Consider the following 461,373-nt stretch of genomic DNA (forward strand, 5'->3'; position numbering starts at 1 on the left):
TTTCAAGACCAATGATCATTTCGGAAAGTTTTTCTTGTATATGTTGATACTCGCCAACGTTAATCGTCTCGACAAGAAGTTGAGCAACTCCAAGAATAAATTCTGTTTTTAAAATTTGTCTGGTTATAACTTGATGATAGGCGAATTGGTAAAAAGAGCTTTGAAGCAGGAATTCAGTAGCTGCTTCTACATTATTGTAATAAAATACCCGATCCCATGGAACCAAAACATTGTCAAAAACAACAATTGAATCCATTTCTTCATATCTTGAACTTAATGGATGATTAAAAGAAGATTTTCCCCCCACAAAAGATTCCCTGCAAATAAATTTTAATCCTTTTGTATTAGATGGGATGGAAAAGGAAAACGCCTCACTCGTATCAAAAAACACTCTCGGAGCAGAAAAAACTAAAACTTCATCCGTTAAACCACCTTGAGTGGCAAGCAAGCGAGCGCCTTTTATGACCAATCCTTTTTCATTTTTATCGATTACCTTAGCCGAGATTGGCTCCTGCGAAAATCCCAAATTGACTTGGGAACGATTTACCTGTGGCGTAATAAATGTATGTGTAAATGATAAGTCGTGTTCCATAGCCCTTTCATAAAGGGATTGAATGTTTTCAGGAAAACAATTTTCTCTGCCGCCTAAAATGGCGGCGGAAGAAGCAAATCCCATCACTACCGTATTCATATAGTCAGGACTTCTTCCCATCATTCCATGCGTGTGTCTTGCCCAATGTTCAATCATTTTTCTTCTTCTTTTTAAATCCTCTTTCGTTTTGGGCTGTAAGTAGGAAAGTCCAATAGGATCTTCTTTTTCGGGTAAAAAGAAAGTCATCTCATCTTTTATTCCCTGAGTATTCTGTAAATCATAAAGGGAAGCCTTTGTCATAACAATTCCTTTAAAGGAAGGATGCTCAGAAATTTTGCCTTTAATTTTATCTCCATCATACCAAATTTCATTCTCCAATCTATCTAGACGTTTAATAAAATCATTTCCGTTTATGATCCCCATTTTCTTACTACTCCTTTTGTTGAAAACATCAAAAAATTAGTACTGGCTTGAGCTAGTATCATATTATTGGATAACTTGGTTGCTTGTTCCAATTGGAAAAGCCTTGTTTTAAAATGGGGAAAATCCCCAATCTAAATGGAATTTTCAATGCTTTGGGGGTGTTATATCTCAGGAGTTTTTGGTTATTTGTGAAGAATTGTACTACAAGTAACAGGGGGCTTGAGTTTTAGATCAGAGCTGTCATCGGGGCAGCTTTTTTTGTTGAACTAACTGGCAGTATAATTTAAAAATAAAATGAATACATAATGAACCAATCGAAAAAGCAATTGAAGATATTAACGAATTATATTAAAATGGTTTTTCTGCTTGCATATTAATGATATATCATAATCCGGAGGGGAAATCATGAATAAAACAGAGAAATTGAAACAGGAATTGCAGGTCTTGACCAGTCGGCGTGATCGGATGCAGAAGAATCTTTATGAAGTGGAAAAACGCATTAATGAAATTGTTAATGAATTGAAAAAACAATAACAAATGTAAGCCCCCCTTTGTTTTTTACTTATTTATTAGTAAAGGTAAAAACGTAAAGTAGGGATTGTCTCTCTTCATTTGCCACTTTAACTTCAGCATCTCTAAACGATACATTTATTAGCATTAAAAAAACGATACAGTGCTTCTGATACCAGAGTACCTTAAATAGTTGGCTGCCCACAAACGGCAGCCTTTTTTTATTGAACTAAAGTGGAGTTTAGTGGAAGAAGAAAAATGTTCAAATCTGGTTTATTGACTCCTTCAAATTTGTTACAATTACTTTTTGAAAAGTTATTAACATATTAAGGTAAACAGTAGAATGGGGTAATGCAATGACAAATTTTATGTACATATTTTGCTTAATGGTATGGGGGCTAAATTTTATTGCGGTGAAAATTCAAGGAACACCCGTCAGTTTGGAATTATCATTATCATATCGTTTAGTTATGACAGCTTTTTTATTTTTAGTTCTTGTGTGGTTCCTTAAACCAAAGGGGAGACCACGTACAAAAGATTTCCCGTTTATTATAGTTTTTGGTGTATGTAACTTTGCATTAAGTTATCTGTGCCTTTATTACGCCACAATTTTGAGCTCTGCTGCCATTGTAACTTTAATCTTTTCGTTAAAAGTGATATTGACTCCGATTGCTCTCCGTGTTTTTTTAAAAGAGAAATTACATTCTCGCGTGTTAATTGGGGGAATTCTAGGGGTATTTGGAGTATGTGTCCTAATCTATCCGAACTTAAATGATTTTCAAGGACTTACTGATTTAAAAGGAATCATGATTGCTTTGTTAGGTACGATTCTAACAGCTGTTGGTGATGTAAGTTCTGCAAGAAATGCTAATAGAAAGATTAACCCTATCTATGCAAATGCTATTGGTTTTACAATTGCTGGTGTTTTAATGGGGGTAATTGTATTGCTCCAAGGAAATAAAATTATACTTCCAACAACAGTTACATATTTATCTGCTTTGCTATATTTAACTTTGATTGCTTCTTTTATGGCTTGGCTATTTTATTTAAAACTTGTAGAAAAAATTGGAGGGGCAAAAAGCGGGTATATGGTAGCTCTATTCCCAGTAATTGGAGGGGTTGCTTCTGTCTTAATTGGTGAATCAACTCCATCAATTTATTTGGTAGTAGGGTGCCTTTCTAGCTGTATTGGAGCTGCAATTGCTTTAGGGGTTAGAATTCGAAGTCAGAATAAAAATCTGCCTGTAAATACTAATTAAGAATAGACTTCCTCATTAAGCTAACGGGTGCTTGAATTCAAAAGGGTTGAATTAAGTTAATGGAAAAGCAACCAAAGATAGCGGATGTATAATTATTTATTCGGTTGAATAAACATTCATATTATGTTAATATAATAATAGTTTAAATTCTTCTGAGTTTAGACCTCCTAAAATGGACTTAGCCTAGACCACTAAGTTCAACTTTGACCTTTGATTTTATAGATCAAAGGTATTTTTTTTGTTTGGATATTGTTGTGAATTGTCACACATTCTACATAATTGTTGATTTAAATTGAATATAGTTTTGTAAAAAATTTGCACTTAAACAAACGGTTAGTCACATAAAAAATATGGAAAAATAGTGCAAATATGTTTTATTTTATGTTAGAGTTTAAGTGTTAAAAAAATATTACTAGAAATTAAAAAATGTTCTTATGTTAATAAGGAGGGTAGTTTTTTGATGAATAATGATAATAAAGAATATAAACGGCATTGGAGTCGATTTATAGCTTTTACATTTATCGTTGGTTTAATTGTGGCTCTTTTTTCAGTTGTTTCTGACCATTTACCATATTTAAAAGACGGTGTAACAATTACCCAATTTATCGTTTCTTATTTAGCGGTAATGATAAATTCCTTACCAATGTGGTTAATTATTGCAATGCTTGTTGGCTTTATATTTGCGAGGAATATTAAGGAGGCACCATTATTTGGTGCTATTTATACAATTTTTGCAATTACTTTTTACTTCGTAATTGGTTATTTTTATACGGATTTAACAATATCGGTATCATTCAAAGAACAGGCAATGGCATATGCGACCTGGTATGGGGCGTCAGCTATAGGTGGTATCTTTGGCGGCACTTTAGGATATTTAATAAAAAAAACACCATTTGTACTACTGGTTTTAATTGTAGGGTTGATTATACAGTTGATTGTAAATGGTACAAGCAGTTGGAGTGATATTGTTGGAATTGCGCAAAACGTTACGTATTGTCTAATGATAGTAATCACAATTATTTATATAGGGATTGTGAGGAAAAAAATAAAAGAAAATATTAATTTAATATGTGAAGAGATACACTTAAAGTAACGGGTGCGATTGCTTTACAAAGATAATCGCCTTTTCTTATTGAAGTTACTGATAGTTTAATAAGAAGTCAATGGTAGGAAATACTAATACCTGAAATTTTGAATTTTCCCGCCAAATACTTATTAATAGGCAGTTATAATTGGGACTGTTCACATATCGTTTATGATTTAGAGACCAACCAAATTCATCGCTGTAAGAGATATACTAGTAATCAATTAAATAGTTGGGCTAATCTCAAAACATTTCTAAGCGACGAAAAAAAAGGTTAACGCAATTGTCTGATGAAAACGGGATTGAATTTGATGAGGATTTACCGATTACACCGTAAAATGTTCCTTGTTCAACGGGTGCGTTAGATTAATAAATAAGTAAGAAATCCATCTTATCAAAGGTGGCTTTTTTATTTTGGGGAAATTTAGTTTGAAGGATTAAAACAAAAAGGTAATTAAAGGTCGGTATAAGGAGCGGGCCTTTTTAGTTTTTTATTTCGACATTTTTCTGCATTCTCAGAAGTGTAAAAAAATTCATAAGAGATTAGAATCATAAAAAGTTTGTTGATTTTATTGACTTTGTCAGTTATTACCAGTGCTAGTTAGTATATTAATTTTGGTTAAGTTGAGAATTTGTCAAATCTTGACCTTTTTTTTAGCTTTAATCACTTTCATTTTATTTGTAAAATAAAAAAAAGTTAAAAAACATTATAGAGATAACTAAATGAAATTGGATTTATTAGAGAAGTGGAATGAACAAAAAGTGAGAATTATTAGATTTATATAAAGGAGATAGAGCAAAATGTACAAGTATACAATCTATGTATCACATAAAGGTAAAGTTTATCAAACTAATGTAATAGCTACCAAAAACCAAACAGAAGAAGAAGTTTATCGTATAGCAAAAGAACAAGTTCTGAAACAATGGGCAAATTAAATACGGGATCCTGGGATTAAAAGGATCTCAAATGGAACTTCTACTTGAAGAATAGATTTTGGATAGCTTCCTTTACTTGAATATCCAGCTGCCAATGACGGCTTTGGAGAATTTTATCAAGAATATTAATTATATATAAATTATAATAAGAGGAGTTGGTGGGTTTATGAAGAATGCTGATAACCTTACTATAGAGGAATTGGAAAGACGGATTGCTCATTTTGAGGATCGTCTTACGGATTTTATTATTACCGAGGAACAAAGAGAGTTAATCCAAGATAGGTTAAGGGAACTAAAGAACGCTAAACTTTTTAAATAAAATAATAATACATATATAAAGAGCACACTTTATAGTAAAAAAGCCATCCATACAAAATCTATATGGATGGCTTTTTCATTTTCCGGGAACATCCGGAAACCTATAGAACATTGTTAAATTTGATACGTATATGCTGTTGAAAACAGGCATCGACATACCCTTTTTTATAGACAATAGAGGATATTTCATAGATAGTAGTTTAACTGTTAATAAGTAATGCAAATACAAAATAATAGAAATCCTTCCATAATTTACACGATATCCAATATTTAATAATATAGGTATAATTATCAAGGCTATCCGGGTAGTACATAATTTATGAGGGGAAGAAAAATAGTATATGTCTTTACCGTTTCGATCATTCTATCGTTACTTTGCGATTATCATCGCATTTTGCCTGATTTTCAGTTTAATAGGGCCCAATTTTACGGAAGCAGCTCCAGGCGTAAACCAAAGGACTCCTAAAAAACAAACTATAACTTCAGATGTGGGAGAAATTCCAAATAAACTTCCAAAAACGAAACTCGAATTGACGAGTAAGCGAACAAAATATTCCACTCGCTATCTCAATCCAGATGGGAGCTTTACAGAAGAAATCTTTTTAAATCCTCAGTTTTATCAAGATCCTACAGACAAAAAATGGAAAAAGATTGATAATACTCTCAAAACAAGTACATATAAAGCTGGGAAACTAGAAAACACCGCCAATGACGTAAAGACTTGGTTAGCCGATCAAGCCGGTACAAGTGATTTAGCGTCCGTTGAAAAAGACGGGAAAAGTGTTTCCCTTATTCCTGTTCAAGCTAAAAGCGTAAAAGGTATTGTTAAAGGGAATGAAATTACCTATCCGGGAATATTCCCAGATACTGATGCACGTTATCGAATACAAGGCGATACGTTAAAGGAAGATCTTATCCTTCAGCAATATAGCCAAAACACTTTTACTTTTGAACTTAAACTCAATGGGGTTAAGCCCGTTGTAGGGAAAGATGGGTCTATTAGCTTTACAGATTCGAAAAGTAATAAAGTTTGGTACTTTAAACATTTATTTATGACAGATGCTAATGGCAAGTATTCAGACAAGGTTAGTCTCAAACTTCGTGATGAGAATGGAAAAACCTATGTAGATGTTGTAGCTGATCAAGCTTTCCTTCAAGATAAGGATACGAAATATCCTGTTACAATTGATCCGTCGATAGACACCTGGGATGTTCAAAGAGATAACTTCGTCGCTAGCTCGTTCCCAACCTCCATCTATTCCAGTAATACGTACATGGATACGGGCTATAACAGTTATTTTGGCTCTACCCGTGGTCTGGTTCAATTTTATCTGCCTAGTCTGCCAAGTGATAGCAAAATTTCAAGTGCTACGTTTAAAGCCTATCAGACTCAAGTAGATGCTACCAATGTGTCAGTCGATTTAAATCGAATTACCAGCAGTTGGACTAGTTCTGTAACATGGAATACCCAACCTACTAATCAGACCACACCGGAATCAACGGTAACGAGTAATACATCGAATGCTTACTGGCAATGGACCATTACTCAATTGGTTAAAGATTGGTATAACGGGGTTACTCCAAACTATGGATTCATGTTAAAACAACAAAACGAAACGACTTCACCATACCGTACCTTTACTGCAGTAAATAATGGAAATAATACTCCGCAATTGACCATTAACTACACGGTTGATCCAATTGGTGTGGAAAATTATTGGGGTCTTACGAAGGATGGCGTAAATCCTGCCAACGGAAATTTGGTTTATCAGAAAAATGATTTATCCATTCCGGGACGTGGCGTACCGGTAAGTATGACTCGTACGTATAACAACCGCAAATCTGATGTTGCCGGAATGTTTGGATATGGATGGACCAGTAATGTTGAAAAGAAACTTGTGGATTCTGGAACTGGCCCCATCACGCTCATCGATGAAGACAATACTCGTCATATCTTTGGACAGAAGATCGGTGGTGGGTATGTAGCTGCTGGCGGTGATTATTTAACACTCGTGAAAAACGGAGATGGAACCTATACCATCACGCAGACGGACGGAACAAAAGAAAACTATAATACAAGTGGAAGGGTATCCTCCATTGTTGATACAAATGGAAATACCACAACGTTCACTTATGATGGAAACAGGAAATTAACTACCATAAAGGATGCATCATTAAGAAGTACCACCTTGACGTATGGGACTAATGGGTATGTTTCTAGCATGACCGATCCAGCGAATCGTACGATTAATTATGGATATGATGGATCCGGTAATTTAACAACTGTTACGGACGCAGCTGGAAAAATTACGACATTGTCTTATAGTACTAGCCATGCTCTGACAGGAATTACCGATGCTCGTAACATCACAACGACCATTAGTTACGATACTTCCAATAGGGTTCAGAGTATTAGTAAACCGATTACCATCAATGGAACCTTGCAAACTAGTACCACCACCTTTTCCTACGACACGACGAACCTAGTGACGTCTGTGACGGATGGGGAAGGAAAGAGAATTGACTACACCTATACGGCAAATGGCAATGTGGTTCAGGTAACTGAAAATCCATTGGATTCTGCAAACAAAGCCATCACTACGTATATGTACGACAATAATAACAACCTTACTCAGGTTCAAGATCCAAACACGAATAAAACGGGTGGCACGAGTAAGTATGTTTATACGTACGATGGGAATGGAAACATTACAGCGGTGCAGCTTCCAGGCGGTCAAACGAGCTATAACACGTTTGATAGCCAAAACAATCTAACGAAAGAACAAGATTTTAATAGCAATATCACTTCATCCGATTATGATTCTAAAAACAATCAAACGGAATCGACTGATGCAAATGTTCAAACGTCTGCACGTCGATACTATGCAAATGGGAACATGGAATATGATACGAAACCAATGTCTGTTGCAGATAATAAATTGGCTAATTCTAGTTTTGAACTTGATAACAATACGGATAACTGGCCGGATAACTGGACTCAAGCGACTGAAACAGGGAAATCTGCTACATTTGCTTGGTCAACAACATCCAAATTCGGAGCAAAAAGTATTAGTATTTCGAATCCAACCGGGTGGGCACTCGTTCAATCAGATAAAACTCCTTATGTAACTGGCGATAAATATATTGTTAGCGGGTATGTAAAAACGTCCGGAACAACAGGAACGTCTGTTGTCAAAGTAGAATTCTTGGATTCAACAGGGGCATGGATTAGTGAAAAACCAGCGTATCAATTAAAAGGGACTCAAGACTGGACTCGTATTCAAGCGGTGATTGACAGCGTACCGGCGAATACCGTATCCATTCGAGTGTCTGTGGGACTTAACGCTGGATCGGGAACGGCTTATTTTGATGGGGTTCAGTTGGAAAAAGGGACTGTCTTAAGTGCTTATAACCTCGTGGACAACTCCAGCTTTGAACGTAACGCTGGTTTAAATAGCATACCGGATAACTGGACAACAAGTGGAAATCTGTCTTCTACCAATGATGGAATCGATAAAAACGTCAATACGGGTGATGACAAGGTTTACAGTGGAACATACGCGTTTAAAATGACAGGTGAAAAGGGTAAAAACAAATATATTAAGCAACACATCATTTTTTCCGGTGATTCGAGTACACCTTTGACCCTGTCCGGATGGTCAAAACAAGTAGGTGCCGATGTCAATGGAAGTAATTATACGCTTCAGGTTGCCATTAACAACACCGATGGTACCGTCGATTGGACGAATGCGAATGATTTCAGCAAAACCAACACAGAATGGCAACATGTAGCTGCACAAGTAAAGCCAACGAAAGCCTTTACTTCCATTGATGTGTACTATTACTACTATGATCAATTGGGAACGGCTTGGTTTGATTCGATGCGTCTTGAATTAGGTAATTCTTTAACCAATTACACGTATGACGCAGCCGGAAACTATAACACAGAAATCGATAATCCAGTAGGTAATAACGTTACAAATACCTATGATGGTGTAGGTAACCAAACCAGCATGACCGACGGAAAAGGACAGAAAACCTCTTTTGCATACGATGTATTGAATAGACTAACGAAAGTAACGGATGCAAATCAAGGGATTACTTCCTATGGGTATGACGGAGTAGGAAATCAAACTTCGGTAACGGATGCAAACAATCATGTAACTAATTACAGTTATAACGAGTGGAATTTGATTTCTAGTATGACAAACCCGTTAAATCAAGTCATTCAATATGGATATGACAAGAATGGGAATAGGACGAAGGTAATCTTCCCAAATGGAGATTCAGTATCTTATGCCTATAATGGTTTGAATCGCATGGACAGCATTTCCTACAATGGAATGAAACAGTGGGATTTGGCGTATGACGCGAATGGGAACCTTACTTCCTCTACCGATTCGGCTGGAAAGGCCACGACTTACACGTATGACAAAAATAATCGTGTAACTCAAGTATCTGAAGGAGCATCCAACAAAATTGATTATGTGAATGATAATAATGGGAATCCTACTTCGTTAACGGTAACTACAGGAGCTACAACAGTTTCCACTGGATATACGTTTGATCAACAGAATCAAGTAACTGCTCTATCTCGGAATAGTGTAAATCAAGCGAAGTTTGTCTATGATGAGCAAGGAAATGTTATATCCATTAATCGTTCAAATGGCACTTATACGTCATATGAATATGACGATGCTAATCGCTTAAAATCTATAAAGAACTATAACTATGCAGGTTCGCTGTTAGATTCATACAGCTATACGTATGATGCGAACGGCAACAGAACCAGCGTAGTAACAAGTACAGGTACAATTTCGTACCAATATGATGCATTAAACCAGTTAACTCAAGAAACCTTATTAGATGGTACGACCATTGCCTATCAATATGATGCAGTTGGAAATCGTACAAAGAAAACAGTAACGCATGGCTCCACAACGATAACAAATTATTCGTACGACGCTGCCAACCAGCTGACAGCTGTAAATGGACAAGCGTATACGTACGATTCAAATGGAAACTTGACAAGTAATGGTACGAATATCTTCATCTACGATGTTGAAAATCATTTAATTCAAGTGAAAAAATCGGATGGTACGAGCTTAGCTACCTTCACGTATGATCAAGAAGGTAAGCGAACTAGTATGACCACTTCAACTGGAACGACTTATTTCCATTACAATGGTGATAAAGTTGTTTACGAAACAGATGCCAATAATAATATTGTCGCTGATTATACTTGGGACGATCTAGGAAATCCAGTAACGATGACCAAGGGGGGAACAACGTACTATTATCATGTGAATGGCCATGGGGATGTAACTGCCCTTACGGATGTGAGCGGAAATACCGTTGCACAGTATCAGTATGATGCTTGGGGGAATATCATTTCTCAATCAGGTACGTTGGCTTCCTCTAACCCTTATCGATATGCAGGTTATCAATACGATGAAAGTACAGGATTATACTATCTGATGGCTCGTTATTACGACCCAAATGTAGGTCGATTTATTACAAGAGATACATTCCAGGGTATTCAGGATGACCCCTTAAGTATTAATCAATATGCATATACTAAAAACAATCCTGTAATGTATATTGATCCAACTGGACATTGGTCATGGAAGGATCCAATAAAATCAACGATGCGATGGGCTATCCATACGTTGGCTAACGAGCTTAGAAATAATACATTAGCAGACATGAGTTTAATGTTCCTTGGAGGAGGAATTGGAGCAAGAGCAGCTTATAAGGCTGCAATGACAGGTTTAAGATTTGCAGAAAGATATGTATTTAGGAGATCAGTGATAGGATTTTTTAAAGGCGCCATGGCTGGTTTTCTTGGAGAGACAACCCCTATGATAGACCATATTGTTTCTGTTGGGGGTAAATTATTTAATTATGAAAATTGGTTTGATAGGACTAGGCCAGGTAAAGCTATTGATAATGCTATTACACGGTCAGAATCATATATAATTGGATTAATAAATCGATGGTGACGATATTTTTCCTAAATAAAATAGAAGGGAAAATTTATGGACTTTTTTCATTTTGCCCCTAAACTATGGGATATTACGATATTTATCATTTTTATCTTGCTTATATATAAAAAGTTTTTTATACCCGTTAAAAGATACGAAGACATAATAAATAGAGCTACTAACTATGCATTTTTTTTCCGAAATAGAAAAAAGGCAATTGGAATATTAAAGAAAGCTCTTTATGATACCCCATTATCAAATATAGAGAAGGCATCTATATTAATAACAATAGGTCTTTTTTATTTTAAAGAAAAAGATTATGAGCAGGCAACTAATTATCTTGATAATGCCATTCATATTACACTTAATGAAAAATTTTTTTATAATAAAACACTTCTTGATGTAATAAAAACTTATTGTTATATGAATCAAAAACCAAAAGCGATTAATCTTTATCATAATCTATTAGAACGGCAAAGTTATGATCCTAGATTTTCACGGATAAAAAGACTGGAGAATTGGTTAAGGATTTAATAAGGAATTCTGACTCTTCTATGTAAAAACAGTTCTTTAAGGGAACGTCACTATGAACAATTTGGAGCGGCTTGGTTTGATTCAATGCGTCTTGAAATAGGTAGTTCTATTACCAATTACACATTATGATGCATCGTAAAACTATACCACAGAAATCAATTCAAAAAAGCAAATGTATACCCGTTCGAAAACAACCATTTTTTACGTTCGTAAAACTTATAAAATTATTTATGAACGTTCTCGGATTTTATTATACTTTTACGAACGGTGTGGTATTGGATATGCCTTTATTGGATACTACTCAATTTAAAGACAGTCTAGGTACCTTTATTACAGAGTTGGGATATAAATTCTTTCTTAGATGGCAGAAAATGAACACAACTGAATTCGAAAAAGGATGTGTAAAGGTATGGCCATAAAAAACTACATAGCTTTTGGCAGACCGAAATCCACCATTACTGAAGAGTTTAAACAAGCTTATCATCAATGGTAATCGAGGGAGATGACAGTAAAGAAGGTGAAATAAGAATATAACGACACCTTTTATAAAACTGGGTAGGGAGTACGAAAGAATAGTGAAAAGGAGCCTCCTAAAAAAGCCTTTGCTCAATGAGAGCAAAGGCTTTTTGTCAATTGGGATTACTTTACTTCACTGTGGAAGTCCTGCCGTTTTAACAATTTACTGCGTTAATTTGTTAGGAGTAAATAAACGAGATGGGGATTAAATGATTCACACTATAACTTACTAATCTAGCAACTTCTATGGTAAAAAAAGGCGTATATTTTAATACTTCTAGAATTAATTATCGGACAACTAACGCACGTTTTCCCATATCTGTATAAATTTTGTTGAAACGGGTTTTATCTATTGCATAGTTTTTATTTCCATTTAAAGGATCATTTATATAAAAATTCTTCGTACTCGCTCCGGTTACAACAATGCAGTGCAAGGGTTGCGGCCACCAGTATTTTTGGTTATTTAGATATTTAAAATGGTTTAGGTCCTTTACGTCCCTATAACCGATTGTATACCAAACTAGCACGGGGTTTCCAGTTTAATCAAGGAGATAAGATTACTTTTGGATATGATTCATCAGACCGCATCACATCCAAAACCTTAAATCAATCGTCGATTCCGAATTTCAGCTATACGTATGATAATAACGGAAATCTTGGGCTGCTTACTGATAATGATAATAACGTTTCTTATCGTTACGATTATGATTTATTAAACCGTGTAACAAACGAAAAAGATTCAGTGGGTAATAGTTTTCAATTTACCTATAATCCAAATAGTCAAATTACGTCCCATCAGTTTAGCACGCCAAGCAACACATATACTACATCGTATTCTTACGATAGTGTGGGGAATCAGACATCGGTATCATATAATCAAAGCAAAATCGATTTCACGTATGATACGTTAGGACGCCTGCAGCAAAAAGTAATTAACCTGGCAAGTGGTAATTATGCAACAGCATATACCTTTAAACAAGGGTTAGCATCCGGAAAGACAACATATTTAGTCGATACGTATACCAATGGTACCAATAGTCCTTTATCCTATACGTATGATAAAATGGGGAATATCAAGACCATTACGCAAAGTGGAAAGACGATCACTTACTCGTACAACGAATTAAATGAATTGCTCCGTGAAGACAATGCCGTAAATGGACAAACGTTGGTGTTCACTTATGATGTGGGTGGCAATATCAAAACCAAAAACATCTATGCTTATACGGATCCATCCCAAACGCCAGCCAACTCGGTAAAAACGTATACCTATAACTACGGGGATACGAATTGGCATGATTTGTTGACATCGATAAATATCACAACGTATACGAATGGAACACCAACAACCGTCACAACGACTATCGCTTACGACCCAAATGTAACAGGAAATCCAACATCGTATGACAACAATACGTTAACATGGACATGGGGTAAGGAGTTAAAGAGCTTCTCGAACGCAACCTATGGTATTTCCTATTCATACAATGACGATGGGATTCGTACCAAAAAGATCGTTACGAATAAACAAACGAATAGTACGGTTACGACTAATTATATCCTAGACGGAGATAATGTTGTTTACGAGTCAGATGGAACGAATAACCTTCATTATACGTATGACAGCGAGGATAACCTTTTAAGTCTCAACCTTAACGGTACTGAATATTACTATATCTTTAATGCTCAAGGTGACGTAATAGGGTTATTAGATGGCAACGGAAACCAAGTCGTAACCTATCAATACGATTCATGGGGGAACAGTATATCCATAACGGGGACATTAAAGGATACCGTTGGGAAGCTAAACCCATACCGATACCGTGGGTACCGATATGATTCTGAAACCAACTTATATTATTTACAAAGTCGCTATTATAACCCGGACTGGGGAAGATTCATCAGTGCAGATGATATTGTAGGGAAAACGGGAGAATTGCTTACTCACAATATGTTTGCTTATGCCCGTAATAATCCTGTGAATCATGTGGATTTAAACGGAAATTGGGTTGTAGATGCATTCTTTTTTGCGGCTGATACGGGTTCATTTCTTGCACATCCTACAGCAAGTGCAGCTGGATGGATATTACTGGATGTAGCATCATTTGCAGATCCTACAGGTGCTGCATCGACAGCTGCTCATATAGCTAAAGGTGCTCACTTGGCTGAAGAGGCAGCAAAGGCTACTAAAATAGCGAAAAATTTCAAAAGACCAACTTACTTTAGAAAAGGGGTAAGGGATAAAGTATGGGAAAATGCAAAAGGTCTTGATGGAAAAGTTAGGGACCCTTTAACTGGTCGTGTTATGAATAAACATGAGGCGTGGGATATGGGGCATAAACCTGGTTATGAATTTAAAAAGCATCAAAAAAGTGCTATAAAAAGGGGTATATCTCGGAAGCAATTTTTGAATGAATATAATAATCCTCACCATTATCGTCCTGAGCTTCCAAAATCAAATAGAAGTCATAGAGGCGAAAATTTAACTGATGAATATTTTGGATACTAATATTTTTATTTCTAAATTAAAGGTGGAGAAAAATGGGCATTTCTAATGAAAACAAGATTATAGCAAGAACCGTTTTACAGGCATTTGGTGGAAAGCCTAATGTATTCAAATACTGGGATGAAAAAGAAGTAAGTAGTATTGATATACTAACAACAATAAATAGACCCGATGAAGGAATAACATCATTCTCGACAATTGGTTTATCCGACTACTCTATTGACTTTATGGTACAGGGAAACCCTTTAAGATTAGAAATTTTAGGAGCATGTAAATCAGATTTCGATTTATTTTCTAATGTGGTAGCAACATGTGCTTTTAACATTATTAACTCAAAATATTCATGTTCACCAGGCGTGATTTTTAGAGATGTTATTAAAATGTATTATAAAAATAGTGAAATGGAACATATACTTTTTGTTCCACCATTTCTGTGGGAGGACTCTTTCAATTCGTTGGAGTTTCCAAGTAAAACAGTTACTTGGTTACTTGCTATTCCTATCTCCGAAAATGAATTTTTATTTGCTAAGGAAAATGGATCAGATAAATTAGAGGAATTATTTGAACGGGAACAAATAGATATTTTTGATATTGAGAGAAAATCAATTCTTTAAAAATGACAGAATTTTAACCTTGATTGGCAAAATGCCTTTCAAGGTTTTTTTGAGATATTTGATAAAACAAATGTGTAGTGAATATACTCTTTTTGGCGACTAACACAGATATGGGAAATTATTACATTAGTATATGCGTTCCTAATCTAATGAGAGGTTTTGTGAATTAAAATTATTAACTAATCATATAATATGCATTATATTCATTATATTCATTTAAACTATCAAAATCATACGTTATACTCGTCATATAATGTTTATTTTCGGTTGTGTGTAAACGTTTTCTAATATAATAAATATTAAGTTAGATGGCATGGGTGGCCGTCACCTATTTGGCGTAAGTGGATCAATAAAAATCTTATAAGTAAGATCAGCTGGATAGTTTAAAGCTATCCAGTTTTTATTAAGGATTAAATTATCATTTTATCTTTTAGAAGAGGAATGCTTATGTTGGATTTAAATAAATTTGTATCTGGAAAAATTTCTTTAAATGAATATGTTCATCGTGTAAAACAAAATGGAGCTTCTTTTCAAGTTCATTATTGGGGAGTCATGCCAAAGCATTATGATAATTCGAGAGGGCGTTTTTTTATTAGATATGAAATAGCAAATGTAAAAAAGCTTAATTTTATGATATAACAGCCGGAAAAAATAGCAATTTTTTCAACTTAATCGCTTTTTGGTAATGTATCAAACTTCTTAACATGATAAAATGAGTAGGTTGGTTGGATGTAAGATTAATCCAATTTACAGTATTAGAAATCCATTTACTAAAAGGAGTCAACTATGTCAAGTATTGTTTTGATTTTTGCCCTTCAATTAGTCTATGTCCCTATCATGACGCTTCGTACGATCTTTTTAGTTAAAAATATGAGTGTAGCAGCCTCATCGTTTGGTATATTAGAAGCTTTAATCTATGTCTTTGGTCTTTCCTTAGTTTTTTCGGGCCATCAAAGCATCGCTGGTATGGTCGTTTATGCTGTTGGTTTCGGAGTAGGATTATACATTGGCACACGAATCGAAAATAAGTTAGCCATTGGATACACCACGTTAGTTGTTAATTTATTAGATAATAATGAAGAACTTATTGTTATATTAAGAAATAAAGGGTTTGGTGTTACGGTCTTTGAAGGGATGGGCCGTGATAGTAAACGGTATCAATTGGAAATTTTAACCAAACGAAGTCGGGAAAATGAAGCCATGAATATCATAGAAGATTATGAGCCTAAAGCTTTCATCATCTCCTATGAACCAAGAAAATTTAAAGGTGGTTTCCTAGTTAAGGCCATGAAGAAAAATATAAACAGGCAAAACGAGAGACATCAATCAAACACGCTCCTATAGTGACTTGGCGGGTGCTGTTGAAGCTCTTCCGAAATTTTCATGTAAAACTTTACTTTAGCCATTTGTATTTAGTAACAATTCAAAAAGAGTGGTACCACGTAGGCTAAGCCTGTTGTCTCTTATGAGATGATAGGCTTTTTATTTTAAACAGTCTTTTAGACAGGAGGAACATTTTATTAACGGGTTCACTTTAGAGGTGCAAACAATCAAATAACAAAGTAAAACACACTGGATTACACATATGAAATCGCAGTGTGTTTTTTGTTGTTATATCAAGACTTAGTGCGGGTGTTAAACTCTTTCACATCTGAAGCTATCCTTTATTGAGTAGAGTGTACTAAATTAATAAACTTTCTAAGCCCTTCCGAGATTTGTTCTTCATTGGCATAGGAATAGCTTAACCGGAGCCATGAGGATGGCTCCTTTAAGGGGTCACATATTTGGCCGGGAACAAAGGATATTGATTGCTCCAGACTCTTGACTAATAAGTCTTCTGTTGACAGACGGCCTGGGATCTGTACCCATAAATTCAAGCCACCATTTGGGCTGGTCCATTGCCAATCTGTTACGGAGAGTTCTTCCTCCATGATTTCCTTTCGTATTTGCAGCGCAATTCGCAGTTTCTCAACATGTTGCAGCAGCCTTGGAGATGAAAAGTAATGCAGAAAAATCTTTTGATTTAAAAGCGGTGATCCATTATCGGCCAATGATTTTACTGCTAGCAGTGATTTCACCACGGAAGACTGACCGTTCATCATGACGGCTATTCGCAACCCTGGTGATACATATTTGCAAAAGCTTTTGATATAAATCACCATGCCGGAAGTATCATAGGTATACATGGGCGGCGGAGGTTCCTGATCAAAAAAGATGTCGTAGTAAGCATCGTCTTCGATTAACAGACAGCGGTAGTGCTCGGCTAACTGGACTAATTGCTTTCTTTGAGCCAATGGGACCGTGTACCCGGTTGGATTATGGAAGGTTGGATTCAGATAAAACAGCCGAGGTTTGTGATTTTTCATGATGAATTCAATCTGCTCTAAATCATATCCGTACGGATGGATATCGACGGTTATAATATTGGCTCCTTGTGCTCGAAAAATATCAATGGCAGAACTATAGCTCGGCCGCTCCAAAAGGATCGTGTCTCTTGATTTTACAAATGCCTGGGCAATCAGATGAATGGCTTGCTGGGAACCGGCCGTGATTAATAGCTGATCTGGATGTGTAATCGTTTTATACTGCCGGTTAAAATAGTCAGAAAGTGATTGACGTAGTTCATGATCGCCTTGAACGGTGGAGTAGGTGGAGAGAACCTTTGGGTAGAGATCAAAAACTTTTTTTACATAGTCCGATATGAAGCGATTTGGCAAAAGATTAGGATCGATTAATGCCTGTGAAAATTGATAGGAAACAGGTACCTGATGGATTTCCGATAAATGATTTTTTTGCACATATGCAGAAACGATTGGATTTTCCAGGCTTTCTAATTTATTAATTTCACGGGATTGGACAAAATAGCCGGATTTATCTTTGACATAGACTCGATTTTCCTGTTTAAGAAGCTGGTAGGCCTTTAATACGGTTAAGCGGTGAACCTTCATCTGAGCGGCTAAATTTCTAATTGAAGGGAGCTTTTCATTCTCTTTCCATTCATTGAGTTCGATTCGGTGTAATGCATAATCGTATACTTGTTTAAATAAGTAATCTTCATTCATTTCTTTCCCTCCTAATCCCTTTGATTTTAGCATGTTTTCCCCTTGATCTGGTCTAATGATTTTCATCTGTTCTATTATCCTTCACCTATAATGGAGCAAAAAGGAGGATTTGACATGGTATTGTTTGGTTATTTGTTTATGTGTCTGATTTTTAGTACGACCTTTCTTGCGATAAAAATAGGGATTGATGCAGGCGTACCGCCTTTTTTCTCTGCAGGCCTTCGCTTTTTTTTAGCGGGTTTGATTGTATTTGCCATTATGATGTTAAAAAGAAAGACTACACTAAGGTTGTTTTTTCGTATGGAGATGCTTTTGACGGGGATTGGGCTGACTTTTGGTACTTTTGCCACATTATATTGGGCAGAGCAGTTTGTCCCGTCAGGAACGGCAGCCGTCTTATCAGCTACCGGGCCGATGATGATACTGCTGATTCAAACTTTTATTTTAAAAACAAAAGCAAATTCGAGTTCCTTTATTGGATGTTTCGTAGGAATAGCGGGGGTCTTTCTCCTCATCTTACCGAGCTTTACTTTTCATGTTAATTCCTTGGTGCTGGGTGGCTGTCTCTTAATTATGGTAGGTGAGGTGTTTTATGCATCAGGAACGATTTATTCGAAAAGGGTAATCAATCAGTTTGATAAAACTTCCCCGATTGCTTTAAATGCCGTTCAAATGATGTATGGCGGGATCCTGTTAATGATTTTGTCTCTTGTGACGGAGGATTTCCAAGTGGCTGCTTTAGTGAGTCCGGCAGCAATCGGATCGTCCCTTTATTTGATAGTAGTTGGATCAATGGGCGGACATAGTCTCTATTACTGGCTTGTCTCCAAGACAAACCCTGTTTTCCCTTCAACCTGGCTTTTTGTATCACCAATTCTTGCTATGGTGTTGGGAGTCGTTTTTTATCATGAAACTCTTTCATGGTTGTCTGGTATAGGTGCATTGACGATTATCCTTGGAACCATAATCATTTCTCTGCCAAAGTTGAGGTCTTATCTGTACTCCTCAGTTAAAGTTTTAAGTGGCAGATGAAGAAGCACGGTGCCGGACACTTCTCCGCTGGAGGTGGCTTTAATAGAGATTAGGATGATATACTTTAAAACCAAACTTCATATTCGACTTGGAATTAAAGATTAATCTTCAACAATCGGGCGCTTTTATGGAGTATTAAAAAAATCCCAATCTCTCAGTGATATGAATGAGTAATTGGGATTTAATTATTCAACAATTGCGCCCGAGTGCTTTAAATGAAAGAGTCGAGGCTATACGAAATGCTCACGACCTTTTCATAATTAAAAAAAATTAATTTAAATGTGTGACATTGCTTTTTTAATATACTTATAAAGCTCTCCGTCTACCCCATATTGCAGTGGATTGTTTGGATTTTCTGCATGGAAACGTTCAGCTGCTTTAACAATCTCAGGGTCACCACCAGTAAACTTATTAGTTAACTCTTGCCAACGCTTAGCTAATTGTACAACGGCAGGACTTTCTGTTGGTGTATCTTTTTCCATTTCTAATCTGACATTAGTAATTAATTCAGACCAATCATTTTCCACTTGCCTTTTTTCTTCTAAACTAAATTGATCGGTTTGATTTTTCATTTTTTCTAATTGTTCTTGAGTAAAGTATTTTTCATTCATATTGATCACCTCAATTAATTTAATAAATTGTTCAGGTTGAACTACTTGTTGAGTAGCAAGAAGTTCATACACGCCTTCTAGCCGACTGTACAACTGTTCTTGTATTTCAATTTGTTTCTTTACAGTTTCTAACTGAAGCTTGATTACTTCAATTGGATTAAAATTAGGATTTTCAATCGCAGCTTTAATCTTTTCCAAAGAAAATCCCAATTGCTTGAGCGATAGGATTTGTTGTAATTCAGCAATATCTTCTTCTGTATAAATTCTATGTCCAGAATCTGTAACCTCAGATGAGGAAAACAGGCCAATCTGGTCATAGTGATGAAGTGTACGTATCGTTAATCCGGTTTGCTTTGCTAATTCTCCAATTTTCCATTTCCTTTTTATGATCCATCCCCTCATTTCGTACGATTAATAATTGCCGGCAACTTTACTTTACAACCTGACGTAACGTTAGTTACAAGTGTTTTCTCCATTTTTATTTTCTAGTTTAAAATTCCCCAAGCGAATAAAGCGCTTTCCTGATGGTGCCGCTGATGGGGAACTCTTAATGTTGTAAATTCGCATTTTCCTGATGCTGCCCATGTGATAGAATACTCATTTGCAATAATTAATTGCAAATGAGTTTTTATGCTATTCTGAAGAGGAGCTTGTTGGTTTAAAGGAATATTAAAAAGTGCTAATCTAGATAGACAAAAGAACGGATTAAATCTACTTATTATCTAAGCATGCTAATCAAAGCAAAAGTTACTTTTTCCTTCAGAGGTTTTATGAATTTGTGCTGGATTCCTATAGGAATATTAATTTGTGGACATAGGACAAAGTAAATTGGGGATTATTGCCTTGGAAGCAACAATCCCCATCATTTTAAAACCGAAGCGAAAATATACCTAAATATTCTTTAGCTGCTAAAAAGGTTAATCCGTTTGTTGATGGCGTGAATTGATTAGCATACAAAGTTAGCTTTTGGCTTGCTTGGTAATCAGTTGGGTACGGTTCTACCTCAATCTTATTTTTCTTGAAATCTAATACCGCACGTTCCATATGGAAGGCAGATGTAACCAAAACAGGTTTGTGCCATCCTTTCTGATCTAAGAGTTGTTTTGAAAACTGCGCATTTTCCTCTGTATTTCTACTCTTATTTTCTATGAAAATTTTACTTTCCGGCACACCCAGACTACGTAATTCACGTTTGGCAATATCAGATTCATTTCCGTAATCGCTGAATACCTGTCCGCCCGATAATAAAATTGGAAGCCCTGTTTGTTTATAAAGTCTTAGCACAGTAAGCAAACGGTTAGCTCCATTACTTGAAAGCTGGCCCTTACCATCGATGTCCGGTGTGTCAAGGGTTGCCCCTCCACCAAGCATCAGGATGACATCCCCTTTAATTTGAGAGGGTGGCTGATAACGATTTTCTAACGATTGAATTAAAATTCTACCGGTTAGTGGAATGGTGCAGCCATATAAAAGGAACGCGGTAATGAACAATAATTTTGCTAGTAATTTCTCCCGACGATAGAGAATGGTTCCGATGAACAAAAGGATTACTACAAAAATACCCGGTGGGAGTACAAAACCATAAATAAACTTAATGATGTACGACATAGGACTTCTCCTTTCTCTTTATGATTATTATAACAGTGCAAGTCACCACCCGGCTTTTGTCGAAGAATGATTTGACATATTTTTTATCGGTTAAGCCGCAAGGTTCCTTTTATAGTGGGCCTTTAAGCAAAACTAATCAAACGTTTGATTGAAAGGGAAATAGGTCTAAATTGGTTGAGAAATGTCATTTTATTTAAATAATAGGTAAGATTTGAAATGATCCTTTAAAGTTGAAGCATTAATTGACATTCTTTTTAGCTTTTAGAAGCTAAAACCCCTTTAGAATAAAGGGCTGGCGGGATATTTAATCAAACGTTTGTTAAAGAAGAAAATGGCATATAAAGGGTCGAAATATGATATTTTGTACAAAGTAATGGCTATAAAAAAGTGTAAAAGTTTAATGGTTTGGAACGATCACAATAATAATTTCGGATAGTAAATGAGGTTGTTTATATAGTAGCTCACTTCTAGTATTTCATATATTAGATGAGGTACACTTTGTTGGATTTCAAAGAGAGAATGGTGCTTCATAGCGGGGATGAAGGCCACTTGACCGGTTTCCAAAGAGAGAATGGTGCTTCATAGCGAGTATGAAAGACACTTGACCGGTTTCCAAAGAGAGAATGGTGCTTCATAGCGGGGATGAAGGCCACTTGACCGGTTTCCAAAGAGAGAATGGTGCTTCATAGCGGGGATGAAGGCCACTTGACCGATTTCCAAAGAGAGAATGGTGCTTCATAGCGGGGATGAAGGCCACTTGACCGGTTTCCAAAGAGAGAATGGTGCTTCATAGCGGGGATGAAGGCCACTTGACCGATTTCCAAAGAGAGAATGGTCCTTCATAGCGAGGATGAAGGCCACTTGACCGGTTTCCAAAGAGAGAATGGTGCTTCATAGCGGGGATGAAGGCCACTAAATGGGTTTCCAAAGAGAGAATGGTGCTTCATAGAGAGGATGAAGGCCGCTTAATCGGTTTCCAAAGAGAGAATGGTGCTTCATAGCGGGGATGAAGGCCACTTGACCGATTTCCAAAGAGAGATTGGTGCTTCATAGCGAGGATGAAGGCCATTTGACCGGTTTCCAAAGAGAGAATGGTGCTTCATAGCGAGGATGAAGGCCACTAAATCGGTTTCCAAAGAGAGATCGGTGCTTCATAGAGAGGATGAAGACCACTAAATTGGTTTCCAAAGAGAGAATGGTGCTTCATAGCGAGGATGAAGGCCACTTAATCGATTTCCGAAGAGAGAATGGTGCTTCATAGCGAGGATGAAGGCCACTAAATGGGTTTCCAAAGAGAGAATGGTGCTTCATAGCGGGGATGAAGGCCACTTGACCGGTTTCCAAAGAGAGAATGGTGCTTCATAGCGGGGATGAAGGCCACTTGACCGATTTCCAAAGAGAGAATGGTGCTTCATAGAGAGGATGAAGGCCACTAAATGGGTTTCCAAAGAGAGAATGGTGCTTCATAGCGGGGATGAAGGCCACTTGACCGGTTTCCAAAGAGAGAATGGTGCTTCATAGCGGGGATGAAGGCCACTTGACCGGTTTCCAAAGAGAGAATGGTGCTTCATAGCGGGGATGAAGGCCACTTGACCGATTTCCAAAGAGAGAATGGTCCTTCATAGCGAGGATGAAGGCCACTTGACCGGTTTCCAAAGAGAGAATGGTGCTTCATAGAGAGGATGAAGGCCACTAAATGGGTTTCCAAAGAGAGAATGGTGCTTCATAGCGGGGATGAAGGCCACTTGACCGGTTTCAAAAGAGAGAATGGTGCTTCATAGCGGGGATGAAGGCCACTTGACCGATTTCCAAAGAGAGAATGGTCCTTCATAGTGAGGATGAAGGCCACTTGACCGGTTTCCAAAGAGAGAATGGTGCTTCATAGCGAGGATGAAGGCCGCTTAATCGGTTTCCAAAGAGAGAATGGTCCTTCATAGTGAGGATGAAGGCCACTTGACCGATTTCCAAAGAGAGAATGGTGCTTCAAAGCGAGGATGAAGGCCACTTGACCGGTTTCCAAAGAGAGAATGGTGCTTCATAGCGGGGATGAAGGCCACTTGGCCGATTTCCAAAGAGAGAATGGTGCTTCATAGTGGGGATGAAGGCCACTTGACCGATTTCCAAAGAGAGATTGTTCCTTCATAGTGGGGATGAAGGACAAAATCCAGCAGCAAGGCGTGAAAAATGCCCTTCATACAGTTTTAAAGAATTAAAAATTAGCAAAAAAGTATGATAATTACCAATCTATTTTTCATTCATAGTAAGACCATTGATGAACCCCTACAATTTTGAAGTTTTTTTCTAGTATTCTCCTTATCCTCTTTTTAGATACTACTCCAGTACACCACTCATGAATTACATTTGTAGTAATTTTTAGATTAGGAAAAAGAAGTTTAAATTCCTTTACATTCCGCATTACTGCATTTGCAATCGCTTCTTCGTGCCCACATTCCTTACAAACACAGTTCTTTCCCTCGACAGATATGGAAAATGAGCTACAGTCTGAACAAGTGATTCCTTTTTGCAGATGATCATATTCATAAGGTGGTAACTGCTTAAAAGGAGGATTATCAATATGCAGCGATATTAATTTGTCAGCCAAAATCTTGTGTTTTCCATTTAGTTTGGAAGGTGTTGTATTTAATGTTTTTAAATAGCGATTAACCTGAGTTGGGAAAATTAATGGTTTGTTGAGAGGTGATTGGTATAAGGTGAATTCGGGGTTGATGAAAACTACAGAAGCATCTATGGGGATATTATATCCAAGATTGGAGAGTAATTGGCGTAATAAAGATTCGCTTCGGTTCAATTGGTGCAGTGGATTATTAATTTCAAATTTAGGTTTCTTGTAAAATCTATCTGATCCGAAATAATAATCCCCTTCATAATTTTTCACTTCATAAAAGTAAATGGTCTCTGAAATAATAATCATTGAATCTATTTGGAACATAGTGTTATTTACTTTGAGGAGCAAATCATTTAGTATAAAGCATTCACACTGGAGCTTCTCAGTTAATAAATCAAACATTATCTCCCCTTCATACCCCTTTTTAAGGTTAAAATAGTGCTGCTTGTCTTTGTCAGACAAATCCATCCGAGTGTTTAAGGATTTCAGAATTAGTAATTCAGCAGATTCAGTACGAGGTTTATATGGTTTATTAGGCATAGTCCACATCCTTTGTTATTTTTTTAGAAACTCTAAGTCTATTTTATTAAAATAAACCAGTGGATCAAACTAAAAAGAATGAATATTTTCTTAATAATTCTAGAAAAATATATACCAACTCTCCAAATAATGTGAAAGGTTCTTATAGAGGAACTGTTTTATATTTCAGTAATAGTATTTGTATAACCTTATTTAGATTCTCCATGGTGAACCGTAACAAAAGTAACTGATTGAATCGTGAGATATAAATTAAAAGACCGTTTAGGGTCTTTTTTTTATATCTGTTACACTCAGTTAAATTACTTTTTTAAAAAGGAGAATAATAACAATGGTTATTAACAAATTCTTAACATTATTTCAATAGTCCCACAATGAATTTAAGCTATATTTTATGAGTTAAATAAACCAGTTACTTGAAAATCTTAAGAAGTATCCGGTTAGGATAAATTTTTCGGATGAGAGGCTTGATTAACCATTATACAATTTTTATTTTTTTGTCTAATGATCATGGTTATTTGGTTTATCTGGATTCAGTCCGCCCCGCTGGAGGTTGGGAATCATGATGTTGTGGTAGTGCTTGGATATAAAACGGCTGGAAATAATCTCGACCCATTGCTTAAGGAGCGTTTGGAAATTGTTTTACAGCTGCTTGAAATGGCGAAATACAACAATAAAAAGGTAATTGTTTCCGGTGGTGCTGTTGGCTGGATTAAATCAGAAGCAGAATTAATGAAGGATTATCTGGTCGAGCATGGTATTGAACCAAACCGTATTTTAGTAGAAAATGAATCAAGAGATACGGTTGAAAATTTACGATTCACGAAGAAAATTATGGAGCAAGAGGGATTTCAATCATGCGTTATTGTTTCTAATTCCTTTCATATGCGTCGGATCACCATGATTGCAAAAAACTTGGGGATAGGTGCAACCTGCTATTGTAAGCGCTCTTTGATTACGGCTTTAAAACAATGGAATCCAACGATCAAGGAAATGAAGGCTTTTAAAACGACTCTAAGTCTATTAAAACGATAGATGGTGATTTTTATAGTAAAAACGTATGAGGATAATCGTTATTCTCATATGCAACTACATTCTTAGAAGGTGATCCAGTGAATTACACAATTAACGATATAGCATTACAGGCAGGCGTATCAAAGTCTACCGTTTCACGTGTCATATCCGAAAAAGGATATGCAAGCAAGGAATCACGTGAGAAAGTGTTGAAGGCAATTAAAGAGATGCAATATAGACCGAATGGTGTTGCCAGGGCCATGGTTTCGCAACGAACAAACAATATTGGCGTCATCATTTATCGCCAGCATCATCCCATTGCTTCACATCCCTTTTACGGAAAGATACTTGATGCTATTCTTATGACTGCAGCCAGCCTGAACTACTCTGTGTTTGTGACAACAGATAAGGAAATGTCATTAATATCAGCTGACGATATGCTTGAGAAAAGGGTGGACGGATTAATTTTAATCAGCCGGCTTAGCCAAGAGGTCATTGGCCATATTGATAAATTTCACATCCCTTATCTTATGGTAAACGGCACAATGGAAAAGAATGATGTGATTCAGATTTTTAACAATGATAGAAAAGGCGGGATCATGGTTGCAGAACATTTATACCAACTGGGACATAGGCATATCTTGGTGATAGCCGGCCCTCAAGAACACCGCAGCCATCATTTGCGGTTTCAGGGATTTTTTGCACGCATGCATGAGCTGGGTTGCTCTATCAGGCAAGAAGATATATTCTATTCTCCAACCTCTACCTATGAAGATGGGTATAAGGGATTATCTATCATTTGGGAACAATTCAGTAACAAAAAGCCGACAGCTATTTTTGCTACAAACGATATGTTGGCCTTGGGAGCGATGAAGGCACTTTTGGAAAAGGGCTTAAAAATACCGGATAATGTGGCGATATCAGGATTTGATAACATTGACTATTCAAATATGTTTCATCCATCTCTAACAACGGTAAAGGTTGATAATATGAGAATGGGTGAAGACGCTGTGCTACTGCTGGATCAGTTAATAAAAAAAGAGCAAGTGACTCCGGAACGAATCGAATATGAACCTCAAATGATCATACGAACATCTACAAAATTAGTATGAAGGTATTGGGTTGTTAGTAAAACATAAATATTCAATTGTAAAAAAGGTAAATCGAGATTTACAGTATCTTAAAATTAGATTAATAGTAACTAAATACTTTTATTTTATAGTTATAAATATAAAGAGAACAGAAATCTATTAAAAATGGAAGACGATAAATTCCTTAAATTTTTAATGAGAATGTGGGAACGTTCCCACATAAGATTCCTTTTCTTTCTATGATCCTACTAATTATAAGGCGGTGTAATGGTTCCTGAAATCTTCATATGGATATTAAGCTAGCATTATATTAAAAAACAAATAGATTAATATTTCTCACCGGTATTTATTTCATTATCTATACAAATATAAAAAATGTGGGAACCTTCCCACATAAAAACTATGAGGTGAAACACATGAAGAAAATGGTTCCGGCAGTACTGATTTCGACAGTATTAGGTGTAGGTCTTCTTTCCGGTTGCGGTAATCAAGACAAGGCCGCAGATGCAAAAGCAAATGAGGTAGTGGTCATTAAGGCTCAAACAGCAGGAGCTGAAAAAACACGCGTAGATAATTTAGTTAAAGCGGCTGTACAACTTAACAGCGAGCTCAAAAAAGAAGGTAAGAATACGACAGTCCGCGTAGAAACGAATGACTTCCAAGGAAGTTGGGATGATTACGCAAAACAATTCATGCTGTCTTTTAAAGCAAAGAAAGAGGCGGATATTTATGCTACAGGCCATGATAATATCGGCTGGCTCGCAGATGGGCATTATATTCAGCCATTAGATGATGTAAAGAAAGATAAAGCCTATTCAGATGTATTCCCAACCCTATGGAAGTCTGTTAAATACAAGGATCATACCTATGGAATTCCACAGGATACAGAAGCAAGACCTGTATTTTATAACAAAGATGTATTAAAGCAGCTGGGATGGTCGGATGATCAGATTAATAACCTTCCTGAGCTAGTCAAGAAAGGCGAATTTACTCTGGATGATATGACTAAATTGGCGGAAGAAGCAAAGGCAAAAGGTTTCGTTCAATATGGCGTCATTCATCGCCCGGTAGACGGTCCGGACTTCCAAGAAATGGCCTATGATTTTGGTGCAAAGTTATATGACCAGAAAGAAAACAAACTTGTTCTTGATAAAAAAGCTGTATTAAAACAATTGAACTACTTCTATGATCTTGCACAAAAGAAATTGATCCCGGATAATCTTACATCCATGGACTGGCCAAGCATTCATAAAACGGTTGTAAACGGGAAGTCCCTGTTCTTCTACGGTGGTATTTGGAATGTATTCAACTGGAGTCAAGATAACTTCCATGAAAAGCTTGGAAAAGTAGACGCGAAATGGGTAAATGATCACTTCGGCATGATGCTGATTCCTGCAGCTGATAAAGGTGGAAAAGCAGTAACATTATCACACCCATTTGTGTATACTGTTTCCTCTCAATCCAAGCATCCGGAACTTGCCAAGCGATTAATAGAACTGGTTGCGGATCCAAAGCTTCAAGCTGAGCATGATGTTAGTACTACACATTTACCAGTAACCAAAAAGGCATCAGAGGAACCAACATTTAAAAATGATATTACATTAGGCAAAACCACTTATATGCTGGACTATACAACTTTCTTGCCAAATGCCCAAGGATTCCCTACGTATTCAAAGTCTATTTTTGGAGCAATCCAAGCAGTTGAATTAGGCAAGAAAACACCGGAAGAAGCCTTAAAGGATGTAGAAACCGAACTAAAATCCTCTCTAGGTGATAACTTAAAAGTGGTTGAATAACACATTGCTTCCGTACCTGGCTTTATGCCAGGTACAAACATTTTAAGGAGGAAATTCGATGCTTTTTTTCCGAAGATGGGGCTTTCCGACTGTCATGCTGGGTCCGTTTATCTTGTTAATTGCCATCTTCTTTTTCTTACCGGTTATTTTGATTACCATTTTGGCATTTACCAATATGGATTCTGCGATGCAATGGACCTTTAATGGGTTGGCTAATTTTCAAAGGCTGTTCTATGATCCAAACATATTGGAAATCCTTAACCATACACTGGTTTATGTAGTGTTTACTCTAATGATTAACGTTATATTCGGATTGATCTTGTCGATTATTACCACATATTTTATTCAGAAAGAGTCTGTCAGTCTATTTATCAGGACAATTTGGATGCTTCCTCGCATGTCTCCTCCGGTTGTCTATATTTTACTATGGTTATGGTTTTTAGATTCAAGCCAATATGGTGTACTCAACAGCATCCGTTCTCTTTTGCATATGGGACCTCAGGCATTGCTGACAACTCATCCGATGCTCGTCGTCATTTTAGCTAATGGAGTCATCGGGGCGTCTTACGGCATGATTATTTTTTCTTCAGCCATAAAATCCATACCGCAGGATTTATATCATGCTGCCAAGGTGGATGGTTCATCTACTTGGTCGATCATCTATGAGATTATCATTCCTTCTTTACGCTGGCCTATGATGTTTGTAACGATGTGGCAGTTGCTTTCTTTATTAACCTCCTATGAATACATTCTTCTCTTGACTAAAGGAGGACCATTACATGAAAGTGAAGTGCTTTCTCTTTATTCTTTTCATAGTGCTTTCCAAAACTTTGAATTTGGATATGGTTCTGCTGTTGCGTTAGTCCTTGTTGTCATTGCACTGATCCTTTCCTTTATTATGTGGAAGGTATTTGGGATGAACAAAATGATAAAGAATTCGCGTATCGATTAAGGAAGGGGATATCAACGTTTTATGAAGTGGTTACGTAAATCACCATACTTTATCGCCTATATTGTTCTAGGTATCACAACTTTACCTATTCTTATAATGTATATTTGGTTAATCCTTAACTCGTTTTCTACTAGAATGAAGTACGGTTTCATTCCTGATCATTTCACATTAGAAAATTGGAGATTTCTTTGGTCTAACATCAAGCAAGGAGGAACAGTGCTTCCAAGTATTTGGACAGCAACATGGAATTCTATTTTCTTTTCGGGGATGTTAACGTTATTCGAAGTGGTTATTGGGTTAATGGCTGGGTACGCACTGGCACGCTTAAACTTTCCCGGACGTCAAAGACTCATGAAAGTGACGTTATTATTGCATGCATTTCCAAGTGTCGCCTTGTTGATTGCCGTTTTTTATATTTTAAATTTCTTAGGCTTATATGACACATTGTGGGGAGTAATCCTCGTCAAAACGGCGCTCCAAGTACCGATGACAGCATGGATTGTTAAAGGCTTCTTTGATGAGGTGCCGTGGGATGTTGAATGGGCCGGTTTAATCGATGGCTGCAGCCGCCTTAAAGTTTGGTATCAAATTGTTCTACCTCTAGTTAAACCGGGGATTGCTGCGGTAACAATATTTTCATTTTTATCCGGCTGGTCCGAATTTCTTCTTTTGTATAGTTTTATTGTCAGTGATGAAAACGTCACATTGTCTGCTTACCTCCAAAAACTTATTAGTGATCCAAACATGATTAATTACGGATTGTTAAGTGCAGTTTCCTTATTTTATATGTTGCCTATTATTGTCATGTTTATTACAACACAGAAATCACTGCTTCAAGTCAGTGCAGGTGGAGGAAAAAGGGTATGAAAATTGAACTAAGGAATGTTTCAAAGGCATTTAATAAAAATACGAATACCATTAAAAATTTAGATTTAATGATTCCTGAAGGAGAACTCGTAGCATTATTGGGACCCAGCGGCTGCGGGAAATCAACCACCATGCTGATGATTGCAGGGATCATTAAACCGAATGCCGGAACTATTTTATTCGATGATGAACCTGTTAATGATGTAGAAACAAAAGATCGGAACATTGGTATGGTTTTTCAAAGTTATGCATTATACCCGCATATGACGGTATTGGATAATATCGCTTTCCCTCTAAAGCAAATGAAGGTGCCTAAGGAAGAGAGATATCAACGAGCAAGAGAAGCTGCTAAGAGAGTATATCTTGAAAGTTTCCTAGACCGTAAGCCTTCAGAGCTATCAGGTGGACAGCAGCAACGGGTTGCACTCGCAAGGGCAATCGTAAAAGAACCGCGCGTGTTATTACTGGATGAACCTTTATCCAATCTGGATGCCCGGCTGAAGATTGAGATGAGAGAAGAAATACGTCGTCTGCAAAAGGATCTTGGTATCACAACCATTATGGTTACTCATGACCAAGAAGAGGCTATGACGATGGCGGATCGGATCGCTGTAATGAAGGAAGGGAACATTGTTCAATACAGCACCCCTATGGATTTATATCAGCAGCCGCAAAATTTCTTTGTTGCTCAATTTATTGGCACACCGCCAATGAACATTATCGAGGGGACATTAGTATCCAATGAAAGCTCCTTGTATTTCAAGACAGGGGAAACCAAGTTTACCTTCCCAATCAATGTACCGATTGAGGACAATACATCTGTTTCCCTTGGCATTCGTCCACATGAAATTCATGTTGGCAGTGAGGGTGACCTTCAATTTAAAGTGAAGGTGTTACTGGCGGAATCCTTGGGGCATGCAACTCTAGTGAGTGCTGAAATGGAAAAAAGCTATATTCGCTTTATGGTACCGCCGCAATTAATGCCTAAGGCCGGTTCCATTCTATACTTATCCGTAAAGAAGGACGCGGTACATCTATTTGATGCGAAAACTGGTGAAAGGCTTGTATGAACATGAAAAACGAGTTACTTACGTCATCCATTGAATTTGCGAAAGAGGCAGGACAGCTAATACGAGAAAATATCCATCAAAGTAACAGCATTAAACAGAAACTGAATCATGCGGATCTTGTAACAGAAGTGGATCAACAGTGTGAAGATTTCTTAAGGGAACGAATTAAGACCTTGTATCCTGACCATTGGATTTTATCAGAGGAAGCAAATGGACAAGAAAATCCTTTTGAAATCATAAAGCAGAAAAAGAGCGGAATTGGCTGGGTTATCGATCCGATTGACGGAACAACTAATTTTATTCATCGAATCCCTCATTTCGCCGTTTCCATTGGAATTGTACAAGATGGAGTACTGACGGTTGGCGTCGTGTATAATCCAATCACCAATGACCTTTATTATGCGGTAAAAGGCGAAGGTGCTTTTTATAATGAAACACCGATCCGGGTAAGTAACGAGACAGAAATAGAAGAAGCTGTAATTGCCACAGGGTATCCATCTAAAGAATGGAAGGAAAACTCGGCTGTCGTCAAGCAAATCGATGCTCTAACAGGGAAGTGCAGAAGTATTCGGCTGCTTGGAGCTTCCAGTTTAGACTTATGTTTTGTTGCTAAAGGATTGTTATCAGGGTTTTGGCATGACGAGCTTAACCCATGGGATACAGCAGCCGGGCTGCTGATTCTACGAGAAGCCGGTGGAAAAGTAACCACACGGTGCGGTCAGCTGTTTCATCTTGAAGACCGTACACTTGTAGCCTCAAACGGATTTATTCATGATTCATTTTTGAAACTTCTTAAATAGGAATGAGAATGAAAAGTGAGAGGAAGTGTAGTTAAAAATGAGACGGTCTTTTATTACAGCTCATAGTGGCTGCATGAATACGCCTGAAAATTCCATTCAGTCGGTACTTGAAGGTTTAAAAGCAGGGGCAGAAATTATTGAAGTAGATGTCAGGGCCACGAAAGACCAGGTTGTTGTCCTCAGGCATGATGAATATATTTCCACACCATTCGGAAGCAGTGCGATACAGGAATTAACCTTTAAGGAATTAAAGAATTTTGCGCAAAATGAAGATATTATCCAACTTGAAGCTATTCTACCGCTTATTCTGGAAAATCATCGAATGATCAATCTCGATATTAAAGAGGACAGTGCGATTCATCCGATGATACAAGTAATCGAGAACTATAAGATGAGAGATTCTGTGATTATTAGCGGATGTGAGAAAGAACGGGCGGCTTATTTAAAGATTCATTACCGTCCCTATCAAGTTCTGCTGAATGCCAATGCAAATGCCGGTATTCAGTCTATGAAAATGAATTATGAATCTTTTATTAGAGAAACGTGCCAGGATGCGATAGATGCCTCCTGTTGCGGGATTAATATCAACTATTCACTTTGCCGGGAAGAATTGCTGGATGTTGCCAGAAGGCGCTGCTTGCCTGTTTTAGTCTGGACGATTGATGAACCGCATGCAATGGAGAAATTTTTGAAGATGGGCGTACATTCTATTACTACCCATGAAGTCAAAACATTAATGGAATTAAGAGAACACTAGTCTAAAGGAATCATTAGGAGGACAAGGCTTTGATAGATACGTTTTTATATGAATTTAAAAAGAAAAACGAAAAAATCATTGAATTGACACATGATAATAAAATTTCAGCCATTGAATTCTATAATCTGGGTATTAGGCAGCTTGAGCTATTAAAAAAAGCGGAGCCAACAAATGTATCCTATGTTTCACAACAGGCGGAATTCTATCATTTGGACGGAAATTTGCGCCGAGCAGGAGAGCAGTATCGAAAGGTATTTGAGCTAGATCCGCTTCTTCCTTTAACATTGAAGGAGGAACGGATGATTCAAAAGTTTTGCCCCGTCCTCTTAATTAACCAGAAAGAATGTTTCCCGCTAAAGGATATCGTTGCAGTACATCATCCGGACAAGCCTTTGATTGGGTATCATCTATTTTGGGAAGATGATTATGATTACCCCGATGATTATGAACCATGCGATCATGAAGAGGTTTGGGTGGAATACAATCGGGAAAAAGAAGAAGTGACAAACGTTATGGGCTGGTTCCATGCCAGAGTATTGGAATCGAAAGCGGCAGTCGTTGAGGCGCATAGCAATCAGCAGCGGCCAATGATTCGGATTGAATGGGGAAAGCATGGATCGCTGCTATGCGGATGGGAAAACATGGTGGAGCCATTAACGGGGGTTTCTTTGCCTCAATGGCTAAGGGAAACGTATGAACATGTGAAGACAGGAGGGCGAGTGCCTTTCCATCCATTAAAAAAATACTGGCCTAAAGGATATGATGGAACATTTGAGGAGTACAGCGATTTTTCTGTTCAAGTGGACCCATTGGAATGGCTGGAGAAAAAACCTCTCTGTTTTAAGACAAAATGGGTAAATGCCGTCATATTTACACATGCCCTGCTTTATAATTTCCATGTGAAAATGGAGTGGCCGGACCGTTTCTTTCGGTCTTTACCGTAGCACTGAGCATTATTTAGGTTTTTTGAAGATTAATCACTTTGTAATCGTTAAGGAGTAAATCATGAGTGGGAATCTAACAAGTATATTATTAGCGTTTTCTGCCGGAATATTGGGCGCTTTTCAAGCATCCATAAATGCACAAATCGGTAAAGTATCCGGGCAATATGGCATGATTATAGGTGTATCCCTCGTACAAGTTATTGTAGCCGCTGTGATTTTATTGAGAAGGGGATTCAGTACAATTGCTTCCATTTCCTCGCCATGGATGATAGTAGCCGGGGCATTGGGTGTTATCATGATGTTCAGCGTATCCTCATCCATTCGTTCGATTGGAACACTTTCCGTATTTGTATTAATTATATCAGGGCAAATTATCTCATCCTCCCTCATCGATCATTTCGGATTATTTGGTGCAGCACGTCCCCTCGGTTTACAAAAGATTATTAGTATTGTTGTAATCATGATTGGAGTCTTTTCATTAGTAAAAGCACCTTAAAAGAGACCGGCTTTATAGATTCCGGTCTCTTTCTAATTTCCGTGCCAGTCACTACCCGATTGAATGAATGTTTGAACCGCGAACCATAGTACACTGATTCGTTATATTTCGATAATTTCTGTGAAAAATAGATGACAACTTTTCCAAGAGATTAAAGAGTGAATTGCTTATTAAGTAAAGCTTTGTAGCAAATTTAATCAAACGTTTGATTAAATGGTTTTTTTGTAGAAATTTCTCGGGAAATGTAAGAATTACAGCAAATAGTGGATGGAGCTCTAACCTGCCAATCACATATTTAATGAAGCGAAATTAAAGTCAATTGTTGACCCCTTTTTCCCTTAAGAGTTAGTGTTACTTTTTTTCCTTCTAGTTCAAATAATTCATTTAACATGTTGCCTGATGCCTTTGCCGCATAAGTTCTGCCATCTGACGTGAGAAAACGGAAAGTTCCTTGCGGGTCTACCCCTCCAATTTGAGCGGTTACTTTTAATTCATTCGTATCAGCTGCCGTTACGGCAGGGATGTTGATTTTTTGTCCAATTTTCAACTTGGAAGAGTCTACTGTTGGATTTAGATCTTGAAGGGATGCGACAGAGATACCTAGAGCTTTCCCGATTTTTGTAAACGTATCATCCTTCTTAATCACATACACAGATGAACTTGTGCTTGTGTTGTTGTCATTAACTGCATCATTTTGTGTTTTTGGCGGTTCGTTATTCGTTAAATAGGTATCACTTACAAACGCTGCTTTGCCGTTGAATTGAATCTGAGCCCAGCCGTTAGAAGTTAATTCTACAGACACACGGTCGTTTAATTTAAGTGAACCTAGTAAAGCGCTGTTCGTAGAAGCTGCTTCTCTAACCCGTAACGAGGTTGCTGTTACATACATCGTTTTTGCTTGAGATTTAGCAGCTGCTGAATTTATTGTTAGAAAGTCAGCGCTCACAAAACAAACTCTTCCACTAATAAGAATGCCGGCCCATCCATTTTCTACGTAGGCTACCTTAACAACATCCCCTTTTTTTAAGTTTCCTATAATACTGCTTTCAGTTTTGGGCTGAGACCGAATATTTAGGATTGTGGCGGTAACCGTACTGTTGTTTACTTTTGGTAAAAGAATTTTTTTACCGGCAATGGAAGATAGCCCATTGGCATCTAAAATTTCCTGTGCTGTAACACCATGTTTTGCTGCGATATTTTCAATTGTATCACCGCTTTTTACCTGGTACGTATATTCTTGAATATAGGCTGCATCCGCATTGCTTCCTAAAAAGCCAAGAACAATAGTAAAAATGCCGGTTACGACAAGTTTTTTTACCGGATTTTTTTGAATCCATTGGTGAACCTGTGAAACATATGTATCCCAATTATCACGAATATCTTTTAGGAATCCTTTAATATCTAAGACATTTCGAATATTAAAATAATTCTCGTTGTAATACTCGCGTTTTTCCATCCTTGAAGTAAAAACCGGTTCACTTTTGGTTTGCTTGCTTTTTCCGTGCGTTTCTTTCCTGCTTAGTGCTAATTCTCCATCTGCAAAAATCTCTTTCGTCGTAATAACCAATTCTCCAGCTACCCCCATTATGGTGTAAAATAATCCGTTCACTTATTGACGGGTATATGTTTGTGGTTTTCACTTAACTCTCTATTTTTTACTAAATGTCAGCGATAACAAATATATCCCCATATGTAATATTCGTCAGTCTCTATAAGTTTCTGTCCGTAATTTGTCATAAATAGTCGAAAATAGAATATACTGGACGAATTACCTATTCAATAATAGGTGATCCGAAGCATCGAAAATCATTCAATTGTAGTGTTTGAAGAGAATACGATTCTGTTAAACTATTAACAGTTATTTATTTTTATTAACTATTGATACTATTTAAGAATAACAAAATTCTTTTCCGCGAAAATCAGCAACAAACTTTTTCGCATGATTTCTAGGGGCATCTATATAAGTATTTTAAATATTTAGATATTTGTAATTTCTATATTAAAATGAATTAATATAAAAAATTTCTACTATTTCAAATATTTATTTTTATGTTATAGTATAAAAATGAAATAACTATTTTCATAGTGAAAATAGCACAAAGGAAATGGGAGTGATTTTTGTGAAAAAGTTTGGTTTATTTGGTTTGTTTTTAATCCTTTCTCTTCTTATCGCTGCTTGTAGTTCTAATAATTCTGCAAGTGATAGTGGAAAAGGCGGTAAGGTCTATAAAGTTGGAGTAGATACCACGTATCCGCCGTTTGAATTTAAAGAAGGTAACGAGTATAAAGGAATTGATATTGATTTAATGAATGCAATTGCCAAAAATCAAGGCTTTAAAATCGATCTTTCTCCAATGGACTTTGGCGGAATTATACCTGCCATGCAAGCCAATCAGCTTGATGTAGCGATTGCCGGCATGAGCATTACAGATGAAAGAAAGAAGGTCGTTGATTTCTCAACACCATATTTTAATGCAGGATTAACAGTTGTTGTCAAAAAGGATAATACAACAGTTAAATCCGTTGATGACCTAAAAGGAAAAACGGTTGCAGTTAAAAAAGGAACGACAGGTTCTAAATATGCATTGGATAATGCTACTAAACTAGGAATTAAAGTTGTTCAATTTAATGATAGCCCTGCGATGTTCCAGGAGGTATCAAACGGAAATGCTGATGCACTAATCGAAGATTATCCTGTCATCTCCTATGCAATTGCCCAAAAAGATCTTGGTTTAAAAATCGTGGGTGATCGTTTGAATGGAGACAAATACGGTATTGCCGTGTTAAAAGGACAAGACAAAGATTTATTAGCAAAAATCGATAAAGGACTTGCAGAACTGCAAAAAGATGGAACATACGATAAAATTATCAAAAAATATATTGGTAAATAAGATTTAAATCATCACTAGGCGCGCGCATTTGCGTGCCTTCTTACTTGAAAGGAGATGAATTAAGTGAAAATAATAGCTGCGGCATTGCCAATTTTACTTCAGGGACTTCAAGTGACCCTTTATATTTTTGTAATAGCAATTATACTTGGTTTTTTAATCGGTTTAGTAGTGGCCTTATTGCGACTTGCACCTATTAAAATCTTAAACTGGATTGCAAAGGTTTATGTTGATGCCATTCGTGGAACGCCGTTTATTGTCCAATTGTTTTTTATCTATTTTGGTGTTAACTCATTACACTTGATTTCCCTAAATAGTACGGTTGCTGGGATTATTACCGTGGCCATCAATGCAGGGGCCTATTTTGCTGAGATTATCAGAGCAGGCATCCAATCCATTGATAAGGGACAAACTGAGGCTGCAAGATCAATCGGATTTACCGGTGCACAAACCATGAGGTATGTAGTACTTCCACAAGCATTTAGAAGAATGCTTCCTACCATTACGAACCAGTCAATCATTAGCTTGAAAGATACTTCACTTTTATCCGTCATTGGTATAGCAGATTTAACACAGCAAGGGCAGATTCAAGCTTCGGCGACTTTTGAAGCATTTAAGATTTGGCTGGCTGTTGGTGTTATTTACTTTATTATCATTTACTTGTTAACCATTCTTGCTAATTTCGTCGAAAGGAGAATTCAACTTCGATGAGTATTATAACTGTAAAAAACTTGAGTAAATCTTTTGGAAAAGTAGAGGTTTTAAGAGATATCAATGCAGTAGTGCAAGAAAAAGAAGTCATTTGTGTAATCGGTCCTTCCGGATCAGGGAAGAGTACCTTCCTTCGCTGTTTAAATCGCTTGGAGGAAATCTCAGGCGGCGAGGTAACGATTAACGGTTATGATATTACCGATCCAAAAATTAACTTAAACAAAGTTAGACAAGAAGTAGGTATGGTTTTTCAACAATTTAATCTATTTCCTCATAAAACCGTTTTAGAGAACATTACGCTAGGGCCAATAAAAATTCGCGGTACTGAGAAATCAGAAGCGGAAAAAATAGCGCTGGAACTGCTTGATAAAGTGGGCCTAAAGGAAAAAGCAACTAGTTATCCGGGCGAACTATCCGGTGGACAAAAACAGCGGGTTGCGATTGCAAGAGCACTTGCAATGAATCCAAAAATTATGTTATTTGACGAGCCGACTTCCGCACTTGACCCTGAAATGGTAGGCGACGTTTTAGAGGTAATGAAACAGCTGGCTAAAGAAGGTATGACCATGGTAGTTGTTACACATGAAATGGGCTTTGCCAGGGAAGTGGGGGACCGGGTAATCTTTATGGACGGCGGTTATATTGTCGAAGAAAATGAACCGAATGCCTTATTCGGCAACCCGCAGCACGAACGGACCAAAGCTTTCTTAAGCAAAGTGTTATAGAGATTATTCGGATCAGTAACCCATACATGTGGAGTGCTGTTCACTACTCGTATGAAAAATTAAAAAGAGATGCACAGGTCCTATCGTAATGCCGATAGGGCCTTATTTTTAATATTAAGAGAGAAACCGATCAATCCACGATTTCAAACAACTCCTTAACAAAGAGCCCCTCAAATTTGTTATCTAAAATCCCATAGAAATAGGCAATTGGGTTTCTTACCGGTTGGGCCGTTTTTAGTTTTCGAATGAACTGCTTAAATGCAGCGATGGCGATGGTCAGGACTTTACCCGTTTCTTTTTCATAATTATTTCGATAGGCTGCAATTTGCGTCATCCTCCAGTATTCTTCAATGGTCTTAGCCTCTGAAAAGAAACACTTTACCAGCTGCACGAATGGCTGTGGAACACGGTCGCTTACATAGGTGTAATCAAGATCGGACGGTTCTTCTGTACGTTTATTTATCTTTTGATTATTCGTTTTAGAAAGAATACTAGTTTCATTAGGGCGGGCCAATTTATCCTCTTTGAGTGGTTCATTGGCAGGAAACCGATTAAATACGTAAAGATTGCTGGATTGGGAGCCGTTTTTCCTTTCCGTTTCATAGACGGTCATTATCCCTAAAGCGATGGCCTTTTGGATCATCCTTTTAAAGGTCGAGCGCGAGATGCCATTGTTTCTATAGTCCTCATTAATCGCTTTTAACACTGTTCCAATCTTGGCGTTACACACTCCGGGAATTTTTGCTGAAAAACGAACCAGCCGTTTTATACCGACTAATTCCCCTTTGGTAAAATCGTGCTTATGGGCTTCCATCCACATCTCCATATGATGATTAAACTCCTCAAGATTCGTAAACTGAGAAAATTCTTCAAAACGTTCAATTTGACCTGATTTTAAATTCATTTAAATGCACCACCCTTTTACCCTTTATATATAAATCCGGAGGCAAAAAGGACAGGGGCGTATGAGCATTTTGGTGGCCAATTTGTGACATTTTTTTTAAGCTTTTTGCGGTGGAAATCCTTTATTAGTAGGGTTAGTGTGAACTTTAATCACACGTTTGATTAAGGCTATTTTCGCATAGATTGTTGTTATTTCGTATAAGTTTATCAACCCGTATAATTTAGAAGCTTCGTGGCATCTTTTCGTAAGAATATTTGCGAAAATTGCCTGGAAACTTAGTAAATGAACTTTATTAAGCTTCAAAAGCAACAAAGTTTACGAAAAGAGCCTTGATTAAAAACGATTTTAGTCGGATTTTGATTTTTAACAAAGGTGTCACAAGGGATTGTAACCTTAACCGATCTAATTACATTAACCATTTTATACCCCGGCTGAAAGTCTATCCCATAACTTCTGAAAAATACTTTCCAACACCAAGGGAGATATCATTATTAAGTAAATGAAATTATACCTTAACTTGCTTAAGAAGGGACTAGAGAGGGAAGTATACTCTCATAATCATGTTTATTACGAAAGAGATAAAATCTTTTGCATTAATCCTACGGAGGTAAATGCTATGCGGTATACGATGCTAAAAAGGGCTCTCATTGGAAAGCCACTCAAATCCAGCAAATTAGGGGAACAAAGACTAGGTATATTAAAAGCGCTTGCCATTTTGTCTTCAGATGCCCTTTCTTCTGTAGCTTATGGTCCGGAACAAGTATTAATTGTGTTATCCACGATAGGTTTGGTGGCGTTTTGGTATTCACTACCGATTGGTATTGGCGTGTTAATACTTTTGGCTGCTTTGATTCTTTCGTACCGTCAAATTATCTATGCCTATCCTCATGGCGGCGGTGCCTACATCGTCTCGAAAAGCAATCTCGGGAAAAATACAGGGCTTGTAGCAGGCGGATCATTATTAGTGGACTATATTTTAACCGTGGCCGTTAGTGTCTCAGCCGGAACAGATGCGATTACATCTGCTTTTCCACAACTACATAGTTTTAATGTGATTATCGCATCCTTGTTAGTTGTTTTGATTACGATTTTGAATCTCAGGGGTGTGACGGAATCGGCCTCTGTCCTTGCCTATCCTGTTTATTTATTTGTCTTGGCGTTACTTATCCTCATCGGTGCAGGATTATGGCAAATGGCAAGCGGACAAATACCGGCTCAGTTACATAAGCCTATAGGGACAGCGGTTCCCGGAATTAGCCTGTTTCTATTACTGCGAGCTTTTTCATCTGGCTGCTCAGCACTTACCGGAGTAGAAGCCGTTTCAAATGCAGTCCCTAATTTTAAAGAGCCTGAAGCAAAAAACGCCGTTCATACATTAATATTGATGGGAATTATTTTAGCCATTCTTTTCTCAGGTATTATGTTTTTATCCTATTGGTTGGGAATTTCACCAAATGCCAAAGAAACAGTGGTATCTCAAATGGCTGGTAAGGTATTGGGAAGGCACTTCCTATATTACTTTGTTCAAGGGACAACTGCTCTTATTTTGGTCCTAGCCGCTAACACTGGATTTTCTGCTTTTCCAATGCTGGCCGTTAATTTTGCTACAGACAAGTACATGCCAAGAATGTTTCTTAATCGCGGGGATCGGCTTGGTTATTCAAATGGTATTATCACCCTTAGTGTCGCATCCATTTTACTCATAATCATATTTAGCGGGAACACAGAAAAACTCATTCCATTGTATGCAGTCGGTGTCTTCATTCCTTTCACGCTTTCGCAAACCGGAATGATTGTCAAATGGATAAGAGAGAAACCACCAGGTTGGATGTTTAAATTGACGATTAATTTAATTGGAGCCCTGATAACCTTAACGGTGGTGATCATTTTATTCCTCACCAAATTCTCTCAGGTCTGGTATGTCCTCATTTTCTTACCGCTTATTGTCTATGTGTGTCATGCAATAAAAAGACATTATGAAGCGGTAGGGGAACAACTTAGGGTTATGTCTGATGATGAGCCTTTGTTGCTTGAAGGAAATGTCGTCATAGTCCCGGTTGCTGGAATTACAAAAGTGGTAGAAAACTCCTTGAACTACGCTAAATTAATTGGAGATACAGTAATTGCCGTTTATGTCGCATTTGATCGTGAAAGTGAAAAACGGATGGAGGATAAGTGGAAGGAATGGAAGCCGGAAGTTCGTCTCGTTACACTATATTCGTCTTACAGAAGTTTACTACGACCTGTTGCCCGGTTTATTGATTTAGCTGAGGAAAAGGCTGCTGAAAGCAATTTAACGATATCTGTGCTGATTCCTCAATTTATCACAAAGAAGAGATGGCATGATATTTTGCATAATCAATCAAGTTTACTATTAAGACTTTACTTAATATATCAAAAAAATGTTATCGTAACTACCGTTCCTTATAGATTAAAAAAATAGCTAACCAAAAAAAAGCCGTTCATCCAATGACGGCTTTTTTATTATTAAACACCATTCAACATATGGTGTTTAAACTGCATTAATGTCTTAATAATATTTTCTTTGGCCGTTTGAGGATTTCCTTTGTCCACTTTCTTGAAATCATATCATTTTTAACACTATTTTACAGTTTTGAAAGTAAATACATCAACCGTTAATGGTGCTCATTCGTTGTGAAGCTAAAATTGCTGTATGAATAGATGACATTTGTTTATAGATTCTAGTGGAATTAAGGAAAAACGGGTACAAACCCAATGCATGTCTTACTCATGATACATATAAATACAGTACAACATCACAAGAGGGATAGATGGAGGGGGGGGAGATGAGCGGACGGACCAAAGAGGAGGTACGGTCGTCTCATGAAAACATCATGAAAAACTAAATAGAAAGAAAGGGGAAAAATATGGTTCAACCAATGGTTTGGATCACCATTTTAACATTTTTGGGTACCCTCGGATTTATTCTCTGGAGACCAAAAGGTATTAATGAAGCTATACCTGCTGCAATAGGTGCTTTTATTGTCTTTCTCAGTGGGAGTGTTTCATTATCAGACTTATGGGTTATTACAGATACCATCAGCGGTGCCGCTATTACCATTATGGCAACGATCGTAATGGCCATTGTCTTAGAAAGCTTTGGGTTTTTTCACTGGGTGGCAGAAAAGCTTGCAGCAAAAGCAAAGGGGTCAGGCATTCGATTATTCTGGTATGTCAATCTTTTATGTTTTCTCATGACACTCTTTTTTAATAATGACGGAAGTATTTTAATTACAACTCCAATTTTAGTCATGTTATTAAACAATATGGGCTTAAAAAACCATCAAAAAATTCCGTATTTGCTGTCCGGAGGTTTAATTGCGACCGCTTCAAGTGCTCCAATTGGTGTAAGTAATATCGTAAATCTGATTGCTCTGAAAATCGTTCATATGACTTTGTATTTGCATACTGCGATGATGTTTGTTCCTGCAACGCTTGGTTTACTACTCTTAGTTGGGTTACTGTTCCTTCGTTTTCGCAATATCTTACCGAAAACTGTTCCCACAAGTGTATCGGGTCTGTCACTCCCTTCTTACCATCCACTCAAGCCGGGTCCTAAATATGCTTCGGAGAAGGATCGTTCAAGGTTTATGCGAAACGTCTTACTATTTGTATTTGCTGTCCGTGTCAGCCTCTTTGTCGCATCGTTTTTGTCCATTCCGGTCTCCCTTATGGCTGTCATTGGCTCGCTTGTCCTTTTAGGATGGAGATGGATTTATTTAAAAATACCTCCAGTCGATATGTTGAAAAAAACGCCATGGTATATTATCGTTTTCGCATTTTGTATGTATGTGATCATATACGGACTAAATAACATCGGGCTAACGAACTGGTTGATCGAATTCATGCGCCCTATGGTTTCCGGAAGCCTCCTGCATGCGAGTGTGTTGATGGGGGTACTGCTAACCGTGCTTTCCAATATATTTAATAATCACCCTGCGCTCATGGTGGGAACACTCACATTAACACATATGCATCTGGATCTACTCTCTTTGAAAATTTCGTATCTTGCGAACGTCATTGGCAGTGATATGGGATCTTTACTGCTTCCTATGGGAACGCTGGCTACGCTAATGTGGATGCACATTTTAAAGCGTGGGAAAGTAAGAATTACTTGGTGGGAATATATAAAAATCACAGCTGTAGTTATACCGCCTACTGTATTGTTCACGTTAGTTGTTTTATATTATTGGGTTTCGTGGCTTTTTGGAGGAGTACTTCAAAGATAAGACTATATAAAAAAATAGGAGAATGAAGATGCTTATAGATTTTTCAGATTTAAAAGGAAAAAATATTGAAGTTGAGATTTCCGGCGGCAGTTTTCACAAGGGAATCCTAATCGATTCCGGATTGGATATCGTTGTTATGTACGAGGGAAGAACCCATTCCTTCCTCTACATTCCGTTTGTTCATATTCAAAGATTGAAAGAGGTAAGAATTATGGAAGATGAGACGTCTTACGATCCTCCTTCTGAAAAACCATTTGAAACGGAGGCAATATCTTATCGTAAAATATTAATGAGTGCTAAAGGTTTATTTGTCAAAGTTTACGTCACAGGGAATAAATCTATACATGGCTATCTAACCAGCATCATGAACGACTATTTTGTTTTTCACTCTCCTGCCTACAAAACGATGTTTATTTCGATGAACCATGTAAAATGGCTAATTCCGTATCCACCCAATACCACACCATATTCCTTAGACAATCAGCATCTTCACTTAAATCCGCCTCCGGCTTCATTAGCCAGAACGTTTGAAGAGCAGCTGAAAAAATTAGAAAATCAATTAGTTATACTGGACGGTGGTGACAATCCTGAAAAAATAGGCTTAATCCAAAAGGTTCGAAATAAAAAAGCGATTCTGATAACAGCTGACGGAGAAACGGTTTATCGGAATTTAGAGCATATCAAAACCATACAATTACCGTAAATACTTGAATTAATAAACTCATCTTTAACCAACATAAATAGGTGGGTGAAGTTCACATGTGTAGACAAAATAAACAAAAAGAATAATCCACCCTGTGTTTGCCGACGAGGATGGATTACTCAATTACTTCTAGAGTTGTTTTATTAGACCGTGCCGTTCGAGTCACGGTCTTCTTTATGGTGTACTACCTATTGTTAGCATATGTTTTTTGGTTTCATTTTGTTCAAGGTAGAAAAAATATTGCTGTTATAACTTCACCTGGATGGGACATTCCCTATGTAAGCGTCTGCTTTTACTTGTTAAATGCAAGTAGTTTGCAAAATAGTTTGTACTCTATATATAATAGGGTGCATTGGAAAAATTACATTTGTACGTTCGTTATATTACTTGCGCTGCAATCTAAATGTTTCAATACGCCGTCTTTTTTACATACTAAACAAAAAAGGTGTAATGATCACAATCATCAAGAATATAAAAAATACGTGTAGGGGGGAATTTTTACTTGGACACCACAAAAACAACGACTCAGGCGCTCCGGACAACACCCATTTTTGCTGTTTTGCTTGCGGGGGCTTTTGTCGCATTTTTAAATCAAACGGTCATTAATGTGGCTTTGCCCAAAATTATGGTTTACTTTAACATTTCTGCCGTTACAGCCAACTGGTTGAGTACCATTTTCTTGTTAACAAACGGAATTGTCATTCCGATTACTGCATTTTTAATGGAAAGATATACAACGAGGCAATTATTCTTATTTTCAATCGGGGTTTTTGCGGTTGGAACCATTATGTGTGCGACCGCGGCTACCTTCCCGATGATGTTAGTTGCTCGGGTTGTGCAGGCAATCGGTGCAGGGATTCTTTTTCCATTAATTACAAACGTCATTTTCACTATTTTTCCACTAGACCGGCGCGGGTTTGCAATGGGAATCTTTGGTGTTGCCATGAACTTTGCTCCGGCTGTAGGTCCTACCTGGGCTGGGTGGATTATTGAAACGTATTCATGGCGTGTCATTTTCTATATCATTGCTCCCATTGCTCTTTTAGACTTTTTCATTGCCATTTTTCTTGTGAAAAATGTGACAGAAACGAGGCGCCCTAAGCTGGATGTCCTTGGTGTTATTTTATCAACTATTGGATTTGGCGGTATTCTTTATGGTTTTGCTACAGCCGGTACAAAGGGATGGAGTAACACGGAGGTAGTGACATTGTTAATGATAGGTGCTGTCAGTCTGATCCTGTTTGTTTGGCGTCAGCTGACTGTTAAACATCCAATTTTAGAATTCCGGATTTTCAAATACCGGATGTTTACGCTAACCACTATTATTAATGTATTTGTTACGATGGCCATGTTCTCAGGAATGATTCTAATGCCAATCTATATGCAAAATGTCCGTGGCTTTAGCCCGCTCGAAGCGGGATTCATGCTGTTACCGGGCGGGATTGCGATGGGAATTATGTCACCGATCACCGGAAAGCTTTTTGATAAATATGGAGCTAGATGGTTAGCGATTATTGGTTTAGCGATTACCATAATTACAACCTATGCTCTGACAAAACTCCAGACTGACACCCACTTTTCCTACATTTTGTGGGTTTATACAGTTAGGATGTTTGGAATGTCCATCCTGATGATGCCAATCTTTACAGCCGGCCTTAATGATTTGGGACCCGGTTTAAATAGATACGGTACTGCTATGGTTAATACGTTTAGAATGGTGGCTGGCGCAGTGGGAATGGCCTTTTTTGTCTCGATCATGACGAATCAAGGGGAAAACCATGTTAAATCGTTCATTAGCCAAAATCATATCTTGCCAACCGATAAGGTTCACATGGCCTTGGCAATTAATCGGGGAACGGTCATGGGGATTAATGATGCCTTTATGGTCGCAACCTATCTGACCGTAGCAGCCTTTATATTGTCATTCTTCATTCGGGGGCGTGGCCGTTCCAAAGAGGAAGACGTACCTAATCGCGAAAAACAATTAAAAAAAATACCACAACCGCAGTAAATGGTTAAAAAAGCAAGGGGACATTTCTCTTGCTTTTTTTAGTAAATATCTGAATACAGGTCTCATTCGGACAGGGGGAGGTAAAAAAAGCGAGAGCGAGTCCGAATGCGGGTTTCATTCGGACAGGGGGAGGCCAAAAAAGCGAGAGCGTGTCCGAATGCGGGTTTCATTCGGACAGGGCGAGGTAAAAAAAGCGAGAGCGTGTCCGAATACAGGTCTCATTCGGACAGGGGGAGGAGAAAAAAGCGAGAGCGTGTCCGAATGCGGGTATCATTCGGACAGGGGGAGGAGAAAAAAGCAAGAGCGTGTCCGAATGCGGGTCTCATTCGGACAGGGGGAGGAGAAAAAAGCGAGAGCGTGTCTGAATGCGGGTCTCATTCGGACAGGGAGAGTAGAAAAAAGCGAGAGCGTGTCCGAATACAGGTCTCATTCGGACAGGGGGAGTAGAAAAAAGCGAGAGCGTGTCCGAATGCGGGTATCATTCGGACAGGGGGAGGAGAAAAAAGCAAGAGCGTGTCCGAATGCGGGTCTCATTCGGACAGGGGGAGGAGAAAAAAGCGAGAGCGTGTCTGAATGCGGGTCTCATTCGGACAGGGCGAGGTAAAAAAAGCGAGAGCGTGTCCGAATACAGGTCTCATTCGGACAGGGGGAGGCCAAAAAAGCGAGAGCGTGTCCGAATACAGGTCTCATTCGGACAGGGGGAGGTAAAAAAAGCGAGAGCGTGTCCGAATGCGGGTCTCATTCGGACAGGGGGAGGCCAAAAAAGCGAGAGCGTGTCCGAATACAGGTTTCATTCGGACAGGGGGAGGCCAAAAAAGCGAGAGCGTGTCCGAATACAGGTCTCATTCGGACAGGGAGAGTAGAAAAAAGCGAGAGCGTGTCCGAATACAGGTCTCATTCGGACAGGGGGAGGCCAAAAAAGCGAGAGCGTGTCCGAATGCGGGTTTCATTCGGACAGGGGGAGGCCAAAAAAGCGAGAGCGTGTCCGAATGCGGGTTTCATTCGGACAAGGGGAGGCCAAAAAAGCGAGAGCGTGTCCGAATACAGGTCTCATTCGGACAGGGGGAGGAGAAAAAAACGAAATCCTGTCTGAATACAGGTCTCATTCGGACAGGGCAGGTCAAAAAAAGCGAGAGCGTGTCCGAATTTAAGCCTTATTCGGACAGGGCAAAGCCAAAAAAGCGAAATCCAGTCCGAATACAGGTCTCATTCGGACAGGGGGAGGCCAAAAAAGCGAGAGCGTGTCCGAATGCGGGTTTCATTCGGACAGGGGGAGGCCAAAAAAGCGAGAGCGTGTCCGAATACAGGTTTCATTCGGACAAGGGGAGGCCAAAAAAGCGAGAGCGTGTCCGAATACAGGTCTCATTCGGACTGGGGGAGGAGAAAAAAGCGAAATCCTGTCTGAATACAGGTCTCATTCGGACAGGGCAGGTCAAAAAAAGCGAGAGCCTGTCCGAATTTAAGCCTTATTCGGACAGGGCAAAGCCAAAAAAGCGAAATCCAGTCCGAATGCAGCTCTCATTCGGACAGAGAAAGGCCCAAAAAGCGAAATCCAGTCCGAATGCAGGTCTCATTCGGACAGAGCAAGGCCAAAAAAGCGAAATCCTGTCTGAAAGCAGGTCTCATTCAGACAAGGGAAGACAAAAAAAGCTTAATCCAGTCTGAATGCAATAAGTCTTTAGAGATCTTTATGAAACCTTTAAGTCAAAAAATATATTTATTTATAATAAGTATCTCTTGTATTTCCAAATGAGGTATAGTTTTTCTTTAAAATCCTGCAAAATGTTCGTTTATTTAAATCCGCCTTGCACCACTCGTAGATGCTTTGGGTAGTAATTTTTCGATCTGGGAATAGCAGCCTAAATTCTTCCACATTCCGCAAAATAGCTAGTTCGATCTTTTCATGCCCTCCACACTTTCCGCATACAAAGTCATTATTTTTTATAGAAACCAGAAAGGACTTACAAGTTTTACAATAATTCCCCTTTTGCAGCTGGTCATAAGTATATTCAGGTAATACCGTAAATGGATTTTTAGTTTGATGTAATGAAATTAATTTTTGGGCCAGTTTCTTGTGACCATCATTCAACTTAGATGGAGTTTTGTTTAAATCTTTCAAAAAATGATTTACCTGGGTTGGTAAAATAATGGGTTGGTCTATTGTGGCTTGATATAAGGTGAATTCAGGGTTAATAAAGATAACGGAGGCTTCAACAAGGTAATTTTGCTTGAGGTTTTGGAGCAGTTGGCGAAATAGGGTACCACTTCTTTTTAACTGGTTAACAGGATTCTTATATTCGCGTCTGGTTTTCACGGCATAAAGTTTATCCGATTCTAAGTAACAATCACTTTCAAAATTTTTTATATCCAAAAGGTGAATAAATCCCTGTGAAATAATTAATGTATCAATTTGAAAATAGGAGTTGTTTACTTCAAGCAGCAAGTCATTTATCATATACCTTTCTTCTTGAAGACTTTCTTCTGCCAGAAGGTCAAATTTAACCTCCCCTTCATAGCCTTTTTCCAGGTTTAAATAGTGAAACTTGTCCTCTTCAGTTAACTCCATTCGTGTGTTTAAATAGCGCATAGCCAGCAATTCATCTGATTCAAATCGGCCTTTTAGTAACATAAGCCACTCCCTTTCTTAATCTCTAAGCTCATTTTATAACAAGATTCATCTGAGGAATATGAATATTCTGTTAACATTTTAACAAACCGTGGTGGTAGGAGAATCATTATTAACCGCTCATTGGGTCTGCTCCTTTTAATTGAAAGGAATTAAAAGTTCATAGTTTATTCATAAATAATGTGAAGTGTTTCACAAATACGGTGATATACTAACATTATCAACTTGATGATAGTAAAAACTATTAATACTAACAGCTTTCATTCTTAACTATTTTACAACTAGATAGGAAGTATTCATTAGAAGGGGGAAAATCATTATGAATAACAAAAAGGTAAACCGGGTTGTATTAATTGGAACAGGCGCGGTAGGGTGCAGTTATGCCTATTCTTTGATTAATCAGGGAGTGGCTGAAGAATTAGTTCTAATAGATGTCAATGAAGCAAAAGCTGAAGGCGAAGCGATGGATCTTAACCATGGAATGCCGTTCGCACCTTCACCTTTAAAGGTATGGAGCGGTTCTTATCAGGATTGTGAAAGTGCAGACCTAGTGGTGATTACTGCGGGATTGGCTCAAAAGCCGGGTGAAACCCGATTACAATTGGTTGAGAAGAACACTAAAATATTTAAACAAATTGTCAAAAATATTATGGATAGTGGATTTGACGGTATTTTTTTGGTAGCAACGAACCCGGTTGATATTTTAACCTATGTAACCATGAAAGAATCAGGACTGCCAAAAGAACGGGTTATTGGTTCAGGAACGGTATTGGATACGGCACGTCTGCGTTTTGCCCTTAGTCAGAACTTCAACGTGGACACACGAAATGTTCATGCTTATATCATTGGTGAACACGGGGATACAGAGCTGCCGGTTTGGAGCCATACTTCCATAGGAGTTGAACAGCTTGAAACCGTATTGGCAGGGAAAAATAATTTTAAAAAAGAATGTTTAGACACTATTTTCCTTAATGTTCGTGATGCCGCTTATCAGATCATTGAGCGAAAAGGTGCGACCTACTATGGTATCGGAATGTCCCTTGTGCGAATTACCAAAGCTATTTTAAATAATGAAAACAGCATCCTGACCGTATCCGCCTATTTAAATGGAGAATATGGACATAGTGATGTGTATATCGGTGTCCCGGCTGTCATAAACCGTGACGGCATCAGAGAAGTATGTGAAATTGATCTGAATGAAAAGGAAAAAGAACTATTTAATTATTCCGTTACTGTGCTAAAAGAAACGATGAAACCGGTCATTTAATAGAATGCTAGATGAGATTCGGTTACCTCTATCACACTATTCCTATATTAAAAGCAGGTGACATAATGTCTGTACGTCTTCTTAGTGGCTACCTTCCCGGAAACAAAACAAAAGGAAAAGGGAGCAACAATAAGAAAAACAGCATAGGTTATTCCTAAAAAGAGGGGGTACCAAGTAATTAGTACCACCCTCTTTTTAGTAGCGTTTTTCGGAAAGATTTTAAATAGCTACTAAAGAGGAACAGTGATCATTATAGTAAACAATTTCAGTAAGATACTTACACCCCTGAATATTCTTGAAAGATTCTCTTGCTTCTTTTTCCGTGTTGAACTCATACATTATACATGCTCCATTTGAAAAAACAGTGATAACCCACATTAAAAAAATCCTCACTTTTTCACTTATTTAATTTCGTGTCACTTGAAACTAAACCTAAATGATACCTTCTACATCACGGATCTTACCATGCAGCCTCGATCCATAAAAACAAGGCTGTGAAAGAAGAGACTCCCCAGCCTTGTTGCTTATTTTTACTTTTTACCTAGCCCACATGCCAAAGATAAGGCTTGCAAACACTAAGATGAGAGCCCCTCCAAGACGAGTAGCCAGCTGTGCATACGACATTAAGATCAGTCTGTTAGAAGCACCTAATACTTCAAGGTCACCTGAGCCGCCGCGGTTAACGTGACATAGACCACCGGCAATGGCTGCTTCAATTTCATAGAAGCCAACAACTTTAGCAAAGAACCAACAGCCGATAACAGCTCCAAGAACTGTAAATAATGAAATAACAGCGGTTTGAATGGTAAGTGCATGGACTAGACCGTTAAAATCTGTATAAGTAATACCGACTCCTGCTAAGAAGACGAATAAAAGTTTACCCATCATAAATTCATTTACCTTTTTCAACCCTGCTTTTGCCCGTTCCGGAATGATGTCCAGCGCGTTAGCCACGATTAAAAGAACAACCATATAGGCATAAGGGTGAATGGAGAAAGGACCGATTTTTGGCAGTAAGCCAACACCAATTACATTTGCCAAACCATAGAAGGCAATGGCAACAAATAAACCAAAAGCTCCGTCTTCCATCGTAGCGGTATTTTTTGCTTTTACTTCCTTCGCTTTTTCAGTAACTTGTCCTTTAATTAATTCGCCATTGCCTGTCCATTTCGGCATTTTCTTTCCAATTCCATTTAAAAGAGCACCTATGATAATAGCGAAAACGTTACCAATTGTTAAGATTGCAATTGCAGAAGAATACCAGATTTTTGGATCCTTGTGTGTAACTTGGCCCCAGATTTGACTCATTGGAATGGCACCGGCACCATTGCCTCCACCCATAATTGGAAGAGCATAATTCATTAAGACTTCTTTATAAGGTACGCCAACAATGAAGCCGGCGATAATTGCCATGATAAAGGCAAAAACCGTACCAATGAGAACCAATGGGATAAATCCACCGATAGCCTTGGCTAAAAACTTTCTATTAATAGAGAGAATTGAACTTGTGATAATAACGGCAATAAAAAAGTCAAGCATACCCATATCATCGAAAAGTGTTTTTACCCCGGCGGCTGCTTCTTTAGGAATAATACCTTTAGATACGAAAAAAGATGCGCCCAAGAAAGCAAGCAGGGAACCGCCGCCGAGATAATCCTTCCAGATTGGAAGTGAGTCGCCCACTTTGCCTAAGAAAAATCCAACTGTAAATAGAATGAGAATACTTCCGGCGAAATTGACAGGGAGGGATTTTGTCATTGCCCCAAAAGCAACGACGACTAAACCGGCTAGCCATGCCCATAAAGGCAGCCCGTACATATTAAAATTTATCAAACTTGTTTTTTCAGATACCTCTGGTTGTACGATTACTGGTACTTCTTTTCTTAGTGCCATTCATGTTCCTCCTAAGACTTTAGTAATGATAATAACTAGAATAAACGCTAATGGTTGATCCTGATCTGCTTAGAAGTCTATCTTTGTGTTGCCAGACAGTACCAACAATTGATAAACGAACTTTTAGGTTAGTAAGGATTCGAAAGCGTTTACAACGTACCGTAAAAATAGTTCTTTTCCTTCTCCTTTCCTCTTTTTTTAAAATTATTAAGCTAGTTATAAAATAGCAATTAAGGCTTGAAAAATGAATATTATGAAAATAAGAGTATAAAAGAATATTATTTTATATTTTGAACATTTTGTTCATGGAAAAAATAAAAGGATGGTTGCTCAACTCAACCATCCTTTTAAACTTCATTTTATTTTTTTCGATAGATTCTTTCAGGCCGTCCTACTTCTCCATAAGACAAATCGGCACTGATGTGTTCTTTTGCTACAAGGTATTCTAAATATCGACGGGCGGTGGGGCGACTAATCCCGATTTTCTTTGCAAGTCTTTCTGCATTCAGACCTTCCTCCGATTGATTTAACACCTCTGTTACTTTTTGTAATGTAATCTTATCAATTCCTTTGGGAAGATAAGGGTTGAGCTGCTCTTTTTGACTAATCTTGTCCATTAATTTGTCAATTTCTTCTTGGTTTACATGTTGATTTTCTTTTTGGATCCTTCTTAATCGCTCCCGAAACTCTTGATACTTCTCGAGGGAATTTTTCAAACGATCAAAGACTAAAGGTTTGACGATAAAATCAAAAACGCCGCTGCGAAGAGCCTCTTTGACAGAATTGATTTCACGGGATGCCGTTATCATAATAACATCTGTTTCCTGAAAGTATTGGCGGATAACTTGCAAAAATTCTAATCCGTTCATATCAGGAAAATAAATATCCAGCAATACTAAGTTAGGACGAAGAATGGTTAACTGCTCCTTCGCCTCCTGTTCATCTGTAGCAATACCGATAACTTGAAATCCGGGGACTTTTTCCACCAGTCGGCGGTTAATTTCTGCAATTCGCGTGTCATCTTCGATAATCAGTACGGAAATTAGGTCTTCGATATGTGGGGATGCCATCTTTTAATCTCCTTTTATGCTAAGACTTAGGTATAATCACTGTAAAAATAGACCCACCATCAGGGTTTGGTGAATAGGAAATATATCCATTTAATTTTTGTATAATCTTTTGAACCAAAAATAGGCCAATACCGTGATTTTTCACCTTTTTGGTTGAAAAACCCATTTCAAAAATCCGATCTTGATGTTCCGGTAAAATACCAATCCCTGAATCTTCAACCTCGACCATGAGATCCTTTCCATAATCCGAAAAGAAAATTTTTACCTTTTTTGCGTTAGCCCCGGGCTTCATTACTGCTTCCATGGCATTATCGATAAGATTTCCAATAATGGTTGTCAGACTGTCACGTTTAATCGTTAGCGGGATATCTTTAAAGCTGCTTTCCTGATCGATATCGAAATGGATTTTTAATTCATTGGCCTGATTAAATTTGCCAATGAGTAACCCGCCGATCATGACATCAGGAATTTCCTGCTTAATGAAATTTAATAAATTTTGATGAATATCAAATTCTTGGGCAATGAACTCAATGGCTTCTTGATACGATTGGAGCTGAATAAGCCCGGAAACCATATAGAGCTTATTCGAATACTCATGCGTTTGAGCCCGTAAAGCCTCCGAGTATTGTTTTACCTGAGAAAGTTCTTGGGTTAAACGATAAAGTTCCGATTTGCTGCGGAAACTGGAGACCCAACCGGTAATATTTCCCCTTTTATTCCTTATTGGCAAGTAATTGGCAATGAAGAATTCATCATTTAGCCAAAATTCCTCATCAAATACCTCTTCTCCTTTTTGGATGATATCCAACAAAGGTGAGTAAGGTGACAGGTCTATGATGTTTGCGCCGAGAACATCCTTTTCATTAGACCATTGGAGCATATTTATGGCTTGCTGATTAACCATCGAAATCGTTCCATCTAAATTAACGGCGACAACGCCTTCTTTGATTGATTCTAAGACAGCTTTATTTTCTTGATATAAATGAGTAATTTCTTTTGGTTCCAGTCCAAGAATCGACCGTTTCACTCCACGGGCGATAAGCAGCGCACCGATAATCCCAACGAAAATAACACCCAGAGAGATAAAAATGATTTTATTCCGGTAATTCATGGTGATGTTTTCAATGTCTTGAAGGGAGAAGCCCACTGCTACAATCCCAAGGATTTTCCCATTTAGATCATAAATGGGGACGATTCCTCTCAAGGATGGACCCAGCGTACCTTTCTCCTGTGAAATAACCTCTTTTCCTTTCAGTGCCTCGTCATTATCTTTTCCCACCATATTTTCCCCAATACGGTCCGGAACAGGGTGTGAATAGCGTACTTTCTCCGTATTGCCGATAACGACAAATTCGGCACCGGTTTGTTTACGGATTTTTTCAGCAATGGGTTGAATGATTTCCGCAGGGTCTTTTGTCGCAAAGGCTTGTCTGACTTCAGGAATGTAGGCAACCGTTTCGGCAATCGATAATACCCGATCTCCAAGCTGATTCGTTAAGGATTTGGAAATTAAGGAATGGAAATAAAAGCTAAAAATAAGAATGATAGATAATAATAAAGATAAAATTAATAAAGCTAATTTCGTTTGTAAACGCATTCTTTTCTCCTATATAGATGTTGTTTTTTATGAACAAAATGCACTAAATTCTCTTAAATAAACTTATTATCGCTTATTTTTATAATCTATATCTATTAAATTATATGCGTTAGTATAAATTATACTTGAAAAATTAGTAAGAGGTAACTTGAACTTTATTAACAAAATTTTGAAGGAGGTATTTATTGAACGAAGCGTTCAATAGAAAAACAAAATGACTATTAAAGAAAAAGCCTTGCAACTACATAGGAAAAATAACGGGAAATTAGAGATTACCAGAAAAGTAGAGTTGAATACGAAAGAGGATTTATCTCTCATTTATACTCCGGGGGTCGCGGAACCTTGCAAAGAGATCGATAAAGATAATAATAATGCTTATCTTTATACGATGAAAGGAACAACCGTGGCCATGATTACCAATAGTACAGCTGTTTTGGGTCTGGGAAGTATTAGTCCGGTGGCAGGCTTACCGGTACTGGAAGGGAAAGCATTGCTCCTCAAGGAATTTGGTGATGTGAACGCTTTTCCTATCTGTTTGGACAGTCATGATCCTGATGAAATTGTTAAAACAATTCAAATGATCGCTTCCGGGTTCGGCGGAATCCATCTGGAGGATATTAAAGCACCGGAATGTTTTTATATTGAAAATCAATTAAAAGAGAAATTGGATATCCCGGTATATCATGATGATCAGCACGGAACAGCAGTTGCTGTTTTAGCAGGGTTATATAATTCAGCTAAAATTCTTAATAAGCCGTTAGACGAACTTAAGATTGTGATCAACGGAGCCGGCGCATCGGGAATTGCCATTGCCCGAATCCTTTTGGCTGCAGGTGCCAAGCATATTGTGTTAAGTGATATCAACGGAGCGATCGTTGAAGGGGACATCATGCTCAATGATGCACAAATGGAAATTTCCCAATACACCAATCGGGAATTTGAAACAGGCCAACTCGAAGACATTATCAAAAATAAAGATGTTTTTATCGGTGTATCAGTAGAAAATGTCCTCACTCGGGAAATGGTCCAAACCATGAATCAGGACAGCGTTATCTTTGCACTGGCAAACCCGGTTCCTGAAATTATGCCGGATGTAGCAAAAGCAGGCGGCGCAAGAATCATTGCAACCGGCCGGTCGGATTTCCCGAATCAAATCAATAATTTACTGGTTTTTCCGGGAATCCTTAAAGGTGCCCTCGAAGTGAGAGCCCAAGATATCACGGATGAAATGAAGCTGGCAGCTGCCAAGGCCATTGCTAATCTTGTGACAGAAAAAGAACTTAACGAAAACTATATTATCCCGGATGCCTTTGATATGAGAGTGAGTGAGTCTGTTGCCAATGCGGTGAAACAGGTTGCTGAGTTCTCTGGAATTGCCAAATTAGTTACCATATAACAAACAATGGAGAGTCTGAGAATGTGGTATGACAATTTGAGTGAACAGATCATAAACCTTCATTTGAAAGCAGAAAGAGCTCAACTCGAGGAATTCTTGAAAAAGCAACATTTATCTCTGGATCGGGATGTTGAATATACAATCGCCTTTTTTGACAGGGGGAAGATCGTAGCTACAGGGTCCCTTGGAGGGAGAATTTTAAAATGTATTGCCGTAGATGCAGAATACCAGAATATGTGTTTGTCAGGGAAACTTGTCACCCGTCTTATCCGCGAGGCTTATTCAAGGGGAAAGACGCATCTTTTTATCTATACAAAGCCGGAAAACAAGAGGATATTCAGAGGCCTGGGCTTTTATCCCATTGCCGAGGTTCCGTCAAAGGTTGTTCTGATGGAGAACAGGCCTGCGGGGATTAAAAACTATTTAAAAGAAATCATCCCGGATAAAAGTTGCACTAGTGGTTCAGGGGCTGTCATCGTCAATTGCAATCCATTTACTTTGGGCCATCAGTACCTGATTGAGTACGCAGCGTCCAGATGTCAAACGCTCCATCTCTTTGTTCTACAGGAGGACAAGTCAAGTTTTCCGGCTGAAATTCGATACAGGCTTGTAAAAGAAGGAGTTAAACATTTGGACAATGTGGTTCTTCATCTGGGAAAGGACTATATCATATCTGATGCAACCTTCCCATCCTACTTTATCAAAGAGTTCCGGGATACGGCAGAAACCCATGCCAGGCTGGACTTAGAGCTATTCACAAGCTATATTGCTCCGGCTCTTGGAATTCAAAAAAGATTTGTTGGTGAGGAACCCTACTGCAAGGTTACAGCAACCTATAACTCGGTCATGGAGGAGATTCTCCCTGCCAAGGGTATAGAGGTTCAGGTAGTTCCGAGGATGTTGCAGGAAGGGCAGCCGATCAGTGCTTCCCGAGTACGGAAGCTGATCCATGAAGGTAAGCTCCGTGATGTGAAGAAGCTGGTTCCCGAAACAACGTATCAATTTCTTTTATCACCTGAGGCAGAGAGGATTATCCAGCGGATTCAGGCAGATCATAAAAGACATTAATAGGAGGTTGATGAAAAATGTTGATGTTGCCGGAAAAATTAAAGATTTTGGATGCAGGAATTGCCGGAACGCTTGAGTCAAGCGATATTACCATTCAAATTGAAAAGAATGAAGGTAATGGAATCGAACTTGAACTCAAAAGCACTGTTGAAAATCAGTTTGGCAAACAAATCAAAAAGGTCATTCTAGAGACGTTACTCGAGTTAGGGGTCGAGAATGCATTTGTCCTGGCTAATGATAAAGGGGCTTTAGATTGTACCATCCGGGCCAGAGTTCGGACAGCCGTGAGCAGGGCTGCCCATCAAAATTGTTTTCCATGGGAGGTGAAGTAGGTGGGCCGGCTGAGAAGAAGTATGTTGTATGTACCGGGGAACAATCCGGGGATGATCAGGGACGCTCATATTTATGGAGCGGACGCCATCATGTTTGACTTGGAGGATTCAGTTTCTCTCAATGAAAAAGACGCAGCAAGATTTTTAGTCTATGAAGCTCTGAAAACGTGCGATTTCGGACAAACGGAGGTCCTCGTGCGCGTCAATGGCTTAAATACACCTTATGGCAGAGATGATTTTGAGACAATCGTCAGAGCAAAACCGGATGCGATCCGTCTGCCCAAAACGGAAACACCTGAGGATGTACAGGAAGCGGATGCATTAATTACGCAAATAGAAAAGCAAATTGGCTTAAAACAAGGAACCATCAAGCTCATGGCGGCAATTGAAAGTGCTTTGGGAGTCATTAATGCCTATAAAATTGCAACGGCGAGTTCGCGGCTAATCGGTATCGCGATTGGGGCTGAGGATTTTGTAACCGACCTGAAAACGACAAGGTCTCCTGATGGAATTGAATTACTGGCTGCAAGGAGCCAAATCCTCTTTGCTGCACGGGCTGCAGGGATTGACGCCCTGGATACTGTTTTTTCTGATGTGGATGATGAAGAAGGATTTATCCGTGAAGTCAAACTTATTAAACAATTAGGGTTTGATGGAAAATCGCTCATTAATCCCCGGCAAATTACGATTGTGCATGACCTCTATACACCGACAGAAGATGAAAGGATGAAATCCATTCAGGTGATCGAAGCGGCGAAGGAAGCGGAGGAAAAAGGATCGGGTGTCATAAGTCTGAACGGAAAAATGATTGACAAGCCGATCGTCGAAAGAGCACGTAGGGTACTCGAATTAGCTGAGGCTGTAAATAGAGTAAGTGTTGAGGAGATGTGGCCATAATGTTTAATACAATTGGACGAAAAATACCGGAAGAGATTTACGGACTCGGAGCTTTACGACTATTTGAGTCGGGAGGACTGGTGAAAAATACACAGAAATCCAAAGATCGCCAAAGAAACCCTGAACGGAATAAAATCCTTGATTCTCTTGAAACAGCCATCCGGGAAACAGGTTTAAAAGATGGCATGACGATTTCCTTCCACCATCATTTCCGAAATGGAGATTATGTCGTTAATATGGTGATGAATACTATAGCCGGAATGGGGATTAAGGACCTCGTTTTAGCACCGAGTTCCCTCTCAAGTATCCATGCGCCATTGATTGATCATATCAAAAATGGAGTCATTCGGAGGATTGAGACCAGCGGATTAAGAGGTGAATTGGCTGAGGCCATTTCGAACGGCTTAATGGACGTTCCAATCGTTATCAATTCCCATGGCGGAAGAGCCAGGGCGATAGCCTCAGGAGAATTAGCGATTGATGTTACCTTTTTAGGCGTACCCTCTTGTGATCCCGCCGGCAATGCAAATGGATATTTCAGGGGAAACACCGTACTTTCCGAATGCGGTTCGTTGGGATATGCCAAGGTTGATGCCCAGTATGCTCAAAAAGTTGTTTTAATCACAGATAATTTGGTCGAGTATCCGAATATACCCTTCGCTATTCCTGAATCTCAGGTCGATTATATCGTGGTGGTGGATTCCATCGGTGATCCAAAAGGGATCATGTCGGGTGCAACCAGGTATACCAAGAATCCTAAAGATCTGTTAATCGCTCAGAATGCAGCTGATGTTATCGCCGCTTCAGGCTATTTCGAAGACGGATTTTCATTGCAAACAGGCTCAGGCGGAGCTTCTCTGGCTGCGACAAGGTTTTTAAGAGAAAAGATGATTGAAAGAAACATTAAAGCGAGCTTCGCATTGGGCGGGATTACCGGCCAGATTGTTTCTCTCCATGAGGAAGGACTTATTAGAAGATTACTGGATGTCCAAGGCTTTGATCTCAAAGCGGACGAATCTCTTAAAAATAACCGGTATCACCAACAGATTGATGCGGAGTACTATGCAAGCCCCGATAATCCGGGAAGTGCAGTGAATCAATTGGATATTTCGGTTTTAAGTGCATTAGAAATCGATATCGATTTTAACGTGAATGTCATTACCGGATCCGACGGTGTCATTCGCGGCGCTTCCGGTGGACACTGTGATTCGGCTGCAGGAGCAGCTGCGGCTATTATTGTCGCTCCCCTTATCAGGGGCAGAATGCCAACCATTCTTGACAGGGTCCATACGGTAGTCACCCCGGGCTGTTCCATTGATGTATTGGTTACCGACCAAGGGATTGCCGTTAATCCCCGAAGGCAGGATTTATATCATAATCTTAGAAAAGCAAACCTGCCGGTCATGTCCATTGAACAGCTCAAGGCAAAAGCAAATAAAATTGTCGGAATGCCTGAACCGATCAAGGTGGAGGATAAAATTATCGGGGTGGTTAAGTATAGGGATGGCTCGGTGATCGATGTGATTCACCAGGTTAAGAAGGAGTCTTGAAAATGATGGCAATCCGTGAAATAACGCTTGAGCAATTATTAGAGGCTCGCGAGCATAGAGCTGCCTATCAGAAGGAATTAATCGGGAAATTCAGGCTGCCTTTCGTATCGTTCACAGTAAACATACCCGGTCCAAGCAAAAAAACACCGGACAGTTGCATCATTTTTCGTGAGGGTTGCGATGCACTGGTGAAAAAACTAAAGGAGACCGGCTGTCCATTGGAATATTTCGAAGTCAACGAGCCTGATACGGGATATGAGGCATACTTTGTTGTTAAAACTGCTGAACGGTCTTTAAAAGCTCAGATGCTTCAGATTGAGAACGAGCATCCACTGGGCCGGCTGTTTGATCTTGATGTCATCGGGGCGGATGGAAGCCCGATCTCCAGGGAGGACTTAGGTCATTCAAAACGGAAATGCCTACTCTGTGAACAAGATGCCCATAGTTGCGGACGGAGCAGACGGCATACAATAGAGGAACTGCATCAAAGATTCGAAGTATGATAGAGGCTATTTAAAGATTGTAATCTAAGTTAGATCATAAGACCAAACTACGATAAGCTTCCTGGACAAACGTTCCCCCAAGTCACATCCGGGGTCGGAATCGCAGGTTTTTATCGGGTTTGGTTATTCTTTTTGGTGAAATCGGTATGATAGAAGGGAGAAATTTGTTAACTATGGATAAACAGTGGATACAAACGATTTCACAAAAAGCGCTGCGTGCTTTACTTTATGAGGTTTCTGCCAGCCCCAAACCCGGGCTTGTAGACAGGTTTAACCAGGGGGCACATGCGGATATGGACTTCTTTACCTTTATGGCAAGCAGTGCTGCACTGAGTCATTATTTCGATGACTGTGCCGCGGAAGGCGTAAAATACGCGGGACAAAATCCTGAAGAACTGTTTAAAGTCTTAAGAAACCTTGGGATTGATGCTGAAAAGGCAATGTTTAAGGCGACGGGCGGTGTGAATACCCATAAAGGCCTGATTTTTTCCTTAGGAATTATCTGTGCGGCAGCTTCATGCTGCATGATGGAAAATGAAGTCAAGAATGTGGATGCGGATACCATCTGTGCAAAAGTTTCCCTAATGACACGGGGTTTATGTAGGAAGGAACTGGCTTTCTTGAACAAGTCGGAAGGTCTTACTTACGGTGAAAAACTGTATCAGAAATATGGACTTAGAGGAATACGCGGAGAAGTGGAAGGCGGTTTTCCTACGGTACGGAATTCCGCTCTTCCTGTGCTAAAGAAGCTAAAACGTTTGAAGACCATACATATCAATGATAGTTTGGTGCAAGTCCTTCTTTATCTAATGGCGGTAAACGAAGATACCAATATCGTTGCAAGACATGATTTAGAAACGTTGGAATATGTTCACCGCTATGCAAAGCGGGTACTGGAATCGGGCGGTATGCTAACCTCGAAAGGCGAGCAGATGGTCTATGAAATGGACAGGGAATTCATCCGGAGAAATATCAGTCCGGGAGGATCAGCTGATCTTCTTGCCGTAACCGTTATGTTTGATCTTTTGGCAGAATGAGTAAAAATATATTATGGTAAACCGTACCAAATAGGTGCGGTTTTTATATTCATTCCCCATATATTTTATGGCTGGAACTTGCATGCAGGTCTCCTTCTCATTCTGTCAGGAGAAGAAGAAAAAAGCGTGAGCGAGTCTGAAGGTGGGTCTCATTCAAACAAGGGAAGGCGAAAAAAGCCTTAGCCTGTCTGAATGCGGGTCTCATTCGGACAAGGGAAGGGGAAAAAAGCTTAAGTCTGTCTGAATGCGGGTCTCATTCGGACAAGGAAAGGAGAAAAAAGCTTAAGTCTGTCTGAATGCGGGTCTGATTCGGACAAGAGAAGGAGAAAAAAGCCTAAGTCTGTCTGAATGCGGGTCTCATTCAGACAAGGGAAGGAGAAAAAAGCTTAAGTCTGTCTGAATGCGGGTCTCATTCGGACAAGGGAAGGGGAAAAAAGCTTAAGTCTGTCTGAATGCGGGTCTCATTCGGACAAGGGAAGGAGAAAAAAGCTTAAGTCTGTCTGAATGCGGGTCTCATTCGGACAAGGGAAGGAGAAAAAAGCTTAAGTCTGTCTGAATGCGGGTCTCATTCGGACAAGGGAAGGGGAAAAAAGCTTAGCCTGTCTGAATGCGGTTCTCATTCGGACAAGGGAAGGGAAAAAAAGCTTAAGTCTGTCTGAATGCGGGTCTCATTCGGACAAGGCAAGGCAAAAAAGGCGAAAGCCTGTCTGAATGCGGGTCTCATTCGGACAAGGGAAGGGAAAAAAAGCTTAAGTCTGTCTGAATGCGGGTCTCATTCGGACAAGGCAAGGCAAAAAAGGCGAAAGCCTGTCTGAATGCGGGTCTCATTCGGACAAGGGAAGGGAAAAAAAGCTTAAGTCTGTCTGAATGCGGGTCTCATTCGGACAAGGCAAGGCAAAAAAGGCGAAAGCCAGTCTGAAAGCGGGTCTCATTCGGACAAGGGAAGGAGAAAAAAGCTTAAGTCTGTCTGAAAGCGGGTCTCATTCGGACAAGGGAAGGGAAAAAAAGCTTAAGTCTGTCTGAAAGCGGGTCTCATTCGGACAAGGGAAGGAGAAAAAAGCTTAAGTCTGTCTGAATGCGGGTCTCATTCGGACAAGGGAAGGAGAAAAAAGCTTAAGTCTGTCTGAATGCGGGTCTCATTCGGACAAGGGAAGGAGAAAAAAGCTTAAGTCTGTCTGAATGCGGGTCTCATTCGGACAAGGGAAGGAGAAAAAGGCTTAAGTCTGTCTGAATGCGGGCCTCATTCGGACAAGGGAAGAAGAAAAAAGCTTAAGTCAGTCTGAATGCAAGACTCATTCAGACAAGGCGAGGCAAAATGCAACGACAGCTGACCGAAAAAGGCTCGAGAATCGTAAAGCAATGGACGGTAAAAATAAAAATATTAATTATATCGAGGATTTTCACAGCTACCTGGAAGAGGACACAAGAATAAACAGATAGCTAAAGGGGTCCAACTAAAAGACCCATCAAAATGGATTAGGGTAGGTTGATTATTTAGAAGCCAGTAAGGGGTTAAGTTAGTAACTGTTAAAAATATTCGATAAAATTAGATTACGATAATCATAAGATCATTGTAAAAATATTAGGGAGGAAGAGTAATTTGAAACGGGTTGTTATTTCTTGGAGTGGCGGAAAGGATTGCTGTATGTGTTTAGACAGAGTGATCCAACAAGGTTACCAAATTGTGGGATTAATTACCATGGTTTCTGATGTTTTTAGGAGAACATGTGCTCATGGTATTCCGATAGATGTTGTAAAAATGCAAGCTGAGGCATTACAAATACCTATCACTTTTATAAATTCTACGCCTGATTACGAAAATCAATTGGTAAACGCTCTTATAGACATGAAGGAAAATCAAAATGTCGATACGGTAATTTTCGGATCCCTTTATGTAGAGACAGACCGACAGTGGAATGAACAAGCTGCTGCGAAAGCAGGACTTCATTCGGAATTCCCCCTTTGGATTCGTTCAGAAGAAGTAAGTAAGTTAGCCGAAGAATGGTTACAATTAGGGTATAAGGCCGTTATTTGTAGGGTGAAAGATGGTTTTTTAGACAAGTCTTGGGTAGGGGAAAATCTAAATTCTAATTTTTTCTCTCACGCTATCCATTCGGATATTTGCCCGATGGGGGAAATGGGGGAATTTCATACATTTGTTCTTGATGGCCCCTTATTTAAAAAGAGCTTAGAAGTGACTCATTCTGATACTGTATTAAACAGCGGTCTCTGGTCATTAGATATTAAAGGGACAAAATTAGCAGCGAAATGATTTTCCCAAATGGAGGCGCTATTGTTAGATATAGCAAATAGGCTATTCACTCATAGATTTACTTAACCTTTTTTATTTTTCTTTTACAATTATGTATTAATTAGAGGATCAAACTGAGAGGGAAGTGTGCGTACATGCGATTAAGAGGAAAGAAAATTATTAGCCTGGTGCATCACGAGTTTGAAGATTTAGAGCTTTGGTACCCCATTCTTAGACTTCAGGAGGAAGGTGCGGTTGTCCATCTGGCAGGAGAAAAGGCCAATGAGAAATACATTGGAAAATACGGCGTACCGGCGCAATCCGAGCTTGCTTACAGTGATGTTCAAGCTGAAGATTATGATGCGATTTTAGTCCCGGGAGGATGGGCGCCTGATAAAATCCGCCGCTTTCCTGAAGTGCTTTCCCTGATTCAGCAGATGAATGCCGGCGAAAAGCCGATTGGCCAAATTTGTCATGCAGGCTGGGTGCTGATTTCTGCGAAAATCCTTCAGGGGAAAAAAGTAACCAGTACGCCCGGTATTAAGGATGATATGGAAAATGCGGGTGCCATTTGGTATGACGAACCGGTAGTGACAGACGGTCACCTTGTCTCAAGCCGCCGTCCGCCCGATCTGCCCGACTATTTAAGGGAATTTATTCATGTACTAGAACAAAAATAGTTATATGTATGGCATTTTAGGGAGAGAAATCTCCCTTTTTTGGTTGCTTTTTTTACCCGTATTCGGACAGGTCAATCAGGAAATCGCCTGTGGGAGTCCGAATGCGAGCCTTATTTTGAAAGGCCGAGCAGGAAAAGAATGGCTTGGAAACTTCAAGCCATTCTTTAAGTGTATTTTAATGCGGTTTCATCGGTGAAAAGCTTGTGTTTAATGGTGAGATTCCACCTGCGTTTTACAGTTTTGCACCCCGCAAGTGAACCCGTTATTTTGGTAAAGGTAGGCTGTTTTTATGCTAACTCTTTCTCTCCGCAGTAGACTCTCTAATAATTAACTTGGTGGGTAACAGGATTTCATGTATCGGTTCTTCTTTATGATGGATTCTCCAGCAAAGCTGCTCTACTGCTTTTCTGCCAAAGTAGTTTAAATCGATATCCATTGTTGTGATCATAGGTGTCGAAATTTGTGACAATTGTCCGTTGTCAAAATTACACACAGATACCTCTTCGGGTACTTTAAAGCCTTTTTGCTGTAAAACGGAAGTGACGAGGAAACCATGTCCATCGTTTACACAAAACCAGGCGGTAGGTCTTGTCCGGAGCGTTTCAAAGAACATCGTGATTTCATCCATCGTTTCCTTAGCATCTGAAAAGATAAATTCCTGATTTGGTTGAATACCATATTTTTTTAAGGCAAGCAAATAACCCTCTAATCTTTCTTGATAGCTTGGAGAAAAAGTTACATCCCCGACAAAGGCAATGTCCTGATGTCCAAGTTGGATTAAGTGTTCGACAGCTTTATAGGCACCAAAGCGGTTATTCGTTAGTATCGAATCCGCTTGCAAATAGGGTGAATGATGATCGATTAAGACAGTAGGAATGCCCGTATCGATAATTTTTGCAATATAAGCTGTACTGATATGAGATAAAATTAAAATTCCATCGATTTCATGATTGGATAACAAGGCAGGCAGAATTAAATTCCTTTTTGAATCATTATTAATCGATTCAATAAATAGATTCATGCCGCGATGTCTTAGTTCTTTTTCGATACTTAAATAAATCTCCCCAAAAAAGCTTTTTAGCGAAAAGGCATACTCAGAGGCGATTAACGCAATGTTTTTTGGAGCCTTTTTTTCCACTTGTTTTTGTTTACGGCTTGTTTGGTATTGATACCCTAATTCATCCGCAGCTTTTTCAACAAGCCTCCTTGTCTCTTCGCTAACCCCTGGCTTTCCGGACAATGCTTGAGAAACAGAGTTTTTCGAGATCTTTAGTCGATCCGCTATATCCTGCATTGACACTTTCTTTTCCATATATAAAATTTCTCCCTTAAATTTAAGTGAAACTGAATTTATTGTAATTACATTGTAACGTTACAAAGGAGATATTACAATAGTGGATCAAAGAATAATCAAGTTAAGACTCTATTAGATTTGTAAATTTTTTATAAAATAATGTTTGACATTACAAAAAAGAGGTGTGATAATGATGTTGTAATGTTAATGACAACATTACAAAGAACAACTTGTAATTTAATATCATTTTGGGAATGAGGGATCTACTGCGAGTTGACCATTTTAACAGCTATACATCTTTTTATTTTACTTTTTTTTGAAAGACAATGATAGCGCTAACAACAATTTGGTTCATGACATCAATGGAAATCCGCTTTTTTCAACTGGAATAATAGTTTTATAGAATAACTTTTCATTTTATCATTACATTTTCATTTGTAAGGTAGGGAAATGATATTAATAATTGGAGGGAAATAGGATGAAAATAAAAAAAGCGGCATCCGTATTGTTTGCTGCATCACTTACTCTTGGCGGACTTGCTGCCTGCTCTACAGGTAATAGTGATGCAAAAACGGCCAGTTCTAGCAATGGGGTAACAACGATTGAATTCTGGGCAGCTCCAAACCCGACACAGCAAGTGTATTGGAAGGAAATTGCAGCTGAATTTACGAAAGAAAATCCAAAGATTAAAGTTAATGTCAGTCCAATGAAGGAAAGTCCGACATCTGAAGCCAGTATTCAATCGGCGATTGCCGGCGGAAGTGCACCGACGATGTCTGAGAATATTAACCGTGGTTTTGCCGCTCAATTAGCTGATAGTAAAGCACTTGTTCCATTAGATCAGTTAGATGGATGGGATAAAGTAAAGCAAAGCCGTAATATGGAAAACACGATGAAGGGCTGGCAATTTGCCGACGGTCATCAATATGTATTACCTATCTACTCCAACGCTATGTTGTTTGGCTGGAGACTTGACATCTTAAAACAGCTTGGCTATAACGAGCCGCCAAAAACATATAGTGACATGCTGGATGTGGCGAAGAAATTAAAAGCAAAATTCCCTGACAAGTATGTGTGGGCAAAAGCGGATCTTGCAGACCCGACTGCTTGGAAAAGATGGTTTGACTTCTTTATGTTATATGATGCAGCATCCAATGGAAATAAATTTGTTGAGGGCAGTAAGTTCACAGGAGATGAAAAAGCCGGAGAACAGGTTCTTGGCTTTGTGAATGACCTTCGTAAAGATAATGCTTTATTAACAAGACAGGCCAAAGATCCGTTTGAATCCGGATTAGGTATTTTCGTAGATGTTGGACCTTGGACGATCCCATACTGGGCAGATAAATTCCCGAGCATGAAATATAACGAAACGTATACATTAACACCGCCTCCGGTTCCAGATGGTACGGATACATCAAAGGTTAAAACGTTTGCTGATACAAAAGGTTTAGTTATCTACGCTTCTGCGACTAAAGATCAACAAAAAGCAGCAATGAAATTTATTCAATGGGTCTATTCCAATCCGAAAAACGACTTAACATGGCTTGAAAAAACAAGCTTACCACCAGCACGTGATGATTTAACAACTAACGATACATTTAAGGCGTTCTTTGATAAAAATCCGGCATTACAACCGTATGCGGCTGCCGTTCCAAATGCGATTCCGCCAATGGATAACGCAAAATATAACGATCTTCAAACATTCATCGGCCAACAGGCATTCAATCCGGTTGTTAAGGGTGAAAAAGATCCGAAAGCTGCATGGACTGATATGCAGAAGGCCATTGAGGGGGCTCTCAAATAATGGGAACGAAACAAGGGAGGTTGGGCTGGCTTTTTGCCAGTCCTTATCTTATATATGGGCTCGTTTTCTTTCTAATTCCGCTTGTTTGGTCACTTTTCTTATCGTTTACGGATTGGAATTTAATCTCGCCAACCTTTAATTTTAAAGGTTTTGCCAATTATATTGCGGCTTTTCAGAGTCCGGGTGTACAGGCGGCATTTTTCGTTACCTTTAAGTTTATGGCTGTATTTGTTCCTTTGGTTATTGCATCCTCGATTATTGTTGCCTTAATCATTCATGGATTACCGAAATTTAAAGGACTGTTTTTAATCGGATTTTTCCTTCCGTATTTAGCATCAGGGGTTGTTTCGTCGTTAATCGTAAAAGGAATCTTATCCTACAACAGCCCGGTGAATGAATTTTTACGAAAATCACTTGGCATCGATATCGACTGGCTTGGAAAACCATTTGCCGCCCTGTTTGTTGTTGCCTTGATTATTGCTTGGAAATTTACGGGGTATTACGCATTGATTTTAACGTCAGGGTTCGAAAGCATTAGCCAGGAGGTTTATGAAGCGGCGATGATCGATGGAGTAAATCCTTGGCAGCGTTTTTGGAAAATTACCTTCCCGCTTCTTTATCCCGCGTTGTATACGGTGTTAATTTTAGCGATCGGTGTGACGTTTGGAATTTTTACAGAGGTTTATCAATTAACCGGCGGGGGACCGAATTTTGCCACTAATACATGGCAAATGGAGATTTTCACCCGTGCCTTTACCAATCTGCAAGCAGGTTATGCTTCGGCAGTGGCCATTATTGCTTCAATCGTGACATTTATTTCAATCTTCATCATTCGAAAACTCTTAGAAATGTGGGGGAAACGAAATGGTTGGGTCTAAGAAAAAAGGATTATTGCTCAGGTACATCCTTGCGATTGTTCTCTTACTGATTATGATTTTTCCCTATATTTATATGGTGCTAAGTTCCTTTGCTGTTTGGGATCAAGTCGATAAAAAACTCATTCCCACTCATTTTAGCCTGAAATCGTATCAATGGCTGTTGGGTGGAGGCGAAGCAGTGATTCCAAGGCCATGGATTCATGCCTTTTTTAACAGCTTCCTTGTCTCGGCGGGTTCAACGCTGTTAATGATGGTCACCGGGGTCATGGTTGCTTATTCACTGGCAAAAATCCCGTTTAAGGGAAGAGATACCGTTAACAATTTTATTTTATTTCAAATGTTTTTTCCCGCTATTATCCTGTTAATTCCAACTTTTCTCGTTATTCAACGGATTGGAATGTATGACTCTTATTGGGGCATGATTTTGCCGAAGGCACTAAGTTTATGGGCAGTGTTTATGTATACCAACTTTTTCAAAGCGATACCGGATACGTTTATTGAAGCCGCAAAATTAGATGGTGCCAATGATTTGCAAATCATGTTCAAAGTTGTTTTACCGATGTCAAAATCGATTAGTACCGTTATTTTCTTGTTCCTGTTTATGGAAAGATGGACTGAATTGTTATGGGATATGTTAGTGACGAAGAGTGATGGCATGTTAACGCTGAATGTCTTGTTATCACAGATGTTCGGTCCATATGGAGGCTATCCTGGCCCAATGTATGCAGCATCCGTGTTGTTAACCTTACCGATCATTATTATTTTCTTGATCTTCTCAAAGAAATTCCAAGAAGGTATGCAGTTTACGCTTAAATAACGGCTCGTTTTTGAGAATCTGGCTAGAGAATTGTGAACTTTACGGAATTGATTGTGAACTCCGCGGGATTCGGACAAAAATCGGCGGAATTCAGCCTGATTCTTGCGGAATAAATGGTGAAATCGGCGGAAATCTTACTAAAGTTTGCGGAATTAGGAAAATGGAACTTACTAATTAGGGAATCAGTCTAAATAATCAAAGCTGGGAGTCCTAAATAAGATGACGAAATGGTGGAAACAAGCGGTTTTTTATGAAATTTATATGCCGAGCTTTAAGGACGGAACCGGTGATGGAATCGGTGATTTTGCCGGGATCACCTCAAAGCTCGATTATTTAAAGGAATTAGGGGTTGAAGGGATATGGCTGACTCCCTTTTATTCATCACCAAAGGTCGATAACGGCTATGATATTGCCGATTATTATGATATTGATCCTGATTATGGAACAATGGCAGATTTTGATTTGTTTATCAAAGAAGCTCATCAACGGGGAATTCGGGTCATTGCTGATTTGGTACTGAACCACACCTCATCAGAGCACCCATGGTTTCAAGAGTCCAAATCAGCAAAGGATCATCCGAAACGTGATTGGTATATCTGGAGAGATGAACCAAATAATTGGGAATCCTTCTTTGGCGGCTCGGCATGGGAATATGATGCGTTAACCAACCAATATTATTACCATGCCTTTGCCAAGGAACAGGTGGATTTAAATTGGGCAAATCCTGAAGTAAAAGCTGCCATGTTCGAGGTCATGAAATTTTGGCTCGACAAGGGAGTCGATGGCTTCCGGCTTGATGTGATCAATTTTTTAAAGGTAAATGATACGTTTCAGGATAATCCTTTTGATGATAAAAACGAACAACACCATTTATATGATAAAGACCAAGAAGGAATTTTAACGATTATTGAAGAAATTGCCGCTTTTGTACATCAATATCCTGATAAATTTCTTGTTGGCGAGGTGGGCTCCGAGGAACTGGATATCCTGAAGCGGTATTCGGGCAAGGAACTGTTGGATGTTGTCTTTAATTTTAATATTGGAAGTATTGGAGAGTTTGATGTTGATCGGCTCTTTAGAGGATTAGTAGAAACAGAGCAGGCTTATTCTCGAGAGCAGTTTCCGACTTTGTTCTTTTCAAGTCATGATATGTCGCGATATATTTCACGATTTGGCGGTAATGAGGAGCGGGCGAAGCTGATTGCAACCTTAATGCTGACAGCGAAGGGTGTTCCGTTCATATATTATGGCGATGAAATTGGCATGAATGATTGGATTACGGATGACATTACAAAAATGAAGGATGTTCAAGGCTTGATGGGGTATAAGCTGGCGCTAGAAGCGGGTAAAGCCAATGAAGATGCCGTAGTAAGCGCCAATGAAAAAAGCCGGGATAAGTCGCGGACGCCGATGCAATGGAATTCTGATACGAATGTTGGTTTTTCGGAAGGGCAGCCCTGGATAACGATTCCGAATGAAGCCTATGGTGTTAATGTTGCAGACCAGCAAAGTGACCCTGATTCGATGCTTTCTTTTTATAAAAGCTTGTTGAAGCTGCGGAAGGAACACTCTGCATTGCGGTTAGGGGAGTACCGGATTTTAGGGAATGAAGATGGACTGGTCTACTTCATGAGAGCAGATGATGTTGAAAAAATATGGGTTGTAGTGAACTTTACTGATCAATCAAGAAGGTTTGAGTTTAGTACGGATGTGAAATGGCTGCTGTCAACAAAGAGAACGTCCGTTGAGGGTGGAAAAATGCTAACGATTTTAGCAAATGACGCCATTATTTTAAAGGAGGATTCGGGAAAATGACCGTTTTAACGAAAGGGAATGTAAAAACATGTGAACAGCTTTTAGCGGACTTCGCTTCAAAAGCAAAACCGGCCAACCCTGAAAAAATTGTCTTCACAGGTATTGGTGAACAGGATGTCTATAATATTTCCGCACCGTTTGAGGATGAAGGGGAGCTTGTCATTGCAGGAAGAGTCGAGTCCCGTGAAAGTGAGCATTCCAATGTTTACTTCTTTGTTAAGCGCAATGGCGAGTGGGTCCCGCGGGCAGGTTCCCCTGTGTTTGAATTGCAGGATCCTTTTTTTACAAAGGTTGCTGGAGAATTAGTCCTTGGCGGAGTTCAGATTTTTCCCCATCCAACACTTGAAGGAGCACTTGGCTGGCGAACTGTCTTCTACAAAGGTACTTCCATTTCGGACTTGCGGGAATTTGCTAAGGGGCCCGACGGTATGAAAGACCTTCGTCTTGTTGAATTAAAGGATGGAAGCATCGGCGTATTAACACGGCCACAGGGTGAAAAAGGCGGTCGTGGGAAAATCGGCTGGACTCGTATCGCTTCATTATCAGAATTGACGATTGAGGTGATTAATGAAGCACCGTTGCTTGAGGGGCAGTTTATTGAGGATGAGTGGGGCGGCGCAAACGAGGCGCATCTGCTGGCAAATGGTCTAGTCGGTATTTTAGGACATGTGGCATCTTTTGATAAGGAAGGAAATCGTCATTACTATCCAATGGTATTTGTGTTAAATCCTGAAACTGGTGAATTTTCCGATATCGAGTTAATTGCGACAAGAAGCCAGTTCTTGCCTGGCCCATCGAAGCGGCCGGACTTAATGGATGTCGTGTTTAGCGGCGGCTTGGTTCGAAAATCAGTTGGCACAGCCGATTTATATTCGGGGATAAGTGATGCAGAAGCGCAAAAAATTACGATTAAAGATCCATTTTTAAAATACGAACAATAAAGGGAGAAATCAAAATGAACGTATATAGATATGAAGAAAACCCATTAGTCACTCCTGCAGATGTAAAGCCGCATCGCTCTGATTTTGAAGTCATTGGTGCCTTTAATGCAGGGGTTACGACCTTTAACGATGAAATTATTATGCTTCTTCGTGTAGCAGAGCGGCCAATTAGTGAAGACCCTAATATCGTGAAAGCACCGATTTATAATCCGCAAACAAATGAACTGGAGATATTGGAATTTCGTTTAGATGATCCTTCATACGATTTTTCTGATCCGCGGGTGATTCGTAAATCAGGAGAAACACAAGGTTTTACGTATTTAACGTCTTTATCGTATTTACGTATTGCGCGGAGCAAAGATGGTCACCGTTTTACTATTGATGACCAGCCTTTTGTTTACCCATCCAATGAATTAGAGATCTTTGGGATTGAAGACCCGCGGATTACTCAAATAGAAGATACGTATTATATCTATTTTAGTGCGGTTTCACCGGTAGGTGTCGGTGAAACGATGGTTTCTACCAAAGACTTTGTCACAACCGAGCATCATGGAATGATTTTTGCACCCGAAAATAAAGACGTCTTAATTTTTCCTGAAAAAATAAATGGAAAATATTATGCGATCCACCGTCCTGTTCCGAAAAGTGTGGGGGAGCCGGAAATGTGGATTGCTGAATCTACTAATCTATTACACTGGGGAAATCATAAACATTTACTAGGTTTGCGTTCGGGTATGTGGGACAGTGCCCGGATGGGCGGAGGAGCCGTTCCGTTTAAAACGGAAAAAGGCTGGCTCGAGCTTTATCACGGTGCGACCACGGATCACCGCTATTGTATGGGAGCTGTTTTACTGGATTTAGAGAATCCAACGAAGGTTATTGCCCGTTCAGACAAACCGATTTTAGAGCCTGAAGCTGCCTATGAAGTTGAAGGGTTTTTTGGTAATGTTGTCTTTTCTTGCGGTGCTGTTGTGGAAGGCGATGTTGTCAAAATGTTCTATGGTGTTGCCGATACCTCAATGGCTTGTGCTGAATTAAGCCTGCAAGAAATCCTGGATTCGTTGACGTATAGTAAATAAGGAACTTTTGTAGTGCCAAAATCATGTTTGCGATTTTGGCCTTTGCTTTTATTTTTTGAAAATATGGTTGCTTTCAGCTGACTAATGATGAACTTGGCAGAATTAAATGCGAACTTCGCTGAATTCGTGCAAAAATTGGCGGAAATAGCTTTGAACTCCGCGGAGTGAGGTAGAAAGTTTGCGGAATTCCGCTGATAAGACAAAACTTTTTAAGAAGGCGGGTGACGTTTCAATGAAACTGAATGAAAACTGGAAAATACGACAATTTGATGTAGGGGCAGCGCGTGACCTTGAAGTGGCGTCTCCTGAGTATATTGATTATTTTTGGATGACAGCTGCTGTACCCGGTGATGTTCATTCCACCTTGATTGACAGGAAACTGATCGAAGATCCCTTTTACGGACATAATGATTTGAAATGCCAGTGGATAGAGGAAAAGGTATGGTGGTACCGGAACACATTTGCGTTCCATGATGACCCCAAAAAAGAAGATCGATATGAGTTGATTTTTGAGGGACTTGATACGTTTGCGACGGTTTACCTAAACGGTGTTGAGCTGGGTTCAACTGAGAATATGTTTATTGCCCATACCTTTGACGTCACGCGGGAGCTGCGAAAAGGAAAAAATACGCTGGCAGTTAAATTTGATCCGATCCATCTTCATGTAAAGGACAAAGTTCAATATTACTGGTCCGGTTTTAGTAAAAAACGGATCTGGACGCGGAAAGCTCAAAGTCATTATGGCTGGGATTGGGGTCCGCGCTTAGTGGCTGCAGGAATTTGGAAGGAGGTCCATTTACAGAAAAGGACCTTTGCTAAACTCGATTCTGTCTTTGCTAAAACGATCTCCATTTCACCTGATCAGGCAATTGTCGAAGTGAATCTTGAAATCGAAACGTATCAAAAAGATAAAGAATATGAGGCAGCTATCAGTCTATCTTATGGAGAAGAAAGTTTTTCAACTAAAGTAGAAATCAACCGTAAAAAAGCAACCGCTACAATAGCGGTGACCAATCCAAAGCTATGGTGGACACATGATATTGGGACGCCGCATCTTTATCGACTTTCCATCGAATTGTTTGCTGACGGTGTAAGGATTGATGAGCAACAGGAAAGCTTGGGAATCCGCACGATTGAAGTACAACGAACAGATGAAGCGGGAGATCCTTGTTTTACCTTTGTCCTAAATGGGGAAAAGGTATTTGCGAAGGGTGCCAACTGGATTCCGATTGATAGTTTCATAGGGGCTGTGCCGGATTCCCGGTACAAGCATTTAATCAGGATGTCTAAAGACGCCAATATGAATATGCTCAGGGTCTGGGGCGGAGGCATCTATGAAAAAGATGTGTTCTATGAAGAGTGTAATCGTCTTGGAATCTTGGTTTGGCAGGACTTTATGTTCTCATGCGCCTTGTATCCGGATTACAATAAAAACTTTATGGCTAACGTCAGAGAAGAAGTGGTCCATGTTGTGAAACGGCTGCGTAATCATCCTTGCTTGGCGATCTGGTGCGGTAACAATGAGAATGATTGGCTATATGAAGCGTTGTTTTCTTCAGGTGAAATTACGCATCCTTTTTACGGTGAAAAAATATACCATGAATTAATGCCTGAAATAGTAGAAGAACTCGACCCAACGCGGCTGTTTTGGCCAAGCTCTCCTTTTGGGGGGAATGACCACAACTCCAGGGAACAGGGTGACACGCATAATTGGCAGGTTTGGCACGGTAATATTGAGCCACGGACATTTGGCGAACCGCAGAAAGTGGATTACAGCGTCGATGGTCTTTCTTTTAAAAATTTTAAAAATGATACCACGCTCTTTGCCAGTGAGTTTGGCATGCATGCTTCCTCAAACCGCTATACGTTAGAGCGAAATATCCCTAAGGATCAATTTTTTTGGGGAAGCGAAGAGATGGCGTACCGCAATAAAGATATCCATCATCCAAAGGGAATTTTGTTAATGGAAGGCTACACGGGAGTTCCGAGGAATTTGGATGAGTACATTTCCTATTCGATGCTAACGCAGGCAGAAGGATTAAAGTTTGGCATCGAACATTATCGCCGCAATAAACCGCACACAAGCGGGGCGTTATTTTGGCAGCTAAATGACTGCTGGCCCGGTACGAGCTGGTCGGTTATCGATTATTACTTATTGCCAAAGGCTTCCTATCATTATGCAAGAAAATTCTATAGTCCGATTCTATTAACGATTGATCATGAGCCGGGAAAAGAGATTAAGCTTTGGGTTGTCAATGATCGATTAGAGACCTATCAGGATGAAATGGAGCTTGCTGTATATGGTTTTAACGGCGAAAAAGTATTTTCTAAGCATTGGATGGTTACAGTCCAGGCTAATGCGGCTGAACAAGTAGATGTAGTTCTCGAAAAAGATGCTTTAAATGGACTTCCTCCTGAAGAGGCTGTTATGGTTATTCGCTCAAAAAATAATAAAACCTATGAAAATATTTATTATTTCCGCGACCACAAGGATTTGAAGCTTCCCGATTCGGAATTAACCGTTTCCGTTCACCAAGAAAGCAATGAGCTGAGGGTTTCTACTAATGGACTGGCGAGAATGGTAACAATTGAAATCGATAGCGAGCAGCTGGTGATTGAGGATAATTTCTTCGATTTGCCGGCAAATGGGACAAAAAGGATTAAAGTTGAGCAAGCTGAGGGGAAAGAAATCCCTTGGGAATCGCTGCGAGTAAAGGCGATCAACAGTGTAAAAACGATTGTAGCGGAGGGATGATGAGGATGAAAGCGGCAGTTTTACAAGGAACAAAGCAAATTGAAGTGGTGGATTGGCAAAATCCATCACCATCGCCTGATGAGGTAATTGTTAGGGTAAAAAGCTGTGGAATTTGTGGAACCGATCAGCATATTTATCATGGACAACCGGGTTCCGCCGAGGTTCATCCACCTATTGTTCTTGGGCATGAATTAGCTGGAGAAATTGTCGAAGTGGGGGCGGAAGTTTCAAACGTACAAAAAGGCGACCGTGTTTCGATTGATCCCAACATTTATTGCGGAGCCTGCAAGTATTGCCGCAGCAACCGGGCTCATTTATGCAATGATTTGCAGGCGGTAGGTGTTACAAGAGATGGCGGCATGAGCGAGTATTGCAGAGTACCGGCTGCTAATTGTTACAAGATTCCGGAGCATATGACATTTGAAGAGGCGGCGCTTGTGGAGCCGTTAGGCTGTGTACTGCATGGTTTTAAAAAAATTCACTTATCGCCCTTAAGTAAGGTACTAATCATTGGCGGCGGATTTATCGGACAATTATTTTTACAATTGGTAAAACATCAAAACGTTCATTCTATCGTTGTCAGTGAACCTACAGAGAACAAAAGGGAGCTTCTTTACCAGCTGGGGGCCGATGAGGTGATCCATCCGATGAATGCTGCACATCTTGAGGCAGATGTTGTGATTGAATGTGCGGGAAGGCCGGAAAGTATGGAACTTGCCGTTAAATCTGCGGCAAAAGGCGGTCAGGTATTACTCTTTGGAGTTGCTGCACCAGAAACATCTATTTCTGTTTCACCATTTGAAATTTTTTCGAAGGAGCTAACTATTAAAGGTTCCTTTATAAATCCATATACGCATGAAGAGGCGATCTCGCTGATTGCCAAAAAGGCCGTGGAAGTACAGTCGCTTATTTCACATCGGTTTTCCATTGAGGAACTGCCAGCGGCTATGGCCAACTATCCTCACCTAAATGTTTCCAAATGTATTATTATCCACTAGTTGGCCTTTATAAAAGGAGAAAAAATAATGTTTGCTATTTTTAAATCTTTTTCCACGGAATTAAAGTTTTATTTACTCATGAATACCTTTTTCTGTTTTGGAGGGGCTTTGTCCGGAGTTTTTCAAAGTGTATTCTTATGGAAAATGGATAAAACCTATTCATTGCTGGCTTACTACAGCTTGTATTGGTCCGTTTCAATTATCATTTGTTTTGTGCTTTGTTCGTGGATAGCAAGGAAGACAAGCCCGATGATTACAATGCGATTAGGTTTTGTTTTTTATTTGATCACTTATTTAATCATCCTTATTTTTCATGACACCTTACGTGATCATATGATGCTGCTCGGCGGCACAAACGGTTTGGCAATGAGCCTGTATTATGTCGGAGTCCATATGGCCGTTTTAGATTTAACCACCAATGATAAGCGCGATCAATTTCTTTATATTCAAGGAATTTTAAATACCATCGGAGGAGTCGTCGCTCCGCTTTTAGCCGGCACGATGATTTCGCAATTCCATGGAATGACTGGATATTATATTGTTTTTATCGCGACATGTTTTTTCTTTTTCATTACTTTTTTAGTTTCTTTAAAAGTAAAAGGGGAACCAATTGCTCTTAAAAGCTATTTTTGGGATGTAGTAAGGCATCCAACACATGAATGGAAAAAGATGTACTCTGTAATGTTTGCCGATGGGATTGTTTCGGGCGTTTACTCGACGTTTTTAATTACGATGATTACGTTCAAAGTAGCCGGTGGAGAAATGAACCTTGGTGTTTTTAATACAGGCGCTGAAATTGTTTCTATTCTTGCCTTTGTTGTGCTCGCCAAGTTTTCCAATCCTGATTATCGGATTGCTATTTTTGCTCTCGGATCGGTTAGTATTTTACTAGGATCTGTCTTACTATCGGTGTTGCCGGTTTTAATTTCGCTCGTTATTTTTGGAATCATTCAACCGGTTGCATCCAATATGATTAATACCTCCATGAATGCGATGATTTATGCGTCAATTGAAAAAGACCCTCAGTACAAAGAAAAACGTTTGGATTATATCATTATTCGTGAGATTCCACTTGGTTTGGGTAGAATCATCGGTGTTTTCCTGTTTTTAGCTATGAGAAAATACTTTGATATTGATCGGCTTCTACCTGTTTCGTTTAGCATCTTTCCGATTGTGTACGTGTTAATGGTTCCCTCTTTATATTTTGTTTGGAAAAAACCGAAAAGGCTGTCAAAGGTAATGAATAATCTAGACACTTAATTGCTGATTTCGGATGTCGGGATTAGTTGATAGAATATTTAATAAAAATTTCATCAACTAAATACCGGAGAAAATGGTAAAATATTTTAATAACTTAAACATGGAGGGATTTGCAGATGTTAGGAGCAATCGAAGCAGGCGGGACAAAGTTTGTTTGTGCGGTTGGAGATGAAAGCGGAAAAATTATTGAACGAGTTCAGTTTCCAACAATCGTACCTGAGGAAACCATTCCAAAGGTAATCGAATTTTTTGGAAAATATCCGGTGAAAGCGATTGGGATTGGTTCGTTCGGACCGATCGATGTGAACAAGGAAAGCCCGACCTACGGTAATATTACTTCCACACCGAAACCGGGCTGGAAGGATTACCCGTTTGTACAAGTATTAAAAGAGGATTTTTCTGTTCCCATTGGTTTTAATACGGATGTCAATGCTGCAGCGCTGGGAGAAGCTACACTTGGAGCGGCTAAAGGCTTGGATAGTTGCTTGTACATAACTGTCGGTACCGGGATTGGAGCAGGTGCAATCGTTCAGGGGAAACTTCTTCAAGGACTAACACATCCTGAAATGGGACATATTCTTGTAAGACGCCATCCAAATGATGCATATGAAGGAAAGTGCCCGTATCATCATGATTGCCTGGAGGGGCTTGCTGCCGGTCCGGCGATTGAAGACCGCTGGGGTGAAAAAGGGTTTCATTTGGTTGAACGAGCTGAAGTTTGGGATTTGGAAGGATATTATATTGCACAGGCACTCATGCAGTATATTTTGATTCTTTCACCGAAAAGGATTATCCTTGGTGGTGGCGTTATGAAGCAGGAACAAGTATTTTCTTCTATCTATAAGTATTTGCCGGAACTCCTTAACAATTATGTGGTGCTGCCTGAGCTTGCTACTTATATTGTCAGTCCCGGCCTAGGTGATGATGCGGGGATTACGGGAGCCCTTCTGCTTGCACACCGGGCATTTCAAGAGAATTAAATCGTTTTGCTGGAGGTAAATAAATTGCAGCCATTATTTTTAAAACCGGTTTTTAAGGAAAGAATTTGGGGCGGAACAGCATTACAAAAGGAATTTGGATACGATATTCCATCCGATCAGACCGGGGAATGCTGGGCCATTTCCGCCCATCCGAATGGACCGTCTATTGTGAAGGATGGACCATATGCGGGTATGGCTTTAGACGAGCTGTGGCGAGAGCATCCGGAGTTATTTGGAAATCCGAAAGAAGCGGTTTTTCCATTATTAACGAAGATTTTAGATGCGAATATGGATTTATCGGTACAGGTGCACCCTGATGATTCGTATGCGATGATCAATGAAAATGGAGAGTTAGGGAAGACGGAATGCTGGTATATCATTGACTGCAAAGAAGATGCCGATATGATTTTCGGCCACAATGCGAAGACAAAGGAAGAATTGGTCGAGCAAATGAATGCCGGGAAATGGAATGAATTACTCCGCAGAGTGAAAATCAAGCCGGGCGACTTTTTCTATGTGCCAAGTGGCACTATCCACGCCTTATGTGAAGGAACGTTAGTTTTAGAAACGCAGCAAAGCTCCGATACAACCTACCGGGTGTACGATTACGACCGCAGGGATGCGGAAGGGAATTTGCGAGCACTTCACTTGGAAAAAGCGATTGATGTTACCACCGTGCCGCATCAGGATGCTGTGAATATTCCTACTGTTCGGGAGAAAGAAAATTTGGCCGTTACTACGTTTGTGGAATCGGCGTTTTTCTCCGTTTATAAATGGGATGTGAGCGGAAAGTCTTCGTTTGCCTATCATGATCATTATTTGCTTCTCAGCGTCATTAAGGGTGAGGGAACCCTTGTTCATAACGGTGTGAAGTATGGATTGGGAAAAGGGACTCATCTTATCATTCCTGTGGGTATGGGAGAATTTGAAATCGATGGGGAATGTGAATTGATTGTTTCTCATACGTAATGAAAGAACCAAAAAAAGCGTAGAAGGCCCATTGGGCTTTCCTACGCTTTTTACATTTAATTGTTTTAAGGAATATTAAAGTTTATCCGCGATTTATCAGAACAAAAAACCAATCATTAGTTTTACCCAACCGAAAAACGCCAGCCATAACGGAACACTCAGAGAAGTACCCCAAAATAGTCCAACCAAGAAATTACCCTGCCTGTCCATGAAATCCACTTCCTTTTGAAAGTTGTAGATTACCTTTGTGCTTTTCAATTGTGTTCTTTTTACTATAATTGCAAACGCTTTCAAAATAAATAGTCCATATTACCGAAATTGCTTAGATTACATCAATAGTAAATTTAATACCATATTATTATTTTCCTTATAGTAACAAATAAATAATAGGAGGAATAGGGAAGTGTGTCGGAAGGGGATTCATTGTTTTCGACAATTCTCATTAACGGAAAAAACATGTGGATTTTACAGGCTTTTTAAATAACGAATGAGTAAAAAAATTACTACCCATAAAGGAATAGATAAACCAATCCCCCAGAGGCAACCTTTCCCAAACTTTCTTCCATCATCTCTATCTGTCATCGTTCATCCCCCTCTGATGGAGCTACTCTTTGCTACTTTTTGTATTATTTTACCCGTTTCAGGATATATTTAATCATTTTGGTATATTCAATAGGTTAATAGAAAAATTATTATATAAAATGCTGCAGCTATTCGGCATTTTTTTTATGGAGCTATATCACAAGTAACTAGTAAAGCAGAAAGTTGAATTTTACTTCTGAGGACTTAGCAGTTTTTATAGGAAGATTTCGTAGCAGGATTCATCTTTCTATTAAACATGATGGGAACTAAGTAATCATTTCGACCTAGTTCGAAAGGATTACTTAGATTTACGTCAATCGTCTAAATCAACTTTAGCCAATTCTGAGAATAAAACACTTTGTGCCTCAATAGCAGTACCACCAATAGCTCTACCGAAAACATTAGCAATTACTTTATTACTATGCACAATGATTCGAACTTCGTAGTGCTCAATACCGCTAACAATCGCATCGAATAGAACCCATCTATTTGGTTGAAGATGAACTTTATTTCCCGGAACGAGCGTGGTTCCATGAAATACAGGGATTAAAGTTGGGCCTGATCCTATTTCATTTTCACCAGTATCCCAATTGTATACTTCAATCGTAATAGAATGACTGTGATCATCGAGATTAAAAACTTCTATATGAGTATCTACGGCAGTTAGTGAGCCGACATTGTTTAAAACACCTGTAGTATATATCCTAGTTTTGCTCAAATATAACACCCCCATTACTAGTAATACAATAGTTTATGGATTTCTAGTAATATGGTGTGTGCAAGTAATGTATTTAAGATAAAAATATCGATTGCCAAAGTAGGTAAAGTATTTTTGTATGTTGAGGAATGATATAAAATTGGTTCTACTTCATAGGGCTGTGAGAAGTGCGTGGGCGTGTCTGAATGCATGTCCCATTTGGACAAGGGAAGGAGAAAAAAGCGTGATCCAGTCTGAATACGGGTCTCATTCGGACAGGGCGAGGCCAAAAAAGCGAGAGCGTGTCTGAATGCGGGTCTCATTCGGACAGGGCGAGGCCAAAAAAGCGAGAGCGTGTCTGAATGCGGGTCTCATTCGGACAGGGGAAGGAGAAAAAAGCGTGATCCAGTCTGAATGCGGGTCTCATTCGGACAAGGCGGGGCCAAAAAAGCGAGAGCGTGTCTGAATGCGGGTCTCATTCGGACAGGGCGAGGCCAAAAAAGCGAGAGCGTGTCTGAATGCGGGTCTCATTCGGACAAGGCGGGGCCAAAAAAGCGAGAGCGTGTCTGAATGCGGGTCTCATTCGGACAGGGCGAGGCCAAAAAAGCGAAATCCAGTCTGAATACGGGTCACATTCGGACAGGGCGAAGAGAAAAGTAAGTGAGCATGTCTGAATACGGGTCACATTCGGACAGGGCGAGGCCAAAAAAGCGAAATCCAGTCTGAATACGGGTCTCATTCGGACAGGGCGAGGCCAAAAAAGCGAAATCCAGTCTGAATACGGGTCACATTCGGACAGGGCGAGGCCAAAAAAGCAAAATCCAGTCTGAATGCGTGTCTCATTCGGACAAGGCGAGGCCAAAAAAGCGAAATCCAGTCTGAATGCAAGCCTCATTCGGACAGGGGAAGGCCAAAAAAGCGAAATCCAGTCTGAATGCAAGCCTCATTCGGACAGGGCGAGGCCAAAAAAGAGAGATCCAGTCTGAATACGGGTCTCATTCGGACAGGGCGAGGCCAAAAAAGCGAAATCCAGTCTGAATACGGGTCACATTCGGACAGGGCGAGGCCAAAAAAGCGAAATCCAGTCTGAATACGGGTCACATTCGGACAGGGCGAGGCCAAAAAAGCGAGAGCGTGTCTGAATGCAAGCCTCATTCGGACAGGGGAAGGCCAAAAAAGCGAAATCCAGTCTGAATGCAAGCCTCATTCGGACAGGGGAAGGCCAAAAAAGCGAAATCCAGTCTGAATGCAAGCCTCATTCGGACAGGGGAAGGCCAAAAAAGCGAAATCCAGTCTGAATGCAAGCCTCATTCGGACAGGGGAAGGCCAAAAAAGCGAAATCCAGTCTGAATGCGTGTCTCATTCGGACAAGGCGAGGCCCAAAAAGCGAGAGCGTGTCTGAATGCGTGTCTCATTCGGACAAGGCGAGGCCCAAAAAGCGAGAGCGTGTCTGAATGCAAGCCTCATTCGGACAAGGCGAGGCCAAAAAAGAGAGATCCAGTCTGAATGCGTGTCTCATTCGGACAAGGCGAGGCTCAAAAAGCGAGAGCGTGTCTGAATGCGGGTCTCATTCGGACAGGGCGAGGCCAAAAAAGCAAAATCCAGTCTGAATGCGTGTCTCATTCGCGAGGCAGTTTTGTCCTTGATGATAACTTGTTATTTTTTTTGTGTTAAATCTTCTATAAACTGTTGTAAAATGAGGAATATAGGATAATATACCAAAAAAGGTATGAATCATAAGCTGGATTTCTTACAGTGCCGAAAATAGATTATACCAAGTGATTGGGGTTAGTGTGGATGGTAAATAACCAAACGAGGTATTCTCGTCTTGCAAATATAACAAAATTGATCAATTCCAGGCTGGAATTACGTGAAATGTTGGGGCATGTAACAACGGCAATCTCTGAAGAAATAGTCCGATGTGATTCTGTTGGTATTTTTTTACCACAGGGGGATGGGACATTTAGAGGTTATGTTGGAAAACCTGAAACCATAAATGGTGTGACGCTTGATACGCAGGTGATTGATCCTGAAATAGATTTATTGGCAAGAGAAGTGATTGAAACAAAAAGAACCATCTACATCCCTGATACTTCAAAGGATAATCGACCCGATCCCGTACCGGTTGAAGCATTTAAAGTTAAATCTATATTAGCTCTGCCTGTCTCAATTGAGCAAGAGTTATTTGGACTGGTTTTTTTGTTTGATTATGGAGTTGCTATGAACTTAACACAGTCAGAAATTCAAACGGTTGAGGCCTATGTGAATATGGCTGCTGTTGCAATACGAAATGCGAAGTATTTATCACAAAAGGAAAAGCTTATTTCAGAAAAGCAGTTGTTACTTGATGTTACACGTGATTTATCTACTTGTTCCTCGATACAGGAAAGTCTCCAAAAATGTTTTTTCTACTTAGGAAAGGTTTTGGATAACAATAATATAAGGGTTCACCTACTGGATCCTATAGCAGATAGAAGTGTTAGACATGCGTGTAACGGGAAAAAAGAAGACTTGATAGAGACATGTAATAAGATAAAAACGGACCGAAGTTTTGATGCATTGATTCAAATTGTTATCAAAACAAAAAAAGCAATCTTCATCCCAAATGTATTCGCTGATGAAAGACTTAATCATGATTTATGTCGGAAATATGCTGTAAAAGGTCTATTTATGATCCCATTAGTTTCAATGGACGAGGTTTTAGGAATCATCTCAGTTGTCAATTTGGAAGAAAAAGATCTCATCTATACTGAATCGCAAATCCAGCTTGCACAATCTATAGTGGATGCCACGGCTTCTACGTTATCCAGCTTATTGTATATGAACCAACTTGAAAACATGATAGAAGTGCGGACAAAGGAACTTACCATTGCGAACGAGAAAAATATGAATGTAATTGAAAGTATAACAGATGGGTTCATTGCATTGAATAAAGAATGGAGATTTATTTATTTAAATAAGTATCTTAATCTACCTCTTAAAAAAACACCACAAGACGTATTAGACAAGAATATTTGGGAAGTATTTCCGAAAGCCGTTGATACAGTCTTGTATAAAGAATTTCATAAAGCAATGGTAGAACGGATACCGGTACATTTTGAAATCCAATCTGTCTATTCCGATGATTGGTATGAAATTGTTGCTTACCCGTATGACGATGGAATTTGTAGTCTTATTAAGGACATAACGAAAAAAAAGCAATATGAGAAGGAATTCAAAAGGTTATCGGGGCTGGATTTAATTGGACAAATGGCTGCGGGTATCAGCCATGAAATAAGAAATCCCTTGACAACAGTACGGGGGTTTTTACAGATATTAAACGAACAGGATGAAATCGAAAAGTACAAACATTACATAAATTTAATGGTTGAAGAGCTTGACCGTGCGAATTCGATCATTACGGAGTTCCTTTCAATGAGTAATACAAGGACAACGGATTTACAGAGATTAGATTTAAATTCAATCATCCGTGATATCGCCCCATTAATTGAGGTTGACGCCTTTAACCAAAATAAAAGGATAAAATTAGATACGAACAACATCCAAGAATTATTTTTAAATCGGAACGAGATACGCCAATTATTAATAAACCTATACCGTAATGGCTTAGAAGCAATGAGTGAAGGAAAGGCTTTAACGATAAGAACTTACATGGCAGATGATTGTGTGATTCTTGCCGTGCAGGATCAAGGAAAAGGGATTAAGCCTGAAGTATTAGAAAAATTGGGAACTCCATTCTTCACGACCAAGGAAAAAGGTACGGGCTTGGGATTAGGTGTATGTTATGCGATTGCTGCCCGTCATCATGCAAAAATTGAAATTCAAACAGGACCGGAAGGCACTACTTTTTTTGTTAAATTTAAAAGCGATCATGTACAAATGTAGAAAATGTATATGACCGCTTTTTTTGTCGTTTAGGAAACTATAAAATAATTTGGTATGGGTAGCTTGAAAAAGTTATCTGAATCCAGCTCCATAAGGAAAGCTTCGGCAGCATTAGCATCGCACGAAGAAAAAGCGATAGCTTTTTCGAGGAGCGCCCAGCGGCCAGTGGGATTCGCTCTTCTCCCTACGATAAGTCAGCACGGAAAAGCTAACGCTCTCTTTCAAAGCAGGCCTGAATTTTGTTTTAAAATCTCTTTTTCAGCAGACGGGTAAATATGGCAACTACAACTTTAGGATGGAAAAGATGAAAAGGAGTTCGAATTAAATTCATTACTCTGGCAAGTCGGATATAAATTTCTGAATCCAAAGCTGAAGCTTGATAGACTCTCTTGGTATACCACTGTTTAATCGGCTGTAAGAGAGATTTTTCACCTTTTATTTTAGGGTAGCGAAAGGCTTCTGTAGTAGCCATGTCCCATGGAGTTGCGATCAATTTTGAAATCTTTTTATGAAAACTTTGAGTGAAACCTTTATCAAGCTGTTCAGCTTGGTGAAGATATTTTTTTAACGCTAAAGCTTCCATTGCAGCGACAGAAATACCTTGACCAAAAAGCGGGTCAAAACGACAATGAGCATCACCAATAACCAAGAATCCTTCGGGAATTTCCTGAACTAGGTCAAAACGTCTGCGTACCTGGTAAGGGATTTTATGAATTTTTATATCTGAAATCGGTTCTGATTGTTTAAGGAAATCAAGCACGTCGGGAGCAGGTAACCGCCCTGCATAAGCAAAAAATTCTTCATTTGTTTGCGGTGCACGCTCATTCGCGTAACCGCTAAAAGTGACAGAGAACTGATTCTCTTCAATGGTTTGGATAAAAGCACCGTAAGGATTTTCAGGGAAGCTTGGTGAAATAAGGAGGTTAGTCCAGTCTGGACGGTCTCGGTCTATTAGACGGAATAATCCGGTAGCATAGAATAATTGAATCCAAACCTTTTCTTCCTCAACCTCTATACCATAGGTTTTTAACCATTCAATACTCTTTGAACCAAATCCACTAGCATCAACAACAATGTCCGCATAAAGCTCTTCTTCCATTCCTGTTTTCAAGGATCGTACGCGAACCCCAAGGATTTTGTTTTGCTGACGATCTACAATCAACTGCTCCGTCATTGTTTCATATCTTGTGGTAATATTGGAAACTTGATTAATGCGTTTCTGTAAATGCCATTCAAGCATAGGGCGACTTTGCTGCACCATGATTAATTCTCCGGAAAATGGCTTTTTCCAGAAACCAAAATGATGCCATTTCAAATCTCCGGTAAAATTTGTTACGATACTTCCATCTTCGATCAATTGGTCCGTGAACTGCGGGAACATTTTCTCAATTGCTTCTTCTCCGCTTTTTAATAGGACATGGGGTTGAAAGCTTTGAGGTACTCTCTTTCTGGGTGTTTTATCTTTATACTCCCGATCAGCTTCCAAAATGAGTACTTGTTGAAAACAAGAAGACAAAGCCTTAGCAGCTAATTTTCCTGCAATACCTCCCCCAATAACAATCGCGTTTTCTTTCAAGCTTTTTCTCCTCCGTTCTAATTGTCTGCAACATATAATCATATTGTAGTAGGTTAACTTGGTCTAGTCACTAATTTCAGTGCCCGGTCACTTAAGAACAAAACTGGGGAGGACTGTCCTTAATAACGGGCGCTAACGCTTTTCTTATACAAGGACAAAAAGGTCTGCCCGTACTTGGCAGACCTTATAAACTACTTATTTAGTTTCACTAATTGTTTTTGTTTGGACATCGATTAGGTAGTTCTTTGTATTCTTGGTTATGGCACCGCCGTCCCCTTTAAAGATGGTGGACTTGGTCGTGTCAGTTGGCTCAATGTGAACAGGTACTTGTGTCTGCCCTGCTTTTAGGGTAAAGGATTGAGTGAAATTCATATCAGTCCCGACTGTTACTTTTCCCCCGTTGATGGTGAGGTCAGAGCCTTTAATCGCATTTCCTTTGACGGTCATAGTCGAACCATTTACATCGATTTGGCTGACTGCCAATGGCTCGTCAATCCAGCGTAGAATGGTATCCTGTACAACCATTTTGTTATTGCCCTGGTTGGTGACCACAATTTTCATATCGGTTCCTTGTGCACCATAGCCATAGTAGCTGATATCGTCATCCGTATGATTGGCTGGTGTATGGTCTGCCAGCCCTTCATGATCCCAGGTATTGTCCCTCGTATATTTATACGTAAGCTCAGTTCCTTCCTCCAACTCCGCCGTATATTCCCAATCAGGGGTTACGGCGCCGTTGCGGCTCATTTCCCAAGCACTGGTATTCCAGCCGTTTAGGCTTCCAGGTATATTCACTTGGGCCGTCAAAGGTGTATAATCTGGTGCATGTACCTTAAAGGTTACCTGTACCATGACAACTTCAGGAGTTACATTTACCGTGTTGGATTCCACAAAGTTCCCGGCTCGGTCATAGACACGCACTTGATAGTGGTAGGCTGTTCCGTTTGCCACCTGATAATCACGGAAGGTGAGGGTGCTGCCGTCCGCGGTTGTAAGCATTTGACCGTCACGATAAATAACCGTTTTAAATGGCTGATCCGGCTGCGTGAGTTTCCAGTTCAAGTTGACCTGACCTGACTCTTTAATCGGTGTGTCCAAAGTAACTTCCTTGGCAGGAGGGGTAGTATCTGTCGTGCTGTGTGTATAGGTCACTTCGCCCGTTGTGGAGTAAACCAACGTCTTTCCTAAATCCGGCGTAAAGACCATTCGGTATTCATACGTACCTGCTTCATATGCCGTAAAGCTTCCCTGAAACGCATTTGCTTGGTCTCCCTGAGCCTGGCCGTTATACAGGGCCTGGTAAGATGTCCAAGCCGTTTGGCCCTTCGGCCTTACTTGAAGCTCGGCTGTGATTCCTTCTGCTGCACCGGTTTCTGTCGCACCTGTCAGGTAAAAATCCGCTTTTACATTAGAGGTCTGCGCCAGATTTAGCTCTCCGTTATCCAATACAGTCAGGTCCTTGATGCTAGCTTTACTAACATCATAATGAGGGACAAGACCGGCAGTGACAGCAGGGGGAGATTCGTTTCCGTTTTTATCCACGGAGGTCACTTTAAAATAGTAGGTACGGCCATTGTTCAAATCGGAAATGTTCACAGTTGTAGATGTCGTTTCCTTCACTTTTGTCCATAATCCGCCGGCAACAGTAGATTGATAGACATAGAATTTTGTGCCATTTCCTTTCCAGCTTAAAGAGATCTGTTTGGAACCCTCTGTATCGGTTACATGTTTAACCGGCTCCGGTTTTGTCACTTTATTTAAGCTAATAAGCATTCTTCCTGATTCTGCCGGTACTGTCAACGAAAGTTTGCCATTATTCGTACCCGCCACGTACTTTTGATCCAATTGGTCCATAAACCAAAGCCCATTCATCAGCAGATCTTTTGTATCGATTTCAACCGTTTGTGCTTTTGTTCCTCTGTTGATAATGACGAGACCGGATTTCGATCCTTTTGTACGCAGGTAGGCTAACACATCACCCTTTGCGTAAACATGGTGCAGATCTCCATGGGCAAATAAGTCGGCGTTTTTCTTGCGAATTTGACCGATTTTTTTATAGTGATTAATCAGGTCTTTGTTTTCTTTTCCCCACGGATACGTACGACGGTCATCGGGGTCTTTGGATCCTGTTTGACCTGCTTCGTCTCCATAATAGATGGTCGGGGCTCCGGGGTAGCCCATTTGAAGGATAGAAGCCAGCTTCAATCGCTTCACGCCTTCATTGTAATTGTAGTTCGGATCTTGTTCTGCTCGGTTATATGTATCCGTGCCGTTGCCCAGCAGGAATACTGCCCGCGCCGTATCATGGGAACCCATCAGGTTCATGAGAGCATAAAAGGCTTCCTTCGGATAATCCTCCTGTACAGCCATTAGCGCGTTTTGTGCATTTTCTGCATTGCCGTTTTTCAAGTAATCCAAAATGGCCCCGCGGAACCGATAATTCATGACAGAGTCAAATTGATCCCCTAAAAAGTATTTGGAGGCATCATCCCAAATTTCTCCAAGAATGAGAGGCTTTTCTCCTGCTTGAAGGGTACTGCCGGCTCCTGTCATGTTCTTAGACTTCATTTGATTGCGGAATTCCTGCCAGAATGAGCTGTCCACTTCATTGGCTACATCCATGCGCCAGCCTGATGAACCGCGATTTACCCAGCTTTTTCCTACAGAGTCTTTATCATACATCATGTAGTTGTCATATTGTATGTTGTTCAGCTCACTTGGGTGGTTGACCTTTGTGCCGGTAACGGATTGGAATACAGGGAGACTATCATAGCCCCACCAGCCTTCATACTTATAATGCTCTCCGGTCGAAACACCGTTGACTTTTTCATTAGGAACTTTAACATTTTCAATATGGAACCAGTTTTCAAAGCCGTACGGGCTAAAGGTTTGTCCTTCGGCTACCAGTTGCTGCTTGGCTTTTTCCTTGGCAGCCGTTTCAGACACTTTTTCTTTATTCATCAAATCGTAAATACGGGACCAGTATTCATAGGCACCCACTGTTTTATATTTGTGGTAGCGGTCAAAATAGATAGAATCATCGGACACATGATTAAATACCCCGTCCAAAATCAGGTGCATATGCCGTTTTGATAATTCCTTGGCAAAATCCTCGAATTCCTTTTCCGTACCAAACATCGGATCTATCTGTTTATAGTCAGTTGTATCATACTTATGGTTGGATGGTGCATCGGCGATTGGATTTAAATACAATGTATTGACACCAAGAGATTGCAGATAATCAAGCTTTGCCTTGATACCGGCAATGTCCCCTCCAAAGAAATCGTTGCTCCATTCACCGTCACCGGTATAGGAAGCAGTGCCTTGTTCATTTGGATTGTCCGGCAGGGCGGACCAGGACGTCGGATGTTCAATAGGCTGGCTGCCGCGGGCTCCTATCTTGTCCTTTACATGGTCATTTGCTTTGTTTCCGTTATAAAAGCGGTCCGGATAGATTTGATAGACAACGGCTTCCTTCATCCAATCCGGTGTTTGATAGCCCGGGTCGAAAACCGTCAATTGGAAGAGGCCTGCATTTTTATCTACAGCTGTTCCGGTATGACCTTCCTGGGTGTCTTCCCCGTATTCCGCTGTTGCATCTTGGTCACCGGCAATGAATTTATATCCGTAGAGGCCTTTGTCAGCCGGTTTAAAAGTGGCTTCCCAGAATTCAATGGCACCTTTATCTTTTGTATCTGTCCAGCCCGCATTCTTCATGGAAAGGACATTTGTGGTGCCGGTAGTATAGTTTTTCACATACAGGCTGGCTCTCGTAAGGTCGCCCTTCTTAGCCGAAAAACGTAATGTTACAGGCTTCCCTGCAGGAACTGCCCCAAACGGCGAACGGTATACCTGGTCCCATGAATCATGATAAAGAGCATTCTTATCTACCAATCCGTCAGATCCTGCAGGTTTATAATCTGTAGAAACTTCTTTTGTTTGGCTGTTATAGTAGAATGTGATCGTTGAATCAGAGAGTACATTCAGCTTCATATTTTCAGCAGGGTATGATTCAGTCCAGTCTTTGCCTAATACAACCTTGTATTCGTAGTTGCCTCTTGGTACCTTTGCGGTTAAGGAATAGACATTGTCAAAATGTGTGTCCTCCAGCAACGCTGTTGAGTCTGCCGGACTCCATGCAGAACCTGCCTGAATGGCAGGCTGGATCGTTCCGACTAAACGAGGCTTTTTGTCTTCTGTCACAAGGGTGTAATGGGTACTATCAGCAATAGCGTGTGTATTGTCATTGTAGTAGAAGGTGATTTCTCTTTGTTCAGTCAGATTTAGTTTAATGTTGTTCCCGCCTGGCACTCCGCCATCTCCATAATTTTCGGACCAGCCTCCGCCAATGGCAATTTTGTATTCATAATTACCTGCAGGTAATGTACCGGTATAGGTATACAGACCATTTCCCTGGTAGGTCATTTGCGTTTTGGCAGAAGCCGGATCCCAATCTCCTGAATTTCCCAACACTGTCTGTAGGCTGCCAACAAGTACAACCTGTTTTGGTGCTGATTCTGCCGCTTTTGCTGTTTGACTTGTCATAAGTCCTGAAAACAATTGAAGAATTAGTCCAACTGCGGTTACAAGCGACAGCAGTGTTCTCTGCTTTCTCTTCATGAAAAATCTCCTTCCTCTTACTTCCTTTTAATAGGGAAAGCGTTTGCGCGAAATTGCACAAAAAATCAATATTCATGATGTTTAGAGAACCTTTAGTTATGCAAACGTTTGCACAATTACTTTCAAAACTAATTATATCTTTTTCTCAGCACAAATCAATAGAAAAATAGAAATGAAGTCTAAATTTTCTGATTTAAATAAAGGGGAATACTCCAAAAATATATTTATGCTAAATGAAAAAATGAGGCTGACTCAATCAAGGGTCAGCCTCTAATCATCTATTAAAATTCCAAAATGGCAAAGTCATATCTTTTTAACTTGATGGTCAGATTCTTTTCCGATACAACCGATTCCTTATGATTCCAAAGGTTTTTCACTGTCTTTCCGCTAAGATTGAAAGGAAGAGTATATGAAGTCTCTTTATTACCAGTATTTAAAATAACGATAACCGTTTTTTTACCAGTTGTTTTTGTATAAGCAAGACAGATGTCGTGGTATTCAGGAGAAACAAAGGATAGCTCTCCATCATTTGCAAGCAATGGGTTTTCATCCCTTAATTGAATCAATTTTTGAATATGCTCAAATAGCTCGCGATTCTGTTTCTCCCGATCCCACTCCATACATTTGCGACAGCCCGGGTCCTGTCCTCCGGTCAAGCCAATTTCGTCTCCATAATAGATGCAAGGAGTACCAATAAACGTCAATAATAAGCTGTAGACTTGCTTTACACGTTCAATATCCTCTCCACACTCAGTCAAGATTCTTGGTGTATCATGGCTTCCGACTAAGTTGAAGGCAACCTCATTGATGTTTTTTGGATACATATGAATCACATGGGTCAAATTTTCAACAAACTCTTTTACCGTAATCGTTTGCTTTGCAAATAGGTTTAAAATATTGGTCGTCAAAGGGTAATTCATGACTGCATCAAATTGGTCACCGCGTAGCCATGGCATTGAATCATGCCAAATTTCCCCAAGAATGTACAAGTCCGGTTTGATAGCCTTCACTTCATTACGGAAATCACGCCAAAAAGCGTGATCCACTTCATTGGCCACGTCTAAACGCCAGCCGTCAATTTTAAATTCCCTTACCCAGTAGCGGCCAACCTCTAACAAATATTCTTTTACCTCAGGGTTTTCCGTATTTAATTTTGGCATAAAAGGTGTAAAGGCAAAAGTGTCATAATTGGGTTTCGGTTCCGTAATCAAGGGATACTCATGGATATGGAACCAATTTTTGAAACGCGAAGTTTCTCCGTTTTCCAGCACATCCTGAAACTGTGGAAAATAAAATCCGCTATGGTTAAACACGGCATCGAGCATCACCTTTATTCCATTCTTGTGGCAGACCTCAATAAGTTCTTTAAACGTTTCCTTTGTTCCAAATTGCGGATCTATTTCCATATAGTCAATCGTATCGTACTTATGGTTCGAATAGGCTTTGAAAATGGGAGTAAAGTAGATGCCGCTAACTCCTAATTCCTTTAAATATTCCATTTTTTCAAGGACACCTTCTAAATTGCCGCCAAAAAAATTGGTTTGCGTTGGATCAGCGCTTCCCCAAGGAAGAGTTCCATTAGGATGATTGTCTTTATTTCCGTTTGCAAACCTCTCCGGAAAGATTTGATACCAAACCGTATTTTGTACCCAGGCAGGAGCTTGGAATCGATCTGCCTGATTCAAAAACGGAAAGCAGAAATAATAAGCTGTATCATCCAATGGAGGCTCGGGATAGTATCCTTTTTCTGTAAAGCAAATCGATTCTGATCCGTCACTCAAAATAAAACCGTATCGGATTCTTTTGAAAGGAGGGATAACAGATACAAACCAATAATCAAACAATTGATCAGAGCCGCTTTTCACCATAACAGTTGTGGATGTTACCCATTTCTTTTCATTCCAATCATATGGGTCACCGTGAACAAGCGATATTTCTTTCACATCGTCTTTTTTTGTGCGAATTCGGATATGCAGCTCGTTGTTTGTGCAAACGTATGCATAGTTATCTTTCGGTCGGTGATAAATTGCTTCTTTAAACACGCCAACTTTCCTCCTTTTATTTATTGGATATATTAAGGTTATTTTATAGAAAAATGTATGTCAATAGCTAAATTTCCATCTTTATTTGTTACAAAAAAAGATAGCTATAATGAAAGATTATTAATATTTTTAAAAAAACTAGTTACAAAATGGATTATCCTCTTTATAATAAAGACTAAGTTGTGCAACCGTTTTCTCAAATGTAAGCGTTATTATTTATCCGAAGCGGTTGTACACTGCAAGAATCATATTTTTTATATTTTATAGGAGGGGTAGAAATGAAAAAAGCAGTTTCAGTTTTCATGATGATCGTCTTAATGCTAGGTATTCTTGCAGCATGCGGGCCGAAGAAAGATGATGCCGGCAGCAAAGCGGCCAGTACAAAAGAAACAGTAGCGGCTAAACCGGAAAAATTAGTCGTTTGGGAAGATAAAGATAAATCCGGCTGGCTTAAAAAGGTTGCTGCTGATTTTGAGAAGAAATATGGAATAAAAATCGAATACAAAGAAGTAGAAATGGCTACGAAAATGCGTGATCAATTACGTCTTGATGGTCCTGCAGGAACGGGTCCGGATATTGTAACGTTGCCGCATGACCAAATTGGTCAGCTTGCTACTGAAGGTCTTGTTTCCGAACTTATAGTAGATAGCGCGGTAACAAACAGATTTTCGAAAACTTCAATTGATGCAGAAACGTTCAAAGGAAAGCTTTACGGTCTTCCGAAGTCTTCTGAAACACCGGTATTTATTTACAACAAAGATTTAATGAAAGACGTTCCGAAAACGACTGATGATCTTTACAATTTCACTAAAGATTTTACTAAAGATGGAAAATACGGTTTCTTAGCACTTTGGGATAACTTCTATTTCGCTCACGGCATCATCGGCGGTATGGGCGGATATGTATTCAAAAACAATAATGGAACACTCGATCCAAATGATATTGGCTTAAATAACGAAGGTGCTGTAAAAGGTACGGAATTCATTCAAAAGTGGTATAAAGAAGGATTATTTCCTAAAGGTATCATTGGTGAAAATGGCGGATCTGCAATGGATGGACTTTTCACAGAGGGTAAAGCGGCTTCTGTAATGAGCGGACCTTGGGCATTTGATCCATATACGAAAGCAGGAATTAAAATTGGAATCGCCCCACTTCCAACGCTTCCTAACGGTGATCATATTAAAACCTTCATGGGTGTTAAAGGATGGCATGTATCTTCATTCTCTAAAAACCAAGAATGGGCTACTAAATTTGTCGACTTTATTACAAGTGATGACAATGCGAAATACCGTTTCACACAAACTTCTGAAGTTCCAACAAACAAAGCATTACTTGATGATTCGGCCATTAAAAATAACGAAGGTGCAAGAGCTGTAGCAGAACAATCCCAATATGCGGTTCCTATGCCAAACATCCCTGAAATGGCTCAAGTTTGGAAGCCGATGGCGGATTCCCTTCAAACAGTTGTTACTGGTAAAGCTGAACCTAAACAGGCTCTTGATAACGCAGTAAGCCAAATTAAAGCACAAATCAAATCTACGAAGTAATCCCTAAGTCGGCAGTACCTGCCAGGTAGGTACTGCTGACTATTAACGAAGAACTGGTTATCTGAATATTGGGAACATCAGCTTTTTTTCAGAGGCTTTATGGAGGAAAAAATACTTTTTTCCTTCATAAAGCCTCTGAGCTAACTAATTGCCATTAAGAAAGGGGGATTGAAGTGGATGTCTAATACACTATCCAATTCAACCAGCCAACGAAAAAGGGGCTTCCAGGGAATGCCTGAAACACGACCCAATTCAACCGGTCATCGAAAAAGAGCGCTCATCCTTTCCATTATTCCGGGGGTAGGGCAGCTCTATAACAAACAAGTTTTAAAAGGAATATCGTTTCTCGTATTAAGCACAGCGTTTTTCTATGTTTTTAGTGACTTACTCAATATGGGATTGTGGGGGTTGGTAACATTAGGAACCGAAGTGCCTCGCGACCATTCTATTTTCCTTTTGGTAAAAGGTATTTTAGCTATCATTGTGATTGTTTTTGGTCTTAGTTTTTATATTTTTAATCTGCGTGATGCCTATAAGGTAGGAGAGAAGCGCGATCGAAAGGAACCAATCACAACTCTAAAGGAACAGTATCAGAATCTTACTCAAAGTGGATTTCCTTATTTAATTATGTCACCGGGATTCTTACTTTTAGTGTTTGTTGTTATTTTTCCAATTATCTTCGTCATCCTGCTTGCATTTACGAATTATAACCTTTATCATTCTCCGCCGGCAAAGCTGGTCAGCTGGGTAGGATTGAGAAACTTTGCAGAAATTTTTACAGTAGATATATGGCGTCAAACATTTTTTTCTGTCTTAGCTTGGACATTAGTGTGGACATTCGTTGCTACAACCTTTCAAGTCGCATTGGGAATCTTCTTAGCGATCCTTGTGAACCAGAAAGAGGTTAAAGGAAAAGCGTTTATCCGTACTGTCTTTATTTTACCATGGGCTGTTCCGGCATTTGTTTCAATCCTTGTTTTTGCGGGAATGTTTAACGAATCATTCGGCGCTATTAATCGGGACATTCTTGGTTTTCTTGGCATCAGCGGACTCCCGTGGATGACGGATTCGCTTTATACAAGAATTGCCTTAATTTTAATTCAAACCTGGTTAGGTTTTCCGTTTATCTTTGCCATGACAACGGGCGTACTTCAATCCATTCCGACAGAGTTGTATGAAGCAGCTACCGTAGATGGTGCTTCTAATTTTCAAAAATTCAAAAACATTACCTTACCGCTTGTTTTGTTCGCTACAGCTCCGGTTCTAATAACTCAATATACATTCAACTTTAATAACTTCAACCTTATCTATTTATTTAACGGTGGAGGGCCTGCTGTTACAGGCCAGAACGCCGGTGGTACAGATATCTTAATTTCGTGGATTTATCGTTTGACGATGACATCTGCTGAATATTCAAAAGCGGCTACACTTACTTTGCTGCTATCTTTAATTGTTATTTCCGTTGCACTATGGCAATTTAAGAGAACAAAGTCATTCCAAGAAGAGGATATGATGTGATATGAATATGAAGACTCAGAAGTATATTCGACTTTCGTTAACTTATTTAGTCGTTTTGGCTATGTTCGTGATAATTCTATATCCGTTGGCTTGGATTATTGGCTCGTCTTTTAATCCGGGACAAAGTTTATCGGGATCCAGCATTATTCCAAAACATGCTACCTTGGCACATTATAAGCTGCTTTTTAACTTGGAAAAAAGCAATTATCTATACTGGTATATGAACTCTTTAAAGGTTAGTTTACTAACCATGATTTTTACTGTAATCCTTGTTAGTCTAACAGCTTATTCTTTTTCAAGGTTTCGTTTTGCCGGGAGAAAAAATGGATTAATGACCTTTTTGATTTTACAGATGATTCCAAACTTCGCAGCACTAATCGCTATATACATTTTAGCAACTCTTACACATCTCATTGATACCCATATCGGCTTGATTTGTGTTTATGTAGGCGGCCAAATTCCTATGAATACATGGCTGATGAAGGGTTACTTAGACACCATTCCGAAAGAGCTTGATGAGTCGGCGAAAATTGACGGTGCAGGGAATCTTAGAATCTTTTTTCAAATTGTCATGCCGCTTGCAAAGCCCATTATTGCCGTAGTTGCTTTGTTCGCCTTCATTGCACCTTTCGCAGACTTTATTATTGCCAGCATTTTACTTAGAACGGAAAAAAATTATACATTAGCTGTTGGTTTATATGATTTAGTTGCCAAACAGTTTGGGAATGAATTTACTACGTTTGCCGCAGGGGCTGTATTAATTGCTATTCCGATTGCTATTCTTTTCTTGTCATGTCAGCGATTTTTTGTATCCGGTTTAACCGCGGGCGGTACAAAGGGTTAATGATATAATAGGTTTAACAATTGGATATGAGGAAGTGAAAAAATGGCCGTTACAATTAAGGATGTGGCAAGGTTGGCCAATGTAGCTCCGTCGACTGTATCAAGAGTAATCGCTAATAGCCCGCGGATCAGTGAAGATACAAAACGGAAAGTAAAAAAAGCAATGGAGGAGATTGGGTATCATCCGAACTTAAATGCCAGAAGTCTTGCCAGCCAATCAACACAAACGATCGGGATTGTCATGCCGAGTTCGGGAGATGCCATTTTTCAGAATCCATTTTTCCCTTCCGTATTACAGGGAATAAGTGAGGGAGCCCGTGAAAACAATTATGGTTTGCATATGACAACCGGGAAATTAGAAAAGGAAACACTTGAAGCCGTTATTAATATGGTACAAGGGAAACGAGTAGATGGAATGATTCTTCTAAATTCAAAAGTAGAGGATAAGGTCATCTCTTATTTGAGAAAAATGGATTTTCCTTTTGTTATCATTGGAAAACCTTCAAAACATGTAGAAGAAATCACACATGTTGACAATGATAATGTTCGTGCCATGAGAGAAGCGACTGAATATTTAATAGACCATGGACATCGGGATATCGCTTTTATCGGCGGAAGTCCGGAATTAATGGTCACAGTTGATCGTTTGAATGGGTATAAAGAGGCTTTGAAAAATGCAAACATCCCTATAAAAAATGAATATATCCTTCATGAGGAATTCCGAAGGGAAGGCGGTCAAGAGGCGGTAAGTGAGTTAATGGCACTTGCACAGCGCCCTACTTCGCTAGTGGTAGTGGATGACTTTATGGCACTTGGTGTACTTAGCACATTAAATGAATTAGGAATAAAGGTTCCGGAAGAAATCTCTGTTGTTAGCTTTAATAATGTGCTTTTGGCAGAATTGTCGAATCCGCCGTTAACATCTGTTGATATTAATATATTTGGGCTCGGGTATCAAGCATCAAAAAGCTTAATTCAACGAATTGAGAACCGTAATGAACCGACTAAGCGTATCATTGTAGCTCATAAATTGGTTGAACGTCTTTCATGCGGTGATCCAACGAAAGTAATGTAGGGTAAAAAAGAAGGTTTTTAACGTAACTTATTTTTTTACCAAAATTTTAAAGCGAAAAAGTCCAAGAGAGACTTTTTCGCTTTTTTATCGTTTAGGAAACTATAAAATAATTTGGACTCTTTTATAATTTTTTCATGTTAAATCCTAATAAGTAGTTAACTCATTTTCTCTTTTGCTACGATCCCTTTTTGATTTAATGATTCCTTTTGAATAAGAAAGGATGTTAGCAGGGCTAATATGCTTCCGAAGAAACCGAAAAGAAACAGATGATGGATTCCTTGCATAAAGTTTACACCGCTTGTTAATAAGGCCCCCATTATGGTTACGCCAATCGCTGTCCCCATATTCCGGCAGAACATAAAGAATGAGGTAGAGATTCCTCTTTCATGACCGTCAACAAGCTGCTGAACGCCAATCATCCCGACCGTGGTGAGTAAGCCAAACGCTAACCCTTGAACGATCATAACCGCAAATACAAAAACAAAACCATGGCTTGGATTTAGGAAGGTTAATAATAAACCGGAGAAGAATAATAATAGATTTCCAATAATTAATAGGATTCGATACCCATACTTTAGAATCCATTTTCCTGCCGGGACGGCAGCGGCCATCCATCCGATGGCGGTACCCAATAGGGCCACTCCACTCATGAATAACGAAAGTCCTGCGATATTTTGTAAGAATAATGGTACAAAACTGGCTGTCCCGAATAAAGCGGTTGTTCCAATAAAGGCATTGATGTTAATCTGTGCAATCAGCTTATTTTTAAACATGGAAAGCGGAACGATCGGTGACGTTTGTTTTTTCTCGTAAAAATAAAAAACAACGAGCAAGACGATTCCAAGTAATAAATATAAGGACCTATTTTCCTTCACAATCGTATCTAATAGAAGGAACGTGACACCGACAGCGAAGAGAACGGCACCAATATAATCGATCTTTGCTTTTTTGGGCTGATAATTTTCTTTATAAGGCAGCAGCGTAACAAACGCAATTAAACAAATGGGGAGGTTGACAAAGAAAATCCATCTCCAGGTCAAAACCTCAACGAAAAAGGATCCGAGTAAGGGGGCGAGAACAGCTGACAAGCCCCACATAGCTGTAAATAACGCTTGAATTCTGCCCCTTTTCTCGACTGAAAACAAATCTCCGGCAATGATGGCAGGGAAAGGCATCATAAAACCTGCTCCAATTCCTTGAACGGCCCGAAAGATAACCAATTGAACCATACTGGCTGACATCCCGCAAAGAAAGGATCCAACCAAAAATAATAAAATTCCAAATCCAAATACTTTTTTCCGTCCGAACAAATCAGATAATCTGCCGGCCACAGGAGAAAGAATCGTACTAGCAATCATATAAGACGCAAACGACCACGCATACAGGTCAAATCTGCCCAGCTCTTTTGCGATAATTGGCATCGTTGTGTTCATAATCGTTGAATCAATCGACGCTACCAACATGGCAAGAACAATACTGATCATTACGGTAGTTCTGCTACTCATTTAGTAATCTCCTTTTTCGTTCGATAAGCGGATTTCCTTACAGATCTCCCATTATCGAACAATATGATTTTTTTACCTACTATAAATGAAAATTCTCCAAAGCAAAAAGCATTTTTGCCTTGTTTTACCGTACTTAGCTTCCTCTTTGAAATGGTATTGCTACGATAAAATGTGGGGAGTTTGAATCCTGTTGGAGGAGTTTTTTTGAGTTTCTAATATCTTGAGCATGAGATATATTAAAGGAAATAGCCGATTGTGTCAAGCAAGCTGATTGTTCAGAAGTTTTGTTTTAGTAAGTGAAAAGTGAAACAATAATTGACATTCTTTTTACCGTTTTAGATGAAAATAAAAAACGCCAATAAATTGGCGCTGAAATGTTAGTATTTGTCTAAATCGGTATCTATTTGTGCTCCATACTTACCACGCGGTTCAGGAGCCTCGTCTAATACTATTGGCTTTTGAGAAGCATCCGAAGATAAATCATTATTTCTTTTATTTTTTAATGGTGCTTTTTCATTTTCATCCAATGGAATCACCTCCATTTATATAAGGTTTGGAGATGTGGGGGATTATATACATATTTTGATATATATAAAGTAAACATAAACAGGAATATATGGTGAAGGAGTAAAGCTATCTTATTTTTTCTGTTCACAGATGTCCAAAATTGTGCAATACAGGAGAGAAGTAGTGAAAAACAAGATTCTAGATTGCATAATTAAATAATGAAAAATACCCAAATAGCACCATTAAAAAGCCATAAAAAACTCTAAATCGCATATGATTCATATGATTTAAGAAGATAACGTTCGATAAACTCAGCTAATCCATCATTTTCGTGGTGTCCTGTAATAAAATCAGCTACTGCTTTAACCTTTTCGCTAGCGTTCCCCATTGCCACACCTGTACCGACATGACGAAGCATCTCTATATCATTGGGTCCGTCTCCAATGGCTACGACTTCATTTGGATTAATTCGAAATTCGGTAAGTAAGCTTTTTATCGCAGACCATTTGGAAACATTAGGAGCAACCATCTCAAACCCGTCATTCCAATCGATGACTTCTGCTTCCTTTTTAAACAAAGCAGAAATTTTCGGACTTGGTGCACCTGTTCGAACACTATATTTAAGAACATCTTGATAATTTGCCTGTCTTAAATCTCCAATATACCGTGGCGGAATTTGCCCAACTTTTGTCCAATAATCGATTTCTTCATTTGTTTCTTTACAATAAAGCCCATTTGCTGTATGGATAATAACATTACAAGGACTTTCAGCAGTCAGATGGTGAAAGCGTTCTTCGTTCAATCGGACGGTTTTCATTTGCATAATTCTTCCTGTCTCTGCATCGTGAATAGCGGCACCATTCAAACAGATCATCGGAGTTCGTAATCCAATTTCTTTATGGTAGGGAGCGGTTACTTCATAGTGTCGACCAGTGGCTAGAAAAACCTTAACTCCCTGATTAATGAGCCTATAAATGGCTTCCATATTTCGGCGGGAAATGTAGTTTGAGGCTTTTAATAGTGTACCATCCATATCAATAAATATTGCACGCACATTCATCTATACTGCCTCCTCATTCGTTGTTAAAACAATCATATCAGCTGAATATTAAAGCCTAGTAAACTCAGTGTATAGATTAAATGAAGTTTATTGGGAAGCAGGAGACGGTTCTCTATCTGAGTTATATATTTAACCTTCTATATAACGCTTTTATATTTTAAATTTTTGTGTAATAATAAGGAAAATATATTTGTTAAACGCGATGATGAGGAAAGTAAGTCAACCTTCATTTTCTTACAGAGAGCTTCGGTAGCTGAAAAGAAGCAGAAAATAGTTGATTGAAAATGGCCTTTGAGCAGCAAAGTCGACTTTCATTTAAATGAATTAGACCTTGACGAGATTTGGCACTCGTTATATATGTCAAAGTATAAGAGTGATTCATTCGCTCCGTACTTATTGAGGCTGATAATGTAAATTATTAGTGAATTAAGGTGGTAACACGAGATATACCTCGTCCTTAGACAATCATTTTGTCTAAGGGCGAGGTTTTTTTATTTAGGGAGGATAAATATGACCATTTTTATCGGAGGAGCATGGCCTTATGCTAATGGTTCACTGCATTTAGGGCATGTAGCAGCTTTATTACCAGGTGATATTTTAGCAAGGTATTACAGACAGAAAGGAGAAAAAGTGCTTTATGTGTCAGGAAGTGACTGTAATGGCACGCCAATATCAATACGAGCAAATCAAGAAAATACGACAACTGAAGCGATTGCAAACCGTTATCACGAAGAATTTGTAGATTGTTTTCAAAAGCTAGGTTTCACCTACGATTTGTTCACTCGTACAGATGCCGAACATCATCATAAGTCAGTACAGGCAATCTTTTTAAAGTTACTTAAAAATGGCTATCTTTACAAAAAGACGATTGAGCAGGCCTATTGTGAAACGGATCATCAATTTTTATCAGATCGATTTGTAGAAGGAATTTGTCCGAATTGCGTTGCGAAAGCAAGGGGGGACCAATGTGATAATTGTTCTGCTATTTTAGACCCACTTGATTTAATTGATAAGAGATGTAAGATCTGTGGGAACCAGCCCACCATTAAAGAAACAGAGCATTTTTATTTCGCGTTTAGTCAATTTCAGAAACAATTAGAAGCATTTGTGGGGAAAGCGCAGCAGGAAAATAGATGGCGTGAAAATGCGATTACATTAACAACTCGATATTTAAAAGAGGGTGTACCCGACAGAGCTGTTACGCGTGATTTGCCAAATGGTGTTGATGTCCCAATAGCAGGCTTTGAAGGTAAGAAAATTTATGTATGGATTGAAGCAGTGGCAGGCTATTTAACAGCAAGTATCGAATGGACGAAGCAACAGAACGAAAATATAAAAGATTGGTGGAATAAAGACACCATTTCTTATTATATTCATGGGAAAGATAATATTCCGTTTCATACTGTCATTTGGCCTTCTATTCTAATGGGCATCAATAATCACTCTTTACCAACACATATTATTTCGAACGAGTATTTGACATTAGAAAAGCGGAAGCTATCGACAAGTCAAAATTGGGCTGTTTGGGCTCCAGATATTTTAGAAAGATATGATGCAGACTCTATCCGTTATTTTTTAACAATCAATGCACCTGAAAATCGGGATACTGATTTTTCGTGGCGTGAATTTGTATATAGTCATAACAGCGAATTACTAGGGGCATATGGTAATTTTGTTAATCGTACGTTAAAGTTTATTGAAAAATCTTATGATGGTAAAACACCTGAAGGTAAGATTAATTCAGAAAATAAAGCTAAAATTGGTCAACTCTATAAAGAAGTTGGCTTACTTATTATGAATGCTCATTTTAAAAAATCATTAGAGAATATCTTTGAATTTGTGCGATATGCAAATAAATATTTTGATGAGCAGAAGCCATGGATTCAAATTAAAGAGGAAAAATCCTTATGTGATAATACAATGTCAAATTGTATCTATATAATTTCAAATCTTGCACAACTTCTTAATCCTATTCTTCCTTTTTCAAGTAAAAATGTTAAAGAAATGTTAGGATTAAATGAACTAAGTTGGGAGGAAATTGAAATAACTTCTATGTCTCTTAAAAAAATTAAACCACTTTTTAAAAGGATTGATTTAGAAAGAATTGAAGAGGAATTAGAGAGATTAAATGAAGGCATTTTATAATTAGTAATGATACCATGTTATTCCATACTTTATATCTAGAGGAGGAGTTTTATTTGTCAAGAAAGGCTTTTAGTGCATCTGGAGCTGTAGCTATTGGACCATATTCACATGCAATTGAATCAGGAGATTTACTTTTTTTATCCGGGCAAACTCCGGTAGACTCACAGACTGGAAAGCTTGTAGAAGGTGATATTGTTGAACAGACAAATCAATGTTTTAAGAATCTTTTCAATGTATTGGAAGCAGCAGGTTTAGCACCTGATAATGTTGAAAAAGTGAATGTATTCTTAACTGATATGAATAATTTCGCAGCAATGAATAAAGTTTATTCAAAACAATTTTCTGCTCCATATCCTGCTCGTACAACAATTGGTGTGTCATCCCTACCTCTAGGAGCACAGGTTGAAATAGAGATGATAGCTAGAAGATAAAATTCAGGTAAAGAGGGCTTGATCAAAATAGCTAGAGCCCATAAAAACCTCTATTTTTCTTAATGACACCTATATATGCTCTGACTGCATCCAAAATCTTATGTCTCCAGAAAAATGTTGTAGGAAAGCTTGCCCCCAATTTTTTAAACTAGACCTTGATTCTCTATATACCTTATCTTCAATAAGAATTAGAGCTGATCAGCTCTTTTTTTTGTAGTTACGAAGTAAACGAGTTATTGTATTAATTGTTGGGGATATTATTAAAACACTACTGGGGTTTCTGGATATTACCAAAACAAAGTTGTTCACAAAAATTTCATAAAATTTACTCCGTTTATCTATAGTTTTGTAATATATTTAGTTCGGTAATAAATGTGATAATAAGGAAAAATAAATAAAACGTGAGTGTTGCCCATGTATAAAACGTTAAAAGTCATTCATCTTTCCGCCGGATTAATCGGTTCTTTATTGGTATTACTCATGGCGTTCACAGGAATATTACTGAATCATCGTTCGCTGATTGGTTACTCTACCAATGGCGCGATGAAGTTGCAAGAATTTATTTTTGCCCTCCACTCCGGAAATGTAGCTAATACATCGATTATATGGCTAACCGATTTAGGAGCTATTTGCATGATGGTGCTGAGCATTACAGGGATCTGGATGTGGCTCAACTTAATTTTCAGAAGAAAAAGGAGAAGTAAACCACGATGAAAAAAATGTTCGCTGTGATAATCGGAGCTCTAATGGCAATCAGCTTGGTTGGATGTGGAACATCTGACAATAAAAGTGCCACAAAACCAAAACAGGACAATTCCATGAAAGGCATGAAAATGGGAGATGCCTCTTTGAAAAAAGCTTTCCAGGATGAATTGAATGGATTTACAACGATTGAGAACGATATAAATAAAGGTGACTTTCAATCAGCTACTACCTTAGCTAGCAGTCTCCATGATGAATTCCACGCCGCGATTCTACCTCCTTTAAAGCAGATGAAAGGAGAGACCTATGCTGAGAATATTCACGGAAAATACGATGAATTGCAAGATGCGGTTACAAGCAAAGATAAAACAAAAATCGCCCAACTTATTAAAGTAAACCGCGATAATCTCTACACGGCTGCAAAAATTCTAGGTGTTTCATTAAAATAATAGAATGATCAATTATAACCCCATTTCGTCTTGATAAATGGGGTTATTTTTTCGAGCGAAAGGAAGGATTGTTATGAAACTATACATGTTCGTTCTTCTTATGATTTCTACCCTACTGCTTTCTTCGTGTGGAGGAGCCGTTAACGTACCATATACAAAACAAAAGGATCCGGGTATGAACATGAAACCTGTAAAGGTCATACCAACCAACTCGGAGTGGACTGCCACAGGAAACCTGAGTCCCAACCGGGATGTACGTATCTCTATATTGATAAAGGACAAGAAAAATAGACCTATTACATCTTTCCAAACGATTGAAGAAAAATTGATGCACTTGATTGTAGTAAGTAAGGACTTATCGTATTTTGCGCATATTCATCCTACTTATAAAGGAAACGGATTGTTTGTCATTACCACAAGATTTCCGGCAGCAGGTGACTACAAGCTTACAGCGGATTTTACGCCAGTAGGCGGCGTCGATAGTAGTGTCCAATCCTACTGGGTGCATATAAACGGAAATGTCCCTCAAGCACAGCCCATTGTTCCTGACAAAAACTTAACAAAAGTAATAGATGGTTTGAAAGTAACTCTCTCTTACAATGAGTACAATATGATGGCAAATATGCCGTTAAATATGGAATTTACCTTTCAAGAGGCAAAAACAAATAAACCTATCACCAACCTTCAGCCATACTTAGGTGTGATGGGGCATATGGTAGCAATGAGTTCGGATGTAACAAAATATACGCATGTCCATCCCATGACCACAAAAGGAAATGGACCAAAGGTTACATTTATGGCGCTTTTTCCTCAAAAAGGCATATATAAAATTTGGGGTCAATTTCGACATGAGGGAAAGGTAATTGTTGTTCCTTTTGTAGTGAATGTTCCTTCTTAATAGATACATGGATCCCAAAAAAATTTATCTGAATGATCTCCCTGGCGATGCTTTAAATAGGCATCGGCTTTTTCTTAATAAAAACAGTTTGTGAAGAATTACACTTAAAGTAACGGGTGCAAGAGTTTAAAATAGTTTTAAAGAAATTCTAAGGAGAGATCTTCCATTAGCAGTTTTATAATTGATTTACTTATTGATATCGCAGGAGAAATAATTGGACATATCATTCCGAATCCTGAATCAAAATTTGAAAAGCATATTATCAGATTAAAGGAAGAAGCCTGGTTTTCATCAATGGAAAAAGATTATAGATATTCATATATCATTTACCAAAACAACAGGGTGAAGCGTTTCTTAAGTAGCGAAAAAAATGTCAAAATGATCACCAGTATGGATGGTGAGAAAGAGAAATTCATTAGATTAGTAAAAGAAGAGCACGACAAATTCACAAGGATACGCTAATTAATAAATTAAAAATTAAATTGTTCCTCCTCATGCTGGGTAAGCCGACACCACTAAAGATTATTACTGCTAAACTAAACAATCCTTATTAAGCTAACGGGTGCAATAGTTGCAGATAAGGCTGTCATTTAGGCAGTTTTTCTTATTGCACTAAAGGAGCAGGTTAGTGCAATAGCAAAGTTGTAATCACCTTTTTTCGTCGTACACTATTTTACAGGGGAGCAGTACCATTTAAATTCTGATGTATAAAATTGGGATTTAGATGACTAAACTCCAAACTGCTTTAAATGATGATCAAGGTGCTTATAAATTCCTTTCCCCCATTCCTTGGAGCTAAGTTTGCCGAAAAAAGGATGTGGATGAGTTGTACATTTCTCTGGTCCATCATTTTGAAATGCAATAATTTTTTGTTTCAGTTTTTCTATTTCTGTATCAAATTCTTTTTTATCTGTTATCAAAATGGTCGGAATAGTGGACATATTGTGAGGTATCGGCTTGTCATTGTACAAAATTGGTTTTACAAATCTTCCTATTAACCTCCCTAACCAACCTCTCGGGGGAAAAGAATTCCCCATTGCTATATCTTGGAACGATGAGCAATGAGCTAGCATTTGAGCAGCATCCATTCTTCCCCATTGCGGTTGTGAATTCGGATTTAGCTTGTCTATACGGTTTAAAATTTCCTCTGTATGCAAATGATTAAAAATATTTTTCATAAGCGTAATCCCCTTTACATATTGACTATTATTTATATTCACCCTCATCTGCACTTAATCCTTCTTCAACTAACGGGTTGCAAGAGTTAAAGATCAGCTGCCATTCTCGGCGGCTTTTCTTATTGAAGTAACGCGGCAGTATAGTTGAATAAAGGTATAAAAAGAATGCAATAGTTTTCATTTTACTTAAAAACTAAGCATTCTTATATATAAACAATGACATGAATGTAGCCTTTTTTTCATACTATATTTTGGGGGTGGAAAAATGCCTAGAGTAAGTTACCGAAGTTCAGACGTTGACTTAATGGCAAGGATGATGAGAGCAGAAGCCGAAGGTGAAGGAAAACAGGGAATGTTATATGTTGGAAATGTAATTGTGAATCGTCTTGTAGCAAATTGTACAGACTTTAAAGGTTTAAGAACAATTAACCAAGTTATTTTTCAAGTACAAGGAGGAAATTTTTCCTTTGAAGCAGTTCAAAAAGGGAATGTATTTTATCAAAGAGCAAGAACTTCTGAAAGAAGATTAGCAAAACAGAATTTGGATTATTGGAGAGACCCCCCAGCGAAATTTGCTCTTTGGTATTTTAATCCACATGCTCCATGCCCTCCAACATGGTATGGTCAACCTCAATCTGGTCAATTTAAAGAACATTGTTTTTATGAACCAAAACCTGGATTTTGTGATAGTATTTATAGCGGTTAAGCTTACTCTTTGAGTAAGCTTTTTTACATATTTAGAATATTTACACAAAATAAAACTTTTAGTAATAGTTTTTATGCAAGATTGTGAAATATTGTACTTAACCTAACGGGTGCAAGAGTTGAAGATCAAGCTCCCATTAACCCGGTGGCTTATTTTATTGAACGCTCAGGATACTTTAATAAGGAAATTCATGCAAATGGTTGGCATAAGTAAATTAGGGTTTTTAATAGATTTTAACTGCAGTATGTCAATTACCACATATAACCTAAATAATTGAGCAAATTAATACAACATGACAAAGAAATGGAGGCATATAAGGTTATGAAAGGGGTATGTTTGCTAGTTACACTTTTCTGTTCCTGTTTTATTACCTATATCAATGCCTCTGCTGACATGATAAAGAGAAATGAAGTTGAGCCAACCGGACAAGTAGTTTGGGAAGTTCATACATCGAAAAAGGTAATCGCTTTAACGTTTGATGATGGACCTAATCCTAAATATACACCACAAGTGCTTGAACTCTTAAAGCAATATGGAGCACATGCTACTTTTTTTGAAATTGGATATAGAATGGAGCAGTATCCGAAAATTGTCCAACAAGTAGTACAAGCTGGTCATGAATTAGGTAATCATTCGATGACACACCAGTATGAAAATAAAGCTGGAGTTCAATATATGGGCTTAGACATTATTAAAGCTGATAAAATTATCCAAAAATATCAACCCAATCATCTTAAGTTATTTCGACCACCTGGAGGATATATAGACACATCCTTACTACAAGAAGCAAAACAGCTTGGATATAAAGTTGTACTTTGGTCTTATCACCAGGATAAAAAAGATTATGCCTTACTAGGAGCACAAGTAATTGCATATCATATTATTCGTCATGTAAAAAATGGGGATATTGTGCTTTTACATGATGGCGGTGGAGACCGAAGTCAAACCATTCAAGCTCTAAAATTGATTCTTCCTTCCCTAAAACAACAAGGGTTTCAATTTGTAAGTGTATCAGAATTACTCCATTTACAATAGCCAAACCATCAAAAATAAGCCTTTTTCTTATTGAACTAAATGGCAGTTTACTTCAATAAACACAATAGTTCCGTACAGTAAAACTTGATCCTGCAACCATTGCATAACCTGTTTCCGATAAATATTTTTAATAAAACTTCAAAAGATTAGTACATCATAAAAGAGGAGCGTATTCAATGAAAAAAATTTTGTTTATTACCGTTCTTTTATTGATTACTTTATTCTGCTTTCAAGTAAATTCGAATGCATCCACTAAAAGTCGAGAAGCATATGAAAAAACAGGGCGTGTTATTTGGGAAGTAAACACAAAGGAAAAGTTAGTTGCCCTTACTTTTGATGATGGGCCTCACCCTGTTTTCACACCACAAATTCTCGATATATTAGCAAAACATGATGCTAAAGTTACCTTTTTTGTAGCTGGTAATAAAGTGGTCAGATTTCCAGATCTTTTAAAAAGAGAAGTGAAAGAAGGACATGAAATTGCCAATCATACTTTCCACCATATTTATGGGAATATTACCTCTGCAAAACTTTCATCTGAATTAGAAGAAACAGATAAAATTATTAAGAAATTCACAGGTTTAAAACCGTCTCTCTATCGTCCCGTGGGAGGTTTTTATAATGATGTAATCATTAATACAGCTATAAAAAATGGGAAAGAGGTCGTATTATGGTCATGGGATCAAGATTCTCGTGACTGGGCAGATCCTCCAGCAAGTCAAATTTGCAGTTATATAAAAAAAGGAGTAAAGCCAGGCAATATCATCCTATTTCATGATTGGCATGGTAGTGAATATACTCAAACTTGTTCTACTGTTAGAGCATTAGATACCATCTTGGACTTTTTAGACAAGAATGGTTATAAATGTGTAACAGTATCTGAATTGCTCTACCGTTCAACGCAAATAATTTCAGATTATTTAGGAATCTATCCTTCAAAGAAAGGAAAAACTTCTCACATTTATTTAATGTTTTAAAAACATTTTTCTTATGGTCTTTTTGCAATTCTTATTGAACGGGTGCATTACTGGAAACGGTAATGCTTTTTCTTATTCAAGTAAATGGCAGTTTACTTCAAGAAAGTTTAATCCAAATTTAGATAATTTAGTTATAATATATAGATAATGGGAGGGGTATATAATATGAAGTTTTTCATAAATCTTTTACCTTTGCTTTTGGTGATTTTAGGGGTTCTAAATTATATGTATTTTGCTAAAGATATTGTTTCAACTGTTGTACTTTTATCTCTTAGTGTTATTGTTTCGATATTTAATATGATTAGGAAGAAATATACGATTGCTTTATTAAGTATTGGAATTGTTATAGGTTTGGTAAGTTTATTTTCACATCTGGTTAATTCAGGAATATAAAATTTTTCTTCTTAAAGTACGGTGAGTATGTATTAAAGGGGGAATTAGATGAGTGATAAAGAAACACCAGAGCAGTTAAGAGAAAGGTTAAGGCAAGCTGAATTAAAGAAAAAACCAACGGGTAATCTGAATAATGCTTTTAACAGAGCAAACAATGGAAGTCTTGTTGATTTGGTAGGTAGTTTGGGATGGAAAGGTACTGGAATACTAATTCTTGTAATAATATTAGGGTTTATAATATTTTCCGTCTTCTTTCGCTAACGGGTGCTTTCGTTGAATAAGGGTTGCTGCGGCAGCCTTTTTTTGTTGTTAAACTATCGTGGCAGGATAGTCGAATAAGAAATTTATGGGAATATAATGGTTCCAAGTTTTAGGTAAACCCCAAGTAATGGATTTGGCTACGATTTGCTTTCATTATTTTGAAGCATACTATACTAAGCACTGTGATTTAATTAACGTTTAAGATGAAAAAGGGATGGTGTATGATGAAAAAGCCGCTTCCACCTGGCCAATTCGAAACAGAAAAATGGCCAATACTGCACACAGGGGATGTTCCCGAGTTTAATGAAATCACATGGAATTTCAGATTTTTTGGTGAGGTGAAGGAAGAAAAGTTCTTATCCTATAAGGAAATCATGGAGCTTCCAAAGACCGTATCAAACGTTAACATGCATTGTGTTACCACCTGGTCTAAGTTTGATACAACTTTTGAAGGAATTGCACTTAGAGAGTTTTTGAAATTTGTTGAAATTAATGAAGGTGTAAAATACATTAAAATTTACGGTTACTACAATGGGGACAGATTTGGTTATTCTGCAAACCTGCCGCTAGAGCCTTTATTAGGGGACGATTCTTTGTTTGTATACCGTTGGAAGGATAAAAATCATGATTGGCAAGATATTGATTCAAAACATGGTTATCCACTAAGGTTTATTCCACCAGAAGTATTTTATCTATGGAAAGGTTCAAAGTGGGTTTCAGGGATTGAGTTTATGAAAGTAGACGAGGCTGGTTTTTGGGAAGAGCTTGGCTATTCGATGACAGCAAATCCATTTAAAGAAGAGCGGTACCGTTAACATAGATTCGTCTAGGAAGCAAAAAGGAGGGTGAGAAGTACTTAAACTTTTGATACTTTGCTTCCAATAAAAAAGAAAGGCCATTTTTTTGTAACAGGGCAGGTTAATGGAAGAAGAATGAATTCCAGCTATTCCGAATGAAAGAACGACAAAAACGAAAACAGAGAAAAACCGTAGTATTTTTCTCATTGGGATTTATTTACATTGTTGGTACAGGCTAATAGTTAATTCAAAGTCAACAGTGGACAGAATTTGAAAGAAAACAATTCATTTTGTTCACAAACGGGTGTAATAATGTAAAATATGCGATACCTAGAGGATCGCTTTTTTTATTTGCTAACGATACAGTCTAGTTGAATAAATTAAATGGGATAAAAGATACACAAGTTTTCGAAAAAAGGTTGGGTGAGGAAAATTTCGGAAAATAATAAGTAGACGGAGGATTTGAAAATGAAATTTACTATTCGTATTTTCTTTAGCGAAAACTTTAATAATTCAATATTTGAAAGAGAGCTAAAAAAATCCTTAGAGGAAATTAGTGTATCTGTTACAAGTATTAATTTTAATCAATTTGAAGAAAATTACATACATAATAAAAGGAATATTATTGAGATAAATGTTGAAGTTAAAGGGGATTTTATCGATTACAGAACCGTTTTCGGTTGTGTATTTTTAGTATTAGATGAACTTTCCTTAAATTTATCTGGATTAGATATAAATGAATAATAGGCTTCCCTAAGTGCTTTTATATATCTAAATTTTCCCAAATAAAAAATTTGTTTTTTAAGGAGGAAATTATGAAAGAATTTATTATTTCATATATAGAAGTTAATGGAATTGGTGTCCATAAAAAGGAAATCCTCGTTGTGGGCGAAGAATTTCAATCATGCTATGAAGAGCATATTCAAAAATATCCAACCATGGTAGGTATTGTTCAGAAATTTGATGAAGAGCACGAAACCATGAATTTTCTCCGCCCTAACAATATTCAAATAGAAAAAGTTACTGACGACATCTTCGAGGAAGAAGAGAAAAAAAGAGAAGTTTATGATGGATGATATATATTTACATTACAATCTGAAGTGCTGACCATTTTGTCAATGCTGCAAAACTCATAGCTAAAAATTATCGAAAATCAGGCTGCTAAATTTGGTGGCTTTTCTGAAGTGCATAAAAATCCGAACATAGAGCAGATTTATGAGAAACTATTTGGTTTGAATAAACAACTATTTTCTTATTGGTCCGAGAATATACTTTTTAAGACACAGTGGTGAATAACTTTGGGGTTGTTAATAATTCCATGGATAATTGTAGGCGGATTGATTGTTATTCCTATATCAATGGTTATGAAATCCTGCGAATAAGCGAGTATTCGGTAGAAAATCGTATTAAACTGAGGGAGTGAAAGAAGTGGAATGAAAACCCATTTTCCTTAATCCTGCATTTGACAAGAAATTTTTCGATTATTTTTAGTCGGTAAAATACAAGGCAAGATGTAAAACTTAGAATTGAAAATAAAAGCAAGGGTATGCAAAACAACTTATCAGGTTCTGCAAGTTGTAATATTAAGTTTGTTTAGGGAATTTTAACCCTCGAAAAATCAATTTAAAAATGGAAAATAGGAATTAAAAAAAATTACAGTGGTATTCTAACAATTGATAAATAGTTTTGGGTAATTGTAATGGTATCACTATTCATGTTGAAAGGATAAAAATATGGAAAAAAAGTTGTTAAACATACTTATTGTATTATGTCTTGCTGCTTTTCCATTCCTATTCAGGGGATCAAAAATGAGGGAAAATCTAGTTGTTTATTTCTCTAAAGGAGTTTTAGCAACCCTAATTGATACTTATGTTGTTGCTAAAAAAAGGGTTGAATACCCGGTTCGTCCTTTTCCTGGAATTTTTAAAACTAACATCATTTATGATGTATTGTTTTTCCCAATTTTAACTGTAATATGGGTTAAATTATCATATAATGATAATTTAGGTAAAATTTTTTTGAAAAGTTTGCTATTTACTGTCCCCATGAGTATCGGTCAATGGTACTTTGAAAAGAATTCTGGATTATTCAAATGGAATAAATGGACACCTTTCCACACTTTCGGATCGTGTACTTTCACAATGTTTACAATTAGAGTTTTTGTCGGACTTTTAAAGAAATTAGATAAATTAAAGGGTAACCTTAATAATTAGTGCTGCCAACTCTGACAGCTTTTCTTAGTAAAGTAACGTGGAGTGGAACACGAGAGTTAAAAATCCAGTCCTATCTTTTATAGCACTTGACTGATATCGTGCATTTAACTTAATAAAAGGGGCAGTCTAACTGCCCCTTTTTATTCATGAAATTTAGTTTTAAAAAACCAGTTGTGAAAAGCTTGTGTTAAGTAATCAGTTATCCAAATTGTTATAAAACTCCAATACCAAGTCCATTTTTTATATTTAATTAATTTTGTATATTTCACTGCAATTATTTCAAAGATGACTATTACAGAAGTACTAATAAAGCAATGCAGGATTTTTAAAAGGTTAGATTTATTTTTTGGATAGTACAAACTAAATAAAGCGCACAGTCCAGGATATATAAAGTATTCAAATGAAAAAGTAGCTTTATTTGCTTTTTTGAAAAATAAGCGATATGGATAGGAAATTAAGTTTTTTTCTACCACTAGTAATCCAAAAATCCATGTTAGTGCTTGTTTAAATAAAAATACAACTAGTGATTCACGAATTTTATTTTTTGGTGTAAATTTTATTAATAATAATGACACAATTATCCAGGATGAAATTTCGATAGTTCTCTCTGCTTTGTATTTCATTAATTATCCTCCTTTAATAAATAGTTTTTACTTTTAGAATTGATTAATTCAATTTTTGTTTAAGGTAAAATTATAATACGAAGATAATATGAAATAAAACAGTAAGAGATATTAAGTTAAGCGTTGATTCAAGAAGGATTAACGATCTTATTGTATAGTCCTCCTCTGTTTGTAAAACCAATTTACATCCATTTGGGGAATTTAAATGGCAAGTTGAAGATATTGAAGCTATTGTTGCAAAATTGAAAAAGAAGGGCACGGAAATCTTTAGTGAGATACAGCAATATGAAGAAAGTTATAAGTTAAGCTACGTTCGTGGTCCAGAGGGAATTATTTTAGAGTTGGCGGAGAAAATCAGATAAATATTGAATGGGATTTTAAATGATTTAGAGCTCCAAGTTTAAAGATTTCTTCTTAAACTATCAGGGGCAAGAGTTCAACAAGCGTTGCTATGGCAGCGTTTTTTTCTTATTGAGCTATAGGCCAGTTTAGTTGAAGATTGGTTGTAGTTATCAATAGAGAATTGAACGATACACGTTTTCCTAATAGTAAGCAAAAAACCTCTCTAAATTCCTGTTAATTTGGGAATTTCACGAGAGGTTTGTTTTATATGTTGCTCTTTGAAAAATATTTCCGAGTATCTTCACGTATTTGTTTGGGTAAGACACGATCAAGTTCTTCATTTAACCATGACAGTGTTATACTACGTAATTCATCACGCATTTTTTCTTCCGCAGATAGCATAACTAAATTGATGGTGCAAAAGGATGGAGCTGTACAGCAGTTTTCTCTATACAAATAACCATTATCTTTAATATTTTTACATTGAAAAATAGGCTTAGGTCCTTCAATTGCTTCAATTACATCCCAGAAGGAAATATCTTCTGGGGACTTAGATAACCTATATCCTCCCTTTACGCCAGGAACAGAACTTACAATGCCAGCCTTAGATAATTTACCGAAAACTTTTGAAAGAAATGTCTCAGGAAGTCCTTGAAATTCTGCCAAATCCTTTATCCCAATACTATCGTTGGAAGGAACATTAATTAAATAAACCAGACAATGTAAAGCATATTCAACTCCGACACTATATTGCATAAAACTCACCTACTTTTGAAAAAGGATTATCAAATTGTATCTTAGGAATATTTAGAGTGTTAGTCAAATAAAAGAAATCTCTTTTGGGTAAAATCATATTCTTTTGACAAAAATAATTGTAGTGTATATTATAGACAATGTTAATCGACGATTAACTTAGTCTTTAATTATCACCCTAAATTCATATTAAAGGAGAAATACAAATGAACAAAACACTTATTATTAACGCACATCCAAAAATAGATGATACTTCTTCAGTTAGCTTGCAGGTTTTTAACCACTTTTTGAAGGCTTATAAAGAATTAATTCCTGGCAGCGAAGTAATTGAACAGATTAACCTGTACAGTGACGTTGTGCCTATGGTAGATCAAACGGTTTTAAGTGCATGGGAAAAACAACGAAAAGAAGAAGAACTAACCTTCGAAGAACAAAAAGTAACAGATCGTATGTCCGTGATCTTGCAACAATTTAAAAGTGCAAATACATATGTCATCACTTTACCTTTGCATAATTTTAATATTCCATCAAAGTTAAAAGATTATATGGATAATATCATGATCGCACGTGAAACGTTTAAATATACTGAAAATGGATCAGTGGGTCTACTTAAAGACGGTCGAAGATTGATTGTTATCCAAGCAAGTGGAGGAATCTATACAAATAATGATTGGTATACAGAAGTTGAATACTCTCACAAATACCTGAAATCAATGTTTAATTTCCTTGGGATTGAAGATTATCAAATCATTCGTGCACAAGGAACTAATTTATTAAAGCCAAATGAGGTATTAGAAAAAGCATATAAAGAAGTGGAAGAAGCTGCTTCAAGATTAGCACCTAAATTAATACAGTCTTAAAGGCAAAGAAAAGAAATATAAGGAGGTAATTAAATTGGAACAACGAGTTGATTATTACAATGTAGCACCTGAAGCACTTAAAATAATGATGGAAATGGAGAAGTATACGAAAACAACAGGTATAGACCGTAAACTTCGTGAACTTATAAAAATTCGGGCTTCTCAAATAAATGGTTGTGCATATTGTCTTAACATGCATACGGCTGATGCTAGAAAAATGGGAGAAACGGAACAACGTTTGTATTGTATTAGTGCTTGGAGAGAGTGCACATTTTACACAGATGCAGAAAAAATAGCTCTTGAGTTGACAGAATACGTAACTTTAATCCCGACAAAACGTGTGCCAGATGAGCTTTATCAACGAGTACGTGAACATTTTGACGAGAGACAATATGTTGACCTTGTAATGATAATTAATCAAATCAACAGTTGGAATAGAATTTCTATTGCAATGGGGAATACAGCAACTGAAAAATAATTACTCTCAGCGAACATCTAATAGTGTCCGTCTAAGATTGTAAAAAAAGCACCAAATGAACCAGTTTGGATGTTTTTCCGTTTTATGCTTATATTGAGCATAAAATTACCTCTTGCGTATGAGATATTGTGAAATATTTCACTTAAACTAACGGGTGCTTGTGCGGCCGAGCCTAGGTCGTATCATATAGCGGGTGGGATTCCCGTCGAGTAAGAACTAGCCATTCGCTCGTAGCGAGTCTTGGAGGACTAAAGGTAACTTTAGTCTTTAAGCGTAGACAGTTAGGTAGCGGGCCGAAAGCCAAATGGTTGAAGGGATTGAGCTCCATAATGTTAGTAAATCGAGAGGGCTGATGCCTTAAGCACAGCAGAAAGCTACATTTTATCTTTCGTTAAAGGCAAGAACGATAAAACCTCTCTGGAGTCCGAGACCTTGGCACGTTATACATTGATATGATATGGCAACTCGGGAGACCCTACCGGTCTTTTCTATTATAGAAGAGTATGGTCTACAAGCGATAACAAGCAAGGAAACCAAATGCCGATGCTAGGGAGTCGGATAGCAGCGTAGTACCAATGAAGTTGGGTAATGCCGATGGAGGAAAGGCTAGCTACCAGTTTATCACCCTTACTAGGGACACATTTACTACACACTGAGGTAGAAATAATAAATGGAGACAAAACTACTAAGGATAGCAGAATTAGCAAAAGCTGACCCTAAAATGAAATTTACATCTCTTGCACATTTACTAAATGAGCATTCACTCGCTCAAAGTCATATTGAGCTACCCAATAAGAAGGCAACTGGGATTAACGGTACAACTAAAGAACAATACAGTGAAAATCTAAAAGAGAATATAGAAGATTTAGTAAGTAGGCTTAAAAGCAAAAGTTATCGTCCTGTTCCAGTAAGGAGAATGTATATTCCAAAGCTCAATTCAAACAAGAAAAGACCACTGGGAATACCGGAACACGAAGATAAGATTGTTCAAAGAGGCATTACAAAGATATTAAATACTGTCTATGAAAATGATTTTCTAGACTGCTCTTTTGGATTCCGTCCAAATCGTAACTGCCACGATGCTCTGAAAATACTGAACTATTATATTGAAAAGAGGTCAGTAAATTATGTAGTAGATGTAGATATTAAGGGTTTCTTTGACAACGTTGACCACTTATGGATGATGAAGTTCTTAAACCTGCGAATCGCTGACCCTAACTTATTAAGAATAATTGGTAGGTTTCTTAAAGGTGGATATATGGAGGAAGGTAAGAAGTACAAAACAGATACTGGGACACCGCAAGGTGGAGTAATATCTCCGATATTAGCCAATGTATATCTGCATTATGTCCTCGACCTTTGGTTTGAGAAAAGGGTCAGAAAACAGTGCAAAGGACAAGCATATATAGTGAGATACGCAGATGATTGTGTGCCACGAAAGCAAGCGAAGTGTGCCTGAAGGCACATCCAGTAAGCTGTGCTGCACTCAAGATGAGAGTAGGCCTCTCGCAATCGCTATACAGGTAGAGATTGCAAACCACCCTAAGGTGCTATAGTCAAAAGCTATGGTATTGAGCGTTAGGGAAAAGGCAGAGCGATACTCTGTCAGGTACATATTAAGGAGACGAAAACCATTGAACCGCTGAAGAAGTATCGAAAGCGTAGAGGTGTCATCAAAACTGAGAGGGAGTCGTTAACTCAGGATAAGTTCGGAGGAAACCTGTTAACTGTCCGTTCGGTGACCGGTATAAAGGCGGCGTGAACTTAATGTAGGCTTGGGTGTGGAACGTGGGAACCTACGACATGGATGCCAAGGGAGAGATTTCAAGTGGAAGCCCCACAAGAATCAGAGTACCAATGCCATGTATAGGGGCGGAATAACTCGTAGTAGCTATGAAACCTCCTAACGGAGATGGAGCAAAGGGGTTATGTTATTCAGTTTTATTTACAGGTCAACCATTAAAGTGGGAGGAACTCATGAATAAAACAAAGCCGTATCATATATCTAAAAAGGCAGTCTATGAAGCCTTTCTTAGAGTAAAAGCAAATAAGGGGTCAGCAGGAATTGATGAAGAGTCAATAGCGGAATTCGAAATGAACCTAAAGGATAATCTCTATAAGCTATGGAATAGGATGTCATCAGGAAGTTATTTTCCACCAGCAGTTAAGGCAGTGGATATACCAAAGAAAGCTGGGGGTACTAGAACACTAGGAATCCCGACAGTAACGGATAGAATTGCACAGATGGTTGTGAAATTGTACTTCGAGCCATCAGTAGAACCCTTCTTTCATGAAGATTCTTATGGATATAGACCTAAGAAAAGTGCCATCCAAGCAATAGAGATTACTCGTAAAAGATGTTGGAGATATAATTGGGTTCTTGAGTTCGATATTAAAGGCTTATTCGATAATATTGATCATGACTTACTAATGAGAGCAGTTGAAAAGCATACTCAAATTAATTGGGTAAAGTTATACATCAAGAGATGGTTGAAGGCACCTTTTCAAATGAAAGATGGAATAAAGGAACGTACATCTGGTACACCGCAAGGTGGGGTCATAAGTCCAGTTTTGGCAAATGTATTTCTACATTACACATTTGATAAATGGATGTCTATTAAACACCCAAACAATCCGTTCGCAAGATATGCAGATGACGCAGTCATCCATTGCAAGACAGAAGTTGAAGCAGAGGGTCTGCTTAAATCTCTAAACAAGAGAATGAACGACTGTAAACTTGAACTACATCCAACAAAAACAAGAATTGTATACTGTCAGGATGCAGATAGGAAAGAGAAGCATGAAAACATCGCATTTGATTTTCTAGGATACACGTTCAGACCAAGGCTGTCAAAGAACAGATGGGGAAAACATTTTGTAAACTTTACACCCGCCATTAGTAACAAAGCAAAGAAATCAATTCGGCAAAAAGTAAGGGACTGGAAACTTCAGCTGAAAGCGGAAAAGGACCTTACGGACCTATCAAATATGTTTAACTCAAAAATCATAGGCTGGATTAACTTCTATGGCAAGTTCTACAAATCCGAAATGTACTCAACGTTAAGGCATATTAACAAAGCCTTAATAATGTGGGCGAGGAAGAAATACAAAAGGTTGGCTCGTCATAAGAAAAGAGCAGAATATTTCTTAGGTAGAATTGCAAATCAGAATCCCAAGCTCTTTAAACATTGGGAAATGGGTATTAAGCCTACGGCTGAATAATGGGAGCCGGATGAGCTGAGAGGTTCACGTCCGGTTCTGAGAGGGGCTACTGGGGAGGTTCCAGTGGTCTACTTGCCTTGTTTGTTGTTTTCAGTATAAGAGTGAGGCTCTAGATTTCTTTCAATCATTAAAAATTGAGACTGAAGAAGTTTAACTTAGAAATAGCTGAAGATAAAACGAAAATTATTTCCTTTGGAAAATTTGCGGATAAAGGTGCAAAACAGAAGGGGAATAGTAAACCTGAAACCTTTGATTTCCTTGGTTTTACACACTATTGTGGGAAAAGTAAACAAGAAAACTTTCGGGTAAAACGGAAATCAAGCAGGAAGAAAGTCCAAGTTAAACTCAAAGAATCCAAAGAATGGTTAAAGAAAAATAGAAATAAAGATATTCATATAATTATGGATAGATTCAAACGTTCACTTATAGGTTACTACAACTATTACTGCATCACAGATAATACTCCAAATGTAAACAACTTTAGAGACAAAATCGGGTACTTACTGTTTAAATGGCTCAATAGAAGAAGTCAAAGGAAATCATTTACCTGGGATAAATTCAGACTCTTTCTTAATAAATATTCACTACCTTCACCCAGGGTTAAGGTTAATATATATGATTTAAGAAAAGAGATCAGCTACATTCTGTGAATGATTACTGGAGGAGCCGTGTGCATTAATAGTGCAAGCACGGTTCTGTGAGGGGGTGGAGTACAATCTACCGTAAGGTAGAAAGGCTCCATTCTACTCGACTACTTTCACAACAACCGGTTTGTTTTGGCAGTCCTTTTTTATCGTTATTTAACGTGGCAGCATTCCTGTAATGTGTAAAAATGAGATTTGAACAAAAAAATAACCTCTTGGTAGAATGAGAGTGTCCTGAAGCTGGCCAGCGAAAAGGACAATACTCAAATACCGGGAGACCTGTTTCTTGAATATTCGTCTCTCGAAGTAAAAAGCCACCTTTCAGCATGTTGAAGGGTGACATTTTTTCTGTGTTATGAATCTCAAAAATGATTGTTTTTGAGATTTTTTATTTTGAACTAATTTTGAACGATTTAATAACTTTTTTAATGTTTCAAATCATTGCTTGAAATCTATATATCTATAACTACCGTTTATGATACACCTCAACCTTTAGATGGAAAGCTGGGGTTAGAACTTGAAAACAGCTTAAATGAAGGGGATTTGAGTCCTTTTTACATTTTTTTCTATCTATCATGCCGTTTTTGGACTTATCTCGGATTTACCTCGGACTTACCCCTAATAGTAAATTTACGCATTTTTGTCCACTTAATTTGAATAATGAAATGATAAAAACTTTCTCCTGGAAAAAAGGAGAATTTATTTCTATCGAAAGTGTCCAGTTAAGCACGCCTTATCTGGACAATATAACCGGACGGTCGGATTCTATTTATTAGTGTCCGGTTAAAAAAACGCCCTTAGGCGCTTATAAGACCAGTTTTTACACCGTTCCGGCGTAACTGAGAACTCTATTATCTAATTCCGTATCCATCTAAAATTACAATAATTAATATTAAAGTCACCAAAAAGGTATTACACAACTCAAACACTTTAGCATTCCGATATTGAAGAAGCGGAACTCGTTCCCTTTCGTTTTTCAAATTTCTTAATTGATAAACGATAACGACCAACCAGGCAAAACATGCGATAAAAATTATCGATTCTAACCATATAAAGTGAGTTAGCATGACATAAAAAACATGGACATCACCAAAACGGTCAAAATAAGTTCAAACACTTTAGCATTTCGGTATTTTTCAGTGGGAATGTAGTCATCTTCCCATTTCAACTTTCTAAATTGACGAATTAAAGCGACAAACCAGATAATCCCTGTTAACGAAAAGAGATAGAGTAACACAAACCAGGTCAATTGATTTCCCCCTTTTTATTAACCTTATTCACTTGCACTTTTTCCAAATTTTAGCTCGTACAGATATTATAGTTTCTTGTCGGAAGCGGTATGCCGGAAAACAATAAAAAAAGTGCCAAAAGAAGCTTTTGAAAAATCCTTTACCACCATCAAAACCAACAATCATGAAATATTGGAGGAATAAGGAAAAAAGGGGGATTTCACTTGTTTTCAAGAGCATAACTATTATCGTATCTGATTTTTATAAGGATAAGGAACAAGCAATTGAAAAGGCAGGTCTAAAAGAGGAAAACGAATATCATTTATTTGAATACGGTTGAAAGCCGAAGAAAATCTATATCATACCATTCTTTGAAGGATTGAACGAAAAATATAAACCCACAAAAAATACGATAATTTTATCAGTGTAAAAATGAAGCAGAACCAACATCGGCTGGATCAGCGCCGATGTTGGTTCACGAAAGGATAAAAAACATCCGTTTTTTCTTGATCATATGACTCAGGCATTGAGCCTGCCAGACGGTTGCTGACACAACCATTTAAAAGATAATTCGAGGAAAAAGATGAACACTTGACACGGCAAATGGTCCCTTCCAAAATGCTTAATGGCTGGAAAGTGGATTTATAAGGATAAAAACGGGATTTTAAAACGAATTGAAAAAGAAGAGGAGGGCTTATTTAAACTTATTCACCTTTTTACTATTGCAATAAGTTAATGCTGTAGCTATCTTAATAAAATTCTCTACAAAAACCAGATTTTGTATAGGTTATGGGTTGTCCTTGCAAAATCCTAGTGAAATAGCCCTTCCCTCTAAAATTTATGAACATATTTTGTATAAAGTAAGTATAAAAGGAGGGTTTTGAAATGTTTGGATATGGTGGATACGGCGGATTTGGTGGTTGTGGTGGCTTTGGTTACGGAGGCGGTGTCGGATTCGGCAGCGGTTTTGCTTTAATTGTTGTATTGTTTATCTTGTTAATTATCGTCGGAGCAGTGATCTGTTTCTAAACAAAAAACAATTACGCTTATCTTAAGAATAAAAAAAGCCCCGAGATGGGCTTTTTGTGTTTGAGACTATTCCGATTAAGGTTTATGTGAAATGGAAGGCTATGGTGGTTCGGCTGGGCTGTGGGTTTTCGGCTACTTTAGCTTATGCATCAGTTCAAATGAATAACCATTGGGGTTAAGCCTTATTTTAAGAAAATTTTTTTTATTAATTCAGCACTTGTCCATTCAGTTTAATATCTTGGACATATGTTATTACTACCACCAAAACTAAAAGTATCTGCATAAAACACTACCTTCCAAAGAACGTTTGCCTTATTAAGCAGACGTTTCTTGCATTTTAGGCAAATCGCTGATTTTGTCCAAGTCATATGATGATTGTCCAATCCATCCTTGTCTTAAGAAATATATATATTGTAAGTGTTTTTTGTGTTTTTTCTTCTTATAATCCAATGGGTGGTGAAAAATATGGGTTTTGGTTTCGGATGTGGCTGCGGCTGTAGCAGATTTGGCTATAGCTACGGCGGAGGCTTTTATGGAGGCAGTACTTTTGTTTTAATCGTAGTATTGTTCATCCTTTTAATTATTGTTCTTTCCAGTATGGTTTTTTAATTTTGGGTGAGTAAGATCACTCTAAATAAGTGCTGGAGGTGTTATTCATGAGCCATGGAAGTTCGTTTGCTTTAATCGTTGTATTGTTCATTCTACTTATCATTGTAGGCACATCTTTTGTGTACTAAATGGTAGAGGGGAAGTTGAATTAAACAGGAAAAGCTCCTAATGGGGCTTTTTTTGTTCCTAAAAAAAGAAGCCTGATATAGTCCAAACATCCAAAAGGCAGCGTAATGGGAATCAACCCTAAAATAATTACAGAACGTTTGTTCCCTTAACTTAAGTGTTAATTTTATTGTCTTAACCATAGGGAAAGGTGGGAATAGGTTTTAATTATTATAAAATTTATAATTTTCCAAAATTTAAGAGGAGGTACATAATATATGTAGAAATACTACTTAAGAAGTGTTTATAAACTAATTGTTTAGTATTAATACCTATTTGAATTAGAGGTACCACTAACATATTTACATAAGACCAATATGAATATAAATAAATAGATAATTAAAACTGATTTCTCAAATACTATTGGAAAATTTGTAACACTTATATATTTTAATAGACTCAATTCATTTAAGTTGAGATTACTAGGAGTGGTACCAATGAGGAAAACAAATAAAATAGGTGATTTATGTTGGGAAGGATTAACTTTAAAAAATGTTTCTCACAAAGAGATTGTTATTCCTTATGTATTATTTTTTAGCATTACATTAATTTTTGAGGTGTTTTTATTTTTCTTATTCATCGTATCATTTTATCTATTTGGTAAATATGAGTATAGACCTAATATTCAATACTATGTCAGTGCTGTAATTCTGATTCTTATGTTACTCACTACAGTTCCGTTGCTATTAACAATAATAAAGGTAAATATAAAAAAGTGAAAAATAATAAATATCCTATTTAGAAAAAGGGACAGCTGTATTCAGGATCCTTAGTATGTACAGGAAGAGAAGATTGACTACCTTCGAGTTTTATATGTCTTAGTGAGTGGTGTTAGTATCCTAATTACTAATCGAAAAGTGAAAAAAGGTAAAAAAATATTGCACAAGAACACCATAAGTGTTATTATATAAAAATCGCTTCAAAAAATGTATCATTTGAAATTAAATTTATTAAAAAAAGTAAATTTTAATTGATTTTTATGAATAAACGTGATATGATATTTTTTGTCGCTGTTTTAATTAGTAGATTTGTTCTTTGAAAACTAAACAAACAAAATCGTGCAAACAAACAAAAACTATTAGTGAATCTTTCGAAATAAGTTCACTTTAGCCAACGTAACTTTTATGAGCTAATCAACTTTCATGGAGAGTTTGATCCTGGCTCAGGACGAACGCTGGCGGCGTGCCTAATACATGCAAGTCGAGCGAATCTTTAGGAGCTTGCTCCTGAAGGTTAGCGGCGGACGGGTGAGTAACACGTGGGCAACCTGCCTGTAAGACTGGGATAACTTCGGGAAACCGGAGCTAATACCGGATAATCCTTTTCCTCACATGAGGAAAAGCTGAAAGACGGTTTCGGCTGTCACTTACAGATGGGCCCGCGGCGCATTAGCTAGTTGGTGAGGTAACGGCTCACCAAGGCGACGATGCGTAGCCGACCTGAGAGGGTGATCGGCCACACTGGGACTGAGACACGGCCCAGACTCCTACGGGAGGCAGCAGTAGGGAATCTTCCGCAATGGACGAAAGTCTGACGGAGCAACGCCGCGTGAGCGATGAAGGCCTTCGGGTCGTAAAGCTCTGTTGTTAGGGAAGAACAAGTACCGGAGTAACTGCCGGTACCTTGACGGTACCTAACCAGAAAGCCACGGCTAACTACGTGCCAGCAGCCGCGGTAATACGTAGGTGGCAAGCGTTGTCCGGAATTATTGGGCGTAAAGCGCGCGCAGGCGGTCCTTTAAGTCTGATGTGAAAGCCCACGGCTCAACCGTGGAGGGTCATTGGAAACTGGGGGACTTGAGTGCAGAAGAGGAAAGTGGAATTCCACGTGTAGCGGTGAAATGCGTAGAGATGTGGAGGAACACCAGTGGCGAAGGCGACTTTCTGGTCTGTAACTGACGCTGAGGCGCGAAAGCGTGGGGAGCAAACAGGATTAGATACCCTGGTAGTCCACGCCGTAAACGATGAGTGCTAAGTGTTAGAGGGTTTCCGCCCTTTAGTGCTGCAGCTAACGCATTAAGCACTCCGCCTGGGGAGTACGGCCGCAAGGCTGAAACTCAAAGGAATTGACGGGGGCCCGCACAAGCGGTGGAGCATGTGGTTTAATTCGAAGCAACGCGAAGAACCTTACCAGGTCTTGACATCCTCTGACACCCCTAGAGATAGGGCTTTCCCCTTCGGGGGACAGAGTGACAGGTGGTGCATGGTTGTCGTCAGCTCGTGTCGTGAGATGTTGGGTTAAGTCCCGCAACGAGCGCAACCCTTGATCTTAGTTGCCAGCATTCAGTTGGGCACTCTAAGGTGACTGCCGGTGACAAACCGGAGGAAGGTGGGGATGACGTCAAATCATCATGCCCCTTATGACCTGGGCTACACACGTGCTACAATGGATGGTACAAAGGGCTGCAAAACCGCAAGGTCGAGCCAATCCCATAAAACCATTCTCAGTTCGGATTGTAGGCTGCAACTCGCCTACATGAAGCCGGAATCGCTAGTAATCGCGGATCAGCATGCCGCGGTGAATACGTTCCCGGGCCTTGTACACACCGCCCGTCACACCACGAGAGTTTGTAACACCCGAAGTCGGTGGGGTAACCGTAAGGAGCCAGCCGCCTAAGGTGGGACAGATGATTGGGGTGAAGTCGTAACAAGGTAGCCGTATCGGAAGGTGCGGCTGGATCACCTCCTTTCTAAGGATATATGCCGGACATATGAGCCGGACAAAACAGTTTGTTTGAAACACGTTCTTTGTTTGTTTAGTTTTGAGAGAGCAATTCTCTCGAAGCTTTTTTTATTCGTTCTTTGAAAACTGGATAATCGTAAAGAAGAAGTCAAAGTAAGAACCGAGTTATAGGGAAAAATGCAGTTCAATTTTTCCTTGCCATTTTAGTTTTCTCTCTTATTAAGTAAGAGAAATAAACCTTTTAGGTTAAGTTAGAAAGGGCGCACGGTGAATGCCTTGGCACTAGGAGCCGATGAAGGACGGGACTAACACCGATATGCTTCGGGGAGCTGTAAGTAAGCTTTGATCCGGAGATTTCCGAATGGGGAAACCCGCTGTTCGTAATGGAACAGTATCTTTACCTGAATACATAGGGTATGGAAGGCATACCCGGGGAACTGAAACATCTAAGTACCCGGAGGAAGAGAAAGCAAACGCGATTCCCTGAGTAGCGGCGAGCGAAACGGGACATAGCCCAAACCAAGAGGCTTGCCTCTTGGGGTTGTAGGACACTCAACATGGAGTTACAAAGGAACGGGGTAGATGAAGCGATCTGGAAAGGTCCGTCATAGAAGGTAAAAACCCTGTAGTTGAAACTTCGTTCCCTCCTGAGTGGATCCTGAGTACGGCCGGACACGTGAAATCCGGTCGGAAGCAGGGAGGACCATCTCCCAAGGCTAAATACTCCCTAGTGACCGATAGTGAACCAGTACCGTGAGGGAAAGGTGAAAAGCACCCCGGAAGGGGAGTGAAATAGTTCCTGAAACCGTGTGCCTACAAGTAGTCAGAGCCCGTTCATGGGTGATGGCGTGCCTTTTGTAGAATGAACCGGCGAGTTACGATTACATGCAAGGTTAAGTTGAAGAGACGGAGCCGCAGCGAAAGCGAGTCTGAATAGGGCGAATGAGTATGTGGTCGTAGACCCGAAACCAGGTGATCTACCCATGTCCAGGGTGAAGTCCAGGTAACACTGGATGGAGGCCCGAACCCACGCACGTTGAAAAGTGCGGGGATGAGGTGTGGGTAGCGGAGAAATTCCAATCGAACTTGGAGATAGCTGGTTCTCTCCGAAATAGCTTTAGGGCTAGCCTCACGTAGTAAGAGTCTTGGAGGTAGAGCACTGTTTGGACTAGGGGCCCTCATCGGGTTACCGAATTCAGACAAACTCCGAATGCCAAAGACTTATCCGTGGGAGTCAGACTGCGAGTGATAAGATCCGTAGTCAAAAGGGAAACAGCCCAGACCACCAGCTAAGGTCCCAAAGTATACGTTAAGTGGAAAAGGATGTGGAGTTGCTTAGACAACCAGGATGTTGGCTTAGAAGCAGCCACCATTTAAAGAGTGCGTAATAGCTCACTGGTCGAGTGACTCTGCGCCGAAAATGTACCGGGGCTAAACGTATCACCGAAGCTGTGGATTGACATCTTCGATGTCAGTGGTAGGAGAGCGTTCTAAGGGCGTTGAAGTCAGACCGTAAGGACTGGTGGAGCGCTTAGAAGTGAGAATGCCGGTATGAGTAGCGAAAGATGAGTGAGAATCTCATCCACCGAATGCCTAAGGTTTCCTGAGGAAGGCTCGTCCGCTCAGGGTTAGTCGGGACCTAAGCCGAGGCCGAAAGGCGTAGGCGATGGACAACAGGTTGATATTCCTGTACCACCTCTTTATCGTTTGAGCAACGGGGGGACGCAGGAGGATAGGGTAAGCGCGCTGTTGGATATGCGCGTCTAAGCAGTTAGGCTGCAAGTGAGGCAAATCCCGCTTGCGTGAAGGCTGAGCTGTGACAGCGAGGGAAATTTAGTACCGAAGTTCCTGATTCCACACTGCCAAGAAAAGCCTCTAGCGAGATAAAAGGTGCCCGTACCGCAAACCGACACAGGTAGGCGAGGAGAGAATCCTAAGGTGAGCGAGAGAACTCTCGTTAAGGAACTCGGCAAAATGACCCCGTAACTTCGGGAGAAGGGGTGCTCTTTGGGGTGAATAGCCTCGAAGAGCCGCAGTGAATAGGCCCAGGCGACTGTTTAGCAAAAACACAGGTCTCTGCGAAGCCGCAAGGCGAAGTATAGGGGCTGACGCCTGCCCGGTGCTGGAAGGTTAAGAGGAGGGGTTAGCGCAAGCGAAGCTCTGAATCGAAGCCCCAGTAAACGGCGGCCGTAACTATAACGGTCCTAAGGTAGCGAAATTCCTTGTCGGGTAAGTTCCGACCCGCACGAAAGGCGTAACGATCTGGGCACTGTCTCAACGAGAGACTCGGTGAAATTATAGTACCTGTGAAGATGCAGGTTACCCGCGACAGGACGGAAAGACCCCGTGGAGCTTTACTGTAGCCTGATATTGAATTTTGGTACAGCTTGTACAGGATAGGTAGGAGCCGTAGAAGCCGGAGCGCTAGCTTCGGTGGAGGCGTCGGTGGGATACTACCCTGGCTGTATTGAAATTCTAACCGGCACCCCTGATCGGGGTGGGAGACAGTGTCAGGTGGGCAGTTTGACTGGGGCGGTCGCCTCCTAAAGAGTAACGGAGGCGCCCAAAGGTTCCCTCAGAATGGTTGGAAATCATTCGTAGAGTGTAAAGGCACAAGGGAGCTTGACTGCGAGACCTACAAGTCGAGCAGGGACGAAAGTCGGGCTTAGTGATCCGGTGGTTCCGCATGGAAGGGCCATCGCTCAACGGATAAAAGCTACCCCGGGGATAACAGGCTTATCTCCCCCAAGAGTCCACATCGACGGGGAGGTTTGGCACCTCGATGTCGGCTCATCGCATCCTGGGGCTGTAGTCGGTCCCAAGGGTTGGGCTGTTCGCCCATTAAAGCGGTACGCGAGCTGGGTTCAGAACGTCGTGAGACAGTTCGGTCCCTATCCGTCGTGGGCGCAGGAAATTTGAGAGGAGCTGTCCTTAGTACGAGAGGACCGGGATGGACGCACCGCTGGTGTACCAGTTGTCTTGCCAAAGGCATCGCTGGGTAGCTATGTGCGGACGGGATAAGTGCTGAAAGCATCTAAGCATGAAGCCCCCCTCAAGATGAGATTTCCCATAGCGTCAAGCTAGTAAGAACCCTGAAAGATGATCAGGTTGATAGGTCAGAGGTGGAAGCACGGTGACGTGTGGAGCTGACTGATACTAATCGTTCGAGGACTTAACCAAGTCATATTTATATGAACAAGGTGAACTCGTTTTTACCAAACTTCTTCTGTATTATCCAGTTTTGAGGGAATGAAACCTCAAATAATAGTCTGGCAGCAATGGCGAGAAGGTCACACCCGTTCCCATACCGAACACGGAAGTTAAGCTTCTCAGCGCCGATGGTAGTTGGGACTTTGTCCCTGTGAGAGTAGGACGTTGCCAGGCTGTTTTAAATTTAATTTTAATAATTGTTATTTTATCGTCGCGGGGTGGAGCAGTCTGGTAGCTCGTCGGGCTCATAACCCGAAGGTCGCAGGTTCAAATCCTGCCTCCGCAATCAATTAAATCCAATTAAAAATAAATAGAACTAGATATTCTTCATTCGCCTTACGGAGTTATTCCTAAGGTCTTTTTATTTATTGCTAAATAATTGGAATATATTATTAGTTATAAATTCAAAAAAGAGTACTTCTAAGGTAATCGTTAAAAAAATGTATTGCAACAGGTTTGTCTTAATAAGCTAAAGCACTTGGCGTGACAATAAAGAAGGCAAGCCGGATTATTATACAGGCTTGCCTTTATCTATGTGATGAAGTATTAAAAAACGCAGCAAGTTATCCGCGTCTTCCCCCTCGGCCTCCCTGTTTTGCCCCAGTGTTACGTTTGAGCGTGGATAAATTCTCTTCACTTGTCTTTAAAAAACGAGCCATTTTATCTTCAAAATTTTCCTTTGGTTTGAATGAACGGAAGTCTTTAGAACGGCTATCAACTCTTCCCGGACGCGGTGGACGTTGTGAATAAGAAGAGGTTTGTCTTTCGGGTTTATCTATAGCTTTTTTGATGGACAAGGACGTTTTTCCGTCTTTCATACTAATCACTTTTACTTCAATCTGGTCGCCTACTTTAAGATGGTCATTAACGTCTTTTACATAGCTATCCGCTACTTCACTGATATGCACAAGACCTGTTGAGCCATCCGGTAATTCTACGAATGCTCCAAAATTGGTGATGCCTGTTACTTTACCTTGTAACTTGCTGCCTATTTCGACTGACATAAAAATAATGTTCCTCCTCAATAATGTTAAAAACACTTTATTATAACAAATTTTTGAAGGAAATAATATCAGCTTCAGCTATTTGATTTTAAATGACAAAGTGTAAAAGGCAGGTACGGCGCTTATACATAGGTTAATATTTTATTTTGTAATTTCATTTTAAGTTAAGGACCAAATAAACTTAAATATTTGTTACATTAGGTTCATAAGTTTATTAGATGTAATCTTGCTGATTGTATTCCAGATTATTTTTGTTTTCCCTGCTAATCATTCCTGATGTATTCCTCGTGAATCAAGCAATCTTCCTTTTCTTCTAAGTGGTTTACTTCCGAACAGTTTAAACATAAAACTCTCTTCATTATCAGTTAGACATACTGTTTCACATACAATAGACTAATAATACGAATCCCATCTCGACAATTTTTTTAGCTGCTAGGTTGGAAAGGTCCTTTATAAGTAAGGGTTCATACCAAAACTAAACAAACGTTTGATTAACAAAAGAAAAGAGGAAAAAGGGTCGAAGAATGTAATATTAACAGGTTTTTACTAATCTTTGAAGATTAAGAAAAAAACTCTTAAACCTCAGGCGACAATCTTTTTACATGCTAGGATAGAAAATTCCTTTAATGGCAAAGTTTCATACCGAAACTAAACAAACGTTTAATTAACAAGAGGAAAGAGGAAAAAGGGTCGAAGAATGTAAAATTAACTGGTTTTTACTAATCTTTGAAGATTAAGAAAAAAACTCTTAAACCTCAGGCTACAATCTTTTTACATGCTAGGATAGAAAATTCTTTTATTGGCAAAGGTTCATACCAAAACTAAACAAACGTTTAATTAACAATAGAATAGAGTGAAAAGGGTCGAAAAATGTATGATTACCAGACGAACAGAATGACAGAATGTACACTAGTGCTACTGCCCAAGTTAAGAAAGCCCATTGGGAGCCCTTACATCAGGGGAGGAAGCAAGATAGACCGGTGTAACCGCACCTTTTTTCGGATTTGCAGAGAACGTTTTAAATATCGTCCGCAGGATCCAAGGCATGTCATGCATAAGATTAGAGCGGATAATTCCTGGATGCAGGCTGTTAATGGTAACACACTTTCCATCAAGCCTCTTTGAAAATTCCTTAGTAAATAAAATTAAACCAAATTTAGTAGGACCTACTGCTCTGAAAAAAGCATAATTTTGTTTGGTCATAAGGTCATCAAAGTTCATTTTAATTCCGTTGTGCTTGGAGGCTACATTAATAATTCTTCCTTCACCACTCGCTTCAAGCGACTCCAGTAAGAGGTGGGAAAGTATGAAATGAGATAAATAGTTTGTAGCAAACGTGGTTTCAATTCCATCTTCAGTTTCAGAACGTTTTGCTAAGAAGACTGCTGCATTATTGATTAAAACATCTAACTTGTTATACTTTTTTTAAAATTGATCAGCTGCTTGTTTGACTGAACGCTGAGATGATAAATCAGCAAGAAGGAGATCTACTTGGGTATTACCTGTTTCTTTAATAATATCTTGAAGCGCTTTTTTGCCTCGTTCCTCATTTCTGCATAATAGAACAATTGTTGCTCCTTTTTTAGCTAATTCTATGGCTGTTGCTTTACCAATCCCTGAGTTGCCTCCAGTAATTAAACAAATTTTCCCCTTCATCGATTTCTCCCCATCTCCAAGCAATTCAATATTATTTTTTTTCAATCTTTTCAAACGTTTTTCCATGGATGGCATTTAAAACAGATTCAGATGCAAGAAAATCATGTGGAAATCCCAGGTCAATTTTGCTAGCTTCATTTAATTGGGTAAGATGTGTTTCTGAAAGACGGAAAGCCAAACTTCCAAGATTGTCTTTCATTTGCTCTTCTCGTTTTGCACCAATTAGCGGAATGACGGTACCAGCTTGTTGACGGACCCAGTTTATTGCAACTTGGGCAGGGAGAACTGCTAGTTCTCTTGCGATTTCTTCCACAACTGCAGCAATAGCCCGGTTGCGTTCATTTAAGCGTGCACTTTGAGGAGATAATCTCCCTTTTTCAGATGAAGGATTACTGTATTTTCCCGTTAGTGCACCGCCAGCCATTGGTGCCCATGCAGTAACCCCAATATCTAAAGCGCGTGCCATTGGTAATAAATCTCTTTCTGGAGTTCGCTGCAACAAATTGTACTCCACTTGCAAGCCGATAAACGGAGTCCAACCACGGAGTGTGGACAGCATATTAGCTTGTGAAACAATCCAAGCAGGTGTATCCGAGACTCCTACATAAAGAATTATTCCGGAACGAACTAAATCGTCAAGTGCACGCATCACTTCTTCGACCGGTGTCATAAAATCCCAAGCATGAAGCCAAAGTAAATCAATATAATCGGTCTGAAGCTGTTTTAAGCTCTTTTCAACGGATTGAACGAGATTTTTTCGATGGTTACCGCCGCCATTTGGGTCGTGTGGACGAGTGTTCAGTGTATATTTAGTCGCAACGACAAACTGTTCACGCTTTTCACGAATAAATTCCCCAACATATTTTTCACTTGTTCCATTCGTATAATTGACAGCCGTATCAATAAAATTCCCACCAGCTTCAACGAAAGCATTGAAGATTTTTTTGCTTTCTTCCTTAGAAGCGCCAAATCCCCAGTCTTCCCCAAACGTCATTGTACCTAAAGCTAATTCAGATACTCGTAAGCCGCTTCTTCCTAACAATTTATAATTCATTACAAGACCTCTTTTCTAATAGTTATTTTTCAGATGACATACCAGCTCTTCAGCACTTTCGAGGACTTGTTCGTTCGTTAAGAAGCGCACTCCCTGTTTCGTAAAAGTGGGCAAGAACCGCATGCCGGTCAAGTTGGCTGTTGCCTGAAATGGTTTGGTTAACTCGCTTATGCTGAAGTGATTGTATCCGCCAGCTTGATAAGCTTCTCCAGGTCCGCCTGTTGAAATTACTAACATAAACTCTTTGCCGCGCAATTTTGTTCCTTCTGACCCATAAGCCCAACCGTAAGTAAGCACCGAATCCTGCCATTGTTTTAACAAAGCGGGTGAACTGTACCAGTAGAATGGGAATTGCAAAACGATACGATCATGTTCCAATAGAAGCTGCTGTTCTTTTTCCACATCAATCTCAAATGTTGGGTAATGTGCATATAAGTTATGGACCGTAACATTTTCTTCTTGTTGAAGACGGTTCATCCACGTTCTATTTACCTTCGATTGTTCCAAGTTTGGATGGGCTACAATAACTAATGTTTTCATATTGATCACCTTTCAATTGTTTATACACGCAAACAAAAAACATTAAAAGGTATTTCAGTGGAAGAAATACCTTTATTTAAATATTTTAATTAAGCTTCAATTAAGGATGGCTGAAGAACGTGATTTACATATGCTTTTGCAATTTCTTCAAGTTGTTCATCTGTGACATGCATAACACCATTCAGCACAAATAACGGCATAAAACGGGTACCTATGAGGTTGCTAGTCTGTTGTAAAGGAGTTGTTAAAGTCTCCATGGTAAAATGATTATAGCCAGTAGGCTGATAGGAATCTTCTGGTCCAAAAGTTGAAATCGCAAGACCTAGTTCTTTACCGTGAAGCTTGTCGCCGCCTTCGCCATATGCCCAGCCATAGGAGAGCACTTCATCCTGCCATTGTTTTAACAAAGAAGGCGTGCTGTACCAGTAGAATGGAAATTGAAGAATAATACGGTCATGTGATTCTAATAGGCTTTGTTCGTGTGCTACGTTTATTTTCCCGTCTGGATACGCTTGATAAAGAGTATGAATCGTAATTTCTTCGTGTTTTTTCAATTCCTTCATCCAAGTGCGGTTAATCCGAGATTGTTCCAAATTAGGGTGGGTGATAATTACAAGAGTTTTCATTAGTAAGTCTCCTTTTGTCTTTTTTCTTTTCTAGTTTTGATTACACATATTGTGTTCATTAAAGAATTTTTACATTTGTACATACAAATTATGCTGCAAAAAAATTTTACTTTTCTTCATATATAATTTCTGTTTCAGTTTGATTTTCGTACATTCTATAAAATGTATTCGCAATATTTTCAGGTGAGAAATAGGTTCCTTCTTGTACAAACCCTTTAATCGTTAATGTTCCAACATAAATTCCTTTAGGGCTCAATTCTTGGTGCAAGCTGTATGCTAAATTGCGAATACCTGCTTTTCCAATCGCTAATGAAGCATAGTCAGCATAGGGTTGAAGAGCTAATCCTCCGCCCGTTAATAAAATAGTTCCATTTTCCATATGGGGAATCACTTCTTTTACACTGGTAAGAGCTCCAGCTACACTGATTTTAAAATCTTCCACTAATTGATCCACGCTTAATGTTGTTGGTTTGCCTGGTCTTCCTGCAGCAGCATTGTATAAGAGTACATCAATTTTTCCAAAAGTTTTAATTACCGCACCAATAGCTGTTTTTAAAGATTCTTCTGAAGAGACATCCCCCGGAAAGCCTTTTGCTGCAATCCCATCATTTTTAAGTACATTTACATATTTCTGTAATGACTCCATATTGCGAGAAATCAAGGCAACATTAAAGCCTTCTTTTCCGAATTTCCTTGCTGTATTTAAGCTAATCCCAGGTCCAGCACCGACTATTAGCAATATCTTATTTAACATAACAATAGCCTCCTTATTTATTTGTATATGCAAATGAAATGGTAAAAAAATTACAGTTCTCTTTCTAGCTTATTGCTTGCTTCGTGAAGCATTTTACTTAAATCTTTACTGAACTCGCGTCCTAAGACTTCGGAATAGCTGGTAAACAATTCTTTTAAAGAAAGCCGAAATTGATGGTACACTTTTTCTCCTTCTTCAGTTAAAGAAATAAGGGTTTGTTTTCCATCCATTTTTCTGGTGACTAGTTTTAATTTTTCAAGTTTATCAATAAACCTCGTACTTGTGGAAGGAGCAATGGATAACTTGTGGCATAGTTCCTTCTGTGTGATTTCCGGATGGAACTTCACAATCATAATCATGTAAAGATAGGAAGGAGCAAGGTCGCCAAAATCAAATGTTTTTTCGGCTAATTTTGTAATGTTACGAGCAAACCGGCTGGCTGTAAAGTAAAGACAATGAATTAATACCTGTTCTTCTTCATTCATTTAATCAAATCCTTTTATTCATTTGCATATACAAATTAACACGAAATTACATAAAGGTCAACTAAATCATATTTCTTGTTTCTATTAAAAAGTATATATTATAAACTTTGTTCCAAACTTATTAAGATTACATGAAAAGGATGAAATAAAAGAAAGCATTGCTATTGCGTGAAAAAGCCAATGGAAATACATGAAGGTAGAAGAAGTCAAAACAACAATTCCTGGTCCAGGAGAGATATTAGTTGAGGTATATGCGGTTAGGATAAAACCTGTTGATTATAAAACATTTTAAAATTTTAAAATGCTTTTCTTATAATAACGGGGGCGATGCTTTATTAAGGAATCACCTTTCTTATTTGATTTATGAAGAAGATTGTGAAGTATTGTACTTAAAGTAACGGGTGCTTATCTTTAATAAAGAAAAATAAATGATCTACCACAAACGGGCGCCATTCTTAAGTAAGAAGGCGTCTTCTTTTAGAATCTGAAATATAGTGAATGCTCAAATCAAGGAAATTTGAAATAACTGTTATTAAGTTAAAAAAGGAGGATAGTCCAGAAAGAATCCACAAAAGAAATTGGTTATTTATGGTAAAGTGAAATTAGAAATAAAATTACCATAGGGGAGATTATATGGCATCAAATATATTAATTCCGATATTAATATTAGCTTTCCTTGTCGGCTTGGGATACCTTTTAGTTAAGTTATTTAAAAAGTAGAAGGGGTAAGGTAATTATTCAACTATAGGGCGCAAGAATTGAACAACGATGGACTGTTTCAGCAGTCCATTTTTCTTGGCCTTTAATCAGTTAAATGGCAGTATAGTTGAATAAAGGTATAAAAAGAATGCAATAGTTTTCATTTTACTTAAAAACTAAGCATTCTTATATATAAACAATGACATGAATGTAGCCTTTTTTTCATACTATATTTTGGGGGTGGAAAAATGCCTAGAGTAAGTTACCGAAGTTCAGACGTTGACTTAATGGCAAGGATGATGAGAGCAGAAGCCGAAGGTGAAGGAAAACAGGGAATGTTATATGTTGGAAATGTAATTGTGAATCGTCTTGTAGCAAATTGTACAGACTTTAAAGGTTTAAGAACAATTAACCAAGTTATTTTTCAAGTACAAGGAGGAAATTTTTCCTTTGAAGCAGTTCAAAAAGGGAATGTATTTTATCAAAGAGCAAGAACTTCTGAAAGAAGATTAGCAAAACAGAATTTGGATTATTGGAGAGACCCCCCAGCGAAATTTGCTCTTTGGTATTTTAATCCACATGCTCCATGCCCTCCAACATGGTATGGTCAACCTCAATCTGGTCAATTTAAAGAACATTGTTTTTATGAACCAAAACCTGGATTTTGTGATAGTATTTATAGCGGTTAAGCTTACTCTTTGAGTAAGCTTTTTTACATATTTAGAATATTTACACAAAATAAAACTTTTAGTAATAGTTTTTATGCAAGATTGTGAAATATTGTACTTAACCTAACGGGTGCAAGAGTTAAACATTAAGCTGCCAATTTGGTGGCTTTTTCTTATTCAGCTAAAGGGGCAGAATAGTTAAAAAAGTCGAGAATAGGACGATTGAACAATTATTCAATGACTTATAAAAGTTGTAAAATATAATTAAATAATATGCTCAGAGCTACACATATGTAAGATATTGCGAATTAAAAATACCGTACAATCCATTTCTGAATAATACGGTATTCTGGACAATTATTTGCTTTTTACGATTGATACGTGAAATAAGAACATCTTAAATAACTCTACTGCTTTATATAATGTACTCTCTATTATTTCAATATTTTAAACTTTTTCATACCATATTTCAAAAACATAAGCAATTAAGGCTATTGTAACAAAAATTAATAATAAATTTAAACTACTTATTGTAAAGTGAGTCAATTTCCTTGCTTCAACAAATTTAAGTATCACCCAAGCACCAAACGCATCAATAACAATATTTGTTGCAAGGTATAACCAAAAGTTTCTGAATGTAAAATAAAAAACCCATATTGTAGTTATGAAGAATGCGCCGTACGCAAAGCTCACACTTGTTATGTATCCCCAGGGCACTATCGCTTCTTTGATTTGCCACAACTTATATGTATATCCTATTTCATAGACGATGGTTACTAATAATGCAGTAAATATTGTTACTGGCATGTACCTTTTGATACCCTCTTTTTTCATAAAAAATAATGATAACCATGGAATAATTAATAGTAACCATAAAATCAGCTTATTGGACATTATATTCACACCACCTTATACTTCTAAATTGCATTATTAACAAAATGTGGTGATTTTATGTATTACACGTTTGCTATTTAGTGACCATTAATTCTAATGAATTGTTAGTACACAATTTTCTTCTAATATGAAATAAAGTAACTCATTTATTTTTCTTTAAAAAAATTTAAAGTGTAGAATAGATTGTGAAATAATGTACTTAAAGTAACGGGTGCGTTAGTGGAAGAACAATTAATTGATTTTAGAACAAAGGCTATACTTTAGGTATTCAATTAAAGGGCGCAATTCTGCAGCATGAATTGTGCTCTTTATTTATGTTATGGGCAATTTAGATTAATAAGAAAAATAAAAATCCTTATAAAATAGTGTGTGTTAAAATACGAATAAACCACTAGGGGGACAAGAATGTTTGTACATAAAATTGATGAGGATATATCTCTTAAGCTTATAGAACTAAGGGATGGGGAAAGTATTTTTGGATTAACAAATGATTTTAGAGATTACCTACGAGAATGGCTTCCTTGGCTGGATAGTACAACAAAACTTGAAGATACAAAAGAGTTTATAAAAATATGTTTAAAAGGTTTTGCTGAAAATAAGAGTATGAACACGGTTATTTTATTTAAAGGGGAAATCGTTGGAGTTGCTGGCTATAATGAAATAAACTGGTCTAACAAAACAGCATATATAGGCTATTGGCTTGGAAAAGAATTTCAAGGAAATGGAATTATGACTAAGGTTGCTAAGACATTAACCGATTATGCTTTTAAGGGGTTAAACCTAAATAAGGTTGAAATTAGGGCTGCTGTGAAGAATAAGAAAAGTAGGGAGATTCCTGAAAGATTAGGCTTTGTAAATGAGGGTTGTATTAGGCAAGCAGAATGGTTGTATGATCATTATGTTGACCATGTTGTTTATGGAATGTTAGCTAAAGAATGGAATGGAAAATAGATCACCACGTATTCAGCTATCGGGCGTTTTCCTTGAACAAGGATCAGCGCTTATTTTCATTTTAGGGCCAGATTATTGAAGATAAGGAAGTATTTTTGGAAAGATAGCCTTGTACGAGTTTACTTGAATATTTTAGCTTACGAGCTAATTCTGATAACATGGTAGGTAAAATGTGCTGATTATGAGGAGGGCGTCATCAATTTATGAAACCACGAATTACTGTAATTACATTGGGCGTAGATGATTTGGAAAGATCGTTAGAATTCTATAGAGACGGACTGGGACTTCCGACAGAAGGTATAATTGGCAAAGAATTTGAGCATGGTGCAGTTGCCTTTTTCGACTTACAAGCAGGCTTAAAGCTTGCCATTTGGAATCGCAAAGATATAGCACATGATGCAAAAATTAATAAGACCGTATCAAGTTCTACCGAATTTACTATTGGACACAATGTAGAGAGTAAAGAAGAAGTTGATAAGGTAATGGAACAGGCAAAGCAGGCTGGAGCTATTATAACAGTCCCATCACATGATACATTTTGGGGTGGATACTCCGGATACTTCCAAGATCCAGATGGCCATTTGTGGGAAGTTGTCTGGAATCCACACTGGGAAGTAAAGGAATAGATACCAAATGAACTGCATCCTTGTTTTCCGAATGGGTGCTTTTTCTTCATAAAAGTCTTTGAAATGGTCTTCCGTAATCGGGCGCGTTTATTTAAGAACGCGTCTTTTTCGTGTATTGGGCCATTTAGTTGAAGAAGAATAAGGAAAATTATCCACTAGAAAAAGGATAATTTTTTGTAAGAATTATCTAAAAAAAGGATGATTATTTTGGGACTTCAAAAGTGTGAATCCTCAAATTGGTATTGCTTATGGCGGTGATGCTCCATTTATGATTGGACTGATTGCAAGAAATGTAGGTGGCAATATTTTATTACTGATGCCTTTTAGCTTTTTACCACCACTAGTATGGAATAAATTTAAACTTTATAAAAATATTATGTTGTTAGGTTTTGTTATATCAGTCAGCATTGAACTTTTACAATTAGTGGAGACGCTATCAGGTGGATGGGGACGAATCACTGACATTGATGATGTAATATGCAATGTGCTAGGTGTTACTGTTGGATATCTTATTTATAAATTTACTTTTAAAATAATTGACCATTTTCAAATTAAAATATTACAAAAATTGAATTCTGGAAGATCAGAACGGTTTGATAAGAATAATGAAGTTGAATTATAGATAAAAATAGAAATGGTTGCTTTCTTCAAATTAGTCCTAGTTTGATACTCGAGGCTGTAAAGGGGTAACGAAAAAAGCCCAATTTCTTAATATTAAGAAATTGGGCTTTTTAATATTGGGATTTCTTAACGTTATAAATCCGTATTTTCCTGGCGCTACACTAAATGATTGATATTTGGATATCATTTTTGTGAGTCATTTGTCTTGTAAAATGAGGTTTTTCTTCATTTGAATTTGCAACAATTATGGTCGTATAAATACATTGATAAAAATGAGAAACTGTGGTAAATTTATATAGATACACCAATAATTGATTTTTGTGTAAATATTCCCTATTTTAATTATACAACATAAAATCCTTTTTAGTCAACCCCTATTTTTATTTTTTTAAAGGAGTGTTTGATATGAATATGGAACTTCGCCAGTAGCATGAACGAGTGGATAGCGTAATTGGTTAAACGGATGAATAATTTTTGTCATATGATTCGTCTTGGTATGGAGAGATAAATGGGAGGGAAAGAAATGAAACCATATGTACTGGAGTTTCGGGAGATTGATAAAACGCAACTTTTGCTCGTCGGAGGAAAAGGGATGAATTTAGGGGAACTATCGAAGATTCATGGAATACAAGTGCCGGAAGGATTTTGTGTTACGACAGAAGCCTATCAAAAAGCCCTCGAAAAAAACGAAGCCTTCCACGCATTGTTGGATCAACTAACACTGCTAAAAGTAGAGGATCGAGATCAACTTGGTGAAATCAGCAGGAAGATTAGGAAAATCATTATGGAAGTAGAGATTCCTTCCGATGTTGTGAAAGCTGTTGCTCACTATCTCTCCCGGTTTGGTGATGAACATGCTTATGCAGTACGTTCCAGTGCAACTGCTGAAGATTTACCACATGCCTCTTTTGCAGGTCAGCAAGACACCTATTTAAATATCATCGGAAAGGAAGCCATTTTGCGGCACATCAGTAAATGTTTGGCTTCCCTATTTACGGATCGTGCCGTGATTTACCGTATGCAAAACGGATTTGACCACAGCCAAGTGTATTTATCCGTTATCATTCAACGGATGGTGTTCCCGCAGGCTTCAGGAATTTTATTTACTGCTGATCCGATTACTTCCAATCGAAAGCTACTATCTATCGATGCTAGCTTTGGACTAGGAGAGGCCCTTGTCTCCGGCTTGGTATCTGCCGATTGCTATAAGGTGCAAGAAGATAAAATCGTCGATAAGAGGATAGCAACAAAAAAATTGGCTATCTATGGACGAAAAGAAGGCGGAACAGAGACACAGCAGATCGATCCTGATCAGCAAAAGACTCAAACACTTACTGAAAAGCAAATTTTACAACTGGCACGCATCGGAAGACAGATCGAAGCTTATTTTGGTTGCCCGCAAGATATCGAATGGTGTTTGGTTGATGATACATTTTATATCACCCAGAGTCGTCCAATCACTACTCTTTTCCCCATCCCTGAAGCGAAGGATCAAGAAAATCACGTCTATGTATCTGTCGGTCATCAACAAATGATGACCGACCCCATGAAACCATTGGGATTGTCTTTTTTCCTGTTAACGACTCCTGCACCCATGCGTAAAGCAGGCGGAAGGTTGTTTGTTGATGTCACACATCAACTGGCTTCGCCTCTCAGTAGAAACATTTTATTAAATGCCATGGGACAACACGATCCGCTCATGAAAGACGCACTTATGAACATCATTGAGCGAGGAGATTTTATAGTATTGTTACCGGATGATAAAAAAGCACCGAGTCCCAGCAGAGGCAATGCAGATATGCTGTCACAAATCGAAAACAATCCATCAATCGTTTCTGATTTGATTAAGCGTAGTCAAACATCGATAGAAGAGTTAAATCAAAACATCCAAACGAAATCAGGATCAGATTTATTGGATTTTATTCTAGAAGATATTCAGGAATTAAAGAAGATTTTATTTGACCCACAAAGTTCGGCTGTATTTATGGCTGCTATAAATGCTTCAACATGGATCAATGAAAAAATGAACGATTGGTTAGGTGAAAAAAACGCAGCAGACACGCTTTCTCAATCTGTACCAAACAATATTACTTCGGAAATGGGTCTGGCTCTATTGGATGTTGCAGATGTGATTCGTCCTTATCCAGAAATAATTGATTATTTACAACATGTGAAAGATGATAACTTTTTGGATGAACTGGTTACATTTGATGGTGGACAGGAAGCTAGAGACGCCTTCTACGCTTTTCTCAACAAATACGGAATGCGATGTGCCGGAGAAATCGATATTACGAAAACTCGTTGGAGTGAAAAACCAATCACACTTGTACCCATGATTCTTAGTAACATCAAAAACTTTGAGCCGAATGCCAGCAATCGAAAATTTGAACAAGGGCGGCGTGTTGCTTTGAAAAAAGAACAAGAGTTATTAGAGCGATTGAAGCAATTACCGGATGGTGAACAAAAGGCCAAAGAAACAAAACGAATGATCGACCTAACCAGGAATTTCATCGGTTATCGTGAATATCCAAAATACGGCATGATTAATCGCTACTTCGTTTATAAACAGGCTTTACTTAAAGAAGCCGAACAACTCGTACAAGGGGGCGTTATTCATGAAAAAGAAGATATCTACTATCTCACTTTTGAAGAACTTCTTGATGTTGTACGCACAAAAAAACTGGATTACCGGATCATCAGCAAACGAAAAGACGAGTACAAATTATATGAAAAACTAACTCCCCCACGTGTTATCACGTCTGATGGTGAAATCATTACAGGTGAGTACAAACGAGAAAATCTCCCAGCCGAAGCGATTGTGGGTCTACCTGTTTCTTCTGGAGTTATAGAGGGACGCGCGCGTGTCATCTTAAACTTAGAAGATGCTGATCTGGAGGATGGAGATATATTAGTCACCTCCTTTACTGACCCTAGCTGGACACCATTATTTGTATCCATAAAAGGACTAGTCACCGAAGTTGGTGGACTGATGACCCATGGAGCAGTTATCGCACGTGAATATGGCTTACCGGCAGTTGTCGGAGTGGAAAATGCTACGAAGCTGATCAAGGATGGACAAAGGATTAGGGTGAATGGAGCAGAAGGGTATATAGAAATACTATAATTCATTACATTTAAATCATAAAAGAAGATAAATCGAAGTAGGAGAATCATTGAAATCATGGTGCTTTGCGGTCTATGGTAAGAACCCCGTCACTAGGACATATAAAATGTTAAAAAGAGATAGGTTGTCCCCTATCTCTTTTAGCCTTAAATACTATTCTACTATTAATTTCCCTGTCATTTTAGAATGTCCTGATCCGCATACTATAGAACAGTGGTATTCAAAAGTACCTGTTTTATCGGCAATGAATTCAGCACTTTTATTCCCTTGGATGTTTACATTGAACGCTGGAAGAGCAAAGCCGTGTCCGCCATCATCACTCTGAAGAGTGATTCTTACCTTATCTCCTTTTTTAACATGGATCTCTTTTTTATCATATTCGAAATCCTTTGCCATTACTTTAATAGCAACTACATTTCCTGTTGCTGCATTTTTAGCGGCTACTTTTGGTGTATCCCCAGTTTTTGATGTTTGTGTTGAAGTATCTGACTTTTTGCTAGATGGTGTTGTCGCATTTGATGAATTGTTAGTAGCGCTTCCACAAGCACTTAACATCATTACCATTAAGGCTACTGCTGTAAATAAAAAGCCCATTCTCTTTTTCATAGGTAAGATTTCTCCTCTCAAATTTATAACTATTAAAACTTAACATATATTCACACAAATAATATTAAGTGTATCTAAAAAAAATATTAAAAAAGCATTAAGTGTGGTTTTAATTAAACTATAAAAAGCAAGGGAATCATGGCTTTCTGCAACGAACAGGCAAACCGAATAGGAAGAAGGCAGAAGAACTAGTTAATCGTATTAAGTTGGAAGGAGGTAGAGCAATCGCTGTTCAAGCAAATATCTCAAAAATAAGGGATATAAAAAAGTTGTTTGATACTGCCATTGAATCGTACGGAAAAGTAGACATATTAATCAACAATGCTGGCATTATGATTACTAAACCAATTGATCAAGTTACTGAAGAAGATTTTGATATTCAATTTTTAACAAATTCAAAAGGAACTTATTTTGCCATACAAGAAGCTTTTCATCGTTTAGAAAAAGGAGGACGTATCATTAATATTTCTACATCTGTAAATGGAAATATGTTCCCAATATATAGCGTTTATGCCGGAACGAAAGGAGCTGTTGAACAATTTACCCATTTGTGGGAAGTTGTCTGGAATCCACACTGGGAAGTAAAGGAATAGATACCAAATGAACTGCATCCTTGTTTTTTCCGAATGGGTGCATTTTCTTCATATTATTTAAAAGGAACTTTGAAAAATAAGAATGATGAATTTTCTTAAAATCTTTTATGGTGAATTTAAAATACAGAGGAAAGATTGTTTATGTTAAAGTTTGGTGGGTGCATTCTCTTTTTAATTGGTTTAGTTTCTTTTATATCCTTATTGGTTTATGGCTATAGAGAATTTAAGAAGGATGAAACTAAAACATCAAAAAAAGTGCTTTTTTTAGTTCTAGGAATACTTGATACCTTTTTTGGTACTGGTGGTGAATTAGTAGGTTTTGCTTTATTATTATCACTTGCAGCTATCGGTTTTGGTCTTGCACTTTTAATGGGGGTTCAGTAACAAGGTGCTTTAATAAGGGTGCTTTAGTATTTTAGGAGAGAAAATTAGGTGGATGACAAAATTGTGGAAACAACCCTTCCGGGACTATACTCAAAACTTGCGGTATCCCCTTTGTATATTATTCAACTGATATTGTGTATTGGCTGGTTGATTTACACACGAAAAGAAAAAGGGATTCTTATATTAATCGGAAAAATGTATTCCCTCATTATTATAGTTAATTTTATTGTTGCACTTTATTTTCGCTTTTTTCACTAATAAATAAGAAGATGTTGTTCAATTAAAGGGCGCAATTCTACAGCAAGAATTGTGCTTTTTCTTTACGTTTAGGGCGCGATTACTTAAAAAGGTAATCGCCTTTTCTTATTGAAGTAATGGGCTAGTTAGTTCAATTTGGTAAGATGATTAAAAAAGCTCTGACTCGAGACTTTTCTAAATCATCTTCTGTTAATAAACGAATGGTACTATCAAATCATCTACACCCTTTGAGAATTTTCAGTGCATCTTTTTTTTCCCTTGAAGAGAAAAAAGAACATAAGGAAAATTTTATGATATCGTTAAGTAGATTAATTTTTAAAAAAGGTATGAGGAGAATAATAATTATGGAAAATACAGCATTAATAATTATTGACTTGCAAATTGGGTTTCAGCCTGAAAATGTTCCACTTTATAACTTAGCGAATGTATTAAATGGGGTTAATCAAAGAATTCGTTTATTTAGAGAAAAAAACAATCCTATCATTTTTGTTCAACATAATGATAGTGATCTGGTTCTTAAATCTCCGGAATGGCAGCTATTTCCGGAACTAGATGCTAAAGATACAGATATTTATATCAACAAAACACATGCAAACTCATTTTACAAGACTGATTTGATCGAACAACTAAGGAAATTAAATATAAATAAACTTGAAATTTGTGGCGCACAAACTGAATATTGTGTAGATACAACTATTAGAATGGCTCATGGATTAGGATATAAATTATTTATGAAAAAAGGGTTAACTACCACCCTTAACAGTGAACTTCTAGGAGCTAAAACAATCATTGAGCATCATGAGGATCTCTGGAATAATAGATTTTTAACTTTTTTATAGAAAAGAATTGCTTTTATCAAGATGAGTAGTCCTTAACAAATACCCTGCTCTGAGGGTGATAAAATTTTTTTGGTATTTAAAAATAAGGGTTCACTTTAGCTAATAGGTGCCTTTCTTCAATAAGAATAGATTAATGATCTTCAGCAATCGGGCGCTTTTTCAGAATAGGAAAAGCGTCTTTATTATGTCTACCAAGGGTTATTCAACAATCTAGAATAGGGGGAATATTTATGTTAATTAGAGAGATAAAGCCTGAAGATGCAGAGAATTTCATAAATCTAATTAAGCAAGTGAATACAGATGGCAAGGGGTAGGAACAGCATTATTTCAATGTTTAGAAGATAGTATTTCAAAAAAGAAAAACTAAAAGCCAACATTATTAAATGGTGGCTACAATCAAAATCTTAAAAACGCATATATTTATTTTGGAGCAACTATGTTAATGAATTAATCGACTAGTTGAGATACTCGTTTAGTATTCTTAATCCTACTTTTAACTCGTCTAATGAGTTTGTCGAAGAAAGGGCAATACGTAAATACTTATCCTGGGTAGTTTGCCCACTTAAAAAACGATCAGAATGAAAAGCTCGAATACCTAGTTTCTGTAGGTCCGTTTCTAACTCTAATGCATCAGAGTGTCTTTGAATTGGCAGCCAGCGATAAAAACTTAGAGGATGTCCAACGTTTTTATTCAGAGGAAAATGATCAAAAAACATATCATTTGCCGTATGCGCAAGTTGCTTCTTTTGCAAAACAATTTCATGAGCTTTTCCTGATAAAATTAGTTCTGTAATAATCTCAGCATTGAAAGAAGAGGTTTTAACATTAATATTAAAAATAGATCGCAAAATCTTCTCTCGAAAGGCCTTCCCATAGACGATATAGGCAATTCTCAACCCTGAGCAAATGGATTTAGAAGTACAGCAAATATAAATTGTTTGTTCTGGAAGTAAGTTAAACATTGGTTGCTGATAATCTGAGACAATGCCTGCCGTCATAAAGGCATGAATCTCATCCTCAATTAAAATTAAGCGATGCTTACGGATCACCTCTGTCAATTCTCGCTTGCGAAAATCTGACATCATAATGGTTGTTGGATTATTACAAGAAGGCATGAGGAAAATGCCATGAATATTTACTTGATTGCATTGTTTATCAAGCTCGCCTGGCAACATCCCAAATTCATCTCCAGCAATCGGTACTAATTGAATTCGGAACATTTTTGCTAACTCAATAAAATTTGAATAGGTATATAAATCTGTAGCAATTCTGTTTCCAGGCTCAAACAAAGCGGTCAACGCGATAGCCAATGCATTTTGCGCACCAGACACAATAGCAAGATGTTCTTGATTCGTATGAATGCCGAACGATTCCATCCAGTTAAGTGCTGCTGCTTTTTGATGTGGAATGCCTGTGGGATCGTTGTAATTTAGTAATTGTTCAAAATAGCTCTTGTTCACAACTTGTTGAATACTATCCTTAACTAGCGCATTTGTTTGCTCAAACGATGATACAAGACCTAGCTCAATAAGGCTTGCCGTTTTATCCTTAGAAATGGTTATGGACCGAGAAGCATTTGGCGCTACATAGGTGCCACTTCCAGTAATCGCATATATTAGCCCTCTTTCCTCGCATATTTTGTAAGCACGAGTAATAGTCGTAAAGTTTAAGTCTAAGAAATCTGCCAATTCCCTTTGAGGCGGCATTTTTGTACCAGGAGCTAAAAAGCCATTTTTAATATCGTGTTCAAGTAAGGATGCAATAGATTGATAATAAGGACGCTTCAATGCATTCTTATCAGGTTTCCAAGACATTGGATAGTTGTCGAATGAATTTACAGGCATAATACACCACTCCTGATAGATTTCATACAATTAATTGTATGGTATGAATGTTTAAAATGTATGTAGTTAAAAGATGAAACTGCTATTTGGCCCCCCATTTTTTAAGGTGGAGGGTTATTTATTTGTTTCTAAACAGAATTGTAATACATACAATTATATAGTTTATTGTATGGAATTTGTATGTTAATTTAAATCATATTAAATTCGTCATTTAGGATGTGAAACGTATGAAGAGAAGAACTCAAATAATCACGGCATTTCGTGAAGCTTTCCCTCAAACATTACCTATTTTCGCAGGGTTCTTATTTTTAGGAACCTCTTATGGCATCTTTATGAATTCATTAGGATTTAGTGCAATTTATCCGATTCTAATGAGTCTAGTCATATTTGCAGGTTCAATGGAATTTCTTGCTGCCAATTTATTGCTTCTTGCCTTCAATCCAATTAATGCTTTTTTTCTCACTTTAATGGTGAATGCAAGACATTTATTTTATGGCATTTCGATGTTGGATAAATATAAGGGCGTAGGAAAGAAAAAGTGGTATATGATTTTTGGACTTTGCGATGAATCTTTTGCGATCAATAGTACCATTAATGTCCCAAACAATGTAGATAAAGGTTGGGTTATGTTTTTCGTCACGCTGCTCAACCATTTTTATTGGGTATTAGGCGCAGCATTAGGTGGTATTTTTGGATCACTTATCCAATTCAATACAAAAGGATTGGAATTTGCTATGACGGCTCTATTTGTTGTTATTTTCATTGAACAGTGGTTGAAAGAGGAAAAACATTATAGTTCACTAATTGGGCTTGGGATGTCAATTGTCTGCCTTCTTATTTTTGGCGAAAACAATTTCATTTTCCCTGCAATGATTGCAATTTTAGGGCTACTTACCTTAACTAGAAAGTCATTAGAGAAACAAGAGGTTCAACCTATATGACAATGCATTTAACCGAGCAAATTATTACGATTACGATGGTTGTTTTAGGTACTATGCTGACAAGGTTTCTTCCATTTATTGTTTTTGCATCAGGTAAAGCTAAACCGAAGTATGTACAGTATTTAGGGAAAGTTCTACCTTCAGCGGTAATTGGACTTCTGGTCATTTATTGTTTTAAGGATGTGAGTTTACTATTTGGAAGTCATGGAATCCCTGAATTTATTGCAGTGGCTGTAGTTGCTCTGCTTCACATTTGGAGGAGAAACATGCTCCTCTCTATAGCGGGGGGAACGATTATCTACATGATTTTGGTTCAAATGTTTTTTAATCATTTTTATTGAACCTTAGGACCAAGATTAAGTGGTGCCTAAATATAGATGAAAAGGTTATGTCTGATTATGTTGTTTATTTGTATGCAATGAATACAAATAAATAGCATTTTTTCTAACTGCCGAAATCCTTATTTATGTTAAATATATAGAAATAGAGAAATATGTTTCTTATTCCGTAATCGGGCGCTTTTCCGGAGTAACGATAAAAACCCAATTTTTCAACTTTAATACTGAGAAATTGGGCTATTTATTATAAGAATATCCTTACCGTTGTAAATCCGCATTTTCCTGACGCTACCCCTTAAATCATGTGTCGTTACTGTTCCCATGGCTTGTTGTTTTACGAATATACCTTGTTTAGCAGGGGCAGTATAAGCATAATCTCTCTTTTAAACCTTCTAAGACTTCTTCCGGCACTTCCCTGACCTTGATATCCCCACCTAGGAAAAGTAGCCAATTTGTTATTTCGGTCAATTCTTCGGGCTTATTAACATTGATATAAGTCTTTAGAATGGCTGTGGTTTGGTAAGGATTCGTATAGGAAATTGAAACTTTAAAAGGGTGGTATTTTTTGAACTGGGCAATCGCTTTTGGACCAAGTTCAAGGACAAGGTTGATTACTTCTTCCTGCTTACTTAGTTTTTCTAAAATCTTTTTCTTACTTAATCTTTTTTTCGTCGGGTAGGGTTTGACATTGGTGAGATGGTCGACAGGAAAAATCTGCTTCTTTTCTTCCTTTAAGTCAAAGCCTTCAATCAGCCAAAGGCTTTTTTCATGATAAAGGTGTAAGAGATAAATGGGATAAGTCTTTATTACCTTCTCTTCTTCGATGGTAATCAATATATAGCGATCCAAAAGAAGGATTTGAATGAGTTTTTCTAGCATGGGATGGGGGAGGTCTGAAAGCTCAAGTAGGTCAGGATTATTGGGGTTGGTCCCTTCAAATAGCAAGATTTGATTTAAAAGAACAAGGTCATCTTGCTGGTTTTCTGAAAGCAGGCCTAGCAATTTTTCAGCTAAAGACTGACGACTCTTTAGATAGGGGAGTTGTTGATTTCTTGTGGCCATAAAGGCAATAAAAAGAGCTTTGACCTCATTATCGGTAAAGTGAACATCGGGCAGGACAGAGTTGTGCATGACAAAAAAACCCCCATCCCTTCCAACTTCAGCGACAAGTGGCATCCCCATGGCCTCAATTTCTCTGATATCTCTAATAGCTGTTGAACGAGAGATGTTAAATTCTTGCATGATTTCAGAAATTGTAAAGTGGGAGCGGTTGTTGATATACCGCATGATGATATTAATCCGTTCAACTTTTTTCATCGGGACTCCTAAACAGTATCATTTTTTGACATGATTTAAGGCTATGATATATCTATCAAGTGAAGAATACAAGTCATTTGATTAATTTAAAAAAGAGGAAGGTTTTGAATATGGCAGATTATACCCTGGAAGAAAAAGACAGCTTTACCGTTTTAGGTTTTGGAACTGAGCTTAAGAGCCATTACACAGACTTTGCTGGCATAAACAAGGAAAAGTCAGACTTTTGGCAGGCCTTCAGCCAAGATGGAAGGCTTGACGCTTTAAAAGCCTTAGCCACAAATGACTACGTTTTTGCCGTGAACGAAGCGGTGAATAACAAGATGATGCATTATGCCGGCGTCATGACAGAGGTATCTGCACCAGCACGAGAAGAAGCCAGAGTTATCCAATTTCCTAAGGGGGAATACCTAGTTGTTAAAGGGGAAGGGAAGACGGCTGATGAATTGAATAATAAACTTGCTGGCATTGCTTTTGGTCAAGTCTTACCGGAAGCAAAGAATTTTGCCTATGTTGGTGGACCGAATGCAACGGTTGAGATGGGGCAGCGAAACGGCTTAGTTTTTGGTGAAATGTGGATTCCTGTTGTTAGGAAATAAAGAGATAACTGGAGGGATGGAAATGTCCTATATCGTTGATTTTAAAAATGTGTCTACGGTTGGTTTAGAATCTTCACCTGTAGTAGAAGCGCTTGCTGGTTTACGTGCTAATGAAGCCCGTTACTTTATGAACAAATACAAGCATGAATTTACGGTTGTACCAGCTGGCGAAAGCCAGGAGACACTTGATTATGTGAACCGAATTTTGAAAGAACGTGATATTGAGTTTGCGGCCAAACCTTTAGAAACGTCGCGTTTTCAAGTGGAAAATATCCAATTTGCCTACGTCTTTTATGAGGATGGTCTTGCGATCAACGTCATGTATACGGTTGATGACCCTAAGAAGCGGGCCGTTGGTTTTAAGCTTTCTGAGGGGATGGAGGTACCAAAGGAGTTAGAAGGAAAGTTTAAGTTTGCTAGGCAGAAGTCTAAACTAGCTGGAACCATTCGAGGCTCGTTTTTTGTTATTAAAGGAGAATATTAAAGTAAGCAAAAGCGCAATTGGAGGAATCCAACCATTTTTTGGCTAATAAGAAATTTTAAAATTTTTTCTGAAATTTTATAATTTCTTATGTCGCATAAATTCAACTACGCCTCTGTCTTCGTCCTAACGGACTCGCCAATCGGCGAGTTTTCATTTATATTTGGTCATTCTTTTTACTCATTGAAATGAGTGAAAGCTATTTTCTCTCTAGGTAAAAAATAGCTTTCACTCGCTAGAAAACCCAATGAATGCGGACATTTTCCTTGGTAACTTCTACTTTGCGAATAGGGGTTAGGGGGGATAAGGAAAGCGTCTTTATTATGTTTTCCAATGGATGTTAGACTATTCGGAAAGTTGTTTTGGATTTAGGTATTTTTGATCAAACTATTTACGCTCCAGTCTCAACAATTCGGCGTCGATCCGAAAAAAACACAACAAATTCATTTGAAGTGGTGCTAACATGGCAATACTAGATTTAGAGAATGGAGAGGATATCCGCTGAAAATAAATCAATTAATTGCCAACAATATTAACCGTTTAGATTGCCTATTGCCGGAAGATCAGACGCTCGGAATTGCCGGTTTGTCCGGATCTGGTAAAACCACATTTTGTCAAACCATTGGTGAAGAATCCAAGAAGCGTCTCGTTTCCTTATTGCCTAAGGCTGAATATCAGTATTTGTTTTCTACTATAATGGAAACGAATTTTAGTGCCATCAAGATGGAAGACATGCCTTTAGTCCTTTTTCTAGGGAAATCATCGATTTCTTCTAATCCGCGTTCAACGATTGGCACCCATACAGGCGTTTTTACAGAACTCCGCGTGCGAGTTGCTGAAAAATTCCATCTTTCTCCGGAAGTTTTTTCCTTTAATAATGCATTAGGCTGGTGTCCTGAGTGTAAAGGACGCGGAACTACCAAAAATGTCGAATGTAAAAAGTGTGAGGGCAGGCGCTATAATCCGGAAGTTGAGCAAAAAAGAATAGAATTATGGAATCAACCACATAGTATTTCCGATATCAACAATTTAAGCATTGAATCGATTCATTCCCTTTCAGAGGAATTACATATTAGTGAAGCGAAACAACATATTCTAAAAAATATTATCCATATGAATATTGGTTACTTAACATTAAATCGGATCATGGGTACATTGTCAGGAGGGGAATTAACACGGCTTTACTTGGCGGAATTCATGGCAGCAAGTGAAAATACCGTGATTATTATTGATGAAATCTCCGTTGGTCTTGATCACCAAACCCTATTGAAAATTTTAGAACAGATTAAACAATTGGGCTATAAGAATCAAATTTGGCTTATTGATCATTCTGACACGGTGCTAGATACAGCTGATGAGCAATTGTTCTTTGGGCCTGGAAGTGGTAAATACGGCGGAAAAATTGTCGAAGAATCACCTCGTCCAAAACCTGTTTTTGGGGAACGAAATCAGGCAATGCCAACAGAATACTATCAATTTCATGATCTTTACTGTCGTAATATTCAAATGGCTGAAATTCAGATTCCCAAAAATAGACTTGTAACCTTTACGGGTGAGTCTGGATGTGGTAAATCGACCCTTGTCAATGAGTGTATCTCCAAGGATTTTCTGAAGCGATATCCAAAAGATAAACTGGTCATGGTAGGGCAGGACCGAAACCAATCGATTACCAGCCGGTCAACCGTTGCGACGTTTCTTGATATCAAAAAGAAACTCACCAAATACAGTGACGAAATTGATGATATTTTTCAGCGCTCAATTGAAGACATTATTGAGGACCTTCCAAATGAAGACATCGCTCATAAACGCTTGAGTTTACTGATCAAACTGGGACTCGGCTATTTGACGTTGGAAAGAAAAACACAAACCTTGTCGACAGGTGAATTTCAATGTGTTCATTTAGTTTCTGAGCTGTTTTTGAACTCAAGGAACCCACATACGCTGTTTATTTTTGACGAGCCTTCAAAAGGTTTATCACAAAATATTTTAAACCAATTCATTGATAGTGTCAGGGTCATTTTGCAAGATGAATCTGTCTCAATCATGATGATTGAACATAATGCCTATATGTTAGAGAGTTCTGATTTTATTGTTGATTTCGGTAAAAGACAACTGGAGCCTGTCCGACATCTCGATGTTGTCAGCCATGATGATTATTTCGGTCAACATAACAGTACAAAGAATGTTGCTCCATTGCATATTTCATCAACACTAGATTCAAAAGATGGCATTACCTACTTAAAAGAAAACCATATTGGCTATTTTAAAAAGGCAGAAAACGTCTATAAGGGCGGCATCTTAAAAAGCTTATCATCAATGGCCCGTTTGATTTATGGTGAATACGAATCTGAAACCATTGCACCCGTCATCGCCATTGATCTGGAACGGCACTTATATAGTCAATATAGTTTTCTCTATGAAATTGGTGGCTTGATCAACCATATTGTTGCTGCTCATCCAACCAATAAAGATACAAGAAGCTTCGATTTCTATCATCAAGAAAATCATTGTCCATCCTGTTCCGGTCGCCGGGTTATTGAAAAATTTGATATTGATGTGGTCATTCAAGACAAAACCGTGCCATTTTGGGATGGCTTATTACATCCGGACGTGATGGAGGTATTAAAATACTATCAATATCCCAAATTGCAATTCCTATTTGATGAGATCAAGAATGAACTCGGTCACGATATTAGTAAAAGCTATAATGAGATGACAGAAGCAGAAAAACATACCTTTTTATATGGTTATTGGGAAAAGTCATTTTATGATAAAGAAGGCAAGACACGGAGGACATGGGATGGCTTTAATAAGATCGTTGGGATGTATATGGCCATTTCGAAGTCGATTATTAAAGAGCAAATGAAAGCATCAAAAGAAAAGATTACCTGTCCAGTCTGTCAAGGAACGGTTCTAAACCATCATAAAAAACTAAAATTTGGTGACACTGATATTCGTGAGATTATTCATCAACCGATTGATCAGGTCATAAAAACAGTAGGGAAGTTACCGGAACTGGAAAAACTAAAAGCAATTGTTGGCGGCGATAGTGCACTTACGGAAGATGTCTCCTTACTTCCTAGGGAAACACAGGTACGCTTGAAAATACTTGAACTTGAACTAGCAAGCTTTGTTGGTTATGAAATGGTATTACAAAATGTCTTACCATTCCGGGACAGAATTAAAGACAATATCGAAGCCATAAGCAGCAAAAATCTGATAACAATCTGTGATTTTGCCAATATTACTGAGACAAGAGAAACGATCATTGATAAGTATTTCACCAATGGAAAATACAAAAAACTGACTTATGTCTATGAAGCGTTTGGTTACAAAAAAATGGTTACCCAAATTAATAAGATTAAAGCAAGTAATCCATGTCCATTCTGTAAAGGGAAGAAAGTCATTTCAGAAGACAATCTCCATGATGGCGTGTTTAAATTATCGGTACCATGTGTTAGTTGTTATGCAAGTGGCATCAATGATGAAGGGCGTAAGGAAATCGTCGAAGGCATAGATGTTCAAACATGGCTAACTGGCAAGGTACGTGATGTTGTTGCTGAAAGCGCAAACCTTGAGGCTGCCCGAGATATTCCAATTTTCAATCGTATTCGTGAATTGAATAAACGAGATATGATGGCGATTTACCAATTCCTTGAGCAAAATAATTAAATTACAATTATTAAAACATGCCATATTTTAAAACAAAGCTAGATGTCAGTCAGTGATAGAAAACTCATTTGCACTAATACATTGCAAATGAGTTTTTATGCTATTCTGAAGCTGAGCTTGTTGGTTAAAAGAATATTAAAAAGTGCTAATCAAGATAGACAAAAGAATCTACTTATTATCTAAGCCTGCGGTTTTAGCGTATCCACAAGTTTCGAGAATCATAACAATTTTAAAAATCTTTTCCTCCAGTCCTCTGCAAGAGCATCAACCGTCAATATTTTTTCAATTGATGCTTTATCTTGTTGTTGATGAAAAAGAATTTGTGTAGCAAAAGAAACGGATATTTCTTTTGGGTGTTTTTCCACAAGATTTATTTCCGAATCGAACATAATGGTGCCCTCTTCCAATACCCGAAAAAAGTAACCGGTTAGAGTCGTTTCAACCACTTTCTTTAAAAATTGTTTTTCCTGATTATAATGGGAGATAGTTGCACAAGGTACCCTTCCTTGCGTTACTTGAACAATAGTATCCCCTATTTTATATATATCCCCAATACAAACCTGTTCTTCCACCATCCCTGTTGCTGTAATATTTTCCCCAAAAGCAGGAAGAATAAGTTTTTTTTGAAATATCTCTTCCCAATAAGAGTAATGCTCAAATGGATACAAACATACTGCACGATCTGGTCCACCATGAAACATGTGGTTTGCAACATCATCACCAATAAAGCCGGATTTTTTCAACTCAACAGCTTGTACAAACGATTTTCCTATTGCGGAAAGCTCCTTTTTACTGTTCCAATTATATTCCTTCGGTTTTCCAACAGCTAAATGAATAATTTTTCGATTCAATTAGAATTTACCTCGCTTCCATAGAACTCTATCGTTAATAGGCGAATATAGTCATTGTATTATAAAATAATATTATCACTATAAGGATAAATACTTCTAAAAATGAATAACCATTCCTATTCAAATTCGGTGGGATGGTCCAAAACAAATTGTTTAAATTTTTGAGTTGCAGGTGATAAATATCTTCCCTCTACCCAAGCAATTCCAATTGTCCGTTGGCACTGCGGACTTTTGATAGGTATTTGTGCTATTTTACTTTGGTCTGTCCCCTTTAAATTCGGCAGAATTGATATTCCCAGTCCGGCAGCAACAAGCCCTGCAACGGTGTCTGCTTCCTCTCCTTCAAATGTAACTTTAGGTGAAATTCCCGCTTCTTTAAACAATTGCTCGATGGTGATACGAAGGGAAAACCCTTCTTTTAAATGAATAAAAGGTTCATCTGCAATTTTTTCTAACGTAATATTTTTACGATTAGCGTATTTATGGTCTTTAGGGACTATAACAAAAAGTTCTTCATTCCAAAGCTGTCTCCATACAATTCGTGATTTAATCTCCATAGGAGCAATTAGACAAAGATCAAATTCTCCTAATTGCAACTGATCAATAAGATAATGGGAGGGACCTTGTCCGAGCCGGAAATTTATTTTAGGATAGCCGGCACGAAAAGAAGCGAGCAAATCGGGTATCTGACTTGTACTTAAAGTGTGTAAAAACCCAAGCGATACTTCTCCCTGCTCCGGATCAAGTAAATCTTGAATTTCTTGTTTACCTTCATAGTATTCCTTCATCATACTATCCACACGTTTTAAAAAGATATGACCATATTTATTTAATCTAATGGAACGTCCCTGACGTTCAAATAAAGGCACACCTATTTCATCCTCAAATCGGGCGATCGATCGGCTAAGGGCTGACTGGGAAATAGATAGGGCTTCTGCAGCATGCGTTACGTGTTGCATTCGCGCCAGTGTTTGAAAGTATTCAAACTGTTGCCATTCCATTCTATAACACCCCATTTCATCTGATTTATTCATTACATATATGCATTAAAAACATTAATATAATGAATTATACATCATATGTAATCGGTGGTACTATAAAAATCAGAAACACACAAGGATGTTTCTCAAAGGCTATTTTCGCATAGATTGTTGTTTTTCGTATAAGTTTCTCAACCCGTATAATTAGAAGCTTCGTGGCACCTTTTCGTAAGAACATTTGCGAAAATTGCCTAGAAACTTAGTAAATGAACTTTATTAAGCTTCAAAAGCAACAAAGTTTACGAAAAGAGCCTTCTCAAAAAAAGATAATTTTTAAAAGGGATGATTTAGTATGCAACAAATTGGCATTCACACGAATCGGGTGATTGGTTTATGAGTTATATTCAACCGGGGACGCCGCTCTTTCGCAAAACTAGCTTTGCTTTCTTTGCCGCTGGTTTCAATACATTTGCTATTCTTTACTGTGTACAGCCTTTAATGCCGGAATTCACAAAAGAATTCGCCATTAATCCAACTACAGCAAGCCTGTCTCTCTCAATTACAACAATGGTTCTTGCCATCAGCATGCTGATTTTCGGTTCTTTGTCAGAAGTATGGGGACGCAAGCCTATCATGGTCATTTCCATGTTTGCTGCTTCTGTGTTTTGTATTCTCACAGCATTCAGTCCTAATTTTCATTTTCTGCTGGTGTTACGAACGATTGAAGGAATTTCATTGGCAGGTCTGCCCTCAATTGCAATGGCTTATCTTGGAGAAGAAATAGAATCCAAGAATTTGGGAACGGCTATGGGTCTATATATATGTGGCAATTCAATTGGTGCTGTTTTTGGCAGAGTTTTCTCAGGTATGTTGAGCGACTACTTTGGCTGGCACATTGCAATAGGGGTAATTGGTATCATTAGTTTAGCTGCGACCATGATTTTTTGGAATAGCTTACCACCTTCACAAAATTTCAAAGCTCGTCAATTAGAAATTGGAAAGTTAGGTAAATCATTAATTGACCATCTAAGAGATCCTAGTCTAGTTTGCTTATTTGTCATAGGATTTTTACTTTTAGGGAGTAATGTAGCGTTGTTCAATTATATCGCTTACGTATTACTCGGAAAGCCTTATTCGTTAAGTCAAACATTTGTAAGTTGGATATTTTTAATTATGATTATTGGAATGTTTAGCTCTGTCCGGACAGGAAAATGGGTAGATCGCCACGGTAAGCAAAAAATATTATTCATATGCTTATTAATTGCATTAATCGGCGTCTGTTTGACTTTGGATTCTAATTTATTTATTAAAATACTTGGACTTGGATTGTTTACCTATGGATTCTTTGGAGGTCATTCGATTGCAAGCAGCTGGGTCGGACAACGTGCTTTACAAAACAAAGCACAAGCCTCTTCATTATATCTATTTCTTTACTATACTGGCTCAAGTGTAGGAGGAACACTCGGAGGGTTGTTTTGGTCCGCATTCGGATGGGGAGGAGTAATCAGCATGAATGTTGGCTTCCTTATTATTGGTTTTATCCTTTGGGTATTCGTTTCAAAAATGGCACAGAATTCGAAGAAAGTTATTAAAGTAGTCCAAGTTAATTAGTAATAGTTAACAGAGTGTGAATAAAAATACTTAAAGTAACGGGTGCCTGACTTGAAAATTGGTGCTGCGATGAGTCTTTATTTGTGAGTTTATACATCAACAAAAAAGGAAGTCTGTTTTTAAACAGGCTTCCTGTTATAGTTAATCAGTTTAAAGCCATTTTTTTCTCTTGGTTTTGTAGCGTTATTTAGTTGTTAATTTTTCTTTTTCTATAATATCTTTTACTACATCTTCGATTGTTACATTTCCAAGAACCTTCTCTAGGGCTGTCTGAGCTATTGATAAATGTTGGCCAATTGTAGCTTGAATATTTCGCCCAACCGGACAATCCGGGTTTGGATTTTCATGTACGCTAAATAGTTCCTTTTCCTTTACAACATCAACTGCTTTATAAACGTCCAATAATGTTATATCCGATAAAGCTTTAGCAAGTTCCGCCCCTGCAATACCAGGGCGTACTTTTACCAATCCTGCATTTTTTAGCATCCCCATAATTTTCCTGATTACTGCAGGATTTGTGTTTACACTCCCCGCTAAAAATTCAGACGTGCTTACTCCACTTTTATTTATTTCAATAAGAGCAAGAATATGAATACCAACAGCAAACCGGCTGCTTATAGACATTGATTTCACCTTCCATACTAAATATCACCATGTAATTAATTTGATTACAAGTTTATTATACCCTAAAAAAGTGCTTTTTTAAAGGTGTTGCCAAATTGATTACAGGTAAAATTATTAGTTACAAGTAATCGATTTACTTACAAAAAATTTAGGGTTTATTGCCAGTTTTCAATGATCGGGTCTAAAGTAAAAGCGACGAGAATAAAACTCATCGCTTTTGGTTGTTTATCTTATTTTTTCAAATATAATTGGCGCTTTCGATAAGATACTTTATATTTTTAAGCTGAAAAGCTCCGTATATTCTTTCTCGGGATGTAAGCTCATTTATAAAAAACTGTTGTAATTGCTCTTTATTCGTAAACTGTTTTACGATGCTGTTATCAGGCCAATCGTGTACCTCTTTTTCATCGTAATTAAAAAATACCAAGGTGTTTATCCACGTTTCAATATCTTGCCTTTTTAAATAATTTGAGAGGATAACGGCTGTCTTTTGAACCTGGCGAATTGGATTTTCATAAGTCTTTACAGTTAAGACTCCCGACTCAGTTTTATCAAATATAAGTGTGTCCTCTTCCTCGCTGTCCATTAAATCTGCTAAAAAAGAAAATTTGCGGCTGCCCCTTCTTGTCACTCCCATTACTATATGGCCTTTCCAGTGTTTGGTTTCTATTAAGTATATACCGGTTGATAAAAGTACAAGGTGATCAATCTGCCGGGTACTACCATTTTCTTCCGGGATGAAAATGTTCGGCATAATCATCATTTCATCCGGTGAAATACTGCCTTTTCTAATTAACTCAGATTTAAAATTTTCTAGAATCTGATGGGTAATGATTTCCCCTCGGTTTCTATAATTTTTCCGTATATCTTCATTTTCGATCATCAGCTTTTCTATTTCGCGTTTGTATGATTCGGACAAAAGTATAGCCTGCTCATCGAATTTTGCTGCTGCCGTTTCCATAGAAGCTTTTTGTAATTCTTTCATAGCGGCTAACTCTTGATAATGGCTGTTTCTTAATTCTTTTTGTTTAGCCTTTTCCATTTTTACAATATATAGTAACCAAGCGACAGACGCAGCAAGTAACGTGGAAATAATTAACCAGGTCATTTATTTTCTCCTTAATTTACACTATTTTTCTTGTTACCAATGAATCGAGGTCCTGGAAGCGTCGCTTTGCTGCATATCTCTTTATTATCGTGTATCGAACATCTACCTTCTGTGGTCTATTATAACAATATTTTCAACTAACAACTAAGAGATTGGAATTTAATTAAAAAATGGTAAATTAATACTATATTTGTTAAAAGAGCAGTTGAAAAAGCTGTTCTAATAAAGCTGGTTTGAAATTATTTTTGTTAACAACTAAAAAAGCATTCAAGGACTGATCCTTAATGCTTTTTTAGTTCTTTTATTTACGAGTGAATTTTCTGTACTCGTCCAATCTGTCCATCTGTTAGCCTGACTTTGATACCGTGGGGATGGGTGACCGATTTGGTGAGAATATCTTTTACGATACCTCTGGTAAGCTTTCCTGTTCTTTGGTCCGCTTTTAAAACAATATCAACAGCTATGCCCGGTAATATGTCTTTCCGATTTTGCCCGTTCATTAGACACCCATTTTTCTGCGCGTATTGCTTGGTTTTTTCGTTTGCTGGCTTTTCATTTTTTTAGTTGAAAGGTCGGCATTCGCTTTTCCTTTACCGGCGGCGTTCTGGTTCTTTTTGTTTTCAAGCTGCTGCTTCATTGCTTCTTGCAAGCTGATTTTCTTTTTTGGTGCTTCGGATTGATTATTTTCAGTCATAGGAAATTACTCCTTTTCAATTAGGATAGTTAGTCCAGTATAATCTATTTTTGATTATTTGTGAAAGGGCAACGTTTTCCGGTAAAAATTGATACCGTGAGTGGCGGGGGAGTCCAATTTGGCGATTCTCTGTTTGTTTCTCCGAAAAGTGTCTCAAAGGATACACACGGTTCAGGTTCAGTAAATCAAGCATATGAAAATAAGAAAAGACCTTAAGAAAGGTCATGAAAATTGATTGAAGAAATCTTTTATTTCAGCAACAGATATGCCGGAATTTAAAGCTTCCAAAATAAGGTCTATCCATTCTTCGTCTAATTCTTTTTTATCAATGAAAGTAGTTACCATATTTCCTCCTAAAATATTAATTATTTTAGGTAGCTCAGCCATCTTCGTTAAGAACATTAGATCTGTAGCTTTGCGTCCCAATCTTTCAATCGGTTTGCCTTTATCTTTTTAAAGTATTAAAACTTATGAGAAAATTTTACAATAATTGTTCTGTATATAGAATTAAAAAAATTCCAAAAAGTTCGACATTGTTCTGCGTTTTATTAGAATTTTTAAAGTGGTAAATTGATGATATACAGGGGTTTTTTAATCTCATCGATTTAAGTGGTGTAGTCAAATAAGCGAACAAGGCATTGCAATATGCGGCCTGTAAGAATGAAGGCTACTTCATTTTCAGCCTCTTCAAACTGCTCTTGAACTAAGAGTAATCTTGCATGATTTAAATGGGCAAGAGCAAGTTTAATGAGAATAATGCATTGCTGTTTACTAGTATGGTCTCTCGTTTTTTCGGGGAATTCCGGAGGATTTACTCTTGATGCTTCATTATTGAATTGTAATCGATGCATACCATTTAGTGTCCGACCAATATAATATAGTAAATTAGCTTCTTCGGCGATTGCCCGTTTAAATCTATTAACCTTAACCAATCCTTCCATTTTTTCAAGAGATTCAATCGCTGCATCAAGATAATAAATACATTCCTGTTTTAATTCCATCTTAAGAACCTCCTTTCTTTCAAGGGTATATACATTAAGAAATGCTAATTCTTTCAAAATGTAACGGTATTACCCCACGATATGAAAGTTTAGTAGTGAGCTTCACTTTGTTTTCAAGGACAAACCTCATCCTGAATGGACTAATATTGTGGTAAAACACGACAATTCTAAAAAATAATAAATTGGAACGGATAAATACATAAAGTGACAATAAACCAAAAACGCCCAGAGGCATTCTGAGCGTTTTTGGTTTGGATTCCTTCATTTAAAAAGCCCCGCTTTTCACCATTCCCTTCATTTTTTCCCTTGCACCCGCGCGCCAGTTTTTCACTGCGGATACCGAAACCTTTTCCATTTCGGCAATCTCTTTGATAGAGAAATTACACAAGGCTGTATACATGACCCATTTTCTCTGGTTCTCTGTCAAGGTGGGGCAATAGGATAATAGGATTTCTTCTTCCAATGGAATTTCTGAAAACAGATCCTCTATCGTTTCCCAATACTCCTCCTCAGGATAGATATTTCTTTCTTCAGCCTCATTGGCCTTACTTAATTCCTTAAGCAGGATGCCTTTAATATATGTGTAGGCATAGTTGGTAAAATTCCCTTTAGTGGGGTCAAAACGACTGCCGGATTCCCAAAGGGCGATGAGTCCGTGCTGGTAGAATTCTTCTTTATTTTTGTAAATGTGCAGCGAGTTGATGATTTTATGGATCATCGGTTTATATTGTTGAGCTAACTGTTCAAAGCTTTCCAAGGCTGAATCCTTTCAGAAAGCGCGCTTTGCCATGTTTTCCCGGGTACCACTACCATATCGGGAATTGCTCATTCTATCGAATCACATAAAATCCCTTTTCATCAGGATATTCATTTAAAAGCTATCTTATTTGGATTTAAAAGTAATTTAAAGGGGCGTTTTTTCCATTTTAATTTCGTTTTTATAGCAATTTACATAACAAAATGATTATAACTATTTAAACAGATGTTCCTTTTCTTTTCCTTTTTTCCTGTTTTTTAGGGGTAATGTCTCCCGGTTTTTGTGCAAAAGCAAGTAATGAAAAATCAAAAGTAAAGTCATACCTAAAAGCGTTGTTATAGTCCATGTGATAATTTCAATTAAATTCACAACAATCCCCCCTTGAATTTAGTTTTATATTTCTACGCTAAACACGACTGTTTTATGAGTAGGAAATACTTTCTCACTAAAAAGTTAATTTAGTAGAATTTAAAAATGAGGGAGGTTGAATTAGCATATAAAATGGAAAAAAGCTACCTCTTTTATTAAGGAGATAGCTTTCATTCGTTATAATAAATTTTAAGTCATTTAAGAAATCCAAGTGAAAACAGTTTGTCCTTTTCATCCTATATCATATCTATATGAGTTATTTTCCAATGTTCATTCTTAATAAGGTGTTCTAAATTTTCTTTGTCTCTTTTGGTAAAGTATTTGATAATTTGTTTATGATCATTATTCATTTGTTCTAATACGGCAAAAAGTTTTTCTTCGTCTTTACTTAAATAAATCTGTCTAATAAAACTGTTTTGTAAAGAATCAAGAAGCTCTATTAAAGTAGTGTTGTTACATTTATCAATGTATACTTTATGGAATTGGTTTTGGTATTTTTGATAATCTGAATAATTTTTTTGTGAAATGGAAAGGTCGATTTTCTGAACCAACTCTTCCATTCGTTCAATATCATCTTCTGTGATATGCTCTACAGATAATGTGGCTGCTAGGGCATCCAGTACACCAACAACCTGAAAAACACCAAGCTTCTTCTTTGTATCAAGTTCTTTAACGATAAATCCCTTTCGAGGAAGGAATTCCAGTAAATTTTCTGAAGCTAGTTGTATCAAAGCTTCCCTTACAGGGGTTCTGCTTACTTCTAATTTCTCGCTAATTGCTAATTCATTTATCTTATGATTGGGGAGCAATGTTCCATTCTGAATTTCTTTGGCTATATAATCATATACATGATCTTTTAGTGATTGGTATCTTTTTTTGATAGTTATTCCCCCTAAGTTAAACGTTCGCATTGTACAATATAAAATTGAAAATTCTTGCATTTTCATATTAGCACTTGCTCCTAAATTCTTCAATATCTCTACAATATTGTAAAATAGTAATCCACAATCATTTACATACTTATTGTTTTCAAGTCTACTATGTAGCGAATTGATACATAGGACCCCATATTTTAGATAAATTGAAGAAATGGAGGAGAAGCGGAGCGTTGTTGTTTTTTGTTTTAAGGCGCCCAAATATAATTAGTATTAAAAACTAGACTGTTTAAAGTTGAACTATTTTTAAGAGTAGCGTAATAAAACATTGAAAAAGAGAAAAGTCCATTATATAATTCTAAATACAAATGTTTTTTCTGATTATTCTGCACATTATACAATATTAAATATATTATGTATTGTATATTTTGATGTGTGTGCCGGGTTATTAGTTTTATTAACACAAATTTAGGGGGGAGAGTAATATGAGTGAGCGAAATTTTAATGATGTAAAGGACGGGACAAAAGCTGTATGGGCGGGAGAAAAAGAATCTCTTGCTTACAATGCCACCCAAGTTCCGGTGGTACTTAGTGTAGCCTACAATTACGATGACGTCGATGAGTGGCAGGAAGTTGCTATGGGAAATAAACCCGGGCATATTTACAATCGCATGACAAACCCAACTGTTCAAGCTCTGGAGGAAAAAGTACGAATTCTCGAGGGAGCAGAGGCAGCCATTGGTTTCTCATCAGGAATGGCTGCTATTAGCAGCACACTATATACATTTTTAAGACCGGGAGACCGGGTTATATCTGTTAAAGATACATACGGAGGCACCAATAAAATCTTTACTGAATTCCTGCCGAATATCGATGTTGATGTAACGCTATGCAACACAGGAAATCATGAAGAAATTGAAGCTGAAGTGGCCAAAGGGTGTAAGGTTTTATATTTGGAGTCTCCTACCAATCCTACGATGAAAATTACAGATATTGAGAGAATGGCGCGAGCCGGGAAATCTGTCGGTGCATTGGTTATGGTAGACAGTACCTTTGCTACTCCTATTAATCAGAATCCGCTTCCATTAGGGGTTGATATTGTCATTCATAGCGCCACTAAGTTCTTAAGCGGACATGCCGATGCGTTAGGCGGTGTGGTGTGCGGTTCCAAAGAGCTGATGCAAAAAGTCTATCATTATCGCGAAATCAATGGAGCAACGATGGATCCGTGGTCAGCCTATCTTATTTTAAGAGGGATGAAAACGTTAAAACTCCGTGTGCGGCAGCAAGAAAAGAGTGCAATGGAAATCGCAAAGTTTTTGCAAAAGCAAAAGCTTGTGGAAGCAGTTTATTATCCCGGATTAGAAACACATCCACATCACGATATTGCCAAGAAACAAATGAGGGGGTTCGGCGGAGTATTAAGCTTTGTTTTGAAGGAGGAAATGGAAGCCATAAAAATTTTATTGCCAAAACTACAATATGCAAACAGAGCGGGGAACCTTGGGGCAGTTGAAACGATATACGGACCTGCACGAACGACCAGTCATGTCGAATGTACGCTCGAGGAACGGAAAGCTCTTGGGATTCCGGAGGGTTTGGTCCGTATCTCAGTAGGAATTGAAGATACGGAAGATCTTATTTCCGATTTAGAACAAGCCTTTGCCTATTTGGAGTCGCAGTTGCGAGTTACTGCTGTAAATAAAAAATAGTAAAAATGGAAGAGGGATTGAGGGATGACACATAAAATTGCATTGCTTGGATTTGGTGTAGTTGGTCAAGGATTGGCGGAAATTTTACAAGATAAAGGTGAATCGTTACGCAGCGGATTTGGCTTTGATGCGAAAATTGTTGCTATTTCCGATAGTCTTAAGGGTTCTCTTTATCATCCGGAAGGCTTGGATATTTCTAAAGCATTACAAGCTGTAAAGGAAACAGGAAAACTGGATCGTTACCCTGAAACCCCCGGTTTGGTAAGAGGATGGGATAGCTTTCAGACAATACGTGAAAGTAATGCGGACACCATTGTAGAGATTACTTTCACAGATGTAAAAACAGGACAACCTGCCATCGATCATTGTAAGGCAGCATTTGAAAGCAAAAAGAACGTAGTAATGAGCAATAAAGGTCCCGTTTCTTTGGCGTATCGGGAGCTAGTTGAGTTAGCCGGAAAGAATGATGTCAGGTGGGGCTTTGAAGGAACAGTTATGAGTGGGACACCTGCCTTGAGAATGCCTATCGTTTCGTTGGCAGGAAATAATATTTCTGAAATGCGGGGGATATTAAATGGAACGACTAATTATATTTTAACCAAAATGGAAGAAGGCTTGAGCTATGAGGCAGCATTGGCTGAGGCGCAAGCTCTTGGCTATGCAGAGGCAGATCCTACTAGCGATGTCGAGGGGTATGATGCTCAATATAAAGCTACTATTCTTGCTAATATTGTCATGAATATTCCGATGAAACGAGAAGAAGTAGAATGTGAAGGAATTAGTCATCTTACACAGCAGGATATTCAATGGGCAAAAAAGGAAGGGAAAAGGTGGAAACTTCTTGCTAAATGCATAAAAGATGGTGATCAAGTGATCGCAAAGGTAGGCCCTGAAGCGATACCGCTTACTGATCCTCTAGCCGGAGTTTTGGGAGCACAAAATGCTATTACGTATCATTGTGATTTAGCCGGTCCGATTACGCTTATTGGTGCCGGAGCCGGCCGCAAAGAAACGGGATTCTCCATTCTTATTGATTTAATTAATATTAGCCGTGGTCAGTTGTAATCTTGTTCCCTAGTAAAATGACAAAATGGAAAATTACTTATATGAGGTGATTTCAATGACATTTATGGAAGCGTTAACAAAGGAAAATAAGATGTTTCTTGCCGGAAAGTGGGTATCCCGCGCCAAAACCATTGAAGTCTTCGATCCGCAAGATCATCGTTTAATCGCAACAGTTCCTGCCGCTAATGAGGAGGATGTACTTCATACGATAGAGGAGGCAAAAAAGGGCGCAAAAATTGCCGCGGACATGTCAACACACGAAAGAATTGCGATTCTGAATCGTGCTTCTGACTGGATTTATGAGCATAAGGAAAAATTTGCAACCACTATTGCTTGTGAGGGAAGTAAAACAATTAAAGAGGCAAGAAAAGAAGTATTGCGTTGTATTGAGACCCTTCGTATTAGTGCTGAAGAGGCAAGGAGAATGAATGGAGAAACGATTTTATTTGATCAAATGCCGGGAAGTGAAGGCCGCATGGGGTATTATTATCGTTTTCCGATTGGAATTATAGTAGCTATAACGCCGTTTAATGATCCATTAAATCTTGTTGCACATAAAGTGGGTCCTGCGATAGCTGCCGGAAATGCCATCATCGTAAAACCGGCACCCGCAACACCATTAAGCGCTCTTTTATTAGCAGAAGCCTTTGAAAATGCAGGTTTGCCGCCTAAAGTATTATCTGTCATTACAGGTTATCCAAGTGATATGGGAGAAAGCCTGATTACCCATCCGGCCATACGAATGATTTCTTTTACAGGGGGACTATCCACAGGCCAAGCGATTATGCAAAAGGCTGGCCTGAAAAAGATAAGTATGGAGTTGGGCTCGAACTCACCGGTGATCGTACTGGATGACGCTGATTTAGAAGAAGCAGTTGAATCGACTGTTTCCGGCGCCTTTTGGGCTGCAGGTCAAAATTGCCTCGGAGTGCAAAGAGTATATGTTCAAGAAGGTATTTATCGGGACTTTGTCGGAAGATTCCTTACCCGTACTCAACAGTATCGAGTCGGTAATAAACGATCAGAGGAAACCGACATGGGGCCGATGATTTCGGAGGATGAAGCAAAACGGGTGGAGAGTTGGGTTAACGAAGCTGTTGAAAAAGGCGCGAATTTGCTATGTGGCGGCAAACGTAAGGGTTCATTTTATTACCCAACGGTTTTAGAGAATGTACCGGCAGATTGCAAGCTGGCAACTGAAGAAGTCTTCGGACCGGTAGTGACCATTTACAGCGTTCCCGATTTCGATACGGCTATTTTCCAATCTAACAACGTGGAGTTCGGCTTACAGGCAGGTATCTTCACTCAAAATTTAGATAAGGCATTGGCAGCTATACACAAGCTGGATGTAGGCGGGGTTATGGTAAATGATAGCTCTGATTATCGGATAGATGCTATGCCTTTTGGGGGGGTGAAGGGTTCGGGTTTAGGCCGTGAAGGAATTAAGTTTGCACTTCAAGAAATGACGGAACCAAAAGTTGTTTGTTTTAAAGTTTCAAATAAAAGATAATATGAAAACGTCTCTTCATAATCGCTTTATCGGAATTGACCGTTATTGGTCAATTCTTGTGTAAAAATATCTGATTTTTCTGTAAATAGATTCGAATTTTATGTAGTTAACTTTGAGTAACTTAAAATAGTGCAGGCAGCTTGGTGTATCTGCCTTAAAAGATGATGGTACCGCATTACATATAAAAAAGGAGGAGACAGGATGCCGGAAACAAATAATACCGATCAAAATCAGTTAAAGCGTACAATGAAAAGCAGACATTTGTTCATGATTTCGCTAGGAGGGGTAATTGGAACGGGCCTTTTTCTAAGCACAGGCTACACGATTAATCAAGCCGGTCCGGGAGGTACGATTCTCGCTTATTTGGTTGGTGCACTGATTATGTATCTTGTTATGCTGTGCCTTGGTGAATTAACTGTAGCTATGCCGGTAACCGGTTCATTTCAAACGTATGCTACAAAGTATGTCGGTCCTGCTACCGGATTCACCATTGGTGTGATGTACTGGCTTACCTGGGTGGTTACGGTAGGTTCGGAATTTACCGCAGCAGGTCTATTGATGAAGAGATGGTTCCCTGATACTTCCGTTTGGATCTGGAGTGCTATCTTTGCGATTGCCCTTTTTCTGCTAAACGCCTTTTCAGTGAAATTTTTTGCTGAAGCCGAATTTTGGTTTGCCGGTATTAAAGTAATTACCATTATTTTATTTATCGTATTGGGGGGAGCAGCGATGTTTGGCTTCATTCCGATGAAAGGCCATGCAACTGCCCCGATGCTTTCCCATTTTACCGGTGAAGGCGGTCTTTTCCCTAATGGATTGCTTCCGGTTTTAATGGCTATGATTTCCGTGAATTTTGCCTTTTCAGGAACAGAACTTATTGGTGTTACCGCCGGGGAAAGTGAAAATCCCGACAAAGACATTCCGCGATCGATTAGAAACGTAATTTGGAGAACTGTTTTTTTCTTTATTGGTGCGATATTTGTATTATCCGGATTAATCTCTTGGAAAGAAGCGGGAGTCATAGAAAGTCCGTTCGTTATGGTTTTTGACAATATAGGGATTCCTTATGCTGCAGATATTATGAACTTTGTTATTCTTACCGCTTTACTATCAGTAGCAAATTCCGGTCTCTATGCATCTACCCGTATGGTATGGTCGCTTTCAAATGAAAAAACAATAAGCCCTCTCTTAGGGAAGGTAACTTCAAGAGGAGTGCCGCTTAATGCTTTAATCGTTAGTATGGCAGTAGCCAGCTTGTCATTATTCTCAAGTGTCGTTGCACCGGATACGGTTTATTTAGTGCTTGTGGCTATATCCGGATTTGCAGTGGTGATCGTATGGATGGGAATTGTGTTATCGCAGTATATGTTCCGCAAGCGTTTTATTGAAGAGGGTGGGAATATTAAAAATTTGAAATTCCGTACCCCACTTTATCCCTTCGTCCCCATCACTGCTTTTGTTTTATGTTTCGCTTCTTGTGTAGGACTTGCTTTCGATCAAAGCCAACGAATTGCCCTGTATAGCGGAGTACCCTTCATTGCTATATGCTATTTTTTCTACTATATTAAAAATCGTGGAAAGAAGAATCAATTAGAGTCTCATGATGAACTTGATCAGTATATTGAGAATATAAAGTAGAGAGGGTCCGGTGTTAGCGATCCATTAAGAGTGGCTAAAATTGTCACTCTTTTTTTGTATCTAAATAATATGGTTTGCAAAAATATTTTTAATAGATTGGACAAGTGATTGAGCAATCTTATTATCTAGTATCAGGGAAGCAACAGTTATCTTTGAACAGTAAAACATATACAAAGAGGAAAAAATATTTTAAGAGTCCTTTCGGGGCTTTTTTTATTTAAGGCTATTTTCGCATAGATTGTTGTTTTTCGTATAAGTTTATCAACCCGTATAATTAGAAGCTTCGTGCATCTTTTCGTAAGAACATTTGCGAAAATTGCCTAGAAACTTAGTAAATGAACTTTATTAAGTTTCAAAAGCAACAAAGTTTACGAAAAGAGCCTTATTTAATATGGATCAAAATGGATATTGGAAGTGTACCTAACGGAATTCTTGTTCAACAAGTCCGAACCAGACTCGTATTCGGACTAGTTCTTGCGATTTTCCCCCAACGCTGTCGGTATTTCCCGGAATTGTCTAGTTAAATAAACGGATTCTTCCTTTATTTTCAGCCAATGCTGTTACCAAAGGGAAACTGGCTTTTGTCTTGATTGCCCATAATCTGTTAAAATGAAAACATACACTATTAGTAAGACACATAATGAAAACCCGTTGGATTGCCGAAGGAGAAATATGAAGGTGATTGGGGCGAAGAACGATGAAGAAGCGGTCAAGGTTGCGTAGACGGATTCGCGAATGGCTAAACAAGAGGAAAGAACGGAAAAAAGAGAACCCGCTCCCGAGTTTTGCAAACCCAAAAGAATTTTATCAAAATGAAAAACCTACCGAGGAATAATGACAGATGCGATTCTTCCATAAAAGAAGGATCGTTTTTTTCTTATTCAAATAACGAAGCAATTTGAAAGGGATGATTAACGTGGATAAAAGACCGGTAATAAGTGAATATGACTCCTATTTTTCAAAGTACGTGAACTTGGTGCCTGACGGGGATATATTGGAAATATTGGAGCAGCAGAATAAGGAAACTAACATCTTGCTTGAGGATATATCCAATACGCAAGGGCTATTTAAATATTCTCCTAATAAATGGAGTATGAAAGAAGTAATTGGTCATCTTACTGATACTGAGCGGATTTTGGGTTATGCCCTCCTTTGTATAGCAAGAGGAGAAGCCATATCTCTTCCAAATTATGATAAAAATGTTTATGTTCAAAGTGCTGCATTTGATAAACATTCGATGGAGGACCTTTTGGCGAATTTGAGTATTGTTCGCAAATCTACTTTACAATTGTTAAAGAGTCTTAACTCAGAAGATTGGCTAAGGCGAGGTATTGCTAACGGCTCTGAAGTTACTGTCCGTGCGCTTGTAATTATTCTTGCAGGTCACGAACTTCATCATCGAAAAATAATTAAAGAATTTTATATCGGTTCTCAGGACTTTCCGCTAAAAAGGATTTAAATAGCTCGCCTTGTAAGTATTTGTACTACATTCTTATTAAGGATCTCTCCTTTGTTCCGGGGCTGACGTTGCGGGTTTTGAAAAGATGCTAACATTCCACTCGAATTTTTTGAACTAATCTCATGAAAAAGGACCTCAGTCTGAACGTTCACGACTGAGGTCCTTTTGTGTTAAGCCCTATATGTTGCTGCTTTGTTTCCTTTAGCAGCCGTTTTACGAATGAATGGAACGACCCAACGATCAAGACCGATGCGGCCTGCGTTGTAACCGGCAGCAAGGATGATGACACCCAGTAAAATATCCATTGGGTTGGTAGAAACAGTACCTGCCATCACATATGAGAAGTTCATGAGTAAGCCGAAGAACATAGCCGCTGTTGTTAAGCATCCGAGAATAAGTCCTAGACCGACAAGAAATTCACCTAACGGAATAATAGTATTAAAGATGTGAGCATTCGGTAAGGCAATGTGTTTTAAGAATCCTACATAAGTAGCATAGACCATGCTGCCGTCCGGACCTTTAACCGGATTGGCGATCGCGCCTTTTAGAAAACCGGAAGCATCAAAACCGCCTGTAAGCTTGTGCAGACCGGCTGTTAACCATGCATACCCAAGATATAAACGTAAGACGGTAAGAAGAGCTGCAGCCACTTTGTTCTGTCTTAAAAATTTGTTAAACATATAAAAGACCCCTTTATGAAAAGTATTATTGGTAACTTGATTACATTGTTAGTATAATCCTTTTATCTTGAAACGAGAGTAATTTGTTCACTATTTCACATATTTGTAAAAAAGAATTGAACAAATTGTTGCAAGGGAATGATTGGTTTAATATTCTCCTCAATGGTTAAATTAACGTTACTGCGTTATGTCCCGTCGTGCGGTCACTATTCATCATTACCTACTGAAGATTCAGTTTGGAGTGAGCAAAATGAACACCCACATTCATGAAATATACTTACACACTGCTGTTAAAATACGTAAGCCCAAAAATCTAAATAATTTAACTCCCAAAATGTCAACTGACTATGTATTTGATAGGGAGGATAGATTTACAGATTATATCGATAATCATCCCGGAATATCAAAATCATCTTATATAACAAAAGATGATAAGGACCAATATTATTATATTACAGGTTTTAAGGTTTGTTCTTTGGATGAATTAAAACTATCCCGGCAGATATTTGTACCATCCTACTTAGATAAAGATGATCATTCTTTTCCGCTAATTGATAGATTGAAAAAGGAAAATTTAACACCCCTTCAAAACGGTTATGATAAAGCATATGCACATGTTTCGGTATATACGAAAAATATAAATTTGTTAACTGCAATCGATTATTCGAGGTTGGCAAATGTCGACGGATATGACGATCCTCTTGTAATGGATAGAATGAATTACATTTCGAATTATTACGAAAAGCAAGAGACCCGCTATGTATCGGGTGCTGAAACCAACTCATTCGCTACCATTTCGGAAAATAGAAATTATTTTTATACCATTCACTTACCGAATGTTAGTACTTTGTATCTAAAGTATTTTGTATATTTTATTGAGTACCAATCTATTCCTTCACATCAAATGATGCCTAGACTTTTGGGGAATCTATGGGGATCAATGATAGCTAATAATAATAACTTCAACAGCTATCTATTTAAATCAATGATGATAGGGGATCTTAAATAATAAAAAAGAGGTTAAAAACAGAATCTCCTTGATTTCTCTTAACGTGGTTACGTGTGAGGCGAATTTCTGTTTGCCCTGTTCGAATACCCCCGCATTCGGACTCTCATAAGGAATTTCCTGTATGCCCTGTCCGAATAAGCCCGCATTCGGACTCTTATAGGGAATTTTCTGTTTACCCAGTCCGAATAAGCCTTGCATTCGGACTCTTATAGGGAATTTTCTGTTTACCCAGTCCGAATAAGCCTCGCATTCGGACTCTTATAGGCAATTTCCTGTATGTCCTGTCCGAATCCCCCCCGCATTCGGACTCTTATAGGGAATTTTCTGTTTACCCAGTCCGAATAAGCCTCGCATTCGGACTCTCATAAGCAATTTTCTGTATGCCCTGTCCGAATCCCCCCCGCATTCGGACTCTTATAGGAAATTTCCTGTATGTCCTGTCCGAATACCCCCCGCATTCGGACTCTTATAAGCAATTTTCTGCTTCCCCTGTCCGAATCCCCCCCGCATTCGGACTCTTATAGGGAATTTTCTGTTTACCCAGTCCGAATAAGCCTTGCATTCGGACTCTTATAGGGAATTTTCTGTTTACCCAGTCCGAATAAGCCTCGCATTCGGACTCTTATAGGGAATTTTCTATTTACCCAGTCCGAATAAGCCTCGCATTCGGACTCTCATAAGCAATTTTCTGTATGCCCTGTCCGAATACCCCCCGCATTCGGACTCTTATAGGAAATTTCCTGTATGTCCTGTCCGAATCCCCCCCGCATTCGGACTCTTATAAGCAATTTTCTGCTTCCCCTGTCCGAATCCCCCCCGCATTCGGACTCTTATAAGCAATTTTCTGCTTCCCCTGTCCGAATACCCCCCCGCATTCGGACTCTCATAAGGAATTTTCTGTATGAAACAGAGAGTATGGTCGCTGGGCTCTATGTCTGTCACCGGCCAAAATTTCTCGGCGGTTGTCGGCAATATGAATGGAAATATTGAGTAATTTTTAGCTAAAAGTATCACACTATCAATATCTATTTCAAAAAGGGAGTGTCCTATGTTTAAACAAACAGCAGGTGAGAAGTTAATTGAACTATTGATCGAGTGGGGAGTGGATCATATTTACGGGATGCCGGGTGACTCCATTAATTCGATTATCGAGCCGCTCAGAAAGGTCCAAGACAAAATTAAGTTTATTCAGGTCAGACACGAAGAAGCGGGTGCCTTAGCGGCCGCAGCATATGCAAAGCTGACTGGGAAAATAGGGGTTTGTACCGCCATTGCCGGTCCGGGTGCCATTCATCTTTTGAATGGATTGTATGATGCAAAGCTTGACAAGGTACCGGTATTGGCGATTACAGGGCAGGTTGAATCGGACCTGCTTGGTACTGATTTTTTTCAAGAGGTTAATTTAGAAAGAATGTTTGATGATGTGGCCGTCTACAATCAACGGATTATGTCGGCTGAACAGCTCCCTGCCGTAGTAAATCAAGCGATTCGGACGGCTTATGCAAAAAAAGGGGTATCAGTTCTAACGATACCGGATGATGTGCCGCGTTTTGAGGTTGGGCAGGAAGCACGGGTAACATCCAGTTTTACTGTAAATCAAGAAATTCTTCCACTTAAGGAAGATTTGCAGCATGCGAAGGAAATGATAGAGAAAGCGGAAAGACCGATCATTCTTGCAGGAAGAGGGGTACATGGTATCCGGGAAACCCTATTATCTTTCGCTGAAAAAATTGCAGCCCCGATTGTATTAACATTACCGGGAAAAGGGGCGATTCCTGATAAACATCCCTATTGCTTGGGCGGGCTTGGCCTAATTGGTACAAAGGCTGCCTATGAAGGCATGCAGGAAACCGATTTGCTTATCATGATTGGGACATCATTCCCGTTTACGGGATTTTTACCCGAAAGGGCGAAAATAATTCAAATTGATACAGATCCTTCCCAAATCGGAAAGCGCTATTCAGTTGATGTTGGCCTTGCAGGAGAAGCCGGATTAACACTTAAGTGGCTTATAGAAAATGCTCCTGATAATGCGAATCGTGACTTTTTAGAAAAAAGTCAGGAGCGGATGAAAACGTGGTGGAGCAGGTTAGAACATCAGGAAGAAAATGACTCTGTACCGCTTAAGCCACAGCGAGTGATTCGTACCTTACAGGAAGTAGCTTCAGATGATGCGGTCTTATCAGTAGATGTAGGCAATGTCACTGTTTGGATGGCGCGTCATTTTCATATGACCAATCAAAAATTTATTATTTCCAGTTGGCTTGCGACTCTTGGCTGCGGTCTTCCCGGTGCAATCGCAGGAAAAATAGCCTATCCGGAAAAACAAGTATTTGCCGTTTGCGGTGATGGCGGGTTTGGAATGACGATGGCCGATTTTGTCACAGCAGTAAAATACAATTTACCGATTGTGGTCATTGTTTTAAACAATCATAAGATCGCGATGATTAAGTTCGAACAAGAAGTAATGGGGAATATTGAGTTCGGTACCGACCTGATTAACCCTAATTTTGCACAATATGCAGACATTTGCGGCGGAATCGGCTATCGTGTGGAAAGTCCCGAGGAACTTCTTCCGGCATTGCAGCAAGCCGTTAAGCAGAACAAACCATGTATCATTGATGTGGTAGTCGATGCGGAGGAGGCACCAATGCCGGCAAAGATAAAATTTGCCCAGGCTGCAGGGTACACAAAGCATATGTTAAAAGTGTTATTTGAGGAAGGGAAACTGGATTTGCCACCGCTGTGAAAAAACCGCCTAATTAGGCAATCTAAATTTTAATGGAAATACCGGTAGTTGTTGGAAAAATCAAAATTTTTGATCCGTTTTAGATGACATGATTGTAATAAATAATAGTTGAGCGCAGAGTGCAATACGACTGCGCTTTTTGCTTGGAATGAGGCGTTAGGGGGGGATGTTTTTTATTTTTTCCGGTTAAGTAGAAATATTATCGTAATATAAATGCCATGGATGTAAACGATTTAACATCCCACTGTTCTTTTTTACAGAAGAATCCATGTTAAGATTATGGAAAATTAGCAACCAAAGAACATGGAGGGTAAAAGAATGCTTAACAAGATTAAAACATTATTAATAGCAGTTGCTGTACTCTCAGGAACTGTAAGTGCTAATGTACAAGCTGCAACGGTTACAGTACAAGAAGGAGATACACTTTGGGCTCTATCACGGGTACATAATACATCTGTAGAAAATATTCAAAAATGGAATCACCTTTCTACTGACCTTATTCACCCTGGAGATGTATTAACGATTGCAACAGAAAAACATTATAACGTTAAACAAGGTGACACACTATGGGATATCGCCAAAGATCACCATGTGAGCGTTTTGCAAATCAAAGAATGGAACAATTTAATTACCGATCTCATCCATCCAGGATTAAATCTAGTAATCTTTGATGGTTTAAATACTACCACTAACACTGTAACAGAAAAACAACAACAGCAGGCTGCACCTGCACCACAGCCTGCAGCGCAAGCACCAAAGGAAACTGCTCCTGCAGTAAAAGCTGCCTCAACAAGTAATACAGGCTCAAGGGAAATTACTGTGAAAGCTACAGCCTATACGGCTTCATGTGCCGGATGTTCAGGTATTACAAAAACGGGAATTAATATTAAAGCAAACCCAAATGCAAGGGTCATTGCCGTTGACCCGTCTGTTATACCGCTTGGCAGTAAAGTTTATGTAGAAGGCTTTGGTGAAGCAACCGCTGCAGATACCGGCGGAGCAATTAAAGGAAATCGAATTGATGTTTTTATTCCTTCCGAACAGGATGCAATCAATTTTGGAGTAAAACAATTAAAGGTAACCATATTAAACTAGCCTGTTTAAGGATCTCTAATAAGTATCATACAAAAACACTGCAAACCTTTTGAAGTAAGGGGGGCAGTGTTTTTTATATATTAATGGAACGGGGAAGTCCTTCTTTGTTTAAATCCGGCACTAGGCCGGTGCCGGATTCAACAGCTACGAAAGAGTGAAAAGGCATTAGGTTTGGTGCCCATAAATAATAGTACAAATTTAATATTACAATTCTATGAACATCCAATTAAAAATTTAAGAAGGAAATAACAGGAGGCGAATAAAGGTTACAACTAATATCTTTTTTCAATGATATTTACTCCGGTTATTTTAATTATAATGAAGAGTGGAGGTTCTTTGCTGTGATAAAATGTAGTAAAAAATACAAATAGATTCTTATTTTATTATCTGATAGGAGATTTTGCATGAAAAAATGGTTTAAAAACACAGAAGGTCAAGTAAGGAGTGGTTGGAAGTTAATTTTAGCATTTGGACTTATGAACATCCTGACAGGGCTCTTCTCCATACCGGTGTTGATTGTTGGATCAAATTGGAGCATTCCTATTGATATATTAGCAGATAATCCTTTTACTAATTTCTTCTTGATTTTGACTCAGTTACTAGGTGTCATTGTTGCGGTATTGATTTGTTTGAAAAAAGAGAAGAAAAAGTGGAAAGATGTAGGAATTACTTCTCTTCGCTCTCAAGGAAGCAACTTACTGCTTGGATTGTTTTTAGGTGCAGCATCTATTGTTTTCATTACATTGATTCTATTAGTGACGAAGCAAATCACCTTGGTTCCTGCTAAAATTACTCTTCATTTTTTAACAGAAATCTGTTTACTCTTTGTGAGTTTCATTTTTGTAGCCCTCAATGAGGAAATATTCTTCCGTGGCTATGTTATTTCCGCTTTAAAGCAGACAAAATCTTATCCTATTATTTATATTGTATCCAGTTTGGTTTTTGGATTTGCACATCTTGGAAATCCCAATGTACATTTACTGGGGATTGTTAATGTCTTTCTCATCGGTTTTTTGTTTGCCTACATGTTCATACAAACAAAGACACTCTGGATGTCAATGGGGTATCATTTAACCTGGAATTTCTTTCAAGGGAACATACTTGGATTTAATGTCAGCGGTACAAAAGGAAATGGTTTCTTTCATATTAAGAGTTCTGATAACATTTGGACAGGGGGATCTTTTGGAATCGAGGCAAGCGTATGGACTACTGTGGTCATTTTGCTTGGCTTTTTGATTACTAAATTCTATATTGAAAGATTCTTTACTTCTAGAACTTCACACGAAATCCAAGTCTAGAAAAAAGAGGGATTACGGCCGATCTATTTTTTCGCCGATAAGAGGATTTAAAAACAGCATAATGAAAAAAGTACCTCATTCCGATCCTTCGGAATGAGGTACTTTTGTGTTAAGCCCTATATGTTGCTGCTTTGTTTCCTTTAGCAGCCGTTTTACGGATAAATGGAACGACCCAACGGTCAAGACCGATGCTGCCTGCGTTGTAACCGGCAGCAAGGATGATGACACCCAGTAAAATATCCATTGGGTTGGTAGAAACAGTACCGGCCATCACATAAGAGAAGTTCATGAGTAAGCCGAAGAACATAGCCGCTGTTGTTAAGCATCCGAGAATAAGTCCTAGACCGACAAGAAATTCACCTAACGGAATAATAGTATTAAAGATGTGAGCGTTCGGTAAGGCAATGTGTTTTAAGAATCCTACATAAGTAGCATAGACCATGCTGCCGTCCGGACCTTTAACCGGATTGGCGATCGCGCCTTTTAGAAAACCGGAAGCATCAAAACCGCCTGTAAGCTTGTGCAGACCGGCTGTTAACCATGCATACCCAAGATATATACGTAAGACGGTAAGAATAGCTGCAGCCGCTTTATTTTGTCTTAAAAATTTGTTAAACATATAAAAGACCCCTTTATGAAAAGTATTATTGGTAACTTGATTACATTGTTAGTATAATCCTTTTATCTTGAAACGAGAGTAATTTGTTCACTATTTCACATGTTTGTTAAAAAGAATTGAACAAAATATGACGAATGAAAAAAGGAAAGTAACAGCAATTTAGCGGGTTAAACCTAAAGGGTAAGGGGTCCAAGTTGATAATATTGTCATAATATATATAAATGTGCACCAATTTATTAAATTTAATAGCTTTTTTTAAAAATAGACGATAGAAAATTTAGAATATTTGTTTACAAGCTAATCATTAAATTCTATAATTCATATATATTTACTTGGGTATAAAAAGGAGAAATTTACGATGAGTATCGGTATAGCAGCTATGGGTTTGTTGGTTGGCTTTTTAGTAGGGCTGACAGGTGTAGGGGGGGCTGCCCTTTTAACGCCTGTTCTTATAATGGTAGGGATTCATCCTTCTATTGCAGTAGGAACAGATCTTGTGTATAACTCCATCACAAAACTGTTTGGTGTCGTACAGCATTGGAGGCAAAAAACAATTAATTTCAAATTAGTGAAATACCTTGCAATTGGAAGCGTTCCAAGTGCTGCTGCGGCGATTGGAATCCTGCAACTTTTCGAAGCTTCCTATCATAATCAAGAACAATTAATAAAGCAATCTCTTGGTTATGTCCTTATTTTAGTTGCTATTGCCATCTTGATTCGAACCTTTTTTGATAAAAAAATAAGACCTAACCGTTGGCAATTAAAGGCTATCGAAGATAAACGAGGATTAACAATCTGTATCGGCGTCGTCTTTGGTTTTATTGTCGGACTCACTTCCATTGGATCAGGTTCTTTATTTGCCCTTGCTATGTTATATCTTTACCGATTGAAATCATCTGAGTTGGTCGGTACAGATATTGCCCACGCATTTTTATTGGTGACTGTCGCAGGGCTGCTCCATGCACATGCCGGCAGTGTAAACTACACCCTTGTAGGAAACTTATTAATTGGCTCTATTCCCGGTGTTTTGATAGGGAGTACTCTATCAGCCAAAGTTCCTGCCAAACCACTCCGTACCGTGGTAGCTGCCATCATTATTTTTAGTGGTATAAAGCTGATTGTTTAGATGTTACCGGTAGCTCACCTAAATCATTTGTGTTTAAAAAATAGATCATGAAAAAGAGTAGGACTTTTCCTTGGATAGGAAAGGTCCTACTCTTTTCTAATACCGGGAATTGATTGCTTTCATTTAGCGAAAAATATGGATTTGATTCCAGTGAATTCCGCCATCTGATGTGGTATACATCAAACTTGGTTTGCCATTTTCAGTCGTGATCCACCATCCGTGATTCGCATCTGCTATCGCTAAATAAGCTTCTCCGTATCCTTCTAACGCCACGTTACTATTCACCCATGTTTTTCCTGCATCTTTCGTCCATCCGATGGAATTCGGATTATCGCAGGCAGGGCAGGATCCACCCATGAAAGCAACTTCCGGATTTACCACATAAAGTGGTCCGGGTTTCGACCCCTTATTAATAGGTCCTTTATTATAGTCTTGGCTAAATCCGGGAGCCGGTCCGCCGCCTGCCGTGGAATTAGCAATGACTGTCTTCCATGACGTTCCGCCATCGGTTGTATGGAAAACGGAGTAAGAGGTTTGCGTCATTCCCGTACCTCCAATTAGTTCAATCCAGGCATCATTCGTTCCTGCCGAGCGTATGACGGCATCAGCCAGAGGGGATGAAAGGCTTTTAGTCAGTACTGTTTCCCATGATTTTCCGCCATCTATTGTTCTTTTTACATAAAATTCATTATTCCTTTGGGTAACCGCCCATCCATTTTTCACATCGTGAAAATACGCATCACCAACCATGTTTTTTGGTACAGGCAGTAAATGCCATGATTTCCCGCCATCTTGCGAAAAGGCATTCCCGCTTAGAGCAGTCGTTTTTGAAGTGAAATGAAGATACGCGTTATTTGGTACAGTTCCGACTGCAACCCAGTGCCGTCCGCCATCACCGGATTGCAGGAGCCTCAGACTGTTACTGCCTTGATTTAAGGTGGCCCATACCTCTGAAGGATTGAGCGCAAATAGTTGCTGCACGGTTCCGCTTCCTTGATAAACAACCGCCCAATTTTTCCCGCGGGACGTTGTTTTGGCTATCCAGCCATTGCCGCCAACCCAGCCTGTATTGAAATCAGCTAATCTAACGGCAGTAATCGTGCTCATATTGATAGTACCGGATGTAGCGGGATTCGTTGCAGGGGGTGCCGGTGTGTTTGATGTCGTTTTACCGGAGTCCGATGATGTTCCGGGAGATTGATTGGAATTAATAGTTGTATTTGTAGATGATGAGTTCGAAGGTGATGTTTGTTGACTAGAGTGCTTATTCCTTTCTGTGGTGACATCCGCTTTTTGTTTCTCCACGGAACTACATCCGGCAAGTGCAATAGAAAGACCCAAAACCATCATAATCATTTTATTTTTCAACCTATTGATCCCCCTCATTATTATTTTTTTACAAAAATTAGACTTTGTTTTTTAACAAATTGTTACACTTTGCTTAAAAATTGGTACTTTCGCCTACCCCTTCCCGCTAATATACTTTACAAAGTACGTACTCAGATAAGTAGTCATTGCATATTAATATACCAATTTGGAGGTGGATTCATGACCGAATTTCAGATGATTAAATGGAGGGGTATGGAATGAACTACGTGAAAGGAATTATAGGCGGTCTTATTGGACTTCTCGTAGTATTTCTTATTTTTTCTTCCGTTACAACCGTTCAATCCGGTTATCGAGGAGTTTTGTTACAATTAGGTGCAGTTAAACCGGCCATCTTAAGTGAAGGTTTTCATTTTAAACTTCCGTTTATTCAATCTGTGCAACCGATTGAAGTGCGGGTACAAAAGGAAGAAAGTGCTCAAACGGCAGCGTCAAAGGATCTTCAAATGGTCACGACCACGGTTGCTGTTAACTACTCTGTCGATCCCGAAGCAGTCAATAAACTCTATCAAAATATCGGATTAGATTACCGTTCTCGGATCGTGGACCCGGCGATTGCAGAATCACTAAAGGCCATTACGGCTCAGTACACTGCAGAAGAATTAATTTCCAAACGTCCGGAGGTATCCTCGCAGGTAAAGGATATGCTGGCAAAAAAATTAACAAAATATTATATGAAGCTGGAAGATATCAATATTAAGGAATTTGCTTTTAGCGAGGAATTCAATAAAGCGATTGAAGCCAAACAAACGGCCGAACAAAATGCCTTAAAAGCACAAAGAGATTTAGATAGAATCAAAATCGAAGCTCAGCAGCAAATCGCGCAAGCAGGTGCCGAAGCGCAGGCCTTAAAATTGAAAAAGCAGGAAGTAACCCCCGAGTTAATTCAATTAAAACAAATTGAAGTTCAAGAAAAAGCCTTAGAGAAATGGGATGGACATCTTCCAAATGTAACAGGTGGTGCAACGCCATTTATTGATGTGAATGGACAATCAGGGAAATGAAAATGAAGGAGTGAAAAAATGGCTCAGTTGACTAAACTGAGCCATTTCTTATATTTATTTTCATTTTTATCATTTTGAAAAGACTAATCACGGAAATATCAAATGAGATGAAAATACAACTGTGGTTACTGTCATCATACTACATACAGTAGACAATAAAACGGTTTGTGCTGCATATTCAGGATGATTTCCATATTCCAATGCAAAAAGGGAACTGTTTCTTGAAGTCGGGAAAGAGCTTGCAATAAACAATGACTGTGCCGTAATGCCTTTCAAATTTAAAACTAAAATAATGAGGAATGCAATACAAGGCGAAAAAATCAGCCGCCCAATAAGGCTTAGAACCAACGGTATAGAAAAATGATTTATTTTTAGAAAAGCACTTTGTGCACCTAGCGTAACAAGTGCGATTGCTAAAAAAGCGTTTGAAGCATTATTAATAGGGGCCCATATGTATCCCGGGATTTTGATCGAAAGGGCATGAAGAAAAACCCCAAACAAAAAAGCGTAGACGACAGGGTTTTTCAGAAAAATTTTTAGCGCTTGGAATTTTTCCTTATCAACGGATACAGAATTAAATAATCCATATGTATAAGTAAGGAGGTTTTGAAATATCATGATGACAACTTGTATCGATAAACCTAAAGGATTATGTTGAAAAACGAGCTGGCTGACAGGTAATCCAAAGTTCCCCGAATTGCTGAGTACGACACTGTTTTTAAAGGTGGAAGATAGACTTCTCTCAAATTTCGCCATTTTGGATATTCCTGTGCTGAATATCATTAAACAAAGATTTTGTATGATAAGGAAACTGAGAATATGCAAGAGTGTATCTCCGCTTATTTTACTTTGATATACGTTGGCAAAACTCACAGCCGGCATCAGTAAATATGTATTTAATTTAGATAAGGTGTTCAGGTCTAATTTAAATTTCCGGTGAAGAAATGCACCGGCTCCAATAAGAGAAAAAACCGGTAAAATAACATTCAATATAATAAGAAATAAAACGCCCATAAAATAATCCTCTCCATTTTAATAACCATACAAGACTTGCAGTGTGAACTTAGGATAATTGTACTATTAGATGTAGGTGTTCTTATTTAGCTGTCTTATTCCTTCCTAAGAGGATTCAAATATTTGTATAAAGACACAATACTCATTGTTGTAGTTTACTGTAAATGCTATATCATACTGACCGCAGGTTTCATCGTGTATTTCTTTAATGCCGCTAATCGGTAAGCAAAAGTATTTTCCTGTATTATGTTCACTAACTGTTATTCTCCCGGCTTTAATATTAATTTTTGCCCTTTTAATGTAGCTACTAAAACTAAATCCAACTATCCCTTTGATCTCATCCTTTAATGTTGCATCAAAGTCTTTCCCCTCGTGCTCCATTAATGTTGCAATAAGTTGTTTTGAATTTCCCTCCAATTGCTCCTCCCCCCTCAACAATTTAATTATAAAAACAATATCCATACAGTTGAAATACAAATAATTTATCGACAAGTATGCCAAAATGGAATGACAACATTTTCATGAGATACCATTCTAAAGGATAGAAATTATTATTGGACAGGATGTGATTTTAACGTGATTTAATGTGTAAATTTAACCGAGTATTTGAGCATAATTGCAGTTACAAAGAGAATGCGAGGCTGATTCGGACAGGCCCGGCAGGAAATCGCTTATGATAGTCCGAATGAGGTTGGTATTCGGACAGGCCCAGCAGGAAATCGGCGATGATAGTCCGAATGCGGTGTTGATTCGGACAAGCCCGGCAGGAAATTGGCGATGATAGTCCGAATGAGGTGTTGATTCGGACAGGCCCGGCAGGAAATCGCATGAGATAGTCCGAATGAGGGTGGTATTCGGACAAGCCCAGCAGTAAATTGGCGATGATAGTCCGAATGGGGTGTTGATTCGGACAAGCCCGGCAGGAAATCGCTTATGATAGTCCGAATGAGGGTGGTATTCGGACAAGCCCAGCAGGAAATCGCTTATGATAGTCCGAATGAGGGTGGTATTCGGACAGGCCCGGCAGGAAATTGGCGATGATAGTCCGAATAAGGTGTTGATTCGGACAAGCCCAGCAGGAAATCGCATGAGATAGTCCGAATGAGGTTGGTATTCGGACAAGCCCGACAGGAAATTGGCGATGATAGTCCGAATGAGGTGCTGATTCGGACAGGCCCGACAGGAAATTGGCGATGATAGTCCGAATGAGGTGTTGATTCGGACAAGCCCAGCAGGAAATCGCATGAGATAGTCCGAATAGGTGCTGATTCGGACAGGCCCGCCAGGAAATTGGCGATGATAGTCCGAATGAGGTGTTGATTCGGACAAGCCCGGCAGGAAATCGGCGATGATAGTCCGAATGGGATGCTGATTCGGACAAGCCCAGCAGTAAATTGGCGATGATAGTCCGAATGAGGTGCTGATTCGGACAGGCCCGACAGGAAATTGGCGATGATAGTCCGAATGAGGTGTTGATTCGGACAAGCCCAGCAGGAAATCGCATGAGATAGTCCGAATGAGGTGCTGATTCGGACAGGCCCGCCAGGAAATTGGCGATGATAGTCCGAATGAGGTGTTGATTCGGACAAGCCCAGCAGGAAATCGCCGATGATAGTCCGAATGGGGGTTTGATTCGGACAGGCCCAGTATAAGTTTGTCCGTATCCCGGTTTAATCGGTTAGGCCTAAAGCATCTAGTCATAACTGGGTTTTATATTTTAAGAACGTTTAAAAGTAAAACGGTCACGATTAGGAGACTTCTTAAAATCAACAAACTATCCAATATAGTATAAAAGAAAGAATGGCTTGGGGGAAACTTCGAGCCATTCTTTACGTGTATTATTCTGCGTTTTAATTGGTGAAAAGCTTTTGATTAATGATAAGATTCTACCTGCGATTTCCCGGTTTTGCACCTCAATAGTAATCCCGTTGAGCATTTACCCACGCTTTCTTTAAATAGATCTTAAATCCAATTCTCTTACAAATTGGACAAACTCTTTAACTACCTTTGCCTCAAGAGATTTTTCATGATACAACATCCACGTTTTTCTAATAAGAGGGTTACCTTTCTCATCTGTTAGATTGATCCGATTGAGGTGTTGATAATCCTCAACAAGAACACTGGGAAGTATTCCATATCCCAAACCGTTCAAAACCATTTCTTTGCACGTATCGGCTTTGTCCACTTCCATCCCTATAAAAGGAGGCTGTGAAAATTCTCTGCTCCACCAATTATCAATCATTGTCTTTAGTAAAGCATCTGTTTCATATTCAATTCTAGGCAGTGAGGGCAAATCGCGAAATTCCATTTTTTCTAATGATGTGATACAAATGTTTTCTTCAAAGAGCAGCATCTTTGATTCCGGCCACTGATAGTCCCCGCGGACAATCCCAATATGAACATCCCGATTATAGACAAGATTAAATACATCCCGACTCCAACCCGTTGTTACTTTATAGTTTACTTTTGGAAATTGTTTACGAAAAAGTTTTAACAGGCGTGGTAGCTTGTGCCTTGTTATGTAATTGGAAACCCCTAAGCGTAAGGTGCCGCTAACCTCTTCATCCATATTTAATACTGTATCCTTAATCTGTTGGAGACGATTCAGCATTTCATCCGCACATTGAGCTAAATATTCTCCTTGGGGTGTAAATTGAACACCTTTTGTTCCCCGATTAACAATTGCCAGTTGAAATTCTTTCTCTATTTGTTGAATTCTTTTCGTTAATGATGGTTGTGATATATATAAACTTTGAGCAGTTTTCGTGATATTCTTTTTTTCGTAAAGCACCTTTAAGATTAGCCAGTCCTGTTCATCCATTAGCGTATCCTCCAATTAAAAATGCAGTTTATGCATGATGCTTTTTGTATCGAAAATGCTCACTTCAACCAATGGACATGTATATTTTTTAATGTAAATGCTCCCTAGTAAAAAACAAATTCCTAAAGAGAAAATCGGTAGTAGTAGATAATGAGTAGAAAATCCATTTAGTGTGTTGTCAGAGACGAACATTTCAATTGTTTTAATGATAAAACCATGTAAGAGGTAGATATATAAAGTGCGTTGCCCGATTACGGTGAATATAAAGCCTTTGGTTGGAACAATTGCCAAAAATCCGTACGTAACAATTAATGTTACTAAATACTGTGATGAACGCTTGAGAACACTTGCTAATTCCTTCACACCCATATCAGCATAGGAGGTATCTCCAAATAACCATGGCATAGCACCCTTTGGGAACAAGGCGGCAAATAATAGCGCCGTTCCTATGAGGATAGCAATTCCGATTACAGCGGAAAACCTGGCTTTTTTAACCATTTTTAAATGGTTTGGTTCTATTAAATATCCTAATAAAAAATAGGGAAAGAACACAAGGGTTCTAGATAATGATAGAAAGCTTCCTACATGATCAAAATATCCTATTCCAATCCCAATTGCTATAGCTATTACTAACCCGGCCCATTTTAAACGGGCAAAAATATATAGAAACAGATTCCAACAGAACAGGCTTAATAGGAACCATAGTGACCAATGGGGGTGAAGCAGGTCCAATTTAAGACTTGGAGTCTCGCCGTCCCAATAATAGAAAATCGAATAGATGACTTGAAAAATGGAATACGGTAATAAAATTTTCTTAAGAATTTTTAAAAGATAGCCTTTCTTATTGAATCCCTTGGAAAAATAACCGGAAATAAAAATGAAGGCAGGCATATGAAAAAGAAAGATGACGGAATATAAAGTAAATAAAATATGGCTGTTATCTTTTAATGGGCTAATAACATGACCGAATACGACTAAAAAAATTAAAAAGAATTTTGCATTGTCAAAGTAAAGACTCCTTTTTGAGGAGGAAGTCATTTTCGTAAACACCTCCCGATATTTTTGAGCATGTGTTAGGGAATTTACATTTCAAAAATACTGTATAGGGGAACATTATTTTGTCATTTAATTTGCAGTAGGAAGAGTCTCCTGTTGGGGATAATAAAACTTTACAAGAAAAATGTTACAGGACATTGAACTTTTATTTACATTTATAATAATTGTTTGGTTTAAAACTGTAATAAGCTGAGCCGCTTAGCCATTCTGAGGCAGCCGGGATTGCCCGTCGGTCCCGTGTTTTTGGCTCAATTTAAAGACAAAAATGCCGCTCAAAATGACGAGTACGCCTGCCAACTTGTTGAAGGTAAAAGGGACTTTATCCAGACCGAGCCAACCGAGTGAGTCCCACAATAGCGCAAACCCGAGCTGGGATGTCAGTGCAATAGAGATCGCATAGGTTGGACCGAGGAGCCTAATGCCCTGTACCAGACAGGTTACCACTCCTACTCCGATTAGCCCGCTGAACCAGTACCAGGACTTCATATGATGCAAAATAAAGAGATGTTTACCTTCAAAGGATAGGCCAATTGTCAATGAAGCGAGGAAGCCCAATCCTAATACTAATGCAGTTGTCGACCATGACCCCGCATGTTGATTCACCTTACTGTTGAAAATATTTTGCAGACTGACGAGCGAGCCTGCAATAAGCGCCAATAATAGTCCTAGAATCATAGTTATACTCTCCCGTGTGTTGATATTTTTCGGAGTTCGTCATATGACGTCCCGACTTCGTTTATTCGTAGATGTTACGGCTAGCCAGTGACTTTAATCCTTCCCTGTCCTTAATAAGGATGAATTCTTTCGTGCGTTCAAGCAGCCCATCCGTACAAAACCGGTGAATGATCCGATTCAGATGCCGATAGCTGGTTCCGATTAAGTTTGCTATATCCGTTAGTCTGGATGTTCTTAGCTGCCCTTTTAACAGTGAATCGTTTTCATCAAAGGTGACGGACAATAAATAACTTGCTAATCGTACCTCTGCCGGATAAAACAAATTGAAGCTCAAAGAAGTGGATTTCATGTAAAACTTTTTTGTAATGATATCCAGTAAAAATTGTAAGAACGGTGAATAATCTTTTGCAAATTTTGTCAACATGCTTTGATGAACACCGATCATACAGACAGACGAAACTGCTTCCACTGTATTGATGATGTCAATCCCCTGAACGTATTCAATATCCCCGATCACCTCAAGGGGAGTCTTAAAAGAAAGTATGAGTGTTTTGCCTTCTGCTGAAGTGGTGTAGATTTTAATCTTCCCCTTCACAAGTACGTACAAATACTGGGAAGATTCACCTTGGGAACAGATGAATTCTCCTTGTTCAAAGCTGTACAATGATAAATACGGCATGATTTGTTCATTAAATATGGCTTCGATTTTGTGAGCGTGCAAATAATGCTGCAGCCGTTCACGATCTTTTATAACTTTCATTTCCCGTTTCCACCCCTAATGTGATTAAAACCTTAGTATTACCACACCAACGATCATCAACCCGATTCCGATGAACTGCGGCAGTCTCATCTTCTGCTTTACCACACCGAACCATCCGTTTCCATCAATTAAAAAGGTCAGGCTCAGTTGGGCTATCAGGAGAGCGGATATCGTAAGGGTAACACCGATATAATGAATTGAAGTGACATTGCTGAAAATTACTATTGCCCCGAAGGCACCGCCTGTCAAGTATAACGGTTTGACTTGCTTTAACTTTTTCCATTTTCTGTCCCGAACAAACATCAGAATAAACAAGGCCATAATGAATCCGGTTAACTGGGTAAGCGTCGCCGTTTGCCAAGTGCCGATATCTTGACTAATCCGGGAATTAGCCACTCCTTGCAGGGTAATAAAAGCCCCGCCTAAAAATGCAAATAAGCTTCCTTTCATTTTTCCTCTCCCCAACCATGTAGTTTTATATGTTAATTAAAGAATAAATCCGGGTGGTTGGGGAAGGACATATGTCCTCAACGGAAAGTGGATGAAACCGGCACCAGCACCATGGTTACCATAAAATAAAAGAATTTGAGTTTTAAAGGTTGAAAGGGAGAAGTGTTAACACACTTCTCTTTTTCAAAGAATAAGTATAAATTTTTTGACTTAGAGAATTGTCCGGCTCCAGCGCCCGGGGGATAGTGTATTTCGCTAACCTCCTTACGATAAGTCAACACGAAAAAGCTAACGCTCTTCGTGTTTCCTTTATCCCATACGGTCCGCTCCAGTCCTGTCGTGCGCTAAACGAAGCGCTTGCGCTTTTCTTATGTCAGTGAATAGTATCAATTGATATTACTTTAATTTATAATTATTTTATAATTGTTGGAATATTTATATGAGGTGCTCAATGAACGAAAAGATTATACAATTAACCCAAATGATTGAAATATCAAACCATGGACATATTTTATATATCTACGATGACATTGAGAGTTATGTTGAAAATGCGGTTTCTTACATAAAAACGGGTATTGAACATGGGCATCATCTTTTGATTATTGAAAGTAAGGCAAGATACGAGCGTATCTATCACCGGCTTCAAGAATCGTTATCCCGTGAGGAATTAGCATCGATTCATTACGTTGATAATTATGAATTTTATCGTTTTTACGGGGACTTTCATTGCGGGAAAATTGTCAATCATTTTACAGAAATAGTAAAACCCTTTCGTGAGCAGCAAATTTCAATAAGAACGTGGGCCCATGTTGTATGGAAGGAGCAGGATACGATCACTTCCTTACTCGGAAACTATGAAAATATGGCAGATCATAGTGTGAATTCCGCGGGACTAATTTCTGTTTGTGCCTACGATGGCAATCACATTTCGGCAACTCTTCAAAATAGTTTGCTTAGAAGCCATGAATACTTTATGACTGATAAAGAGCTAATGAAATCCAATCTTTATAATAAAAGATCAGTAATGTTTCCTTCCTTGTTGATCCAAAAGGACCATAAAAAAATGGAGGAGCGGTTAAAGGCAACCAAACACCAGCTGAAATCATTTATTATGCAAAATTTAGATCCTATCTTAATCCTTGATAAGGACGATAAGCTCGTCGCTGTCAATCACGCTTTCGAAAGCACCTTTGGCTGGTCTGCAAAGGAAGTATTGGGGTTAAATGCCAACGATTTGCCGTTTATTCCGGAAGACAGAAAATTTGAAGTTAATCGAAATCGAAGCTATACGATCTTAAGCGAAAACATTGAAGGATATGAATCCGTAAGGCAAACGAAGGACGGCACCATCCTTCAAGTGATGTTGTCGACTTTCCCGTTGAAGGACGAAGAAGATAGAATTAGTGGACGAGCCGTTATCATTAGAGATATTACCGATCGAAAACAAGCGCAGGAGTTGCTAATAAGGACTGAAAAGTTATCGATCGCCGGTGAATTAGCTGCAGGTATTGCTCATGAGATACGTAATCCCGTTACTACGGTAAAAGGATTTCTTCAACTTTTGCAGAATGGAGCTATGGAAAAGGAAATTTATTATGACATTATGGCATCAGAAATAGCACGAATTGAACTGATTCTCAGCGAACTTCTAATGCTCGCCAAACCACAGGCCGTTCATTTTGAACGAAAGAATATTTCGTTGTTAATTAAGGATGTTGTTACTTTATTGGATGCACAAGCACATATGAATAATGTTCAAATTATAACTGAACTTGATTCGGATGAACTATTTTTAAAATGTGAACAAAATCAAATAAAGCAGGTTTGTATTAATTTTATTAAAAATGCCATTGAAGCGATGCCTAATGGGGGAAAATTAGTTATACAAGTTAAGGATATCAATAAAGAAGAGCTATTCATTTACTTTATCGATCAAGGGGCAGGGATACCGAACCATATCCTTTCAAAACTGGGGCAACCCTTTTACACAACGAAAGAGAAAGGAACAGGTCTTGGTTTCATGATAAGCAAAAGGATTATTGAAAATCACAAAGGATCGGTTGCCATATCCAGCGTGGAAAATGAGGGTACCACGATTGTAGTAAGACTGCCTAAAGAGGGTGCCGGACTGATAAGTTTGTAGTGAGAAAATGATAGAAGAAGCTGCTTCTGTAGTCTGCAATTCAAGACGTAAATAGCAGTAGAAGAAATTTGGAGGGTGTCCCGTAGTCTTAATGGGATACCCTCTTCATTTTCCTCATTTTTGATGGAATTTGTCGAAGAATGAAAGAGTTGTTAACTTTTTCATAAGTAAACCCGTAATTAGTTAGAAAGGGGGCTTCATATCTAATTCGGATAGTGTATCACCATGCTTATTCTGGTTTGCGTATTACCGGAATTATGATATACATGGGATCTATCCGCTCTAAATCGTATGGAATCTCCGTTTTTTACCGTATATTCTTCGTTATTTATACGGATCGTTAGTTCACCATCCAACACGGTTATAAATTCCTCTGTCCCTTCACTATGCGGTTCGGAGCTCAAGTAACCCCCCTTGTCAATCTCAACCAAATACATTTCAAAACGTCTCCCGTCTTCAAAAGGAAAAAAAGGATAAATCCGAAATTTCCCGTTATCTTCATTTAACATCTGAATCTCGTTTTTGAGTACGATAACGGTGTCCGGCTGTTGTTGATAAATAAGGGAAGTAAAGGAAATTTTTAATCCATTAGCTATTTTCCACACAGTGCTAATAGATGGATTGGATTCCCCGCGTTCAATTTGACCTAGCATCGTCTTGCTTACACCCGTCATCTCTGCAACCTTATCGAGACTCAGTTTCTTTTGTTCTCGTAGGCTCTTTAAGTTTTTTGCCAGTACAAAATTTATGTTCTCCAAAAAGAATCACACCTTCTCGTTGTGCTTTATGGCGTTCGTATTGTATAATCATAGCGTACGTACGTTGAAGCGTCCATTTTGTGCAATTATATCATATGAGGGGGAGAGATCAAATGTTGTTAGCACCGTTTTTGTTTTATGTGATTGTGACCAGTTTTACGCCCGGTCCCAACAACATCATGTCCATGTCAAATGCGAATAAATATGGGTTGAAAAAGACCCTTAATTTCAATCTTGGTGTTGGCTTTGGATTTTTTGTCATTATGCTTCTGTGCTGTTATTTTAATCTTCTTTTGTATAGCCTTATGCCTAAAATAAAGTTCGTGATGAGTATTTTGGGAAGTTTGTATATGATATACCTTGCTATAAAAATAATTAAGAGTAAATCACATAAAAATGACATAGATAATGAAAAGCAGAATTCTTTCTTTTCTGCTCTTCTATTACAGTTTATCAACCCAAAAGGGATTTTGTACGGCATCACAGCGGTATCTTCTTTTATCATCCCCTATTATAAATCCAACATAAGCTTAATTTTGTTTTCGGTGTTTCTGGCTTTTGTTGGATTTTTGGCCACGTTGTGTTGGGCGATTTTCGGTTCTTTGCTTCAAAAATTCCTTTCAAAATATGAAAAACGTTTTAATGTAATCATGGGACTGTTATTGATTTACAGTGCCATTTCGATATTTGTTTAAAATTACAGCTTTGGTCTTGTTAATTTTGTTAACGGTACAGGACAGCAAAGGGAACCTGTCGAATTTATTAGTGAAGTTATACTAACTGATGAGAGGAACAGGGGATATGGAGATTAAATACGAATTTGCGCAAAAAATTTCTGCTTCTGAAGTAGCAGATGTTTTTAAAAAGTCAGGGATTACTAGACCGGTAGATGATTTAGACCGCATTCAACGGATGGTCGATCATGCAGACATTATTGTAACAGCGAGAAACAACGGTCAACTTGTGGGTTTCGCAAGAGCAATAACGGACTACTCATACTGCTGTTATTTGTCAGACCTTGCTGTGGATGCTGAATATCAACGAATTGGAATTGGGAAAGAACTTGTTCGCATTATTCAAGAAAAACTTGGTGATGAGGTTACATTGCTATTGGTTGCAGCACCTAATGCAATTGAATATTACCCGCGAATCGGATTTGAAAAACTGGATAAAGCCTTTTCAATTAGGCGTAAACGCTAAGCAGATAATGTCACTAAAGAGTGCAAGTGTCTAAGATCGTAATGAGTTACGGTTTAATAAAAGCAGATGGTAACGGGAATCTTTAAAAGATCCGCTTGTACCATCTGCTTTTTTCAAATTTACCCAATTAGGCGATAGTTCTAAAAATCCAGCTTCCGGCTTTCTGAGTTTGCTGTTAAAGGACATAACAGCTTCGATAAGGGCAACTGCGAAATACTAAGTGCCTTTACATTGGAGGGGCGAAAAAGCTATATGTAAGTTCTATTAAAATAATGGTAATCACAGAAAGGGGATTTTATATGAATTTTAATTTGAAAGAAGCTATTGAGGTTTTGGAGCGTACACCACAAACATTGGCGTATTTTTTAGCGGGTTTAGCTGATAGCTGGTTGCAATGCAATGAAGGCGAAGGAACCTGGAATGTCTCTGAAGTGATTGAGCACCTCATTGAGGGAGAGAAAAATAATTGGATTCCAAGGTTAGAATTTATTCTTCAGGAAGGTGAAGGTAAACCCTTTCCCCCATTTGATCGTTATTCTCACTTAAATGATAGCTCTGAAAAATCAATTGAACAAAAGTTGCTTGAATTTAAAACGATTAGAACACAAAATATAACCAAACTAAAGGTCCTTATTGAACCTGAGCTGCATCTTGAACTGACGGGTTCACATCCTGCATTCGGAGTAGTGAAGTTAAGAGAATTACTTTCTACGTGGGTTGTTCATGATTTAACGCATATTGCCCAAATTGTACGGGTCATGGCTGAGAGATACAGGGCGGACGTTGGGCCGTGGAAGGAATATTTAGGTATATTGAAAAAGTAATGATGACATGATAAAAAAGCCCGGATATAATTAAGCACCACGGTGTTTATGAAGAATTAGAGGCGAAAAAATAGGGCTGAAAGAACTAAATTTTTTAAAAAACTACTAAATTTTTGTGAAGATTTTTAACTGTCTGTTAATTAATGTAAAGAAATTGTTGTTCGTATTCTTTTTTCCTAGGATTCTTGTATGCTGAGATTGTACCTTATTTTGAAACAATCAAGGAGGAATTGGAAAATGAAAGATTTAAAAAAATGGCTTATCGCATTAATGGCATCTTTCATGCTAGTAGGAGTTGCCTCAGGTTGTAGTTCAAATGAAAAAAAATCCGAGGTTAATACGCAACTAAGTGAAGACAACGGTTCTACTCCGCCTCTAAACTATGGATCTGATCAAGGTACAGAACAATCCGGCAAATAATATAAAATTATCCGAATTAATCGGAATATAATGAATCAATAGTCTAACCGGTCGACGGGATTCAACTCAGTATCGGTTAGATCATCAAGGAAGGATAAAAAAGGGGGGATACGAACGATGAGTCTACGAGTCATAGGGGCGGGTCTTCCGCGTACGGGAACAAGCTCTCTCGGTTTCGCACTTGAGCATTTGCTCGGCGGGAGCTGTTACAACATGAGTGAGATCCACGGTCATCCCTTTAATCTGGGTAGTGGCTGGAACGGTGCACTGGCAGGCGGGACTACCGATTGGGATAAGCTGCTCGAAGGGTTTGTTGCTGCAGTGGACTGGCCTGCGTCGATGTTTTGGCGTGAATTGAGTGTGGCCAATCCCGATGCGTTGGTGCTGCTGTCAGTAAGAGACAACGCGGAGGACTGGTGGCACAGCTTCAATGAGACCGTTCTGTTCACCGCACGTATGGCCCTTTCTCCCAAATGGAAAGACGGACGCGGGCTTCCGGATCTATTGGAGCGTTTCACGGGGACAAAGCACTGGGATGACCAAGCGACAATGTTGGCAGCCTACGAGCGCTATAATGCCGAGGTGAGGAAGATTGTTCCTCGTCACCGGCTGCTGGAGTGGCATGCCTCTGAGGGATGGGAGCCTATTTGTCGGGCACTCGGCCTGCCGATACCTACTATTCCATTCCCTTGGACCAATCGAAGGAGTGAATGGGGGTAATTCCCATGCATGGTTACTGTGTTAAGAAGAATTAAGGGCCGTTGTCGGTGAACGGCCCATTAAAACGAATCTGTAATTCTTTGAAGGCTTCTGATTTTCCTCTAGTAATCCCCGGTGATCCTTACTGTCCTGCCGTTCCTACTAAATTATTTTTTGTGATTTCGGCTCCCTTTTTGCAGAAAAATTTTTAGATTAAAAGTTTAATAAATAGAAGTATAAAATTCTCATTCCAGCTCCATAATAATAGTAAACCTTTAATTTACTATATACGGGGAGGGCGTAATGGTAATGACATCCTACATGGCTACACCATTTACAATTGCTAAACTTGCTGATGGTAAAGGAGTGAAGGACCTTCGGTTGTTCTTGGTTTTGGAGCTCATGTAAAAAGCCGGCAATGAAATAATCCGCAGCCTCGTGTATGGAATGATCATAAGTTCTTCGCAGCTTTGTTTTTCAAGAATTTTCTAAAAATTTAGGTAATACGACTAAATTCGAAGGTAGATGTCGGAACTTGTATAATGAAAATACTTGGTAATGGAAACGCTTTCATTTATAATAAAGACAGGGCGATGGCGTGTGTGGTCATCATGGTATTTGGCGTAGGCGGGGCCGATACTTCATTTTAACTGATTGCTAGAAAAACGATTCATATATATATAAATATAAGTCTAAAGTATTGTGTCGAGGGGAGCCTGTGGAAGAAAAAACAAAGGGGAGAAAAACGTGGAAAAAAATAAGATCCTGTTGGCTGATTTTATCCAGGATGACCGATTTGAACTTAATTCGTATCTTACGTATTTATTTAATCAAATACATGACTATTTTCCAAAGCATATGGAAGATAAAATGGTAAGTGAATAAGGAAAAATAGTTGAATATAGGTAGTAGAAGCGACTTTTTTATTCAACGGGAATAAAAAAATCGCTTATTTTTGTTTCATTGACATGAAGAATTTATTTTACATTGTAAGCGATGCAGCTTCGTCGTGCTCTTGCAGCTAAGGGGTTAGCATTTGCTAACGGCGTTTGAGCGTAGCATAAAAGCACTCCAAAAATACGAAAAAAGCGCTCAAGGATGAGTGCTTTTTTCTGTGAAGGAATAATTATTTTTTATTTTCTTGTGTATACATCAACCTTTTGTTTTGAGAAATTAAAATGCTACTAAAAATAGTAGTAGCGGCAATGCCGAGAAGGGAAAAGAAAACAAATACAGCAAAGTAATTATCAGAGCGCATAATAAACCTCCCATTAAGTAGTTATTTGTAGTATTTGATTATCTATTGATTTTATTCTCATTATTTTACATTTTATCCCAAAAATAGGGAAATTCAATGTCAATCAGTACATGTAGTAGCAATATCCTTACCTTAAGCAAAGAATAATACCTATTTGCAAAAGGATTTGCAAAGATGGCGAGAGGATTACTTCAGGCTTTAAGTATTCCTTTGATAAAAAGAAAGAGCGAAAAGAGCTAGATATGTTTAAAAAATTACTAAATTTTTATGAAAATTTTTAACAATCTGTTAATTAATGTAAAGAATGGATGGTTTGCATTCTTTTTTTAAAAGATTTTTGTAAGATAGGATTGTACCGAATATTGAAACAATCAAGGAGGAATTGGAAAATGAAAGATTTAAAAAAATGGGGTTTAGCATTATTGGCGTCTTTCATGTTAGTAGGAGTTGCCTCAGGTTGTAGCAGTAATCAGCAAAAAACGGATACGAATCCTCAGCAAAATCAAGACAAGGGTGCTAGCGACTCGCAAAACAACGGTTCTGATCAGTCACAAAACAACGGGTCAGATCAGGATTCAGGACAAACCGGAAAATAATAGATCAAAACGAATCAAATTTTTACTGAATCAATACTCTAACAGAATGGGATTACTGTTCGACCGGAAGGAATCAGTAGTGCAATTCCCGCTCCCATTTTACTTATCCGGGATAAATTTAAAAGTAAGGTATTCCTGTGAAAGGAATACCTTGTATTTTTTGAATGAAATTAACCTTCTTGTTTATTCCGGCTAGGACCGCAAAGAATCCTGCGGCATTTTTCGGGAAGTTTCTTCGCCATAGATTCCCTTTGTTTCAATAAACCGTTGAATTCTTATCAATGCTTCTTGAAGCTGTTCCATCGAGGTTGCGTAGGAACAGCGAATATAGCCTTCACCGCTCTCGCCGAATACATTACCCGGAACAACCGCGACTTTTTCTTGGATGAGAAGTTCCTCGGCGAATTGTTCAGAGGTTAGTCCGGTTGCCCGTATTGAAGGAAACACATAAAAGGCGCCGCCCGGTGTATGGCAGTCCAAACCGATTTGATTGAGCTTTTGCACCATATAGTTCCGTCTTCTCAGGTAACTTTTTTTCATATTTTCTACTTCGTCATCCGTATTGCGAAGTGCTTCAATTGCCCCGATCTGCAGCATATGAGGAGCACACATGACGGTATATTGATGGATTTTAAGCATCACTTGAACCAATTCTGCCGGGGCTGCCAGTAAACCTAAGCGCCAGCCGGTCATTGCAAATCCTTTGGAAAATCCGTTGATTAAAATAGTCCGGTCGTACATTCCTTCGATTGCGGCGAAGCTTGTAAAGGTTTCATCATAGGTTAATTCCGCATAGATTTCGTCTGAAACGACGAGTAAATCATGCTCTTCAATAATTTTTGCGATTTCCACCAGTTCTGCTTTGTTTAACGTACTTCCTGTTGGGTTGTTCGGTGAACACAACAAAATCGCTTTTGTTTTTTCCGTGATTGCTTTTTCAATTTGTTCAGGTGTTACTTTAAAGCCATTTTCGGGCGATGTGGAAAGGGCGATTGGCTTTCCTCCGGCAATGGAGACCAGTGGTGCATAGGAGACAAAAGCCGGTTCTACAATCAGAACTTCATCCCCTTGGTTTAAAATCGCACGAAAAGCCAAGTCAATGGCCTGGCTGGCTCCGACTGTGACAATAATTTGATTTTTCGGATCATAAGCAACAGCGAATCTCCGCTGTAAGTAGGCAGAGATTTCTTCTCTTAATTCAAGCAAGCCGGCGTTTGCCGTATAGGAGGTAAAGCCCTGCTCGATCGATAAAAGGGTTGCTTCTCGTATATTCCAAGGTGTGACGAAGTCCGGTTCGCCGACACCTAAGGAAATAACGTCTTTAATGCTAGCTGCCAAATCGAAAAATTTTCTTATGCCGGAAGGTTGTATCTGATTGGCTGTTTCAGAAATGTAGGAAGCATAATCCTTTTTCATGGCGAAACAACCATTCTGCGATCTTTGTCATTGCCGCTTTCAAAGATAACACCGTCATGTTTGTATTTTTTTAACATAAAATGAGTGGTGGTGGAAATCACATTTTCAATCGTTGATAATTTTTCCGATACAAAGCTGGCGATTTGGTTCATGGTTTTTCCTTCAATGGTTATCGACAAATCGTAGGCACCTGACATGAGATACAGTGAAGACACTTCAGGAAAACGATAAATCCGTTCGGCAACTTCATCGAAGCCAACTCCGCGTTTCGGGGTTACCTTCACATCGATCATGGCAATGATGCTTTCCTGACCCTCCACTTTCGTCCAATCAATCAAGGTCGGATAGCTCATGATAATTTTTTCTTCTTCTAATTTTTTAATGGTATTTCTTACGGTTTCTTCGCTGCACATCGCCATTAGAGCGACGGTTTCAACTGATGCTTTGTGATTTTCTTCGATTATTTTTAAAATTTCAATTTCTTCAGTACTAAGTTTCATGGGAAGCCTCCTTGATTTTTAAACCCTATTTTAGATTTTAATGGAGGGACTATCAGAACTCAAATAAAAAACTAAAAATTAAAATTAGGAGGGTCAAAATAGAGTAGATTATTTCATCTTTTATGGATACTTTTACAAATTTGCTATAGCTATTTAAATCCAACTTCGGTAGACTATGCTTGCCATTGGTTGGCTGACTGAATAAGCCCGGGATTTTATTCAAAGAAGGAATTGATTATGATGACGGGCATTCTTTGGAGAAATTTAATGAACGATATTGGGGAAGCAGGGGGGACAGACGCTTCCGATTCTGTTTGAAAGCAGAGCAGGAGGCACCTATATGAATTTTTCTCATGATTCTATTATTAATGTAAAAGGACTTGTAAAGAACTATGGGTCCTTTAAGGCCGTGAAGGGTATCGATTTTCAAGTATTCAAGGGTGAGATATTTGGTCTCTTAGGTCCAAATGGTGCAGGGAAAACGACTACACTTGAAATGCTGGTGGGTCTGCGTAAACCGGATAAAGGAACAGCCAATATTGGCTCATTCGATATTTTGCGGGATCTTAAGAAGATTAAAGAAATCATTGGCGTACAGTTGCAATCTACTTCGCTTTTTGAGCTGCTGACTGTAGAAGAGATCCTGCAAATGTACGCAAGCTTTTATCCATCCCATATTCCTATTGCTCAATTAATAGATGATATGTTGCTTTCTGAGAAAAGGAAAAGTCGGATAAAAGGGCTTTCGGGTGGTCAAAAGCAGCGGTTAGCGATTGCTCTTGCCTTAGTCCACGATCCGGAGGTCGTTTTTTTGGATGAACCGACAACAGGCTTAGACCCTCAGGCCAGAAGAACATTATGGGATATTGTGCTTCAGTTAAAAAATAAAGGCAAAACGATTGTGTTAACCACTCATTACATGGATGAAGCCCACATTCTTTGTGATCGGATAGCCATTATGGATCAAGGGGAACTGATTGCTTTGGATACCCCTGCTCAATTAGTGAAAAGCCTTCAGTCCGATAGTGCCTTGGAATTTAGAGTCGTACAGCAGGAAGAATTGATTGATTTCTCCGGTATTGAAGGGGTAAAGAAAGTAGGAAAACATAAAGATATTCATATCCTTTATTCGGATCATCTGCAAAGCACATTGACGGGCTTAATCCGGTTTGCCGCAGAAAAAAATCTGCAAGTGGTTGATTTGCAAACCAGGACAGCGACTCTGGAGGATGTATTCATTCACATGACGGGAAGGAGTTTGAGGGAAGCATGAAGGCTTACTGGCAGTTAACACTCGCACAGCTGCGCATTTTTCTCAGGAATCGCCAAGTGCTGATTTGGACTTTGGTCCTCCCGATCCTTCTCATGACCATGCTGGGGTTATTTTTAGGCAAAGGGAATGGGCTTTCCCTGACGATTGGCTTGATTGATCATGATCACTCATCGTTTTCAAGTGAGTTTGTAAAAGTACTACAAAAAAATGAAGCCATTCATTTAGAGATACAAAAAGATGAAGGGCTTGCAAAAACGAGTCTGAAGAATGGTGATTTGCAACTGGTTGTCACCATTCCAAAGGGTTATGAAGCTAGTTTGAAAAATAGCGGGTCACAAGCAATGCCATTTACCATCCCGGTTTATTTTAATGATACCAATTATGCTGTATCACAAGTAGGCTTAGCTCTTGTCAATGGCGTAATCGATGGGATCAGTAAGCAAATCGTTTCCTATAAGCCTATGGTTGTGATGGAAGCTCACGGTATCGAAGCACTTCATTTACAATATATTGATTTCTTGGTACCGGGGATTGTGGCGATGATGATTATGAGTAACAACATGAATGGGGTAGCCGGTCAGATTGCTTCCTGGAGAGAGCGCGGGATATTACGGAGGATGCAGGGGACCACTCTTAAAGCCTCCACTTTCATTGCTGCGCAAATTACCGCACGGCTGCTGATGAATGGAATGCAGGCACTGATTGTATTACTTGTTGCCCATCTCTTATTTGGTGTTGAAGTCCGCGGTTCGTGGTTCACCTTGATAAGTTTTATCATTCTTGGAACACTTGCTTTTATGGCAATTGGGTTTATCATCGCGGGAATTGCAAAAACTCCTGAAAGTGCTGCACCTATCGCAGGTGTCCTTTCATTTCCGATGTTATTTTTGGGGGGAGTTTTCTTTCCAATAAAAAATATGCCTGAATATCTTCAGCCTATCGTAAAGCTGCTGCCCATTTCCCATTTAAGCACGGCATTGCGTGAAACGATGAATGTAGGGGCAACCTGGACCGGCTTAGGAATGGAATCAGCCGTTTTAGGCGGTTGGATACTAGTAGCATTTGTGATTGCCAGTTATACATTTAAATGGGAGTAATAAAACAATTTTAGGAGGAATAGCTTATGAATCAAAATTACCGGAATCACCGAAGATTTCACCCTCTCTTTCATTACATCTTATCGTTATTACTATTAATTACTTTGGTAGGTGCTATTGTTTTTGTTATTAAAAATGGAATAAGCCTATCGTCTATTCTCTTGTTAGCCATCGTTGTGATCTTGGTGATTATGTTCCTCTTAATTCGCACATATCCCTTAAAGGCACAGGACCGGGCGATCAGAGCAGAGGAAAATCTTCGTCATTATGTTTTAACAGGAAAATTGCTTGATGCAAGACTAACGATGGGGCAAATTATTGCACTTCGTTTTGCCGGTGATGCGGAATTGCCTGAACTAAGTGCCAAGGCGGCTTCTCAAAATTTAAGCCCAGATAATATTAAGAAACAGATTACGAATTGGAAAGCTGACTTTAATCGAGTGTAGTATTGCCATTATTCATTGGGTGTCCTCTTAGCGTGGACAAATGTAGCGGTTTGTCCACGAAGGGTGCCTGTCACCGTTTTTCACCCCATCCAGTCGCAGTTTTCCGGGTCATTAAAGTCCATATGCAGTGGGATGGAACCGTCCTTCATTTCTCCATCCTCACATAGGTAGTAGTGTCGGATTGGTTTTAGGTCGTCATCTAATTCGTAGACAAGCGGGATGCTATTGGGAATATTGAGGCTGACCACGCCGTCGTCAGGAATGTTGTCGAGATATTTAACCAGGGCTCTTAAGGTATTGCCATGTGCGGAGATGATGACACGTTGATTGTGTTTCAGGCTCGGAACAATCTGTTCATTCCAATAAACAAGAGCACGTTCTTCTGTATCGAGAAGACTCTCTGATAAAGGGACATTTTTTTCTCCAATTCCGGCATATTTCGGGTCGGATAGATCGCATTGATGATCCTCCTGCGAAATGTCCGGAGGTCGAACACTGGCTGATCTCCGCCATTCATTTACTTGTTCTTCACCGAATTTCGCTATGACCTCATCCTTGTTCATCCCCTGTAATGAACCATAATGTCTCTCATTTAATCTCCAGGATTTATGTACGGGAATCCACATTAAATCCATTTCATGAAGAAGAATCCATAAGGTTCTGATGGCCCGTTTTAAAACGGAAGTATGGGCAATGTCAAAGACGAATCCGTGTTTTTTTAGGATAGAACCCGCTTCCCGTGCCCCATTATAGCCCTCATCGGTTAGATCAACATCTTTCCAGCCTGTGAAACGATTTTCAAGATTGTAATGGCTTTGGCCATGCCGAATAAAAACAAGCTTTTTCAACTTTCATCACCTGAATTTGTTTTTGTTTAGTATGTACATTTTTGTAGCATGTCAGTCACCGCATGAATTTTGATGAAGTTTGATCGTTTTTTCGTTCGGGAATATTTAAATTTTCATGAAAAACCAGCTGCCAAACTCCGCTTTGAAGATGTAGGAAATCTGTCGGTAACGCCGGTAGTGGATAGGAAAAATTGGAAGTTTGTCAAGTTGAAATAATAATATTTTAGTAATATATAATCGCAGGATTATCTGGTAATCTATTACTAATTGATTGCGTTGAGAAGGAGGCAGGGGTTTTGAAAAAAATAGTACCAATGATTGTGGCACTGCAAATGCTAATTTTACCGGGTGCTGCATTTGCTCAAAATACGGGAGTGGAGGTATCTCTGCAGGAGAAAAGTATACATTCTGCTCTTTTGGATGGAGAGGCCGGGAGTTCAGTACAAAAGGATGCAAATGCCCTTAATTCTTCTGCTAATCTACTAATGGCAAATGGAGAATTTGCGGATTATGCGGTAATAAGCAATGAATCTACAGATCAGTCATCAACGCAGCCGACAGGCACTTTTAATCTTAAAAATAGGAAGAGTTTAAAACCAAACGCTTATAAAGTAGATGTAAATAAACCTTTCGATATTTCCGGTATTAAAGGGAACCTTGTCAGGAAAAGTACAAGCCTTTTGGTACAGCCTTATAAAGTGGGTGACAGTAAACTTTTTTGGGTATCCAATCTGGCTACTAATTCAGATTCTCAAATTAACGCTCGATTAGCATATATCGGCTCTAAAGCGGAAGTATGGGTAAATAATAATCAAATTTCTGATGTAGACGCTGCAAAGCTGGGGATGGAATTTGATAATAAAATCTATTCAACTGTGACCACTAATTTTGGCCAGGAATCTGATGTTAATAAAGATGGAAAAATAAATATTTTATGTTATGACATTCAAGATGGATTCTCAGGCAGCGGCGGTTACGTAGCCGGGTATTTTTATCCGGGAGATTTATATAACATAGGCCATTCCAATCAATCGGAAATTTTTTATATCGATACATACCCGACAATGGGGATAGGATCCGCTAAAGATGTATCAGAAGTATATTCCACTTTGGCGCATGAGTTTCAACATATGGTGAATTACAATCAAAATGTGTTCATTGAGGGAAAAAGCGCTATGGATACGTGGTTAGATGAAGGCTTAGCAATGGCCGCAGAACAAATTTATACGGGTCATGGCCTCACAGAACGATTAGATTACTATAATGAATCAGCTGCGATCCAAAATGGGCAGTCCCTATTGTATTGGGATGATAGCGGTGACTTACTATCCAACTACTCTTTGTCCTATTTGTTTACACAGTATATTAAAATTCAAGCAAATCAAGGGGATCGTATTTTTAAAGAAATAGTAAAAGATCCAAATAATAATTATAAGGCGATTGAAGATGTAGCCAAAAAATATATCAGTCCCGACATGACCTTTGGAAAATTAATGACCGATTTCAGGATTGCGCTGCTTTTAAAACAGCCTGCGGGTTTATACGGTTTTAAAGGGGATCCGTTCTTTGATTCATTAAAGGAGAAAATTTATTCCGGTACCTCGGTAAGCCTGCATGGCGGAGGTTCTGTTGTCACTGCGTTTAATCCAAGCGATGGCTTAGCCGTTCCAATTGATAAAGGTCAAAATATAACCTATACAATCTTGGACATGAATAATGGGGCCGGGGGAGTTGTTACCGTACCTCCTGAAAGCCCAAAGGTTAACCCGGTTGGCGATGCCGATACGAAAATAACAGGAACCGCCAAACCCAATACGACTGTGCTTGCAATGGCAGGGAAAAAGGAAATTGGAAGGGGCAATAGTGGCTCGGGAGCTTTTGCAATCACCATTCCGAAACAACCGTCGGGTACGATTATCCAAGTCTATGCCAAAGACGCGTTAGGAAATGTTAGTCCGGCAACGAGTGTGACCGTAAAGGATGTAACACCACCGGTAAAACCAATCGTAAATGAAGTTAGTGACAAGGTTACTTCTGTAACGGGGCAGTCTGAGCCAGGGGCCAGGGTAGAAATAAGATTGAACGGTTCGTTGATTGGAGCCGGTACAGTAGGAAAAGATGGGAAGTTTGCTGTAGCCATTCCCGTTCAAAAAGCAGGAACCATTTTAGAGGTAACTGTTACAGATTTAGCCGGGAACAAAAGTGAAACCCTTAAGGTTACCGTCAAAGTCGGAAAGAATTACGGTTGGGTTTATACTAAAGGCAATTGGTATTACTATGATATGAAAACAGGTGTGATGAAAACAGGATGGGTATACACCGGAGGCCACTGGTACTATTTAGCCAGTTCCGGTGCAATGAAAACAGGCTGGCTGAAATGGGGCGGCAAATGGTACTACCTAAATAAATCAGGCGCCATGGAAACCGGATGGAAACTCATCAATAATAAATGGTATTACTTCTATTCAAATGGATCAATGGCTGCCAACACCACAATTGGCAAATATAGACTAGGCTGGGATGGTGCAATGCTTTGGTGACAGGCACCGTTCGTGGACATACTGACGGTTTTGTCTATCAGTGGAGGACAGTTACGGTTTCAGATGCCGACTACAGGAACTCTCCTCAAAACGAAGCACGCATGACGATTTAGGGTCATGCGTGCTTTGTTATAGATGGACGTGCTGTCTTGTTTATGAACTTTTCTTTATACATTTCTTGGTCAGCCAATTCCAGTATTTCTTCTACAGTCATAACGGTGCCGGATTTATAGTGATAAAAACCATGGCTGGCAGAGATCGGATACGGCTTTTGTTTTAAATCATTAATGTCCTCAAATTCACCCTTAATATTGTTCCACACCTGCTGTGCGCCTTGCATTTGTTTTTTGAAGAAAATAACGACAAATTCATCTCCGCCCAGACGAAATAAGATGTCATTAGGAGCAAGATGACGGCGGATTGTTTCGCAGCATGTCTTGATCAGGTCATCTCCTGTAGAATGACCGTAACGATCATTTACTATTTTCAAGTTGTTAATGTCGATATAGCAAATAATGAATTCTTTAGAACCGGAGCCTTCGGATAATTGCCCGCGAAGCAATTCCATGCCGCTACGTCTATTCATTACCCCTGTGAGGATATCGATGGAAGCATGTTTATAAAGTTCTTCTTCATTTTTCTTCAAGTCTGTAATATCAGTGGCGCCAATCAGAATACAGGTGTCATCCAAGTAATCCACCAATTCAAAACTTAGCATCGTCCATTTACAAATCTCCGGTGTTATTTGTTGCTTTGTCACATAGTTTTTAATGCTTTGCTGTTCCTCCAGCTCCTTCAAAATCGCCTGCTTTTCTTGAAAATCATTAAACATGAACCCGATATCCATTTGAGTAAGGTCTTTATATTGTAAATGGTAGTATTCAATCGCATGTCTATTCATTAGCAAAATCTTGTTATGATCCGGCTTTATAAGAATTAAGGGACTTGGATTCATGTTAAATAATCTTCGAAAACTCTCCTCATTCCTTCTTAGTTTCCTTTTGTTTGAAAAATCATTTATACGATACGAATAGAATGAAAGAGAAACCGTAAATGAAATCACTGCGGTACCTGTTGAGTTAATCATTTTTGATAAAAACGAAAAGTGGTCAAGCTCCATTAGGAATAAACCTGTAAGGAAGAATAAATGTATTCCTGAGAAAAGGAAACATAAGTTTCTTGGCCGAATCGGGAAAATCACGGCTACACCTAATAAAATTATGATATAGGCATATATATTCCCGGTGAATAACTGACTATTTATAGAAGAGACTGCTCCAATTAATAAATAAAGGAAGATATAGCAATGAATGATGAAACCTTGGGAAATTTTTTTGTTTAAATGATAAATCCCCAAAAAAATAAGGGAGATCAGAAATCCTGCTATGTGGACCGCAGAAAGTGTCAATTTAAATGCAGGGTTACTCAGTTTATTAAAAAGGAAAAAATCAACGATGAAAAAACAAGGATAGGAGAAAACCAGCATAAAAGAAACGAGCTTAACCCGCTCAAACAAAATCTTGTTGTTATAGCACATAAATTCTTTATCTGTCGCAATGAAAGATCTCAATTGTATCGGTTCCTTTTTATATCTATTTATTTTGAATATTTTATCATAGATTTGGGTGCCTGACACCGTTCGTGGACAACTGGGTAGTTTTGTCTTTGTGGAGTGGACGGATTTTAGAAATAATTACCTTAAATTTGGAGATATTAAATTTAGAGGTGATCGTGATGAGTTCAGTGATTAAGCATTTAGATTTAGGTGCTCAAGGTCTTTGGTTTTCAATCGTGTCATCGTTGATTTTGTTTTTGTATGCTCTTTTTATGCCCAAGAAAGAGATAAATTGGAGAGATTTTTATGTTACATTTGGTGTCATTGGATTTGCAGCCTGGGTTTCAGATTCTCTATTTGGTAAAATGTTAGATCTCGTTGATTTTGGGGATCCGCAGGTTACGGGAATAGGTGAGTTTTTAAGCTATAGTCTCATTCCTTCGTCGCTAGGCGTTATTTATTTAAATTATTTCAAGAAAACAAACAAATGGGCATTAGTCATCGTTTTTACTGTTATTTCAGCATTAATCGAATGGGGGATGAGGAAGGTCGGATATATGAAAATTCACGGCTGGAGCTTTTTCATTTCCATACCGGTGTATCTTGTTGTATATAGCATCATCCTACCTTTACATAGGAGAATAATTAAAGGTGCCTGACACCGTTCGTGGACAAACACTGATTTTGTCTTTGTGAAGTGGACAGCAAAAAAAAATCCGACAATATGCCAGATATACACTAATATATTAAAAAGGGGGGGTTATGAAAAAGATCATGTCCGTTTCATGTATTTATCTTAACCCCTAAAAATGAATAAAGTATGACGAAATCATTAAGGATATTTAAAATAAACAATTTTAGCGGCTTTTATGCAGATTTACTATTCAGCTATAGTGTTAAGCAGGGAGCGTTTAAAATCTGCATAGGAATCGATATAAAAATCCGCATCTATGTTTCTATTTTGAAATGCGACCGTTTTAATGTTTAACTCTCTGGCCGGTTTTAAATCTAATTCCCTGTCGCCGACAACTAAATCTATCTTGTAATTCTTCAACACATGTTCATAAGAAGAACGATGAGGTTTTCTTGTGAATCCATCTTCTTCAACTGAAACTATCTCTTTGAAGTATTTTTTTAATTGGAATTTTTCGAGGAGAAATACCGTGGACTCCCTATCCCGGTGAGTTACGATAATGTTGTTATCGACAGCAGATAATACACCCTCTAAACCCTCAAAAGGACTGCTATTTTTTTTCGAATAGTAATTGTATAATTTTTCGTATTCTTCTCTTTGGTCCTCATCAATCCCATACTGTTTAAACGCTGTTTTGGAATCAATTTTCAACCATTTCAATACTTCAATTTTATCAAGTTCTTTTCCTCTTAATTGGACAAATCCCTCTACAAGCGATGGATATGTATCAAATAGAGTTCCATCAAAATCCCATAATATATTAATAAAAATCCCTCTTTTCAAAAACTTTTATTCAACGAAATGAATCAAAACCTTACCTATTATATAAAACGTAAATTAAGGTAAAAATCAACTAAAGTCTTATATTCCGGGTAAATCATACAAATACTAGATTCGTTTGTATGATTTTTTTACATAAAGGGAGGGTTTACCATTGTTGAAACAGGCTAACGTCTTTATCGTTTCCATGCTTGTCATAGTAGGACAGTTTTTTCCTTCGCTTGCCTATGCAGCAAAAGGAGATCGCACTGTTCAGCTTCGCTTGCTTGAAACCACCGATCTGCATATGTTCTTAGCTAATTATGATTATTACCAGACAAAACAGGATGACAAAGTGGGGTTGGTGAAAACCGCCACCCTCATTAAACAAGCACGAAATGAAGTGAAAAATTCGATGTTGTTTGATAATGGCGACGCGATCCAAGGTAATCCTTTAGGGGACTATATTGCCAAAGTGAAAGGGTTAAAGAAGGGCGAAGTACAGCCTATTTATCGTGCCTTTAATATGCTTGGCTACGATGCTGTCACTGTCGGTAACCATGAATTTAATTACGGCTTGGACTTTTTAAAGGAAACACTTAATGACGCGAAAATGCCTGTTGTCAATGCTAATGTGTACAAGGCTGGAACAGAAAAACCTTATTTTGAGCCCTATGTCATTTTAAAGAAAAAAGTTGTGGATGACCGCGGGAAAAAACATACGTTAAACGTTGGAGTCATTGGTTTTGTTACGCCGCAAATTATGGAATGGGATAAAGGTAATTTAGAAGGAAAAGTAGAGGTAAAATCAATTGTGGAGTCAGCGAAAAAATATGTACCAATTATGAAAAAGAAAGGTGCCGATGTGATTGTCGCCCTTGCGCATACGGGAATAAGCGCGGAGCCTTATCGTCCGGGAATGGAGAATGCGGGTTACTATTTAACTCAAGTAAACGGGATTGATGCTGTCTTCACTGGCCATCAGCATAACACCTTCCCGGGACCGGTCTATAAGGATTTACCGAATGTGAATCTCGAGCAAGGAACAATCAATGGGAAGCCCGTTGTGATGGCGGGGGCATTCGGCAGTCATCTTGGATTGATCGACCTGCAATTACAAAAGAAGCGTGGAAAGTGGAAGATCGTCACTAGTCGAGGATCTTTAAGACCGATTGTGGATGCAACAGGTAAATCGATTGTTCAAACCGATGAGAAGTTAATGAACGCCATTTTACCTGAGCATGAGGCTACAATTAACTATGTCAATCAACCTGTCGGTGAAACGACAGCGCCTATCTTCAGTTATTTTGCGCTCGTTCAGGATGATCCTTCCGTACAAATAGTGAATATTGCGCAAACCGATTATTTGGCAGGAAAATTAAAAGACCCGGCCTATAGTAAGTATGCAGGGATACCTGTTCTTTCAGCGGCAGCGCCATTTAAGGCAGGCGGGCGCGGAGGCCCGGATTATTATACGGACATCCCTGCAGGAACATTGGCAATAAAAAATGTCGCGGATTTATATTTGTACCCAAATACGCTTCAGGCCAAATTAATTAATGGAGCACAACTTAAAGAATGGCTGGAAATGAGTGCAGGGCAATTCAATCAGATTGATCCGGCAAAGAGCGGCGAGCAGCCGTTAATTAACCTTAGTTTTCCATCCTTTAATTTTGATGTGATTGACGGAGTTCAGTACCAAATTGACGTGACAAAGCCTACAAAATATGATCCGAATGGGAAGGTTATAAACACCAATTCCAGTCGAATCGTCAATCTAACCTATCAAGGAAAAGCTGTAACAGCCGACCAAAAGTTTATCGTCGCTACCAATAACTACCGTGCCTCCAGCACCACTTTCCCTGGAGTAAGCCAGGGTGAGACCCTATTAAAGGCACCTGATGAAAATCGCCAAATCATCACGAACTATATTCAAACGAATAAAACAATTAATCCATCTGCCGACCAAAACTGGTCTATCGCTAAAATTAAAGGCACAGCAACAACGGTATTTGACTCATCACCAAAAGCACAGGCATACGCTAACAAGACCCAAAACATCAAATACATTGGACCGGCCGGCGGAGGATTTGGGAAATATTCGATTGATTTAAAATAAAAGTGCCGCCATCAAAAGTGCCTGTCACCGTTCATGGACAAACTGGCGAAAGTGTCCGTATCGAGTAGACAGAGTGCGGACGTATGCAACGTTTTGTGCAGAGTCTGCACTTTTTTCATTTGTGTCTACTGCCGGCGCCCGAATTTGGTCGAAATCCAATGAGAGCATGTTGTATAATAGGCGTAGTAATCCTAACAGCTGCGGTAGATAAAAATTAATAATAGGAGATATAAATGAGTATTGAAATTGTTCCACTTGGAGATTTAGCCATTCGCGTTTCTTTCGGAAATGAAATAAACGAAAAAATCCATCGTCAAATCCATCAATTTTTACGGACTCTTGATGATGAAAAGATAGCGGGGATCGTTGAGTGTGTTCCAACCTATACGTCCATCGCCATTTACTATATACCGAATAAGATTAGCTATCAGCAGTTGGTGAAGAAGATCCATACCATTTATCATTCTTCTAATGCAGCCTCGGTTGTAGAGCGGATTGTTTATACGATACCTGTTTATTATGGAGGGGAAACAGGCCCTGATTTATCGTTTGTTGCTGATTATAATCATCTCAGCGAGCAGGAAGTCATCAACATTCATGCGAATAAAGAATATCTCATTTATATGATGGGATTTGTGCCGGGTTTTCCGTATCTCGGCGGACTCTCTAAAAAAATTACTACTCCCAGACTGGAATTTCCAAGACCAAAAATAGCGGCAGGGTCTGTTGGAATCGGCGGTGAACAAACCGGGATCTATCCCTTGGAGGTGCCATCAGGATGGAGAATTATTGGAATCACGCCGTTAACCTTATTTGATTTGGAAAATAACCAACCCTCTTTGTTGTCTTCAAGTAACTATGTAAAATTTTTACCTGTGGATTACCACGAATATTTATCTCTTAAGGAACTCGTTATAACCGAAAAATACGAAGTAGAGAAGAGGGTGTTTCATCATGACATCAATTGACCTGAATTCCGACCTGGGAGAAAGCTTTGGCATATATAAAATAGGAAATGATAAAGAAATATTGAAGTATATTTCATCAGCCAATATTGCCTGCGGCTACCATGCGGGTGATCATAATGTCATGATGGAAACCATTGAATTAGCTAAAAAATACAATGTTCAAATCGGTGCTCACCCGGGATTGCCCGATTTGGCAGGGTTCGGAAGAAGAGAGATGAAGGTAACCCCAAGGGAAGCCTATTCATTAACCCTCTATCAAATCGGCGCTCTATCTGCAATGACTCAAGCACAAGGTACTAAATTAACCCATGTGAAGCCACATGGTGCGTTATACAATATGGCTGCGAAAAATCGTTTTATCGCTGATGCTATTGCACAGGCCGTGGCTGAAGTTGATACCGGCTTGGTCCTGTTTGGACTGTCGGGAAGTATGCTGATAAAAGCCGGCCAAGAAAAAGGTCTAACAGTTGCTCAAGAGGTGTTTGCTGACCGAACCTATCAGCCGGATGGAGCCTTAACGTCCAGATTGGAAAAGAATGCCATGATTCATGACTCGAAATTAGCAGTCGAGAGAATAATTCGGATGATTAAAGAGGGAAAAGTGACTGTAGTAGATGGAACAGACGTCCCGATAAAGGCAGACACCATTTGCGTTCATGGTGATGAACCGAGTGCATTGGATTTTGTAAAACAATTAAGGCTTGCCTTAGAGGAAGAACATATCTCATTACGAAAGAGCTGGAGTGAGGGATGACAGCACCTTTATTTAAGGTTATAAAACCGGGCCTGCAAACCACCGTACAAGACCTGGGAAGAAACGGATTCCAGCAATATGGGATCAGTCCGTCCGGGGCTATGGATCCGTATTCCTTACAAATTGCCAATCTATTAGTTGGAAATCAAATAGATGAAGCTGCCCTGGAAGCTACCCTTATAGGACCAAGCCTTGAGGCTTTACATAATGTATCGATTGCGATATGCGGCGGAAATCTGTCACCAAGAATTGATGGACAGGATGTCCCGCTATGGAAAAGCATCGTGATAAAAAAAGGTCAGGTGCTTTCTTTTGGTCCATGTAAGGAAGGCGGCAGAGCGTATATTAGCATGGCCGGCGGAATCAATGTCCCACTTGTGTTAAACAGTAAATCAACATTTGTAAATGGAAAATTTGGCGGTTATGAAGGCAGGGCGCTAAAAGAGGGCGATATTCTGCACGGAGCCCCGCTTACAGTAATGAATAGATTTGTGCACCAAGAGCTCATTCCTATATACGCTAAGAATTTAACGGTTCGCGTTATTTTAGGGCCCCATTTAGAAAAATTTACAAAGGTAGCCATTGAGACTTTTTTGACGGCTGAATATACGATTTCACCGCAATCGAACCGGATGGGATATCAATTAACCGGGCAGGCATTAGCACATCTAAATGGTGCAGATATCATCTCCGATGCGATTCCACTAGGAGGAATCCAAGTACCGGCTAGCGGACAACCGATTATTTTAATGGCTGAACGCCAAACCACGGGTGGGTATTCAAGAATCGGCACGGTCATTTCTGCGGACATTCCGCTACTTGCGCAGGCCCTACCGGGTACTCGCATTACGTTTAAGGAAGTCGGGCTTAATGAAGCGCAGGATTTGTTGAGAGAGAGGAATAGGAAGTTGAAATGGCTGGAGGCGGGTACACGTGCCTGTCAGTAGGAACGATTGGCGAACGGAAGCCAAACAAAAGGAAAACAAGAAAACACTTTCTATAATAAGTGACCTCGTTTTCCTTATTAGGACTCTTTTTAATTGTATGTTCCATCTTTTACAGCTTTTTTAAACGGGATTGGTTTTTGCTGCTGAATTAAAAAGAAAAAGACCCCGAGAAGGACAAGAAAGCCTCCTGCAATTTGTGAACTTACAAGCTGTTCTCCCAGTAAAAAGAAAGCCAAGGTCGTTGCTCCTACGGGTTCTCCTAAAATACTCATAGAAATCGTCGTAGCATTTACATAGTTTAAGAGCCAGTTATTAATGACATGACTCAATGTCGGAACGATGGCTAATAACAGGAAGATTCCCCATTCAGAGGCTTTATATCCGCCAAAAGCAACACCTGTACAGATGTTATAAACAGCCAGAACAATCCCGGCTATTAAAAATACACTAAAACTGTAAATCCAATGCGATACTTTTTTCACGATACTTTGACCGATTAATAAGTAGCCCACCACGGCAATGACACTAAAAAAAGAAAGTAAATCACCTAGAATGGCTTCCTTGCTTAAGCCGAAATCACCCCAGCCAATCATGACCGCTCCTACAATAGCAATACCCATTGTTAACAATGCGGATACTGTTGACCGTTCTTTAAATAGAAAAAATCCGCCAACTAACGATACAATCGGCTGCAGGGCAAGGATAATGGTTGAGCTTGCTACCGTTGTTAGCTTCAAGGACCCGAACCAAAGGGCAAAATGCAATGCTAAAAATATGCCGGAAAAAAGTAAAAAGCACCAATCCTTTTTTCTGATTTTCTTAAATTCCTCCCGGTTTTTCCATACAATCGGCACCATGAGGATACTGGCAAACAACATCCGATACATACTCAAAATGGAAGCCGGTGCAGCTGACCATTTCACAAAAATAGCTGAAAACGATATGGCAATAATAGAAATAACCAACGGCAAACCGATGGATCTCGAATTTTCTCCCTGTTTCATTTTTTCCCCCTGTAAAAGTTACTACCTCTAATCTTACTACAAGTTTTGGTGCCAGGCACCATCCGTGAATTGGAAATAATTCTCCGGCAATCATCGACATTATATTTTCCGCTTTCTTAGTAAAATCCTTTTGTGAAGAGGATGGTGTCATTTTTAAGAAGGAACCACTGGTCTAAGAATGTAGGAAAATGTTTATTTAGGTGGATTAATGCAATGAATAAAAATTTCCCGGACAATAGTCGACATTCTTCTTTTACTTTCAGTCTTTATTTAAGGCTATTTTCGCATAGATTGTTGTTTTTCCCTATAAAGTTGTTTTTTGCCAGGGAATTTTACCCGGAGTCCCTTAAGTAATTACCGGTTCAAGTGCCTTTCTACCCGCTCGAGGCTAATTTCCATAATTTTATAAACACTTAACACTTCTTTACACTATCCAAATAAGGGATTAATAATTTCCGAGTATCCTAGATTTGTATTCGATCAAACATTGATAGGAGTGGAAATTTTGTTAAAGAAATTTAGAAAAAAGAAAAAGCTTATTGCCGGACTTACTCTAAGTACTTTCCTTCTTGGTTCTGCAGGCGTTTACGCTGCACAAGATGGTCCATTTGGAAGCAATCTTGTTGGAAAACAAGCAGATGGTTCTGTTCAAACTCCTGTTAACCAGCTGATTACACCCGCTGGGAAACAAATTGAATTTGGCGGAAACCCGATTTCAGTGGCAGTAAATCCAAATGGAAAGACTGCTGTGACCATGGTTGGCCGAAATAATTACGGCGGCAAAGGCATCAACGTCGTAGATCTTGCAACAGGAAAAATGACTCTCCAAGATTTCAATTTAGGCCTTACGACTATGTGGGGATTAGCTTATTCCAAGGATGGAAGTCAGCTTTATGCAACTGGCTCTAAGAGCGGGAAAGGTAAAGTTGTCGTTATGTCTATTGGAGCAGACGGTACTCCTGCCATCCAAAAAACGTATACCCTTCCAAATGCAGCTGTTGGCGGAAACATTAACCCGCTTGACCTAACGGTTGGACCACAAGGCCAGCTTTTAGTAGCTCTAAACCGGGACAACAGCCTTGGAGTTGTTGATCCGCAAACTGGCGCCTTAACGGCTAAAATTCCGGTTGAAAATGCCCCAACGAGTGTTTTAGTTGATGGCAATACTGCATACGTTACAAACCAAGGCGGCAGAGTAGCTAAGGCAGGAGACACGACTGTTGACTCTTCCGGAACACAAGTGGTTGTAGATCCTAAGACAGGTGCTACTTCAACAGGAACTGTGTCTGTTGTTGACCTTACTACGAACACTGTTACAAAAACGATTGAGGTAGGTGTACAGCCTGAACGGATGACGCAGTCAGGTCAGTACATATTCGTAACAAACACGAACAGTGACACCGTTTCTGTTATTGATACGAAGACGAATAACGTAGTTCAAACCATTGATATTAAACCATACCCGAATGCTCAAAAGGGATCTGCACCAAACGCAGTGAAAGTTGTAGATAACAAGTTAATGGTCAGCCTTGGCCGCGATAATGCGATTGCCGTATATGACTGGCAAGGTCCGGATAAAGCTCCTGAACTGCAAGGACTATTACCTACTGCATGGTTCCCGGTCGATATCGCAGTGGATTCGGCCAATAAAAATCTCGTAGTGGCGAATGCGGATGGAATTGGTTCACGCGGTGACGCACGTGATCTAACGATTCAAGGTATTACAGTACATGGCCACTCTTCCTATGCGCAAGAAGGATCTCTTTCATTGATCCCATTCCCGACTGCTGAGGATCTTGTAAAAGGCACAAAGCAGGTATACGCTGACAATAACTGGTACGGCTTAAAAGATCTAAACGCTAAGCCGCGGGAAAATAAGAAGCCTGTTGCTATGCCGGAACGAGTGGGCGAGCCATCTACTATTAAACACGTATTCTATATTATTAAAGAAAACAGAACCTATGACCAAGTACTTGGTGACCTTGGAAAAGGAAACGGCGAACCGGCTTTAACACAGTTCCCGCAACAAGTAACTCCAAACTTGCATAAGCTTGTATCCACCTTCCCGCTTTTGGACAACGTCTATACTTCAGGCATCCAGTCAGCAAGCGGACACCAATGGGTTATGCAAGGAACAAATACAGACTATGAAGATAAAGAAACAGATACAGCAAATGTAAAAAGCTACCCCGGCGGGGCAGGGGACGCAATGGCCTATGCACCTACAGGCCACTTATGGGATCAAGCTGCAAAATATAATAAATCTGTTGAGAACTTCGGAGAAGATACGACCGGCTTTACTGGTCCGGAACCATTCGGAAATTGGACAGACTGGTGGAAAGATTACCAAATCCTTTCCGGCGGGCAGCAGGGTAACCTTCATGTACCGGTAGGCGACTACTCGGCAACCTATGATATTCCGTCACTTGGGCCGATCACGTACAAGCCGTTCCCAACGTTTGACACGAATATCCCGGATCAGTACCGTTTTGAAATTTTCAAGCAACAATTTGAAAAACACGTGAAAAATAATGACTTGCCGGCATTAAACACAATGTGGGTCATGGATGATCACACCGCCGGTACGGCAACAGGTTCTCCAACACCGCAGGCAATGGTTGCCGACAATGACTTGGCTGTAGGTAAAATTGTTGACTTGATTTCACATAGCCCATATTGGAAAGACTCTGTCATTTTTGTAACAGAAGATGATGCCCAAAATGGATTAGACCACGTTGACGGCCACCGTGAACCGGCACAAGTCATTAGTCCTTGGGTGAAGAGAGGAATTACAGATAGCCACTACTGGACTGTCATCAATATGGTTCGCAGTATTGAACAAATTCTCGGACTTCCTGCTATGAACCAAAATGATGCAGCAGCAGAGCCGATGAGTGAGCTCTTTACAGATAAGCCAGACTTCACACCATACAACTTTGTACCAAATCAAATCCCGCTTGACACGTTAAACGGCCAGCCTGGTTCTAATAATGCCGCACTTGCCAACACAACGAATGTAACACCGGAGGCACAGGAGCTTTCGAAAAAGTGGACGGATTGGTCTAACAAGAACAAGGATAAGTTTACCGGAAAGCACGCTTCACCGGATGAAGTTAATGCAAACATGCTGAATCATTCCGTTTGGTATGCTACAAAAGGCTTTGATAAACCATACCCGGGTGAGAAAAAAGCTCTGACACCTGATGAAGTACAACAACAACCTGAAAGCAGTGCTCCGTCACCTGCTGACAATTAATTTATTTTATAAATGCAGCGGGGATTTAATTGTAATAGCATTGCGAAGAGTTTGGTCATGTAAACAAAATAGCTACCCTATAAAGGTAGCTATTTTTGTTAAGGATGGAAATCTTCCGAGCCTCTATTGGGCTACGGGAATCATTTAGATTTCATAAGAGGGGGAGCGATTTCGGGCTTAACAAGGTCCGAATACAATGACATGAAACGATTAATAGATGAAACGATGAAACGTGCCATTCTTATTGTAACCTTGATCGTTCTTATACTCGTATGGGGTGGAATGTCTGCATGGCAAATTCAACGGGATTACCTGCCGGAAATCAATAATCCGACTCTAATGATCACCGTTCGTGCCGAAAATTTGCAAGCAGATCAAATTAAAACGGAGATTACAGAACCGATACAACAGGCTTTACGGGTAGTAGACGGTCTTCAAGATGTAGAGACGAGCTCCTTTAATGGCGGTTCGTTGATAAGTCTCAATTTTTCGATGAATGATGATATGGAAAAGGCAGAGGAACAGGTATCGAAAGCTTTGGAGGGCATCTCACTCCCGACTGATAGTGAAAAACCTTTGGTAACTAGACTTAGTACACATTCCTTACCCATTATGAGAATGAGTCTGATTAGTGCTTCTGACAATATTTCGGAAAATACGCTTCGAACCGCGATTCAAGAAGATGTTGTCAATCAGTTGAAAACAGTCCCCGGCGTAAAAGATGTACGAGTATCCGGAGGCGGATCTGCGGGATATGCTGTCAACATTCGTACGGAAGATCTCAAAAAATCCGGGATAACGGTAGATGATATAAAACGGTCACTCGAAGATAATTATACAACCGGTATAGAAGGAAAGGTAACAAACAACCGGATTTCGATTCCGATCCGGGTTTCGGGCTGGGGTTTAAATCAACAAGATTTATTGAAGCTGCCTATCCATAGTCGAAATGGAAAAACGGTTTCACTTTCTGCTGTTGCAGATATTTCCAACTCCATTGTTAATCTGCAGACGGTTTCCAGAACGAACGGGGAGCCTAGTGTTCTTTTAGATGTTTTAAAAACTCCTTCATCCAATATTACAGATGTATCCGATCGAATTAAGCGCAGCATGAAGGATATTCCGGCATTTAAAAATAAAGATATCCAGCCTTCGATTCTCTTTGATCAGGGTGAGCAGGTCAATACGGCATTAAAAGGTCTAATAAAAGAAGGCTTGTTGGGTTGCTTATTTTCGATGGTTTGTGTTTTTCTGTTTTTCCGTAAAATACGTTCTACACTATTAATTGCCATTTCACTGCCGATTTGTCTCTTGGCGACAACGGGCTTATTGAAAACGATGGGAATCAGCCTCAATATTCTTACCGTGTCAGGACTAATCGTTGCGATGGGCAGAGTGGTCGATGACTCGATCGTGATCCTTGATAATATGAACCGAAAAGTGCATGAGGCAAAGGGAATCAACAGTATGCATTTGTTAACAAATGCTGTATCCGAAATGATTCCTGCGATTGTTTCATCGACCGCAACAACTGTTGCTGTCTTTGTTCCGATTGCTCTCGTTGGCGGGATGGTCAGTTCAGCCTTTTCAGGATTTGCCTGGTCTGTGGTGATCGCACTGGTCATTTCCCTATTTGTTTCGATCTTGGTCGTACCTGTTCTTTACAATCTTTTTTGGAAGGGAAAACCGATTGCCGTTGGGGATAATTTAGAACCGGTTGCCCATAAAATTTCTACCTGGGTGTTTGAACGTAAGGGAAAAGTAGCTATCGTTTTTCTTGGGTTATTTTTACTAACTTCTGTGGGCGCCTGCTTTCTTCCGGTTAATTTTTTACCATCGGGCAATAACACAGGTCAAATTGGTATTCAAGTGGAAATGCCACAGACTACATCCTTAACAGAAGTGGACGCAGAAGTGCAAAGATTAGAAGCATTACTAAAAACAAATCCTAAAGTAGACTCATTTTCATCAGGGCTTGGTTCCTCCTTTACTCCTCAATCTGATGATGTTTTTGATGCGGGAGGCGGATGGATTCAGAAACCGAATATTGCCAATCTGTCTTTAAATGTTAAGCGGGGTACGGATATTGCTGCGTTTAGCTCCAAATTGCAAAAGCAATTGAATTCTTTGGCAAGCAAGGCAGTTTACACCGTTTCGAATGCAAGTATCGCAGGCGATGATTCACAATTGAAGATCAATCTTACAGGATCTGACAGTCAAACGCTGGAATCGATGGCGCAAACGGTTCGAAATCAGCTGAAACTGGTGCCGGGACTGGCTGTGCAGGGTACGGCGGATGATGGGGATCATACAACCCAGTATCAGATTACGCTTAATCGGAAGGCAATTGAACATAACGGTATTAAGCCTGCCGATGTTTTAAATCGGATTCAGCAATATACCGCAGACGGAACAAAAGGGTTCATTTCCATTAACCAAAATAGATTTCCAATTGTTATTCACTCCGATGTGCAAAAAGGTACCTCTAAAGATATTTTCTCATTAATGGGCGGAGAGACCTTTGTGAATAAGGATGGTCAAAAAGTGACATTGGATCGGCTTGCCGTTCTTACACCATCAGCTTCTTCGATGATTCAAGAGAAGGATGGGCATCCATATGCTGTGATTACAGCGAACATTGTTTCAAGTGATATTGGAATGGTGACGAACCGGGTTAAAACGGCCTTGGGTAAAATCCCGTTACCGGAGGGTGTGAAGTATTCCTTTGCCGGTGCCCCGCAGCAGGTATATGAAATGATTTATGAAATGGCCATTGCTTTATTCTTTTCAATTTTGCTCGTTCTCTTAATTATCAGTGCCGTTTTCCGGGGCTGGAAAGCACCCCTTTCCGTCTTCATTTGCATTCCATTAGCTTTTATCGGTTCTGTGTTGGGGATGTTTATCTTTGGAAAGGAATGGAACATGGCAGCCTTTGTTGGCCTCATGATGCTAACGGGAATTACGGTGACGAACGGGATTGTCCTCGTTGATAAAATGGAGCGAAATTTTGCCGGTGGCATGAAAGTAGAAGAGGCCATTTTACAGGGGACGCTTTCACGTGTACGTCCAATCTTGACGACAGCATTCACCACGATTTTAACCGTTCTGCCTCTTGCCTTTTCTTCCCAAGCAGATACAGTCATCTCCCAAACTCTTGGGATTGTCGTGGTTGGAGGGCTAATCAGTTCAACCTTTATTAGCTTATTTTTGATTCCTATTTGTTATAGCTGGATGCATGGAACACGTAAGGCTGCTTCTTTCGGGGAAGTAAGAGGGAAACAGTTTGCCGCTTTGAACTAAACTGCGTATTAATTAAACGGTAAAACAAAACACCCCCGTCTCATAGCAAGGATTTGAGACGGGGGTGTTTTGTTAAAGTATAAGAAGGTATAAATTTTTGACTTTGAGAATTGTCTAGCTCCATAAGAAAGGCTTCGGCAGCATTAGCATCGCACGAAGAAAAAGCGGTAGCTTTTTCGAGGAGCGCCCAGCGGCTAGTGTACTTCGCTCTTCTCCCTACGATAAGTCAACATCGAATCGACTTGAGCTCCGTGTTTCCTTTATCTCAGTCGAAGCGCTCCAGTCCTGTCGTGCGCTAAACGGGGCGCTTGCGCTTTTCTTAATCAGTAATAAATTTATAGCGGATAACGGCTGCCAATCCTGCGCCATGCTTGAATTCCCCTTTTTTAATCAGGGTTTTCAATTCTTCCATGCTGATTTTATGTAATTCAATCTGTTCACTGCTTTCCAACTTTTGTTCGGTAGCCGTTAATCCGGCAGCGGCAAACAAAAAGATTTCCTCACTTGTGGAGCCCGGTGAGGGATAAAAGCTTCCTAACTCTAACCACTGTTCGGCTTTAAATCCTGTTTCTTCCTCCAGCTCTTTCTTTGCAGTTTCAATTGGAGGGGTGCCGGCTTTGTCAATCATTCCGGCCGGCAGCTCCCATTCCCAGCTTTTAATCGAATGACGGTATTGCTTCAAACATACAATTTCGTTGTCCGCCGTAATCGGCAGAACACAAACACCCTTCGCAAAATCCAAATAAGAAAAAGTCTTCTCCTCCCCATTCGGAAGGATCACCTCATCAATCGTCACCCCAAAACGATCAATACTCTTCTTCACAGAACTATTTATCTTCCAAACCATAATAATCACCTCATTACTATGTTAGCAGAAAAAACGGTGACAGGCACCGTTGGTGGACAATATGACGAAATTGTCCGCGTGGAAGAGGCATTTCTTGCTACTAAAGGTGGTGGTGCCTATTATTTTTTTATGTTAATCTATTCGAGTGCCTAAATAGCTGTATTTTCATGTAAGGGATAAGGCAAACTAACTGCTAAATTAGCCGAGATACTGAAGGAATAAGGATATAGATGTTCCTTTTATTCGGGTGCATTCTATTTATTTTGGGAGGTATCATCACCTATTATGTCCATTCGACAGGTAATTGAAAATGAAGATTTTTACCATGTTTTTCAGCCGATATTTGAGATCAACAGTTGGAATAAAATGGGATATGAGGTTCTTTTTAGAACTAATTTTACTTCCAATCCGGAAATCGCCTTTCAGGAGGCAAAAAGAGAAAATCAGCTTTTTGAATTAGATTCACTTTCTCTTCAAAAAGCGGTCCGAAGCTACTTTTCTGAAGGACCTCAAAAGGATGGTTATTTGTTTATAAATGTTTTCCCATCTTCGATCTTACATCCCCAATTTCCATCTATTTTAAAGACTATTATGGCGGAGAAAAGCATTCATAGTCATCATGAAAACATTAAAATTGTTCTTGAAATCGCGGAATCAGAAATAATCGCAGATGCTCATTTTGAGGCCTTTAAGGAAAGAATTGCCCAGATCAAAGAGCATGATATTCTCATTGCTATAGATGATATTGGCAAAGGATATAATGCCTTCCAGCTATTAATAGAAATAGCTCCAAACTTTTTAAAATTAGATCGATTTTTTGCAAAAGATTTAAGCCATTCGAAACCAAAACAAACAATGATTGACTTATTCATTAAATATTGCGATCAATATAACTGTAAGCTGATTTTAGAAGGCATCGAAAAGGACGTGGAGCTGGCAGCAGCCAAATATATTGGTGTCCATTTCACCCAGGGATATTTGCTGGGTAGACCCGGGTTGTTGGAGTAGGCTGATTATCACTGAAGGTTCTGATCGGAAAGAAATAGAGGGTTTGATCTTAATTAATTAAATAGTAGAATATCCTGCAAATTAATTAGGTTGGATAGCTTAGAGAAGAATTGATCTTTTGGAGATTAATTCTTTTTTTAATTTTTTAGGATAATTAGTTTTCACCAAGTTTTCACCATTATCTATTAAACTTCAATTCATCAAGTATTGAAAGGAGGAAAGATAGAGATGAATACTAGAGTTAAGTTAGGTATTTTCTGGGGTGCGATTATTGCTTCTATCATGGTTGGGATTAATTTTTTCCGACATCTTTTAGGAGGTCATCGCAACTTTCACGGGGGACCTAATGGATTTCGCTCGGAAGGATGGGGCGGTCGAGGCGGTTCCGGACAACACCAATTTATGAACGGCCCGCATCATGGAGGAGACTTCCATTGGTTCGGACTTCTACTCTTCCTCATTATCGGACTAACGGTTGTAGTTCTTTTAATGAGATGGCTTAGAAAGAAAGCAAAGGCTTCTTCGATGCATCAGTTTATTGAAACACCTTTAATGAGTTCACATACACCTGTCATTAACCATAATGCAAGTATTTTAGATCAGTGGGAAAAAAAATTCAACGAATAAAAAGGAGATTGACTAAAATGGGTATTTTTAAACGAATTAAAACAATAACGATGGCTGAAATTAATGGGGTGCTGGACGGTATCGAGGATCCGATAGCGATGTTGAATGAGTATTCGAGAGAAATGGAGCAGGAGATTACAAAAGGTCAGAAAGCCTTGGCCAGCCAGATTTTTGTCGAGAAAAAACAAGCTGCGCTCATTTTGGAAACAGAAGGACTCGTCGCAAAGAGAGTTCGTCAGGCAAAACTGGCTATTGAAAGGGGCGAGGAGGATATCGCGAAATTGGCGGTTCAGGAAAAACTCGTCCAACAAAAGCAGCTAACCCTTTACAAGGAACAGCTTGAAGCTATAAAGGGACAAACTCAGATTCTGATTGAAAAATTGAATCAGCTGAAGGAAACGTATAACGAGTTGCAGCATAAGAAAATCCTTTTAGCTTCACGGGCAAACGTGGCCCAGTCTATAAAACAGATTCAGAAAGCAACTTTCAGTTTTCAAACGGACACCATTGCGCGAGGTGTAGCCCGAGCAGAGGAGCGGATTTTATTGATGGAGGCACAGGTGCAGGCCGGCAATCAGTTTTCCAATCCAACACTTGAGCACAGGGATTTCGTGAACGATGAAGAATTAGAAAAGGAAATTGAAAAATTAAAAAATGAGAAGGAAAACGTAATCTAGGAAGTTGCAGGCAAAATAGACCCCCAGGCAGGAAAGGAAGCACCCCCGAGAGATTGGTTAGGTGCTTCCTTTTCTTTTATAGCGGGGATGATTTTTTTCATTCCGCGTGTTTTCAGAGGAATTTCGCCGTTTTCTGCATTTATTCCGCGTGTTTTCGGAGGAATTCCGCCAACTTTTCCGATGATTCCGCCGGGTTCACAAATAATCCCGCAATGTTCACAATTGCGGGCCTAATGATACCAAAAAGAAAGGAGCTTGAACGTGAATAGTACTATGCTCATCCTTATTTATGTCGCAGTAGCCCTGGTCGTAGGCAGGATTCCTTTTTTAAGAGTTTATATCTCCCTTTGTTACACATTGTTATATGAGGTAATCTGTTTTTTATTTTTAAAAGGAAGCATAAGGCATAAATTAAAATTGCATAATGATGGCTCATGGCAGGCAACGAACAATACACACTCCTACTTCAAAAAAGCTCTTATTGCCTATGTGGGGTATACCGCGACGTCGTTTATCGCCATTGGGTTATTTTATCTGGTTTCCAGAGGTCAATATCCTATCATTATTTATTTCTTTATCGCTCTGCTTGTTATTTCTTTATTTCTATGGATTCGCAGCTTCTTTGGCTTTATCTGGGCACTTTCCTTTGTTTCTATACTGGCTTTACCGATTTACTTCAGATTTGAAGTAGCGATGATGCATATTGGTATTTTTCTGGCATCCGTCACTCTGACACAATCGGTTTTGACTGCTTTCCAATTGTTCAGGAAAAGCTTGCTGCGGCGGAAAAATCCTGATACGGCTAAGGGTACCGTTCTTGCTCAGGGGGGAGTAATTCCTGCAGCGGTTTGGGGGATGGTCTTACTGAGTCAGTCTCTCTTTGCCGGCTATTTTATTTTTAAAAATATCTTAAGTTAACTCCGGTAAGATTCGAGTAGTCGGAGAAAAATCTCGAATTATTAAAGGAGTATTTATCACATGAATATTTTATTGGCTGAAGACGATTCACAGCTTGGTGAATTAATTGTTTATATGTTAAAAAAGAAGGGGAATTACAAGGTCGAATGGGTGATGGATGGGGAAGATGCATACTTTTATGCCACTGCCTCACACTATGATGTATTAATCCTGGACTGGATGATGCCAAATGGGACGGGTGTCGAGGTTTGCCGCCGGTTGCGGAAGGAAGGGCATAAGGGTGCGATTCTAATGTTAACCGCTAAAGATACCGTACAGGACCGGATTGAAGGATTGGATGCCGGAGCGGATGATTATCTCGTCAAACCGTTTGAAATTGGCGAGCTTTTGGCGCGGCTTCGCGCTCTTTCCCGCCGAAATTATGCACCGATTTTAGAAGAGGTAATTGAGATTGATGGATTGGTTCTGAATCGGATGAGCCACGAGGTTCGTTTAGGAAGGGCTGAAGTCCGGTTAAGTCCCCGTGAATTTCAGCTTTTAGATTTATTGGTGCAAAATAAGGGACAGGTGCTGCCGCGTGAGGTTATTCTCGAGCGAATCTGGGGCTTTGATTCGGAGGTAGCGTTAAAAACCATTGATGCAACTGTCAAATTAATTCGAAAGAAGTTAGAGATCGTGGGAAAACAAGATTTGCTTCAAAGTATCAGAGGGGTGGGCTACAAGGTTGAGCACTAAGCTTCTTTCATTCTTTCGTGAATTATCCAACCGCAGTGATCAGGATGTTTTTAAAAGCACCCAAGGGCGGCTGACCCGGATATATAGCGGACTGTTGATGCTTTTTCTTATCCTTTTTATTGTGATTGTCTATTCCGTCCTCTATGTCATTATCCTAAAAAATCAGGAACATGAACTGGATTCATTGGTGAATCAGGAAGCAAGCTTTATTGAGAATTATTTAATGAAAAATGACCAAAGTGACTTGCACGGAATTCAAAATCAAGAGGTCGTGTTTGCAGGGGTTAATCAATACTTTTATTATGTGGTCAATTCTGATGGCGATATGGTTATGGGCAACGAAGCGGACCGTCACTTGCGGCCGGATTTACTGAGCCTGGTGAAGAGAAGCTTCCAAAAAGAGAATGAAATTCGGAAGGAAACGATCCATGTGGAGGGAAATCCTAAAGGTAGGGGAAACAAGGGGGAATTCCATCCTCATGAGGATGCACATGATATCCGCCTTATGATCGCAAGCCATTCCATTTACTATAAAGGCCAATTCATTGGGCAGCTGTATATTGGCAAAGATATCTCATTCGTTTATCAGCTATTCCATTGGCTCCTCATGATTCTTGTAGCGTTAGGCATTGTCTTTTTCGGTGTTGCTACGTTTATGAGTGTGGTCATGTCTAAAAGAGCGATGATTCCGATTCGTGGAGCTTTTTCCAGACAGCGTGAATTTGTCGCTGACGCTTCACATGAATTACGAACACCATTAAGTGTGTTGTTGTCTTCCATTGATGCGATGGAAATGACGATTGAACCTGCGAAGGAGGAGGAGGGTCAAGAGAACTTTGTCGGAAAGCTGCTTTCGAATATGAGGCAGGAAGTGAAGCGAATGACTAATTTGGTTAGCGACCTCTTGACACTGGCCCGTTCCGATTCGAATACAATTGATACGAAAATGGAAACGTTCAACTTCCGCCCGCATGCGGATAAAGCGCTGGAGTCCGTAAGTCCGCTGGCAGCTTCCAAGCAAATTTCATTGAACCTGGATGCACCGGCCACTTTGATGGCAACGGGAGATCCGCAAAGATTATCCCAGCTATTATATATTTTATTAGACAATGCGATTAAATACACACCAAACGGAGGGGAAGTCCGGCTATCCCTTTCAGATGAAGCGCGTCAGCTAGGCATTAAAGTACAGGACACGGGTATCGGAATCAAACAAGAGGATCAAGTCCATATTTTCGAACGCTTCTACAGAGCGGACAAATCGCGTTCGCGGCAAATGGGCGGCCACGGACTGGGACTCTCCATCGCCAAATGGATCGTCGGCACCCACGGCGGGAGCATTCAACTGGTCAGTGAAGTGGGGAAAGGGAGTACGTTTGTGATACGAATTCCACGGTGACAGGCACCATCGGTGGACAAAGTGTCCAAACTGTCCTTGTGTGAAGTACAGTTTGGGCGCTTTGTTGCTAATTCCATTAAAAGAACTTTAGGATTTTCGCTATAAAGTAATAAACGAAGGTTAAAAATGCCAAGATTGAAAAGTTATATAGGCTGAACTTTAATAGGTACATTTTACCTTCTCTTGGATTCTTCTTACTGAACAGCTTATATGAGATGACGCTGGCCAGAGAAGCAATAAGTGTACCAAGCCCGCCTAAATTAACTCCTACTAATAAAGGCTGCCAATTCATGCAGAATTTTGCTAAAAAGATTGCAGCTGGTACATTACTTATAAGTTGGCTTAAAAAAATAGAACTGAAATAGATGGAGACAGGACTTTTCAGATTTTCACTTGCATATGTGTGTATTGCCGCAATATCCGATATATTTCCGATGAAGATAAAGAAACAGATAAATGTAATAAGTAATAGATAATCTATCTTTTTCAATAATTTTATATCTAGAATGCCGGCTGCTGCCAGTGTGATGATGAAAGCAAGTTTGTAACTAAAAAACCCGAGTATTGATGCAGTTATGATACAAAATACCATTCCCCAGACCATTGTTTTTTTTCTATTTACAGTAGGAATAACGGGAAGATCCATTTCCAGCGCTTTACTTTTCAATCTATGATTAAGGAAAAATAACGAAATCATTCCCAGAACCGCTAATAAAAAGACGGTTGTAAAAAATTGCATCGGTTTAAGTCCATAATATGAAAATATGAATAAGTTTTGTGGATTCCCCATCGGAGTTAAACTGCTTCCAATATTCGCAGCAATGGTTTGAAGGACAATGGTATCCAACATGCTAATTTTTGTTATTTTACTAATAATAAGGGTTAAGGGTACAAAGGTTAGTAAGGCTACATCATTCGTTACTAGCATGGAACTAAAAAAGCATAATACTATCAGGATTGCAGAAACACTTTTGCTATTCTTGCATTTATTCACTATAGCAATCGCTAATTTATCCAATAGTTTCAGATCTTCCAGGGCCTTTACAGCGAGCATGAGATTAAATAAACTGACTAATACCTTAAAATTAATATACTCCAGCTTTGGGGCATGAATGAAACAGCTTATAATTGCTAACACAAGTGATATCGTAAATACAATGTCTTTTTTTAAAATACCGAATTTCAAGTGCAGTTTTTTTTCATTATGCACATAAATATATTCCTTCATAAATCCCCTCCGAATCTATTCTACAGAATATCATAGAATCAGGGGTAATAGCATAGATTTAAAGCAATTGAGCATTGGTTTTTACAGGAAATGAATCTTCAGCCATGCAGCAAGTGTATTTATGATGACAAAAAAATGAGTGTCCTCAACTGAACACTCAAAGAAGCAAATATTTTTTATATGTCTCCTAATTTATAGCTCAAACTCGGATTGTCACGCCGCAATTGCGTTACGCCAATCCGAGTTTAAGTACCGTGGGTTAAAAACATCATAAAGCAAGTTGACGGGGATCATGTGTTAGGGAATAAATGAAATGTGCAACGCCGTCTTCGATATTCGTAAGGGTTACTTCATGACAGCAATCTTTAATTTCCTTATGGGCATTTCCCATTGCTGCACTTCTTCCCGCTATTCTTAGCATTGATAAATCATTGAAGCTGTCGCCAACTGCAGCTGTATCGGCTAAGTTGATCTTTAACTGGTTGGCGAGAATTTCTAAGGCAATACCTTTTGAAGCCTTTTTGTGTTCTAATTCAAAATTATGTTTTGCAGATGTAACAAGCGTTACATCCTTCATATCCTCAAAATTTGCCCAGCCTTTCCTCAGCTTCTCTTCATCAAACGAAAAAGCAAGGATATTATAAAAATCTACATCCGTCTCTATAAGGTCTTTGTAAGACTTAATAAAGGAAAAACCGGTTTGACTGAATTGCTTTTCAGCAGCGTATTTCAGTTGATCGATGCTCACTTCGGGGTTCGCACTTTTCACTCTGTCCATTTCGATTGCTAAAAGCTCCCTACCGTCCTGCGGAGTCAAAATAGAATGATTGCTGAACACCTCGTAATAGTAGTCTTCTTTTTCAAGCCAGCTTAGAATGTTTAGGGCATCCGGCCGATTGATTGGTACGGAGTGAAACAGCTCGCCACTTGGCTGGTGGATTGTCGCTCCATTCGCACCGATAATCCAGGTTTTAATACCGGTATTTTTAAAAATGGCTTGAACATCAAAATGGGCACGGCCTGTTGCCACCACTACTTCAACACCATTGGATTGGGCGAATTGAATGGCTTCCAAATTCCTTTTGCTTATTTGGTTTTCTTCGTTAAGTAATGTGCCATCCAAATCCACAGCAATTAGTTTTACCATCTTAATCCTCTCCCTCGTTTTCTTGCTCTGCTGTTAACAGTTCCACATTGCTTTTTCGTAACAATTCCATGAACGCTTTTGGGGGTGTTTTATCAGTAATTAACAGATCAATATCTTTTAGATCAGCAAAACGAAAAAAATCAGTGTTCCCCAGCTTTGTATGGTCTGCCAATAAAATTACCTGTTTTGCCTGCCGGATCATTTTTCGTTTTACCACGCCATCTTCCTCATGGGCAATGGTTATTCCCCGTTCAGATATGCCGACCACCCCGATAAAAGCTTTATCGACATGGTATTCTGAGAGTTTTTCAACTACAGTTGAACCATACAGAAATCGATGCTCTTTTTGCAGAGTACCGCCTAAGAGCTGAATATTCACTTCCGATTTGGAAGATAATACTTCAGCGAGATTAATGGAATTAGTAATAATAGTACAATCCATGTTTTCAATTTGTTCGGCACAGGATTGAACGGTTGTGGAGGCATCCAATATCACTCTGTCACCGGGATAGATTAATGAGGCAGCTTTTTTTCCAATAATCTTTTTTTCTTCAGAAACAGTTTTCAGGCGATGAGAATAGTTTTTTACTTCATGGTGAACGGATGGAAGGATGGCTCCTCCACGTGTACGCACAATCGATTTTTCTTCTTCGAGTCTGACAAGATCCCTTCTTGCTGTATCTCTTGAAACATCAAAGAGTGAACAAATTTGTTCAACAGAAATCCTGTTATTTTTTTCAAGGAATTCCAAAATAGCTAACAACCTTTCCTCTTGATACAAGGAATTACACCAACCTTTTAAGTATTTATAAGTAATTATAACTCATTTTTGTGCATTTGCAATTGATTATAAGTGATTTTAAGTAAAAATGATAAAAACACTTAAGGATATTGTGGTATCACTTGAGGCAACTATTGTTACTCTGCCAATGATGAAATTGTTTTTTAAATCATGTAATCGTTTTCTCCAGCGATAGACCCACACATTATAAGTTTCAATTTCTATCATTTTTTTCAGAAAGGGGAGAGAGAAGCAGAAATGTTTAATTCATAAATTTGTCAATATATTCTATTGATATATGCTATGATATAAGCATAATATACTAATTTATGAGGACAATGTTATGAATAAATCGGGGCAGATTATACTAGTGTTCATGTCGATCTTATTTACCGCCTATCAACATCTTATGGATCATAGGCCTTTTTTTACGATCGATTTTGTTATTTTCGCCATTATTGCGTGGCTGGGTGGATGGCAATATGATAAGGCAAGATATTATGAAAAAAAAGCACGTGCCAGTGAGGATAGCTATAAGAAATTAATAGATTCATTACCTGATCCGGTTTATGTTTGTCATAATCATAAGTTTCTTTATGTAAATAATGCTGTTGTTTCGATGGCTGGCGCTGCCACTAAAGAGGAAATCATCGGAAAATCTATTTTTGATTTTATTGTTCCTGAGTATGAAAACCGTTTGCTGGAACGTTTCAAGCAGATAAAAAAAGAGAAATCACCTGTCTGCACGATTGAATACAAAGCAAAACGTATCGATGGATCGACGTTTTTCTTTGAAGTAACTTCTTTATTTATTGTTTTTGGCGGAAAAGAGGCTGTGCTTTCTATTGGAAAGGATATTTCTGAGAGAAAGGAACAAACAGAACGGATGCTGCAAAAGTCTGAAAAACTGGCACTATTGGGCCAAATGGCGGCGGGCATCGCTCATGAAATCCGTAATCCCCTCACTGCTATAAAAGGATTTATTCAGCTATTCAAGTCGGGTACTCCGAAGGAAGAATACGTAGATATTGTGTTAGCTGAGCTTGATCGGATCAATGCGATTGTGGGTGAATTCCTTGTACTTGCCAAACCGACTGCAGCTGTTTTTGCAGAAAAGGATGTAAGATCTTTAATAAAAGATGTAATCACCTTAATTAATACCCAATCTATTTTGTATAATGTTCAAATTTCCCATGAGTTTGACAGCGATTTGCCCATGGTCAGCTGTGAGGAAAATCAGTTAAAGCAAGTTTTTCTAAACCTTCTTAAAAATGCAATTGAAGCCATGCCTGAGGGCGGAAATATTGATATTAAGGTGAAGACAAAAGAAGAGGGTAAAATTATTATCCGGATCAGTGATCAAGGGATCGGAATTCCGAAAGAAAGAATTCCCACACTGGGAGAACCATTTTATACAACAAAGGAAAAGGGGACCGGACTTGGCCTCATGACCTGCTATAAAATTATCGAAAGCCATTACGGTGAGTTAACGATCCACAGTAAAGAGAATGAAGGAACCACAATCGAAGTTATTCTGCCGACGATATCCCAGCCGTTATTAAAGCGGGAATTCGTTTTTTAATATATGACATACACAGGAAAACCGCCGGAGCTATTCCGACGGTTTTTCTTCATTATAATACGAATGGTAGGAAGTGCAGCGGAAATTGGCTGAAAAGATGAACTAGAACACTCTTTTTGCTCCGATCAGTACTGTATTCCAATAAGGGCTTAATTCTGAAACTGTTACCTTCTTGCCGTCTCGGAAGGTATGAATTATTTGGTTATTCCCTATATAAAGTGCAACATGCCCAATTTTACTGAGCCCCTTTTTATTTCTCCTATTACTGGTTGTAAAGAATAGCAGGTCCCCTTTTTGTATTTGGTGAAAAGGTATTTCTTCTCCTACAAGGAATTGCTGCCGCGAATTCCTAGGCAGAAAAATGCCATTTACATGAAAGATATATTGAATAAAAGAACTGCAATCAAAATTTTTTGATTGATAAGGCTGAGCATTGAAAATATACGGAATGCCTATGAACCTAAAAGCTGTCGATAATATCTTTTTAGCTAACATAACAACCCCTCTCAAAAATAAAAATAACTAGTAAATATAATTTATTACCGTATTTCTATATTTGATTGGACAAGTTACACTATTAAAAAGTTTTCTACGGTGCCTGACACCGTCCGTAGACAAAATAAACGTTTTGTCCGTATCGTGTGGACATCGTTAGGGTAATTCTAATTTATTAACGATAGCATCTACTAATGTATTTAATGGATTAATAATAGTCTTAGAGGTTTCAGCTTCAACTTTTCGTGCTGCATCCACCATAGATAATTGGGCAACAGAAATAACTCTCTTTTCATTTGTAATCATTTGATTTAAAAATCCGGAGACTTCTTGAATGTATTCCTCTTTACGATCTTGCATGATTAATTCAAAAGCATTATTAATGATGGCAACCTCGATATCTAAAGATTTTTGGTGCCGGTTCGCAAATTGATGAAGTCGTTCCATTGTACCTTGAACCGTTGCAGGGTTTGTAAATACTATAGTCTGGGATTGCTTTAGATTGCAGAGGTAATCAAAGTAAGGTTCATCAATTTTAATAATTGGCATTGAGAGGGAGAGTTTCTCTTCCTGTAAAAGTGCTATATAGTTTGTGCAGGTAATAAGAATTGCATCAACATTACATTGGGCAATCCATTCCAGTTGCTCTTTCACCTTATTCTTCGCAGCATCCTTCCGGGAACGATCATCATTTGAAACACGATACATCAATCCCGGATCAACGAAATGGATTAATTCTAAATCGTATAGTGAAAGGGCAGCTTCTATATATCCGATATTGGAATGATGTGCGTGTAGACATCCTAATCTTTTTGTCAATTTTTATTTCACACCTTTCATAGTGACAGGCACCGTTCGTGGACAAACACTTGTATTTGTTCTTGTATAATGGACACTTTTGGCAAAGGGCCTTTTTCATTTTTTTGATATGAATTTATGATAGAAACTTGGGATTAATTAATCCTTGCCCCGCTTGCTCCAAGTCTGTGTCCTTGAATGGTTGTGTTGTATGCCATAATTCCGCTGGAATAAAAGTAATAGGTTGCCGTTCCTACTTTTACCCATCCTGTTTTCATGGCACCATTGGCATCAAGATAATACCAGCTTGTGCCTAATTTAAGCCAACCCGTTTTCATGACGCCGCCGGCATCGAGATAATACCAAGTTACCCCTGATTTTATCCATCCTGTTTTCATGGCTCCGCTAGCATCGAAATAATACCAACTTGCTCCTAATTTAAGCCAACCTGTTTTCATAGCACCCGTACTATCGAGATAATACCGGGTTGTCCCTGATTTTACCCAACCTGTCTTCATGACTCCGGTTGAATCCAGATAATACCATATTGTGCCTAATTTGATCCAACCCGTTTTCATGACACCGTTATTATCAAAATAATACTTCTTACCGCCAACATTTAGCCAGCCTACTGTTGCTTTACCCGTGCTATCAAGGTAATAAGAATTAACACCTTGCTTGATCCAGCCGGTTTTAAGATTGTTTTTTTCAAGTGGTTGATAAATCTTGGAAACAACGGTACCGGGGTAGTAAAAGGATAAAATGTCCTTGTATGCAATTCCTGCAAGTGCCCGATTCTGCGCCCCGTATTGGCTCATGCCGACGCCATGGCCGTAACCGGTTCCTGAGATGGTATACACATCAGTTGTTTCTGCGGAATTTGAAATTAAATTACTCCTCATTTGTGTAAAGCCGATGAAAGAGCGAACCGTGTCGGCATTTAAATGGGTGATATCCATTGTGTTAAGGACAAGCTTTCCAGTCGAGTCAACCTGATCCTTTACAAGAAATGTGAAGGATATATCGCCTCTGCTTACGCGGCCGCTGTCCGTAGGCTCATAGAATGCTAGTTTTGGAATCGAAATAATTTTGATTTCCTTATTACTGTATCCATTTTTAGCAAGCCATGCTTTGAGATTATTGGAAAGCGTTTGATCAACCTCAGTAGTTTTGTTCCACCAAGTATTAGGATGACTAAGGTCTAATTCCGTTGTATTGATCTGCTGTTTATGGATAGCAGTACTCCATTTGTATTGGGTATCGTAGTCATCCTTTTGTATTGGATAATATGGCAGCAGCGTTTTTCCAGTCTCATTAAAATTATTTTCCGTCATACCGCCATTTGAAGCGGAAAACATTGCATCAATTGCCGTACCATTATACGTAATGATCTCGCCTGCAGTTTCATCAACAGCAGCATTTGAATTAGCGTATAAACTGCCAGCCCCGCCGTAGGCTTGGTTGAAGGTTGTGTCATCGAGTGATTTATTTAAACGAAAGTAGGCAACGGTACGGGCAGCTACTGCCTGAGTTTTTAGAGCTTCCTTCGACCAGGAGGCATACATTTCAGATGGCACCACCGATTTCAGGTAATCTTCCATATTGATCGTGTTAACAGGACGAACATAAAGATTTTTTTCTACGGTAAAATTAAAGCTGCCTTGATAATCGCGGTTATTAATCATCACCCGATTATTTTTATTAACAGGTGTAATTGATACATTGACCGAGCCTGAAACGAGTTTTGTATTGCCATCATATAAACCTAGCTTTTGGTTCTCTACCTTTAGGGTATAGGTTTTGTTACTAATTAATAGATTCGAGGTTCCGTTTAAATAGTAACTTCCTGTTATTTTTAAAGTGATACTTGTTTGGTTTCCTAAATAATTTACCAGTTTTACATTTACTTGCGGTTCTACAGTATTTGGCACAGGTTCAGCAGCCTGTTTTGGACTAGGCATAATCCCCAGCAAAACAAACATCATAACAAAATACATTAACAGCTTTTTCATACAAGGACTCCTTTATTGATATTTGGATTATATTGTTATTTATATCATACTTCTTTAATAGATTAATAGACAGTGCCTGACACCGTTCGTGGACAAATTGCTAATTTGTCTATGTGGTGTGGACATTGGTTGGGCGATTATTCGATTTTAACCTTGGGAAGATACGGCTTGTTTTCGTTTCATTTGGCCAAAGAAGGCACAAAGCTAATTTTAGCGATTGTGCCTAATTCTTTTTTTTGAAACATAAATTAGAGACTACTAATCTTTTTGGAGGAGAAATAATGAGTGAATTTTCCCGGGGTGTTAAAGATTTAGTAATTGATTTAAATGTTCCCCAAGTTACAAGGGAGGTGAAGGATAACAAAATAGACTTACATGCCCTTCATGTCTATGATGATGGGCATTTTATGCTGGCTTCCAATAATATTTCATGGGAGTCATCCAATCAAACTGTTGCCTCTGTTAACCAAGCTGGAGAAGTTACGGTTACAGGGCATAACGGAAAAACCTTAATCTCCGTTAACGACGGCTGCTACAATGATCGGATTTCCCTCCAATATAAAGGAAATCAAGGGGACAAAGTGTTTCTTCAAAAAGAAGAAGGTGAATGTTATGACTTAATTGGCAACGCGCTAAAGCATATGTCACTTGAAGAAAAAGTTGGTCAAATGCTCATGGTAGACTTCCGAACATGGAACGGGCAAAACCTAACGGAAATGCAGCCTGAAATTGAACAGCTTGTAAAGGATTATCATCTTGGCGGTGTTATTTTATTCCGGGAAAACGTTGTGACAACAGAACAAACAGCCAAACTCGTACATTCCTACCATCAAGCAGCGGATAAATATGGACTTCTGATGGCGATTGACCAGGAAGGCGGAGTCATTACACGTCTTCAATCAGGCACAGATATGCCGGGAAATATGGCGCTTGGAGCCACACGGTCTGAAGCGTTGTCCGGGAAGGTCGGAAAAGCAATCGGTGAAGAGCTTAGAGCCCTTGGAATCAATATGAATCTAGCACCGGACCTGGATGTCAATATTAACCCGGATAATCCTGTCATCGGCGTTCGCTCGTTTGGCGGGGACCCTAGGCTTGTCGCAAAATTGGGCATAGCCTATAGTAAAGGACTTCAGGAAAGCGGAACGGCTGCAACCGGTAAGCATTTTCCGGGACACGGTGATACAGCGGTCGATTCCCATTTAGGACTGCCGGAAGTGCCATATGACCTGGACCGTTTGAAAAAAGTGGAACTATATCCTTTCCGGCAGGCGATGGACGCAGGTATTGATGCAATCATGACCGCACATGTTACGTTTACGAAAATCGATGACCGCAAGACCATTTCTAAAAAGGATGGAACAGAAATATCGCTTCCCGCAACGCTTTCCGATAAGGTTTTAACCGGTTTGATGCGGAAGGATATGGGCTTTAAAGGAGTTATTATTACCGACGCGATGAATATGCAGGCAATCAGCGACCATTTTGGGCCGGTTGATGCCTCCATTCGGGCTGTCAATGCCGGGGCGGATATTGTATTGATGCCTGTTGGTATCAAAGAAGTAGCGAATGGCCTTTATGATGCCGTCAAAAGTGGAGTGATTCCGGTTGAGCGAATTGAAAAATCAAATGAACGCATTTTAGCGCTGAAGTTAAATAGAGGAATCATCAAGCCTGAAACTGAAAATAGCATCGATAACAAAGTGGCCAATGCTCTAAACGTGGTTGGCTCCGTAGACCATAAGGAAATTGAAAAAGAAGCTGCGGCTAAATCTATTACTCTTGTTAAAGATAATGCCGTACTTCCGCTGAATGTAACAGAGGGAGATAAAATTGTTGTCGTAGGATCTAGCGGCTATTATGCGGACCGCCTCTTTGCTCAAGTACAAAAGCATCATGATAACGTAACTTTTATCGATACATCCAAGCCGTTATCAACACAGCAATTATCCCAAGTGAAGGATGCCAAGTCTATCATTTTAGGAACCTATACAACAACCGTTTCCGGAAGTGCTTCAAGCAGCAGGCATATGCAGCTGACCGCACAAACGGATGTCCCCGTCATCGCAGTAGCCATTCGAAATCCATATGACATTATCGCCTATCCAAAGGTGGATGCGTATCTTACCCAGTACGGATTTACCAATGTCAGCTTTGAAGCTACAGTCAAAACCATTTTTGGTAAAAATAATCCTGTCGGCCGGCTCCCGGTTACTATTTTTCATTCATCCGGGGAAGTATTGTATGGGTTTGGTCACGGGTTAGGGTATTAGAATTTTTGCTTTTGTGAAATAGTTTTAAAAAATAATTTCAGTTTTCTGAATAAAAAATTGAATTAATATTTTAAAAATCCCATAACGATGATAATGAGAAAACGCTTTCTTCATAGCATTTACCAACAGGAGGAAATAGAAACAATGGAAGAGAATCTTGCCGTTTTAACAACGGAATTACGAAATGAACGTTCGATGAATATTGATCATTTAGGGCCAATGGAAATTTTACGAATAATGAATGAGGAAGATCAAAAAGTGGCAGCAGCTGTACAGGAAGTTCTACCCGATGTGGAGGTAGCTGTAAATTATACGATTGCTTCTTTCCGCAATGGGGGGCGGCTCGTGTATATTGGCGCCGGAACAAGCGGCCGTCTTGGGGTATTAGATGCTGTTGAATGCCCGCCGACCTTTAGTACTGATCCGCAAATGGTGCAAGGCATTATCGCCGGGGGCAAACGGGCTCTTGTTAAAGCGGTAGAGGGAGCAGAAGATCAACCCGATCTTGGGGAAAGTGATTTAAAAGATATCGGTTTAACGGAAAATGATACCGTCATTGGAATCGCGGCGAGCGGGCGTACCCCTTATGTCATCGGTGCGTTAAAATATGCCCGCAGCATTGGGGCTAAGACAATTGCGCTGTCATGTAACAGGAATGCCGCTATTAGTAAAGAAGCCGATCACAGTATCGAAGCGGTTGTCGGACCGGAGGTTCTGACGGGTTCAACCCGTTTAAAGGCGGCAACTGCCCATAAGATGATATTAAATATGATTTCTACCTCTTCGATGGTTTTACTGGGAAAAGCATACGAAAATCTAATGGTCGATGTGCATGTTAGTAACAAAAAACTAAAGGAGCGTGCCATTTCAATCATTTGTAAAATTACCGGTGCGTCCTATGAAACTGCGTTAGCGGCACTTGAAGAAGCGGATCTTCAAGCGAAAACAGCGATTGTAATGATTAAAGCAGATGTAACGAAACAAGCATCGATTGAATTATTATCCCAAGCGAACGGATCGGTTCGCAGGGCGATTGGTATGGCTAAAAGTTAACGGAAGATAAGGGGCAACTGCTTTTACAGACGTAAAAAAACATCATTCATTCATTCCAAACGGGAAAAATTTTTGATATAAATCGGAATGGGGGAAAATACATGGCTGGAGAAAATCAAGTTTTAGCGGCAAAGATTCTTGAGCTATTAGGGGGGCCGGCGAATATCTCGGATTATACACATTGTATGACAAGGCTTCGTGTTAAAGTAATGGATCAATCCATTGTCAATAATGCTGCTATTAAGAAAATCGAAGGGGTTTTTGGACTTGTAGAGGAAGAGACGCTGCAAATTATTTTAGGTCCAGGCATCGTTAATAAAGTAGCAGAGGAGTTTGGGAGAATCATTGATGATTCGAACGAAATTAATTTGAAGGATCGGGCAGCAAGCAAAAAAGCTGAATTAACTAAAAAAAATGCTACGCCGTTCAAGCTCTTCTTACGGGAAATTTCCAGTATCTTCATTCCATTGATACCGGCGCTAGTTGCATCCGGTTTAATTACCGGTATTTCAAAAGCTATTATTCAAGCAGGCTGGCTGGCAGCCGATTCGCAACTTGCCATGATATTAACGGTTATCGGCGGAGGACTATTTAGTTATCTTGGCATCATAGTCGGTATCAATGCTGCGAAAGAATTCGGGGGTTCTCCGGCACTTGGTGCGCTGGCCGGGATTTTAATGATTAACCCGGCAGCCGCCGGGATTAAGCTTTTTGGCGCCGCTTTATTACCAGGACGGGGCGGGCTGATTGGAGTTCTGTTTGCCGCTATTTTTATTGCGATTGTTGAAAAACGTGTACGCCGTTATGTTCCGCAATTACTTGATATTATTTTAACGCCGACAATTGCTTTATTGATTACCGGAATTGTTACGTATCTCGTTTTTATGCCAATCGGCGGTTTTATTTCAGATGCGATTACAAAAGGATTAACATCTGTTTTGAACTACGGCGGTGTTTTCGCCGGATTTGTTCTTGGAGCGACCTTCCTGCCGTTAGTTGTTACCGGTTTACATCAAGGCTTAACGCCAATCCATCTTGAACTGATTAATAAGCTCGGAAATGACCCGCTCCTTCCGATTTTGGCGATGGGCGGTGCAGGTCAGGTTGGTGCAGCCTTTGCGATTTATTTTAAAACGAAGAAGACACGCTTAAAACGAGCCGTTGGCGGTGCCTTGCCTTCCGGAATTCTCGGCATTGGCGAACCGCTGATTTTCGGTGTTACGTTGCCATTAGGCCGCCCGTTTTTAACGGCTTGCTTAGGTGCCGGTGTAGGTGGAGCTTTTGAAGCAGCTTTTCATGTATCGACATTAGCTGTTGGAGTTTCAGGCTTGCCGCTTGCCTTCCTTGTCATCACCGGTAAAGTTTTATTCTATTTAGTTGGTGTCTTAATCGCCTATGCTGCAGGTTTTGTTTTTACCTACCTATTCGGTTTCAAGGATGAAATGGCCGGTGAATTTGATTGATCTGACCTGTTTCGGTGACAGGCACCGTTCGTGGACAAATTTGATATTTGTCCGTGTATGGCGTACACAGGCGGAAAAACTGGCCGAAGTTTGTAAATTCCCAGATTATGAGGATAGCTTTGTGGTTTAATTGAACAATATAATATAATGGTATATTAATAATGTTATTTCATCATGAATTATAGGTGGGTGCTGAGTGGACGAACAAAAAATTTTCAATATATTAGAAAAGGAATTGGTTGTTGCATTGGGGTGTACTGAGCCGGTTGCGATCGCATTAGCTGCGGCAACAGCAAAAAAATATCTTAAAGGCCCTGTTGTTGAAATTCAAGTTAAAGTAAGTGGAAATATATTAAAAAATGCCAAGGCTGTTGGGATTCCAGGGATGAATTCAACAGGAATCGATTTTGCAGCAGCAATTGGATTTGTTGCCGGGAATCCTGATAAAAAACTTGAGGTCCTTGCAGATGTAACGTCTGATGATGAAATCCTAGCAATTCAATTGATTCAAACAGGAATGATAACGGAATCAATCGCCGAAACGGCAAAAAAGCTTTATATTGAAATCATCGTAAAAGCGGAGAAAGAACTGGTTAAAGTAATCATCGCAGATAATCATAGTAATATTACGCTGATTGAAGTAAATGGAAAGGCAATTTATCAAGGTGGATGCGAACATATCGGAATTTTATCTGATGATGAATCACTTTCCGGCCTTACGATTGCAGAAATTTTCGAATTCATCACGACTGTTAATCCTAGCGCACTTCAACTGGTCAAAAAAAGTATTGAATTAAACAAAGCAATAGGTTTAGAGGGTTTATCCAATTCCTACGGATTAAGTGTGGGGAAAACGATCAAGGAAAATGTTGAAAAAGGATTTTTGTCAGATGATTTGGCTACAAGGGCAATGTCCCTTGCCGCAGCAGGTTCTGATGCAAGAATGGCCGGCTCTGTACTTCCCGTAATGGCCAACACAGGAAGCGGGAATCAAGGAATAGCGGTCACTTTGCCTGTGGTGGCAGTTGCAGAAAAATTAAATGTTAATCAGGATGTTATGGTTCGTGCCGTAGCACTTAGTCACTTACTTACGATCCACATTAAATCGAAATTCGGAAGGCTGTCGGCTCTTTGTGGTGTAACTGCTGCAGGAATGGGCGCAAGCGGTGCGATTGCATTTTTATTAGGCGGGGGACTTACCGAAGTGGAAGCGGCTGTACAAAATACGATTGGAAATGTGACCGGCATGATTTGTGATGGTGCAAAGGCAGGCTGTGCTATGAAGGTGTCCACTTGTTCAAATGTTGCCGTCCAATCAGCGCTTTTAGCAATGAATAATAAAAAAATCCAATCCTCGGATGGCTTTATTCATAATAATGTTGAAAAAAGCATCGAAAGCTTTTGCAAGCTAGGCAATCAGGGCACGCTGCAAACGGATCAATTGATATTGGAACTTATGTTGGAGGAGAAGGTTTAATCTGGTGACAGGCACCGTTCGTGGACAAATTTGATATTTGTGCGTGTAGGGAAGACATAGTATTTGAAGAGCAATAGAAGAAAAGGCAACGCCCCCATCAAACGGGCGTTGCCTTTCTCATTTCATAAAATACGATCTGCTAGCCTACATATCATAGTTCACTACATATTGCTGCATTTGTGTTTTATAGTATCCTTCACTAAACTCAACTGCTTCTTCCTTTTCATCATAGGAATAACGCGATCTTTTTAATAAGTGCGTTCCTTTTTTTACATGCAATTTATCCTCTACATGGGAAGGGGCGAGGGAAACAACAAATTCATCTCGAAATTTTTCTAGAGAAATTCCTTGTTCCTCAATAAAATCATAGAGGGAATGGAAATCTAACTGTAGAGGTTCAGTGTCTGTTATTCTAGTTGGTAAATAATGGGTGTAATAGATATAGGGAACATCATCAAGGTAATAAAGCCGTTCGATTCGGAGACTCTTCTCCCCAAATAATCGAAATGGCTCTGTGCCTTCATTATTGTCTACTATTTCTGCATGTAATCTCTGTTTTTGAATTTTACGACCCTCTTCTACCAGTACTTCCGTAAAGCGTTTTCCTTTATAGAGTTTTGTGGCAACGGTATTTCGGATTACTTTCGTTCCTACACCACTCCTCGCTTCGAGAAAGCCTTCTTGGACAAGTTCTTTAATCGCATTTCGGACCGTAATTTTGCTCACATTGAACTCTCTTTCCAAAAGTGGCTCAGAAGGAATAATCGTCCCAATTCGATATTCGCCGTATAAAATCCGGTCCTTCAAAATATTTTTTACCTGCAAATATAAAGGTCCTTTTTTTCGAGATATGCTCACTGTTTTATCTACTGCCTTTCAATGTATATAGATCACATCTACTAATTTTAACAGGAGAAGTAGATATAGGTCATTACCTATTTCCTTCTATTTTAACGAAGTAAGCAATTAACCATTGAATCAAAGAGATCATATAGAGAAGTTCACAAAAATATTTAAAACATTATAACGTTATATTGACCTGAACGAAAATTAATGCTAACCTATTCTTGTAATAAAAACCAAAGAAGTGGATGTAAACGAATACAAGTACCGAGCTTTTAAGGTTTACCGAAAAGGATGAGGGAAATGACAGATAGTTTTGTACTACAGAATGTAAAAATGGTAGATGGAAGTTCTGTAGATATCATTGTAGATCATAGAAAAATTGCAGCAGTTGTCCAGGCTGGAATGGGGGTCGGCAAGAAAATAGTCGACTATCAGCATAAGGTATTTGTTTCCTGCGGCTGGATTGATATGCATGTCCATGCCTTTCCAGAATTTGATCCATATGGAGATGATGTGGATGAGATTGGCTATAAAACAGGCGTAACCACGATTATTGATGCCGGCAGTACGGGAGCTGATCGCATACCCGACTTAGTTCACAGTAGTAAAAATTCCAAAACGAATGTTTTTGCTTTCTTAAATATTTCACGAATCGGCTTGAAGCAAATCGATGAGTTGTCTGATCTTTCTTGGCTGGATGAAGTGGAATTAAAAAGAGCTTTTGCTGAACACAAGGATTTTATCGTGGGATTGAAGGCTAGGATTAGCAAAAGTGTAGTGGGACCAAATGGGGTAGAACCGTTAAAATTGGCTCGGAAGTTTTCTGAGGATACCGATTTGCCGCTGATGGTTCATATTGGTTCAGGTCCGCCTGATATTAATGACGTCCTGGATTTACTTGAAAAAAAGGATATTATTACACATTACTTAAATGGGAAAGCCAATAATTTATTTGATGAAACGGGAAAGCCTCTCCCTAAGTTTCTTGAGACAATCGAACGCGGGGTTCATTTAGATGTTGGTCATGGCAATGCCAGCTTCTCTTTCCAAACGGCAGAGCAAGCGAAAAAGCATGGTATCCACTTTGATACGATTAGTACGGATATTTACCGCAAAAATCGTTTGAACGGTCCGGTTTATAGTATGGCCCATGTCCTAACTAAATTTTTATCTTTGGGATATTCCCTGAAAGAGGTCATTGATGCCGTTACGGTTCATGCAGCAAAATGGTTGCAAAAACCGGCTCTAGGGAGGATTCTAGCAGGAGATATCGCAAACCTCACATTATTTTCTGTTGAGGATGAAGTGACTTCTTTAGTTGATTCTGAAGGAGAAGAACGAACAGCAGATCAAAGGATCGCGGTAAAAGGAGTGGTGATAAATGGAGAATACATTGAATGCTAAATACGGCTTGAAAAGGGTCATCAATGCCAGTGGTCGGATGAGTATTTTAGGCGTTTCGGCTCCAACAGACACCGTAATGGAAGCAATGAAAATCGGCGGGCAAAATTATGTGGAGATTTCTGATTTAGTTGATAAAGCAGGGCAGCATATTTCCGGGCTGCTTCAATCGGAAGCAGCAGTTGTCGTCAACTCGGCATCAAGCGGCATTGCCCTATCTGTAGCGGCGATCGTAACAGAAGGAAACCGTCGGAAAAGTGAAAGACTCCACCAAGAAAAGATTCAAAAAAATGAAATAATTATGCTCAAGGGCCATAACGTCCAATACGGGGCGCCGGTCGAAACGATGATTTTCCTCGGTGGTGGAAAATTAGTGGAAGTAGGATATGCCAACGAGGGAAAAGCAGAGCATATTGCCGCAGCCATTACTGAAAATACGGCAGCGATTTTATTCGTAAAATCACATCACGCTGTTCAAAAAAATATGATTTCCGTTGAAGAAGCCTGGGAAGTGGCCCAAGCAAATAACATTCCATTGATTGTTGATGCTGCTGCTGAAGAAGATTTAAAAAAATATGTACAAGTTTCCGATTTAGCGATTTATAGTGGATCAAAAGCAATTGAAGGTCCAACGTCAGGAATTGTTGCCGGGAAACAAACATATATCGATTGGTTAAAGGTGCAAATGCACTGTATCGGACGAAGCATGAAGGTCGGTAAGGAAACAACCTTTGGACTGTTGCAGGCTTTGGATGAGTATTTTGTCAAAACGGACAATAGTGAAAAAGAAAAAGCTAGCTTACAAGTTCTTAAATCACTGGAGTCTATAGACGGTGTAAAAGTAACGATTGTACAGGATGAAGCGGGACGTGCCATTTTTAGAGCCCGGATTCAAATTGATACTGCGGTTACGAATACAACAGCCAAGGAAGTAAACGACAAGCTAAGAAATGGTGGAATTGCGATTTATACACGTGATTACGGAATTCGCCAAGGCTTTTTTGACATTGATCCACGACCATTGCAAGGCGATGACATTTACGTGATTGAAGCCCAATTAAAAGCGATTTTAGGAGGAAGCACAGAATGACAAACATTGAAAAACGTTTTTATCAAAACCGTGTGGCATTAAATGTCCTCGCTAATAGTATTGAAAATGCTGTCGAAGTTTTTGAAGCTGCGGAAGGGCATGTATTAGTTGGGGTGCTTTCAAAGGATTATCCTACTGTTGAGGCTGCTGTTGCTGCAATGATGGAATACGGGGCAGCGATCGATGAAGCAGTTTCGATTGGACTGGGTGCCGGTGATAATAAACAAGCCTCCGTTGTGGCAGAAATCGCAAAATACTATCCGGGAAGCCATATCAATCAAGTGTTTCCTGCGGTAGGAGCGACGCGTGCCAATTTAGCTGAAAAGGATAGCTGGATCAATTCTCTTGTATCGCCAACAGGTAAAGTAGGTTACGTCAATATTTCTACTGGTCCTATAAGTGCTGCTGCCGGTGAAACGGCCCTTGTTCCGATCAAAGCTGCGATTGCGTTAGTACGTGACATGGGAGGAAATGCACTGAAATACTTCCCGATGAAAGGTTTAAAGCATGAGGAAGAGTTTCGTGCCGTAGCAAATGCTTGTGGTGAAGAAGGGTTTGCTCTAGAGCCAACCGGAGGCATTGATTTAGATAATTTTGAGAAAATAGTAGAAATTGCCCTTGAAGCAAAAGTGCCTAAAATTATTCCTCACGTTTATTCATCGATAATTAATAATGAAACTGGAAAAACAAATCCGGAAGACGTTAGGAGATTATTGGAAATTTCTAAAAATCTGGTTGAAAAATATGTCTAAACAGATCGTTGCTTTCGGCGAAGTAATGATGCGTTTGCAGGTGCCGGGTTATGAGTTACTGACACAGGCTAACACATTACAATATTCTTTTTCAGGCACGGGAGTAAATGTTGCATCTGCGATGACCAAGCTAGGCTATGATGGATATTTAGTTACTAAATTACCGGAAAACCCTTTAGGTGATGCGGCGATTGCTTTCTTGCAGCGATTGGGCATCGACCGCAGATTCATCTCTAGAGGTGGCAACTATTTGGGACTGTATTTTTTAGAAAATGGCTTCGGACAGCGTGCCAGCCGTGTGACTTACACCAATCGATTGGAAAGCAGCTTTAATACCGCTCGCGTTTCTGATTATGCTCTGGATTTGGTTGCGGATCAGGCAGATATTATCCACTTTTGCGGAATCACACTTGCGATGACGGATGGTGTTCGCGAGAGTATGAAGGTGCTCGCTAAAAAGGTGAAAGAAAAAGGCGGCTTAGTTTGTTTCGACTGTAATTACCGCCCTTCTTTATGGGAGGGAGGATACAGCCAAGCAAAACCGCATTATGAAGACATGCTTTCATTGGCTGATATCGTCATGATGAATGAAAAAGATGCGCTGTATATTTTAGGAATGGAGACGGCGGAAACCTCCAGGGAAGAACAGCTGAAAGACCTCATTCCTAAGGCGGCAACAAGATTTAACATACAAACTGTGGCCGGAACACATCGAGGGATTAACAGTGATAACACCCATTCATTACGCGGGTACATGTATAAAGATGGAGAGTTTACCTTCTCAAAAAATATTTCTTTTTCCGTATATGATCGAATTGGTGCCGGCGATGCTTATACTAGCGGGATTTTGCATGGTGAGCTGGCGGGATTTTCACCAGTGAAAACTGTCGAGTTTGCAGCCGCAGCGGGAATGTTGGCTTGTACGATTGCAGGGGATACCCCGATGTCAACGGAAGCTGAGATTTTAACAGCCATGGCTGGTACCATTGAGGATATAAAGCGATAAAGGCAGGGATAGGGAATGAATGTGAGCCGAAAAAAAGGGCTATTGTATTTACAAATAAAAGAAATATTGAAGGATCGTATTTTACATGGTGTTTATCCGATTCACACAAACATTCCCTCCGAGCCTCAATTAGAAGAAGAATTTAATGTCAGTAAAATTACGATCCGCAATGCCATTAAAGAACTTGCATCAGAAGGCTATATTGAAAAGAAAAGTGGTAAAGGAACGAAGGTTATTGCGAATGTTTCGATTGCGAGACTTTCAAAAGGAAAACGCTTTACCGAGGTATTAGTCGAGGAAGGCCACCATATTACCAAAAAGGTATTGAGTATTAAGAAGGCTGAATTGTCTACAGAGTCTGAGTTATATCCTTTGTTTGGCGAAAATTGTCTTCAAATTGAGCGAATTTATCTTTTGGAAAATGAACCGTATATTCACTTTACACATTATATTTTGCTGGATGTAAGCAAGGAAGAATTAGAAGAGGTTCAGATTGGTTCTTTGTACCGTTTTTTAGAAGAAAATAATATTAGGCTTGAAGCATTTCGAGATGAGTTTACAGTAGCTGTCGCACCTAGTCATGTTTGTGAAATATTAAAGCTGGAAAAAGACACAGCCATATTAAAAAGAATTCGCCGTTCCAGCGATGAAGAGGGGAATGTATTGGAATATAGTGAAGGGTACTACAATACAGGAAAACAAAACTATATTGTGACCTATAACGATTCCGTACAATAATCCAATTTTTTTGTTGGGAATGTAAGCGATTTCTAAAGAGAGGGTGGGAGAAATGAATTTATATTTATTAGGAATTACTGCGTTAGCCATTGTAATTGTTATTTTAGGGGTATCCTGGTGGAAATGGCATGCCTTCATCAGTTTAACAGTAGCCGGCATATTTTTAGCTGTTTTTTCAGGGGTACCGATGGACAAGATTGTTACGGCCTATGAAACAGGAGTGGGCGCTGTCCTCGGACATCTTGTTGGAATATTAGCTTTGGGTACGATTTTAGGTAAGATGATGTCTGACTCAGGAGCAGGCATGCAAGTAGCCGATTTTTTTATCAAAAAATTCGGTGTGAAAAAATTGCCATGGGCGATGCTTCTTTCCGGGTTTATTATCGGAATTCCAGTGTTTTTCGAGGTTGGTCTAGTAATCTTGCTTCCTTTAGTGATATCTATTCGTAAATCTACTAAACAAAACATTCTATTAATCGGTATCCCGGTGCTTGCCGGATTATCAATTGTCCATGGATTGGTGCCTCCGCATCCTGGTGCGATGACAGCGATCGGAATTTACAATGCAAACTTAGGACGTGTACTTCTTTACTCATTAATCATTGCATTTCCTACGGCCGTTATTGCCGGACCTATTTTTTCAAAATGGATTCACAAACGGGTGATTCCTGTTGGCGAACCGGAACTAATCCGAGTGGTGACAAAGTCAAGCGGTTTACCGGGAACCGGAGTTTCATTTTTTATCATTTTACTCCCTGTTTTATTAATGTTATTAACGGTTTTAGCACCATATCTTTCTCTTCCAGGATCAATTGAAAAATTCTTATTGCTTATCGGCAGCCCGGTTATTGCTCTATTAATCTCATGTTTTGCAGCCTATTTCTTTTTAGGCTACCGCCAAGGAATGGACAAAACATTAATCAAAAAATTAACAGATGAATGCTTTATGCCATTGGCTTCGATTATCCTTATTATTGGTGCCGGCGGCGGATTTAAACAAATTTTGATTGCAAGCGGTGTAGGTAATGCCATTGCCCATATGTCTGAGCAAATGTCCTTATCACCCATTGTTCTTGCCTTCCTAGTAGCAGGCTTAATCCGAATCGCGACCGGTTCCGCAACCGTTGCTTTAACTACCGCAGCCGGCATTGTTTCTCCAGTCGTTGCCCATATGAGCGGCGTGAACTTAGAACTACTGGTTATTGCTACAGGAGCCGGTTCTCTCATGTTCTCCCATGTAAATGACGCTGGTTTCTGGTTAGTAAAAGAATATTTAGGATTAACGGTAAAAGAAACGTTCAAAACATGGACGGTTATGGAAACGATCCTTTCATTCGTGGCATTTGGGTTGACTTTGATTTTGAATGCGATCGTTTAAGATTTTCTAGGTCTTTCCAGGTACCAATCTAAATATAGGAAACTTTATAACTATAAAGTCCGATTACAAAATGGTAATCGGGCTTTATTTATTAAGGTTTACTTAAATTTTACAAACACTTAAAGCGGAATATATATTAATAATTCTATACTAGAGTAGATATTCGACAAAGTTTTCAAAAAGATTCAAAAGGTGGTCCTATGAAAATAAACGCCATGATAAACTATATACATTATCTTGGGTTTTTGAAATCCAACAGAGATTTTCTTTTCCAAGAATTTAAAAGAAAAGAAGAGCTTAAAGTACTATTGCATGCCGAAAAAGTAAATACAGTATTTCAGCCAATTCTTTCGCTGGGAGACGGTGATACGGTGGGGTTTGAAATTCTAAACCGTCCTCAAAGTACAGAGCTCTTTCCTACAGTAGAGACCTTTTATGACTATGTCGGCAGCAGTCATAATGTTTTGATGGTAGAACGTTTTTTACGTAAGCTTTCTCTTGAGAGGTATTCTGAGCAAATTAAAAGTTCACCGTGTCACAAGGATCAATTGGTGTTTCTCAACATACAGCCTCAAGTGTTAGCTGATCCGGCCTATCAAAGCGGTAAGACACTAGAAATGCTAGCTTTTCATAATCTTTCTCCTGAAAAGGTCGTTTTAGAACTTACTGAAAAAGAGGCTGTAATTGACTATAATCTGTTTAAAAAAATGATTGAGCATTATCGAAGACAGGGATTTCGAATTGCAGTGGATGATGCAGGAACGGGGTATAACAGTTTAAAAACGCTGATTTCATTAAAACCTGAATTTATTAAGATTGATAAGTCGCTCATTCGCAATATCGAGCAAAATCCGTCGCAACAGCATTTAGTTGAGCTCCTATTGGAATTTGCCTTACAATCAGAGACGAAGGTGATTGCAGAGGGGATTGAAACATTGGCAGAACTTAGATTTTTAAAAAAACTCGGAGTTCATTTGGGCCAAGGCTATGCTATAGGAAAACCAATGCCTATATTAAAATATGGCCAATTACCGCTATTGACCAATCCGATTGTACGAAAACATTTTATTTAACCTGGTGACAGGCACCGTTCGTGGACAAATGTTCGTGTTTGTCTATGTGGAAAGGACAAGGTGAATCTCTAATTACGACGATTAATAGGATAAATCAGGAGGTAGAGGGATGATAAATAATCATTATGAAGTTGTTATTGTAGGCGCCGGTTCGATGGGAATGGCAGCGGGCTACTATTTATCAAAGCTCGGTATTAAGACTTTATTGTTGGATAGTCATAATCCTCCTCATGATCACGGGAGTCATCATGGTGTTACAAGAATTATCCGCCACGCTTACGGTGAAGGAAGACAGTATGTTCCTCTTGCATTAAGAGCACAGAAATTATGGGAAGAACTGTATCAAGAGTCAAACATGCCATTATTTATGCGAACCGGAGTACTCTCTGCGGGTACACCCGGCTCCAAATTTACCGATGAAGTGATCCAAAGTGCACAGGAGTATTCTTTGCCGGTAGAGGAGTTATCCGGTGAAGAAATGCGCTACCGATGGCCCGGTCTAGCCTTCCCCGATGGATTTGCCGGTTGCCTTGAGACAACATCAGGAGTTTTATTTAGTGAAAAGTGTATACAAGCTTTTCGTCAACTAGGGTTAGCAAATGGAATGACCCTACTCCCCTACACAAAAGTAGAGAAGATGGAAATCAATCAGGGCGGGGGAGCGGTCATTCAAACAGCGAGTGATGCTTACCATACGGATTTTCTGGTCATTAGTGCCGGGGCGTGGTCGGGGAAAGTGTTAAAAGAATTAGGGCTGGAACTATCCCTTCAACCTGTTCGAAAAACCGTTTCGTGGTTTCAATGTGACCGGACATTATTTGATTCAAGTGTATTCCCTGCTTTTACGGTAGATTTAATCGATTCTCATTATTATGGATTCCCCAGTATTAATGGCAGCGGGGTAAAAATGGGAAGGCATGATGGCGGGCATCAAGTCGACCCGGATGAAGAAATTAGACCCTTTGGATTGAGTGATGAAAAAGACCTCCGTTTGTTTTTAGAAAAGTTTATGCCGTTTGCAAACGGGGATCTAGTAAAAGGCAGTACCTGCCTGTATACGTTAACGCCCGATGAACATTTTATCATCGACCGGCATCCTGAGTTTCCTCATGTATTTATTTCAGCGGGTTTTTCGGGACACGGATTTAAATTTTCCAGCGTTGTCGGGGAGATTATCAGCCAGGTCGTTACGAGGGGGAAATCCGGTTATGACATTTCAGGTTTTACTCTCAAAAATAGAGTATTGAAAGAATGAAATGCCCTATGATGATGGATCCAAATACCCTTCGTAGAAATCATAATAATACATAAAATCTTAAGGGACCGTCCCATGCCTCAAACCATATTAACAAGCCTGTGTGAATGTCACCTTACTGTTTTAACACGTTAACGGAAGAAACAATAGCAATAATGTGCTAATACTTCGAAAGATTGTCTAGAGCAATATGATTTGACAGTCTTTATAATCAACTTAAATGTAATTGGAATATTTGATAGCGCTTTAAAACAAGTGAAAAGGGGGAAAAAGAGAGAGGCTCATTTTTTTGAAATAAAATATCAGAATAATCAAAAATTGAAAGGGGAGACTTTCGTGAACGAAAAAAAATATAAGATGGATGATGCGCCGCTTAATAAGTTCCACCTCAGGATCACAGCCCTTACGTTTGGATCTAATTTCTCAGATGGTTATGCCCTCGGAATTATTGGAATGGCCCTCAGCCTCTTAGGTCCGCAAATGAAGCTCAATTCACTTTGGGAGGGCTTAATCGGAAGCTCTGCCTTGATTGGATTATTCTTTGGAAGCCTTTTACTCGGCGGCCTTTCCGATAAAATAGGCAGACAGAAAATCTTCCTTACTAATTTTGTCATTATAACTGTGGCATCGGCTTTGCAATTTTTTATCAATGACCCGGTAACACTGTTCATCCTCAGGATTTTAATCGGCTTTGCTCTTGGAGGAGATTATGCTGTAGGTTCAACCTTACTTGCGGAATTTGCACCGAGAAAGTATCGAGGAATTTTGTTGTCATCCTTAAATGTACTATGGACCGTAGGTTATGTCCTTTCTAACGTAGTCGGATATTACTTAGAGAATTCAGGCCCTGATTCATGGCGCTGGATGCTTGTAAGTGCTGCGATTCCTGCTGCTATTGTTTTAGTTCTCCGTTTAGGAACTCCTGAATCACCGCGTTGGCTTGTTAAAATGGGCAGGAACGAGGAAGCAAGAGAAATCGTAAGAAAATACATTGGTCCTAATGCCGTAATGGATGAAAATGTTGAAAAAAGTACAAATGTAAATTATCGCTTAATGGATCTCTTTAGTAAACAGCTATGGAAACGTACAGCGTTTGGCGGGCTTTTCTATGTATGTCAAGTAGTACCTTACTTCGCAATCTATACATTTCTTCCAACCATCTTAGATAAAATGGGTTTTAAAGAAACCTTTTCCATTGATATGTATTTAAACCTCTTCCTGCTTTTAGGTTCTATTGCCGGTTTATGGTGTACAGAGAAGCTTTCACGCAGGGGGTTTACCATCTATTCCTTCATTATTTTAACCGTTTCTTTATTTGTTCTTAGTCTTTTGCCGGCAAATTCACATGGTTTTGCCATCATGGTTTTTGTTATTTTTACATTTGTTATGTCAGCAGCTTCGAACCTTACGCTTGTTTATCCGGCGGAGCTTTTCCCAACCGAAATTCGCGGTTCCGGCGTTGGGGTTGTTACAGCCATTAGCCGTGTAGGATCAGCCATTGGAACCTTCCTGTTACCGGTGAGTGTCGAATCGTTAGGAATGACTTCATCGATGATAGCGATGGCGATCATCCTATTAATCGGAACCGTTGTATCGATTGCATGGGCTCCTGAGACAAAATCACTTTCATTAACGGAAGCAAGCAATCCTCATCTAGATGAATTGGAGCCAATAGATGAAGGAATTTCATCCGTTTCAGTGAGAAATTAAGAATCAACGAAGGGAGAAGGACGGAACATTGAACCTTACACAAACAAATCCCCATCCAAGAGAAATAAAGAAAGTGGTATTAGGAGAGTCTGATGTTTCACTAAATGATATCATTGCCGTTTCAAGATACGGTGCCGAGGTCATATTTTCACAGGAATATCGCAACCGTGTGAATGCATCAAGGGCAGTCATAGAAAAATTTCTCGATGAAGAACGGGCTGTTTACGGGGTAACCACCGGGTTCGGCAGCAATGTGACTAAGAGTATTTCTTCAAAGGATGCCGAGACCCTGCAAATCAATATCATCCGTTCCCATGCTGTTTCAGTGGGTGAACCGTTGGATAAAGAAGTGGTGAGAGCCATCCAATTGATGATGCTTATTAATTTGGGACAAGGATTTTCCGGTGTAAGGCTGGAGCTATTAGAACTGCTGCGGTCGGTTTTAAATCAGCAAATTGTTCCGTTTGCCCCTGGAGAAGGGTCTGTTGGTTATTTATCTCCTGAGGCTCATATGGCCTTAGTATTAATCGGCGAAGGGAAAGTCTGGTACAAGGGTGAGCTTATATCCGGCAGTGCTGCTTTGGAACGCGCAGGCTTACAGCCGCTATCATTGGTATGTAAGGAAGGGTTGGCACTAACAAGCGGAACCACTTCCGTTACTGCTTTTGCAGCTTTGGCACTTTACGATGGAATTCAGGCGGCTAAAACTGCCGATATTGCCGGTGCTATTGTATTGGAAGCTCTAAAAGGGACGCTAAAAGCTTTTGACCCGCGTACCCATTCTGTAAAGAGGCATACAGAGCAAGCAAGAACTGCCGGAAACATTGTGAAAATCCTCGAAGGCAGTGAAATCGTTGAAAAACATCAGGACTATCGATTACAGGATGCCCTTAGCCTTAGATGCATTCCTCAAGTCCATGGAGCCGTTAAAAAAGTACTTGAAGATGCAAAAATTACGATTACCAATGAAATCAACTCATCAAGCGATAATCCGATTCTCTTCACAGAGGACAATGGGGAAGCTTTGATGGGAGGCAATTTTGATGGAACATATGTGGGAATTCAGGCAGATTCGATGGCCATCGCGATGGCTAATCTTGCAAAGATTTCAGAACGAAGAATCGATAGGCTTGTCAATCATCATGTAAGTGAGCTTCCTGCTTTCCTGGTGGCTAATCCGGGGTTAAATAATGGCTATATGATTCCCCAATATACTGCTGCCGGGTTATTAAATGAAATCAGAATTCTTTCTCATCCTGCCACGATCGATAATATTCCTACTTGTGCGAATCAGGAGGACGTTGTCAGTTTTGCTTATTTTGCGGCTAAAAAGGCGCATCAAATTTCCAAAAAGCTTGAGTATATTTTAGCGATTGAATTAATGGGGGCCGTACAGGCTTTGGATTTCCATCGGCCATTAAAACCGTCTCCGGTAAGCCAAATGGTTTACCGACAAATTAGAAGCCAAGTCCCAACGGTAACAGAGGATCGCTATTTTTATCCTGATATTGAGAGTATTTGCCAACAAATTCATGAAGGGGAAATTCTGAATAGTGTCGAACTGTTAATTAATGATTTGGAATGGTGATGAATGAATGGAAGCTTTTTTACACAAGCAATCAAGTGTAGAACAGCTTTTTTTTATTAGCCTTATTTTTTAATAGATGGGAGGCCCGCTCGTGATCCAGGAACTTACACAAATAGCTTTTTCACATCTGTTATTATCAGGGACTCTTGTGCATGTTGCACCATTTGAAGAATTGCAGGAGAAATATAGTGTGAACATACAGCCTGAGGTAGTAATGCTGGTTTCTGTGGATCGGTATCCGGACGTAGCTGCAGGGAAACAGATTGAATGGAAAATCGATATTGGGCAAAAGCTCGTAGATGAACTAAGCGGAGTCTTATCTGTTCCATTTTTGTGGACTTGGACAGAAGAGGGGGTCCTTGCTCTCTTACTCGAATATAAAGATAGAACCGGAGCGGATAGAAAAGGAGCGATCCTCCTACTGGCAGAAGAGATTCAAAAGGCGTCTGATCGTATCGGGATATGTGTATCAATAGGGATAGGAAGTTTTTATGACGACCCTAACTTATTATATCGTTCATTTGAGGAAGCAAAAAAGTCTATGTCGGGGCGTTTTTTTCAGGGCAATAAATTAATTTTTCACACTGACATGAAACGAGTGATTGACGATTCTCTAAAAAATCCATTAACAAGGGAAAGAGCTGAATTGCTTTCACTTGTCAGAATCGGCCATAAAGAAGGAGTAGTCACAAAAATTATCAGTTTTATGGAAATTGTTGCGAAGTCTTATCAATATAATGAAGATTTATTTAAGTCAGAGGTTGTAGATTTACTGATGATGATGTCGCGGATGATTCTGGAAATGGGAATTAAACCCGCTACCATTATGACAAACAACGGGAGCTTTATCCAAGAACTTTATCACACCATTCGATACGAAAAATTTGTTAAAAAAGTTAGTGATTATGCGGAATGGTTAACAGAACAAGTAGAAAAATCATATCATAATCATCTTTCGCCCATCATTAAACGAGCGATTCGCTATATAAAAGAGAACCATCAAAAAAATATTATTTTAGACGAAATTGCTCATAATTGTCATTTAAGCAGGTTTCATTTCAGCCACCTCTTCAAAAAAGAGGTTGGCGTCAGTGTAATGGATTATTTAAATAAAGTAAGAATTGACCAAGCCGTGTTTTATCTTGAAACAACAGACTTAAGCGTCCAAGAAATTGCCAACCAAGTAGGATTTAAAGACGCCAATTATTTTAGCCGTCTGTTCAAGAAACATATACATCATACTCCAACGGAATATCGCGGTGACAGGCACCGTTCGTGGACAATCCTCTGAAATGTGCGTGTGGGGAGGACTATGGTAAGAGGCCGGATTCAAATAATACGAATCCGGCGATCATTTTCAGGCACTTGAAATGCATCCACCATCGATTGATGAGCAACATCCAGTAATTTTTTTAAAGACTTTTCATCTCTGCCTTCCATTAAATCAAACCGCAATAATGGCATTTTCACTGGGCGGATAAAGCTACTGCTTATGTCGGTTCTAAGTCGATCGAATCCGGATTAATGCAAATGGAGGAAGTTGAAAAATTGCTTAATGGAAAAGGTAATATTGCAATTATGGATGGACAAATGGGGCATGAGGCACAAATCAAGCGAACAGAAGGTAATAAGCAAATTATTGCCAAGCACCCGGACATGAAAGTTGTATTAGAAAATACGGCTGAGTGGAACAGAGAAAAAGGACTAAATTTAATGGAAAACTGGCTTCAATCCGGGAAAAAAATTGATGCCGTTGTTGCCAATAATGATGAAATGGCCATTGGTGCAATTATGGCACTTAAAGAAAAAGGAAAACTTAAAGATGTTCTTGTTGCCGGAGTTGACGCAACACCTGCCGCTTTAAAATTAGTGAAAGAAGGAAGCCTTAAAGTGACCGTGTTCCAGGATGCCGTTGGTCAAGGAAAGGCTAGTATTGACACAGCTGTTAAAGCGGCAAACGGTGAAAAGGTAAAAAGTGTGATTGTCCCGTATCAACTGGTGACTTCTCAAAATGTAGACGAGTTTATTGCTAAATATAATAAAAAATAAGCGGTGCCTGTCACTGTTTGTGGACAAATATGATGATTTGTCTCTCTGGAGAGGACACTGTGAAAAAAGAAGAAGTAATGATGCCATTACTTCTTTATTTTTTCCACATCTACCCGCCCCGAAAAGAACGTCGCTCCGCCGCCCATATCCGCAATACGATCAGGAGTTAGATCGTTTACCAGTTGCTTTGCATCTTGTCCCTTTGCCCAAAGCCCCTGAGAAACGACTACACCAGGGAGGACATTTTCTCCTACACTCACTTTCAACTCGCATTCTCCGCGATGATTCCAAACCCGTAGTACATCACCATCTTCAATTCTTGCTGCAAACGCATCCTTCAGGTTCATATGCAATCGCGGCTCTTTTTCCAGCGCCACATGTTTTGGATTGTTTGAAAAAGTAGAGTTTAAGAAATTATGTGTCGGACCTGGCACAAAAATAAATGGAAAATCTCCATCATCAACTAAAGGTAGATACGTTGGTAATGGGGGATACCCATCTTCCAACATTTTTTGGGAATACAATTCGATTTTTCCACTCGGAGTTGAAAGGTTACCCGGGAACAAGGGTTTCATTTTTGCTTTCATGTATTGCTTCTGAATCAATGCCTCAAAATCAATTCCTTCTAAATAAGGATTACTCGTGTTATTGAGGGCCCCTGAGATCATTTCTCCCTCTGTTTCTTCAAAGACGGTATCATGGAAGCCCATCCCTTTTGCGAGCAATCTGAAGACGTCGACATTTGATTTCGCCTCGCCATAGGGTTCCATCACAGGCTGCTGAATTTGCGCATACTGATGCCAGTAGGAGGTATAAAGATCCGTGTTTTCAAAGGAAGAGGTCGCAGGTAATACAATATCAGCATATACTGCGGTTTCTGTTAAAAACAAATCATGGACGACAGTAAATAAATCTTCCCGCGCAAGCCCTTTTCGTACTTTATTGCCCTCAGGAGCGACAACTGCAGGGTTAGTGCCGTAAACATAGAGTGATTTTACCGGAGGTTCCAGTGTAAGAAGAGCCTCTCCAAGTAGGTTCATGTTAATCATGCGGGTGTTTTTATTTTGAAGTAAATCAGGCCGCTGCAAGTTTGCCGTATTGATCGCCAAATAAGCCGAATTTCCCTTGATGGCACCGCCGCCTTTCACCGGCCATTGACCGGTCAGGGCAGGGAGGCAGGAAATAGTGCGGATGCACATGCCGCCATAATCATGGTGCTGCGGTCCGTTGCCAATGCGAATATAAGCTGGCGACGTTTTTCCGTACATACGTGCAAGCTTGTAAATATCTTTAACCGGCACACCCGTGATTCCGGAAACAGTGACAGGGTCGTACTGTAAGACATGCTCCCGCAGTTCTTCGTGTCCGACGGTAAATTGTTGTAAAAAGCTTTGGTCAACCAGGTCTTCTGCAAATAAAATATGCATTATTCCTAAGGCTAGAGCGCTATCGGTACCCGGTAAAATCGGGATAAACCAATCTGCTAATCTAGCTGTTTGATTTTTGTGGACATCGATGACAATCATTTTGGCACCGTTTTGTTTCCGTGCTTTTTGAGCAAGCGCTACTTGATGCATGTTCGTGCTGACGGCATTGATACCCCAAAAAATGATTAGCTTCGAATGAATCGTCTCTTCCGGGTCCATTCCCAAGCTGTCGCCCATCGTGTATTTATAGCCAACGGAACCTGCTGATGAGCAGATGGTTCGGTCGAGCTGTGAAGCACCCAAGCGATGAAAGAACCGCCGATCCATTCCTTCGGCGCTCAGCCTGCCCATGTTCCCGTAGAAACTATAGGGAAGGATGCTTTCAGGTCCCTCTGTTTGAACAAGCTCCTTCCAACGGGCCGTAATCGTCTGAATGGCTTCCTCCCAGCTGATTTGTGTGAATGTACCTTCACCTTTGGGCCCGATGCGTTTCAACGGGTATTTTAAGCGCTTTTCATCATAAATCCGTTCCGTCATATTCCGAACCTTGTTACAAATATGTCCCTTTGTCACAGGATGATTCGGATCTCCCTCAATTTTGATAATTTTACCCGCTTCCTTATGGAGAAGTAGTCCGCATTGGTCCGGACAGTCGAGGGGGCAAACAGAATGAAAAATGCCGTTTTGTTGCATACAAGGACCTCCTTTGGTTCCTTCCTTGGTGCCTGTCACCGTTCGTGGACAAATTGCCGAAAATGTCCGTGTATGGTGTACAGTATCGTGAGAGAATGGAATTTTTGGATTTTGGTATTATCATATGACAGTTTTTGGGGTCGGGCAAGGTTCATATAGGGTAAATAAGAAAATCACCCAAGCTGGGTAAGCTTAAGGGTGATTCGGACTTTTTTTTAAAGGCTATTTTCGCATAGATTGTTGTTTTTCGTATAAGTTTATCAACCCGTATAATTAGAAGCTTCGTGGCATCTTTTCGTAAGAACATTTGCGAAAATTGCCTAGAAACTTAGTAAATGAACTTTATTAAGTTTCAAAAGCAACAAAGTTTACGAAAAGAGCCTTTTTAAAAGGATGTGCCTAACGTGACAGAATAATTTGATGATTGCTATGGTTTGGCGGCACCATTGGATAGACGTTTTCCTCTTCTGCCACATCAAACTCCATTAGCACAGGGCCTTTGTGCCGGAAGGCATCGACAATCGCCTTTTGCGCCTGCTCTTCAGAACGGGCAAAGTATCCTGCAACCCCATAGGCTTCTGCCATCTGAGCGAAATTTGGCGAGCTAATTTTTACTGCGGAATAACGCCCCTGATAAAATAACTCCTGCCACTGGCGAACCATTCCCAGATAGCCATTATTCATGATTGCTATTTTAATTGGAAGTTGATACTTTGCAGCAGTAATTAATTCTTGAAGGTTCATTTGAAAGCTGCCGTCACCGGATACACAAATGACTGATTTGCCGGGACAAGCTGCGGCTGCTCCAATAGCTGCAGGCAGACCATAACCCATCGTTCCTAAACCGCCCGATGTCAGCAGGGTTCTAGGGCCAGTAAAGGTGTAATGATGGGCGGTCCAAATTTGATGTTGACCGACATCCGTCACCACAATGGTCTCCTTATCGGAATATTCATCAAGCATTCGAATCACCGACTGAGGGCTTAGAATACTATTGGATTTATCAAAACGGGGGACTGTCCGTTTCCATTCAACTGCTTCATTTACCCAAATTTCTGTATTCATGTTGATTTTTTGATAATCTAATTGATTTTTTAAATGACCAAGGAAACTTTTTGCATCGCTGACGATTGGCAGGTCTACCGGAATAATTTTATTGATTTCAGCCGGGTCAATATCAACGTGGATTTTTTTCGATTTTGGAGAAAAACCGCTAATTTTCCCTGTCACACGGTCACTGAAGCGGACCCCGATGCTAATTAAAAGATCACAATGATGCACAGCCTTATTGGCGGCATAAGTCCCATGCATCCCGAGCATGCCTAAGAATAAAGGGTTTGTATCGTCTACAGCGCCAATTCCCATAAGCGAGCTTACCACCGGGATTCGCGATTGTTGAACAACCTCTCTTAAAAAATCAGAAGCTCCGGAAGCAATGACACCACCGCCAATAAAGAGTACGGGCTTTTTTGCAGCTTCCAGATATTCCTTGGCTGATTCAACTAATTTTTCTATGTTTTGCTTATTTACCTTTGTTCGGGTATGGCGGCAATTGGCTATATCTTTAAACGCACTTATAGTGGAGTCCGCCGTGATTTCGATAAGTACCGGTCCGGGCCTCCCATCGGCTGCAACGGTTAAGGCATTTTGGAAAGCTTCCTGAAACCCATGTAAATCATTTACTTTAAAAATATACTTCGTGATGGGCATCGCAATCCCGGCAATATCTAATTCCTGAAACGCGCTGCTATTCAGTGGGTCTGAAACCGGCGGCGCCGCAATCAAAACTAATGGAATAGAGTCGCTATAGGCAGTCGCGATTCCTGTAATCGCATTGGTAATTCCTGAAGCAGTCGTCAGCAGGACCACACCGGGTTTTCCGGTCGCACGGGCAAAACCGTCCGCCGCATGGACGGCAGCTTGCTCATGTTTCAATTGAACAAATCGGATATTTAATTGCTCTAATGCACTTATATTTGAAGCGCTACAGCCAAAAATACACTTTACCCCCAGTGAACTTAATGACTGAGCTATCATGTTACTCATTATATCTTCTTTTAACAATGACATTCTTTCACCTGATTCCCCGTTTTTTAAAATATTTTAAATTATCAGGCAAAAAATGTATGTGATATAAATCAAAGGTTTGAAGGTTTTTGTTGGCTATCAGTTCTATGAGTCAAAAACAAAAAGTCAAAAGGTTACTGCACAGGTTCGAACAGCACCGTACGAAAAGGAAAATTAAAACGTGAAATACCTTTACTTCTACTTGGATGGTCTAGGTGATTAAATTAAGGTATGACCACCTTCAACATGAAGAACAGTTCCGGTAACAAAACCGTTTTGGATTAAATACAGTACCCCTTGTGCAACATCTTCTGCATAGCCTATCCGTTTTACAGGGAGTTTGTTTGCCACACCGGTATAGAATCTATTACGCGCTTCTTCTGGCATTTTGCTGCGAGAGGGTGTATCAATAATGCCAGGGGAGATAACATTCACCCGAATGGGGGCGAGTTCCAGTGCTAAAGTTTGGCCAAGGTTAGAAACTGCGGCATTTACTGCACCAAGCGTTGCGGACCCAATCATGGATTTATAAGCTACCACCCCGGAAAATAAGGTAATTGAGCCACCCGCGGCAATCTTAGGTGCACCATATTTTGCTATGTGGAATTGTCCCCAAAATTTATTTTCGAACAGCTGACGTGCTTGGGCTACATCCGTCTCGAGAAAGGATCCTCCGGATGTTTCTGCCGCGGTAACGACCAAATGATCAACCATACCTACTTGTTCGAAGAACGAATGAACCTGGTTTTCTCGTGTCATATCGAGCGTATAGGTGGTTACGCTTCCGTCTAACTGCTCCTTTGCTTCCTGTAGTTTTTCCCCGGAACGGCTGGCGATTATCACTTCAGCATTTTCCGCTAATGAAAGTCTTGCTGTTTCCAAACCGATTCCTGAACTTCCACCGATAATTACAATTTTTTTACCATTTAACATGCTTCATTCCTCCGATTCTCGTTACTTTGTCTTGCCAAGGCCATTGTAATTCCAAAAGTTTCATATTTGAAGTAGTGATATTAAATTCATATAGTTACATTTTAGAAAGTTTCTTATTTTATAAGAAATAGAACCGTAAAAAAGTTTATTGCCATACTCTAAATAACAAAAAAGGACCAAATGGCCCTTTTTTTATCTCCTCTTTTACAAAGTTAGTCCGAATCGCTTTAATTCAATGAAAATCCCTTCTAATCGTTTTCCTTTTTCCGTTAATGTATATTCCACACGCGGGGGGACCTCCGGATATACCGTTCTTTTCACTATCCCTTGGGCTTCTAGGTCCTTAAGCCGGACCGAGAGTGTTTTCGGACTGATCCCATCCATCGATTTCAGTAGGTCGCTGAATCGCAGCGTTCCTTCAATAAGCAGATCCCGAATAATTAAAAAGGTCCACTTGGTCCCGATTACATCGAGCGTTTTGGCAATGGGACAAGGCTTGCCTGGTGTTCCTTTAGTCAGAACGATCGGCTCTAAATTATTCATGAAAACACTCTCCCGAAAAAATTTTTGATTGAATTCCTTTAACATATCACAAATCTATCTTTTCGGTAACTATATGAAAAAAATATCACTACTTCCGAAAATAAAGTTAATGTATATACAATAGTATTAGAAACCAAAAGATGTTCCCGAAAATGAGGAGGTAATCAAAATAAGTACAGGAAATCAACAAAATAAACTGCCCTTGGCGCTTTTGGCTGTGGTTTTGGAAGTATTCACGTTAACAAGTACTTTAAAGTCGCGACGGTTGTCACGGTGTTCGTCTGGGGTATTGCGTCATTCGCGATCGTTCCGGCTTTCCAAATCCGCGTACTGGCGAAAGCAAAAGGTCACCAAACCTCGGTTCCGCATTGAACATCAGCTCGTTTAATCTGGCCAATGCCTATAAGGAGAAGAGTAAAGATGAAAAATATACTTATTATAAACGGTCATCAAACATATAGTTCAGCGGAGGGGAAATTAAACAATACATTGATGGATAGCATGGTGAGTTTATTAAGTGAAAATAACGATATAAAAACGACAGTTATTCAATCCGGGTATAGTATTAAAGAAGAACAACAAAAGTTTTTATGGTCTGATATTGTAATTTATCAAACACCCATTTATTGGTTCAGTGTTCCAGGAGTATTTAAAACATATATGGATGAAGTGTATGCTTACGGGTTATTTTTTAAAGGATCTGATCAATATGGCAGTGGGGGATTATTAACGGAAAAAAAATATATGTTTTCGACTACGTGGAATGCTCCTGAAAAAGAATTTAATGATCCAGCACAGTTTTTTGAAGGAAACAATTTAGAAGAAGCAATTGAACATTTGCATCGAGCACAGAAATTTATCGGAATGAAACCGCTAAAGAGCTTCGCTTGTTATAATGTAATAAAAAATCCGAATGTCGATAAATTTGTATCCGAGCTTCATATACACCTAAAAGAGGCATTAGATCTTTAAACGATTGATTAAGAAAATTTTTCAATACAAAAATGGGGAAGCCTTGAGAGAGGCTTCCTTGCCATTTTGTAAGCAGTAAAACCAACCAACTCATTTCTTTCCTCCATCGTCTATTTTTTGTAAATACAATGTTTTCAAAAATACACAAGTTATAAAATTAAGCATTACACGATTCTTGATTGCTTTTATGACATGACACAACAAAACCCGCCTAAAATACCACTTAAACCTCGTTTCCTATGCCAGTTAACCACCTATTTGCCTCTATTCATTTTTTGATCCAATAGGACTTTCATATTCCTGCCTTAGCCCTTTCTCATGAGTTTTTAATTTTTATTAAGGAAATATTAAGGGTTTCCCATAATAATAGGCTTACAAATAATAAACTTCCTTGGTGTAGAGGGCGCAACTATACCATGGAGCAAAAGGAGTAAATCAAATTGAAGAAATGGATCATTATTATTATAAGTGTTTTAGTCATAGGGTTTGTAGGATATCAGTTCTATGGGTCAAAAACAAACAGTCAACAGGTTGCAGCACAGGTTCGAACAGCCACGGTACAAAAAGGAAAATTAGATGTGAAAATCAGTGGTTCCGGAACAGTGAAACCGGTTACCAGTGAGGACATTAAATCGACGATTGATAATAATGCAATCGATGAGGTTTTGGTTTCCGCCGGTGAAACCGTAACGAAAGGCGAGGAATTGGTTACCTTTACAGATGGCAGTGATCCGATTACTGCTCCTGCTGCCGGTGTGGTGACAGCCGTTTCGGTTGCCGCGGGAGAACGGGTAACAAACGGACAGGTTGTGGCACATCTCACCAATTATAAGGATTTACAAACTGTCGTCCAAATTGATGAACTGGATATTCCGAAAATTAAAACCGGTCAGTCAGTCAGCTTAACGGTAAGTGCCTACCCCGATCAAACTTTTACAGGAAAAGTAACTGCGATTGCCGCGGAGGGAACATCAACAAATGGCGTTTCGACCTTCGATGTAACCGTTCATATTGACAAGCCTGCAAACTTGAAAGTAGGAATGAGCACAGAAGCAAGTATTCTTACTGACAGTAAGGCAAACGCCCTTTACGTACCGATTGATGCCGTTCACACGGCCAATAATCAAAAATATGTTGTTGTCGCATCGGCAAGTACAGATTCTCAAACAAATACTACACAGCAAAAGACGGTTAAAACAGGGCTTGCGAATGATGACTATGTAGAAATAACGGAAGGTGTAACAGTGGGTGAAACCATTCAATTACCGCAGCTTGCTACAAGTTCCTCAACCTCTTCCACTAAATCGGGCAATATGATGGGCGGTATGGGAGGCATGCAGCCAAGCGGAGGTGGAGCACCTAGCGGAAGGAGCGGAAATTAATGAGCACTCCTATTATTAAAATTCAGAACCTTATGAAGACATATAAGCTTGGCGGTGAAACGGTTCATGCCCTCAATGATGTTTCACTTGAAATTCAAAAAGGCGAATTTTTAGCGATAATTGGTCCGTCAGGTTCGGGGAAATCCACATTAATGAACATGATTGGCTGCCTTGACAGACCGCAAACAGGGACGTATCTGCTGGATGGAAAAGATATTGGAAAAATGAATGATAACCAGCTGGCAACTATTCGTAATCAAAAAATAGGGTTTATTTTTCAAAACTTTAATCTTTTAACAAAATTAACAGCGGCCGAAAATGTGGAGCTGCCCATGCTTTATGCGGGCGTTCCTACAGCAGAAAGACGGGAACGGGCATTAGAAGGCCTGGACAAGGTAGGATTAAAAGACCGGGCAGGACACCTGCCGACCCAGCTATCGGGGGGCCAGCAGCAACGGGTCGCTATCGCCAGAGCAATCGTTGGCCAGCCGGCCATTCTGCTTGCGGATGAACCGACAGGAGCACTTGATAGTAAAACAAGCAAGGAGATTCTTCAGGTCATGAAGCAGTTAAATGAATTGGGCCATACAATCATTTTAATTACACACGATCTTGCGATTGCCAAACAAGCAGGAAGAATGGTCAGTATCCAGGATGGCCAACTGTTGGAAAATGGGGGTGAACTTATTGGGAATCTTGCAATCCATTAAAATGGCACTTCGCAGCATCAAAAATAATAAACTTAGAGCGATATTAACGATGCTGGGCATTATCATCGGTGTTTCTTCGGTCATTGTGCTGGTATCGATGGCCCAGGGCTCAGCCAAAAACGTCACAAGCCAGATCAATCAATTAGGAACCAATTTATTAACGATTAATACACAAGGGACGGATGTCACGTTAACAGAGGATAAAATTAGCCAGTTAAGCAAAATAAACGGCGTGAAGGCTGTGTCGCCCGTCGTTTCCGGCCGGGTAAATGTTAAAAAGGAAAGAACATCGTCGCAAATTACTTTAACCGGAACGAATGCTGCCTATGAGTCGGTTCGTGAAGCAAAGGTTAATCAAGGGAGATTTATCACTGACCTTGATGTCGAATATCGGCAGAAGGTTGTGGTTCTAGGATCCGATACGGCGTCCACATTCTTTGGAACTGATAACCCTGTCGGTCACTATATCCAAATCGAAGGCACGTCCTTCAAAATTGTCGGTGTATTAGCTTCGAAAGGAAGCTCATTGGGTCAAAGCGGTGATGATGTTGTCATTGTTCCGCTGAGCACGGGTGAACGTTTAGTGGGAAGCACCACAATTAGCCAGGTTTATTTACAAGGAAAAAGCGAGGACCAAATGGATTTTGTCTCGAATGAAGTCAAAATGGCGATGGCGAGTTTGTATCCAAACAAAAGTGACTCCTATACCGTTACAAACCAGCAAGACTTAATGGATACGATGAGCTCGGTTTCCAACACGATGACGATGATGCTGGGGGGAATTGCCAGTATATCCCTGCTTGTCGGCGGGATTGGAATCATGAACATCATGCTTGTCTCTGTTTCGGAGCGGACAAAAGAAATAGGCATCCGAAAAGCGATTGGCGCAAGAAGGCGCGATGTTTTACTGCAATTCCTAATTGAAGCAGTTGTCCTAAGCTCAATGGGCGGATTAATCGGAATCCTCGCAGGACTGGGATTAGGAAAAATCCTATCATCACTCATGAGCATGTCCGTTTCCTATTCAACATCCGTAATCTTATTATCATTTTTATTCTCGCTTGCCGTCGGAGTAGTATTCGGAGTATTCCCGGCCAACAAAGCATCCAAATTAAACCCAATCTAAGCGCTACGGTTTGAATAACGGTTTGCAATAACGGTGCCTGTCACCGTTCGTGGACATAGATATGGTTTTGTCCATCTGATGAGGACATTTTTGCATAGAACCCAGATTGGAGCAGTGGAGCTAAGCGGCGGCACTGGAAAAGGGAGAGTTGTTGGAAATATTTTTCCCTAACGCTAAAAAATTGTATTTAAGAAAAAATAAGATACCCCCATCATAATGAAATGATTAACTGAGAGGAGAATGAATAAATGAGGAAAACGAGAAAGGCGCATTTATGGATCGGTTTAATTGCATCAATCTTAATATTAATGGAGTCGATTACCGGATTGTTAATGAACGAGCCATGGCTAATTGGGCAGTCACAGGTTGAGGGCAGGGGGAATTTTCAACCGGGCCAAATGAATCAAACAACTGCAGTACAAAGTGGTACTACAACAGGTTCAAGCCCAACAACCGGGCAGGCCCAAGGACAGACAAGCGGGCAAGCAACCGAAAACGGTCAAACCCAGGGTCAAATGGGAAGTAACTCAAACGGGCAGCTTCAAGGTTCCGGCGGATTTGGCGGTGGACCTGGGGGAGACGGTGCATCGTCAGGATCGTTCATGAGCATAATAAAAGGTCTCCACCAAGGGCGAATCGGAACGACCAATATTAAATGGTTAGTCGACCTTGCCGCACTGGCTATGATCTTCTTAACCGGATCAGGAATATTCCTATCCTTGAAAGTGCTGGGAGCGGAGAAAAAAAGAAAAAAGAGGAAAACAGAAGAGCTATTAGCATAGAGGGTTCAAGGGCGGTGACTGTGTCACCGCCCTTTGATGTGGTGCCTGTCACCGTTCGTGGACACTTCTCTAGTTTTGTCCTCTTGAGGTGGACGTTTTTTGTTGCTGGCCACCGGTTTCCGAGCTCCATCCAGATATTGATATAACACTCTTTTTAGATGAAATAACATTGATATAATTTTGGTCGATTAGCTAGCAAGGTTATTTAATGAAAAAGTGACGAAAATATATAAAATTTCTGAACTATTATAATATAAAGATAATAACCCTGGACAAAAAAGAATAATAGTTTTAAAATACTATTTATTGCTTTAGTATCTACACTAATTGCTTTTTTTGGGAAGGTACTATAAATATATTTCAGAAAAATCAGTCAGAGGGGGAGACAATTGTGAAAAAGTTTACAAAGGTTGTAATGGCTTCGACACTAGTAGCCGGAATACTAGCCGGTTGCTCGGGAGCAAAAGGTAATTCAGGTTCAGGATCAAGTGATACGGTTAAAATTGGTGTTAACTTGGAGCTCTCAGGCGGTGTGGCTTCTTATGGCGAGTCACTGGCTTCAGGGATTAATATTGCAGTAGATGAGATCAATAAAAAGGGCGGAATCGATGGCAAGAAGATCGAGGTTGTAAAGGTTGATAATAAGTCAGATGCGGCAGAGGCAACGAATGCAGCCATTAAATTAACAAGTCAAGACAAAGTTACGGCTATTATTGGTGCCGCTACAAGTGGTGATACCGTAGCGCAGGCGCAGATTGCCGATGATACTAAAACCGTTTTATTAACGCCGTCAGGAACAAGTCCGAACGTAACGGTTGGAACAAACGGGAAAGTAAACGACTTCGTTTTCCGTACATCCTTTATTGATCCATTCCAGGGAACGGTTGCTGCGAATTTTGCTGCTAAGGAATTAAAAGTAAAAAGTGCAGCCATTTTTGCCGATAGTGCCAGTGATTATGCGAAAGGCCTTGCAGCATCTTTTAAAAAGACATTTGAAGCAGCAGGCGGAAAAGTTGTAACAGAAGAAGCGTATGTAGCGAAAGATACGGACTTCCGTTCTACTTTAACTCGAATTAAAGCAAAAAATCCGGAATTCATTTTTATTCCCGGATATTATGAAGAGGTTGGCTTAATTATTAAACAGGCCCGTGAGTTGGGCATCACTGTTCCATTTATGGGCGCTGATGGCTGGGATTCTCCAAAGCTAGTGGAATTAGCGGGAGCTAAGGCGTTAAATAACACCTATATCACCAATCATTACTCTTCTGAAGACCCGGATAAAAAGATTCAAACGTTTGTAACGACATTTAAAGAGAAAAACAATGGTGAGTCACCTAACGCTTTCAACGCACTTGGCTACGATTCAATTTATTTATTAGCAGATGCCATCAAGCGTGCGGGCAGCACAGATTCCAGTAAAATCAAGGATGCTTTAGAGAAAACTAAGGATCTGTCTCTTGTTACAGGAATTGTCACGATTGACAAGGAGCACAATCCAATTAAATCAGCAACCGTTTTAGAATATAAAGATGGAAAACAAGTGTTTAAGAGTAAAGTAAATCCATAATAAGCGAAAAAAATGGGAGGGTCATCCTCCCATTTTTTATTTTTTAAGGAAAAGAAAATCGTTGAAAAGATATCATAATGATAAATAGAAACAATTCGTCTTTACTTCCGACACATGCGTCGGCCAGGGATGGACCCAATGTTATTATAGAAAGGTTACCTATTTCCCCCTAACTAAGCTTTTTACCGCTTTTAGTGCTAACACTTTGATGATTCCACTTATATTCCAAACCCTTAGGGACATAATTGACCATTAAAGAAAGAAGTATTTCGGGATCTGAACTTGAGTTGATAATACTTTTATGATTTTCACTGGTAAAGCCCTTTTGAATACTGTGACTTATTAGGTTAAGAAGCGGATCATAATAGCCATTCACATTAAGTACACCAATTGGTTTTTGATGGATTCCAATTTGCCCCCAGCATAAAACTTCAAATAACTCTTCAAAAGTGCCTAAACCACCGGGTAACGCAATATAGCCATCTGCCAACTCACTCATCTTCGCCTTTCTTTCATGCATCGTATCGACTTCAATGAGCTTTGTAAGTTGACTGTGAACATTCTCCCCTTTTATTAGCCCTCTAGGCATAATCCCAACCACCTCACCGCCATGTGACAGCACTTCATTTGCAATTGCACCCATTAAGCCATATTTTGAACCGCCATATACGATAGAAAAGCCTTTCTCCGCCATGATTCTTCCAAGTTCTCTCGCTTTTTTCACATATTCTAAGTCATTTCCAAAATTAGAACCTGCAAAAATGCAAATGGATTTCATTAGGGCACCTCAGATCTATTTTAATAATAAAGTAATCCTATTCTACAATATATGTTGCCGTTATACGAATAAATGAATGCTTTGAGAGAGATTTTAGCTATTAAAAAGAGGCTTAGAGATAATTAAGACTGCAGCTTATATTTAAACAATGGTTTTCTTGTTAAGCTTAAAAAGTGTTTCGGGACAGAATGATAATTAAAAGATAGAGATAAAAAAAGCGTAAGGATCCCTTTTTAAAAAAAATCCTTACGCAATTAGCTAGACATTGACTTTTTCGTTCTCGGTAATTTTAAGCAGGTATTTGAGAAATTCTTCGCGGAGGTCGTCTCGTCTTAGGGCGAATTCGACGGTGGCTTGGAGGAAGCCTTGCTTGTCACCGACGTCGTATCTGCGGCCTTCGAAGTTGTAGGCATATACATCTTCTTGTTGGGCAAGTTCTTTAAGGGCGTCAGTTAGTTGGATTTCTCCGCCTTTGCCCGGTCGGGTGTTCTCTAAAATATCAAAAATCGCCGGGCTGATGATGTACCTGCCAAGGACGGCAACATTAGATGGAGCCTCTTGGATGGCAGGTTTTTCGACCAGGCCGCTAACTTTATAGATTCGGTCTTCGATATTTTTTCCTTCGATGATTCCATATTTATCAACATCCTGGAGCGCGACTTTCTGGACGCCAAGGATGGTAGTTTTGTATTCTTCATACGCCTCGATCATTTGCTTTAAACATGGCTTTTTGGCATGAACGATGTCGTCGCCGAGCAGGACTGCGAACGGTTCGTTGCCGATGAAGCTTTTGGCGCAGTAAATGGCATGGCCAAGTCCTTTCGGCTCCTTTTGGCGGATGTAGTGAATATTGACCATATCAGAGATTTTTCGTACTTCCTCTAAAAGTTTGTGCTTCCCCTTGGCTTCCAATTCAAGCTCGAGTTCCACGGATTTATCGAAATGGTCTTCTATTGATTTTTTATTTCTTCCAGTAATAATTAAAATTTCTTCAATCCCAGATTCAATGGCTTCCTCAATAATGTACTGTAACGTCGGTTTATCCACAATCGGCAGCATCTCTTTTGGTTGAGCCTTTGTCGCAGGTAAGAACCTTGTACCCAAGCCTGCCGCTGGTATAATCGCTTTCCGTACTTTCACTTTATCTCCTCCCTTAATCTAAAATAGGGCTGACCCCTTGTCCTATGCTATATTATAACACCATTTGCGGTGACAGGCACCGTTCGTGGACAAATAGGACTGTTTGTCCGCGTGGGGTGTACAGTGCGATGTGTTGCCGGCTTCTATTACAATTTCTTCTATTCATGGTAATATACTTATAAAACGTGATAGAAAAAACGGGGGGTGAAGTAAATGATAGCAGCCAAGGAAAATAGTGATCTCGAAGATGGTTTAAGGATCGATCAATCAGAGAGAGGTAATAGCCTGAAAAAGTATAGACCCGCCGTTTTTGGAATTGTCGTTATACTGGCAAGTGTCATAGGGTTATATTTTTATATGAACCATGAAGATAAGGTCAAGCTTGATACAAATGTAAATAGTCCGGCAAATATTGCGGCAAATGCGGAAAATGAAAAAAGGTTTGAAGCGGCAACCCCAAAAGGAAAAATGCCCTCCTATGAAACAATGAGTGAGGAGCAGCTAATACAGGAAGTTCACAATATGACTCACCAAAAGGTTGCGGCAGACAGAAAATGGGGGTCATCCGAAATCACAAAGGATAAGATTAACCATTTGTATAAGGCTGTTCTCAACAAAGAATTTAAAAATAATGAAGCTAAAGAAATGATTGTAACTATTCTTGAGCATTGGATCCAGGGTGATTTTAGTCATGCTGTCGAGGATCATAATCTTATATGGGCTTTTCAAGGTGGAAACGTAGGTAAAGCCACACGATTGTTAACACCTCTGGAAGAACAACAATATAGTAAGAAGAATTTTCGATAGATAGGCCGACACCTGATTGAATAAAAACAGCAATAGAGCTGCAACTGGAGAGAGGAATTTAAAAAGTTGTCATCTTTTTTTCACAACGCTCCCCTACTTTTCTAGTGCTGCAAGAGCGGCTAATGCGCCTAATAAGGGCTAACATGTTTAAAAGGGACTTATTGAAGTTGATGGAATAAAAAAAGGAGCTTCCCAAAAGGATATATTATAACCTTTTTGGTCGGCTTCTTTTTTAATACAATCAGCACATCCACAACAATGCTTTTCTGAGCTTAATGTTTCGTTTATATTTCCAACGGTTTCGTTTTTTAAGGGTTCCTGTCATTTGATTTCCTCCCTTTATTTTAGGTGGAATCTTTATCTGTTTAGACTTCTATTCCCAAAAAGCCTTACCTGCCAAAATCTGGGTTTCAATTGTTAAAACTAATATATGTTAGGACAGAGTATTTGGGAACATATTTTTAGAAAAGGAAGGAAGAGGTACTAACGATTGTAAGTCAGGAAACGAGAAGGGATGAGTGAATTTAATAATTCACAGCATCAAGTATAGTTTGTTCAAAATTTGATGAACCATTCCCTCGTGTAAAAATAGTATGTATTTACTTCCAAAATATAAAAATTAGCTCATTTGGGAACATTATGAGAACCAAAACAGGATAAAAAGGCTCCTGTATTTATTTTGTACTATCCAGTTTATTGGACAAGGAAAAAATATAAGGATGATCAAAAATTGGACAATAATAAAGCGATTATTGATATTGGTTCTAACACCATTAGATTGATTATCTATCGTATTAAAGCAGAAAATTTGATTAAGGAAATGGAAAATATAAAGGTTTCTGCCAGGCTCCAAAACTACATTGATCATAATCAGGTATTAAATTCAGAGGGTATAAATGTCCTGTTAAAAACTTTAATGGTTTTTAAAGAGATTATATCCTTGCATAAGGTTGCATCCACGAAAGCAGTCGCCACCGCGGCGATTAGGCAAGCAAAAAATCAAGATGAAATTAAACAATGTATAAATGATAAAATTGGGATTTCAATAAAGATTTTATCGGAAGAAGAGGAAGCTTTTTATGGATTCCTTGGTGTGATTAAAGCTACTGATATCAATGATGGAATAACCATTGACCTTGGAGGTGGAAGTATAGAAATTACCCGATTTTTAAATCGAAAAATGGTTAATTTTCATAGCTTCCCTATTGGGGTTTTATCGCTTAATAAACAATTTGTTAAAAATAAAGTTCCAACCGATCTTGGGATTTCTGAATTATCCAATTATTTGCAGCTGAAATTTCAGCGACTTAAATGGTTAGTCAATTGTCAGCTGCCGATTATTGGGATTGGCGGAAGTGCCAGGAATCTAGGGGAAATTGATCAGGCAATGAAATCTTATCCGCTCCATTCTCTCCATCAATATGAAATGAATATTAAGGATATATTAATGGTAAAAGCAAAGTTAGAGTTGTTATCCTTTCAAGAACTTCAAAAAGTAAAGGGGTTATCCAAAGAACGTTCCGATATCATTTTTCCTGCTATAGAGGTTTTTCTTTCTCTATACAAAACCGTTAATGCGCCATTTTTTCAACTTAGTGAAAAAGGGATTCGCGATGGGATTTTATATGATGAAATAAAGAAACAGCATCTTGACGAAAATGATTTTCAACAGAATCTTGAGGTTAATCTTTATCAAATGTCTTTAGAATTTGATATTGATTTGGAAAAAAGGCAGCAGGTATTTAATACCGTTAAAAGGCTGTTTAATACTTTCGGTCAAGCAGGGATTTTGGAGGATGTTGAACAGGATTTAGATGACTTGCGGTTTGCTAGTTATTTATACAATTTGGGAGAATTTTTTGAAAGAGACTCAGCAAGTGCTCACACATTTTATCTCATATCGAATCAAAATCTTGAAGGATTTTCCCATAAAGATCGTATCAAGATTGCTTTATTGGCTTCTTTCCAATCAAAGGATACATTTAAATCTTATGTAAGACCTTTTAAAGAATGGTTTCCTAAAAAAGAAAGACAAAAATTAAGGATCCTTGGGTCCCTTTTAAAAGTATCCTTTGCCTTAAATAGAACGAAAAGAAATATCATATTGGATGCCAAGTGCCGTGAGGAGGAAGGTCATTTACATCTTAAGCTTTATTGCAATAAAAGCTGGCAAATAGAGCAGCAGGAAGCCGAAAAACAAATAAGGCATTTAGAAAAGTCTCTTGGAAGAACGATTGTTCTGCAATTTCAATTAACTTAAAAACCTTTTGATATGGAAAATTACAGTTGTTAAAGGTGTTGAGATAGAATTGGAAGAGGTTATTGATTTAAATAATCCGGACTATTATAATAACCGCGAGCTTAGCTGGTTGGCATTTAATAAGCGGGTGTTGGAGGAAGCAATTGACGAACGAAATCCTTTACTAGAAAGGTTTAAATTTCTAGCTATTTTTAGTTCAAATCTCGATGAGTTTTTTATGGTTCGCGTGGCAGGTTTAAAAGACCAAATAAAAGGCGGGTTTAACAAACCGGAAAATAAAGCTGGTTTAACTCCAAAGGAACAAATTTGTGAAATTTCAAAAATTACTCAAGATCTAGTAAAAACGCAATATAACACATTTAAACAGCTTATTTCCCATTTGGAAAAAGAAGATATTTCCTTTTTTTCTATTAGTGATTTATCGGAAGAAGAATTAAATAAACTGGAACAACATTTTGATCAAGTTATTTTTCCTGTATTAACGCCTATGGGGATTGATGCCTATCGCCCATTTCCATTACTCTCCAACAAAAGTACGAATCTTGCAGTGGTATTATGTGATAAAAATCCTTGTTCAACCATTCATAAAAAGCTGGCAATTGTGCAAGTGCCTAGAGGTTTTGATCGATTTGTAGACGTTCCAAATCAGGATGAAAGTAATCGAAAACGATTTGTTTTTATTGAAGATCTTATTAGCCACTTTGTTTTCAAATTATTTAAAGGTTTACAGGTTCAATCGGTAACGCAATTTCGGATCACAAGGAATACAGATTTAGAAATACACGAAGAAGGGGCAACAGATTTTTTAAAAGAGATTGAAGAAGAGTTAAAAATGAGAAAATGGGGTGAAGCCGTTCGGTTAGAATTTTCAAATAAATTGTTAGATCAGGAAATGTTAAATTATTTATTAGCCGAGATGGAAATTCACAAGGAAGATGCTTATTTTCTTAACGGTCCTCTCGACCTCACGTTTTTATTCAAATTTTATAAACAGATTGCTCCTTTAAAGGAGCATCTTATCTTTGAAACATTAATCCCACAACCTGCAACGGATCTAATCAAAAATAGAAGCGGGAACAAGTATAATATTTTTGATATTGCTGGAAACAAGGATATACTTTTACATCATCCATTTGAATCTTTTGAACCTGTTATAGATTTTGTTCGTTGTGCTGCAGAGGATCCTAATGTACTTGCGATAAAACAAACTCTCTATCGAGTGAGTGAAAACTCTCCTATCATTGAACATTTAATCAAGGCTGCTGAAAACGGGAAACAAGTACTTGTCTTAGTTGAGTTAAAAGCAAGATTTGATGAGGAGCATAATGTGCAATGGGCAAAAGAGCTTGAAGAATCAGGCTGCCTTGTTATTTACGGAAAGACATTCTTAAAGACACATAGCAAAATTACACTTATTGTTCGAAAAAAGGATGAAAACATCCAACGTTTTGTTCACCTTGGGACAGGCAATTATAATGAAGAAACGGCAAAAGTTTATACTGATTTAGGATTAATTACCTCAAATAGCGAATTTGGTCTAGATGCAACCAATTTTTTTAATTATTTAAGCGGATTTATGGAGAAGCCGCACTTTACCCATTTTGTTATGTCTCCCTTAGAAATTCGCGAGGATTTTATTCAGTTTATTGACAAAGAAATTGAGTTTCATAAACAATATGGTAATGGCAGGATTATCGCGAAAATGAATTCCTTTACTGAAAAACAATTAATCATGAAGCTTTACGAAGCTTCTCAGGCTGGAGTTAAAATCGACCTTATTGTTCGAGGGATATGTTGTCTTAGGCCGGGGATTAAAGGAGTTAGTGAAAATATCCGAGTACGCAGTATAATTGGACGTTTCTTAGAGCATAGCCGAATCTATTATTTTCATTACAATGGTGAAGAAAAAATCTTACTTTCCTCAGCGGATTTAATGACTAGAAATATTGAAAAGCGGGTTGAAATCGCTTTTCCTATTTATGATAAAAAATTAAAGGAACGTATTAAACGAATTTTTTCCATTTACCTTATTGACAATGTAAAAGCACGTGAACAAGATCAAAATGGATGTTATTCCTATGTGGAAAAAAGACAGGAAGATGAAGAAATTTACAGCCAACTGGCTCTTTTTGATTTGGCTTACCAGGAAGCAGATGCTGAGATCGAAAGGCTGATAAATCACTATACATGAATTGAATTTTTATTGGAGAATTTAACATGAGAAGGGAGGAGGTTTATCTGTATGTTTAAAGGAGCATCACTATGGGCTGGTTTAATTTCTGGAGCTATGGCGCAATTAAAAGATACTCATGCCATGACATCAGGCCATATGAATAAAAAGGACTATGCGATTCAAACTTCTAAAAATGTTACAGGGAGTATTGGCACCATGGCCGGTATTGAATACGGAGCAATCCTTGGTTCATCGATTTTACCTGGACCTGGAACCGTTTTAGGGGCTTTAATTGGCAGTATGGTTGGGAATTGGATCGGACATTATGCAGGTCATCATGCTGGTCATATTGTTTTTAATAATCAGATTGTGATAAATAACCGTTTAACAGTTGATGAAAGACCAAAGCTTACGTAGTTCACAAAAAAGAGGAATCTGGGATTCCTCTTTTATTGGTGTCATTGGGAGACTTTTATTAAACTATGATTGAAATGGCGATTTTCCAACCAAAGAATTATACGCCTTATCACTTAATACATTTTGAACATTTTTATTCATTGACATATTTTTGTTCCTGTTGATATTACTTTTCTTTATTTTTTTCGAGGCAGGGCCAGGATTATGTACCACATGATTTTGAACGTCATTTAGGTTATCCATCATAAATTCCTTACCCATCTCCATGCTATGAGTTAGGCCGGATGGTGCTTTTTCTACATTTATTTTCATATCGTCAAACACTTGATTCATTTTTGTTTTTGTTGAATCACCTACGTTTTTGATCATTTCTGAAAAATCCGGCAGAACCATTTGTTCTTTTTCAACCTTGGCGTCCTCAACGATATGACCAATTTCTTTTCTTGCCCCAATCGATAAAACCTTCACCTGATCACCGACCGAGAGAAGTGCTGCAGCCCCTTTGACGAGCATTTTTCTCGTGCCTTTCCTTGCTTCCGGAGACAACGTTAATATAAGTGTTGCTGCAGTAAAGGCAATGCCTAGTGGATTGCTTAATGAAAATAAGCGCTTAAACATTCTATGATCCTCCTCATTTTTACTTATTAAATCATTTCCAAAATCCACAAAAATTATCCTTAAGGCTTTAATTTTTATTAAAAGACGAATAGTTTGCCTTAAATCGATAAAAATAAAGTGTATTCAAAGAGATGGTGAAGTGTTTAATCGCAGGAGGTCTCATGCAGTGGAACTAGATATAAAAAAACGGTCCTATCATGTTATATCGGGTAGATTGAGGACGGAGCTTTATGGATTAAAAAATAATCCTGATGTAGCAGAAAGCTTTGAGCACGTTTTTTCTTCAAAAAAAGGAATTCTTCATATTGAAACAAACCTCATTTCGGGAAAAATCCTTTTACAATTTGATGAAAATGTTATTTCTCTTAAGGAATTATGTTTCCACATTTCGAAATTTGAAGAAAAGCTGTTTAAACAATTCTACTGTAATGACGATGGAGTTGAGGAAGATGCAGATGGTACAGAAGCGGAGACTTTCAATCAAGTTGCCGCCACTTATGATTTTTCTACTGAAAGTGCTCAGAACCAAGGGTCTGCACAAAAAATTGTAAGTTCTATTTTAAGATATTTGCCCAAGAATCAATTGGCACGGGCACCTGCAGACGAAAATGTTCCATTACCCTTAGCCCTCTCGGTGACTGGATTAGGAATTTTAGGTATTAAACAATTATTTTTCGGAAGGTCAATACTTGCCAGACATCCGCTGCCTTTTTACCTAGCTGCCGCCTTGTCTGTCAGCACAGGATACTCTTTTATCAAAAGGCGTCTTCAGAAATTTCGGCGAGGACGAAGGGTGAATATCGATTTACTGTTGTCAGCCAGCGCTCTTACTCTTGCCCTTATAAGGGAAAACCTAATTGTATTGGCAGGTTTAAGCTTGATCCAATACTTGAATTGGAAAAGAGAGAAGTCTGTTAAAAATGGATTAATGGATCAAGAATTTGTATCTGAAGATATTGAAGCTTATAGCCGAAATGCTAGCAAGCTTGGTATTTTGGGAGCTGCTGCTGCGTTAGCTGTTACTCGAAATCCACTAGTATCACTAGGAGTTTTGCTTGCTGCTAATCCTCGTCCATTAATTGTTTCTACGGAATATGCATGGAAACAAGCTGAACATGTGGCAAGGGAAAGCAACCAAGCAATCCCGATAAACGGTTCAATTTCACAATTGGCACAAACGAAATGTGTTGTGTTTGAAGACGCGTCGCTGCTAACTGCCAATGGAACCATCCGTAAAGAATGTATACCATTATTAACTCATTTACCAGGCGGGAAAGTCGCGGTTGTTAACAATGAATTAAAGGGTAACCTTAATAAACTTGAAAAAAATTTAATGGATTATGATGTTCAACTGACTTCACATCAAGATTTAAATATTAGTTCGCGCGAAGAGGTACTCGTTGTTGTTAAAGATCAGGTTAATGAAAATAACAAGGTTATTTCTTTTTATCCTTACTGCACATCTGGACAATTGAGTTGTATCGCAAATACCATTAAAAGCAGTAAGGATTTAAGAAAAATTATAAAACGCAATATATGGATAACGAGAATATGGAATATGGCCGGGTCTTTACTCGCTCTGCCAATGTTAATTAGTGCACCTCTAGTAAATCTAATTGGGGATGCCATTTCTCTGACATTTATCTCAAATGCAAAAAATTGGACAGAACGAAGGTTTGCTCCGCCGTACCAGAAGCAGGAGAGCGGAACTAATGAAGGTATTAGTAAATTTCCATGGCATACAAAAAGCACAGAAGAAATTCTGCGATCCTATAAAATAGATGCTCATAAAGGGCTAAGTACAGAACAAGTAAAACAGGCTCTTCCTTTATACGGGAAGAACCAGTTGGTTTCAAAAGCACGTTCCCATTGGATAAAAACCTATCTTGGCCAGTTTAAAGAATTCACAACACAGGTATTAGGAGCCACTGCCCTTCTTAGTGCGTTTACCGGGCATTTATTTGATGGAATTATCATGGGCACCATTCTTCTTATTAATGCAGGAATTGGAACGTTCCAGGAGAGAAAAGCTGATCGGGCCGTGGAGACAATGAGTCAATTTGTGCCTCCAAACTGCCGTGTCGTTCGTGATGGCACCCTAAAAGAAATTGAAGCTTATGATTTAGTTCCCGGGGATATTGTTGAGTTAGAGGCCGGGGACCGGATTCCGGCGGATCTTCGCATTCTCCAAGCTTGGAACTTAGAAGCAAATGAATCGGCATTAACAGGAGAATCTCTTCCTGTCGAAAAGAAAGATGCAGTTTTAACCGAGTCCACGCCAATATCAGATCGGAACAATATGCTTTATATGGGCACGCACATTACTCGAGGGAAATGTATCGCCATTGTGGTTCAAACAGGCAAAAATACAGAAATGGGGCATTTGCTAGCTCTATTATCAGAAGATGAAGATCATACAACTCCACTTCAAAAGCAAGTGACCACGATAAGCAAAAAATTTATGAAGGGTGCTTTAGTTGTTGGAATTATTGTCTTTATTACAGGGTTAATTCGAGGTATTCCAATTACAGAAATGGTGACAACGTCTGTTGCCTTAACAGCTTCTGCGATTCCGGAAGGGCTGCCGATAACCATTACATTTGCGCTTACTGCAGGAATTTTTCGGATGGCGAACAGAAAGGCGCTGGTTCGTAAGCTCTCTGCTTTAGAAACGTTGGGAAGAACCACTGTTATTTGTTCAGATAAAACAGGCACGTTAACAAAGAATGAAATGACCGTAAAACGGATCATTACAATAGATCAAGAATTTGAAGTAACGGGTGACGGTTATCATCCTAAAGGTTCCATTATTGGACTTAACAAAGGAAAAACAATTCCGAATGAGGTAGATCAACTTTTAAACATTGCCTTACACTGCAATGATTCCCAGCTGTATCAAGAGGATGGGCGCTGGAATGTAAAAGGCGATCCGACCGAAGGAGCACTTCTTTCTCTTGCCGCGAAAAGAGGACTGTTTAAAGAAAATCATAGCCATTGGAAACGGGCTGGAGAAATCCCGTTTGATTCTACGAGCGGTAAGATGAGTGTTGTTTGTCATGAAGGCGCACATGCAGACCAATGTCTGCTGTTATCAAAGGGTTCGGTTGAAAAGCTTTTGTTCCATTGCACCCATTATCAAACAAACGGTAAGGTTTATGCATTAACAGACAAGATTCGCAGCCAAATCATTAATAAAAACGATATATTGGCAAGTCAGGCATTAAGGGTATTAGGATTTGCCTACCGAGAGCTGGAGAATTTTAACGGAAAGATGGAAGATGCCGATCGGAATCTTATTTTTGTCGGAATGGTCGGGATGATCGATCCGCCAAAACCGGAAGTGGAAAAAAGCATTCGAGAAGCCGTCGAGCTAGGTATTAAACCAGTAATGATTACTGGCGATCATCCCTTAACGGCGCTTTCGATCGCGAAGCAAATTGGCATTTTTGATGATAAAAAGAAAGTGGTAACAGGACAGGAACTTGATCATCTTTCAGATGAAGCATTGAAAGCCATTATTGATGACATTGCCATTTATGCCCGAGTAACTCCGGAACATAAGCTCCGCATCGTTACGACTCTTCAGGAAAAAGGACATATCGTCGCAATGACAGGCGATGGTGTTAATGATTCACCCGCTATTAAAAAGGCAGACGTAGGAATAGCAATGGGCCAAACCGGAACTCAGGTAACAAAAGAAACGGCTGATATGGTTTTGAAGGAAGATCATTTTGGATCCATTGTGGACGGAGTCAAAGAAGGACGAACGATTATAGGTAATATTCGAAAAGCTATCGGCTGTCTGTTAAGTGGGAATCTCGCTGAAATACTGGTATCTTCCGTTGCGGTGATGGCTGGAATGCCGCTGCCAATCGTACCGGTTCAGATATTACTAATGAATATGCTGACAGATGCTCTGCCTGCGATGATCCTGGCGGTAAATCCCGGAAAGAAAAACAAAGAAACAAAACGGCAGGAAATCGTCGATAGTAATCTTTACAAACAAGTCATTACACGCGGTGCTATCTTAGGGGCTGGATCATTAGGGTTATTTGTTTGGAGCCTGAGAGTTGGAATGACATTAGCTGCTGCACAAACCGCGGCCTTCGCGACGTTAGTGGCAGGACAACTCATTCAAACCTTTTCATGGAGACAAGCCGGATCAGGGGAATCTATTAATGACCTGAAACGGGATCGATTCTTGGTTGGAGCCTTAGGGATTTCCTGGTTGTCGTTGTTAGGAGTTATTTATATTCCTCCACTAGCTGGAATTTTTAAAACCGTTGCTCTGCCTATATGGAATTGGGGGCCTATTCTATTAGTTTCCATGGCAGCAGCTAGACTGTCAAAACCGGTATCACAATTATGGATATCACGGCATTCGCTTGTAAATCCAAATGTTGAGCTATCAATTGCATAATTTGGGTATAAAAAAAGAAAGATATGACGAGAAATTAACTATTGTTACTTTCACTTAAGGAGGTCTAACTGTGTTTGCAAGAAATCTACAGCGTGTTGTGGTAGGATCAGCAATTGCAATAGTATCAACAGCGTTATTCCCTGTCATTAAGGAAACGCTTCGCCCTATAGCTCGTGATTTAACAAGGCAAATGAAATATTTCGTTGTCGTTACCAAAGAAGGAATTGAAGATTTAGCGGCAGAGGTAAAGTTTGAAAGGCTTAGAAAAAGTCTTGATAAAGATATTTTTATTGAGAGTGAAGGTGTTGAAACGGAGCATCAAAATCGAATTTTCCAATAAAAATTCGATTGGCTAAAAGAGGAGGCGTAGCATGGAACAGCAAAAAGACAATGAGGTGATTGTTCAATTAAAACAGGCACTTTCCCATTTAGAGCAAGCCATCCGTTTGACCATTCAATCGCTGAAGGAAAATCAAGATTCCAAAAACAATTTAGGATATGTTTGGGAAGAATTTCTTGGAACTTTTTTTGGAAAGATAAAAACCATTGGTAAAGAGAATAAAATCAATTTGTTAAATCTTGTCTCATTTGAAAGGCTTAAAAAATTTCAATAACTGTATCCGATAATATAAAATTGATATTTTTAACAATAACCTCGGAATTAAACCGAGGTTATTTTATTAAGAGAAGGCAGCGGGGATTGATGCTGGTTCTTTTCTAAAAATGAGAAGTTGACAGTTATGAACGTGTTTGATATTATTATCTCGAATTCGAGATAATTTTTTTGACGGGAGGTTTTAACATGAAATTGCTAGGTTTGCACCATGTGTCGATTTTAACGGGTAAGGCGGAAAGAAACTTTCAGTTCTATACGAAAGTGTTAGGGATGAGATTGGTCAAGAAGACAGTAAACCAAGATAATACAGAGTCTTATCATTTATTTTATGGTGATGCGAATGGCAGCCCGGGGACAGAAATTACCTTTTTTGATATACCCGGGCTTGGGCATACGTATCCGGGAGTGTCGAGTATTTCTTCGACTTCGCTTAGGGTGAAGGATACCAATTCGCTTCGCTACTGGGAAGAGCGTTTTAATCAATTTGGCATTATCCATGATTCGATTATCAAAAGAGCCGATCGGGATACGCTGGCGTTTCAAGATTATGATGGCACACGGTTAATATTGGTGGCCGATAATGGTGAAGCGGGTGTTCGGGCAGGAGAGCCTTGGGAAGGAAGCGAGGTACCGCGGGAACATGCGATTCTTGGCTTAGGTCCTGTTACCTTAACACTTGCCATTGCGGAACCAACGGTAGGAGTCTTAACGGAAGTAATGGGTTTCAGACATGTTGGATCCTATCCGTCAATTGCAGGCGATTTTCCGGATATTCAAGTGTATGCAACAGGCGAAGGCGGTACGGGCGCTGAGGTGCACATTGAAACCCGAACTGATTTACCAAGAGAACGTCCGGGCAGGGGCAGTGTGCATCATGTAGCCTTCCGCGTTCCGAATGAAGAGGAATTTGAAAATTGGGTCAAGCGAATTTCATCGTTTGGTTTGATGAATTCAGGAGAAGTGGAACGCTACTATTTCAAGGCTTTGTATTTTAGAGAGCCGAACCACATTCTATTTGAATTATCAACCGATACTCCGGGATTCGATGTCGATGAGCCAATTGAATCATTGGGTGAACGCCTAGCTCTACCGCCATTTTTAGAGCCGCGCCGTGAGGAAATAGAGGCAAAGTTAAGGCCGTTGGAATTTTAGGTGACAGGCACCATTCGTGGACACATTGGAGGGTTTATACGCGTGGAATAGACACGAAATGCTAGGTACGATTCCGATTTTCAACCCAACTTGTCCGGTTTTCACACACTTTTCACACATTTCTTCCAAGGTTATTCCGAATCCTTTGTCTATACTGAGAATGAAATTGAAAGACAAATGTGAGGAGAGATGATCGTGAAAAAAGGAATTATTGTTGGTCTCGGAGCTATTGTGCTTGCAGGTGGCTTTTACGGAATCAATAGCGTTTACGCTGATCAAAATCAACCGGCAACTGCTGCAAATACGGTAACAAATGCGGGCAAGGCTGCGACCCGTCCTCTCGGTGGAAAAAGATTGCAGGTTCTCAGCCAGTATACCAGTCAAATCCATCAGGTAAATAAGCTGCGGGAAGAACGATTAGACTTAAGAAAACAATTAATTGAAAAAAAGGATCAGCTCCTTGATTTATTGGTTGCGGCTAAGAATAGTGGAAATAAAGATGAGTTTAAGCAAGCCAAGGACGTTAAGAAACAATTAAAATCACTAAATGGTGAGATGCAAACCCTTTTAAAGGATGGTAATGATGAAAGAAAGGCGCTTAAGGATGCGCTGAAAAACAATAATGGCCAGGGAAGCGACCAATTTAACAAACTTATTTCAACTGATCAACAAATTAATGAAAAATTGAAATCGAAGCTCGATGAATTAACTAAATTGATCGATATTTTTAATAACAAGGACGGCTCAAATCTTTAATAATTTTACCAAAGGGATAGTGTTTTAAAGCTATCTCTTTTTTATATATAATGGATGCGAGGTGAGAGAGTTGAAGCATGTTTTTGTGGTGGACGATGAGAAAAATATTCGCGATATTTTGCAAAAATACATTGAAAATGAAGGCTATAAGGTGACGCTTTTTTCTGATGGACAGCATGTTTATCAGGAAATGCTGCGGTTAAAACCTGATTTGTTGATTATAGACATCATGATGCCCCATATTGATGGGTTGGAGCTTTGTAAAGAAATCCGCAAAACCAGTGATATTCCGATTATTTTTGTATCGGCACGGGACGGCGAGTTCGATCGGATATTGGGGCTGGAGCTTGGCGGTGACGACTATTTAACCAAACCGTTCAGTCCAAGAGAGCTGATGGTTCGGATAAAAAATATTTTTAGACGGATTGAAAAATCTTCCGGCGGTGCGCAGCAAATTGTCACCATCCGCGATGTGACGATTGATACGGATAAAAGGTACATAGAAAAGGATGGACAGGAAATTAAGTTGACGACAAAGGAGTACGATTTGTTTTTATTTCTGGCGAAAAATAAAGGAAAGCCTTTTACGAGGGAAGAATTGCTTGAATTTATCTGGGGCTACGAATTTGCGGGAGACGGCAGGCTCATCGATGATTTGGTCAAACGGGTTCGAAAAAAGCTTGAGCATTCATCGGTGGAATTGTCGACCATTTGGGGATATGGGTACCGTATTGATGACTAAAATCGGCTCAAAACTATTGTTGACGTATTTCCTTTTGATTATCAGCATTTTTTTTATCACCAGCCTTTCGTTCCACTTTATCTCGCAACGATATTTAATTAATGGGACCGAGCAACAGCTTCAAAAGGAAGCAAAGGTAATTAGCCAATTACTCAGTAAGGGTTCCCTCTCAAGGGTGTCGATTCAGGATAAGCTTGTGAATCGAAAATTGCTGGCCATTTCTGAGCGCTTGACGTCTTCTAAAATGATTGTCTGGACAGGAAATCAGGATATTATCTATTCGGACCTGAAGGAAGTTACGTTGGCACAATTAGAGCAACAAAGTAAAGGGCCCGGGCGCAAGTTTGTTACGAAGACAGTGGAGATTTCTGCGAAAAATGGCAGGACGAAAGGGTATGTCACACTGATCGCAAGAATTGAGGATATAAAAGAAATTAATAAGCTGATGCGAAATTCGCAGCTGATAAGTTTAATTATTTCGGCTATTATTGCGCTTTTTTTAGGAGTGTTTTTTGAAAAAAGCTTAACGAAACCGATCCGGTTGTTATCGGCCTATATGAAAAATTATACGGTACGGGGCACGAACAAGGAAATTTCCATTCAAACGAAGGATGAAATTGGCGAATTGGCTGATAGTTTCAATGCCTTATCCCGGAAAATGAAACGATATGATGAGGATCAAAAAGTGTTTTTTCAAAATGCCTCGCATGAATTAAAAACACCGTTAATGGCAATTCAAGGAAATGCAGAGGGAATCCTCGATGGCGTGGTTACGGGTGAAGATGCGAAACATAGCTTAAATGTAATCATCGCTGAAAGCCAGCGCCTGAAAAAAATCGTTGAGAGTGTTACGTATTTGGCAAAGCTGGAAAGTATTGAGGAGTCGTTTAACTTGGCAGAAGAGTCACTGGACAGGGTTATTCGGGAAGCGGTAGAGAGTGTAGAAGCGATTGCCGAACAAAAGGGAATCGAAATTTTTGTTGATAATCATGTTACGGGCAAAGTTCTCATGGATTGCGAGAAGATGAAGAGAGCGTTTATTAATTTAGTAGGGAACGCCATACGATACGCTGAATCGAAGATTGTAGTGAAAAGCTTTGTGACAGGCGGGAAGAAAATCATCATCGAGATCAAGGACGATGGAGCAGGATTTGCATCGGGAGAAGAAACAAAAGTGTTTCAACGATTCTATAGCGGAAATGCCGGAGGCTCGGGAATAGGCTTAGCCATCACCAAAGCCATCATCGAAGGTCACAACGGAACGATAATTGCCTTCAATGGACAGCCGAAAGGTGCCGTGTTTCAAATCTGCATTGGGTGACAGGCACCGTTCGTGGACAATGGTGCAAATGTGTCCGTTCAGTAAGGACATATGGCGGGAGAGATTAGCTTTGATACGGTGAAGATTGAAAGTGTTGTATTAAGGCTAGTCTTTGCTATTTCTTTTCTATTAATAGGTCAATAGCGGAAACCTTTTTAATCACGGAAAACAATTACGAAAAGTAGTATCGCTATTATCTATACTGACAAATATTGTCAATATTTTAAGAACTGTGTCGGTCTTTATCGAGAAGAAATTCTATCAAAAGTAAAGTGACTTAATATAAAATTATGAATGTTAAGATAATAATTTTAGGAGGTCTGGATTGTGAAAAAGAAGAAAAAGGGAATGGCTATCGTAGCCAGCAGTATTCTAGCAATATCTCTAACATCTTTTAACTTGCACACATCTGCAACCACACAGAGTGGAAGCAATAATTATTTAATTGCTTATAATAAGTCGCTGCCAGTAGACTATCAATCTGCCATTAAAAAAGCAGGAGGAGAAGTATTGCGAGCAATTCCAGAGATTGGAGGCTTGGAAGTTCGTTCATCGAACCCTGCTTTTCTTGACCAGTTAAAGTCAGATTCAACTATTTCCGCGGCAAACGTTGAAAGGGCTTACAAGTTGGATGACGAACAACCGGCAGGTTCAGATGGTCAACCTGTGACGCTTCACCCTGATGCTGATGGTACATATTGGAGCTCACAATGGGATATACAGCATTTGACCAACAATGGGAAGTCGTTCGCAATTGAATCAGGAGGTACAAAAACCGGTAGCGGCACGGTTACTCATAAAGCAATTGTAGGGGTTATCGACACTGGAATTGATGCCAACCATCCAGATCTTAAAGCAAACTTTGTGGGCGGCCGGAATCTCGTCCCTGCTGGCGGATACTCTGGAAAAGATAGTGGTGAAACGGGTAACCCTACCGATGTTTTAGATCGTGAAGGTCACGGAACACATGTGGCCGGTTCTATCGCCGGCAATGGAAAAATAAAGGGTGTCGGTCCTAACTTAGGCATTCGTTCCTACCGTATTTTTGACAGTAGCGGCAGTGCGCCAACAACACCAATTGTAGCTGCTATTATTGCGGCTGCTAATGATAAGGTTGATGTAATTAACATGTCGATTGGCGGATATGATAATTTGAAATATACCTATAACGGTACACGTTATAGTGATATCGCTGATGTTCTGCTTTGGAAACGGGCGATTCAGTATGCTGTTAATCATAATGTAACAGTGGTAGCTGCAGCTGGTAACGAATCACTCAATTATGCCGATAAAAAGTCACTTACTGATTATTTGAATACAAACTATGGTGATTCAAATCTTGTTTTCAGTGGTGTAACCATTGAAACACCTGGCGGAGTTCCCGGGGTTATCACGGTTTCATCTTCAAATAAGTGGTCAAAGGATCAATTAGCTTTCTACTCAAACTTTGGAAATAGTTTTATAGATGTAGCTGCACCTGGCGGAGATAATGGTCCGGTATATGCTAAGTCAGGTGATTTAAGCCAACGCGATTTCACCTATCGCACGTTGTCTACTTGGCCAACCTACTTGGCACCATATTTCACTACTATCGATCCTGAACATCCAGGCTATGCCTACCTGCACGGAACTTCAATGGCTTCACCAAAAGTTGCCGGTATCGCGGGTGTAATCAAAGCTGAACATCCTAATTATAATCCTGCTCAAGTAAAAGCACTGATTGAAAAGACAGCACTTGATTATGGCAAACCTGGTCACGATGCTCTGTATGGAGACGGGGAAGCCAACGCCTATACTGCTTTGACAGGTAAATAGAATTTTGGTGACAGGCACCGTTCGTGGTAAAACTATCAAATGTTCACATGGAAAGACAGGTGGTTTTGCGACTATCTGTCTTTTTTTTGTTAAGATGGATTTATAGATTAAATGGTGACAGGCACCGTTCGTGGACAAATTGCCATTTTTGTCTGTTTCAAGTGGACAGTGTGATGGGAGAGTCACCCTTGATCTAATAAAAAATACTTTCATAATAATAACCAACTAATATATAAGAGAAAGAAAGGGAAGGGGAATTATGTCAAAAATTGTGGTAGTAGGAAGCTATGTTGTTGATTTAATGAGCCGCACTCCGCACCTGCCAAAACCGGGAGAAACCGTCCTTGGTGGTCCGTTTAAGATGGGGTCCGGAGGAAAAGGGGGCAATCAGGCAACTGCAGCGGCACGATGTGGTTCAAAAGTTACGTTTGTCACCAAGGTGGGTGATGATATTTTTGGAAAGGAAGCTTTTAAGCATTTTACTGTCGAAAACGTGAATACTCAGTTTATTAAAATTGATTCTGATCAGGCTACAGGTGCGGCGTTGATTTCCGTGGATGATAATAGCGAAAATAGTATTGTTGTCTCTTTAGGGGCTTGCGGAACAATCACGAAAGCAGACGTATTAGAAGCAGAAGAGGAAATTAAAGAAGCAGACATCGTACTTTTGCAATTGGAAACTAGTATTGAAGCTGTTGTCACCTCAATAAACTTAGCTAGTGATAATGGCGTTCCGGTTATTTTAAATCCGGCACCATTTCAGGAGTTTCCAAGGGAAATTCTTGCAAATGTCAACTTTATTACTCCAAATGAAACCGAAGCATTTGAATTGAGCGGCGTTGAAGTAACCGATGAAGAAACAGCGCTTGTAGCAGCACGAAAGATTTTTGAAATGGGTGTTGGAACGGTTATTATCACAATGGGCGGCAAAGGAGCATTTCTTTACACTGGTGGTGAAGAAGGAGAACTCGTCACTGGATTTAAGGTGGAAGCTGTCGATTCAACCGGCGCAGGTGACGCCTTCAATGGCGGATTCGCTTTTGGTCTCAGCAAGGGGTTGTCCGTGCGGGAAGCAATGATCTTTGGTCAAGCTGTCGCAGCGTTATCCGTCACAAAGATAGGCACTGCACAGGCAATGCCACATGAGCATGAAATCAAAGAATTTTTAGCTGAGCAAGGCATCAGCACAGTTGAACGGTAAAGCGGTGGTAAGGTGGGGAAGTCCCGGTCATAATGCACATCCGAAAAAACTCCAAGCCAATAAAAATCCAGGCTTGGAGTCTTTATTTTTATTTTACGACAGCCCCCGTTTCGGGACCGCCGTAAATTTGGACTTTGCCAAATTGGTCTGTTTGAATAATATAGACGTTTGGTTGCGGCTCTCCCAGTATTTCGTAATGTAGACCGCCAAATTTGTTAGGGTGTAGACGGTCTGACAGTGCATTTGCTTTAACTGGTTCAACATTCAGAGGATAGATTCTCCATGTATCGGCATCAGCTGGCAGGTATAATGTCCTTTTTGGTCCTCCTGTTTTGGGAGCAGAGGAAGCAACAGGAGTTGAATTATTGTTTTTTTGTAGAGAAAATGCCCTCGCCAGACCGTTGACATGACCGCGGGCCACATTTTCTATCCAATTGCTGTCTTTCATTTTTGCAGCATCAGACGCTGTATCAATAAAACCGTTTTCCGAGAGCATAGCGGGCATTAATGACTCGCGGACCACATGGAAATCTGCCTTTTTTATTCCACGGTCGGAGAGCCCGTTCAGCTTTAAAACTTCTGAATGAACGATGCGCTGAATTTCGGCAGTACGGGAATTATTAGATATTTTGATGTAAATATAATCCTCGTATCCAGTACCGCCGCCTGAGTTAATATGAACGGACAGATAAAAATCAGCACCCCAAGTATTCGCCATATCAGTCCTCTCCTTCAACGACACCGTTTGATCTCCAGTTCGGCTCATTTTGACTGATGCATTTTGGTACTCATTTTGCAAAATATCGCGAATTCTTGTGGCGATCGAGAGCGTAATATCCTTTTCGAATAAACCGTTTCCAACGGCCCCCGTATCTGCACCGCCATGCCCTGGGTCAATAAATATCTTTACCATTTCTATCACCTCATAATTTTATATGATAGTTTAAGTGAAATGGTGAACACAAATAGTGACAGGCACCGTTCGTGGACAAACTGTTTGATTTGTACGCTGTGGGAGGACATGCTGAGTGAGGTTCATCGGAAAATTTTTGCACTTATTTTTGATTTATTAACCCTGCTTCAAAAAGATCCGACACTAAAAGATCCAACACAGGTTCAAGCAGCAATTGGTACTGTAGCCATGAACTTAAATATTATCTTAAAAACTATTAATTACCTTAATCCAAGTGTGGAAGTTTATGTGATGGGTTATTATAATCCATTCCCTTATTATCCACAAGCTCAACAAGCACTTGTATTAACATTGTTAGATGTTTTCAATCAAACTATTTTTGTGAGTGCAAAAGCACACGGTGATACTTTTGTTCCTACTGAAAAGATTATCGCAAAACACAGAGACTAAATGGAAAAAGAATGGACCATAAAAGGTTCACTCTTTTTTGTGTAGTTACGCGGCACTTTGGGTTTGTCCTCTATAGGTGGACAAATTGAATGGAATGTCAACAAACGGTGACCGGCACTTTTAAATACGTCTCAAGTCCTAGATTTGTTTACATATGTGGTCCATGGAAATCAGGAGTTTTTTCGTGTATTGTTGAAGTATTGAAGGAAAACTTCAAATAGATAATGAAACATTCCTTTGTTTGACTCGTATCAAATATAAAGGATTATTAAGTTGGGAGTCGATTAATCATGAACCCTATCATTTCGTTGTTGATTCGGTCGTTTGTAGCAGTGCCTGTTACCGTATTGACGTGGCTGTTTAGCTTTTTTGGATTTCATCAAACCTTCCTTTTCTCGAGTGTTTATGCTATAGCGGGCGGGTTTCTGATTCATTTGGTCCTCGGCTTTTTTATGACTGCAAGCTTTTTAAAGACACAACAGCTATCACGAAGAGAATATCGATATATTAGGAAAAATTTAGCGGAAGCAAGGCGGAAAATCCATCGTATGAACAAGGGGCTTTTTCAAATAAGAGACCTCTCGTCTGTAAAGCAGCGCATCGATGTTCTTCGGATCTCTAAGAAAATATACAAGCTGACTAAAAAGGAACCAAAGCGTTTTTTTAAAGCGGAGGAATTTTATTTTTCTCATTTAGATTCAGTTGTCGAGCTTTCCGATAAATATAGCTTTTTATCCGTACAGCCTAAAAAAAACAAGGAAATTGACCAATCATTACTTGAAACCCGACAAACAATAAATGAACTAGCCAAGCTCCTGGAAGAGGATTTGTATCATATCATTTCCGATGATATTGATCACTTGAATTTTGAAATTGATGTGGCAAAACATTCGTTAAAAAAACATAAGGACACTAAATTCCCTGAAGAAAATAGGTGGCTAAAATGACCGAAAAAAACCCAATCGGGCTCAATAAGACCGGAAATTTATTAGATGATATTCTCGCCGATCCTTTTGGTGACCAAACAGTGGTTCCGTCTCCATCCTCAGCACCTCAGTTTCAAGAGGAGAAGCCCAAGAAGCTAATTGATGTGATTCCTGAGGAAAACCGGGCAAAGGCCTATCAGCTTGCCGAACAAATTGACCCGAAAAACCATCAGGCGATGATCATGTACGGAACACAGGCCCAGGGAAAACTTTTATCCTTCTCCCATACCATGCTTGAGCATGTTCAGAAAAAGGACATCGGAGAGGTTGGGGAAATCATAAATGATTTAATGAAGAGACTTAACGAGGTAAATCCGGATGAATTGACGGATGGGAAACCATCCTTTTTCGCGCGCATGTTTGGAAAAATTTCAGGCTCTCTTCAAGAGGTGCTCTCCAAATATCAAAAAACAGGGGCGCAGATTGATCGAATCAGTGTAAAGCTGGATCGAAGTAAAAATGTCCTTTTGTCCGATATCAACTTGTTAGAACAGCTTTATGAGACAAATAAAGAGTATTTCCATGCTTTAAATGTGTATATTGCAGCAGGTGAACTAAAGCTGGAAGAGATGAATGAAAAAACGATTCCACAGCTGAAAAAAGCTGCTGAAGCAACGGATGATCAGATGAAGTTCCAAGAAGTGAAGGATATGATTCAATTTGCGGATCGATTGGATAAACGGTTATACGACCTCAAATTAAGCCGGGAAATTACAATTCAAAGTGCCCCGCAGATTCGTCTCATTCAAAACACAAACCAAGCGCTGGTGGAAAAAATCCAATCTTCCATTATGACGGCGATTCCGTTGTGGAAAAATCAAGTGGCGATTGCGCTGACGTTGATTAGACAGCGTCATGCGGTTGAGGCACAAAAGCAGGTCTCAAAAACGACCAATGAGTTGCTTTTGAAAAATGCAGAAATGTTAAAGACCAATACCATTGAGACTGCCAAAGAAAATGAACGCGGCCTGGTTGATATTGAAACCTTAAAGAAAACGCAGGAAAGCTTAATCGCTACGCTCGAAGAAACGATGCGCATCCAAGAGGAAGGACGAAACAAACGCCGCCTGGCCGAGCAAGAACTGGCTTCCATGGAAAACGAACTAAGATTGAAACTATTGGAGATCAAAGGGCAATAAAGAGGTATTACTGAACGAACGCATAAATGAAGCGCCGGGGGACTCCCGGCGCTTTTTAAAAAGTATCACTTATTTACCGGTGCGGCCTCGTAGTATTCTTCAAGGGTAATTCCGCGGTCCATGATTTCTTTGGCTATCGCCTTGCCAACATAACGAAGGTGCCATGGTTCATATTTATAGCCTGTAATGGAATCTTTTCCTTTCGGGTATCGGATGATAAATCCGTATTTCGCTACGTGGGCTTGAAGCCAGTTTGCCTCTTTTGTACCTCCAAAGCAATCCTGAGCAGGGCACTTACCATTTCCTCCGGTCACATCAATGGCAAGGCCTGTTTCATGCTCACTCGTTCCGGGCAAGGCGCTGTAGGTTCTTGCCTTTTTAAAACCATCTCTTTTAACGTAATAATTAAACAAAGTTGTTTGTGTCGCGTGAGACCTGTAGGCTGACACACCTAAAAGATTCACGTCTTGTTGTTTGGCAGCTGTGAACAATTTTTCAATCGCAGCTGCAGCTTCCTTCCGCATTTTCCGCTTTTCGGATTTGGCGGTAGTAACAAAAGGTATTTTTGTATAAATTAAATCGCGAGGGTTATATCTATCCGGAAGCTTGTTTTGTTTGTTCACCAGAACCGGAATACTCTCAGGCTTGGCTACAACCTGGAAGCTGTCATCGTTCTGTCCACCGGAATTCAAATTCTTTTGGGATCCCTGTTCATCGCTATCGGAAGAAGGAGTTTCAGCTGTATCTGTTGAATGATTTACGTTACCGGGCCTTCCCTGGTGACTTTTTTCTGCATTTTGGATAGTGTCCGTGCAGCCTGTAAGGGGGAAAGCCAACATAATTGTACATATAATAGTAGAAAAGAATCTCACCATGCAAAACTTCCTTTATAAAAAAATTTAGGTTGAAACTGCACAGGCCCTATTAAATATAAGTCTAATACGTATATTTAAAATATGGAATACATCAAATGGCGTACAAAATTCTGCAAGACTGGTAGATTGCCTTGGGGGATACTTAAGTTTTTAGTAGAAGCTTCTTCGAAAGGATTTATTAGAAAAGACTGAGGTGGTAAAAAGAGGAAAAGGCAGGCCTTTAGACCCTTTTAAAGTAATTTTTTTATGCATATATTTTTATTAGACACTTAAATCGTACGAAACGGCAAAGCCATTGAAAAATGGTGACGCAAAACTAGAGGGGCTAATGTTTTTACGACGATGCTTGCCAGTTACCGAACACGAATAACTCCTACGATTTATGTAAACCAATTGAGGAGGTTTTCATGTGTTGAAAAGTATGTTTATTAGGGGTAAATATTATTGGCATCTGTTCCAGCACCGCCATAATGAGTTACTCCGGCAGGATTGCCTTTGTGAAGAGCTAAAAATAAAATTAAAAGTCAAAGCTCTGTATCACAATAGCAAAGCTATTGAACTTGATTCAAAGTTGTAAAGAAGTAAAGGGAAGCAATCGAGTAGTAATGCATTGAGGAACAGTTCATCTGAACAATGCTATAGGGCCTGTATACTTGTAAGCCTAGGGATAAGTGATCTCCCTAGGCTTTTACTTTAAAGTATAAAAAAGTATAAATTTTTGACTTTGAGAATTGTCCAGCTCCATAAGAGTAGGCCTCGGAAGCGATACTTCGCACGAAGGAAAAGCGTTAGCTTTTCCGAGGAGCGCCCTAGCGGCTAGTGTCCTTCGCTCTCCGCCCTACGATAAGTCAACATCGAATCGCCTCCGGCTCTTCGTGTTTCCTTTATCTCAGTTGGAGCGCTCCAGGCCATACGCCGCTAACCAGGGCGCTTGCGCTTTTCTAATGTAGAAGGCTTAGAATTCAAATTTTTGAACGAAGTTGCAGTTTGAGCAGGCACGACCGATCAGTTTTTTTGTCTCAATATTTTCATAATAGACTTCTTCAAATCCGCAGACAGGGCATTCGATTATATGGAATATTTGTCTTTCTCCCAAAACGGCATCTAACAGGATTTCAAAATACATTTTTCGTGCACCCCAATCTATTAATTTTCTTTTAACATAGCAAATAATAGTTGGGATTAATGGAGAAAAGTGTAAGGCTGCAAAGGGATATTTTCGACAAAAGTCCCTATTTTACCACTGTAAAGCTGTTCCGACCATTTATGCCTTATTTTCATATAAAGTTAGGGTTTTTTTGAGTTCGCTAAGGAGGTTGGTTTGTTGTGATCCTTTTTGGTTGTATTCGTCTTTGAGCTCTTCTAATAAAAAGGCGTCAGGCTGTTTTAATGAAAGGATGGACTGTTGGATCCATTTTTTGACCGCCTCCTGTTGAGTTTCATAATGGTGTATATCCTTTTTTATTAAGGATAGCAAAAATTGAATTTGTACCTGTTCATCTTTCTTCATGATCTTCACCTCTTCTTGAAGTTTTGGGTAACTCCATTTTTATTTTAACGGGGGACAACCGATATTCGTAGTGTACACAAACATTCTTAACATTAACTTAACGGGTTTCGGATTGAATCGACAAAATTCTACGGAATTAGTTAAAGTTAACTTGTCAGAGCTTATTTTTCCTTTGCTAATCGCGCAATCTATATATATGAAGTTTTTCCTAACCGGAGGTGAATCTGCATGAAGGACAATAGGGACAAAACAAGTGAAGGGTTAAATCAAATTTTCGAGATTATTAATGCAAAAGGCGATACGGGCGAGCTTAAGGAAATTGTTGAAAATAGTGAAACAAATGCAATTGAAAAACAAGATGAATAATTTTAAGAGGATTTCAATTTTAAAAAAAGGACCTGGATACGTTTCCAGGTCCTTTTTCCTTGGGCAGTTTAGTCATGGTTGTGATTTATGCTTGTTATCCAACTGTATATTTTGGGAAATCGGTACTTGTTGATCGTGGTAGACGATCTTGCCGCCATAGTGGCCAGTTTTTTACAATCTTAATTACCTATTTTTAGGATTTTTCCCAGCCAACTTTATCAGCTATTATCGTGAAAAAACGAAGTTCTATCAAGGCCTGATTGCTTTATTTTTCGTTGAAATCCTGCCATTTCTCTATCATATTGGGCAAACGCGAACCATGCTATCGGCGGCCGAGCTGCTCTATTTTGTTCCATCTATCATCATTATGCTGATCTCGCCATTTGGCATCCGCTCGATGAACAGACGGATGGAGCTGGAAAGGCAGCTGGATCAAGCCAATCAACAAATTAACGAACTGGTCAAGCGAGAGGAGCGGGTGCGAATTGCCCGCGATCTTCACGATACGCTCGGGCATACACTGTCACTGCTTACGTTAAAAAGCCAGCTTGTCCAGCGGTTAACAGCAGCAGACCCGGAACGGGCACGACTGGAGGCAAAGGAAATGGAAATCACCTCAAGGGCCGCGTTAAAGCAAGTACGCGAGCTGGTTTCCGACATGAGAGCCGCCACCATCACCGAAGAACTCCTGCAAACTCAGCAAATTTTGCGAGCAGCGGGAATTACCTATCAATACGATGGCGATGTTGATTTCCAGCTCATTCCCCCTGTTACGCAAAATATCGTGAGCATGTGCCTTAGAGAGGCGGCCACCAATGTCGTCAAGCATAGCCGGGCGACCCATTGTTCGATTTCCATTTCTCAAACCTCTGAAAAAATGAACGTTGTAGAAAAGGATGATGAATAAAAGTAAGCAGTTTGGAAATGGTTTGCGGGGAATGGAAGAGCGGCTGGCGTTAATTGACGGCGGTCTTAAGCTTTCGACCCATCATGGTGCCGTTCTGGAAATGACTGTACCGATTATAAAAAAAGCAGCTAGGAAGGGGGCGGCGAATTGATTCGTCTTTTTATTGCTGAAGATCAACGAATGCTGTTAGGTGCGCTTGGCTCCTTACTTAATTTAGAAAAGGATATGAAGGTCATCGGTCAAGCGATGAATGGGGAGGAGGCGCTCACCGCCATTCTTGAGCTTGAACCGGATGTCTGTTTAATGGATATTGAAATGCCGGTGCGAAACGGTTTGGAGGTGGCTGAGGAGCTCGCGAATAGAGGCTCTGAGAGTAAGGTCATCATTTTAACCAACTTTGCCCGTCCGGGATATTTTGAACGGGCGGTAAAAATTGGTGTGCATGGGTACTTACTGAAGGATGGCGAGATCGATGAGCTTGCCGATGTGATTCGCAAGGCGACGGCAGGGAAGCGGGTCTTCAGCCCGGAGCTAACCTTTGATGTGATTCGCGAAGAGAATCCGCTCACCTCAAGAGAACAGGAAATTTTACGCTTGGCTGCTCTTGGTAAAACCACGAAAGAAATCACGTCTGAACTCTATTTATCATCAGGCACTGTCCGCAACTATATCTCGGAAATCATTCACAAACTCGATGCAAAAAACCGAATGGAAGCCGTTAGTATTGCGGAGAAGAAAGGGTGGATTTAACATGAATTTACGTGTTTATTATACAAATAAAAAAAGCGGCACTCCGCCGCTTTCCCATAAGTGTATTCGTTTTGAACTTCCTCTAAAAGATAGGCAGTTTTTTACTATTTAATGCTATTTTCAGTTATTTCGTTCCAGCTTCTTTAAGATTCTCCAACCACCATCATCATAAGTAAAGATAGGCCGATATTCTCCGCCCCAGCGTTGTAAAGAATTCATTACCATTTCTTCAAAAAGCCTCCGGTAGGATCCTTTAACATTCTCATTAATTAAGTTTTGCCCGTGTCTGCGCACGTGATATACCATTTGGTCGATCCAATGAATATGGTATTTTTCGATGATTCTTAGCAAAAGTTCCTTGTCCCCAAGTAATCTTCCATTTGAAGAGTTTTCTGCAGGCCATCCGCCTACATCAATAAGTGCATTAGTACGAAAGAAATAGGGAAATAAATTTTGATTTGATAATAGTAAGGCATATTTATCGTTAAAAGATTTACCTTTATAAATGAATGTAAACCACCGGGTCCCATGTTCATTTTCAAATACGATTGTTGCGTTGCCGCAAACCATTGCTGTTTTGTCAGAATGGGACTTTGCTTCATTCATCAATATTTCCAAAGTGTGAGGATAAAAAAAGTCATCACTATCCAGTTGAATGACAAATGGAGTATCTACATGCTTTAACCCCTGATTTAAGCTGTAAGCAGTTCCTGCATTTTGAGGATTTTTTAAGAGTATTACGCGGGGGTCCTTAAGATAATCTGAAATGAATGTAACACTATCATCAGTGGAGGCATCATCAATTAAGATGAGTTTCCAATTTTCATAAATTTGTTCAAACACACTGTTTACCGCTTGAATAAGCTTGTTTCCCGGATTATAAAAAGGGATAAGAACGGATACTCCGTCCATTTTGATTCACTCCATTTTAAATATTTCTTAAAGTGGTACTGAAAACCGCGGGTTAGTCATCCGTTTATTTTTTTTATTACGTTTATTTAATGAAGTAGGAATAAAATCTTTAATTACATGCATTCCCCAGACCTTTACGAATTTAGCGCGGTATTCGTCTCCCCACTCTTTTAAGAGCTGGGTATAGAGATCATAAACATACTGCGTTCTTATCGGGAGTGTATCTGTATGTTTTTTATTATTTCTGTTATAAATTCTTCGATAGTATAGGACCTCATCAAGCCATTTCCAGTTGTATTTCCCGGCTAGCCTTAATATCATTTGATAATCTTCGACTAACATATCACCATTTGATTGAGCTAACCAACCTCCAATATCTTTTACAGCATCAGTTCTGTAAAACCTTGGCAATAACGTATACCACAATTCCTTGAGTAATTGATAGCGGTCATGAAACTGCTTATGCCTAATGTGCCGCGTCTTAACAATATTTCCATTCTCATCTTCAATATAATCCATATTATTTGCATAAACAAATGCTAACGTTGGGTCAGATTTCATAACATTGTAAGAATGAAGAAGGGCTTTTTCGTCTAACCAATCATCTGCATCTAATTGGATGAAAAAGGGGGTATCAATAAGTGCTAACGCATAATTTAAAAGATGGGTTTGACCTAAATTTCTTTTTAACTTTATTAATCTTATTCTTTCATCGGGAAGAAATTGTTCCACTTTTTTAGTTGATTCATCTGTTGAGGCATCATCAATAATTAATAATTTCCAATCAGTAAATTGTTGTTTCAGAACACTATTAATCGATTGTTCAATAAATTTTTCCTTGTTATAGAGGGTAATAATGATGGTGACTTCTGACATAGACGATCAGCCTTTCAGTAAAAGGAGTTTTAAGGGAAAGTCTTATCGTTTTGAAAAAGACCTTTTATTTTTTGTCATTAAGTTGGGTAACCACTTTCCATCCTTTTTTAGTCGTTTTAAATATGGGTTCATACTCATCCCCCCAACGCTTTAAAGTATCACGCACTGTCCACTCAATAGTCTCTCCGTAAATTTTCTCCCAATTTGATTGATTCTGGTTATGCCGGCGATGGTTCATCAAAACTTCATCGACCCAATGAAAGCGGTAGTGCTCAATTAGACGTAAGAGAACCCTTAAATCCTCTGCGTAACGTCCTTCATATGGGTCATCTACCGGCCATCCCCCGATACTTTGCAAAGCGGAAGTACGGTAGAAACGGGGCCAAACGGAACTGTTTGCCATGAGAAAATCATATCGGTCCGGGAATAAGCGTCCTCTCACTAGAATTGGTGACTTCATTCTTTGCCTCTCCTGTTTTTTTAATAGATGTCTATTTCTTTTTCTTATATTGTTGGATTCCCTATTCATATACTCAAATACTACGTTTATATTTCCGCTAAAAACTGCTATGTCTTCAGGGTTCGTTTCCGTTTCCTTTAATAGTACCTCTAATGTATGGGGATAAAACCAGTCATCTGCATCCAACTGGATCAGAAAAGGCGTTTCAACTAGTGCTAAACCCGTATTTAAGCTTTTAGACTGTCCCATATTTTGAGAGTGAGTAACCATTTTAACCCGTGGATCCTCGAGGTAATCTTCAATCAACGAAATAGAATGATCCGTTGAAGCGTCATTTATTAAGATGATCTTCCAGTTTTTGTATGTTTGGGCATAAACACTTTCCAATGCCTCCACTATATAAGTACCCGGATTAAAAAATGGGATAAGAACGGTCACCATACTATTCATCATGAATCCCATCTTCCATTTTTAGAACGTTTATTCTTTTTCCGTAAATACCATTATCATAAAATAGAGACCTATCGTTCTCGTAAAACCTCTTAGTCTCATCTAAACCACGCAGTAAATCATAGGTAGGATTCCAGTCCAATAACTGCTTTGCTTTTTCATTATTCAACCTGCTGAATTGGATATCTCCATTTCGCTTTGGAAGATATAACGGTGAAACATATGATGACATTAAAGCATATAACTTATTTATGCTGGTTTTTTTATTAAGGCCGATATTGATAATTTGATTCGTTCCTCTATTCAGAGCAAGAAGGTTCGCCGCTGCTACATCTTTTACAAAAACGAAATCCCTCGTTTGCTCCCCATCCCCATAAATTACTACTTGTTCACCTTTTAAAGTTTTTTGCATGAAAATAGCGATAACACCGCCTTCACCTTTTGGGGTTTGACGGGGACCATAAACATTGGCATAGCGGAGGATCGTAAAAGGAATGCCGTAGAACCGATGATAAAGTTGAATATATAATTCCGGAGTATGCTTTGAAATTCCATAAAAGGAGATAGGTTGAACGGTAAAATCCTCTTGAATGCTGCAGTCGTCGGTTTCTCCGTATACGGCACAAGAAGAGGCATAAATGATTTTTTGAACATCGTATTTTCGACAGCATTCCAATAAACGGATGGTACCGATGATATTGGATTCAGCATCGTCAATCGGATTCTCAACAGATTTTGCTACATCCACTTGTGCTGCTTGATGAATGACATATTCAGGTTTTTCTTTGGCGAAAACCTCCTCTAATTGAGGAGCGTTAATATCGAGCAAATAAAAGATCGCCTTCTTATTAATAAACGCTTTTTTTCCAGTACTTAAATTATCAACAACGATTACTTCATGCCCGCCTTCAATGAGCAAATCGACAATATGGGAACCAATAAAACCGGCTCCTCCTGTTACTAGTACCCTCACTCTTGCCCCCTCTCCATGTCTGCTTTATACCAAGCTATTGTTTTTCTAAGTCCTTCATCAATATCAATGGATGGGTAAAAATCCAACAGTTTAGTAGACTTTGTCAAATCCGGAATTCTATTTTTCATGTCTTCATAGCCTTTACCATACGCAGTTTCATAAGGAATATGAATAATAGGGGATATCGAGCTGCTCAAAAGTTTAATTTTTTTAGCAAGTTCGTTAATCGAAATAACGTGATCCTTGCCAATATTGAATACCTCATTATTATACTTATGGTCCATGCAAGAGAGTGTTCCGGTAACCATATCATCAATATACGTAAAGCATCTTGTTTGGTTGCCGTCTCCATATACCGTTAACGGTTCTCCTTTCAATGCGGCGGTTATAAACTTAGGGATAACACCGCCATATTGTGAAGCTGTAGCCCGAGGTCCATAGGCATTAAAATAACGGACTACCGTTACAGGAAGCCCGATACGCGCATATGCAAAGCATAAATGTTCATCAAGGGCTTTTGCTGTAGCATAACACCAACGATGTGTCGTGGTTGGCCCTAATACTCTGTTTGAATTTTCACTGAATGGAAGTTGATCGTTTTTTCCGTATACTTCAGATGTAGAGGAAAAAATTACTTTTATTTTTCTTGGATAAGCAAGTTCTAGAACGTTCCGTGTTCCGTCAATGTTTCCCTCAATTACCTTTAGCGGATTTTCGACGGTATTTTTTACACCTAATACGGCTGCTAAGTGAAAGATGAGATCACACTGGTCGAGTAAGCTTTCGAGAAGTTCTCGATTCAGCACAGATCCATTCACAAAGGTATGCTTAGGGTGGTTAATTACCTCACTAAGAAAAGCCTGTTTTCCTGTCGATAAATCATCCAATGTAATCACAGTGTGGTTCAACTCAATCAGCCTTTTTACAATGTGTGAACCAACGAACCCTGCACCGCCTGTTACAAGTATCTTCATTGAATTCCGCCTCCCAATCGAATTACTTTGGCATTTCCTGACAGACCCTTAGTAATATTTCTGGTATCATAAACAAGCTTTGCATGTTCTAAAATTTTTTGAATAGGAATTTCAGAATGATTCGTTAAAAGTAGGATACAGTCCGCCTGTTGTAGTTGCTCCGCTGTAAGAGGAATACTCTGCATTGTTACACCATTAACTATTATTTCCGGAATAAAAGGATCATGATAGACTATGTGGAAATGAGCGTTGTTCAGTCTTTGAATGATAGGAAAAATAGGTGATTCCCGAGGATCATTAATATCTTTTTTATAGGCGGCACCGTAAATGAGAATACGTGGCTTTTTTTTAGAAGATAGGGCTTTAACTTGGTCAACGATGTAGTCGATGATATCCTGATTTAACCGATTCGATAGCTCAATAAATTGGCTTGATGTCCCCTGTTTTTTTGCAGCCCACTGTAAATATAATGGATCAACAGGAATGCAGTGTCCCCCAATACCCGGTCCGGGATAAAAGGCAGTAAATCCAAAAGGCTTCGTATTTGCTGCTTGAATAATTTCCCATACATTTAAGTTTAATTTATCGCATAACATGGCCATTTCATTAATAAAGGAAATGTTGATAAAGCGGAAAGTATTTTCCAGTAATTTGGTAAGTTCAGCGGCTTCAGGTGAAGAAACGACAAAAACTTGTCTATAAATTTGGCTATACAAATGATAAATTTGCTTTTTGCATTGGTCCGTAACGCCACTGATTACCTTTGGAATCCCGTCTACCGGCATTAACTTATTCCCTGGATCAATGCGTTCAGGAGAATAGGCAAGGAAAAAATCAGTTCCAACATGAAATCCGCTTTTTTCTAAAATAGGGAGAAGTTTATTTCTCGTTGTTCCGGGATAGGTTGAACTTTCCAGTATAACTAGTTGTCCTTTTTTAAGGTATGGAGCAAGTGACTTTCCTACATTAAGAAGAAAGCTTAAATCAGGTGTATGAGAAGAAGTCAAAGGGGTTGGGACACAAATAATGATTACATCTAACATTTCGACACTTTGATAACTGGAAGAAACAGTAAAACCCCCTGTGGAGGATGCCGCTTTTAATTCTTCACTGCTAATATCCGGTATATATGAAGTATATTGTTCCAAACTGTCTATTTTGCTTTGATCGATATCTATTCCGGTGACATCGAATCCCTTTTTTACAAAGAGAAGAGCAAGGGGTAATCCAACATAGCCTAATCCAATTACACCAACCTTCATTAAATGGGCATTATTGCGCTCAATTTCATCTAACATGTTTCCCTTCCCTCGTTTACCATTTATTTTGTTTATCTTATGCCGATAAACATAGTCGGGAATAGTCTAATATAACGTGACATCAAAATACTTATGTAATTTTTTTAAAAGTTGTTTGAAAAAAAATAGCACTTTATATCAATATTAACAATAATGATTGGAATTCATATGATATAAGGATGATTAAAAAGTACAAGTTTAGATTACAGAATTCACCATATTATTTTTTTCGATACGGGAGGTTATTTTTTATGGAACCTACTCAAGTTAGTGTTGTCATTCCGGTATATAACCGTGGAAAAATATTGCGGAATACCATTTTATCGCTAAACAGACAGTCCTACCCAAAGTCCAGGTATCAGGTCATTATCGTTGATGACGGATCTACAGATGAAACACTAGAATTATTGAAGCAGTATGCATCTGATCATTTAACCGTCATTTCCCATCCTATAAATAAAGGTGCTCCGACTGCAAGAAACACGGGGATACAACACGCAGAAGGGGAATTGATTATTTTTTGTGATAGTGACTTCATTTTACCTTCGACCTTTATTGAGTCCCATGTTAAGGAACATGAAAATAAGGAGAATTTTGCCGTATCAGGAATGGGACATTGGCATTTTATATTGTCCTATGATTACAAGGATAGATGGTCTGAACCGCAAAAGGAGGTTTTAGAGGAGAAGTTTAATGATCCTTTTATTCAACAACGGATGCTGAACTCACCGGATCACCATTTAATATTGGAAGAAGAAATTTATAATGAAAATTATACGCCGTTTGCTTTTCGGCCTAATCTCCAATTTGTAAAGATGTTTGAAGAAATTATTTCTACTCACGGTCCCATGCTGGATCATTTTCATTTGCCTTGGATTACTTTTTGTACCGGTAATGTTTCAATTCCAAAACACTGTGTAAATTCGCTAGGTGGTTTTGATGAACAATTTTCGCCATTAGGTTATGACGACTGGGAGCTTGCGTACCGCTTTTTTTTAGAAGGAGGGAGGTTTTGTTTTTCCACCAATGCTGAAGCTTTCCAGCAAATGACTCCCGCTAACCCCGATAGAGGACAAATAGCGGTGCAGAACTATCAAAAATTTCATCAAAAACATCCCGATTTTGAAATTTTTCTTCTATCATTAGATTTAAGAAAAGCTGAACCATATACTTTACTATCTAAAATTTTAGAGCAGCATAAATTCATTCAAAAAATGGGGCCAAAATATAAAGTTTTATCAGAGCAATTTGAAGATATGTTAAAATTATTGGCTTTGGGCCATACACCTCCATTTAAAAATAATCCAAAATTTAAAAAAAACGCCTCAAGGAAAAGTAATTATTTAAGAGAATATGAAAATCTACAAAAAAATCTCGATGTTGAGAATTGGCTTAAGTATTATAATAAACTGTTTTACTAAAAATTAGGAACGGTTGGGTTGTGGTCAGCGTGATTTCCGTTGTTGCTTGTACAAATAGGGAAGAGTATGTAAATAACATTATAGTTAATTTTCAAAAACAAACCTTAACGGAAAAGGAACTAATCTTAATTCTCAATTCCTCGAGTATGAATTTGAATAGGATTGAGTATGTTCTTGGAGAACTTGCAATAAACTGTCAAATACTGCAATTTCCAAATGAGTTGAGTTTAGGGGAATGTTTAAATAAAGGGGTTGGAAAGGCAAAATATGATTTCATCGCAAAGATGGACGATGATGATTACTATGGGTCCAAGTTTTTGAAGGAAGCCAATGAGGCGATGATTGGAACTAAATCAGATATAGTTGGTAAAAGCACTTTTTACATTTACTTTAAACAGAATCAAGAAGTACGATTATATAATCCCAATCATGAGAATCACTGGATTCTAAATAATGGTCAAAGCTACAATAAAAGTTCTAATTTTTTAAGCGGGGCAACGATGGTGTTTAGGAAAGAGATTTTTAAAAAAGTGACCTTTCCCGCTATCAACCAAGGTGAGGATAGCTCTTTTCAACGGTTATGCTTTGAGAATCGAATGAAAATGTACTCTCTTTCAAAGGAACATTATGTATACATTCGATATGACACGCCTCAGCATCATACTTCTGATGCAAGGGAGTCTATTTTAAGAAGGCGGAGCCGGCTTGTGACGAGTACTTCTGCTATAGCGGACTTTATGGATCAAAGGGAAAGGTAGTGATTTTGTCATCACTGCCTTTCTTTTTGTTCCGGAATTTCTTAACCTTCTAATAACTCGACAGAATAGCTTTCAATATCTTCACAACGGACGACTGTCAAACTTCTGCCAACCAAAGGAGATACACTGCCTGGAACTATAATTTTTACACAACAGTCTTTTACACTTTTTAGTTCCCCTGTAATGACATCACCAGTCTTTGTCGTAATCGTTACTTCATCACCCTTGAAATCTTTTAGAGATTTGCATAAACAGTCATTTTTGCAATCATCGTGGTCACCTTTGGAACCCTTTGAGCTGTGGCTTCCCATTTTTTCACATCCTTTCACCATTTATATAAAATAATATATTCATATGGACAAGCAAGGACAGGGCTAATTAAATTACTTTTAATTTTTCTTTTGGCAAATATCAAAAAGACCATTTTCTTAAAGTAAGGACTAAAGTTGTACCATAATTGTCCTTGTTCTCATAAAAATATAAGGAATGAAAAAATTTACGGAAAGGGATGTATTCATGAAAGCAGTAATACTTGCGGGTGGTAAAGGGACTCGATTACAGCCTTTAACCAAGATCATTAATAAACACTTGCTGCCGATTGGTTCTTATCCAATGATCTATTGGTCGATTCATCGATTAAAGCATGCAGGAATTACCGATATCCTTATTGTCACAAACCAACAAGACCTAAATTCTTTCTTAGCCCTATTTGGTTTTGGTGAAGAATTAAGCGTTACATTATCCTATAAAATTCAAAAAGATAATGGGGGCGGCATTGCTGATGCATTAGAATGCGCAAGGGACTTCGTTGATGATAAGTTTATTGTTTTGTTAGGGGACAACCTGTTTGATGACGATTTAAGGCCATTTATCGAGGAGTTTCAAAAAGGCCGGCAAGAAGCAAAAGTACTATTAAAAGAAGTAGAAGACCCGGAAAGATATGGGGTTGCAACAATAGATGAAACCCATAAATCTATAGTATCCATAGTAGAGAAACCGCAAAATCCCAATTCGAAATTTTGTGTAACAGGAATTTACTTTTATGACAAAAATGTATTTGAGTTAATTGATTCCTTACAGCCTTCCAGCCGAGGTGAGTTAGAGATAACTGATTTAAATAATCTCTATATTAATAGAAAAGGACTTAAATATGATGTTTTAAAAGAATGGTGGCTTGATGCAGGTACGCATGAAGCTTTATTCGAAGCGAATAAACATTTTTTTGAAAAGAAAAAAGAATAAGATAGAATTAAAAAATAAAATTGGGATGTTGATGGAGTTGATCAATGAAGTAGAGTTTATAATTTTCATTCTCACACCAAAAACACCCCCGATTCGTTGTATTCAATTAATACAATTAATCAGGGGTGTTTCTTTTTTTTTCTCGTTTTATTGCCTGAAGGTTTATTATTATGCCTGTGATTAAGAACCAAGTTCATCCAATACCGTATTTAACATCAATTTACTATTTTCATTTAAATTAGCTTTTAGTTGTTGTTGCAAAAAATCTATAACCATGCCTCTTAGAGTGGGAGATAACCAGGTGCTGAAGTATGCCATTTTTATATCCCGGATTGTTTCCTCAGTAAATTCATAGTTAATGTTATTTGTCTCAGGTGCTATTAAATTAGAATAGTCTATTCCATAATGTTCCTTTAACCATTTGATATCCTCTTGGCTGCTTTCGAATAATTTTTTCTTATCATTAAAGGGTATATCAAACTTGGGACCTCTAATGTCTAAAAGTGAAATAATATCTCCATCAGTTCTTTTTTCATGCAATTTGCCGTCTTTCATGATAGGCACTTGTTCATTTATAAAAGACAACAAATCTACTGCTATTTGGGAAATGCTTTCATTAGCTCTTATAGCATAAAATTTACTTATTTCACTATCAATGAAACCAAGCGAAGATAAAAAATGTCCAACAAGCCCATACTTATGGGCAACAGCCTCTTCAAATGAGTATACATTTATATTTCCTTTTCCAAACACTTGAACGAACTTGTCTATGGTCTCCGTAAAAATATTTTCGACGTTTGTTAGCATGTATTGGAAAGCATATTGATAGGTTTGACCACCTTTAATTTTTTCTTGAATCGCACTTATTGACCACGGTACGGGATTTCTTACATAAATCATCACTTTTATCGTGACATCATTTATAGATAATGACTTCAAATATGTCTTTAATGCATTTAAATTAACAACAGAAAGCAGCGAAATATCTTCACCGGAAATAATTAATTTAGACTGCTCTCTCTCAGTTAATTCTGTTTCTAATCCTTCTAAGTATCGTTCATTTATGTTTTTAATTTCAGCTATGCTGTATCCTTTCCTACTATTTTCATAATAGCCTTCAGGATCATCACAAAACGCACTATAGATAGGAATAGAATGATTTGAATACCAGCTTATTGGATATAAATAATCTTTTTCTTCCAAAAGTTTATTATTTATCTCGGAAAATAATGTCTCTTGGATACTTGATGTACCTGTTTTATGCAATCCTACATGCAAAATAACTTCATTCATTTTTTTAGCTTTTACTACCATTTCTTACTCCTTTCATAAAACATAGGCCAAATTTGAGTGATCGTTATTTTTTTAGTCATGTAATAAACCATATTGAATGATTTTTTGAGTCATTTTTAGTGTGGATGAGGCAAATTTAAGTTCATTTACTTTTTCAAAATCTTTGCGATCTTCAAAATGAATGATTGCTTTGCTAATGTTAACAATTGCATTCGTTATATCACTCAATGCCCTATCTATATTTTCGTTTTCAGGATGTATGATGATTTGTCACTCCTTTTTAAGTTTCTACTACATAATATTGATACTTAGTTAAACTTGATTGGTTGCGATCATTAATCATTTTATAAAAAGTGTTATGCTCCCGAACTAAATAACCTTTCTCCAACAGACGATCGAAGAAAGGTTTGCTTACATGTATTAATTATTTACTGTAATCCCTTTTAGTATATAATCCCAATCTTGCTGATTCCATTGTGATTTATCAGTAAGGATATAGGGGATTTCCATGCACACAACCCCATCTAAGTCCCAATTTACTTCTTTTACTGTTTGTAAACCTTCTACCGGGTTAACATTTAGGATATGAAATTTTCCTTTTGTAAGCCTAGACAAAATGGACCTTAATTCAGCAACCTCACTGTAACTAGCATTATACCTAATAAATAAAGTTAATTTACTATTATTGATTTTTTCGAAAAACCGATTAATTCTGCGATGAAGTTTTTCTTTGTAAGAAGGATAATCTGCTGTCCAACTTTGGTTTGGAATCACAGGAAAATCATGATAGGAGGCTATATTGTACTTTGTATCCATTATTATATATGTTTCCCTTTCAGTTACTTCTTCATTTTCAGTACTACTATCAACAAGGAATTTTGAATATTTTACAAATTTCATATTTTCCATTTCCATAAAGCCTTCAAATCTATTTAGTAATAATCGGTTTATAACGGAGAGTGATGGAGTGGTTATCCAATCGAACGGACCGGAAAATCGTCTTAAATGATGTCGTTTCATTTCATTCGCAACACCGCACCAAGATCCTAAGCTGACAACAACATCGTAAGATCTTTTAATCTCCTTTAATTTCAATTTTCTCACCTCCTTGAATTTACTTATAGGGGAAATTATTAGGACGTCGCGTTCTTCTTTAAGACAACAAACTCTTTGTTAGAATAATGAAATGGATTTTTGTAGATTTCTTGTAATTTTGTATTGGTTCGGTAATGAATTTGTGCTTCTCTTGTTATTTTCTCATTATTTATATAGTGACCGTAGCTCCATGGATTATGACGAAGGGAATCTTCACCCATTTCTTTTAGTTCTTCTAAATATTGAGATCGAATTGAATAAATAGGATTAGAAAGATCGCGTACGTACAACTTAGTTACGTATAGATTTGCTCCTGAATCAAGTCCGGAGAAATGGACAAATTTCACTGCTTCGCTATTTACCAGATAATCCCCATTCTCTGCAGTATGAATCGTACGTTTGGAATAATTCCAAGGAGCAACGTTATAGCCCGGATGCTTGAGAATAAAAACATCATAGAAACAAGGAGCTAAATCTACCCATTTTTGATCTGTAAAAAGTCCATTTGGAGTATCGTCGTAACAATACTGTAATAGCCTATCTGTCCACCATGAAAGAAAGCACTCAGAATTAGCATCCCTTCTTATTGCAAGAAAACCTAAGTTAAATATTCCTTTCTGCAACAGTTGAATTTCGTTGCCCCGAATTGCCACCGAATGATCCTTATCTTCGGGAGCTAACGTATGGGGTGTAACAACGATAGAATGATTATTTAATATGGAGTAAAGCTCGGTAAATTCATCCATTACATAAACATCGGGATCTAGGTATACGAATTTATTATGCTGTTTATAGGAATTTAATAAATACCTGAATAACGTTCCTTTAACAGCGGTTGATGCTTCCATAGCATTATGCTTGAAAATAAAGCTATAAAAATTTTCAATATTTAACTCTTTTGCTAAAATAATTTCATCAAAATACGGAAATTCTTCAGCTTCTGTGTGTATTTCTTCTTCAACCAAACAAACAATCATTTTAGAATTCGGATGATACTTTTTAATCGACCTTGCTAAAACCATTGCTTTTGGGAAATAGTTTGCACATATCGAAGTACAAAAAATGAAGCTGTCATTATCTTGTTCGTCCGCACTGTCAGAGGAGACATTCTCAGCTAATAAGTTAGTATGTTGTTCTTCCTTATAAGGTTTAGTAAAGATAGCGTCTATTCCCTCCGTTAATTTCCAATACGCAAATAAACCCTTTTCCTCACCGGTTAATAGCGTTTTCATATCCCGGGTGATTTCTTCTTCTGACTTAGCGTAATCCCATATTCGAACATCTTTTAGATATCCTTTATAGTAGCCATAAGGTTCCAGGGCACCTAAAATTCCTGATGGGTGGATCTGTTGTTTAACGCTTGTAAAACCTATCTTTACCAGTTTCCCGTTCATATACAGTGACGGTGTTTTATCACTGTATACAATGGCAACATGTATCCAATCTGAAATAGTAGTTTTATATACGAGTAGTGGAGGGAGGTAATTTGCACTATGTTCGAAAACATTAATTCCATTTGTACCTACTGATACCCCCATTCCGGCGATATTTTCATCCCCTCCATGGCCGGGGCCGATAACGAATCTTTGACCTGAGATTCCCCCGATTCCTTTTGTACTTTGTTTTTCATCCATCTTTTGGACAGCTTCCGGTTTTACCCAAAATTCCATGGTGAACGTGTTACTTATTTCTTTGAATAGCGGCATAGTATGAATGGCATCGATGCCTGAAAAATGCAGGCATCCCTCATTAAACTCCATGTTCGTAGATCACCTCTTTAACGCTTATTTTAAAAAAATTCATATTTATTGACTCAAATGTGTGAAGGGGTGAACACAAATAGTTCGTCTCCAACCTGATTATGAGAGTTTTTAACTTAACCCTTTTATCGTTTGATAGTACAAAAGAATTTAAAATTTTCCAGCTATGGTTGTCCAACTTCTATATATATACGTGGAAGAGCCTTTAGGGGAACCGGCATTCAAACTATTTTAATCATTTTGAGCAATGAGCCTTATCCATTTTTTTAATGTCTCTATTAAACTTGCCTGTTGATTTCCGCTCCAGGCACCCGCTTTCCACGGGCGGTCGGGAGCCTCCTCAAGCATTAAGCCTGCGGGGTCTCCCTTGACCTGCTTTTCCCCAGGAGTCTCGCGCCTTCCGCTCCAACCAACATAGTAAGCTAAATCAACAATGAGCTTTAACATAGCCTTAATTTTAGTTAGGATTCTTTTAACCCTTCTATTAAAACCGTAATTACTTCAGGGCGACTAAACTCCGGAGGAGGAGTAATTCCTTTCCTTAACATTTCCCGGACCTTTGTTCCTGAAAGAAATAAATGGTCTTCCTTAGAGTGGGGACAAGTTTTACTTGAAGCCATGCTTGCGCATTTTTTACAATAAAAACTGTGCTCAAAACAAAGAATGGTGATGCCGATTTCCTCGTAAGTAAATTGTGAGAAGATTTTTTGTGCATCATAGGTTCCATAATAGTCACCAACTCCCGCGTGATCACGGCCAACTATAAAGTGGGTGCAGCCATAGTTTTTCCGAACGAGAGCATGGAAAATTGCTTCTTTGGGGCCGGCATATCTCATGGCAGCCGGAAACACCGCTAAATAGACTCTATCCATAGGATAGTAATGTTTTAATAGAACTTCATAGCTTTTCATACGTAGAGAAGCCGGGATATCACCTGCTTTTGTCTCGCCCACTAAAGGATTCAAAAACAGTCCGTCGACTATTTCTAATGCCGTTTTTTGGATATATTCGTGTGCACGGTGGACCGGATTCCGCGTTTGAAAACCTACAACTGTTCTCCAATTATTTCTTTCAAATTTGTTTCTTGTTTCTAAAGGAGAATAATAGTAGGTTGAAAAATCATGTTGTTTAGGCGGAATGTTGGTTAATACTACGGGCCCGGCAATATATACATTTGGACGTTCATAAAGTTTTTTGATTCCGGGATGATTTGGGTCTGTCGATTGATACACCTTTACAGCTTCTTTAAGTTTATTCGGCCGGTACATTTCCTTTAGTTCTAAAACACCATAAACAATATTTTCATGAATTAACTTTACTTTTTCCCCGAGTTCTAAACGACCGGCAGCCTTTTCCGTGATGGGAAGCGTGATGGGAATACTCCATACGGTACCGTTTTGAAGTCTCATTCTCTCTAAGACAGATTCATAGTCACCTTTACCAAGAAAACCGGTGATAGGGCTGTATGCACCATTGCAAATTAATTCTAAATCCGCTAAGGCTACAGCATCGATTTCAATTTCATAGATAATGGAGGATACATCATAGCCGGTATCAATTTGATTGATTAATTTCCCGCCATGAGGAACACTTAATGTCAAAGTGAGCACTCCTTTGTTATTTAAATTAGTTTGACCTTCTCCAAAAGATAGGAGGTAATGAGCTCAACAGATTCCTCAATCGAAAAGACATTTGTATTAATAATAATCTCAGGATTTTTCGGCTCTTCATATGGGTGATCAATGCCGGTAAAATGTTTAATTTCCCCTTGTCTTGCTCTTTTGTATAGTCCTTTCGGATCGCGGTTTTCACATTCTTCAATCGGACATCTTACATAGACTTCAATAAATTCGTCATTTTTAACGATTGATCTGGCGTTTTCGCGGTCCGCTTCGTATGGAGAAATTAGTGCTGCCAGAACAACGATGCCTGCATCAACAAAAAGCTTGCCGATCTCTGCCGTTCTTCTTATATTTTCTTTTCGATCTTCTTCAGAAAAGGAGAGATTTTTATTGATTCCGTGGCGAAGATTATCCCCGTCTAATAAATAAACACTGATTCCTTTTTTAAATAATTCCAGCTGAAGGGCATTCGCGATTGTCGATTTTCCTGATCCTGAAAGACCTGTAAACCATATTAATAAACTTTTATGGCCATGTAATTGTTGTCGATCCTTTTTATTTACGGTCGATTCATGCCAGACAACAGGTTTATCGGCAGCTCTTTTTTGCACGTTTTATTCTCCTTTCTACATAACTTAGACCCGTTTTATTTGTTTTAGGATAAATTCAACACGATGTGAAAAGGTATGGCCGGTTAACACTCTTTCTCTAGCATTTTTACTATAAAAATTTCTGGATTCTTCATCATTTACAAACTGATTTATTAATTGAATACATTCATCGAAACTGGAATAGGGGACAATGTCTTGAGATGGATTAAAATGGATCGTTAAATCCGGTTTATTCGGTATTAGTTGAAACCCGCCGCAAGCTGCGATATCAAAGGTACGGTTATTAATGCTCTTACTTTCAATTCCATGTGTATTTTTATTTTTATGAAAGTTAAAGGTCCGATGGGGGTTTAGGATAATTTTTGAAAGGCTAAAAATGTTTCTTATCGTTTCCGGTTCAATCCACCTATTGATTATTTTTAATCTTTGGTGACTTATATGTTTATTCATATATTTTTTCCATAAAGGTCCCGCAAGTATCATCGTATATGGTGTATGATCAAGAACATATTGAACCAATTCAATTCTCTCCGGATACGGAAAACCAACGAGGCATAGATCGTATAAATAGTTAGCAGGTGTACCGGAAGGATAAAACAGTGAAGGGTCAGTTCCCAGAGGAAGATGGAAGATGTTTTTTTTAGGGAATTTCTCCTTATAAAATTCCACAGCTCCTAAATCAATCGTAAATATATAATGAAAATTCTCTGCCAACTTAAACGAATAATCGATATAAAAAGGGTCTTCCGTTAACCAAATGCCAAGGGCGGTTCCTTTCATGGTTAAAAACTCCAGCAACTTTTTATCCATTTTATAACCGACGATGGTTAGCGCAATATCCGGATGAAAACTGTTAATTACGGCAATATTATCTTGACTATACTCCGGGGTTATTTTCATAAAGCTATGATTCAATTGTAAAAATGTTTCCTCTATCGATTTCTCGAAATAAGGGTAAATACCTGAATAACCGGAAGTAATAAATAGAATTTTCATTAAATGCCTACTCCTCAACACTATCTTTTTTTGAAAAAGGAAAAAAAATATATATTCTAGGTTAGCAATATATATATTTTTCCCATACATCTTAGACTCTTAATTAATTAACTAGATTCAATAGGGAAGCTCGATACGGGAACAGAAAAATGTTCAATTTGATCACAGCGAATGTAATCTATATGCTCTTCCAAAAATGGAGAAACCATGATAGGTACTCTTAATATAACCAGACAAGATTTTACATTTACTAGTTGTCCTTCCATAACGTCGCCGGTCATGGTTCTTAATGTTACAGTGCTTCCATTGAACTTTTTAAGAAATTTACAAATACCATTATCTTTGCAGCTCATACTTTTCCCCTCCTTTTTATAAAGACTTCATCCTCAATATATTCACAATGTCAATTACCGACAGGGCTTATCCAATAGAAACAGAAATAATTTTATGTTTTATTTATTAGGAAAAATACGAATAATGGTTTTGGAAATCGGTCTTAAAATTTAATCAGGGGAAGGGAAGCGGGATAAATTCAATTCCGGATAGGACTATAATCAATGAACGGCGAATATATTGGATAGATATATCAGATGATAATTACCTACTAATATGTTACATTACTACTATTACATGTGAAAATTAAAGGGGTTAAAGCTATGACAAGAAAATGGAAGTGGTTGATTGCCTGTTTCCTTTTCCTGCTGGTATTTAACGGGTTAGGGATTTTGACCGTACATTTAATAGGTAAATAAGGTGAAGGAAACCTTTGGCGGTAAACTAAATAGGCCGATAAAAGGAAGGGAAGAATTTTTGTACAGGGCAGGTAATGACATTGATGACAACGAATTTAACTCAACCGATATCAAAAAAGCTGCTGTTTGCAATTTTGATAATTACAATTGGTGCTGAAATAGACTTATATATTACCAGATACAGCACCTTGGCCGGTACATTGTATGATGCGATCATGGTATCCTCTTTTTTTATCGGCTGGAAGCTTAATAAAAGACTTGAAAGTCCAAATGTTCCGTCCAAAACGAAGCGGCAGCGGTGTCTGCAATTTACGGGTGCCTTTCTCATTTTTTTTATCGGAAGCACGATCATAAATTATTACTCCAGTCTGGCTTTCAGCAATTTTAGCAATAATTATGATCAAAATGTTCAGCAGTACACGGATACGCTATCGAACGGTGAGGATGGGGCTCCGAATGATTTTGTCAGTACATTTTTTGATCAAGTAGATACGGTCGGACCCGATATATATACCGATGCACTTGCCGGGCTGGAAGAGGTTTGGCGGCTCGGGTATATGATTCTAATTCTCGTTATCTGTAAAAAAATATTTCGGCGCCGGTGGGAAAAAGGATCGAGGGACCTTTTCTTACTGATGGCCTTATTTATCACATCGATTCTGTTCGGCATTGACCATACATTAGATACAGCACAACCGTGGTCCATCAAAATAGGAGCGATTGTGACATTTGCTGATATGGGATTACTATTCGGGCTCATCCTTTTCTGGACCCGCAGCCTTTGGGTAGCTGTCATTGCCCACTCGGTTTACGATATTACTGCCACCATCTCCTGGTATTATTTTGATAATGCAGTTGAAACATTTGCCGGTCTGGTGCTCATTGCCCACATCATTTTATTGGCAATTGAAAAAAACGGGCAGCGAAAACGGAATAGACAGCAGGTTATAGATACCATACAAATGGCTGAATAGAGTGAAAGAGGTTACCTTTAACGGGTAACCTCTTTATCTTTATAAACCCCAATTGATTTTCCAAAAAAAGAGGCCCAAGGAAATAGTACCAAGGCCTCCCAAAAATATAGTAGTTTAATCTAGGATAGCTTAAACAATGGATTGAAAACACAAATCGTTCTCGATAAAAAACGACTGAATTCGGGAAATTTGCTTCATTTAAGGAACATTATTTAACATTTTTCTACTATATAAGACAAATAATCTACAATTTACATATTCTTCATGGAAATTCATGTTAGGATATGACAAAATAGGAGAATAGAAGTTTACCGATAAACGATATTGGAAGATAGTTTTAGAGAGATAGAATTTCATAGGGGGAAGAAAAGTGAAGAAAAAAAGTGTTACTGCTTTCGTCCTGGCATCGATGTTGTTTACTTCAACGGCCTCGGCAAGCGGTACATACACCTGGAAGTATCAGAATAACAATTGGTATTATCTTTCACCCGCAGGGAAAATGGTTACCGGCTGGGTGCTTGATCACAACACCAGGTATTTTATGGGACCCAATGGTGTCATGAAGACGGGGTGGCTTTGGTATGGTAATCACTGGTATTACCTCGATAAGAAAAGTGGGGCAATGAAAAAAGGCTGGTTGAAAGACGGAAATTCCTGGTATTTTCTTGATGCAAACGGCATCATGAAGACGGGCTGGCTTTTCAATGCAAAAAGCTGGTACTTTCTTGATAAAAATGGTGCGATGAAGACGGGCTGGCTGATTGACCATACTGCTAAATATTATTTAAGTCCGAGTGGGGCAATGGTTACCGGCCAAAAATGGATTGATGGAAAACCATATGTTTTTACCGCCTCAGGGGCACTGAGTACAGCAGCGATTACCGGTTGGTTTCGCGATGGCTCGATTCGAATGTACTTTGATAAAACTAGTTTGGCACATACGGGCTGGCTGACGGACGCCGGTAAAAAGTATTATTTTGGTCCTGATGGACTCCTTAAAACCGGCTGGCTGACCAATGGTGATAATAAGTTCTTTCTCGATGCGGACGGCTCTATGCATTTGGGATGGCTAACGGATGCAGGTAAACGCTACTTTTTCGGAACGGATGGTGTGATGAAGACCGGCTGGTTGACGGATGGAGACAGCACTTACTACCTGGGAACAGATGGTGTAATGACGAAAGGCTGGCTCACAGACGGAGATAAAAAGTACTACTTGGGAACAGACGGGACCATCCAAACCGGCTGGAAAACGATCGACAATCAAGTATATTTCTTTGGACCTGACGGTGTCCTGCAAACCGGCTGGCTGACGGATAATAATAAGAAGTATTACCTTGGAACAACCGGTGCGGCGTATAAGGGCTGGTTAACTGATACAGATAAAAAGTATTACTTCGGTGCTGATGGTACCATGCAAACCGGCTTGAAAACGATCGACAATCAAGTATATTTCTTTGGACCTGACGGTGTCCTGCAAACCGGCTGGCTAACGGATAATAATAAGAAGTATTACCTTGGAACAACCGGTGCGGCGTATAAGGGCTGGCTAACTGATGCAGATAAAAAGTATTACTTCGGTGCTGATGGTACCATGCAAACCGGCTGGCTGACAGATGGGGGAAAGAGGTATTACTTTGGGTCTGATGGTGTTCTGCAAACGGGTTGGCTGACAGATGCTGACAACCGATATTATCTTGGTGCTGATGGTGCGGCACTGACGGGCTGGTTTACTGAAAATAATTTAAAATACTATTTTTCAGCAAACGGTTTGATGAAAACCGGCTGGTTGCTGGATAATAGTCAATGGTATTATTTTAATGCTGCGGGCACGATGGTTACCGGCTGGGTTTTATACAATCAAAACTGGTATTACCTGAATAATAACGGTATGATGCAGACCGGCTGGATCAATTATAATGGCGATTGGTATTATTTGAATAAAAATGGCGATATGAAAATTGGCTGGTTATCCTTGGATGATAAATCGTATTATTTCGATTCTACGGGCAGGATGGTTACAGGCCAGCAGGTTATAGATGGTAAATCATACAACTTTTTTGATAATGGCGTCCTAAATACAGGTCCTGTTGTAACGAAAACCAACTACAGTGAAACGTTACAGCAAATGATTGATACCCAAATGGAAAAGTATCCGCAAACGGATAAATACCGGAACAGTCCTGCGTATGTCAGCAGTTCCTATATTCTGGTTGATGCCAATAATCCTACGACAGGAATGGTGACTGCTACCAGTTTAAATGTTCGTGATAATACGAATACGAATTCCTTTATTTATGGAGCATTGAAGCAAGGTGATCAGGTTCAAATTGTTTCAACCGTTGGGACCTGGTATCAGATCAGCTATAGTGCTTGGCGTAATGCGAAGCCGGAAGACGTAGCTTATTATGCAAATGCAAGTAATTTTACATCAGGAAGCGCTGAATACTATCAGTTCCTCCTTTTATCGAAAAGTGCCGGAACCAATGCACAGGAATTAAATGCTAAGATTCTTGCAGGTAAAGGAATTCTTGATGGTAAGGCACAGGCCTTCATTCAGGCAGGTTTGGCCTATAATGTGAATGAGATTTATTTGATCGCTCATGCGCTCCTTGAAACCGGAAACGGAACCTCCAGCCTGGCGAATGGGATTCTTGTCGATACGGTGGACGGTAAGCCAGTAGACACACCAAAGGTTGTTTATAATATGTTTGGTGCCGGGGCTACTGATGCCTGTCCTGAAAAATGCGGGGCGGAATTTGCATATAAACAAGGTTGGTTTACTCCTGAAGCAGCAATAATCGGCGGTGCTGCGTTTATTGGGGGCAGTTATATTAATGACCCGGTAAATCAGCAAAATACGCTTTATAAAATGCGATGGAATCCTGCGAATCCGGGAACACATCAATACGCAACAGATATTGGCTGGGCGACCAAGCAGGTATTAACGATTAAAAAGATCTACGATTCCTTGAGCTACTATACGTTATATTATGATGTACCGAATTTTAACTAAATTAGCAGAACCGGGTTGAGGTTGAAAAAAAGTATAAAAATTTTAACTTTGAGAATTGCCCGGTTAAAGGAGATTGATAGATTCAATCTCCTTTTTTCTGTTTTTGTGTAAACTCCTTCATTCTCCCTGTGACAATGTAATGCTAACCAAAGACCCATTTTTTATTTACAGGAAATGTGAGCTGCTGTAAAATGAGGATGCATTCAATTTTTGAATATATCGGAGGATGTATGGAACAACACTCATTTCAACTAATGGAAGCTATTAACAAAAATGCGTATTTGAATCAAAAGAAATTGGCGGAAATATGCGGCATTTCGATCGGGAAAGTCAATTATCTTATCCATGATTTAACGTTTGGAAATTATATTTATAATGAAAAAAAAGGTAGAAATATAAGCTATTATTTGACACAAAAGGGGATTGATTTTTTGCAGAGCGGAATCGAGGCTTTTCATGAAAAAAAGGTCAATATCCATCAAGAGCCATTAACGGAGGTTAAGCAGGCCGTCATTTTAGCAGCCGGCACTCGAAAGGATTTTACTAAACCTGCCGGATTGATGCCAATTGAGGACACCACCTTACTTAAAAGAAATATCGATATCCTCAAGGAAAATGGAATCGAGCATATTGTTATTGTCACCGGCTATCAGCGTGAAGCATTTCAGGAAGTTTCGGAATTTAGCCATTACCGGTTTGTTGAAAATCCTAAATATAAATGGACGGGTTCAATGGCGTCACTGGCACTTGCCCATGAACAAATCACTGAAGATTTCCTTTTGATTGAAGATGATATTTTAATTGAAGAACGGGCGATTAAGGAACTCCTTAGCCATCCGCAGCGCGATTGTGTCCTGATTGCCAATGAAAGCGGTTCAGGTGATGAAGCGTTTGTTGAAATTAAAAATGGCTACTTACATAAAATCTCGAAGGATATTCATCAATTTAATCATGTAGATGGTGAATTGATTGGCGTCAGCAAACTATCCTATGAAGTTTTTACAAAAATGGTTCATGAATTTCAAGAAAACAACAATAATCCCTATATGAACTATGAATATATGCTGTTGGATGTTTCCAGGCATTACAGCATTGCCTATCTGAAAATGCATAATCTTGTTTGGGGAGAAATTGATAGCAGGCAGCACTATGATACGATCATCAATAAAACGTTTCCGATTTTACAGCGAAAAGAAGCAGAATTTAGAGAGATTCAGATTAAAGGCTATTTAATGGAAGCTTTGGACCTTACATTAGAGGATATTCAGGAGATTCAGCCTTTTGGCGGCATGACCAATAAGAATTTTAAAGTGCTGGTCCATGACAAGGAGTACGTCTTAAGGATCCCCGGGAATGGAACCGAACAAATGATTAACCGCAAAGAAGAAAAGGTGAATTCGTCTCTTGCCAGTGAAATGGGTATTGATACGGAATTGATCTATTTTAATGAAGAAACCGGTGTGAAAATTGCTGAATTGATTCAGGATGCGGAAACATTGAATCCTAAAACGGCGAAAAGACAGGATTATATGAAGCTAACAACCGCCATTTTAAGGAAGCTCCACAATTCTGATGCGAAAATGGCCAATCGGTTTGATGTTTTTGAAAAAATCAATGACTATGAGCGTCTCATGAAGGAAGCAAATGGTCAACCGTATGAAGGATATGAAGACGTAAAAGCACAGGTATTGGCCTTGAAGGAAATATATCAGGGAATGAAGATCACGTTAACACCTTGCCATAATGATTTGGTTGCGGAGAATTTTGTGAAAAGCGGCAGCGGTAAAATCTACTTGATTGACTGGGAATATAGCGGCATGAATGACCCGATGTGGGATGTGGCGGCACATTCATTGGAGTGTGATTTTAGTCCGGAAGAAGAGGAATTATTTATAACGCTTTATTTAAATGAGCATCAAATCCCGCTGGAGATTCAACAAAGGGTGCTAATGAATAAAATTTACCAGGATTTCCTCTGGAGCATTTGGACGATTATTAAAGAGGCTGAAGGAGACGACTTTGGCACATACGGTATCGATCGGTTTAACAGAGCACGGAACAATTTAAACAATGATTTAATAATGGAGATGACGTATGAATATAAAAAATAAAGGGCTTATTTATGGGTTGATTTCCGGCTTAACTTGGGGTTTGGATACCGTCTTAATCGGAATGGTCTTAGCACATGCACTCTTTGTGTCGACCGATAAAGTTATTTTCCTTGCCCCGCTCGTTAGTACGTTTTTCCATGACTTGTTATCAAGTTTATGGATGATGGTGTACATGGCAATTAGAGGAGAGTTGAAAATCTCCTTTAAAAAAATAGCAACGCGGAGCGGACGATTCGTTATCTTAGGCGCTTTGCTGGGCGGACCGGTTGGGATGACCTTCTACGTTTTGGCTGTTAAGTACTTAGGTGCGTCATTATCTGCATCGATTTCAGCCGTGTACCCTGCGGTTGGGGCGTTCTTTGCCTTTCTCATCTTAAAGGATAAATTAACTTTAAAGAACTGGATTGGACTATTTATCAGTATTTTATTTATTTTCCTATTAGGGTTTGCAAGCGGCGAAACATCACCGAGCTTTGTCCTTGGATTTGTGTTTATCCTCATCTGTGTATTTGGCTGGGGAATGGAGTGTGTTATCCTGGCTTATGGAATGAAGAATGATGAAATCACACCTGAACAGGCACTGCAAATTCGCCAGGTCGTTTCAGCGGTTACCTATGGCGTATTGATTTTACCATTTTTCAAAGCCTATCCACTTGTAGGTGAAGTGTTAAAAAGCAGTGAAGTGTTCTTTATCGCCGTCATTGCCCTTTCAGGAACAGCTTCCTATGTCTATTATTACAAAGCCATTTACACCATTGGCCCAACTAGAGCAATGGCATTAAACATTACGTATGCGGCATGGGCTATCATTTTAAGCTTTGTGATTTTAGGTACTCCCATTACCGCTAAATTGATCTTTTTTAGTATTATGATCTTAGTAGGTTCCATCATTACGGTAGCGAACCAAGAAGAGTTGAAGTGGTTGAATATTAAAGGCAGGAGAAGAACAGCATAATGAAAGCAATTTTACTCGCAGCAGGAATGGGAACAAGATTACGTCCATTAACTCTAACAACACCTAAATCACTTGTTGAAGTAAATGGAAAACCTATGCTTGAGAGACAGGTCGAATATTTACAGGAAATTGGTGTTGACGACATTTATGTGGTGACAGGCTATTTAAAGGAAAAATTCGTGTACTTAAAAGAAAAGTACGGAGTTACCCTTATACACAATGATAAATATGATCAATACAATAATATTTATACCATGTATTTAGTAAGGGAATTCCTTCCTGATGCCTATGTGATTGATGCCGATGTATTCTTGAAAAATAATTTCCTTGTAAAAAATCCAAGGACATCCGGGTATTTCAGTGCAAGAAAGCCTGAATTTAAAGCGGAGTGGATGATTCGCTTTGATGAACAATTCAAGATTTATGATATCGAGGTCGGGGATGGCGAGAATGATTATATTCTCTGCGGCATATCCTACTGGTCGGAGTCTGACGGAACCAAGATTATAAAAAAACTTGAAGAGGCTGTAGCGGATGGTCAATTCAAAGACCTTTATTGGGATGATATTGTTAAGAATAATATTAAAGATCTTGATGTTTATTTATATGAAATTCATCCTGATGATAGTTATGAAATCGATTCTTTGGATGATTTGGAAAAAGTGAATCAATTACTAAACCAACGATAAAAACGAACCCCGGGGTTCGTTTTTTCTGTTTGGCTATGGTACTTTAGTAAATGAGAAAATAGGAAAAGGCTGTGATTTTGTTGAAATTAACAGGTATCCATCATATTGCCATCATTTGTTCGAACTATGAAAAATCAAAAGATTTTTATGTGAGCGTTTTAGGTTTCACTCCGATTCGGGAGGTTTATCGGGAGGAGCGTAATTCCTACAAGCTTGATTTGGCAGTTAACGGCAACTATCAAATTGAGCTGTTTTCTTTTCAACACCCACCTGAAAGGCCAAGCTATCCGGAAGCAGCAGGATTGCGCCATCTTGCGTTTGAGGTAGAAGATATCGAAGCGGCAATTGCTTATTTATCCTCCCGGCAAGTCAAGACAGAGCCGATTCGGGTCGATCCGTATACCAATAAGCGGTTCACATTTTTTGAAGACCCTGATCATCTCCCGATTGAATTTTATGAAAAATAGGATAGATTGCCTTTTGTTCAGCTAATAGGAAAGCCCTTCCGATCAGAAGGGCTTTATCTTCGTTATTTCACGCGAATTTTCGTTCCTGCATAAATCGTGTATTTATTATCAAGATTATTCCAAGCTTTCATTTGGTCTATCGTTGAGCCGAATTGTTTCGCTAATTTAGAAACTGTATCCCCGGTTTGCACTAGATGGTAGACGGGTTGTGGTGCTTTTGGCTGTGATTTTAAATTAGGATTATCATTCCCCCAGGAACCAATTTCATTTTGTTCCAGTTTAACTAGATCCACATTTATTCCGGCAAGCTGCTTTTCAATTTGATACTGAAAAATGTGATTGAAATTGCATTGGTGGCCACGGCTCCAAGCAACAGTCTGGAAAAAGTATTTTGCAGCATTTTGAGATTTTAAGAAAGTAAGCACAGAATAGGAGCCATATGCACCAACCTGATAGCCATTTAGATTGTCATGAACACCTTTAAAATAAGCTAAGATCTCATCAAAGTCGTTAGGCTGCGTATCATAATCAACGGTGAAATAAATAGCACTTCCTTTCGGTTGTCCTAACTCCGATGCATACTCTGCCCCTTCTAATGCATCTGCCTTTCCTTGGTTATAATTGAAGTAAGATACGTTGGTAGGATTTTTCTCAAATATACTAAAAATGGCTAACCCTGCAGCCTTAATAGCATCAGCCTCTGCCTTTTCAAGCCCTTTCCATGAATGGCCCAAATACCTCCCGACATGGGAAACACCTTGTATTACCAAGGCAGCTGCAGATGTTGAGTTTAATTTTGTTGCACAATCGATTGCATTCCTCATTTTAAATTCCCCTCCTTATAAACTATATACTGTAAAAGTACTAGAGTTGGTAGGCTTATATAATAGAATAAAATATTATTTTTTTTTAGCTTATAATGCTTCCTTTTTTAATTGACTTAGCTATTATTGAACCTGAAAAAAGTCGAAAAAGGTCAATTTTTGAAACAATTCTGTAATACTATTAAAAACTAACTGTAAATTAACACTATTAACTTTTATGAGATACTAGTATTAATAAAGAGAGACACGGGGGATAGCATGAAAAAGTTAATATTCAGTGGTTTACTATCATGTTCTTTGCTCTTAAGTGGAATAATTGGCGGACATAAGACAGAAGCAGCGTCTGTTGGGAAAGCGGTTTCAAATGTAGCCCTTAAATATGTCGGTGTTCCTTATCGATGGGGAGGAACGACACCAAGCGGGTTTGATTGCTCAGGTTTTGTGGATTATACATATAAGCAAGTCGGTGTTACATTACCACGTACGGCTGCAGATTTATATAATAAAGGACTGGCGGTTGCAAAAAGTAATTTAAAAGAGGGCGATTTAGTTTTCTTTAGCACCTATAAAGCAGGTCCTTCACACGTAGGTATTTATATTAGCAACAATCAGTTTGTTCACGCTTCCGATTCAGGCGTTAAGGTTGATTCCTTAACAAGTTCTTATTATAAAAACACGTATTATGGTTCCAAAAGAATAGATACAAGCTCTCCTAATGGCTGGATTCATTCAGCGGGCACTTGGTATTATTACGATCAAGGTAAAATGAAAAAAGGCTGGATTAAAGACGGCGGTAAATGGTATTTCTTAGGGACAGACGGCGGAATGATCACAGGCTGGTTAACATGGAATGGTGATCGCTATTATTTAGACCAAAGCGGTGCGATGGATACCGGTTGGGTTTTACTGGGCGGTAAATGGTATTTCTTTTATCCTGATGGTTCAATGGCAAAAAACACAAAAATCCAAGGATATGTTGTCGGCAGCGACGGAGTCTGGATTAAATAAAAATGAAAGAGCCGGTGATTTCCGCCGGCTCTTCATTTTGTGAATAAAATTTAAAAATTACCATACAGTTTTTGTCGATTTTTGTTTTTTAATATCGAAATTTAGTTTATAATTAAACGGGTTTGCTTTATTTCGATTTAAGAAATACTATCATTAATGTTTCGGTGATTATTCGTAATTCCGAACTTGCGAGGAGGTCAAAATGGTTCAACGCAGAATTAATAATGCGGTTTTATTAATCACATTAAATGGAATCATTGCTTTATTATTATTTACAGTCTATAAATATTTTTCGAGTTCATTCAGTATTGATACTGTTATTATTGCAATGGATGAGACCACGAAAAAATTTGCCCTTAGAATTTTATATATTTTCGTTCTCTTAATGTTAACTTCAAAAATTCAGCTCAGATTTATTGAAAAATTAGCAGAATCCTATCCATGGATTTTGAATCTAACAAAATATGCCTATATTATCATTTTGTCAGGAATTATGGCTTTAGTGACTAGCTATTATATGGAATATTTCCAGCTGCTAAAGAATACAACGGCAACCACTCAATGGGTAGTAGTCAATACACGAATCTACCTTTCGGGTGCCTTGTTCTTATTCTTTATTTATTTGTTGGTCTTTACATTGATTGGTAATATTTACATTAGTTCCATTATAACAGCTGTCTTTATTTTCGTCATTGGGTTTGCGCATTATAATAAATTAAATCTACGGGTCGAGCCTTTATATCCATCTGACTTTAGCCAGATAACACAGCTGAAAGATGTTATCCCAATGATTCGACAGTATCTTTCAATAAAAACTGCGGTGCTGATTGTCGCGGGGATTAGTATTTTTCTATATCTTGTGAAGTTTTTACCAAAAGCGAAGACTTCTCTCTGGATGAGGGGAGTTTTGCTCGTAGCCACGGCAGGAATGGTTTATTCATTTACTTTTTTCCCAACCACGTTTATGAAGTCGTTTGTTGAAAAAGAATCTAAAGTTTCAATAGTAAAATGGGACCAGCTTGAAAATTATAAGTACAATGGATTTATTTTCGGGTTTATTTCAAACTTGCAGAATGATGCCTTTCCAAAACCGGCAGGATATACGAAAGAGAATGTTTTGGCTATTGCAAAGAAATATCGGAATATGCCGGCAGAGCCTTCAACAGCAGCTAAAAATCAGCCGAAGAAGCCTAATATTGTTTATATCATGAGTGAAGCTTTTTGGGACCCTACAATGCTGACAAATGTCCAGTTTAGTGAGGATCCGATGAAGAATTTGAGAAAGCTAATGGGACAATATACCTCCGGTTATAATTTATCACCGTCCTTTGGTGGAGCAACTGCCAATGTGGAATTTGAGGCGGTAACCGGTTTCTCTAATTACTTTTTACGAGTTGGCTCACTGCCTTACCAGGATTTAATTGACAGAAAAAGTTTTATACCGACAATCGTAAGCGACCTGGAAGGACAAGGATATGCCTCATTGGCGATCCATCCATATAAAGGGGTATTTTACAAGCGGGATAAAGTTTACAAAACGTTTGGCTTTGATCAGTTTTTAGATATGGATAAAATGAAGCATAAGGAAATGTCCGGGTACTATATCTCTGATGAATCCTTATCAAAAGAAATTATAGATAATTTGAAACAACAGAAAAAACCGATGTTTATCCATGCTGTTTCAGTTCAAAATCATTTTCCTTATGTACCGAATCGTTATCCAAAAAATACGGTATCTGTTTCCGGGCTATCTCCTGATTCAAAGGAGTCATTAGAGGTGTATACTGAGGGAATTAAACAAGCAGATCAAGCGCTTCAGGATTTAGTAAACGAGCTCCAAAAACTCGATGAACCAACAATTGTCGTGTTCTGGGGGGACCATATGCCAATTCTTGGCCAAGATTTAGCGATTTATAAAGAGGCCAAATATGCGAATACGTCAAATAAAAACTTATATGAACAGGAATTCTCACAAACTCCTTTATTAATGTATTCCAATTTCCATATAGATAGAAAAGATCTACACGCGTTGAGCCCTGCTTATTTTGGACCAACCGTATTTGATATGGCAGGATTAAAAAAACCGCCGTTTTATAATCTGTTAGATAAGCTTAAAGCACAGCTCCCTGTTTTAAAAAATACCCTGCAAATGAATAGTTCGCAGGAATACGTCACTAATCATCTTACTAAGCAACAAAAGCAGCTGATAAGCGACTATCGAATGCTAGAGTATGATTTGTTGGTTGGTAATCAATATAGTAAAGATATTTTATTTAAAAAATAGGCTCTGTTAAAGCTCATTGTTGATATTGCTCACTATGTTGATTGGAGCGGAAGGCACGAGACTCCTCGAAAATGCTATCGCATTTTCTTCGTGCGGTGAATATTCGTGGAAGCTTATTCAATGTCCTGCGGGAAAAGCAGGTCAAGGGAGACCCCACAGGCTTAATGCTTGAGGAGGCTCCCGACCGCCCGCGGAAAGCGAGTGCCTGGAGCGGAAATCAACAGGCAAGTTTAACATAGCCAAAAAGTAAAAAGAGCCTTCAACCGCTCTTTTTTTGCTAATTAGTTTTCGGACCATAAAAAACCCCCATTGTTCAAATGGGGGTTGTGAATATGAAGGAGCGAAATTTGAACTTATTTATCAAATTTTGTATAATAAAATCATTTGAACAGGAACTTAAAATTGTTTTTCCATTAAAAGAAAGAAGGAACTTATCATGGTAAAAAATATACTCATAACCGGCGGAGCAGGATTCATTGGAAGCAGCCTCGCTTTGAAATTATTGAAAAAAGGATATAGTGTAACAGTTCTTGATAATTTATCTCCACAAATTCATGGAGAAGACGGTTCATCATCAGAATTATTCTTGAAAATCAGAGATAAGGTAAACTTTATTAAAGGCGATGTTATTAACAGTGATGACTGGAGAAAAGCACTAAAAGATCAAGATGTTGTTGTGCATTTAGCTGCTGAAACCGGTACCGGTCAATCGATGTATGAAATCAATAAATATATTGATGTTAATGTTAAAGGAACTTCTAATTTATTAGATATCTTAACCAATGAAGAACATCAAATTAAAAAAATTGTTGTAGCAGCTTCAAGGGCTATCTATGGTGAAGGCATGTATCATTGTTCCGAACACGGAACTGTTTTTCCTGTTGAACGAACAGATGAAGATATGAGCAAGGGCGATTTTGAAGTAAAATGTCCAATTTGCCGTCGTAATGTAGAATTGATGGCTACAACGGAAGAAACAAAAATTCATCCAACATCCATTTATGGGATTACAAAACAAATGCAGGAACAAATGTGTATGGTTGTTGGGAAATCATTGAATATTCCTGTCGTAGCATACCGCTATCAAAATGTTTACGGTCCCGGTCAATCATTGAAAAATCCATATACAGGAATTCTTTCGATTTTCTCAACCATTATTAAAAATAATAATAAAATTAACATCTTTGAAGATGGTAGAGAGTCAAGAGACTTTGTTTTTATTGATGATATTGTTGATGCAACTATTTTAGGAATTGAAAAAGAAGAAGCAAACTTTGAAAGTTTTAATGTTGGAACAGGCGTGTGTACAACTGTTGTAGAAGTAGCAAATGTCTTAAAAGAAAAATATCAATCAGATACTGAAATCGAAATTAGTGGAAACTACCGCTTAGGCGATATTAGGCATAACTTTGCAGATTTGACTAAAATTCATAAAAAACTTGGATTTACTCCTAAAGTAAGCTTTGAAGAAGGAATTAGTAAATTTGTAGAGTGGGTTAATCAACAAGAGGTCGTTGAGGATAATTATGCTAAATCAATTGATGAAATGAAGAAAAAAGGTTTGTATAAATAATGGAAGATCGTTTGAAAAATAAAAAGGTACTGTTCCTATGTCCTTTATTTTTTAATTATCACAAGAAATTAATGAAGGCTATGGAATCACTGGGAGCTGAAGTGGATTACTTTGATGAGCGCCCTTCTAATACAGTTCTTTCAAAAGCATTATTAAGAATCAATCGAAAATTTGTTACTGTGCAAATTAAAAAATATTATGAAGAAATTTCTTTGAAAATTAAAGATAAAAATTATGACTACATTTTTATTTGTCAGGCTGAAGCAACACCGAAATGGTTTTTAAAAGATGTAAGAAAGATGAATCCAAACGCTAGAATGGTGCTTATGCTATGGGATTCTGTTGCGAATAAAGTAAATACCTTAGAAAAATTGGAATTATTTGATGAAGTTTTTTCATTTGATAAAAAAGATTGTGATCAATTCGGACTAACTTTTAGACCATTATTTTTTGATAAAGAGTATGAACTGATTGCAAAAGAAGAGCCAACGTTAGTTTACGATTTATTTTTTGTCGGAACCGTGCATAGCGATCGTTATCGGATTTTAAAGGAAGTAAAACAACAATTTGAAAAGAACGATTTAAATGTATTTTACTTTTTGTATATCCCTAGCAAATTAATGTACTATCAAAGAAAGTTAATGACAAGTGATTTAAATGGCAGCCAAATAAATGAATTTTCATTTGTAGGCATGCCCAGCGATCAACTGGCAGCTAAATTAAAACAGTCTAAGGCTGTAGTCGATATTCAACATCCAAAACAAACAGGGCTGACAATGAGAACGATTGAAATGCTGGGTGCAAATAAAAAAATGATTACAACCAATACAGATATTCAAAATTATGATTTTTATCATCCAAATAATATCTGTATCGTAGACAGAGAAAAAGTGGAAGTGCCAACTGAATTTATGACCACGCCTTTTGTACCAGTTGATGAAAAGGTAAAAGATAGATACTCAATAAACTATTTTGTACTGGATTTATTGGGATTAACCGAAGAAAAAAAGCATAATTTTTATGTGGAAAATAGCGGTGGTGGAAGACGATGAAGGTTTCTGTAGCAATGGCCACTTATAATGGAGAGAAATATCTAAAACAACAAATAGATAGCATTCTCTCTCAATTAAGCAGTGAAGATGAATTGATTATATCTGATGATCATTCTTCGGATCAGACGCTTGTGATTATTGAAAAATATATGAAAGAAGATCCCCGGGTGAAGTTATTTATGAATGAAGAATCAGGGGTTACTTCCAATTTTGAGAATGCAATTAAGCGTACCAAAAATGATATTATCTTTTTAAGTGATCAGGACGATGTGTGGAAGCCTGAAAAAGTCGAAACGGTAAAATCCTACTATGAAAAAAATCCCGGGGTTCAAATGATTATGTCTGATATTACCGTGGTAGATAATGAACTTAAGCCGACCATCGATTCATTTTATGAATTTAGAGGAAGCCGTTCAGGTGTCATTAAAAATATAATTAAAAATAGTTATATTGGTTGTGCAATGTCTTTTAGAAAAGAATTAAAGCCGCGAATTTTGCCAATACCAAGAAACGTCCCGATGCATGATATGTGGATTGGTTTAGTAGCTGACATGAATAAAGCGGCGTTACTGATACCGGAAAAATTGATTTATTATCGGAGACACGATGCCACAGTTACGAGTGTCGAGAATACTTCTTCGATAAAGGAAAAAATTCTTTGGAGATTTCAAATTTCAAGCTTACTTTTTAAATCACTGTTAAAAAATAGATAGTAAAAAAAGTATGTTTTTCAATATGAAAAACATACTTTTTTTGATTAATAACCTTTATTGTTGTTCGTTGTGTACGTGTGTTTTAATGTGTTACGGTGATGGGTACTATTGGTAGTACTCGCAGTAGTCCGATTACTGCTACTATCATCCGATTGAGTACCTGTGTAAATTTCGGCTACGGTCTCTGATGGCAATCCAAGTGATTGGCGCATTTCATCTGATAGGGTTTGTCTTTCTTGATCGTCAACGCCAAAGTAATAAATGCCGTTGATTTTTTCATTTTCACCGTTAATTTCCAGTTTATCAATTTTTTTAGCAGCAGCTTTATAGGAAGACTGGATTCCAACCATGTCATTTAATGTTAAGTTGGTTTCAATGTTATTTTCTAATGCTTTAAGAATGGTATCGTAATTGGTTAAAGTTGAAATTGATTTACCCTTTTCGATAATTTTTTGAATAACTTCCCTTTGTCTTTCTTGGCGTCCAAAGTCACCTCTCGGGTCCTGGTGTCTCATGCGGGCATACTCAAGTGCTTGCAGACCGTTTAGATGCTGTGGACCTGTTTTAAGAGTAACTCCATCTAACTCAAAGGCATATTTATTATCTACATTAATTCCGCCTACTGCGTTGACGATATCTTTAAAGCCTTGCATGTTTACTTTGATATAGTAATCAATTGGAACATTTAAGAAATTCTCGACAGTATCAATGCTTTCCTCGATTCCGCCATAAGCATACGCGGCGTTAATTTTATCAATCCGATCCTTGCTTGGATTCTTTTGGTTAATTAATTTTGTTCGTGTATCACGAGGAATACTTAATAGTTTAGTAGTTTTTGTTTTCGGATTAATCGTGATGACGATCATTGAATCTGTACGACCGCTGTCTCCCTCACGTTCGTCAACACCAACCATTAGAATAGAGATGGGATCCAAATGATTAAATTCCACCTTTGAACTCCGCTTGGAAGAAATATCACGTGATAGCGGTTTATTCATTTTATCAATGGCACTGGCCACATCATTGTAAATATTATAAAAGTAAGCTCCCGCACCAATTAATAAAATCAGCAGGGCAAAAAGCGTTATTCGTATCCAACGCGGCTTCTTCTTGGTTATCTTCTTTCTATTTAATCTAGTATTATCCATATATAGTTCCCTTCTTTAAAGGTAATAAACTTGTTAAAAGACAATCATAAGCAAAATTATAATATTTTCCGTATAGAAGTTCAACTGGAAATAAAAAAATTCCGCCATGAAAGTACAATTTTTGACAGGAGTCTGCTATAATTTATTTTTGTTAAGTTAAGAGATTATGGTGAACATTGTTTTTTGTATTTTTTTAGTTTTCCATTTTATGATGGAATGATGGAAACGATATTTTGATAAACAAATCGAATAGCAGTATTTGAACTATAGGAAGGTGTGGTGGCTTCTAATGATAAAAGGAAAAAATATAGATGAGCTTATGAATGAAAGAAAGAATAATTTTGATATAATTAGATTTCTTGCAGCAACACTCGTCATTTTTTCTCATGCGTATCCATTGACAGGAAACGCCGGTTCAGAGCCTTTTGGAATCCTTTCAAATGGTCTAATGAGTTTTGGAGGATTGGCTGTTAAAGTGTTTTTTGTTATAAGCGGCTTTTTAATTACTCAAAGCTTTGATCGTTCAAAGGATGTCATTCAATATTCAAAAGCAAGAATTTTAAGGATATTCCCAGCGTTAATCGTTGTTGTTTTATTATCGGTGTTTATTCTGGGCCCTATTTTTACAGAACTAAGCTTGAAAAATTATTTCTCAGACCCTAAAACAATTGATTATTTTAAAACGTTAACATTGTATAAAATGCAATACTATTTACCGGGTGTATTCCAATCAACTCCTAATAAAGCTATTAATGGTTCTCTCTGGACCTTGTGGTTTGAATTTTTCTTTTATATCGTGGTTGCCTTTTTAGGAGTGACAAAGCTTCTAAATAAAAAAATCGTTGTTACCGGTTTCATCTTAGCTACAATTCTGTTTTATCTGGGAAGAGGGAACTTTTATACAGATCTGTTCCGTTATTTTAGTGCAGGAATGCTTTTTTATCTGTTAAGAAAAAATATTATCCATAATGGTTGGATTGCCTTAGTTTCATTTATTGTTTTAGCCTTAACCATCAAAACATCCTATTTCAATTATACGCTAACCATTTTTGGTTCCTATATTATTTTTTATTTATCGTTTCACAAAAAGTTGAAGTTCTATAATTTTGGCAAATACGGGGACTTTTCCTATGGTCTTTATATTTATGCCTTTCCCGTCCAAGAAATGATTGTCTTCATTAGTCACAATCATCTTTCTCCATTGGAGAACTTTCTTTTAGCATTTCCAATCACCTTGGTATTTGCTGTTTTATCATGGCGCTTAGTTGAAAGAAATGCGCTTAAATTAAAGAAGGTTTCAATAATGACTAAAAAAAATTCTTTAGATAAAAACTACCAATTATTCAAATAATAATAAAATCCCAAGTGAAGTGTAGTGGAATTTAGGGATTTTAAAGGTTCATAATGTTGATACTCTTGGTAAGGTATTAGGAGAGGGAAATTAATGAAAAAGTTTGAAAAAATATTATTGACTTTGTTTTTTATTGAATTATTCGTCGGAGGCGGAGGAAGATTAATCGATTTTCACGTTGTTTCAATTCGCCAAGTCTTGTTCCTGCTCCTTTTAGTAGCATATATAGTTCGAATCATTAAGGAAAAAGCGATCTTTAATAAAGAAATTAATACTTTCATTCGCGTTAACCCCGTAACCATTGGGATATATATGATCCTTGGTTGGTTTGTGATCAGCAGCTTAATCGGCGTGCTACACCACCACCCGGTTGGCGTGGTGGTTCAAGATGTTTTTAGAGTATGTTTTTTTGTACTTTACTTTCCGCTGGCCTATTATATTTCAAAAGACAGATTCCCGGTTCAAAGAATTATTACCATATTGAAATATAGCGCATTAACGGTAGCGATTTTTACGATTGTTGTTTCTTTGTTAGGTAAAACCGTTTTTAGCGGTAATAGCTTTCCATCCTTTTATAACTTTATGAACTGGCTAATGAACGATGATTTATTTTTTAGGCCAAGTAACAGTGTTTTTTACAAAAGTCATTTTTACGTGTTAGTGGGGCTTATCCTATGTCTTAATGATTTATTAAATAAGAATTTCAGAAAAATTGACATTGCCGTTGTAATCCTGGGTTCGATATCACTAATATGGTCAGAAACAAGGGGATTTTTACTTGCGTTTATGCTTAGTATTTTGTTCATTATAGTACTGGATGCAAAAGTCATTGTAGACCCAATCAAAGGATTAACAAAGAAGCTCCAAAAATTAATACAATCCAAACAATTTATTAAAAAATTTGTAATCTTAATTTTGGTGATGGTTGCTGTACCGATTTTGTATCAAAATATGACGTTGGAACGATTTGGTCAAACAACAGGTTACCATTCAACCACAAATATTAAAGGCCATAAGCACAAGAAAAAAACCGTAGAAGTAAATGATGTTAGCGTGAATACCAGAATGGAATTCATTGCTGATTCAAAGAGAATCTTAAGTAATCCGACGAATCTCGTCTTTGGCTCCGGCTATGGCACAACGATCGCCGGAAGAATAAACGGAATCGAAATGAGCTTCCTTGACATTTTAGTTGAGCAAGGGTTAATTGGTTTTGGAACGTGGCTGTTCTTATTTTTTATTTTCTATTACAATTTTTATGCAGCTTATAAGAACGGTCATAAGCCTTCTCCTTTGGATATTTCGTTTTTGGCGGTCTTTATGGGGATATTATTATTAACAAATATAAATCCATTTATTAATAATCCAATTGGTATCGGCTTTTTCTTAATTCTGCTTGTGATTTCACAAAATAAGAAGCAATTAAGCCTGAATGAGGAATTCAAATGAAAATAACAATGGTTGTTGTTTTATTTAATCAAAAGCCCGAAGAAAGTAAAACATTCATTACCTTAAAACAAACTTTGTTTGCTAAAAAGGAAGGCTTAAGAGACATAGAGTTAATTTTGTATGATAATAGTCCGGAAAAACAAGCATTTTCTCCTCTCGATTATGAGGGGGTACATATCACATATGTCCATGATTCACGAAATTTAGGGATTGCAACGGCCTATAATCATGCTTGGACAATTGCAAAGGAAAATGGCAGCCGGTGGCTTCTCCTATTAGACCACGATACGGAATTAACGGATGAGTACGTAAATAAAGTAGTAAACCTTCCTGAGTTTGCCAATGACGTTGCAGCGGTTGTACCGAAAATAAATAGTGAAAATACGATGATTTCTCCCGTCTATAGCGACTCTCTTCGTCCATTAACAGAGGAGAGACCTGTAGAAGGGCTGCAGGAGAAGCCGGTAATGGCAATTAATTCGGGTTCATTAATCCGAACTGATTTTTTAAATAAAATCGACGGATTTAATGAGAACTTTTCTTTAGACTATCTTGACCATTGGTTGTTTTTTGAGATTTATGAACACGGCTGTAAGGTTTGGCTGCTCGATACAGAGCTGGAGCATGAATTGTCCGTAATGGACTATAGCAGAGTATCCTTGAAACGCTACCAAAGCATTTTAGACTCGGAACTGAGTTTTTACCAAAATTATAAAAGAGACCTGTATCGGCCTTATCGAATTCAGTTGGCAAAACGGTTTTTAAAGCAGGTTTTAACGGTAAAAAACAAGAAAATTGCCATTTATACACTAAAACGGCTGTTTACAATGTAAGAGGAGTTTAAATTTTTGTATTGTTTTTGTTGTTTTTTAGGTCAAAATAGTTAAAACCGATATTACTTTTTTGTTACATTTTCATGAGTGTTATTCATTTTTAAGGTACCTTCACTATAATAATGAAGGAGCATCGTGACAATTTTTGTAGAATTATTTTGAAAGTAGAGGAGTTGGCTAGAATGAAAGGTATTATACTTGCAGGTGGCAGCGGCACAAGACTTTATCCGTTAACAAAGGTCGTTTCCAAACAATTATTGCCGGTTTATGATAAACCAATGATTTATTACCCATTATCCGTTCTGATGTTAGCCGGGATTAAGGATATTTTGATTATTTCAACACCTGAAGATACTGCCCGCTTTGAACAGAGCTTAGGTGATGGATCAGATTTAGGTATGAACTTTACATATAAAATTCAGCCCCAACCGGGCGGCTTAGCCCAGGCCTTTATCTTAGGCGAAGAGTTTATCGGCGATGATAATGTAGCCCTTGTGCTTGGAGATAATATTTTCTATGGTCATGGTTTAACAGATCTTCTGCGTAAAGCAGCGTCCCGGCCAACAGGAGCAACGGTTTTCGGTTATTATGTAAATGATCCGGAACGCTTCGGTGTTGTTGAGTTTGATGACAACAATAAAGCAGTATCGATCGAAGAGAAGCCGGAAGTTCCTAAATCAAATTATGCCGTAACAGGCCTTTATTTTTACGATAATCGTGTTGTCAATATCGCGAAAAGCATTCAGCCTTCGCCGCGCGGTGAGCTTGAAATTACCGATATTAATAAAGCCTATCTTGAAATGGGCGAGCTAAACGTAGAACTACTTGGCCGTGGCTATGCGTGGCTTGACACCGGAACCCATGCATCGTTACTGGAAGCTTCTCAATTCATTGAAACTGTTGAAAAACGACAATCCTTAAAAATTGCTTGTCTTGAAGAGATTGCTTACAAAATGGGTTATATTACAAAAGAGAAGCTGATTGAGCTTGCTGAGCCTTTAAAGAAGAATCAATATGGACAATATTTAATTAAGATTGCAAACCAAGAAAGTATCCTTAAGTGAGGTTAAGAACATGAACTTGATTGAGACAAAATTATCCGGCGTGAAAATTTTAGAACCGAAAGTATTTGGTGATCACCGCGGATACTTTATGGAAAGCTATAATAAAGATTTATTCGGGCAATTAGGTTTACATTATGACTTTGTCCAGGACAACCAGTCATTATCGGCATCTGTCGGTACGTTAAGAGGCTTGCATTTTCAGTTGAACCCGAAAGCTCAAACGAAAGTCGTACGCTGCGTAACAGGAGCAATTTATGACGTTGCCGTCGACATTCGCAAAGGGTCACCAACTTACGGGCAATGGGTCGGCGTGATTTTAAGCGAACACAATAAACGCCAGCTTTTAGTTCCTAAAGGATTTGCCCACGGTTTTTGCACATTGGTGCCTGACACCACTGTTGCTTATAAGGTTGATGAATATTATTCACCTGAGCATGACGGCGGTATCCTTTGGAATGACCCGGATCTCGGTATTGATTGGCCAACGGCTAATCCCATTCTTTCAGATAAAGATACAAAACACCCTACATTAAGTGAAGCAACCAATCTTAATTTTGTTTTTGAAAAATAGGAGGCAGTATTAATGAAATTATTAATTACTGGCGGCGCCGGTTTCATCGGCAGCAACTTCGTCCGCTATATGGTAAATAAATATCCGCAATACAACATAGTCAATTTAGATTTATTAACGTATGCAGGAAATCTTGAGAACTTAAAGGACATTGAAAATGCGCCAAACTATAAGTTCGTCCGCGGTGATATTGCTGACCGCGAATTTATTAACGGCCTGTTCCGGGAAGAGAAGTTTGATTATGTATTAAACTTTGCTGCTGAGTCTCATGTTGACCGCAGTATTACTGACCCGGGTATTTTTGTGCAAACGAATATCCAAGGAACACTTGCACTGCTTGATGCAGCAAAAACGTTGGGTGTTACAAAATATCTTCAAGTATCAACTGATGAAGTATATGGTACCCTTGGCGAAACCGGCTATTTTACAGAAGAAACACCGCTTGCTGCCAACAGTCCGTATAGTGCCAGTAAAGCAGGTGCAGACATGCTTGTCCGTGCCTATCATGAAACTTTCGGACTTCCGGTCAATATTACACGTTGTTCCAATAACTATGGGCCATTCCACTTCCCGGAAAAGCTTATCCCATTAATGATTATTAATGCTTTAAATGATAAAGAACTGCCAATTTACGGTGACGGGCTTAATATCCGTGACTGGCTTCATGTTGAAGACCATTGCCAGGCAATCGACCTTGTTCTTCATCAGGGACGTAATGGTGAAGTGTATAATGTCGGCGGTAATAACGAACGGACCAATATCGAAATCGTTAAAACCATTCTAAAGCATCTTGGTAAGCCTGAATCATTAATGAAATTTGTTAAAGACCGTCCCGGTCACGACCGCCGTTATGCGATTGATGCAACGAAATTGCGCACTGAGCTTGGCTGGTCGCCAAAATATAATTTTGACACAGGTATTGAACAGACTATTAATTGGTATTTAAATAATCGTGAATGGTGGGAAAACATCATTTCCGGCGAGTATCAGGAATATGTAAAATCCCAATATGGCGACAGATAGGGGTAGAGTGATGAAGGTTGTTGTAACAGGTGCTGCCGGCCAATTAGGCCAAGATGTCGTGTTGGAATTGGGCCGTAAAAACCATGAAGCCATTGGTGCGGACCGGGGAAAAATGGATATTACGAATGAACAGGATGTAATAGCATTTATCCAAGCCGTAAAGCCGGATGTTATTTTACATTGTGCTGCTTATACAAATGTCGATGCGGCAGAGGAAAATGAAGATGCTGCCTATAAGGTTAATGCTTTAGGCACAGAGTATCTTGCCAAAGCGGCAAAACAGGTTGGAGCAAAGATGCTCCACATTAGTACGGACTATGTGTTTGATGGTACGGCGACTGAGCCTTACGAGGTGAATGAAGCCACCAAACCTATTGGTGCTTACGGAAGAACGAAATTAGCCGGTGAAGAATTGCTTCAAAAGCATTTAGAGCAATTCTTTATCGTTCGTACTGCTTGGGTGTTTGGTGTTCATGGCCAAAACTTTGTGAAAACAATGCTTCGCCTTGGCGAAGAACGCGGTGAAGTGGGAGTTGTTCATGACCAAGTCGGTTCACCAACCTATACCGTTGATTTAGCAAGGTTTATGGTTGAATTAATGGAAACTGAGAAATATGGTATTTATCACGCGACAAACAGCGGTGTTTGTTCCTGGTATGAGTTTGCCGTTGAAATCTTCAAGCAGGCAGGCTTGAAGGTAACGGTTAATCCATTAACAACTGAACAATTCCCTCGTCCGGCTGCCCGTCCGAAATATTCTGTTTTGAGCAAAGAAAAAATCTTAGAGCAAGGCTTAACACCGCTTCGTGACTGGAAAGAAGCACTTGCTGCTTATTTAGAGGAAGCAAAAAGATAGGAGGATGACTCAGGAACAAGGGCCAGACCCCTCAACCACAAGATCCGGTAAAAGTGCACCTGTTGGGCACTACTACTGTGATACCAAGAGGGGGCAGGCCCTTTTGAGTCATTCTCTTTTTCTATAGGCTATGTTAAAGCTCATTGTTGATTTAGCTCACTATGTTAATTGGAGCGGAAGGCGCGAGACTCCTGCGGGAGAAGCAGGTCAAGGGAGACCCCGCAGGCGCAAAGCGAGTGCCTGGAGCGGAAATCAACAGGCAAGTTTAACAGAGCCTTTCTATAAAAAGAAAATAGCGTCATCTAGGGGGAAGAATTTAGGATGAGCACGACATTTGAAAAAGTGAAGTCTTACTTTCGAAACAGGAAGGTCTATAAGACACTTAAATCGAATCCCATTTTAGCAAAAATTAATCAGCATTATCGAAACCAAGCGGAAGCTCAGAAAAGGGAATCTGTGCATACATTCGGACTGGAAAGTCTCGTTCAAGCGAAAAAGGCCTTCCAAGAAATAAACCGGGAATTTTGGCTTGATTATGGAACTTTGCTCGGTGCGGTACGCGAGAAGGACTTTATTGGTCATGATGCAGATATAGATTTAGGTACTTTTTTTATGGGGAATGAAAATGCAAAAAAATTCGAAGCAGCGATGAAAAATCGCGGCTTTGAAAAATTGCGTGAGTTTTGGCTGGATGAAAAAATAATCGAAGAGACCTACCTTTTTAATGGTGTGAATCTGGATATTTACTACTATTTTCCCGGTGAGGCTAAGGATACGGTCAATTGTTTTGCCGAGGAAGAAGGGGAGCATACCTTTTATCAAAAATTGCCTGAATATACGGTTGTAACGGGGCTTTCTGTCAAAAAAATAACCTCGACCTTTACGGGTATTAAGTGGATTGATTTCAAAGGTGAACAGTTCCCAATCCCGGAAAGCTATGATCAATATTTGCAGGATAATTACGGTCCAACCTATATGACTAAAGACGAAAACTGGGATTGGACAAAGTTAGATATAGAGATACTCCCTTACCGAGATAATGCAAGAGCTATTTTGTACAATAAATAAGCATCATATTTTACGAACCAGAAGGGTTTTTTATGAAAAAATCATTATTTAAAAATATTATTTATAAGGTTTTATTAAATGTTTTTAATCTAATCCTTCCGATTTTAGTTGGACCGTATGTGAACAGGGTATTAGGGTCGTATTCCATTGGTAAAGTCCAATTTGGGGAAACTATTTATACCTATTTCCTCATTTTTGCTACCTTTGGTGTTTATCAATATGGCTTACGCGAAATGAGCCGGATCAGGGAAGATAAGCAAAAGGTTAGACAGCTCTTTACAAGCCTTTATACCATTAGCACGGTAACGGGTGTAACAGCCCTGCTTTGTTACCTTGCATTTACTTATTTTAAATATTCAGGCACGGCCTATTACCCGATATTAATGATCTATGCCTTAAATTTTATTTGCAACATTTTCTACGTGGAATGGGTTAATGAAGCAATGGAGAACTATGACTTTATTACCATTAAAACCATTATTGTCCGTATTATATATGTTGTTCTCATCTTTATCTTTGTTAAAAGTGTAAAGGATTACCAGCACTATGCAATACTGTTGGTTTTAGCGATGTTTCTAAATAATGTTATCAGTTTTGTATTCATTAAAAGAAAAGTGCAGTTTGACTTTAAAAATATTCGTATTAAAGAACATTTAAAGCCAATGTTTCTTGTTGTCATATTTTCAAATGCAAGTGTTCTATATACGCAGCTGGATCGTTATATGCTAGGCGATTATCTGAATTCGAAAGCCGAATCCTTTTATGTTATCCCGCAACAAATAATGGGAATTATTAATACGCTGATGCTGAGTGTTGTTCAGGTAACGATTCCAAGACTATCCAATATATTGGGCTCAAACGATGAAAAGTCATATATGACCCTGCTAAATAATATTTCGAAGGTGTATTTTGCCTTTTTATTCCCTGCTTCCATCGGAATGTATATTCTCTCTGATGTAGCGGTATTTATTTATGGCGGGAAAGGTTTTCTTCCGGCAATCCCGGCGCTAAGCATGTTTTCCTTTTATATGATCGTAATCGGCATCGACTCCATTTTTGCTAATCAGATTATTTATGTGAAAAAGAAAGAACATATCTTGGTTAGACTCATTTTTCTTTGCGGGATCATTAATCTTATTTTTAAAATTATATTAGTAAAGCTGGGATGGTTAACGCCAAGAAATGCTATTTTAACAACAACGATTGCTAATTTCCTGTTAATTTTATTAGAATACGGTTATATCCGCCGTTTCTTAAAGGTCGATTATCGTTTGTTCAATTTTGGCAAATTAAAGTATTTAGTGTATGCCCTTTTGTTTATTCCCGTTTCCTATGGGATCAGGCATTTTCTTTCCGGCCCCATTCCATTGTTTATTGGGATTGTCTCGGTAAATTCAATCCTGTACGGGTTAATTTTAATTGTAACAAAAGATTTTGTTCTGCAAATGCTTTTAGGTAAACTTAAAACCCGGTTCGGACGTGCATAATATAGCTAATTGTCCTTAGTGGAGACTAAATTAGCCTCTGTTTTTGTAGGAAACAGGGGCCATTTTTATAGTAGAAGGTCATAACGGAAAATTTAACTTCGAAGGATATACTGTGTTTTCTTTTAAGATTAGTGAAACTTTTCTTGAAGCCATACGTCAATAATAATGGAACATAATTCGACGTTAAACGGGAATTAGAGGTGTTGCCTGTGAGGAATTTGTCAATTTTATGAATTTTCTCCGGGCAGAAAAAATGCCTCGCTATTGATGGAATGTCAATAAATATCATGATTTTCGGCAATCCGGAACACATTTAGTTTTTCAAAATGGGAAATAGTTGTAGAAAAAGATAGTTTATTTCTACAATCGTCTATGCTATAATCCATTAGGAAAGTTTGTCACAAAGATTCATTGATTCATATAAAACCAAAAAACCAAAAAAATATCCAGTTAAGAAATATTAGGATAAGTTACCATGGAGGGGCTTATGTTTTATCTAACTCTAGTCATCTGTTTTTTTGCGGCAATACTCCTCACCCCGTTAGTTAAAAAACTAGCTTTTAAAATTGGAGCTACAGATAAACCGAACCATCGTAAGGTTCACGTGAAAATAATGCCTAGATTAGGCGGCTTGGCGATATTTTTAAGTTTTATTATCGGGATCTTAATCGTAAAGCCCAATGGTGGGTACGAGTACCATCTTCCAATCGTTATCGGAAGCATAATTATCATCCTGACTGGTATGTTTGATGATGTTAAGGAAATTTCGCCAAAATTAAAATTAGCCGGTCAAGTTGCTGCAGCGGCCATTGTCGTTATTTGGGGTAATTTGAATATTGATTTTATTAAACTCCCTTTTGGCGGTCAAATTAATTTTGGATTCTTGAGCATTCCCTTTACAATGATTTGGATTATTGGGATCACCAATGCAATAAACTTAATTGATGGTTTAGATGGATTAGCTGGCGGTGTTTCAACAATTGCCTTATTATCAATCGCGGGAATGTCCTACATCCAAGGGAACGTCTATGTTACTGCTATCGCATTAATTGTCGCTGCGAGTACGTCTGGCTTCCTTCTATATAATTTCCATCCTGCTAAGATTTTTATGGGAGATACAGGAGCTCTATTCTTAGGTTATATCATTGGCGTCTTATCGCTTTTAGGTTATAAAAACGTAACCTTTATATCGCTAATTATCCCTGTCATAATTCTTGGGGTACCGATTTCAGATACATTCTTTGCGATTATTCGCCGCTTGGTGAACAAGCAGCCGTTATCGGCGCCTGACAAATCACATCTTCACCACTGCTTGCTCAGAACCGGGTTCTCGCACCAACAAACCGTCCTCCTTATTTATGCTATGAGCACAGTGTTCGGTCTTGTTGCGTTCATCTTCTCACAAGCAACTGTTTGGGGTTCAATGATTGTAATTTTAACACTATTAATCGTGATTGAAATCATTGTTGAAAAAATCGGCTTAATTCGTGAAGATTATCAACCGCTCTTGAAGTTCATGAGGGGTATCAAGCCTATTAATATGAAAAACAATAATTAATAGAATAATAGAAAGCCTATGGAATGCTATCTTCCATGGGCTTTTTTTGTCCTATATATTATTGTTTCATCTGAAAAAAATTATGTAAGAATTAAAAAAAATTTTTTAAAAAAATATCCGATTTTTACTACTAATTATTTGTTTTCGTTTTGATTTTAATGGACATGATACTATCGAGGAGGAGTTTTATGATTTATCTTACCTTGATCGTATGTTTTGCCGTTTCCATTCTCATAACTCCACTTATAAAAAAATTAGCCTTCTTAATTGGTGCAACGGACCGGCCAAATAAGCGCAAAGTCCACCAATCCATCATGCCGCGGCTTGGAGGATTAGCGATTTTTATTAGCTTTATTATAGGCATCTTGATAGAACAGCCTGAAAACCCTTCCTCATTGGCAATTTTGCTTGGAAGTCTCATTATTGTTATAACAGGCTTTTGTGATGATCTGTTTGAATTGCCTGCAAAATATAAGCTATTTGGCCAATTAGCCGCTGCATTAACGGTCGTTTTTTTAGGTGACCTCCAAGTGGTTTTTATTAATTTGCCCTTTGGGGGACAGTTGGAATTCGGTTTCTTAAGTATCCCCTTTACCATACTATGGATTGTCGGGATTACAAACGCCATTAATTTAATTGATGGTCTGGATGGCCTTGCCGCAGGGGTGTCCTCAATTGCATTAATAACCATCTCGGGAATGGCCATCATCCAGGGGAATCTTTACGTGGTTATGGTAGGGTCAATTGTTTTGGCGAGTTCGCTGGGCTTTTTGATCTATAATTTTCATCCCGCCAGTATCTTTATGGGCGATACCGGAGCATTGTTTTTAGGGTTTATCATTTCCGTCCTCTCATTACTTGGATATAAAAATGTAACCTTTATTTCGTTTATCATTCCGGTAATCATCCTCGGCGTACCTATTTCAGATACGATTTTTGCCATTCTCCGCAGAATTATTAACAAACAGCCTTTGTCAGCACCGGATAAATCCCATCTGCATCACTGTATGCTCCGACTTGGATTTTCCCACCGTCAAACGGTTTTATTGATTTATGCAATGGCAGCTTTTTTTGGACTGGTAGCGGTGATTTATTCGCAGGCCAGAATCGGGGGAGCTTTTTTCTTAATCGGTTTGTTAATTCTGATCATGGAATTTATTGCTGAAAAAATTGGTCTGATGGGCAAAGACTTTCACCCTTTATTAAAAATCATGCGAATACTGAAAATTAATACTGTTAAAAACAGATTATAAAAAGGGACTCCATTAGAGCCCCTTTTTGCTTATTCAATATCCTCTTCCAAATAAACAGCTTCGCCTTTTTGAATCGTACACTGTCCATTTGTTTGCTCGACCATCCATTCAGTAAACGATGAAGCTTGGTTTTCATCAACATAGGCTTCTATCTCAACGATATCCAAATAATGAATATCTTTAATTTTAAAGGCAGAGGCCCGCAGCTCTCTTTCAATTTTTCCCAGCCAGGTATAATCAATTTTCACATGCATGATATTCACGAGCCTTCGTTCGACAATCCCGATTGCATCGAGCCCTTCTGTGGTGGATTTCCCATAAGCACGAATCAGCCCGCCTGCCCCTAATTTAATCCCGCCGAAGTAGCGTGTAATGACGACTACCGTATCCTTCAGGTTTCTTTTTTTTAACACCTCAAGGATCGGAACTCCTGCAGTTCCGCTGGGCTCTCCGTCATCATTCGCTTTTTGAATTTGGTCATGTTCTCCGATAAGGTAAGCGGAGCAATTATGTGTGGCATTCCAATGCTTCTTCTTAATCATTTGGATAAATTCCTGTGCCTCATTTTCTGTTTCTGCTCGCTTGATTTGAGCAATAAAACGGGATTTTTGGATCGAAATTTCATGCTCTCCATAATCTTTTACTGTAATGTATCGCGTTCGCAATGGTTTCACCTTCCAGCCGAATCAGATTTCTCTTTTATCTAGTATTTGTCATTTTCTAAAATATTGATGTAATATAACTTTAATATGACAGTAAAATTCGCATGTTATAATAAGACATATTTGTAAGTTTAAAACGCTATTTTTTTTCAAATGAGTGTAGTTTAATAGTGAATAAGGTACAGAATTAGTATTTCTATTATACTACTTTTTACCGAATTTTGAGAGATTAGCCTTTATTTTAGCTGACAGATTAGTATAGTATAATAATTCAAGTTAAAATATGTAAAAAGACCTGAAGGGTAAGCGCTCCTGGAGGAATCTACATGAAAATGAAGAATGTTAATGTGAAATCGATTGATGAAATTCGTGAAGAAATGCTCGAAACGGTTACCTGCAGTAAAAATGATATTTTCCGGATTGGTGAAAACTGCCGACAGGACTATGAAAAAATAACCAATGAATTATTATATGTGAAGCAAATGGCCGGTAAAATTATGGCTGAAGGAGACGAGCTTGTAGGTCAAGTTCAACAAGCAAGGCTTCATCTGTCTGAAGTTAGTAAGAATTTCAAACAATATTCTGAAGCAGAGGTCCGAGAAGCATATGAAAAAGCACATCAGCTTCAAATGGATCTTTCAATTAACAGACAGTTTGAGGAACAGCTTCGGGATAAAAGAGATGACCTTGAACGCAGGCTTCTGGGATTAGATGAAACAATTGATCGTGCCGAACATCTGATTTCACAAATCTCGGTAGTCATGAATTATTTAATGAGTGATTTAAAACAAATGGGTGCAGTTTTAAAAGATGCTAAAGCAAAGCAGGATTTCGGCTTAAAAATTATTGAAGCACAGGAAGAAGAGAGGAAGCGCCTGTCGCGTGAGATTCACGATGGCCCGGCGCAAATGCTTGCCAACGTCATCATGCGCTCTGATCTAATCGAACGCGTTTATCGCGAAAAAGGAGCAGATGAGGCGTTTACGGAAGTACACAGCTTCAAAAAAATGGTCCGCTCCGCTCTCTACGAGGTGCGCAGAATTATTTACGACTTACGGCCTATGGCCTTAGATGATTTAGGTCTCGTTCCTACCCTCAGAAAATATTTACAAACAATCGAAGAATATCATAACCACTCTAGAATTGATTTTGTGAATATTGGTTTGGAAAGCAGGCTGCCGGCCAAATATGAGGTCGCACTTTTCCGAATGATTCAGGAGTCGGTGCAAAATGCACTTAAGCATGCCAACGCCTGCGAAATTAAAGTTAAGCTGGAAATGACAAAATCAGCCATCACCGTTTTGATCAAAGATAATGGCGTAGGCTTTAATACACAGGATAAAAAGCCTGAGTCCTTTGGTATTATCGGAATGAAAGAACGGGTAGATTTGCTGGATGGCGAAATTACCATTGATTCAAAAATTGGCAAGGGAACTGCAGTTAGCATTCGTGTTCCATTAATCGACTAACCAACTCGTCGAAGCTACTTATGATAAAGAAATCGAATTTAGAAGGATTAAGGGGGCGAAGAAAATGAATACGAAAATTGCTATTATTGATGACCATCAACTATTCAGAGAAGGGGTTAAACGAATTCTTGAATTTGAAAAAACATTTCAAGTCGTTGCTGAAGGTGATGATGGAAGCGAAGCGGTAAATATTGTACAATCATACAATCCGGATGTTGTCATTATGGATATTAATATGCCTGAAATGAATGGTGTAGAGGCAACCCGCGAGCTAGTGGAAAAATACCCGGACACAAAGATTATCATATTATCTATTCACGACGATGAAAATTACGTGACTCATGCATTGCAAACCGGTGCCAGCGGCTATCTCCTAAAAGAAATGGACGCAGATGCCTTGATTGATGCAGTCAAAGTCGTTGCCGAAGGCGGTTCTTACCTTCATCCAAAGGTTACCCATAATTTAGTCAATGAATATCGGAGATTAACTGTGGGACGCACCCGTGGCGGCACCTATATACCAACAGTCGAAATCCGCCGTCCATTGCATTTACTAACACGCCGGGAATGCGAAGTACTGCAAATGCTTGCGGATGGAAAAAGCAACCGCGGTATCGGCGAAGCCTTATTTATTAGCGAAAAAACTGTCAAAAATCATGTCAGCAATATTTTGCAAAAAATGAACGTAAATGACCGCACACAAGCAGTTGTCGTTGCCATCAAAAATGGCTGGGTCGAAGTGCGATAATAGTAGTAGACAGGTGAAAGAGCATGCCATTGGTGTGCTCTTTTTTTGATTGGAGCGGAAATCAACAGGCAAGTTTAACATAGCTTTTTTAAAAATAATGCAATTAAACTATTTTTCATATAAAATAATTACTATACATATAGTAGAGAAAAAAGTTAAGGATGGTCAATCTCCTATGAAAACGGCAGTTGTCACGGATAGTACCGCATACATCCCGAAGGAATTACGAGATAAATGGAATATCTTTATGGTCCCGTTAAATGTCATTTTCGGAAACGAGGCCTATGCAGAAGAAAGCGAGATTTCCGCCGGTGAATTCTATCAAGAAGTAAAAAATAAAGAACTCCCAAAGACATCCCAGCCTTCGGTCGGCCAATTTGTCGAGCTGTTCGAGCGATTATCCGGGGACTATGATGCTGTCATTAGTATTCACCTTTCAAGCGGAATCAGCGGCACCTTCCAAGGTGCAGGTACCGCCGGAGGTATGGTTGAGGGTATTAAGGTCTTGCCGTTTGATTCAGAAATTAGCTGCATGGTGCAAGGCTTTTATGCTCTCGAAGCGGCAGAATGGGCTTCAAGGGGCGAGAAGCCTGAGGCGATTTTGAGACGCTTGGAGGAGCTGAAGCAGTCGGCCCGGGCCTATTTCATGGTCGATGATTTGTCGCATCTTCAGCGCGGCGGCCGACTTTCGAGTGCCCAGGCATTCATCGGAGGTCTGCTCCAGGTAAAGCCGCTCCTCCATTTCGAAAATAAGAAAATCGTTCCTTTTGAAAAAATCCGTACACGGAAAAAAGCGATGAAGCGTATGGTGGAGCTGCTCGGTGAAGACGCCTTAAGCGGTGCCGATTATCGGGCAGTTATTATTCACGCCAACCGCGAACAGGAAGCCAACGAATGGCGTGATGAGCTCGCAGCCATCTATCCGAATGTCGAATTCTCGATCAGTTACTTCGGCGCCGTCATCGGCACCCACCTCGGCGAAGGAGCCATGGGGCTTGGATGGATGAAAAAATAATAACATTGAGGTCGGAGTGGTTTTTTTGTATTTTAAATTTATGGTGTGGAACCATGCCATTTAAATTTAATGGGGTTGTCTGAGGCAGTTGGCAGGTAAAACGTCGAAAGTGGCAGGTAAATTGTTCGAAGTGGCAGGTAAATTGTTCGAAGTGGCAGGTAAAATCACAAAAGTGGCAGGTAAAGAGGAGATCATCTAAAGAAGGTAACATTAGATAGAGGATAATCAAGAGGGTTTTTACCAGAAAATGGTAAAAATTTAAAAAATAGGAAGGGAAGTTACCTAAGCAAGGCTTCGGCCTTGCTTTTTAGCTATATTAGTGGGTTGTCTGAGGCAGTTGGCAGGTAAAACGTTGAAAGTGGCAGGTAAATTGTTCGAAGTGGCAGGTAAATTGTTCGAAGTGGCAGGTAAAATCACAAAAGTGGCAGGTAAAGAGGAGATCATCTAAAGAAGGTAACATTAGATAGAGGATAATCAAGAGGGTTTCTGCTAAAAAATGGTAAAAATTTAAAAAATAGGAAGGGGAGTTACCTAAGCAAGGCTTCGGCCTTGCTTTTTAGCTATATTAGTGGGTTGTCTGAGGCAGTTGGCAGGTAAAACGTCGAAAGTGGCAGGTAAATTATTCGAAGTGGCAGGTAAAATCACAAAAGTGGCAGGTAAATTATTCGAAGTGGCAGGTAAAGGGGAGATCGCCTAAAAAGTACCCTAAGATAAAAGAATCCACACCAAAAACTTTCCATAATTAAAAAAATAGAAGAGGAAGGTACCTAATTTTGGAGGGAGCTTCTTCGGAGTTGGCAAATAAAAATAGAAAAATAGTGAGAAATTTTCATAAAAAGAATATTCGACAATTTACAGGGATTTATTAAGTCTTTATAGAATCAATAGACAGTACTGAAATTCCTCCATCTCTCTTCCTAAGAATCGCATCTACCAACATAATCACCACTATCAACTATAAAGAAGGTGACCTCATGCGCTTTTCTATAAAAAATGAAATGTTAACCCCTCAAAATGAGGACTCATTACCAATTTCAAAAATCCCAAACATTCCCCAACCACCACTGAATCCCAATTTCTCCTTTAACCGTGAACTCCAACAACAACTTACCGGAAAACAGCTGCTTCTTGACGATCTCCCATTCACCATCGATGAAATTCAAACTCATTATGAACATGGATGTGTAACCTACCGAAAAGGGATTGAATTCATCAGCAAAAAACCAATTTGCGCACGCTGCGGAAACAAGGAGCCACATTGGTTTGAAACTTACCCCTGCGCGAGATGCAGCGAAACATGCCTGTATTGTCGACATTGCCTAATGATGGGGAGAATCAGTGCCTGCACCCCTTTAATTGGCTGGGATGGTCCAGCGCCAAACATCGAGTTTCCGCCACAAATCCTTGAATGGCAAGGTAGTTTGTCAGAAGGACAAAAATCGGCTTCCAATCAGGTAGTGGAAGCGCTCCGGTCAAATAAAGAGCTCCTTGTCTGGGCGGTGTGCGGTGCCGGGAAAACAGAGGTGCTGTTTGCAGGGATTGAGGCAGCACTTGCCGCAGGGAAGAGAGTTTGTATCGCCACTCCAAGGACGGACGTTGTTCTCGAACTCACTCCAAGGTTAAAGGCGGCTTTTCCAAAAATAACGGTTGCTTCACTTTACGGAGGGAGTGAGGACCGTCATCTTTTTGCGCCGCTCACGATTGCCACCACCCACCAGCTCCTCCGTTTTTACCATGCCTTCGATGCTATGATTTTGGATGAGGTCGATGCCTTCCCCTATACAGTGGAAGAATCACTGCAATATGCCGCTATTCAAGCACGAAAGCCTGAATCGTCCATGGTTTACCTCACCGCGACCCCAAATCAAAAATGGCAAAAAGAATGCCGGGCAGGCAAGAGGCCGTTTACCACCATCCCTGCAAGATTCCACCGCCACCCGCTTCCTGTTCCTCAATTTATTTGGTGTGGCAACTGGCAAAAGCTTTTACAAAAAAATAAGCTGCCGGCCAATATCCTCAAATGGATAAAACAGCGAATCGATAGCCAAAAGCAGGTACTAATCTTTTTCCCGCATATTCCTCTCATGGAAAAAGCATTACCTATACTCCGCCAATTTTCTCCTTCTATTGAGGCTGTCCATGCCGAAGATCCAAGCAGGAAAGAAAAGGTTCAAAAAATGCGTGCCAAAGAAATCCCATTACTGCTGACGACGACAATCTTAGAGCGAGGCGTTACTTTCCCAAATATTGATGTTGCGGTGGTTGGAGCGGAGGATACTATTTTTACCGAAAGTGCCCTTGTCCAAATTTCCGGCAGGGCCGGGAGAAGTGCAGCCCATCCTGATGGGGTAGTGACCTTTTTTCATTACGGTAAAACGGAAGAGATGCTTAAAGCGCGGAGGCAGATTATTACCATGAATCGGGAAGGGATCGAGAAAGGACTGATAGATGGATGAAATCGCTAAAAAGATAAGCTGAAACCGGGAATTGCGGTATTAATGGTGAACACGGCGGAAGGGTTGTTAAAATGCGCGGAATCCATTCAAAAGTTGGCGGAATCATTTATGAAAATCGCCGAATTCTCCTTTATATCCGCGGGAACAGGAAAACAAAGGAAAAGAGCTGAGGCTTATGAACCCATTTCCCCAAGAACGTTGCCTCTTATGTCATGAAATTATTTTGCCTTCTGTTGGCTGGCGGGCCATTTTTTCTAAAGAAAAAAGGCTACTCCTTTGTCCAACATGCGAAGGGAAGCTTGAGAAAATTGAAGGGGAAACGTGTCGGATTTGCAGCAGACCGTTTGCTCAAGTAGATGAGAAATTCCGCTCCGGGGATTTGTGCCATGATTGCGTTCGTTGGGAGGGAGACGACGAGTGGCAAGGCTATCTCAATAAAAACCATTCCATCTTTCTCTACAATGATTTTATAAAAGAAGTCATCGCAAGGTATAAATTCCGGGGAGATTATGTATTGGCAAAGGTATTCGCTGAATTTTTCCGAGAGGAGCTTCAAAAAATAAAGGCCGATTTGTTTGTCCCCATTCCTTTAAGTGAAGAAAGGCTTTATGAACGCGGGTTTAACCAGGCGCATGCCCTATTAATCGAATCAGGACTTCCCCCATCCCCGATTCTTTCGCGAATTCATTCCGAAAAGCAATCGAAAAAAACAAGGTCAGAGCGGATTCATATTCCTCAAGTTTTCCAACTCAGTGAAAATCTGAATTTAGCTGGAAAAAAGATTATTCTCATCGACGATATTTATACAACCGGTTCTACACTGAGACATGCTGCCAAGCTGTTAAAAGAGGCAGGGGCCGAATGCATTGAATCACTAACCCTTGCCAGGTAGGTAAATGTCGGATCTTACAAGTAAAGAAGGCGGTTGGCATGACCAACCGCCTCTCCACCCTCAATACTCCATCTTCAGTGCCTTTTGCGCATTATGGATATCCATTCCCAGTAAGTGGCCTAAATCGTAAGACGGGTAAAAACCGTGCTTAAGCATGTAGTTGTAAATCCTTTCGTGCCCGTGAATAGCGGCAATCAACTGGTTGGTAAAGGTTTTTCTTAAACCGGGTGTGGCTGTTTCCGTAATCGCTGCAGCAAGATTACGGACCGAGGATTTTGAAAGAGACAGCAATTTTCCAGCGTAAAAGCCGGCATCCTCCCGCAAATCCTCACTCTGTTCGTCAGATCTTCCTTTATAGCCTTGGGCCGACGGATAAAACTTCAATAGCTCGTTAAGATTTGCTTCCAGCTCATGGATACATTTTCTGTAGAGCTCCTTTAGTTCGTGCTCGGGTACTTTTTTAAAAGACATCTTCAATTTCATTAGCTCCAGAGATTGAAAGGCCACCAGTTCGTGCAGCTCCATTGTTTCATGCCATGCAAGCATTTTCCTGTCTTCATGAACCATTTGGACTCCCCCATTCATTTTTCATCTATGTAGCCTATTCTATGTGGCTATTAACGGTAAATTGTCCTTTTTATAAAAATAAAGTATAGCATCAGGTGTAAATAAAGAAGCTTGTCACTATTTCTCTGATGTTTTTGTCAAAAATTCGACAAAATTATTGTTCTGTTTTAGCAGGATTTTCATAGGGTAAAATAGAAATGTAATTACATAGGTTTAAATAAAGGAGGAATCCACAAATGAATTATAACGTTCGTGGTGAAAACATTGAGGTAACTCCAGCAATTAGAGATTATGTAGAAAAGAAAATAGCGAAATTGGATCGCTATTTTACTGAATCGCCTGAAGCAAAAGTACATGTGAATTTAAGATTCAATCAAGATAAATCCTCCAAAGTAGAGGTTACCATTCCTCTACCGCATCTTGTTCTTCGTGCTGAAGAAACAAATGTTGATATGTATGCTGCGATTGACTTGATTTCTGACAAGCTTGAGCGTCAAATTCGCAAGCATAAAACAAAGGTAAACCGTAAATTCCGTGAAAAAGGCGATTTTCCGATTACGTTTGCAACTTCTGAACATACTGAAGTTCATCATGATTTAGATGAAGACGAACTGGAGCTTGTTCGTACAAAGCGCTTCGACCTTAAACCAATGGACAGTGAAGAAGCGATTCTGCAAATGAACATGCTAGGTCACAGCTTCTATGTATTTACAAATGCGGACACCAACCGCACCAACGTTGTTTACAAACGGAAAGACGGCCGCTACGGCTTAATTGAAGCACATTAATTAGAACAGGAACGCAGCTCCGAAAACAGTCGGGGCTGCGTTTTTTAAGTATAAGAATGAGATCTATATGTTGGAATTTTTAGGATAATGTAAATAATCAAGGGTCGGCAATGTTTCAATCGAAAATGGTGTTAAACTATGGATATTACTGGAGGTGTCTCATATAAAGGCGTAGAGGGAATTCAGGAGTGGCTGAAGAAGAATTAAAAAACGAGAGGGGATGCCTCTCGTTTCTTATTATGGAGTCGTTTTTTTAGGTGCATGTGCTGCTTCGATTGCTGTTCGCGATGCACCGCCGTGACAGTAAGAGCAAGCTTGTTGATCTCCTGCTTGGTGACCGGTAATTGGATCACCCGTAGCATTTTTTGTATTAAATGTACCTGTTTTACCATAAATCTTGGTTGTATTGTTATGACACTTTAGACAAAATGTACGCTCGTTAGCGGCCGTCCATGAAGTGCCGGTCGTTTTAAATTTTTCCGCATCAGAAACTTGAACGTTTCCAAGCTGTTCTCTTAGATTCATAATATTGTTTGAACCGTGAGTATCATGGCATTCTGCACATGGAATCGGACCGTTTAAGGTGCTTCCGTCATCCTGACCGGTTTGTTCTGCCGGAATGGTAAAATTATGGCCGGAAGCCGGGTCTTTGTAATATTGCTCTATATCCGAAATCGTTGCATCGGCTGCCTTTTTAGCTGTGTTATGGCACCTTAGGCAAAGTGAATAATCACTTAATTGCCCTGTTACCGAAGTTGACTTTTTATATGAAAACTGCTCGTAAGTACCTGAAGCAGTATTTTGATGGTTTACCTCATTGTCACCATGACAGGAATCGCATGGCTTATCTAAACTATCTGCAATTAGTGAATTAGCATCAAGTCCTTTGTTTATATCATCTTGGTTATGTGAATAAACATAATGGTCTTTTAGTAAATTTTGATTCTGTTCAGACCATTCCAAGTGAGGGTTATGACAACTCGTACATGAATTGGCTTCCTTTAAATTGTTTGTTCCTGTTTGCGAATAATCAGCCGGATTATTATGATGGAATTTACTATTTATTTTATCAATGATCGGTGCATTGGTTGTTCCGTCATGACATGCCATACAATAGTTCTCTGATGGATCAGCTTTTAGTTTATCGTAAAAAGTAGTCTGATAGGAACCGCCTTCAAGAGAGTTGTCGGATCCGACGTGTGTACTGTGGCAGACAGCACACATATTCGTGTTTAATTGATAATGGCCATGCGGGTTATCATTATCATCCATATCACTTTTTGTTGTAAACTTGAAGAATTTTGCATAAACGGGATTAGTTGAATCATCCGTTAAATTTGGATCGAGATATACTAAATAAGTTGTGTTTAATGCTAAGGGTGCACCGGGAGAAAAAATTAAATCGTATGAATAATTACCAGATTGGCTCCCAAGATCAATAATACTTACAGTCCCCGCAACTAGGTTTGTACCTAACATGACCTTAAACGGATTGTAAGGATTGGATGTAGAACGAATTTTACTTACGAGCTGAGTCATAGGTTTGTCGTCTGTAATGGTCATTTTAATTTTTGCATCTTGAGGTATACTTGTTAAATCTTCACCATTACGTAACGTGTCATCCGTCAGAATAACTCCTGTACCTGATACATATGGATTTGTATCAATCGTAAAAGTAACACCGGCTGTAACCGGCTCGGCAGTGGTTGTTTTCTCTTTAAGTTCTACTGTAATGATATGTTGGCCATCAGTTAAGATTTTTGAAAAGGTCCAGGTTTTATTCGTACCATTAGTCGACAAATTCCAATTGACAGAATTCGTATCTGAATTTGAGATTTTGACATCTTGGTCATTCGAGCTATCATAGACTGTAAAAAGCAGGTCATTCGATGAAAGATTATCATCGGTATAGGTACCTGAAATCACAACCTGTTTTTTATTTAGCGTAGCGTTTGTAGCCGGAGTGGTGATTGTAATCGCGGGTGGGTCACCCGCTGCTGCAAAAGTAACGGAGCTAGGTAATAAAAAGACATAAGAGGCAATCAACATTAAGATTGATAAACTATTAAAATAAGGATTGTTAATCCTAGCGAATATTTTCATTTCCATTCATCTCTTTTTCTGTGAATTTATGTAAGTTTTTACGGTTTGTTTCTTATATATAGGGATTATATGTATATTATAACAATGAAGGTTAGTGAAAGTTGGGGCGGAAATGGAGCGATTTTTTGACAGGTTTGTGTCTTTGTGGAATAATAAAATGACAAAGGTAACAATATTACTATTGCTACCTTGTCTGTTAAAATTACATTTCATTTTTTTAAAGCTAACAAGTAGTGGCGCTATTTGTTGGCTTTTTTATTGGCTAATATCAGTTCTAGTAGAACCCGGGTCTCCACCTTTTAAGAATTCTTTAGTAGTTGTATCTTTTGCATTCGTATTAGGGTTACCCAAGAACTGTTCGCCTTTACCATGGCAAGAATAACATACAGACATACCGGTGTATCGTTTTAAGGCAGATGATGGGTTAGGATCTACAAAGTAACTTAATGCTTTGGTATCATTTCCAGGTGTAGCAGTATCAAATACTTTTCCTGAAGCTGTTAAATCAAAGTAAGAATTATCGTTTGCATCTTTCATAATTTGCGCTTCAGATCCGTGGGCATAGTGACAACGGACGCAAGTCAATTTGTCTTGAGCTGTGGCGTGGCGGTGTGCCAATGAATAGACACCGGTGATATCAGTACGTGTAGTCGATAAAAAGTCAACGTGACAAGATGCACAATATTTACTCATTTCAGTTCCGCTGTCAGGAACATAGCCTGTAGCTGTGCTATCAAAGAGTGTTGCAATATTAGAAGTTGTTTCAACGTCAATACCGATAGAAACGTTCGCAGATGCGATATTAGCAACACTAGAACCAAAAGCAAAACCATCTTTCCAAATAATTTTTAAATTAGGATCCATTGTTAGTGAATTGCCTGCAGAATCTTTCAGTAGAGTGTTTGCTTTAAATGGATAGCCTAATTCACGAAGCCATAAAGAGTAGTCAGCAACATATTTTGTGTTGTTCCATCTGTAAGTTTGGATTACAAGGTCACCTTGTTTAACACCTGCACGTGAATACCAGAAGTTAGCAGCATCAGCAGCAGATGCAGTGGATTTCACTAAGATAAAAGGTGTGCTTTCAGTTGCTGGAATTGTTGCACTACCAGTTGTATCTATAATTTGGATATTATTAAATAATTTACCGTTTTTTGCATCATTGCTAGATGTTCCATATGCAACGCCGCCCCAGCCTAGTGGGTCGATGTTTAAATTGTTTTCACCGGCAGAACCGGCTCCGTGGGCAGCGTGGCAGCTTGCGCAGTCAAATTCTTGGCCATATTGCTTACTGGTTGGATCGCTGTTACCACCAGGAGCAGCTGCAACTTTTAAAGAACCGTCAGCTTCGTGTAAAGAACCATTGTGTCCGGCAGTTTGAACATTAAATGTTCCGGAAATACTGGCTACATTGTCTTTAGAAACTGGTGCAAATGAGTTGTATGCGCCTGTTGTACCATCGTGGCAAGCAGAACAGGTGCTGTATACGCCATCTTTGAACAATAAGCTTTCACCATTAGCGGCGGTGTGTGTTTGGTGACAGCTAGCACAAGAGTTGGTGTTGTTTTGATAGAAACCGTGTACTTTTTGTCCGGAACGATTTTTTCTTGTGTTGTTGTAGCCGGTTGCGTTGCTGTTTTTTAGACCTGAGCCGTTTTTATCTAGAGTAATTGTTCCTCCATCATCAGTAGCTTTTGGAGAATTTGTTTGGTTTAACATTGAATCGTTGTGTGGATCAATTACTACACCTGTAGAAGTTGAAAGAGCTGTCGACTGACCGGCGTAAGTAAGGGTTACTGTATAAACAGTACCAGGTGTTAAATTCGTGACTACTTCTGGTGATTGTGCAGTTGTAATTCCAGAAAAAGTATCTACAGCTGTACCAGAAGGATCTTTTACAGTCAAATCAAATGTTGTTGCAGAAGTTTCACCATTTGCTGAGTTAAAAGTAAATGGTATTGATAAATTAAGAGTACCTTGGACTTGCACAGGCTTTAATCCATACGGATCTTTCGCAAATGCAGCAGTGCTTAGGATTCCCACTAAAAAGATAGCCAAAATTAGTGAGAAGCTTAATTTAATCTTGCTCATTTCTAAAAACCTCCCTGTTTTGCTTCTCTTTTTCTCTCTTTTTTCTGTTTTTATTTGAAAAAATATCCTCTGCGCTTCTGTTATGGCACCACCTCCTAAAATAGATTTTTTGTTTAGTAATAAAGAGCAACCCTTTGGTTAACAGTATCAGTGATCAAAACTTCTCCCTTATCATCGACAAATAGTCCATTAGGAAGGTAGAATTGGTCTTTATCTGCTCCTAAACCGCCAATTTGGAAAACCTGTTTTCCGTTTTTATCAAATCCATAAACATAGTGGGTCATGTTGTCAACCATTAGCAGGGTACCATTTGCTTCAACCCCAATACCACGGGGATTAACAAATTTGGAATCGCCTTTTCCATCGATGGATCCATTGATGATACGTTTGAATTTACCGTTTTTGTCATAAACCACCAGGCGTTGATTTCCGGTATCCGAGACATAAATATTTTGATTACTGTCAATTGCAACTGCATTTGGAGCGTTTAAAGTATCATCTTTAGCAGTAGCCGTTGAAATTTCAAGCAGCTTTTTTCCATTTAAACTAAATTCAAATACCTTTCCAAGCTGGATATCGGTAACCCACAGATTATTGTCATAAATCCGTAATCCGCCAGGGGATTTTAGAAAATCAGGTTTTTTATTTTCATCTGTAAAATATTTTAAGAACTTTCCTTTGGAGTCAAAGATGGATATTCTGTTATTGTAAAGGTCGGCTACATAAACATTTCCATTCGTGTCTCCGGTGATGCCGTATGGGAACTGAAATTGCCCCTGTCCTGTACCCTGTTTTCCAAATTTAAATATTGGAGTTCCAGTTGAATCAAACACTTGAACTTGCTTATGATTTGTATCCGTTACATAAACGAATTGTCCAATTTTGGCAACATCCATTGGCTTGTCAAGCGGGGAACTCATATCTCCTTGAATGTAATAACTTAATGTTGGCGGGCCGCCTTTTACAGTACTAGCTACTTTTACTGCTTTATCCTGAAGATGGAAAAAGTAGATAACAGCAAATAGCACTGCAGTAAGCCCAACGATAGTCCCCATCCATATATAAACGGTTTTTTTCTTCACGGATGCCATCTCCTGATTCTATTTATTTTTAGATAATCGATCTAAAGCATCAATTGCAGGCTTATATGTTGGATCATAAGAAAGGGCTTCTTTATAGATTTGCTCTGCCTCTTTTTTCTTACCTTGTGCTTCCGCAACTAAACCAACCTCGTTTAGAGTATCGGTATTGCCTGGTTTTAGACGAATTGCTTCTTGCAAAGCATTCGTTGCTTCTTTATACATTTTTAGTTTTCTATAGCTTCTTCCAGCTAATAATTGTCCTTTATAATCCTTTGGAGAGATTTTTACAGCTTTTAATGCCATTTGTAAGGCATCATCTGTACGGTTTTCTTGATCATAAGCGATGCTTAAATTTAAATAGGCATCAAAATTATTTTTATCAAGGTCCTTTGCTACTAGAAATTGTTTAATGGCGTTATCTGTATCCCCTTTTAAGAAGTAGGTGTATCCTAGCTGAACTCGAAATTGGGGATCATTTGGTTTCTGATCTACTTGCGCTTGGTTATATTTTAATTGCTTATCAAGTTGGTCGGAATTGCTATTCCAAAGGTATTTCGCACTTACGTAGTAACCTGCAGATAAACAGATAGCCAGGGTTGCAACCAGGATAATAAGAGATTGCCACCAGGTAAAACGGTCTTTTTTAACTTTTTTAGCCTTTTCGGTTTTCTCTGTGCTTTTCAAAGGTTCTTGGGCATTAGGTTGAACTTGGATTTCCATAGTAGCCCTCCTAATCTAGTAAATTTCCTTTATGGTTTATGACATGATTCGCATTTAGGTTTGTTATGACAGGTATAACAAAGTGCAGTTGGACTTTTAATTCCTGTCAAATCAATCGGGTGATGTTCCTTGTAGTTTTTCCCTTCGTGCATTGCCGGGTGACAGCTGCTACAGGTAACATTCGTGATTTTGTTAAACCCTGTAAATTGAGTGTCATGACAAGTTAAGCATTTTTGAGCATCCTGCTTGGCGATTGCACCGTGTAAGTTTGACCAATCGCTGACATGGCTTGGCGGTCTTGTTGTATGACATTTTTTACAGAAAGTATTTTCTTTTGCATAATCCTGAGCTGAAATTGATTGATTCTGAATTGTACCGTTACTTAAAAATTGCCGGGAAGCAGGTACATTTTCCATGCCTTTAATTTCGTCATCAGACATATATTGATGACATTTATTACATTTATTAACGTCTTTTTCAGCTAATTTACCGTGATCGTCTATTTTAAAATTCGGCTGCTTGTGCGAACTCGGTACCATAGTGGTTGAATGACAAGTTTTACAAGCAATTGAAACATCACGTGCTTTATGACATTCAATACATGTTTCCATTTTCGGACTTGTGAATTTAACATCACTCATCATTGATTTACCAAGGGTATCGTCCCACTTGCTGTAATCCGATTTAAAGGTGACATTCCGTTCAGCGATTTTTCCGTGTGCAACGCCGCTGTGACACTCTACACATTGAATATTTTTAGACAAGTGCTTGTCGTGGGGGATAATTAAATCTCCCGATGGAGTTACTTCACGCGTTTTCATGTTGTGACATTTTTCGCAAGCGGAATTCGGTATATCTTTTGGCATCTGTATTGGTGCTGTGTAAGTGTTCGTTACTTTTTGAAATAATTGAACAGCCCCATTGGCTTTTGCTTTGGCTAAGTTCTCGGCCCCGGGTGTGATATGACAATTAACACAATCCACTTCACTGTGCGTGGAGACTTTCCACGTATAGTACTCCGGTTTCATCTCATGACAGGATGAACAAAACTTTGAGCTTGAGGTTGCTTCCAGCCCTGAAAATCCTATAAAGAAGAAAATGGCTAGAAACAACAATGTTAGAGCCATAATTTTAAATAACTTATATCGATAACGGGGAGGGGCCGGCAGCTCTTTTTGCTCCTCTTCCATAAAAGCGACCCTCCAGTTCAAGATTTATTTAGTTCTCTGTATCACTTTTAAAGCCGGTTCTATGGCAGTACTGACAATAAACATCTGTTGATGCCTTCGCATCGGTAGAGCCGGGTACCGGTTTTGTTCGATCGTGGCAGACAAAGCATTCTGCTTTTTGTTCGTTTGTTTGCGCATGCTGTGCATGGGCTGTCAGCCATTGATCACTGGTCATGTGTCCTTCAGGACGGATCGAGTGACATGTACTACAAAATTGATTGGTTCGGGACTGATCTTTAACAACAGTAATGTTTGGTGTGTAATGCGATTTTTGAGCACCCATTTTAAGAAGGGAAATTATGTCTTGTTTAGGAATTGCTTTTTCCCATTTCGAGTCTTGATGGCAATTAACGCATGTATCTAACTTTTGAACAGCTGTGCCTCCGTGATTTTTACTCCAGTCAGCTGTTTTATGGGAGTTTGGAACTTTGATTTCTTTGTGACAAGTTTCACATTCCATTGAAACTTTAACATCTGTTTGTTGCTTCCCAATAGCTTGTAAAATGATATCCTGAGTATTCTTGTCATGTGCTGCTTTAGCAGTTGCTGCTTCTGTGCCGGAAGCATCTGTTTCAGTACTAGTAGCGGCAGTCTCAACAGCTGCGGTTTCACCGGTTTTCTTTTCTTTCTCTTCCGGCTTAGGCGGTACACTGTAAGCAACATCTTTCCATGGTTTTTCGCCTTTATTTACTTTGTCATGGCAATCAATACAGGTTCCCATGTTCGGTCTCAAATATTTCTCTTCGATTAACTTAGCAGCATTTTGTTTTGTCCATTCACTGCGATCAGAAGATATATTTAAATCGCGTAATGCAATTTTTGCGTGAACAACCCCGGAGTGGCAGGTGATACATGGTATACCATCACTGATATGCCCTTTATGGTTAACCTTCAAGTCACCGGATGCTGTGACTAAGCGGTTTTTGGAGTGACATTGTAAACAGTTTTCATTTGAAACAGCTTCCTCTTCGGTTTGAACAATTTGTTTTGGTACACCGGTTACGTGGTAGTAAACTTCTTTCAATGAACCCATTTTATGTACAAGCATATTTTTTAGCCCGGGCTTGATATGACATTGCACACAGGAAATCTGATTGTGGGCACTTGCAGTATATGTAGTATACTCAGGCGCCATTTCATGACAGCTGGAACAAAATGATGGTGAGTTAGTAAAGGAAAGGACTCCATACCCTCCACCAAAAACAATAATACAACCAACAAGTGAAGCAAATAATAATTTCCACCGGTTAACTGGATTCTTCCAATCTATACTCTTGAATTTTCGCCAGAGTCTTTGTAACGGGCCGGGCTTTTTTTTATTTTCCCTTGATTCGGGTTCTGTCTCTTTATTTTTCTTCCCCCAAAAGGTCACTTAGTTCACCCTCTCTTTTGGATTCTCTATCTACTTTATTTTCCATCATAACCTCTCTAAAGGTAGTATCTAACATTGGCAGAGTATATTCCAATGTACAATTTGTGAATATTTCTTCATAGAATTTGACTGTGACTTTTATCCTAAAAGCAACATAGGAATGTTGATTATTTAAGGGTTTGTTTATTAATGTACAGGTAGTGCAAATGTGAATAAGGGGTAATTTTTATACAATAAGTAGCTGTTTTATACAATTCGTTGAATGTTTTATGCAAAATGCGTTCATTTTAAAGTAAGCGTTATCATATTTGCGAAATATGACAATAATGAAACAAAAACGTTTTAATGACTGGAATGTAGACAAGAAGGTTTATAGGTTTCACTAAATAGACAATTTCGCTTCTATCGTTACTTTGTTGTCACTCCATAGCGGAAGTGGTAAGATGAAAAAAGAAATTAGCGAATGATTTTGAAAGGATTCGGTGCATTTAACACGAATCTTTCTTCTTTAAGGGTTTTTTTTTAGTCTCGAGAAAAAGGAGCGTTCATATTAATGATGGGGATTTTAAATAAAGTATTTGATTTAAATAAACGCGAATTGAAAAGGTTAGATAAATTAGCAAATGAAATAGAGGCACTTGCCGCAGATACTGAAAAGTTATCAGATGATCAGCTTCGTGAAAAAACCGGTGAGTTTAAAGAGCGCTATCAGAAAGGGGAAACGCTTGATGATTTGCTCGTTGAAGCGTTTGCCGTTGTCCGTGAAGGAGCGCGCCGTGTACTGGGATTGTATCCGTATCATGTTCAGCTAATGGGGGGGATTTCTCTCCACGAGGGGAACATTTCGGAAATGAAAACAGGGGAAGGTAAAACGTTAACAGCAACGATGCCGGTTTATTTGAATGCTCTTTCCGGCCGTGGAGTTCACGTCGTAACCGTCAACGAATATTTGGCAAGCCGTGACGCTACGGAAATGGGACAGCTGTATGAATTTTTAGGCTTATCGGTTGGTCTGAATTTGAACAGCATGGATAACGAGGAAAAACAGGCAGCCTATGCAGCAGATATAACGTATGGAACAAACAATGAATTTGGTTTCGATTACCTGCGCGACAATATGGTCCTATATAAAGAACAAAAAGTGCAGCGTCCGCTTTTTTATGCGGTTATTGACGAGGTTGACTCGATTTTAATCGATGAAGCGCGTACACCGTTAATCATTTCCGGATCTGCACAAAAATCTGCTGTTTTATATATCCAGGCGAATGCCTTTGTGCGAACGCTGACAAAAGAAAAAGATTATACTTATGATGAAAAAACAAAAGGCGTTATGCTGACTGAAGAAGGGATCAGTAAAGCAGAAAAAGCCTTCGGTATTGAAAACCTGTTTGATATTTCGCATGTCACATTAAACCATCATATTAACCAGGCGTTAAAAGCAAATGTCAGCATGCATTTGGATGTTGACTATGTGGTGCAGGACGGCGAAATTGTTATTGTTGACCAGTTTACCGGCCGTTTAATGAAGGGCCGCCGCTACAGCGAAGGCTTGCATCAGGCAATCGAAGCGAAGGAAGGTCTCGAAGTACAAAATGAAAGTATGACGATGGCGACGATTACCTTCCAAAACTACTTCCGCATGTATGAAAAACTGGCAGGGATGACCGGTACAGCGAAAACAGAAGAGGAAGAGTTCCGCAACATTTATAATATGAACGTTATTGTTATTCCAACCAATAGACCGATTGTCCGTGATGACCGTGCCGATTTAATCTATGCCAGCATGGAGGGCAAGTTTAGAGCGGTGGTTGAGGATATCGCGGACCGCCATCAGAAGGGTCAGCCGGTCCTGGTTGGTACGGTTGCCATTGAAACATCAGAGCTTATTTCCAAGCTTTTATTGAAAAAAGGTGTCAGACACAATGTGTTGAATGCAAAAAACCATGAACGTGAAGCGGAAATTATTGCAGAAGCAGGGCATCAAGGAGCGGTAACCATCGCCACCAACATGGCCGGCCGCGGTACGGATATTAAGCTTGGTGAAGGAGTAGTTGAGCTGGGCGGTCTTGCCGTTATCGGTACAGAGCGTCATGAAAGCCGCCGGATTGATAACCAGCTTCGCGGACGTTCAGGCCGTCAAGGAGACCCGGGGATTACCCAGTTCTATTTATCAATGGAAGATGAGCTGATGCGCCGTTTCGGTTCAGACAATATGAAGGCGATGATGTCCCGTCTCGGAATGGACGATTCGCAGCCGATTCAAAGTAAAATGGTTTCAAAAGCAGTTGAATCTGCGCAAAAACGTGTGGAAGGCAATAACTTTGATGCCCGTAAACAGCTGCTGCAATATGACGATGTCCTTCGTCAGCAGCGTGAAATTATATACACGCAGCGTGATGAACTGCTTGAATCAGAGGACCTTCGTGACATTATACAAAAGATGATTTTAGGTACCATCCAACGGAATGTCGATGCCCACACTCCAAGGCATGAAGAAGAAGAAGAATGGAACCTGCAAGGAATTATTGATTATGTGAATGCGAATCTTCTGCATGAAGGTGATATTTCTATCAATGATTTAAAAGGAAAAGATCCTGAAGAAATGAGCGAAGCGATTTTTGCTAAGGTGAAGGAACGGTACGATGAGAAGGAACAAATTCTGTTCCCTGAGCAAATGCGTGAATTTGAAAAAGTGGTAATGCTCCGTGCGGTTGATTCAAAATGGATTGACCATATTGATGCAATGGATCAGCTCCGCCAAGGTATCCACTTACGTGCTTACGGGCAAACCGATCCGCTTCGCGAGTATCAGCATGAAGGATTTGCGATGTTTGAAGCAATGGTTGCTTCCATTGAAGAAGAAGCATCGATGTATATTATGAAGGCAGAAATCCGCAACAACCTTGAGCGCCAGGAGGTAGCGAAAGGTGAAGCGGTCAATCCGAAGGAAGACGGAGAGTCTGTTAAGAAAAAACCAAAAGTAAAACAATTGGATGTAGGACGAAACGCTCCGTGTATTTGCGGCAGCGGTAAGAAATACAAAAACTGCTGCGGTGCAGGAAAGTAAAGTTAGCTTTTAATCGGAGGGCCGGTGTAATGCCGACTCTCTTTTTGATTTTAAGATATGCTATGTTATATTTCATTGTTGAATTGTTTAATATTAGCTCTATACCCTAAATGGTATTCTACACGACCGAAGCCCTTTAAAATAGTTGGTTACGGTAGCTTTATAGAGGGCCAGGCCCTCCGGCAATTTGCGCCCCTGAACCAGGCGCTGCCGCTTTTAAGGTGGATTGTGGATATTGTTTGTGAATTTGTGTATAACTTTTTTGATAATGTTGATATTTTTGAAGGTATTGTTAATAACAAACTGAATATGTGGATAATATTGCGGATAATGTGGATAATCAAATGAAAATATTTTAGTTATCCACAATAAATTCAAGTAAATCTAGAAATCCCGACGCTAAATTTGTAGATAAGTCAAAAAATTCTCAGATTTCTTATGTGAGTCTGTTGATAACTTAATGTAGTTGTTAACACAACCTGTAAAGTAGGCGAAAAGTAATGGTCTTTGTACTTTTGACGATAATGCCGTTATAATGGATTAGAACTAATGAGTGATTACAGTAATAAACTACAATACTGGACATTATTTTTTAATTTTTATAGAGGTGACGAAAATGGAATTAGCAGAAATCCGAAATGAACTTGAAAAAACAGCTAAGCGATTAGCGGACTTTAGGGGGTCTCTTTGACCTTGAAAATAAGGAAGCCAGAATAGCTGAGCTCGATGATGAAATGCTTCAACCTGATTTTTGGAATGATCAGCAGGCAGCACAGACTGTCATCAGCGAGGCAAACGGTTTAAAAGACCAGGTAAACGAGTTCAATGATTTGAATGAAACATTTGAAAATCTGGATGTAACCTATGAGCTTGTAAAAGAAGAAAATGATGAAGAATTGCGGGCGGAGCTGGAAGAGGAGCTTCAACAGCTAACGGGCCGCTTAAATCAGTTTGAGCTTCAGCTTCTTTTAAGTGAAGAGTATGATAAAAATAATGCGATTTTGGAGCTGCATCCCGGTGCAGGCGGAACGGAATCACAGGATTGGGGCTCGATGCTGCTGCGGATGTACACCCGCTGGGCAGAGAAAAAGGGCTTTAAAGTGGAGACACTTGACTACCTGCCCGGTGATGAAGCAGGGATAAAAAGTGTTACCCTCGCTATCAAAGGCCATAATGCTTATGGTTATTTGAAGGCAGAAAAGGGTGTTCATCGCCTTGTCCGGATTTCGCCCTTCGATTCTTCAGGCCGACGACATACGTCATTCGTATCCTGTGAAGTGATGCCCGAATTTAATGAAGAAATTCAAATCGATATCCGTACCGAAGATTTAAAAATTGATACGTATCGTGCGACAGGAGCGGGCGGTCAGCATATTAACACAACGGATTCGGCAGTCCGGATAACCCATATTCCGACAGGAGTGGTCGTTACCTGCCAGTCAGAGCGTTCGCAAATTAAAAACCGTGAGGCAGCAATGAAAATGCTAAAAGCGAAGCTGTATCAACTGGAAATTGAACGGCAGGAAAAAGAGCTTTTGGAAATTCGCGGTGAGCAAAAGGAAATCGGTTGGGGCAGCCAGATCCGTTCCTACGTTTTCCATCCTTATTCAATGGTGAAAGACCATCGGACCAATACGGAAAGCGGAAACGTTCATGCTGTAATGGATGGAGAATTGGATTCGTTTATTGACGCATACCTTCGTTCAAGAATTTCATAAAAATAATGAAAAAAGCCTTTGCCGAATTTTGAAGCGGCAAAGGCTTTTTTTAGTAAACATGAACCGTAACCCTCATGAAATTCCCCGCAAATACAAATGCTAATAATAATTTTACCCTTTACCGCTTCAACTGAATGCCGTTTACACCATAATAATGCCATGCTATACTCATTTTTTAGTTAGTCCAAAATAATATTATAGAACGTAAAAATAAGGGGAATAGCATAATGAAAAGAAAACGGGATCAGCTTTTAACAGACAGCAAAATCGAAATTGCACTTGAATATGTAAATGTTCTTATTGGTTCGGCGATTATTGGTTTGGCTTTTAATGTATTTTTACTGCCAAACCAAATTGCATCCGGCGGAGTAAGCGGAATCAGTACCATTTTGCATAGTGTCCTTGGATGGGAACCGGCATTTGTTCAGTGGTCGTTTAACATTCCGCTATTTATTGCCGGAGTGGTGTTGCTGGGAAAACAGTTCGGAGTTAAAACACTTGTTGGGACGATATTTTTGCCACTGTTTGTTTTATTTACAAAAAATATTCACCCATGGACCCATGACGCTTTACTCGGTGCTTTATACGGAGGAATTGGCGTTGGACTTGGTTTAGGGATTGTCTTTCGGGGAAGAGCGTCAACGGGTGGGACGGATCTTGCCGCCCAGATTATTAATAAATTTACCGGATTTACGCTTGGAACCTGTGTCATCTTGATTGATGGATTAATTGTCCTTTCTGCAGCCATAGTATTTAGTATCGAAAAAGGGTTGTATGCACTAATTGCCCTATATGTTACAAGTAAAACGATTGATCTTGTGCAGGTCGGTTTCAACAGGTCGAAAACAGCAATGATCATTACCAATAAACAAGAAGAAGTTCGGGAAGGAATTTTGAATAAAATTGACCGTGGTGTGACAAAACTATCTGCATATGGTGGTTTTACTGACCATGAACGGCCAGTCTTAATGTGTGTTGTTGACCAGACGGAGTTCACAAAATTGAAACAATTGGTCAAAACCCTTGACCCATCAGCATTTGTTGTGGTTATGGATGCAGCTGAGGTCCTTGGAGAGGGTTTCAAACGTGCGTAGGTGACTGGTATACTATGTAGGTATTGGAATATTTTTCTGAAAGGAGAGTAGCAATGAAAAAGAAGCTACTTACGTTGTTAATGGGAACAACCCTTGTCATGGGCCTTGCTGCTTGCGGCGGCGGTACGGATACGTCAAAGAAGTCCACAGACACCGGCACTAAAACGACTACGGATAATACGGCATCAGCAGGTGACGCATCCAAGATTTTCTCCCAGCATTGTGCAAGCTGTCATGGAGATAATCTTCAAGGTCAAGTAGGTCCAAACCTGCAAAAAGTGGGATCCAAATATTCTAAAGACCAAATTTTAGGCATTCTTAAGAATGGTAAACAAGGCGGAATGCCTGCCGGCTTAGTTTCCGGTTCAGATGCGGATGCCATTGCAACCTGGCTTGCGGCTAAAAAGTAAAAATGTCAATCCAAAAAACGTTCTGTAAAAAGTTGCAGAACGTTTTTATTTTAGAAAAACCACGAAAATTGTCGAATTTCAAAAAGGGAAGTTTTATGATTTGTAAATTTTTCTGTAACTTTTTGTATGATTTGAAAAGAAACTGTAATATTTTTACCGCTTTTTTTAGCGATTTATGATGTTATAATGAGTCTATGCGTTAACCTGCAGATTTTGTCTATTTGGTGTTTTTCATTTTCAAAAAATAAAAGTTATTGTCGAATTTTCTTAATTCAACAACCAAACTTTACTAATAGGTGATATGAATGATAGAAATGCAAGAAGTTTATAAGAAGTATCCAAATGGCGTTTCCGCTATTAATGGTCTAGATGTTCGAATCAACCAGGGTGAATTTGTTTATGTGGTGGGTCCAAGCGGTGCCGGAAAATCGACCTTCATAAAAATGATGTACCGTGAGGAAGTTCCTTCTTCAGGGACCATTTTGATGAATGGCGTCAATTTAGCAAAATTAAAGATGAAAAAGGTTCCGCTTTTCCGCCGCAATCTTGGCGTCGTCTTTCAGGACTTTAAGCTTTTGCCAACCTTAACCGTTTATGAAAATGTTGCCTTTGCTTTAGAGGTTATCGAAGCACAGCCAAAGTACATTAAAAAACGGGTAATGGAAGTGCTTGACTTAGTGAATTTAAAGCATAAAGCGAGAATGCTTCCAACAGAGCTTTCCGGCGGTGAGCAGCAGCGTGTTTCCATTGCCCGTTCAATCGTTAATTCACCAAAGGTAGTGATAGCGGATGAGCCGACAGGAAACCTTGACCCTGAAACATCGTGGGAAATCATGAACATTTTCGAAGAAATTAATAATAGAGGAACTACTGTTGTGATGGCAACACATAACAGGGAAATCGTTAATACAATTAAGCATCGCGTAATCGCTATTGAGAGTGGGAAAATAGTCCGCGATGAGCAGAAAGGTGAATACGGTTATGAAAGTTAGAACAATTGGCCGTCACGCCCGTGAAAGCTTCAGGAGCATTGGAAGAAACGGCTGGATGACATTTGCATCCGTAAGTGCCGTAACAGTTACATTGATTTTAGTGGGTGTATTTTTCTCGATTATGATGAATCTTAATAAAGTGGCACAAACCATTGAAGAGGACGTACAAATCCGCGTTCACATCGATGTTGCTGCAAACAAACAGGATCAGCAAAAACTGCAAAATGAGATTGCAAAGGTTCCTGAGGTAAAGAGTATTAAGTTTTCATCAAAAGAACAGGAACTGAAAGAATTAGTGAAGAGTCTTGGTGAGGAAGGTAAGGCGTTTAAGCTTTTTGAACAAGACAATCCATTGAACGATGTATTTATTGTAAAAACGAAAAATCCGACAGATACGATGAAGGCCGCTAAGAAAATTGAAAAAATGAATTATGTAGCAAAAGTAAAATACGGTCAGGGCAGTGTTGAAAAACTATTTAATTTTATCAAAGCCAGCCGTAACGTAGGCGTTGTCTTGATCATTGGTTTATTCTTTACAGCCATTTTCTTAATCTCGAATACAATCAAAATTACGATTATTGCAAGACGAAGAGAAATTAAGATTATGAGATTGGTAGGTGCTACGAATAACTTTATTCGCTGGCCATTCTTCTTAGAAGGGCTATGGCTTGGTATTCTTGGTTCGATCTTGCCAATTATCCTCATTTCGATTGCCTATTACAAGGCCTATGATTACATTGCTCCAAAGCTGGCAGGCAATTTTATGCAGATTTTACCGTATAATCCATTTGTCTACCAGGTCTCTGGGCTGCTTATTTTAATGGGCGCTATGATTGGTGTATGGGGCAGTGTCATGTCAGTAAGGAAGTTTTTAAGAGTATAGAAATTTACAGGAAGGGCAGTTTATTTGCCCTTCCTGATTGTAATAGATTAGAAGCTTTTTCAGGGAACGATTTACCTGTACATAGATACACAATTTGGAAAGGAGCAATCGGAAGTGAAGAAACCAATCATCACACTGGCAGTCTCTACTATAGTTGGATTGGGGACCGTTTTTGGAGGTGTTTCTTTTAAAACGGAAGCAGCTTCCATCTCAAGCCTAAAGGACCAACAAGATAAAATTCATAATCAGCGTTCAAGTGTAAATTCAACTATCAATCAAGCAAAACAAAAGATTGATAGTTTGCAAGGACAGCAGGTCGATGTAAAGACAGAGATGAAGCGGATTGATTTAGCTATTGGTGATACCAATACTAAAATTCGGGAAAAACAAGCGAAGGTGGGCGACACAAAGGCCCAAATTGCTAAGCTCCAGTCTGATATTAAAGTAATCCAGGAGCGGATAAAGAAACGAAATGACCTTTTGAAGGAACGTGCCCGCAATTATCAAGAAACGGGCGGGATGGTCAATTATCTTGAAGTATTAATGGGTTCGCAAAGCTTTAGTGATTTCATTGACCGCGCTAATGCCGTGTCCACTATAATGGAAGCGGACCAGGAAATATTAAAGCAGGCTGACGCCGATAAAAAGGAGCTTGAAACCAAACAAGCTCAGGTCGAAAAAGAGCTTTCCAGTCTGCAATCAATGCTAAAAGAATTAAACAAAATGAATGAGCAATTGAATAGCCAAAGAGCTGAAAAAAATAAATTGCTAGGTTCATTGCAAGCTCAGGAGCAACAAGTGCATGAAGATGTTATGAATATGGAGGAGCAAAATCAAGTCCTTGCTTCTCAGGAAGCTTCCATCCAAAAAGCAATCCAAATGGAGCAGCAGCACCAAGCAGAATTGGCAAAACAACGCCAAGCCGCCGCTCAGGCAGCACAATCTAAGAGTACTTCTAATGGAGGCGGTTCTTCCGCGCCTGCAGCTGCACCGCAGGTGACGAGCGGTGCCTTCATGAGGCCTGCAGTCGGTCCTATCAGTTCAACCTACGGACCGCGTTGGGGAGAATTCCATTACGGTGTTGACATCGCCAATCCCGGTGCCAATGTACCGATTGTAGCTGCTGCTGATGGAGTTGTAGCTGTTTCCCACTATTCAGAAAGCTATGGAAACGTTGTATACATTACGCACTCGATTAATGGTCATATTTATACAACTGTTTATGCCCATATGCAGGTACGAATGGTGTCTGAAGGACAAGTTGTATCGAAAGGGCAGCAAGTAGGAATCATGGGCAGCACCGGTGAAGCAACCGGACAGCATTTGCATTTTGAACTTTACAATGGACCATGGAAATATCATAGTGCCATTAATCCGATGGGTATTGTGCCGCTATAAAATAAAAATGGAAAATGGGAGAAGCTAAGCTTCTTCCATTTTTTTATTGTTTAGGAAATTATAAAATAATTTGGTGTGGATAACTTGAAAAAGTTATCTGAATCCAGCTCCAGCGCCCAGCGGCTAGTGGACTTCGCTCTTCTCCCTACGATAAGTCAACATCGGATCGCTAACGCTCTCCGTGTTTCCTTTATCTTAGTCGAAGCGCTCCAGTCCATACGCCGCTAACCGGGTGCTTGCGCCTTTTGTTAGTATGAGCGGATAACTTGCTGTATTATTCATAACTCGTCCTATCCTTACATATATGTTAATAATCGGGCATGAAAGAGGTGCTTTTTTTAAATAAAGAGGACAGGCACTTTTATAATATGAATTTGAGGAGGTTCGGGATGAATCGAAAATGGATTGCCCTGCTTATGACGGGATCGCTTCTTACAGGGGTCGGCGGAACGTATGCCGGCATGCAGTGGCTGGAGAAGACAGGTGCTAACACTAACCTGCAGCAAGTGGTAACACAGAAGAATAAAGCAGCGAAAGCCGAGCAGATAGATTCTGCAAATCTGGAAAAAGTAGATCAGGCATATGAGCTTATTTTAAACCGTTATGTTGAAAAGGTAGATCGTCAAAAACTTGTTGAGGGTGCCATTCAAGGGATGCTTTCCGTACTAAAGGATCCATACTCCGTCTATATGGATAAAGACACAGCGAAACAATTTACACAAACGTTGGAATCCTCGTTTGAAGGAATTGGCGCCGAGGTTGGAATGGTGGATGGAAAAATAGTCATTGTTTCCCCCTTCAAAAATTCTCCTGCTGAAAAAGCGGGTTTAAAGCCGAACGATCAAATTTTAAAGGTAAATGGGGAAAGTGTGGAAGGGCTTGACCTTAATAAAGCAACATTAAAAATCCGCGGTAAAAAAGGTACAAAGGTAAATTTGGAAATTGCGCGAAAGAGTTTAAAAGAGCCGCTTACCATCGCTGTCACGAGGGATGAAATTCCGCTCGAAACCGTCCATGGTTCGATTAAGAAACAGGATGGAAAAAAGATTGGTTATATTGAGTTAACTTCCTTTTCGGAAAACACGGCAGAAGATTTTAAAAAGGAATTAAGCTCGTTGGAAAAGGATCAAATTAAAGGCTTGGTTATCGATGTCCGCGGAAACCCCGGGGGATTATTATCCAGCGTTGAAGATATTTTAAAAGAATTTGTACCAAAAGATAAGCCGATTGTTCAAATTGAACAGCGAAACGGTGAAAAAACCCGGTACTTCTCAACCCTTTCCAAGAAAAAGGATTATCCGGTCGTTGTCCTTGTTAACAAAGGAAGTGCTTCCGCATCGGAAATTTTAGCAGGCTCTTTACAGGAGGCAGCGGGCTATGAGCTTGTCGGTGAAACAACGTTCGGAAAAGGAACGGTTCAACAGGCGGTTCCAATGGGGGACGGCAGCAATATTAAGTTAACTCTGTTTAAATGGCTAACACCCAATGGAAATTGGATTCATAAAAAGGGAATTAAACCAGATGTAGCGATTAAACAGCCGGCGATATTTGATACACACCCGCTTCAAGTTACAGAGCCGCTAAAGCAGGATATGAACAGCGAGCAGGTCAAGAACGCCCAAGAAATTTTGGCGGGATTAGGATTTGCTCCGGGTCGTACAGATGGTTACTTTAGTCCTGAAACAACAATCGCCGTAAAAGGATTCCAGCAGCATAATGGCATTGAGCCAACCGGCAACGTAGATTCAGAAACAGCAGGTAAATTAGAAGAGGCTGCGGTAAAAGAAATGAAAAAAGAGAAAAATGACCTTCAATTGCAAACAGCATTAAGGCTGGTTGCAAACGAACTATAACAGGGGCTTCGGCCTCTGTTTTGTTTTGTTAAGGCTATTTTCGCATAGGTTGTTGTTTTTCGTATAAGTTCATCAACCCGTATAATTAGAAGCTTCGTGGCATTTTTTCGTAGAACATTTGCGAAAATTGCCTAGAAACTTAGTAAATGAACTTTATTAAGTTTCAAAAGCAACAAAGTTTACGAAAAGAGCCTTTGTTAAAAATAGTAAAGGTAATTTTGTTGTTGGCGGAATTAATGGTGGCTCTTGCGGAATAAATGAGAATTTCCGCGGAAATAGTAGTTTGGTCTGCGGGATACCCGCCAAAACTCGCGGAATTAACACAAAAATCCGCGGAATCTCCCTTACTTTCTAAAAATTCAACTTCAAATTTAAAAGTGAAATTGAAACTTTAGGTCTGTTTTTTGTTTTTCAAGAAACTAGCAATAGGTTTTATCTCTCCATTTTGGTAAAATAATCTTTAAGAGATTTTTAGAATCAACGATTGATAGAAACTATAATAGAGGCAGGTGGCAGGAAATGGTGCAGATATGGCTTGTAGAACTGTTGAAAGGGATTGGAAAGCTTCTCCTTCATCCGGTATTTTACTATCTCTTTTTCCTTGCAGGATTTTTAGGTGTTTCAAGGGTAAAACGGGAGCGGAATCATTTTCATATTCGGGCATATGATGCCTATTTTGAGCTCCGGCAGCTGTTACCCGTGGGAATTGTTACAGGTATCGTATTATCGATTTTCACAGTTGCCGCAGGTATTGCCGTTCCATTTGCTGCCGTTTTGCTCATTGCCGGTTTCACCTTTTTGTGGAGCTTTACGACAATTATTCGACTATTATCGCCGGCATACACACTAGGTGCGGCATTTTTTACTTTAATTATCCTGGCTGATCATAATTGGCCGGTTCCGTTTTTTTCAAATGCGTTTCATTCCATTGGGGAGAAGGTTTACCCGTCAGTTGTCGTTGTATTGGCTCTACTGCTAATAGCCGAAGGGTTCCTAATTATTAAAAATGCAGGTATTGGGACTTCTCCTAAACTAGTAAAAAGCAAGCGCGGCCGGAATGTTGGCGCCCATGAGGTCAGACGTTTATGGATGCTGCCTTTGTTTCTTTTGATTCCGGGTGATGCTTTACACCTTCCGCTCGCTTGGTGGCCGGTTTTTCATTTAGGTGCACATAAGTACTCGCTTCTCCTTGTTCCTTTTGCGATAGGTTTTCAGCAGCAGGTTCAAGGAATGCTTCCAAAGGAATCGATTCAGTTGGTGGGAAGACGTGTAATCTCCCTGGGGGTTTTCACCGCTATTCTTTCCGTTGCAGGCTACTGGTACCCGCTTTTTTCCATCGGGGTAGCAGCATTTGCAGTGGTCGGCCGTGAATTAATCACGCTAATGCAGCGAATTGGCGATGATAATCTTCCCTTTTATTTTTCTAGAAAAAATAATGGCCTGATGATTCTCGGGATTATTCCTGAATCTCCTGCCAGTAAAATGGGCTTGAAGGTTGGAGAGCTGATTTCAAGAGCGAATGGAGCGGTAGTCCGGGATGAAAAATCCTTTTACGAGGCCCTTCAAAAAAACCGCGCCCATTGCAAGCTCGATGTTCTCGACACCAATGGTGAGGTCCGGTTTGTCCAACGTGCCTTATTCGAAGGTGATCACCATGAACTTGGCATCCTCTTTGTTCAGGATGAACGGAAATATGATGAGAAGATCGTATAAGCATAACTGTAAAAACTAGCAACTATTATGGGGCAAGAGATGTTTGTGCTCTATCTGCTTTGCCCCTGGTTACAGGAACGCGGGTACCGGGTCCTATTGAATTAATTGTTGACTTAAAATTCTGAAATACTATGCATCACCCTTTTTCTTTACAAGCGAATCCCGGTCATTTGCTGTTGGAGGCTGCTCTAACCAACCATTTTTTATCATCAGTTTTCCTCCGTCTTCAGCAAATTGTAAAAGTTCTAAATTAAGACGAATGTAATGAACACCAAGATCTCTCCTTGAATTGACACTCAAAGCAGCACCACTTTCAACGTAATAACCCATACCATCTCTCAAAAGATGATAGATTTTTAAACTTGATAGTGCTTCATGAAGACGTTCACCGACTTGTACATCTAAAAGACAGTGGGAAAATTAGAGATTTGCTTAATTCCCTACAGCTAAACAAAAAGCAAAAAGAAAAGGTAAATGAACTTCGAATACAATGCAAAAATGCCGTATTCTGATTTTGGAATTATAAATTTGCTTCATTAAATATATAGAATTGAATGAATTGGATTAGTTGGGGCCGTATGCGATGAAAGTCGCACCTACGGTGCTAGCAGGGGGAAAAGGGGGCGAACGTCATATCTGTCATGAGTAAGGCTTAGAAGAATAGTTGAAGAAGGATTAAATAACAATAAAATCATTTTGGGAAAGTATGGTATATAGAGGTAACTGATTATAAATCTGGATGTAAGAAATAATGAAACGTTTAATTACCAATGTGATAACGCTTTTGGTTTTATTTGGTTTGAATTTATGCATAACTTATTACACCCTTACTAAATTGATTTATTATTCATTTTTATCGTTGAATTGATTATAAACGGGTTTGTTTAAAATGGACACAAAAAACCCGAATAATAGCGTTCATTATTCGGGTTATAGTTCAATTTTGAAATCACAGCCCTTTTTAATATGTTGTTTTAACAAATAAGATTGGTAGCCATGAAAATGTTTATTGGTTATAAAAGTGGTGAGTAACTCACCTATTAGAAATGTGTACCTCATAGTAGCAACAAACATAATAATTTTTAAACTCGACAATCCGATTCAAAATGGTACAATCAACGACTTTAAGAACGACGATCAGTGTTACGACTGCGACAACGACAAAAAGTACGACAACGACAAAAAGTACGACAACGACAAAAAGTACGACAACGACAAAAAGTACGACAACGACCAGAAGTGCGACAACGACCGGAAGTGCGACAACGACCAGAAGTGCGACAACGACCGGAAGTACGACAACGACCGGAAGTGCGACGACGACCGGAAGTGCGACGACGACCGGAAGTGCGACGATGACCGGAAGTGCGACAACGACCAGAAGTACGACAACGACTAGAAGTGCGACGACGACCAGAAGTGCGACAACGACCAGAAGTGCGACAACGACCGGAAGTGCGACAACGACCAGAAGTGCGACAACGACCGGAAGTGCGACAACGACCGGAAGTACGACAACGACCGGAAGTGCGACGACGACCGGAAGTGCGACAACGACCAGAAGTACGACAACGACTAGAAGTGCGACGACGACCAGAAGTGCGACAACGACCAGAAGTGCTGCGACGACCAGTACCTCGACATGAAGGGCTTTGATACATAAAATCGCTTAATCCATTTTTTTCAACTTCTATTACAGCTTCTTGAATCTTTAATGGTGAATAAACGTTCAATGAAAACACTCCTTTTTGTTCTTACATAAAACCATGAATGATTAATAAAACTATCAATGGCTATATCATATGTGGACGAGTTTTTTTTGAAAGAGACAGACGTTTAATATTTAAATAAATATTTCCTTAAAATAGGCATCTATAAGAGTGAAAGTCGGGGGTCCCTGTGGCGGCGCCTTTTTAATATTGCTGATTAAAACGTATCGATTATACATGATTTTATACATCGTTGCTTACAATATTTGTATTAACGTATAAGATATCCGCTTTTTGTGCGGAAGGGCTCCTATTTGGTACAGTTTGACGCTTACTGTTAATGTTTCTTTTCCTTCTTCAGATGCTTCTTCTGTAGTGAATGATATCCATTAAATATTAGGTTAACTTAGAATCATCGATTCTCTTTAACCAGTACTTTTGATGAAGTTTCAAATCATTGGCTTCACAACATTTAGATTAAAAAATCTCCTCTAGTAAATGTTTCTTGAGGAGATTATCCCATACTACAGATATATATAAACAACTCAGAACTACGTAGTTAAAAGTTGCAAGTAGTAGTTTGATAGATACTAACCGTAATTCTCCAGCCATAGCTCCAGAAACAGGAACGGTAGACATTACTTAAGGCAGGGGAGTGATTGCAATCAAATCAAAAACATTTTCAAATTTAAACTCCAATAACATTTCCTTCTTGATTACGTCACGAAGAGTTCTTTGAACACTTGCATCGATAGCAAGAAGATAGAACAACGAAACAGTTGCAGGGGAGAAAGTAGTTCTAGTCTAAGTTAATGTTCCTAGAACGAGTTGAAGTTTCTCAGCCTCTGCGTTAATAATATGAGCAAGAGCTAACTCCTCAAGGGCAATGGAAGCTAAAAGCAACGAAATTGTCTGAGAAGTGGACAAAAATCTAATTTTCATTTATTACATTCTATTTAGGCATTTATATAGAGTGCACCCTGGTCATTAGGGTTTCATTGTCACGGTCTTCCGTTAATCCTCCGAATAATTTTTGCTGCTTCGCCATCAGTTTACGCAATATTTACAGGAGAAACAAATGTTTTAGACATGCTTGCAGCCTTTGCATAACACCTTTTCAGCTTCTTCGTTCTGTCCCAGATTTTCGAGGCAGCATCTCATATAATACAAATCTTGAAAGCTGCCTACTCCCTTTAGGGTAAGATGCTTAAAATGATCTTCTACCATTTCAAGAGAGTGATCAAAAACCTCCAATGCTTCTTTGGACATATCCTTTAAATTAAGATCAAGCATTTATAAAATACTGACCGTCGCACTGACCCGTTTTGATAATTCTAAGATAAATAAGAATAAAATCTTCTTAGAGATTTAACCCGTTCGAAAAGTGTACTTTTCCAGACGGGTATTTTTTGTTCATAAACGACTGTTTTTAACGTTCGTAAAACTATAAAAATTTTTACGAACGTTCTTTTATTTTTATACATATTTACAAACGTTTTTAGAATAAGAGAAAAAGAATCAATATGAAGGAGATTCAAATGGACGTTCGAAAGTTTGGAGTGCGACTTGTTTCCCTATAAACCGTTATGAGGTGAAATGGGATAGTTTACTTAGTGTAAATAAAACTCTTATTTTGAAGGAAGGAATGAATAGGTACACGCCATTTTGAAACTTCCTCTCTAATACTCCTACATGCGTTTATATTTGACAGTACATAGGGGTATGAAGATAGGTGAAGTCGATTTAAAGCATCTAAGTCCTTTAGGATATGATGTGAGTTTAATCGGGAGGCTGAAAAAATTACTATGGTAAGAATGACTAAATTTTACGCCACTTCAAGGAAAAATTACGATTAAAGCAGTATTACAAAATCATCTAATCTCTGTCTTAATTACAGATACTGGTATTGGCATTCCGGTAGAAGAACGGAAGGATATTTTTAAACCATTCCATAAAGTTGATAAGTCCCATCGATAAAAGGAAATGGGCTCGGCTTATCCATTGTTAAACAAATTGTTGATCTGCACTATGGAGATATTAAAGTTTTAGAGTGCCCTGGGGGAGGGGCGGAATTCATGGTTACACTGCTACTACAATATAAAAAGTAGGTATATCAAAATCCAACACAAAATAACAAAAGACAACCCTTCTGGTCCGAAACCTTCTTTCTCCCTGTGTTTTGTCATTTAATACAACAAATATTTGAAAATTCAACTAAATTTTAAGAGATTGTGTATTTGTCTTTTTTATAAAACTAGCAAAAAAAGGCTCTATCTCATACGTCTTGAAAGTTTTTTGATATAGTAAAATGAAGAGCGTATTTTGGACGAAAAAATTCCTTAGCAAGGAACTGCTCAGGAAGAAGTGAACAATGTCTCTCCGATATCCCTAATATCACACCCAATATATATTATTCTACTATTTTATATTGGTGAAGGTTTGACACTAGAATCTAGCAATTTAGATGCCCGTTTTATATTTAAAAAATGGACTGAACGGTTTTTACCGTTCAGTCCATAAATAATTCTATTATTTTCCATAGTGGCCCCTCAATCTGCGAATCGTTTCCGTACCCTTATAAGCTCTTTATTAGCTATTGGAGTAAGGTAGCCTTTTTATTTATAGCACAAAAAAGGACTGATTCCTTAGCCCCCTATAATACGAAATTCATTAAATTGTTTCAATCTGTTCATCAGTAATACCGATGTATTTTAAAGTAATGTTTTAGTGTCCATTTCATATCACTTAACTTTTCCAGTGAACGAATGGGCTGCACATCTTTCATTTCTTCTTTTTTATTTACCATTCCCCTAACTCTTTTAAAATCAACAATTTGAATGTAACATATTTTTGATTAAATCAACCTTACCATCTATTTTGTTAGATTTCTAGTATTTATAGGAAACTGAATGTAACTTAATATCATTTATATTACTTTCGTTTTTTGTCGAATTTCATAAAATAAAAATTGACTCAAAAGATTCGTCATTCAACGAACTTTTGAGTCAGCCTCTTTGATTTATAGATTGAGTTAAGGGATAGTATACAGGATAGTAGCTGCTATACCATCTGGTAAGGCAGGAGCGTTCGTCACCGGCAAATCGGTTGTAATTTGTACAGATAGTAGGTCGCATTGGTGGACAGCAACGGCACCGGGTGCAAATGCACAACAATTTGGGGGATTCGGCCCATTTACCGTTGCTATAATACCTGTGGCTACAGGAGTAACACCACAATCTGTACTTATAAATATCTCTGCCGTAGCCGATTGAGTTGCAGTTAAAGGATTATCGCGGATACTGAAAACCAAGCCTGTAATAGTGGCATCCTGTGGTATGACTACACTATTTCGTACAAAATTCTTTGCAGCATCCCCTGCGGTACCTAATCCAACGAAATCGTTATTGTTAACTTCTGGAGCAGCTAAATAGATCGACAAAACGCATCCACAAGGGGGGGCAAGCTCATCAGCAATCGCGTGTTGTACAGCCTCATCTGCTTTTTTATCAACTGCAAGAAGATCATTAACGGTGACTGGACCTCCTGTAGATCCCGGTTCAGTCCCCAGAGCTTGTTGCACGTTATCAGCAGCCTCATTGATCGATTCTGCGTTTTCAAGATTTTCTAAAGCATCGGACAAAATTGAGTATGGATCTGTATCATCTTCAAATTTCACAGTAACCTACCTTTCTTAGTAAAATGTGGTAAATTAAACAGAACAAAAGTTTGTACAATTCTTTGTTCCCTATATTTTTATTCAACTAAATTATAATAGATTGTATATTTGTCTAATTTTCCTACAAAACTATCAAAAAAAGGCTCGCTCCTATACGTCTTGCCAGTTTTATAATATAGGAAAATGAAGAGTGTATTTTGGACAAAAAAATTCCTGAGCAAGGAACCAATGGCTCCATCTCAGGAAGAGGTGAACAATGTCTCACCCAACACTCCAAATATTACACCCAATATATATTATTCTACTATTGCTGGTTTGGTGAGGGTTTGACCCCGAAATCTTGAAATTTAGATGCCCATTTCATATTTTCTAGAAGGGATGAAAACGAAAATAGAGGCATCCACAAACCTGCTAGTTAGAGACAAAATCTTTGAAATTCAATGTAACAAAACCTCTATTATGTTACATTTTTTCACCAAAATGCTCTAGCCAAATAACCTAAGAATAGCCATCCCGGTAGGTCCATAATAGAGGCAATTTTGTGCATTTTAATGGGCAAATGAGACGGATATGATCCGCCTCATTTTTTTAGTTTGTCCATATTTTATAGCTGGCGCGTTTTCCGCAGCCGCAACCACCTTGTTTTATTTTTGGTATTTCTCTTTTTATTGGCTGAGAATCGGATGATTTCATTGTGTTTTGTGGGTTGGCTGCATTTTGCTCATTATTCACTTGTCCATTCATTTTTGTTCCCCCTTTTAAAAAAGACAGCATTTTTTTTGAACTACTGGTTACCATTTATGACATAAAAAATCCCTGCCGTTTGGCAAGGATTCGATTAACAGCTATTCATTTACGTACAGATGAAGTGATAGTTTGAGTGATAACCAACCCAACCTTCTGTAAATTGTTTGGAAATAGGAGTGTTGGAGATTACTTAAGGTAGTGGCGTAATAGCGATCAAATCAAGGATATTTTCAAATTTAAACTCTAATAGCATTTCCTTTTTAATCACGTCACGAAGGGTTCTTTGAACACTCGCGTCAACAGCAAGAAGATTGGTTAAAGAAACCACTGCTGGCGACAATGTAGTCGTTGTTGGAGTTAAGGTGCCAAGGACAAATTGAAGTTTTTCTGCTTCTGCGTTCACTATGTGAGCGAGCGCCAATTCCTCAAGGGCAACAGAAGCCAAAAGCAATGGAATCGTCTGCGCAGTCGTAACAGAAAGTAATGGAGTCATATTAGGAATACTAGCTTGAGACATTTATTTCACCTACCTTTCTTAGTAAAATGTGGTAAATTCAACAGAACAAAAGCTTGTACAATTTTTTGTTCCCTATATTTTTATTCAACTAAATTTTAATAGATTGTATATTTGTCTAATTTTCCTACAAAACTAGAAAAAAAGGTGTTCCCCCATGCGTTTTAACAGTTTTGTAATATAGGAAAATGAAGAGTGCATTTTGGACAAAAAAATTCCTGAGCAAGGAACCAATGGCCCCATCTCAGGAAGAGGTGAACAATGTCTCACCCTAACATTCCAAATATTACACCCAATATATATTATTCTACTATTGCTAGTTTGGTGAGGGTTTGACCCCGAAATCTTGAAATTTAGATGCCCATTTCATATTTTCTAGAAGGGATGAAAACGAAAATAGAGGCATCCACAAACCTGCTAGTTAGAGACAAAATCTTTGAAATTCAATGTAACAAAACCTCTATTATGTTACATTTTTTCGATTCTATAAAAATGCTACAGCAGAATGCTCTAGCCAAATAACGTAAGAATAGCCATCCCAGAAGGTTCATAATAGGGTAATTTTGTGCGTTTAATGAGCAAATGAGACGGATATACTCCGCCTCATTTTTTAGTTTGTGGGTTGATGTCACCGCCGAGCTGACTGAAGAGAAAAAAGAAGCCATCAAAATCGAAATGAAAAAACTGCCCAAGTAAGGGCGGTTTTTCTTAACAAACATTATTGTAAGTGGCTATATTACGGCTGTAGTAGTTGTGTTGGAAGTCACCGGAGCAATCTCATTTGCACTGACAGTAGCCGTATTCATGAGAGTTGTTCCTGCTGGAACATTGCCCCATTCTTGTATCTTTTCAAAACACCACATCTATTGGTGAATTATGATTCTGGAATCAAATATGTTTCCAAGTTCTCCTTAAGACAGCATCTGAAATAGTTGTTCTCTTTACTCCATACTTACTAGATAAATAAATTTGTGATTGCAGTTTTGGTTTCCCTAATTTCAGCATCGTTTCATACTCTGTTCTTATTTCTTGAACTATTTAAGTAGTTAACTTCGCATTATAGCAATTTTCTCCTCCCATTCTTTCGCTCATCATTTCTCTGTATTCTGAATTTTTTCTATAAAAATGTGATTCTTGATGTGTTCTTTCTCCATTCAATTGATGATTAACGACATAATTAACCGTAGTTTTACCAATGTTTATAGCCTCAGCTACTTCTCTTGTTGATAGCTTTTTATTGTAATATAAACGTTCAATTTCTTGGAGAAGATCCAACGATGACACCGTCCTAACAAATTATCATCATTACGAATATAATCCGATTTTGTTAATTAGAATAGATTTGATAACCGAAGCGATCTAAGTGGAACGGGCGGTACTCCAACTAAATGGAGCACCAGCGGTACCAGCGGATCGGATGGATTAGTGACCACCAGCGATTCCGATCATCCGCTAAATTTAGAAAACACGGTTTATCAGGTTAGCGGTGTTTACGGCGTTCAAAAAAAATTAACTCAGTCCGTCAATGTCAAAGGAAAAGCGGGAGATATAATTCAAGTAAGCAATAGAAATGATTCGGGTTGGATTCCAGAAAGAGGGGTAAATCCCCTCTTATGTTTTTCTTATCTTCTACAGTGGTACCGAAGAGCATGATAAATTCCCGGCTACGCCAGGAATCGTGTCGCTTACTTCACTTTGCACCCAATGATTGAAAGCGTGTTTGCGGCTTTTTAGGGGCATCGAACCCCTAAAAAGGCCGACTGCCTCCATGCTAACGCTAGGAAGATAGTACTTTCTTTTTTATTTGCATTCATTCTATTAAAACAAAGTGGGAGAAATATAATTGTGGAAAAATATCATGTTATATTATCTTACACAAAAGTAAAAAGGAGGTAGAAAGGGTGGTATTCTAGTTGTAGAGAAAATCAATTAAGGAGTGTTTGCTATGAATATGTCAAAAAATATCAATATGTTTTCTTTTCTTATATTAGTTTTAAAAGTGGCATTCTCTAAAAAATCCCCGGTTTTATATTAATAGTCATTATGTTTGCTTGAAATAATTTTGCGAAAGATAGTAAAAAATGGAGAGGAATTGTTAGACTATCGACGTTTAAGAAAATTAAAGGTGGTTTTTAATGGTGTATATTAAACCCGGACAAGTATTAGAAAGCATGATTCAGACAGGAGCCAGAAAGTCCAATCAGTCTATCAAACAGCTTCTCTTAGGAGGAGCATTGTCAGGAGCACTGCTTGCTTTTGCAACAACCTTAGCCATGACTGCGACAACTCAAACAAATCTGGGGATTATTGGGGCACTAGTATTCCCGGTAGGTTTTGTCATTATTGTTCTACTTGGGCTTGAACTTGTTACCGGAAATTTCGCTCTTATACCGGTTGCAGTTCTTGGGAAAAAAACAACCTCTTGGAAAATGATTGTTAACTTTTTTGGGGTGACGCTAGGACACATACTGGGATGTTTATTTTACGCAGTTTTATATTATATTGCTGTTACAGATTTGGGTAATGTTCCTATTAACAAAAACGCAGTTGTACAATTGATCATTAAGACGGCTGAGACAAAAACAATAGGGTATGAAAAGTTTGGAATGGATGGACAAATTACGGTGTTTGTAAAAGCAATGTTATGTAACTGGATGGTAACCCTCGGTGCTGTTATGGCAATGACCTCCAAGTCTACAGGAGGTAAAATCGTTGCGATGTGGCTGCCAATCCTAACATTTTTCGCCCAGGGTTTCGAGCATGCGGTCGTTAATTTATTTGTAATACCTGCTGGAATCATGTTTGGTGCGAAGATTTCAATTACAGAATGGTGGGTTTGGAATCAAATTCCTGTTTTGTTAGGAAACCTTATGGGAGGATTTCTATTTACAGGATTATTACTATACATAATCCATAAAAACGATAAAGATCTTGTAAGGGAAAATGGGGCATTATTTAATAAAGTAAATGGAAAAGGCGCTTAACGGAGTCAATATTATGGAAGACATCCGGAGTACTTCCCGGAAGATTCCCCTTATCCGGCCGGATTGATGGAAGAGAACATCTAAGGAAAGGTCTGGAAGACAAGGGTATTTCGAGCAGTTTAATCTTGCTCCGCATAAATAAAAATTCTATCCTTTCTTTCCTTTTTATAATAAAGAAGAAAGGATAGAATTTTTTCATTTATTCCCCATCTTTTAAGAAAGCATATTATTATTCGGCATTTGCATTTGAACCTGTGCAGGGGCATACGCATTTAATAGCTGCTGCATATCTTGCTGGGCTAGCTGCGGTACTTGATAGTAATGGTGTTTATTTTGATAGATGGAGAGTTCATAAGCCATTTCAATGCAATTTGGGACGGAATCAGCAAGTACACGACGAACAACCGGATTTGTTACTTCCATTGCGGCCATTGTTTTCATAGAGGCACCGGATTTTACACATCCAAGCATCATGCCGGAGATGCATGCATCAGTAAGCTCAGATACAGATTGAGCCGGTTTTTTAGGCTGTGATGGTGTTAAACCGTACACAAAGTCATTTCCTTGAGTCATTTTATAGCTCTGTGTTGGTTTTGAAGGATCCTGCCCTGTTTTAAAGCATTCAACGGTTATGTTGTACTCATCCTGCATAAATCGATATTGGCGATCAAGAATATCCATAAGTTCCGGGTCTTTGACATGCTGGCGGAGCATCAGATATTGGTCCATGGCCCCGATTGACCCCGAAAGGACCTCATGAACATCAAATACTTCATGGCCGCCATGATTCATTTGTTGCGGTACATTCCCTGTATGCATATTTTGATGCATTGGATTTTGTTGATTTTGCATCATAGTCTATTCCTCCTCATGTTTTGGTCATAGCCACAATTATTATGTATCCGGAATCGAAAGTTATTCATAAGGAAATTCGGTAAAATTAGAAAATTTATTACAATACGAGGAAGTACTCAATCAAGTAAAATCAGTGTGTTAAAATAGAAATAATTTGGATATCAGATAAAAAATCATCACAAAAGGAGGGAGACTAATGACGAAGGACCCTTTTCGAAAAAGATCATGGTTACCTTATGCGATAATCGTAGGGGTTTTACACCTCATTGGAATCAGTTTTCTTGTTATCGGCTGGAGGGAAAGTTCTGCTCTTTTAGGCTTGGGATTTGTCGCCTATACTTTAGGCTTGCGTCATGCGTTTGATGCGGATCATATTGCGGCCATTGATAATACTGTCCGCAAATTGGTGCAGCAAGAAAAAAATCCGACAGGTGTAGGCTTTTTCTTCTCTCTCGGTCACTCAAGTGTTGTTTTTCTTATGGCGATCGTTACGGCGATTTCCGTTCAATGGGCGAAAACGGAGCTTCCTCAGCTTCAAGAGGTGGGCGGGCTAATCGGGACGATTGTTTCAGGGACCTTTTTGCTGCTGATAGGGATACTTAACCTTGTCATATTAAAGGATTTGTTTAAAATATTTCAACAGATGCGTTATGGTACATATGATAAAGAGCAAATGGAGCAGCTTCTTCATTCAAGGGGTTTAATGGGAAGATTTATGGGGCCTTTCTATAAATTTGTCAATAAAAGCTGGCATATTTACCCTTTAGGTTTTTTATTTGGCTTAGGATTTGATACGGCAAGCGAGGTTGCCTTATTAGCTATTTCAGCTACCGCTGCCCAAAGCACAATTCCGTTTTTAGGAATCGTATCTTTACCGATCTTGTTTGCAGCCGGGATGAGTTTGTTGGATACAGCAGATGGAATTTTTATGATGAGCGCATATCGCTGGGCGTTTTCCACTCCACTGCGCAAGGTTTACTATAATCTGACGGTGACGGCCATATCCGTATCAGCAGCCTTATTAATCGGTATAATTGAATTAGCTCAAGCCCTCTCTGAAAAAATTGGATTTGAAAACGGTTTTGGGAGATGGATTCAAGGATTGGATATTGGCTTGTTAGGATATGTATTAGTGCTGTTATTTATATTGTCATGGGCAATTTCATATGGAATTTGGCGGTTTCTAAAGATTGAAAAACGATGGGAATCCAATAATTTGTAAAACCTTTCACCGAAATTAAAGGGCCTAAATGCATGTCCTTCTCCATAATTTCTGTACTTTTTTCTGCTAAAATCTTTCTATTAATCTAGTGATTTAAGGTGATTGAATGTACAGTTTATTGAGCCAAATAAGTACTGTGTTAAGTAAACCATTTTTTAATATGGCATATAGCCTGGAGTCATGGCCCATCGTTTTTGCTCTTATTTTGGGACTTGTCGGTGCCCTTGCCCCGTGCCAGCTTACAGGGAATATAAGTGCTGTCACCTTATATGGCAATCGTTCTATTCATAAGAAAATTGTCTGGAAAGATGTATTCAGTTTTACTTTAGGAAAAATTGCAGCCTTTTCTTTATTAGGCGGGTTAGTATGGCTGTTGGGAAATCAGCTCGAACAAAACCTTACGCTCTATTTCCCCTGGCTAAGGAAAATGATCGGTCCTTTATTGATTATCGTAGGCTTGTTTATGCTAGGATTGATAAAATTAAGAGGCACTGTACAATTATTTAAGGGCTCAAAGGAGTACAAGCACGAAAATCCATTCGGTTCATTTATGCTGGGATTTAGTTTTTCGCTTGCCTTTTGTCCGACAATGTTTGTCCTATTTTTCGTTACCTTAATGCCTATCGTATTATCCAGTTCCTATGGGTTTATTCTTCCTACCGTATTTGCTTTTGGTACAGCGATTCCATTATTGATTTCTATTTTGCTTATTTGGTACCTTGGTGGAAGCGGTGTGCTCATAAAAAAAGGGAGAAAGGTCGGAACAGTCATACAGCGGATTGCCGGTTTTGTGATCTTACTATTAGGAATCTTGGATGCTATTACCTATTGGTTTTTATAAAACGTAAAAAAAACAACGAATTCGTTGTTTTTTTTTGCGTTTTATCTCGATATTTTAACCATTCATTTACCGATGATAAAAGACAAATTTTATACAAAAAAAACCCAAAGTTTCTGCACACTTTTTTATTAAAGTTTAAAAAGGTTAAGCACTAATCTTACTTTAAACACAGGGAATGAGGTGAATGTTTTGAAGGTGAAATGGTTGTTAATGATTTTCCTTGTTATTGCTTTTTCCGGTGGAAGAATGACTATGGCCCATGAAGGTGATCAAAAAATGCCATCGACTTCAAGCCTAAATGGAGATGGACAATCCCAGCATAACATGGAAGGAATGGACATGAGCAGTTCGACAAAGAACGATACCATGGCAGGAATGGACATGAGTGGCAAAGACAAAAACATGGACATGAGCGGTTCGACAAAGGACGATACCATGGAAGGAATGGATATGGGAGGGCACAGCCACTCAGACGTGCCGGTGAAGGAAAAGCCGGCAAACATAAAGGTTTTAGGAACGTATGGGGCGGTTAATCTTTCCTTTATTATCATAGGTGTTTGGTTTAGAAGAAAGGATGGTTCAAGTGGCAATTCCAAATAAAAATGTCGTGGAAGGGAAGAAACCTATAAATCTCCTAGCAATACCAATAATTAAAAAGTTTATTCAAAGCAGATGGTACCCGGGAATTTTCCAATGGATTGTTCTTGGTGTCTTTTCCGTTATTGTCTATGAATTGGTAGCCGGAACCGTTGACCCCACCCGTAATGTTGGAACATCACTTACCTGGGTTTTGTGGTGGCCGCTAATCCCTATTTTTTTCCTGGCAATTGGACGATTTTGGTGTACAATCTGCCCATTTGGTAAGGTAAGTGACATTGTCCGGAAAACGATAGGCAGTAATAGACCGATGCCCAAGTTTTTAAGAAAATATGGTCTTTGGTTAATTGATCTTTTCTTTATTGCCATTACGTATAGCGATCATATTTGGGGAGTTGTGGAATCACCAAGAGGCTCCGGATACTTACTTCTTTTACTTGTAACAATGGTAGTAGGGACCGCCGTTTTTTATGAAAGAAGAACCTTTTGTAAGACTTTATGTTTTCTAGGGGGATTATCAGGTAACTATTCCCGCTCAGGTGCATTAGAACTTCGCGGTACTCCGGAAATTTGTAAGACGTGTAAGTCGCAATCTTGCTTTAAAGGAAGCGAAAAAGCAGAAGGCTGCCCAATGTTTCAATATGTTCGCACAATGGACACAGCTGCTGATTGTAACTTATGCGGAAATTGTGTGAAATCATGTCCCAATAATTCAATCCGTATTTCACCGCGTGTACCTACATCCGAATTATGGGGAATCAAAAAGCCGATGCTGGAGCATACTTTTTTAGCCGCTGTTATCATGGGAATTGTGTTTGTCCAAAACATTACAATGGTAGCTATCTGGCAGGATATCTTGAAAGCCATTGGTTCTGTAACCGGTACAGATAATTACAATGTAAATTTCACTGTTGCTTTTATAATTGCGATGGCGATCCCCGTTGGACTATTGTTGGGAACTGCAAAAATCGCCACTTTAACCGGCGGTTCCGTTGAAAAGGTGAAGAAAAACTTTATTCGTTTTGGGTATGCGATTATTCCACTGGATTTAGCTGGCCACTTGGCTCATAACTTGTTCCATATCATCACTGAAGGAAAAGCAGTCTGGTATAACACGGTTGCCTTATTTGGTGCTCATCTGACAAGGGGTGACCTTGCTTTCGCTCCTGCTTCAACTGTTCAGATGCTGCAATACATCATTGTTGTGTTAGGTACAATCGGATCCATTTATACCGCTTATCGAATTGGTAATAAAGGCTCGTTTAAAGCATTAGTACCGTATTATGCCTTAATGGTATTGCTTGCAGTAGCTAATATTTACCTATTTTCACTACCAATGATGCACCGTGTTTAATAATACAAAAATTTTTAAAAAAACTACTAGAGTCTAAAAATCGGCCGAGTTTTATGCCCAGTTAAATGTCTGTAAGACAATTCTTGGTTAGACCTACTGGAAGAATGCTACTGTCATTTTCATTGTACCAAGGGGCGACTCCAATCTATTCGAAATACTTCTTAGCTCTTTTATTTAATCATTTGTTTATGGAAATGCACAAAATGTTCGTTAAATAAAGATTTAACGCGAAGTTAATTAAAGATAAATACAAGGCCTTTGTTTTGTTTCTTAAGCTAACGAGCAGGAGTGTTTAAATAGATAATGAAAAAAGGGACTAATTTTAGCATTAGGTCCCTTTTTAGTGTAAACGAGGCCAGTTCGTTTCCACTGCACCCCTACAACCCTTATTTACCTTATACATGGACAGGAGTACATTCACTTGATATTTAATTGAGTAAATTATAAAGAACCAATTTTCAAATATTTAAGGAGTTGAAGAATATTGTCTTTTCCAAACATTCCGAATATCACACCTACCATTTCGCTTAGCACTGCCCAAACTGTTCCATTGCTTTTAAGCTCAATTGCCCTTGAGGAGTTAGCTCTCGCTCACCTATTGAACGCAGAAGCAGAGAAACTTCAATTTGTTCTTGGCACATTAACCCCAACAAGGACTACATTTTCCCCTGCAACGGTCTCATTATCCAATCTTCTAGATGTGAATACAAATGTTCAAAGAACGCTGCGTGACGTGATCAAGAAGGAAATGCTTTTGGAGTTCAAATTTGAAAATGTGTTGGATCTCATTCCATTTGTACTGCCGTTTTCGCCTCAAACATTCACATTTTCTTTTACAGGAGGGCTTCAAACAACGACAGTTCCTTTTGGTGCAACTACTGCTACAATTCAAGCAATTGGTGCAGCGGGTGGTGGTAACACAGCAGCAACAGGTAATGGGGCTTTAATACAGGGTGATTTTTCAGTCACGCCTGGAGAACAACTGTCGATTCTAGTAGGAGGTAAGGGTCAAGTTGGTAACCCTGCTAATGCTGGCGAAGGCGGCGGTGGCGGTTCCTTTGTATGGAGAGGATCAGGAATTGGAGCTCTTTCTGCAGCAACTCTGCTGGTCGCAGCGGGCGGCGGCGGCGGCGCAGGCGCCAACAACGCCAATGGAGCGAACGCTTCGACTTCATCAAGCGGTACTAATGGAGGTAATGCAGGAGGCGGTTTAGGCGGCGTAAGTCCTATCGGTGCTGGCATTGCTACTGGCGGTACTGCAGCACCTGGCGGCGGCGGCGGAGGCGGCGGCGGTCTTGTCAATTCTGGCGGTCCTGGCGCTCCAGGCGCTCAAGGCGGAGGCGGCGGAGTTGCAATTATGTCTGGCGGTGCTGGCGGTGCTGGCGGTACTGTTGGACCTAATACTGGCGGAGCTGGCGGTTTCGGCGGCGGCGGAGGCGGCGGTGCTGATGGCGGAGCAAACTCTGGAGGCGGTGGAGGCGGCGGCGGCTTTAACGGAGGCGGCGGCGGCGGTACTGTCGGCGGAGGCGGAGGCGGAGGCGGTTCACAAAATAATGGAACAAACCAGGTTAATACTGCTGGTGTCGGCACAGGTGATGGAACCGTTGTCATTACTTTTTCTTAGAATTTAGTTAGTTAGATTTAACGATTATCGAGTTGTTAATATTTTTAGTGGAGGATATTGGATTCAAAATTAGTATTAAAGAAGAGCACAATGAAGTGGTAAACCATTTTGAATCCTATTTTGGGCGTTCATTAACATTACAGGATACAACAGAACTAAATCATCAGTATCCCCAAGAATCCTTGGGGATTTTTCTTTGTCTCTTATAAGCCACGAATAGAGTATTGATGTCCAAATTCGCGTTTGATGTACGAAGCAATGATTTCCAGAGTCCAATTACTCATAATCGTAAGGTAATGGAAGATTATAGGTCCAAATAATCATTTGGATTTGTTTTTTTATATAAGATAACAAGGAAGGCACTGTGAAAAAATGTGATTTTGGCATTTCTTCATAGTTTCTGCAAATTTTTGTTGTAGGATACCGTTAGACTAATTTTCAGGAGGATAACGATGAAACGAAGATTTTTTATAGTAGTTGTTTTTTCACTTATCATTTCTTTATTTTTAGCAGCATGCTCAAAAGATGATTCAATGGATCATGGAAGTATGGAACACAGCTCAAATAAAAAACAAACAAATACAAGCCGTGAAGGGATGAATCATGAGGTGATGAAATCCACTTCTCAAAAAGATAATACGAACGTAGAGTTCTCCTTTAATGGAAATCCCGAAAGCGGCAAACAAATACCATTAAACATACAGGTAAAGAATAAGAACGGTCAACCCATAAAGGATTTTGAGGTTGAACATGAAAAACTCATGCACTTGATTGTGGTTAGCAAGGATTTATCCTATTTTGACCATATTCATCCTGAATATAAAGGGAACGGTTTATTTACTGTTATGCCAAATTTCCCTTCCGGCGGAGAATATAAACTATTTGCCGATTTTACCCCTAAAGGAGGATCGAAAACGGTAAAATCGAATCTCGTGACAGTAGCGGGAAATAAAACAAAAGCTACACCGTTAACGGAAGATAAGGAATTAACAAAAGTCGTGGATGGTAAAGAGGTTACGTTGAAGTTTGATCATTTGATGGCCGGAATGGACTTGGCCGTGACATTCACGATAATAGATGCAAAAACGAAACAGCCCATCAAAAATTTACAACCCTATTTAGGAGCGGTGGGGCACGTTGTAGTAATTAGCGGTGATACTGAAATTTATTTACATGTACATCCAATGGACGAAAAGGCAACCGGTCCTGATGCAAAATTTATGACGAGTTTTCCAAAGAGCGGCCTCTATAAAATTTGGGGACAATTCCGGCAGAATGGAAAAGTATTTACCGTTCCGTTTACTATCAATGTACCAAAATAAAAAAAGACCTTTCGGGATATTTTAGGCTGTCGATTAGTGACAGCCATTTTTAATTCTGTAAAGTTTTTTCTATTCAGAAAGAATAGGCAGCTTTTTTCTATAAACTACTCTTCTAACAATTTTTCTAAATTTTTATCAACAATAAATACCTCAATTCTCTCCCCCATCTTTGTGCTAATATCACTATGACTGGATAGGACTTTACAATCGGTAAGGTTTTCAACAATCTTTTCAAACTCATTGCTATACATTTCTCGGAGGACTTGCCTCATTTTTTTTACCAGTCTTCTTCCTGTATCATGGTTAACAAGATGTTTTTCTTCTGTGGTTAATACTCCTTTGAATCGAGTGATAACCATATCTTGAACAATATATGTTTTCGCCTCTTGTGGACCGCGCCCAAGTAATTCCCTTTGGAATTTTATAAATGATGCACTAATCTCAGCCTCAAGTTTCTTTTTAGAATAAGCCATCGTGATCCCCCAGTTAAAATTATGAATATAATATTTTGTGTTGATTTAATAAAAATGCAAAAGGAGTCTGTCACTAAAGGACATAATAATCCCTTAGGTGACAGACTCCTCCAAATAAACCTATTTTCAATTAGTCCTACAATACATTCTCTCTTAAAGGGGTGTCAATAAGTGAAAGTTATATAAAAGATGAGAAACAATTAGAAATAAAGAGGAAAGGTAGTATTTTTCTAATAAAATGTTAAATTAAGGCTAAATTTAACCAAATATAGCCGTTTACAAGCTAGTACCTCAGCACTTACAATTATTTCGTAATTAGCAATTGCATATAGCGGCTCAATCCTGAGGAAACTCAGGAGCGGAGGAACCAGTTTTTTGGGGTTAATTCTGGGATAACCAGAAGGGATGAGATGCTCTTTCGCCATCCTACCCGTCAGCTAACTTCGTCGGCTAAAGCGAGGGAGGTCATAAGACCGCCAAATTCAGGGGGCTTTTTTGTTTTATAGCAAAAGGGCAGCTTGAGGAAGAAGTAGGTCTTTTTATTATGCCTATTTATAGAAAAAGGAATATGGAAGACAGAACGCAAAGAGAGCGGTAATGCTTGCTGGGCGTTAAGTAGACCAATGTAGACTTTTTCTCCAAAATCTTGATCAATTCAACAAAATTCCTAAATAGAATATCTTCTTTTGGATATTTCTATTTTGATTATTGTTGCAATTGATTAATTGGGGAAGGAGTAAGCATTGGTCTATTTTTTTTCCTTTGCTTTCAAGGAACCCAGTGATTGTGGACTGCTGATTTTGTCATCATCAGTAAACCTGAATGTAGAGCTATTCATGGTTTCTAATCGTAGTAAGTGTGCATCAAGGAGGTGTTCTTACATCTAAAAAGCCTGATGCAGTATAAATGAAAAATGCAATTTAATCAGGTAAATGAAGAAGGGGGTATGGAAGTGAATAATGATATTGTTTCGATTGCACTGTTTATTTTAGCCTTTGCCCTTTTTGGGGGATTTACTTTATTTTGTGAAAAAGCATAAGGAGGGTATCGGGTATGCTCATCCCAGGAATTATTGGAGTAGCTATGATTATTTATCTCTCATACGTCTTAATTAAACCTGAAAAGTTTTAGTGGAACTTTAGCATTTCCGTGATTTCTACGATGAATAAGATTTAATTAACAAGTTGAAGGGAATAAGGTAAAGGTTTTAATTACCAAATATTAAGAGAGACTAGATATGTTTTAGTTGTTACTGGTAAATCATATTTTTTATAGGAAATAAATAAATTTTAATTGAAAAAATATTTCTTACAAATAGTTTCAGTTTGTAACCAAAAAATTTTTCTATTACTTTTGTGGAGGTAGTTCCAATGAGTAACCTTTCTCATAGGAATAGTATCAATGCATGGTTTTACTCTGAGACCTCAATACCAACTTATTTTGGCTTTCAGGAAGGATACCTTGATATCCATACATTACGATATCGAATGTTTGGTGCTGTTTGGAAATTAATTGATGCTAAAAGGTATATTTTAGGCTATTGGTTTGCTGATAATGAGAATGACATTCATTTTGCAGTACAAAAAGCAGGATTTACTAGCTTAATTAAAGCAGATAATGAAATAAAGGAAGTTTATCAATGTATCCGTACTGAGCAGGAGAAAGAAAATTGGATGAGTAGAACTAAGCTCTCCTTCCTATCAATTTTAAAAAATCCATGGAAAGATTTGAGTACAGGATGGGTTGTATTAAGATCAAGCCCCAATTTCCCGTGCATCCTTACCTGTTTACAAAAAAAACGCTATTCCATTTGGATTGAACATGTACATGTTTGTGAAAAAGAAAATGATATTAAAAAATTTTTAAATTTAATCAATATTGAACATAACATTCATTTAAAAAGCGGAGAAATACAAGTGAACAAATTAACAAATAGGTCATAGTAAGGGAACAACAATGGAGCCCTTCATCGTTTAATGAGTAAAAATTAAAAGTCACAAAAAGATTTATTCGTTAGTAGCTTTTTTGTTGTTCATTTTATTTTCATTTTAGGAGATAATAACCATTGTACATAAACCATTTCGGAGGAAAATATAAATGACTTCTCAATCCATTAAAAGGATACTATTAGGACGACCATTAAAATCAAGCGAAGCTGAAGCTGAAAAAATGCCAATGTGGAAGGCATTACCCATTTTATCGAGCGATGCTCTTTCCTCCGTAGCATACGGGACTGAAATGATTTTACTGGAGCTTGCTACTGTTGGAGCATTTGCATTCTCTTTTTCCTTACCGGTTGCAATTGCGATCATTTTATTAATTGCGATCCTTATTATTAGTTACAGACAAGTGATCGATGCGTATCCTCAAGGTGGAGGAGCCTATATGGTTGCAAAAGAAAACTTGGGAATGATGTGGGGGCGTTTAGCAGGTGTTTCATTACTTATTGACTATACATTAACTGTAGCAGTTTCTATTTCCGCAGGAGTTCTGGCGATAACTTCAGCTTATCCTGCTGCTGTATCATATGTAGTCCCTATTGGTCTTATTTTTACCTGGTTTATGGTATGGATGAATCTTAGAGGAACGTCTGAATCAGGAAACGTATTTGCTCTTCCAACATACTTGTTTATCTTTTGTATGTTATCCCTGGTAGGAAAAGGTTTATTCGACATGTTTACTGGTGCAGGTCAGGCAACTCACCATGTTTCTATTCCCAGGGCAATTCCAACAGGATTAACATGGTTTGTGTTGTTAAAATCGTTCTCTTCGGGATGCTCGGCGGTAACAGGAATTGAAGCGATTTCCAATGCGGTGCCCCATTTTCGGAACCCATCCCAAACAAATGCGAAACGGACCATGGTTACATTGGGGGTATTATTATCAGTTATTTTTGGTGGAGTAACCATCCTTTCAAGAGCTTATGATATTCACCCGGACCCAACCGGGACCAATTCTGTTCTATCCATGGTGGCAGAAGATGCCTTTGGTCGAGGGGGGTTTTATTATATAATTCAATTTGCTACCATGGCAATATTAATACTAGCTGCTAATACGAGCTTTAATGGATTTCCCATTTTATCGTCTCTTATGGCACAAGATAAAAATATGCCCCGAATGTTTAGTAATCGAGGTGACCGTTTAGCATTTAACTATGGAATCATTACACTGGGAATATTAGCAAGTATTTTACTCATTGTATTTCGAGGTAGAACGGAGGCACTAATTCCCCTTTATGCCATTGGTGTTTTCTTATCCTTTACGATGTCACAGTTAGGTCTGGTACTGAAGTGGCGCAGAGAGAAATCACAAGGATGGCAACAAAAAGCTATAGTAAATGGAATAGGTGCAGTAGTGACATTCTTTGTCGTAATCATTTTTAGTATTACCAAATTTGAAGAAGGGGCCTGGATCGTAGTTGTTATAACGCCTTTATTATTATGGTTAATTACAAGAATTAGTAAACATTATGATAATGTAGCTAAGCAATTAAAAGTGGATTTAGCGGAACCCATTCCAAGTTTGGATACCGTGATCATCATTCCTGTTGCCGGTATTCATAAGGTAGTGGTATCAACGGTTGCTTATGCAAAATCGCTCACACCGAATGTTGTAGCTTTTTATGTTGCATTTTCACCTGAAGATGCGAAAAAGATGGAAGAAAGATGGGGACAATGGAATCCGGGTGTTCGATTAGTAGTCGTGGTATCACGGTATCGTACATTAATAAAGCCATTAATTGAATTTATACGACGGGTTGAGCACAAATACGATCATCAAAAGAAAATTACGGTATTATTACCTGAATTTATTACACATAAGTGGTGGCACCGCCTATTACACAATCAATCAGCATTTCGTATCCGTGCTTTACTTTTGAATCAAAAAGACGTTGTGGTTTCGACTGTTCCTTTTCATTTGCACGAATGATACCTAACATTATGAAATAAAAAAGTCCAATGATTTTTCATTGGGCTTTTTTATTTCATTTTTAGCTGTAATTGATAAAAACGATTAAAAAGGAGGAGATAGGAAAATCTATGAATATAAATGTTTTAAGGAGGGTGGCATATGGAACAAGTATGTAATATTTGCGGCAATAATAAGGGTGATAGTGGAAAAGATGTAGAATCAACAGTTTTGGTAATTTGTGAAAATTGTCTAAGAAGTGAACATCTTCCTCCTTTATTGGATCAAATCTTCCCTATATAAAAACAAAAACACCGACGTAATAAGCCGGTGTTTTGTACTATTAAGCCGAAGTGTTTAAATCAAATCCCGCATCCATATGAAAGTTTTTAGCTAACACTTCTGGCATCAGTTGAGCTTATATTTTTTGTTACTGATTTCTTATGCAACCACTCATAAATGATTGGGATGATAATAAAACTGTTGATTGTTGATGTTACCATTCCACCGATAACTACAATCCCGAGTGTTTGAGAAATAACTGTGTCTGCATTATGTGAAAATGCAAGTGGTATCAAAGTAAGGATTGTTGCTGCTGCTGTCATTAAGATTGGTCTAATCCTTGAAAGGCTGCCATTCAACACAGCTTCGTTAACAGCCATTCCTTCTTTTCGATTTCTTTCGATTTTATCAATTAATACAATACCGTTTGTTACGACAATACCTGTAAGCATGAGTACACCGATTAAAGCTGCTAAGTTCCATTGACCGCCAAAAAGGACCAATGCGATGACAACACCGCTTAAAGCGAGCGGAATACTTAAAAGAACTGCAAGTGGTGCTTTCCACCCTTTGAAAATAGACGAAGTAATCAGTAATACTAAAAGTATAGAAAATGCAACGGCAACGGACATATCAAAAATCATTTGTTTTACTTGTTCGGAGATTCCTCCCATTGAATATGTTACACCGTTTGGCAGTTTCATGCTGCTTAATGTTTTATCCACTTGATCGGATACTTTACTAATATCGTTTGCTGTAATCTGTGCTGTCACAAGGGAGAACGGTTGACCATCTCGTTCGCTAATGGTGGAAGAAGATGTGTCGTTTGAAATTTTGGCAATTTGATTAAATCGAACCGTTTCACCCTTATTTCCATTGAACGTTTCAGCGTCAAGAGAAGCTAAAACATCATTAGCAGATGCCTTTACCGTAATCGTAGAATTTGTCCCTGATGCAATTTGGTCTAAATATTCGTCCACAGGAAGTGATTTATGATCAATCGAGATGGTCGCATCTTTTGATTGAGACGTATACCGATTAATGACTGTTAATATATCAGAAATTTTCACGCCTTTATCTTGAATCGCTTTTTCGTCAAAGGTGACTTTGTACTTAGGCGAACCATTTGTTAAATCCACTTTTCCATCTACGCTTAAGTCCGCAATTTTTGATAAGCTTGTTCTCGCTTGTTGGGCTGCATTATCTAAAGTCGCCTGATCAGACCCGGTAAATAATAGTCGTATTTGTGAGTCATCACCGGAAATATTCTGGCTTGTTACAGTATAAGTAACATTTTTAGATAGCTTTGGAAGCTGGTTTTGTAATTGTTTGATGACAGAGTCAGCATCCTTGTCATTTTTCAATACAACTGATAAATTTGCCACATTTGGATATTGTATATATCCTCCGCCTTGGTCAAATACATCATCACTTTGTGGTGTCATGGTAGAACCAAAATTGGATGAATATGCATCGACTTTTGGATTGCCTTTTAACGTTTTTTCAATTTTTTGGACTTCTGAATCTACTTGTATCAGGGTGCTCCCTTTTGGCAATTCTGCCTTAATCGCAATTTGTCCGATTTTGGCACTTGGTAATAAATTTACCGGCAGAAAAGCAGAATAAATACCAGCACCTAAAAAGACTAATATAGACCCAATAATCATTGTTTTCTTACGTTTGAAGGCAGATTGTAATATTGGTTTCATTACAGAATCAAGTTTAACAGTTTGTTTTGTGGATTCTCCACCCTTCCATCCCATAAAAGCAAGTGCAGGGATAACAAGCATTGCAACAAAGAAGGAAATGATAAGAGCAATCACGACTGACCAGGCAAATCCGCTATACGAAGCACTGATTACTCCTCCCACAAAAGCGATCGGAATATAGACAGCGATTGTTGTTAGAGTTGAACCCAATATCGCCGGAATCATTTCTGAAACAGCTGATGCAAGAAGTGAAAGCAGAGATGTCTCTTTCGATTCTTCCCGTTTTCGATACATATTGTCTAAAATCACAATCGAATCATCGACAATACGTCCCATCGCTACAATCAAACCTGAAACAGTTAAAATGTTCAAGGTAATACCCATTGTTTTTAATATAGCTGTTGTAGCCAATAATGAAATTGGCAATGAAATCGCAATGAGTAGGGTTGACCTTACATTTCGGAAAAAGAAGAATACACAAATCATTGAGAATAAGCAGCCAAGTAAGCCTTCTCGAACTAATCCGAAAAGGGAGCTGTTTAATTCTTTTTCTCGGTCAAGTAAAACTTGAAACGAAACATCTTTTGGATTTACTGTATCCAAGTGTAGATGAGAGACACGGTCTTTTACTTGATCTGCTACATCTGTAATATTAGCAGAAGGTGTTTTGATGACATTTAATTGAACACTTGGTGCTCCGTTTGTTCTGGAAACCGTTTTTACATCATTTAAAGAATGAGAAATGGTACCGAACGCTGAAACAGGAATCGTTTTTCCTTCCTTATTCTTAATCGTTGCGTTTTCCATTTGCTGTAGGGTTAGTTGAAGTCCATCAAAAGATACCGGTATCGATAATTGGTTGTTTACAATATTACCTTGTGGCATCATCGGAAGAGCCGTAGAAAATGATTTATTCACATCATCCAAGGTTAATCCGCTTTTCGCTAAGTCTTTCATTCGAACGGTTAATACATATCCATCTTTTGCTCCACCAAACACGGAAACATCCGCGACACCTGGAACAGATGTTAATTGTTTAACAATTTCCTGCGTTGCGGTCGAGCGAAGAGTTGGTTCATCCAATTTCGAACTTGTTACGCTGTAAGTCAAAATCGGGAATGAGCTGGTAGTTAATCGTGTTACACTAGGAGAACTTGTTATCGTTGGCGGAAGACTTGCATTCGCAAATGCTTTATTCACTTGATCTTCTGCTTGTTTCATATCTGTATTCATTGGAAAATACAAACTCATAAATAATCCACCGTCATAAGAGGTGGTTTCGACATTTGATAAACCATCAACTGTTTTGACGGCACTTGCCAGATTATCGGTGACTTGTTGTTTTACCTGCTCTGCTTGATACCCGGGTACTCTCATACTCACTGTTAGGGTGGTGTTGTTAATTCCAGGCAAATAATCCCGTTGCATCTGAAAAGCGGAAATACCTCCCCAAGCCAAAATAATGACAACGCACACAATCATAAGTATGGCTCTTTGCATGGTTGCCTCTACTAATCTTTTCATCGTGTTCCTCCTAAATTTTATAAACATTAAAACCCATAGATCTTTGCAGTTTTATAGTTTTTGTCATGAATTCATAAATGATATTGCGATCCAAACTGGGCAACCTAAGTATAAAAAAATAACCTGTACGTTCTCTGAATATAAGATTAATAATTCATTAAGATGAAAAATGAATTGATAAAACATGCTACATTGTAGATAAGCTAAAGTTGAAGTTTTATATTGCTTTAGATTTTTTTCTTTTTATAAACTTTGGAGGCATTTATATGTCACATTTAATAACTTTATTTGAGCAACACAGCTATCTAATTTTATTTGTTGGCATTTTTCTTGAGCTCATGGCCCTTCCTATTTCCGGTGAATTTTTAATGAGCTACGCAGGGTATTTTGTATTTCAGGGGAAAATGAATTATATTTTGGCACTATTAACAGTCTTTTTAGCAGGAGGTGCAGGAATTACAGCTACCTATTGGATTGGGAGGGCAGGAGGATATAAATTAATTGAAAGATACGGTAAATATATCCATCTAGGGCCTGAAAGATATCAAAAAATAGCCGCCTGGTTTGAACGTTCAGGCAGTAAATTGTTGGTCTTTGCTTATTTCATTCCAGGGATTAGGCATTTTACGGGATATGTTTCGGGGATTTCTAGAATACCGTTTCGAAAATTTATCATTCCCGCCTATACAGGTTCATTTTTATGGGGATATTGTTTTATTACTCTAGGAAAAGTGTTAGGACCTCGCTGGGAGGTTTTCCATCAGGCTGCAAGTAAATATTTAATTATTTTTATTATTGCTTTTGCCTTATTGTTGGCAGGGTATTTGGCATATCGGTTTTATAAAAATCAAATCAAGGGCTTTTTTATTCATTTGTTGAGACGGTTAATTGATCGACTTAGAACTGTAAGAGCGACTGAGATTTTTCTTATTTTTCTCACTTTAGTTTTAATTGGAATGGTTATCTTGATGCTGGGACTGGCTCAAGACTATTTATATAATGAGTTTACTCAGTTCAATGAAGTTACTGAATATATGGTTAAGTCTGTCGTTTATATGGACTGGATGAAAGATTTTATAGTATTTCAATCCCAGTATGCACTTGGTGCTATTATCGTGATTACCATTTTTCGAATTTGGAGAAAAGGACGAAACAGAGTGCTGGAATATCTTCTATTTGCCGTTTCGATCTTGGGGGCGAAACCTTTTCATGATTCGATCATGAAGGCATTTTCTTACCTGCAATCATTTGGGTTCGTCGGGAAATTTCACTCCGCAAATTTTCCTGATGTAAGAGCTACGATTATAATGATTATCTATGGAACATGCTTATTTTTACTTGTCCGTCATTCGAAAAAGAATTATATGCAGATATTTATACCGTTATTTGGAATTTTAGCGATTATTGGTTTGGGGATTGCAAATATTGCGTTAACTAATACACTTCCAAGTGATATTGTCGGTGGGTATGTATATGGCGGTGTTTGGATATTTTTTAACTTCTTGTTGTTTGAAATGCTTCGGCTTATTTTGGAAAAGTATTCCTTTAAAAATGAGTGATTAACGAAAATAAAGCCTTAGATATTGGTCAAAAGGGGCGAATGTGAAGTGAAAACACATATTTTAGTAATTGAGGATGAAACTCAAATAGCGCGTGTCTTAAAAATGGAAATGGAATATGAGGGTTATCAAGTAACAGTGGAACATGACGGTAAATCAGGATTAGAAACCGCCTTCCAATCGGAAATCGATTTAATTTTATTGGATGTCATGTTGCCTGGATTAAGTGGAAATGAGGTATTAAGGAGATTAAGAAAGGAAGACAGGAATACGCCTGTTATTCTTTTAACGGCTCGAAATACAACATTTGATAAAGTTGCAGGATTGGACCAAGGAGCCAACGATTATGTTACAAAACCGTTTGAAATTGAGGAATTATTAGCCCGAATTCGTGCCTGTATTCGCAATCATCCTAAAATGGAATTAAGGGAAGTTGGGTCAGTATTGACAGTGGGAGACCTATTAATAAATCTGGATACAAGAGATGTAACAAGAGATGGAAAATCTATTTCGTTAACCCCAAAGGAGTATGACTTCCTGGTTTATTTAGTAATGAATAAAAATAAAGTCGTTACACGAGAGAACATTATCATAAATGTTTGGGGATATGAGTACGAAGGTGAAACAAACGTAATTGATGTCTTTATAAGACACTTAAGAAAAAAGATTGATGAAGACTTTTCTTCCCAGCTAATTACTACTGTTCGAGGGATTGGTTTTACCATAAAGGAGAAGACGGATGAAGATTACAACAAAAATTAATCTTTTAACAACTGCCTGGATGCTGTGTATATTAATGCTGATTAATTTCGTGGTCTTCTTTTTATTTATGAAAACAACAGTAAATATGGAAGAGGATATCCTTTTTCAAAAGGCAGCGGATATAGTAAAAGACATCCATGCAAACCAATCTACTAACAATTTAGAGGGAAAGTTAAAAGATTATTTAACCGAACATTCCTTTATTAGAATTATGCAACCGAAGAACGAAGTGCTGCATGAAGTAACAAATGACTTGAAACTCTCAAAAAAAATAAAAGGAAAATACACGATTACAAAGCAAACCCAAACACGTTTGATCTCGGCGGAAAGCGGTGAAGAGCAAGTATTGGTTGTTCGTGTTCCGATTAATCATGGAAATCAAATAAAAGGGAGTTTGGAAATTGGAGAAAGGTTAATCGGGCTTGAAACAAGAAAAGAAATTCTTCGTGGAATTCTAGTTTTTTGTACAATATTGGCTGCTTTATTGTCCTTACTTGGAGGAAGATGGTTAGCTAATATAATCATGAGACCGATTTCCAATATGATTAAAACCATGGAGGAAATTGAAAAGAGCGGTATTCCTAAGACAATCGCCATTCAAAATAAGACGAAAGATGAACTCCAAATGATGGGAAGGACATTTAATCGAATGATTAATAGGCTTCAAGAAAATTTGGAGAAACAAAAACAGTTTATTTCTGATGCGTCCCATGAATTAAAAACGCCTTTAACAGTCATTAAAAGCTATGCAAATCTTCTTAGAAGGCAAGGATTCCAAAATAAGGAGATTGCTGAAGAGGCAATCCAAGCTATTCATTTAGAAGCAACTCGAATTCAAAAAATGACCGAAACTTTTTTAGAATTAGCTACCTTAGAAAAAGAAAGTGTACTGGAAATTCATGAGGTGAATTTGGTAAGTTTATGCCAAAGCATTTTAAAACAACTTAAAGATGTGTATAGGAGAGAAATTAAATTACATTTTTATGAATCTCCAATCGTCATAAATGCTGACGAATTAAAGATAAAGCAGGTCTTCATCATTTTGTTAGATAATGCAATGAAATATAGTAATGACAAAATAGAGGTGTTCCTCGAAAAGAATAAACAATATGCAATTATTCGTGTAATCGATTATGGTATTGGAATCCCGCAGGACGAGATAGAAAATATTTTTGAACGGTTTTACCGGGTGGATAAGGCAAGGAGCCGGGAAACAGGAGGATCAGGTTTAGGTCTGCATATTGCCAAAAGTATTATGAAAGTGCACAAAGGGGAAATTAAAATAAAAAGTAAAGAAGGATCTGGGACGGAAGTTGAATTGTTTTTGCCAATTTACAATGGGAAACTTACTGAGGGAAAAAGTGGGGACAAAGGGTAAAGTAAAATGAAATCATCAGAAACAGGAATAGAAGGAGGGACTGAAAGCAGGATTAAAACGGAAAAAATTCCAAAGCGCCCATTTACATAGGGTAGGGGGGTATGGTAATATAAAATCAAAAGAGGGTTGATAATGAATACTTAAGATCATCTTGATCCTCATTATAGGAGTGAACATTGCATGGAAAAGGTAACATTGAATGTTAAAGGAATGTCCTGCGGTCATTGTGTTAATGCAGTAGAAGGAAGTGTAGGAGCTCTTAAAGGTGTTAGCTCTGTTAAGGTAGATTTAAAGGCGGCTAAAGTTGATGTAGAGTTTAATCAACAAGAGATTTCTATAGATAAAATTAAAGAAACAATCGATGACCAAGGTTACGATGTAAAATAAAGATTGGAAAAATACGTGCTAGTTGCTAGCACGTTCTTTTCACAAAAATATATACCTATACAGGGTATAAGGGGTTGACTTTTATGAGTCGGTATTTAAAAGAAACTAATTTGCAAATTTCCGGGATGACCTGTGCCGCATGTGCTACTCGAATCGAAAAGGGTCTAAATAAGTTAGATGGTGTAGTGAAGGCAAATGTGAACTTGGTACTTGAAAAAGCGACGGTGGAGTACAACAGTACGGTACTAACTTCTGGTGAAATCATTAAAAAGGTGGAAAACCTCGGTTATGGTGCTCATATAAAGGAAGATGTGAAAGACACTATTGATCATCGGCAAAAGGAAATTGAAAAACAAACTAAAAAGTTCATCTTTTCGGCAATTCTTTCATTTCCATTATTATGGGCAATGGTTGGACACTTTTCATTCACCTCTTTTATTTGGGTGCCGAAAATGTTTATGAATCCATGGGTGCAGTTGGCCTTGGCTACTCCGGTGCAATTTTATATTGGAAAGCAATTCTACGTTGGTGCCTATAAAGCGGTAAAAAATAAAAGTGCCAATATGGATGTTCTCGTTGCTTTAGGTACATCAGCAGCATATTTTTACAGCTTGTATCTTTCAGTTATGTCAATTGGTGGTAATGCTCACTCTGTAGAACTTTACTATGAAACAAGTTCGATTCTTATTACGTTGATTATTCTTGGGAAGCTTTTTGAGGCGAAAGCTAAAGGACGTTCATCGGAAGCCATTAAAAAACTGATGAGTTTACAAGCAAAGACCGCTACCATTGAAAGAGCAGGGATAGAACAGGAGGTACCAATAGAACAAGTAGTCGTTGGCGATATTCTTCATATTAAACCAGGTGAAAAAATACCAGTGGATGGAAGAATCATTGATGGCCGCTCCGCTATTGATGAATCGATGCTGACAGGTGAAAGTGTTCCTGTTGATAAGAGTATTGGTGATGAAGTGATAGGTGCTACTATCAATAAAAATGGTTTCTTAAAAGTGGAGGCAACAAAAGTTGGTAGAGATACGGCTTTAGCTCAAATTATTAAAGTAGTGGAAGAAGCACAGGGTTCAAAGGCACCAATACAACGTCTTGCTGATAAGATATCCGGAGTGTTTGTCCCGATTGTTGTTGCCCTCGCAGTTCTAGCCTTTATGGTTTGGTATGTTTGGGTATCTCCCGGGGATTTTGCAGAGGCACTAGAGAAAATGATTGCTGTCCTGGTTATTGCCTGTCCGTGTGCCTTAGGCTTGGCGACACCAACTTCCATCATGGCAGGATCGGGTCGTGCAGCGGAATATGGAATTCTGTTTAAAGGCGGCGAACATTTGGAACTAACACATAGGATTTCTACTGTTGTATTAGATAAAACCGGTACGGTTACAAACGGAACACCTGTTTTAACGGATATCTTTACAGACCAAAATCAAACAGAAGAAGAATTTTTATCACTGGTTGGTTCAGCTGAAAAACAATCAGAGCATCCACTGGCACAAGCGATCGTTCAAGGAATTAAAGATAAAGGAATATCCTTTAAGGATGTAACGGAATTTGAAGCGATCCCGGGATTTGGGATAAAAGCAATCGTGGATGGAAAAGAGATGTTAGTTGGAACAAGGAAGTTAATGAATAAGTTTAACGTGCCTGTCGAGAACGCTCTTGATCAGATGGAGGCACTAGAAAGGGCCGGGAAAACGGCAATGCTTGCTGCAATAAATGGGCAATTTGCCGGGATTGTTGCTGTAGCGGATACGATTAAAGAAACTTCTAAAACGGCCATTAGTCGTCTTAAAGATATGGGAATTGAAGTTATTATGATTACAGGTGATAATCAGCAGACAGCAAGATCCATTGCCGCTCAAGTGGGTATAGACAATGTGATTGCTGAAGTTCTTCCTGAAGGTAAGGCAGATGAAATCAAGAATATACAGGCAGACGATAAAAAAGTGGCAATGGTCGGAGATGGAATCAATGATGCACCGGCCCTTGCCGTTGCTGATATTGGAATGGCCATTGGTACAGGTACGGATGTCGCAATGGAAGCTGCAGATATAACCCTTATTCGCGGGGATTTAAATAGTATTGCAGATGCCATTTTTATGAGTAAAAAGACGATTCGCAATATTAAACAAAACCTTTTCTGGGCCCTTGCCTATAATACACTTGGTATTCCGGTCGCTGCAATTGGATTCCTGGCACCATGGCTTGCAGGTGCAGCCATGGCGTTCAGTTCCGTATCCGTTGTTCTTAATGCATTACGTTTACAAAAAGTAAAATTGTAGAAGTGTGTTTATGTGAAAAAGCATCAAAGAGAAAGGGAGCGAATTTTTTCGCTCCCATTTTTAATGAGTAATACCTCGTTCATAATAATTCATTTCGGTTAAATCTATTATATATTCATAATTATCAATAGACATTTGAATGCTTTCATATTCCTCTTTTGATAAATTAGTATTCTCTAGTTTTTTAACTAAATTTTGTTTCTGTACCTCTAATTGCTCTTTAACCTCTTGGTAGTTCATATGAAACACACCTTTCTTGTTTATAAGAAAATGCTAAGGTTCTCCGGCTATCTTGAGTAGTATTCCTTTATAAAGTTTTTCTAAAGCACATCCTCTCTTTTCCTTATAGATTTTATTCTAATTGATAAATATCAAATCTTTTTACAGAAACGGTTACAAAAAGGTGAAACTTAATATTTTTGATTCATTTATCTTAAAAATAAAAGGGTGAACTCTTTTATGAATTCCCCCAAATAAAGAACTGTATATCGTTTTTTTCTTGAAAAGGAGCCGTTTAGTATGAACCGCACCCAATTTAATTTATTTTTTGATTTCGCAACGCTAATTTAATTGCAAAATAAACGACTCCACCTATTATGACAAGATTTAATATCCACATTAGAATACAAGTTGAAATACCCATAGCCGCACCCATCATTCCAAAATGGCTCATCATGTTCATTCACCTCTATTTTTTTAGAATTTTTTCCTCACCTTTATAATAAAGAAAAGATTTGCAGAAATAATGGATATTTGGTGTGAATATTATGAAGTTTAAAGTTGAAGGGTATGTAAAGTAACCGATTTAAACTTTTTTAAACGGCAAAATAAAGGTTTCCTTTTTACAGGAATAATGCAAGAGTCCCGGCTTCCCATTCATTTCAAAAGGGGTAACCGTATTTTCCTCAAGCAAGGCCTTCGCTTCACAGACTTCCCATTTTTCATGTTGAATGTCGCCGCGCAGCAATAGTTTCCCCCATTTTGTAAATAAACAATAGCGCTCGAGCAGCCAGTGATCAAGGCTTCCGGGTTCGGTGGGCATAGGTGGAGAAACAGGTTCATAAACAGCAGAAAACCCCTTATTTCCGAATACACGCCTGCTCTTAAAAACAAACCCCTTATTTTGCTGAAACATATTCATCTTTGCATGCTTATAGGGTAATGCAAGCGCCTTTGCCCCCAATACCGTAAGCGGGTGATTGGCATCCAGCGAAAAAAAATAAACTCCTTGAAATCCTCTATACTTCACATATGTTCTTACATTCAACTCCAAGTATGTATGAAGGAACGGGATTTCCGGCAGCCCCTGAAAGCGTTGATGGGTTACCTTAAATGGCAAAACCGAAATCCAAGCACTTCCCTTATACAAATCCAATTCTAATTCCGGAGGAATAAGGGGCTTTATTTTCTGAGGACTAATTTCCCAATGTACAAACAGCAAATTTTCCCATGTTTGCGTCATTATCCAAGGTGATTCAGGACGTTGCTCCATTTTTTCAGCATCCTTTTCCAAAAAAATTGACATTCAAACCATCATTTGAATATGATGTAATCAAACGAAAATTTGAATGATTGAAGGTGCACTCTTGAAGGATCATGATGTGTGTGAAATTACCTGTATCGATAAAGAGAAAACCACCCGTGTACAGCAGCAGCTTGATAAAAGAAATATCCTTGATGTAACGACAATTTTTAAAGCATTATCCGATGAAACGCGAATGAAAATTGCTTATGCGCTAACGATTGAAGATGAGCTGTGTGTATGCGATGTGGCCAACATTGTCGGGGCAACAACAGCTACGGCTTCCCATCACCTGCGTCATTTAAAAAGATTGGGCCTTGCAAAATTCCGTAAAGATGGCAAGCTCGTTTATTATTCCCTTGATGACGAACATGTAAAACAATTAATCCACATCGCGATTAAGCATCAGGAGGAGGTGGCAGGGCGTGAATGAAACAACTGAAAAACAAGTTTATCGCGTTCAAGGCTTTTCCTGAAGCAGCTGTGCCCAAACGTTCGAAAAGAACGTAAAACACCTGGATGGTGTTGTTGACGCAAGTGTAAATTTTGGTGCTTCAAAACTAACAGTCTATGGAAATGCAACAATTGCGGAATTAGAAGAAGCAGGTGCATTTGAAAAATTAATTCTTTATCCTGATAAAGAAAAATGGCAGCTGATTCCGAAAGAACCTTTCTGGAAACGTTTTTCCCATCTTGGCCTATCACTTATGTTCCTGCTTTTGGGCTATCTATTTTCTGAAAACATTCTTTTTGCAGCAGCGATTTTACTAGGTGGATTCCCTCTTTTTAAAACAGGCATCAAAAATCTGCTGCGGCTTGAATTTGATATGAAAACACTGATGACGATTGCGATTATCGGGGCCGCCATTATTGGTGAGTGGCGTGAAGGTGCCGTGGTAGTCATTTTGTTTGCCATCAGTGAGGTGCTTGAGAGCTATTCGATGGATAAAGCACGGGCATCGATTCGCTCCTTGATGGAAATGGCGCCAACCGAAGCAGTTGTGGTGCGAAACGGAAAAGAGCTTACACTGCAAGCCGAGGATATTGAGATCGGCGACATCCTGCTTATTAAGCCGGGGCAGATGATTGCCATGGATGGTGTTATTGTCGAGGGTGCTTCAGCGATCAATCAAGCGGCCATCACCGGCGAATCGGTACCCGTTGAAAAAGCCATCGATGATGAAGTGTTTGCCGGGACATTAAATGAAGAAGGTTTTTTAAAGGTAAAGGTAACCAAGCTCACCAAGGATACAAAGATTGCAAAAATTGTTCATTTGGTTGAAGAAGCACAGGGAGAAAAAGCCCCTTCCCAGCGGTTTGTCGACCGTTTTGCGAAGTACTACACACCGGTGATCATGGTGATAGCCGCTTTAGTCGCTCTCGTCCCGCCGCTCTTCTTCGCTGCAAGCTGGAAAGAGTGGATTTACCAAGGGCTTGCCGTGTTAGTCGTCGGCTGCCCATGTGCGCTCGTCATTTCAACCCCTGTATCAATCGTAAGTGCCATCGGCAATGCAGCAAGAAACGGCGTGCTTATTAAAGGCGGCAGCTTTTTAGAAGAAGCCGGGGCCTTAAAGGCAATTGCCTTTGATAAAACCGGTACGTTAACAAAAGGAGTACCTGTCGTAACAGATTTCATTCATTTTGGTAAAATGGAACCCGGTGAGCTTCTCGCGATGATTGCTGCTATCGAAAGCAAGTCACAACACCCGCTCGCGTCTGCCATTATAAAAAAAGCAGACGGACTATTACTTGATTATTCTGTTGAACATTTTACATCCATAACAGGAAAAGGATTAACCGGTTCTATTAATGGAACGGAATTTTTCATCGGCAACCTGAAATTGTTTGAATCCATTCCTATAGAGATTAAGGAGCAAATCGCCCATCTGCAAAATCAAGGCAAAACCGTCATGATAGCCGGTACGGATAAAGAAATTCTAGCTCTCATCGCCGTAGCCGATGAAGTACGTGAAAGCAGCCGTTCAGTTGTAGAGCGACTTCATCAGCTTGGGATTAAGCAAACTTTTCTGTTAACCGGTGACAATCAGGCAACTGCAGCGGCGATTGGCCGTCAAGTTGGGGTGAGCCGTCTTGAAGCGGAGCTGCTCCCGGAGGATAAGCTCGAATCAGTAAAGAAAATAAAGAAACAGTTTGGCAGCGTAGCAATGGTCGGCGACGGTATCAATGATGCACCGGCACTTGCATCAGCTACAGTCGGAATCGCCATGGGCGGTGCAGGCACCGATACCGCGCTGGAAACAGCAGACATTGCCTTAATGAATGACGACCTTACGAAGCTTCCTTTTACAATTAAGCTAAGCCGTAAAACCTTACAAATTATTAAACAAAATATCACTTTCTCGATTGTGGTTAAGCTATTGGCGCTTTTACTAGTGGTGCCGGGCTGGCTGACATTATGGATTGCCATTTTTGCAGATATGGGAACGACCTTGCTGGTTACTTTAAACGGATTAAGGCTTTTGAGGGTGAAGGATTAGTTTTTCTGCCTTTCACGGATGTTCCGAAAGGCTATTTTCGCATAGATTGTTGTTTTTCGTATAAATTTATCAACCCGTATAATTAGAAGCTTAGTGGCATCTTTTCGTATGAACATTTGCGAAAATTGCCTAGAAACTTAGTAAATGAACTTTATTAAGTTTCAAAAGCAACAAAGTTTACGAAAAGAGCCTTTCGTAAAAATATAGATAAGAAAAAGAGCGGTTTTCGCAAACATTTTAGCTTTTCAGCATATCCTACAGTTACCAAGACCGGTTATTTGCGAATCCATAGAGAGCTCTTATTAAGGGGGATTTTTAAGGGTGTCACATCACCATCACCATCACCACCATGGACATAGTCACGGCCCGGCCAATTATGGCTTTGCCTTTGGCTTTGGAATTATTTTAAACACAATTTATATTATTGTTGAAATTTTATACGGTTTCTTAGGAGATTCTTTAGCTTTACTTGCTGATGCAGGACATAACGTTAGTGACGTACTTGGTTTAGTTATTGCTTGGATTGCGGTGTGGCTTGGGAAAAAGGCACCGTCGGAGAAACGGACATATGGATATAAAAGAAGTTCCATTCTCTCAGCGTTATTCAACGCCGTTTTTCTCCTTGTCGCGATTGGCGCGATTGCTCTGGAAGCGATTCAACGGTTTTCAGACCCGCAGCCGGTTGCAGGCCAAACAGTTATCATTGTTGCGCTCATCGGGATTGTAATTAATACCATTACAGCGTTACTCTTTATGTCAGGGAGGAAAAATGACCTTAACATTCGTGGAGCCTTTATGCATATGGCAGCAGATGCGGTCGTTTCTCTCGGTGTAGTCATCGCAGGTTTTGTGATTCTTTGGACCGGATGGCAATGGCTCGACCCATTAGTAAGCCTTGTAATTTCAATTGTCATTCTCTTCGGTACATGGGGGTTATTAAAGGAGTCCATTAATTTATCACTGGACGCTGTACCGGAAGGAATTGACATCAGGAAAATTAAGAACTATTTAAAAAATATACCAACGATTTTAGAAGTTCATGACCTGCATGTGTGGGGAATGAGCACAACTGAAGCGGCTTTAACCGTTCATATCATTCGGTCGGAAATGGAAGATAACGATGAGCTGCTTCAAAAATTGACGAAGGAATTACACGATTTATTCGGTATTGAGCATGCCACGATTCAAATAGAAAAAGGTACCTTTAGTTGTTCACTCCAGCCTGAGGGGACCATTTAAAACCTACGAAAAAACAGCAATTTCCATGACGGGATTGCTGTTTTTTCATGAGAGAAGAAATAGAATGAAAAATTTTTAAAACACCAAACTATATGAAAAGGGGGAATAAATAATGAAACAAACCAAATTGAACTCAAAAGTTCTTTCTTTATTAGAGGATAAAATCAAATTAATTAAAACGGAAAAAGGGGCTATTTATTTAGTAGGGCCTATCCGGCTTCCTGTAAATTTGTACGGGGAAACGGTCATCTTTCAATGGTATTGCTGGTTGAATTGTAATGAAGTAACCGAGGATTTTGAAAGGATCATTGATAAATTATCCTCCGTCAATTTAGCGGAATATCAACAATCAAGCGTTTTAGTATATGGAGACTTTGAATATGGAGAGGATGCCATTATAAGAATGCATTCTATCTGTCATACAGGTGATATATTTGGCAGTAAAAGATGCGATTGCGGCTTTCAATTAAAACAGTCAATGAAAATGATTGTTGATCACGGAACCGGAGCGTTATTTTATTTAGCTAACCACGAAGGACGGGGAATTGGATTATTTAGCAAGGCGATGGCCTACATTCTTCAGGAAAATGGTTATGATACCGTCGAGGCCAATCAAGGGCTGGGTTTTGTGGATGATTCCAGAAACTATAGTGATGCCATTCAAGTTCTTAAAGCATTGCGGTCTAAACCGGTAACACTGATGACAAATAATCCGAAAAAACTAGCGGCCTTAAAAAGCTCCGGCTTACCTGTATCCGGAAGAAAACCCTTATGGGGAGATGTTTCAGAGTATAACGAAAAATACCTCCAGACAAAAATAAATCGTTCTGGTCATTTAAAAAATGAGGAGGTTTAAGATGAGATTTGGTTTCGATATTGATGATACCTTAATTAATCTGAGGGAACATGCTTTTCATATCTACAATAAGAATTTGGGCAAAAACATCGGACTTGATGTTTTTCAAGCCTTAAATAAAGTCGAAATCCATGAACCGTTTGGCTTAACAGACGAACAAGGCAAAGAAATGTGGAACAGTTCATTAGAGGAAATCTATTATACATCTTGTCCGCCATATCCGAGTGCTGTTGAAACGTTACAGGAATTAGATAAACAAGGGCATGAAATTTACTATATAACAGCAAGACCGAAGGTACATGGGGAACGGACAAAGGAATGGTTAAAAGCGCAGGGTTTTCCAGTTCAAGATGAAAAATTTTTCTATGGAATGCAAGACCATGAAAAGCTTCAAATTATCAAAAATTTAAAACTCGATTATTATTTTGATGATAAACCTGAAGTACTAAATACACTTTTAAATGAATCTTTAAAGGTAGTTGTTAAGGATCAATCCTATAATCGCCATTTAAATTTACCCCGTATTTTGCATTGGACGGATTTAAAGGAAATTATTCATTTAGACGAGCAAAAGGTCCGGTGAATCGCCAGGCCTTTTTCCATTATTAAAAAAGAGTTCACATTTATGTAACAAAAAAACAAAATCTCTAATTGACAATCATTATCATTGGAAATAGAATAATAAATAAGAAGATGATATTGAAATTCGTTATCAATTAGCATAAACAATACATGTTTCATCAAGGGGGAGCTTATGGGTAAAAATCTACTAGTTAAAATATCTATCCTTCTATTAATAATCGGATTTGGAATACATAATCCTGCATTAGCTGCCGGAACATCCGGTGAAGATATTAAGAAGGCTGAGGTATCGATTGACCAAGCGATCGACTTTGCTTCGAAAGGAGACCTTTCCGGAGCACAGAAGGCATATGATCATTTTAATAAAACCTGGTTGGAAATTGAATCAGGGATAAAAGATGATTCAGCAACTGCTTATCGGGATATTGAATCAAATATGGGAAAAGTAGTTTATGCCTTAACCTTAAAAAAACAAGACCAGGTTTTACAAGCACTTCAGGGTTTAAAGGCTGTAAATGAAAAAGTGGCAAACGGGGGATACCCTAAAGAAGCTGGATTTAAGAAAGAAGATATTTCATTAGATGATTTTATTCTCCTTCTCCAACAAACGAAAAAAGAAGTAAGTAACCAAAATCAAACGCAAGCTCTGGCAAGCATTAAAAAGGCAAGTGACAGCTGGTTAAGCGTAGAAGGAGTAGTAGTAGCCCAATCTGCTTCCGTTTACAGTGACTCGGAAAGAGACTTGGTTACGATCCAAGCGATGCTCGCAGCTAATCCGCCAAATTATAAGCAAGCAAATGAAACGATTGATAACATGATAAAATACCTTACACCCTTAGCTAATAAATCGGAATACACCTATTGGGATGCAGCGATGATCCTCATTCGTGAAGGTTTGGAAGCATTACTAGTCGTCATTGCCCTCATGTCATTCGTGAAAAAATCCGGAGAAGCCAAAGGAAAAGCCTGGATTTGGGCCGGTGTTCTGGGAGGATTGGGCGTCAGTGTGATCCTTGCTGTTATCGTTAAGTTTGTTATTTCCTCCGGTGCATTTGGTAACAACAATGCTCTGATTGCCGGCTGGACAGGAGTATTTGCGGCAGTCATGCTATTGTATATGAGCTATTGGCTTCATAGCCAATCCAATATTGCCGACTGGAATCGGTATATTCGTGAAAAAAGCCAAACGGCATTAACCACCGGAAAGCTTGTCTCATTAGGCGTTCTTGCCTTTCTGGCGGTATTCCGTGAAGGCACAGAAACCGTATTATTTTATATCGGTATGGCGAGCCAAATCAAGCTGTCGGCTCTTTTAATCGGATTTCTTATTGGAGCAGGGATACTTGGTATTTTAGCTTACCTGATGGTCTTTGTAGGATTGAAATTACCATTACGTCCATTCTTTTTGGTATCCAGTGTTATCGTGTTTTATCTATGTCTAAAGTTTACCGGCATGGGGATTCACAGCTTACAATTAGCGGGACTTCTTCCAACGACACATGCTGAAAGTGTACCAAGTATCGAGTTCTTTGCTTTGTATCCTTCATGGGAAAGTGCCATCCCTCAAGTCGTTCTTGTTCTCGGTGCCATCATGGTAATTTTAGCTAAGAAATTGAAAAGCAAAAAATTTATTACAGCAAACAATAATTAAAAATAGAAAGTTGGAAAATAACAATGAAAAAGTTGACCTCATTCGTTCTAGCAATCGTTCTTGGAAGTGTTTTAGTTTTAGCAGGTTGCGGATCCAATAATAGTAAGGTATCCGAAGGCGTTAATAAAATGTTGGATACCACAGGACAATTATCAAAAGCAATTGATAGCGGTGACCAAGCAAAGGTAAAACAAGTGGGACCAAAGTTAGAAGATCAATGGAAAACATTTGAAGATGATGTAAAAAAAGATAACAAAGACCTTTACGCCAAAGTTGAACAATATCTTGATCCAACGATTGCCGGCTCACAAGCAACTCCACTGGATAAAAATGCGTTAAGTACCTTAAACGGTCAGCTTACTGATGCATTGAAAGAGTTAGCCGCTAAAACAAAATAAAACCATAAAAAAGGGAGTCTTTAACGAGACACCCTTTTTTTGGCTAATAGGAAAAAGAAGAGACTGTTCGCAAGTCTCTTCTTCATTTTACCTATTTTGCGACTCCTGTTGCTTTACTTTTAACCTCTCTTCCAAAACATGGATCATACTGAGGAAATGGTCCGCTTCCCTTACAACATGGTCTGCTAATAGCGGGTCGATGACACTTTTGATTTGACAGCTTTTTATTAAATCCAGTCCTGCTTGTTTAAAATTACGCAGTTCATGTGTGGCATTTTCACTATCCTTATTCAGTTTTCCAATTATCGGATAGGTTGGGCTTTTCTTATATAACATCGATTCAACGTCCCTAGCCTGGTTAAGCAGAACTTCAAAATCGTCACCAAACTTCCTTGCTTGAAAAACTAAATTTCGTTCAGATTGATCGAGCAGTGAAGCAATAAAACGTGAATGCTCCATCATAATCTTGAGCCAAAACACATTTTCCTTAATTATCGCATCCTGGATTGGGTCCAATATTCCTTCATTGAACTTTTTCAATGTTCTCATAAAATATTCCGCTTCCCGGGCGATATGATCGACGAGGAGAGGGAAGTTAAAACCTTTCACTTTACAATTAATAATCAGGATGAGTAGATTCCGTTTGAAATTCCTTAATCCTAAGACAAGTTGTATGGAATCTTCATTTAACTTACGGACTGCCGTGACATTATTTGGGGTCTGATAGGCTCTTTTTTCCTGCTCCTGAAAATAGTAATAAAACCGTTCCGTTTGCTGAATAAGATGCTTATCATTTCGATCGAAGCCTTCATTTAAAAAATAGGAATGCTCCTTCATAATTCGTAACCAGAATCTATTCTCAGTTAAAGATCGTTCAATAAACAGTTGTTCGGTTAATGATTCAGGTGGTGCGGCAAAAGTTTCAGGGGCAATTAACATTTGATTGTCTGAATCCATTCCAGTGTACCCTTGATTAACCAATTTTCTCCCTCCCTCGTAAACACACTCCAATATATTTTATTTTCAATTTTTCTAGTTATGTCGTATTCAAGCAATCTTTAAAAATTTTATTGCTTGTCCTACAAATACCCAATCATGATGAGAAAAAATTCATTTAATAGAATAGAAAGGAGATGATAGCTAAAATGAGCAAACAAGATTTTATGCGCTTTGCATCTGAACTAGTAGGAGAAGAAGTAGAAGTTATCACTAGTAATGGAACATTTACAGGTACACTTGAATATGTCGGAAGCGACAATTTAATTTTATCAACTAGAGTTAGAGGTCGCAGAGTTAGATTGGCAATTCGCATTGCTTTAATTATTGCGCTTTTCAGTTTATTGACTGGACGCAGATTTACTTTATAGGGGATATATAATAGACGAGGCTGACTCAAAAGGCCGTTTACAAACGGCACTTTTGAGTCAGCCTTTTCATTTGATATAATCAGTAATGATAAACGTATGTCTACTAAGAGATTTAAAAGAAGTAAAGAGGATATTGTTGTCATTAATAGTAAGAATCTAGCTGCACTTACTTTTGGGTTTCGAAAGCCTACAATTGCCAACAAATTTAATTGATTCTGCATAATAAATCTTTCTCAGAATATTTCAAGAACAAAATATGAAATTTTTATTGCAATTTTATGAATTAATTTTTAAAATTAATAAACAGAAATCAATGAATGAGGTGTACCCGTTGGTCATTGAATATTTATCGGCACTGATTATGCCAGGTTTGCTCGTGTTACTTTTTACAAGGGTCACTTATAATCGGGTTATCGGTCTTGCGTTAACCGTCGGACTTATTGCTGCATCTGTTTATAAAGGTTATACAAACACATTCCTGCTTATTGTCATTGATGCTTTTTCCTTAACCGCCGGTTTTGCCTTAGCTGCAAAAATGAAACAAAGAGCCTTAAAGAAAAGCTAATAAACTATATAACTCCAGGTCTGCCGGAAAAGAGGCAGGCTTTTTTGTTTTTAAAAAAATCGAATACTCGTTCGCATATTATTGGTTAGTTATTGGGGATTTGTGTTAAAATGGTAATATGAATTAGACAGAAGTTTTTTTTAGCTCCATTCTTGAACGTTTTCTAGTTTTCAAAGTTGAAAAATGTCAATAATAGAAGAATCCTATTTTTTTCAGGAGGAAGTTTGCGTGAAGGACCAATTTGAATTAGTTTCAAAATACTCTCCTCAAGGTGATCAGCCCGAAGCAATTCGCCAATTAGTCGACGGAATCCATCAAAATAAGCGGCACCAGACCCTTCTCGGTGCAACCGGAACGGGTAAGACATTTACCGTTTCGAACGTGATTAAGGAAATTAACAAGCCAACGCTCGTCATCGCACACAATAAAACATTAGCGGGCCAGCTCTATAGCGAATTTAAGGATTTTTTTCCAAACAATGCTGTTGAGTACTTTGTCAGCTACTATGATTATTTCCAACCTGAAGCCTATGTCCCCCAGACCGATACCTTTATTGAAAAAGATGCCAGCATTAACGATGAAATTGATAAACTGCGCCACTCGGCGACCTCTTCCTTATTTGAAAGGAAGGATGTCATTGTCATTGCCAGTGTGTCTTGTATCTATGGTCTCGGATCGCCGGAGGAGTATCGGGAGCTGGTGCTTTCTCTCCGTACCGGTATGGAGGTTGAGCGGAATCAGCTGCTGCATCGGTTAGTCGATATCCAATATGATCGAAATGATATTGATTTCAAGCGCGGAACGTTTCGGGTCCGCGGCGATGTGGTTGAAATCTTTCCCGCTTCCCGCGATGAACATTGTATCCGAGTTGAATTTTTTGGTGATGAAATTGATCGGATTCGTGAGGTTGATGCACTTACAGGAGAAATCATTGGCGAACGGGAACATGTAGCGATTTTCCCGGCATCCCACTTCGTTACCAGAGAAGAAAAGATGCGCATTGCCATCGCAAATATTGAAAAAGAACTGGAGGAACGTCTTGCCGTTCTTCGGGAACAAAATAAATTGCTTGAAGCACAAAGACTTGAACAGCGGACCCGCTATGATCTGGAAATGATGCGGGAAATGGGCTTTTGCTCGGGCATTGAAAATTACTCCCGCCATTTAACGTTAAGAGAGGCGGGTTCGACACCGTACACCTTGCTGGATTATTTTCCTGATGATTTTCTTATGGTAATTGACGAGTCGCATGTTACCCTGCCGCAAATAAGGGGAATGTTCAATGGTGACAAGGCACGGAAAGGAGTTTTAGTTGAGCATGGCTTCCGTCTCCCCTCAGCTCTCGACAATCGTCCATTGACCTTTGATGAATTTGAAAAGCATATTTCCAATATTATTTATGTTTCGGCTACTCCCGGTCCTTATGAGCTGGAGCATACACCGGAAATGATTCAACAAATCATTCGCCCGACAGGACTGCTTGATCCTACGATTGAGGTACGGCCAATAGAAGGTCAAATCGATGACCTGATTGGTGAAATACAGGATAGAGTGAAGAAAAACGAACGTGTGCTTGTAACAACCTTGACGAAAAAAATGTCTGAGGATTTAACGGATTACCTGAAAGAAATCGGAATTAAAGTCCAGTATCTGCATTCGGAAGTCAAAACACTTGAGCGGATCGAGATTATCAGAGAACTGCGCCTCGGAAAATATGATGTTCTTGTCGGAATTAACCTGCTCCGTGAGGGTCTTGATATTCCCGAAGTTTCACTTGTAACGATACTTGATGCTGATAAAGAAGGCTTCCTTCGTTCGGAACGATCGTTAATTCAAACGATTGGCCGGGCTGCGCGTAATGCGAATGGGCAGGTAATCATGTATGCGGACCGGATGACGAATTCGATGGAATTGGCGATTAGTGAAACGAAACGTCGCCGTGTGATTCAGGAGGAATACAACCGGAAGCATGGAATTACTCCTAAAACGATTCAAAAAGATATACGCGATGTCATTCGTGCCACCCATGCTGCCGAAGAGCAGGAAGAGTACAAACCGGCGAAATCATTCGGCAAGATGTCGAAAAAGGAAAAAGAAAAGCTTATTGCTAATATGGAAAAAGAAATGAAAGTCGAAGCCAAGGCGCTTAATTTTGAGCGTGCCGCAGAGCTTCGCGATCTCATTTTAGAGTTGAAAGCGGAAGGATAACGTATATATGGCAATGGATAAACTGATTGTAAAAGGCGCTAGAGCCCACAATTTAAAAAATATTGATGTCACGATCCCCAGAGATAAACTTGTTGTCTTAACGGGACTTTCCGGTTCAGGGAAATCCTCGCTCGCATTTGATACGATCTATGCTGAAGGTCAGCGCCGTTATGTTGAATCCCTTTCAGCATACGCCCGGCAATTTCTCGGTCAGATGGATAAACCCGATGTTGATGCGATTGAAGGCCTATCGCCGGCAATTTCGATTGATCAAAAAACGACAAGCCGTAACCCTCGCTCTACGGTCGGGACGGTGACGGAAATTTATGATTATTTGCGATTATTGTTTGCTAGAGTAGGGCATCCAACATGTCCAATCCACGGGATTGAAATTTCCTCCCAAACAATTGAACAGATGGTCGACCGGATTTTAGAATATCCGGAACGAACAAAAATGCAAATCCTCGCCCCTGTTGTTTCGGGAAGGAAAGGAACGCATGTCAAAGTCTTTGAAGATATTAAAAAACAAGGCTTTGTCCGTGTCCGTGTTGACGGAGAAATGATGGACATCGGCGATGAAATTGAATTAGAAAAAAATAAAAAGCATTCGATTGAAGTGGTTGTTGACCGGATTGTCGTCAAGGAAGGGGTGGCATCACGGGTTGCCGATTCCCTTGAAACCGCATTAGGACTTGGTGAGGGAAAGGTAATTGTGGATGTCATTGGCGAGGAAGAACTGCTGTTTAGTGAAAACCATGCCTGTCCACATTGTGGTTTTTCCATTGGTGAGCTAGAGCCGAGGATGTTTTCCTTCAATAGCCCGTTCGGTGCCTGCCCGGAATGTGATGGGCTTGGCTCCAAGCTTGAGGTCGATCTTGACCTTGTCGTTCCGAATAAGGACCTGACACTCAAGCAGCATGCGATAGCCCCATGGGAGCCAACCAGCTCACAGTACTATCCACAGCTCCTTGAGGCTGTTTGTAGCCATTATGGAATTGAAATGGATATCCCTGTTAAGGATATCCCCGAGAATCTTCTGGAAAAAGTTTTATATGGTTCCGGACGTGAAAAAATCTATTTCCGCTATGAGAACGATTTTGGTCAAATTAGAGAAGGTCATATTGAATTTGAAGGTGTCATCAGAAATGTTGAGCGCCGTTATAAGGAAACGAGTTCCGATTTTATTCGCGAACAAATGGAAAAATATATGGGCCAACAGCCGTGCCCAACCTGTAAGGGCTATCGTTTGAAAAAGGAAAGCCTTGCGGTGTTGATTTCGGGCCGCCATATCTCACAATTGACCAACCTTTCAATTGAAGAAGCTCATCAATTCTTTGCCGGGTTAGACTTATCGGAAAAAGAAATGAAAATTGCTAAACTGATTTTCCGTGAAATCAGTGAGCGTCTCGGCTTTTTAATTAATGTCGGCCTTGATTATTTAACTTTAAGCCGTGCCGCGGGGACGCTCTCCGGGGGTGAGGCGCAGCGGATTCGCCTTGCAACACAAATCGGCTCACGGTTAACAGGGGTATTATACATTCTCGATGAGCCGTCAATCGGTCTTCATCAACGTGATAACGACCGCTTGATCGGGACATTAAAAAGCATGCGCGAAATCGGGAACACCTTGATTGTAGTGGAGCATGATGAGGATACAATGATGGCGGCCGATTATTTGATTGATATTGGACCGGGTGCAGGAATACATGGCGGAGAAATTGTTTCCGCCGGTACTCCTGAAGAGGTGATGGCGGATCCGAATTCGCTGACAGGCCAGTACCTGTCAGGGAAAAAGTTCATTCCGCTGCCAATAGAACGCCGTAAGTCAGACGGACGGTTTATTGAGATAAAAGGCGCCTCCGAGAACAATTTAAAAAATGTCAGTGTTAAGCTCCCGCTCGGAATGTTTATTGCGATTACCGGTGTTTCGGGGTCAGGGAAAAGTACGCTTATCAATGAAATTCTCCATAAATCGCTTGCGCAAAAGCTTCACCATGCGAAAAGTAAACCGGGAGAGCATAAGAGCATTAAAGGAATTGATTATCTGGAAAAAGTCATTGATATTGACCAGTCGCCAATCGGGAGAACGCCGCGTTCAAACCCTGCAACCTACACAGGTGTATTTGATGACGTTCGTGATGTGTTTGCGTCAACCAATGAGGCCAAGGTTCGCGGCTATAAGAAAGGACGCTTCAGCTTTAATGTTAAGGGCGGCCGCTGTGAGGCCTGCCGGGGTGATGGGATTATCAAAATTGAAATGCATTTTTTACCTGATGTATATGTTCCGTGCGAAGTCTGCCATGGGAAACGTTATAACCGTGAAACGCTGGAAGTGAAGTACAAAGGGAAGAATATTTCTGAAATCCTTGATATGACCGTTGAGGCTGCAGTTGGATTTTTCGAGAACATTCCAAAAATCAGCCGCAAGCTTCAAACGATCTTAGATGTTGGACTTGGATATATTACCTTAGGGCAGCCGGCTACGACATTATCGGGAGGGGAAGCGCAGCGTGTAAAGCTGGCATCCGAACTGCACCGTCGCTCAACCGGCCGTTCGTTCTATATTTTGGATGAACCAACAACAGGACTCCATGTTGATGATATTTCACGGCTGCTGGTTGTTTTGCAGCGTTTGGTTGAAAATGGTGATACGGTGCTTGTAATCGAGCATAATCTCGATGTCATTAAAGCTGCCGACTATATTGTAGACCTTGGCCCGGAAGGCGGCGATAAAGGCGGTACCATCGTCGCAACCGGTACACCGGAAAAAGTCGCTGAAGTTTCTGCATCGTATACAGGTAAATATTTAAAGCCAATTCTTGAACGGGATCGATTAAGAATGAAAAAGCTTATGGATGAAAAAGAATTGAGTGTAAAGAGCTAAAACCTTTGGGTTTTGGCTTTTTTTTACGGTAAAAAGCTGATAAAAAATAGATGTTCGCGGAATTTAGCTTCAAGTCGGCGGGAATATTGCAAAGTAGGGCGGAATTAACTGCTCATTCCGCGGAATCCTTTACGATCCAAGCGGAATAACCAATCAAACCTGCGGAATTCGCTTAAACTAGGATCCAATCTAAAGAATTACCCTGTTCAATATAAAAATACGAAACTTTCGAATCTCTTTTTCGTAAATAAATAGTATTGGCGATTTCATCTTGAACATAATCAAAGGCGTAAAGACTCTAAAACATGAATAAGCTGAAGAGAAGGAAAATTAATTTTTTGAGGTGGAAAAGATGAAAGAGGAACGAAAGCGGATTTTAAAAATGGTCGAAGAAGGAAAATTGAAGGTCGACGAGGCATTATCATTGCTTGAAGAATTGGAAAAGGCACAGCAAACGATGGAGCAAAAGCAGGAGCAAATCATCAATGAACTATCTACGGCTGTCAAATTTGAGGAAGCAAAAAAAGAAGAAACGGTTAATGGGAAATTTCAGTCGACAAAAGAGAAAATTTTTGAATTTGTTGATTCTGCATTGAAAAAAATTAAAGATTTTGATCTGGATTTAAATTTTGGCCAATCTGTGGAAATTTCCCATATTTTCCATCATAGCGAAGTTTATTTGACGGAAATGGATATTGATGTCGCGAATGGATCATTAAGGGTCGCCGCATGGGATCAAAACGATGTTCGGATTGAGTGCCAGGCTAAGGTTTATCGCGTCGATACACCTGAACAAGCCCGGCAAAACTTTTTAAAAGATGTGATTTTCGCGATAGAGGGACAGAAATTGCGCTTTATGACGCAGCAAAAATGGATGAAGGTAGATGCTGTTATTTATGTTCCAAGATCACAATATACAAAAGCCCGCGTCCGCATGTTTAATGGAGCGATTTCGGGAGAAGATTTGAATGTAGGCGATTTTCGTGTCAAAACGGCCAATGGAAAAATCAAGCTCAATCGAATGAAAGGAAATCGGGCAGAAATCGAAACAGCGAATGGTTCTATTAAAATACTAAGCAGCCTGTTCGATGATCTCGAAGCGGAAACCATTAATGGCGCGATTAAACTGGATGGTGATTTTAAAAAAATTGAGACGCAGACATTTAATGGCAATATCACCTACAATCTTAACGGGAATCGCAGTGAATTGATTTCGGCAAAAGCAACAACCGGAACCATTGATTTGTTTGTTCCCGAGGGGATCCCTGTTAATGGCGAGTTAAAGACCAATTTGGGCGGCTTTAATATAAAGCTGGAGGGAATTCAAATTCTTGAGGAGAAAAGTGAAATGATTCAAAAATTGCTTCGCTTTCAATCAGTCAATCATCCTGAGAGGATGTTGAAGGTATTTGCCGATACAAAAACAGGCTCGATCACGATTCATAAATCAGATGGAGTTCGGACTTTTAAATAGGGGAATCACATATGAGATGGCTAATCGGAGTTTTGATCAATGCTGTATTGTTTATGGCGCTTGCGGGTTATTTTCATGAAAGCTTTCAGCTAACTGGATTCACAGCTGCCCTTGAGGCAAGCTTCCTGTTATCCATCCTTAATCTTTTGGTCCGTCCGATTCTTATTTTATTTACCTTACCTGTAACAATTTTAACTCTAGGTCTTTTTTTGTTTGTGATTAATGCAATCACTCTCGAACTTACGGACGTATTAATGGGAGCATCCTTCGAGATTAATGGTTTTGGGATGGCCCTGATGGTTACTATGATCATGTCGATTGTTAATCTAATCATACAAAAGACGATTCTCGAACCATCAAAATATCGTAAAAAATAGCGCAGGCATTCCTGCGCTATTCTTTATAATCTTTTCATCGTATGAATAAACCGGTAACGGTCGGCCCGGAATGAGGATAATACTAGTTCAAATGGCGTTCCGTCTTGAAGATAGGAGGTTCGCACCATTAACAGGATCGGTGCCCCTTCAGTAATGGCTAAATCTTCGGCCTCTGCGCTATTGGCAATCGAAGCCTCTATTTCCTGTTTCGCTTCACTGATGGAAAGAGATAAATTTTCCTCAATATAACGGTAGAGGGACTGGCTGCTATTTTCCTCGGTTAGACCCGGAACAATGCTCACCGGAATATAGGCCGTTTCAAGTGCCATCGGAAAACCGTCAGCTAAACGAATCCGCTTAATTTTGTATACTAAGTCATTTTCAGTGATTAATAGTTGCAATGCAATTTTTGGGTCGGCAGGGATTATTTGAAATGAAAGAAGCTTGTTGCTCGGTTTCATGCCTCTTGATAACATGTCCTCGGTAAAGCTTGTCATTCCCTGGAGTTCTTGCTCAACCTTCTTTTTATTAACAAACGTTCCGCGACCTTTTTGCCGATATAAATAGCCATCCATCACTAAATTATTGATTGCTTGCCTAACGGTCATGCGGCTGATTTCGAACCTTTCCGCAAATTCCCGTTCAGACGGTATGCTTTCATCTTCCTTCAGTTCTCCACGGTCAATTTGTTGCTTAATATATTCTTCAAGCTGATGGTAGATGGGAATAGGTGAATTTTTATTAATCATCGTCCATTCTCCTTCTTTAAAAACACATTAAATATATTTTAATGCATCGTCATCAGCAATGATAGTGACTTTTTGATGTTGTTTTAGAGCAGATGCCGGAAAATCCTCACTTATCCCTTCATTAAATAGGCGTGCCACAGCATTTGCTTTCGCCGTTCCTGATGCCAGCAAGAATATTTCCCTGCTATCGAGAATACTCGCAATCCCCATCGTCAGGGCATGTGTTGGTACATCCTCAAGCTTTGCAAAAAATCTGGCATTGGCTTCAAGCGTATTTTTGGCAAGTGCGACCACATGGGTCCGGCTATGAAAGGAGGTTCCGGGCTCATTAAAACCAATATGGCCATTTTGACCAATACCCAAAATTTGAAGGTCAATACCGCCGATATCTTTAATTAAGTTTTCATAACGGACACATTCCTCAGCCAAATCGTTTGCCGCTCCGTTTGGAATATGGGTGTTACCGGAGGCAATATCGACCTGATCAAATAAATTTTTTCGCATGAAGTAATGGTAGCTATTGGGATCGCTGGCAGGAAGACCGATATATTCATCCAAATTGATTGATTTAATGTTTTTATAAGATGTTCCGTTCGTTACATGGTCTTTTATTAAATATTGATAAAACCCCTGCGGTGTACTGCCTGTTGCCAGTCCCAGGGTCATGCTTGGATTAGCCCTGACTTTTTCAGAGATAAGCTTACCGGCCTCGATACTCATTTCTTCATAGTTAGCAACACGTATGATGTTCATCATGATTTACCCCCGTTTATAAGCGATTTCCCCACGGCAAATGGTTAAATCGACTTGATAGTCATTGGTTAAGATCGTTAAATCTGCATCTTTTCCCGGTGAGATACTTCCTTTACGGTCAAAGACCTTTAATTGCTTTGCCGGATTAACACTGGCCATTTGTACTGCGTTAACAAGTGAAACTTGTGCAAATTCCATTGTATTTTTTAAAGAATCATTCATTTTTAATATGCTGCCGGCTAAGGTACCGTCGGCAAGCAGCGCCTTTCCATCGGCAACGGACACGTCTTGTCCGCCAAGATCGTAGATGCCGCTTTTTAGACATTTGGCTCTCATTGCATCGGTAATCAAGATCATTCCGTCTGCACCTTTGGAATCAATCACCAGCTTGATGATTTCCGGTCTGACGTGGATGCCGTCTGCTATCAATTCCACCATTAATTCTTTAAACAAAAGGGCTGATCCGGCTACCCCCGGTTCACGGTGGTGAAGGCCGCGCATGCCATTAAAAAGATGGGTTACCTGCCTGGCTCCCGCCTTTACGGCTGTTTCCACTTCTTCATAGATGGCGTCTGAATGACCAATGGAAGCAATTACGCCATTTTCATTTAAGTAACGGACAAAGTCGGTCCCGTTCTCAAGTTCGGGCGCAACGGTCACTAATTTGATTTTTCCGGCTGCAAGCTGTTGCCAGTGCTGAAATAATTCAACATCCGGATCAATAATGTATTCTTTAGGCTGAGCACCGGCCCGTTTGACATTAATAAACGGCCCCTCTAAATGAACACCGAGCACTTCTGCTTTCCCGGGCTCATTATCCATGCCGCAATAATCGGCAGCGTTTGCCAGGGCCTTTTCAATATTTTCATGTTTTTGGGTAATCGTTGTGGCCAAAAAGCTTGTTGTCCCTTCGGCAGGAAGGGCTTTTGCTATTGTTGTCAAGGCTTCCGGTGTGGCATCCATTGTATCTGCACCGGCTGCACCGTGAATATGCACATCAATAAAACCGGGGATAACAGTGTGTTCTTTTGGAATCTCGATTTTCGTTACTTCTTGAAAACGGGAGGGAACTTCATTAATAGGACCTATTTCATGAATTTTGCCGTTTTCTATATAAATGTAAATGGCTTCTGCCATTTCTTTTTCTAAAATTGTATTTCCGGGGACCATGATCAGTAGGTTCATGTCCTTCATCTCCATTTCAAAAAGAATAAATGGTGCATCTGTTGTTTATTATATGCTCAAGTGGAATAGTTGTCTATACCACATCGCAAAAATGCATAATTCACTTTAATTTTACCTGAAAATGAAAATTGTATTAATTTTGAACATTTTGAGACAAGTTCATTTGGTTCTACACTAAAAAATGCTAAAATAAGGGGAAATAAAATTTTTTGCACTCATTCTTTTTTATAAACAGCCCGAAAAATAAGGGGGAAGCATCCATGCCAAAAGTACGTACAAAAGATATTTATGAAAAATTTCAACTTGAATTGATTAGTGGGGAAGAGGGAATTAACCGCCCAATCACAATGAGTGATATTTCCCGACCCGGCATTGAAATTGCAGGATATTTTGAATTTTATCCGGCTGATCGAATCCAGCTATTAGGGAAAACGGAACTATCTTTTTTTGAAGAGCTTCCTGAAGTTGAGCGGATCTCAAGAATGGACCGCCTTTGTACGGACGTTACGCCTGCAATCATTGTCACCAGAGGATTAAATGTACCTGTAGAGCTTATCGAAGCATCGGAACGGGAATCTGTTCCGGTTTTGCGTGCGAACATGAAAACGACCCGTTTTTCGAGCCGTTTAACGAATTTCCTGGAAAGTAAGCTGGCACCGACTACTGCGGTACATGGTGTGTTAGTCGATATTTATGGTGTGGGTGTCTTAATAACGGGAAAAAGCGGTGTAGGTAAAAGTGAAACTGCGTTGGAATTGGTCAAACGCGGTCACCGCCTTGTTGCCGATGATTGTGTGGAAATCCGCCAAGAGGACCTGGACACATTAGTTGGGAATTCGCCGGAATTAATCGAACATTTATTAGAAATACGAGGTTTAGGTATCATCAATGTGATGACCCTGTTTGGTGCAGGGGCAGTTCGCAGTAATAAAAAGATTTCGTTGGTCATCAATCTTGAAATTTGGGATGCTAAAAAACAGTATGACCGCCTTGGTTTAGATGAAGAGAAAATGAAAATTATTGATGCCGAGGTGACCAAGCTGACGGTACCTGTTCGACCGGGGCGAAACCTGGCCGTTATTATCGAAGTAGCAGCCATGAATTTCCGCCTGAAAAGAATGGGCGTGAATGCGGCACAACAATTTACCGACCGCCTTTCTGATGTAATTGAAGATGGAGAACATGAAGATATCTAAAGGAAAATAAGGAGACGTGAATATGAAGGAAACGATACAGCCGCTAAATCCCATTGCCTTTACACTGGGACCGATTCAAGTGCACTGGTATGGAATTATCATTGGATCAGGTCTGGCACTTGCTTTGTTTCTTGCCATAAGGGAAGCGAATAAGAGAGGGCTGCCGAAGGATACCTTTGCTGACTTAATGCTATGGGCTATCCCCATTGCCATTATTTCAGCACGTATTTATTATGTGATTTTTGAATGGACGTATTATGCGCATCATCCCGGTGAAATAATCCAAATTTGGCATGGAGGGATTGCGATTCACGGGGCCTTAATCGGTTCGGTAATTACGACCTACGTTTTTGCCAAAAAACGAGGGATTCCTTTTTGGAAGATAACCGATATTGCCGCTCCGAGCCTTATTCTTGGTCAAGCCATTGGGCGCTGGGGAAACTTTATGAACCAGGAGGCCCATGGCCGTGAAGTAACACGGCAATTCCTTGAAAACTTGCATTTACCTAATTTTATAATCAATCAAATGTATATAAACGGAACGTATTATCATCCGACATTTTTATATGAATCGCTCTGGGATTTTGCAGGTTTTATTCTGTTAATTTCACTTCGTTTCGTGAACTTACGGCGCGGGGAGCTTTTCCTCTCTTATGTCATTTGGTATTCCATCGGCCGTTTTTTCGTGGAAGGAATGAGAACGGATAGTTTAATGCTGACAAGCAGCCTGAGAATGGCTCAAGCCATCTCGATTGTCTTGATCATTGGAGCCATTATCGTTATCGTTTATCGGCGACAAAAAGGACTTTCAGATGAGCGTTATTTAGATAATCAAGAAGTAACCGATTAAAAGGGGTCTAATAGAAATGCTGATTGGCTCAGTGAAAAAGGGATTTTTCGTTGGATTAAAAACAACATGGACTTTAGGGAAAATTATTTTTCCCGTTACCCTCATCGTAGCAGTCCTGCAATATACACCTGTCCTGCCGTGGGTAATAAAAATGATTGCTCCGCTTATGAAACTGCTAGGCTTGTCGGGGGATGCGGCAATACCGCTGGTGTTAGGGAATTTCCTAAATTTATATGCAGCGATTGGCGCTATACTTACCCTTTCTTTTTCCGTAAAAGAAGTGTTTATTTTAGCGATTATGCTGTCGTTTTCGCATAATTTATTCATTGAATCAGGCGTGGCGGTAAAAACCGGCGTAAAGCTTTGGGTGGTTTTAGCAACACGACTAGGGCTCGCCCTTTTATCTGCTGTGGTCATTAACCTCGTATGGCACGGCGGCTCCGATGCGGCACAGTACGGTTTGATCCAAACAACTACAGTGCATGTGACAGGAGTCGTTTCGATTATTGGAGAAGCGATTAAAAAAGCGGTGCTTGGGATTTTACAGCTTACCATGATTGTGATGCCGCTTATGATTGTGATTCAAATCTTAAAGGATTTGAACTGGCTTGAGAAGTTTTCAAAGGGATTGGCACCTGTTATACGAAAACTGGGAATGAATGAAAACACGGCTATGACGATGGCTGCCGGGTTATTCTTTGGACTGGCCTATGGAGCAGGTGTCATGATTCAAGCTGTGAAAGAGGATGGGGTTAGTAAAAAAGATTTGACGCTGGCCTTTGTTTTCCTCGTCGGCTGCCATGCGGTTGTTGAAGATACGTTAATCTTTGTACCGCTTGGTATTCCCGTTTGGCCATTGTTTTTAATTCGGCTTGGGGTAGCCGTTATTATCACTTTGGTTGTCAGTACGATTTGGAAGCGTTCAGACACCATGAGCAGAAAGGAAGCAAGCTATGACAAACAAAATTACGACAATTCTCTTTGATTTGGACGGGACTTTAATCGATACCAATGAGTTAATTATTACTACCTATTTACACACACTTGATAGATATTATCCGGGTAAGTACAGCCGTGAGGATGTCCTGCCGTTTATGGGACCTACCCTCCATGAAGCATTTTCTACCATTGATCCTGATCGGGTGGAGGAAATGGTTATTGAATATAGGACTTTTAATATTGCGAACCATGACAGATTAGTCAAAGAGTTTGCAGGCGTATTGGAAACGATCGAGCTATTAAAGGAAAAGGGCTATAAGCTTGGAGTTGTCACGACCAAGCGCCTTGATGTCACGCTAAAAGGACTCCGGTTGATGAAACTCGACTCCTTTTTCGAAGTGATTGTCGCCTATGATCATGTGAGTAAGACAAAGCCGGACCCGGAACCGATTTTTAAAGCGCTTGAACAATTGGAGTCAGCGCCGTCGGAAGCGATTATGATTGGTGATAATTACCATGATATTTTGGCAGGTAAAAATGCAGGAACGAAAACGGCCGGTTGTGCCTGGTCTATTAAAGGCAGAGAATATCTTGCCAAGTACGAACCAGATTATATTCTGGAGAATATGGCTGACATCTTACCCATTCTCGGAGAGTGAGAAGTATGAGGAAAACGACCCGCTTTCCGGTTGAAGGTGCGAACTCCTTATGGCATGTTTACAAAACTGTCCCATTTTGGAAGGTTGTAAAAAATTTTCTTGTCATCCAGCTTGCCCGTTACACGCCCTTTTTAGGAATGAAAAATTGGCTTTACCGGACATTTCTGGGCCTTAAGGTGGGCGAGCAAACGTCCTTTGCTTTAATGGTAATGCCGGATGTGATGTTCCCGGAAAAAATCAGTGTGGGCCGTAATACTGTAATTGGCTACAATACCACGATCCTTGCACATGAGTATTTGATAAAAGAATACCGGCTTGGGCCCGTTGAAATCGGGAGTGAAGTCATGATCGGCGCCAATTCAACGATTCTCCCGGGTGTGACGATTGGGGATGGAGCAATTGTCTCAGCCGGTACCCTTGTCCATAAGGATGTTCCACCCGGATGCTTCGTCGGAGGAAATCCGATGAAGGTCATTTATACAAAGGAAGAATTACAAAATCGTTGGGCAGATGACCCGATTTATGGGAAAACAGAGTAAGCTCGGTCTTTGAACCGGGCTTTTGTTTTATTCAAAATTCCGCCCGGTGCGGAAAATATGACAAATACTGCGGAATTAATTGATAAATGGGAAAAATAAATTGACGTATGGTTTTTAAGAAGGTAAACTACAAATAATACTTTAATTCTCTACCATATTAGCAAACTAAAGGATTCTAAAAATAAAGGATGAGCATGATGAGCCGCTTGTTTATGTTTGAAAAGCCATTAGGCATGAGAGACACGCTTCCGGAGTTATATGAAAAAAAACATCGTGTTCGCACGTTTTTGGAGGATGCGATTAAACGCTGGGGCTATCAATTTATTGAAACACCGACACTTGAATACTATGAAACCGTTGGGAACGCATCTGCGATTCTTGATACACAGCTGTTTAAATTACTCGATAAAGAGGGTCATACTTTGGTCTTAAGGCCCGAAATGACCACGCCCATTGCCCGTGTAGCGGCTTCTAAGCTGTTACAGGAAGATCTGCCGCTAAGGTTAGCCTATGCTGCTAATGTATTTCGTGCTCAGCAGCGTGAAGGTGGCAGGCCGGCAGAGTTTGAACAAATCGGCGTCGAATGTATCAATGACGAAACAGTCTCAAGCGATGGCGAAGTTATTTCGTTATTGGTTTCTTCTTTAAAAGAAGCAGGCTTACGCCATTTTCAAGTTTCAATTGGCCATATAAGCTTTGCTCAGGAGTTATTTTTGCAAATATTAGGGACGGATGAACGGGCAGACAGCTTAAGAAGATTTTTATATGAAAAAAACTATGTAGGCTACCGGGAGCATGTCAATTCCCTCTCGTTATCCTCGATTGATAAACAAAGGCTTCTTCAATTCCTTGAGTTAAGAGGCGGCGAGGAAGTTATCGGCAAGGCCCTTGATATTATCGAAAATGAGCAGGGCAAGCAAGCGATTGTTCAGCTTAAGGAATTGTGGGATGTTCTTAATGACTATAATGTGCAGGATCAAGTGAAATTTGATTTCACCCTTGTCAGCCATATGAGTTACTATTCAGGAATTTTATTTGAAGTTTATGCCGATAAGGTCGGCTTTCCAATCGGCAATGGCGGCAGATACAGTTTAATAGAGAAGTTTGGGAAAAAAGCAAGTGCTACCGGCTTTGCTGTTCGGATTGACCGGCTTTTAGAGTCTCTCGGGGACATGACAGAAATCAATACCGCCAATTGCATTCTTTTTAGCCAAGAACGAAGAAAGGAAGCATTTCGCTTAGCGGAAAAAATGCATGAAGAAGGGCGGCGCGTTGTTCTTCAAGACATTAACGGCGTGAAAAATCTCGATGCTTTTACTAAAAAATTTGCTGATACCACTTATTTAATCGGGAAAGCAGGAAAGGAGCCAGCAGATGAGTGAAATTTTAACGATTGCGATGCCAAAGGGAAGAATTTTTGAAGAGGCAGTCGAATTACTAAGAAAAGCAGGTTATCTGCTGCCTCCTGAATTCGATGAATCAAGGAAATTAATTATTGAGATTGAAGCGGAAGGGCTTCGGTTTATTTTAGCAAAACCAACAGATGTCCCTACTTATGTTGAACATGGAGTGGCGGATATCGGGATCGCTGGTAAGGATGTTATGCTCGAGGAGGAAAGGGACGTTTATGAGCTTCTCGATTTACGGATCAGTAGCTGCTATCTGGCGGTAGCTGGCTTACCGAATACAAAAATGAACGATGTTGCTCCGAAAATCGCAACCAAATACCCAAATGTTGCGGAGGCCTATTTCCGGCAGCAAGGAGAACAGGTTGAAATTATTAAATTAAATGGATCAATCGAGCTTGCCCCCATCATTGGGCTGGCAGACCGGATTGTTGATATTGTTTCAACGGGACGAACGCTAGTGGAAAACGGACTTGTGGAATATGAACGGATTGTCGATGTCACTTCGAGGTTAATCGTAAATCCGGTCAGCTACCGGATAAAAGATAAAACGATAAATGACCTTGTAGCCCGGCTAAGTGAAGTAGTTTCATTGGAGGTTATATAATATGAAAATACTGCAAGTGGAGGAGCTAGCCTCAATAAAGCGCTCGATTGAAGCGGGCACAGAGGAGCAGCAGACGATCGTCAAACAGATTATTTCCGATGTTCGCGCCAGGGGTGACGCGGCTATAAGAGAGTATACGGAGAAATTCGATCGTGTCCTGCTGTCCTCATTCATGGTAACGGAAAGTGAATATACGGAAGCATATAAGCAAGTGGATGAGCGGTTTGTATCAATTGTTCGTGAAGCAGCGGAAAATATCCGCATTTTCCATGAAAAACAGCTTCGTCCATCCTGGATGACCACGGAAGAAAACGGAACGATTCTTGGTCAAAAAATCACCGCGCTTGATTCAGTCGGTGTCTATGTGCCGGGCGGAACCGCAGCATACCCATCCTCGGTTTTGATGAATGTCATTCCCGCGAAGGTGGCGGGAGTAAAAAGAATTGTTATGGTGTCTCCTTCAGATACAGAAGGTAAATTACCTGCTGCTGTATTAGTCGCTGCAAAAGAAGCCGGTGTTGAAGAAATCTATAAGGTAGGCGGTGCCCAAGCAATTGCCGCTCTCGCTTATGGAACCGAGTCGATTGCGTCAGTTGATAAAATTACCGGACCGGGAAATATTTATGTCGCTTTGGCAAAACGAGAGGTCTTTGGTGATGTCGATATTGATATGATTGCCGGGCCAAGTGAAATTGCGGTTCTAGCCGATGAAACGGCAAGAGCTGAGGAAATAGCCGCTGACCTGTTATCGCAGGCCGAGCATGATGTGCGTGCCTGCAGTGTTTTAGTAACTCCTTCAATGCGTTTGGCGCAGGAGGTTGCCTCAGAAGTGGAAAAACAGCTTGCCGTTTTACCGAGAAAAGAAATTGCGGCCCGTTCCATTGAGGATTATGGTGTTATTTATGTCACTAACACCATTGAGGAAGCGGTAGAAACCGTTAATAGTCTAGCCCCGGAGCATCTGGAGGTCATAACTGAAAATGCAATGGAGCTTCTCGGGAAAATTCGCCACGCCGGAGCGATTTTTATTGGGCGTTATAGCTCGGAACCTGTTGGCGATTATTTTGCCGGCCCTAACCATGTCTTACCAACAAACGGTACCGCTCGTTTTTCAAGTCCGCTTAATGTCGATGATTTTCAAAAAAAATCAAGCGTCATTGTCTACAGTGAAAAAGCTTTAAAAGAGAATGCAGCAAAAATTGCAGAATTTGCCCGCATGGAAGGTCTCGAAGCACATGCAAGGGCTGTGGAGATAAGGTTGAAAAAAGACTAAGGAGGCCCCCGATTATGGAAAGAACAGCAAGTATTGAACGAAATACAAATGAAACAAAAATCCAATTATCATTAGCGATAGATGGTGAGGGAAAGTCCGAGCTTGAAACGGGTGTACCTTTTATGACCCATATGCTTGATTTGTTTACGAAACACGGTCAATTTAATTTAACTGTTAATGCTGACGGTGATACGGATGTTGATGATCACCATACGACCGAAGATATTGGCATTTGTTTAGGACAGGCGCTAAGAGAGGCTCTTGGAGATAAAAAAGGTATTAAGCGCTACGGGAATGCGTTTGTGCCGATGGATGAAGCTTTAGCACAGGTTGTGGTTGACCTTAGCAACCGGCCGCATCTGGAAATGCGCGCAGAGTTTCCGGGTCAAAAGGTTGGAACCTTTGATACCGAGCTTGTTCATGAGTTTCTTTGGAAGCTCGCCCTTGAAGCCAGAATGAATCTTCATGTTATTGTTCATTACGGCAAAAATACTCATCACATGATTGAAGCCGTTTTTAAAGCCTTGGGCAGGGCACTTGACGAAGCCACAACCATTGATCCCCGTATCAAGGGGGTTCCATCAACGAAAGGGATGTTATAGATGATTGGAATTGTCGATTATGGCATGGGGAACCTGTTTAGCGTGAGTAAAGCGCTCGAACGATTAGGTGCCGACTTTTTTATATCAAGTGAAAAAAAGGACTTACTTGGAGCGGATGCATTGCTTCTCCCCGGGGTAGGATCCTTTCGTGACGCCATGGCACGCTTGCAGGTGGACACGATTAAGGAGTTTGCAGCATCAGGTAAACCGCTTCTTGGAATTTGCCTTGGCATGCAGCTGCTTTTTGAAAATAGTGACGAAAACGGTTTTACTGAAGGGTTAGGACTATTGCCCGGAGGTGTTCGCCGTTTTCCTGGCCGGTTTCAGGAAGGTGAACCCTACAAAGTACCGCACATGGGCTGGAACCGGCTTGAATTTGTAAAGTCCTCTCCCATTCTGAATAATCTTGAAGAAGATTATGTATATTTCGTTCATTCTTATTTTGTGAATGCGGAAAATTCAGATGTGCTCTTGGCAAAAGCGGATTACCATGAACAGGTCTCAGCGGTAGTAGGCCGTGACAATATTTTTGGAATGCAATTTCATCCGGAAAAAAGCAGCAAGCTTGGGATGGCCCTGTTACATAATTTTTTGAAGCTTGTTGAGGAAAGGAAGGCTGTCCGATGAGTATAACTATTTATCCGGCAATTGATATGCGGGGCGGCAATTGTGTCCGCCTTCTCCAAGGTGATTACGACAAGGAAACGATTTATGGCGATTCACCTTTTGATATGGCCCGGCGTTTTGCTGCTGAAGGTGCCGAATGGATTCATATGGTAGACCTTGACGGAGCAAAGGACGGTAAGCGTGTCAATGACCATTTTGTAATTGAGGCTGCGGGTAAGCTATCGGTAAAAATCCAAATTGGCGGCGGCATTCGTTCTGAAGAAGATATCGTTCATTACCTTGAAAATGGCGTCAGCCGCGTGATTATCGGCAGCATCGCTGTTTCCAACCCTGATTTTGCTATTGATATGATCAAAAAGTATGGCGGAAAAATTGCTGTGGGGATTGATGCGAAAAACGGCTATGTCGCTACCCATGGCTGGCTGGATACATCAGAGGTAAAAGCAATTGAACTCGGCAAACGCTTCGCTGATGCCGGTGCTGAGACGTTTATTTTTACTGATATTGCCACAGATGGAACCCTCTCAGGTCCGAATATTGCCGCTGTCTGTGAAATGGCTGAAGTGACAGGAAAAAATGTTATAGCTTCAGGTGGTGTAAGCAGTCTGGCAGATTTAAATGCATTAAAGTCAGTCGAGTTTAAAGGTGTTGGCGGAGCGATTGTCGGCAAAGCCCTTTATGAACACCGGTTTACCTTGAAGGAAGCGTTGGAAGAGGTGAGAGTATGGCCTTAACAAAGCGAATTATTCCTTGCCTCGATGTGAAGGAAGGTAGAGTGGTAAAAGGAGTTCAATTTGTCCAGCTCCGTGATGCCGGCGACCCGGTTGAACTTGCAAGATTTTATGATGAACAGGGAGCCGATGAGCTTGTTTTTCTTGATATCTCAGCTTCTGTAGAAGGAAGAAAGACAATGGTCGAAGTCGTCAAAGCGGTTGCTTCCGAGCTTGCAATCCCGTTTACAGTTGGCGGGGGCATCAACGCGTTGGAAGATATGAAAAAAATTCTCCGTGCCGGCGCTGATAAGGTATCCTTGAATACAGCAGCTATTTTGAACCCTCAGCTCATTAAGGAAGGTGCTGACTTTTTTGGATCCCAATGTATCGTGGTAGCGATTGATGCCAAATTTGATGAAGCGTTTGGGACGTGGCGTGTTTTTACCCACGGCGGCCGAAAACCGACTGATAAAAAAGTTGTCGAGTGGGCAAAAGAAGCTGTAGCGCTTGGTGCAGGCGAAATTTTATTAACAAGTATGGATTGCGACGGCGGGAAAAACGGGTTTGATTTGGACTTAACGAAAGCTGTTAGTGAGGCAGTTTCTGTGCCTGTGATTGCTTCAGGCGGTGCGGGAAATGCAAATCATTTTGAAGAGGCCTTTTTAGCCGGAAAAGCTGATGCAGCACTTGCGGCTTCGATTTTTCATTACAAAGAGACTTCTGTTCACGAAGTAAAAAGCTACCTAAGGGAAAAAGGAGTGACCGTACGATGAATGTGAAGTTTGATGAAAAGGGGCTTGTTCCTGCTATCATCCAGGATGCCTCTACAAAGGAAGTTTTAACGTTAGCTTATATGAATCGGGAATCTCTTGCTAAAACGTTGGAAACCGGGGAAACATGGTTTTTTAGCCGTTCCCGTCAGGAATTATGGCACAAGGGAGAGACAAGCGGCAACACACAAAAAGTTGTTAGTGTGAATTACGACTGTGATCAAGATACTTTGCTTGTTTTGGTAAATCCCAAAGGGCCTGCCTGTCATACAGGTGCAGTGAGCTGTTTTTCAGAACGGGTTTTTGAAGGGGATTCAACGTTGGCGGACTATCAGATATTAGCTTCACTTGAAAAGGTGATTGTGGATCGTGAACGAGAACGTCCAGAAGGTGCCTATACTACCTATCTTTTTGATAAAGGCGTAGATAAAATTTTGAAAAAAGTCGGTGAAGAGGCTGCAGAAGTAATTATCGCGGCCAAGAACCGCGACCATGATGAACTTAAATGGGAAGCATCCGATTTACTTTATCACTTAATGGTTCTTTTGGTTGAACAGGAGCTTCCTTTTAAAGAAGTACTGAAAACACTGGAAGAAAGACACAAAGACCGGTCCTAATGGGCTGGTTTTTGTGTGTACATGGACCCGCAGCTTGAAATTTGTAAATAACCTCTTCAAATTTGTAAATAAAATTGAAAATTTGTAAATATCCTTCTCAAATTTGTAAATATCCGTCAAATGCATTCCTCTCCTTCAATAAAGCTGTTGAAATCCTCTTAAAATCATCATTCCCGGCCCCTTCTCGTACAAGTAACAATTGTGTTATACTACATTAGTTATGTTTATGATGGAAAGATGGAGGACTTCATGGGTAAAGACGCGAAAGCAAGAATTCAAAAAGGAAAAGTACTTTCATTTGTTCCGACGGGGGAATATTATTTCACGAAGGGTGTAAAGGCATATCATCGTCGTGATTTTATAAAGGCAAAAAAATATCTCGGGCGGGCACTTCAGCTTGAGCCGGGTGAACCGATGATTGCATGCCAGCTGGCCATTGTTTCAACAGAACTGGGCGAGTTTGAAAATTCCAATCGACTCTTGCATCTGATCCTTGAAGAACTGGACGAAGAAATGACTGAATGCCATTATTTATTAGCCAATAATTATGCCCATTTGGGATTTTTTAAAGATGCTTATCACCATGCCAAACTTTATTTACAGCTGGATCCGGATGGTGATTTTACAGAAGATACGGAAGATCTGCTCGAACTGCTTTCTTTTGAAGGTGAAGGGCTGGAGGATGAGCTGTATCTGCAGGATGACCTCATTATAAAGCAGGAGCAAGCCCGCGATCTTTTGGAATCGGGATATTTTCCAAAAGCGATTGAGCTTTTAAAGGATGTCGTTGAACAATATCCGGAGTATTGGTCGGCGTACAATAATTTAGCCCTTGCTTATTTTTACCTTGGGAAAACGGAAAAGGCGGAAGCCATTTTAACAGATGTTTTGGAGCGAAATCCGGGAAATCTCCACGCACTTTGTAACCTGTTGGTTTTTGCTCATTACCAAGGTCAATCAGAAAATGCAGAGGTATTAATTGATACATTAAAAAAGATTCAGCCGCTTCTTTCTGAACATCAATTTAAGTTAGGGTCAACCTTTGCATTAGTCGGAGAGTATGAATCCGCTTATTTTTGGCTTAAAAAGTTATATAAACACGGGTTTGATGGCGACGGTCCGTTTTATTACTGGCTATCCTGCTCCGCTTTTTACACAGGATATGAAAATTTCGCAAAAAATATTTGGAAAATCGTCCTGCAAATGAATCCCGATAAAGAAGGATTCGAGCCATGGAATCCTTCACCGCCGCCGGCAAATGGTTTCGAGGATCACCCGGGTTCGATTTTTCAAAAGCTGGAAAGCGACTATATTGAAGAACGATTATTTGCCATTTTCCTGGCAACTGTTTCAAGTAAAAGAGATGAAATCCTTTCATCAAAGCAGCTGTTTCAAAATCAAAAGCTCACCTCGATTGAAAGAGAATACCTTTCATTTGTAAAGTCCGGAATGCCTTCGGTCACTTCGGAGGCCCATCAGGTGGCGGAACTTTTATATCAAAACCATCAGCCAATCGGCATGGTTGAGTCAGGATTATATTTAATGTGGTTTTCTGCATTGGGGGAATTGTCACAATCCGGTATCCGTTTGAAAAACAAGCATGGATGGGCAGGAGCAATTGAATATGTTTGGAATAAGCTCCGCAGTGAAAAAGTATCACAGCAGGAAATAGCTGACCGCTATGGGGTATCGACATCAACTGTGGGCAAGTATGTAAAGGTAATAAAATCACTTCTAAATTAATCGCTAGCTTCAGTGTCCTTTGAAAGGTGCTGGAGCTTTTGTTTGAGCAAATTCTTGGACGGGAAAATCTTTGTTATATACCATTAAAGGAAAAGGGGATACTAACCCTATTAAAATTGAAAACTGTCTAGCTTCAGCGCCTAGGGGCTCGGGGTCATAAGCCAATCCGTCAAGAAGGTTAAAGAGCAACCTTCCTGCCGGCTCGTCTTATGCCTGTCCCCCCTGGGCAAGGCGCTTACGCTTTTCTTTTAAGGAGTGATAACCATGTCTGAAGAAAAAATTTATGATGTTATTATCGCGGGTGCAGGTCCTGCCGGTATGACAGCTGCAGTCTATACATCCCGTGCAAACCTTTCCACATTGATGATTGAACGGGGAATGCCGGGCGGACAAATGGCCAATACCGAGGATGTTGAAAACTATCCGGGGTTTGAAAGTATTTTAGGTCCTGATTTATCAACAAAAATGTTTGAACATGCGAAAAAATTTGGTGCAGAATATGCATATGGCGATATTAAGGGAATCAAAGACCACGGAGATTATAAAGTTGTTAATGCCGGTTCGAAACAATATAAAGCCTACTCTGTGATCATTACAACCGGTGCCGAGTATAAAAAAATTGGCGTTCCGGGCGAAAAAGAGCTTGGCGGCCGCGGGGTTTCTTATTGTGCTGTATGTGATGGTGCTTTCTTTAAAAATAAAGAATTGTTTGTGATTGGCGGCGGCGACTCTGCTGTTGAAGAAGGGGTATACTTAACCCGATTTGCTTCAAAAGTAACAATCGTTCATCGCCGTGACCAGCTTCGTGCTCAAAAGATTCTGCAGGATAGGGCTTTTGCTAATGAAAAGGTAGACTTTATCTGGAATCATACGCTTAAATCCATCAACGATAAGGACGGCAAAGTAGGTAGCGTGACACTTGTCTCTACCGAAAATGGTGAGGAACAAGAACTGAAAGCGGATGGTGTATTTATTTATATCGGCATGCTGCCTTTGTCTAAACCATTCGAAAGCCTTGGGATTACAAACCAAAATGGCTACATTGAAACCAATGAACACATGGAGACAAACGTGCCGGGAATCTTTGCAGCGGGCGATATTCGTGAAAAAACATTGCGTCAGATTGTAACAGCGACAGGTGATGGCAGTATTGCTGCCCAAAGTGCCCAGCATTTTGTTGAAGAGCTTAAAGAAGAGTTAAAACAAAAGCAATAAGAATTTCCTTTGTAAAAAAAAGTAATTATGTTTTAATTCTCCTGTAACAGTAGTGAAATAATGGTGAGGTATTATAGAGATAGTAATTGACCCCCTTTAAAAATAAATACTTTTCCTGCACAGGTGAATAAGCCTGTGCTCTTTTTTTTGAAAAAAGAACACTGTTTTTTGACATAAAAAATTTACATAAATATTAACATAAATATCACGTTTCTATTCATTGTGACTGCATACTAAAAATAGTATAATGAAAAGAATCAATTAGTCGTTATATTAGGATATTTTGCCAAATAGAGGGTGAATAAAGTGCAGCGGGTCACCAATTGTGTATTGATAAGAGAAAATCAAATATTGTTGCTGCAAAAACCGCGGCGGGGCTGGTGGGTAGCTCCGGGTGGAAAAATGGAGCCGGGCGAATCAGTCCGGGATTCCTGCATTAGGGAATACCGGGAAGAAACAGGAATTTACCTGAAAAACCCCCAATTAAAGGGTGTTTTTACAATGATAATGAAAGAAAGTGAAGAACTCCTGAGTGAATGGATGATGTTCACTTTTATGGCTACCGAATCAGATGGTATGCGTGTTGATGAATCCGAAGAAGGAAAGCTGGAATGGCATCAGCTGGATCAGTTAAAAAATCTTCCGATGGCCGCAGGCGATTATCATATTATTGATTATATGATTCACGGAAAAGGAATTATTTACGGTACCTTTACTTATACAAAAGATTTTCAACTAATCAGTTATCGATTAGATCCAAGTTAATCAATAGGGGGAATTGCAATGAGTACCGGTTCGACAAGCGATACTCAGATGGTCATTATTACAGGAATGTCCGGAGCAGGAAAAACAGTTGCTATTCAAAGCTTAGAGGATTTAGGTTTCTTTTGTGTCGATAATTTACCGCCAACATTGTTACCGAAATTCCTTGAACTTATGAAGGAATCAGGGAATAAAATGAATAAAGTGGCACTTGTGATGGATTTAAGAGGCAGAGAGTTTTTTGATCATCTCTTTAAAGCATTAGATGACCTTGCTGAAACCTCATGGGTAACACCGCAGATTTTGTTCTTGGATGCAGATGATGCAACTTTAGTTCGTCGATATAAAGAGACGCGGCGGTCACACCCGCTTGCGCCTACGGGTTTGCCGCTCGAAGGGATTAAGCTTGAAAGGGAGCTCCTTGAGGAATTAAAAGGCCGTGCCCAGCTTATTTATAACACTTCTCAAATGAAGCCGCGTGAACTGCGTGAAAAGATATTAACTGAATTTACTTCGAATAAAAAACTAATCTTTACTGTCAATGTCATGTCATTTGGATTTAAGCACGGTATTCCAATCGATGCCGACCTGGTTTTTGATGTGCGTTTCCTGCCAAATCCTCATTATATTGAGCATATGAGGCCTAAGACCGGTTTGGATGAAGACGTTTCAAGTTATGTTTTAAAATGGAATGAAACGCATAAGTTTTTGGAAAAGGTGACAGACTTGCTCGCGTTTATGCTTCCCCATTATAAGAGAGAAGGAAAAGCACAGCTTGTCGTTGCGATTGGATGTACAGGCGGACAACATCGTTCAGTCGCATTGGCTGAATATATTGGCCGATTTTTTGAACATGATTACAAGACCTGTGTTTCACATCGTGACATTGAGAGGAGAAAGGACAAAACAACATGAGAGATTTTGGACAGCCCAGAATTGTCATCGTTGGCGGAGGAACGGGATTGCCTGTATTATTACGGGGCCTAAAACAGTATCCTGTTGATATTACCGCGATTGTTACGGTTGCCGATGATGGCGGAAGCTCTGGAAGGCTGCGCGATGATTTGCATATTCCGCCCCCCGGTGATATTCGCAATGTTTTAGCGGCATTATCTGATGTAGAGCCGCTTGTTGAGGAAATGTTTCAACATCGATTTTCTACATCGAATGAATTATCCGGACATTCACTTGGGAACTTAATATTAGCGGCGATGACTTCCATTACCGGGAATTTTGTGCATGCTATTCAAGAAATGAGTAAGGTATTAAATGTTCGTGGCAAGGTATTGCCGGCAGCAAACCAAAGCGTTGTTTTACATGCCGAAATGGAAGATGGGACGATTGTTTCAGGGGAATCGAAAATCCCCTACTCCGGTAAAAGGATTAAAAAGGTCTTTTTAACACCCGGGAATATTCGCCCATTACCGGAAAGCATTCAAGCAATTCGGCAGGCTGATTTAATAATAATTGGCCCGGGAAGCTTATACACCAGTATTCTGCCGAATCTTCTCGTTCCCAGATTGGGGGATGAAATCTGTCGCTCTCATGCAAATAAGGTATATATTTGTAATTTGATGACACAAGCCGGAGAAACGCATGGGTTTACCGCAAGTGATCATGTTCAGGCTATTTACGATCACATGAGCGGTGCGTGCATTAATACGATATTAGTAAATAATGAAGAGATTCCCCCGGATATCCAGCTTCGCTATAATGAGGAGTTAGCGGATCCGGTACAATATGATTTGCCGCGGCTATATGAGCTTGGGCTTGAAGTAGTTCATGCAGATATTGCCGTACAGGAAAATGGGGCACTTCGGCATGATCCGAAAAAAGTAGCCCAAATTTTATATAATTTATTAATAACTGAAACCAAAAAGCGCTTTGATGCGTAAATAAAGGTGTCCGGTAAAAAGGGGGGTGAAGGGGATGTCTTTCGCTTCGGAAACGAAAAAAGAATTAACGAACCTGGAAGTGAAATCGTGCTGTATTCAAGCAGAGCTTTCCGCTTTAATTCGCATGAACGGTTCTCTATCATTCTCCAATCGTAAGTTAATTGTCGATATTCAAACTGAAAATGCAGCAATCGCCAGAAGAATATATACATTACTAAAAAAGAGTTACCAAATTCAAGTTGAGCTGCTGGTAAGGAAAAAAATGCGTTTGAAAAAAAATAATGTCTATATTGTCCGTTTATCGCAGCAAGCAAGAGAAATACTTGAGGATACAAAAATCCTAGGTGAAGGATTCACCTTCATTCATGATATTTCTAAGGAGCTAGTGAAAAAGAAGTGTTGTAAGCGTTCTTATTTACGGGGAGCATTTCTAGCCGGAGGCTCAGTAAACAACCCTGAAACGTCTTCTTATCATTTGGAAATTTTTTCGCTTTATAAAGAACATAATGATTCTTTGTGCGAATTGATGAATACATTTGGTTTAAACAGTAAAACGCTCGAGCGAAAAAAGGGCTTCATTACCTATCTAAAAGAGGCAGAAAAAATAACCGAATTTTTGAATATCATTGGTGCCCATAATGCCTTGCTTCGTTTTGAGGATGTAAGAATTGTAAGGGATATGAGGAATTCCGTTAATCGTCTTGTAAATTGTGAAACAGCAAACTTAAATAAAACAATCGGTGCTTCCATCAGGCAGGTAGAAAATATCCGCTTTATTGACCAAACTGTCGGGCTTCATATTTTGCCTGATAAGTTAAGGGAAATTGCCGAACTGCGGATGAATTTTACGGATGTTACCTTAAAAGAGTTAGGGGAAATGGTCTCAGGCGGATCCATTAGTAAGTCGGGGATAAATCATAGATTAAGAAAAATAGATGAAATTGCTGAAAAATTGCGTCTAGGTGAATTAGATCCAAGAAAATAGAAAAATTACATGAGGAGGAATTTTGTAATGAGGGTAAAACAAGCAGAAGTAAAATTGAAAACAGGGCTTCAAGCACGACCTGCAGCCTTATTTGTCCAAGAAGCAAACCGATTTTCATCGGATATATTTCTTGAAAAGGATGGAAAAAAGGTAAATGCAAAAAGCATAATGGGATTAATGAGTCTTGCTGTTGGTACAGGAGTTGTGATTAACATTGTGGCTGATGGTGATGATGAAGAAAATGCGATTAATGTATTAAGCGAATTTATCGAAAAAGAACATTAAAAAAAGGGTTTGGCGGTTACAGCCAAACCCTTACTGTTTACTTTTTATTTTTTTCATCAAATAGGTTACGTGTGATGATTTGGTCAATCAGGCCATATTCCTTTGCTCTTTCCGCTGTCATGAAATTATCGCGGTCTGTATCTTTTTGAATAACCTCAAGTGGCTGGCCTGTACGTTCGGCTAAAATTCCATTTAATTTTTCACGAAGGAATAGAATGCGTTTTGCCGCAATTTCAATTTCCGTTGCTTGTCCTTGTGCACCGCCAAGTGGCTGGTGAATCATAACTTCCGCGTTAGGCAGAGCATAGCGCTTCCCTTTTTCACCTGCGGCTAGTAAGAAAGCACCCATCGATGCTGCCATACCTATACATACCGTAGATACATTTGCTTTAATATATTGCATTGTATCATAAATCGCCATCCCGGCTGTGATACTTCCACCCGGACTATTGATGTAAAGTGTAATGTCTTTTTCAGGGTTTTCCGCTTCAAGGAATAATAACTGTGCAACAATAGAATTGGCAACATGATCATCAATGGCACTGCCAAGCATAATAATCCGGTCTTTTAAAAGACGGGAATAAATGTCATATGCTCTCTCGCCCCGATTTGTTTGTTCAATAACTGTAGGAATCAAATTCATTTTTCTTCCTCCTCCTGAGTTTGAAAGTGAAAATAATATGTATTGTTATCATACACTGATGGTCAATAAAGGTCAAACAAATTGACTTTAAATTGTTCGACAACTTTCCCTATTCCATCATAACCAATCAGGAGTATTTTAAACCTATTAAGTACTTGCAAAGTTTTAGAACATGGCATATAATATGAAGGTCGCTAATATTTGCCCTCGTGGTGCAACGGATAGCACGTAAGATTCCGGTTCTTGAGATGTGGGTTCGATTCCTGCCGAGGGCGTAATAAAGTCAATGTTAACAGTGCCTCTACGCTTTACTACAAAGCGTCGGGGCATTTTTCATTTTGGGTACAGTTCAACCAAAAAAACCACGCATAAAAACCACGCAGTGCAGGACGCTCCTTACGTTAATTCGAAGGAGGGATCCGCTATGAAACGAAGAAACACCATTACGAATGTTTCCGTACAACACGCTCTTGAAAGAAATACCACGCAATTACAGGTCTCAAATTCTCAAAACGCTGTCAAAGAATTCTTAAGGCATTGCCGTATTAAAGGACTTTCAACCGATACCGTAAAATTCTACGATAAAGAACGTTTAAAAGACGTTTCATTTGATGGCAAAGGAACGATTAATGTCGAATATGCTAAAAACCGATACGCTCGCCGTATACCCCTTACAAAGCGTCTGAGAGAGGTATTAAAAGCTTATATCCAAGAACGTGGGGTATTGGACACCGACATTTTATTTATTAGCGTGCATTCGAAATGCAACCCTCGATGTTTAAGGATCAAGAACGCCAGCCTAAACCGTTAATTGACGTCTATGAACTCGAGGAATTCGACCAGCGGATATGTTATGCGATGGAGTACCATCTTGCAGTTAAGTTAACTGTATGGGACGATGGCTTTACGGAGGAAGTTACAGTCCACGTTCACTACGTTGATTCGATTTCCCATGATCTGCATATAGAGGATAATGCAGGAAAATTCGAGCAGATAACTTTTGAACATGTGGTCGGGAGGGTTGTTATAGATTAGGCGGACACTATCGATACCAATTAGCAATTAGATAATTGAAAGCGCAATGCTAGCTTAGTTTTTATGAATGTGAAGTTACTCTGCAAACCTACTATTGCCCCCGACTTCCAAACCCATTTCGAATGCACTTGTAATTAAAAATCGCCAAACTGTTACAGTGTAACGAAACAAGCTAAAGGGGGGAAAGTCCACACCCATAATATATACCTTCAAACGATGAATTCATTTCATGTTAGTTTGATGGATTTCTTGAATCCGGAAGAAAAGTATTTATAACGGGGCAATGGCCGTGTTCTAGGTGCACTATTAGGCATACGTATACATAGTTCTAAAAAATAAAAGAGGTGAATGATTTTGTCCTTCCCGAACATTCCTAATATTACGCCTACCATTTCGGTTACGGTAGAGGAGACGATTCCTTTACTATTAAGTTCTATTGCCCTTGAAGAATTAGCTCTTGCTCACATCATGAATGCCGAGGCAGAGAAGCTTCAATTTGTTTTAGGAACACTAGAAGGCGCAACAACCAGGTTGTCTCCTGCTGTATTTTCAGTAACTGATCTTCTTACGGTCGACTCAAGTGCTCAAAGAACCCTTCGTGATGTCATTAAGAAGGAAATGCTGCTAGAATTTAAGTTTGAAAACATTCTTGATTTAATCAGACCAGCCAATCCATTAAGTACTCCGACAACAGCTACATTTACTAACCCGTTTCCGATTATTATCGATGGCGACACGGTGGGACCGACCAATCCATTAAGTACTCCGACAACAGCTACATTTACTAACCCGTTTCCGATTATTATCGATGGCGACACGGAGGGACCAGCCAATCCATTAAGTACTCCGACAACAGCTACATTTACTAACCCGCTTCCGATTATTATCGATGGCGACACGGAGGGACCAGCCGCTCCATATCCGTCATCTATTAACGTGGCAGGTTTGACTGGTACCATTGCTAAAGTGACAGTGACATTAAATAATATGTCCCACACCTTCCCGGGTGACCTTGATATCTTACTTGTTGGACCACAGGGTCAGAATATTATCCTTATGTCGGATACAGGCAATGGGTTTCCTATCTTCGGTTTCACGTTAACATTTGACGATGATGCAGCAACTCCAGTGCCAGCCCCAATCGTCTCCGGTACGTACCAGCCGACAAATAACGGACCTGGTGATGTTTTTCCCCCACCAGCACCGATGTCGCCATATGGTTCAGCGTTAAGCGTATTCGATGGGACAAATCCAAATGGTATATGGAATCTTTTCGTGGTTGATGATGCATTTATAGACTCTGGCGATATAGCCGGCGGATGGTCTTTAACCATCACGACTACTTGTCCTTAGAACACATTAAAACAGTTTTATAATTAAATGAACTTAAATCATAATCGCAAGACACGAGCTAATGCCGATGCAGCCATTGGCGGGGGGAAGCACGACGACTCAAAAGCGTTCGTTTAATTTGATGGATCCGGAAACAAACGAAGAAATGTAACTGCATTCGGTGAGATAGTCGACTTCCCCGATTATCTTCTCGGTTTATGATGGGGTTCAATGTTTGTATATCGCTAACCTTCACGTCATGCTCGTCAAATATATTCCACAACGGTCAGCAATCGTTGGATACGTAATCCCCTTATTTTAAAAATACCACTAAAAAATAAATTGTTTATAAACACAGCGGTTTAGGCTGTGTTTTTTGTGTATAAAATATGGGGTTTTTTGCGTTTTTTTACTTTTTTATTCTGCTCTTACAGTAGAGGTATGGAACAATTTTGCAAAAAATTTTTGTCCATACACCAGACCGGGCAGTAGCACATATACATAGGTGTGTGCAAAATATTCTAGAAGAGGTGTCAAACAAATGCCAAAGCATCACCACAGGGATGAGGATGATAAAAAGTTGCCAAAGCATCACCACAGGGATGGGGATGATAAACATTCGCAAAATCATCACCGCCAGGATGAGGGAGATAAACATTGCCATAAAGATGAAGATGATAAACATTCATTAAATCATGTCCTGTTTGATTTAATCAAATCGGTCGCCAATGAAGAAGAGGCATTGGCTCTTCTTATCCGAGCTGAAGCGGATAAAATTCAAGCTTTTATAGGAAAAAATTGTGACTTCCCTACGAAACCATGTAATGAAGAAATTATTGAGCTAAACCAATCGGTTAAACAAATGCTGGAAACAATTGTGATGAAAGAATGGCTTTTACTTAAGAAATTGGAAAGAACGCTTGAGGTCATTCATAGACCACGGGAAGAGTGCAAAGATTGAGCACTATTGTTTACCATCGGGAAGGGGTAAATAAAAATGGGGGATCATTTTAGCGAAGATGTCAACCAAATGTTAGAAGAATCTCTCTCTCAGATAAAATCATCATTAAAACACCTTACAAATACTGTCCACATACTTGAAAAGGCAGTAAGGGAACAAGATTGTTTTTCTCAATTCGATATTTTTAAAGTAGAAAGGGATATAGAAAGTCAAGGTCATTCCATTACAGAGTTAAAGCAAATGATGGAGAGGAAGAGAATGGTATTTAAAATAATAAAAAAATGAAACAGACACACTAATGTGCTGTCTGTTTTATTTTTTATGAAAAGTGATAAGAAGCATTAAATGTAAAATGGTATGGTAAAAAACGCAACCTTAGGTTCAATCCTCTTCCAAAGGCAGTAAATATCCTAAGTATCTCGGGTATTTCAGATGCTGTTGTCATAACAGTTTTATAAACTTATTGGAAAATAATTGTTATCCCATACCAAGGAAGACAGGAAAGGGTTTTTTATTTAAATAGATTGCACAAAAAAATAATGATTTCATATAGGTATAATGTGATCCATATGCGGATGTTTAATATGTTAAAAAGACTTACGACAAGAGGAGGGCCAACATGGGTTTACCGGAAATTCCAAAAGATTTTCATATCCCGAAAAGGCGGGACGTTGTTACGTTGAAATTGGCTGGAATAGCACTTATGGAACAATCATTGGCAAATTTGTTAGAAACGGAAGTCGAAATTCTCCAGACCACTGTTTGCGAATTTAAACATAATAAGGCTTCCCACAGAGACCTTAAGAAGGCAAACAGGAAGGCAGAACGAATGCTGCGGGCAGTCATTGCGAAAGAAATTCTTCTATTGTTTGAACTTGAAGATACCATTGATTTCTTGCTTTGAAATATTGAGGGAAATACAAAAACAGCCAGTGCTTTTAGAAAATAGCTTGGCTGTTTCTGGTGTTCAAAACCCAATTTCATTATGGGTGATAAACCCTCTCCAACTATACGCAGTACATAAACTTTCACCATCGACAGTGCTAACCATATTTGATTGGTTAGTTCCGTTATTTTGAGAGCCGCCGCCGCCAACTGTAGCGGGAGAGCCGCCGCCAAAACCGCCATTATGAGTTCCTCCTGCTCCGGCACCGCCAGCACCGCCGCCACCCCCGGCTGCAACCAGAAGGTTAGCAAGTGTTACAGTACCAGTGCCTCGCCAAACAAAGCTGCCACCGCCGCCGTCATTAGTAGATCCTGGCCCTGTTTCCCTGTTGGCCGACCAATATAGTCAGTACATCACCAGGTGAAACTGTGAAATCACCCTGAATAGATTTACCCCATTCTTGTTAGGAGCTGGAAAAATCCAGAGTAAAATCTTTCTTTTTATTTATAATCCAGTATTCTTGGGTTTTTATCTATTTCATAATGTCAGATGCATTCATAGGATATTTAATTCAGGGAGAAGATATATTTTTGCCTAATTTACGTCTAGAGGTGTATATAATGAAACTTATATTGCTGTCAGGAGGTTCCGGGAAACGATTATGGCCGCTTTCCAATGACTCTAGATCGAAGCAGTTTTTAAAGATGCTAACTCGTTCTGAAGAGAAGCTGGAATCCATGGTTCAGAGACTTTGGAGACAATTAGAGTTGAATCAATTAAAGGATAGTTCGTATATCTCGACAAGTAATACACAAGTGGATATTCTTCAAAGTCAATTAGGGACCGAAGTGCCGTTAATTATTGAACCAGAACGAAAAGATACATTTCCGGCAATCGCATTAGCGGCAACTTATTTGTATTCCATCATTGGTGTTAATCGAAATGAAGTCATTATTGTAATGCCTGTTGATCCTTTTGTGGAAAATCAATTTTTTAATAAAGTCAAAGAATTAGAGGATGTTATTTTACAATCAAGTATGGATATCGCTTTAATTGGTGTAAATCCTGCCTATGCTTCGACAAAATACGGCTACATCATTCCTGAAAAAGTTGAAAAGAACTGTCAACAAGCACAAGAATATTTAAAAGTAATTGGTTTTAAGGAAAAACCGACAGAGGAGCAGGCAGAGCGCTTAATAAAACAGCAGGCACTATGGAATTGCGGCGTATTTGCCTTTAAATTGGGCTATATGATTAATCAGCTGGAAAAAAGGGGGTTTCCTGCTCAATATGATAAGGTTAAAGAGCACTATAATATACTACCTAAAATAAGCTTTGATTATGAAATTGTGGAAAAGGCAGAGCGGATTGCTGTTATTCCCTATAACGGTTATTGGAGAGACTTGGGGACTTGGAATACATTGACTGAGGGTATGAAAACAAATATCGTAGGCAGAGGTTCGATGAGTGATGATTGCATCAATACACATTTAATCAATGAATTAGATATACCTGTGGTTGTATTAGGTGCTTCAAACATAGTTGTGGCAACAAGTCCCGATGGCATTTTAGTTTCAGATAAATCCGTAAGCCACCATGTCAAAGAAATCGTAAAAGATTTAGAACAACGACCTATGTTCGAGGAGCGCCGTTGGGGGTGGTATCGTGTCTTAGACTACAAAAAATCCACTGAGGGAATGGAAGTTCTGACAAAGCGGTTATGTATATTAGAAGGACATAACCTAAGCTACCAATATCATCATAACCGGAGTGAAGTTTGGGTGGTTGTTGCAGGTGAAGGAGAATTCGTTCTTGATGACAAATTGTCTTATGTAAAAAAGGGCGATGTGCTAACTATTCCTTTGGGCGCAAAGCATGGAATCAAAGCAAGTATAGATCTTGAAATAATTGAAGTTCAAATGGGAAGTAAACTGGAAGAAGAAGATATTATTCGTTTATTTATGTCTTGGGAAGAATTGAAGAAATCCCTGGATTAAGAAGAAGAAAAGAAAATCGATAAAAAGATTTTCTTTTTTTATTTTTTTATTCTCAAAATATAAAAAGAATATATTAAATAAAGAAAAATAAGAAGTACCTCAGTTTATCACGATTTCGAGATAAACGTGAGGCAAAGAAATAGCCGTTTTCATTATTTAATAAAAAGAGTGCATGGAAGATTACTTAGGTCGAGGATTTATGGAAATCAAATCAAGAATGTTTTCAAATTTAAATTGCAGTAACATTTCCTTTTTGATAACGTCCTGAAGGATTCTTTCAGCACTAGCATTGATTGTAAAAAGATCAGATGCGGAAACCGCTTCGGGAGAAAGTCTTGTTTTTGTAGGCTTTAAGGTTCCGAGTACAAATTGAAGTTTTTCAGCTTCGGCATTAATGACATGAGCAAGGGCCAACTCCTCAAGGGCAATGGAAGCCAGCAGCAATGAAACGGTCTGATCAGTATTAATTGAAATGAGTGGACTAATATTCTGAATATTGGCTTGAGACATTGTTATCACCTCGTTTTCTTTAGCGCTGATTTTAGTTTATTTCCTCAGGTTAAAGATTGACACAACTATTTTTATGATATTTGCCATGCTGAGTTTATTTCATTAAAAAAGTCCCGGTTGGATACGTTTGTATGCCAATCGGGAACAAGGGAAATATGAAGAGATATATTTTAAAAACAGCTCAGAAGAAATACGAAGTTAAATGCTGCAAGACGCAATTTGAGTGATACAACCCCAACCTCCTGTCAATACTTCGGAAATAGAAGTTGGAGATTCCTTAAGGTAGTGGCGTAATAGCGATCAAATCAAGGATATTTTCAAACTTAAACTCCAGTAACATTTCCTTCTTAATCACATCACGAAGTGTTCTTTGGACACTTGTGTCGAGAGCAAGCAGATTTGTCAACGAAACAGTTGCAGGAGAGAATGTAGTACGGGTAGGGGTTAATGTTCCTAGAACAAGTTGAAGTTTCTCTGCTTCAGCATTAATAATGTGAGCCAGAGCCAATTCCTCAAGGGCAACAGAAGCCAAAAGTAAAGGAATAGTCTGTGCTGTAGTAACTGAAATAAGCGGCGTAATATTAGGAATATTAGCTTGAGACATTATATCACCTCTTTTCTTTAATATCTGTTACATTGTATTTATTTACCTCGTTGAGGGGCACGGCCAATAATCTATTTTTATTTGATTCTTATTGTTTAGGAAAATTGTATTGAGCGCCTTTGCGATTAGTGTTTCATCATCGCAGTCTTCAATTAATGGACTAAATAGGACTTGCTGCTTCGTCATCAGTTTAGAAGAGCTTCTACTGGAGAAACAAATGTTTTCGATTGACTTGCAGCGATTGCATAACACCTTGCAGCTTCCTCGATCTCTCCCAGTTTTTCGAAGCAGCATCCTTTATAGTGTAATGCTTGAAAGCTGCCTACTCCCTTTAAGGTAAGATACTGTAAATATTCCAACCTACGGCCAAAGAGACAAAAGAATGAATGAATATCTACATACAAAAAAATAAAAAACTCCTTTTGGGGAGTTTTTATTTTATAAACTGTTAAAGTCGGGAAAAAACTCCTAGTTGGATACATTTGTACGCCAATCGGGAGTAAGGGAAATATGAAGATATATATAACAGCTCAGAATTACGAAGTTAAATGCTGTAAAAAGTAGTTTGAGTGATACAACCCCAACCTCCTGTCAATACTTCGGAAATAGAAGTTGGAGATTCCTTAAGGTCGTGGCGTAATAGCGATCAAATCAAGGATATTTTCAAACTTAAACTCCAGTAACATTTCCTTCTTAATCACATCACGAAGTGTTCTTTGGACACTTGCGTCAATAGCAAGCAGATTTGTTAACGAAACAGTTGCAGGAGAGAATGTAGTACGGGTAGGGGTTAATGTTCCTAGAACAAGTTGAAGTTTCTCTGCTTCAGCATTAATAATGTGAGCCAGAGCCAATTCCTCAAGGGCAACAGAAGCCAAAAGCAAGGGAATCGTCTGTGCTGTAGTAACAGAAATTAGTGGAGTAATATTAGGAATATTAGCTTGAGACACTATATCACCTCTTTTCTTTAATATCTGTAACATTGTATTTATTTACCTCGTTATGGGGCACGGCCAATAAACTATTTTTATTTTATACTTATTGTTTAGGAAAATTGTGATTGAGCGCCTTTGCGATTAGCGTTTCATCATCGCAATCTTCAGTTAATGGACTAAATTGGTCTTGGTGCTTCGTCACAAGTTTACGTAGAGCTTCTATGGGAGAAACAAATGTTTTCGATTGACTTGCAGCCATTGCATAACACCTTGCAGCTTCTTCAATCTCTCCCAGTTTTTCGAGGCAGCATCCTTTATAGTGTAATGCTTGAAAGCTGCCTACTCCCTTTAAGGTAAGATACTGTAAATTCTCTTCTCCCATTTCGAGACAGTGATCAAACGTCTCAAATGCTTCTTTGAACATATCCTTTAAAAATAAGATTATGCCTTTATAAAAATGTAAATCTACATAATCCGGATAGAGGATAAGAACTTTTTCAATACCTGGCCATGCACCGTCGATGCTTCCTGTACTAATCAATATTGAATACTTTAATCGATATAAAAGCGAAGGCGGTGTCTGTAACTTTTTTAAAAAATCTTTAATGGAAAGATTGACATGATCAAATGCTTTTCTAAATTCCTTTTGGGCATAATATTCGCTGGCAATATGATAATGAATCCAAGGACTATGGTCTTTTTGTTTAAGTTCTTCCTTTAACATTGTAAGATTGCGTTCAAATTTCTTTTTATTTTCACTCACAGAATCCATATAACCATAATGGTGAATTTTAATTGGCACAGTTTTGATTATCAGGCCATCCTCTGGTATCGTCAAAACCTCTTCCACGTTTAGCATTTCATGGATTTTGCCAATAAATTTAATGCCTTTATGATTTCGGAAAAGACGAGTATGGGCAATCTCGAAGGTTTTATCCGGTTCTAGGCGTTCGCCATAATAATTAATCAAATGAATAGATAAAATATCTTCATCGGAATAAAGAATATCACGCAGTTTATAAACATCAGAAGCATCCACCTCTTCATCTGCATCCAACCATAAAATCCAATCCCCGGTTGCACGCTCCAATCCAAAGTTGCGGGCGTCAGAAAAGCTTTTGTTCCAGGGAAATTCGTAAACCTGCGCTCCAAATGATTGACAGATCTCAACGGTTCGGTCTGAAGATCCCGTATCTACAATAATTATTTCGTCTACAATCTCCTTTATGCTGCTAAGGCACTTACCGATACATTCTGCTTCATCTTTTACAATCATGCATAACGACAAACGTTTAAAGTCCATTTTTTCTTTCACTCCTTATAAAAACATTAAACATAATCATTTCCTATACTATGATTTTAACTAGGTAAAAGTGTTTTTTGGAAACTTCCTTAACGGTGTTCAATATAATGTGTAAGTAAAGAAAGAAATCCCAATGATGAAACTTGAGGTGGATACTGTTGAAGACAGAAACACTAAAAATTAACTGGGTCGGCCCTCAATTTGCCGGTCATAGCCTTGCGATAGTTAACAGGAATATTTGCAGATTTTTAAGTAAAGAACATTTCAACATTAGGAAAAAAACCCCAGATAAAGAAGTACCATTGGCACTTTCTGTTAATGAAGACCAGGATAAAACAGAGGAATTTTTGCCCTTTGCTGAATCAGACCTTACGATTTTCCATCAGTGGCCGCCAGATTGGGAGGTACCAAAAAGTAAGAAGTGGATTTGTATGCAGCCTTGGGAATATGGTGCAATTCCTAGGATGTGGTATATTCCTATGAAGTACTGGGTGGATGAAATCTGGGTTTATAGCGAATACAATAAGGAAAGCTATGTACGCTGCGGAATTCCAGAAGACAAAATTCACGTCATCCCGCTTGGGGTGGACGAGAAAGTTTACCACACTGGTGTGAAAGCTCTAGATTTAAAACCTTCCTCTTTTCGGTTTCTGTTCGTCGGAGGGACGATTGGACGTAAGGGAATTGATACTCTCGTTCAAGCTTACCTAAATGAATTTACTGTGAATGATGATGTTTGTTTGTTTATTAAAGACACTGGAACCCAGTCTTTTTATAAAGGAATAACGCTGGAAAAGATGATTCATGAAGCCATGTCAGATCCAAAAAATCCGCGCATTGTCTACATGGATCATGATTTTTCAGAAACGGAGCTGGCGGGATTATATAAGGCGTGTGATTGTTTAGTTCATCCTTATAGGGGAGAGGGATTCGGGTTGCCTATTGCAGAAGCTATGGCATGTGGAATCCCGGCGATTGTGCCGGATAAAGGTTCATGTCAGGATTTTTGCAATGCGGAAACAGCATTCCTTGTACCCTCTAAGGAGGTTCTTTTACCAGAGAAAAAAGTTGGTGATCTTGATACAGTGGACTATCCATGGTGGCTGTCGATTGATAGGGCCGATCTACAGCAAACAATGCGGTTTGCATACGAGAACCCTTCGTTGGTCAAGAAAAAAGGACAGGAAGCAAGCCGGCATATTTTATCCTCATTTACCTGGGTAAAAAGCGCCCAGGCAGTTTCTGACAGAATCAGACAGTTGGCTAATGAGAAAACAGGCCCGAAAACAGCCCACGAGGATATTATTAAACTGGAGCTGGAGAATGGAAATGAACATTATCAAAAAAATTTTTTTGAAGATGCATTAGGAATCTATCTGAACATTCTTTCAGTATACCCCTTAACAATTATGGCGAGGTACAATGCAGTCATCATTTATATCCAACAAAAAAACTATTCCGCTGCAATTGAACATCTTGTTTACATTGCTGACAATATGGAGCAACAAGATAATGACTTTCGAGAGAATATCCTGCTCATGATGAGATTTTGTTATTCACAGCTGTAGTCCTTAATGACCTGGAACACATTAACAGAGGAAATGCAAACCTCTGCTATTGGCAGGGGATATGGGTGATATATGTACGTATACGCATATAATCAACGAAATAGACATTCCCGTTACAGTAATCGATGCTTCAAATATTAGCTATCAATACCATCTCAAACGCAGTGAAGTATGGGTCATCGTTAAAGGTGAAGGTGAATTTGTATTGGATGAAAAGGTATCTTATGAAACACTTGGTGATGTCTTGAATATACTTATCAGAGCAAAACATGCGCATAAAGCTATTAGAATATTGAATGTATTGAAGTGCAGATGGCTAGTGAACTTGAGGAAGACGATATTGTACGGTTGCTTCTGTCCTGGGTGGAAATGAAGGAATCTTTTTAAATACTGATATTGGTGTTTATTATTAAAAAACTTGTGGCGAGCATATTTGATATTTGTTATTAACACGTTTTAGGAAGGGTAAAAATATGAAAATATTATATCTATCCGTTCATGAGGTATTAGAGTATGATGAGCTAAAAATATTTACTGAATTAGGATATGAATGTTACTGCCACGGTGCTTACTCTCGTCCTCATAAAGGTAGTAGACTCCGTCCCCCAATTCCAGAAATGAAATTTGACCCACATTTTGCTGATATGGTTGATCGATTTCCTAATGATAATCTACATCCTGAAATGATTGAAGACAAGGATATCATAATTATTATGCATGATCCTTTAATTATTATAAACAATTGGGAAAAGATTAAACACAAACGAGTTATCTGGCGATCAATCGGGCAATCTGATCCAACGGTTGAGAATATGCTCCGCCCATACAGGGAGCAAGGGATGGAAATTGTCAGATATTCTCCCAGGGAAAAATTAATACCAGATTATATAGGGGAAGATGCCATGATCCGGTTCTACAAAGATCCTGAGGAGTATAGCGGGTGGGAAGGTAGTAAGGGACAGATTATGACAATAAGTCAATCCATGAAAAAGTATTGGATCGGTTCCAACTACAATCTATTCCATCTCGCTTGTCTAGGGTTTCCAGTCAAATTATTTGGCCCTGGAAATGAGGATGCACCAGAGAGCGGGGGGATGCTGACATATGAACAGATGAAGCAAGAGCTGAGGCAAAATCGGGCGTTTTTTTATACAGGAACCCGGATCACGAGTTATACTCTTGGATTCATTGAGGCATTTATGACAGGCATACCCATTGTTTCCATTTCAGAAATGCAAGGAAACCATCCATTACTTAAACAACGTACTTTTGAAGTTCATGAAATTATTGAAAATGAAAAAGAGGGGTTTGTTTCCGATAATCTTTTAGAATTAAGACATTATTTAAATGAATTATTAAACAATTATGATCTTGCAAAGGAAATCAGTAATAACGCTAGAGCTAAGTCAATCCAGTTATTTGGTAAAGAGAAAATAAAAGATCAATGGAGAGTATACCTGAATAAATAATAAAAGGGTTTATTTATCTACTAAATTAATGTAGAGAACCTGTAGAAACTAATGCGATATGCATATGAAAATCAGAAAGAATAAAAACAAAAGGTAAGAAGGCTAGACTTGATATGGAAAAATCTTTCATGGAATGATGCAGGAGTCTTACTGAAAGTACAATAGAAAAGGTGTTGTTGAAAAATGTTCGGAACTTATATTGGAAATAATAGAATGCTTGTCACCTTAAAATCGGGTGGTAAGATTCATGCACTAGCTGATGATTTGAGTGTTACAACAGCATTGTTGATTGATGGTTATTTCGAGTTAGGTTTATCAAATTATATTTTGAGGAGTATTCGTGAAGGAATGAATGTGGTTGATGTAGGGGCAAACATTGGATACTTCAGTGTAATGCTTGGATTTAAGGTAGGAATTACAGGAAAAGTTACTGCTTATGAGCCTAATGATAAGGTATATCAATTAGTATTAGATAACCTAACACTTAATGAACATAAGCATAATGCTGTTGTAAAAAAATTAGGAGTTTATTCTGAAAATACAAAATTAACATTTCATGTTTCAGATAGATTCCAAGGAAATAGTTCTATTAAACAGCATAGTGACCAATATAAGAACGATTTTAAATCTGATGAAACACATTCCATTACAATTGATACGGTTGCTTTAGATAATGAAAATCTAGGACATATTGATTTCCTGAAGATTGATACAGAAGGCGGTGAGTATCATGTATTTAAAGGAATGAAAAATATTCTAGACAATAAACAAGTGGATACAGTAGTATTTGAACTTAACAAAAGCATGTTACAAGATGATGTACAGCCATTTTATGAACTACTTAAATCATATGAAGGAGACTATCATTATCATTTACTTACACCTAATGGTGAATTAATCAGAACAGGTATAGATGCCATCTATAGAAAGGATTTTATCGAGAATATTGTAATGACGAAAGGTTGATCAAAGTATGGACCTGAACCAGTATGAGAAGTCGTATTATTCACAAAACGGTGAAGATGGAATCATTCAAGAGATACTTAACCGTATCTCCCTCCAAGCAGATTATTTTGTAGAGTTTGGTGTCGAATCAGGATTGCAATGTAACTGTAGATACCTATATAACAATTTATGGAAAGGACTTATGGTTGAAGGTAATGAAGATTACTACAAGCAACTAAGAAGTAATTATGATATTTTCAACCTAAAAACAGTCAATTCATTCATTACAAAAGATAATATCGTAGAAATATTTAAGAAAAACAAAGTACCTAGAGATTTTGGCTTGCTTTCAGTTGATATAGATGGCAACGACTATTGGGTGCTAAAAGAAATACTAGGAAGCTTTACACCATTGGTAATAGTTTCAGAATACAATGCCTACTATCAACCTACTATTGAATGGATTATGAAGTATAATCCTAATCATATTTGGGATGGAACTAGCTATTTTGGTTCAAGTTTGCAATCACTTACTAAACTATGCAATACATTCGATTATGCATTAGTATGTACCGATAGCAAAGGTGTTAATGCATTCTATGTGAGGAGAGATTTATTAAATGATAACTTGTTAGAATTAACTCCATCACAAGCATATCACCCTCCTGGTTATTATGGTCATCTTAATAATGGCAAATACGGACACCCGTATAGAGATGGAGAACATACCACGGAGTGAAAATCATGAAAGCAATCATCTTGTGTGGGGAACAAGATTAAGACCCGTCAGGAAACACTACACCTTAACTATTGTTGCCAATTGGAGAAACACCACACCTAGAACAGATTGTGGAGAGTGACGCTTGGTAATTGATACTTTAAATAGAGTGGAAGGAAATCATATTTGTTTTGTTGAGGGTACGATGATTTGTTTTCAATTTTGCAGGGATGGCCGATAATTTGGCCACTGACACTTTTAGAAAGGGAGGAGATTAGTGTATGGCTCAGCCTACAGGAATTATATGGGTAGGTCCAATAGGAGATATGGGGGGATACGGTAATGTTACCAGGAATTATTTGAGAGCTTTGCAGCATATTGGACTACCGGTACATGTAGTAACTACGGGTAAGATCAGTCATGAAATTGGCGAAGACGATATCAAGCTAGTGACTGATTTCTTAAAGGCTAGACAGGATCCGGGCGATAATCCGGTGCTTGTGATTCATGGTACTCCGGAGTCATTTATAGGGTTTGAAAAAGCAGGTTATTATAAAACAATTGGAATTACCCTGTTTGAAACAGACCGCATCCCTATGCATTGGGCAAACATTTGTAATGATTTAGATGAGATTTGGGTTCCCACTCAATTTAATTATCAGACATTTACAGAATCCGGTGTTGATTCCTCAAAAGTTCACGTTATTCATTATCCAATAGAGAGCAGCATATACGCGAAACCATTCGACCCCTACCCTTTTTCTGACGAAGTAAAGTCTTTTAAGTTTCTATACACATTAGCGTTTGATTACCGAAAAGGGTTGGATTTGCTCATTCAAAGCTATTGTATGGAATTCTCGTCTACGGATGACGTTAGCCTGATTTTAAAAATTTATGTTCCCGGATGGATTACCCAGGAGAATTTATTTGAATTATTAACCACATATATACCAAATAAGGGAAATAACCCTCATATTCAGTTCATCATTGAAAACACTCCTCGAGAAGATTTGCTTTGTTTATATTCAAGCTGTGACTGCTATGTTTCCACTGAAAGGGCCTGCGGGTGGGGGATGCCCCAGATGGAGGTAATGGCGATGGGAAAATCGGTTATATCTATTAACTGGGGGGGAGTCACAGAATATATGAACGAACATAATAGCTTTTTAATTGAACCGGAGCAAGAACTAGAGCCCGTAAACCCTGAATTACAGCGCACAAGAATGATCCATTATTATGGACATAAATGGGCAAAGGTTAAAGAACAAAACGTTAGAAAGGTTTTGCGGGAAGCGTTCGAAAACCATAAAAAAAGAGAAGAAATTTCAATGCAGGCAAAACAAGATATAAAAAATCATTTCTCTCCACAAGTAATCGCTGAGCAAATGAAGGCCCGGTTATTTTCTTAATCTTTATATAAAGGATCAAGACAAATTAGTCTGTTCCTTAAATATAAAGATTTTTTTTGTTTTAAAATGTACTTTTTTCTTAAGTAAAAGGGAATAGAAGAAGCCAATAACCGCATAGAAAATACATAGGAATTCTTACAGTAAAAAAATCAGGGGAGGATATCCATGAAAAGAACTCTCATAACAGGTATAACCGGCCAGGATGGTTCATATTTGGCAGAACTTCTTCTCGAAAAGGGATATAAGGTATATGGTTTAAAAAGAAGAACCTCAACAGAAACCTATGAAAATATTAAACATATACAAAATGAAATTGAGTTTATATCCGGTGATTTATCTGATCTATCCTCATTAATACAGGCTGTGGAAATTTCTAAACCAGATGAAGTCTATAACCTTGGTGCACAATCTTTTGTAGCTGATTCCTGGTCCCAGCCAGTGTATACGGCAGAGATTACTGGTCTTGGTACACTAAATATGTTGGAAGCAGTCAGGCAAATAAAGCAGGATGCTCGTTTTTACCAGGCTTCAAGTTCTGAAATGTTTGGAAAGGTAGTTGAAACCCCTCAAACGGAAACGACCCCGTTTTATCCCCGAAGTCCTTATGGTGTTGCTAAAGTATATGGGCATTGGATTACCGTTAATTATCGTGAGAGTTATGATTTATTTGCCTGTTCAGGAATTTTATTCAACCATGAATCACCGCGAAGGGGAATACAATTTGTTACACGGAAAGTAACTGATGCTGTAGCGAGAATTAAACTCGGCCTTCAAACGGAGCTTCGCCTTGGAAATCTTGATGCAAAACGGGACTGGGGTTTTGCTGGTGATTATGTAAAAGCAATGTGGCTCATGCTTCAACAGGAAAAGCCGGACGATTTTGTCGTGGCAACTGGAAAGACTCATACAGTATGTGATCTTGTTGAAACTGCCTTTGATCATGTTGGATTGAAATGGGAGGATTACGTTGTCCAGGATCCTGCATTTATGAGGCCGGCAGAAGTAGATTTGCTCCTCGGAAACCCCCAGAAGGCAAAAAGAGAGTTGGGATGGGAGCCTAAGGTTTCCTTTGAGGATTTAGTAAAAATGATGGTAGACCATGATCTGAAAAAGTACGGTCAAACTACATGAAGGCTTTGATTACGGGAATTACAGGATTTGTCGGTAAACATCTGGAGGCCTTCTTAAGTGATAAAGCTGATGTTTATGGAATTTCAAGATCAAAAAGAAGCGAGAAGCATATATTTGAAGTAGATTTACTTTCTGAAACAAAAATCATTCAGTTAATTAAGGAAATTAAACCTACGCACATTTTCCACCTTGCAGGGTTAAGCAATGTAAAGGATTCTTGGAAACATAAAGCGGATTTTATTCAGGCTAATGTGATGGGAACGATTCATTTATTGGAAGCTGTAAGGAAAATAAATAACCCAATTAAAGTCTTGACAGTTGGGTCATCAGAGGAGTATGGACTTATTCCGAAAGGGTTAGACAAAGTCACGGAGGAAACAGCATTAAATCCAGTTAGTCCATATGGAATCAGCAAGTGTGCGATAAGTATGCTTG

General features: G+C 39.0%; 406 protein-coding genes, 2 tRNA genes, 3 rRNA genes, 7 pseudogenes, 3 riboswitches and 1 other annotated feature (2 of these 422 running past the window's edge). Of the genes and pseudogenes, 286 read left to right on the top strand and 132 right to left on the bottom strand.

Translation table 11 applies throughout. The features are described 5' to 3' along the window. Window positions 1-1,015, bottom strand: the 5' portion of a protein-coding gene (gene hpaB / locus AC3ANV_RS01765; protein WP_488311975.1) for a 4-hydroxyphenylacetate 3-monooxygenase, oxygenase component. 428 nt of this gene lie to the left of the window's left edge; the window shows 1,015 of its 1,443 coding nt (coding positions 1-1,015); its start codon is at window positions 1,013-1,015; its stop codon lies beyond the left edge, outside the window. Between the two features lie 405 nt (window positions 1,016-1,420). Between hpaB and AC3ANV_RS01770 the strand changes: the two genes are divergently transcribed. The 7 genes from AC3ANV_RS01770 to AC3ANV_RS01800 all read left to right on the top strand — a co-directional run bounded on the left by AC3ANV_RS01770 (window position 1,421) and on the right by AC3ANV_RS01800 (window position 11,640). Further along, window positions 1,421-1,549: a hypothetical protein gene (locus AC3ANV_RS01770; protein ID WP_488311976.1), complete on the top strand. Its 129-nt coding sequence runs from the start codon at window positions 1,421-1,423 to the stop codon at window positions 1,547-1,549. A 332-nt stretch (window positions 1,550-1,881) separates the two neighbouring features. Then, window positions 1,882-2,784, top strand: a complete 903-nt coding sequence (locus AC3ANV_RS01775; RefSeq protein WP_488311977.1) for a DMT family transporter — start codon at window positions 1,882-1,884, stop codon at window positions 2,782-2,784. A gap of 460 nt (window positions 2,785-3,244) precedes the next feature. Next, window positions 3,245-3,877, top strand: a complete 633-nt coding sequence (locus AC3ANV_RS01780; protein WP_488314108.1) for a hypothetical protein — start codon at window positions 3,245-3,247, stop codon at window positions 3,875-3,877. Window positions 3,878-4,669: 792 nt separating this feature from the next. Next, window positions 4,670-4,804: a BA3454 family stress response protein gene (locus AC3ANV_RS01785; RefSeq protein WP_488311978.1), complete on the top strand. Its 135-nt coding sequence runs from the start codon at window positions 4,670-4,672 to the stop codon at window positions 4,802-4,804. 166 nt (window positions 4,805-4,970) lie between these two features. Continuing rightward, window positions 4,971-5,123: a hypothetical protein gene (locus AC3ANV_RS01790; RefSeq protein WP_488311979.1), complete on the top strand. Its 153-nt coding sequence runs from the start codon at window positions 4,971-4,973 to the stop codon at window positions 5,121-5,123. Window positions 5,124-5,463: 340 nt separating this feature from the next. Next, window positions 5,464-11,124 (top strand): DNRLRE domain-containing protein, encoded by a 5,661-nt coding sequence (locus AC3ANV_RS01795; protein WP_488311980.1) that lies wholly within the window; start codon window positions 5,464-5,466, stop codon window positions 11,122-11,124. 36 nt (window positions 11,125-11,160) lie between these two features. Beyond that, window positions 11,161-11,640, top strand: coding sequence for a hypothetical protein (locus AC3ANV_RS01800; RefSeq protein ID WP_488311981.1), 480 nt, complete (start codon window positions 11,161-11,163; stop codon window positions 11,638-11,640). Window positions 11,641-12,443: 803 nt separating this feature from the next. On the opposite strand, the gene AC3ANV_RS01805 is transcribed toward AC3ANV_RS01800, so the two are convergent. Continuing rightward, window positions 12,444-12,683, bottom strand: coding sequence for a C39 family peptidase (locus AC3ANV_RS01805; protein WP_488311982.1), 240 nt, complete (start codon window positions 12,681-12,683; stop codon window positions 12,444-12,446). Here AC3ANV_RS01805 and AC3ANV_RS01810 point away from each other — a divergent pair. From AC3ANV_RS01810 to AC3ANV_RS01825, 4 genes are all read left to right on the top strand, one after another. Then, window positions 12,665-14,665, top strand: coding sequence for a GH-E family nuclease (locus AC3ANV_RS01810; RefSeq protein ID WP_488311983.1), 2,001 nt, complete (start codon window positions 12,665-12,667; stop codon window positions 14,663-14,665). The two genes, AC3ANV_RS01805 and AC3ANV_RS01810, sit on opposite strands and share 19 nt — an antisense overlap. 32 nt (window positions 14,666-14,697) lie before the next feature. After that, window positions 14,698-15,276, top strand: a complete 579-nt coding sequence (locus AC3ANV_RS01815; protein WP_488311984.1) for a suppressor of fused domain protein — start codon at window positions 14,698-14,700, stop codon at window positions 15,274-15,276. A 447-nt stretch (window positions 15,277-15,723) separates the two neighbouring features. After that, window positions 15,724-15,915: a hypothetical protein gene (locus AC3ANV_RS01820; protein WP_488311985.1), complete on the top strand. Its 192-nt coding sequence runs from the start codon at window positions 15,724-15,726 to the stop codon at window positions 15,913-15,915. Between the two features lie 147 nt (window positions 15,916-16,062). Next, window positions 16,063-16,620 carry a DUF2179 domain-containing protein gene (locus tag AC3ANV_RS01825; protein ID WP_488311986.1) on the top strand — a complete coding sequence of 186 codons (558 nt, stop codon included), beginning with the start codon at window positions 16,063-16,065 and terminating at the stop codon, window positions 16,618-16,620. A gap of 320 nt (window positions 16,621-16,940) precedes the next feature. On the opposite strand, the gene AC3ANV_RS01830 is transcribed toward AC3ANV_RS01825, so the two are convergent. Next, window positions 16,941-18,338 (bottom strand): aminotransferase-like domain-containing protein, encoded by a 1,398-nt coding sequence (locus AC3ANV_RS01830; RefSeq protein WP_488311987.1) that lies wholly within the window; start codon window positions 18,336-18,338, stop codon window positions 16,941-16,943. A gap of 114 nt (window positions 18,339-18,452) precedes the next feature. Here AC3ANV_RS01830 and AC3ANV_RS01835 point away from each other — a divergent pair, with 114 nt between their 5' ends. Continuing rightward, entirely contained in the window at window positions 18,453-19,370 is a 918-nt protein-coding gene (locus AC3ANV_RS01835; protein ID WP_488311988.1) for a DMT family transporter, read from the top strand. A 275-nt stretch (window positions 19,371-19,645) separates the two neighbouring features. On the opposite strand, the gene AC3ANV_RS01840 is transcribed toward AC3ANV_RS01835, so the two are convergent. From AC3ANV_RS01840 to AC3ANV_RS01850, 3 genes are all read right to left on the bottom strand, one after another. After that, a complete protein-coding gene (locus tag AC3ANV_RS01840) occupies window positions 19,646-20,383 on the bottom strand; it encodes a MerR family transcriptional regulator (RefSeq protein ID WP_488311989.1) in 738 nt (245 codons plus the stop codon). Window positions 20,384-20,848: 465 nt separating this feature from the next. Next, a complete protein-coding gene (locus tag AC3ANV_RS01845; protein ID WP_488311990.1) occupies window positions 20,849-21,589 on the bottom strand; it encodes a YdcF family protein in 741 nt (246 codons plus the stop codon). A gap of 2,251 nt (window positions 21,590-23,840) precedes the next feature. Continuing rightward, window positions 23,841-24,755: a nuclease-related domain-containing protein gene (locus AC3ANV_RS01850; protein WP_488311991.1), complete on the bottom strand. Its 915-nt coding sequence runs from the start codon at window positions 24,753-24,755 to the stop codon at window positions 23,841-23,843. Between the two features lie 567 nt (window positions 24,756-25,322). On the opposite strand from AC3ANV_RS01850, the gene AC3ANV_RS01855 reads away from it, so the two are divergent. The 10 genes from AC3ANV_RS01855 to AC3ANV_RS01900 all read left to right on the top strand — a co-directional run bounded on the left by AC3ANV_RS01855 (window position 25,323) and on the right by AC3ANV_RS01900 (window position 34,539). Then, on the top strand, window positions 25,323-25,787 hold the full coding sequence (locus tag AC3ANV_RS01855; protein ID WP_488311992.1) for a YdcF family protein: 465 nt from the start codon (window positions 25,323-25,325) through the stop codon (window positions 25,785-25,787). A 77-nt stretch (window positions 25,788-25,864) separates the two neighbouring features. Further along, a complete protein-coding gene (locus tag AC3ANV_RS01860) occupies window positions 25,865-26,878 on the top strand; it encodes a LacI family DNA-binding transcriptional regulator (RefSeq protein WP_488311993.1) in 1,014 nt (337 codons plus the stop codon). 395 nt (window positions 26,879-27,273) lie between these two features. After that, window positions 27,274-28,653 carry a sugar ABC transporter substrate-binding protein gene (locus tag AC3ANV_RS01865; RefSeq protein WP_488311994.1) on the top strand — a complete coding sequence of 460 codons (1,380 nt, stop codon included), beginning with the start codon at window positions 27,274-27,276 and terminating at the stop codon, window positions 28,651-28,653. Window positions 28,654-28,711: 58 nt separating this feature from the next. Beyond that, window positions 28,712-29,605 (top strand): carbohydrate ABC transporter permease, encoded by an 894-nt coding sequence (locus AC3ANV_RS01870; RefSeq protein ID WP_488311995.1) that lies wholly within the window; start codon window positions 28,712-28,714, stop codon window positions 29,603-29,605. A gap of 21 nt (window positions 29,606-29,626) precedes the next feature. Continuing rightward, a complete protein-coding gene (locus AC3ANV_RS01875; RefSeq protein ID WP_488311996.1) occupies window positions 29,627-30,472 on the top strand; it encodes a carbohydrate ABC transporter permease in 846 nt (281 codons plus the stop codon). Continuing rightward, a complete protein-coding gene (locus AC3ANV_RS01880; RefSeq protein ID WP_488311997.1) occupies window positions 30,469-31,542 on the top strand; it encodes an ABC transporter ATP-binding protein in 1,074 nt (357 codons plus the stop codon). Before AC3ANV_RS01875 ends, AC3ANV_RS01880 begins: the two co-directional genes overlap by 4 nt. Then, window positions 31,539-32,342 (top strand): inositol monophosphatase family protein, encoded by an 804-nt coding sequence (locus AC3ANV_RS01885; RefSeq protein ID WP_488311998.1) that lies wholly within the window; start codon window positions 31,539-31,541, stop codon window positions 32,340-32,342. Before AC3ANV_RS01880 ends, AC3ANV_RS01885 begins: the two co-directional genes overlap by 4 nt. 37 nt (window positions 32,343-32,379) lie before the next feature. Next, complete coding sequence (locus AC3ANV_RS01890; RefSeq protein ID WP_488311999.1) at window positions 32,380-33,099, top strand: glycerophosphodiester phosphodiesterase; 720 nt, start codon at window positions 32,380-32,382, stop codon at window positions 33,097-33,099. 29 nt (window positions 33,100-33,128) lie between these two features. Further along, the gene (locus AC3ANV_RS01895; protein ID WP_488312000.1) at window positions 33,129-34,043 is read left to right on the top strand and encodes a hypothetical protein; all 915 of its coding nucleotides are present in this window, start codon (window positions 33,129-33,131) and stop codon (window positions 34,041-34,043) included. 61 nt (window positions 34,044-34,104) lie between these two features. Further along, window positions 34,105-34,539 (top strand): DMT family transporter, encoded by a 435-nt coding sequence (locus tag AC3ANV_RS01900; RefSeq protein WP_488312001.1) that lies wholly within the window; start codon window positions 34,105-34,107, stop codon window positions 34,537-34,539. A gap of 295 nt (window positions 34,540-34,834) precedes the next feature. On the opposite strand, the gene AC3ANV_RS01905 is transcribed toward AC3ANV_RS01900, so the two are convergent. Next, on the bottom strand, window positions 34,835-36,106 hold the full coding sequence (locus AC3ANV_RS01905) for a LysM peptidoglycan-binding domain-containing protein (protein ID WP_488312002.1): 1,272 nt from the start codon (window positions 36,104-36,106) through the stop codon (window positions 34,835-34,837). Window positions 36,107-36,659: 553 nt separating this feature from the next. On the opposite strand from AC3ANV_RS01905, the gene AC3ANV_RS01910 reads away from it, so the two are divergent. The 3 genes from AC3ANV_RS01910 to AC3ANV_RS01920 all read left to right on the top strand — a co-directional run bounded on the left by AC3ANV_RS01910 (window position 36,660) and on the right by AC3ANV_RS01920 (window position 38,863). Beyond that, complete coding sequence (locus AC3ANV_RS01910; protein ID WP_488312003.1) at window positions 36,660-37,430, top strand: transporter substrate-binding domain-containing protein; 771 nt, start codon at window positions 36,660-36,662, stop codon at window positions 37,428-37,430. Between the two features lie 63 nt (window positions 37,431-37,493). After that, window positions 37,494-38,138, top strand: a complete 645-nt coding sequence (locus tag AC3ANV_RS01915) for an amino acid ABC transporter permease (protein ID WP_488312004.1) — start codon at window positions 37,494-37,496, stop codon at window positions 38,136-38,138. Beyond that, window positions 38,135-38,863, top strand: a complete 729-nt coding sequence (locus AC3ANV_RS01920) for an amino acid ABC transporter ATP-binding protein (RefSeq protein ID WP_488312005.1) — start codon at window positions 38,135-38,137, stop codon at window positions 38,861-38,863. The genes AC3ANV_RS01915 and AC3ANV_RS01920 overlap by 4 nt, the downstream gene beginning before the upstream one ends. A gap of 130 nt (window positions 38,864-38,993) precedes the next feature. Here the strand turns inward: AC3ANV_RS01920 and AC3ANV_RS01925 are convergent, their stop codons facing one another. Continuing rightward, on the bottom strand, window positions 38,994-39,767 hold the full coding sequence (locus AC3ANV_RS01925; RefSeq protein WP_488312006.1) for a hypothetical protein: 774 nt from the start codon (window positions 39,765-39,767) through the stop codon (window positions 38,994-38,996). A 616-nt stretch (window positions 39,768-40,383) separates the two neighbouring features. On the opposite strand from AC3ANV_RS01925, the gene AC3ANV_RS01930 reads away from it, so the two are divergent. The 4 genes from AC3ANV_RS01930 to AC3ANV_RS01945 all read left to right on the top strand — a co-directional run bounded on the left by AC3ANV_RS01930 (window position 40,384) and on the right by AC3ANV_RS01945 (window position 46,731). Continuing rightward, window positions 40,384-42,210 carry an APC family permease gene (locus tag AC3ANV_RS01930; protein WP_488312007.1) on the top strand — a complete coding sequence of 609 codons (1,827 nt, stop codon included), beginning with the start codon at window positions 40,384-40,386 and terminating at the stop codon, window positions 42,208-42,210. Between the two features lie 445 nt (window positions 42,211-42,655). Next, window positions 42,656-44,017, top strand: coding sequence for an arsenic transporter (locus tag AC3ANV_RS01935; RefSeq protein WP_488312008.1), 1,362 nt, complete (start codon window positions 42,656-42,658; stop codon window positions 44,015-44,017). A 22-nt stretch (window positions 44,018-44,039) separates the two neighbouring features. Next, window positions 44,040-44,720: a DUF2642 domain-containing protein gene (locus tag AC3ANV_RS01940; RefSeq protein ID WP_488312009.1), complete on the top strand. Its 681-nt coding sequence runs from the start codon at window positions 44,040-44,042 to the stop codon at window positions 44,718-44,720. 502 nt (window positions 44,721-45,222) lie between these two features. After that, window positions 45,223-46,731, top strand: a complete 1,509-nt coding sequence (locus AC3ANV_RS01945; RefSeq protein WP_488312010.1) for a DHA2 family efflux MFS transporter permease subunit — start codon at window positions 45,223-45,225, stop codon at window positions 46,729-46,731. Between the two features lie 1,717 nt (window positions 46,732-48,448). Here AC3ANV_RS01945 and AC3ANV_RS01950 read toward each other — a convergent pair. Next, complete coding sequence (locus AC3ANV_RS01950; protein WP_488312011.1) at window positions 48,449-49,360, bottom strand: nuclease-related domain-containing protein; 912 nt, start codon at window positions 49,358-49,360, stop codon at window positions 48,449-48,451. A 316-nt stretch (window positions 49,361-49,676) separates the two neighbouring features. Between AC3ANV_RS01950 and AC3ANV_RS01955 the strand changes: the two genes are divergently transcribed. After that, a complete protein-coding gene (locus tag AC3ANV_RS01955; RefSeq protein ID WP_488312012.1) occupies window positions 49,677-50,624 on the top strand; it encodes an L-lactate dehydrogenase in 948 nt (315 codons plus the stop codon). Between the two features lie 537 nt (window positions 50,625-51,161). Here the strand turns inward: AC3ANV_RS01955 and AC3ANV_RS01960 are convergent. The 3 genes from AC3ANV_RS01960 to AC3ANV_RS01970 all read right to left on the bottom strand — a co-directional run bounded on the left by AC3ANV_RS01960 (window position 51,162) and on the right by AC3ANV_RS01970 (window position 55,184). Beyond that, entirely contained in the window at window positions 51,162-52,517 is a 1,356-nt protein-coding gene (locus AC3ANV_RS01960) for a 2-hydroxycarboxylate transporter family protein (protein WP_488312013.1), read from the bottom strand. 359 nt (window positions 52,518-52,876) lie between these two features. Continuing rightward, a complete protein-coding gene (locus AC3ANV_RS01965; protein ID WP_488312014.1) occupies window positions 52,877-53,587 on the bottom strand; it encodes a response regulator in 711 nt (236 codons plus the stop codon). A gap of 19 nt (window positions 53,588-53,606) precedes the next feature. Continuing rightward, on the bottom strand, window positions 53,607-55,184 hold the full coding sequence (locus AC3ANV_RS01970; protein WP_488312015.1) for an ATP-binding protein: 1,578 nt from the start codon (window positions 55,182-55,184) through the stop codon (window positions 53,607-53,609). 214 nt (window positions 55,185-55,398) lie between these two features. On the opposite strand from AC3ANV_RS01970, the gene AC3ANV_RS01975 reads away from it, so the two are divergent. From AC3ANV_RS01975 to AC3ANV_RS02015, 9 genes are all read left to right on the top strand, one after another. Then, window positions 55,399-56,580, top strand: a complete 1,182-nt coding sequence (locus AC3ANV_RS01975; RefSeq protein ID WP_488312016.1) for an NAD(P)-dependent malic enzyme — start codon at window positions 55,399-55,401, stop codon at window positions 56,578-56,580. Between the two features lie 21 nt (window positions 56,581-56,601). Next, entirely contained in the window at window positions 56,602-57,648 is a 1,047-nt protein-coding gene (gene citC / locus AC3ANV_RS01980; protein ID WP_488312017.1) for a [citrate (pro-3S)-lyase] ligase, read from the top strand. Window positions 57,649-57,665: 17 nt separating this feature from the next. Further along, window positions 57,666-57,980 (top strand): citrate lyase acyl carrier protein, encoded by a 315-nt coding sequence (gene citD / locus AC3ANV_RS01985; RefSeq protein ID WP_488312018.1) that lies wholly within the window; start codon window positions 57,666-57,668, stop codon window positions 57,978-57,980. Then, window positions 57,981-58,877, top strand: coding sequence for a citrate (pro-3S)-lyase subunit beta (citE, locus tag AC3ANV_RS01990; RefSeq protein ID WP_488312019.1), 897 nt, complete (start codon window positions 57,981-57,983; stop codon window positions 58,875-58,877). Beyond that, complete coding sequence (citF, locus tag AC3ANV_RS01995; protein WP_488312020.1) at window positions 58,877-60,427, top strand: citrate lyase subunit alpha; 1,551 nt, start codon at window positions 58,877-58,879, stop codon at window positions 60,425-60,427. The genes citE and citF overlap by 1 nt, the downstream gene beginning before the upstream one ends. 2 nt (window positions 60,428-60,429) lie before the next feature. After that, window positions 60,430-60,930, top strand: a complete 501-nt coding sequence (gene citX / locus AC3ANV_RS02000) for a citrate lyase holo-[acyl-carrier protein] synthase (RefSeq protein ID WP_488312021.1) — start codon at window positions 60,430-60,432, stop codon at window positions 60,928-60,930. 173 nt (window positions 60,931-61,103) lie between these two features. Continuing rightward, window positions 61,104-61,967, top strand: a complete 864-nt coding sequence (gene citG, locus AC3ANV_RS02005; protein ID WP_488312022.1) for a triphosphoribosyl-dephospho-CoA synthase CitG — start codon at window positions 61,104-61,106, stop codon at window positions 61,965-61,967. 1,600 nt (window positions 61,968-63,567) lie between these two features. Next, window positions 63,568-64,239 (top strand): Dph6-related ATP pyrophosphatase, encoded by a 672-nt coding sequence (locus AC3ANV_RS02010; protein WP_488312023.1) that lies wholly within the window; start codon window positions 63,568-63,570, stop codon window positions 64,237-64,239. A gap of 134 nt (window positions 64,240-64,373) precedes the next feature. Next, on the top strand, window positions 64,374-64,898 hold the full coding sequence (locus AC3ANV_RS02015; RefSeq protein WP_488312024.1) for a type 1 glutamine amidotransferase domain-containing protein: 525 nt from the start codon (window positions 64,374-64,376) through the stop codon (window positions 64,896-64,898). Window positions 64,899-65,190: 292 nt separating this feature from the next. Here AC3ANV_RS02015 and AC3ANV_RS02020 read toward each other — a convergent pair whose 3' ends face one another. Then, on the bottom strand, window positions 65,191-66,210 hold the full coding sequence (locus AC3ANV_RS02020) for a LacI family DNA-binding transcriptional regulator (protein ID WP_488312025.1): 1,020 nt from the start codon (window positions 66,208-66,210) through the stop codon (window positions 65,191-65,193). A gap of 460 nt (window positions 66,211-66,670) precedes the next feature. Between AC3ANV_RS02020 and AC3ANV_RS02025 the strand changes: the two genes are divergently transcribed. The 11 genes from AC3ANV_RS02025 (at window position 66,671) to manA (ending at window position 80,488) form a co-directional block, all read left to right on the top strand. Further along, window positions 66,671-67,996, top strand: a complete 1,326-nt coding sequence (locus AC3ANV_RS02025) for an extracellular solute-binding protein (protein ID WP_488312026.1) — start codon at window positions 66,671-66,673, stop codon at window positions 67,994-67,996. Then, on the top strand, window positions 67,996-68,874 hold the full coding sequence (locus AC3ANV_RS02030; protein ID WP_488312027.1) for a carbohydrate ABC transporter permease: 879 nt from the start codon (window positions 67,996-67,998) through the stop codon (window positions 68,872-68,874). Before AC3ANV_RS02025 ends, AC3ANV_RS02030 begins: the two co-directional genes overlap by 1 nt. After that, the gene (locus AC3ANV_RS02035; RefSeq protein ID WP_488312028.1) at window positions 68,861-69,691 is read left to right on the top strand and encodes a carbohydrate ABC transporter permease; all 831 of its coding nucleotides are present in this window, start codon (window positions 68,861-68,863) and stop codon (window positions 69,689-69,691) included. The genes AC3ANV_RS02030 and AC3ANV_RS02035 overlap by 14 nt, the downstream gene beginning before the upstream one ends. A gap of 219 nt (window positions 69,692-69,910) precedes the next feature. After that, window positions 69,911-71,506: an alpha-glucosidase gene (locus AC3ANV_RS02040; protein WP_488312029.1), complete on the top strand. Its 1,596-nt coding sequence runs from the start codon at window positions 69,911-69,913 to the stop codon at window positions 71,504-71,506. Then, window positions 71,503-72,447: an MTP-1 family protein gene (locus AC3ANV_RS02045; protein ID WP_488312030.1), complete on the top strand. Its 945-nt coding sequence runs from the start codon at window positions 71,503-71,505 to the stop codon at window positions 72,445-72,447. Before AC3ANV_RS02040 ends, AC3ANV_RS02045 begins: the two co-directional genes overlap by 4 nt. 14 nt (window positions 72,448-72,461) lie before the next feature. Continuing rightward, on the top strand, window positions 72,462-73,526 hold the full coding sequence (locus tag AC3ANV_RS02050) for a BtaManbiosPhlase (protein WP_488312031.1): 1,065 nt from the start codon (window positions 72,462-72,464) through the stop codon (window positions 73,524-73,526). A gap of 232 nt (window positions 73,527-73,758) precedes the next feature. Beyond that, window positions 73,759-76,281 carry a beta-mannosidase gene (locus AC3ANV_RS02055; protein ID WP_488312032.1) on the top strand — a complete coding sequence of 841 codons (2,523 nt, stop codon included), beginning with the start codon at window positions 73,759-73,761 and terminating at the stop codon, window positions 76,279-76,281. 5 nt (window positions 76,282-76,286) lie between these two features. Further along, window positions 76,287-77,279, top strand: coding sequence for a zinc-dependent alcohol dehydrogenase family protein (locus AC3ANV_RS02060; protein WP_488312033.1), 993 nt, complete (start codon window positions 76,287-76,289; stop codon window positions 77,277-77,279). A 27-nt stretch (window positions 77,280-77,306) separates the two neighbouring features. After that, window positions 77,307-78,539 carry an MFS transporter gene (locus tag AC3ANV_RS02065; protein ID WP_488312034.1) on the top strand — a complete coding sequence of 411 codons (1,233 nt, stop codon included), beginning with the start codon at window positions 77,307-77,309 and terminating at the stop codon, window positions 78,537-78,539. A 116-nt stretch (window positions 78,540-78,655) separates the two neighbouring features. Beyond that, the gene (locus tag AC3ANV_RS02070; RefSeq protein ID WP_488312035.1) at window positions 78,656-79,519 is read left to right on the top strand and encodes an ROK family protein; all 864 of its coding nucleotides are present in this window, start codon (window positions 78,656-78,658) and stop codon (window positions 79,517-79,519) included. Window positions 79,520-79,543: 24 nt separating this feature from the next. Then, window positions 79,544-80,488 carry a mannose-6-phosphate isomerase, class I gene (manA, locus tag AC3ANV_RS02075; RefSeq protein ID WP_488312036.1) on the top strand — a complete coding sequence of 315 codons (945 nt, stop codon included), beginning with the start codon at window positions 79,544-79,546 and terminating at the stop codon, window positions 80,486-80,488. Window positions 80,489-81,383: 895 nt separating this feature from the next. Here manA and AC3ANV_RS02080 read toward each other — a convergent pair. Then, window positions 81,384-81,788, bottom strand: a complete 405-nt coding sequence (locus AC3ANV_RS02080; RefSeq protein WP_488312037.1) for a hypothetical protein — start codon at window positions 81,786-81,788, stop codon at window positions 81,384-81,386. Between the two features lie 1,776 nt (window positions 81,789-83,564). Between AC3ANV_RS02080 and AC3ANV_RS02085 the strand changes: the two genes are divergently transcribed. Then, complete coding sequence (locus AC3ANV_RS02085) at window positions 83,565-85,652, top strand: ATP-binding protein (protein WP_488312038.1); 2,088 nt, start codon at window positions 83,565-83,567, stop codon at window positions 85,650-85,652. Window positions 85,653-85,896: 244 nt separating this feature from the next. On the opposite strand, the gene AC3ANV_RS02090 is transcribed toward AC3ANV_RS02085, so the two are convergent. The 3 genes from AC3ANV_RS02090 to AC3ANV_RS02100 all read right to left on the bottom strand — a co-directional run bounded on the left by AC3ANV_RS02090 (window position 85,897) and on the right by AC3ANV_RS02100 (window position 93,890). Continuing rightward, window positions 85,897-87,228 (bottom strand): NAD(P)/FAD-dependent oxidoreductase, encoded by a 1,332-nt coding sequence (locus AC3ANV_RS02090; RefSeq protein ID WP_488312039.1) that lies wholly within the window; start codon window positions 87,226-87,228, stop codon window positions 85,897-85,899. Between the two features lie 195 nt (window positions 87,229-87,423). Beyond that, entirely contained in the window at window positions 87,424-91,848 is a 4,425-nt protein-coding gene (locus tag AC3ANV_RS02095) for a pullulanase X25 domain-containing protein (protein ID WP_488312040.1), read from the bottom strand. A 281-nt stretch (window positions 91,849-92,129) separates the two neighbouring features. Next, window positions 92,130-93,890 (bottom strand): glycoside hydrolase family 13 protein, encoded by a 1,761-nt coding sequence (locus AC3ANV_RS02100; RefSeq protein WP_488312041.1) that lies wholly within the window; start codon window positions 93,888-93,890, stop codon window positions 92,130-92,132. Between the two features lie 278 nt (window positions 93,891-94,168). On the opposite strand from AC3ANV_RS02100, the gene AC3ANV_RS02105 reads away from it, so the two are divergent. The 4 genes from AC3ANV_RS02105 to AC3ANV_RS02120 all read left to right on the top strand — a co-directional run bounded on the left by AC3ANV_RS02105 (window position 94,169) and on the right by AC3ANV_RS02120 (window position 98,873). Continuing rightward, a complete protein-coding gene (locus tag AC3ANV_RS02105; RefSeq protein WP_488312042.1) occupies window positions 94,169-95,437 on the top strand; it encodes an extracellular solute-binding protein in 1,269 nt (422 codons plus the stop codon). Window positions 95,438-95,668: 231 nt separating this feature from the next. Then, on the top strand, window positions 95,669-96,955 hold the full coding sequence (locus tag AC3ANV_RS02110; RefSeq protein WP_488314109.1) for a carbohydrate ABC transporter permease: 1,287 nt from the start codon (window positions 95,669-95,671) through the stop codon (window positions 96,953-96,955). Between the two features lies 1 nt (window position 96,956). After that, window positions 96,957-97,799 (top strand): sugar ABC transporter permease, encoded by an 843-nt coding sequence (locus AC3ANV_RS02115; protein ID WP_488312043.1) that lies wholly within the window; start codon window positions 96,957-96,959, stop codon window positions 97,797-97,799. Between the two features lie 42 nt (window positions 97,800-97,841). Continuing rightward, complete coding sequence (locus AC3ANV_RS02120; RefSeq protein ID WP_488312044.1) at window positions 97,842-98,873, top strand: LacI family DNA-binding transcriptional regulator; 1,032 nt, start codon at window positions 97,842-97,844, stop codon at window positions 98,871-98,873. Window positions 98,874-99,028: 155 nt separating this feature from the next. Here AC3ANV_RS02120 and AC3ANV_RS02125 read toward each other — a convergent pair whose 3' ends face one another. The 3 genes from AC3ANV_RS02125 to AC3ANV_RS02135 all read right to left on the bottom strand — a co-directional run bounded on the left by AC3ANV_RS02125 (window position 99,029) and on the right by AC3ANV_RS02135 (window position 101,945). Next, window positions 99,029-100,378: an MFS transporter gene (locus tag AC3ANV_RS02125; protein WP_488312045.1), complete on the bottom strand. Its 1,350-nt coding sequence runs from the start codon at window positions 100,376-100,378 to the stop codon at window positions 99,029-99,031. A 377-nt stretch (window positions 100,379-100,755) separates the two neighbouring features. Next, window positions 100,756-100,905, bottom strand: a complete 150-nt coding sequence (locus AC3ANV_RS02130; protein WP_488312046.1) for a hypothetical protein — start codon at window positions 100,903-100,905, stop codon at window positions 100,756-100,758. 242 nt (window positions 100,906-101,147) lie between these two features. Then, the gene (locus AC3ANV_RS02135) at window positions 101,148-101,945 is read right to left on the bottom strand and encodes an HAD family hydrolase (RefSeq protein WP_488312047.1); all 798 of its coding nucleotides are present in this window, start codon (window positions 101,943-101,945) and stop codon (window positions 101,148-101,150) included. Window positions 101,946-102,138: 193 nt separating this feature from the next. Beyond that, window positions 102,139-102,407 (top strand) — a binding site (T-box leader). 48 nt (window positions 102,408-102,455) lie between these two features. On the opposite strand from AC3ANV_RS02135, the gene metG reads away from it, so the two are divergent. The 5 genes from metG to AC3ANV_RS02160 all read left to right on the top strand — a co-directional run bounded on the left by metG (window position 102,456) and on the right by AC3ANV_RS02160 (window position 106,570). Next, a complete protein-coding gene (gene metG / locus AC3ANV_RS02140) occupies window positions 102,456-104,090 on the top strand; it encodes a methionine--tRNA ligase (protein WP_488312048.1) in 1,635 nt (544 codons plus the stop codon). A gap of 53 nt (window positions 104,091-104,143) precedes the next feature. Then, window positions 104,144-104,521 carry a RidA family protein gene (locus AC3ANV_RS02145; protein ID WP_488312049.1) on the top strand — a complete coding sequence of 126 codons (378 nt, stop codon included), beginning with the start codon at window positions 104,144-104,146 and terminating at the stop codon, window positions 104,519-104,521. Window positions 104,522-104,935: 414 nt separating this feature from the next. After that, a complete protein-coding gene (locus tag AC3ANV_RS02150; protein WP_488312050.1) occupies window positions 104,936-105,235 on the top strand; it encodes a hypothetical protein in 300 nt (99 codons plus the stop codon). Next, window positions 105,232-105,672 (top strand): hypothetical protein, encoded by a 441-nt coding sequence (locus tag AC3ANV_RS02155; protein WP_488312051.1) that lies wholly within the window; start codon window positions 105,232-105,234, stop codon window positions 105,670-105,672. Before AC3ANV_RS02150 ends, AC3ANV_RS02155 begins: the two co-directional genes overlap by 4 nt. A gap of 73 nt (window positions 105,673-105,745) precedes the next feature. After that, the gene (locus tag AC3ANV_RS02160) at window positions 105,746-106,570 is read left to right on the top strand and encodes a hypothetical protein (RefSeq protein ID WP_488312052.1); all 825 of its coding nucleotides are present in this window, start codon (window positions 105,746-105,748) and stop codon (window positions 106,568-106,570) included. Window positions 106,571-107,298: 728 nt separating this feature from the next. Here the strand turns inward: AC3ANV_RS02160 and AC3ANV_RS02165 are convergent. After that, window positions 107,299-107,748, bottom strand: a complete 450-nt coding sequence (locus AC3ANV_RS02165) for a DUF1569 domain-containing protein (RefSeq protein ID WP_488312053.1) — start codon at window positions 107,746-107,748, stop codon at window positions 107,299-107,301. A gap of 265 nt (window positions 107,749-108,013) precedes the next feature. On the opposite strand from AC3ANV_RS02165, the gene AC3ANV_RS02170 reads away from it, so the two are divergent. The 9 genes from AC3ANV_RS02170 to AC3ANV_RS02210 all read left to right on the top strand — a co-directional run bounded on the left by AC3ANV_RS02170 (window position 108,014) and on the right by AC3ANV_RS02210 (window position 114,130). Further along, entirely contained in the window at window positions 108,014-108,454 is a 441-nt protein-coding gene (locus AC3ANV_RS02170) for a cell wall hydrolase (RefSeq protein WP_488309357.1), read from the top strand. 321 nt (window positions 108,455-108,775) lie between these two features. After that, window positions 108,776-109,489 (top strand): polysaccharide deacetylase family protein, encoded by a 714-nt coding sequence (locus AC3ANV_RS02175; protein WP_488312054.1) that lies wholly within the window; start codon window positions 108,776-108,778, stop codon window positions 109,487-109,489. 176 nt (window positions 109,490-109,665) lie between these two features. Beyond that, window positions 109,666-110,466 (top strand): polysaccharide deacetylase family protein, encoded by an 801-nt coding sequence (locus AC3ANV_RS02180; protein WP_488312055.1) that lies wholly within the window; start codon window positions 109,666-109,668, stop codon window positions 110,464-110,466. Window positions 110,467-110,631: 165 nt separating this feature from the next. Beyond that, entirely contained in the window at window positions 110,632-110,859 is a 228-nt protein-coding gene (locus AC3ANV_RS02185; protein ID WP_488312056.1) for a hypothetical protein, read from the top strand. Between the two features lie 48 nt (window positions 110,860-110,907). After that, window positions 110,908-111,120, top strand: a complete 213-nt coding sequence (locus AC3ANV_RS02190; RefSeq protein ID WP_488312057.1) for a DUF6366 family protein — start codon at window positions 110,908-110,910, stop codon at window positions 111,118-111,120. A 224-nt stretch (window positions 111,121-111,344) separates the two neighbouring features. Continuing rightward, entirely contained in the window at window positions 111,345-111,935 is a 591-nt protein-coding gene (locus AC3ANV_RS02195; protein WP_488314110.1) for a molybdopterin-dependent oxidoreductase, read from the top strand. Between the two features lie 450 nt (window positions 111,936-112,385). Further along, complete coding sequence (locus AC3ANV_RS02200; protein ID WP_488312058.1) at window positions 112,386-112,661, top strand: hypothetical protein; 276 nt, start codon at window positions 112,386-112,388, stop codon at window positions 112,659-112,661. Between the two features lie 71 nt (window positions 112,662-112,732). Then, window positions 112,733-112,993, top strand: coding sequence for a hypothetical protein (locus AC3ANV_RS02205; protein ID WP_488312059.1), 261 nt, complete (start codon window positions 112,733-112,735; stop codon window positions 112,991-112,993). Window positions 112,994-113,650: 657 nt separating this feature from the next. Then, window positions 113,651-114,130 (top strand): CBO0543 family protein, encoded by a 480-nt coding sequence (locus AC3ANV_RS02210; protein ID WP_488312060.1) that lies wholly within the window; start codon window positions 113,651-113,653, stop codon window positions 114,128-114,130. A gap of 140 nt (window positions 114,131-114,270) precedes the next feature. Here AC3ANV_RS02210 and AC3ANV_RS02215 read toward each other — a convergent pair whose 3' ends face one another. Then, entirely contained in the window at window positions 114,271-114,753 is a 483-nt protein-coding gene (locus AC3ANV_RS02215; RefSeq protein ID WP_488312061.1) for a CBO0543 family protein, read from the bottom strand. Window positions 114,754-114,965: 212 nt separating this feature from the next. Between AC3ANV_RS02215 and AC3ANV_RS02220 the strand changes: the two are divergent. Then, window positions 114,966-115,115: pseudogene (locus tag AC3ANV_RS02220) on the top strand (VOC family protein); the annotation flags it as partial. A 244-nt stretch (window positions 115,116-115,359) separates the two neighbouring features. Here AC3ANV_RS02220 and AC3ANV_RS02225 read toward each other — a convergent pair. Continuing rightward, window positions 115,360-115,851, bottom strand: a complete 492-nt coding sequence (locus AC3ANV_RS02225; RefSeq protein WP_488312062.1) for an RrF2 family transcriptional regulator — start codon at window positions 115,849-115,851, stop codon at window positions 115,360-115,362. Window positions 115,852-116,054: 203 nt separating this feature from the next. Between AC3ANV_RS02225 and AC3ANV_RS02230 the strand changes: the two genes are divergently transcribed. The 5 genes from AC3ANV_RS02230 (at window position 116,055) to AC3ANV_RS02250 (ending at window position 121,058) form a co-directional block, all read left to right on the top strand. Beyond that, on the top strand, window positions 116,055-116,708 hold the full coding sequence (locus AC3ANV_RS02230; RefSeq protein WP_488312063.1) for an FMN-dependent NADH-azoreductase: 654 nt from the start codon (window positions 116,055-116,057) through the stop codon (window positions 116,706-116,708). Window positions 116,709-116,742: 34 nt separating this feature from the next. Next, window positions 116,743-117,186: a carboxymuconolactone decarboxylase family protein gene (locus AC3ANV_RS02235; protein WP_488312064.1), complete on the top strand. Its 444-nt coding sequence runs from the start codon at window positions 116,743-116,745 to the stop codon at window positions 117,184-117,186. Window positions 117,187-117,856: 670 nt separating this feature from the next. Beyond that, a complete protein-coding gene (locus AC3ANV_RS02240; RefSeq protein WP_488312065.1) occupies window positions 117,857-118,645 on the top strand; it encodes a reverse transcriptase domain-containing protein in 789 nt (262 codons plus the stop codon). Between the two features lie 518 nt (window positions 118,646-119,163). Continuing rightward, window positions 119,164-120,408, top strand: a complete 1,245-nt coding sequence (gene ltrA / locus AC3ANV_RS02245; RefSeq protein ID WP_488312066.1) for a group II intron reverse transcriptase/maturase — start codon at window positions 119,164-119,166, stop codon at window positions 120,406-120,408. 134 nt (window positions 120,409-120,542) lie between these two features. Further along, the gene (locus AC3ANV_RS02250; RefSeq protein WP_488312067.1) at window positions 120,543-121,058 is read left to right on the top strand and encodes a group II intron maturase-specific domain-containing protein; all 516 of its coding nucleotides are present in this window, start codon (window positions 120,543-120,545) and stop codon (window positions 121,056-121,058) included. A gap of 1,054 nt (window positions 121,059-122,112) precedes the next feature. Here the strand turns inward: AC3ANV_RS02250 and AC3ANV_RS02255 are convergent. Continuing rightward, entirely contained in the window at window positions 122,113-122,301 is a 189-nt protein-coding gene (locus AC3ANV_RS02255) for a hypothetical protein (RefSeq protein ID WP_488312068.1), read from the bottom strand. 865 nt (window positions 122,302-123,166) lie between these two features. Between AC3ANV_RS02255 and AC3ANV_RS02260 the strand changes: the two genes are divergently transcribed. From AC3ANV_RS02260 to AC3ANV_RS02300, 9 genes are all read left to right on the top strand, one after another. Next, on the top strand, window positions 123,167-123,310 hold the full coding sequence (locus AC3ANV_RS02260) for a YjcZ family sporulation protein (protein WP_488312069.1): 144 nt from the start codon (window positions 123,167-123,169) through the stop codon (window positions 123,308-123,310). Between the two features lie 56 nt (window positions 123,311-123,366). After that, entirely contained in the window at window positions 123,367-123,489 is a 123-nt protein-coding gene (locus tag AC3ANV_RS02265; protein WP_488312070.1) for a hypothetical protein, read from the top strand. 286 nt (window positions 123,490-123,775) lie between these two features. Further along, window positions 123,776-123,919: a YjcZ family sporulation protein gene (locus AC3ANV_RS02270; RefSeq protein ID WP_488312071.1), complete on the top strand. Its 144-nt coding sequence runs from the start codon at window positions 123,776-123,778 to the stop codon at window positions 123,917-123,919. 47 nt (window positions 123,920-123,966) lie between these two features. Continuing rightward, window positions 123,967-124,047: a YjcZ family sporulation protein gene (locus AC3ANV_RS02275; protein ID WP_488314111.1), complete on the top strand. Its 81-nt coding sequence runs from the start codon at window positions 123,967-123,969 to the stop codon at window positions 124,045-124,047. A 474-nt stretch (window positions 124,048-124,521) separates the two neighbouring features. Then, window positions 124,522-124,803, top strand: coding sequence for a hypothetical protein (locus AC3ANV_RS02280; RefSeq protein WP_488312072.1), 282 nt, complete (start codon window positions 124,522-124,524; stop codon window positions 124,801-124,803). Between the two features lie 420 nt (window positions 124,804-125,223). After that, window positions 125,224-126,773 (top strand): 16S ribosomal RNA (locus AC3ANV_RS02285). A gap of 237 nt (window positions 126,774-127,010) precedes the next feature. Then, window positions 127,011-129,946: ribosomal RNA gene (locus tag AC3ANV_RS02290) — 23S ribosomal RNA — on the top strand. Window positions 129,947-130,034: 88 nt separating this feature from the next. Beyond that, window positions 130,035-130,150, top strand: a 5S ribosomal RNA gene (gene rrf / locus AC3ANV_RS02295). The 16S, 23S and 5S rRNA genes sit together here with 1 tRNA gene alongside, the layout of an rRNA operon. Window positions 130,151-130,188: 38 nt before the next feature. Next, a tRNA-Met gene (locus AC3ANV_RS02300) sits at window positions 130,189-130,262 on the top strand. Between the two features lie 277 nt (window positions 130,263-130,539). On the opposite strand, the gene AC3ANV_RS02305 is transcribed toward AC3ANV_RS02300, so the two are convergent. The 7 genes and pseudogenes from AC3ANV_RS02305 to AC3ANV_RS02335 form a co-directional block, all read right to left on the bottom strand. After that, window positions 130,540-130,980, bottom strand: coding sequence for a S1 domain-containing RNA-binding protein (locus AC3ANV_RS02305; protein ID WP_488312073.1), 441 nt, complete (start codon window positions 130,978-130,980; stop codon window positions 130,540-130,542). A gap of 927 nt (window positions 130,981-131,907) precedes the next feature. Next, window positions 131,908-132,711 (bottom strand): annotated as a pseudogene (locus tag AC3ANV_RS02310) (SDR family oxidoreductase). Beyond that, the gene (locus AC3ANV_RS02315; protein ID WP_488312074.1) at window positions 132,668-133,690 is read right to left on the bottom strand and encodes an aldo/keto reductase; all 1,023 of its coding nucleotides are present in this window, start codon (window positions 133,688-133,690) and stop codon (window positions 132,668-132,670) included. Before AC3ANV_RS02315 ends, AC3ANV_RS02310 begins: the two are co-directional and overlap by 44 nt. 15 nt (window positions 133,691-133,705) lie before the next feature. Further along, window positions 133,706-134,230 (bottom strand): NAD(P)H-dependent oxidoreductase, encoded by a 525-nt coding sequence (locus tag AC3ANV_RS02320; RefSeq protein ID WP_488312075.1) that lies wholly within the window; start codon window positions 134,228-134,230, stop codon window positions 133,706-133,708. Window positions 134,231-134,319: 89 nt separating this feature from the next. After that, complete coding sequence (locus AC3ANV_RS02325) at window positions 134,320-134,856, bottom strand: NAD(P)H-dependent oxidoreductase (protein ID WP_488312076.1); 537 nt, start codon at window positions 134,854-134,856, stop codon at window positions 134,320-134,322. 106 nt (window positions 134,857-134,962) lie between these two features. Further along, entirely contained in the window at window positions 134,963-135,610 is a 648-nt protein-coding gene (locus tag AC3ANV_RS02330) for an SDR family oxidoreductase (protein WP_488312077.1), read from the bottom strand. A gap of 50 nt (window positions 135,611-135,660) precedes the next feature. Then, window positions 135,661-136,095: a MarR family winged helix-turn-helix transcriptional regulator gene (locus AC3ANV_RS02335; protein ID WP_488312078.1), complete on the bottom strand. Its 435-nt coding sequence runs from the start codon at window positions 136,093-136,095 to the stop codon at window positions 135,661-135,663. Window positions 136,096-137,042: 947 nt separating this feature from the next. Between AC3ANV_RS02335 and AC3ANV_RS02340 the strand changes: the two genes are divergently transcribed. Continuing rightward, window positions 137,043-137,483, top strand: coding sequence for a cell wall hydrolase (locus AC3ANV_RS02340; protein ID WP_488309357.1), 441 nt, complete (start codon window positions 137,043-137,045; stop codon window positions 137,481-137,483). A gap of 426 nt (window positions 137,484-137,909) precedes the next feature. Here the strand turns inward: AC3ANV_RS02340 and AC3ANV_RS02345 are convergent, their stop codons facing one another. Further along, window positions 137,910-138,356 (bottom strand): hypothetical protein, encoded by a 447-nt coding sequence (locus AC3ANV_RS02345; RefSeq protein ID WP_488312079.1) that lies wholly within the window; start codon window positions 138,354-138,356, stop codon window positions 137,910-137,912. Window positions 138,357-138,761: 405 nt separating this feature from the next. On the opposite strand from AC3ANV_RS02345, the gene AC3ANV_RS02350 reads away from it, so the two are divergent. The 4 genes and pseudogenes from AC3ANV_RS02350 to ppsA all read left to right on the top strand — a co-directional run bounded on the left by AC3ANV_RS02350 (window position 138,762) and on the right by ppsA (window position 143,678). Further along, a complete protein-coding gene (locus AC3ANV_RS02350; RefSeq protein WP_488312080.1) occupies window positions 138,762-139,307 on the top strand; it encodes a GNAT family N-acetyltransferase in 546 nt (181 codons plus the stop codon). A 203-nt stretch (window positions 139,308-139,510) separates the two neighbouring features. Further along, window positions 139,511-139,933, top strand: a complete 423-nt coding sequence (locus AC3ANV_RS02355) for a VOC family protein (RefSeq protein ID WP_488312081.1) — start codon at window positions 139,511-139,513, stop codon at window positions 139,931-139,933. 217 nt (window positions 139,934-140,150) lie between these two features. Then, a pseudogene (locus tag AC3ANV_RS02360) lies at window positions 140,151-140,555 on the top strand (VanZ family protein); the annotation flags it as partial. 522 nt (window positions 140,556-141,077) lie between these two features. Then, complete coding sequence (gene ppsA / locus AC3ANV_RS02365) at window positions 141,078-143,678, top strand: phosphoenolpyruvate synthase (protein ID WP_488312082.1); 2,601 nt, start codon at window positions 141,078-141,080, stop codon at window positions 143,676-143,678. Between the two features lie 153 nt (window positions 143,679-143,831). Here ppsA and AC3ANV_RS02370 read toward each other — a convergent pair whose 3' ends face one another. After that, entirely contained in the window at window positions 143,832-144,284 is a 453-nt protein-coding gene (locus tag AC3ANV_RS02370) for a cupredoxin domain-containing protein (RefSeq protein ID WP_488312083.1), read from the bottom strand. Window positions 144,285-144,490: 206 nt separating this feature from the next. Here AC3ANV_RS02370 and AC3ANV_RS02375 point away from each other — a divergent pair, with 206 nt between their 5' ends. The 4 genes from AC3ANV_RS02375 to AC3ANV_RS02390 all read left to right on the top strand — a co-directional run bounded on the left by AC3ANV_RS02375 (window position 144,491) and on the right by AC3ANV_RS02390 (window position 146,358). Continuing rightward, entirely contained in the window at window positions 144,491-144,877 is a 387-nt protein-coding gene (locus AC3ANV_RS02375) for an SDR family NAD(P)-dependent oxidoreductase (protein WP_488312084.1), read from the top strand. Window positions 144,878-145,018: 141 nt separating this feature from the next. Next, complete coding sequence (locus tag AC3ANV_RS02380) at window positions 145,019-145,261, top strand: hypothetical protein (RefSeq protein WP_488312085.1); 243 nt, start codon at window positions 145,019-145,021, stop codon at window positions 145,259-145,261. A gap of 48 nt (window positions 145,262-145,309) precedes the next feature. Further along, window positions 145,310-145,519: a hypothetical protein gene (locus AC3ANV_RS02385; protein WP_488312086.1), complete on the top strand. Its 210-nt coding sequence runs from the start codon at window positions 145,310-145,312 to the stop codon at window positions 145,517-145,519. A gap of 344 nt (window positions 145,520-145,863) precedes the next feature. Next, window positions 145,864-146,358 (top strand): cysteine hydrolase family protein, encoded by a 495-nt coding sequence (locus AC3ANV_RS02390; protein ID WP_488312087.1) that lies wholly within the window; start codon window positions 145,864-145,866, stop codon window positions 146,356-146,358. Window positions 146,359-146,813: 455 nt separating this feature from the next. Here AC3ANV_RS02390 and AC3ANV_RS02395 read toward each other — a convergent pair whose 3' ends face one another. After that, entirely contained in the window at window positions 146,814-148,202 is a 1,389-nt protein-coding gene (locus AC3ANV_RS02395) for an aminotransferase-like domain-containing protein (protein WP_488312088.1), read from the bottom strand. A 227-nt stretch (window positions 148,203-148,429) separates the two neighbouring features. Here AC3ANV_RS02395 and azlC point away from each other — a divergent pair, with 227 nt between their 5' ends. Then, window positions 148,430-149,143: an azaleucine resistance protein AzlC gene (gene azlC / locus AC3ANV_RS02400; RefSeq protein ID WP_488312089.1), complete on the top strand. Its 714-nt coding sequence runs from the start codon at window positions 148,430-148,432 to the stop codon at window positions 149,141-149,143. Then, entirely contained in the window at window positions 149,140-149,484 is a 345-nt protein-coding gene (locus AC3ANV_RS02405; protein ID WP_488312090.1) for a branched-chain amino acid transporter permease, read from the top strand. The genes azlC and AC3ANV_RS02405 overlap by 4 nt, the downstream gene beginning before the upstream one ends. Window positions 149,485-149,832: 348 nt before the next feature. On the opposite strand, the gene AC3ANV_RS02410 is transcribed toward AC3ANV_RS02405, so the two are convergent. After that, entirely contained in the window at window positions 149,833-150,798 is a 966-nt protein-coding gene (locus AC3ANV_RS02410; protein WP_488312091.1) for a helix-turn-helix transcriptional regulator, read from the bottom strand. Window positions 150,799-150,908: 110 nt separating this feature from the next. Between AC3ANV_RS02410 and AC3ANV_RS02415 the strand changes: the two genes are divergently transcribed. The 3 genes from AC3ANV_RS02415 (at window position 150,909) to AC3ANV_RS02425 (ending at window position 155,547) form a co-directional block, all read left to right on the top strand. Beyond that, entirely contained in the window at window positions 150,909-151,394 is a 486-nt protein-coding gene (locus AC3ANV_RS02415; protein WP_488312092.1) for a GyrI-like domain-containing protein, read from the top strand. Window positions 151,395-151,416: 22 nt separating this feature from the next. Continuing rightward, window positions 151,417-151,878: a phage tail protein gene (locus AC3ANV_RS02420; protein ID WP_488312093.1), complete on the top strand. Its 462-nt coding sequence runs from the start codon at window positions 151,417-151,419 to the stop codon at window positions 151,876-151,878. 498 nt (window positions 151,879-152,376) lie between these two features. Then, window positions 152,377-155,547: an ATP-binding cassette domain-containing protein gene (locus AC3ANV_RS02425; protein ID WP_488314112.1), complete on the top strand. Its 3,171-nt coding sequence runs from the start codon at window positions 152,377-152,379 to the stop codon at window positions 155,545-155,547. A gap of 218 nt (window positions 155,548-155,765) precedes the next feature. On the opposite strand, the gene AC3ANV_RS02430 is transcribed toward AC3ANV_RS02425, so the two are convergent. Together AC3ANV_RS02430 and AC3ANV_RS02435 are read right to left on the bottom strand one after the other, a co-directional pair. Then, window positions 155,766-156,398: an MOSC domain-containing protein gene (locus tag AC3ANV_RS02430; protein WP_488312094.1), complete on the bottom strand. Its 633-nt coding sequence runs from the start codon at window positions 156,396-156,398 to the stop codon at window positions 155,766-155,768. A 116-nt stretch (window positions 156,399-156,514) separates the two neighbouring features. Continuing rightward, window positions 156,515-157,399, bottom strand: a complete 885-nt coding sequence (locus AC3ANV_RS02435) for a LysR family transcriptional regulator (protein WP_488312095.1) — start codon at window positions 157,397-157,399, stop codon at window positions 156,515-156,517. 372 nt (window positions 157,400-157,771) lie between these two features. On the opposite strand from AC3ANV_RS02435, the gene AC3ANV_RS02440 reads away from it, so the two are divergent. Then, the gene (locus AC3ANV_RS02440) at window positions 157,772-158,989 is read left to right on the top strand and encodes an MFS transporter (RefSeq protein ID WP_488312096.1); all 1,218 of its coding nucleotides are present in this window, start codon (window positions 157,772-157,774) and stop codon (window positions 158,987-158,989) included. Window positions 158,990-159,172: 183 nt separating this feature from the next. On the opposite strand, the gene AC3ANV_RS02445 is transcribed toward AC3ANV_RS02440, so the two are convergent. The 4 genes from AC3ANV_RS02445 to AC3ANV_RS02460 all read right to left on the bottom strand — a co-directional run bounded on the left by AC3ANV_RS02445 (window position 159,173) and on the right by AC3ANV_RS02460 (window position 161,415). Next, window positions 159,173-159,613, bottom strand: a complete 441-nt coding sequence (locus AC3ANV_RS02445; RefSeq protein WP_488312097.1) for an Rrf2 family transcriptional regulator — start codon at window positions 159,611-159,613, stop codon at window positions 159,173-159,175. A 238-nt stretch (window positions 159,614-159,851) separates the two neighbouring features. Then, a complete protein-coding gene (locus tag AC3ANV_RS02450) occupies window positions 159,852-160,721 on the bottom strand; it encodes a nuclease-related domain-containing protein (protein WP_488312098.1) in 870 nt (289 codons plus the stop codon). Between the two features lie 305 nt (window positions 160,722-161,026). Beyond that, entirely contained in the window at window positions 161,027-161,221 is a 195-nt protein-coding gene (locus AC3ANV_RS02455; RefSeq protein WP_488312099.1) for a YwbE family protein, read from the bottom strand. After that, window positions 161,221-161,415, bottom strand: a complete 195-nt coding sequence (locus AC3ANV_RS02460; protein WP_488312100.1) for a hypothetical protein — start codon at window positions 161,413-161,415, stop codon at window positions 161,221-161,223. Before AC3ANV_RS02460 ends, AC3ANV_RS02455 begins: the two co-directional genes overlap by 1 nt. A 96-nt stretch (window positions 161,416-161,511) precedes the next feature. Between AC3ANV_RS02460 and AC3ANV_RS02465 the strand changes: the two genes are divergently transcribed. Beyond that, window positions 161,512-161,631 (top strand): spore germination protein, encoded by a 120-nt coding sequence (locus AC3ANV_RS02465; RefSeq protein WP_488314113.1) that lies wholly within the window; start codon window positions 161,512-161,514, stop codon window positions 161,629-161,631. 6 nt (window positions 161,632-161,637) lie between these two features. Here AC3ANV_RS02465 and AC3ANV_RS02470 read toward each other — a convergent pair whose 3' ends face one another. The 5 genes from AC3ANV_RS02470 to AC3ANV_RS02490 all read right to left on the bottom strand — a co-directional run bounded on the left by AC3ANV_RS02470 (window position 161,638) and on the right by AC3ANV_RS02490 (window position 164,489). Next, on the bottom strand, window positions 161,638-161,760 hold the full coding sequence (locus AC3ANV_RS02470; protein WP_488312101.1) for an anti-repressor SinI family protein: 123 nt from the start codon (window positions 161,758-161,760) through the stop codon (window positions 161,638-161,640). 25 nt (window positions 161,761-161,785) lie between these two features. After that, window positions 161,786-161,869, bottom strand: a riboswitch (cyclic di-GMP riboswitch). Window positions 161,870-162,020: 151 nt separating this feature from the next. Beyond that, complete coding sequence (locus AC3ANV_RS02475) at window positions 162,021-162,416, bottom strand: hypothetical protein (protein ID WP_488312102.1); 396 nt, start codon at window positions 162,414-162,416, stop codon at window positions 162,021-162,023. Between the two features lie 265 nt (window positions 162,417-162,681). Next, complete coding sequence (locus AC3ANV_RS02480) at window positions 162,682-163,173, bottom strand: sigma-70 family RNA polymerase sigma factor (RefSeq protein WP_488312103.1); 492 nt, start codon at window positions 163,171-163,173, stop codon at window positions 162,682-162,684. Between the two features lie 213 nt (window positions 163,174-163,386). Next, window positions 163,387-163,542, bottom strand: a complete 156-nt coding sequence (locus AC3ANV_RS02485) for a hypothetical protein (protein ID WP_488312104.1) — start codon at window positions 163,540-163,542, stop codon at window positions 163,387-163,389. 236 nt (window positions 163,543-163,778) lie between these two features. Continuing rightward, window positions 163,779-164,489, bottom strand: a complete 711-nt coding sequence (locus tag AC3ANV_RS02490; RefSeq protein ID WP_488312105.1) for a GntR family transcriptional regulator — start codon at window positions 164,487-164,489, stop codon at window positions 163,779-163,781. A gap of 413 nt (window positions 164,490-164,902) precedes the next feature. On the opposite strand from AC3ANV_RS02490, the gene AC3ANV_RS02495 reads away from it, so the two are divergent. From AC3ANV_RS02495 to AC3ANV_RS02515, 5 genes are all read left to right on the top strand, one after another. Continuing rightward, window positions 164,903-166,129 (top strand): cystathionine gamma-synthase family protein, encoded by a 1,227-nt coding sequence (locus AC3ANV_RS02495; RefSeq protein ID WP_488312106.1) that lies wholly within the window; start codon window positions 164,903-164,905, stop codon window positions 166,127-166,129. 24 nt (window positions 166,130-166,153) lie between these two features. After that, window positions 166,154-167,194 (top strand): homoserine dehydrogenase, encoded by a 1,041-nt coding sequence (locus AC3ANV_RS02500; protein ID WP_488312107.1) that lies wholly within the window; start codon window positions 166,154-166,156, stop codon window positions 167,192-167,194. A 55-nt stretch (window positions 167,195-167,249) separates the two neighbouring features. After that, window positions 167,250-168,704: an aldehyde dehydrogenase family protein gene (locus tag AC3ANV_RS02505; RefSeq protein WP_488312108.1), complete on the top strand. Its 1,455-nt coding sequence runs from the start codon at window positions 167,250-167,252 to the stop codon at window positions 168,702-168,704. Between the two features lie 201 nt (window positions 168,705-168,905). After that, window positions 168,906-170,342, top strand: coding sequence for an amino acid permease (locus AC3ANV_RS02510; RefSeq protein ID WP_488312109.1), 1,437 nt, complete (start codon window positions 168,906-168,908; stop codon window positions 170,340-170,342). Between the two features lie 916 nt (window positions 170,343-171,258). Next, window positions 171,259-171,801, top strand: a complete 543-nt coding sequence (locus AC3ANV_RS02515; protein WP_488312110.1) for a DinB family protein — start codon at window positions 171,259-171,261, stop codon at window positions 171,799-171,801. Between the two features lie 170 nt (window positions 171,802-171,971). Here AC3ANV_RS02515 and AC3ANV_RS02520 read toward each other — a convergent pair whose 3' ends face one another. Then, on the bottom strand, window positions 171,972-172,481 hold the full coding sequence (locus tag AC3ANV_RS02520; RefSeq protein ID WP_488312111.1) for a DoxX family membrane protein: 510 nt from the start codon (window positions 172,479-172,481) through the stop codon (window positions 171,972-171,974). 250 nt (window positions 172,482-172,731) lie between these two features. On the opposite strand from AC3ANV_RS02520, the gene AC3ANV_RS02525 reads away from it, so the two are divergent. From AC3ANV_RS02525 to AC3ANV_RS02540, 4 genes are all read left to right on the top strand, one after another. Next, window positions 172,732-173,490 (top strand): hypothetical protein, encoded by a 759-nt coding sequence (locus AC3ANV_RS02525; protein ID WP_488312112.1) that lies wholly within the window; start codon window positions 172,732-172,734, stop codon window positions 173,488-173,490. A gap of 1,048 nt (window positions 173,491-174,538) precedes the next feature. Then, window positions 174,539-176,239: a pyruvate oxidase gene (locus AC3ANV_RS02530; protein ID WP_488312113.1), complete on the top strand. Its 1,701-nt coding sequence runs from the start codon at window positions 174,539-174,541 to the stop codon at window positions 176,237-176,239. Window positions 176,240-176,557: 318 nt separating this feature from the next. Next, a complete protein-coding gene (locus AC3ANV_RS02535; RefSeq protein WP_488312114.1) occupies window positions 176,558-177,334 on the top strand; it encodes a 3D domain-containing protein in 777 nt (258 codons plus the stop codon). 404 nt (window positions 177,335-177,738) lie between these two features. Then, entirely contained in the window at window positions 177,739-178,632 is an 894-nt protein-coding gene (locus tag AC3ANV_RS02540) for a CPBP family intramembrane glutamic endopeptidase (protein ID WP_488312115.1), read from the top strand. A gap of 109 nt (window positions 178,633-178,741) precedes the next feature. On the opposite strand, the gene AC3ANV_RS02545 is transcribed toward AC3ANV_RS02540, so the two are convergent. Continuing rightward, a complete protein-coding gene (locus tag AC3ANV_RS02545; RefSeq protein ID WP_488312116.1) occupies window positions 178,742-179,251 on the bottom strand; it encodes a DoxX family membrane protein in 510 nt (169 codons plus the stop codon). Window positions 179,252-179,609: 358 nt separating this feature from the next. Between AC3ANV_RS02545 and AC3ANV_RS02550 the strand changes: the two genes are divergently transcribed. Further along, window positions 179,610-180,377 carry a sulfite exporter TauE/SafE family protein gene (locus AC3ANV_RS02550; RefSeq protein ID WP_488312117.1) on the top strand — a complete coding sequence of 256 codons (768 nt, stop codon included), beginning with the start codon at window positions 179,610-179,612 and terminating at the stop codon, window positions 180,375-180,377. A gap of 123 nt (window positions 180,378-180,500) precedes the next feature. On the opposite strand, the gene AC3ANV_RS02555 is transcribed toward AC3ANV_RS02550, so the two are convergent. Further along, window positions 180,501-181,745, bottom strand: coding sequence for a WD40/YVTN/BNR-like repeat-containing protein (locus AC3ANV_RS02555; protein WP_488312118.1), 1,245 nt, complete (start codon window positions 181,743-181,745; stop codon window positions 180,501-180,503). A gap of 218 nt (window positions 181,746-181,963) precedes the next feature. On the opposite strand from AC3ANV_RS02555, the gene AC3ANV_RS02560 reads away from it, so the two are divergent. Then, window positions 181,964-182,767, top strand: a complete 804-nt coding sequence (locus AC3ANV_RS02560; RefSeq protein ID WP_488312119.1) for a prohibitin family protein — start codon at window positions 181,964-181,966, stop codon at window positions 182,765-182,767. Window positions 182,768-182,854: 87 nt separating this feature from the next. On the opposite strand, the gene AC3ANV_RS02565 is transcribed toward AC3ANV_RS02560, so the two are convergent. From AC3ANV_RS02565 to AC3ANV_RS02595, 7 genes are all read right to left on the bottom strand, one after another. Further along, entirely contained in the window at window positions 182,855-183,781 is a 927-nt protein-coding gene (locus AC3ANV_RS02565; RefSeq protein ID WP_488312120.1) for an AEC family transporter, read from the bottom strand. A gap of 105 nt (window positions 183,782-183,886) precedes the next feature. Next, complete coding sequence (locus AC3ANV_RS02570; RefSeq protein ID WP_488312121.1) at window positions 183,887-184,198, bottom strand: hypothetical protein; 312 nt, start codon at window positions 184,196-184,198, stop codon at window positions 183,887-183,889. Window positions 184,199-185,732: 1,534 nt separating this feature from the next. Further along, complete coding sequence (locus AC3ANV_RS02575; RefSeq protein WP_488312122.1) at window positions 185,733-186,602, bottom strand: LysR family transcriptional regulator; 870 nt, start codon at window positions 186,600-186,602, stop codon at window positions 185,733-185,735. Between the two features lie 15 nt (window positions 186,603-186,617). Next, window positions 186,618-187,640 carry an acyltransferase family protein gene (locus tag AC3ANV_RS02580; RefSeq protein ID WP_488312123.1) on the bottom strand — a complete coding sequence of 341 codons (1,023 nt, stop codon included), beginning with the start codon at window positions 187,638-187,640 and terminating at the stop codon, window positions 186,618-186,620. Window positions 187,641-187,856: 216 nt separating this feature from the next. Continuing rightward, window positions 187,857-188,333 (bottom strand): DMT family transporter, encoded by a 477-nt coding sequence (locus AC3ANV_RS02585; RefSeq protein ID WP_488312124.1) that lies wholly within the window; start codon window positions 188,331-188,333, stop codon window positions 187,857-187,859. 61 nt (window positions 188,334-188,394) lie between these two features. Beyond that, a complete protein-coding gene (locus tag AC3ANV_RS02590; protein ID WP_488312125.1) occupies window positions 188,395-189,093 on the bottom strand; it encodes a Crp/Fnr family transcriptional regulator in 699 nt (232 codons plus the stop codon). 24 nt (window positions 189,094-189,117) lie between these two features. Further along, window positions 189,118-189,543 carry a DMT family transporter gene (locus AC3ANV_RS02595; RefSeq protein WP_488312126.1) on the bottom strand — a complete coding sequence of 142 codons (426 nt, stop codon included), beginning with the start codon at window positions 189,541-189,543 and terminating at the stop codon, window positions 189,118-189,120. 451 nt (window positions 189,544-189,994) lie between these two features. On the opposite strand from AC3ANV_RS02595, the gene AC3ANV_RS02600 reads away from it, so the two are divergent. After that, window positions 189,995-191,686 (top strand): MEDS domain-containing protein, encoded by a 1,692-nt coding sequence (locus AC3ANV_RS02600; protein WP_488312127.1) that lies wholly within the window; start codon window positions 189,995-189,997, stop codon window positions 191,684-191,686. A gap of 203 nt (window positions 191,687-191,889) precedes the next feature. On the opposite strand, the gene AC3ANV_RS02605 is transcribed toward AC3ANV_RS02600, so the two are convergent. Then, window positions 191,890-192,444: a helix-turn-helix domain-containing protein gene (locus tag AC3ANV_RS02605; protein WP_488312128.1), complete on the bottom strand. Its 555-nt coding sequence runs from the start codon at window positions 192,442-192,444 to the stop codon at window positions 191,890-191,892. 113 nt (window positions 192,445-192,557) lie between these two features. On the opposite strand from AC3ANV_RS02605, the gene AC3ANV_RS02610 reads away from it, so the two are divergent. The 7 genes from AC3ANV_RS02610 to AC3ANV_RS02640 all read left to right on the top strand — a co-directional run bounded on the left by AC3ANV_RS02610 (window position 192,558) and on the right by AC3ANV_RS02640 (window position 197,441). Beyond that, window positions 192,558-193,139 (top strand): LysE family transporter, encoded by a 582-nt coding sequence (locus tag AC3ANV_RS02610; protein WP_488312129.1) that lies wholly within the window; start codon window positions 192,558-192,560, stop codon window positions 193,137-193,139. Window positions 193,140-193,245: 106 nt separating this feature from the next. Next, window positions 193,246-193,644 carry a GNAT family N-acetyltransferase gene (locus AC3ANV_RS02615; protein WP_488312130.1) on the top strand — a complete coding sequence of 133 codons (399 nt, stop codon included), beginning with the start codon at window positions 193,246-193,248 and terminating at the stop codon, window positions 193,642-193,644. A 299-nt stretch (window positions 193,645-193,943) separates the two neighbouring features. Further along, window positions 193,944-194,468 carry a DinB family protein gene (locus AC3ANV_RS02620; protein ID WP_488312131.1) on the top strand — a complete coding sequence of 175 codons (525 nt, stop codon included), beginning with the start codon at window positions 193,944-193,946 and terminating at the stop codon, window positions 194,466-194,468. Between the two features lie 237 nt (window positions 194,469-194,705). Next, window positions 194,706-194,888, top strand: coding sequence for a hypothetical protein (locus AC3ANV_RS02625; protein ID WP_488312132.1), 183 nt, complete (start codon window positions 194,706-194,708; stop codon window positions 194,886-194,888). Between the two features lie 117 nt (window positions 194,889-195,005). Then, complete coding sequence (locus tag AC3ANV_RS02630; protein WP_488312133.1) at window positions 195,006-195,608, top strand: sulfotransferase family protein; 603 nt, start codon at window positions 195,006-195,008, stop codon at window positions 195,606-195,608. A 726-nt stretch (window positions 195,609-196,334) separates the two neighbouring features. Continuing rightward, window positions 196,335-196,472: a hypothetical protein gene (locus AC3ANV_RS02635; RefSeq protein ID WP_488312134.1), complete on the top strand. Its 138-nt coding sequence runs from the start codon at window positions 196,335-196,337 to the stop codon at window positions 196,470-196,472. A 762-nt stretch (window positions 196,473-197,234) separates the two neighbouring features. Continuing rightward, window positions 197,235-197,441 carry a hypothetical protein gene (locus AC3ANV_RS02640; RefSeq protein ID WP_488312135.1) on the top strand — a complete coding sequence of 69 codons (207 nt, stop codon included), beginning with the start codon at window positions 197,235-197,237 and terminating at the stop codon, window positions 197,439-197,441. A 192-nt stretch (window positions 197,442-197,633) separates the two neighbouring features. Here the strand turns inward: AC3ANV_RS02640 and AC3ANV_RS02645 are convergent, their stop codons facing one another. Together AC3ANV_RS02645 and AC3ANV_RS02650 are read right to left on the bottom strand one after the other, a co-directional pair. After that, window positions 197,634-198,857 carry an aminotransferase gene (locus tag AC3ANV_RS02645; protein ID WP_488312136.1) on the bottom strand — a complete coding sequence of 408 codons (1,224 nt, stop codon included), beginning with the start codon at window positions 198,855-198,857 and terminating at the stop codon, window positions 197,634-197,636. Continuing rightward, window positions 198,854-199,357, bottom strand: coding sequence for an Lrp/AsnC family transcriptional regulator (locus tag AC3ANV_RS02650; protein WP_488312137.1), 504 nt, complete (start codon window positions 199,355-199,357; stop codon window positions 198,854-198,856). Before AC3ANV_RS02650 ends, AC3ANV_RS02645 begins: the two co-directional genes overlap by 4 nt. 340 nt (window positions 199,358-199,697) lie before the next feature. On the opposite strand from AC3ANV_RS02650, the gene AC3ANV_RS02655 reads away from it, so the two are divergent. Genes AC3ANV_RS02655 through AC3ANV_RS02665 form a run of 3 tightly spaced genes read left to right on the top strand, consistent with a single transcriptional unit; the run spans window position 199,698 to window position 202,173 of the window. Then, on the top strand, window positions 199,698-200,630 hold the full coding sequence (locus tag AC3ANV_RS02655; protein WP_488312138.1) for an ABC transporter ATP-binding protein: 933 nt from the start codon (window positions 199,698-199,700) through the stop codon (window positions 200,628-200,630). Then, the gene (locus AC3ANV_RS02660; protein ID WP_488312139.1) at window positions 200,627-201,727 is read left to right on the top strand and encodes an ABC transporter permease; all 1,101 of its coding nucleotides are present in this window, start codon (window positions 200,627-200,629) and stop codon (window positions 201,725-201,727) included. The genes AC3ANV_RS02655 and AC3ANV_RS02660 overlap by 4 nt, the downstream gene beginning before the upstream one ends. A 26-nt stretch (window positions 201,728-201,753) precedes the next feature. After that, window positions 201,754-202,173: a DUF6526 family protein gene (locus tag AC3ANV_RS02665; RefSeq protein ID WP_488312140.1), complete on the top strand. Its 420-nt coding sequence runs from the start codon at window positions 201,754-201,756 to the stop codon at window positions 202,171-202,173. A gap of 80 nt (window positions 202,174-202,253) precedes the next feature. On the opposite strand, the gene gpmA is transcribed toward AC3ANV_RS02665, so the two are convergent. Then, on the bottom strand, window positions 202,254-203,021 hold the full coding sequence (gpmA, locus tag AC3ANV_RS02670) for a 2,3-diphosphoglycerate-dependent phosphoglycerate mutase (RefSeq protein ID WP_488312141.1): 768 nt from the start codon (window positions 203,019-203,021) through the stop codon (window positions 202,254-202,256). 296 nt (window positions 203,022-203,317) lie between these two features. Between gpmA and AC3ANV_RS02675 the strand changes: the two genes are divergently transcribed. After that, on the top strand, window positions 203,318-205,561 hold the full coding sequence (locus AC3ANV_RS02675; RefSeq protein ID WP_488312142.1) for an Ig-like domain-containing protein: 2,244 nt from the start codon (window positions 203,318-203,320) through the stop codon (window positions 205,559-205,561). Window positions 205,562-205,676: 115 nt separating this feature from the next. Here AC3ANV_RS02675 and AC3ANV_RS02680 read toward each other — a convergent pair whose 3' ends face one another. Next, window positions 205,677-206,681 carry a sensor domain-containing diguanylate cyclase gene (locus tag AC3ANV_RS02680; protein ID WP_488312143.1) on the bottom strand — a complete coding sequence of 335 codons (1,005 nt, stop codon included), beginning with the start codon at window positions 206,679-206,681 and terminating at the stop codon, window positions 205,677-205,679. A gap of 614 nt (window positions 206,682-207,295) precedes the next feature. Between AC3ANV_RS02680 and AC3ANV_RS02685 the strand changes: the two genes are divergently transcribed. After that, the gene (locus tag AC3ANV_RS02685; protein ID WP_488312144.1) at window positions 207,296-207,775 is read left to right on the top strand and encodes a hypothetical protein; all 480 of its coding nucleotides are present in this window, start codon (window positions 207,296-207,298) and stop codon (window positions 207,773-207,775) included. Between the two features lie 221 nt (window positions 207,776-207,996). On the opposite strand, the gene AC3ANV_RS02690 is transcribed toward AC3ANV_RS02685, so the two are convergent. Continuing rightward, on the bottom strand, window positions 207,997-208,593 hold the full coding sequence (locus tag AC3ANV_RS02690; RefSeq protein ID WP_488312145.1) for an HAD-IA family hydrolase: 597 nt from the start codon (window positions 208,591-208,593) through the stop codon (window positions 207,997-207,999). A 151-nt stretch (window positions 208,594-208,744) separates the two neighbouring features. Here AC3ANV_RS02690 and AC3ANV_RS02695 point away from each other — a divergent pair, with 151 nt between their 5' ends. The 4 genes from AC3ANV_RS02695 to AC3ANV_RS02710 all read left to right on the top strand — a co-directional run bounded on the left by AC3ANV_RS02695 (window position 208,745) and on the right by AC3ANV_RS02710 (window position 213,357). Continuing rightward, a complete protein-coding gene (locus AC3ANV_RS02695) occupies window positions 208,745-210,688 on the top strand; it encodes a bifunctional 2',3'-cyclic-nucleotide 2'-phosphodiesterase/3'-nucleotidase (RefSeq protein ID WP_488312146.1) in 1,944 nt (647 codons plus the stop codon). Between the two features lie 233 nt (window positions 210,689-210,921). Next, window positions 210,922-211,656: a 5-oxoprolinase subunit PxpB gene (pxpB, locus tag AC3ANV_RS02700; protein ID WP_488312147.1), complete on the top strand. Its 735-nt coding sequence runs from the start codon at window positions 210,922-210,924 to the stop codon at window positions 211,654-211,656. Beyond that, a complete protein-coding gene (locus tag AC3ANV_RS02705; protein WP_488312148.1) occupies window positions 211,643-212,410 on the top strand; it encodes a LamB/YcsF family protein in 768 nt (255 codons plus the stop codon). The genes pxpB and AC3ANV_RS02705 overlap by 14 nt, the downstream gene beginning before the upstream one ends. Further along, window positions 212,407-213,357 carry a 5-oxoprolinase subunit C family protein gene (locus AC3ANV_RS02710; protein WP_488312149.1) on the top strand — a complete coding sequence of 317 codons (951 nt, stop codon included), beginning with the start codon at window positions 212,407-212,409 and terminating at the stop codon, window positions 213,355-213,357. The genes AC3ANV_RS02705 and AC3ANV_RS02710 overlap by 4 nt, the downstream gene beginning before the upstream one ends. Before the next feature lie 89 nt (window positions 213,358-213,446). Here the strand turns inward: AC3ANV_RS02710 and AC3ANV_RS02715 are convergent, their stop codons facing one another. After that, window positions 213,447-214,361 (bottom strand): DMT family transporter, encoded by a 915-nt coding sequence (locus AC3ANV_RS02715; RefSeq protein WP_488312150.1) that lies wholly within the window; start codon window positions 214,359-214,361, stop codon window positions 213,447-213,449. 496 nt (window positions 214,362-214,857) lie between these two features. On the opposite strand from AC3ANV_RS02715, the gene AC3ANV_RS02720 reads away from it, so the two are divergent. Continuing rightward, window positions 214,858-217,617: a bifunctional YncE family protein/alkaline phosphatase family protein gene (locus tag AC3ANV_RS02720; protein WP_488312151.1), complete on the top strand. Its 2,760-nt coding sequence runs from the start codon at window positions 214,858-214,860 to the stop codon at window positions 217,615-217,617. A gap of 201 nt (window positions 217,618-217,818) precedes the next feature. Next, window positions 217,819-220,917, top strand: a complete 3,099-nt coding sequence (locus AC3ANV_RS02725) for an efflux RND transporter permease subunit (RefSeq protein WP_488312152.1) — start codon at window positions 217,819-217,821, stop codon at window positions 220,915-220,917. 319 nt (window positions 220,918-221,236) lie between these two features. Here AC3ANV_RS02725 and AC3ANV_RS02730 read toward each other — a convergent pair whose 3' ends face one another. Further along, window positions 221,237-221,764, bottom strand: coding sequence for an NUDIX hydrolase (locus AC3ANV_RS02730; protein ID WP_488312153.1), 528 nt, complete (start codon window positions 221,762-221,764; stop codon window positions 221,237-221,239). 285 nt (window positions 221,765-222,049) lie between these two features. Here AC3ANV_RS02730 and AC3ANV_RS02735 point away from each other — a divergent pair, with 285 nt between their 5' ends. From AC3ANV_RS02735 to AC3ANV_RS02760, 6 genes are all read left to right on the top strand, one after another. Then, on the top strand, window positions 222,050-222,772 hold the full coding sequence (locus AC3ANV_RS02735; protein WP_488312154.1) for an EAL domain-containing protein: 723 nt from the start codon (window positions 222,050-222,052) through the stop codon (window positions 222,770-222,772). A gap of 228 nt (window positions 222,773-223,000) precedes the next feature. Next, window positions 223,001-223,399 (top strand): hypothetical protein, encoded by a 399-nt coding sequence (locus AC3ANV_RS02740; protein ID WP_488312155.1) that lies wholly within the window; start codon window positions 223,001-223,003, stop codon window positions 223,397-223,399. 17 nt (window positions 223,400-223,416) lie between these two features. Continuing rightward, the gene (locus tag AC3ANV_RS02745; RefSeq protein ID WP_488312156.1) at window positions 223,417-224,076 is read left to right on the top strand and encodes a PspA/IM30 family protein; all 660 of its coding nucleotides are present in this window, start codon (window positions 223,417-223,419) and stop codon (window positions 224,074-224,076) included. A 261-nt stretch (window positions 224,077-224,337) separates the two neighbouring features. Next, window positions 224,338-224,994, top strand: a complete 657-nt coding sequence (locus tag AC3ANV_RS02750) for a M50 family metallopeptidase (RefSeq protein ID WP_488312157.1) — start codon at window positions 224,338-224,340, stop codon at window positions 224,992-224,994. 60 nt (window positions 224,995-225,054) lie between these two features. After that, a complete protein-coding gene (locus AC3ANV_RS02755; protein WP_488312158.1) occupies window positions 225,055-225,729 on the top strand; it encodes a response regulator transcription factor in 675 nt (224 codons plus the stop codon). Continuing rightward, a complete protein-coding gene (locus AC3ANV_RS02760; RefSeq protein ID WP_488312159.1) occupies window positions 225,719-227,128 on the top strand; it encodes a sensor histidine kinase in 1,410 nt (469 codons plus the stop codon). The genes AC3ANV_RS02755 and AC3ANV_RS02760 overlap by 11 nt, the downstream gene beginning before the upstream one ends. A 76-nt stretch (window positions 227,129-227,204) precedes the next feature. Here the strand turns inward: AC3ANV_RS02760 and AC3ANV_RS02765 are convergent, their stop codons facing one another. From AC3ANV_RS02765 to glcR, 3 genes are all read right to left on the bottom strand, one after another. Beyond that, on the bottom strand, window positions 227,205-228,356 hold the full coding sequence (locus AC3ANV_RS02765) for an SLC13 family permease (protein ID WP_488312160.1): 1,152 nt from the start codon (window positions 228,354-228,356) through the stop codon (window positions 227,205-227,207). Window positions 228,357-228,624: 268 nt separating this feature from the next. Beyond that, on the bottom strand, window positions 228,625-229,503 hold the full coding sequence (locus tag AC3ANV_RS02770) for a Cof-type HAD-IIB family hydrolase (protein WP_488312161.1): 879 nt from the start codon (window positions 229,501-229,503) through the stop codon (window positions 228,625-228,627). Between the two features lies 1 nt (window position 229,504). Further along, a complete protein-coding gene (gene glcR / locus AC3ANV_RS02775; RefSeq protein ID WP_488312162.1) occupies window positions 229,505-230,284 on the bottom strand; it encodes a transcriptional regulator GlcR in 780 nt (259 codons plus the stop codon). A gap of 343 nt (window positions 230,285-230,627) precedes the next feature. On the opposite strand from glcR, the gene AC3ANV_RS02780 reads away from it, so the two are divergent. Further along, window positions 230,628-231,866 carry an ATP-binding protein gene (locus AC3ANV_RS02780; protein WP_488312163.1) on the top strand — a complete coding sequence of 413 codons (1,239 nt, stop codon included), beginning with the start codon at window positions 230,628-230,630 and terminating at the stop codon, window positions 231,864-231,866. A gap of 102 nt (window positions 231,867-231,968) precedes the next feature. Here AC3ANV_RS02780 and AC3ANV_RS02785 read toward each other — a convergent pair whose 3' ends face one another. The 3 genes from AC3ANV_RS02785 to AC3ANV_RS02795 all read right to left on the bottom strand — a co-directional run bounded on the left by AC3ANV_RS02785 (window position 231,969) and on the right by AC3ANV_RS02795 (window position 235,171). After that, window positions 231,969-232,361 carry a C40 family peptidase gene (locus AC3ANV_RS02785; protein ID WP_488312164.1) on the bottom strand — a complete coding sequence of 131 codons (393 nt, stop codon included), beginning with the start codon at window positions 232,359-232,361 and terminating at the stop codon, window positions 231,969-231,971. Between the two features lie 156 nt (window positions 232,362-232,517). After that, a complete protein-coding gene (locus tag AC3ANV_RS02790) occupies window positions 232,518-233,180 on the bottom strand; it encodes a hypothetical protein (protein ID WP_488312165.1) in 663 nt (220 codons plus the stop codon). Between the two features lie 134 nt (window positions 233,181-233,314). Further along, the gene (locus AC3ANV_RS02795) at window positions 233,315-235,171 is read right to left on the bottom strand and encodes a SpoIID/LytB domain-containing protein (protein ID WP_488312166.1); all 1,857 of its coding nucleotides are present in this window, start codon (window positions 235,169-235,171) and stop codon (window positions 233,315-233,317) included. Window positions 235,172-235,452: 281 nt separating this feature from the next. Between AC3ANV_RS02795 and AC3ANV_RS02800 the strand changes: the two genes are divergently transcribed. The 4 genes from AC3ANV_RS02800 to AC3ANV_RS02815 all read left to right on the top strand — a co-directional run bounded on the left by AC3ANV_RS02800 (window position 235,453) and on the right by AC3ANV_RS02815 (window position 241,437). Then, window positions 235,453-237,444 carry a glycoside hydrolase family 3 protein gene (locus AC3ANV_RS02800; protein ID WP_488312167.1) on the top strand — a complete coding sequence of 664 codons (1,992 nt, stop codon included), beginning with the start codon at window positions 235,453-235,455 and terminating at the stop codon, window positions 237,442-237,444. A gap of 144 nt (window positions 237,445-237,588) precedes the next feature. Further along, a complete protein-coding gene (gene murQ, locus AC3ANV_RS02805; RefSeq protein ID WP_488312168.1) occupies window positions 237,589-238,497 on the top strand; it encodes an N-acetylmuramic acid 6-phosphate etherase in 909 nt (302 codons plus the stop codon). 101 nt (window positions 238,498-238,598) lie between these two features. Then, on the top strand, window positions 238,599-239,960 hold the full coding sequence (locus AC3ANV_RS02810) for a PTS transporter subunit EIIC (protein WP_488312169.1): 1,362 nt from the start codon (window positions 238,599-238,601) through the stop codon (window positions 239,958-239,960). Window positions 239,961-240,156: 196 nt separating this feature from the next. After that, entirely contained in the window at window positions 240,157-241,437 is a 1,281-nt protein-coding gene (locus tag AC3ANV_RS02815) for an L-cysteine desulfidase family protein (RefSeq protein WP_488312170.1), read from the top strand. Window positions 241,438-241,581: 144 nt separating this feature from the next. On the opposite strand, the gene AC3ANV_RS02820 is transcribed toward AC3ANV_RS02815, so the two are convergent. Further along, on the bottom strand, window positions 241,582-242,295 hold the full coding sequence (locus tag AC3ANV_RS02820) for a GntR family transcriptional regulator (protein WP_488312171.1): 714 nt from the start codon (window positions 242,293-242,295) through the stop codon (window positions 241,582-241,584). 288 nt (window positions 242,296-242,583) lie between these two features. On the opposite strand from AC3ANV_RS02820, the gene AC3ANV_RS02825 reads away from it, so the two are divergent. From AC3ANV_RS02825 to AC3ANV_RS02875, 11 genes are all read left to right on the top strand, one after another. Beyond that, window positions 242,584-243,687: an amidohydrolase/deacetylase family metallohydrolase gene (locus AC3ANV_RS02825; protein ID WP_488312172.1), complete on the top strand. Its 1,104-nt coding sequence runs from the start codon at window positions 242,584-242,586 to the stop codon at window positions 243,685-243,687. Beyond that, entirely contained in the window at window positions 243,665-244,774 is a 1,110-nt protein-coding gene (locus AC3ANV_RS02830) for a DgaE family pyridoxal phosphate-dependent ammonia lyase (RefSeq protein ID WP_488312173.1), read from the top strand. Before AC3ANV_RS02825 ends, AC3ANV_RS02830 begins: the two co-directional genes overlap by 23 nt. After that, window positions 244,771-245,526 carry a 2-dehydro-3-deoxy-phosphogluconate aldolase gene (gene dagF / locus AC3ANV_RS02835; protein ID WP_488312174.1) on the top strand — a complete coding sequence of 252 codons (756 nt, stop codon included), beginning with the start codon at window positions 244,771-244,773 and terminating at the stop codon, window positions 245,524-245,526. Before AC3ANV_RS02830 ends, dagF begins: the two co-directional genes overlap by 4 nt. Beyond that, a complete protein-coding gene (locus tag AC3ANV_RS02840; RefSeq protein ID WP_488312175.1) occupies window positions 245,519-246,532 on the top strand; it encodes a sugar kinase in 1,014 nt (337 codons plus the stop codon). Before dagF ends, AC3ANV_RS02840 begins: the two co-directional genes overlap by 8 nt. Before the next feature lie 15 nt (window positions 246,533-246,547). Continuing rightward, window positions 246,548-247,270: a GntR family transcriptional regulator gene (locus AC3ANV_RS02845; protein WP_488312176.1), complete on the top strand. Its 723-nt coding sequence runs from the start codon at window positions 246,548-246,550 to the stop codon at window positions 247,268-247,270. Between the two features lie 52 nt (window positions 247,271-247,322). After that, window positions 247,323-248,648: a GntT/GntP/DsdX family permease gene (locus tag AC3ANV_RS02850; protein ID WP_488312177.1), complete on the top strand. Its 1,326-nt coding sequence runs from the start codon at window positions 247,323-247,325 to the stop codon at window positions 248,646-248,648. Between the two features lie 200 nt (window positions 248,649-248,848). After that, window positions 248,849-249,721: an EAL domain-containing protein gene (locus AC3ANV_RS02855; RefSeq protein ID WP_488312178.1), complete on the top strand. Its 873-nt coding sequence runs from the start codon at window positions 248,849-248,851 to the stop codon at window positions 249,719-249,721. Between the two features lie 112 nt (window positions 249,722-249,833). Further along, window positions 249,834-250,976 (top strand): N-methyl-L-tryptophan oxidase, encoded by a 1,143-nt coding sequence (solA, locus tag AC3ANV_RS02860; protein WP_488314114.1) that lies wholly within the window; start codon window positions 249,834-249,836, stop codon window positions 250,974-250,976. 336 nt (window positions 250,977-251,312) lie between these two features. Next, window positions 251,313-252,686: an MFS transporter gene (locus AC3ANV_RS02865; RefSeq protein WP_488312179.1), complete on the top strand. Its 1,374-nt coding sequence runs from the start codon at window positions 251,313-251,315 to the stop codon at window positions 252,684-252,686. 28 nt (window positions 252,687-252,714) lie between these two features. Continuing rightward, window positions 252,715-254,274, top strand: a complete 1,560-nt coding sequence (gene hutH, locus AC3ANV_RS02870) for a histidine ammonia-lyase (RefSeq protein WP_488312180.1) — start codon at window positions 252,715-252,717, stop codon at window positions 254,272-254,274. Between the two features lie 91 nt (window positions 254,275-254,365). Continuing rightward, complete coding sequence (locus tag AC3ANV_RS02875) at window positions 254,366-255,565, top strand: helix-turn-helix domain-containing protein (RefSeq protein WP_488312181.1); 1,200 nt, start codon at window positions 254,366-254,368, stop codon at window positions 255,563-255,565. A 56-nt stretch (window positions 255,566-255,621) separates the two neighbouring features. Here the strand turns inward: AC3ANV_RS02875 and AC3ANV_RS02880 are convergent. Continuing rightward, window positions 255,622-255,738 (bottom strand): annotated as a pseudogene (locus AC3ANV_RS02880) (tautomerase family protein); the annotation flags it as partial. 66 nt (window positions 255,739-255,804) lie between these two features. Between AC3ANV_RS02880 and AC3ANV_RS02885 the strand changes: the two are divergent. Continuing rightward, entirely contained in the window at window positions 255,805-256,323 is a 519-nt protein-coding gene (locus AC3ANV_RS02885) for a substrate-binding domain-containing protein (RefSeq protein WP_488312182.1), read from the top strand. Window positions 256,324-256,409: 86 nt separating this feature from the next. Here the strand turns inward: AC3ANV_RS02885 and AC3ANV_RS02890 are convergent, their stop codons facing one another. The 4 genes from AC3ANV_RS02890 to AC3ANV_RS02905 form a co-directional block, all read right to left on the bottom strand. Beyond that, window positions 256,410-258,443, bottom strand: a complete 2,034-nt coding sequence (locus AC3ANV_RS02890; RefSeq protein WP_488312183.1) for a molybdopterin-containing oxidoreductase family protein — start codon at window positions 258,441-258,443, stop codon at window positions 256,410-256,412. A 399-nt stretch (window positions 258,444-258,842) separates the two neighbouring features. Beyond that, complete coding sequence (gene ilvB / locus AC3ANV_RS02895; RefSeq protein ID WP_488312184.1) at window positions 258,843-260,513, bottom strand: biosynthetic-type acetolactate synthase large subunit; 1,671 nt, start codon at window positions 260,511-260,513, stop codon at window positions 258,843-258,845. 216 nt (window positions 260,514-260,729) lie between these two features. Next, a complete protein-coding gene (locus AC3ANV_RS02900; protein WP_488312185.1) occupies window positions 260,730-261,443 on the bottom strand; it encodes an SDR family oxidoreductase in 714 nt (237 codons plus the stop codon). A 204-nt stretch (window positions 261,444-261,647) separates the two neighbouring features. Further along, entirely contained in the window at window positions 261,648-261,986 is a 339-nt protein-coding gene (locus AC3ANV_RS02905; RefSeq protein ID WP_488312186.1) for a winged helix-turn-helix transcriptional regulator, read from the bottom strand. 420 nt (window positions 261,987-262,406) lie between these two features. Between AC3ANV_RS02905 and AC3ANV_RS02910 the strand changes: the two genes are divergently transcribed. The 6 genes from AC3ANV_RS02910 (at window position 262,407) to AC3ANV_RS02935 (ending at window position 268,525) form a co-directional block, all read left to right on the top strand. After that, on the top strand, window positions 262,407-262,958 hold the full coding sequence (locus AC3ANV_RS02910; protein WP_488312187.1) for an NAD(P)H-dependent oxidoreductase: 552 nt from the start codon (window positions 262,407-262,409) through the stop codon (window positions 262,956-262,958). A gap of 440 nt (window positions 262,959-263,398) precedes the next feature. Beyond that, window positions 263,399-264,340, top strand: a complete 942-nt coding sequence (locus AC3ANV_RS02915; protein ID WP_488312188.1) for an efflux RND transporter periplasmic adaptor subunit — start codon at window positions 263,399-263,401, stop codon at window positions 264,338-264,340. Continuing rightward, the gene (locus AC3ANV_RS02920; RefSeq protein ID WP_488312189.1) at window positions 264,340-265,050 is read left to right on the top strand and encodes an ABC transporter ATP-binding protein; all 711 of its coding nucleotides are present in this window, start codon (window positions 264,340-264,342) and stop codon (window positions 265,048-265,050) included. Before AC3ANV_RS02915 ends, AC3ANV_RS02920 begins: the two co-directional genes overlap by 1 nt. Then, window positions 265,028-266,176, top strand: a complete 1,149-nt coding sequence (locus tag AC3ANV_RS02925) for an ABC transporter permease (RefSeq protein ID WP_488312190.1) — start codon at window positions 265,028-265,030, stop codon at window positions 266,174-266,176. The genes AC3ANV_RS02920 and AC3ANV_RS02925 overlap by 23 nt, the downstream gene beginning before the upstream one ends. Before the next feature lie 248 nt (window positions 266,177-266,424). Then, complete coding sequence (locus AC3ANV_RS02930; RefSeq protein ID WP_488312191.1) at window positions 266,425-266,958, top strand: PepSY-associated TM helix domain-containing protein; 534 nt, start codon at window positions 266,425-266,427, stop codon at window positions 266,956-266,958. A 415-nt stretch (window positions 266,959-267,373) separates the two neighbouring features. After that, a complete protein-coding gene (locus tag AC3ANV_RS02935; protein ID WP_488314115.1) occupies window positions 267,374-268,525 on the top strand; it encodes an ABC transporter substrate-binding protein in 1,152 nt (383 codons plus the stop codon). Between the two features lie 169 nt (window positions 268,526-268,694). Here the strand turns inward: AC3ANV_RS02935 and AC3ANV_RS02940 are convergent, their stop codons facing one another. Then, the gene (locus AC3ANV_RS02940) at window positions 268,695-269,303 is read right to left on the bottom strand and encodes an LOG family protein (protein WP_488312192.1); all 609 of its coding nucleotides are present in this window, start codon (window positions 269,301-269,303) and stop codon (window positions 268,695-268,697) included. 258 nt (window positions 269,304-269,561) lie between these two features. Further along, a complete protein-coding gene (gene galU, locus AC3ANV_RS02945; RefSeq protein WP_488312193.1) occupies window positions 269,562-270,443 on the bottom strand; it encodes a UTP--glucose-1-phosphate uridylyltransferase GalU in 882 nt (293 codons plus the stop codon). A 213-nt stretch (window positions 270,444-270,656) separates the two neighbouring features. On the opposite strand from galU, the gene AC3ANV_RS02950 reads away from it, so the two are divergent. The 4 genes from AC3ANV_RS02950 (at window position 270,657) to AC3ANV_RS02965 (ending at window position 276,100) form a co-directional block, all read left to right on the top strand. Beyond that, window positions 270,657-271,250: a DUF6241 domain-containing protein gene (locus AC3ANV_RS02950; protein WP_488312194.1), complete on the top strand. Its 594-nt coding sequence runs from the start codon at window positions 270,657-270,659 to the stop codon at window positions 271,248-271,250. 730 nt (window positions 271,251-271,980) lie between these two features. Next, the gene (locus AC3ANV_RS02955) at window positions 271,981-273,510 is read left to right on the top strand and encodes a Ppx/GppA phosphatase family protein (protein WP_488312195.1); all 1,530 of its coding nucleotides are present in this window, start codon (window positions 271,981-271,983) and stop codon (window positions 273,508-273,510) included. Window positions 273,511-273,559: 49 nt separating this feature from the next. Further along, on the top strand, window positions 273,560-275,701 hold the full coding sequence (locus AC3ANV_RS02960; protein WP_488312196.1) for an RNA degradosome polyphosphate kinase: 2,142 nt from the start codon (window positions 273,560-273,562) through the stop codon (window positions 275,699-275,701). A 51-nt stretch (window positions 275,702-275,752) separates the two neighbouring features. Further along, the gene (locus AC3ANV_RS02965; RefSeq protein ID WP_488312197.1) at window positions 275,753-276,100 is read left to right on the top strand and encodes a glycine zipper domain-containing protein; all 348 of its coding nucleotides are present in this window, start codon (window positions 275,753-275,755) and stop codon (window positions 276,098-276,100) included. A 63-nt stretch (window positions 276,101-276,163) separates the two neighbouring features. Here the strand turns inward: AC3ANV_RS02965 and AC3ANV_RS02970 are convergent, their stop codons facing one another. Further along, a complete protein-coding gene (locus AC3ANV_RS02970; protein WP_488312198.1) occupies window positions 276,164-276,718 on the bottom strand; it encodes a hypothetical protein in 555 nt (184 codons plus the stop codon). A gap of 166 nt (window positions 276,719-276,884) precedes the next feature. Here AC3ANV_RS02970 and AC3ANV_RS02975 point away from each other — a divergent pair, with 166 nt between their 5' ends. From AC3ANV_RS02975 to rbsK, 9 genes are all read left to right on the top strand, one after another. Beyond that, a complete protein-coding gene (locus AC3ANV_RS02975; protein WP_488312199.1) occupies window positions 276,885-281,138 on the top strand; it encodes a cation-translocating P-type ATPase in 4,254 nt (1,417 codons plus the stop codon). Window positions 281,139-281,208: 70 nt separating this feature from the next. Continuing rightward, window positions 281,209-281,478, top strand: coding sequence for a hypothetical protein (locus AC3ANV_RS02980; protein WP_488312200.1), 270 nt, complete (start codon window positions 281,209-281,211; stop codon window positions 281,476-281,478). Between the two features lie 31 nt (window positions 281,479-281,509). Further along, window positions 281,510-281,752 (top strand): hypothetical protein, encoded by a 243-nt coding sequence (locus tag AC3ANV_RS02985; protein ID WP_488312201.1) that lies wholly within the window; start codon window positions 281,510-281,512, stop codon window positions 281,750-281,752. Window positions 281,753-281,940: 188 nt separating this feature from the next. Then, window positions 281,941-282,906, top strand: coding sequence for a ring-cleaving dioxygenase (locus AC3ANV_RS02990; protein WP_488312202.1), 966 nt, complete (start codon window positions 281,941-281,943; stop codon window positions 282,904-282,906). Between the two features lie 195 nt (window positions 282,907-283,101). Further along, complete coding sequence (locus tag AC3ANV_RS02995) at window positions 283,102-283,662, top strand: hypothetical protein (protein WP_488312203.1); 561 nt, start codon at window positions 283,102-283,104, stop codon at window positions 283,660-283,662. A 70-nt stretch (window positions 283,663-283,732) separates the two neighbouring features. Next, window positions 283,733-284,404, top strand: a complete 672-nt coding sequence (locus AC3ANV_RS03000; protein ID WP_488312204.1) for a response regulator transcription factor — start codon at window positions 283,733-283,735, stop codon at window positions 284,402-284,404. Further along, a complete protein-coding gene (locus tag AC3ANV_RS03005) occupies window positions 284,397-285,725 on the top strand; it encodes a sensor histidine kinase (protein WP_488312205.1) in 1,329 nt (442 codons plus the stop codon). Before AC3ANV_RS03000 ends, AC3ANV_RS03005 begins: the two co-directional genes overlap by 8 nt. 327 nt (window positions 285,726-286,052) lie before the next feature. Further along, window positions 286,053-287,540, top strand: coding sequence for a S8 family peptidase (locus tag AC3ANV_RS03010; protein ID WP_488312206.1), 1,488 nt, complete (start codon window positions 286,053-286,055; stop codon window positions 287,538-287,540). A gap of 259 nt (window positions 287,541-287,799) precedes the next feature. Further along, a complete protein-coding gene (gene rbsK / locus AC3ANV_RS03015; protein WP_488312207.1) occupies window positions 287,800-288,741 on the top strand; it encodes a ribokinase in 942 nt (313 codons plus the stop codon). A gap of 88 nt (window positions 288,742-288,829) precedes the next feature. On the opposite strand, the gene AC3ANV_RS03020 is transcribed toward rbsK, so the two are convergent. Beyond that, window positions 288,830-289,654, bottom strand: coding sequence for an N-acetylmuramoyl-L-alanine amidase family protein (locus tag AC3ANV_RS03020; RefSeq protein ID WP_488312208.1), 825 nt, complete (start codon window positions 289,652-289,654; stop codon window positions 288,830-288,832). A gap of 108 nt (window positions 289,655-289,762) precedes the next feature. Here AC3ANV_RS03020 and AC3ANV_RS03025 point away from each other — a divergent pair, with 108 nt between their 5' ends. The 3 genes from AC3ANV_RS03025 to AC3ANV_RS03035 all read left to right on the top strand — a co-directional run bounded on the left by AC3ANV_RS03025 (window position 289,763) and on the right by AC3ANV_RS03035 (window position 292,229). Next, window positions 289,763-290,104, top strand: coding sequence for an SGNH/GDSL hydrolase family protein (locus tag AC3ANV_RS03025; RefSeq protein ID WP_488312209.1), 342 nt, complete (start codon window positions 289,763-289,765; stop codon window positions 290,102-290,104). 290 nt (window positions 290,105-290,394) lie between these two features. Continuing rightward, window positions 290,395-291,051 (top strand): 5-bromo-4-chloroindolyl phosphate hydrolysis family protein, encoded by a 657-nt coding sequence (locus AC3ANV_RS03030; protein ID WP_488312210.1) that lies wholly within the window; start codon window positions 290,395-290,397, stop codon window positions 291,049-291,051. Beyond that, window positions 291,048-292,229 carry a toxic anion resistance protein gene (locus AC3ANV_RS03035; RefSeq protein WP_488312211.1) on the top strand — a complete coding sequence of 394 codons (1,182 nt, stop codon included), beginning with the start codon at window positions 291,048-291,050 and terminating at the stop codon, window positions 292,227-292,229. The genes AC3ANV_RS03030 and AC3ANV_RS03035 overlap by 4 nt, the downstream gene beginning before the upstream one ends. 65 nt (window positions 292,230-292,294) lie before the next feature. On the opposite strand, the gene AC3ANV_RS03040 is transcribed toward AC3ANV_RS03035, so the two are convergent. Both AC3ANV_RS03040 and AC3ANV_RS03045 read right to left on the bottom strand, forming a co-directional pair. Beyond that, window positions 292,295-293,104: a M15 family metallopeptidase gene (locus AC3ANV_RS03040; RefSeq protein ID WP_488312212.1), complete on the bottom strand. Its 810-nt coding sequence runs from the start codon at window positions 293,102-293,104 to the stop codon at window positions 292,295-292,297. Window positions 293,105-293,379: 275 nt separating this feature from the next. After that, window positions 293,380-293,465, top strand: a riboswitch (cyclic di-GMP riboswitch). A gap of 903 nt (window positions 293,466-294,368) precedes the next feature. Then, window positions 294,369-294,614 (bottom strand): hypothetical protein, encoded by a 246-nt coding sequence (locus AC3ANV_RS03045; protein WP_488312213.1) that lies wholly within the window; start codon window positions 294,612-294,614, stop codon window positions 294,369-294,371. A 228-nt stretch (window positions 294,615-294,842) separates the two neighbouring features. On the opposite strand from AC3ANV_RS03045, the gene AC3ANV_RS03050 reads away from it, so the two are divergent. The 3 genes and pseudogenes from AC3ANV_RS03050 to AC3ANV_RS03060 all read left to right on the top strand — a co-directional run bounded on the left by AC3ANV_RS03050 (window position 294,843) and on the right by AC3ANV_RS03060 (window position 296,637). Further along, on the top strand, window positions 294,843-294,980 hold the full coding sequence (locus tag AC3ANV_RS03050) for a hypothetical protein (RefSeq protein ID WP_488312214.1): 138 nt from the start codon (window positions 294,843-294,845) through the stop codon (window positions 294,978-294,980). Between the two features lie 160 nt (window positions 294,981-295,140). Continuing rightward, window positions 295,141-296,038: pseudogene (locus tag AC3ANV_RS03055) on the top strand (sensor histidine kinase); the annotation flags it as partial. After that, a complete protein-coding gene (locus AC3ANV_RS03060; RefSeq protein ID WP_488312215.1) occupies window positions 296,035-296,637 on the top strand; it encodes a response regulator transcription factor in 603 nt (200 codons plus the stop codon). The pseudogene AC3ANV_RS03055 and the gene AC3ANV_RS03060, both read left to right, overlap by 4 nt. A 120-nt stretch (window positions 296,638-296,757) precedes the next feature. On the opposite strand, the gene AC3ANV_RS03065 is transcribed toward AC3ANV_RS03060, so the two are convergent. The 6 genes from AC3ANV_RS03065 to AC3ANV_RS03090 all read right to left on the bottom strand — a co-directional run bounded on the left by AC3ANV_RS03065 (window position 296,758) and on the right by AC3ANV_RS03090 (window position 302,580). Continuing rightward, window positions 296,758-297,549, bottom strand: coding sequence for a glycosyltransferase family 2 protein (locus AC3ANV_RS03065; RefSeq protein ID WP_488312216.1), 792 nt, complete (start codon window positions 297,547-297,549; stop codon window positions 296,758-296,760). A gap of 27 nt (window positions 297,550-297,576) precedes the next feature. After that, window positions 297,577-298,425: a glycosyltransferase family 2 protein gene (locus AC3ANV_RS03070; protein ID WP_488312217.1), complete on the bottom strand. Its 849-nt coding sequence runs from the start codon at window positions 298,423-298,425 to the stop codon at window positions 297,577-297,579. Window positions 298,426-298,489: 64 nt separating this feature from the next. Then, window positions 298,490-299,338, bottom strand: coding sequence for a glycosyltransferase family 2 protein (locus AC3ANV_RS03075; protein ID WP_488312218.1), 849 nt, complete (start codon window positions 299,336-299,338; stop codon window positions 298,490-298,492). Further along, entirely contained in the window at window positions 299,328-300,308 is a 981-nt protein-coding gene (locus tag AC3ANV_RS03080) for an NAD-dependent epimerase/dehydratase family protein (protein WP_488312219.1), read from the bottom strand. The genes AC3ANV_RS03075 and AC3ANV_RS03080 overlap by 11 nt, the downstream gene beginning before the upstream one ends. Further along, a complete protein-coding gene (locus AC3ANV_RS03085; protein WP_488312220.1) occupies window positions 300,305-301,282 on the bottom strand; it encodes an NAD-dependent epimerase/dehydratase family protein in 978 nt (325 codons plus the stop codon). The genes AC3ANV_RS03080 and AC3ANV_RS03085 overlap by 4 nt, the downstream gene beginning before the upstream one ends. Beyond that, window positions 301,279-302,580, bottom strand: coding sequence for a nucleotide sugar dehydrogenase (locus tag AC3ANV_RS03090; protein WP_488312221.1), 1,302 nt, complete (start codon window positions 302,578-302,580; stop codon window positions 301,279-301,281). The genes AC3ANV_RS03085 and AC3ANV_RS03090 overlap by 4 nt, the downstream gene beginning before the upstream one ends. A gap of 251 nt (window positions 302,581-302,831) precedes the next feature. On the opposite strand from AC3ANV_RS03090, the gene AC3ANV_RS03095 reads away from it, so the two are divergent. Together AC3ANV_RS03095 and AC3ANV_RS03100 are read left to right on the top strand one after the other, a co-directional pair. Further along, window positions 302,832-304,001 carry a glycosyltransferase gene (locus AC3ANV_RS03095; protein ID WP_488312222.1) on the top strand — a complete coding sequence of 390 codons (1,170 nt, stop codon included), beginning with the start codon at window positions 302,832-302,834 and terminating at the stop codon, window positions 303,999-304,001. 20 nt (window positions 304,002-304,021) lie between these two features. Then, the gene (locus AC3ANV_RS03100; RefSeq protein WP_488312223.1) at window positions 304,022-304,759 is read left to right on the top strand and encodes a glycosyltransferase family 2 protein; all 738 of its coding nucleotides are present in this window, start codon (window positions 304,022-304,024) and stop codon (window positions 304,757-304,759) included. Between the two features lie 41 nt (window positions 304,760-304,800). On the opposite strand, the gene AC3ANV_RS03105 is transcribed toward AC3ANV_RS03100, so the two are convergent. Continuing rightward, complete coding sequence (locus AC3ANV_RS03105) at window positions 304,801-305,070, bottom strand: hypothetical protein (protein ID WP_488312224.1); 270 nt, start codon at window positions 305,068-305,070, stop codon at window positions 304,801-304,803. Between the two features lie 205 nt (window positions 305,071-305,275). Between AC3ANV_RS03105 and AC3ANV_RS03110 the strand changes: the two genes are divergently transcribed. Continuing rightward, window positions 305,276-306,001 carry a sugar phosphate nucleotidyltransferase gene (locus tag AC3ANV_RS03110; RefSeq protein WP_488312225.1) on the top strand — a complete coding sequence of 242 codons (726 nt, stop codon included), beginning with the start codon at window positions 305,276-305,278 and terminating at the stop codon, window positions 305,999-306,001. Window positions 306,002-306,181: 180 nt separating this feature from the next. Here the strand turns inward: AC3ANV_RS03110 and AC3ANV_RS03115 are convergent, their stop codons facing one another. From AC3ANV_RS03115 to AC3ANV_RS03155, 9 genes are all read right to left on the bottom strand, one after another. After that, window positions 306,182-307,315, bottom strand: coding sequence for a hypothetical protein (locus AC3ANV_RS03115; RefSeq protein ID WP_488312226.1), 1,134 nt, complete (start codon window positions 307,313-307,315; stop codon window positions 306,182-306,184). A gap of 51 nt (window positions 307,316-307,366) precedes the next feature. Continuing rightward, entirely contained in the window at window positions 307,367-307,522 is a 156-nt protein-coding gene (locus AC3ANV_RS03120) for a hypothetical protein (RefSeq protein WP_488312227.1), read from the bottom strand. Between the two features lie 192 nt (window positions 307,523-307,714). Continuing rightward, window positions 307,715-308,389 carry a DUF1796 family putative cysteine peptidase gene (locus AC3ANV_RS03125; RefSeq protein WP_488312228.1) on the bottom strand — a complete coding sequence of 225 codons (675 nt, stop codon included), beginning with the start codon at window positions 308,387-308,389 and terminating at the stop codon, window positions 307,715-307,717. 38 nt (window positions 308,390-308,427) lie between these two features. Further along, window positions 308,428-310,149, bottom strand: a complete 1,722-nt coding sequence (locus tag AC3ANV_RS03130; protein ID WP_488312229.1) for a LamG-like jellyroll fold domain-containing protein — start codon at window positions 310,147-310,149, stop codon at window positions 308,428-308,430. Window positions 310,150-310,380: 231 nt separating this feature from the next. After that, on the bottom strand, window positions 310,381-310,596 hold the full coding sequence (locus AC3ANV_RS03135) for a hypothetical protein (RefSeq protein ID WP_488312230.1): 216 nt from the start codon (window positions 310,594-310,596) through the stop codon (window positions 310,381-310,383). Window positions 310,597-310,610: 14 nt separating this feature from the next. Further along, window positions 310,611-311,750, bottom strand: a complete 1,140-nt coding sequence (gene sat, locus AC3ANV_RS03140) for a sulfate adenylyltransferase (protein WP_488312231.1) — start codon at window positions 311,748-311,750, stop codon at window positions 310,611-310,613. Between the two features lie 20 nt (window positions 311,751-311,770). Further along, on the bottom strand, window positions 311,771-312,382 hold the full coding sequence (gene cysC, locus AC3ANV_RS03145) for an adenylyl-sulfate kinase (protein WP_488312232.1): 612 nt from the start codon (window positions 312,380-312,382) through the stop codon (window positions 311,771-311,773). Window positions 312,383-312,406: 24 nt separating this feature from the next. Then, a complete protein-coding gene (locus tag AC3ANV_RS03150) occupies window positions 312,407-313,378 on the bottom strand; it encodes a CgeB family protein (protein WP_488312233.1) in 972 nt (323 codons plus the stop codon). Window positions 313,379-313,485: 107 nt separating this feature from the next. Then, the gene (locus AC3ANV_RS03155; RefSeq protein WP_488312234.1) at window positions 313,486-313,731 is read right to left on the bottom strand and encodes a hypothetical protein; all 246 of its coding nucleotides are present in this window, start codon (window positions 313,729-313,731) and stop codon (window positions 313,486-313,488) included. 482 nt (window positions 313,732-314,213) lie between these two features. Between AC3ANV_RS03155 and AC3ANV_RS03160 the strand changes: the two genes are divergently transcribed. From AC3ANV_RS03160 to gloA2, 6 genes are all read left to right on the top strand, one after another. Continuing rightward, a complete protein-coding gene (locus AC3ANV_RS03160; protein ID WP_488312235.1) occupies window positions 314,214-315,104 on the top strand; it encodes a CPBP family intramembrane glutamic endopeptidase in 891 nt (296 codons plus the stop codon). Between the two features lie 370 nt (window positions 315,105-315,474). Next, entirely contained in the window at window positions 315,475-318,120 is a 2,646-nt protein-coding gene (locus tag AC3ANV_RS03165) for a glucosaminidase domain-containing protein (RefSeq protein ID WP_488312236.1), read from the top strand. Window positions 318,121-318,350: 230 nt separating this feature from the next. Further along, window positions 318,351-320,231, top strand: coding sequence for an NTP transferase domain-containing protein (locus AC3ANV_RS03170; protein WP_488312237.1), 1,881 nt, complete (start codon window positions 318,351-318,353; stop codon window positions 320,229-320,231). After that, window positions 320,215-321,186, top strand: coding sequence for a DMT family transporter (locus AC3ANV_RS03175; protein ID WP_488312238.1), 972 nt, complete (start codon window positions 320,215-320,217; stop codon window positions 321,184-321,186). Before AC3ANV_RS03170 ends, AC3ANV_RS03175 begins: the two co-directional genes overlap by 17 nt. Further along, window positions 321,186-321,875, top strand: coding sequence for an NTP transferase domain-containing protein (locus AC3ANV_RS03180; protein WP_488312239.1), 690 nt, complete (start codon window positions 321,186-321,188; stop codon window positions 321,873-321,875). The genes AC3ANV_RS03175 and AC3ANV_RS03180 overlap by 1 nt, the downstream gene beginning before the upstream one ends. A gap of 80 nt (window positions 321,876-321,955) precedes the next feature. Further along, window positions 321,956-322,342 (top strand): SMU1112c/YaeR family gloxylase I-like metalloprotein, encoded by a 387-nt coding sequence (gene gloA2 / locus AC3ANV_RS03185; protein WP_488314116.1) that lies wholly within the window; start codon window positions 321,956-321,958, stop codon window positions 322,340-322,342. Window positions 322,343-322,404: 62 nt separating this feature from the next. Here the strand turns inward: gloA2 and AC3ANV_RS03190 are convergent, their stop codons facing one another. Continuing rightward, complete coding sequence (locus tag AC3ANV_RS03190; RefSeq protein ID WP_488312240.1) at window positions 322,405-323,166, bottom strand: glycoside hydrolase domain-containing protein; 762 nt, start codon at window positions 323,164-323,166, stop codon at window positions 322,405-322,407. A 258-nt stretch (window positions 323,167-323,424) separates the two neighbouring features. Here AC3ANV_RS03190 and AC3ANV_RS03195 point away from each other — a divergent pair, with 258 nt between their 5' ends. The 6 genes from AC3ANV_RS03195 (at window position 323,425) to AC3ANV_RS03220 (ending at window position 329,796) form a co-directional block, all read left to right on the top strand. Then, entirely contained in the window at window positions 323,425-324,174 is a 750-nt protein-coding gene (locus tag AC3ANV_RS03195) for a C40 family peptidase (RefSeq protein WP_488312241.1), read from the top strand. A gap of 202 nt (window positions 324,175-324,376) precedes the next feature. Beyond that, the gene (locus AC3ANV_RS03200) at window positions 324,377-326,458 is read left to right on the top strand and encodes an LTA synthase family protein (RefSeq protein ID WP_488312242.1); all 2,082 of its coding nucleotides are present in this window, start codon (window positions 324,377-324,379) and stop codon (window positions 326,456-326,458) included. A 71-nt stretch (window positions 326,459-326,529) separates the two neighbouring features. After that, a complete protein-coding gene (locus tag AC3ANV_RS03205) occupies window positions 326,530-326,697 on the top strand; it encodes a hypothetical protein (protein ID WP_488312243.1) in 168 nt (55 codons plus the stop codon). A gap of 197 nt (window positions 326,698-326,894) precedes the next feature. After that, window positions 326,895-328,031, top strand: coding sequence for an SDR family NAD(P)-dependent oxidoreductase (locus AC3ANV_RS03210; RefSeq protein WP_488312244.1), 1,137 nt, complete (start codon window positions 326,895-326,897; stop codon window positions 328,029-328,031). After that, the gene (locus AC3ANV_RS03215) at window positions 328,031-329,083 is read left to right on the top strand and encodes a WaaS/CpsH family glycosyltransferase (protein WP_488312245.1); all 1,053 of its coding nucleotides are present in this window, start codon (window positions 328,031-328,033) and stop codon (window positions 329,081-329,083) included. Before AC3ANV_RS03210 ends, AC3ANV_RS03215 begins: the two co-directional genes overlap by 1 nt. Beyond that, window positions 329,080-329,796, top strand: coding sequence for a glycosyltransferase family 2 protein (locus AC3ANV_RS03220; RefSeq protein WP_488312246.1), 717 nt, complete (start codon window positions 329,080-329,082; stop codon window positions 329,794-329,796). Before AC3ANV_RS03215 ends, AC3ANV_RS03220 begins: the two co-directional genes overlap by 4 nt. A 44-nt stretch (window positions 329,797-329,840) precedes the next feature. Here the strand turns inward: AC3ANV_RS03220 and AC3ANV_RS03225 are convergent, their stop codons facing one another. Beyond that, complete coding sequence (locus AC3ANV_RS03225; protein ID WP_488312247.1) at window positions 329,841-330,944, bottom strand: LCP family glycopolymer transferase; 1,104 nt, start codon at window positions 330,942-330,944, stop codon at window positions 329,841-329,843. Window positions 330,945-331,233: 289 nt separating this feature from the next. Here AC3ANV_RS03225 and AC3ANV_RS03230 point away from each other — a divergent pair, with 289 nt between their 5' ends. From AC3ANV_RS03230 to AC3ANV_RS03280, 11 genes are all read left to right on the top strand, one after another. Further along, window positions 331,234-332,295, top strand: a complete 1,062-nt coding sequence (locus AC3ANV_RS03230) for an acyltransferase family protein (RefSeq protein ID WP_488312248.1) — start codon at window positions 331,234-331,236, stop codon at window positions 332,293-332,295. Window positions 332,296-332,388: 93 nt separating this feature from the next. Further along, complete coding sequence (locus AC3ANV_RS03235; RefSeq protein ID WP_488312249.1) at window positions 332,389-333,744, top strand: O-antigen ligase family protein; 1,356 nt, start codon at window positions 332,389-332,391, stop codon at window positions 333,742-333,744. Then, the gene (locus tag AC3ANV_RS03240; protein ID WP_488312250.1) at window positions 333,741-334,577 is read left to right on the top strand and encodes a glycosyltransferase; all 837 of its coding nucleotides are present in this window, start codon (window positions 333,741-333,743) and stop codon (window positions 334,575-334,577) included. The genes AC3ANV_RS03235 and AC3ANV_RS03240 overlap by 4 nt, the downstream gene beginning before the upstream one ends. A 182-nt stretch (window positions 334,578-334,759) precedes the next feature. Beyond that, entirely contained in the window at window positions 334,760-335,641 is an 882-nt protein-coding gene (rfbA, locus tag AC3ANV_RS03245; protein ID WP_488312251.1) for a glucose-1-phosphate thymidylyltransferase RfbA, read from the top strand. A 10-nt stretch (window positions 335,642-335,651) separates the two neighbouring features. Next, window positions 335,652-336,212: a dTDP-4-dehydrorhamnose 3,5-epimerase gene (gene rfbC / locus AC3ANV_RS03250; RefSeq protein WP_488312252.1), complete on the top strand. Its 561-nt coding sequence runs from the start codon at window positions 335,652-335,654 to the stop codon at window positions 336,210-336,212. A 12-nt stretch (window positions 336,213-336,224) separates the two neighbouring features. Then, window positions 336,225-337,235, top strand: a complete 1,011-nt coding sequence (gene rfbB, locus AC3ANV_RS03255) for a dTDP-glucose 4,6-dehydratase (RefSeq protein ID WP_488312253.1) — start codon at window positions 336,225-336,227, stop codon at window positions 337,233-337,235. A gap of 10 nt (window positions 337,236-337,245) precedes the next feature. Continuing rightward, window positions 337,246-338,091, top strand: a complete 846-nt coding sequence (rfbD, locus tag AC3ANV_RS03260) for a dTDP-4-dehydrorhamnose reductase (protein WP_488312254.1) — start codon at window positions 337,246-337,248, stop codon at window positions 338,089-338,091. Window positions 338,092-338,412: 321 nt separating this feature from the next. Further along, window positions 338,413-339,159 carry a LicD family protein gene (locus tag AC3ANV_RS03265; protein WP_488312255.1) on the top strand — a complete coding sequence of 249 codons (747 nt, stop codon included), beginning with the start codon at window positions 338,413-338,415 and terminating at the stop codon, window positions 339,157-339,159. A gap of 32 nt (window positions 339,160-339,191) precedes the next feature. Beyond that, window positions 339,192-340,646, top strand: a complete 1,455-nt coding sequence (locus tag AC3ANV_RS03270; protein WP_488312256.1) for an oligosaccharide flippase family protein — start codon at window positions 339,192-339,194, stop codon at window positions 340,644-340,646. A 487-nt stretch (window positions 340,647-341,133) separates the two neighbouring features. Further along, complete coding sequence (locus AC3ANV_RS03275; protein WP_488312257.1) at window positions 341,134-342,204, top strand: glycosyltransferase family 4 protein; 1,071 nt, start codon at window positions 341,134-341,136, stop codon at window positions 342,202-342,204. A 188-nt stretch (window positions 342,205-342,392) separates the two neighbouring features. Continuing rightward, window positions 342,393-343,457 carry a glycosyltransferase family 4 protein gene (locus AC3ANV_RS03280; protein WP_488312258.1) on the top strand — a complete coding sequence of 355 codons (1,065 nt, stop codon included), beginning with the start codon at window positions 342,393-342,395 and terminating at the stop codon, window positions 343,455-343,457. Between the two features lie 29 nt (window positions 343,458-343,486). Here the strand turns inward: AC3ANV_RS03280 and AC3ANV_RS03285 are convergent, their stop codons facing one another. Further along, window positions 343,487-344,122, bottom strand: coding sequence for a YigZ family protein (locus tag AC3ANV_RS03285; protein WP_488312259.1), 636 nt, complete (start codon window positions 344,120-344,122; stop codon window positions 343,487-343,489). Between the two features lie 323 nt (window positions 344,123-344,445). Between AC3ANV_RS03285 and AC3ANV_RS03290 the strand changes: the two genes are divergently transcribed. The 5 genes from AC3ANV_RS03290 to AC3ANV_RS03310 all read left to right on the top strand — a co-directional run bounded on the left by AC3ANV_RS03290 (window position 344,446) and on the right by AC3ANV_RS03310 (window position 350,699). Further along, entirely contained in the window at window positions 344,446-345,588 is a 1,143-nt protein-coding gene (locus AC3ANV_RS03290; protein ID WP_488312260.1) for a sensor histidine kinase, read from the top strand. Window positions 345,589-345,652: 64 nt separating this feature from the next. Further along, a complete protein-coding gene (locus AC3ANV_RS03295; protein ID WP_488312261.1) occupies window positions 345,653-346,336 on the top strand; it encodes a response regulator in 684 nt (227 codons plus the stop codon). Window positions 346,337-346,511: 175 nt separating this feature from the next. After that, window positions 346,512-347,351, top strand: coding sequence for a DegV family protein (locus AC3ANV_RS03300; protein ID WP_488312262.1), 840 nt, complete (start codon window positions 346,512-346,514; stop codon window positions 347,349-347,351). Window positions 347,352-348,325: 974 nt separating this feature from the next. After that, window positions 348,326-349,807, top strand: coding sequence for an ATP-dependent helicase ComFA (locus tag AC3ANV_RS03305; protein ID WP_488312263.1), 1,482 nt, complete (start codon window positions 348,326-348,328; stop codon window positions 349,805-349,807). 175 nt (window positions 349,808-349,982) lie between these two features. Further along, window positions 349,983-350,699 (top strand): ComFC family protein, encoded by a 717-nt coding sequence (locus AC3ANV_RS03310; RefSeq protein ID WP_488312264.1) that lies wholly within the window; start codon window positions 349,983-349,985, stop codon window positions 350,697-350,699. 60 nt (window positions 350,700-350,759) lie between these two features. On the opposite strand, the gene AC3ANV_RS03315 is transcribed toward AC3ANV_RS03310, so the two are convergent. Next, window positions 350,760-351,266 (bottom strand): spore coat protein, encoded by a 507-nt coding sequence (locus tag AC3ANV_RS03315; protein ID WP_488312265.1) that lies wholly within the window; start codon window positions 351,264-351,266, stop codon window positions 350,760-350,762. Window positions 351,267-351,502: 236 nt separating this feature from the next. Between AC3ANV_RS03315 and hpf the strand changes: the two genes are divergently transcribed. Beyond that, window positions 351,503-352,054, top strand: coding sequence for a ribosome hibernation-promoting factor, HPF/YfiA family (gene hpf / locus AC3ANV_RS03320; RefSeq protein ID WP_488312266.1), 552 nt, complete (start codon window positions 351,503-351,505; stop codon window positions 352,052-352,054). A 237-nt stretch (window positions 352,055-352,291) separates the two neighbouring features. Here the strand turns inward: hpf and AC3ANV_RS03325 are convergent, their stop codons facing one another. From AC3ANV_RS03325 to AC3ANV_RS03350, 6 genes are all read right to left on the bottom strand, one after another. Further along, on the bottom strand, window positions 352,292-354,157 hold the full coding sequence (locus AC3ANV_RS03325; RefSeq protein WP_488312267.1) for a hypothetical protein: 1,866 nt from the start codon (window positions 354,155-354,157) through the stop codon (window positions 352,292-352,294). A gap of 255 nt (window positions 354,158-354,412) precedes the next feature. Further along, the gene (locus tag AC3ANV_RS03330) at window positions 354,413-356,248 is read right to left on the bottom strand and encodes a cytochrome c3 family protein (protein WP_488312268.1); all 1,836 of its coding nucleotides are present in this window, start codon (window positions 356,246-356,248) and stop codon (window positions 354,413-354,415) included. A 113-nt stretch (window positions 356,249-356,361) separates the two neighbouring features. Beyond that, window positions 356,362-357,330 (bottom strand): 6-bladed beta-propeller, encoded by a 969-nt coding sequence (locus AC3ANV_RS03335; protein WP_488312269.1) that lies wholly within the window; start codon window positions 357,328-357,330, stop codon window positions 356,362-356,364. 18 nt (window positions 357,331-357,348) lie between these two features. Next, entirely contained in the window at window positions 357,349-358,050 is a 702-nt protein-coding gene (locus AC3ANV_RS03340) for a tetratricopeptide repeat protein (RefSeq protein ID WP_488312270.1), read from the bottom strand. Window positions 358,051-358,079: 29 nt separating this feature from the next. Next, window positions 358,080-359,240 (bottom strand): NapC/NirT family cytochrome c, encoded by a 1,161-nt coding sequence (locus AC3ANV_RS03345; RefSeq protein ID WP_488312271.1) that lies wholly within the window; start codon window positions 359,238-359,240, stop codon window positions 358,080-358,082. Between the two features lie 28 nt (window positions 359,241-359,268). Further along, window positions 359,269-360,651 (bottom strand): cytochrome c3 family protein, encoded by a 1,383-nt coding sequence (locus tag AC3ANV_RS03350; protein WP_488312272.1) that lies wholly within the window; start codon window positions 360,649-360,651, stop codon window positions 359,269-359,271. Window positions 360,652-361,204: 553 nt separating this feature from the next. On the opposite strand from AC3ANV_RS03350, the gene secA reads away from it, so the two are divergent. From secA to AC3ANV_RS03395, 9 genes are all read left to right on the top strand, one after another. Then, complete coding sequence (gene secA, locus AC3ANV_RS03355) at window positions 361,205-363,718, top strand: preprotein translocase subunit SecA (RefSeq protein WP_488312273.1); 2,514 nt, start codon at window positions 361,205-361,207, stop codon at window positions 363,716-363,718. Between the two features lie 616 nt (window positions 363,719-364,334). After that, a protein-coding gene (gene prfB, locus AC3ANV_RS03360) for a peptide chain release factor 2 (RefSeq protein ID WP_488312274.1) occupies window positions 364,335-365,436 on the top strand; the annotation gives its coding sequence in 2 pieces (ribosomal slippage) (window positions 364,335-364,406 and window positions 364,408-365,436; 1,101 coding nt in all). Between the two features lie 227 nt (window positions 365,437-365,663). Continuing rightward, window positions 365,664-366,530 (top strand): YitT family protein, encoded by an 867-nt coding sequence (locus AC3ANV_RS03365; protein ID WP_488312275.1) that lies wholly within the window; start codon window positions 365,664-365,666, stop codon window positions 366,528-366,530. A gap of 53 nt (window positions 366,531-366,583) precedes the next feature. Continuing rightward, window positions 366,584-366,940, top strand: a complete 357-nt coding sequence (cccB, locus tag AC3ANV_RS03370; RefSeq protein ID WP_488312276.1) for a cytochrome c551 — start codon at window positions 366,584-366,586, stop codon at window positions 366,938-366,940. A gap of 305 nt (window positions 366,941-367,245) precedes the next feature. After that, window positions 367,246-367,932 (top strand): cell division ATP-binding protein FtsE, encoded by a 687-nt coding sequence (ftsE, locus tag AC3ANV_RS03375; RefSeq protein WP_488312277.1) that lies wholly within the window; start codon window positions 367,246-367,248, stop codon window positions 367,930-367,932. Next, entirely contained in the window at window positions 367,922-368,815 is an 894-nt protein-coding gene (ftsX, locus tag AC3ANV_RS03380; protein ID WP_488312278.1) for a permease-like cell division protein FtsX, read from the top strand. Before ftsE ends, ftsX begins: the two co-directional genes overlap by 11 nt. A gap of 114 nt (window positions 368,816-368,929) precedes the next feature. Then, complete coding sequence (locus tag AC3ANV_RS03385) at window positions 368,930-370,213, top strand: murein hydrolase activator EnvC family protein (protein WP_488312279.1); 1,284 nt, start codon at window positions 368,930-368,932, stop codon at window positions 370,211-370,213. Window positions 370,214-370,602: 389 nt separating this feature from the next. Then, window positions 370,603-372,066, top strand: a complete 1,464-nt coding sequence (locus AC3ANV_RS03390) for a S41 family peptidase (protein WP_488312280.1) — start codon at window positions 370,603-370,605, stop codon at window positions 372,064-372,066. A gap of 519 nt (window positions 372,067-372,585) precedes the next feature. Then, a complete protein-coding gene (locus tag AC3ANV_RS03395; RefSeq protein WP_488312281.1) occupies window positions 372,586-373,779 on the top strand; it encodes a PDZ domain-containing protein in 1,194 nt (397 codons plus the stop codon). A gap of 129 nt (window positions 373,780-373,908) precedes the next feature. On the opposite strand, the gene AC3ANV_RS03400 is transcribed toward AC3ANV_RS03395, so the two are convergent. Beyond that, window positions 373,909-374,109: a DUF3231 family protein gene (locus tag AC3ANV_RS03400; protein ID WP_488312282.1), complete on the bottom strand. Its 201-nt coding sequence runs from the start codon at window positions 374,107-374,109 to the stop codon at window positions 373,909-373,911. A 776-nt stretch (window positions 374,110-374,885) separates the two neighbouring features. Between AC3ANV_RS03400 and AC3ANV_RS03405 the strand changes: the two genes are divergently transcribed. Further along, window positions 374,886-375,425, top strand: coding sequence for a hypothetical protein (locus AC3ANV_RS03405; RefSeq protein ID WP_488312283.1), 540 nt, complete (start codon window positions 374,886-374,888; stop codon window positions 375,423-375,425). A 39-nt stretch (window positions 375,426-375,464) separates the two neighbouring features. Here AC3ANV_RS03405 and AC3ANV_RS03410 read toward each other — a convergent pair. From AC3ANV_RS03410 to AC3ANV_RS03420, 3 genes and pseudogenes are all read right to left on the bottom strand, one after another. Then, window positions 375,465-375,521 (bottom strand): annotated as a pseudogene (locus tag AC3ANV_RS03410) (hypothetical protein); the annotation flags it as partial. Window positions 375,522-376,130: 609 nt separating this feature from the next. Then, window positions 376,131-376,430, bottom strand: a pseudogene (locus AC3ANV_RS03415) (alpha-helical endospore appendage domain-containing protein). 141 nt (window positions 376,431-376,571) lie between these two features. Beyond that, window positions 376,572-376,781 (bottom strand): hypothetical protein, encoded by a 210-nt coding sequence (locus tag AC3ANV_RS03420; RefSeq protein WP_488312284.1) that lies wholly within the window; start codon window positions 376,779-376,781, stop codon window positions 376,572-376,574. Between the two features lie 585 nt (window positions 376,782-377,366). Between AC3ANV_RS03420 and AC3ANV_RS03425 the strand changes: the two genes are divergently transcribed. Continuing rightward, the gene (locus AC3ANV_RS03425; protein WP_488314117.1) at window positions 377,367-377,465 is read left to right on the top strand and encodes a hypothetical protein; all 99 of its coding nucleotides are present in this window, start codon (window positions 377,367-377,369) and stop codon (window positions 377,463-377,465) included. Between the two features lie 44 nt (window positions 377,466-377,509). Further along, window positions 377,510-377,596, top strand: a complete 87-nt coding sequence (locus AC3ANV_RS03430; RefSeq protein WP_488314118.1) for a hypothetical protein — start codon at window positions 377,510-377,512, stop codon at window positions 377,594-377,596. A 923-nt stretch (window positions 377,597-378,519) separates the two neighbouring features. Here AC3ANV_RS03430 and AC3ANV_RS03435 read toward each other — a convergent pair. The 4 genes from AC3ANV_RS03435 to AC3ANV_RS03450 all read right to left on the bottom strand — a co-directional run bounded on the left by AC3ANV_RS03435 (window position 378,520) and on the right by AC3ANV_RS03450 (window position 381,700). Beyond that, complete coding sequence (locus tag AC3ANV_RS03435) at window positions 378,520-379,068, bottom strand: hypothetical protein (protein WP_488312285.1); 549 nt, start codon at window positions 379,066-379,068, stop codon at window positions 378,520-378,522. Window positions 379,069-379,752: 684 nt separating this feature from the next. Next, a complete protein-coding gene (locus tag AC3ANV_RS03440; protein WP_488312286.1) occupies window positions 379,753-379,908 on the bottom strand; it encodes a hypothetical protein in 156 nt (51 codons plus the stop codon). 193 nt (window positions 379,909-380,101) lie between these two features. Further along, on the bottom strand, window positions 380,102-380,428 hold the full coding sequence (locus AC3ANV_RS03445; protein ID WP_488312287.1) for an alpha-helical endospore appendage domain-containing protein: 327 nt from the start codon (window positions 380,426-380,428) through the stop codon (window positions 380,102-380,104). Between the two features lie 1,035 nt (window positions 380,429-381,463). After that, window positions 381,464-381,700 carry a hypothetical protein gene (locus AC3ANV_RS03450; RefSeq protein ID WP_488312288.1) on the bottom strand — a complete coding sequence of 79 codons (237 nt, stop codon included), beginning with the start codon at window positions 381,698-381,700 and terminating at the stop codon, window positions 381,464-381,466. Between the two features lie 860 nt (window positions 381,701-382,560). Here AC3ANV_RS03450 and AC3ANV_RS03455 point away from each other — a divergent pair. Then, window positions 382,561-383,409 carry a formate/nitrite transporter family protein gene (locus tag AC3ANV_RS03455; RefSeq protein WP_488312289.1) on the top strand — a complete coding sequence of 283 codons (849 nt, stop codon included), beginning with the start codon at window positions 382,561-382,563 and terminating at the stop codon, window positions 383,407-383,409. Window positions 383,410-383,622: 213 nt separating this feature from the next. Here the strand turns inward: AC3ANV_RS03455 and AC3ANV_RS03460 are convergent, their stop codons facing one another. Next, window positions 383,623-384,261 carry a spore coat protein gene (locus AC3ANV_RS03460; protein WP_488314119.1) on the bottom strand — a complete coding sequence of 213 codons (639 nt, stop codon included), beginning with the start codon at window positions 384,259-384,261 and terminating at the stop codon, window positions 383,623-383,625. A gap of 199 nt (window positions 384,262-384,460) precedes the next feature. On the opposite strand from AC3ANV_RS03460, the gene AC3ANV_RS03465 reads away from it, so the two are divergent. The 6 genes from AC3ANV_RS03465 to AC3ANV_RS03490 all read left to right on the top strand — a co-directional run bounded on the left by AC3ANV_RS03465 (window position 384,461) and on the right by AC3ANV_RS03490 (window position 391,224). After that, complete coding sequence (locus AC3ANV_RS03465) at window positions 384,461-385,486, top strand: HoxN/HupN/NixA family nickel/cobalt transporter (RefSeq protein WP_488312290.1); 1,026 nt, start codon at window positions 384,461-384,463, stop codon at window positions 385,484-385,486. Between the two features lie 106 nt (window positions 385,487-385,592). Then, window positions 385,593-386,327 carry an urease accessory protein UreH domain-containing protein gene (locus AC3ANV_RS03470; protein ID WP_488312291.1) on the top strand — a complete coding sequence of 245 codons (735 nt, stop codon included), beginning with the start codon at window positions 385,593-385,595 and terminating at the stop codon, window positions 386,325-386,327. 189 nt (window positions 386,328-386,516) lie between these two features. Continuing rightward, on the top strand, window positions 386,517-386,927 hold the full coding sequence (locus tag AC3ANV_RS03475; protein ID WP_488312292.1) for a hypothetical protein: 411 nt from the start codon (window positions 386,517-386,519) through the stop codon (window positions 386,925-386,927). Continuing rightward, window positions 386,902-388,278 (top strand): 4Fe-4S binding protein, encoded by a 1,377-nt coding sequence (locus AC3ANV_RS03480; protein WP_488312293.1) that lies wholly within the window; start codon window positions 386,902-386,904, stop codon window positions 388,276-388,278. Before AC3ANV_RS03475 ends, AC3ANV_RS03480 begins: the two co-directional genes overlap by 26 nt. Window positions 388,279-388,762: 484 nt before the next feature. Continuing rightward, window positions 388,763-389,902 carry an alpha-helical endospore appendage domain-containing protein gene (locus AC3ANV_RS03485; RefSeq protein ID WP_488312294.1) on the top strand — a complete coding sequence of 380 codons (1,140 nt, stop codon included), beginning with the start codon at window positions 388,763-388,765 and terminating at the stop codon, window positions 389,900-389,902. A gap of 452 nt (window positions 389,903-390,354) precedes the next feature. After that, entirely contained in the window at window positions 390,355-391,224 is an 870-nt protein-coding gene (locus AC3ANV_RS03490; RefSeq protein WP_488312295.1) for a hypothetical protein, read from the top strand. 104 nt (window positions 391,225-391,328) lie between these two features. Here AC3ANV_RS03490 and AC3ANV_RS03495 read toward each other — a convergent pair whose 3' ends face one another. Next, window positions 391,329-391,697, bottom strand: a complete 369-nt coding sequence (locus AC3ANV_RS03495; protein ID WP_488312296.1) for a Na-translocating system protein MpsC family protein — start codon at window positions 391,695-391,697, stop codon at window positions 391,329-391,331. A 323-nt stretch (window positions 391,698-392,020) separates the two neighbouring features. Continuing rightward, window positions 392,021-392,164: riboswitch (cyclic di-AMP (ydaO/yuaA leader) on the top strand. 616 nt (window positions 392,165-392,780) lie between these two features. Between AC3ANV_RS03495 and AC3ANV_RS03500 the strand changes: the two genes are divergently transcribed. From AC3ANV_RS03500 to AC3ANV_RS03515, 4 genes are all read left to right on the top strand, one after another. Beyond that, complete coding sequence (locus AC3ANV_RS03500) at window positions 392,781-392,828, top strand: potassium-transporting ATPase subunit F (RefSeq protein ID WP_488314120.1); 48 nt, start codon at window positions 392,781-392,783, stop codon at window positions 392,826-392,828. A gap of 239 nt (window positions 392,829-393,067) precedes the next feature. Beyond that, window positions 393,068-393,640, top strand: coding sequence for a hypothetical protein (locus AC3ANV_RS03505; RefSeq protein WP_488312297.1), 573 nt, complete (start codon window positions 393,068-393,070; stop codon window positions 393,638-393,640). A 154-nt stretch (window positions 393,641-393,794) separates the two neighbouring features. Further along, complete coding sequence (locus AC3ANV_RS03510) at window positions 393,795-395,627, top strand: APC family permease (protein WP_488312298.1); 1,833 nt, start codon at window positions 393,795-393,797, stop codon at window positions 395,625-395,627. Between the two features lie 141 nt (window positions 395,628-395,768). Beyond that, window positions 395,769-395,909 carry a hypothetical protein gene (locus AC3ANV_RS03515; RefSeq protein WP_488312299.1) on the top strand — a complete coding sequence of 47 codons (141 nt, stop codon included), beginning with the start codon at window positions 395,769-395,771 and terminating at the stop codon, window positions 395,907-395,909. An 86-nt stretch (window positions 395,910-395,995) separates the two neighbouring features. Here AC3ANV_RS03515 and AC3ANV_RS03520 read toward each other — a convergent pair whose 3' ends face one another. Next, on the bottom strand, window positions 395,996-399,121 hold the full coding sequence (locus AC3ANV_RS03520) for an efflux RND transporter permease subunit (protein WP_488312300.1): 3,126 nt from the start codon (window positions 399,119-399,121) through the stop codon (window positions 395,996-395,998). Window positions 399,122-399,387: 266 nt separating this feature from the next. On the opposite strand from AC3ANV_RS03520, the gene AC3ANV_RS03525 reads away from it, so the two are divergent. The 5 genes from AC3ANV_RS03525 to AC3ANV_RS03545 all read left to right on the top strand — a co-directional run bounded on the left by AC3ANV_RS03525 (window position 399,388) and on the right by AC3ANV_RS03545 (window position 405,501). Continuing rightward, the gene (locus AC3ANV_RS03525; RefSeq protein ID WP_488312301.1) at window positions 399,388-400,680 is read left to right on the top strand and encodes a VTT domain-containing protein; all 1,293 of its coding nucleotides are present in this window, start codon (window positions 399,388-399,390) and stop codon (window positions 400,678-400,680) included. 48 nt (window positions 400,681-400,728) lie between these two features. Beyond that, the gene (locus tag AC3ANV_RS03530) at window positions 400,729-401,442 is read left to right on the top strand and encodes a response regulator transcription factor (RefSeq protein WP_488312302.1); all 714 of its coding nucleotides are present in this window, start codon (window positions 400,729-400,731) and stop codon (window positions 401,440-401,442) included. After that, window positions 401,420-402,820, top strand: a complete 1,401-nt coding sequence (locus AC3ANV_RS03535; protein WP_488312303.1) for a HAMP domain-containing sensor histidine kinase — start codon at window positions 401,420-401,422, stop codon at window positions 402,818-402,820. Before AC3ANV_RS03530 ends, AC3ANV_RS03535 begins: the two co-directional genes overlap by 23 nt. Window positions 402,821-403,000: 180 nt before the next feature. Next, complete coding sequence (copZ, locus tag AC3ANV_RS03540) at window positions 403,001-403,207, top strand: copper chaperone CopZ (RefSeq protein WP_488312304.1); 207 nt, start codon at window positions 403,001-403,003, stop codon at window positions 403,205-403,207. A gap of 83 nt (window positions 403,208-403,290) precedes the next feature. Next, window positions 403,291-405,501 (top strand): heavy metal translocating P-type ATPase, encoded by a 2,211-nt coding sequence (locus AC3ANV_RS03545; protein WP_488312305.1) that lies wholly within the window; start codon window positions 403,291-403,293, stop codon window positions 405,499-405,501. 60 nt (window positions 405,502-405,561) lie between these two features. Here AC3ANV_RS03545 and AC3ANV_RS03550 read toward each other — a convergent pair whose 3' ends face one another. From AC3ANV_RS03550 to AC3ANV_RS03560, 3 genes are all read right to left on the bottom strand, one after another. Then, on the bottom strand, window positions 405,562-405,741 hold the full coding sequence (locus tag AC3ANV_RS03550; RefSeq protein ID WP_488312306.1) for a DUF3896 family protein: 180 nt from the start codon (window positions 405,739-405,741) through the stop codon (window positions 405,562-405,564). 295 nt (window positions 405,742-406,036) lie between these two features. Next, window positions 406,037-406,177, bottom strand: a complete 141-nt coding sequence (locus AC3ANV_RS03555) for a hypothetical protein (RefSeq protein ID WP_488312307.1) — start codon at window positions 406,175-406,177, stop codon at window positions 406,037-406,039. Between the two features lie 129 nt (window positions 406,178-406,306). After that, complete coding sequence (locus AC3ANV_RS03560; RefSeq protein ID WP_488312308.1) at window positions 406,307-407,026, bottom strand: YqjF family protein; 720 nt, start codon at window positions 407,024-407,026, stop codon at window positions 406,307-406,309. Between the two features lie 61 nt (window positions 407,027-407,087). Here AC3ANV_RS03560 and AC3ANV_RS03565 point away from each other — a divergent pair, with 61 nt between their 5' ends. The 7 genes from AC3ANV_RS03565 to AC3ANV_RS03595 all read left to right on the top strand — a co-directional run bounded on the left by AC3ANV_RS03565 (window position 407,088) and on the right by AC3ANV_RS03595 (window position 414,247). After that, window positions 407,088-407,456 carry an ArsR/SmtB family transcription factor gene (locus AC3ANV_RS03565; protein WP_488312309.1) on the top strand — a complete coding sequence of 123 codons (369 nt, stop codon included), beginning with the start codon at window positions 407,088-407,090 and terminating at the stop codon, window positions 407,454-407,456. After that, on the top strand, window positions 407,449-409,521 hold the full coding sequence (locus AC3ANV_RS03570; protein ID WP_488312310.1) for a heavy metal translocating P-type ATPase: 2,073 nt from the start codon (window positions 407,449-407,451) through the stop codon (window positions 409,519-409,521). Before AC3ANV_RS03565 ends, AC3ANV_RS03570 begins: the two co-directional genes overlap by 8 nt. Before the next feature lie 321 nt (window positions 409,522-409,842). Beyond that, window positions 409,843-410,760: a cation diffusion facilitator family transporter gene (locus AC3ANV_RS03575; RefSeq protein ID WP_488312311.1), complete on the top strand. Its 918-nt coding sequence runs from the start codon at window positions 409,843-409,845 to the stop codon at window positions 410,758-410,760. Between the two features lie 112 nt (window positions 410,761-410,872). Continuing rightward, complete coding sequence (locus AC3ANV_RS03580; protein WP_488312312.1) at window positions 410,873-411,616, top strand: GTP cyclohydrolase II; 744 nt, start codon at window positions 410,873-410,875, stop codon at window positions 411,614-411,616. A gap of 1 nt (window position 411,617) precedes the next feature. After that, window positions 411,618-412,199 (top strand): 5' nucleotidase, NT5C type, encoded by a 582-nt coding sequence (locus tag AC3ANV_RS03585; protein ID WP_488312313.1) that lies wholly within the window; start codon window positions 411,618-411,620, stop codon window positions 412,197-412,199. A gap of 171 nt (window positions 412,200-412,370) precedes the next feature. Next, window positions 412,371-413,849 (top strand): FTR1 family iron permease, encoded by a 1,479-nt coding sequence (locus AC3ANV_RS03590; protein WP_488312314.1) that lies wholly within the window; start codon window positions 412,371-412,373, stop codon window positions 413,847-413,849. Between the two features lie 23 nt (window positions 413,850-413,872). After that, entirely contained in the window at window positions 413,873-414,247 is a 375-nt protein-coding gene (locus AC3ANV_RS03595; RefSeq protein ID WP_488312315.1) for a hypothetical protein, read from the top strand. A gap of 87 nt (window positions 414,248-414,334) precedes the next feature. On the opposite strand, the gene AC3ANV_RS03600 is transcribed toward AC3ANV_RS03595, so the two are convergent. Next, entirely contained in the window at window positions 414,335-415,204 is an 870-nt protein-coding gene (locus AC3ANV_RS03600; RefSeq protein WP_488314121.1) for a DUF2935 domain-containing protein, read from the bottom strand. Window positions 415,205-415,392: 188 nt separating this feature from the next. On the opposite strand from AC3ANV_RS03600, the gene AC3ANV_RS03605 reads away from it, so the two are divergent. The 6 genes from AC3ANV_RS03605 to AC3ANV_RS03630 all read left to right on the top strand — a co-directional run bounded on the left by AC3ANV_RS03605 (window position 415,393) and on the right by AC3ANV_RS03630 (window position 423,122). Continuing rightward, complete coding sequence (locus AC3ANV_RS03605; RefSeq protein WP_488312316.1) at window positions 415,393-415,614, top strand: hypothetical protein; 222 nt, start codon at window positions 415,393-415,395, stop codon at window positions 415,612-415,614. 331 nt (window positions 415,615-415,945) lie between these two features. After that, entirely contained in the window at window positions 415,946-416,179 is a 234-nt protein-coding gene (locus tag AC3ANV_RS03610) for a CsbA family protein (RefSeq protein WP_488312317.1), read from the top strand. A gap of 228 nt (window positions 416,180-416,407) precedes the next feature. Further along, the gene (gene uvrB / locus AC3ANV_RS03615; protein ID WP_488312318.1) at window positions 416,408-418,387 is read left to right on the top strand and encodes an excinuclease ABC subunit UvrB; all 1,980 of its coding nucleotides are present in this window, start codon (window positions 416,408-416,410) and stop codon (window positions 418,385-418,387) included. Window positions 418,388-418,394: 7 nt separating this feature from the next. After that, on the top strand, window positions 418,395-421,271 hold the full coding sequence (uvrA, locus tag AC3ANV_RS03620; RefSeq protein WP_488312319.1) for an excinuclease ABC subunit UvrA: 2,877 nt from the start codon (window positions 418,395-418,397) through the stop codon (window positions 421,269-421,271). A gap of 352 nt (window positions 421,272-421,623) precedes the next feature. Then, window positions 421,624-422,745, top strand: coding sequence for a DUF4097 family beta strand repeat-containing protein (locus AC3ANV_RS03625; RefSeq protein ID WP_488312320.1), 1,122 nt, complete (start codon window positions 421,624-421,626; stop codon window positions 422,743-422,745). Between the two features lie 11 nt (window positions 422,746-422,756). Next, on the top strand, window positions 422,757-423,122 hold the full coding sequence (locus AC3ANV_RS03630) for a phage holin family protein (RefSeq protein ID WP_488312321.1): 366 nt from the start codon (window positions 422,757-422,759) through the stop codon (window positions 423,120-423,122). 23 nt (window positions 423,123-423,145) lie between these two features. Here AC3ANV_RS03630 and AC3ANV_RS03635 read toward each other — a convergent pair whose 3' ends face one another. From AC3ANV_RS03635 to nagA, 3 genes are read right to left on the bottom strand one after another with little or no spacing between them, the layout of a single operon-like run. Beyond that, window positions 423,146-423,871: a GntR family transcriptional regulator gene (locus AC3ANV_RS03635; RefSeq protein ID WP_488312322.1), complete on the bottom strand. Its 726-nt coding sequence runs from the start codon at window positions 423,869-423,871 to the stop codon at window positions 423,146-423,148. 27 nt (window positions 423,872-423,898) lie between these two features. Continuing rightward, complete coding sequence (gene nagB, locus AC3ANV_RS03640) at window positions 423,899-424,624, bottom strand: glucosamine-6-phosphate deaminase (RefSeq protein WP_488314122.1); 726 nt, start codon at window positions 424,622-424,624, stop codon at window positions 423,899-423,901. A 6-nt stretch (window positions 424,625-424,630) separates the two neighbouring features. Then, complete coding sequence (gene nagA, locus AC3ANV_RS03645) at window positions 424,631-425,809, bottom strand: N-acetylglucosamine-6-phosphate deacetylase (protein ID WP_488312323.1); 1,179 nt, start codon at window positions 425,807-425,809, stop codon at window positions 424,631-424,633. Between the two features lie 260 nt (window positions 425,810-426,069). Between nagA and hprK the strand changes: the two genes are divergently transcribed. From hprK to AC3ANV_RS03745, 20 genes are all read left to right on the top strand, one after another. Next, the gene (hprK, locus tag AC3ANV_RS03650; protein WP_488312324.1) at window positions 426,070-427,005 is read left to right on the top strand and encodes an HPr(Ser) kinase/phosphatase; all 936 of its coding nucleotides are present in this window, start codon (window positions 426,070-426,072) and stop codon (window positions 427,003-427,005) included. Between the two features lie 22 nt (window positions 427,006-427,027). Then, entirely contained in the window at window positions 427,028-427,855 is an 828-nt protein-coding gene (gene lgt, locus AC3ANV_RS03655; RefSeq protein ID WP_488312325.1) for a prolipoprotein diacylglyceryl transferase, read from the top strand. Window positions 427,856-427,871: 16 nt separating this feature from the next. Further along, entirely contained in the window at window positions 427,872-428,840 is a 969-nt protein-coding gene (locus tag AC3ANV_RS03660) for a nucleoside recognition domain-containing protein (RefSeq protein WP_488312326.1), read from the top strand. Further along, a complete protein-coding gene (ppaX, locus tag AC3ANV_RS03665) occupies window positions 428,809-429,453 on the top strand; it encodes a pyrophosphatase PpaX (protein WP_488312327.1) in 645 nt (214 codons plus the stop codon). Before AC3ANV_RS03660 ends, ppaX begins: the two co-directional genes overlap by 32 nt. Before the next feature lie 5 nt (window positions 429,454-429,458). Further along, complete coding sequence (locus AC3ANV_RS03670; RefSeq protein ID WP_488312328.1) at window positions 429,459-429,992, top strand: acyltransferase; 534 nt, start codon at window positions 429,459-429,461, stop codon at window positions 429,990-429,992. Window positions 429,993-430,189: 197 nt separating this feature from the next. Then, entirely contained in the window at window positions 430,190-431,374 is a 1,185-nt protein-coding gene (locus AC3ANV_RS03675) for an ATP phosphoribosyltransferase regulatory subunit (RefSeq protein WP_488314123.1), read from the top strand. Then, window positions 431,367-432,005, top strand: a complete 639-nt coding sequence (gene hisG / locus AC3ANV_RS03680) for an ATP phosphoribosyltransferase (protein ID WP_488312329.1) — start codon at window positions 431,367-431,369, stop codon at window positions 432,003-432,005. Before AC3ANV_RS03675 ends, hisG begins: the two co-directional genes overlap by 8 nt. Before the next feature lies 1 nt (window position 432,006). Further along, complete coding sequence (hisD, locus tag AC3ANV_RS03685; RefSeq protein ID WP_488312330.1) at window positions 432,007-433,278, top strand: histidinol dehydrogenase; 1,272 nt, start codon at window positions 432,007-432,009, stop codon at window positions 433,276-433,278. A gap of 14 nt (window positions 433,279-433,292) precedes the next feature. Beyond that, the gene (hisB, locus tag AC3ANV_RS03690; RefSeq protein ID WP_488312331.1) at window positions 433,293-433,880 is read left to right on the top strand and encodes an imidazoleglycerol-phosphate dehydratase HisB; all 588 of its coding nucleotides are present in this window, start codon (window positions 433,293-433,295) and stop codon (window positions 433,878-433,880) included. Continuing rightward, window positions 433,881-434,507 carry an imidazole glycerol phosphate synthase subunit HisH gene (hisH, locus tag AC3ANV_RS03695; protein WP_488312332.1) on the top strand — a complete coding sequence of 209 codons (627 nt, stop codon included), beginning with the start codon at window positions 433,881-433,883 and terminating at the stop codon, window positions 434,505-434,507. Beyond that, window positions 434,504-435,241, top strand: coding sequence for a 1-(5-phosphoribosyl)-5-[(5-phosphoribosylamino)methylideneamino]imidazole-4-carboxamide isomerase (gene hisA, locus AC3ANV_RS03700; protein WP_488312333.1), 738 nt, complete (start codon window positions 434,504-434,506; stop codon window positions 435,239-435,241). Before hisH ends, hisA begins: the two co-directional genes overlap by 4 nt. Then, window positions 435,232-435,993 carry an imidazole glycerol phosphate synthase subunit HisF gene (hisF, locus tag AC3ANV_RS03705; protein WP_488312334.1) on the top strand — a complete coding sequence of 254 codons (762 nt, stop codon included), beginning with the start codon at window positions 435,232-435,234 and terminating at the stop codon, window positions 435,991-435,993. The genes hisA and hisF overlap by 10 nt, the downstream gene beginning before the upstream one ends. Next, window positions 435,990-436,607 carry a bifunctional phosphoribosyl-AMP cyclohydrolase/phosphoribosyl-ATP diphosphatase HisIE gene (hisIE, locus tag AC3ANV_RS03710; protein ID WP_488312335.1) on the top strand — a complete coding sequence of 206 codons (618 nt, stop codon included), beginning with the start codon at window positions 435,990-435,992 and terminating at the stop codon, window positions 436,605-436,607. The genes hisF and hisIE overlap by 4 nt, the downstream gene beginning before the upstream one ends. Before the next feature lie 249 nt (window positions 436,608-436,856). Then, window positions 436,857-438,350: a tetratricopeptide repeat protein gene (locus tag AC3ANV_RS03715; protein WP_488312336.1), complete on the top strand. Its 1,494-nt coding sequence runs from the start codon at window positions 436,857-436,859 to the stop codon at window positions 438,348-438,350. 264 nt (window positions 438,351-438,614) lie between these two features. Next, window positions 438,615-439,565 carry a thioredoxin-disulfide reductase gene (trxB, locus tag AC3ANV_RS03720; protein ID WP_488312337.1) on the top strand — a complete coding sequence of 317 codons (951 nt, stop codon included), beginning with the start codon at window positions 438,615-438,617 and terminating at the stop codon, window positions 439,563-439,565. Between the two features lie 306 nt (window positions 439,566-439,871). Then, window positions 439,872-440,330, top strand: coding sequence for an NUDIX hydrolase (locus tag AC3ANV_RS03725; protein ID WP_488312338.1), 459 nt, complete (start codon window positions 439,872-439,874; stop codon window positions 440,328-440,330). Between the two features lie 18 nt (window positions 440,331-440,348). After that, complete coding sequence (gene rapZ, locus AC3ANV_RS03730; RefSeq protein ID WP_488312339.1) at window positions 440,349-441,242, top strand: RNase adapter RapZ; 894 nt, start codon at window positions 440,349-440,351, stop codon at window positions 441,240-441,242. Next, window positions 441,239-442,222 carry a gluconeogenesis factor YvcK family protein gene (locus AC3ANV_RS03735; RefSeq protein WP_488312340.1) on the top strand — a complete coding sequence of 328 codons (984 nt, stop codon included), beginning with the start codon at window positions 441,239-441,241 and terminating at the stop codon, window positions 442,220-442,222. The genes rapZ and AC3ANV_RS03735 overlap by 4 nt, the downstream gene beginning before the upstream one ends. A 34-nt stretch (window positions 442,223-442,256) precedes the next feature. Then, on the top strand, window positions 442,257-443,207 hold the full coding sequence (gene whiA, locus AC3ANV_RS03740; protein WP_488312341.1) for a DNA-binding protein WhiA: 951 nt from the start codon (window positions 442,257-442,259) through the stop codon (window positions 443,205-443,207). Between the two features lie 27 nt (window positions 443,208-443,234). Next, entirely contained in the window at window positions 443,235-443,492 is a 258-nt protein-coding gene (locus tag AC3ANV_RS03745; RefSeq protein WP_488312342.1) for an HPr family phosphocarrier protein, read from the top strand. A 37-nt stretch (window positions 443,493-443,529) separates the two neighbouring features. Here the strand turns inward: AC3ANV_RS03745 and clpP are convergent, their stop codons facing one another. Then, entirely contained in the window at window positions 443,530-444,135 is a 606-nt protein-coding gene (gene clpP, locus AC3ANV_RS03750) for an ATP-dependent Clp endopeptidase proteolytic subunit ClpP (protein ID WP_307407449.1), read from the bottom strand. A 203-nt stretch (window positions 444,136-444,338) separates the two neighbouring features. Here clpP and AC3ANV_RS03755 point away from each other — a divergent pair. The 8 genes from AC3ANV_RS03755 to AC3ANV_RS03790 all read left to right on the top strand — a co-directional run bounded on the left by AC3ANV_RS03755 (window position 444,339) and on the right by AC3ANV_RS03790 (window position 450,346). Further along, window positions 444,339-444,410: transfer RNA gene (locus tag AC3ANV_RS03755), tRNA-Arg, on the top strand. 149 nt (window positions 444,411-444,559) lie between these two features. Continuing rightward, window positions 444,560-444,946 carry a hypothetical protein gene (locus AC3ANV_RS03760; RefSeq protein ID WP_488312343.1) on the top strand — a complete coding sequence of 129 codons (387 nt, stop codon included), beginning with the start codon at window positions 444,560-444,562 and terminating at the stop codon, window positions 444,944-444,946. Then, on the top strand, window positions 444,898-445,170 hold the full coding sequence (locus tag AC3ANV_RS03765; protein WP_488312344.1) for a YolD-like family protein: 273 nt from the start codon (window positions 444,898-444,900) through the stop codon (window positions 445,168-445,170). Before AC3ANV_RS03760 ends, AC3ANV_RS03765 begins: the two co-directional genes overlap by 49 nt. 354 nt (window positions 445,171-445,524) lie before the next feature. Next, the gene (locus tag AC3ANV_RS03770; RefSeq protein ID WP_488312345.1) at window positions 445,525-446,523 is read left to right on the top strand and encodes an alpha-helical endospore appendage domain-containing protein; all 999 of its coding nucleotides are present in this window, start codon (window positions 445,525-445,527) and stop codon (window positions 446,521-446,523) included. Between the two features lie 520 nt (window positions 446,524-447,043). After that, window positions 447,044-447,463, top strand: a complete 420-nt coding sequence (locus AC3ANV_RS03775; RefSeq protein ID WP_488312346.1) for an alpha-helical endospore appendage domain-containing protein — start codon at window positions 447,044-447,046, stop codon at window positions 447,461-447,463. Window positions 447,464-447,499: 36 nt separating this feature from the next. Then, window positions 447,500-447,748 carry a hypothetical protein gene (locus tag AC3ANV_RS03780; RefSeq protein ID WP_488312347.1) on the top strand — a complete coding sequence of 83 codons (249 nt, stop codon included), beginning with the start codon at window positions 447,500-447,502 and terminating at the stop codon, window positions 447,746-447,748. A gap of 334 nt (window positions 447,749-448,082) precedes the next feature. Continuing rightward, a complete protein-coding gene (locus AC3ANV_RS03785) occupies window positions 448,083-448,367 on the top strand; it encodes an alpha-helical endospore appendage domain-containing protein (RefSeq protein WP_488312348.1) in 285 nt (94 codons plus the stop codon). Window positions 448,368-448,969: 602 nt separating this feature from the next. Then, window positions 448,970-450,346 (top strand): sugar phosphate nucleotidyltransferase, encoded by a 1,377-nt coding sequence (locus AC3ANV_RS03790; protein ID WP_488312349.1) that lies wholly within the window; start codon window positions 448,970-448,972, stop codon window positions 450,344-450,346. 180 nt (window positions 450,347-450,526) lie between these two features. Here AC3ANV_RS03790 and AC3ANV_RS03795 read toward each other — a convergent pair whose 3' ends face one another. From AC3ANV_RS03795 to AC3ANV_RS03815, 5 genes are all read right to left on the bottom strand, one after another. Continuing rightward, the gene (locus AC3ANV_RS03795) at window positions 450,527-450,856 is read right to left on the bottom strand and encodes an alpha-helical endospore appendage domain-containing protein (RefSeq protein WP_488312350.1); all 330 of its coding nucleotides are present in this window, start codon (window positions 450,854-450,856) and stop codon (window positions 450,527-450,529) included. A gap of 277 nt (window positions 450,857-451,133) precedes the next feature. Beyond that, a complete protein-coding gene (locus AC3ANV_RS03800) occupies window positions 451,134-451,460 on the bottom strand; it encodes an alpha-helical endospore appendage domain-containing protein (protein WP_488312351.1) in 327 nt (108 codons plus the stop codon). A gap of 185 nt (window positions 451,461-451,645) precedes the next feature. Beyond that, window positions 451,646-451,864, bottom strand: coding sequence for a hypothetical protein (locus AC3ANV_RS03805; protein ID WP_488312352.1), 219 nt, complete (start codon window positions 451,862-451,864; stop codon window positions 451,646-451,648). 219 nt (window positions 451,865-452,083) lie between these two features. Beyond that, window positions 452,084-452,410: an alpha-helical endospore appendage domain-containing protein gene (locus AC3ANV_RS03810; RefSeq protein ID WP_488312353.1), complete on the bottom strand. Its 327-nt coding sequence runs from the start codon at window positions 452,408-452,410 to the stop codon at window positions 452,084-452,086. An 88-nt stretch (window positions 452,411-452,498) separates the two neighbouring features. Further along, window positions 452,499-453,698, bottom strand: coding sequence for a glycosyltransferase (locus tag AC3ANV_RS03815; RefSeq protein WP_488312354.1), 1,200 nt, complete (start codon window positions 453,696-453,698; stop codon window positions 452,499-452,501). A 158-nt stretch (window positions 453,699-453,856) separates the two neighbouring features. On the opposite strand from AC3ANV_RS03815, the gene AC3ANV_RS03820 reads away from it, so the two are divergent. The 7 genes from AC3ANV_RS03820 to AC3ANV_RS03850 form a co-directional block, all read left to right on the top strand. Beyond that, window positions 453,857-455,266, top strand: a complete 1,410-nt coding sequence (locus AC3ANV_RS03820; RefSeq protein ID WP_488312355.1) for a glycosyltransferase — start codon at window positions 453,857-453,859, stop codon at window positions 455,264-455,266. 473 nt (window positions 455,267-455,739) lie between these two features. Continuing rightward, window positions 455,740-456,735 (top strand): hypothetical protein, encoded by a 996-nt coding sequence (locus tag AC3ANV_RS03825; protein WP_488312356.1) that lies wholly within the window; start codon window positions 455,740-455,742, stop codon window positions 456,733-456,735. A gap of 183 nt (window positions 456,736-456,918) precedes the next feature. Further along, window positions 456,919-457,701: an FkbM family methyltransferase gene (locus tag AC3ANV_RS03830; RefSeq protein WP_488312357.1), complete on the top strand. Its 783-nt coding sequence runs from the start codon at window positions 456,919-456,921 to the stop codon at window positions 457,699-457,701. A 7-nt stretch (window positions 457,702-457,708) separates the two neighbouring features. Then, complete coding sequence (locus tag AC3ANV_RS03835; protein WP_488312358.1) at window positions 457,709-458,419, top strand: hypothetical protein; 711 nt, start codon at window positions 457,709-457,711, stop codon at window positions 458,417-458,419. 260 nt (window positions 458,420-458,679) lie between these two features. Next, on the top strand, window positions 458,680-459,807 hold the full coding sequence (locus AC3ANV_RS03840) for a glycosyltransferase (RefSeq protein ID WP_488312359.1): 1,128 nt from the start codon (window positions 458,680-458,682) through the stop codon (window positions 459,805-459,807). A gap of 165 nt (window positions 459,808-459,972) precedes the next feature. Continuing rightward, window positions 459,973-460,938, top strand: a complete 966-nt coding sequence (gene gmd, locus AC3ANV_RS03845; RefSeq protein ID WP_488312360.1) for a GDP-mannose 4,6-dehydratase — start codon at window positions 459,973-459,975, stop codon at window positions 460,936-460,938. Next, window positions 460,935-461,373 carry the 5' portion of a GDP-mannose 4,6-dehydratase gene (locus tag AC3ANV_RS03850; RefSeq protein ID WP_488312361.1) on the top strand. Its footprint extends 485 nt past the window's final position, so the window shows 439 of its 924 coding nt (coding positions 1-439); the start codon lies at window positions 460,935-460,937; its stop codon lies off the right edge, out of view. Before gmd ends, AC3ANV_RS03850 begins: the two co-directional genes overlap by 4 nt.

Source organism: Neobacillus sp. DFD-2R (assembly GCF_057747865.1).

Bases quoted from the DNA above. Each gene is read 5' to 3' on its own strand.
- AC3ANV_RS03065 (WP_488312216.1), bottom strand. From the start codon at position 297,549: ATGGACGGAGTATCCGTTCTTATCCCTTTTTATAATCCGGGAAACAAG.
- citF (WP_488312020.1), top strand. From the start codon at position 58,877: ATGTTTAATACAATTGGACGAAAAATACCGGAAGAGATTTACGGACTC.
- AC3ANV_RS03150 (WP_488312233.1), bottom strand. From the start codon at position 313,378: ATGAAAATTCTATTTATTACTTCCGGTTATTCAGGTATTTACCCTTAT.
- AC3ANV_RS02630 (WP_488312133.1), top strand. From the start codon at position 195,006: ATGAGTCTACGAGTCATAGGGGCGGGTCTTCCGCGTACGGGAACAAGC.
- AC3ANV_RS02410 (WP_488312091.1), bottom strand. From the start codon at position 150,798: ATGAAAAAAGTTGAACGGATTAATATCATCATGCGGTATATCAACAAC.
- AC3ANV_RS01865 (WP_488311994.1), top strand. From the start codon at position 27,274: ATGAAGAAAATGGTTCCGGCAGTACTGATTTCGACAGTATTAGGTGTA.
- AC3ANV_RS02905 (WP_488312186.1), bottom strand. From the start codon at position 261,986: ATGAATAATTTAGAGCCGATCGTTCTGACTAAAGGAACACCAGGCAAG.
- AC3ANV_RS02535 (WP_488312114.1), top strand. From the start codon at position 176,558: ATGCTTAACAAGATTAAAACATTATTAATAGCAGTTGCTGTACTCTCA.
- AC3ANV_RS03280 (WP_488312258.1), top strand. From the start codon at position 342,393: ATGATTTATCTTACCTTGATCGTATGTTTTGCCGTTTCCATTCTCATA.
- AC3ANV_RS01870 (WP_488311995.1), top strand. From the start codon at position 28,712: ATGCTTTTTTTCCGAAGATGGGGCTTTCCGACTGTCATGCTGGGTCCG.
- AC3ANV_RS02325 (WP_488312076.1), bottom strand. From the start codon at position 134,856: ATGAAAACTCTTGTAATTATCACCCACCCTAATTTGGAACAATCTCGG.
- AC3ANV_RS03470 (WP_488312291.1), top strand. From the start codon at position 385,593: ATGTACAGTTTATTGAGCCAAATAAGTACTGTGTTAAGTAAACCATTT.
- AC3ANV_RS02495 (WP_488312106.1), top strand. From the start codon at position 164,903: ATGAGTGAGCGAAATTTTAATGATGTAAAGGACGGGACAAAAGCTGTA.
- AC3ANV_RS03420 (WP_488312284.1), bottom strand. From the start codon at position 376,781: ATGCTTGATCTTAATTTAAAGGATATGTCCAAAGAAGCATTGGAGGTT.
- AC3ANV_RS02615 (WP_488312130.1), top strand. From the start codon at position 193,246: ATGGAGATTAAATACGAATTTGCGCAAAAAATTTCTGCTTCTGAAGTA.
- AC3ANV_RS02190 (WP_488312057.1), top strand. From the start codon at position 110,908: ATGAGTGATAAAGAAACACCAGAGCAGTTAAGAGAAAGGTTAAGGCAA.
- AC3ANV_RS03210 (WP_488312244.1), top strand. From the start codon at position 326,895: ATGGTAAAAAATATACTCATAACCGGCGGAGCAGGATTCATTGGAAGC.
- AC3ANV_RS02725 (WP_488312152.1), top strand. From the start codon at position 217,819: ATGAAACGATTAATAGATGAAACGATGAAACGTGCCATTCTTATTGTA.
- AC3ANV_RS03270 (WP_488312256.1), top strand. From the start codon at position 339,192: ATGAAAAAATCATTATTTAAAAATATTATTTATAAGGTTTTATTAAAT.
- AC3ANV_RS01955 (WP_488312012.1), top strand. From the start codon at position 49,677: ATGAATAACAAAAAGGTAAACCGGGTTGTATTAATTGGAACAGGCGCG.
- AC3ANV_RS01940 (WP_488312009.1), top strand. From the start codon at position 44,040: ATGAAGATGCTTATAGATTTTTCAGATTTAAAAGGAAAAAATATTGAA.
- AC3ANV_RS03465 (WP_488312290.1), top strand. From the start codon at position 384,461: ATGACGAAGGACCCTTTTCGAAAAAGATCATGGTTACCTTATGCGATA.
- AC3ANV_RS02600 (WP_488312127.1), top strand. From the start codon at position 189,995: ATGAACGAAAAGATTATACAATTAACCCAAATGATTGAAATATCAAAC.
- AC3ANV_RS02525 (WP_488312112.1), top strand. From the start codon at position 172,732: ATGAACACCCACATTCATGAAATATACTTACACACTGCTGTTAAAATA.
- hisIE (WP_488312335.1), top strand. From the start codon at position 435,990: ATGAATGTGAAGTTTGATGAAAAGGGGCTTGTTCCTGCTATCATCCAG.
- AC3ANV_RS02405 (WP_488312090.1), top strand. From the start codon at position 149,140: ATGACAATGCATTTAACCGAGCAAATTATTACGATTACGATGGTTGTT.
- AC3ANV_RS03020 (WP_488312208.1), bottom strand. From the start codon at position 289,654: ATGGTAAAGATATTTATTGACCCAGGGCATGGCGGTGCAGATACGGGG.
- AC3ANV_RS03105 (WP_488312224.1), bottom strand. From the start codon at position 305,070: ATGGGAAGCCACAGCTCAAAGGGTTCCAAAGGTGACCACGATGATTGC.
- copZ (WP_488312304.1), top strand. From the start codon at position 403,001: ATGGAAAAGGTAACATTGAATGTTAAAGGAATGTCCTGCGGTCATTGT.
- AC3ANV_RS02125 (WP_488312045.1), bottom strand. From the start codon at position 100,378: ATGAGTAGCAGAACTACCGTAATGATCAGTATTGTTCTTGCCATGTTG.
- AC3ANV_RS02770 (WP_488312161.1), bottom strand. From the start codon at position 229,503: ATGGTAAAACTAATTGCTGTGGATTTGGATGGCACATTACTTAACGAA.
- AC3ANV_RS03460 (WP_488314119.1), bottom strand. From the start codon at position 384,261: ATGCAAAATCAACAAAATCCAATGCATCAAAATATGCATACAGGGAAT.
- ftsE (WP_488312277.1), top strand. From the start codon at position 367,246: ATGATAGAAATGCAAGAAGTTTATAAGAAGTATCCAAATGGCGTTTCC.
- ltrA (WP_488312066.1), top strand. From the start codon at position 119,164: ATGAATAAAACAAAGCCGTATCATATATCTAAAAAGGCAGTCTATGAA.
- AC3ANV_RS01925 (WP_488312006.1), bottom strand. From the start codon at position 39,767: ATGAATTTAAAATCAGGTCAAATTGAACGTTTTGAAGAATTTTCTCAG.
- AC3ANV_RS02830 (WP_488312173.1), top strand. From the start codon at position 243,665: ATGGAGAATACATTGAATGCTAAATACGGCTTGAAAAGGGTCATCAAT.
- hpf (WP_488312266.1), top strand. From the start codon at position 351,503: ATGAATTATAACGTTCGTGGTGAAAACATTGAGGTAACTCCAGCAATT.
- AC3ANV_RS02510 (WP_488312109.1), top strand. From the start codon at position 168,906: ATGCCGGAAACAAATAATACCGATCAAAATCAGTTAAAGCGTACAATG.
- hprK (WP_488312324.1), top strand. From the start codon at position 426,070: ATGCCAAAAGTACGTACAAAAGATATTTATGAAAAATTTCAACTTGAA.
- rbsK (WP_488312207.1), top strand. From the start codon at position 287,800: ATGTCAAAAATTGTGGTAGTAGGAAGCTATGTTGTTGATTTAATGAGC.
- AC3ANV_RS02115 (WP_488312043.1), top strand. From the start codon at position 96,957: ATGAATATGAAGACTCAGAAGTATATTCGACTTTCGTTAACTTATTTA.
- AC3ANV_RS02745 (WP_488312156.1), top strand. From the start codon at position 223,417: ATGGGTATTTTTAAACGAATTAAAACAATAACGATGGCTGAAATTAAT.
- ilvB (WP_488312184.1), bottom strand. From the start codon at position 260,513: ATGTCATTGTTAAAAGAAGATATAATGAGTAACATGATAGCTCAGTCA.
- AC3ANV_RS03825 (WP_488312356.1), top strand. From the start codon at position 455,740: ATGAAAATATTATATCTATCCGTTCATGAGGTATTAGAGTATGATGAG.
- AC3ANV_RS02930 (WP_488312191.1), top strand. From the start codon at position 266,425: ATGAGGAAAACGAGAAAGGCGCATTTATGGATCGGTTTAATTGCATCA.
- AC3ANV_RS01880 (WP_488311997.1), top strand. From the start codon at position 30,469: ATGAAAATTGAACTAAGGAATGTTTCAAAGGCATTTAATAAAAATACG.
- trxB (WP_488312337.1), top strand. From the start codon at position 438,615: ATGTCTGAAGAAAAAATTTATGATGTTATTATCGCGGGTGCAGGTCCT.
- AC3ANV_RS03795 (WP_488312350.1), bottom strand. From the start codon at position 450,856: ATGTCTCAAGCCAATATTCAGAATATTAGTCCACTCATTTCAATTAAT.
- AC3ANV_RS02035 (WP_488312028.1), top strand. From the start codon at position 68,861: ATGGTTGGGTCTAAGAAAAAAGGATTATTGCTCAGGTACATCCTTGCG.
- rfbB (WP_488312253.1), top strand. From the start codon at position 336,225: ATGAAATTATTAATTACTGGCGGCGCCGGTTTCATCGGCAGCAACTTC.
- AC3ANV_RS02785 (WP_488312164.1), bottom strand. From the start codon at position 232,361: ATGTTAGCTAAAAAGATATTATCGACAGCTTTTAGGTTCATAGGCATT.
- AC3ANV_RS03230 (WP_488312248.1), top strand. From the start codon at position 331,234: ATGATAAAAGGAAAAAATATAGATGAGCTTATGAATGAAAGAAAGAAT.
- AC3ANV_RS02540 (WP_488312115.1), top strand. From the start codon at position 177,739: ATGAAAAAATGGTTTAAAAACACAGAAGGTCAAGTAAGGAGTGGTTGG.
- AC3ANV_RS01885 (WP_488311998.1), top strand. From the start codon at position 31,539: ATGAACATGAAAAACGAGTTACTTACGTCATCCATTGAATTTGCGAAA.
- AC3ANV_RS03480 (WP_488312293.1), top strand. From the start codon at position 386,902: ATGGTTCAAGTGGCAATTCCAAATAAAAATGTCGTGGAAGGGAAGAAA.
- AC3ANV_RS02740 (WP_488312155.1), top strand. From the start codon at position 223,001: ATGAATACTAGAGTTAAGTTAGGTATTTTCTGGGGTGCGATTATTGCT.
- AC3ANV_RS03295 (WP_488312261.1), top strand. From the start codon at position 345,653: ATGAATACGAAAATTGCTATTATTGATGACCATCAACTATTCAGAGAA.
- AC3ANV_RS02200 (WP_488312058.1), top strand. From the start codon at position 112,386: ATGAAATTTACTATTCGTATTTTCTTTAGCGAAAACTTTAATAATTCA.
- AC3ANV_RS03600 (WP_488314121.1), bottom strand. From the start codon at position 415,204: ATGGATTCAGACAATCAAATGTTAATTGCCCCTGAAACTTTTGCCGCA.
- citC (WP_488312017.1), top strand. From the start codon at position 56,602: ATGTGGTATGACAATTTGAGTGAACAGATCATAAACCTTCATTTGAAA.
- nagB (WP_488314122.1), bottom strand. From the start codon at position 424,624: ATGAACATCATACGTGTTGCTAACTATGAAGAAATGAGTATCGAGGCC.
- AC3ANV_RS02440 (WP_488312096.1), top strand. From the start codon at position 157,772: ATGAGTTATATTCAACCGGGGACGCCGCTCTTTCGCAAAACTAGCTTT.
- AC3ANV_RS03760 (WP_488312343.1), top strand. From the start codon at position 444,560: ATGAAACGAAGAAACACCATTACGAATGTTTCCGTACAACACGCTCTT.
- AC3ANV_RS02085 (WP_488312038.1), top strand. From the start codon at position 83,565: ATGGTAAATAACCAAACGAGGTATTCTCGTCTTGCAAATATAACAAAA.
- AC3ANV_RS01800 (WP_488311981.1), top strand. From the start codon at position 11,161: ATGGACTTTTTTCATTTTGCCCCTAAACTATGGGATATTACGATATTT.
- AC3ANV_RS03325 (WP_488312267.1), bottom strand. From the start codon at position 354,157: ATGAAAATATTCGCTAGGATTAACAATCCTTATTTTAATAGTTTATCA.
- AC3ANV_RS03075 (WP_488312218.1), bottom strand. From the start codon at position 299,338: ATGATGAATAGTATGGTGACCGTTCTTATCCCATTTTTTAATCCGGGT.
- AC3ANV_RS03550 (WP_488312306.1), bottom strand. From the start codon at position 405,741: ATGAACTACCAAGAGGTTAAAGAGCAATTAGAGGTACAGAAACAAAAT.
- AC3ANV_RS02650 (WP_488312137.1), bottom strand. From the start codon at position 199,357: ATGAAACTTAGTACTGAAGAAATTGAAATTTTAAAAATAATCGAAGAA.
- murQ (WP_488312168.1), top strand. From the start codon at position 237,589: ATGGAAGAGAATCTTGCCGTTTTAACAACGGAATTACGAAATGAACGT.
- AC3ANV_RS01875 (WP_488311996.1), top strand. From the start codon at position 29,627: ATGAAGTGGTTACGTAAATCACCATACTTTATCGCCTATATTGTTCTA.
- AC3ANV_RS02625 (WP_488312132.1), top strand. From the start codon at position 194,706: ATGAAAGATTTAAAAAAATGGCTTATCGCATTAATGGCATCTTTCATG.
- AC3ANV_RS02845 (WP_488312176.1), top strand. From the start codon at position 246,548: ATGAATGTGAGCCGAAAAAAAGGGCTATTGTATTTACAAATAAAAGAA.
- AC3ANV_RS02305 (WP_488312073.1), bottom strand. From the start codon at position 130,980: ATGTCAGTCGAAATAGGCAGCAAGTTACAAGGTAAAGTAACAGGCATC.
- AC3ANV_RS02850 (WP_488312177.1), top strand. From the start codon at position 247,323: ATGAATTTATATTTATTAGGAATTACTGCGTTAGCCATTGTAATTGTT.
- AC3ANV_RS02475 (WP_488312102.1), bottom strand. From the start codon at position 162,416: ATGGAATTAAAACAGGAATGTATTTATTATCTTGATGCAGCGATTGAA.
- AC3ANV_RS03305 (WP_488312263.1), top strand. From the start codon at position 348,326: ATGCGCTTTTCTATAAAAAATGAAATGTTAACCCCTCAAAATGAGGAC.
- ftsX (WP_488312278.1), top strand. From the start codon at position 367,922: ATGAAAGTTAGAACAATTGGCCGTCACGCCCGTGAAAGCTTCAGGAGC.
- AC3ANV_RS02900 (WP_488312185.1), bottom strand. From the start codon at position 261,443: ATGTTAAATGGTAAAAAAATTGTAATTATCGGTGGAAGTTCAGGAATC.
- AC3ANV_RS02855 (WP_488312178.1), top strand. From the start codon at position 248,849: ATGAAAATAAACGCCATGATAAACTATATACATTATCTTGGGTTTTTG.
- AC3ANV_RS02550 (WP_488312117.1), top strand. From the start codon at position 179,610: ATGAGTATCGGTATAGCAGCTATGGGTTTGTTGGTTGGCTTTTTAGTA.
- AC3ANV_RS03555 (WP_488312307.1), bottom strand. From the start codon at position 406,177: ATGATGAGCCATTTTGGAATGATGGGTGCGGCTATGGGTATTTCAACT.
- AC3ANV_RS03110 (WP_488312225.1), top strand. From the start codon at position 305,276: ATGAAAGCAGTAATACTTGCGGGTGGTAAAGGGACTCGATTACAGCCT.
- AC3ANV_RS01950 (WP_488312011.1), bottom strand. From the start codon at position 49,360: ATGTTACTAAAAGGCCGATTTGAATCAGATGAATTGCTGGCTATGCGC.
- AC3ANV_RS02095 (WP_488312040.1), bottom strand. From the start codon at position 91,848: ATGAAGAGAAAGCAGAGAACACTGCTGTCGCTTGTAACCGCAGTTGGA.
- AC3ANV_RS02500 (WP_488312107.1), top strand. From the start codon at position 166,154: ATGACACATAAAATTGCATTGCTTGGATTTGGTGTAGTTGGTCAAGGA.
- AC3ANV_RS02270 (WP_488312071.1), top strand. From the start codon at position 123,776: ATGGGTTTTGGTTTCGGATGTGGCTGCGGCTGTAGCAGATTTGGCTAT.
- AC3ANV_RS02455 (WP_488312099.1), bottom strand. From the start codon at position 161,221: ATGAACGGGCAAAATCGGAAAGACATATTACCGGGCATAGCTGTTGAT.
- AC3ANV_RS03535 (WP_488312303.1), top strand. From the start codon at position 401,420: ATGAAGATTACAACAAAAATTAATCTTTTAACAACTGCCTGGATGCTG.
- AC3ANV_RS03290 (WP_488312260.1), top strand. From the start codon at position 344,446: ATGAAAATGAAGAATGTTAATGTGAAATCGATTGATGAAATTCGTGAA.
- metG (WP_488312048.1), top strand. From the start codon at position 102,456: ATGACCATTTTTATCGGAGGAGCATGGCCTTATGCTAATGGTTCACTG.
- AC3ANV_RS02060 (WP_488312033.1), top strand. From the start codon at position 76,287: ATGAAAGCGGCAGTTTTACAAGGAACAAAGCAAATTGAAGTGGTGGAT.
- AC3ANV_RS02710 (WP_488312149.1), top strand. From the start codon at position 212,407: ATGACAGCACCTTTATTTAAGGTTATAAAACCGGGCCTGCAAACCACC.
- AC3ANV_RS02530 (WP_488312113.1), top strand. From the start codon at position 174,539: ATGTTTAAACAAACAGCAGGTGAGAAGTTAATTGAACTATTGATCGAG.
- AC3ANV_RS02330 (WP_488312077.1), bottom strand. From the start codon at position 135,610: ATGTTAAATAAGATATTGCTAATAGTCGGTGCTGGACCTGGGATTAGC.
- AC3ANV_RS02660 (WP_488312139.1), top strand. From the start codon at position 200,627: ATGAAGGCTTACTGGCAGTTAACACTCGCACAGCTGCGCATTTTTCTC.
- AC3ANV_RS03310 (WP_488312264.1), top strand. From the start codon at position 349,983: ATGAACCCATTTCCCCAAGAACGTTGCCTCTTATGTCATGAAATTATT.
- AC3ANV_RS03190 (WP_488312240.1), bottom strand. From the start codon at position 323,166: ATGAGGAATGCAATCGATTGTGCAACAAAATTAAACTCAACATCTGCA.
- AC3ANV_RS03835 (WP_488312358.1), top strand. From the start codon at position 457,709: ATGGACCTGAACCAGTATGAGAAGTCGTATTATTCACAAAACGGTGAA.
- AC3ANV_RS02395 (WP_488312088.1), bottom strand. From the start codon at position 148,202: ATGCCTGTAAATTCATTCGACAACTATCCAATGTCTTGGAAACCTGAT.
- AC3ANV_RS03300 (WP_488312262.1), top strand. From the start codon at position 346,512: ATGAAAACGGCAGTTGTCACGGATAGTACCGCATACATCCCGAAGGAA.
- AC3ANV_RS02730 (WP_488312153.1), bottom strand. From the start codon at position 221,764: ATGGTTTGGAAGATAAATAGTTCTGTGAAGAAGAGTATTGATCGTTTT.
- AC3ANV_RS01820 (WP_488311985.1), top strand. From the start codon at position 15,724: ATGTTGGATTTAAATAAATTTGTATCTGGAAAAATTTCTTTAAATGAA.
- AC3ANV_RS02520 (WP_488312111.1), bottom strand. From the start codon at position 172,481: ATGTTTAACAAATTTTTAAGACAGAACAAAGTGGCTGCAGCTCTTCTT.
- AC3ANV_RS02415 (WP_488312092.1), top strand. From the start codon at position 150,909: ATGGCAGATTATACCCTGGAAGAAAAAGACAGCTTTACCGTTTTAGGT.
- AC3ANV_RS02940 (WP_488312192.1), bottom strand. From the start codon at position 269,303: ATGAAATCCATTTGCATTTTTGCAGGTTCTAATTTTGGAAATGACTTA.
- AC3ANV_RS03005 (WP_488312205.1), top strand. From the start codon at position 284,397: ATGACTAAAATCGGCTCAAAACTATTGTTGACGTATTTCCTTTTGATT.
- AC3ANV_RS02575 (WP_488312122.1), bottom strand. From the start codon at position 186,602: ATGGATGAACAGGACTGGCTAATCTTAAAGGTGCTTTACGAAAAAAAG.
- AC3ANV_RS02970 (WP_488312198.1), bottom strand. From the start codon at position 276,718: ATGTTTAAGCGCTTATTTTCATTAAGCAATCCACTAGGCATTGCCTTT.
- AC3ANV_RS03815 (WP_488312354.1), bottom strand. From the start codon at position 453,698: ATGGACTTTAAACGTTTGTCGTTATGCATGATTGTAAAAGATGAAGCA.
- AC3ANV_RS01920 (WP_488312005.1), top strand. From the start codon at position 38,135: ATGAGTATTATAACTGTAAAAAACTTGAGTAAATCTTTTGGAAAAGTA.
- AC3ANV_RS01835 (WP_488311988.1), top strand. From the start codon at position 18,453: ATGGTATTGTTTGGTTATTTGTTTATGTGTCTGATTTTTAGTACGACC.
- AC3ANV_RS03560 (WP_488312308.1), bottom strand. From the start codon at position 407,026: ATGTCAATTTTTTTGGAAAAGGATGCTGAAAAAATGGAGCAACGTCCT.
- AC3ANV_RS02380 (WP_488312085.1), top strand. From the start codon at position 145,019: ATGTTAAAGTTTGGTGGGTGCATTCTCTTTTTAATTGGTTTAGTTTCT.
- AC3ANV_RS02225 (WP_488312062.1), bottom strand. From the start codon at position 115,851: ATGCAATATAGTGTCGGAGTTGAATATGCTTTACATTGTCTGGTTTAT.
- AC3ANV_RS01930 (WP_488312007.1), top strand. From the start codon at position 40,384: ATGCGGTATACGATGCTAAAAAGGGCTCTCATTGGAAAGCCACTCAAA.
- AC3ANV_RS03205 (WP_488312243.1), top strand. From the start codon at position 326,530: ATGCTATCGCATTTTCTTCGTGCGGTGAATATTCGTGGAAGCTTATTC.
- AC3ANV_RS02920 (WP_488312189.1), top strand. From the start codon at position 264,340: ATGAGCACTCCTATTATTAAAATTCAGAACCTTATGAAGACATATAAG.
- AC3ANV_RS03605 (WP_488312316.1), top strand. From the start codon at position 415,393: ATGAGCAAACAAGATTTTATGCGCTTTGCATCTGAACTAGTAGGAGAA.
- citG (WP_488312022.1), top strand. From the start codon at position 61,104: ATGGATAAACAGTGGATACAAACGATTTCACAAAAAGCGCTGCGTGCT.
- AC3ANV_RS01965 (WP_488312014.1), bottom strand. From the start codon at position 53,587: ATGGCATCCCCACATATCGAAGACCTAATTTCCGTACTGATTATCGAA.
- AC3ANV_RS03115 (WP_488312226.1), bottom strand. From the start codon at position 307,315: ATGGTAGTAAAAGCTAAAAAAATGAATGAAGTTATTTTGCATGTAGGA.
- citX (WP_488312021.1), top strand. From the start codon at position 60,430: ATGATGGCAATCCGTGAAATAACGCTTGAGCAATTATTAGAGGCTCGC.
- AC3ANV_RS02840 (WP_488312175.1), top strand. From the start codon at position 245,519: ATGTCTAAACAGATCGTTGCTTTCGGCGAAGTAATGATGCGTTTGCAG.
- whiA (WP_488312341.1), top strand. From the start codon at position 442,257: ATGTCTTTCGCTTCGGAAACGAAAAAAGAATTAACGAACCTGGAAGTG.
- AC3ANV_RS02580 (WP_488312123.1), bottom strand. From the start codon at position 187,640: ATGACTTCCTCCTCAAAAAGGAGTCTTTACTTTGACAATGCAAAATTC.
- rfbA (WP_488312251.1), top strand. From the start codon at position 334,760: ATGAAAGGTATTATACTTGCAGGTGGCAGCGGCACAAGACTTTATCCG.
- AC3ANV_RS03070 (WP_488312217.1), bottom strand. From the start codon at position 298,425: ATGTCAGAAGTCACCATCATTATTACCCTCTATAACAAGGAAAAATTT.
- AC3ANV_RS02040 (WP_488312029.1), top strand. From the start codon at position 69,911: ATGACGAAATGGTGGAAACAAGCGGTTTTTTATGAAATTTATATGCCG.
- AC3ANV_RS02050 (WP_488312031.1), top strand. From the start codon at position 72,462: ATGAACGTATATAGATATGAAGAAAACCCATTAGTCACTCCTGCAGAT.
- AC3ANV_RS03635 (WP_488312322.1), bottom strand. From the start codon at position 423,871: ATGATTAATAAAAATTCACCTATTCCCATCTACCATCAGCTTGAAGAA.
- AC3ANV_RS02610 (WP_488312129.1), top strand. From the start codon at position 192,558: ATGTTGTTAGCACCGTTTTTGTTTTATGTGATTGTGACCAGTTTTACG.
- AC3ANV_RS03030 (WP_488312210.1), top strand. From the start codon at position 290,395: ATGAACCCTATCATTTCGTTGTTGATTCGGTCGTTTGTAGCAGTGCCT.
- AC3ANV_RS01770 (WP_488311976.1), top strand. From the start codon at position 1,421: ATGAATAAAACAGAGAAATTGAAACAGGAATTGCAGGTCTTGACCAGT.
- AC3ANV_RS03785 (WP_488312348.1), top strand. From the start codon at position 448,083: ATGGGTTTACCGGAAATTCCAAAAGATTTTCATATCCCGAAAAGGCGG.
- AC3ANV_RS02280 (WP_488312072.1), top strand. From the start codon at position 124,522: ATGAGGAAAACAAATAAAATAGGTGATTTATGTTGGGAAGGATTAACT.
- ppaX (WP_488312327.1), top strand. From the start codon at position 428,809: ATGACAAACAAAATTACGACAATTCTCTTTGATTTGGACGGGACTTTA.
- AC3ANV_RS02910 (WP_488312187.1), top strand. From the start codon at position 262,407: ATGAAAAATATACTTATTATAAACGGTCATCAAACATATAGTTCAGCG.
- AC3ANV_RS02170 (WP_488309357.1), top strand. From the start codon at position 108,014: ATGCCTAGAGTAAGTTACCGAAGTTCAGACGTTGACTTAATGGCAAGG.
- AC3ANV_RS03455 (WP_488312289.1), top strand. From the start codon at position 382,561: ATGGTGTATATTAAACCCGGACAAGTATTAGAAAGCATGATTCAGACA.
- azlC (WP_488312089.1), top strand. From the start codon at position 148,430: ATGAAGAGAAGAACTCAAATAATCACGGCATTTCGTGAAGCTTTCCCT.
- secA (WP_488312273.1), top strand. From the start codon at position 361,205: ATGATGGGGATTTTAAATAAAGTATTTGATTTAAATAAACGCGAATTG.
- AC3ANV_RS02275 (WP_488314111.1), top strand. From the start codon at position 123,967: ATGAGCCATGGAAGTTCGTTTGCTTTAATCGTTGTATTGTTCATTCTA.
- AC3ANV_RS03180 (WP_488312239.1), top strand. From the start codon at position 321,186: ATGAAAGCAATTTTACTCGCAGCAGGAATGGGAACAAGATTACGTCCA.
- AC3ANV_RS03830 (WP_488312357.1), top strand. From the start codon at position 456,919: ATGTTCGGAACTTATATTGGAAATAATAGAATGCTTGTCACCTTAAAA.
- AC3ANV_RS03715 (WP_488312336.1), top strand. From the start codon at position 436,857: ATGGGTAAAGACGCGAAAGCAAGAATTCAAAAAGGAAAAGTACTTTCA.
- AC3ANV_RS02460 (WP_488312100.1), bottom strand. From the start codon at position 161,415: ATGACTGAAAATAATCAATCCGAAGCACCAAAAAAGAAAATCAGCTTG.
- AC3ANV_RS02160 (WP_488312052.1), top strand. From the start codon at position 105,746: ATGAAACTATACATGTTCGTTCTTCTTATGATTTCTACCCTACTGCTT.
- cccB (WP_488312276.1), top strand. From the start codon at position 366,584: ATGAAAAAGAAGCTACTTACGTTGTTAATGGGAACAACCCTTGTCATG.
- AC3ANV_RS03590 (WP_488312314.1), top strand. From the start codon at position 412,371: ATGGGTAAAAATCTACTAGTTAAAATATCTATCCTTCTATTAATAATC.
- uvrA (WP_488312319.1), top strand. From the start codon at position 418,395: ATGGCAATGGATAAACTGATTGTAAAAGGCGCTAGAGCCCACAATTTA.
- AC3ANV_RS02685 (WP_488312144.1), top strand. From the start codon at position 207,296: ATGAGTTCAGTGATTAAGCATTTAGATTTAGGTGCTCAAGGTCTTTGG.
- AC3ANV_RS03675 (WP_488314123.1), top strand. From the start codon at position 430,190: ATGAGCCGCTTGTTTATGTTTGAAAAGCCATTAGGCATGAGAGACACG.
- AC3ANV_RS02135 (WP_488312047.1), bottom strand. From the start codon at position 101,945: ATGAATGTGCGTGCAATATTTATTGATATGGATGGTACACTATTAAAA.
- AC3ANV_RS02585 (WP_488312124.1), bottom strand. From the start codon at position 188,333: ATGATTCTAGGACTATTATTGGCGCTTATTGCAGGCTCGCTCGTCAGT.
- hisA (WP_488312333.1), top strand. From the start codon at position 434,504: ATGAGTATAACTATTTATCCGGCAATTGATATGCGGGGCGGCAATTGT.
- AC3ANV_RS03275 (WP_488312257.1), top strand. From the start codon at position 341,134: ATGTTTTATCTAACTCTAGTCATCTGTTTTTTTGCGGCAATACTCCTC.
- rfbC (WP_488312252.1), top strand. From the start codon at position 335,652: ATGAACTTGATTGAGACAAAATTATCCGGCGTGAAAATTTTAGAACCG.
- AC3ANV_RS02935 (WP_488314115.1), top strand. From the start codon at position 267,374: ATGGCTTCGACACTAGTAGCCGGAATACTAGCCGGTTGCTCGGGAGCA.
- AC3ANV_RS02105 (WP_488312042.1), top strand. From the start codon at position 94,169: ATGAAAAAAGCAGTTTCAGTTTTCATGATGATCGTCTTAATGCTAGGT.
- AC3ANV_RS03585 (WP_488312313.1), top strand. From the start codon at position 411,618: ATGAGATTTGGTTTCGATATTGATGATACCTTAATTAATCTGAGGGAA.
- AC3ANV_RS02055 (WP_488312032.1), top strand. From the start codon at position 73,759: ATGAAACTGAATGAAAACTGGAAAATACGACAATTTGATGTAGGGGCA.
- AC3ANV_RS03040 (WP_488312212.1), bottom strand. From the start codon at position 293,104: ATGGTGAGATTCTTTTCTACTATTATATGTACAATTATGTTGGCTTTC.
- hisB (WP_488312331.1), top strand. From the start codon at position 433,293: ATGGAAAGAACAGCAAGTATTGAACGAAATACAAATGAAACAAAAATC.
- AC3ANV_RS02620 (WP_488312131.1), top strand. From the start codon at position 193,944: ATGAATTTTAATTTGAAAGAAGCTATTGAGGTTTTGGAGCGTACACCA.
- AC3ANV_RS02025 (WP_488312026.1), top strand. From the start codon at position 66,671: ATGAAAATAAAAAAAGCGGCATCCGTATTGTTTGCTGCATCACTTACT.
- AC3ANV_RS03440 (WP_488312286.1), bottom strand. From the start codon at position 379,908: ATGAATGGACAAGTGAATAATGAGCAAAATGCAGCCAACCCACAAAAC.
- AC3ANV_RS02505 (WP_488312108.1), top strand. From the start codon at position 167,250: ATGACATTTATGGAAGCGTTAACAAAGGAAAATAAGATGTTTCTTGCC.
- AC3ANV_RS02705 (WP_488312148.1), top strand. From the start codon at position 211,643: ATGACATCAATTGACCTGAATTCCGACCTGGGAGAAAGCTTTGGCATA.
- AC3ANV_RS03195 (WP_488312241.1), top strand. From the start codon at position 323,425: ATGAAAAAGTTAATATTCAGTGGTTTACTATCATGTTCTTTGCTCTTA.
- dagF (WP_488312174.1), top strand. From the start codon at position 244,771: ATGACAAACATTGAAAAACGTTTTTATCAAAACCGTGTGGCATTAAAT.
- AC3ANV_RS01850 (WP_488311991.1), bottom strand. From the start codon at position 24,755: ATGCCTAATAAACCATATAAACCTCGTACTGAATCTGCTGAATTACTA.
- AC3ANV_RS03800 (WP_488312351.1), bottom strand. From the start codon at position 451,460: ATGTCTCAAGCTAATATTCCTAATATTACGCCGCTTATTTCAGTTACT.
- AC3ANV_RS02885 (WP_488312182.1), top strand. From the start codon at position 255,805: ATGGAGGAAGTTGAAAAATTGCTTAATGGAAAAGGTAATATTGCAATT.
- AC3ANV_RS03265 (WP_488312255.1), top strand. From the start codon at position 338,413: ATGAGCACGACATTTGAAAAAGTGAAGTCTTACTTTCGAAACAGGAAG.
- AC3ANV_RS03240 (WP_488312250.1), top strand. From the start codon at position 333,741: ATGAAAATAACAATGGTTGTTGTTTTATTTAATCAAAAGCCCGAAGAA.
- AC3ANV_RS01795 (WP_488311980.1), top strand. From the start codon at position 5,464: ATGTCTTTACCGTTTCGATCATTCTATCGTTACTTTGCGATTATCATC.
- AC3ANV_RS03155 (WP_488312234.1), bottom strand. From the start codon at position 313,731: ATGAGCTGCAAAGATAATGGTATTTGTAAATTTCTTAAAAAGTTCAAT.
- AC3ANV_RS02565 (WP_488312120.1), bottom strand. From the start codon at position 183,781: ATGGGCGTTTTATTTCTTATTATATTGAATGTTATTTTACCGGTTTTT.
- AC3ANV_RS02420 (WP_488312093.1), top strand. From the start codon at position 151,417: ATGTCCTATATCGTTGATTTTAAAAATGTGTCTACGGTTGGTTTAGAA.
- AC3ANV_RS02345 (WP_488312079.1), bottom strand. From the start codon at position 138,356: ATGTCCAATAAGCTGATTTTATGGTTACTATTAATTATTCCATGGTTA.
- AC3ANV_RS03215 (WP_488312245.1), top strand. From the start codon at position 328,031: ATGGAAGATCGTTTGAAAAATAAAAAGGTACTGTTCCTATGTCCTTTA.
- AC3ANV_RS02715 (WP_488312150.1), bottom strand. From the start codon at position 214,361: ATGAAACAGGGAGAAAATTCGAGATCCATCGGTTTGCCGTTGGTTATT.
- AC3ANV_RS02065 (WP_488312034.1), top strand. From the start codon at position 77,307: ATGTTTGCTATTTTTAAATCTTTTTCCACGGAATTAAAGTTTTATTTA.
- AC3ANV_RS03790 (WP_488312349.1), top strand. From the start codon at position 448,970: ATGAAACTTATATTGCTGTCAGGAGGTTCCGGGAAACGATTATGGCCG.
- AC3ANV_RS02340 (WP_488309357.1), top strand. From the start codon at position 137,043: ATGCCTAGAGTAAGTTACCGAAGTTCAGACGTTGACTTAATGGCAAGG.
- AC3ANV_RS03400 (WP_488312282.1), bottom strand. From the start codon at position 374,109: ATGGGTTATTACGTTGAAAGTGGTGCTGCTTTGAGTGTCAATTCAAGG.
- AC3ANV_RS03085 (WP_488312220.1), bottom strand. From the start codon at position 301,282: ATGAAGATACTTGTAACAGGCGGTGCAGGGTTCGTTGGTTCACACATT.
- AC3ANV_RS03340 (WP_488312270.1), bottom strand. From the start codon at position 358,050: ATGGAAATCCAAGTTCAACCTAATGCCCAAGAACCTTTGAAAAGCACA.
- AC3ANV_RS02470 (WP_488312101.1), bottom strand. From the start codon at position 161,760: ATGGTAACTACTTTCATTGATAAAAAAGAATTAGACGAAGAATGGATA.
- AC3ANV_RS02450 (WP_488312098.1), bottom strand. From the start codon at position 160,721: ATGACCTGGTTAATTATTTCCACGTTACTTGCTGCGTCTGTCGCTTGG.
- AC3ANV_RS03365 (WP_488312275.1), top strand. From the start codon at position 365,664: ATGAAAAGAAAACGGGATCAGCTTTTAACAGACAGCAAAATCGAAATT.
- AC3ANV_RS02110 (WP_488314109.1), top strand. From the start codon at position 95,669: ATGCCTGAAACACGACCCAATTCAACCGGTCATCGAAAAAGAGCGCTC.
- AC3ANV_RS02165 (WP_488312053.1), bottom strand. From the start codon at position 107,748: ATGAAAAATATTTTTAATCATTTGCATACAGAGGAAATTTTAAACCGT.
- AC3ANV_RS03090 (WP_488312221.1), bottom strand. From the start codon at position 302,580: ATGTTAGATGAAATTGAGCGCAATAATGCCCATTTAATGAAGGTTGGT.
- AC3ANV_RS02015 (WP_488312024.1), top strand. From the start codon at position 64,374: ATGCGATTAAGAGGAAAGAAAATTATTAGCCTGGTGCATCACGAGTTT.
- AC3ANV_RS03170 (WP_488312237.1), top strand. From the start codon at position 318,351: ATGGAACAACACTCATTTCAACTAATGGAAGCTATTAACAAAAATGCG.
- AC3ANV_RS02640 (WP_488312135.1), top strand. From the start codon at position 197,235: ATGAAAGATTTAAAAAAATGGGGTTTAGCATTATTGGCGTCTTTCATG.
- rapZ (WP_488312339.1), top strand. From the start codon at position 440,349: ATGAGTACCGGTTCGACAAGCGATACTCAGATGGTCATTATTACAGGA.
- AC3ANV_RS03405 (WP_488312283.1), top strand. From the start codon at position 374,886: ATGGTACAATCAACGACTTTAAGAACGACGATCAGTGTTACGACTGCG.
- nagA (WP_488312323.1), bottom strand. From the start codon at position 425,809: ATGAACCTACTGATCATGGTCCCCGGAAATACAATTTTAGAAAAAGAA.
- AC3ANV_RS03765 (WP_488312344.1), top strand. From the start codon at position 444,898: ATGCAACCCTCGATGTTTAAGGATCAAGAACGCCAGCCTAAACCGTTA.
- AC3ANV_RS03520 (WP_488312300.1), bottom strand. From the start codon at position 399,121: ATGAAAAGATTAGTAGAGGCAACCATGCAAAGAGCCATACTTATGATT.
- hisG (WP_488312329.1), top strand. From the start codon at position 431,367: ATGAGTGAAATTTTAACGATTGCGATGCCAAAGGGAAGAATTTTTGAA.
- AC3ANV_RS01825 (WP_488311986.1), top strand. From the start codon at position 16,063: ATGTCAAGTATTGTTTTGATTTTTGCCCTTCAATTAGTCTATGTCCCT.
- AC3ANV_RS03045 (WP_488312213.1), bottom strand. From the start codon at position 294,614: ATGAAGAAAGATGAACAGGTACAAATTCAATTTTTGCTATCCTTAATA.
- AC3ANV_RS02655 (WP_488312138.1), top strand. From the start codon at position 199,698: ATGAATTTTTCTCATGATTCTATTATTAATGTAAAAGGACTTGTAAAG.
- AC3ANV_RS03525 (WP_488312301.1), top strand. From the start codon at position 399,388: ATGTCACATTTAATAACTTTATTTGAGCAACACAGCTATCTAATTTTA.
- AC3ANV_RS03515 (WP_488312299.1), top strand. From the start codon at position 395,769: ATGGAACAAGTATGTAATATTTGCGGCAATAATAAGGGTGATAGTGGA.
- AC3ANV_RS02175 (WP_488312054.1), top strand. From the start codon at position 108,776: ATGAAAGGGGTATGTTTGCTAGTTACACTTTTCTGTTCCTGTTTTATT.
- AC3ANV_RS02390 (WP_488312087.1), top strand. From the start codon at position 145,864: ATGGAAAATACAGCATTAATAATTATTGACTTGCAAATTGGGTTTCAG.
- AC3ANV_RS03130 (WP_488312229.1), bottom strand. From the start codon at position 310,149: ATGGAGTTTAATGAGGGATGCCTGCATTTTTCAGGCATCGATGCCATT.
- AC3ANV_RS03495 (WP_488312296.1), bottom strand. From the start codon at position 391,697: ATGGCTTATTCTAAAAAGAAACTTGAGGCTGAGATTAGTGCATCATTT.
- AC3ANV_RS02180 (WP_488312055.1), top strand. From the start codon at position 109,666: ATGAAAAAAATTTTGTTTATTACCGTTCTTTTATTGATTACTTTATTC.
- AC3ANV_RS03735 (WP_488312340.1), top strand. From the start codon at position 441,239: ATGAGAGATTTTGGACAGCCCAGAATTGTCATCGTTGGCGGAGGAACG.
- AC3ANV_RS02315 (WP_488312074.1), bottom strand. From the start codon at position 133,690: ATGAATTATAAATTGTTAGGAAGAAGCGGCTTACGAGTATCTGAATTA.
- hisH (WP_488312332.1), top strand. From the start codon at position 433,881: ATGATTGGAATTGTCGATTATGGCATGGGGAACCTGTTTAGCGTGAGT.
- AC3ANV_RS03345 (WP_488312271.1), bottom strand. From the start codon at position 359,240: ATGGAAGAGGAGCAAAAAGAGCTGCCGGCCCCTCCCCGTTATCGATAT.
- AC3ANV_RS03445 (WP_488312287.1), bottom strand. From the start codon at position 380,428: ATGTCTCAAGCTAGTATTCCTAATATGACTCCATTACTTTCTGTTACG.
- AC3ANV_RS02150 (WP_488312050.1), top strand. From the start codon at position 104,936: ATGTATAAAACGTTAAAAGTCATTCATCTTTCCGCCGGATTAATCGGT.
- AC3ANV_RS02335 (WP_488312078.1), bottom strand. From the start codon at position 136,095: ATGAATGAAGAAGAACAGGTATTAATTCATTGTCTTTACTTTACAGCC.
- AC3ANV_RS01975 (WP_488312016.1), top strand. From the start codon at position 55,399: ATGACTATTAAAGAAAAAGCCTTGCAACTACATAGGAAAAATAACGGG.
- AC3ANV_RS02560 (WP_488312119.1), top strand. From the start codon at position 181,964: ATGAACTACGTGAAAGGAATTATAGGCGGTCTTATTGGACTTCTCGTA.
- AC3ANV_RS02965 (WP_488312197.1), top strand. From the start codon at position 275,753: ATGTTTAAAGGAGCATCACTATGGGCTGGTTTAATTTCTGGAGCTATG.
- AC3ANV_RS03625 (WP_488312320.1), top strand. From the start codon at position 421,624: ATGAAAGAGGAACGAAAGCGGATTTTAAAAATGGTCGAAGAAGGAAAA.
- AC3ANV_RS02950 (WP_488312194.1), top strand. From the start codon at position 270,657: ATGATAGCAGCCAAGGAAAATAGTGATCTCGAAGATGGTTTAAGGATC.
- AC3ANV_RS02665 (WP_488312140.1), top strand. From the start codon at position 201,754: ATGAATCAAAATTACCGGAATCACCGAAGATTTCACCCTCTCTTTCAT.
- AC3ANV_RS02545 (WP_488312116.1), bottom strand. From the start codon at position 179,251: ATGTTTAACAAATTTTTAAGACAAAATAAAGCGGCTGCAGCTATTCTT.
- AC3ANV_RS01785 (WP_488311978.1), top strand. From the start codon at position 4,670: ATGTACAAGTATACAATCTATGTATCACATAAAGGTAAAGTTTATCAA.
- AC3ANV_RS03595 (WP_488312315.1), top strand. From the start codon at position 413,873: ATGAAAAAGTTGACCTCATTCGTTCTAGCAATCGTTCTTGGAAGTGTT.
- pxpB (WP_488312147.1), top strand. From the start codon at position 210,922: ATGAGTATTGAAATTGTTCCACTTGGAGATTTAGCCATTCGCGTTTCT.
- AC3ANV_RS01935 (WP_488312008.1), top strand. From the start codon at position 42,656: ATGGTTCAACCAATGGTTTGGATCACCATTTTAACATTTTTGGGTACC.
- AC3ANV_RS02825 (WP_488312172.1), top strand. From the start codon at position 242,584: ATGACAGATAGTTTTGTACTACAGAATGTAAAAATGGTAGATGGAAGT.
- AC3ANV_RS02810 (WP_488312169.1), top strand. From the start codon at position 238,599: ATGGCTGGAGAAAATCAAGTTTTAGCGGCAAAGATTCTTGAGCTATTA.
- AC3ANV_RS01830 (WP_488311987.1), bottom strand. From the start codon at position 18,338: ATGAATGAAGATTACTTATTTAAACAAGTATACGATTATGCATTACAC.
- AC3ANV_RS02645 (WP_488312136.1), bottom strand. From the start codon at position 198,857: ATGAAAAAGGATTATGCTTCCTACATTTCTGAAACAGCCAATCAGATA.
- AC3ANV_RS02030 (WP_488312027.1), top strand. From the start codon at position 67,996: ATGGGAACGAAACAAGGGAGGTTGGGCTGGCTTTTTGCCAGTCCTTAT.
- AC3ANV_RS02765 (WP_488312160.1), bottom strand. From the start codon at position 228,356: ATGAAGGAATATATTTATGTGCATAATGAAAAAAAACTGCACTTGAAA.
- AC3ANV_RS03545 (WP_488312305.1), top strand. From the start codon at position 403,291: ATGAGTCGGTATTTAAAAGAAACTAATTTGCAAATTTCCGGGATGACC.
- AC3ANV_RS02590 (WP_488312125.1), bottom strand. From the start codon at position 189,093: ATGAAAGTTATAAAAGATCGTGAACGGCTGCAGCATTATTTGCACGCT.
- AC3ANV_RS01960 (WP_488312013.1), bottom strand. From the start codon at position 52,517: ATGGCACTAAGAAAAGAAGTACCAGTAATCGTACAACCAGAGGTATCT.
- AC3ANV_RS03330 (WP_488312268.1), bottom strand. From the start codon at position 356,248: ATGAGCAAGATTAAATTAAGCTTCTCACTAATTTTGGCTATCTTTTTA.
- AC3ANV_RS02985 (WP_488312201.1), top strand. From the start codon at position 281,510: ATGGAACAGCAAAAAGACAATGAGGTGATTGTTCAATTAAAACAGGCA.
- AC3ANV_RS03580 (WP_488312312.1), top strand. From the start codon at position 410,873: ATGAAACAAACCAAATTGAACTCAAAAGTTCTTTCTTTATTAGAGGAT.
- AC3ANV_RS02780 (WP_488312163.1), top strand. From the start codon at position 230,628: ATGAATAAATCGGGGCAGATTATACTAGTGTTCATGTCGATCTTATTT.
- AC3ANV_RS01900 (WP_488312001.1), top strand. From the start codon at position 34,105: ATGAGTGGGAATCTAACAAGTATATTATTAGCGTTTTCTGCCGGAATA.
- AC3ANV_RS03025 (WP_488312209.1), top strand. From the start codon at position 289,763: ATGCTGAGTGAGGTTCATCGGAAAATTTTTGCACTTATTTTTGATTTA.
- AC3ANV_RS02230 (WP_488312063.1), top strand. From the start codon at position 116,055: ATGAACAAAACACTTATTATTAACGCACATCCAAAAATAGATGATACT.
- citD (WP_488312018.1), top strand. From the start codon at position 57,666: ATGTTGATGTTGCCGGAAAAATTAAAGATTTTGGATGCAGGAATTGCC.
- lgt (WP_488312325.1), top strand. From the start codon at position 427,028: ATGAAGGAAACGATACAGCCGCTAAATCCCATTGCCTTTACACTGGGA.
- AC3ANV_RS02445 (WP_488312097.1), bottom strand. From the start codon at position 159,613: ATGTCTATAAGCAGCCGGTTTGCTGTTGGTATTCATATTCTTGCTCTT.
- AC3ANV_RS01970 (WP_488312015.1), bottom strand. From the start codon at position 55,184: ATGCGTTTACAAACGAAATTAGCTTTATTAATTTTATCTTTATTATTA.
- AC3ANV_RS02070 (WP_488312035.1), top strand. From the start codon at position 78,656: ATGTTAGGAGCAATCGAAGCAGGCGGGACAAAGTTTGTTTGTGCGGTT.
- AC3ANV_RS03225 (WP_488312247.1), bottom strand. From the start codon at position 330,944: ATGGATAATACTAGATTAAATAGAAAGAAGATAACCAAGAAGAAGCCG.
- AC3ANV_RS03390 (WP_488312280.1), top strand. From the start codon at position 370,603: ATGAATCGAAAATGGATTGCCCTGCTTATGACGGGATCGCTTCTTACA.
- AC3ANV_RS02120 (WP_488312044.1), top strand. From the start codon at position 97,842: ATGGCCGTTACAATTAAGGATGTGGCAAGGTTGGCCAATGTAGCTCCG.
- AC3ANV_RS03510 (WP_488312298.1), top strand. From the start codon at position 393,795: ATGACTTCTCAATCCATTAAAAGGATACTATTAGGACGACCATTAAAA.
- AC3ANV_RS02210 (WP_488312060.1), top strand. From the start codon at position 113,651: ATGGAAAAAAAGTTGTTAAACATACTTATTGTATTATGTCTTGCTGCT.
- AC3ANV_RS03160 (WP_488312235.1), top strand. From the start codon at position 314,214: ATGACAACGAATTTAACTCAACCGATATCAAAAAAGCTGCTGTTTGCA.
- AC3ANV_RS02595 (WP_488312126.1), bottom strand. From the start codon at position 189,543: ATGAAAGGAAGCTTATTTGCATTTTTAGGCGGGGCTTTTATTACCCTG.
- AC3ANV_RS02990 (WP_488312202.1), top strand. From the start codon at position 281,941: ATGAAATTGCTAGGTTTGCACCATGTGTCGATTTTAACGGGTAAGGCG.
- AC3ANV_RS01890 (WP_488311999.1), top strand. From the start codon at position 32,380: ATGAGACGGTCTTTTATTACAGCTCATAGTGGCTGCATGAATACGCCT.
- AC3ANV_RS02205 (WP_488312059.1), top strand. From the start codon at position 112,733: ATGAAAGAATTTATTATTTCATATATAGAAGTTAATGGAATTGGTGTC.
- AC3ANV_RS03315 (WP_488312265.1), bottom strand. From the start codon at position 351,266: ATGGTTCATGAAGACAGGAAAATGCTTGCATGGCATGAAACAATGGAG.
- AC3ANV_RS02240 (WP_488312065.1), top strand. From the start codon at position 117,857: ATGGAGACAAAACTACTAAGGATAGCAGAATTAGCAAAAGCTGACCCT.
- AC3ANV_RS03395 (WP_488312281.1), top strand. From the start codon at position 372,586: ATGGTGCAGATATGGCTTGTAGAACTGTTGAAAGGGATTGGAAAGCTT.
- AC3ANV_RS02755 (WP_488312158.1), top strand. From the start codon at position 225,055: ATGAATATTTTATTGGCTGAAGACGATTCACAGCTTGGTGAATTAATT.
- hisF (WP_488312334.1), top strand. From the start codon at position 435,232: ATGGCCTTAACAAAGCGAATTATTCCTTGCCTCGATGTGAAGGAAGGT.
- AC3ANV_RS02215 (WP_488312061.1), bottom strand. From the start codon at position 114,753: ATGAAATACAAAGCAGAGAGAACTATCGAAATTTCATCCTGGATAATT.
- AC3ANV_RS01845 (WP_488311990.1), bottom strand. From the start codon at position 21,589: ATGTCGTACATCATTAAGTTTATTTATGGTTTTGTACTCCCACCGGGT.
- AC3ANV_RS01780 (WP_488314108.1), top strand. From the start codon at position 3,245: ATGAATAATGATAATAAAGAATATAAACGGCATTGGAGTCGATTTATA.
- AC3ANV_RS02435 (WP_488312095.1), bottom strand. From the start codon at position 157,399: ATGGAATGGCAACAGTTTGAATACTTTCAAACACTGGCGCGAATGCAA.
- AC3ANV_RS03175 (WP_488312238.1), top strand. From the start codon at position 320,215: ATGAATATAAAAAATAAAGGGCTTATTTATGGGTTGATTTCCGGCTTA.
- AC3ANV_RS02680 (WP_488312143.1), bottom strand. From the start codon at position 206,681: ATGGAGCTTGACCACTTTTCGTTTTTATCAAAAATGATTAACTCAACA.
- AC3ANV_RS03780 (WP_488312347.1), top strand. From the start codon at position 447,500: ATGGGGGATCATTTTAGCGAAGATGTCAACCAAATGTTAGAAGAATCT.
- gmd (WP_488312360.1), top strand. From the start codon at position 459,973: ATGAAAAGAACTCTCATAACAGGTATAACCGGCCAGGATGGTTCATAT.
- AC3ANV_RS02350 (WP_488312080.1), top strand. From the start codon at position 138,762: ATGTTTGTACATAAAATTGATGAGGATATATCTCTTAAGCTTATAGAA.
- AC3ANV_RS03660 (WP_488312326.1), top strand. From the start codon at position 427,872: ATGCTGATTGGCTCAGTGAAAAAGGGATTTTTCGTTGGATTAAAAACA.
- AC3ANV_RS03050 (WP_488312214.1), top strand. From the start codon at position 294,843: ATGAAGGACAATAGGGACAAAACAAGTGAAGGGTTAAATCAAATTTTC.
- AC3ANV_RS01815 (WP_488311984.1), top strand. From the start codon at position 14,698: ATGGGCATTTCTAATGAAAACAAGATTATAGCAAGAACCGTTTTACAG.
- AC3ANV_RS03135 (WP_488312230.1), bottom strand. From the start codon at position 310,596: ATGTTAAAGCTCATTGTTGATTTAGCTTACTATGTTGGTTGGAGCGGA.
- AC3ANV_RS03670 (WP_488312328.1), top strand. From the start codon at position 429,459: ATGAGGAAAACGACCCGCTTTCCGGTTGAAGGTGCGAACTCCTTATGG.
- AC3ANV_RS03775 (WP_488312346.1), top strand. From the start codon at position 447,044: ATGCCAAAGCATCACCACAGGGATGAGGATGATAAAAAGTTGCCAAAG.
- AC3ANV_RS02490 (WP_488312105.1), bottom strand. From the start codon at position 164,489: ATGAAAATGCAAGAATTTTCAATTTTATATTGTACAATGCGAACGTTT.
- AC3ANV_RS02800 (WP_488312167.1), top strand. From the start codon at position 235,453: ATGAGTGAATTTTCCCGGGGTGTTAAAGATTTAGTAATTGATTTAAAT.
- AC3ANV_RS03490 (WP_488312295.1), top strand. From the start codon at position 390,355: ATGAAACGAAGATTTTTTATAGTAGTTGTTTTTTCACTTATCATTTCT.
- AC3ANV_RS02185 (WP_488312056.1), top strand. From the start codon at position 110,632: ATGAAGTTTTTCATAAATCTTTTACCTTTGCTTTTGGTGATTTTAGGG.
- AC3ANV_RS01775 (WP_488311977.1), top strand. From the start codon at position 1,882: ATGACAAATTTTATGTACATATTTTGCTTAATGGTATGGGGGCTAAAT.
- AC3ANV_RS03035 (WP_488312211.1), top strand. From the start codon at position 291,048: ATGACCGAAAAAAACCCAATCGGGCTCAATAAGACCGGAAATTTATTA.
- clpP (WP_307407449.1), bottom strand. From the start codon at position 444,135: ATGAATTTGATTCCTACAGTTATTGAACAAACAAATCGGGGCGAGAGA.
- AC3ANV_RS03745 (WP_488312342.1), top strand. From the start codon at position 443,235: ATGAGGGTAAAACAAGCAGAAGTAAAATTGAAAACAGGGCTTCAAGCA.
- AC3ANV_RS01790 (WP_488311979.1), top strand. From the start codon at position 4,971: ATGAAGAATGCTGATAACCTTACTATAGAGGAATTGGAAAGACGGATT.
- AC3ANV_RS02370 (WP_488312083.1), bottom strand. From the start codon at position 144,284: ATGAAAAAGAGAATGGGCTTTTTATTTACAGCAGTAGCCTTAATGGTA.
- AC3ANV_RS02045 (WP_488312030.1), top strand. From the start codon at position 71,503: ATGACCGTTTTAACGAAAGGGAATGTAAAAACATGTGAACAGCTTTTA.
- AC3ANV_RS02355 (WP_488312081.1), top strand. From the start codon at position 139,511: ATGAAACCACGAATTACTGTAATTACATTGGGCGTAGATGATTTGGAA.
- AC3ANV_RS02795 (WP_488312166.1), bottom strand. From the start codon at position 235,171: ATGAAAAAGCTGTTAATGTATTTTGTTATGATGTTTGTTTTGCTGGGG.
- ppsA (WP_488312082.1), top strand. From the start codon at position 141,078: ATGAAACCATATGTACTGGAGTTTCGGGAGATTGATAAAACGCAACTT.
- AC3ANV_RS02155 (WP_488312051.1), top strand. From the start codon at position 105,232: ATGAAAAAAATGTTCGCTGTGATAATCGGAGCTCTAATGGCAATCAGC.
- AC3ANV_RS03235 (WP_488312249.1), top strand. From the start codon at position 332,389: ATGAAAAAGTTTGAAAAAATATTATTGACTTTGTTTTTTATTGAATTA.
- AC3ANV_RS03200 (WP_488312242.1), top strand. From the start codon at position 324,377: ATGGTTCAACGCAGAATTAATAATGCGGTTTTATTAATCACATTAAAT.
- AC3ANV_RS03630 (WP_488312321.1), top strand. From the start codon at position 422,757: ATGAGATGGCTAATCGGAGTTTTGATCAATGCTGTATTGTTTATGGCG.
- AC3ANV_RS02260 (WP_488312069.1), top strand. From the start codon at position 123,167: ATGTTTGGATATGGTGGATACGGCGGATTTGGTGGTTGTGGTGGCTTT.
- rfbD (WP_488312254.1), top strand. From the start codon at position 337,246: ATGAAGGTTGTTGTAACAGGTGCTGCCGGCCAATTAGGCCAAGATGTC.
- AC3ANV_RS02735 (WP_488312154.1), top strand. From the start codon at position 222,050: ATGTCCATTCGACAGGTAATTGAAAATGAAGATTTTTACCATGTTTTT.
- AC3ANV_RS03840 (WP_488312359.1), top strand. From the start codon at position 458,680: ATGGCTCAGCCTACAGGAATTATATGGGTAGGTCCAATAGGAGATATG.
- AC3ANV_RS03095 (WP_488312222.1), top strand. From the start codon at position 302,832: ATGGAACCTACTCAAGTTAGTGTTGTCATTCCGGTATATAACCGTGGA.
- AC3ANV_RS02020 (WP_488312025.1), bottom strand. From the start codon at position 66,210: ATGGAAAAGAAAGTGTCAATGCAGGATATAGCGGATCGACTAAAGATC.
- AC3ANV_RS03220 (WP_488312246.1), top strand. From the start codon at position 329,080: ATGAAGGTTTCTGTAGCAATGGCCACTTATAATGGAGAGAAATATCTA.
- AC3ANV_RS01840 (WP_488311989.1), bottom strand. From the start codon at position 20,383: ATGAGGGGATGGATCATAAAAAGGAAATGGAAAATTGGAGAATTAGCA.
- hisD (WP_488312330.1), top strand. From the start codon at position 432,007: ATGAAAATACTGCAAGTGGAGGAGCTAGCCTCAATAAAGCGCTCGATT.
- AC3ANV_RS03505 (WP_488312297.1), top strand. From the start codon at position 393,068: ATGAGTAACCTTTCTCATAGGAATAGTATCAATGCATGGTTTTACTCT.
- AC3ANV_RS02320 (WP_488312075.1), bottom strand. From the start codon at position 134,230: ATGAAAACATTAGTTATTGTAGCCCATCCAAACTTGGAACAATCGAAG.
- AC3ANV_RS02890 (WP_488312183.1), bottom strand. From the start codon at position 258,443: ATGCAACAAAACGGCATTTTTCATTCTGTTTGCCCCCTCGACTGTCCG.
- AC3ANV_RS02195 (WP_488314110.1), top strand. From the start codon at position 111,345: ATGAAAAAGCCGCTTCCACCTGGCCAATTCGAAACAGAAAAATGGCCA.